The sequence below is a fragment of the Burkholderia sp. Ac-20365 genome, from assembly GCF_017104715.1.
GTDB lineage: Bacteria > Pseudomonadota > Gammaproteobacteria > Burkholderiales > Burkholderiaceae > Paraburkholderia.
On the sequence record NZ_JAAGPI010000002.1, the window covers coordinates 115,344 to 576,716 of the forward strand.

Annotated in this window: 412 protein-coding genes, 3 tRNA genes, 2 pseudogenes and 1 riboswitch (1 of these 418 cut by a window edge); of the genes and pseudogenes, 205 read left to right on the plus strand and 212 right to left on the minus strand. The window is 62.6% G+C overall.

Going from position 1 to position 461,373, the window contains the following annotated elements:
- Nucleotides 1–93: 93 nt before the first annotated feature.
- Both G3O01_RS03850 and G3O01_RS03855 read left to right on the plus strand, forming a co-directional pair.
- A complete protein-coding gene (locus G3O01_RS03850) occupies nt 94–930 on the plus strand; it encodes a PPK2 family polyphosphate kinase (RefSeq protein WP_205803203.1) in 837 nt (278 codons plus the stop codon).
- A gap of 43 nt (nt 931–973) precedes the next feature.
- A complete protein-coding gene (locus tag G3O01_RS03855) occupies nt 974–1,756 on the plus strand; it encodes an exodeoxyribonuclease III (protein ID WP_205803204.1) in 783 nt (260 codons plus the stop codon).
- Nucleotides 1,757–1,768: 12 nt separating this feature from the next.
- Here G3O01_RS03855 and G3O01_RS03860 read toward each other — a convergent pair whose 3' ends face one another.
- The 7 genes from G3O01_RS03860 to argB form a co-directional block, all read right to left on the minus strand.
- Nucleotides 1,769–2,914: a M48 family metallopeptidase gene (locus tag G3O01_RS03860; protein ID WP_205803690.1), complete on the minus strand. Its 1,146-nt coding sequence runs from the start codon at nt 2,912–2,914 to the stop codon at nt 1,769–1,771.
- Nucleotides 2,914–4,308, minus strand: a complete 1,395-nt coding sequence (locus tag G3O01_RS03865; protein ID WP_205803205.1) for an AmpG family muropeptide MFS transporter — start codon at nt 4,306–4,308, stop codon at nt 2,914–2,916. Before G3O01_RS03865 ends, G3O01_RS03860 begins: the two co-directional genes overlap by 1 nt.
- Before the next feature lie 13 nt (nt 4,309–4,321).
- Nucleotides 4,322–4,930: a methionine biosynthesis protein MetW gene (gene metW / locus G3O01_RS03870; RefSeq protein ID WP_205803206.1), complete on the minus strand. Its 609-nt coding sequence runs from the start codon at nt 4,928–4,930 to the stop codon at nt 4,322–4,324.
- A complete protein-coding gene (locus G3O01_RS03875; RefSeq protein WP_205803207.1) occupies nt 4,927–6,072 on the minus strand; it encodes a homoserine O-acetyltransferase in 1,146 nt (381 codons plus the stop codon). The genes metW and G3O01_RS03875 overlap by 4 nt, the downstream gene beginning before the upstream one ends.
- Before the next feature lie 242 nt (nt 6,073–6,314).
- Nucleotides 6,315–6,980 (minus strand): nucleoid occlusion factor SlmA, encoded by a 666-nt coding sequence (gene slmA / locus G3O01_RS03880; protein WP_205803208.1) that lies wholly within the window; start codon nt 6,978–6,980, stop codon nt 6,315–6,317.
- Nucleotides 6,981–7,016: 36 nt separating this feature from the next.
- Complete coding sequence (locus tag G3O01_RS03885; protein WP_205803209.1) at nt 7,017–7,772, minus strand: pyrimidine 5'-nucleotidase; 756 nt, start codon at nt 7,770–7,772, stop codon at nt 7,017–7,019.
- Between the two features lie 207 nt (nt 7,773–7,979).
- Nucleotides 7,980–8,879, minus strand: coding sequence for an acetylglutamate kinase (argB, locus tag G3O01_RS03890; RefSeq protein WP_205803210.1), 900 nt, complete (start codon nt 8,877–8,879; stop codon nt 7,980–7,982).
- Between the two features lie 326 nt (nt 8,880–9,205).
- On the opposite strand from argB, the gene G3O01_RS03895 reads away from it, so the two are divergent.
- Entirely contained in the window at nt 9,206–9,451 is a 246-nt protein-coding gene (locus G3O01_RS03895; protein WP_205803211.1) for a cysteine-rich CWC family protein, read from the plus strand.
- A 21-nt stretch (nt 9,452–9,472) separates the two neighbouring features.
- Here G3O01_RS03895 and G3O01_RS03900 read toward each other — a convergent pair whose 3' ends face one another.
- A complete protein-coding gene (locus G3O01_RS03900) occupies nt 9,473–11,119 on the minus strand; it encodes a tetratricopeptide repeat protein (protein ID WP_205803212.1) in 1,647 nt (548 codons plus the stop codon).
- Between the two features lie 102 nt (nt 11,120–11,221).
- Here G3O01_RS03900 and G3O01_RS03905 point away from each other — a divergent pair, with 102 nt between their 5' ends.
- Complete coding sequence (locus G3O01_RS03905) at nt 11,222–12,526, plus strand: ATP-binding protein (RefSeq protein ID WP_205803213.1); 1,305 nt, start codon at nt 11,222–11,224, stop codon at nt 12,524–12,526.
- Nucleotides 12,523–13,065 carry a response regulator transcription factor gene (locus tag G3O01_RS03910; RefSeq protein WP_205803214.1) on the plus strand — a complete coding sequence of 181 codons (543 nt, stop codon included), beginning with the start codon at nt 12,523–12,525 and terminating at the stop codon, nt 13,063–13,065. Before G3O01_RS03905 ends, G3O01_RS03910 begins: the two co-directional genes overlap by 4 nt.
- Nucleotides 13,066–13,137: 72 nt before the next feature.
- On the opposite strand, the gene hslU is transcribed toward G3O01_RS03910, so the two are convergent.
- From hslU to G3O01_RS03955, 9 genes are all read right to left on the minus strand, one after another.
- On the minus strand, nt 13,138–14,484 hold the full coding sequence (gene hslU / locus G3O01_RS03915; RefSeq protein WP_205803215.1) for an ATP-dependent protease ATPase subunit HslU: 1,347 nt from the start codon (nt 14,482–14,484) through the stop codon (nt 13,138–13,140).
- Nucleotides 14,485–14,493: 9 nt separating this feature from the next.
- Entirely contained in the window at nt 14,494–15,030 is a 537-nt protein-coding gene (gene hslV / locus G3O01_RS03920) for an ATP-dependent protease subunit HslV (protein ID WP_109479023.1), read from the minus strand.
- Between the two features lie 408 nt (nt 15,031–15,438).
- Nucleotides 15,439–15,858 carry an RNA polymerase-binding protein DksA gene (dksA, locus tag G3O01_RS03925; RefSeq protein ID WP_007582076.1) on the minus strand — a complete coding sequence of 140 codons (420 nt, stop codon included), beginning with the start codon at nt 15,856–15,858 and terminating at the stop codon, nt 15,439–15,441.
- A gap of 622 nt (nt 15,859–16,480) precedes the next feature.
- Nucleotides 16,481–17,560, minus strand: coding sequence for a GTP-binding protein (locus tag G3O01_RS03930; protein WP_205803691.1), 1,080 nt, complete (start codon nt 17,558–17,560; stop codon nt 16,481–16,483).
- A 179-nt stretch (nt 17,561–17,739) separates the two neighbouring features.
- On the minus strand, nt 17,740–18,942 hold the full coding sequence (locus G3O01_RS03935; RefSeq protein WP_205803216.1) for a class I SAM-dependent rRNA methyltransferase: 1,203 nt from the start codon (nt 18,940–18,942) through the stop codon (nt 17,740–17,742).
- 76 nt (nt 18,943–19,018) lie between these two features.
- A complete protein-coding gene (gene xerC, locus G3O01_RS03940; RefSeq protein WP_205803217.1) occupies nt 19,019–19,942 on the minus strand; it encodes a tyrosine recombinase XerC in 924 nt (307 codons plus the stop codon).
- An 11-nt stretch (nt 19,943–19,953) separates the two neighbouring features.
- Nucleotides 19,954–20,673, minus strand: a complete 720-nt coding sequence (locus G3O01_RS03945; RefSeq protein ID WP_205803218.1) for a DUF484 family protein — start codon at nt 20,671–20,673, stop codon at nt 19,954–19,956.
- A gap of 83 nt (nt 20,674–20,756) precedes the next feature.
- On the minus strand, nt 20,757–21,617 hold the full coding sequence (gene dapF, locus G3O01_RS03950; RefSeq protein ID WP_205803219.1) for a diaminopimelate epimerase: 861 nt from the start codon (nt 21,615–21,617) through the stop codon (nt 20,757–20,759).
- Nucleotides 21,618–21,671: 54 nt separating this feature from the next.
- Complete coding sequence (locus tag G3O01_RS03955; RefSeq protein ID WP_205803220.1) at nt 21,672–22,556, minus strand: lipid A biosynthesis lauroyl acyltransferase; 885 nt, start codon at nt 22,554–22,556, stop codon at nt 21,672–21,674.
- A 274-nt stretch (nt 22,557–22,830) separates the two neighbouring features.
- On the opposite strand from G3O01_RS03955, the gene metK reads away from it, so the two are divergent.
- Nucleotides 22,831–24,018 (plus strand): methionine adenosyltransferase, encoded by a 1,188-nt coding sequence (gene metK, locus G3O01_RS03960; RefSeq protein WP_205803221.1) that lies wholly within the window; start codon nt 22,831–22,833, stop codon nt 24,016–24,018.
- 177 nt (nt 24,019–24,195) lie between these two features.
- On the opposite strand, the gene G3O01_RS03965 is transcribed toward metK, so the two are convergent.
- A complete protein-coding gene (locus G3O01_RS03965; protein ID WP_205803222.1) occupies nt 24,196–24,558 on the minus strand; it encodes a hypothetical protein in 363 nt (120 codons plus the stop codon).
- A 438-nt stretch (nt 24,559–24,996) separates the two neighbouring features.
- Between G3O01_RS03965 and G3O01_RS03970 the strand changes: the two genes are divergently transcribed.
- Entirely contained in the window at nt 24,997–25,758 is a 762-nt protein-coding gene (locus tag G3O01_RS03970; RefSeq protein WP_205803223.1) for a phytanoyl-CoA dioxygenase family protein, read from the plus strand.
- A gap of 12 nt (nt 25,759–25,770) precedes the next feature.
- On the opposite strand, the gene G3O01_RS03975 is transcribed toward G3O01_RS03970, so the two are convergent.
- Nucleotides 25,771–25,971 carry a DUF3185 family protein gene (locus G3O01_RS03975; RefSeq protein WP_205803224.1) on the minus strand — a complete coding sequence of 67 codons (201 nt, stop codon included), beginning with the start codon at nt 25,969–25,971 and terminating at the stop codon, nt 25,771–25,773.
- Nucleotides 25,972–26,272: 301 nt separating this feature from the next.
- Here G3O01_RS03975 and mgrA point away from each other — a divergent pair, with 301 nt between their 5' ends.
- Nucleotides 26,273–27,316, plus strand: coding sequence for an L-glyceraldehyde 3-phosphate reductase (mgrA, locus tag G3O01_RS03980; RefSeq protein ID WP_205803225.1), 1,044 nt, complete (start codon nt 26,273–26,275; stop codon nt 27,314–27,316).
- Between the two features lie 811 nt (nt 27,317–28,127).
- On the opposite strand, the gene G3O01_RS03985 is transcribed toward mgrA, so the two are convergent.
- The 5 genes from G3O01_RS03985 to G3O01_RS04005 all read right to left on the minus strand — a co-directional run bounded on the left by G3O01_RS03985 (nt 28,128) and on the right by G3O01_RS04005 (nt 36,000).
- On the minus strand, nt 28,128–28,310 hold the full coding sequence (locus G3O01_RS03985) for a hypothetical protein (RefSeq protein ID WP_205803226.1): 183 nt from the start codon (nt 28,308–28,310) through the stop codon (nt 28,128–28,130).
- A 278-nt stretch (nt 28,311–28,588) separates the two neighbouring features.
- Nucleotides 28,589–29,860, minus strand: coding sequence for an MFS transporter (locus tag G3O01_RS03990; RefSeq protein ID WP_205803227.1), 1,272 nt, complete (start codon nt 29,858–29,860; stop codon nt 28,589–28,591).
- A 138-nt stretch (nt 29,861–29,998) separates the two neighbouring features.
- The gene (locus G3O01_RS03995) at nt 29,999–31,504 is read right to left on the minus strand and encodes an efflux transporter outer membrane subunit (RefSeq protein ID WP_205803228.1); all 1,506 of its coding nucleotides are present in this window, start codon (nt 31,502–31,504) and stop codon (nt 29,999–30,001) included.
- Nucleotides 31,501–32,766 (minus strand): efflux RND transporter periplasmic adaptor subunit, encoded by a 1,266-nt coding sequence (locus G3O01_RS04000; protein ID WP_205803229.1) that lies wholly within the window; start codon nt 32,764–32,766, stop codon nt 31,501–31,503. Before G3O01_RS04000 ends, G3O01_RS03995 begins: the two co-directional genes overlap by 4 nt.
- A 51-nt stretch (nt 32,767–32,817) precedes the next feature.
- A complete protein-coding gene (locus G3O01_RS04005) occupies nt 32,818–36,000 on the minus strand; it encodes an efflux RND transporter permease subunit (protein WP_205803230.1) in 3,183 nt (1,060 codons plus the stop codon).
- A 433-nt stretch (nt 36,001–36,433) separates the two neighbouring features.
- Here G3O01_RS04005 and G3O01_RS04010 point away from each other — a divergent pair, with 433 nt between their 5' ends.
- Nucleotides 36,434–36,646, plus strand: coding sequence for a hypothetical protein (locus tag G3O01_RS04010; protein ID WP_205803231.1), 213 nt, complete (start codon nt 36,434–36,436; stop codon nt 36,644–36,646).
- 115 nt (nt 36,647–36,761) lie between these two features.
- Nucleotides 36,762–37,784, plus strand: coding sequence for a serine/threonine protein kinase (locus G3O01_RS04015; RefSeq protein WP_205803232.1), 1,023 nt, complete (start codon nt 36,762–36,764; stop codon nt 37,782–37,784).
- 21 nt (nt 37,785–37,805) lie between these two features.
- On the opposite strand, the gene G3O01_RS04020 is transcribed toward G3O01_RS04015, so the two are convergent.
- Nucleotides 37,806–39,797, minus strand: coding sequence for a DUF3857 and transglutaminase domain-containing protein (locus tag G3O01_RS04020; protein WP_205803233.1), 1,992 nt, complete (start codon nt 39,795–39,797; stop codon nt 37,806–37,808).
- A gap of 405 nt (nt 39,798–40,202) precedes the next feature.
- Here G3O01_RS04020 and G3O01_RS04025 point away from each other — a divergent pair, with 405 nt between their 5' ends.
- Nucleotides 40,203–40,925: a PepSY-associated TM helix domain-containing protein gene (locus G3O01_RS04025; RefSeq protein ID WP_205803234.1), complete on the plus strand. Its 723-nt coding sequence runs from the start codon at nt 40,203–40,205 to the stop codon at nt 40,923–40,925.
- Between the two features lie 43 nt (nt 40,926–40,968).
- Here G3O01_RS04025 and G3O01_RS04030 read toward each other — a convergent pair whose 3' ends face one another.
- From G3O01_RS04030 to G3O01_RS04070, 9 genes are all read right to left on the minus strand, one after another.
- Complete coding sequence (locus tag G3O01_RS04030; RefSeq protein ID WP_205803235.1) at nt 40,969–41,310, minus strand: XRE family transcriptional regulator; 342 nt, start codon at nt 41,308–41,310, stop codon at nt 40,969–40,971.
- A gap of 27 nt (nt 41,311–41,337) precedes the next feature.
- Nucleotides 41,338–41,625: a type II toxin-antitoxin system RelE/ParE family toxin gene (locus G3O01_RS04035; RefSeq protein ID WP_346779150.1), complete on the minus strand. Its 288-nt coding sequence runs from the start codon at nt 41,623–41,625 to the stop codon at nt 41,338–41,340.
- Nucleotides 41,626–41,857: 232 nt separating this feature from the next.
- Nucleotides 41,858–42,886: an XdhC family protein gene (locus G3O01_RS04040; RefSeq protein ID WP_205803236.1), complete on the minus strand. Its 1,029-nt coding sequence runs from the start codon at nt 42,884–42,886 to the stop codon at nt 41,858–41,860.
- On the minus strand, nt 42,859–43,440 hold the full coding sequence (locus G3O01_RS04045) for a carbon monoxide dehydrogenase subunit G (protein ID WP_205803237.1): 582 nt from the start codon (nt 43,438–43,440) through the stop codon (nt 42,859–42,861). The genes G3O01_RS04040 and G3O01_RS04045 overlap by 28 nt, the downstream gene beginning before the upstream one ends.
- Nucleotides 43,431–44,672 (minus strand): VWA domain-containing protein, encoded by a 1,242-nt coding sequence (locus tag G3O01_RS04050; protein ID WP_205803238.1) that lies wholly within the window; start codon nt 44,670–44,672, stop codon nt 43,431–43,433. The genes G3O01_RS04045 and G3O01_RS04050 overlap by 10 nt, the downstream gene beginning before the upstream one ends.
- A gap of 5 nt (nt 44,673–44,677) precedes the next feature.
- Complete coding sequence (locus G3O01_RS04055) at nt 44,678–45,565, minus strand: MoxR family ATPase (protein WP_205803239.1); 888 nt, start codon at nt 45,563–45,565, stop codon at nt 44,678–44,680.
- A 101-nt stretch (nt 45,566–45,666) separates the two neighbouring features.
- Nucleotides 45,667–46,464: a xanthine dehydrogenase family protein subunit M gene (locus tag G3O01_RS04060; RefSeq protein ID WP_205803240.1), complete on the minus strand. Its 798-nt coding sequence runs from the start codon at nt 46,462–46,464 to the stop codon at nt 45,667–45,669.
- 12 nt (nt 46,465–46,476) lie between these two features.
- Nucleotides 46,477–48,864 (minus strand): xanthine dehydrogenase family protein molybdopterin-binding subunit, encoded by a 2,388-nt coding sequence (locus G3O01_RS04065; protein ID WP_205803241.1) that lies wholly within the window; start codon nt 48,862–48,864, stop codon nt 46,477–46,479.
- A gap of 10 nt (nt 48,865–48,874) precedes the next feature.
- Nucleotides 48,875–49,375 carry a (2Fe-2S)-binding protein gene (locus G3O01_RS04070; protein WP_205803242.1) on the minus strand — a complete coding sequence of 167 codons (501 nt, stop codon included), beginning with the start codon at nt 49,373–49,375 and terminating at the stop codon, nt 48,875–48,877.
- 110 nt (nt 49,376–49,485) lie between these two features.
- Here G3O01_RS04070 and G3O01_RS04075 point away from each other — a divergent pair, with 110 nt between their 5' ends.
- Complete coding sequence (locus tag G3O01_RS04075; protein WP_205803243.1) at nt 49,486–49,797, plus strand: hypothetical protein; 312 nt, start codon at nt 49,486–49,488, stop codon at nt 49,795–49,797.
- A 586-nt stretch (nt 49,798–50,383) separates the two neighbouring features.
- On the opposite strand, the gene G3O01_RS04080 is transcribed toward G3O01_RS04075, so the two are convergent.
- The 10 genes from G3O01_RS04080 to G3O01_RS04125 form a co-directional block, all read right to left on the minus strand.
- Nucleotides 50,384–51,772: an amino acid permease gene (locus G3O01_RS04080; RefSeq protein ID WP_205803244.1), complete on the minus strand. Its 1,389-nt coding sequence runs from the start codon at nt 51,770–51,772 to the stop codon at nt 50,384–50,386.
- A gap of 142 nt (nt 51,773–51,914) precedes the next feature.
- Entirely contained in the window at nt 51,915–52,571 is a 657-nt protein-coding gene (gene rqpR / locus G3O01_RS04085; RefSeq protein ID WP_205803245.1) for a response regulator transcription factor RqpR, read from the minus strand.
- Nucleotides 52,572–52,612: 41 nt separating this feature from the next.
- Nucleotides 52,613–53,497, minus strand: coding sequence for an ATP-binding protein (locus G3O01_RS04090; protein WP_346779151.1), 885 nt, complete (start codon nt 53,495–53,497; stop codon nt 52,613–52,615).
- 494 nt (nt 53,498–53,991) lie between these two features.
- Nucleotides 53,992–54,762, minus strand: coding sequence for a ferredoxin--NADP reductase (locus G3O01_RS04095; RefSeq protein WP_205803246.1), 771 nt, complete (start codon nt 54,760–54,762; stop codon nt 53,992–53,994).
- Nucleotides 54,763–55,277: 515 nt separating this feature from the next.
- Nucleotides 55,278–55,919, minus strand: a complete 642-nt coding sequence (locus G3O01_RS04100) for a LysE family transporter (protein WP_205803247.1) — start codon at nt 55,917–55,919, stop codon at nt 55,278–55,280.
- A gap of 887 nt (nt 55,920–56,806) precedes the next feature.
- Nucleotides 56,807–57,772 (minus strand): ABC transporter permease, encoded by a 966-nt coding sequence (locus tag G3O01_RS04105; RefSeq protein WP_205803248.1) that lies wholly within the window; start codon nt 57,770–57,772, stop codon nt 56,807–56,809.
- A gap of 22 nt (nt 57,773–57,794) precedes the next feature.
- Nucleotides 57,795–58,802 carry an ABC transporter permease gene (locus G3O01_RS04110; protein ID WP_241023648.1) on the minus strand — a complete coding sequence of 336 codons (1,008 nt, stop codon included), beginning with the start codon at nt 58,800–58,802 and terminating at the stop codon, nt 57,795–57,797.
- The gene (locus G3O01_RS04115; protein ID WP_205803694.1) at nt 58,792–60,357 is read right to left on the minus strand and encodes a sugar ABC transporter ATP-binding protein; all 1,566 of its coding nucleotides are present in this window, start codon (nt 60,355–60,357) and stop codon (nt 58,792–58,794) included. Before G3O01_RS04115 ends, G3O01_RS04110 begins: the two co-directional genes overlap by 11 nt.
- 400 nt (nt 60,358–60,757) lie before the next feature.
- Nucleotides 60,758–61,762, minus strand: a complete 1,005-nt coding sequence (locus G3O01_RS04120) for an ABC transporter substrate-binding protein (protein WP_205803249.1) — start codon at nt 61,760–61,762, stop codon at nt 60,758–60,760.
- 107 nt (nt 61,763–61,869) lie between these two features.
- The gene (locus G3O01_RS04125; protein WP_205803695.1) at nt 61,870–62,922 is read right to left on the minus strand and encodes a LacI family DNA-binding transcriptional regulator; all 1,053 of its coding nucleotides are present in this window, start codon (nt 62,920–62,922) and stop codon (nt 61,870–61,872) included.
- A 307-nt stretch (nt 62,923–63,229) separates the two neighbouring features.
- On the opposite strand from G3O01_RS04125, the gene G3O01_RS04130 reads away from it, so the two are divergent.
- A complete protein-coding gene (locus G3O01_RS04130) occupies nt 63,230–64,213 on the plus strand; it encodes an aldose 1-epimerase (protein ID WP_205803696.1) in 984 nt (327 codons plus the stop codon).
- Between the two features lie 15 nt (nt 64,214–64,228).
- Here the strand turns inward: G3O01_RS04130 and G3O01_RS04135 are convergent, their stop codons facing one another.
- Together G3O01_RS04135 and G3O01_RS04140 are read right to left on the minus strand one after the other, a co-directional pair.
- Nucleotides 64,229–65,026, minus strand: a complete 798-nt coding sequence (locus tag G3O01_RS04135; RefSeq protein WP_205803250.1) for an endonuclease/exonuclease/phosphatase family protein — start codon at nt 65,024–65,026, stop codon at nt 64,229–64,231.
- 28 nt (nt 65,027–65,054) lie between these two features.
- The gene (locus G3O01_RS04140; protein WP_205803251.1) at nt 65,055–65,564 is read right to left on the minus strand and encodes a hypothetical protein; all 510 of its coding nucleotides are present in this window, start codon (nt 65,562–65,564) and stop codon (nt 65,055–65,057) included.
- Between the two features lie 328 nt (nt 65,565–65,892).
- Between G3O01_RS04140 and G3O01_RS04145 the strand changes: the two genes are divergently transcribed.
- From G3O01_RS04145 to G3O01_RS04165, 5 genes are all read left to right on the plus strand, one after another.
- Entirely contained in the window at nt 65,893–66,870 is a 978-nt protein-coding gene (locus G3O01_RS04145; protein ID WP_205803252.1) for an AAA family ATPase, read from the plus strand.
- Nucleotides 66,871–67,099: 229 nt separating this feature from the next.
- A complete protein-coding gene (locus G3O01_RS04150) occupies nt 67,100–67,387 on the plus strand; it encodes a DUF4148 domain-containing protein (RefSeq protein WP_205803253.1) in 288 nt (95 codons plus the stop codon).
- Nucleotides 67,388–67,661: 274 nt separating this feature from the next.
- The gene (locus G3O01_RS04155; protein WP_205803254.1) at nt 67,662–68,774 is read left to right on the plus strand and encodes an NAD(P)/FAD-dependent oxidoreductase; all 1,113 of its coding nucleotides are present in this window, start codon (nt 67,662–67,664) and stop codon (nt 68,772–68,774) included.
- A 244-nt stretch (nt 68,775–69,018) separates the two neighbouring features.
- The gene (locus G3O01_RS04160; RefSeq protein WP_091778120.1) at nt 69,019–69,330 is read left to right on the plus strand and encodes a high-potential iron-sulfur protein; all 312 of its coding nucleotides are present in this window, start codon (nt 69,019–69,021) and stop codon (nt 69,328–69,330) included.
- Nucleotides 69,331–69,586: 256 nt separating this feature from the next.
- Nucleotides 69,587–70,897, plus strand: a complete 1,311-nt coding sequence (locus G3O01_RS04165; protein ID WP_205803255.1) for an MFS transporter — start codon at nt 69,587–69,589, stop codon at nt 70,895–70,897.
- Here the strand turns inward: G3O01_RS04165 and G3O01_RS04170 are convergent.
- Together G3O01_RS04170 and G3O01_RS04175 are read right to left on the minus strand one after the other, a co-directional pair.
- Nucleotides 70,894–72,381 (minus strand): amidase, encoded by a 1,488-nt coding sequence (locus G3O01_RS04170; protein ID WP_205803256.1) that lies wholly within the window; start codon nt 72,379–72,381, stop codon nt 70,894–70,896. The two genes, G3O01_RS04165 and G3O01_RS04170, sit on opposite strands and share 4 nt — an antisense overlap.
- Nucleotides 72,382–72,486: 105 nt before the next feature.
- On the minus strand, nt 72,487–73,185 hold the full coding sequence (locus G3O01_RS04175; protein WP_205803257.1) for a dienelactone hydrolase family protein: 699 nt from the start codon (nt 73,183–73,185) through the stop codon (nt 72,487–72,489).
- 697 nt (nt 73,186–73,882) lie between these two features.
- Here G3O01_RS04175 and G3O01_RS04180 point away from each other — a divergent pair.
- Both G3O01_RS04180 and G3O01_RS04185 read left to right on the plus strand, forming a co-directional pair.
- Complete coding sequence (locus G3O01_RS04180; RefSeq protein ID WP_205803258.1) at nt 73,883–75,028, plus strand: branched-chain amino acid ABC transporter substrate-binding protein; 1,146 nt, start codon at nt 73,883–73,885, stop codon at nt 75,026–75,028.
- A 220-nt stretch (nt 75,029–75,248) separates the two neighbouring features.
- Nucleotides 75,249–76,247: a cupin-like domain-containing protein gene (locus G3O01_RS04185; protein WP_205803697.1), complete on the plus strand. Its 999-nt coding sequence runs from the start codon at nt 75,249–75,251 to the stop codon at nt 76,245–76,247.
- A 351-nt stretch (nt 76,248–76,598) separates the two neighbouring features.
- Here G3O01_RS04185 and G3O01_RS04190 read toward each other — a convergent pair whose 3' ends face one another.
- Nucleotides 76,599–77,810 carry an MFS transporter gene (locus G3O01_RS04190; RefSeq protein ID WP_205803259.1) on the minus strand — a complete coding sequence of 404 codons (1,212 nt, stop codon included), beginning with the start codon at nt 77,808–77,810 and terminating at the stop codon, nt 76,599–76,601.
- 183 nt (nt 77,811–77,993) lie between these two features.
- On the opposite strand from G3O01_RS04190, the gene G3O01_RS04195 reads away from it, so the two are divergent.
- The 3 genes from G3O01_RS04195 to G3O01_RS04205 all read left to right on the plus strand — a co-directional run bounded on the left by G3O01_RS04195 (nt 77,994) and on the right by G3O01_RS04205 (nt 80,774).
- Nucleotides 77,994–78,659 carry a pyridoxamine 5'-phosphate oxidase family protein gene (locus G3O01_RS04195; RefSeq protein WP_205803260.1) on the plus strand — a complete coding sequence of 222 codons (666 nt, stop codon included), beginning with the start codon at nt 77,994–77,996 and terminating at the stop codon, nt 78,657–78,659.
- Nucleotides 78,660–79,018: 359 nt separating this feature from the next.
- The gene (locus tag G3O01_RS04200) at nt 79,019–79,324 is read left to right on the plus strand and encodes an H-NS histone family protein (RefSeq protein ID WP_205803698.1); all 306 of its coding nucleotides are present in this window, start codon (nt 79,019–79,021) and stop codon (nt 79,322–79,324) included.
- Between the two features lie 247 nt (nt 79,325–79,571).
- Nucleotides 79,572–80,774 (plus strand): cation diffusion facilitator family transporter, encoded by a 1,203-nt coding sequence (locus G3O01_RS04205; protein WP_205803261.1) that lies wholly within the window; start codon nt 79,572–79,574, stop codon nt 80,772–80,774.
- A 27-nt stretch (nt 80,775–80,801) separates the two neighbouring features.
- Here G3O01_RS04205 and G3O01_RS04210 read toward each other — a convergent pair whose 3' ends face one another.
- From G3O01_RS04210 to G3O01_RS04220, 3 genes are all read right to left on the minus strand, one after another.
- The gene (locus G3O01_RS04210) at nt 80,802–81,260 is read right to left on the minus strand and encodes an Lrp/AsnC family transcriptional regulator (RefSeq protein WP_012399541.1); all 459 of its coding nucleotides are present in this window, start codon (nt 81,258–81,260) and stop codon (nt 80,802–80,804) included.
- Nucleotides 81,261–81,365: 105 nt separating this feature from the next.
- On the minus strand, nt 81,366–81,983 hold the full coding sequence (locus G3O01_RS04215; protein ID WP_205803262.1) for an exonuclease: 618 nt from the start codon (nt 81,981–81,983) through the stop codon (nt 81,366–81,368).
- The gene (locus tag G3O01_RS04220; protein WP_205803263.1) at nt 81,980–82,624 is read right to left on the minus strand and encodes an MBL fold metallo-hydrolase; all 645 of its coding nucleotides are present in this window, start codon (nt 82,622–82,624) and stop codon (nt 81,980–81,982) included. The genes G3O01_RS04215 and G3O01_RS04220 overlap by 4 nt, the downstream gene beginning before the upstream one ends.
- 639 nt (nt 82,625–83,263) lie before the next feature.
- Here G3O01_RS04220 and G3O01_RS04225 point away from each other — a divergent pair.
- Nucleotides 83,264–83,863 carry a septal ring lytic transglycosylase RlpA family protein gene (locus G3O01_RS04225; protein WP_205803264.1) on the plus strand — a complete coding sequence of 200 codons (600 nt, stop codon included), beginning with the start codon at nt 83,264–83,266 and terminating at the stop codon, nt 83,861–83,863.
- Nucleotides 83,864–83,939: 76 nt separating this feature from the next.
- On the opposite strand, the gene rsmI is transcribed toward G3O01_RS04225, so the two are convergent.
- On the minus strand, nt 83,940–84,815 hold the full coding sequence (gene rsmI / locus G3O01_RS04230; RefSeq protein ID WP_205803265.1) for a 16S rRNA (cytidine(1402)-2'-O)-methyltransferase: 876 nt from the start codon (nt 84,813–84,815) through the stop codon (nt 83,940–83,942).
- Here rsmI and G3O01_RS04235 point away from each other — a divergent pair.
- The 14 genes from G3O01_RS04235 (at nt 84,814) to G3O01_RS04300 (ending at nt 101,557) form a co-directional block, all read left to right on the plus strand.
- Complete coding sequence (locus tag G3O01_RS04235; protein WP_205803266.1) at nt 84,814–85,284, plus strand: YraN family protein; 471 nt, start codon at nt 84,814–84,816, stop codon at nt 85,282–85,284. The genes rsmI and G3O01_RS04235 overlap by 2 nt on opposite strands.
- A gap of 229 nt (nt 85,285–85,513) precedes the next feature.
- Entirely contained in the window at nt 85,514–86,101 is a 588-nt protein-coding gene (locus tag G3O01_RS04240) for a phosphoheptose isomerase (protein ID WP_205803267.1), read from the plus strand.
- Nucleotides 86,102–86,121: 20 nt separating this feature from the next.
- Complete coding sequence (locus G3O01_RS04245; RefSeq protein WP_205803268.1) at nt 86,122–86,919, plus strand: BON domain-containing protein; 798 nt, start codon at nt 86,122–86,124, stop codon at nt 86,917–86,919.
- Nucleotides 86,919–87,263, plus strand: coding sequence for a c-type cytochrome (locus G3O01_RS04250; RefSeq protein ID WP_205803269.1), 345 nt, complete (start codon nt 86,919–86,921; stop codon nt 87,261–87,263). The genes G3O01_RS04245 and G3O01_RS04250 overlap by 1 nt, the downstream gene beginning before the upstream one ends.
- Before the next feature lie 59 nt (nt 87,264–87,322).
- Nucleotides 87,323–87,389 (plus strand) — tRNA-Ala (locus tag G3O01_RS04255).
- 223 nt (nt 87,390–87,612) lie between these two features.
- Entirely contained in the window at nt 87,613–88,722 is a 1,110-nt protein-coding gene (locus tag G3O01_RS04260; protein ID WP_205803270.1) for an OpgC domain-containing protein, read from the plus strand.
- On the plus strand, nt 88,719–90,410 hold the full coding sequence (locus G3O01_RS04265; RefSeq protein ID WP_205803271.1) for a tannase/feruloyl esterase family alpha/beta hydrolase: 1,692 nt from the start codon (nt 88,719–88,721) through the stop codon (nt 90,408–90,410). The genes G3O01_RS04260 and G3O01_RS04265 overlap by 4 nt, the downstream gene beginning before the upstream one ends.
- Nucleotides 90,411–90,648: 238 nt before the next feature.
- Nucleotides 90,649–91,512 (plus strand): STAS domain-containing protein, encoded by an 864-nt coding sequence (locus G3O01_RS04270; RefSeq protein WP_205803272.1) that lies wholly within the window; start codon nt 90,649–90,651, stop codon nt 91,510–91,512.
- Between the two features lie 9 nt (nt 91,513–91,521).
- On the plus strand, nt 91,522–91,878 hold the full coding sequence (locus G3O01_RS04275; RefSeq protein WP_205803273.1) for an STAS domain-containing protein: 357 nt from the start codon (nt 91,522–91,524) through the stop codon (nt 91,876–91,878).
- A gap of 19 nt (nt 91,879–91,897) precedes the next feature.
- Nucleotides 91,898–92,323: an anti-sigma regulatory factor gene (locus G3O01_RS04280; RefSeq protein WP_205803274.1), complete on the plus strand. Its 426-nt coding sequence runs from the start codon at nt 91,898–91,900 to the stop codon at nt 92,321–92,323.
- The gene (locus G3O01_RS04285) at nt 92,308–93,495 is read left to right on the plus strand and encodes an ATP-binding protein (RefSeq protein ID WP_205803275.1); all 1,188 of its coding nucleotides are present in this window, start codon (nt 92,308–92,310) and stop codon (nt 93,493–93,495) included. Before G3O01_RS04280 ends, G3O01_RS04285 begins: the two co-directional genes overlap by 16 nt.
- A complete protein-coding gene (locus G3O01_RS04290; RefSeq protein WP_205803276.1) occupies nt 93,464–94,918 on the plus strand; it encodes an ATP-binding protein in 1,455 nt (484 codons plus the stop codon). Before G3O01_RS04285 ends, G3O01_RS04290 begins: the two co-directional genes overlap by 32 nt.
- On the plus strand, nt 94,915–96,543 hold the full coding sequence (locus tag G3O01_RS04295; protein ID WP_205803277.1) for a response regulator: 1,629 nt from the start codon (nt 94,915–94,917) through the stop codon (nt 96,541–96,543). The genes G3O01_RS04290 and G3O01_RS04295 overlap by 4 nt, the downstream gene beginning before the upstream one ends.
- 103 nt (nt 96,544–96,646) lie before the next feature.
- Nucleotides 96,647–101,557, plus strand: coding sequence for a response regulator (locus G3O01_RS04300; protein ID WP_205803278.1), 4,911 nt, complete (start codon nt 96,647–96,649; stop codon nt 101,555–101,557).
- A gap of 15 nt (nt 101,558–101,572) precedes the next feature.
- Here the strand turns inward: G3O01_RS04300 and G3O01_RS04305 are convergent, their stop codons facing one another.
- From G3O01_RS04305 to G3O01_RS04325, 5 genes are all read right to left on the minus strand, one after another.
- Complete coding sequence (locus G3O01_RS04305; RefSeq protein ID WP_205803279.1) at nt 101,573–102,544, minus strand: spore coat protein U domain-containing protein; 972 nt, start codon at nt 102,542–102,544, stop codon at nt 101,573–101,575.
- A complete protein-coding gene (locus G3O01_RS04310) occupies nt 102,544–105,108 on the minus strand; it encodes a fimbria/pilus outer membrane usher protein (protein ID WP_241023650.1) in 2,565 nt (854 codons plus the stop codon). The genes G3O01_RS04305 and G3O01_RS04310 overlap by 1 nt, the downstream gene beginning before the upstream one ends.
- 10 nt (nt 105,109–105,118) lie before the next feature.
- Nucleotides 105,119–105,970, minus strand: coding sequence for a molecular chaperone (locus G3O01_RS04315; protein WP_205803280.1), 852 nt, complete (start codon nt 105,968–105,970; stop codon nt 105,119–105,121).
- A 4-nt stretch (nt 105,971–105,974) separates the two neighbouring features.
- Nucleotides 105,975–106,484, minus strand: coding sequence for a spore coat U domain-containing protein (locus tag G3O01_RS04320; RefSeq protein WP_205803281.1), 510 nt, complete (start codon nt 106,482–106,484; stop codon nt 105,975–105,977).
- A 173-nt stretch (nt 106,485–106,657) separates the two neighbouring features.
- Nucleotides 106,658–106,981: a hypothetical protein gene (locus G3O01_RS04325; RefSeq protein WP_205803282.1), complete on the minus strand. Its 324-nt coding sequence runs from the start codon at nt 106,979–106,981 to the stop codon at nt 106,658–106,660.
- 211 nt (nt 106,982–107,192) lie between these two features.
- Here G3O01_RS04325 and G3O01_RS04330 point away from each other — a divergent pair, with 211 nt between their 5' ends.
- A complete protein-coding gene (locus G3O01_RS04330) occupies nt 107,193–107,798 on the plus strand; it encodes a DUF2239 family protein (protein ID WP_205803283.1) in 606 nt (201 codons plus the stop codon).
- 509 nt (nt 107,799–108,307) lie between these two features.
- Here G3O01_RS04330 and G3O01_RS04335 read toward each other — a convergent pair.
- Entirely contained in the window at nt 108,308–108,634 is a 327-nt protein-coding gene (locus G3O01_RS04335) for a hypothetical protein (RefSeq protein ID WP_205803284.1), read from the minus strand.
- Between the two features lie 264 nt (nt 108,635–108,898).
- Here G3O01_RS04335 and G3O01_RS04340 point away from each other — a divergent pair, with 264 nt between their 5' ends.
- The gene (locus tag G3O01_RS04340) at nt 108,899–110,449 is read left to right on the plus strand and encodes a methyl-accepting chemotaxis protein (protein ID WP_205803285.1); all 1,551 of its coding nucleotides are present in this window, start codon (nt 108,899–108,901) and stop codon (nt 110,447–110,449) included.
- A gap of 173 nt (nt 110,450–110,622) precedes the next feature.
- The gene (locus tag G3O01_RS04345) at nt 110,623–111,930 is read left to right on the plus strand and encodes a solute carrier family 23 protein (RefSeq protein ID WP_205803286.1); all 1,308 of its coding nucleotides are present in this window, start codon (nt 110,623–110,625) and stop codon (nt 111,928–111,930) included.
- Nucleotides 111,931–111,984: 54 nt separating this feature from the next.
- Here the strand turns inward: G3O01_RS04345 and G3O01_RS04350 are convergent, their stop codons facing one another.
- Entirely contained in the window at nt 111,985–113,649 is a 1,665-nt protein-coding gene (locus G3O01_RS04350) for a Na+/H+ antiporter (RefSeq protein WP_205803287.1), read from the minus strand.
- A gap of 372 nt (nt 113,650–114,021) precedes the next feature.
- Between G3O01_RS04350 and G3O01_RS04355 the strand changes: the two genes are divergently transcribed.
- Entirely contained in the window at nt 114,022–115,296 is a 1,275-nt protein-coding gene (locus G3O01_RS04355) for an EAL domain-containing protein (protein WP_205803288.1), read from the plus strand.
- Between the two features lie 40 nt (nt 115,297–115,336).
- A complete protein-coding gene (locus G3O01_RS04360; RefSeq protein ID WP_205803700.1) occupies nt 115,337–116,038 on the plus strand; it encodes a copper homeostasis protein CutC in 702 nt (233 codons plus the stop codon).
- 755 nt (nt 116,039–116,793) lie between these two features.
- On the opposite strand, the gene G3O01_RS04365 is transcribed toward G3O01_RS04360, so the two are convergent.
- Complete coding sequence (locus tag G3O01_RS04365; RefSeq protein WP_205803289.1) at nt 116,794–120,384, minus strand: indolepyruvate ferredoxin oxidoreductase family protein; 3,591 nt, start codon at nt 120,382–120,384, stop codon at nt 116,794–116,796.
- 343 nt (nt 120,385–120,727) lie between these two features.
- Between G3O01_RS04365 and G3O01_RS04370 the strand changes: the two genes are divergently transcribed.
- Entirely contained in the window at nt 120,728–121,345 is a 618-nt protein-coding gene (locus tag G3O01_RS04370; protein WP_205803290.1) for a glutathione S-transferase, read from the plus strand.
- Nucleotides 121,346–121,373: 28 nt separating this feature from the next.
- Here G3O01_RS04370 and G3O01_RS04375 read toward each other — a convergent pair whose 3' ends face one another.
- The 8 genes from G3O01_RS04375 to G3O01_RS04410 form a co-directional block, all read right to left on the minus strand.
- Nucleotides 121,374–122,312 (minus strand): ion channel, encoded by a 939-nt coding sequence (locus G3O01_RS04375; RefSeq protein WP_205803291.1) that lies wholly within the window; start codon nt 122,310–122,312, stop codon nt 121,374–121,376.
- 152 nt (nt 122,313–122,464) lie between these two features.
- On the minus strand, nt 122,465–122,710 hold the full coding sequence (locus G3O01_RS04380; protein ID WP_205803292.1) for a hypothetical protein: 246 nt from the start codon (nt 122,708–122,710) through the stop codon (nt 122,465–122,467).
- Nucleotides 122,711–122,806: 96 nt separating this feature from the next.
- Entirely contained in the window at nt 122,807–123,028 is a 222-nt protein-coding gene (locus G3O01_RS04385; RefSeq protein ID WP_205803293.1) for a hypothetical protein, read from the minus strand.
- Nucleotides 123,029–123,202: 174 nt separating this feature from the next.
- On the minus strand, nt 123,203–124,117 hold the full coding sequence (locus G3O01_RS04390; RefSeq protein WP_205803294.1) for a carbohydrate kinase: 915 nt from the start codon (nt 124,115–124,117) through the stop codon (nt 123,203–123,205).
- Nucleotides 124,118–124,135: 18 nt separating this feature from the next.
- Nucleotides 124,136–125,422 (minus strand): AGE family epimerase/isomerase, encoded by a 1,287-nt coding sequence (locus G3O01_RS04395; RefSeq protein ID WP_205803295.1) that lies wholly within the window; start codon nt 125,420–125,422, stop codon nt 124,136–124,138.
- Nucleotides 125,419–126,405: a LacI family DNA-binding transcriptional regulator gene (locus G3O01_RS04400; RefSeq protein ID WP_205803296.1), complete on the minus strand. Its 987-nt coding sequence runs from the start codon at nt 126,403–126,405 to the stop codon at nt 125,419–125,421. The genes G3O01_RS04395 and G3O01_RS04400 overlap by 4 nt, the downstream gene beginning before the upstream one ends.
- Nucleotides 126,406–126,769: 364 nt before the next feature.
- Nucleotides 126,770–128,608: a phosphodiesterase gene (locus tag G3O01_RS04405; RefSeq protein WP_205803297.1), complete on the minus strand. Its 1,839-nt coding sequence runs from the start codon at nt 128,606–128,608 to the stop codon at nt 126,770–126,772.
- 259 nt (nt 128,609–128,867) lie between these two features.
- The gene (locus G3O01_RS04410; protein WP_205803298.1) at nt 128,868–129,890 is read right to left on the minus strand and encodes a bile acid:sodium symporter family protein; all 1,023 of its coding nucleotides are present in this window, start codon (nt 129,888–129,890) and stop codon (nt 128,868–128,870) included.
- Nucleotides 129,891–130,425: 535 nt separating this feature from the next.
- Between G3O01_RS04410 and G3O01_RS04415 the strand changes: the two genes are divergently transcribed.
- The 4 genes from G3O01_RS04415 (at nt 130,426) to icmF (ending at nt 138,022) form a co-directional block, all read left to right on the plus strand.
- A complete protein-coding gene (locus G3O01_RS04415) occupies nt 130,426–131,025 on the plus strand; it encodes a hypothetical protein (RefSeq protein ID WP_205803299.1) in 600 nt (199 codons plus the stop codon).
- Nucleotides 131,026–131,556: 531 nt separating this feature from the next.
- The gene (locus tag G3O01_RS04420; protein ID WP_205803300.1) at nt 131,557–132,636 is read left to right on the plus strand and encodes a porin; all 1,080 of its coding nucleotides are present in this window, start codon (nt 131,557–131,559) and stop codon (nt 132,634–132,636) included.
- 942 nt (nt 132,637–133,578) lie between these two features.
- Entirely contained in the window at nt 133,579–134,517 is a 939-nt protein-coding gene (locus G3O01_RS04425; protein ID WP_205803301.1) for a LysR family transcriptional regulator, read from the plus strand.
- Between the two features lie 130 nt (nt 134,518–134,647).
- Nucleotides 134,648–138,022 carry a fused isobutyryl-CoA mutase/GTPase IcmF gene (gene icmF / locus G3O01_RS04430; protein ID WP_205803302.1) on the plus strand — a complete coding sequence of 1,125 codons (3,375 nt, stop codon included), beginning with the start codon at nt 134,648–134,650 and terminating at the stop codon, nt 138,020–138,022.
- A gap of 60 nt (nt 138,023–138,082) precedes the next feature.
- Here the strand turns inward: icmF and G3O01_RS04435 are convergent, their stop codons facing one another.
- Complete coding sequence (locus G3O01_RS04435; protein WP_205803303.1) at nt 138,083–139,042, minus strand: nitronate monooxygenase family protein; 960 nt, start codon at nt 139,040–139,042, stop codon at nt 138,083–138,085.
- 262 nt (nt 139,043–139,304) lie between these two features.
- Here G3O01_RS04435 and G3O01_RS04440 point away from each other — a divergent pair, with 262 nt between their 5' ends.
- Nucleotides 139,305–140,195 (plus strand): alpha/beta hydrolase, encoded by an 891-nt coding sequence (locus tag G3O01_RS04440; RefSeq protein WP_205803304.1) that lies wholly within the window; start codon nt 139,305–139,307, stop codon nt 140,193–140,195.
- A gap of 31 nt (nt 140,196–140,226) precedes the next feature.
- Here G3O01_RS04440 and G3O01_RS04445 read toward each other — a convergent pair whose 3' ends face one another.
- Nucleotides 140,227–140,712, minus strand: coding sequence for an Lrp/AsnC family transcriptional regulator (locus G3O01_RS04445; RefSeq protein ID WP_205803305.1), 486 nt, complete (start codon nt 140,710–140,712; stop codon nt 140,227–140,229).
- A gap of 113 nt (nt 140,713–140,825) precedes the next feature.
- On the opposite strand from G3O01_RS04445, the gene G3O01_RS04450 reads away from it, so the two are divergent.
- On the plus strand, nt 140,826–141,731 hold the full coding sequence (locus G3O01_RS04450; protein ID WP_205803306.1) for a DMT family transporter: 906 nt from the start codon (nt 140,826–140,828) through the stop codon (nt 141,729–141,731).
- A 212-nt stretch (nt 141,732–141,943) separates the two neighbouring features.
- On the opposite strand, the gene G3O01_RS04455 is transcribed toward G3O01_RS04450, so the two are convergent.
- The 6 genes from G3O01_RS04455 to G3O01_RS04480 all read right to left on the minus strand — a co-directional run bounded on the left by G3O01_RS04455 (nt 141,944) and on the right by G3O01_RS04480 (nt 146,087).
- Nucleotides 141,944–142,864 (minus strand): MBL fold metallo-hydrolase, encoded by a 921-nt coding sequence (locus G3O01_RS04455; protein ID WP_205803307.1) that lies wholly within the window; start codon nt 142,862–142,864, stop codon nt 141,944–141,946.
- Nucleotides 142,861–143,316, minus strand: coding sequence for a MaoC family dehydratase (locus G3O01_RS04460; RefSeq protein ID WP_205803308.1), 456 nt, complete (start codon nt 143,314–143,316; stop codon nt 142,861–142,863). The genes G3O01_RS04455 and G3O01_RS04460 overlap by 4 nt, the downstream gene beginning before the upstream one ends.
- Nucleotides 143,313–143,564: a DUF1289 domain-containing protein gene (locus G3O01_RS04465; RefSeq protein ID WP_205803309.1), complete on the minus strand. Its 252-nt coding sequence runs from the start codon at nt 143,562–143,564 to the stop codon at nt 143,313–143,315. Before G3O01_RS04465 ends, G3O01_RS04460 begins: the two co-directional genes overlap by 4 nt.
- Entirely contained in the window at nt 143,561–144,082 is a 522-nt protein-coding gene (locus G3O01_RS04470) for a YbaK/EbsC family protein (protein WP_205803310.1), read from the minus strand. The genes G3O01_RS04465 and G3O01_RS04470 overlap by 4 nt, the downstream gene beginning before the upstream one ends.
- A gap of 21 nt (nt 144,083–144,103) precedes the next feature.
- Entirely contained in the window at nt 144,104–145,030 is a 927-nt protein-coding gene (locus G3O01_RS04475; RefSeq protein ID WP_205803311.1) for a hydroxymethylglutaryl-CoA lyase, read from the minus strand.
- A 115-nt stretch (nt 145,031–145,145) separates the two neighbouring features.
- Entirely contained in the window at nt 145,146–146,087 is a 942-nt protein-coding gene (locus G3O01_RS04480; protein ID WP_205803701.1) for a glyoxylate/hydroxypyruvate reductase A, read from the minus strand.
- A 230-nt stretch (nt 146,088–146,317) separates the two neighbouring features.
- On the opposite strand from G3O01_RS04480, the gene G3O01_RS04485 reads away from it, so the two are divergent.
- Nucleotides 146,318–146,920, plus strand: coding sequence for an alpha/beta hydrolase (locus G3O01_RS04485; RefSeq protein WP_205803312.1), 603 nt, complete (start codon nt 146,318–146,320; stop codon nt 146,918–146,920).
- Nucleotides 146,921–146,932: 12 nt separating this feature from the next.
- On the opposite strand, the gene G3O01_RS04490 is transcribed toward G3O01_RS04485, so the two are convergent.
- The gene (locus G3O01_RS04490) at nt 146,933–147,247 is read right to left on the minus strand and encodes a hypothetical protein (protein WP_205803313.1); all 315 of its coding nucleotides are present in this window, start codon (nt 147,245–147,247) and stop codon (nt 146,933–146,935) included.
- Between the two features lie 324 nt (nt 147,248–147,571).
- Here G3O01_RS04490 and G3O01_RS04495 point away from each other — a divergent pair, with 324 nt between their 5' ends.
- Complete coding sequence (locus G3O01_RS04495; protein ID WP_241023692.1) at nt 147,572–148,552, plus strand: sulfate ABC transporter substrate-binding protein; 981 nt, start codon at nt 147,572–147,574, stop codon at nt 148,550–148,552.
- Nucleotides 148,553–149,256: 704 nt separating this feature from the next.
- Here the strand turns inward: G3O01_RS04495 and bioB are convergent.
- From bioB to G3O01_RS04555, 12 genes are all read right to left on the minus strand, one after another.
- A complete protein-coding gene (gene bioB / locus G3O01_RS04500; RefSeq protein ID WP_205803315.1) occupies nt 149,257–150,312 on the minus strand; it encodes a biotin synthase BioB in 1,056 nt (351 codons plus the stop codon).
- A gap of 36 nt (nt 150,313–150,348) precedes the next feature.
- Nucleotides 150,349–151,068, minus strand: coding sequence for a dethiobiotin synthase (gene bioD / locus G3O01_RS04505; RefSeq protein ID WP_205803316.1), 720 nt, complete (start codon nt 151,066–151,068; stop codon nt 150,349–150,351).
- Nucleotides 151,065–152,249, minus strand: a complete 1,185-nt coding sequence (bioF, locus tag G3O01_RS04510; protein WP_205803317.1) for an 8-amino-7-oxononanoate synthase — start codon at nt 152,247–152,249, stop codon at nt 151,065–151,067. Before bioF ends, bioD begins: the two co-directional genes overlap by 4 nt.
- Nucleotides 152,249–153,595: an adenosylmethionine--8-amino-7-oxononanoate transaminase gene (gene bioA, locus G3O01_RS04515; RefSeq protein WP_241023652.1), complete on the minus strand. Its 1,347-nt coding sequence runs from the start codon at nt 153,593–153,595 to the stop codon at nt 152,249–152,251. The genes bioF and bioA overlap by 1 nt, the downstream gene beginning before the upstream one ends.
- A 714-nt stretch (nt 153,596–154,309) precedes the next feature.
- A complete protein-coding gene (locus G3O01_RS04520; RefSeq protein WP_205803318.1) occupies nt 154,310–155,590 on the minus strand; it encodes a CocE/NonD family hydrolase in 1,281 nt (426 codons plus the stop codon).
- Nucleotides 155,591–156,140: 550 nt separating this feature from the next.
- Entirely contained in the window at nt 156,141–156,590 is a 450-nt protein-coding gene (locus G3O01_RS04525; RefSeq protein WP_205803319.1) for a YchJ family protein, read from the minus strand.
- A gap of 18 nt (nt 156,591–156,608) precedes the next feature.
- Complete coding sequence (locus G3O01_RS04530) at nt 156,609–157,739, minus strand: acyl-CoA dehydrogenase family protein (protein ID WP_205803320.1); 1,131 nt, start codon at nt 157,737–157,739, stop codon at nt 156,609–156,611.
- A 36-nt stretch (nt 157,740–157,775) separates the two neighbouring features.
- Nucleotides 157,776–158,453, minus strand: a complete 678-nt coding sequence (locus G3O01_RS04535; RefSeq protein ID WP_205803321.1) for an SDR family oxidoreductase — start codon at nt 158,451–158,453, stop codon at nt 157,776–157,778.
- A gap of 51 nt (nt 158,454–158,504) precedes the next feature.
- Complete coding sequence (locus tag G3O01_RS04540) at nt 158,505–159,695, minus strand: acetyl-CoA C-acetyltransferase (protein WP_205803322.1); 1,191 nt, start codon at nt 159,693–159,695, stop codon at nt 158,505–158,507.
- Nucleotides 159,688–160,455 carry a carbonate dehydratase gene (gene can, locus G3O01_RS04545; RefSeq protein ID WP_205803323.1) on the minus strand — a complete coding sequence of 256 codons (768 nt, stop codon included), beginning with the start codon at nt 160,453–160,455 and terminating at the stop codon, nt 159,688–159,690. Before can ends, G3O01_RS04540 begins: the two co-directional genes overlap by 8 nt.
- Before the next feature lie 59 nt (nt 160,456–160,514).
- A complete protein-coding gene (gene aceK / locus G3O01_RS04550; RefSeq protein ID WP_205803324.1) occupies nt 160,515–162,314 on the minus strand; it encodes a bifunctional isocitrate dehydrogenase kinase/phosphatase in 1,800 nt (599 codons plus the stop codon).
- 198 nt (nt 162,315–162,512) lie between these two features.
- Complete coding sequence (locus G3O01_RS04555; RefSeq protein WP_205803325.1) at nt 162,513–162,965, minus strand: MerR family DNA-binding transcriptional regulator; 453 nt, start codon at nt 162,963–162,965, stop codon at nt 162,513–162,515.
- A gap of 179 nt (nt 162,966–163,144) precedes the next feature.
- On the opposite strand from G3O01_RS04555, the gene G3O01_RS04560 reads away from it, so the two are divergent.
- A complete protein-coding gene (locus G3O01_RS04560) occupies nt 163,145–164,215 on the plus strand; it encodes an MBL fold metallo-hydrolase (protein WP_205803328.1) in 1,071 nt (356 codons plus the stop codon).
- An 85-nt stretch (nt 164,216–164,300) separates the two neighbouring features.
- Here G3O01_RS04560 and G3O01_RS04565 read toward each other — a convergent pair whose 3' ends face one another.
- The 6 genes from G3O01_RS04565 to argS all read right to left on the minus strand — a co-directional run bounded on the left by G3O01_RS04565 (nt 164,301) and on the right by argS (nt 171,222).
- Nucleotides 164,301–165,899, minus strand: a complete 1,599-nt coding sequence (locus G3O01_RS04565) for an ABC transporter substrate-binding protein (RefSeq protein ID WP_205803330.1) — start codon at nt 165,897–165,899, stop codon at nt 164,301–164,303.
- A gap of 232 nt (nt 165,900–166,131) precedes the next feature.
- The gene (locus tag G3O01_RS04570; protein ID WP_205803332.1) at nt 166,132–166,944 is read right to left on the minus strand and encodes a helical backbone metal receptor; all 813 of its coding nucleotides are present in this window, start codon (nt 166,942–166,944) and stop codon (nt 166,132–166,134) included.
- A 3-nt stretch (nt 166,945–166,947) separates the two neighbouring features.
- Nucleotides 166,948–167,718 (minus strand): SDR family oxidoreductase, encoded by a 771-nt coding sequence (locus G3O01_RS04575; RefSeq protein ID WP_205803334.1) that lies wholly within the window; start codon nt 167,716–167,718, stop codon nt 166,948–166,950.
- A 19-nt stretch (nt 167,719–167,737) separates the two neighbouring features.
- Nucleotides 167,738–168,376 carry a thiol:disulfide interchange protein DsbA/DsbL gene (locus G3O01_RS04580; protein ID WP_205803336.1) on the minus strand — a complete coding sequence of 213 codons (639 nt, stop codon included), beginning with the start codon at nt 168,374–168,376 and terminating at the stop codon, nt 167,738–167,740.
- A 151-nt stretch (nt 168,377–168,527) separates the two neighbouring features.
- Nucleotides 168,528–169,337, minus strand: a complete 810-nt coding sequence (locus tag G3O01_RS04585; protein WP_205803338.1) for an SPOR domain-containing protein — start codon at nt 169,335–169,337, stop codon at nt 168,528–168,530.
- Nucleotides 169,338–169,437: 100 nt separating this feature from the next.
- The gene (gene argS, locus G3O01_RS04590; protein WP_205803339.1) at nt 169,438–171,222 is read right to left on the minus strand and encodes an arginine--tRNA ligase; all 1,785 of its coding nucleotides are present in this window, start codon (nt 171,220–171,222) and stop codon (nt 169,438–169,440) included.
- A gap of 372 nt (nt 171,223–171,594) precedes the next feature.
- On the opposite strand from argS, the gene G3O01_RS04595 reads away from it, so the two are divergent.
- Nucleotides 171,595–171,921 (plus strand): DUF1840 domain-containing protein, encoded by a 327-nt coding sequence (locus G3O01_RS04595; protein ID WP_205803703.1) that lies wholly within the window; start codon nt 171,595–171,597, stop codon nt 171,919–171,921.
- Between the two features lie 158 nt (nt 171,922–172,079).
- On the opposite strand, the gene G3O01_RS04600 is transcribed toward G3O01_RS04595, so the two are convergent.
- The 7 genes and pseudogenes from G3O01_RS04600 to G3O01_RS04630 all read right to left on the minus strand — a co-directional run bounded on the left by G3O01_RS04600 (nt 172,080) and on the right by G3O01_RS04630 (nt 180,228).
- Nucleotides 172,080–172,286: an acid-shock protein gene (locus G3O01_RS04600; RefSeq protein ID WP_205803340.1), complete on the minus strand. Its 207-nt coding sequence runs from the start codon at nt 172,284–172,286 to the stop codon at nt 172,080–172,082.
- 178 nt (nt 172,287–172,464) lie between these two features.
- A pseudogene (gene metH, locus G3O01_RS04605) lies at nt 172,465–175,200 on the minus strand (methionine synthase); the annotation flags it as partial.
- Nucleotides 175,201–175,253: 53 nt separating this feature from the next.
- Complete coding sequence (locus tag G3O01_RS04610) at nt 175,254–176,333, minus strand: homocysteine S-methyltransferase family protein (protein WP_205803349.1); 1,080 nt, start codon at nt 176,331–176,333, stop codon at nt 175,254–175,256.
- A 316-nt stretch (nt 176,334–176,649) separates the two neighbouring features.
- Nucleotides 176,650–176,907, minus strand: a complete 258-nt coding sequence (locus G3O01_RS04615) for a DUF3567 domain-containing protein (RefSeq protein ID WP_054929575.1) — start codon at nt 176,905–176,907, stop codon at nt 176,650–176,652.
- A 117-nt stretch (nt 176,908–177,024) separates the two neighbouring features.
- The gene (pcaD, locus tag G3O01_RS04620) at nt 177,025–177,813 is read right to left on the minus strand and encodes a 3-oxoadipate enol-lactonase (RefSeq protein ID WP_205803351.1); all 789 of its coding nucleotides are present in this window, start codon (nt 177,811–177,813) and stop codon (nt 177,025–177,027) included.
- Nucleotides 177,814–178,014: 201 nt separating this feature from the next.
- Nucleotides 178,015–179,235 (minus strand): DUF3108 domain-containing protein, encoded by a 1,221-nt coding sequence (locus G3O01_RS04625; protein WP_205803353.1) that lies wholly within the window; start codon nt 179,233–179,235, stop codon nt 178,015–178,017.
- Between the two features lie 90 nt (nt 179,236–179,325).
- Entirely contained in the window at nt 179,326–180,228 is a 903-nt protein-coding gene (locus G3O01_RS04630) for an IclR family transcriptional regulator (protein WP_205803354.1), read from the minus strand.
- A gap of 139 nt (nt 180,229–180,367) precedes the next feature.
- Here G3O01_RS04630 and G3O01_RS04635 point away from each other — a divergent pair, with 139 nt between their 5' ends.
- The 6 genes from G3O01_RS04635 to rfaE2 all read left to right on the plus strand — a co-directional run bounded on the left by G3O01_RS04635 (nt 180,368) and on the right by rfaE2 (nt 186,716).
- Nucleotides 180,368–181,360 (plus strand): fumarylacetoacetate hydrolase family protein, encoded by a 993-nt coding sequence (locus G3O01_RS04635; protein ID WP_205803359.1) that lies wholly within the window; start codon nt 180,368–180,370, stop codon nt 181,358–181,360.
- 196 nt (nt 181,361–181,556) lie between these two features.
- On the plus strand, nt 181,557–182,756 hold the full coding sequence (locus G3O01_RS04640) for an ABC transporter substrate-binding protein (RefSeq protein WP_205803360.1): 1,200 nt from the start codon (nt 181,557–181,559) through the stop codon (nt 182,754–182,756).
- A gap of 89 nt (nt 182,757–182,845) precedes the next feature.
- Nucleotides 182,846–183,697 carry an enoyl-CoA hydratase/isomerase family protein gene (locus tag G3O01_RS04645; protein ID WP_205803361.1) on the plus strand — a complete coding sequence of 284 codons (852 nt, stop codon included), beginning with the start codon at nt 182,846–182,848 and terminating at the stop codon, nt 183,695–183,697.
- A 201-nt stretch (nt 183,698–183,898) separates the two neighbouring features.
- Nucleotides 183,899–184,633 carry a PhaM family polyhydroxyalkanoate granule multifunctional regulatory protein gene (locus G3O01_RS04650; protein ID WP_205803362.1) on the plus strand — a complete coding sequence of 245 codons (735 nt, stop codon included), beginning with the start codon at nt 183,899–183,901 and terminating at the stop codon, nt 184,631–184,633.
- A 557-nt stretch (nt 184,634–185,190) separates the two neighbouring features.
- Nucleotides 185,191–186,066 carry a ferritin-like domain-containing protein gene (locus G3O01_RS04655; protein WP_205803363.1) on the plus strand — a complete coding sequence of 292 codons (876 nt, stop codon included), beginning with the start codon at nt 185,191–185,193 and terminating at the stop codon, nt 186,064–186,066.
- Nucleotides 186,067–186,233: 167 nt separating this feature from the next.
- Nucleotides 186,234–186,716: a D-glycero-beta-D-manno-heptose 1-phosphate adenylyltransferase gene (rfaE2, locus tag G3O01_RS04660; protein WP_205803364.1), complete on the plus strand. Its 483-nt coding sequence runs from the start codon at nt 186,234–186,236 to the stop codon at nt 186,714–186,716.
- 854 nt (nt 186,717–187,570) lie between these two features.
- On the opposite strand, the gene G3O01_RS45115 is transcribed toward rfaE2, so the two are convergent.
- From G3O01_RS45115 to G3O01_RS04675, 3 genes are read right to left on the minus strand one after another with little or no spacing between them, the layout of a single operon-like run.
- Nucleotides 187,571–187,810 carry a hypothetical protein gene (locus G3O01_RS45115; RefSeq protein ID WP_241023654.1) on the minus strand — a complete coding sequence of 80 codons (240 nt, stop codon included), beginning with the start codon at nt 187,808–187,810 and terminating at the stop codon, nt 187,571–187,573.
- A 40-nt stretch (nt 187,811–187,850) separates the two neighbouring features.
- Entirely contained in the window at nt 187,851–188,723 is an 873-nt protein-coding gene (locus G3O01_RS04670; RefSeq protein ID WP_205803366.1) for a type III pantothenate kinase, read from the minus strand.
- Nucleotides 188,720–189,625 carry a biotin--[acetyl-CoA-carboxylase] ligase gene (locus G3O01_RS04675; protein WP_205803367.1) on the minus strand — a complete coding sequence of 302 codons (906 nt, stop codon included), beginning with the start codon at nt 189,623–189,625 and terminating at the stop codon, nt 188,720–188,722. Before G3O01_RS04675 ends, G3O01_RS04670 begins: the two co-directional genes overlap by 4 nt.
- A gap of 178 nt (nt 189,626–189,803) precedes the next feature.
- Here G3O01_RS04675 and G3O01_RS04680 point away from each other — a divergent pair, with 178 nt between their 5' ends.
- From G3O01_RS04680 to G3O01_RS04720, 9 genes are all read left to right on the plus strand, one after another.
- A complete protein-coding gene (locus tag G3O01_RS04680) occupies nt 189,804–190,943 on the plus strand; it encodes an ABC transporter permease (RefSeq protein ID WP_205803368.1) in 1,140 nt (379 codons plus the stop codon).
- Nucleotides 190,940–191,830: an ATP-binding cassette domain-containing protein gene (locus G3O01_RS04685; RefSeq protein WP_205803369.1), complete on the plus strand. Its 891-nt coding sequence runs from the start codon at nt 190,940–190,942 to the stop codon at nt 191,828–191,830. Before G3O01_RS04680 ends, G3O01_RS04685 begins: the two co-directional genes overlap by 4 nt.
- A gap of 130 nt (nt 191,831–191,960) precedes the next feature.
- A complete protein-coding gene (locus G3O01_RS04690; RefSeq protein ID WP_205803370.1) occupies nt 191,961–192,923 on the plus strand; it encodes an MlaD family protein in 963 nt (320 codons plus the stop codon).
- A 19-nt stretch (nt 192,924–192,942) separates the two neighbouring features.
- Nucleotides 192,943–193,569: an ABC-type transport auxiliary lipoprotein family protein gene (locus tag G3O01_RS04695; RefSeq protein WP_205803371.1), complete on the plus strand. Its 627-nt coding sequence runs from the start codon at nt 192,943–192,945 to the stop codon at nt 193,567–193,569.
- Nucleotides 193,570–193,599: 30 nt separating this feature from the next.
- Nucleotides 193,600–194,760, plus strand: coding sequence for a VanZ family protein (locus G3O01_RS04700; protein ID WP_205803372.1), 1,161 nt, complete (start codon nt 193,600–193,602; stop codon nt 194,758–194,760).
- A 167-nt stretch (nt 194,761–194,927) separates the two neighbouring features.
- A complete protein-coding gene (locus G3O01_RS04705; RefSeq protein ID WP_205803373.1) occupies nt 194,928–195,251 on the plus strand; it encodes a ferredoxin in 324 nt (107 codons plus the stop codon).
- Between the two features lie 37 nt (nt 195,252–195,288).
- Nucleotides 195,289–195,933, plus strand: a complete 645-nt coding sequence (locus G3O01_RS04710; RefSeq protein WP_205803374.1) for an alpha/beta hydrolase — start codon at nt 195,289–195,291, stop codon at nt 195,931–195,933.
- Nucleotides 195,934–196,310: 377 nt separating this feature from the next.
- Nucleotides 196,311–197,540 carry a D-alanyl-D-alanine carboxypeptidase family protein gene (locus tag G3O01_RS04715; RefSeq protein WP_205803375.1) on the plus strand — a complete coding sequence of 410 codons (1,230 nt, stop codon included), beginning with the start codon at nt 196,311–196,313 and terminating at the stop codon, nt 197,538–197,540.
- Nucleotides 197,541–197,630: 90 nt separating this feature from the next.
- Nucleotides 197,631–197,900, plus strand: coding sequence for a DUF493 family protein (locus tag G3O01_RS04720; RefSeq protein WP_012399635.1), 270 nt, complete (start codon nt 197,631–197,633; stop codon nt 197,898–197,900).
- Nucleotides 197,901–197,931: 31 nt separating this feature from the next.
- Here G3O01_RS04720 and G3O01_RS04725 read toward each other — a convergent pair whose 3' ends face one another.
- Complete coding sequence (locus tag G3O01_RS04725; RefSeq protein ID WP_205803376.1) at nt 197,932–198,951, minus strand: transcriptional regulator GcvA; 1,020 nt, start codon at nt 198,949–198,951, stop codon at nt 197,932–197,934.
- A gap of 98 nt (nt 198,952–199,049) precedes the next feature.
- On the opposite strand from G3O01_RS04725, the gene G3O01_RS04730 reads away from it, so the two are divergent.
- The 4 genes from G3O01_RS04730 to G3O01_RS04745 all read left to right on the plus strand — a co-directional run bounded on the left by G3O01_RS04730 (nt 199,050) and on the right by G3O01_RS04745 (nt 203,945).
- Entirely contained in the window at nt 199,050–199,376 is a 327-nt protein-coding gene (locus G3O01_RS04730; RefSeq protein ID WP_205803377.1) for a DUF2917 domain-containing protein, read from the plus strand.
- A 73-nt stretch (nt 199,377–199,449) separates the two neighbouring features.
- On the plus strand, nt 199,450–200,250 hold the full coding sequence (gene lipB / locus G3O01_RS04735) for a lipoyl(octanoyl) transferase LipB (RefSeq protein ID WP_205803378.1): 801 nt from the start codon (nt 199,450–199,452) through the stop codon (nt 200,248–200,250).
- Nucleotides 200,251–200,263: 13 nt separating this feature from the next.
- Nucleotides 200,264–201,262 (plus strand): lipoyl synthase, encoded by a 999-nt coding sequence (gene lipA, locus G3O01_RS04740; protein ID WP_205803379.1) that lies wholly within the window; start codon nt 200,264–200,266, stop codon nt 201,260–201,262.
- Nucleotides 201,263–202,262: 1,000 nt separating this feature from the next.
- Entirely contained in the window at nt 202,263–203,945 is a 1,683-nt protein-coding gene (locus G3O01_RS04745) for a Na/Pi cotransporter family protein (RefSeq protein ID WP_205803704.1), read from the plus strand.
- An 18-nt stretch (nt 203,946–203,963) separates the two neighbouring features.
- Here the strand turns inward: G3O01_RS04745 and G3O01_RS04750 are convergent, their stop codons facing one another.
- Entirely contained in the window at nt 203,964–204,737 is a 774-nt protein-coding gene (locus tag G3O01_RS04750; RefSeq protein ID WP_205803380.1) for a DeoR/GlpR family DNA-binding transcription regulator, read from the minus strand.
- 452 nt (nt 204,738–205,189) lie between these two features.
- On the opposite strand from G3O01_RS04750, the gene ugpQ reads away from it, so the two are divergent.
- The 8 genes from ugpQ (at nt 205,190) to G3O01_RS04790 (ending at nt 215,135) form a co-directional block, all read left to right on the plus strand.
- Complete coding sequence (ugpQ, locus tag G3O01_RS04755) at nt 205,190–205,954, plus strand: glycerophosphodiester phosphodiesterase (RefSeq protein ID WP_205803381.1); 765 nt, start codon at nt 205,190–205,192, stop codon at nt 205,952–205,954.
- A 75-nt stretch (nt 205,955–206,029) separates the two neighbouring features.
- Nucleotides 206,030–207,136 (plus strand): ABC transporter substrate-binding protein, encoded by a 1,107-nt coding sequence (locus G3O01_RS04760; RefSeq protein WP_205803382.1) that lies wholly within the window; start codon nt 206,030–206,032, stop codon nt 207,134–207,136.
- Between the two features lie 99 nt (nt 207,137–207,235).
- The gene (locus G3O01_RS04765; RefSeq protein ID WP_205803383.1) at nt 207,236–208,177 is read left to right on the plus strand and encodes an ABC transporter permease subunit; all 942 of its coding nucleotides are present in this window, start codon (nt 207,236–207,238) and stop codon (nt 208,175–208,177) included.
- Nucleotides 208,174–208,965, plus strand: a complete 792-nt coding sequence (locus G3O01_RS04770; protein ID WP_205803384.1) for an ABC transporter permease — start codon at nt 208,174–208,176, stop codon at nt 208,963–208,965. The genes G3O01_RS04765 and G3O01_RS04770 overlap by 4 nt, the downstream gene beginning before the upstream one ends.
- A gap of 20 nt (nt 208,966–208,985) precedes the next feature.
- Nucleotides 208,986–210,059, plus strand: a complete 1,074-nt coding sequence (locus G3O01_RS04775) for an ABC transporter ATP-binding protein (RefSeq protein WP_205803385.1) — start codon at nt 208,986–208,988, stop codon at nt 210,057–210,059.
- Between the two features lie 350 nt (nt 210,060–210,409).
- A complete protein-coding gene (locus tag G3O01_RS04780) occupies nt 210,410–211,690 on the plus strand; it encodes a dicarboxylate/amino acid:cation symporter (RefSeq protein ID WP_205803386.1) in 1,281 nt (426 codons plus the stop codon).
- A gap of 3 nt (nt 211,691–211,693) precedes the next feature.
- On the plus strand, nt 211,694–213,751 hold the full coding sequence (locus G3O01_RS04785) for a sensor histidine kinase (protein WP_205803387.1): 2,058 nt from the start codon (nt 211,694–211,696) through the stop codon (nt 213,749–213,751).
- A 28-nt stretch (nt 213,752–213,779) separates the two neighbouring features.
- A complete protein-coding gene (locus G3O01_RS04790; protein WP_205803388.1) occupies nt 213,780–215,135 on the plus strand; it encodes a sigma-54 dependent transcriptional regulator in 1,356 nt (451 codons plus the stop codon).
- Between the two features lie 77 nt (nt 215,136–215,212).
- Here G3O01_RS04790 and G3O01_RS04795 read toward each other — a convergent pair whose 3' ends face one another.
- The gene (locus G3O01_RS04795) at nt 215,213–215,740 is read right to left on the minus strand and encodes a TlpA disulfide reductase family protein (protein WP_205803389.1); all 528 of its coding nucleotides are present in this window, start codon (nt 215,738–215,740) and stop codon (nt 215,213–215,215) included.
- Between the two features lie 118 nt (nt 215,741–215,858).
- Here G3O01_RS04795 and G3O01_RS04800 point away from each other — a divergent pair, with 118 nt between their 5' ends.
- The gene (locus G3O01_RS04800; protein ID WP_346779152.1) at nt 215,859–216,515 is read left to right on the plus strand and encodes a hypothetical protein; all 657 of its coding nucleotides are present in this window, start codon (nt 215,859–215,861) and stop codon (nt 216,513–216,515) included.
- A gap of 332 nt (nt 216,516–216,847) precedes the next feature.
- Here the strand turns inward: G3O01_RS04800 and G3O01_RS04805 are convergent, their stop codons facing one another.
- Both G3O01_RS04805 and G3O01_RS04810 read right to left on the minus strand, forming a co-directional pair.
- Nucleotides 216,848–218,422: a YifB family Mg chelatase-like AAA ATPase gene (locus G3O01_RS04805; protein ID WP_205803390.1), complete on the minus strand. Its 1,575-nt coding sequence runs from the start codon at nt 218,420–218,422 to the stop codon at nt 216,848–216,850.
- Nucleotides 218,423–218,521: 99 nt separating this feature from the next.
- A complete protein-coding gene (locus G3O01_RS04810) occupies nt 218,522–218,776 on the minus strand; it encodes an accessory factor UbiK family protein (protein ID WP_007577719.1) in 255 nt (84 codons plus the stop codon).
- A gap of 414 nt (nt 218,777–219,190) precedes the next feature.
- Between G3O01_RS04810 and G3O01_RS04815 the strand changes: the two genes are divergently transcribed.
- The 7 genes from G3O01_RS04815 to ptsP (G3O01_RS04845) all read left to right on the plus strand — a co-directional run bounded on the left by G3O01_RS04815 (nt 219,191) and on the right by ptsP (G3O01_RS04845) (nt 227,511).
- Complete coding sequence (locus tag G3O01_RS04815) at nt 219,191–219,529, plus strand: P-II family nitrogen regulator (protein WP_006048089.1); 339 nt, start codon at nt 219,191–219,193, stop codon at nt 219,527–219,529.
- A gap of 26 nt (nt 219,530–219,555) precedes the next feature.
- Complete coding sequence (locus G3O01_RS04820) at nt 219,556–221,061, plus strand: ammonium transporter (RefSeq protein ID WP_205803391.1); 1,506 nt, start codon at nt 219,556–219,558, stop codon at nt 221,059–221,061.
- A gap of 955 nt (nt 221,062–222,016) precedes the next feature.
- The gene (gshA, locus tag G3O01_RS04825; protein ID WP_205803392.1) at nt 222,017–223,306 is read left to right on the plus strand and encodes a glutamate--cysteine ligase; all 1,290 of its coding nucleotides are present in this window, start codon (nt 222,017–222,019) and stop codon (nt 223,304–223,306) included.
- Nucleotides 223,307–223,488: 182 nt separating this feature from the next.
- On the plus strand, nt 223,489–224,445 hold the full coding sequence (gene gshB / locus G3O01_RS04830) for a glutathione synthase (RefSeq protein WP_205803393.1): 957 nt from the start codon (nt 223,489–223,491) through the stop codon (nt 224,443–224,445).
- Nucleotides 224,446–224,694: 249 nt separating this feature from the next.
- On the plus strand, nt 224,695–225,204 hold the full coding sequence (locus tag G3O01_RS04835) for a PTS sugar transporter subunit IIB (RefSeq protein ID WP_205803394.1): 510 nt from the start codon (nt 224,695–224,697) through the stop codon (nt 225,202–225,204).
- 63 nt (nt 225,205–225,267) lie between these two features.
- Nucleotides 225,268–225,537 carry an HPr family phosphocarrier protein gene (locus G3O01_RS04840; RefSeq protein ID WP_109479355.1) on the plus strand — a complete coding sequence of 90 codons (270 nt, stop codon included), beginning with the start codon at nt 225,268–225,270 and terminating at the stop codon, nt 225,535–225,537.
- Between the two features lie 228 nt (nt 225,538–225,765).
- Entirely contained in the window at nt 225,766–227,511 is a 1,746-nt protein-coding gene (gene ptsP, locus G3O01_RS04845; RefSeq protein WP_205803395.1) for a phosphoenolpyruvate--protein phosphotransferase, read from the plus strand.
- Nucleotides 227,512–227,554: 43 nt separating this feature from the next.
- Here the strand turns inward: ptsP (G3O01_RS04845) and moeB are convergent, their stop codons facing one another.
- The 3 genes from moeB to gpmA all read right to left on the minus strand — a co-directional run bounded on the left by moeB (nt 227,555) and on the right by gpmA (nt 231,202).
- On the minus strand, nt 227,555–228,313 hold the full coding sequence (gene moeB, locus G3O01_RS04850) for a molybdopterin-synthase adenylyltransferase MoeB (protein ID WP_205803396.1): 759 nt from the start codon (nt 228,311–228,313) through the stop codon (nt 227,555–227,557).
- 137 nt (nt 228,314–228,450) lie between these two features.
- Complete coding sequence (locus tag G3O01_RS04855) at nt 228,451–230,043, minus strand: S41 family peptidase (protein WP_205803397.1); 1,593 nt, start codon at nt 230,041–230,043, stop codon at nt 228,451–228,453.
- A gap of 412 nt (nt 230,044–230,455) precedes the next feature.
- Nucleotides 230,456–231,202, minus strand: a complete 747-nt coding sequence (gene gpmA / locus G3O01_RS04860) for a 2,3-diphosphoglycerate-dependent phosphoglycerate mutase (RefSeq protein WP_205803398.1) — start codon at nt 231,200–231,202, stop codon at nt 230,456–230,458.
- 149 nt (nt 231,203–231,351) lie between these two features.
- Between gpmA and G3O01_RS04865 the strand changes: the two genes are divergently transcribed.
- The 5 genes from G3O01_RS04865 to G3O01_RS04885 all read left to right on the plus strand — a co-directional run bounded on the left by G3O01_RS04865 (nt 231,352) and on the right by G3O01_RS04885 (nt 234,418).
- Complete coding sequence (locus G3O01_RS04865; protein WP_205803399.1) at nt 231,352–231,777, plus strand: rhodanese-like domain-containing protein; 426 nt, start codon at nt 231,352–231,354, stop codon at nt 231,775–231,777.
- Nucleotides 231,777–232,040 carry a glutaredoxin 3 gene (grxC, locus tag G3O01_RS04870; RefSeq protein ID WP_205803400.1) on the plus strand — a complete coding sequence of 88 codons (264 nt, stop codon included), beginning with the start codon at nt 231,777–231,779 and terminating at the stop codon, nt 232,038–232,040. Before G3O01_RS04865 ends, grxC begins: the two co-directional genes overlap by 1 nt.
- Before the next feature lie 179 nt (nt 232,041–232,219).
- Nucleotides 232,220–232,690, plus strand: coding sequence for a protein-export chaperone SecB (secB, locus tag G3O01_RS04875; protein ID WP_205803401.1), 471 nt, complete (start codon nt 232,220–232,222; stop codon nt 232,688–232,690).
- A 21-nt stretch (nt 232,691–232,711) separates the two neighbouring features.
- Nucleotides 232,712–233,710 (plus strand): NAD(P)H-dependent glycerol-3-phosphate dehydrogenase, encoded by a 999-nt coding sequence (locus tag G3O01_RS04880; protein ID WP_205803402.1) that lies wholly within the window; start codon nt 232,712–232,714, stop codon nt 233,708–233,710.
- Nucleotides 233,711–233,866: 156 nt separating this feature from the next.
- Complete coding sequence (locus tag G3O01_RS04885) at nt 233,867–234,418, plus strand: O-acetyl-ADP-ribose deacetylase (RefSeq protein WP_205803403.1); 552 nt, start codon at nt 233,867–233,869, stop codon at nt 234,416–234,418.
- Here the strand turns inward: G3O01_RS04885 and trmL are convergent.
- Both trmL and G3O01_RS04895 read right to left on the minus strand, forming a co-directional pair.
- On the minus strand, nt 234,391–234,861 hold the full coding sequence (gene trmL / locus G3O01_RS04890; protein ID WP_205803404.1) for a tRNA (uridine(34)/cytosine(34)/5-carboxymethylaminomethyluridine(34)-2'-O)-methyltransferase TrmL: 471 nt from the start codon (nt 234,859–234,861) through the stop codon (nt 234,391–234,393). The two genes, G3O01_RS04885 and trmL, sit on opposite strands and share 28 nt — an antisense overlap.
- Before the next feature lie 18 nt (nt 234,862–234,879).
- Nucleotides 234,880–235,536, minus strand: a complete 657-nt coding sequence (locus G3O01_RS04895; RefSeq protein ID WP_241023658.1) for a ComF family protein — start codon at nt 235,534–235,536, stop codon at nt 234,880–234,882.
- Between the two features lie 233 nt (nt 235,537–235,769).
- Here G3O01_RS04895 and G3O01_RS04900 point away from each other — a divergent pair, with 233 nt between their 5' ends.
- From G3O01_RS04900 to G3O01_RS04935, 8 genes are all read left to right on the plus strand, one after another.
- Entirely contained in the window at nt 235,770–236,738 is a 969-nt protein-coding gene (locus G3O01_RS04900) for a methyltransferase domain-containing protein (RefSeq protein ID WP_205803706.1), read from the plus strand.
- 273 nt (nt 236,739–237,011) lie between these two features.
- Nucleotides 237,012–237,506, plus strand: coding sequence for a DUF2244 domain-containing protein (locus tag G3O01_RS04905; RefSeq protein ID WP_205803406.1), 495 nt, complete (start codon nt 237,012–237,014; stop codon nt 237,504–237,506).
- Nucleotides 237,507–237,562: 56 nt separating this feature from the next.
- Nucleotides 237,563–239,236: a cytochrome c oxidase subunit II gene (coxB, locus tag G3O01_RS04910; protein WP_205803407.1), complete on the plus strand. Its 1,674-nt coding sequence runs from the start codon at nt 237,563–237,565 to the stop codon at nt 239,234–239,236.
- A 45-nt stretch (nt 239,237–239,281) separates the two neighbouring features.
- Nucleotides 239,282–240,895, plus strand: coding sequence for a cytochrome c oxidase subunit I (gene ctaD / locus G3O01_RS04915; RefSeq protein ID WP_205803408.1), 1,614 nt, complete (start codon nt 239,282–239,284; stop codon nt 240,893–240,895).
- 102 nt (nt 240,896–240,997) lie between these two features.
- A complete protein-coding gene (locus G3O01_RS04920) occupies nt 240,998–241,135 on the plus strand; it encodes a cytochrome oxidase small assembly protein (RefSeq protein ID WP_205803409.1) in 138 nt (45 codons plus the stop codon).
- Between the two features lie 53 nt (nt 241,136–241,188).
- The gene (locus G3O01_RS04925) at nt 241,189–241,803 is read left to right on the plus strand and encodes a cytochrome c oxidase assembly protein (RefSeq protein WP_205803410.1); all 615 of its coding nucleotides are present in this window, start codon (nt 241,189–241,191) and stop codon (nt 241,801–241,803) included.
- Between the two features lie 37 nt (nt 241,804–241,840).
- The gene (locus tag G3O01_RS04930; RefSeq protein WP_205803411.1) at nt 241,841–242,053 is read left to right on the plus strand and encodes a DUF2970 domain-containing protein; all 213 of its coding nucleotides are present in this window, start codon (nt 241,841–241,843) and stop codon (nt 242,051–242,053) included.
- Between the two features lie 148 nt (nt 242,054–242,201).
- Nucleotides 242,202–243,059, plus strand: a complete 858-nt coding sequence (locus G3O01_RS04935) for a cytochrome c oxidase subunit 3 (RefSeq protein WP_205803412.1) — start codon at nt 242,202–242,204, stop codon at nt 243,057–243,059.
- Between the two features lie 338 nt (nt 243,060–243,397).
- On the opposite strand, the gene G3O01_RS04940 is transcribed toward G3O01_RS04935, so the two are convergent.
- Nucleotides 243,398–243,607 (minus strand): twin transmembrane helix small protein, encoded by a 210-nt coding sequence (locus G3O01_RS04940; protein WP_180729518.1) that lies wholly within the window; start codon nt 243,605–243,607, stop codon nt 243,398–243,400.
- 98 nt (nt 243,608–243,705) lie between these two features.
- On the opposite strand from G3O01_RS04940, the gene G3O01_RS04945 reads away from it, so the two are divergent.
- The 5 genes from G3O01_RS04945 to G3O01_RS04965 all read left to right on the plus strand — a co-directional run bounded on the left by G3O01_RS04945 (nt 243,706) and on the right by G3O01_RS04965 (nt 247,907).
- Nucleotides 243,706–244,473, plus strand: coding sequence for an SURF1 family protein (locus G3O01_RS04945; protein WP_205803413.1), 768 nt, complete (start codon nt 243,706–243,708; stop codon nt 244,471–244,473).
- A gap of 70 nt (nt 244,474–244,543) precedes the next feature.
- Nucleotides 244,544–245,215, plus strand: coding sequence for a cytochrome C oxidase subunit I (locus G3O01_RS04950; protein ID WP_205803707.1), 672 nt, complete (start codon nt 244,544–244,546; stop codon nt 245,213–245,215).
- Nucleotides 245,216–245,263: 48 nt separating this feature from the next.
- Nucleotides 245,264–246,373, plus strand: coding sequence for a COX15/CtaA family protein (locus G3O01_RS04955; protein WP_205803414.1), 1,110 nt, complete (start codon nt 245,264–245,266; stop codon nt 246,371–246,373).
- Between the two features lie 6 nt (nt 246,374–246,379).
- Nucleotides 246,380–247,285: a heme o synthase gene (gene cyoE / locus G3O01_RS04960; protein WP_205803415.1), complete on the plus strand. Its 906-nt coding sequence runs from the start codon at nt 246,380–246,382 to the stop codon at nt 247,283–247,285.
- Nucleotides 247,286–247,289: 4 nt separating this feature from the next.
- The gene (locus G3O01_RS04965) at nt 247,290–247,907 is read left to right on the plus strand and encodes an SCO family protein (RefSeq protein ID WP_205803416.1); all 618 of its coding nucleotides are present in this window, start codon (nt 247,290–247,292) and stop codon (nt 247,905–247,907) included.
- Nucleotides 247,908–247,976: 69 nt separating this feature from the next.
- On the opposite strand, the gene G3O01_RS04970 is transcribed toward G3O01_RS04965, so the two are convergent.
- Nucleotides 247,977–248,267 carry a YciI family protein gene (locus G3O01_RS04970; RefSeq protein ID WP_205803417.1) on the minus strand — a complete coding sequence of 97 codons (291 nt, stop codon included), beginning with the start codon at nt 248,265–248,267 and terminating at the stop codon, nt 247,977–247,979.
- A 191-nt stretch (nt 248,268–248,458) separates the two neighbouring features.
- Between G3O01_RS04970 and G3O01_RS04975 the strand changes: the two genes are divergently transcribed.
- Complete coding sequence (locus tag G3O01_RS04975; RefSeq protein WP_205803418.1) at nt 248,459–250,228, plus strand: methyl-accepting chemotaxis protein; 1,770 nt, start codon at nt 248,459–248,461, stop codon at nt 250,226–250,228.
- Between the two features lie 7 nt (nt 250,229–250,235).
- Here the strand turns inward: G3O01_RS04975 and G3O01_RS04980 are convergent, their stop codons facing one another.
- On the minus strand, nt 250,236–251,054 hold the full coding sequence (locus G3O01_RS04980) for an FkbM family methyltransferase (protein WP_205803419.1): 819 nt from the start codon (nt 251,052–251,054) through the stop codon (nt 250,236–250,238).
- A 304-nt stretch (nt 251,055–251,358) separates the two neighbouring features.
- On the opposite strand from G3O01_RS04980, the gene G3O01_RS04985 reads away from it, so the two are divergent.
- The gene (locus G3O01_RS04985; RefSeq protein WP_205803420.1) at nt 251,359–252,171 is read left to right on the plus strand and encodes a MetQ/NlpA family lipoprotein; all 813 of its coding nucleotides are present in this window, start codon (nt 251,359–251,361) and stop codon (nt 252,169–252,171) included.
- A 748-nt stretch (nt 252,172–252,919) separates the two neighbouring features.
- Here the strand turns inward: G3O01_RS04985 and G3O01_RS04990 are convergent.
- Nucleotides 252,920–253,843: a bifunctional helix-turn-helix transcriptional regulator/GNAT family N-acetyltransferase gene (locus G3O01_RS04990; protein WP_205803708.1), complete on the minus strand. Its 924-nt coding sequence runs from the start codon at nt 253,841–253,843 to the stop codon at nt 252,920–252,922.
- Between the two features lie 376 nt (nt 253,844–254,219).
- Here G3O01_RS04990 and G3O01_RS04995 point away from each other — a divergent pair, with 376 nt between their 5' ends.
- The 5 genes from G3O01_RS04995 to nagE all read left to right on the plus strand — a co-directional run bounded on the left by G3O01_RS04995 (nt 254,220) and on the right by nagE (nt 261,627).
- A complete protein-coding gene (locus G3O01_RS04995) occupies nt 254,220–254,954 on the plus strand; it encodes a GntR family transcriptional regulator (RefSeq protein ID WP_205803421.1) in 735 nt (244 codons plus the stop codon).
- A 91-nt stretch (nt 254,955–255,045) separates the two neighbouring features.
- Nucleotides 255,046–256,149 carry an N-acetylglucosamine-6-phosphate deacetylase gene (nagA, locus tag G3O01_RS05000; protein ID WP_205803422.1) on the plus strand — a complete coding sequence of 368 codons (1,104 nt, stop codon included), beginning with the start codon at nt 255,046–255,048 and terminating at the stop codon, nt 256,147–256,149.
- On the plus strand, nt 256,142–257,152 hold the full coding sequence (locus tag G3O01_RS05005) for an SIS domain-containing protein (protein ID WP_205803709.1): 1,011 nt from the start codon (nt 256,142–256,144) through the stop codon (nt 257,150–257,152). Before nagA ends, G3O01_RS05005 begins: the two co-directional genes overlap by 8 nt.
- Nucleotides 257,153–257,165: 13 nt before the next feature.
- Nucleotides 257,166–259,754, plus strand: a complete 2,589-nt coding sequence (gene ptsP, locus G3O01_RS05010) for a phosphoenolpyruvate--protein phosphotransferase (protein WP_205803423.1) — start codon at nt 257,166–257,168, stop codon at nt 259,752–259,754.
- Between the two features lie 109 nt (nt 259,755–259,863).
- A complete protein-coding gene (nagE, locus tag G3O01_RS05015; protein ID WP_205803424.1) occupies nt 259,864–261,627 on the plus strand; it encodes an N-acetylglucosamine-specific PTS transporter subunit IIBC in 1,764 nt (587 codons plus the stop codon).
- Nucleotides 261,628–261,727: 100 nt separating this feature from the next.
- Here nagE and cydX read toward each other — a convergent pair.
- The 5 genes and pseudogenes from cydX to rpoH all read right to left on the minus strand — a co-directional run.
- Nucleotides 261,728–261,827 (minus strand): annotated as a pseudogene (gene cydX, locus G3O01_RS05020) (cytochrome bd-I oxidase subunit CydX); the annotation flags it as partial.
- A 35-nt stretch (nt 261,828–261,862) separates the two neighbouring features.
- Entirely contained in the window at nt 261,863–262,999 is a 1,137-nt protein-coding gene (gene cydB, locus G3O01_RS05025; RefSeq protein ID WP_205803426.1) for a cytochrome d ubiquinol oxidase subunit II, read from the minus strand.
- A 39-nt stretch (nt 263,000–263,038) separates the two neighbouring features.
- Nucleotides 263,039–264,628, minus strand: coding sequence for a cytochrome ubiquinol oxidase subunit I (locus tag G3O01_RS05030; RefSeq protein WP_205803427.1), 1,590 nt, complete (start codon nt 264,626–264,628; stop codon nt 263,039–263,041).
- Nucleotides 264,618–264,890: a cytochrome oxidase putative small subunit CydP gene (cydP, locus tag G3O01_RS05035; RefSeq protein WP_205803428.1), complete on the minus strand. Its 273-nt coding sequence runs from the start codon at nt 264,888–264,890 to the stop codon at nt 264,618–264,620. Before cydP ends, G3O01_RS05030 begins: the two co-directional genes overlap by 11 nt.
- Before the next feature lie 312 nt (nt 264,891–265,202).
- The gene (rpoH, locus tag G3O01_RS05040) at nt 265,203–266,138 is read right to left on the minus strand and encodes an RNA polymerase sigma factor RpoH (RefSeq protein WP_205803429.1); all 936 of its coding nucleotides are present in this window, start codon (nt 266,136–266,138) and stop codon (nt 265,203–265,205) included.
- Between the two features lie 352 nt (nt 266,139–266,490).
- On the opposite strand from rpoH, the gene G3O01_RS05045 reads away from it, so the two are divergent.
- Nucleotides 266,491–267,054: an acyloxyacyl hydrolase gene (locus tag G3O01_RS05045; RefSeq protein WP_205803430.1), complete on the plus strand. Its 564-nt coding sequence runs from the start codon at nt 266,491–266,493 to the stop codon at nt 267,052–267,054.
- Nucleotides 267,055–267,099: 45 nt separating this feature from the next.
- Nucleotides 267,100–267,483: a nuclear transport factor 2 family protein gene (locus G3O01_RS05050; protein WP_205803431.1), complete on the plus strand. Its 384-nt coding sequence runs from the start codon at nt 267,100–267,102 to the stop codon at nt 267,481–267,483.
- A gap of 127 nt (nt 267,484–267,610) precedes the next feature.
- On the opposite strand, the gene leuA is transcribed toward G3O01_RS05050, so the two are convergent.
- Together leuA and ybiB are read right to left on the minus strand one after the other, a co-directional pair.
- Entirely contained in the window at nt 267,611–269,269 is a 1,659-nt protein-coding gene (gene leuA / locus G3O01_RS05055) for a 2-isopropylmalate synthase (protein WP_205803432.1), read from the minus strand.
- A gap of 513 nt (nt 269,270–269,782) precedes the next feature.
- The gene (ybiB, locus tag G3O01_RS05060) at nt 269,783–270,751 is read right to left on the minus strand and encodes a DNA-binding protein YbiB (protein ID WP_205803433.1); all 969 of its coding nucleotides are present in this window, start codon (nt 270,749–270,751) and stop codon (nt 269,783–269,785) included.
- Between the two features lie 238 nt (nt 270,752–270,989).
- Between ybiB and G3O01_RS05065 the strand changes: the two genes are divergently transcribed.
- Nucleotides 270,990–271,688, plus strand: coding sequence for a fumarylacetoacetate hydrolase family protein (locus tag G3O01_RS05065; RefSeq protein ID WP_205803434.1), 699 nt, complete (start codon nt 270,990–270,992; stop codon nt 271,686–271,688).
- Between the two features lie 34 nt (nt 271,689–271,722).
- Nucleotides 271,723–272,367 (plus strand): maleylacetoacetate isomerase, encoded by a 645-nt coding sequence (maiA, locus tag G3O01_RS05070; protein WP_205803435.1) that lies wholly within the window; start codon nt 271,723–271,725, stop codon nt 272,365–272,367.
- 92 nt (nt 272,368–272,459) lie between these two features.
- On the opposite strand, the gene ftsY is transcribed toward maiA, so the two are convergent.
- Complete coding sequence (gene ftsY, locus G3O01_RS05075) at nt 272,460–273,626, minus strand: signal recognition particle-docking protein FtsY (protein ID WP_205803436.1); 1,167 nt, start codon at nt 273,624–273,626, stop codon at nt 272,460–272,462.
- Between the two features lie 275 nt (nt 273,627–273,901).
- Here ftsY and rsmD point away from each other — a divergent pair, with 275 nt between their 5' ends.
- The 3 genes from rsmD to G3O01_RS05090 all read left to right on the plus strand — a co-directional run bounded on the left by rsmD (nt 273,902) and on the right by G3O01_RS05090 (nt 275,543).
- Nucleotides 273,902–274,516, plus strand: coding sequence for a 16S rRNA (guanine(966)-N(2))-methyltransferase RsmD (gene rsmD, locus G3O01_RS05080; RefSeq protein ID WP_205803437.1), 615 nt, complete (start codon nt 273,902–273,904; stop codon nt 274,514–274,516).
- 118 nt (nt 274,517–274,634) lie between these two features.
- Nucleotides 274,635–275,141, plus strand: coding sequence for a pantetheine-phosphate adenylyltransferase (gene coaD / locus G3O01_RS05085; RefSeq protein ID WP_205803438.1), 507 nt, complete (start codon nt 274,635–274,637; stop codon nt 275,139–275,141).
- Nucleotides 275,142–275,285: 144 nt separating this feature from the next.
- Nucleotides 275,286–275,543: a YfhL family 4Fe-4S dicluster ferredoxin gene (locus G3O01_RS05090; RefSeq protein WP_205803439.1), complete on the plus strand. Its 258-nt coding sequence runs from the start codon at nt 275,286–275,288 to the stop codon at nt 275,541–275,543.
- A 94-nt stretch (nt 275,544–275,637) separates the two neighbouring features.
- Here G3O01_RS05090 and hisC read toward each other — a convergent pair whose 3' ends face one another.
- From hisC to G3O01_RS05130, 8 genes are all read right to left on the minus strand, one after another.
- Entirely contained in the window at nt 275,638–276,717 is a 1,080-nt protein-coding gene (gene hisC, locus G3O01_RS05095; protein ID WP_205803440.1) for a histidinol-phosphate transaminase, read from the minus strand.
- 33 nt (nt 276,718–276,750) lie between these two features.
- Entirely contained in the window at nt 276,751–277,353 is a 603-nt protein-coding gene (pth, locus tag G3O01_RS05100; RefSeq protein ID WP_205803710.1) for an aminoacyl-tRNA hydrolase, read from the minus strand.
- 123 nt (nt 277,354–277,476) lie between these two features.
- Nucleotides 277,477–278,085, minus strand: coding sequence for a 50S ribosomal protein L25/general stress protein Ctc (locus G3O01_RS05105; RefSeq protein WP_205803441.1), 609 nt, complete (start codon nt 278,083–278,085; stop codon nt 277,477–277,479).
- Between the two features lie 140 nt (nt 278,086–278,225).
- Nucleotides 278,226–279,182 (minus strand): ribose-phosphate pyrophosphokinase, encoded by a 957-nt coding sequence (locus G3O01_RS05110; RefSeq protein ID WP_205803711.1) that lies wholly within the window; start codon nt 279,180–279,182, stop codon nt 278,226–278,228.
- Between the two features lie 47 nt (nt 279,183–279,229).
- Nucleotides 279,230–279,306 (minus strand) — tRNA-Gln (locus G3O01_RS05115).
- Nucleotides 279,307–279,357: 51 nt separating this feature from the next.
- Nucleotides 279,358–280,239, minus strand: coding sequence for a 4-(cytidine 5'-diphospho)-2-C-methyl-D-erythritol kinase (ispE, locus tag G3O01_RS05120; protein WP_205803442.1), 882 nt, complete (start codon nt 280,237–280,239; stop codon nt 279,358–279,360).
- 26 nt (nt 280,240–280,265) lie between these two features.
- Nucleotides 280,266–280,898 carry a lipoprotein insertase outer membrane protein LolB gene (gene lolB, locus G3O01_RS05125; protein WP_205803443.1) on the minus strand — a complete coding sequence of 211 codons (633 nt, stop codon included), beginning with the start codon at nt 280,896–280,898 and terminating at the stop codon, nt 280,266–280,268.
- Nucleotides 280,898–282,739, minus strand: coding sequence for a tetratricopeptide repeat protein (locus G3O01_RS05130; protein ID WP_205803444.1), 1,842 nt, complete (start codon nt 282,737–282,739; stop codon nt 280,898–280,900). Before G3O01_RS05130 ends, lolB begins: the two co-directional genes overlap by 1 nt.
- Before the next feature lie 87 nt (nt 282,740–282,826).
- Between G3O01_RS05130 and mutM the strand changes: the two genes are divergently transcribed.
- Together mutM and mutY are read left to right on the plus strand one after the other, a co-directional pair.
- Entirely contained in the window at nt 282,827–283,657 is an 831-nt protein-coding gene (mutM, locus tag G3O01_RS05135; RefSeq protein ID WP_205803445.1) for a bifunctional DNA-formamidopyrimidine glycosylase/DNA-(apurinic or apyrimidinic site) lyase, read from the plus strand.
- 7 nt (nt 283,658–283,664) lie between these two features.
- Complete coding sequence (gene mutY / locus G3O01_RS05140) at nt 283,665–284,804, plus strand: A/G-specific adenine glycosylase (RefSeq protein ID WP_241023663.1); 1,140 nt, start codon at nt 283,665–283,667, stop codon at nt 284,802–284,804.
- A gap of 14 nt (nt 284,805–284,818) precedes the next feature.
- Here the strand turns inward: mutY and G3O01_RS05145 are convergent, their stop codons facing one another.
- The 11 genes from G3O01_RS05145 to kdsD form a co-directional block, all read right to left on the minus strand.
- Complete coding sequence (locus G3O01_RS05145) at nt 284,819–285,454, minus strand: LON peptidase substrate-binding domain-containing protein (RefSeq protein ID WP_205803446.1); 636 nt, start codon at nt 285,452–285,454, stop codon at nt 284,819–284,821.
- A gap of 58 nt (nt 285,455–285,512) precedes the next feature.
- Nucleotides 285,513–286,406 (minus strand): RNase adapter RapZ, encoded by an 894-nt coding sequence (gene rapZ / locus G3O01_RS05150; RefSeq protein WP_205803447.1) that lies wholly within the window; start codon nt 286,404–286,406, stop codon nt 285,513–285,515.
- Between the two features lie 78 nt (nt 286,407–286,484).
- The gene (gene hprK, locus G3O01_RS05155; RefSeq protein WP_028365019.1) at nt 286,485–287,453 is read right to left on the minus strand and encodes an HPr(Ser) kinase/phosphatase; all 969 of its coding nucleotides are present in this window, start codon (nt 287,451–287,453) and stop codon (nt 286,485–286,487) included.
- Nucleotides 287,454–287,602: 149 nt separating this feature from the next.
- Complete coding sequence (locus G3O01_RS05160) at nt 287,603–288,118, minus strand: PTS sugar transporter subunit IIA (protein WP_035538101.1); 516 nt, start codon at nt 288,116–288,118, stop codon at nt 287,603–287,605.
- Between the two features lie 279 nt (nt 288,119–288,397).
- On the minus strand, nt 288,398–288,757 hold the full coding sequence (gene raiA, locus G3O01_RS05165) for a ribosome-associated translation inhibitor RaiA (protein ID WP_012399744.1): 360 nt from the start codon (nt 288,755–288,757) through the stop codon (nt 288,398–288,400).
- Nucleotides 288,758–288,932: 175 nt separating this feature from the next.
- Nucleotides 288,933–290,450, minus strand: a complete 1,518-nt coding sequence (locus G3O01_RS05170; protein ID WP_205803448.1) for an RNA polymerase factor sigma-54 — start codon at nt 290,448–290,450, stop codon at nt 288,933–288,935.
- A 219-nt stretch (nt 290,451–290,669) separates the two neighbouring features.
- On the minus strand, nt 290,670–291,452 hold the full coding sequence (lptB, locus tag G3O01_RS05175; protein WP_060599301.1) for an LPS export ABC transporter ATP-binding protein: 783 nt from the start codon (nt 291,450–291,452) through the stop codon (nt 290,670–290,672).
- The gene (gene lptA, locus G3O01_RS05180; protein WP_205803449.1) at nt 291,449–292,126 is read right to left on the minus strand and encodes a lipopolysaccharide transport periplasmic protein LptA; all 678 of its coding nucleotides are present in this window, start codon (nt 292,124–292,126) and stop codon (nt 291,449–291,451) included. Before lptA ends, lptB begins: the two co-directional genes overlap by 4 nt.
- Before the next feature lie 29 nt (nt 292,127–292,155).
- Nucleotides 292,156–292,752, minus strand: a complete 597-nt coding sequence (lptC, locus tag G3O01_RS05185; RefSeq protein WP_205803450.1) for an LPS export ABC transporter periplasmic protein LptC — start codon at nt 292,750–292,752, stop codon at nt 292,156–292,158.
- Nucleotides 292,749–293,312 (minus strand): HAD family hydrolase, encoded by a 564-nt coding sequence (locus G3O01_RS05190; RefSeq protein WP_205803451.1) that lies wholly within the window; start codon nt 293,310–293,312, stop codon nt 292,749–292,751. The genes lptC and G3O01_RS05190 overlap by 4 nt, the downstream gene beginning before the upstream one ends.
- Nucleotides 293,312–294,295: an arabinose 5-phosphate isomerase KdsD gene (gene kdsD, locus G3O01_RS05195; RefSeq protein WP_205803452.1), complete on the minus strand. Its 984-nt coding sequence runs from the start codon at nt 294,293–294,295 to the stop codon at nt 293,312–293,314. Before kdsD ends, G3O01_RS05190 begins: the two co-directional genes overlap by 1 nt.
- 148 nt (nt 294,296–294,443) lie before the next feature.
- On the opposite strand from kdsD, the gene G3O01_RS05200 reads away from it, so the two are divergent.
- The 5 genes from G3O01_RS05200 (at nt 294,444) to purU (ending at nt 299,613) form a co-directional block, all read left to right on the plus strand.
- Nucleotides 294,444–296,444 carry a monovalent cation:proton antiporter family protein gene (locus G3O01_RS05200; RefSeq protein ID WP_205803713.1) on the plus strand — a complete coding sequence of 667 codons (2,001 nt, stop codon included), beginning with the start codon at nt 294,444–294,446 and terminating at the stop codon, nt 296,442–296,444.
- Nucleotides 296,445–296,570: 126 nt separating this feature from the next.
- Entirely contained in the window at nt 296,571–297,137 is a 567-nt protein-coding gene (locus tag G3O01_RS05205) for an adenine phosphoribosyltransferase (protein WP_205803453.1), read from the plus strand.
- A 25-nt stretch (nt 297,138–297,162) separates the two neighbouring features.
- A complete protein-coding gene (locus G3O01_RS05210) occupies nt 297,163–297,777 on the plus strand; it encodes a LysE family translocator (RefSeq protein ID WP_205803454.1) in 615 nt (204 codons plus the stop codon).
- Between the two features lie 51 nt (nt 297,778–297,828).
- On the plus strand, nt 297,829–298,689 hold the full coding sequence (locus G3O01_RS05215) for a DUF4743 domain-containing protein (protein WP_205803455.1): 861 nt from the start codon (nt 297,829–297,831) through the stop codon (nt 298,687–298,689).
- Nucleotides 298,690–298,749: 60 nt separating this feature from the next.
- Nucleotides 298,750–299,613, plus strand: a complete 864-nt coding sequence (gene purU, locus G3O01_RS05220; RefSeq protein ID WP_205803456.1) for a formyltetrahydrofolate deformylase — start codon at nt 298,750–298,752, stop codon at nt 299,611–299,613.
- Between the two features lie 70 nt (nt 299,614–299,683).
- On the opposite strand, the gene G3O01_RS05225 is transcribed toward purU, so the two are convergent.
- From G3O01_RS05225 to uvrA, 3 genes are all read right to left on the minus strand, one after another.
- Nucleotides 299,684–300,922, minus strand: coding sequence for a PepSY-associated TM helix domain-containing protein (locus tag G3O01_RS05225; RefSeq protein WP_205803457.1), 1,239 nt, complete (start codon nt 300,920–300,922; stop codon nt 299,684–299,686).
- 267 nt (nt 300,923–301,189) lie between these two features.
- A complete protein-coding gene (locus G3O01_RS05230; protein ID WP_205803458.1) occupies nt 301,190–302,275 on the minus strand; it encodes an AI-2E family transporter in 1,086 nt (361 codons plus the stop codon).
- A 21-nt stretch (nt 302,276–302,296) separates the two neighbouring features.
- Nucleotides 302,297–305,437, minus strand: coding sequence for an excinuclease ABC subunit UvrA (gene uvrA / locus G3O01_RS05235; protein WP_205803459.1), 3,141 nt, complete (start codon nt 305,435–305,437; stop codon nt 302,297–302,299).
- Between the two features lie 282 nt (nt 305,438–305,719).
- On the opposite strand from uvrA, the gene G3O01_RS05240 reads away from it, so the two are divergent.
- Nucleotides 305,720–306,907 (plus strand): MFS transporter, encoded by a 1,188-nt coding sequence (locus G3O01_RS05240; RefSeq protein WP_205803714.1) that lies wholly within the window; start codon nt 305,720–305,722, stop codon nt 306,905–306,907.
- 127 nt (nt 306,908–307,034) lie between these two features.
- Nucleotides 307,035–307,571, plus strand: a complete 537-nt coding sequence (locus G3O01_RS05245; RefSeq protein ID WP_205803460.1) for a single-stranded DNA-binding protein — start codon at nt 307,035–307,037, stop codon at nt 307,569–307,571.
- Between the two features lie 273 nt (nt 307,572–307,844).
- Here the strand turns inward: G3O01_RS05245 and G3O01_RS05250 are convergent, their stop codons facing one another.
- Both G3O01_RS05250 and G3O01_RS05255 read right to left on the minus strand, forming a co-directional pair.
- The gene (locus tag G3O01_RS05250; protein ID WP_205803461.1) at nt 307,845–308,246 is read right to left on the minus strand and encodes a hypothetical protein; all 402 of its coding nucleotides are present in this window, start codon (nt 308,244–308,246) and stop codon (nt 307,845–307,847) included.
- A 15-nt stretch (nt 308,247–308,261) separates the two neighbouring features.
- Nucleotides 308,262–308,450 (minus strand): hypothetical protein, encoded by a 189-nt coding sequence (locus G3O01_RS05255; protein WP_205803462.1) that lies wholly within the window; start codon nt 308,448–308,450, stop codon nt 308,262–308,264.
- Nucleotides 308,451–308,458: 8 nt separating this feature from the next.
- On the opposite strand from G3O01_RS05255, the gene G3O01_RS05260 reads away from it, so the two are divergent.
- Complete coding sequence (locus tag G3O01_RS05260) at nt 308,459–308,596, plus strand: hypothetical protein (RefSeq protein WP_205803463.1); 138 nt, start codon at nt 308,459–308,461, stop codon at nt 308,594–308,596.
- 32 nt (nt 308,597–308,628) lie between these two features.
- The gene (locus G3O01_RS05265; protein ID WP_205803464.1) at nt 308,629–309,597 is read left to right on the plus strand and encodes a hypothetical protein; all 969 of its coding nucleotides are present in this window, start codon (nt 308,629–308,631) and stop codon (nt 309,595–309,597) included.
- Between the two features lie 83 nt (nt 309,598–309,680).
- Here G3O01_RS05265 and G3O01_RS05270 read toward each other — a convergent pair whose 3' ends face one another.
- The 3 genes from G3O01_RS05270 to G3O01_RS05280 form a co-directional block, all read right to left on the minus strand.
- Entirely contained in the window at nt 309,681–310,610 is a 930-nt protein-coding gene (locus G3O01_RS05270; RefSeq protein WP_205803465.1) for an ABC transporter substrate-binding protein, read from the minus strand.
- A 51-nt stretch (nt 310,611–310,661) separates the two neighbouring features.
- On the minus strand, nt 310,662–311,132 hold the full coding sequence (locus G3O01_RS05275) for a L,D-transpeptidase (protein WP_205803466.1): 471 nt from the start codon (nt 311,130–311,132) through the stop codon (nt 310,662–310,664).
- A gap of 444 nt (nt 311,133–311,576) precedes the next feature.
- Nucleotides 311,577–312,320 carry an SDR family oxidoreductase gene (locus tag G3O01_RS05280; RefSeq protein ID WP_205803467.1) on the minus strand — a complete coding sequence of 248 codons (744 nt, stop codon included), beginning with the start codon at nt 312,318–312,320 and terminating at the stop codon, nt 311,577–311,579.
- A 112-nt stretch (nt 312,321–312,432) separates the two neighbouring features.
- Here G3O01_RS05280 and G3O01_RS05285 point away from each other — a divergent pair, with 112 nt between their 5' ends.
- Nucleotides 312,433–313,338 (plus strand): LysR family transcriptional regulator, encoded by a 906-nt coding sequence (locus tag G3O01_RS05285; protein WP_205803468.1) that lies wholly within the window; start codon nt 312,433–312,435, stop codon nt 313,336–313,338.
- Nucleotides 313,339–313,347: 9 nt separating this feature from the next.
- On the opposite strand, the gene G3O01_RS05290 is transcribed toward G3O01_RS05285, so the two are convergent.
- Nucleotides 313,348–314,151, minus strand: a complete 804-nt coding sequence (locus G3O01_RS05290; RefSeq protein WP_205803469.1) for a hypothetical protein — start codon at nt 314,149–314,151, stop codon at nt 313,348–313,350.
- 339 nt (nt 314,152–314,490) lie between these two features.
- Here G3O01_RS05290 and G3O01_RS05295 point away from each other — a divergent pair, with 339 nt between their 5' ends.
- A complete protein-coding gene (locus tag G3O01_RS05295; protein ID WP_205803470.1) occupies nt 314,491–316,137 on the plus strand; it encodes a methyl-accepting chemotaxis protein in 1,647 nt (548 codons plus the stop codon).
- Between the two features lie 75 nt (nt 316,138–316,212).
- Here the strand turns inward: G3O01_RS05295 and G3O01_RS05300 are convergent, their stop codons facing one another.
- The 7 genes from G3O01_RS05300 to G3O01_RS05330 all read right to left on the minus strand — a co-directional run bounded on the left by G3O01_RS05300 (nt 316,213) and on the right by G3O01_RS05330 (nt 322,781).
- Complete coding sequence (locus G3O01_RS05300; RefSeq protein WP_205803471.1) at nt 316,213–317,025, minus strand: c-type cytochrome; 813 nt, start codon at nt 317,023–317,025, stop codon at nt 316,213–316,215.
- Nucleotides 317,022–318,647: a b(o/a)3-type cytochrome-c oxidase subunit 1 gene (locus G3O01_RS05305; protein ID WP_205803472.1), complete on the minus strand. Its 1,626-nt coding sequence runs from the start codon at nt 318,645–318,647 to the stop codon at nt 317,022–317,024. Before G3O01_RS05305 ends, G3O01_RS05300 begins: the two co-directional genes overlap by 4 nt.
- Nucleotides 318,634–319,206 carry a cytochrome C oxidase subunit II gene (locus G3O01_RS05310; RefSeq protein WP_205803473.1) on the minus strand — a complete coding sequence of 191 codons (573 nt, stop codon included), beginning with the start codon at nt 319,204–319,206 and terminating at the stop codon, nt 318,634–318,636. The genes G3O01_RS05305 and G3O01_RS05310 overlap by 14 nt, the downstream gene beginning before the upstream one ends.
- A 2-nt stretch (nt 319,207–319,208) precedes the next feature.
- The gene (locus G3O01_RS05315; protein WP_205803474.1) at nt 319,209–319,391 is read right to left on the minus strand and encodes a hypothetical protein; all 183 of its coding nucleotides are present in this window, start codon (nt 319,389–319,391) and stop codon (nt 319,209–319,211) included.
- 41 nt (nt 319,392–319,432) lie between these two features.
- Entirely contained in the window at nt 319,433–320,773 is a 1,341-nt protein-coding gene (locus G3O01_RS05320) for a cytochrome c (protein ID WP_205803475.1), read from the minus strand.
- A complete protein-coding gene (locus G3O01_RS05325) occupies nt 320,770–321,492 on the minus strand; it encodes a c-type cytochrome (RefSeq protein WP_205803476.1) in 723 nt (240 codons plus the stop codon). Before G3O01_RS05325 ends, G3O01_RS05320 begins: the two co-directional genes overlap by 4 nt.
- A 395-nt stretch (nt 321,493–321,887) precedes the next feature.
- On the minus strand, nt 321,888–322,781 hold the full coding sequence (locus tag G3O01_RS05330) for a LysR family transcriptional regulator (protein ID WP_205803477.1): 894 nt from the start codon (nt 322,779–322,781) through the stop codon (nt 321,888–321,890).
- A gap of 99 nt (nt 322,782–322,880) precedes the next feature.
- Here G3O01_RS05330 and G3O01_RS05335 point away from each other — a divergent pair, with 99 nt between their 5' ends.
- The 8 genes from G3O01_RS05335 to G3O01_RS05370 all read left to right on the plus strand — a co-directional run bounded on the left by G3O01_RS05335 (nt 322,881) and on the right by G3O01_RS05370 (nt 334,181).
- On the plus strand, nt 322,881–324,185 hold the full coding sequence (locus tag G3O01_RS05335; protein ID WP_346779153.1) for an MFS transporter: 1,305 nt from the start codon (nt 322,881–322,883) through the stop codon (nt 324,183–324,185).
- A gap of 655 nt (nt 324,186–324,840) precedes the next feature.
- Nucleotides 324,841–325,494 (plus strand): response regulator transcription factor, encoded by a 654-nt coding sequence (locus tag G3O01_RS05340; protein ID WP_205803478.1) that lies wholly within the window; start codon nt 324,841–324,843, stop codon nt 325,492–325,494.
- Between the two features lie 128 nt (nt 325,495–325,622).
- On the plus strand, nt 325,623–326,333 hold the full coding sequence (locus tag G3O01_RS05345; protein ID WP_205803479.1) for a response regulator transcription factor: 711 nt from the start codon (nt 325,623–325,625) through the stop codon (nt 326,331–326,333).
- 86 nt (nt 326,334–326,419) lie between these two features.
- Nucleotides 326,420–327,061: a response regulator transcription factor gene (locus tag G3O01_RS05350; protein ID WP_205803480.1), complete on the plus strand. Its 642-nt coding sequence runs from the start codon at nt 326,420–326,422 to the stop codon at nt 327,059–327,061.
- 181 nt (nt 327,062–327,242) lie between these two features.
- Entirely contained in the window at nt 327,243–327,989 is a 747-nt protein-coding gene (locus tag G3O01_RS05355) for an aquaporin (protein ID WP_205803481.1), read from the plus strand.
- A gap of 10 nt (nt 327,990–327,999) precedes the next feature.
- Complete coding sequence (locus G3O01_RS05360) at nt 328,000–332,463, plus strand: transporter substrate-binding domain-containing protein (RefSeq protein ID WP_205803482.1); 4,464 nt, start codon at nt 328,000–328,002, stop codon at nt 332,461–332,463.
- A gap of 163 nt (nt 332,464–332,626) precedes the next feature.
- Nucleotides 332,627–333,061 carry a CHRD domain-containing protein gene (locus G3O01_RS05365; protein ID WP_205803483.1) on the plus strand — a complete coding sequence of 145 codons (435 nt, stop codon included), beginning with the start codon at nt 332,627–332,629 and terminating at the stop codon, nt 333,059–333,061.
- A 169-nt stretch (nt 333,062–333,230) separates the two neighbouring features.
- Nucleotides 333,231–334,181 carry an alpha/beta hydrolase gene (locus tag G3O01_RS05370; RefSeq protein WP_205803484.1) on the plus strand — a complete coding sequence of 317 codons (951 nt, stop codon included), beginning with the start codon at nt 333,231–333,233 and terminating at the stop codon, nt 334,179–334,181.
- On the opposite strand, the gene G3O01_RS05375 is transcribed toward G3O01_RS05370, so the two are convergent.
- Nucleotides 334,151–334,993, minus strand: coding sequence for an EcsC family protein (locus G3O01_RS05375; RefSeq protein ID WP_205803485.1), 843 nt, complete (start codon nt 334,991–334,993; stop codon nt 334,151–334,153). The two genes, G3O01_RS05370 and G3O01_RS05375, sit on opposite strands and share 31 nt — an antisense overlap.
- 128 nt (nt 334,994–335,121) lie before the next feature.
- On the opposite strand from G3O01_RS05375, the gene G3O01_RS05380 reads away from it, so the two are divergent.
- Together G3O01_RS05380 and G3O01_RS05385 are read left to right on the plus strand one after the other, a co-directional pair.
- Nucleotides 335,122–336,717 carry an MDR family MFS transporter gene (locus G3O01_RS05380; RefSeq protein ID WP_205803486.1) on the plus strand — a complete coding sequence of 532 codons (1,596 nt, stop codon included), beginning with the start codon at nt 335,122–335,124 and terminating at the stop codon, nt 336,715–336,717.
- 35 nt (nt 336,718–336,752) lie between these two features.
- Nucleotides 336,753–337,220 carry a MarR family winged helix-turn-helix transcriptional regulator gene (locus G3O01_RS05385; protein ID WP_205803487.1) on the plus strand — a complete coding sequence of 156 codons (468 nt, stop codon included), beginning with the start codon at nt 336,753–336,755 and terminating at the stop codon, nt 337,218–337,220.
- Nucleotides 337,221–337,277: 57 nt separating this feature from the next.
- Here G3O01_RS05385 and G3O01_RS05390 read toward each other — a convergent pair whose 3' ends face one another.
- On the minus strand, nt 337,278–338,555 hold the full coding sequence (locus G3O01_RS05390; RefSeq protein WP_205803488.1) for an amino acid deaminase: 1,278 nt from the start codon (nt 338,553–338,555) through the stop codon (nt 337,278–337,280).
- A gap of 141 nt (nt 338,556–338,696) precedes the next feature.
- Here G3O01_RS05390 and G3O01_RS05395 point away from each other — a divergent pair, with 141 nt between their 5' ends.
- Genes G3O01_RS05395 through G3O01_RS05405 form a run of 3 tightly spaced genes read left to right on the plus strand, consistent with a single transcriptional unit; the run spans nt 338,697 to nt 341,517 of the window.
- Complete coding sequence (locus G3O01_RS05395) at nt 338,697–339,587, plus strand: MurR/RpiR family transcriptional regulator (protein ID WP_205803489.1); 891 nt, start codon at nt 338,697–338,699, stop codon at nt 339,585–339,587.
- Between the two features lie 3 nt (nt 339,588–339,590).
- Nucleotides 339,591–341,078 carry a D-aminoacylase gene (locus G3O01_RS05400; protein ID WP_205803490.1) on the plus strand — a complete coding sequence of 496 codons (1,488 nt, stop codon included), beginning with the start codon at nt 339,591–339,593 and terminating at the stop codon, nt 341,076–341,078.
- A gap of 52 nt (nt 341,079–341,130) precedes the next feature.
- Nucleotides 341,131–341,517, plus strand: coding sequence for a RidA family protein (locus tag G3O01_RS05405; protein WP_131239131.1), 387 nt, complete (start codon nt 341,131–341,133; stop codon nt 341,515–341,517).
- Here G3O01_RS05405 and G3O01_RS05410 read toward each other — a convergent pair.
- From G3O01_RS05410 to ilvA, 4 genes are all read right to left on the minus strand, one after another.
- The gene (locus G3O01_RS05410) at nt 341,514–341,774 is read right to left on the minus strand and encodes a hypothetical protein (protein ID WP_205803491.1); all 261 of its coding nucleotides are present in this window, start codon (nt 341,772–341,774) and stop codon (nt 341,514–341,516) included. The two genes, G3O01_RS05405 and G3O01_RS05410, sit on opposite strands and share 4 nt — an antisense overlap.
- A 488-nt stretch (nt 341,775–342,262) precedes the next feature.
- Nucleotides 342,263–343,087: an NADPH-dependent 7-cyano-7-deazaguanine reductase QueF gene (gene queF, locus G3O01_RS05415; protein ID WP_205803492.1), complete on the minus strand. Its 825-nt coding sequence runs from the start codon at nt 343,085–343,087 to the stop codon at nt 342,263–342,265.
- Entirely contained in the window at nt 343,084–343,986 is a 903-nt protein-coding gene (locus G3O01_RS05420; protein WP_205803493.1) for a 5'-nucleotidase, read from the minus strand. The genes queF and G3O01_RS05420 overlap by 4 nt, the downstream gene beginning before the upstream one ends.
- A 12-nt stretch (nt 343,987–343,998) precedes the next feature.
- Nucleotides 343,999–345,522 carry a threonine ammonia-lyase, biosynthetic gene (gene ilvA / locus G3O01_RS05425; protein ID WP_205803494.1) on the minus strand — a complete coding sequence of 508 codons (1,524 nt, stop codon included), beginning with the start codon at nt 345,520–345,522 and terminating at the stop codon, nt 343,999–344,001.
- A 592-nt stretch (nt 345,523–346,114) separates the two neighbouring features.
- On the opposite strand from ilvA, the gene G3O01_RS05430 reads away from it, so the two are divergent.
- The 19 genes from G3O01_RS05430 to G3O01_RS05520 all read left to right on the plus strand — a co-directional run bounded on the left by G3O01_RS05430 (nt 346,115) and on the right by G3O01_RS05520 (nt 368,937).
- A complete protein-coding gene (locus tag G3O01_RS05430; protein WP_205803495.1) occupies nt 346,115–350,182 on the plus strand; it encodes an FAD/FMN-binding oxidoreductase in 4,068 nt (1,355 codons plus the stop codon).
- 32 nt (nt 350,183–350,214) lie between these two features.
- On the plus strand, nt 350,215–350,643 hold the full coding sequence (locus G3O01_RS05435; protein ID WP_205803496.1) for an HIT family protein: 429 nt from the start codon (nt 350,215–350,217) through the stop codon (nt 350,641–350,643).
- Between the two features lie 7 nt (nt 350,644–350,650).
- Nucleotides 350,651–351,064, plus strand: a complete 414-nt coding sequence (locus tag G3O01_RS05440; RefSeq protein WP_205803497.1) for a DUF971 domain-containing protein — start codon at nt 350,651–350,653, stop codon at nt 351,062–351,064.
- Between the two features lie 75 nt (nt 351,065–351,139).
- On the plus strand, nt 351,140–351,871 hold the full coding sequence (gene ubiE / locus G3O01_RS05445; protein WP_205803498.1) for a bifunctional demethylmenaquinone methyltransferase/2-methoxy-6-polyprenyl-1,4-benzoquinol methylase UbiE: 732 nt from the start codon (nt 351,140–351,142) through the stop codon (nt 351,869–351,871).
- Nucleotides 351,872–351,909: 38 nt separating this feature from the next.
- Complete coding sequence (locus tag G3O01_RS05450) at nt 351,910–352,905, plus strand: TIM44-like domain-containing protein (protein ID WP_205803499.1); 996 nt, start codon at nt 351,910–351,912, stop codon at nt 352,903–352,905.
- A gap of 108 nt (nt 352,906–353,013) precedes the next feature.
- Complete coding sequence (locus G3O01_RS05455; RefSeq protein ID WP_205803500.1) at nt 353,014–353,658, plus strand: SCP2 sterol-binding domain-containing protein; 645 nt, start codon at nt 353,014–353,016, stop codon at nt 353,656–353,658.
- Between the two features lie 15 nt (nt 353,659–353,673).
- A complete protein-coding gene (gene ubiB / locus G3O01_RS05460) occupies nt 353,674–355,254 on the plus strand; it encodes a ubiquinone biosynthesis regulatory protein kinase UbiB (protein WP_205803501.1) in 1,581 nt (526 codons plus the stop codon).
- Nucleotides 355,255–355,279: 25 nt separating this feature from the next.
- Nucleotides 355,280–355,924: a thiopurine S-methyltransferase gene (locus tag G3O01_RS05465; RefSeq protein ID WP_205803502.1), complete on the plus strand. Its 645-nt coding sequence runs from the start codon at nt 355,280–355,282 to the stop codon at nt 355,922–355,924.
- Between the two features lie 138 nt (nt 355,925–356,062).
- A complete protein-coding gene (locus G3O01_RS05470; protein ID WP_205803503.1) occupies nt 356,063–356,407 on the plus strand; it encodes an FmdB family zinc ribbon protein in 345 nt (114 codons plus the stop codon).
- Nucleotides 356,408–356,474: 67 nt separating this feature from the next.
- A complete protein-coding gene (locus tag G3O01_RS05475) occupies nt 356,475–357,131 on the plus strand; it encodes a DUF502 domain-containing protein (RefSeq protein ID WP_205803504.1) in 657 nt (218 codons plus the stop codon).
- A gap of 72 nt (nt 357,132–357,203) precedes the next feature.
- On the plus strand, nt 357,204–359,003 hold the full coding sequence (gene aspS / locus G3O01_RS05480; protein WP_205803505.1) for an aspartate--tRNA ligase: 1,800 nt from the start codon (nt 357,204–357,206) through the stop codon (nt 359,001–359,003).
- 160 nt (nt 359,004–359,163) lie between these two features.
- The gene (gene nudB / locus G3O01_RS05485) at nt 359,164–359,640 is read left to right on the plus strand and encodes a dihydroneopterin triphosphate diphosphatase (RefSeq protein ID WP_205803506.1); all 477 of its coding nucleotides are present in this window, start codon (nt 359,164–359,166) and stop codon (nt 359,638–359,640) included.
- Nucleotides 359,637–360,899: a cardiolipin synthase ClsB gene (gene clsB / locus G3O01_RS05490; protein ID WP_205803507.1), complete on the plus strand. Its 1,263-nt coding sequence runs from the start codon at nt 359,637–359,639 to the stop codon at nt 360,897–360,899. The genes nudB and clsB overlap by 4 nt, the downstream gene beginning before the upstream one ends.
- Before the next feature lie 239 nt (nt 360,900–361,138).
- Nucleotides 361,139–361,744, plus strand: coding sequence for a TetR/AcrR family transcriptional regulator (locus G3O01_RS05495; protein ID WP_205803508.1), 606 nt, complete (start codon nt 361,139–361,141; stop codon nt 361,742–361,744).
- Nucleotides 361,745–361,841: 97 nt separating this feature from the next.
- Nucleotides 361,842–363,629, plus strand: a complete 1,788-nt coding sequence (locus G3O01_RS05500; protein WP_205803509.1) for an acyl-CoA dehydrogenase C-terminal domain-containing protein — start codon at nt 361,842–361,844, stop codon at nt 363,627–363,629.
- Nucleotides 363,630–363,755: 126 nt separating this feature from the next.
- The gene (locus tag G3O01_RS05505) at nt 363,756–366,191 is read left to right on the plus strand and encodes a 3-hydroxyacyl-CoA dehydrogenase/enoyl-CoA hydratase family protein (protein ID WP_205803510.1); all 2,436 of its coding nucleotides are present in this window, start codon (nt 363,756–363,758) and stop codon (nt 366,189–366,191) included.
- A gap of 13 nt (nt 366,192–366,204) precedes the next feature.
- Entirely contained in the window at nt 366,205–367,404 is a 1,200-nt protein-coding gene (locus G3O01_RS05510) for an acetyl-CoA C-acyltransferase (RefSeq protein ID WP_205803511.1), read from the plus strand.
- Nucleotides 367,404–367,595 (plus strand): hypothetical protein, encoded by a 192-nt coding sequence (locus tag G3O01_RS05515; protein WP_205803512.1) that lies wholly within the window; start codon nt 367,404–367,406, stop codon nt 367,593–367,595. The genes G3O01_RS05510 and G3O01_RS05515 overlap by 1 nt, the downstream gene beginning before the upstream one ends.
- Before the next feature lie 577 nt (nt 367,596–368,172).
- Complete coding sequence (locus tag G3O01_RS05520) at nt 368,173–368,937, plus strand: enoyl-CoA hydratase (protein ID WP_205803513.1); 765 nt, start codon at nt 368,173–368,175, stop codon at nt 368,935–368,937.
- A gap of 21 nt (nt 368,938–368,958) precedes the next feature.
- On the opposite strand, the gene fdhD is transcribed toward G3O01_RS05520, so the two are convergent.
- Nucleotides 368,959–369,780: a formate dehydrogenase accessory sulfurtransferase FdhD gene (fdhD, locus tag G3O01_RS05525; protein ID WP_205803514.1), complete on the minus strand. Its 822-nt coding sequence runs from the start codon at nt 369,778–369,780 to the stop codon at nt 368,959–368,961.
- Nucleotides 369,781–369,898: 118 nt separating this feature from the next.
- Here fdhD and G3O01_RS05530 point away from each other — a divergent pair, with 118 nt between their 5' ends.
- Together G3O01_RS05530 and G3O01_RS05535 are read left to right on the plus strand one after the other, a co-directional pair.
- Entirely contained in the window at nt 369,899–370,375 is a 477-nt protein-coding gene (locus G3O01_RS05530; RefSeq protein WP_205803515.1) for a nitrate reductase associated protein, read from the plus strand.
- 181 nt (nt 370,376–370,556) lie between these two features.
- The gene (locus G3O01_RS05535; protein ID WP_205803516.1) at nt 370,557–373,679 is read left to right on the plus strand and encodes an EAL domain-containing protein; all 3,123 of its coding nucleotides are present in this window, start codon (nt 370,557–370,559) and stop codon (nt 373,677–373,679) included.
- Nucleotides 373,680–373,738: 59 nt separating this feature from the next.
- On the opposite strand, the gene G3O01_RS05540 is transcribed toward G3O01_RS05535, so the two are convergent.
- The gene (locus tag G3O01_RS05540) at nt 373,739–374,134 is read right to left on the minus strand and encodes an acyl-CoA thioesterase (protein WP_205803517.1); all 396 of its coding nucleotides are present in this window, start codon (nt 374,132–374,134) and stop codon (nt 373,739–373,741) included.
- Nucleotides 374,135–374,426: 292 nt separating this feature from the next.
- On the opposite strand from G3O01_RS05540, the gene G3O01_RS05545 reads away from it, so the two are divergent.
- Nucleotides 374,427–376,298, plus strand: coding sequence for an ABC transporter ATP-binding protein/permease (locus tag G3O01_RS05545; protein ID WP_205803518.1), 1,872 nt, complete (start codon nt 374,427–374,429; stop codon nt 376,296–376,298).
- Between the two features lie 745 nt (nt 376,299–377,043).
- Here G3O01_RS05545 and murU read toward each other — a convergent pair.
- Entirely contained in the window at nt 377,044–377,763 is a 720-nt protein-coding gene (murU, locus tag G3O01_RS05550) for an N-acetylmuramate alpha-1-phosphate uridylyltransferase MurU (protein WP_205803519.1), read from the minus strand.
- A 3-nt stretch (nt 377,764–377,766) separates the two neighbouring features.
- Nucleotides 377,767–378,843, minus strand: coding sequence for a phosphotransferase (locus G3O01_RS05555; protein WP_205803520.1), 1,077 nt, complete (start codon nt 378,841–378,843; stop codon nt 377,767–377,769).
- A gap of 227 nt (nt 378,844–379,070) precedes the next feature.
- Here G3O01_RS05555 and G3O01_RS05560 point away from each other — a divergent pair, with 227 nt between their 5' ends.
- The 6 genes from G3O01_RS05560 to gloA all read left to right on the plus strand — a co-directional run bounded on the left by G3O01_RS05560 (nt 379,071) and on the right by gloA (nt 386,641).
- Nucleotides 379,071–381,440 (plus strand): LPS-assembly protein LptD, encoded by a 2,370-nt coding sequence (locus tag G3O01_RS05560; RefSeq protein ID WP_205803521.1) that lies wholly within the window; start codon nt 379,071–379,073, stop codon nt 381,438–381,440.
- A gap of 100 nt (nt 381,441–381,540) precedes the next feature.
- Complete coding sequence (locus G3O01_RS05565) at nt 381,541–382,920, plus strand: peptidylprolyl isomerase (protein WP_205803522.1); 1,380 nt, start codon at nt 381,541–381,543, stop codon at nt 382,918–382,920.
- A gap of 13 nt (nt 382,921–382,933) precedes the next feature.
- Nucleotides 382,934–383,935, plus strand: a complete 1,002-nt coding sequence (pdxA, locus tag G3O01_RS05570) for a 4-hydroxythreonine-4-phosphate dehydrogenase PdxA (RefSeq protein WP_205803523.1) — start codon at nt 382,934–382,936, stop codon at nt 383,933–383,935.
- Between the two features lie 21 nt (nt 383,936–383,956).
- Complete coding sequence (gene rsmA, locus G3O01_RS05575) at nt 383,957–384,787, plus strand: 16S rRNA (adenine(1518)-N(6)/adenine(1519)-N(6))-dimethyltransferase RsmA (RefSeq protein ID WP_205803524.1); 831 nt, start codon at nt 383,957–383,959, stop codon at nt 384,785–384,787.
- Nucleotides 384,788–385,004: 217 nt separating this feature from the next.
- Nucleotides 385,005–386,132: a porin gene (locus G3O01_RS05580; protein WP_205803525.1), complete on the plus strand. Its 1,128-nt coding sequence runs from the start codon at nt 385,005–385,007 to the stop codon at nt 386,130–386,132.
- A 122-nt stretch (nt 386,133–386,254) separates the two neighbouring features.
- Complete coding sequence (gene gloA / locus G3O01_RS05585) at nt 386,255–386,641, plus strand: lactoylglutathione lyase (RefSeq protein ID WP_205803526.1); 387 nt, start codon at nt 386,255–386,257, stop codon at nt 386,639–386,641.
- Nucleotides 386,642–387,480: 839 nt separating this feature from the next.
- Here the strand turns inward: gloA and G3O01_RS05595 are convergent.
- The 7 genes from G3O01_RS05595 to G3O01_RS05625 all read right to left on the minus strand — a co-directional run bounded on the left by G3O01_RS05595 (nt 387,481) and on the right by G3O01_RS05625 (nt 395,766).
- Complete coding sequence (locus G3O01_RS05595) at nt 387,481–388,338, minus strand: SprT family zinc-dependent metalloprotease (RefSeq protein WP_205803528.1); 858 nt, start codon at nt 388,336–388,338, stop codon at nt 387,481–387,483.
- 60 nt (nt 388,339–388,398) lie between these two features.
- Nucleotides 388,399–389,157 carry a lysophospholipid acyltransferase family protein gene (locus tag G3O01_RS05600; protein ID WP_205803529.1) on the minus strand — a complete coding sequence of 253 codons (759 nt, stop codon included), beginning with the start codon at nt 389,155–389,157 and terminating at the stop codon, nt 388,399–388,401.
- Between the two features lie 36 nt (nt 389,158–389,193).
- Entirely contained in the window at nt 389,194–389,751 is a 558-nt protein-coding gene (gene gmhB, locus G3O01_RS05605; RefSeq protein ID WP_205803530.1) for a D-glycero-beta-D-manno-heptose 1,7-bisphosphate 7-phosphatase, read from the minus strand.
- A gap of 10 nt (nt 389,752–389,761) precedes the next feature.
- Nucleotides 389,762–391,861: a glycine--tRNA ligase subunit beta gene (gene glyS, locus G3O01_RS05610; RefSeq protein WP_205803531.1), complete on the minus strand. Its 2,100-nt coding sequence runs from the start codon at nt 391,859–391,861 to the stop codon at nt 389,762–389,764.
- Between the two features lie 15 nt (nt 391,862–391,876).
- Nucleotides 391,877–392,884 (minus strand): glycine--tRNA ligase subunit alpha, encoded by a 1,008-nt coding sequence (gene glyQ, locus G3O01_RS05615; RefSeq protein WP_205803532.1) that lies wholly within the window; start codon nt 392,882–392,884, stop codon nt 391,877–391,879.
- A 239-nt stretch (nt 392,885–393,123) separates the two neighbouring features.
- Nucleotides 393,124–394,836 (minus strand): apolipoprotein N-acyltransferase, encoded by a 1,713-nt coding sequence (gene lnt, locus G3O01_RS05620; protein ID WP_205803533.1) that lies wholly within the window; start codon nt 394,834–394,836, stop codon nt 393,124–393,126.
- A 33-nt stretch (nt 394,837–394,869) separates the two neighbouring features.
- Nucleotides 394,870–395,766, minus strand: coding sequence for a transporter associated domain-containing protein (locus tag G3O01_RS05625; RefSeq protein WP_205803534.1), 897 nt, complete (start codon nt 395,764–395,766; stop codon nt 394,870–394,872).
- Nucleotides 395,767–396,471: 705 nt separating this feature from the next.
- Here G3O01_RS05625 and G3O01_RS05630 point away from each other — a divergent pair.
- Nucleotides 396,472–396,624 carry a hypothetical protein gene (locus G3O01_RS05630; RefSeq protein WP_205803535.1) on the plus strand — a complete coding sequence of 51 codons (153 nt, stop codon included), beginning with the start codon at nt 396,472–396,474 and terminating at the stop codon, nt 396,622–396,624.
- Between the two features lie 118 nt (nt 396,625–396,742).
- On the opposite strand, the gene G3O01_RS05635 is transcribed toward G3O01_RS05630, so the two are convergent.
- The 5 genes from G3O01_RS05635 to G3O01_RS05655 form a co-directional block, all read right to left on the minus strand.
- Nucleotides 396,743–397,399 (minus strand): gamma-glutamylcyclotransferase, encoded by a 657-nt coding sequence (locus G3O01_RS05635; RefSeq protein ID WP_205803536.1) that lies wholly within the window; start codon nt 397,397–397,399, stop codon nt 396,743–396,745.
- Between the two features lie 84 nt (nt 397,400–397,483).
- Nucleotides 397,484–397,945: an rRNA maturation RNase YbeY gene (ybeY, locus tag G3O01_RS05640; protein ID WP_205803537.1), complete on the minus strand. Its 462-nt coding sequence runs from the start codon at nt 397,943–397,945 to the stop codon at nt 397,484–397,486.
- A gap of 44 nt (nt 397,946–397,989) precedes the next feature.
- Nucleotides 397,990–399,066, minus strand: coding sequence for a PhoH family protein (locus tag G3O01_RS05645; protein ID WP_205803538.1), 1,077 nt, complete (start codon nt 399,064–399,066; stop codon nt 397,990–397,992).
- A gap of 33 nt (nt 399,067–399,099) precedes the next feature.
- Nucleotides 399,100–400,470 carry a tRNA (N6-isopentenyl adenosine(37)-C2)-methylthiotransferase MiaB gene (miaB, locus tag G3O01_RS05650; protein ID WP_205803539.1) on the minus strand — a complete coding sequence of 457 codons (1,371 nt, stop codon included), beginning with the start codon at nt 400,468–400,470 and terminating at the stop codon, nt 399,100–399,102.
- 180 nt (nt 400,471–400,650) lie between these two features.
- Nucleotides 400,651–401,655, minus strand: a complete 1,005-nt coding sequence (locus G3O01_RS05655; RefSeq protein ID WP_205803540.1) for a LysR family transcriptional regulator — start codon at nt 401,653–401,655, stop codon at nt 400,651–400,653.
- A gap of 114 nt (nt 401,656–401,769) precedes the next feature.
- On the opposite strand from G3O01_RS05655, the gene G3O01_RS05660 reads away from it, so the two are divergent.
- The 4 genes from G3O01_RS05660 to ribB all read left to right on the plus strand — a co-directional run bounded on the left by G3O01_RS05660 (nt 401,770) and on the right by ribB (nt 405,546).
- Nucleotides 401,770–402,180 carry a VOC family protein gene (locus G3O01_RS05660; protein WP_205803541.1) on the plus strand — a complete coding sequence of 137 codons (411 nt, stop codon included), beginning with the start codon at nt 401,770–401,772 and terminating at the stop codon, nt 402,178–402,180.
- A gap of 17 nt (nt 402,181–402,197) precedes the next feature.
- Entirely contained in the window at nt 402,198–403,376 is a 1,179-nt protein-coding gene (locus G3O01_RS05665; RefSeq protein WP_205803542.1) for an MFS transporter, read from the plus strand.
- A 255-nt stretch (nt 403,377–403,631) separates the two neighbouring features.
- Nucleotides 403,632–404,342, plus strand: a complete 711-nt coding sequence (locus G3O01_RS05670; protein ID WP_205803543.1) for an XRE family transcriptional regulator — start codon at nt 403,632–403,634, stop codon at nt 404,340–404,342.
- Nucleotides 404,343–404,427: 85 nt separating this feature from the next.
- Nucleotides 404,428–404,600, plus strand: a riboswitch (FMN riboswitch).
- Nucleotides 404,601–404,814: 214 nt separating this feature from the next.
- Nucleotides 404,815–405,546 (plus strand): 3,4-dihydroxy-2-butanone-4-phosphate synthase, encoded by a 732-nt coding sequence (gene ribB / locus G3O01_RS05675; RefSeq protein ID WP_205803544.1) that lies wholly within the window; start codon nt 404,815–404,817, stop codon nt 405,544–405,546.
- A 723-nt stretch (nt 405,547–406,269) separates the two neighbouring features.
- On the opposite strand, the gene G3O01_RS05680 is transcribed toward ribB, so the two are convergent.
- From G3O01_RS05680 to glpD, 3 genes are all read right to left on the minus strand, one after another.
- Nucleotides 406,270–406,956, minus strand: coding sequence for an HAD family hydrolase (locus G3O01_RS05680; RefSeq protein WP_205803716.1), 687 nt, complete (start codon nt 406,954–406,956; stop codon nt 406,270–406,272).
- A gap of 152 nt (nt 406,957–407,108) precedes the next feature.
- Nucleotides 407,109–408,608, minus strand: a complete 1,500-nt coding sequence (gene glpK, locus G3O01_RS05685) for a glycerol kinase GlpK (RefSeq protein WP_205803545.1) — start codon at nt 408,606–408,608, stop codon at nt 407,109–407,111.
- A 141-nt stretch (nt 408,609–408,749) separates the two neighbouring features.
- Nucleotides 408,750–410,279: a glycerol-3-phosphate dehydrogenase gene (gene glpD, locus G3O01_RS05690; RefSeq protein WP_205803546.1), complete on the minus strand. Its 1,530-nt coding sequence runs from the start codon at nt 410,277–410,279 to the stop codon at nt 408,750–408,752.
- 203 nt (nt 410,280–410,482) lie between these two features.
- On the opposite strand from glpD, the gene G3O01_RS05695 reads away from it, so the two are divergent.
- Nucleotides 410,483–410,872 (plus strand): hypothetical protein, encoded by a 390-nt coding sequence (locus tag G3O01_RS05695; protein WP_205803547.1) that lies wholly within the window; start codon nt 410,483–410,485, stop codon nt 410,870–410,872.
- A gap of 184 nt (nt 410,873–411,056) precedes the next feature.
- Here G3O01_RS05695 and G3O01_RS05700 read toward each other — a convergent pair whose 3' ends face one another.
- The gene (locus G3O01_RS05700) at nt 411,057–411,254 is read right to left on the minus strand and encodes a hypothetical protein (RefSeq protein WP_012399841.1); all 198 of its coding nucleotides are present in this window, start codon (nt 411,252–411,254) and stop codon (nt 411,057–411,059) included.
- A 368-nt stretch (nt 411,255–411,622) separates the two neighbouring features.
- The gene (locus tag G3O01_RS05705) at nt 411,623–412,402 is read right to left on the minus strand and encodes a DeoR/GlpR family DNA-binding transcription regulator (RefSeq protein ID WP_205803548.1); all 780 of its coding nucleotides are present in this window, start codon (nt 412,400–412,402) and stop codon (nt 411,623–411,625) included.
- Nucleotides 412,403–412,828: 426 nt separating this feature from the next.
- On the opposite strand from G3O01_RS05705, the gene G3O01_RS05710 reads away from it, so the two are divergent.
- Together G3O01_RS05710 and G3O01_RS05715 are read left to right on the plus strand one after the other, a co-directional pair.
- Entirely contained in the window at nt 412,829–413,656 is an 828-nt protein-coding gene (locus G3O01_RS05710; protein ID WP_205803549.1) for a ferritin-like domain-containing protein, read from the plus strand.
- Nucleotides 413,657–413,785: 129 nt separating this feature from the next.
- Nucleotides 413,786–414,310, plus strand: a complete 525-nt coding sequence (locus G3O01_RS05715; RefSeq protein ID WP_205803550.1) for a hypothetical protein — start codon at nt 413,786–413,788, stop codon at nt 414,308–414,310.
- A gap of 46 nt (nt 414,311–414,356) precedes the next feature.
- On the opposite strand, the gene G3O01_RS05720 is transcribed toward G3O01_RS05715, so the two are convergent.
- The 4 genes from G3O01_RS05720 to G3O01_RS05735 all read right to left on the minus strand — a co-directional run bounded on the left by G3O01_RS05720 (nt 414,357) and on the right by G3O01_RS05735 (nt 418,964).
- The gene (locus G3O01_RS05720) at nt 414,357–415,898 is read right to left on the minus strand and encodes a DEAD/DEAH box helicase (RefSeq protein ID WP_205803551.1); all 1,542 of its coding nucleotides are present in this window, start codon (nt 415,896–415,898) and stop codon (nt 414,357–414,359) included.
- Nucleotides 415,899–416,123: 225 nt separating this feature from the next.
- The gene (locus G3O01_RS05725; protein ID WP_205803552.1) at nt 416,124–416,744 is read right to left on the minus strand and encodes a hemolysin III family protein; all 621 of its coding nucleotides are present in this window, start codon (nt 416,742–416,744) and stop codon (nt 416,124–416,126) included.
- Nucleotides 416,745–416,913: 169 nt separating this feature from the next.
- Nucleotides 416,914–418,212 carry a cytochrome c gene (locus tag G3O01_RS05730; RefSeq protein ID WP_205803553.1) on the minus strand — a complete coding sequence of 433 codons (1,299 nt, stop codon included), beginning with the start codon at nt 418,210–418,212 and terminating at the stop codon, nt 416,914–416,916.
- A 20-nt stretch (nt 418,213–418,232) separates the two neighbouring features.
- Nucleotides 418,233–418,964: a c-type cytochrome gene (locus G3O01_RS05735; RefSeq protein WP_205803717.1), complete on the minus strand. Its 732-nt coding sequence runs from the start codon at nt 418,962–418,964 to the stop codon at nt 418,233–418,235.
- Nucleotides 418,965–419,398: 434 nt separating this feature from the next.
- Here G3O01_RS05735 and copC point away from each other — a divergent pair, with 434 nt between their 5' ends.
- Together copC and G3O01_RS05745 are read left to right on the plus strand one after the other, a co-directional pair.
- Nucleotides 419,399–419,776 (plus strand): copper homeostasis periplasmic binding protein CopC, encoded by a 378-nt coding sequence (gene copC / locus G3O01_RS05740; RefSeq protein WP_205803718.1) that lies wholly within the window; start codon nt 419,399–419,401, stop codon nt 419,774–419,776.
- The gene (locus G3O01_RS05745; protein ID WP_205803554.1) at nt 419,773–420,702 is read left to right on the plus strand and encodes a CopD family protein; all 930 of its coding nucleotides are present in this window, start codon (nt 419,773–419,775) and stop codon (nt 420,700–420,702) included. Before copC ends, G3O01_RS05745 begins: the two co-directional genes overlap by 4 nt.
- Before the next feature lie 32 nt (nt 420,703–420,734).
- Here G3O01_RS05745 and G3O01_RS05750 read toward each other — a convergent pair whose 3' ends face one another.
- Both G3O01_RS05750 and dgoD read right to left on the minus strand, forming a co-directional pair.
- Complete coding sequence (locus G3O01_RS05750) at nt 420,735–421,037, minus strand: hypothetical protein (protein ID WP_205803555.1); 303 nt, start codon at nt 421,035–421,037, stop codon at nt 420,735–420,737.
- A 300-nt stretch (nt 421,038–421,337) separates the two neighbouring features.
- On the minus strand, nt 421,338–422,486 hold the full coding sequence (dgoD, locus tag G3O01_RS05755) for a galactonate dehydratase (protein ID WP_205803556.1): 1,149 nt from the start codon (nt 422,484–422,486) through the stop codon (nt 421,338–421,340).
- 268 nt (nt 422,487–422,754) lie between these two features.
- Between dgoD and G3O01_RS05760 the strand changes: the two genes are divergently transcribed.
- A complete protein-coding gene (locus G3O01_RS05760) occupies nt 422,755–423,432 on the plus strand; it encodes a FadR/GntR family transcriptional regulator (protein ID WP_205803719.1) in 678 nt (225 codons plus the stop codon).
- Nucleotides 423,433–423,444: 12 nt separating this feature from the next.
- Here G3O01_RS05760 and G3O01_RS05765 read toward each other — a convergent pair whose 3' ends face one another.
- The gene (locus tag G3O01_RS05765) at nt 423,445–424,983 is read right to left on the minus strand and encodes a DHA2 family efflux MFS transporter permease subunit (RefSeq protein ID WP_205803557.1); all 1,539 of its coding nucleotides are present in this window, start codon (nt 424,981–424,983) and stop codon (nt 423,445–423,447) included.
- A gap of 140 nt (nt 424,984–425,123) precedes the next feature.
- Here G3O01_RS05765 and G3O01_RS05770 point away from each other — a divergent pair, with 140 nt between their 5' ends.
- A complete protein-coding gene (locus G3O01_RS05770) occupies nt 425,124–425,567 on the plus strand; it encodes a MarR family transcriptional regulator (protein ID WP_205803558.1) in 444 nt (147 codons plus the stop codon).
- Between the two features lie 96 nt (nt 425,568–425,663).
- Here the strand turns inward: G3O01_RS05770 and G3O01_RS05775 are convergent, their stop codons facing one another.
- The 5 genes from G3O01_RS05775 to G3O01_RS05795 form a co-directional block, all read right to left on the minus strand.
- Complete coding sequence (locus tag G3O01_RS05775; protein WP_205803559.1) at nt 425,664–427,286, minus strand: NAD(P)/FAD-dependent oxidoreductase; 1,623 nt, start codon at nt 427,284–427,286, stop codon at nt 425,664–425,666.
- A gap of 437 nt (nt 427,287–427,723) precedes the next feature.
- Nucleotides 427,724–427,800, minus strand: a tRNA-Met gene (locus tag G3O01_RS05780).
- A 90-nt stretch (nt 427,801–427,890) separates the two neighbouring features.
- On the minus strand, nt 427,891–429,549 hold the full coding sequence (locus tag G3O01_RS05785; RefSeq protein ID WP_205803560.1) for an MFS transporter: 1,659 nt from the start codon (nt 429,547–429,549) through the stop codon (nt 427,891–427,893).
- 228 nt (nt 429,550–429,777) lie between these two features.
- On the minus strand, nt 429,778–431,325 hold the full coding sequence (locus G3O01_RS05790; protein ID WP_205803561.1) for a sensor histidine kinase: 1,548 nt from the start codon (nt 431,323–431,325) through the stop codon (nt 429,778–429,780).
- A 9-nt stretch (nt 431,326–431,334) separates the two neighbouring features.
- Nucleotides 431,335–432,081, minus strand: coding sequence for a response regulator transcription factor (locus G3O01_RS05795; RefSeq protein ID WP_205803562.1), 747 nt, complete (start codon nt 432,079–432,081; stop codon nt 431,335–431,337).
- A gap of 248 nt (nt 432,082–432,329) precedes the next feature.
- Here G3O01_RS05795 and recA point away from each other — a divergent pair, with 248 nt between their 5' ends.
- From recA to G3O01_RS05835, 8 genes are all read left to right on the plus strand, one after another.
- Complete coding sequence (recA, locus tag G3O01_RS05800; protein WP_205803563.1) at nt 432,330–433,406, plus strand: recombinase RecA; 1,077 nt, start codon at nt 432,330–432,332, stop codon at nt 433,404–433,406.
- 7 nt (nt 433,407–433,413) lie between these two features.
- A complete protein-coding gene (gene recX, locus G3O01_RS05805) occupies nt 433,414–434,190 on the plus strand; it encodes a recombination regulator RecX (protein WP_346779154.1) in 777 nt (258 codons plus the stop codon).
- Between the two features lie 172 nt (nt 434,191–434,362).
- Nucleotides 434,363–435,112 carry a DUF2889 domain-containing protein gene (locus G3O01_RS05810; RefSeq protein WP_205803564.1) on the plus strand — a complete coding sequence of 250 codons (750 nt, stop codon included), beginning with the start codon at nt 434,363–434,365 and terminating at the stop codon, nt 435,110–435,112.
- Nucleotides 435,113–435,167: 55 nt separating this feature from the next.
- Nucleotides 435,168–436,337, plus strand: a complete 1,170-nt coding sequence (gene sucC / locus G3O01_RS05815) for an ADP-forming succinate--CoA ligase subunit beta (protein WP_205803565.1) — start codon at nt 435,168–435,170, stop codon at nt 436,335–436,337.
- Between the two features lie 114 nt (nt 436,338–436,451).
- The gene (gene sucD / locus G3O01_RS05820; RefSeq protein WP_205803566.1) at nt 436,452–437,333 is read left to right on the plus strand and encodes a succinate--CoA ligase subunit alpha; all 882 of its coding nucleotides are present in this window, start codon (nt 436,452–436,454) and stop codon (nt 437,331–437,333) included.
- 160 nt (nt 437,334–437,493) lie between these two features.
- Nucleotides 437,494–438,216 (plus strand): TerC family protein, encoded by a 723-nt coding sequence (locus tag G3O01_RS05825; RefSeq protein WP_205803567.1) that lies wholly within the window; start codon nt 437,494–437,496, stop codon nt 438,214–438,216.
- Nucleotides 438,217–438,354: 138 nt separating this feature from the next.
- Entirely contained in the window at nt 438,355–438,972 is a 618-nt protein-coding gene (locus G3O01_RS05830) for a pilin (RefSeq protein ID WP_205803568.1), read from the plus strand.
- A 175-nt stretch (nt 438,973–439,147) separates the two neighbouring features.
- A complete protein-coding gene (locus G3O01_RS05835; protein ID WP_205803569.1) occupies nt 439,148–440,938 on the plus strand; it encodes a Wzy polymerase domain-containing protein in 1,791 nt (596 codons plus the stop codon).
- 50 nt (nt 440,939–440,988) lie between these two features.
- Here the strand turns inward: G3O01_RS05835 and moaC are convergent, their stop codons facing one another.
- Nucleotides 440,989–441,465, minus strand: a complete 477-nt coding sequence (gene moaC, locus G3O01_RS05840; RefSeq protein WP_205803570.1) for a cyclic pyranopterin monophosphate synthase MoaC — start codon at nt 441,463–441,465, stop codon at nt 440,989–440,991.
- A gap of 246 nt (nt 441,466–441,711) precedes the next feature.
- Between moaC and G3O01_RS05845 the strand changes: the two genes are divergently transcribed.
- Entirely contained in the window at nt 441,712–443,400 is a 1,689-nt protein-coding gene (locus tag G3O01_RS05845) for a M48 family metalloprotease (protein WP_205803571.1), read from the plus strand.
- A gap of 8 nt (nt 443,401–443,408) precedes the next feature.
- Here the strand turns inward: G3O01_RS05845 and G3O01_RS05850 are convergent, their stop codons facing one another.
- The 6 genes from G3O01_RS05850 to G3O01_RS05875 all read right to left on the minus strand — a co-directional run bounded on the left by G3O01_RS05850 (nt 443,409) and on the right by G3O01_RS05875 (nt 448,181).
- A complete protein-coding gene (locus G3O01_RS05850) occupies nt 443,409–443,993 on the minus strand; it encodes a DUF2946 family protein (RefSeq protein ID WP_205803572.1) in 585 nt (194 codons plus the stop codon).
- The gene (locus G3O01_RS05855; RefSeq protein WP_205803573.1) at nt 443,986–445,083 is read right to left on the minus strand and encodes a hydrolase; all 1,098 of its coding nucleotides are present in this window, start codon (nt 445,081–445,083) and stop codon (nt 443,986–443,988) included. The genes G3O01_RS05850 and G3O01_RS05855 overlap by 8 nt, the downstream gene beginning before the upstream one ends.
- A gap of 78 nt (nt 445,084–445,161) precedes the next feature.
- On the minus strand, nt 445,162–445,608 hold the full coding sequence (locus tag G3O01_RS05860; RefSeq protein ID WP_205803574.1) for a nuclear transport factor 2 family protein: 447 nt from the start codon (nt 445,606–445,608) through the stop codon (nt 445,162–445,164).
- Nucleotides 445,609–445,782: 174 nt separating this feature from the next.
- Nucleotides 445,783–446,808 (minus strand): lipopolysaccharide heptosyltransferase II, encoded by a 1,026-nt coding sequence (waaF, locus tag G3O01_RS05865; RefSeq protein WP_205803575.1) that lies wholly within the window; start codon nt 446,806–446,808, stop codon nt 445,783–445,785.
- A 187-nt stretch (nt 446,809–446,995) separates the two neighbouring features.
- Nucleotides 446,996–447,190: a zinc-finger domain-containing protein gene (locus G3O01_RS05870; RefSeq protein ID WP_205803576.1), complete on the minus strand. Its 195-nt coding sequence runs from the start codon at nt 447,188–447,190 to the stop codon at nt 446,996–446,998.
- 67 nt (nt 447,191–447,257) lie between these two features.
- Nucleotides 447,258–448,181: a branched-chain amino acid transaminase gene (locus G3O01_RS05875; RefSeq protein ID WP_205803577.1), complete on the minus strand. Its 924-nt coding sequence runs from the start codon at nt 448,179–448,181 to the stop codon at nt 447,258–447,260.
- Between the two features lie 305 nt (nt 448,182–448,486).
- Between G3O01_RS05875 and G3O01_RS05880 the strand changes: the two genes are divergently transcribed.
- The 9 genes from G3O01_RS05880 (at nt 448,487) to G3O01_RS05920 (ending at nt 458,108) form a co-directional block, all read left to right on the plus strand.
- Complete coding sequence (locus G3O01_RS05880) at nt 448,487–449,233, plus strand: AzlC family ABC transporter permease (RefSeq protein ID WP_205803578.1); 747 nt, start codon at nt 448,487–448,489, stop codon at nt 449,231–449,233.
- Nucleotides 449,230–449,553, plus strand: coding sequence for an AzlD domain-containing protein (locus G3O01_RS05885; RefSeq protein ID WP_205803579.1), 324 nt, complete (start codon nt 449,230–449,232; stop codon nt 449,551–449,553). The genes G3O01_RS05880 and G3O01_RS05885 overlap by 4 nt, the downstream gene beginning before the upstream one ends.
- Nucleotides 449,554–449,780: 227 nt before the next feature.
- Nucleotides 449,781–450,974 carry a phosphoglycerate kinase gene (locus tag G3O01_RS05890; protein WP_205803580.1) on the plus strand — a complete coding sequence of 398 codons (1,194 nt, stop codon included), beginning with the start codon at nt 449,781–449,783 and terminating at the stop codon, nt 450,972–450,974.
- Between the two features lie 476 nt (nt 450,975–451,450).
- Nucleotides 451,451–452,887: a pyruvate kinase gene (gene pyk / locus G3O01_RS05895; protein ID WP_205803581.1), complete on the plus strand. Its 1,437-nt coding sequence runs from the start codon at nt 451,451–451,453 to the stop codon at nt 452,885–452,887.
- 218 nt (nt 452,888–453,105) lie between these two features.
- Entirely contained in the window at nt 453,106–454,170 is a 1,065-nt protein-coding gene (gene fba / locus G3O01_RS05900; protein WP_205803582.1) for a class II fructose-bisphosphate aldolase, read from the plus strand.
- A gap of 167 nt (nt 454,171–454,337) precedes the next feature.
- The gene (locus G3O01_RS05905; RefSeq protein WP_205803583.1) at nt 454,338–455,228 is read left to right on the plus strand and encodes a phosphoribosylaminoimidazolesuccinocarboxamide synthase; all 891 of its coding nucleotides are present in this window, start codon (nt 454,338–454,340) and stop codon (nt 455,226–455,228) included.
- Between the two features lie 25 nt (nt 455,229–455,253).
- Nucleotides 455,254–455,769, plus strand: coding sequence for a 5-(carboxyamino)imidazole ribonucleotide mutase (gene purE, locus G3O01_RS05910; RefSeq protein WP_109478785.1), 516 nt, complete (start codon nt 455,254–455,256; stop codon nt 455,767–455,769).
- Nucleotides 455,770–455,843: 74 nt separating this feature from the next.
- Nucleotides 455,844–457,052, plus strand: a complete 1,209-nt coding sequence (locus tag G3O01_RS05915) for a 5-(carboxyamino)imidazole ribonucleotide synthase (RefSeq protein ID WP_205803584.1) — start codon at nt 455,844–455,846, stop codon at nt 457,050–457,052.
- Between the two features lie 12 nt (nt 457,053–457,064).
- A complete protein-coding gene (locus G3O01_RS05920) occupies nt 457,065–458,108 on the plus strand; it encodes an L-threonylcarbamoyladenylate synthase (protein WP_205803585.1) in 1,044 nt (347 codons plus the stop codon).
- 90 nt (nt 458,109–458,198) lie between these two features.
- On the opposite strand, the gene G3O01_RS05925 is transcribed toward G3O01_RS05920, so the two are convergent.
- The 3 genes from G3O01_RS05925 to dacB all read right to left on the minus strand — a co-directional run.
- The gene (locus G3O01_RS05925; RefSeq protein ID WP_205803586.1) at nt 458,199–459,392 is read right to left on the minus strand and encodes an SGNH/GDSL hydrolase family protein; all 1,194 of its coding nucleotides are present in this window, start codon (nt 459,390–459,392) and stop codon (nt 458,199–458,201) included.
- 123 nt (nt 459,393–459,515) lie between these two features.
- A complete protein-coding gene (locus G3O01_RS05930) occupies nt 459,516–460,436 on the minus strand; it encodes a sterol desaturase family protein (RefSeq protein WP_205803587.1) in 921 nt (306 codons plus the stop codon).
- A gap of 196 nt (nt 460,437–460,632) precedes the next feature.
- Nucleotides 460,633–461,373 carry the 3' portion of a D-alanyl-D-alanine carboxypeptidase/D-alanyl-D-alanine-endopeptidase gene (gene dacB / locus G3O01_RS05935; protein ID WP_205803588.1) on the minus strand. 921 nt of this gene lie beyond the right edge of the window, so the window shows 741 of its 1,662 coding nt (coding positions 922–1,662); its start codon lies off the right edge, out of view; the stop codon is at nt 460,633–460,635.

Here is a 461,373-nt window from a genome sequence, read left to right on the forward strand (position 1 = left end):
AGCCATGACGGGCTGTTGTCGCATCGAAAGTCGCGCAACGGCCCGTTTGCTTTTCCATTCGACATGACGGCCCGCTGCACAGGAGGAACATCGATGGCAAAGAAGAACGAACTCGACGACTATCGCGTGCCCTTTTTCGAAGAAGACGGCAAGTCGAAGTTTTCTCTCACCGGCGTCGATCCGTCCACGAAGCCGTTTTCGACGGGATCGAAAGACACCGACCGCGAACGTCTCGCCGAAATCGGCGCGGCGCTCGATGCGCAGCAGGAGCGTCTGCACGCGCAACGCGTGCAACGCGTTCTGCTCGTTCTGCAGGGCATGGACACGAGCGGCAAGGACGGCACGATCCGCGCGGTGTTTCATGAAGTCGATCCGCTGGGCTTGCGCATCGTGCCGTTCAAGGCGCCGACGCCGATCGAGCTGGCGCACGACTTTCTATGGCGCGTTCACGCGCAGGCGCCCGCCGCGGGAGAGCTGACCATCTTCAACCGCAGCCATTATGAAGACGTGCTCGTGCCCGTCGTGCTCGGTTCGATGGACAAGGAAGCGCGGTTGAAGCGCTACCGGCACATTCGCGACTTCGAACTGATGCTCGCGGAAAACGGCACGACGATCATCAAATGCATGCTGCACATTTCGAAGGACGAGCAGCGCGAGCGCCTGCAGGCGCGTATCGACGATCCGACCAAGCACTGGAAGTTCGACGTCTCCGATCTCGACGCGCGCAAGCTGTGGGACAAGTATCAGGACGCATACGAGGAAGCGCTCGCGGCGACATCGACGGACTACGCGCCGTGGTACGTGATTCCCGCGGATTCGAAGACGCATCGCAACGTGATGGTCGGCGAGTTGCTGCTGCGCGCGTTCGAATCGCTGAAGCTTGAATTCCCGCCCGCGAAAGAATCGCTGAAGGGCGTGATTGTCGAATGATCTTCACCTTGTCGAACAGACAAAAACATAACGAAGGAAAAACATGTTGCGTGTGATCACCGCCAACCTGAACGGCATTCGTTCGGCGGCCAAGAAGGGCTTTTTCGAGTGGTTCGGCGAGCAGAAGGCCGATGTCGTGTGCGTGCAGGAAATCAAATGCTCGCAGGACGACATGACGCCGGAATTCCTCGCGCCGCACGGTTTCACCGGCTATTTCCAGCATGCGGTGAAGAAGGGTTATAGCGGCGCGGGTCTCTATACGCGTCACGAGCCGGATGAAGTCGTGATCGGTTTCGGCAGCGAAGAGTTTGATCCCGAAGGGCGCTATGTGGAAGCGCGCTTTGGCAATCTGTCGGTGATTTCGGTGTATGTGCCGTCGGGTTCGAGCGGCGACGAGCGTCAGCAGGCCAAGTACCGTTTCATGGACGAGTTCATGCCGCATCTCACGGAACTCGCGAAAGAGCGCGAAGTGATCGTGTGCGGCGACGTGAACATCGTGCACAAGGAAATCGACATCAAGAACTGGAAGGGCAACCAGAAGAACTCAGGCTGCCTGCCGGAAGAGCGCGAATGGCTCACGAAGCTGTTCGACGAAGTCGGTTATGTCGACGTGTTCCGTACGCTAGATCAACGCCCCGAGCAGTACACGTGGTGGAGCAATCGCGGTCAGGCGTATGCGAAGAACGTCGGGTGGCGTATCGATTACCAGATCGCGACGCAGGGCATTGCGGCGACGGCGAAACGCGTCGATGTGTTCCGCGATATCAAGTTCAGCGATCACGCGCCCGTGACCGTCGACTACGCGCACAAGATCGCGAAGAAATAAACGAAAGTGCGATCAGTCGCTCGCGGTCGTACGGCGCGGGCGGCCGATGCCAGCGTAGTCGGGCAATGCATCGACAGTCTTGCCGATTGCCTTTGCATACAGCGGCAACATGTCGGGCAGGCGCTTCATGATGTCCGCGCGGCGCGTCGGATTGTACGGATGCACGTAGATGAAGCCCTGATCGCGGTTGCTGCGCGTGGCGACGGCGAGCTTGTCCCACAGCGTAATCGCAGCGCGCGGATCGAAACCCGCACGCGAAGCAATCTCGCTGCCGATCACATCGGCTTCCGTTTCGTCGGCGCGTTCGTACTTCATTTCCAGCAACTGCGTGCCGATACCGAGCGGCGCTTCGCCGAGATCGGCAAGACCGAAGAGTTGTGGAATCGTCCCTGAACCGAGTTGCGCGGCCTGCTGTTCGCCGAGACGTTCGCGGGCATGCTCGCGCAACGCGTGCGCGATTTCATGGCCGAGCAGCATGCCGAGTTCGTTGTCGTTGGGCTTGACCTTGTCCAGCATGCCGCCGTACACGATGATCTTGCCGCCCGGCAGACAGTACGCACGAATATCCGTGGAGCGCAGCACGGCGACATCCCACTTCCAGTTCTTCGTGCGATCGTTCCATTTGAGCGAATACGGAATCAGCTTGTCGACGATCTGTTGCACGCGCTTCGCGTGCGGATCAGACGGCGGATAGAGCCGGCTCATGTGCTCCGCGCCGCGCGCGATCTGATCGAATTCTTCAGCCGATTGCGCTTCGAGCATCGGTGAAGGAATCAGATTGCGGAACACCGCGTAGCCGCCGTAGCGCAATTGCTGGTTCGGCTGGAACGGAGTGGGCAGTGCTGGCAGCGGAGGTGTCGGCGCAGGCGTGCGCGCAGTGACGGGTGTCTGGGGCAGCGTGGCGTTTGCGTTCGACGGTGCAGATGCGCCAGACGTTGCAGACGGCGCCGATGGTGCCGCAGGCGCGTTCGCCGCGGGCGGCGCGCTGCCATTCGACGGCGAATCAGCCGCTTGCGCCTGCCATGGCGACATGACGCAGACCGCTGCGCATGCGGAAACGACAGCGTAATACAGCGCGCGCATGCGATATGCAGGCGATCGACGGGAATCGGCGCGCGAAGCCGGATCAACGACAGCGCGCCGCGATGCAAACTCCATCACGACTGCTTTCTCCAGGGAGCGATCCTGAACAACAGTAGCATGCCTGGGATAGCAAGCGCCGTGCAGAGAATGAAGTAATGAAACCAGCCGAACTGCGCGACGACGAAGCCGCTCGCCGCTGACGCAAGCGTGCGCGGCACGGAAGCCAGCGACGTGAACAGCGCGAACTGCGTCGCCGTGTAACGCGGATCTGTCGTGCTCGCGATATAGGCGGTGAACGCCGCGAGCGTCAGCCCGGTCGTGAACGTCTCGAAGCCATACACGATCGCGAGCGCGACCGACATCGGATCGAGTTGCACCGTCCAGCCGATGCCGAGCAACGACAGCAGCTTTGTCGTGCCCGTGCTCAACGCGACTGCAATGTCATACACGACGGTCAGTCCTGGCGACGCAGGCCCGACATGCGCGAGCCACGCAAAGCCGAGCGTCGACACCATCTGCAGGAAGCCGAAAATCCACAGCCCGCGACCGATGCCGATACGCATCAGCGCAATCCCGCCGATGATGCCACCCGCGAGACTTGCACCGAACGCCGTGGTCTTCGCGATCACGCCGATCTGCGTGCGCGAAAAGCCGATGTCGAGAAAGAACGACGTGGACAGCGTGGTCGCCATCGTATCCCCGAGCTTGTACAGGAAGATGAAGCCGAGCACGAACAGCGCGCCGCGCCAGCCGTCGCGCAGCAGGAATTCGCGGAATGGCTCGACGATCGCTTCGCGCAGGTTCTTCGGCGGCTTGCCGTGCACTTCGGGCTCTTTCACGACGAGCGTCATGATCATGCCCGGAATCATGAACGCGGCCGTGACGATGAACACCGTCGCCCACGGCAGATGGTCCGAGAGAATCAGCGCGAGCGAACCCGGCACGAGCGCCGCGATCTTGTATGCGTTCACATGTACTGCATTGCCGAGGCCTTGCTCGGTGTCGTGCAGCAGTTCGCGCCGATACGCATCGATCACGATGTCCGAACTCGCGCCGAAGAACGCGACGAGAGACGTCAATGCCGCGACCGTCCAGATCGAATCGCGCGGCGACACGATACCAAGCGATGCAATCGCAACCGCGACGAGTACCTGCGTGAAGAGCATCCAGCCGCGCCGGCGTCCTGGCTTCCAGCCGGGCAGACGCGGCACATAGCGATCCATCAGCGGCGCCCAGATGAATTTCCACGTATAGGGAAACTGGATCAGCGCGAACAGGCCGATTTCCTTCAGGTTCACGCCTTCAGAGCGCAACCAGGCCTGTACGAGATAGACGAGCGTGAATAGCGGCAGCCCCGACGTGAAGCCGAGGAAGACGCAGATCAGCATGCGCGCGTTGAGAAACGCGCGCATGCCGGGATGTTCTTCGTGAGCGGTTAGTGCAGGCGCCTCGTGTGGCGGGTTCGACATGAGATGAGTGACGTTAGCTTTTCTTGACGCGATAGACCGCAAGACTACCACGCCAGTTCACGCCCCATCTCACTTGCTGGCCTCCATGCAGCACGACGCGATCGAGAATTTCGATGCCGACTTCCGGCGCAAGCGCCTCGAAGTCCTTGATGGTCAGCACGCGCACGTTCGGCGTGTTGTGCCACTGATAAGGCAGCGATTTCGACACAGGCATGCGTCCCTGTAAAACCGACAGCCGATGCGACCAGTACCCGAAATTTGGAAACGAAACGATGCATTCCTTACCCACGCGCACCGTCTCGCGCAGAATCGCGGCGGTCTGGTGAATGGTCTGCAGCGTTTGAGAAAGGATCGCAAAATCGAAGCTGCCGTCTTCGAACAGACGCAGGCCATCTTCCAGATTCTGCTGGATCACGTTGATGCCGTTCTTCGTTGAGGCGAGCACGCCGGCGTCGTTGATTTCGATGCCGTAGCCCGTCACGTCGAGTTCTTCCATCAGCAGCGAGAGCAGCGAGCCGTCGCCGCAGCCGAGATCGAGCACCGTGCCGCGAGGTTCGACCCAGCGGGCGATCGCGCGGAAATCCGGGCGCGACGCAAGATAATCGAGAGCGCGCTGGTTCATGCGTTCACCTCTGCTGCGATACGTTCGTAGTAGGCGCGCATCAGGTTGTGATAGCGCGCGTCGTCGAGTAGGAAGGCGTCGTGGCCGTGCGGCGCGTCGATTTCGCCGTACGTCACCTGGCGCTTGTGATCGAGCAGCGCTTTCACCAGTTCACGCGAACGCGCGGGCGCGAAACGCCAGTCGGTGGTGAAGCTCGCGATCAGGTACTTTGCCTTCGTGTGCGCGAGCGCCGCAGTGAGATCGCCGTCGTAGGCTTTCGCGGGGTCGAAGTAATCGAGCGCGCGCGTGATCAGCAGATACGTGTTCGCGTCGAAGTAATCGGCGAACTTGTCGCCCTGATAGCGCAGATACGATTCCACTTCGAACTCGACGTCGAAGTTGAAGTTGTAGACGTCTTCCGCGCCTTCCGCGCGGCGCAGCGCGCGGCCGAACTTCGCGGCCATGTCGTCATCCGACAGATATGTGATGTGGCCGATCATCCGCGCGACGCGCAAGCCGCGTTTCGGCTTCACGTTGTGCGCGTAGTAGTCGCCGCCGTGAAAATCCGGGTCGGAAAGGATCGACGAACGCGCCACTTCGTTGAACGCGATGTTCTGCGCGGAAAGCTTCGGCGTCGACGCGATCACGATGCAGTGCCCGAGGCGGTCCGGATACATCAGGCTCCACGCGAGCGCCTGCATGCCGCCGAGGCTGCCGCCCATCACCGCCGCGAATTTCTCGATGCCGAATTCGTCGGCGACGAGCGCCTGCGCGTTCACCCAGTCTTCGACGGTGACGACGGGAAAGCTCTTGCCGTACGGACGGCCTGTCGACGGATCGATGCTCATCGGTCCCGTCGAGCCGAAGCACGAGCCGAGATTGTTCACACCGATCACGAAGAAGCGGTTGGTGTCGAGCGGCTTGCCTGGCCCGACCATGTTGTCCCACCAGCCGACGTTCTTCGGATCGTCCGCATACACGCCCGCCACGTGATGCGACGCGTTGAGCGCGTGGCACACGAGTACGGCGTTGCTGCGCGCTTCGTTGAGCGTGCCGTAGGTTTCAACGACGAGGTCGTAGTTCGCAAGCGAGCTGCCGTTCTGCAGACGCAGCGGCTCGGAAAAATGCATTGTTTGTGGAGTGACGATCCCGATCGATTCCATTCATTCCGCCTTCTGACATGGGGCGGCTAAATGGTGTCGGCGGTTGCGCGGAGGGAGTTTGCGCGCGGCTGACGACCTCTTTAGCCGCATTTATAGTGAACCGCGTAGATGGACGAACTCCACCCGCTGGTTCGCGCGCCCGCAATCGAGTCAGCAAATCGGCGCGTCTTACTGCTTTTAACCGCCAAAAACGGTTAAGCGCAGAGTATATCGGAAAAAACGCTGCGCTGGCCCGGCGCCGCCTATTGCAGGATCAGCCGCAGTTGCGCGTCGGCCTGGTCGACGGGCGCGCGTGAGAAGCCGCTGCGCACGAAGCGATGCCAGCGTCCGACGATGTAGCTGAGCAGCAAGTTCGCGCGCACGACGGGATCGTAGTCGGCGGGCAGCGGGATCGGACTTGAGCTTGCGTGGCTCGACGCTTCCATCAGCCCAAGCCGCAGACATTGCTTGAGCGATGCTTCGACGCGTTCGAGCAGCTGGTTGACGCGCTCGGTGAGCCGCTCGTGTTCGCCGACAAGCGCTTCACATGTCAGCACGCGCGTCATGCCGGGATTCTTCGCCGAAAAATTGAGCAGCATCAGCGCGATCGCGCGTGCCTGCAGTACGCCGTTCGGCTCTTTTGCGACGATCTGGTTGATGAGGCCGAAGAGCGTCTGCTCGATGAACTCGATCAGCCCTTCGAACATCTGCGCCTTGCTGGCGAAATGCCGATACAGCGCCGCCTCCGACACACCGATGCGCGCGGCCAGCGCCGCCGTGGTGATCTTTTCGTTCTTCGGCGCCTCCAGCATCGCGGCGAGCGTCTGGAGGATGTGCACGCGGCGCTCGCCCGGTTTCAGGCGTGTCGCGCGCGGCGGGGCCGGCTGGTCTTCGGTTACGTCCTCGTCATGCTTGCGGATAGGCTGCATGTCTGTCGTCCCTGATTTGGCGCGGCCGGTTCTGCGTCAGTTGTTCGATCGGCCTTCCAGGCGATTGCCCAGTCTCAACGATTTTAGCGAACGAATGCATCGATCGACATAGTGCGGGCGACCCGTGCCCGGCAACCGCGCCGGCGTGCCGTCCGCGCGCGCATGCTGCGGCAGATGGCCGGTGATCCACACCGTGCGGATGCCCAGCCGCCGGTAGTTCTTCAAATGGCTGCGCGTATCTTCGACCAGCACGGCATCGCCGAGACGCACGTGCGCGTCGCGCATCGCACGGCGCAGCATCGCGTGATCGGGTTTGGCGCGCCAGAAGCGGCGGTCGCGCATGTGTTCGATTGCGATCACGCGCTCGAACAGGCGCTCGATGCCAAGTTCCTTCAGGACGTCGAGCGCGTACGCTTCGGGCGCGTTGGTCAGCACGATCTTGCGGCCGGGCAACGCATCGACGAGCCGTTTGAGGCCGCGTTCGCTGCGCAGCATCGCGCGCAGGTCAGGGAACGTGTGGACGTAGTCGAGGAAGTCGTGCGCGTCGACGTCATGATGGCGCGTGAGACCCAGCAGCGCCGCGCCGTAGCGCTGCGTGTAGCCAGTGCGCAGACGGTTCGCCTCAGCGCGCTCGACTTGCAGCGTGTCGATGATGTACTGCGTCATCGCGGAGTTGATGGCCGGGAAGATCGCGTGCGACGCATGATGCAGCGTGTTGTCGAGATCGAACAGCCAGACGGGCGTGCCGGCGTGAATCTGCGGCCGACGGCGCTTCGGACGGTATGTGCGCATGATGTTGCAGCGTGATTGCTGGTTCGCGCGCGTGCGGATTCTGCCTCGTGTTGCGAAGCGGCAGCGCGTGCAGTTGGAAACATGAGACAGCGCAGCGTGCTGCGCGGGAGACGGAAGGCCAGTATGCCTTCTGCGAAGCACGGCGGCCAGCGTGCCGTGCTTCGCGTGATGCGTGAATATGCGTGACGCTTGAGGTGATGGACGCGCTCAGTGCGAGCGGATCATCGTGCCGAACGGCTGTTCCGTCAGGATTTCGAGCAGCACCGAATGCTCGATACGGCCGTCGATGATGTGCACCGAACGCACGCCGCTCTTCGCCGCGTCGAGTGCCGACGAGATCTTCGGCAGCATGCCGCCCGAGATCGTGCCATCGGCGAACAGCGCGTCGATTTCGCGCGCGGACAGATCGGTCAGCAGCGTGCCTTCCTTGTCCATCACGCCGGGGATATTCGTCATCATCACCAGCTTTTCGGCGTTCAGCACCACAGCCAGCTTGCCCGCCACGAGGTCCGCATTGATGTTGTACGACAGACCGTCTTCACCAAAGCCGATCGGCGAGATCACGGGAATGAACGCGTCGTCCTGCAGCGCCTTCACGACCGCCGGGTTGATCGCCTCGACTTCGCCGACCTGGCCGATATCGATGTACTGACCCGGGTTGTCGCGGTCCGGCATCATCAGCTTGCGCGCGTGGATCAGGCCGCCGTCCTTGCCCGTCAGACCAACTGCGTGGCCGCCGAAGTGATTGATCAGCGTGACGATGTCCTGCTGCACTTCACCGCCCAGCACCCATTCGACGACTTCCATCGTCTCTTCGTCGGTGACGCGCATGCCCTGGATGAACGTGCCCTGCTTGCCGATCTTCTTCAACGCCTGATCGATCTGCGGACCGCCGCCGTGCACGATCACCGGGTTGATGCCGACCAGTTTCAAGAGGATCACGTCGCGCGCGAAGCCCTGCTTCAGGCGCTCTTCCGTCATTGCGTTGCCGCCGTACTTGATGACAACGGTCTTGCCGTGGTACTGGCGAATATAGGGCAGCGCCTCGGCGAGAATTTCAGCCTTCAGCGTGGGAGCGATCTGGGACAGGTCGGGAGTTTCGGACATGGCGGCGGCTCGGACGGAAACGGTGAAAACAACGCCGGATTGTACACAACTGGCGCGGTGCAATAGTGAATTCGACGTGTGCCGCCGCGGTGACGGCCCGCAAATTGCCGCAGTGCGGAAAAGTGCGTTTGCGGTCGATGGATGCGTCGTTCCAGCGGTGGATTCCGGCGGCGCGCTGGAAGGTTTGGTCAGTTGCCGGGACAGGAAGTTCTGACGTGACGCAGAAGACTGTCCGCGCTGCGAATGCCAACGGGTAGGCAGGCGTTTTGCTGCCTCGCCGGAAGTGGCATCATGTCTGGATCATCTGACGGTTTCATCCCGTTGTCATGAATCTGTCCCCATCCGAGCCGGCTGAAACTTCCGGCACGTCGAGCGTGCGCTGTCCGCGCTGCCGCCGCGTGTTCGACTGCGGCGCGCGCGGCGAGCGCTCGGCGTGCTGGTGCGTGTCGATGCCCGCTTTGCCCGCCGAGGCGCTCGAAGCCGGCACGGGCTGTCTATGTCCCGAATGCCTCGCCGATGCGATTGCGCGCACGCACGCGCCGGTGGGCGGCGCGATGCCGGCGCCGGATTGAGGCGCCGGACGCGTGCGTTTTCTATTTCTGTCTGCGTCGATGTGAACCGGCTAGCGCGGCGAGATCGCGTGTCAGCGCATCGAATACGGGTTGCCACTGCGCGAACTGCTTTTGACGGTACAAGGTCGCGTCCGGATACCACGGGCTGTCGGCGCGATCGAGCAACCAGACCCAATGCGGATTGACGTCGAGCAGCACCCACGTGCGCTGCCCGATTGCGCCGCTCAGATGCGCAACCGACGTGCACACGGTGATCACCAGGTCGAGCGCGCTCATGTAGGCGGCCGTGTCATCGAAGCTTTGGAATCCGGCGGTGTGATCGGCGATATCGAATCCGGCCGCGCGCGCTGCCGCCACGTCGGCTGCGGCGCCGGGTTGCAGCGAATAGAACGCCACGTTATCGAGCTTCAGGAAGGCGTCGACATACCGCTCCAGCCCGACACGGCGAAACGGATTGCGCTGATGTCCATGGCTGCCCGTCCACGCGAGTCCGACCTTCAACCGCTTTTCACCGGCGAGGCGTTGGCGCCACGTATCGACGGCTTGCGGATCGGCTTGCAGGTAAGGAACGGCCGACGGGATCGTTTCCTCGCGCGTATCGAACAGCAAGGGCAGCGAGAGCAGCGAAATCTCATAGTCGAACGCCGGTAATTCATCGACGCCGCCGCCTGGCGTGAATTCGTCGGCGTGTTGCGCGAGCGAACGCTCGAGCAACGCGCCCATCTGCGGAAACGAATTCCACGCAAGCCGGCCGCCTTCGCGATGCACGCGGTCGGCCAGCAGCGGCACGTAGCGGCAGAACTGCAGCAGATCGCCCATGCCCTGTTCACCCCACAGCAGCAGCGTCTTGCCGGCGAGCGGTTCGCCGCGCCACGCCGGGCGAGGCAGCACTGGGCGCCTTCCGGCCAGTTCCTTCGATCCATCCCAGCGCGCTTCATGCTCACGCCAGCCGTCGGCGTAATTGCCGCGCAGCAGGTGAATCATGCTGAGGTTGGACAGGTGTGACGCTACATCAGGCGCAGCGCGATGCGCCGCCAACGTGAAGCGCTCAGCTTGCTCCCACTGCTGCGCTTCACGCAGCGTCTGCCCGTGATTGCCGAGCATGATCGGGTTGTCGGGCTGAAGCGCAAGCGCGCGCCGCTCGGCTTCGAGCGCGCTGTCGAGATCGAAGCGCGCCAGATGAAGCTTGGCAATATTGACCCACGCGTTCGCATCGTCGGGATTCTGGTCGAGCGCAGCTTGCAGCAACTCCGCTGCTTCCGCCGAGGCAGGATCGGCCGTCATCAACGCGCCTGCCAGATTGTTGCGCAGGCTGTGCAGGCTGGGATCGATGGCAAGCGCCTCGCGGTATGGCGCGATCGCGTCCTGATGACGGTTCGTCGCTTGCAGCGTGTAGCCCAGGCGGAAGAGCGCATTGGCGTCGTGCGGATCCAAAGCGGCCAAAGCTCGCGCAATGGTTTCGGCTTCGGAGCGAAGCTGCCGCTCGATGAGTTGTTGAACCAGCGTATCGAGCGAATGTGTATCGGTTGGGAATAGATGGGAAGCGGCCTGAACCCAGATGTCGTGTGCTTTCGTGTCGGCTTGCTGTCGTGCTGCGACAGCATGACGCAGAAATGTCTGAAAGGAATCCAAAGAAACTTGATGCAGATCAAGCGGTGTTTTAAGCATGTGTGGTTGGAGATTCTCGAGTGCACGGTAAACAGCAAAGAAACTATAGTTCCGAGCATTCGCTAGATGAATCAGACCCCTCCCAACAGGTAAACTCAGAGGATGCACCGTATAACCGTCACCGGCCGGGTCAATCTCGGGCATCTCTTCTGGCTACGCAGTCTTGCCATCATCGGGCAACTCGTGACGATTGCGTTCGTCCAGAGCTTCGTCGGCGTGAAGTTGCCGCTGCCGGCGATGCTGCTCGTCATCGGGCTCGAAGTGCTCTTCAACGGACTGACGTGGCTGCGCGTCGCGAGCCAGAAGCCGGAGTCGAATCTCGAACTGTTCGGTCAGCTATGGGTCGATCTCGGCGCGCTGTCGGCGCTGCTGTTTCTGTCGGGCGGCACGACCAATCCTTTTGTTTCGTTGTATCTGCCGTCGCTGGCCATTGCCGCTGCCGTGCTGCCGTGGCAGTTGATGGCGTGGCTCGCCGCGTTTGCCGTCGCCTGTTACGCGGTGCTCAGCTTCGAGTCGGTGCCACTCAATCTCGACAATCCCGCGAACCTGTTCGACTACTACCGCGCCGGCATGTGGGTGAACTTCATGGTGAGCGTCGGGCTGATCGCGTGGTTCGTGGCGCGCATGTCGCGCGGGCTGCGTCAGCGCGATGCAGCGCTCGGCGACGCACAACAGCGCCTGCTGCGCGACGAGCGTGCCGTGGCGCTGGGCGTGCAGGCCGCGACGGTCGCGCATGAAATGGGCACGCCGTTGTCGACCATCGCGATGCTCACCGAAGAGTTGCGCGATGCCGCACGCAGCGACGAAGGTCTGAAACCGTACTCGGCCGATCTCGACATCCTCGATCAGCAACTCACTTTGTGCACGTCGGCACTCGCGCGCCTGCGCAGCCGCGCATCGACGCAAGGCACGCGTCAGCGGGTCGACGAGTGGCTCGACTCGTTCGCCGACCAATGGCGCTTGCGGCATCCGCATGTCAAGTTCGAGCGTCTCGGCGAGCCGCCCGATAACGTGAGCGTCGACGACACGGTCGCCGTCAGTCAGATCCTCACCATCCTGCTCGATAACGCCGCGCGCGCGAGTCGCGATCACGTGACACTGGCAGCGAAGCTGGCAGATAGCGATTCGATCGCCTTCGAGGTCTGCGATGCGGGGCCGGGCGTGCCGGCGTCGCTGCGTGGTTTGCTGGGCGCGGCGCCAGTGGATAGCACGCAGGGCGGACATGGCGTCGGGCTGTATCTGGCGTTTACGGCGGCGGCGCGGCTCGGCGGATCGATCGAACTCACCGACGCCAACGAAATCAAGCCGCGCGGTACGCGCGCAGTGTTGCGGTTGCCTCTGGCCCGCGAGCAAACGGGCGCGGGCCGGCAGGGCGCCGCGTCGTCCAATACGGAGAAGCAAGCATGAGCGATAAGAACTTTCTGGTAATCGACGACGACGAAGTGTTCTCCGGCATCCTCGCGCGCGGGCTGACGCGTCGCGGCTTCACGGTGTCCGAGGCGCACAACGCCGACGAAGCGATTCGCCTCGCGAATCAGCAGAAGTTCGGGCAGATCACCGTCGATCTGCATCTGGGCAACGACTCGGGCCTGACGCTCGTCGCGCCGCTGCGCGACCTGCAGCCGAACGCGCGGATGCTGGTGCTGACGGGTTACGCGAGCATCGCGACTGCCGTGCAGGCTGTGAAAGATGGCGCGGACAACTATCTGGCCAAGCCCGCGAACGTCGAGACGATCCTGTCCGCGCTGCAAACGGAAGCGAGCGCGACGCAGGCCGAAGAGGCGCTTGAGAACCCGACGCCGCTGTCGGTGGCGCGGCTCGAGTGGGAGCACATCCAGCGCGTGCTCGCGGAAAACGGCGGCAATATCTCGGCGACGGCGCGCGCGTTGAACATGCACCGGCGCACGTTGCAGCGCAAGCTCGCGAAGCGGCCGGTCAAGCAGTAACGTTGGTTCGAGTATGAAAAAAGGCGTCGCTCCGTGAGGAGCGACGCCTTTTTGTTTATCGGTCAGCTAGCGTTACAGCACGTAGCGCGACAGATCTTCGTCTTGCGCGACCTCGTTCAACGCGCGATCGACATACGCCGCGTCGATCTGCACGCTCTTGCCGGCATGATTGCCCGCCGAGAACGACACTTCTTCGAGCAGCTTTTCGATCACCGTATAGAGACGGCGTGCGCCGATGTTTTCCGTCTTCTCATTCACCGAGAACGCGATTTCTGCGAGACGGCGGATGCCGTCGTCGGCGAATTCGAGGTGCACGTCTTCCGTTTCGAGCAGCGCCTGATATTGCTTGACGAGGCTCGCGTCGGTGGCGACGAGAATCGATTCGAAATCCTTCACCGACAGCGAATCCAGTTCGACGCGAATCGGGAAACGGCCTTGCAGTTCGGGAATCAGGTCGCTCGGCTTCGCGAGATGGAACGCGCCGCTTGCGATGAACAGGATGTGATCGGTCTTCACCATCCCGTATTTCGTGTTGATGGTCGTGCCTTCGACGAGCGGCAGCAGATCGCGCTGCACGCCCTGACGCGAGACTTCGCCGCCGCCTGCTTCGCTGCGCGACGCGATCTTGTCGATTTCATCGAGGAACACGATGCCGTTCTGCTCGACGTTCTGCACGGCCTTCGTCTTGACCTCTTCGTCGTTGAGCATCTTCGCGGCTTCTTCGTCGGTGAGCAGCTTCAGCGCTTCTTTCACCTTCATCTTGCGGCGCGTCTTCTTGCCGCCGCCGAGATTCGCGAACATCGAACGGATCTGCTCGGTCATGTCTTCCATGCCCGGCGGGCCCATGATGTCCATCGTGGGCTGCGTCATTTCGATGTCGAGTTCGATCTCCTTGTCGTCGAGCGCGCCTTCGCGCAGGCGCTTGCGGAAGGTCTGACGCGTCGTCGAGTTCGAATCGTCTGTGCTCGACTCGTTGCCCGAACCGAAGCCGACCGTGGTGCGCGCACCCGGCAGCAGGATTTCGAGGATACGGTCTTCGGCGAGATCTTCCGCCTTGGTGCGGACCTTGCGCATTTCCGTTTCGCGCGTCTGCTTGACCGAGATTTCGATCAGATCGCGCACGATGCTGTCGACGTCGCGGCCCACATAGCCGACTTCCGTGAACTTGGTCGCTTCGATCTTGATGAACGGCGCGTCGGCGAGCTTCGCGAGACGCCGCGCGATTTCCGTCTTGCCGACGCCCGTCGGCCCGATCATCAGAATGTTCTTCGGCGTGATTTCCTGACGCAGCGGCTCGGCGACCTGCTGACGGCGCCAGCGGTTGCGCAGCGCGACGGCAACGGCCTTCTTCGCGCGATTCTGGCCGATGATGTGCTTGTCGAGTTCCGAGACGATCTCGGCGGGAGTCATGGTGCTCATCGTGTGTCCTTACTCGATCGTCTCGATGACGCGGTTGTGGTTCGTGTAGATACACATGTCGCCGGCAATCTCCAGCGACTTTTCGACGATGTCGCGCGGCGAAAGATCCGTGTTGTCGGCGAGCGCCTTGGCGGCAGCCTGCGCGTAAGCGCCGCCCGAGCCGATCGCGCAGATCCCGCCTTCGGGATCGAGCACGTCGCCGTTGCCGGTGATGACGAGGGTCGTGGTGGCGTCAGCCGTGATCAGCATCGCTTCGAGACGGCGCAGCATGCGGTCGGTGCGCCAGTCTTTGGCGAGTTCGACGGCGGCGCGCGTGAGATTGCCCTGGTGCTTTTCCAGCTTGGCTTCGAAGCGGTCGAGCAGCGAGAACGCGTCGGCCGTGCCGCCGGCGAAGCCGACCAGCACCTTGCCGTTATAGATGCGCCGAACCTTCTTCGCACCGCCCTTCATGACGATATTGCCCAGCGTGACCTGGCCGTCGCCGCCGAGCGCGACCTTGTCGCCGCGGCGCACGGAGACGATCGTCGTGCCGTGAAATTGCTCCATTTGCGTTCCTTTTAAAGCTGGCGAGTACGCGGAGGCGCGTTGCGCCACCACGGAATCCGGGTGCGGACGGCGCGCGATGCTGGGCCGCGCGCGCGTGCAACGCATGTCGGAGTTATTTTAGGGCGGGCGCCGCCATATCAAGAGCCGAAGTCATATCGGCGCGAGAAAAGGCGGGGACGGCGGGATCTGCGGCGCGGAAGGCGGATGGGGAGGTAAAACGTTCTGGCGTTTCGGCGACGTGCGTTTTATGTAATCCGCATTTACCGATTACCGCGTGCAGCCCGGCAATTGGGCCCATCAAAGCGGTGGATAAAACGAAGCTCAAAAGAAAAAAGAGGCGCACGATCCCGTGCGCCTCTGACGAAGCGTGTCTGGGGCGCGGACCCCGATTACCGCGCCGCCGGTCGATCAGTCGCCGAACAGCTTCTGGCGCAGTTCGCGGCGTTCCTGTGCTTCGAGCGACAGGGTCGCGGTCGGGCGCGCGAGCAGACGGGGAATGCCGATCGGCTCGCCCGTTTCCTCGCACCAGCCGTAGTCGCCCGATTCGATCCGTGCGATCGACTGCTGCACCTTCTTCAGCAGCTTGCGTTCGCGGTCGCGCGTGCGCAGTTCCAGCGCATGCTCTTCCTCGATCGTCGCGCGGTCGGCCGGGTCCGGCACGATCACGGTTTCGCGGAGGTTCTCGGTCGTCTGGCCGGCATTGCGGAGGATGTCCGCCTGCAGCTGCTCGAGCCGGTTCTTGAAGAAAGCGAGCTGATCCTCATTCATGTAATCCTTGTCGCTCATCTTCAGGATTTCGGCTTCGGTCAAGAGTCGTTTCGTCGTCATCTGGCTTGCTTCTTCAATGTGAGGCAAATCATTGCCCGCACTTTCGTGTTGCCCGCAAAGGCGCCTCGATGACGCTCAAATGAGCGCCGGCGAACACGGACGGTGGGCTGTCGTGACGCCGAAGCGCCGATGCGGGGCCGAACTCCTCTGGAAACCGATTCTTCCAATGCTCCTGAGGCAATGCTTCCCGGCAGCGCGTTATGAGCCGGCGTGCGGCCGGCCGGCATATCGGCGATATCCCCGGATTAGATTTTCCGGCGCCATTTTCGGCCCGGCACGGCTGCGACGCGATTACGCGTTTTACACCGGGCAAATCGTTATCATTCTCCAGTGGGGCCGTATTGTAACTGAATCACAATACGAAACCGCAAGCAGGGGAAATCCCTGCCGCAAACTCCACTTATCGTGAAAATATAACGCGCTGTTCACTAAAAAGCGATGGTCGTACACGTATTCTCGCAACAGGGTTTTCACGTGCTTTGACCGCAGGCGGGCTTTTAAATTGCCGCGCCCGTGCTTTCGAGGTCTTTTTTGCTTTTGGAACCCGAGAATGCGGCGACAGGCGGAGCGCCGAAGCGCCCGCCCGCCACGCATCGCAATGCGGGATCAGAGTAAGAACGAATCAGACGAGGCAGGCTTCAAGACCGTCGGTGATCAGGTCTTGCGGCAGTTCGATGCCGATGAACACCATCTTGTTGGTCTTCTTCTCGATGGGCTGCCATTTGGCGGCGAGATCGCTGCCCATCATCTGATGCACGCCCTGGAAGACGACCTTGCGATCGACGCCCTTCATATACAGCACACCCTTATAGCGAAGCAGGCGTTCGCCATAAATCTGCAGAATGCCGCCGAGGAAGTCTTCGAGCTTGTTCGGATCAAACGGCCGGTCGCTGCGGAAAACGAACGACTTGATCTTGTCGTCATGATGCGCGTGATGGTGATGATGATGGCCGTGATCGTGACCTTCGTGATCGCACTTGCCATGATCGTGATCGCAGTTCGCGTGGTCATGATCGTGGTCGTGGTCATGATGCGCGTGATCGTGGTCGTCTTCGGCGAGGAAGTCCGGGTCGATTTCCAGCTTCGAGTTCAGGTTGAAGCCGCGCAGATCGAAGATTTCCTTGATGTCCGCTTCACCGAAGTTCACGACGCGAATCTGCGCCTTCGGGTTCATGTGCAGCAGACGGTGGCGCAGGTCGCCGATCACCTTCTCATCGACGAGATCCGACTTCGTGATGAACAGGCGGTCCGCGAAACCGACCTGACGCTGCACGACTTCGTGCTCGTCGAGTTGCGCATTCGCGTGCTTTGCGTCGACCAGCGTGATGATCGCGTCGAGCAGGAATTCGTCGGCGATCTGGTTATCCATGAAGAACGTCTGCGCGACGGGGCCGGGGTTCGCGAGGCCCGTGGTTTCGATCACGACGCGGTCGAAATCGAGCTTGCCTTCCTGCTTCTGCGCAGCGAGATCGCCGAGCACGCGCGCAAGGTCGCCGCGGATCGTGCAGCAGATACAGCCGTTGCTCATCTGGATGATCTGCTCGCCGGTGTCCTGCACGAGGATGTCGTTGTCGATGTTTTCTTCGCCGAACTCGTTTTCGATCACGGCGATCTTCATGCCGTGCTTCTCGTTCAGGATGCGCTTGAGCAGCGTGGTTTTGCCGCTGCCGAGAAAGCCGGTCAGGATAGTGACGGGAATCATGTTGTTCGCCATGTGGAGTCGCCTTGTGTTCGTCAATCTGGGGTGCGAACCGCGCTCTATGCGCGTGGCCCGGACCGCATGAATTCAGCAGAATATTGAAGCATATCCGCCCGCGCGCTGCTGCCGGACGGCGAATGCCCCGTCGTTGCCTGTGGAAATAACGCCTTAACTATGGGCGATCAGGCGATTTGCAACAATAGGCCTTTCAGATATTCGCCTTCGGGGAACGCCGTCAGCAACGGATGATCGACCCCCGCGCCCAGCCGCTTGAGAATGCGCGTATCGACGCGCGCGTCCGCAGCCGCGCCGGCGACGATCTTCTGGAACAGTTCAGCATCGATCGCGCCCGAGCACGAGTACGTGAACAGCAGGCCGCCCGGCCGCAGCAGCTTCAGGCCAGTGAGATTGATGTCCTTGTAAGCGCGCGCCGCGCGGTCCACGGTTTCACGCGACGGCGCGAACTTGGGCGGATCGAGCACGATCAGGTCGAAACGCTCGCCGTCGTCGTACAGGCGGCGCAGCGTCTTGAACGCGTCGGCGTCGAGCCACGTGGCGCGTTCGGGGTCGAAGCCGTTGGCCGTGACGTTCTGCTGCGCCAATGCCAGCGCATCGCCGGAAGAATCGATCGACACCACGCGCTTTGCGCCGCCCTTGAGCGCCGCGAGCGAGAAGCCGCCCGTGTAGCAGAAGCAGTTCAGCACGTCGCGGTCTTTCGACAGTTCCTGCACCAGCGCGCGGTTGTCGCGCTGATCGACGTAGAAGCCGGTTTTGTGGCCGTTGCGCACGTCGACGTGATAGCGCACGCCGTTTTCGCTCGCGATCAGCGTTTCGGATGGGGCGTCGCCGGCGAGTACGCCGACAGTCTGTTCGAGCCCTTCCTTTTCGCGGATCGACACGTCCGAGCGCTCGTAGACGTTCGGACAACCTGTCGCGCCGATCAGCGCCTGCACGATCGCTTCCTTCCACGCTTCGACGCCCGCCGCCATGAACTGGCAGACGATCTGCCCGCGCTTCGTTTCGTCATCCTGGATGTAGTAATCGACGATCAGTCCCGGCAGGCCGTCCGCCTCGCCGAAGATCAGCCGCGTGGCGCCCGTGTTGTGCACCATCGCCTGACGATGCGTGAGCGCGCGCTGCACGCGGCGCTTGAAGAACGCGTGATCGACGGGTTCGCTCTCGTCGAAGCTCCAGACGCGCGCGCGGATCTGCGAATGCGGGCTGTACGCGGCGCGCGCCAGAAAGCGGCCGTCGTGCGCGCGCACCAGCACAGTCGCGCCGGCGGCGGGCTTGCCGTCGACGCGGTCGATCGCGTTCGCGTAGACCCACGGATGGCGGCGCAGCAGCGATTTCTCTTTCGACGGTTTGAGCGTAACGGTATTCATGACTTCGTGAGGATTTCAGCAGAACAATATGCCGCGCGAAGCGGCAAGCCGGATATGACTGACGGCCGAAGCCGTGTCAGTCGCGTTTTTTTGCGCGCGGGTGCGCCTGATCGTAGATGCGCGCGAGATGCTGGAAGTCGAGGCCGGTATAGACCTGAGTCGCGGCAATACTCGCGTGGCCGAGCAGTTCCTGCACGGCACGCAGATCGCCGCTCGACTGCAGCACGTGCGTGGCGAACGAGTGGCGCAGCACGTGCGGATGCACGTTGGCGGGAATGCCCGCCGTCAGCGCCGCGCGCTTGACGCGCTCGCGCACCACGTTCGGCGACATCCGGTTGCCGCGCGCCGACAGAAACAGCGGATGCGGATCCTGCTTCAGCAGCTCGCCGCGCACGGCAAGCCACGCGCGCAGCGCTTCGAGCGCCTTGCTGCCGACGGGCACCATGCGCCGGCGGCTGCCTTTACCGAGCACTTCGACCTCGGCTTCGTCGAGCTTCAGCCAGCCGGTCGAGCGATAGCCGTCGACATCGGCATAGCGCACGTCGAGACCAACCAGTTCCGACAGACGCAGTCCCGAGGAGTAAAACAGTTCGAGCATCGCGTGATCGCGCAAGCCTTCGGCCGTGGCTTGCGCGGGCGATTCCATCAGCCGGTGCGCGTCGTCGACGGAGAGGGCTTTCGGCAGTGTCTTTGCGCGTTTGGGCGCGCGCACGGTCGCGACGGGATTCGCGGGCAGTTCGATACGCCCGGCAAGCCAGCGATAAAACGCGCGCCACGCCGACAACCGGTGCCCGATCGACCGTGCCGACAATCCGCCCGCATGCGCGCGTGCAACGGCGCCGCGGATATCGGTGGCGGTGAGGCTTTCGAGCGGCCGTCCGTTGGCGAGCGTTTTCAGCTCACCGAGCTCGTGCGTGTAAGCGCGCAAGGTATGCGCCGACAACCGCCGCTCGTGCTCGAGGCTCGAGAGATAGGTGGCGATCGGGTCGGCGGATGTCACGTGACGGACGCTTAGCGCGGCAGCAGGCGGCTCAGCGCGGCGCTTGCGAGCGCGCCGATCTGCGTCAAGAAATCGGTGGCCATGCCGTCGTGGAAGCGGCGCGCATCGGGCGAGCCCATTACCAGCAAGCCAAACGCGGATGCATCGTTCGATGCTTCGGGATCGCGCAGCGCGATCAGCGCGATCGATTCGGTGCCGCCCGCGGTGACGCCGTCGCCCGAGGGCATCGCGTCGCCGGCCACCGCCGAAACGGCGGGCGTGAGCCACTGCGCCGCCTCGAAGCCCGTGTTCGCGCCGCAGTACGGCGTAGCAAGGCTGTTCGCGAAGATGCGCACTTCCTCGCCGACGTGGCGCGTGAAGTCCGCTTGCGAATACGGCTCGGACACCTCCCACACGCGCAGCGCCGCTTGCGGCACATCGAACACGTCGCGCAGGCCCGACGAGATCGTGCGCGGCAGCGCGCCTGGATCGCGCTCGGCCATCACGCGCGTGGTCCAGCGGCCGAATTTCGACGCGATGCTGTCGTTCTCGTGGCCGTAGCGCAGCAGTTCGGCGAGACGCCGCTCGAGATGCTTGTTCTTCTCGCGCAACATGTCCATCTGACGTTCCTGCAGCGACACGGCGGCCTTGCCGTGCGGATTCGCGAGCCGCACGGACGCGAGCAACTCCGCGTGCTCGGCGAAGAATTCAGGGTTGGCTAGCAGGTAGTCGGCGACTTCGCGTTCGTTCATGGTTTCAGCTTAATGGTTGCGCGCTTCGTTGCTGTCTTGCTGCCGCGCCGCGTGGTCCAGCCTCCGCGCGGCGGTCATGTCATTCAGTCGGCGAGTTCGATTTCGCCTTCGAACACCGTGGCGGCCGGACCGGCCATCATCAGCGGCGAGTCGGCGTTGCCGTCCCATGTGATGGTCAGTGCGCCGCCGTGAGTGTGCACCTTGACGGGCGCGTCCAGCAGGCCGCGGCGAATGCCCGCCGCGACGGCCGCGCAGGCGCCCGTGCCGCAGGCGAGCGTTTCGCCCGCGCCGCGTTCGTAGACGCGCAGCCTGATCTCGTTACGGCTGACGATCTGCATGAAACCCGCGTTCACCCGCTGCGGAAAACGCGCGTGGTTCTCGATCACCGGACCGTCGACGAGCACCGGGAACGACTCGACGTCGTCCACCAGCTGCACCGCGTGCGGATTGCCCATCGAAACGACCGACACCCAGCGCGTCGCGCCGTTGACGTCGAGCGGATAGGTCAGATCATTGCCTTCGCGGCGCGCGTCGAGTCCACTGGCGTCGAACGGCACCTGCGCCGGCTCGAATACGGGCGCGCCCATATCGACTACGACTTCGCCGTTCGCCTGCATGGTCAGCGTGATCACGCCTTTCTGGACCTGCACGCGTACGCTTTCCTTGTCGGTCAGATGTGTGTCGCGCACGAACTTGACGAAGCAGCGCGCGCCGTTGCCGCAGTGCTCGACCTCGCCGCCGTCGCAGTTGAAGATGCGGTATCTGAAATCGACACCCTCGACGGTCGGTTTCTCGACCACCAGCAACTGGTCCGCGCCCACGCCGAAATGGCGGTTCGCGAGCGCGCGCACCTGCGCTTCCGTCAGGTTGAGCGGTTGCGTGTAGCCGTCGAGCACGACAAAGTCGTTGCCCGCGCCGTGCATCTTGGTGAATTTCAGTTTCATGCCGCTATTGTAAGTGACTGGCCGTCTGTCTCGCCCACTGTCCGAACGGCCTGGTCAGTAAAAGCTCGGATCGCCTGGCGGACGGGTCTTGAAGCGCTTGTGCACCCAGTAATACTGCTCGGGAATGCGCGGAATCTGCTCTTCGAGAAACTCGTTCATGCGGCGCGCGTCGGCGTCGTCGTCGCCCGTCGGGTAGTTGTCCCACGGCTTGAAGACCTTCAGCCGATAACCCTTGTAGTTCGGCAGCACCTCGCCGATGAACGGCACGACCTGCGCGTGCCCCACTTTTGCGAGACGTCCGACGGCCGTCAGCGTGCAGGTCGGCACGCCGAAGAAGGGTACGAAGGTCGAATTGCGCATGCCGTAGTCCATGTCGGCGCCGAGCATCACCGGCTTGCGGTCGCGCAGCCAGCGCAGCACGATACGCGCGCTGTCCGCGCGGCTCGCCATTTCGGCGTCGAAACGGCCGCGCTGCGCCTTGGCGACGGCTTCGAGCTGCTCATTCGACATCGGCTGATAGAGCGAGCCGCACGGGCGCTTCAGCGAATAGTTGAGAAAGATCGAACCGGCTTCAATCCCGACGAAGTGAAAACCCAGAAACAGCGTGGGCGGAAGGTTGGGATCGGTGAGATCGATTTCGCTGTCGAGTTCGATCAGCTTTTCGAGCTTTCTGGCCGAGCCGAACCACTGCACGCTGCGCTCGAGATAGCTGCGGATCGCGTGCCGGAAGTGCTTCTGCGCGACTTCCTCGCGACGCTCGTCGCTCCATTCGGGGAAGCACAGCTTCAGGTTGATGTGAACGATACGGCGGCGGCGGCTCGGGATCTGATAGAGCAGCCAGCCGAGGCCGTCACCCAGCCGCGCGACGAAACCATACGGCAGCAACGCGAACAGCTTGAGCAGGCCGATGGCGAAGTTGACGCCCAGTCGACTCAGCATGCGCAGGCCCCGATGTGTGCGCGAAACCACGCAGGGTAAAGAAAAACCGTGAAAGGGACGATATACCTCACGCGCAGGCACTCTGTGACAAATGAAAGAAGTCGCTATAATAAGGGCTTCGCCGAGTTAACTGACAACTTGCGGGGCGAAGCCGACGGACGTTCATCTTTCAGATAGACGGCTGACGGTAAGGAAATCCGCTAAAGCGTCGCCGCTTCAGGCTCGAAGCAGGCTACGTGAAACTCAACCGTAACCAACAAAAGGAGCCTGTAACGTGGCTAACGACTACCTCTTCACCTCTGAATCCGTCTCCGAAGGCCATCCGGACAAGGTCGCCGACCAGATCTCGGACGCGATCCTCGACGCAATCTTCAAGCAGGACAAATACTCGCGCGTTGCGGCTGAAACGCTGTGCAACACGGGTCTCGTCGTGCTGGCAGGTGAAATCACCACGACGGCGAACGTCGACTACATCCAGGTTGCGCGCGACACCATCAAGCGCATCGGCTACGACAACACCGACTACGGCATCGACTATCGCGGCTGCGCGGTGCTCGTCGCGTACGACAAGCAATCGCCGGACATCGCACAAGGCGTCGACCGCGCGCACGACAACAACCTCGACCAGGGCGCAGGCGACCAGGGTCTGATGTTCGGCTACGCATGCGACGAAACGCCCGAACTGATGCCGCTGCCGATCCACCTGTCGCACCGCCTCGTCGAGCGTCAGGCAAACCTGCGCCGTGATGGCCGTCTGCCCTGGCTGCGTCCGGACGCGAAGTCGCAGGTCACGATCCGTTACGTCGACGGCAAGCCGCACTCCATCGACACGATCGTGCTGTCCACCCAGCACGCTCCGGAAATCGAACTGGCGCAACTGCGCGAAGCCGTGATCGAAGAGATCATCAAGCCGACGCTGCCGGCTGATCTGATCAAGGGTGACATCAAGTTCCTCGTGAACCCGACCGGCCGGTTCGTGATCGGCGGCCCGCAAGGCGATTGCGGTCTGACGGGCCGCAAGATCATCGTCGATACGTACGGCGGCGCAGCTCCGCACGGCGGCGGCGCGTTCTCGGGCAAGGATCCGTCGAAGGTCGACCGTTCGGCTGCTTACGCTGGCCGCTATGTCGCGAAGAACATCGTGGCTGCTGGCCTCGCGTCGCGCGCGCTGATCCAGGTGTCGTACGCAATCGGTGTTGCGCAGCCGACGTCGGTGATGGTCAACACGTTCGGCACGGGCCGCGTGTCGGATGCAACCATCACGCGTCTGGTTCAGGAACACTTCGACCTGCGTCCGAAGGGTATCGTCCAGATGCTCGACCTGCTGCGCCCGATCTACGAAAAGACGGCTGCTTACGGTCACTTCGGCCGCGAAGAGCCGGAATTCACGTGGGAAGCGACCGACAAGGCGCTCGCGCTGGCAGAAGCAGCCGGCACGGAGCCGGTTGCTGCGCTGGCCTGAGTGAAGCTTTGAGCACGCTGCGCGGCCAATGGTCGCGCGGTTGTTGTCAGGCTGTTAGAAGGCAGGAAGCGAAAACGCCCTGCATGCGTCATCAAACGCATGCAGGGCGTTTTGTTTTGTACGTGCGAGCGGGTCACACGCGCCAACGGCAGGCGCTAACGACGATCTTGCAGACGTTCAGTGCGCAAACGCGAACCAGCCTTCGCTCGTCGTCGACAGACGGCGTGGACGGCGGCTCGATGCATGCGGCACGCTCGCGGGCTTCGCGGCGCGCGGCGACGCGCCGAGCATGCGCACGGGCGCCGGGCTGCGCAGCAGCGAGCGCAGCGATAGCTGCCGCGACGCGCCTTGTGCGCGCAGTGCGCTGAAGAAGGTGCGGAACCAGAAGCGCACGCTATCGACGGGCTTCGCGTCGCGCAGTTGTTCGGCGAGTGCGCGCGTACGCGCGGAATGGTGACGCAGGGCACGCACCACATGGCGGCGTGCGGGACGCGCGGCGTTGAACGCGCGGGTGAGTCGGGTGCTCAATGGGCTGTGCATGGTAGTAGAGATCAGGCAGCGTGACGCGCGACGAAGGGTGCCGTAAAAACAGCATCATCCATGCCAACGGGTGGAACGCAAAGGCCTGAGGAAAGGCGGAACGAACCGGCAGCGGCTGCGGATGGCCGTGCCGATGGCGGGATAGCGTGTGTTGCAATCGACATGGACGACAGGCTACACGTGATTCGTGACCATCGAAAGTCCGGATGGATCAGGGTTTTTACGAGGACGAAGCCCGCACGATCGCGCCCTTTGCGCTCGATCAACGTGCACGGCTGCCCATCTGGCGTGCAGATCCGCTCGTGCGCGTTGCACGTCGAACGGGCGTGAAAGATGCCTCCTCTGGCGAGCCGAAAGATGAGACTCGCGACGGCACGATCGTGCCCGTTTTACAATGGGAAGCAGTTGTCGAACGAACGCTAGCGGAACGGAACGTCCATGTCAGTCCACTCGAAGAAAGAGCAGATCCAGGTGCTGCGGGATCAGGGTTATGTCATCGTGCCGGGCCTCATCACGCCCGAGCGTTGCGCGGAGATGAAACAGATCGCGCGCCAGCAGTTGCAGGAAGCGGCCGAGCCGATCGAATTCGAAGCGGACCTGCGCTATCCGGGCGCGCCGGAATCGAAGCACGCGCCGGGCGGTCATACGGTGCGTCGGCTGCTGGACGCGTACGCGCGCCATCCGCGCTTTGCGCAATGGGCGACGGCGCCGGAAATTCGCGGCTGGATGGAACTGTATTTCGGCGAAGAGCCGCGCCTGTCGCGCGCGCATCACAACTGCATGATGACCAAGCATCCCGCGTACGGCAGCCTGACGGGCTGGCATCGCGATGTGCGCTACTGGTCGTTCGAACGGGACGATCTGGTGTCGGTGTGGCTCGCGCTCGGCGATGAAACCGTCGACAACGGCGCGCTCTGGTTCGTGCCCGGCTCGCACTCGGCGGCGTTCACGTCGGAGCGTTTCGATGAAGCGAAGTTTTTCCGCTCCGATCTGCCCGAGAACGACGCGCTGATCCGGCAAGCGGTATCGCCCGCGCTGAAGGCGGGCGACGTGGTTTTCTTCCACTGCAACACGCTGCATTCGGCGGGCAAGAATCTGTCCGATCAGGTGAAGTTCTCGCTCGTCTACACCTATCACGGCGCCAGCAACGTGCCGCTGCCGGGGTCGCGCTCCGCGTCCAGGCCCGAAGTCGCGTTCTGAGCTGTTGCCGGCTCAGCGTTTCGACAAAACGAGCCCGGTCAATCCGGCGAGCGTCGCGACGATGCCGCCGGCGATCAGGAAAATCGTCTTGTTGGTGGGCGCGCCCGTGAATACGCGCGACACGTCGTTGCTGAACGAATGAAACGACTGGCCGCCGAAGTACAGCAGCACGACGCCGCCGACGATCAATGCGAGCGAGATCGCTTTGGTCATGAACACTCCTCATCACTGGATTACGGTGGCCGAAAGTCTAGGTGATGGGCGGCGCCGAGTCCACGTCTGCGTCCCGCAATGTGGGCGTATGCAGCCCGCGCGCCGATTGGCTAACATACCGTGTTGGATCGCTGTATGATCGCGCTCCGACGTGATACCGGTATCAGATCGTGACGATCCCGGCGCGTCATTCAGGGCGGCGCAAAAGAACAAAGCTTCATCAATCACAACAAACACGCTTACTCCACGCGATGCGCTCGCTGCATCGCAGACTCCACTCCAGTTCTCGAGGACTCCAGCAATGGCTTACGAAGCAGCTTCAGCACGCTATTCGGACATGCAGTACCGCGTTTGTGGCAAGTCGGGTCTCAAACTGCCGGCGTTGTCGCTCGGCCTGTGGCACAACTTCGGCGACACCACGCCGATCTCGACGCAGCGTGACATTCTGCGCACGTCGTTCGATCTTGGCATCACGCACTTCGACCTCGCGAACAACTACGGGCCGCCGTACGGCAGCGCGGAAACCAACTTTGGCCGCATCTTCAAGGATGATTTCAAGCCGTATCGCGACGAGCTGCTGATTTCGTCGAAGGCTGGCTGGGATATGTGGCCGGGTCCGTACGGCCAGGGTGGCGGCTCGCGCAAGTACATCCTCGCGAGTCTGGATCAGAGCCTGCAGCGCATGGGGCTCGATTACGTCGACATCTTCTATTCGCATCGCTTCGATGTCGACACGCCGCTCGAAGAGACGGCGGGGGCGCTCGCGAGCGCTGTGCAGCAGGGCAAGGCGTTGTATATCGGCATTTCGTCGTATTCCGCGCAGAAGACGCGCGAGATGGCGAAGCTGCTTGCTGAATACAAGGTGCCCTTGTTGATCCATCAGCCGGCGTACAACATGCTGAACCGCTGGATTGAGGAGGAATTGCTTGGCGCGCTGGAAGAAACCGGTTCGGGCGCGATTGCGTTTACGCCTTTGGCGCAGGGTCTGTTGACGGGTAAGTATCTGAATGGTGTGCCGCAGGATGCTCGCGTGAATAAGGCTGGCGGCGGCTCGTTGAAGCAGGAGCATCTGAGCGAGCAGAACATCGAGCGCGTGCGCAAGCTCAATGACATCGCGCAGCGACGCGGGCAGAGTCTTGCGCAGATGGCGCTGGCCTGGACGCTGCGCGATTCGCGTGTGACGTCGGCGTTGATCGGCGCTAGCAAGGCTGATCAGGTTCGGGAGAATGTCGCAGCGCTGAAGAATCTGTCGTTCACGGCGGAGGAACTGGCGGAGATCGATCGGTATGCCACTGAGGGTAGTGTGAATCTTTGGGAGAAGCCTTCGACGGATCAGCATATCTGAAGGGTTGAGCAGGGGGCTCAGGGTTTGGGGGCGGTGTTTCTGCGTTTTGGGTTGTCTTGCGACGCTGGTTTGGTTTTTCTGGGCTTTTCGCTGGCATCCGCGTTTCGTCTTGCCTGGTTCAGGCGTTGCCCCTGTGCGGGGCGGCACTTACTTTCTTTGCCGCCGCAAAGAAAGTAAGCAAAGAAAGCGGGCTAACACCGCCCGTTCTTGACCTCCGCCTGAGGGCCCCCAGCGGGTCCTCTCCTTCACACGGCAACTTCGCAGTCCCCGCCCGTTGCCGGCGCCCTTAACGCGCGCCTCACCCACTTCAAACACCCGAAACGCAGCCAGCGGCAGCGAATGGTTAATGCCGCCCAGGCAGCAAACTGTGTGTCGGTCGTAGGGCTGCACGCGTCAGCGCTCCTACGACACCGATCCCGCTTTTCTGTCCGGAGTGAAGCGCATAAGCCGCAAAAGCCTACACACAGTTTGCCGCTTTGGAACGCGAGCGATTTGATCGCGCATGTGGCGACGCGGGCGTGTGAAGCGGGTGAGGCGCTCAATAAGAGCGTTGGCAGCGGGCATCGAGAAGAGCGATGCCGCGAACAGGACGGGGCCGTTGGGGGCCCGTGGGCAGGAAGAAGAGTTGGCGGTGTTCAGCGGCTTTCTTTTGCCTACTTTTCTTTGCCGCGGCAAAGAAAAGTAGGTGCCGCCCCGCACAGGGGCGACGCGTGAAGCACGAAGGCAAATCGCGGATGCCAGCGCAAAGCCCGAAAGCGTGAAGTCACATCGCAGACGCCAGCGCAAAGCAAAAAAAACGAAAAACCAAAACCTACACCAACGCAGGCAACCCCTCCACCAACGCGACCGCAAACACAACTCCTAGCAGCGCCCCTAACACGCGCAACGTGTTATGCCTGAATTCAGTCTTACAGGGCAGCGCCCCAAGAAACAGCGCTCCCGCCAACGCCATCGGAATGACGAGAATGAAATCACCGATCGTGAAGTAGTGCATGCCTGTCTCCTTTATGTACTCGTGGACGCGACTGCATGCGGCGCGCCTGATACCAGTATAGGAGACGCTATCGATACTTTTCGTGGGCTACAGCGCACGCGCGCTTCTGTCCCTCATCGCGCAGAGCAAGGCAGGACAAGGCTTTGCGCGCCGCGCACGACGACGAGCTAGATTCGGCGCTACGCCAACGCGCGCTTACATCGACCTTTCCGAATATGCGTTCTGTCGGTCGAACCATCGGCGCGTGCCGCATTCATTCCAGGGATAACGCGTAACCTCTACGCCGCAGCAACCCGCTCGCGAGCGCACAGCCGCGCCGACGCAAGTATGCCGATCAGCAGCAATCCACCGACGAGCGCCGCGACACCCGTCCACGAATACGCCGCCCACACCCGCCCGCCATACGAGCCGACGATGCTCGAGCCAAGGTAATACGCGAGCAGATACAGCGCGGCCGCCTGGCCTTTCGCTTCCTTCGCCATACGACCGACCCAGCCGCTCGCAACCGCGTGCCCGGCGAAAAAGCCAAACGTCACGCATGCGATGCCGCACGCGATCAGCGCAAGCGACTGCGTCGTCGTCAACAGCAAGCCGCACAGCATGATGACGATGCTGCCGATCAGCACGCGCCCGCGCCCAAACGTGTCAGCCATGCGCCCCGACCACGGCGACGCGACCACGCCCGTCAGATATACGACGAAAATCCCGCCGATCGCCGTCTGGCTCAACCCGAACGGCGGCGCGAGCAGCCGGTAGCCGATGTAGTTGTACAGCGTAACGAAGCTGCCCATCAGCACGAAACCCATCAGGAACAGCAGCGGCAGGCCGGGCCTTCGCAGATGCTTCAGCAACGCAGAACGGTGATGCGAGAAACCCAACCCGCGGCGCGGCACGAAGTGACGCGAAGGCGGCAGCAGCGAGCGGAATGCGAGCATCGACAGAATGCCGAGCACGCCGATCGTGCCGATCGCCACACGCCAGGAAAACAGGTCCGCAACCACGCCCGTGATTACGCGTCCCGCCATACCGCCGATCGCCGTGCCGCCCACGTAAAGGCCCATCGCGAGGCCGAGGCCGTCGGGATGCACTTCCTCGGCGAGATACGCCATCGCGACGGCGGGCACGCCACCGAGCGCCAATCCTTCGAGCGCGCGCAGCAACAGCAGCGCGTGCCATTGCGGCGTGAACGCGACCGCGAGCGTCAAGAGCGACGAAGCAGTCAGCGACGCCGTCATCAACCGATGCCGGCTCCACGCTTCCGACACGAAGCCCGCGATGAACACGGCGAGCGCGAGCGCTGCCGTCGTCAGCGAGAGCGACAGGCTGCTTTGCGCGGGGCTGACGTCGAACGAAGCGGAGAACGCAGGCAATAGCGGCTGCACGCAGTAGAGCAGCGAGAAGGTCGCGTAGCCCGCAAACAGCAGCGCGAGACTCGCGCGCCAGTAAGCACGCGTGCCCCGCTCGAGATACGGCGGGACGGAAGGTGAGGAAGAAGAGGATCCAGCAAAAGAAGAATCAGCGGGCCGACTCGGGTCCGACGATGCGGTCACAACAAAACTCCCGGAAACGATGACAGAGGTGATGACAGAAGCAAGCAGCGCGCGGTATAGGCGCGCGAAGGGTCAACGATACGCCGATTGCGCGTACCACGTCGTCGAATCCGGCAGCTAGCGACGCGCCAACGCGCGTTAGCCGCGCGAAGCGCCGGGCGCGCTCGCGGGCTGAACGGCTTCGTCGGGATGCGTGAGCTGTTCGTCGGTCGGCAATGACGTGGTGTCCCAGCCGCCGCCGAGCGCCTTGACCAGCGCGACGCTCGCGGCCATCCGGCGGCGCGCGATCGACACGGCTTCGCGCTCGTTGGTGAGCGCCGTCGTCTGCGCGACGACGACGTCCAGATACGTGATCGCGCCGTTCTTGTAGCGGTTCGACACGATAGCGAGCGAACGCTGCGCAGCCGACACCGCGTCGTCCTGCGCCTGCGCTTCCTGTTCGAGCACGCGCAACGCGGCGATGTTGTCTTCCACCTGGCCGAACGCCGTCAGCACCGTCTGCCGATACTGCGCGACGCCTTCGTCGTAGTTCGCCTGCGCTTCGGCCTTTTGCGCGGCGCGCCCGCCGAAGTCGAGCAGCGTGCCCGCGATCGACGGTCCCAGCGACCAGAATCGCGCGGGCGCGAGCAGCCAGTCGCTGAAGTTGGTGGCTTCCAGCCCGCCCGTCGCCGAGAGGATCAGATTCGGAAAATACGCGGCCGTCGCGACGCCGATCTGCGCGTTCAGATTGACCACATGCCGCTCGGCGGACGCGATGTCCGGCCGCCGTTCGAGCAAGCTCGACGGCACGCCCACGGGCGCGATCACCGGCACGGCGACGAGCGGCGCGACGGGCAGCGAGAACGTCGACGGCGTCTGGCCGATCAGGATCGCGATCGCGTGCTCGAGCTGTGCGCGCTGCACGCCGAGATCGATCGATTGCGCCTGCGTCGTGCGCAATTGCGTTTGCGCCTGGGCAACGTCGGCATCGGTGGCAATGCCGCCCTTGTAGCGGTTCTGCGTGAGTTCGACGGCTTCCTTGTAGGCGGTGATCGTGTCGTTGAGCAGTTGCTGCTCGCGATCGATACCGCGCAGTTCGAAATAGTCCGTCGCGAGTTCGGCCTGCATCGACAGCAATGCGCTTTGCGCATCGGCGGCGCTTGCCTGTGCGTTCGCACGCGCGCCTTCTACGCTGCGCGACACGCGACCCCACAGGTCAGGTTCCCACGTCGCGTCGGCGCCGACGATCCAGTCATCGAGCGTCTTGCCCGCCGTCGACTTGAACTTCACGTTTTCCGACGAGCGAGCGCGCGAGTAGCCGCCGTTCGCCGTGACCACCGGGAAAAACTGCGAGCGGAACTGCGCGACCTGCGAGCGCGCCGCGCGAAAGCGCGCCTGCGCCGCCGCCACGTTCTGGTTCGCGCTGGCAACCTGCTGTTCGAGCGCGTTCAGCGCGGGGTCGTTGTAGACCTCCCACCAGGCGCTGCGGATGTGCGCGTCGGCGGGTTCGGCTGTTTTCCAGCCGCTGCCATCGAGTTCCTTGTAGGTCGCAGCCGTCACCGCGTCGGGCCGCTTGTAGTCGGGACCGACGGTGCACGCAGCGAGCACGCTCGCGCCCGCAAGCGCGAGAACAATCGAACGAAAACGCGTGCGTTGCGTGTTCACTCTGGTGCCTTTGCCGTCTGTTCGCCTTGCGGCGCAGCCGCGCTGGTCGCACCCGACGCACCCGCAGCCTTGCCCGCCTTCGGATGCACGATGCGCACCGCCGCGCCATCGACGATCGAATCCTGCGGATTCAGTATTACCTGCTCGTCGCCCGTCAGACCGGAAGCGATGGCAACGCGCGTGCCGTAATCGGTGCCGAGCGCGACCTTGACGAGCTTCACGCGCTGCTGCGCGTCGACGGTGGCGACCTTCACGCCATCGGGACGGAACAGGAACGCGTTGCCGGGCAGCGTGAACGGCGCCGCGACCTGCGACTTCAACGCGAAATGCACCTGCGCATACGCGCCCGGCAGCAGATCGCCATTGCGATTGTCGACATCTACTTCGACGAGCATGGTGCGCTGCTGCGGATCGACGGCACCCGACGTGCGCGCGACCGTGCCCGGATAGTGCTTCGCCGGCGATTCGGTCAGCGTCAGAAACGCCGTCTGCTGCGCCTTCACTTCCTGCGCGTAAGCCTGCGGCACGTTCACGTACACACGCAACCGGTCGGCCTGCGCGACATGGAACAGTTCCTTCGCGGGACCGCCCGAACTGCCCGCGTCGATCAGCGCGCCGACATCGACATTGCGCGCGGTCACGATGCCGTCGAACGGTGCGTAGACCTTCTGGAACGACTGCATCTTTTCGAGTCGCGCGACGTTGAAGCGCGCGGCGTCGAGCGTGCCTTTCTTTGCGAGCATGTCGCCGACCTTTTCGTCGGTTTCCTGCTTCGACACCGAATTGCTGCGAAGCATTTCCGACCAGCGGTCGGCGGTGCTTTTCGCAAGCGTGTAGTTCGCCTGCGCGTTGTCGAGATCCGCGCGCGCGGCCTTCAGCTGATCGTCGACTTCGGGCGTATCGATTTCGGCGAGCAGTTGCCCCGCCTTCACGTGCGCGCCGATATCCGCGTACCACTTCTTCACGTAGCCGTTGGTGCGCGAGTAGATCGGCGTATCGAGAAACGCCTGCACGTTGCCGGGCAGCACGAGATCGAGCGTTGCGGTGGATTTCTGCGGCTTGACGACTTCGACCGCGAGTTGCGCGGCATGCTCGGCTTCGCGTTCCAGCGCGGCGTGCGCGTCGTGACGCGACCAGATGCCCTGCGCGGCGAGCGCGAGCACGACGACCGCCGCGGCGACCACGATCCAGCGCGAACGTTTCGATGAGCTGCGCGGGCCTTCCCCGTGCGGCGCGGACTCATCAGGACGGTTGCCTTCCATCTGCACTCCAGAGACTGTGCTTGCGCATCGTTGTTATGAATGTCGGCCGCATCAATGCGGTTTGTGGACGACATGCGCGGCGGCGCGTGCACGCCGCTCCGACAGCCGTCGATAGATCATCGAAAACACCACGGGCACGAACACCAGCGTCGCAATCGTGCCGACCGTCAGACCGCCGATCACCGCGCGCCCGAGTGGCGCATTCTGCTCGCCGCCTTCGCCGAGGCCAATCGCCATCGGCACCATGCCGATCACCATCGCGAGCGCCGTCATCAGCACGGGACGAAAGCGCGTGAAGCCCGCTTCGATTGCCGCGCGCGTCGCGTCTCCATGTTCGAGCAACTGCTCGCGCGCAAAGCTGACCACCAGAATCGAGTTCGCCGTCGCGATACCGATACACATGATGGCACCCGTCAGCGCCGGAATCGACAGCGTGGTGTGCGTGAGGAACAGCATCCACACGATGCCCGCCAGCGCGCCGGGCAGCGCCGTGATGATGATGAACGGATCGAGCCACGACTGGAAGTTCACGACGATCAGCAGATAAACCAGCACGATCGCAAAGACGAGGCCCGCGAACAGGCCGGAGAACGAATCGTTCATCGTCTGCACCTGGCCGCGCAGTTCGATCGACGAGCCCTTCGGCAATTGCGCTTTGGTATCCGCGATGATCTTCTGGATGTCGTCGGAGACGGCGCCGAGATCGCGGCCGTCTGCGGTGCCGTAGATATCGATCGTGGTTTGCGCGTTGTAGTGCGTGAGCACGGCGTTGCCCGCTTCGCGCCGCATCGTGGAGAGCGCGCCGAGAATGTTCGTGTGGCCGTTCGCGTTCAGCGGAATGTTCGCGAGCGATTGCAACGAATCGATCGTGTATTGCGGCGCTTCCGTGATCACGTTGTAACTGACGCCGTTGCGCGGGTTCAGCCAGAACGTCGGCGTCGTCTGCTGGCTGCCGGAGAGCGTGATCAGCAGATTGCTCGCGACGTCGCGCTGCGTGAAGCCCGCCTGCTGCGCGCGCGTGCGGTCGACGTCGACGAAGATGCGCGGCAAATCAGACGGTTGCTGGATGCGGGCGTCGGCGAAACCGGGAATCGCGCGCAGCTTGTCGAGCAGCATCGCGGCAAATGCGCGATTGCCCTGCACGTCGCGCCCGACGATCTGCACGTCGATCGGCGACGGCATGCCGAAATTCAGCGTCTGACTGACGATATCCGCGGGCAGGAAAGCGAACTGTACGCCGGGGAATTCGTCGGTGAGCGTGCGGCGCAGCTTGCGCACGTATTCTTCCGTCGGCCGATGATCCGGGTTCAGGCTGATCAGGATATCGGCGTCCGACGTGCCGATGGTGCCCGTCGCGCTATACGACAGGTTGATGCCCGACACCGGCAAGCCGATGTTGTCGATGATCGAATGCAGTTCGTCGCGCGGAATCAGTTCGCGGATGCGCGCATCGACGCGATCGGTGACGACGGCGGTTTCCTCGACGCGCATGCCCGTTTTCGCGCGCAGATGCAGCGCGATCGTGCCGGCATCGACGGAAGGGAAGAAGTCGCGGCCGAGGAACGGCATCAGCAGCAGCGACAGCAGGCAGCACACGAGAAAGCCCGTGACGAACATGCCTGGCCGCGCGACACGCGCCACCAGAAACGCGTGATAGCGCCCGCGCACGTTCTCGAAGCCTCGCTCGAACGCGAGGTGCATCCGCATGAACGGATTGCGCGTCGGTTCGGCGTGATGTTGGTCGGCAGCGCGGTGATGATGGCGCAGCAGATACTTCGCGAGCGTCGGCACCAGCGTCCGCGAGAAGAAGTACGACGCCAGCATCGCGAACACGACGGCTTCGGCAAGCGGGATGAACAGATAGTGCGCGACGCCCGTGAGCAGGAACATCGGCACGAAGACGATGCAGATCGACAGCGTCGACACCAGCGTTGGAATCGCGATCTGATGCGCGCCGTCCAGAATGGCCTGTTCGAGATTCTTGCCCTGCTCTAACTGATGACTGATGTTTTCGATTGCGACGGTCGCGTCGTCGACGAGAATACCGACGGCTAGCGCCAGCCCGCCTAGCGTCATGATGTTGATCGTTTCGCCGAGCGCGGACAGCGCGATGATCGACGTGATCATCGACAGCGGAATCGACACGGCGATGATCAGCGTCGCGCGCCAGTTGCCGAGGAACAGCAGAATCATCAGGCCTGTCAGGCACGCGGCAATCAGCGCCTCGCGCAGCACACCTTGCACGGAAGCACGCACGAACAGCGACTGGTCCGCGACAGGATCGATGTTTAGCGACTCCGGCACCAGATTGCGCAGCGTCGGCATCATCGTCTTGATGCGATCGACGATTTCGAGCGTCGACGTGTTGCCGCTTTTGTTGATGGTCAGGAGCGACGCGCGCTGGCCGTCCACGCGCACGATGTTGGTCTGCGGCTGAAAACCGTCGCGTACATGCGCGACGTCGCGAATATAGATCGTGCCGTTCGGTCCCGATTTGATGGGGATATTGTTCAGGCCTGCGAGCGAATCGGGGCTCGCATTCATCTGCACCGAGTATTCCGTCGAGCCGATTTTCGCTGTGCCCGTTGGCACGATCAGGTTTTGCGCGGTGATCGAATTGACCACGTCCATCGGCGACAGATTGCGCTCCTGCAGCTTGCGCGAATCGATATCGACCATGATCTGCCGCTGCTTGCCGCCATACGGCAATGGCGCGGATGCGCCCGGCACGGTCGCGAGCTGCGTCTTCAGGAAGTTGTTACCGTAGTCGAACAGTTCCTGTTCCGTGAGCGAAGGCGACGACAGCGACAGCCGCAGGATAGGCACGGTCGATGCGTTGTAGCGCAAGATGTTCGGCGGCGTGATGCCAGGCGGCAGCGAGCGCAACTGCGTTTGCGACAATGCCGTGACTTGTGCGAGCGCTTCGTTGATGTTCGCGTGCGGCTGAAAGAAGATCTTGACGACGGCGATGCCGTTCAGCGAAGTCGATTCGACGTGCTCGATATCGTTCACCGCCACCGACAGCCCGCGCTCGTAGTTGAGCACGATGCGCTTTTCCATCTCGTCGGCGGGCAGGCCGTTGTACGTCCAGATCACCGACAGCACCGGAATGTCGATGTTCGGAAAGATATCCGTAGGCGTGCGCAGAATCGTCAGCGGACCGATGATCAGCAGCAGCAGCGCAAGTACGACAAACGTATAAGGGCGCCGCAGCGCGAGGCGAACGATCCACATGTGAACAGGGCGGTCCGGTGAGGGCGGAGGCGGCTGCTTCTGGCGGCAGCGATTGTGTGCGACGACGGCCCGGCCGGGCGGGCATGCGCGACAGGAATATAACGCGTATCGTAGCTTACATCGACATTTTTGAGACTAGCTCGCGGTCCGGTTTATGATGACCCTGTTACGGGCGGTTACAGTCAGGGTTTCGTAAGTCGAAATGACGGGGCGCACGCCTCACAGCGACTTACTTTTTACTTTGCCAAATAGCCCAAACGGGCAACAATGGGGCTCAAGGGGCTTCGCATCAGAGTGCCCGATGCGAGCCGACGTTGGCCCAAGGTTTGGATTCAGGTGCGCCCGCAACCAATTGTTCGTTGCGGCGTTTTTATCAGCACATTGACCGGCGCAGTCCCAAACAAGCCGGCAATTGGGAGAACGGGGAAACATCATGCAAGTCGGTTCTATTGTTCGATCCGTGCATATCGCCGTGCCACAAGGCGCACGCGGAATCGTGATGCGCATTCTCGGCGACATGGCGATGGTGGCGTGGTACGCCGGCGAGCCAGGAACATCGAAGATCCTGAACACGGAACCCTTTTTCCTCGAGGATCTGATCGACACGGGCGACTTCGTGCGTCCCGCTGGCGCGCAGGTCCATTGATCGCGGTTTTGTTCCGGCTGTTGTGAATGGCGCGATGCGCTGCCGCTGAACGCGCGGCACATCGCGGGTGACACTTGCGCTCGTTTTTGTGCCCGGCACGGCGCACAATGCGGGCATGAACGAAGACACTCCCATCCCGCAGGACGGCCACGCCGTTCCCTTCGCCCGGCTCACGCCGGAAGTCGTGCTCGACGCGCTCGATAGCGTGCTCGACACCGTCGGCGTACGCACGGACGGGCGCATGCTGCCCCTCAACAGTTACGAAAACCGCGTGTATCAGGTCGGCGTCGAAGACGGGCCGCCTGTCGTCGCGAAGTTTTACCGGCCGCAACGCTGGACGGACGAAGCGATTCTCGAAGAGCACGCGTTCGTCGGGGAACTGTTCGCGCGCGAAATTCCCGCCGTGCCGGCGCGCACGTTCAACGGCCAGACGTTGCATACGTTCGACGGCTTTCGCTTCTCGATCTTCGAGCGGCGCGGCGGCCGCGCGCCCGATCTCGACCGCAAGGACACGCTCGAATGGCTGGGGCGGTTTATCGGGCGCATTCATGCTGTCGGGCAAACGGTGGACTACACGGCGCGTCCGACGCTGAACATCCAGACCTTCGGTTACGAGCCGCGCGACTATCTGCTCGCGCAAGGCTTCGTGCCCGCCGATGTGCGCACCGCATGGGAAGCCGCTGTGAACATGGCGCTGCAAGGCGTCGAGCAGGCATTCGAACAGGCTGGCGACGTGCGCCAGTTGCGCATGCACGGCGACTGTCATCCGAGCAATGTGCTGTGGACCGACGCAGGCCCGCATTTCGTCGATTTCGACGACAGCCGCATGGGGCCGGCCATTCAGGATCTCTGGTTGCTGCTGCCGGGCGAGCGCCAGGAAGCATCGCGCGCGTTGACTGATCTATTGGCGGGTTATGAGGACTTCTGCGAGTTCGATCAGCGCGAGCTGTATCTGATCGAAGCGTTGCGTACGCTGAGGCTGATTCACTACTCCGCGTGGCTCGCGCGCCGCTGGGACGATCCGGCATTTCCCGTCGCGTTTCCGTGGTTCAACACGCAGCGCTACTGGGAAGACCGCATTCTCGAATTGCGCGAGCAAATCGGCGCGATGCAGGAAGGGCCGCTCTGGCCCGTATGATCTTTGTGCGTGAGTGAGTCGTCAGTCCGCAGGTCGCGCCGTGCGGTCTGGCGATTCGGCGATCACACGCGGCGCAGCGGGCGCCGTCGTTACATTGCTGCCTGCGAGTGTCGAACGCACGATGACTTGCGCGCGCACGTCGCGGCCAATCGTTTCGATGCCCGCGCGCATCTGCGTGAATTCTTCCGGCGAGCAGACCTCGCTGCCAAAGCGCGTGAAACCATCGCGCGTCACGGTGATGACATTCGCGACCGAATCGTACGAATAGGTCGAGCGATAGTCGATGAAGCGGTCCTGCGCCGCCATCGCTTCCGGCATGTCGAGCACGCGGAAGTTCGCGGGCAGTGCAATGCGCGTGCGCTCGTGCAGCTCGACATTGCGGCACACGAAAGGCTGCGTGCGCTGCCGCTCGCCGAGCCAGTAGCGCGCATCCGACTGAAACCCGCCGACGAAGCTCGTCAGCGCCGGAATCGATGCCGCAGTGCCCGGCACGACGAAGTCTTCGAGCTTGCCCTTCATCGTGAGCGACAGCGGGCCATCCGTTGCGTTGAGGTTGCTGGTCGACAGCGTTGCCGTGCCTGAGAGGTTCGCGAAGCGCAGCTCCGCCTGCAGCGATTCTTCGCGCTGCGCGGGCGTTTGCATCCGCAGCAGCGCGCGGCCCTGTTCGGCCGCCCAGCCTGCCGATTCCAGCCGGTAGACGAAGCTTGCCGAGCCGTCGGATGCGACGTTGATCGAGAGGTCCGTGGTGCGCGACATCGTCGCCGCCGCGGGCGTGCGCGATATGACGCCCTGATTCACGAGTACGACGGGGCGGTTCATGTCGGTGGATGGCAGATAGCCGAACTCGACGTTCGGCGCGGTCGAATCGGCGTAAAGTTGCAAGTCGGGCAGCCAGGTAATCACGTGATTCAGCACGCCATAGCCGGGTACGTCCGGCAGCGTGTAGATCGTGCCGCTGCTGATCAGCGCAGGTTCGTTGCGGATGCCGACGGCGTCGAGCAGCGCACCGTACAGCGCGACGTGATCCTTGCAGTCGCCGTAGCGCAACGTGAGGATGTCCGTCGCGCGATGCGGCACGACCGCGCCGCGTCCGATGTTGACCGCGACGTAGCGCACGTTCTTGCGCACCCAGTCGTAGAGCGTTTTTGCTTTTGCGCGCGGCGTCTGGTCGGCGGCGGTGAGCGAGCGGGCCAGGCCGATGAGGGTTGGATCGCCGACACTCGTATCGACTGCCGATTCACGGTACGTCGCGGCGAAGGCGGCGTAGTCGGGAAACGTCGACACCATCAGCCGGTCGCCGTAGCTCACGTACGCGATCGATCCATATTCGAGCCGCGCGAAATGCGCCTTGTCGTAGCGGAATTCGTAGCGCGTGCGGCCATTTTGCGTCGACGGCGGCAGCGCGACGAAGCCGTGCGCGTCGGCGTAAAGCGGCTTGTCGGCGGGCAGATCGTAGACAAGGCGGAAGTTGTGCGTCGGCGCGAGGTCGGGCGGCGTGAAGTCGCTGAACTGGCCGGGCACGATCGGCTGCTTCTGCGTCTTCCGATACTTCAGGTGCACGCGCGCGCCCGGTTCGACGGCGGGAAACACGATCACCTTTTCGAGGATGTCCTGGAACATCGGCGCATCGAACGAACGCGCCTCCTGCACGTCGTGGATCTGCTCGGGACGCACGTCGTGGCGAGTGCCGTCGGCGGACATCGTGTACGCCTCGAGGATGTCCACGCTCGCCATGTTGCGGTTGAACCAGATGTAGTACTGCGCGACCCGCGCGACGCCTGCCTCGTTATTCACGCGCAGCGTCATTTCGTCGAGCTTCGTGTAAGAGCCGTCCGCGTTCACCGTGAAGGTCTGGGTTTCGCGCTCGTTGGTGTAGGGCTCGACGGGCGCGGCGGCGGCTGCGTTGAGCGTCGTCAGGCCTGTATTGCCGGGCGCTTCGCCGCCGGCGTGGGCTGCGCCCGCGCAAAGGGCGCAGCAGGCCATCGCGATTCGGAAGATCGTGAGCAGGCGCATGGGGAGTCAGGCGTCCGAAGGAATTGGTCTAGTTCTGTCTGGTTCTCTCGCATCCCACAGTTCAAAGTCATGCGACGTTTGTGTCAAGCGGGCCGACCGCACATAACGGCGCGATCTCTTCCAGATTCACAACAAAATTGTCGGGATTGAAAGAATTCGCATTCTATGTAATGATAGTCATTCTCATCTGAAGGGCGTCGCCAGCTTTACGTCATCTTCTCCTCGTGACGGGCCAGCCAGCTCTTCGATGGTTCTCCTGCATTTGCCCGGGATGCCAAAGCCGACCCTCAACCGTTGACAGGCGCGCTTCGGGCTTGCGTCCTTCCGTTCCGGAACGACATTTCCAGTTTTCAATCAACGTTGCTGCCTGCCGGCGACGCACGACCCGTTTTTGCCAGGACCACGATGAACGCGCCCGAAACGATCGACCTGAAGCCTGCCGCCCGCACGGGCACGCGGCCCGCCGCCGTCCAGCAGCTGGATGCCGGCGAACTGGCCGCACGGCGCCAGCGCTCGCGGCGCGCGAATTTCATCAAGTGGCTGCGCAAGGTGCACGGCTGGGTCGGGCTATGGGGCGCCGTGCTCGGGATGCTGTTCGGCGTGACAGGGTTCCTGCTGAATCACCGCGCGGGGCCGCTGAAGGTGTCGTCGGGCGAGCCGCAGGTCGAGCAGTTGCAGATCGCGCTGCCGCAGAAGGGCTTCAGGTCGCCCAATGAGATGGCGCACTGGCTGAAGGACGAACTGCATATCGACGGCAAGCCGGGCAGGGCGCGCCGCGAGCCCGCGCATCCGGTTGCATGGGGCGATCAAAGCGCGGTGCAGCCGGAGTTCTGGCAGATCGCGATTGCCGCGCCGGGACAGAACGTTCAGGCCGAGTATTGGGTGGGCAACGGCTTCGTATCGGTGAAACGCACGCAAAACTCGTTCATGGGCACGATGAACAACCTGCACAAGGGCGTCGGGTTGAGCGTTGGCTGGGTGCTGCTGATCGATACGATTGCGGGCAGTCTGATCTTGCTGTCGCTGACGGGTGTTCTGCTGTGGACGGAACTGAACAAGCGGCGCACGGTGGGGGCTGTGCTGGTGGTTGGGTCGATTGCGGCGGCGGTGGTGTGTGGGTTGATGTGAGTGCGAACGACGCAGCGTTCAACGCCTCGTCCACAGATGCCTGTTAATCGTCTTGAGCATCTTCGCGTATCAGATCCTGGATCTGAGCAAAGTTGGTGATTTTCACCTCACCTTCTGGAAAGCGCGCGATGACTTCCAGCTCGCCGCCTAGCGCCCGGATGTGATCGCGTAGGGTCGAAATGTACATGTCCGTGCGCTGTTCGAGTTTGGCGATGCTGGGTTGCTTGACGTTAAGCCGCTTCGCGAGCGCCTCCTGTGAGAGGCCGCGAGCGCGTCGCAAGTCATGCAAGGGCATTTCCGCGCGAAGTTTGTCCGCGAGAGCCTTCGAGCGTGCGCGGGATTCCGGGGACATGGTTGCGCGCAGCTCTTCATACTTTCTTGCCATCTTTGTCTTCCCTGTGTTCCAACTGCATCAGATGCAACCGATAAAGAATCTCGGCGGCACATTCTGATCGTACCAACGGTCATGTCCGGTTTTGTCGCCACCCAAAAGAAGAACAGCGACGCGACGCGGATCGAACGCGTGGAGCACCCGATATGGTCTGCCTCTATGCTGAATCCTTAGCTCTCTCAAATTGCCAGACCGTGAGCCGAAGATGTGGCTCGAAGTGGAAAGTGCAGATGCGGGCCAGCCTCTTCGAGCAAATCGATAGCCGCATCGACCGACTCCCTTTCCGCCTCTCTCAACCCTTCCCACCACGCCTGAAATGCATCGGTGTACTCAACTTCCCAAGTCATCGAAAATATAGCCTCCAAGGAATATTCCGTCAAGGGAATAACTGGGGCGCGGAGCAAGCCGCCGCGATGGCGTCATGGCATCCGCAAATAATTCGATGCTAGGGATCGGAGAGACCCGGCGACACTCAGCCGAATGGCTAGAGCCGGATCAGATGAGTTGGCCGCGAACAGGCAAAGCTCGCGGCCAGAAGAAGTTAATCGGGAATACTACAAGCCGCTCCACCACTCGCCGCAATCTCCCGCGCTGCCTTCGCGCCTTCGACCTGCAACAGCGTCGGCAGCGACACACCATTCTTCGCCGCCGTCACCTCAGCGAGAATCGACACTGCAATCTCAGGCGGCGTCCTGCTGCCGATATAAATCCCAACCGGCCCATGCAGCCGCACGAGTTCCGTCTCGGTGAGATCGAACTCCTTGAGCCGTTCGCGCCGCGCCGCATTGTTGCGCCGCGAGCCCAACGCTCCGACATAAAACGCGGGCGTCTTCAACGCTTCCATCAGCGCGAGATCATCGAGCTTCGGATCATGCGTCAGCGCGATCACCGCGCACCGCTCATCGAGCTTCATGTCGAGCACGGTATCGTCGGGCATCGTGCGCACGACTTTCGTGCCGGGCACGTCCCATTCGTCCGTGTACTCTTCGCGCGGATCGCACACCGTCACCTGATAATCGAGCCCGACCGCGATCGCGCACAGATAGCGCGACAGCTGCCCCGCGCCGATCACGAGCATCCGGTAGCGCGGCCCGTGTATCGTCAGCAGACGCTCACCGTTGAAATCGACGCCATCCGTCGCTTGTGCGGGCCCAATACGCGCGGCACCCGTTTCCATATCGAGCGTGCGCGCAACGAGCCGCCCGTCTTCGACGGCATCGCACAGTTCGGCCATGCCGCTCGCCTTCGTCAAAGGCTCCAGCACGAGCTGGATCGTCCCGCCGCAAGGCAAGCCGAAACGGTGCGCCTCTTCCGCCGTGATGCCGTATTTGACGGCCTCGGGTTTCGTCTGCTCGATGCCGCGCTGACGCACGCGATCGATCAGATCGTCCTCGATACAGCCGCCCGACACCGAACCCACGACAGTGCCATCGTCACGCACGACAAGCATCGCGCCTTCGGGACGCGGCGACGAGCCCCACGTCTTCACTACTGTCACGAGTAGCGCGCGATGTCCCTGATCGAGCCAGCGCGCGCTGGACTTCAGGACTTCGAGATCCACGCTGTCCATGATTTCTTCCTCTTCGTTTCCTCGCCACTGCCGTCAGTGGCGCCTTCGCTTTCATCGGCAGGACTCGCAGTGTCGCCCGAAATAATTGTTTCTGCCTGCGCGTTGTCATTGCCGCCCGTCAGCTGCTCGCCGAAACGCCTGAAAAACTCGCCCGCAAGCTTGCGCGCCGCGCCATCGACGAGCCGCGAGCCGATCTGCGCGAGCTTGCCGCCGACCTGCGCCGTCGCCGTGTAGGTGAGCTTCGTCGCGTCGTCGCCTTCGGGTTCGAGCTTCACATGCGTCTGCCCTTTGCCGAAACCCGCTGCGCCGCCCTGACCTTCGAACACGATCGTGTAGGTGTGAGGCGCGTCGATATCGGTGAGTTCCATGCGGCCCTTGAAGCGCGCTTTCACCGGGCCGACGGACGCGCTCAACGCGACGGCGTACGCGTTCTCGCCATCCGGCTCGATGCTGTCGCAGCCGGGAATCGACGCGCGCAGGATTTCCGTGTCGTTGAGCGCTTCCCACGCCTTCTGTTGCGGCACGGGCAGCGTGTAGGTTTCGGTCAGCTCCATGACGTTGCTCCTCCAGATATCGCGGCGCGCGCGGCATCGCGGGACACGCGCGTCAGTTGCGCGAGATCGCGGCCGAACGCGGCCAGGCTGTCGAGATTGTGAACGGGCTTGTGCGCATCGACGAACGGCAGCATCGCCTGCACGCCGCGCGCCTTCGGTGAAAACTCGCGGTAACGCAGCAGCGGATTGAGCCACACGATGCGATGCGCAAAGCGGCGCAGGCGCGCCATTTCTGTTTCGAGGACATCGATCGCTTCGTGATCGAGACCATCCGTGACGAGCAGCACGGTTGCCCTGCCTGTCAGCACTCTGCGTGCCCAGCGACGGTTGAATTCGGCGAGCGCCGCGCCGATGCGCGTGCCGCCCGACCAGTCGACCACCTGATCCGCGAGCGCCGCAATCGCGACATCGGGATCGCGTTCCTTTAGCGCGCGCGTTGCGTTGGTGAGGCGCGTGCCGAACAGGAACACTTGCAGCCGCTCGCGTGACTGCAGCAGCGCGTGGCAGAAATACAGCACGGCGCGCGAGTAATTGCTCATCGAGCCGGAAATGTCGAGCAGCAGCACGAGCGGCGGCTTGCGTGCGACGACGGCGCGATACTTCCACACGGTCCAGTCGCCGCCTGCGCGCACCGCATGCCGTGCGCTCGCGCGCAGATCGGCATGCGTGCCGCGCGAGGACGCTTTCAACCGGCGTGTCGGCTCCATCGCGAGCGGCAGTCGCTGCGCGCGTATCAGATGGCGAAGCGTGCGCCATTCGTCCGCGCTCAACGTATCGAAATCGCGATGACGCAGGCGCTCTTCGGCGCTGAACGTCACATGCGCATGCAGTTCCTGGCGGTCTTTTTCTGAGGATTGCGCGTTGTGCTTGCGTTGCTTCGCGTGATGCGCGGCCAGCGCATCGGCGAGCCGGTTATTGCGCTTCGGCGGCGGCAAGCCGTCTGTCACCTTCGGTAGCAGCAGCGCGCGCAGCTTGCCTTCCCAATCGGGATCGCGCCAGAAGAGATCGAACGCGGCATTGAAGAGTTCGCGCTCGTCGGGCGCGCAGACGAGCAACGCCGCAAGCGCTGCACGCACATCGTCGCGCCGGTCGAGATCGATCCAGCGCAATGCTTCGAGCGCATCGACGGCCTGCGCGGGCGACATCGGCAAACCCGCGCCGCGCAGCAGCCGCACAAAATGCACGACGTTGCGCGCGAGTGTCGCAGAGCCGGAGTCGCAGGCGGGCAGCATCGACGTCACTCCGTCGCGGCAAGACACTGCCGGATCTGGTCGGCGTCGAAGCGCGCGAGGTCGTCCTGATACTTGAGCAGCACGCCGAGCGTGTCCTGCACCGATTGCGGATCGAGTTCCGTGACGGTCAACGCGGCGAGCGCGCGACACCAGTCGATCGTCTCCGCGATGCCCGGCGCCTTGAACAGATCCATGCCGCGCAGCCGATGCACGAAATCGACGGCACGCCTTTGCAGCGCTTCGCCTGTTTCGGGCGCGCGCGCCGCGACGATCGCAAGCTCCCGCTCGCGTTCGGGATAACCGATCCATTGATACAGACAGCGGCGCTTCAGCGCGTCATGCACTTCGCGCGTGCGATTCGACGTCATCACCACCAACGGCGGATGCTCGGCCCGCACGGTGCCGTATTCGGGAATCGACACCTGAAAATCCGACAGCAGTTCGAGCAGGAATGCTTCGAACGGTTCGTCGGCGCGATCGATTTCGTCGATCAGCAGCACGCGCCGCGCGCCCGGATGATGTTCGTCGGGCATGAGCGCCTGCAGCAGCGGACGCTTCAACAGAAACTCGCTGCGATACAGCGTGCTGTTGTCGGGCTTCTCACCCGACACTTCCGCGAGCCGCAGCGCCATGATCTGCCGCGGATAGTCCCACTCATACAGCGCGCTCGCGGTATCGAGTCCTTCATAGCATTGCAGCCGCAGCATCGACGTGCCGAGCATGCCTGCCGCCGCCTTCGCGAGTTCCGTCTTGCCGACGCCCGGTTCGCCTTCGACAAACAGCGGCCGCTCCATTCGCAGCGCGAGATATAGCGCGGTCGCCAGTTCGCGGCTCGCGAAGTAGCCTTGCGCGGTGAGCTGGCTGAGAGTGTCGTCGATGGAAGCGGGCTGCATGGTTCTCCCTGCACGGACAAAACCGGGCAACGAAGGCAACGAAGGGGCCCGGACGCGTCGGGCCCCGTAATGCTCAAACGCTTCGCGGCCCGGCGCTTCCGCTATCCGTTCGCCGCCCGCACCGCGCGCGCCGTCAGCACGGGAATCAGATGAGCGCGATATTCGGCGCTCGCGTGCAGGTCGGTGTTGAGGTCGTCGGGTGCGATCGTCACGCCGCGCGCGGCGGCTTCCGTGAAGTTCGCGGAGAGCGCGTTCTCCATGTCCGTCGCGCGAAACACCGATGGCGCCGCGCCCGTGATCGCCACGCGCACGCCGTTCGCTGTCTTCGCGACGAACACCCCCGTCAACGCGAAGTGCGATGCCGGATTCCTGAACTTCTCGTAGGCGGCTTTCTCGGGCACGGGAAACTCGACGGCGACGATCAGCTCGTCGGGCTGCAACGCGGTTTCATACATACCGACGAAGAAGTCCGCAGCGGAGATGCGCCGCCGGTCGGTGACAACCGTTCCATCGAGACCGAGCACGGCAGCCGGATAATCCGCCGCCGGATCGTCGTTCGCGATCGAGCCGCCGATCGTCCCAAGGGAGCGCACCTGCCGGTCGCCGATATGCCCTGCGAGAAACGCAAGCGCGGGCAACACACGCTGAACGTCCGCGTTGTTCGCCACATCCGCGTGACAGACGGCCGCGCCGATCGTCACCCTGGTCGGCTCGACGCGAATCTCCTTCAATTGCGGAATGCGCGTGACGTCGATCAGTTGCGATGGTTGCGCGAGACGCAGGCGCATGGTCGGCAGCAGGCTTTGTCCGCCTGCCAGAAACTTCGCTTCACCGTCGGAAGCCAGCGCGGCGACGGCGGCTTTCGGATCGGCTGCACGTTGATAGTTGAATGTGTACATGTCGGCCTCCGCTTACGGACGTGCTGATTGAGCAGCGTGAATGGCGGACCACACGCGATGCGGCGTGGCGGGCATTTGCAGATCCTTGACGCCGAGCGGCGCGAGCGCATCGATGATCGCGTTGATCACGGCGGGCGGCGAGCCGATCGCGCCCGCTTCGCCGCAGCCTTTCACGCCGAGCGGATTGTGCGTGCACGGCGTGCCTTTCGCGGTTTCGACGGTGAACGACGGCAGATCGGACGCATGCGGCATCGCGTAATCCATGTACGAGCCCGACAGCAACTGACCGCTTTCGTTGTCGTACACGCAGCGCTCGAGCATCGCCTGACCGATGCCCTGACCGAGGCCGCCATGCACCTGTCCTTCGACGATCATCGGATTGATCACGTTGCCGAAGTCATCCACAGCCGTGAAGCGCTCGATGCGCGTCTCGCCCGTGTCCACATCGACTTCGACTTCGCAGATATACGCGCCCGCCGGATAGGTGAAGTTGGTCGGATCGTAGAACGCGCTCTCGTCGAGGCCCGGCTCGAGCTTGTCGAGCGGATAGTTGTGCGGCACGTACGCGGCGAGCGATACGTCGGCGAAGGTCTTCGTGCGGTCGGTGCCGGCGACGCGGAACGTGCCGTCCTTGAACTCGATGTCATCCGCCGATGCTTCGAGCAGATGCGCCGCGATCTTCTTCGCTTTCGATTCGATCTTGTCGAGCGCCTTCATGATCGCCGAGCCACCGACGGCAATCGAACGCGAGCCGTACGTGCCCATGCCGAACGGAATGCGCCCGGTATCGCCGTGCACGATGTCGATGTTCTCGATCGGCACGCCGAGGCGGTCGGACACGACTTGCGCGAAAGTCGTCTCGTGACCCTGGCCGTGACTGTGCGAGCCCGTGAAGACGGTCACGGAACCGGTCGGATGCACGCGCACTTCGCCCGCTTCGAACAGGCCCGCACGCGCACCGAGCGCGCCGGCTATGTTCGACGGCGCGAGTCCGCACGCTTCGATGTAGCACGAGTAGCCAAGCCCGCGCCGCTTGCCGTTCTTCTCCGATTCCTGTCTGCGAGCGGCGAAGCCTTTGACGTCTGCGAGTTCCATCGCGCGGTCGAGACACGGCTCGTAGTCGCCCGTGTCGTACGTGAGACCGACGGGCGTCGCGTACGGGAACGTGCGGATGAAGTTGCGTCGGCGGATTTCGGCGGGGTCCATGTTCATGTCGCGCGCAGCCGTTTCCACAAGACGCTCGACCACGTAAGTGGCTTCAGGCCGACCTGCGCCGCGATAGGCATCGACGGGAACCGTGTTTGTGAAGACAGCCTTCACTTCGGCGTAGATCGCGGGCGTCGCGTACTGGCCCGCGAGCAGCGTCGCGTACAGGATGGTCGGCACGCTGGAGGCGAACGTCGACAGATAGGCGCCCATGTTGGCGATCGTGTGAACGCGCATCGCGAGGAACTTGCCGTCGGCGTCCATCGCGAGTTCGGCTTTCGTCACGTGATCGCGGCCGTGCGCGTCTGAAATGAATGCTTCGGAACGCTCGGCCGTCCACTTCACCGGACGGCGGATTTTCTTCGACGCCCATGTCAGCGCGACGTCTTCCGCGTACAGGAAAATCTTCGAACCGAAGCCGCCGCCCACGTCAGGCGCAACCACGCGCACTTTCGATTCCGGCAGCGACAGCACGAACGCCGCCATCAGCAGCCTTTCGACGTGCGGATTCTGGTTCGCCACGTACACCGTGTAGCTGTCGTCCTGCGGCGCGTAGCTGGCGTTGACCGCGCGCGGCTCGATCGCGTTCGGAATGAGGCGGTTATTGACGATGTCGAGCGTCGTCACGTGATGGGCTTTGGCGAACGCGGCATCCGTCGCCGCCTTGTCGCCGTGGCCCCATGTGTAGCAGGTGTTGTCGGGCACATCGTCGTGCACGGCGGGCTGGCCGGCGTCGGCGGCGTGCGTGGTGTCGATCACGGCGGGCAATTCGCCGTAATCGACTTCGATCAGTTCGGCGGCATCTTTGGCGGCCTTCACCGAATCGGCGATCACGAGCGCGACCTGGTCGCCGACGTGGCGCACTTTCGTATGCGCAATCACGGGATGCGGCGGCTCATGCATCGGCGTGCCGTCGATGCTGTGAATCAGCCAGCCGCACGGCAATCCGCCGACGTTTTCAGCGGCGAGATCGGCGCCGGTGAAAATCGCGACGACGCCGGGTGACTGTTTTGCCGCCGTCGTGTCGATGCTTTTGATGCGCGCGTGTGCGTGCGGCGAGCGCAGGAACACAGCGTAGGTTTGAGCGGGCAGGACGATATCGTCGGTGTACTGGCCGTTGCCCGTGAGGAAGCGATAGTCTTCCTTGCGCTTGACGGGCATGCCCACCATGCGGTGTGAATCGGGTGCGTTCATGGCGGGCTCCTCAGACGGTCGTGGTGGCTTTCTGCGACGCGCCGGCATTCATGCCGTCAGCGCCCTGAAGCACTGCCTTGACGATGTTGTGGTAGCCCGTACAGCGGCACAGGTTGCCGTCGAGCTGACGGCGCACGTCGTCTTCCGAGAGGTTTGGCTGGATATTGACCAGTGCGGTGGCGCTCATCACCATGCCTGGCGTGCAGAACCCGCACTGCAGGCCGTGGCATTCGCGGAACGCGGCCTGCATAGGATGCAGTTCGCCGTTCTTCGACAGCCCTTCGATGGTGGTGATGTCCTGGCCCTCGGCCTGGACGGCGAGCATGTTGCAGGACTTGATCGCGCGGCCGTTCAGATGCACGGTGCACGCGCCGCATTGCGCGGTATCGCAGCCGACGTGAGTGCCCGTCAGGCGTAGCTGTTCTCGAAGAAACTGGACAAGCAGGGTGTGCGGCTCGACGTTCGCGGTAACGGGTGAACCGTTCACCGTCAGACTGATGCTGATCGCCATGAACTGTCTCCTAGGGGACGCCCTTGTATTGAGCCCCGGATGGGGCGAGACCGGCTCGGGCCCGTTTTTACCTTTCTTACCGCTTCGCCTGCTGGGAGGGTCCGGTACGGTTGGGTTCTGGTTTTTTGTTTTTTTGTTTTGTTGCTGTGCTTTGTTGCTGTGCTTTGTTGCTTGCGTTGAAAAGTAAAACACAAAAAACGGGAGGCGGCTATTGGGGGGATGTGCCTCCGGCGGTTTTGGGTTTTGGTTTTTGGTGTTTGCGACTCTGGGGTGGTTTGCTTCTGTTTTGCGCTGGCATCCGCGTTAGCGCCTACGCGGCGCAAGCGTTGCCCCTGTGCGGGGCGGCACTTACTTTCTTTGCCGCCGCAAAGAAAGTAAGCAAAGAAAGCGGGCTAACACCGCCAGCTCTTGTTTCTGCCTGAGGGCCCCCCACGGTTCTTATCCTTCATACGGCAACCTGCTCCCACACGTTCGTTGCAATCGCATCTTTCAAGCGCCTCACCCACGTCGCCCGCCCGCACATGAGCCAGCGGCAGCGATCGTTTGCGGCCGTCCAGGTGGCAAACTGTGTGTAGGTCGTAGTGCTTCACCCGTCGGCGCTCTTACGACACCGATCGTGCTTTCGAGCCGTAACCTTGGTGTTCAGTCCGGAGTGGAGCGCGTATGTCGCGAAAGCCGACACACAGTTTGCCGCTATAGAACGTGCGCGATGCGATCGCGCCTGTGGCGACGCGGGAGTGTGAAGCGGGTGAGGCGCCGATTCAAGGCGCTGGCAACGGGCGTCGAGAAGAGCGACGCCGCATGAAGGAGAGGACCCGTTGGGGGCCCTCAGGCAGAAACAAGAACTGGCGGTGTTCAGCGGCTTTCTTTTGCCTACTTTTCTTTGCCGCGGCAAAGAAAAGTAGGTGCCGCCCCGCACAGGGGCGACGCGTGAAGCAGGCAAGACAAAACGCGGATGCCAGCGAAACGACAAGCAAACCACCCCAGCGCCGCACGGCAAAAAGACCCTCAATGCGCCAGTTTCGACCGCTTCCGCGAATACCCAAAATAAACAGCCATCCCCACCACCAGCCAGATCACAAACGCAATCCAGGTAACCTTGCTGAGATTCAGCATCAAGAAAAGGCAAGAAGCGACAGCAAGAATGGGCACAACAGGCACCCCCGGGCACCTGAAAGCCCGAGGCAAATCAGGATGCGTGCGCCGCAGCACAAGCACCGCGATAGACACCATCGAGAAAGCCGCCAGCGTGCCGATATTGATCAGCTCAGCGAGCACATTCAACGGCACAAGCGCGCCAATCAGCCCAAACACAATCCCCACAATCCACGTCGTAGCAAACGGCGTAGCAAACCGCGGATGCACCTTGGAAAGCGCCGCAGGCAACAACCCATCCCGCGACATCGCGAAAATCACCCGCGTCTGACCGTAAGCCATCACCAGAATCACCGTCAGCATGCCAAGCACGGCGCCAAGATCGATAAACCCGGCAACCCAGTTCTGACCGGCAACCTGCAACGCGTACGACACAGGATGCGAAATATTCGCGAACTGCGCCGACGGCACGATCCCCGTCACCACCGCCGCCACGGCGACATACAGCACCGCACACACGCCCAGCGACGCAATAATCCCGATCGGCAGATCGCGCTTCGGGTTCTTCACCTCCTCAGCCGCCGACGACACCGAATCGAAGCCGATAAACGCAAAGAACATCACCGCCGCCGCGCCGAACACGCCGCTCATCCCGTTCGGCATGAACGGATGCCAGTTCTCCGGCTTCACATGGAACACGCCGACGGCAATCACCAGCAACACCACCGTCACCTTGATCGCGACCATCAGGTTGTTCACCCGCGTCGATTCGCGAATGCCGACGGACAGCAGCGCGGTAATCGCCATCATCACGAGGAAGGCGGGCAGGTTGAACAGCGTCTCGTGACCGGGCAGCGCGCCAGGCGCGGCCGTCAGCGCAACCGGCAGCGACACGCCGAAGCCCGACAGCAGCGACTGCAGATACCCCGACCAGCCCACCGACACCGCCGACGTCGCCAGCCCATACTCCAGCATCAGATCCCAGCCGATGATCCACGCGGCCAGTTCACCAAGCGTCGCGTACGAATACGTGTAGATCGAGCCGGCGACGGGAATCGTCGACGCGAATTCCGCGTACGCGAGCGCCGCGAAGCCGCACGCAATGGCCGCGAAGATGAACGACAGCATCAGCGCCGGGCCGGCCTGAACCGCGCCCGTACCCGTCAGCACGAAAATGCCGGTGCCGATGATGGCGCCGACGCCGAGAAAGGTGAGATCGAGCGCGCCGAGCGCTTTCTTCAGGCCGGCAGCCTGCGCGCCGGCGATCATGTGCTCGACGTTCTTCTTGCGAAAGAGGGACATTTGGCGGGGTCTCCTGTGAAGCACGCGTATGGGCGCGCCCAATGTCGGGGAAAACCCGCAATTTTAGCGGAAGTGGGCCGCAAGGCCTTTCGTGGTGCACAACAACTGGGCGCCGCGAGTGCGGCGCGCACCTGTCACGACATCAGACGGTCATCGCCGGATTCAGGTCGACGAGGCGGTTGCTCATCACGTAGAAGGTGAGTTCGGCGTTGTTGCGCAGCTTCATTTTCTCGAGCAGCCGCGTGCGATACACGCTCACCGTCTTCACCGACAGCGACAGCGCAATCGCGATGTCCGTCAGCCGCTTGCCCGACGCAAGCATGCACAGGGTCTGGTATTCGCGGTCGGAGAGCTTTTCGTGCGGCAACTGCTCGCCGTCGAAAGACACGTAATCGGCGAGCGCTTCCGCCATGGCCGGGCTTACGTATTTGCGGCCTGCCGCGACCTGCTGGATCGCGGCGATCATCTGCGTGGCGTCAACCGTCTTCGACAGATAGCCCGCCGCGCCGGCCTTCAATGCGCGTACCGCGTACTGGTCCTCGCGATACATCGAAAACATCAGCACGGGAACGCGCGGCAGCTTGCGTTTGAGGCGCTTGAGCACCTCGACGCCGTTCATGTCCGGCAACGAGATGTCGAGCAGGATCACGTCGTACACATGTCGCGATGCTTCCGTGAGCACCTCGCCACCCGTCTGCGCTTCAGCGACGTCGTCGGCGACGCCGCGGTCGATCAGCAGTTGCCGCACGCCCTGTCGAACGATGGCGTGGTCCTCGGCAATCAGAATACGCAGGCTCATAACGGTAAGTCAGTGTTCACTAACGGATCAGAAACGGGCCGTCACAGGCGGATCGCGGTGCGCCGCGCGCGTGGTCGCGACGCGTTGCCGAGCAGGGCTTTCCATGCAAAACGCGCGTGTACCGTCGTGCCGCGTGCCTCACCGGCGGGCGCGGCGACGCGCAACTCTCCGTCGAACGCATTGCAGCGCGCACGCATACCGGCCAGCCCGAACTTGCGCTCGTCGTCGCCGGCGTGCGGCGGAATGCCGACGCCGTCGTCGCTGACGACGATGCTCAGATGCTGCGCGGTCGCTTCGATGCGCATGTCGGCGCCCGACGCGCGCGCGTGCTTCGCGACGTTGTTGAGCGCTTCCTGGGCGACGCGGAACACGGCCAGCGAGGCATCGTCGGGAAGGCGCGTCAGGCGGGCATCGGCGGCACACACGAAGCTCATGCGCAGGCCGGTGCGAGCGGCGAAGCTGTTGGTCCAGTGCGACAGCGCGCTAACGATGCCCTTATCGAGCGTCGGCGCATGCAGATCGCCAACGGCCTGCTGCGCGGCTTCAGTGACCGCGTTCAGCGAGCGCTGCGCGGTTTCGAGGGCGGTGGTGCATTGAGGCGGGGCGTCGGCGGGCAGCCAGGTTTCGACGTTCGCGAGCGCGAAGCGCGCGGCCGTCAGTTCGGCGCCCAGGCCGTCGTGCAGTTCCTGCGCGACGTGGCGGCGCGTGGCTTCCTGCGACTGCATCAGTTCGGCCGACAGCTCGCGTACGCGAGCCTGCAGGCGTGCGAGTTCATCGGCGGATGTGGTGGGCGCGTTGCGGTCGGCAGCGATGACGGCCTTGCCCGGACGGCGGCGGCTCGCAGACGCAGCAGACGCGCGCTTGGCGTCGCCCGCGAGTGCCGCCGCGCCGTGCGCGTGCATCGACACCACGACCGACGTTTCCACAGCCGCGCTCACGACACGAATTGGCCGGCGTCATGGCGACGCACCGGCAGCATATAGACGATAGAACGCATGCGAACCCTGACCCCCAGATATGTCCGCCGCAGGAACTATCGCGACGGAAAAACGCTACGCCGTGACGTAACGCAATTTACATTCTGTAACAAATATAAGACAGTTTTGTTAATAGTCTGTCAAATGCAGCTGCGCTGGAATCATATCTTAAAAAAAGAAAAAATGCCCGTCCATATTGGCTTGCAGCGCAAAGTTAACGCAATAGTTGAGCCTTGTCGCTGAGTTTATGTCAGACAAATTCCTACATTCAAAGTTAACTTTGCAGCATCCAATTTGTAACCTGGTAAACGCCCGGATGTCGGAGCGGCCAGGCGTGATCCGCCAGACCTTGCCCGGGACGCGCGCCAAAAGAAAAACCGGAGCGCGAAGGCTCCGGTTTCGGGTGTTGCGGACAGCTTGTACGGCGTGCTTCCAGCCGAGATTTAGCCCACGAACGCCTTCTCGATGACGTAATGGCCAGGTTTGTTGTTGCTGCCTTCCTGGAAGCCAAGGCTGTCGAGCAGTTCACGCGTGTCGCGCAGCATGTGCGGGCTGCCGCAGAGCATCACGCGGTCGTTTTCGAGCGAGAAGTGCGGCAGATCCAGATCGTCGAACAGCTTCTTCGTTTCGATCAGGTCCGTGATACGGCCACGGTTCGCGAACTGTTCGCGCGTCACCGTCGGGTAGTACACCAGCTTTTCCTGGATCAGTTCGCCGAGGTGCTCGTGCGCCGGCAGGTGATCCGTGATGTATTCCTTGTACGCCAGTTCGTCGACGAAACGGCAGGTGTGCGTCAGCACCACGCGGTCGTAGCGGTCATAGACGTCCGGGTCTTTGATGATCGACATGAAGGGAGCCAGGCCCGTACCCGTCGACAGCAGCCACAGCGTCTTGCCGGGCAGCAGGTTGTCGGCCATCAGCGTGCCCGTCGGCTTCTTGCCGATCAGGACCTGATCGCCGACCTTCAGATGCTGGAGGCGCGACGTCAGCGGGCCGTCCTGCACCTTGATGCTCAGGAATTCGAGGTTCTCTTCATAGTTGGCGCTTGCCATGCTGTATGCACGGATCAGCGGCTTGCCGTCGACTTCGAGACCGACCATCGTGAACTGGCCATTTTCGAAGCGGAACGACGCGTCGCGCGTGCAGGTGAAGCTGAAAAGCGTATCGGTCCAGTGATGGACGCTCAGGACGGTTTGTGGATTCAGGTTGCTCATGGCTTCTTCGATGGTGCGAAAACAAGGTCGGCCACATAAAAGCGGGCCGGCACGGCAAAGGCGATGCACCGTCCCGCGCCGGTAAACGACCCGGGAATGATGCGCAATCCGCTATTTTACCGCGTTACCGTACCGGGCATTGCCGCGGCGGGTTGGGCGGTGAATGTGGTCTGTTCAAGCTGGTTGTCACAGCGCCGGCGCGGCGGTCGTCCGGTTTCGCCGGATAAGGCCAGCCGCGGCGCGGCAAGGGTGTACTGCTGGGGTAGTGCGGCGCCGGGTCTGTGCCCGGATGACTCACGCGGGTGTTGCCCTCGGAGTCTCGCCCATCCGCGACGGGCGCCGGGCTGTCACCGCTCGACGGGCGCTTGCCCGTCGGCCATCTGGTGATGGCGGCCGTTCAACGAAATCAGGCGCTGGTAGGCGCTATCTCGGAATAATACCGGAAACGTATCGCGCGCTGCAGCATTGACCCTTCTCGCGAAGCTGGAAACGCGGTATTGAACGTCGCGCAACGCTCAGCTTTCGGCGGCGAGTTTCGCGCCCAGGCCGACGAGCACCGCGCCGCAGACGCCGTCGATGGGGCGGCGCAGGCGGCGATAGCCGCGTTGGGTGCGCTCCGTCGCGAACATCAGCGCGACGCTGCCGTACCAGCCCACCGACATCATGCCGATCATCGCGAGTGCGACGCCGTAGAACCAGAGCGGCGGATGCGCGGGGAACAGCGTCGCGAAGATACTGGTCCAGAACGCGCAGGATTTCGGGTTCGTCAGGCAGGTGAGCATGCCCGTGCGCCAGGCGCGGATATGCGCGGCGCGGTCGTTGGCGGGCGGCGTTTCGATAGGCATGACAATGGTTTCGCCGCGTTTCGTGCTCGCACGCACGAGCTTGATGCCGAACCACACCAGATAGATTGCGCCCGCGATGCGGATGCCGTTGTACAGCCAGTCGATCCGTTGCAGCACGGTCGCGAAGCCGAGCATCGCGAGCGACGCCCAGATCGTCGAACCCGTGCCGACGCCGAGCGCCGACGCCGCGCCCAGTCCGCGTCGCCCTGCCAGCGACAGCTGCGTGATCATGAAGAAGTTGGGGCCGGGACTGACCAGCGCGATCAGATAGACGAGGGCGATTTGCAGCAGGATCGGCAGGTAATGATGCATGGCGACGATTTGCCGCGCTTTTGGGGCGGCGTGTTGGGCAGAAAACGGGCGGAACCGCGATCTTACTCTGGCTCACGCTGGTTTGAACGCCGGTCGGGCAACTGTGTGATATGCCTTGAGTTAGGTCTTCCGTTTTGCTGGCATACGCGATTTGGTTTTCGCTTTCGTTTTCGCTTCCGCTGGCATCCGCGTGATGTTTTCGTGTTTCACGCGTCGCCCCTGTGCGGGGCGGCACCTACTTTTCTTTGCCGCGGCAAAGAAAAGTAGGCAAAAGAAAGCCGCTAACACCGCCCGCTCTTCTTCTTGCCTGAGGGCCCCCAACGGCTCTTATCCTTCACACGGCAGCCTCTCAGTCACCGCCCGTTGCCAACGCTCTCAACGAGCGCCTCACCCACTTCAATCACCCATAGCGCACCAGGCGGCAGCGAATGGTTTCCGCCGCCCAAGTGGCAAACTGTGTGTAGGTCGGAGTACTTCACACGGCAGCGCTCCTACGACACCGATCGCGCTTCCAGCTATCTCTGTTTTCCAGTCCGGAGTGGTGCGCGTACGCCACGAAAACCTACACACAGTTTGCCGATATAGAACGTTGGAAATGCGATCGCGCGGGTGGCGACGCGGGGGTATGAAGTGGGTGAGGCGCGCATTCAGCGCGCTGGCAACCAGAAAGGAGAAATGTACTGTCGTGTGAAGTGTGGGGGCGGTTGGGGGCCCGTGGGGAGTGACTGTTGCTGCTTTCTTTTGCCTACTTTTCTTTGCAGCCGGCAAAGAAAAGTAGGTGCCGCCCCGCACAGGGGCAACGCGTGAAACACGAAAGCATCACGCGGATGCCAGCGAAAGCGAAAGCCAAAAACAAATCCCCGATGCCACCGCAAAAGCAAAAATCATCACACCACACCAGCATCCGGCAAGCGCTTACTCGCGCGCTGCTTGAGCACACGCGCCTGCAACACAATCACGAGCAACAGAAACACACCGCGTATCACCGATTGCCAGTAAGCCGACAGGCTAATAAACCCGAGCCCGTTTTCGAAGTTCAGCAGATTGAACACGAGGCCGAGCAGCAACACGCCCGCAATCGTCATGGCGATCGAACCTTCGCCGCCCGTCAGCAGCGTGCCACCCAGCACGACAGCCGAAATCGCGAACAGCTCCCAGCCCACACCTTCGTTCGGCTGTCCCGCACCGAACTGCGCGGCCAGGATCACGCCCGCGAGACCCGCCAGCAAGCCGCTGACGGCATACACAGCGACCAGCGTGCGATTCACGTTCAGCCCCATCAGGCGTGCAGCTTCCTCGCTGCCGCCAATCGCCAGCGAATGCCGCCCGAAGCGCGTGCTGCGCAGCGCGAGCCAGCCCGCGACAGCGGCGACGAGCGCAATGAGGCCGGGAATCGGCAGGCCGAACAGATCGCCCTGGCCGAAATTCGCGAAGTTGGTATCGGAGGAAATCGATACGGCGTCGTTTCTGCCGAGCAGCAGCCCGACACCGTGCGCGCCGAGGCTTGTCGCCAGCGTCGTGATGAACGGCAGGATCTTCAGCCGCGTGATGATGATGCCGTTCAGCACGCCGACCAGCAGCCCCGCGCCCGCGCCCGCGAACACGGCAACCCAGCCGCCGTATGGACTCGCCAACGCCGCGACGACGCTCGACATCGCCGCGACCGTGCCGACGGACAGATCGATGCCGCCCGTGATGATCACGAAGGCCATGCCGACGGAGATCAGCGCGAACATCGAGTTGTAGCGCCAGAACGAGGTGATGTTGTACTCGGACGCAAAGTGCTCGTAGCGCACGAGGCCGAGCACGATCAGCGCGCCGAGCGCGATCAGGATAGGCAGGTTCTTTTTCATCGGATCGTCTCTTGCAAATCGTTCAGCGCGAGCGCCGCTGCACGTAAACCGCCGCGATGATGATGCCCGCCTTGACGACGAGCGCGGCGGCATCGGGAATGCCATGCGCGAGCAGCGTATAGCGCAGCAACTGGATAATCAGCGCGCCGATCAGCGTGCCGCCGATGTATGCCTTGCCGCCCGTCAGCGCCGTGCCGCCAACGGCCACCGCCGCGATCGCATCGAGTTCGATGCCGAGTCCGACCACATTCGCATCCGACGACGAATTCACCGAAATCGAGATCAGCCCGGCGAGACCCGACAATGCCGCGCACAGCGTATAAGCGAGCATCTTCACGCGCGCAGTCGGCACGCCGCTCAGATACGCGGATTTCTCGTTACCGCCTGTGACGAGCAAATACTGCCCGAACAGCGTTTTCCTGACGACCCACGCGAAAAACGCGACCAGCGCGAACATCAGCAGCACCTGGAACGGAATGCCCGCCACCTTGCCGAGCGCGATCCACTGGAACGCGGGATTGTTGAACGCCTGCAGGCTGCCATCGGTGACGACCTGCGCGATGCCGCGACCCGCGATGAACAGCACCAGCGTCGCCACAATTGGCTGCACGGCTAGTCGTGTGACGAGGAAACCGTTGAACACGCCGCACACGGCAGCGGCCAGCACAGGCAGCACGAAGGCGAGCGCGATGCCGAGCGGCCCGGCGATATGCAGGAACAGCATCGGCGCAAGCGCGCCTGCAATCGCCATGGATGCGCCCACCGACAGATCGATACCACCCGTCGCCACCACCAGCGTCATGCCGATGCCGACGATCACGATCGTCACGACCTGCGTCAGATTGACGTTAAAGGTTTGCAGCGACCAGAAGTGCTGCGTGAACAGCAGGTTGAAGACGAGCATCGCGAGCAGCACGACGATCTCGCGCTGAATGGTGATGCGCCGCTTCTTCTTCACCGTCGATGGATCGGGCGACGCCGAAGCCGCAGCGAGCGGCGCGCCGTCGTTGCGCAGCGACTCATGAGCCATGACGGTCGCCCTCCAGTGCATCGTCGATATGCGCGGACTGTGCCGCTTCCACCAGTTGCGAGGTGCCCGCGCTGCCGTAGGCAATCGCGTCCATGATCGCGGATTCGCTCATTTGCGCGCCATCCAGTTCGGCGACCGTGCGGCCGTCGCGGATTACGACGGCGCGATCGGCCACGGCCGTCAGTTCTTCCAGTTCCGAGGCGGAGAGCAGCACCGCCATGCCTTCGTCGCGCAGTTCGCGCACGATCTTCGCGACATCCGCTTTTGCGCCGACGTCGATGCCGCGCGTCGGTTCGTCGAGCAGCAGCAGCGACGGCTGCGCGGCAAGCCAGCGCGCGAGCAATACCTTCTGCTGATTGCCGCCCGAGAGTTCGCGGATCGGCTGATCGGGCGAACGCAGCTTGATGCCGAGCGATGCAATGAAGCGATCGACGATCGCCTGCTGCTTTTTCACATCGACGATGCCGTGCTTCGACAGCGTGCGCAGACACACGAGCGTGAGGTTGTCGCGCACCGACAGCTCCGGCACGATGCCTTCGGCCTTGCGGTCTTCGGTGAGATAGGCGAGGCCGCGCGCGATCGCGTCTTGCGGCGATTTCAGCGCGACGTCTTTGCCGTTGATCGACAGCATGCCGCGTTCGGCGGGATCCGCGCCGAACAGCAGTCGCATCGTTTCCGTGCGGCCCGAGCCGAGCAGACCTGCGAGACCGACGGCTTCGCCTGCGTGCACATCGAGCGACACATCGCTCACCTTCGGATGCGCTGACAGATTGCGCGCCGAAATCGCCTTGTCGCCGCGCCGCGCGAGATTCGCCTCGCGCGCGGCGCTGTCATCCTGCACGACGGCGGCGAGCGTGCGGCCGAGCATCGTCGTGACGAGCTGGCGCTTGTCGATGTCCTTCATCGCGCTTTGTGCGACGGTCTGGCCGTCGCGCATGACCGTCACGCGGTCGCACAGCGCGTACAGTTCGTCGAGCCGGTGCGACACGAAGATCACCGCGCGGCCGTCGTCGCGCAATTTGCGTACGACGGTGAATAACAGTTCGACTTCACGCTCATCGAGCGATGAAGTCGACTCGTCCATGATGACCATCTTCGCGTCCGACGATACGGCGCGCGCGAGTGCAACCATCTGCTGAATCGCTGTCGAATAGCTGCCCGCCGGCTTCTTCACGTCGATCTGCAAGCCGAATGATTCCAGCAGCGCGGAGGCGCGGCGCTGCACTTCGCGCCAGTCGATCAGACCGAAGCGGCGCGGCTCGCGGCCCAGAAAAATGTTCTCCGCGACCGAGCGGAACGGCACCAGGTTGATCTCCTGATAGATCGTGCTGATGCCCGCTTCGCGCGCTTCCTTCGGCGTGCGGAAATCGATCTCGCGGCCTTCGAAGCGCACGCTGCCGCCCGAGCGTCGATAGGCGCCCGTGAGGATCTTGATCATCGTGGACTTGCCGGCGCCGTTCTGGCCGATCAGCGCGTGGACTTCGCCCGCGGCAACGCTGAGATTCGCGCCGCGCAGCGCGGGCACGCCGCCGAATGAAATGTCGATGCCCTGCATGTCGAGCAGCGGCGCGCGTGCGGACGACGACGGCGGATGTCCGCCTGAGTTCGCGTCGGATTGCGCGGTGGGTTGGGTCACGTGTGTCTCCTTTCGGACGAAGCGGGCGCGCTGGCGCTTAAGCTGGTCCGTGCATCGCTGATGCCTTCTTGCCGCGTGGGCGCGATGTCGGCGAACGTAGCGGCGTTGCCTGCCCGTCAGTTCGCCAGGTCGATACTACGCCCGACAAAGCGAAGCGACGTCCCGTGGAACGCGACCGCGCGCCACGAACACGTCGCCTCGAACCCTTCCCGCCGTCGAGGCGTGGTGCGCCCCGACGAGGCCCTGCCTGTTGGCCGTGCTGCGCGCGCCCCGCTGCGTGAAATCCGGGACGCGCCGGCCGGGTTGCAACAACGAATGCTCAGTAACCGTACTGCATGCTTTCTTTCACGTTGTTCTTGTCGTAGAAGCGGTCCGACACCTTCACCCACGTCGGCACCTTCTCGCCCTTCGCAAATTTCTCCGCGACATCGCATGCGAGCGGGCCGAAGAACGGGCTCGATTGCACGCTCGCGCCGAGTTCGCCCGCAGCGATCGCGTCCATGCCGCCCTTGGTGCCGTCGATCGTCACGATCTGGATATCCTTGCCCGGCTGCTTGCCCGCTGCCTTGATCGCGGCAATCGCGCCGAGCGCCATTTCGTCGTTGTGCGCGTACACGGCCGTGACATCGGGATGCGCCTGCAGCAGCGTCTCCATCACCTGACGGCCCTTGTCGCGCGCGAAATCGCCGCTTTGTGACGCGATGATCGACATGCCCGGATTCTTCGCGATCACTTCGTCGAAGCCCTTCTTGCGGTCGTTCGCAGCGGACGCGCCCGTCGTGCCTTCCAGTTCGATGATCTTCGCCTTGCCGCCCGTCGCCTTGACGAGCCAGTCGGCGGCGCGGTGACCCTGATCGATGAAGTCCGAGCCGATGAACGTGATGTAGTCGCGGCCCGCCTTGGCGACGGACTGATCGACGTTACGGTCGACGAGAATCACAGGAATGCCGGCCTTCTTCGCCTGCAACACGACAGGCGCAAGCGGCTTTTCTTCACGCGGCGGGAACACGAGCAGATCGACGTGCTGCGCGATCATGCTCTGGATGTCGGAGACCTGCTTCGAGTTGGAGCCGTTGGCATCCGTCATCACCATCTGCCAGCCGCACTTCGCGGCGACGTCCTTGAAGCTCTGGGTTTCCGCGAGACGCCACGGATTGTTGCTCTCCGTCTGCGCGAAGCCCACTTTCAGCGGTTTCTTGGCGGGAATCTTCGGCAGATCGTCAGCTTGCGCCGAGGCCATGCCGAATCCCAAAGCGATTGCCATCAAAGCTGCGGCGAGCGGCTGAACCCGTTGCCGGCGCGAATCCCGATTGTGCGACGCCATGTCTTCCTCCAGTACCAGTTGGTGTGTTTTGCTTTTGTGCTTCAACTGCCGCCGGCACTTCGGTGGTGACCGGTCGTGCCGATTATTCCATCGCGAATTATTATTGGTCAATCACTAATAATATTAATTGCCGTGTGTTTTGCCTCGGTAATTTCCCTGACTGACCCGCGTTCAATCAGCGGTCCGTCGAGTTTCACCATCCGGTGGCGCACCGGCGCGCCCGCTGCCTGGTTGTGCACTTCCTGCAGCAGCGTGTCGACAGCCCAGCGGCCCAGCTCATAGTTCGGCAGCACGACGGTCGACAGCGGCGGATGCGTGTGGCGCGCGATTTCCTGGTCGTCGTAGCCGAGCACGGAGACGTCGTCGGGGACGCGGTAGCCGAGCTGCTTCAAGGCCTCGATGGCGCCGAGCGCCATCAGATCGTTCGCGCAGAAGATGGCGGTGGGCGGGTTCGGCTCGCGCATCAGCGACAGCGTGTGCTCGAAGCCCGTGCCCGAACTCCAGTCGCCGTCGCGCACCAGTTCCGGCGCGAACGGCAGATCGGCCGTGGCGAGCGCGGTGCGATAGCCCTTGAGGCGATCTTTCGCCGCGTCCTGCCAGTGTTCGCCGTTGATGTAGCCGATCCGCCGGTGTCCGGCGCGCAGCAGGAATTCGGTCGCGACATGGCCGCCCGCGACTTCGGCGGGCACGATCGACGACTGGCCGCCTTCGCTCGTATAGCAGTTCAGCAGCACGGTCGGCACCTTGGCGAGCGCGGCGGGCAGCGTCACCTTGCGCGTATAGACGGTCGCGTAGATCACGCCGAAAACCGTCGGGCTAGCCAGCACGGCGTCGAGCACCTGTTGCTCGACGTCAGCGTTGCCGTGCGTCGAATAAACCGCGAGCAGCTTGCCGTTCGCGTAGGCGGCGTCGCGCGCGCCGTCGATGTTCACCACCGGGTGCGGGCTGGTCGAGATTTCGTCGGCGAGGTAGATGATCAGATTGCGCTCGCCGGAGGCGGGCGGCAGCGGTTCGCGTGCGGACAGCCGGTAGCCGAGATCCTGCGCGGTCTTCAGCACCTTGTTGCGGGTCGCTTCGGAAAACTTGGCGCTGGTCGCGTTGTTCAGGACAAGGGAAACGGTCGATTGCGATACGCCGGTCAGCTTGGCGATATCGGTCATCGTCGGGCGGCGTTGAGTCGATTTTTTCATTGATCTGGCCGCGCAACGGCGGCTCGTTGACGGTGAATGCCGCAGGCATCGTGGTGCTGACGGTAACACTAATAATATGCGCTGGACAACACACGCAAACCCGCTTTTTCCCTTGCCTCAGTTCGCCGGACAGGCAGGTTTCTGTCTGAATTATTACTAATAATATTGACCGAAAGAGGCGGGCGTGCGATTCTCGCTCGCGCGGGCCGCTTCAACGCGTGGCATCGAACGCGCGCGCCCGCTGATGCCGCAACCGCCCACGCCCATTCAAACGACTATGCGCGAAGCCTTCCCCAATCCGCTCGCGGACGATTCCGCCACCGATCTCCGCCTCGACGATCCGTCGCTCGTCGTGCTGTCGAGCGGCGATACGACGCTGGTGGTGGCGCCGGAAGTCGGCGGATCGATCGCTGCTTACTTCGACGTGGCGCGCGATGGCAGTTTGCCGCGCGTGTTGCACTGGCTGCGCCCCGCGACGCGAGATGCGCTCGAAGCGCGCGATCCGCTGCGCACTGCAAGCTTCCCGCTCTTGCCGTACTGCAACCGCATCCGCGATGCGCGCTTCGCGTTCGACGGCCGCACGATCGATCTCGCCGGCGACGGCAACGGGTACGCGCATGCGCTGCACGGACACGCGTGGCGCAGGTCGTGGCGCGTGGGTGCGCGCACGGAAACGTCGGTGGAGTTGCATTTTGAGCACGTGCCCGATCGGGACGCGCGCGGCGACTGGCCGTTTCGTTATCGCGCGAGCCAGCGCATTGAACTTCTGGGCGATGCATTGCGCGTGACGCTTGATGTGCAGAATCTGTCGGACAGTGCGATGCCGTTTGGTATGGGACATCACCCGTACTACCCGCGCCCGTCCAATACGGTGATTACCGCGCAGGTCGAAGCGATGTGGCACGCCGATCCAGCCGTGCTGCCGACGCACCTCGGCCCGCACGCCGCCGTCGATGCGTTGAAGAACGGCATGAGCGCCAACGCATTCGATCTCGACAATAACTTCAGCGGCTGGGCGCACAGCGCGACGATCGCGTGGCCGGATGAAAAGCGCAGCGTGACGATGACGGCCGATGCGCCGTTCGATCATATGGTGGTGTTCGCGCCCGCGAACGATGTGCAGCTATGTGTCGAGCCCGTCACCAACACGACGGACTGCTTCAACGCCAGCGAGGCCACACGCGAGCACGCAGGCTTTCGCGTGCTACAGGCCGGCGAAGCGATCAGCGCTGAAATCTCCTGGCAGCCGCAACGCGACTGACACGCGCAAGCTCGCTCACTCGACGCGCAGCCGCGCCATATACGGCAGATGATCCGACAGCCAGGCCGTCTCTTGCGCCGGTTGGATCCATTCGACGGGTTTCATGCCGCGCACGAACATCTTGTCGAGCGCCAGCGCAGGTGAGAAAGCCGGAAACGTGCGGCCTGGTTCGCCAAGCAGCGTCGCGACTTCTTCCATGCCGTGTTCGCGAAAGAGCGGCACGGAATCGTTGCGCCAGTCGTTGAAATCGCCGGCCAGCACGAGCGGGCCTTCGGGCGCTTCCTTCGAGATCCAGTGTGCGATCCAGTGCATCTGACGCAAGCGCGCCTGGCGTGTGAGCGCGAGGTGCGCACACAGCAGCGTCACTTCGCGGCCACCGAACGTCGCACGCGCGACAAGCAAACCGCGCCGCTCGAAACGGTGCGCGGAAATATCCCAACGGCCGCCGAGATCGAGCGGATGCGGCGACAAAATCGCGTTGCCGTGCCGCCATGACGGTTTGAACACGTTCGGCCCGAGAGCGATTTGCAGTTGCAGCGCTTCGGCGATTTCGGTCGCCTGGCAATGCCACACGTCGTTATCGATATCGCCCATGCGCGCGCCGAATGAGCTTGCCAGCACCGGGCCGGGCATCCGGCGCGCCATCGCTTCCTGCAGGAAGTACGCGTCGGCATGAACGGATTGCACCCAGCGCTGCATCGCCTGCCATGCCTGGAAACCGAGTGGCGAGCGGCCCTTATGCAGGTTCCAGCTCACAGCGATGAAGTCTTTCCTGTCGAGGTTTTCGCGTATCAGTTCTTCGGGGTTTCGCATGCCGCGTTATCCACGTCTTTCGTTGAGTTCACGGGTTGTTTGCGACGCTTGCACGCAACCGATATACGAGATTCGGATCCTTGTCGACGATCGTCCATGAGGTCCAGTCACCGCCCGGCGGCACCTTCAGCCCCGGGTGGTTCGCGCTCACCTGGCGCGGCTGCGGCGGCAGCTTGCAGCCGGTATCGGTTGTGCGCGTGGAGGTCTCTTCGAGCGTTTCCTGCGCGTCGATCGAGAACGTGACGCCGCTCGCATCCGCCTGTGTCGGCGAAATGGTCAGCGTGCGCGCGAGATCGATGCTGCCCGCCGGCACGTCCTTGCAGCCGACACTGTTCTGCGTCACGTGATGATGCGTGTCGGTACGCGCCTGGCCGACGGTCGTGGTGCCGTCGAACGAATCGATCTGCTGGCCGTCGCGCATCACCTGCAATTCCCATTTGACGACGGGCGGCGCGCTGCGCGGTTGCGTCTGCGCCATCGTGGCCTGAGCCACCAGTGCGGTGCCGAATACGACGGCGACGAGGCTGGTTTTCCACATGTACAAAAAGTCTCCGGAATCGCTGCGTTTCGCTAAAGCGTGCGGTATCCGCGCGTTCTTTCTTGCGACCGCCGACCATCTTACGCTTTATCGAGATAACGGTTTTCTGACACCCGATCTGGAACCAAGGTTCAGCGCGCGGCGGTTACATTGCATTGCAGATAGGGACGCGCACGTGACGATTCAAGCAATTGTCTCGCCCGCTATGTGTGATTAGCAGCAGACCCGCGTGGCTGCTGGCTTGCATGCCATTTCGGCGTCGTTACACTGAAATTGAAGCGGCGTCGGGGACGCTGCGAGTGCAAGACCGGCACGACGGGGGGAAGCTATGACAACGGCCATGGTGAAGCAGGAAATCGCGGTTGCATCGTTCAGCAAGGTCTATGACCTGGATCAGGTCGAGACGGCGCTCAACGAACTCGGCGAAGGCGCGAACGATGCGCTGCGTTCCACATACGAAAAGATGCTGAAGGTCGGCAATCTGCGCTTTTGCGTGAAGCCGAACCGGATGCCGTCCATCGACGATCTGATCGCCTCGCTGCCCAACTTTACCGAGCCGCTCGACGATATCCGCAAGCAGGTCGCGCTATGCCTCGAAACCGACGATCGCCTCGAACTGATGCCGATTTTGTTGCTCGGCGATCCCGGCATCGGCAAGACGCACTTCGCGAAGCAGCTTTCGCGCATGCTTGGCACCGCGTATCACTACGTGGCGATGAGTTCGCTCACCGCGGGCTGGATTCTGTCGGGCGCGTCGTCGCAATGGAAGAACGCTAAGCCGGGCAAGGTGTTCGATGCGCTCGTGCACGGCAGCTATGCAAACCCGGTGATCGCGGTCGACGAAATCGACAAGGCGACGGGCGATTCGCAATATGATCCGCTCGGCGCGCTTTACGCGCTGCTCGAGCACGACACCGCGCAGACTTTTATCGACGAGTTCGCGGAGATTCCGATCAACGCCGGCCACGTGATCTGGATCGCGACGGCCAACGATGAACGCGCGATTCCCGAGCCGATCATGAACCGGATGAACGTCTACGAGATTCCGCCGCCCGATCACGAAGGCTCGCGCCGTATCGCGCAGTCGATCTACGACGAAATCCGCTCGGCACATGGCTGGGGTCAGCGCTTTCCGACTCAGCTCGGCGGCGGCGCGCTCGACGCTTTAACCCAAGCGTCGCCGCGCGAAATGCGGCGCGCGATATTGAATGGTTTTGGCTCGGCGCGCATCGCGAACCGCGACCAGATCGGCGCCGACGATATTCGCCTTGACTACAACTCGCGCCGCAAACCGATCGGTTTCTGATGCGTTTCGCGTCATTTATGCGAACAGGCTGCGTTGCCGCAGTCTGTTCATTGTTCCAATTATGTAATCATTTCACAGCGAAATCAGGGTGATTCTGGTTGTATTTGAACAGTTTGCGACAACAGTCAATTTCGTTAATGAGGGTCGGCAACTTGATAGCTGAGGACTAGACTCCGTTCACTGAAATGCAAAGCGCGTTTCGCACCGGACTAGACCTCAGGAACCGATCATGAAAAAGCTTTCGCTTGCCGCTCTGCTGATTTCCGCTGTCGTTGCTGCACCTGCTTTCGCGAGCGGCTATAGCCCGGCGCCGACGCAAAACCCGTCGTCCGTGAACGGCCCGAAGACGCGTGCCGAAGTGCGGACCGAACTGGCGCAAGCGCGTGCCAACGGTGAACTGAGCCTGAATCCGAATGCGCCCGCCTATCCGCAGCAGTTCGCGACGGGCGGTTATACGGCACCGATCGCGCATGTCGACGTGCGGCATCTGTTCAAACGCACAACTGCGCAAGATTGATCAAGCCTGTTGTGGCGCAGGCGGAACGCGTCCGCCAAATTCACCAGGAATGAGCGTCGTGGGCGTACACTGAGTCAAACGCTCGACGCGTTCCCACATATTGATGCCCGCAGCCGAACCAGGCTGCGGGCATTTGTGTCTGTAGCGCGTCGCGCGATTTCGCAATGTGCATGTGAAGCGTTCGACAGCACGCGGTCACGGTCATGACGCCGCCGCACGCTATCGAAATCCTGGTGGATGACGAGGGAGAACGCGGCGCATCGAGCCGCGTCCAATGGACATGGATCAGATCGAATGTGTGGTGATCGGCGCTGGTGTCGTCGGTCTAGCCGTCGCGCGCGCACTGGCTGCGCGCGGACGTGAAGTGATCGTGCTCGAAGCGGCGGAAGCCATCGGCGTCGGCACGAGTTCCCGCAATAGCGAAGTCATACACGCGGGTATCTACTATCCGCGCGGTTCGCTCAAGGCGACGCTGTGCGTGCGCGGCCGAGAGATGCTGTACGACTACTGCGCCGAGCGCGGCGTGCCGCATCAGCGCTGCGGCAAGCTGCTCGTCGCGACGGCGCGCAACCAGATTCCCCAACTCGAAAGCATCATGGCGCGCGGCAAGGAAAACGGCGTGCTCGACCTGATGCGTATCAGCGGCGAGGAAGCGCAGGCGCTGGAGCCGGCTCTGCAGTGTGTCGAAGCGGTGTTCTCGCCGCAAACCGGCATTGTCGATAGTCATCAGTTGATGCTTGCGCTTCAGGGCGACGCGGAACGCGATGGCGCAGTGTGCGCGTTTCATGCGCCTGTCGAAGCGATCGAAGCCGTTAATGGGCGCTTCGTCGTGAAAGTCGGCGGCAGTTCGCCGACCACGATCGGCGCCGCGTGTGTGATCAACAGCGCGGGGCTGCAGGCGAATGCGATCGCCCGCAAGATTCGCGGGCTCGATGCGCGTCACGTGCCGCCGCTCTATCTCGCGCGCGGCAATTACTTCAGCATTTCCGGGCGCGCGCCGTTCAACCGGCTGATCTATCCGATGCCGAACGAAGCGGGACTCGGCGTGCATCTGACAATCGATCTCGGTGGCCAGGCGCGCTTCGGTCCGGATGTCGAATGGGTCGATTCGATCAACTACGACGTCGATCCGCATCGTGCGGAATCGTTCTACGCGGCGATTCGCGCGTATTGGCCCGCGCTGCCCGATCACGCATTGCAACCGGCGTACGCGGGCATTCGTCCGAAGCTCTCGGGCCCCGGCGAGCCAGCCGCCGATTTCCTGATTCAAGGTCCCGCCGCGCACGGCGTGCGAGGTCTCGTGAATCTGTTCGGGATCGAGTCGCCTGGTTTGACGGCGTCGCTGGCGATTGCGCAGCGCGTATGTGAAGTCAGCGGACGAGCCTGAGCAAGTGAGGCGACGCGGCGCTCAAGCGCTGCGTCGTTTCGTCGCCGTCATATAGCGCTGGTGACATCGCGATGACACGCGCGTGACCGTCATCATCACGCGCATTTGCGACCTCACGTCCACGCTACGGATTCCCTTATGACCGACATTTGACGCGTCACGCGCGTCGGCTTCATTGCTATGCTTGGGGACCGCTGTCGTTAGAACGGCGTAGATCCCCACAATACCAATGGAGTGAGTCCCCATGAACAATTCACGTCGTACGTTTCTGATTACGAGTATCGGTGTGGCATCGACGCTCGCGCTGTCGCGCCAGGCGTTCGCCGATGCACCGAAGGTCGCCGAGTCCGATCCGACGGCACAGGCGCTCGGCTACAAGGAAGACGCATCGAAAGTCGACAAGGCGAAGTACGCAAAGTACGCAGCCGGCCAGGATTGCGGCAACTGCAGTTTCTATCAAGGCAAGGCCACCGACGCCTACGCAGGCTGCCCGATGTTCGCGGGCAAGCAGGTCGCGAGCAAGGGTTGGTGCAGCGCATATAACAAGAAGGCCTGATACGACGAAGTGCAGGCTTCATGCGGTGCGTGTCGCGCGATGCAATGCAGCATCGCCGCGCGTGCCTCACGCAGCAACAGAAAGAGCGCACGCCGCACAACGCGGCGATGCGCTCTTTGTCGTATGAAAGTTGCTTGAAATCCGATGTCGTGCTCTCTTACACTCGCATGGCGTGCGCGCGGGGCCCCACGACGGCCCGTTCGAATCGACTTCAAATCCACTGCACCCGATGCCTCGACGAAGGCCGGAGACACCGATGTCACAAGCAGCGAGGAGCCTCAATACCCGCGCGGTCGCGGCGGCCGTCATCGGTAATGCGCTCGAGTGGTACGACTTCACTGTCTTTGGTTTTCTCACCGTCGTCATCGCCGAACTCTTCTTTCCCTCCAGCAGCGACTACTCCTCGATTCTTCTCACTACCGCGAGCTTCGGCGTCGCGTTTGTCATGCGACCTGTCGGCGGCATCGTGCTTGGGCTTTACGCGGATCGCGCGGGACGCAAGGCAGCGCTTTCGCTGGTAATCGCGCTGATGACGGTGGGCATTCTGCTTCTGGCGATTGCTCCGCAGTATTCGGCGATCGGCATCGGCGCGCCGATCATCATCGTCGTCGGACGATTGCTGCAGGGCTTTTCCGCGGGCGGCGAGTTCGGCAGTTCGACGGCCTTGCTGATCGAAGCGGCGCCATTTTCGAAGCGCGGTTTCTACGGAAGCTGGCAGATGGCGAGCCAGGCGGCTGCGCTGCTGCTCGGCGCAATCGTCGGCGCAGCGGTGACGCGCGGCTTGTCGCCGGAAGCGTTGAAGACCTGGGGCTGGCGCGTGCCGTTCATCATCGGTCTGATGATCGGGCCGATCGGTTTCTACATTCGCCGCAATCTCGCGGATTCCGAAGCATTCCTGCACGCGAAGCAGACCGCACATCCCGCAACGCTTCGCGAACTCTTCGCGCACCATTCACGCGATGTGCTGTGCGGACTTGGATCGGTGATCGCGCTGACGGTGACGGTCTATGTACTGATCAGTTATCTGCCGACCTTCGCGGTCAAGCAGCTGAAGCTGCCTTATTCGGATTCGTTCACGGCGGTGATCGTCGGCAATCTGCTGTTGATGGTGTTGTCGCCGCTGACGGGCGCGTGGTCCGATCGCATTGGGCGCAAAGGTTTGTCGCTGTGGTCGCTGGTTCTGACGCTGGTGCTGATCTATCCGCTGTTCGCGTGGCTGGAAGGCGCGCCGAGCGTGTCGAAGCTGGTGCTCGTGCAGGCGGTGCTGTCGATCACGCTGTCTGGCTATTACGGACCGTTCGGCGCGCTGATGGCCGAACTCTTTCCCGCGAACGTGCGCTCGATCGGTCTTTCGCTCGCGTACAACTTCGCGGTGATGCTGTTCGGCGGTTTCGGGCAGTTCATCGTCACGTGGCTCATCAAGGAGACAGGCTCGCCGCTCGCACCGACATACTATGTGATGTGCGGCATCGCGCTATCGATCGTCGCCGTTGCGTGCGTACCCGCGAAACGTCACGCGGACCTCGACGCGATGCGCAAGCCCGTCGATGTGCTCGAGCGGCGCTAGCTTCGCGCGGGCATCAACGGCGGCCGCCGGTCGAACCACGGGCGCGCCGCTTCCAGTTGTGCAGCGAGCCGCAGCAACGTCGCTTCGCCGCCTTCACGCGTAGCGAACTGCACGCCGATCGGCAAGCCGCGCGCATTCCAGTAGAGCGGCACCGACATCGCCGGTTGTCCCGTCAGATTGAACAGCTCCGTGCAGCCCGCCCACGCAAACGCCTTGTTCGACACTTCCGTCAGCAGCTTGCGCATCAGCGGCTCGACAGGAACGGTAGTGACGGCGCGCATCTGCATTTTCTCGATAGCAGTGGGCTGCATTTCACCAATCTTGATCGGCGCGGACGCGAGCGTCGCGCACAGGATCACGTCGAAGCGCGTCATCAGATCGGCGATTTTCGCGCTCACCTGACGTTGCGCTTCGAGCGCGGCGGGCAACTCGCGCTCGCCGAATTTGCGGCCGATATGTCCCATCGTCCACGTGGCGATCTCGAATTCCTCGCGATTCGGTTTGCGCCCCGTGATCTGATCGGCTCTTAGAACGAGGTTTTTGGCGCTGACGGACGAGATCATCAGAAACGATTCGCGCAGGCTTTCGAAATCGATGCCGAGCGTCACAGGTTCGATGTGGTGACCGAGCGACGCCGCGAGTTGCGCGGCGTCGTCGAGCGCGGCGCGGGCGTCGGCGGAGAGCGTGGGCGCAAGCATCGCGTCGGTCACGAATGCAATATGCAGCGGCTTGCACGCTTCGCTCGCGGCGGCGAGAAAAGTACCGGGCGCACCCATCGGCCGATCGGCATTGCCCGAAGTGAGATCGAGCAGCAGCGCGCTGTCGCGCACGCTGCGCGACACGGCGTGATCGATGCCGAGATCGCCGGGCGCAGGCACTGCGTTCGACGGCTGGCGTCCGCGCGACGGCTTCAAGCCGAACAGGCCACAGCACGACGCGGGAATGCGAATCGAGCCGCCGCCATCCGAAGCATGCGCGAGCGGCACGATGCCTGCCGCAACGGCTGCCGCCGAGCCGCCGCTCGAACCGCCCGGCGTGTGATCGAGACTCCACGGATTGCGGCACGGCCCAAACAGTTCGGGCTCCGTATAAGGCATCTGGCCCATTTCCGACGTGCTCGTCTTGCCGAAAATATTGAGCCCGGCCTCGCGCGTGCGCGTGACGAGCGGCGCGTCTTCGTCGGGGATGAAGTGGCGGTAGTGGCGGCTGCCCATCGACATGCGCAACCCTTTGACGGGCAAGCCGAGATCCTTCACCAGATACGGCACGCCAGCGAGCGGACCGTCGCGGTTGCCATTCTCCAGCTCACGCGATGCGCGCTCACGCGCAGCGTCGTAGTCCTTCAGCACGATCGCGTTGATCGCGGGATTGGCGGCTTCGGCGCGCGCGATTGCCGTTTCCAGCAATTCGCGCGCGCTCACCTTGCGCTTGCGCACGAGATCGGCGAGGCCGATCGCGTCATGATCGAGATAATCGGATTGCACGACGACGGCCCCCGCGAACTGGAATGATGATGACGTTGCGCGCGGGCTGTGCGCCCTGAATGAAGTGCAGGGCGCGACGCAGCCGCGTCGCGCCTCTAGCGTAACTTACGCGTGGGTGCCGAGGAAAGTCAGCGTGCGGCCATGCGCAAGTGCAGCCGAATGCTGGTGATAGCTATCGCGCTCGGTGCAGTTGAAGCCGTGATCGGCGTTCGGATAGACATACAGCTCGGCGTTGTCGCGGCCCGCGAAGCGCTCCTTCACTTCGCCGACTGCCGACAGCGGAATGCCGTGGTCGAGTTCGCCATAGTGGAATTGCAGCGGGATCTTGATCTGCGGCGCCTTGTCGAGCGCGTTCTGGATGCCGCCGCCGTAGTACGACACGGCGATGTCGAGCGTCCCCTCAGCCGCGGCCAGATACGCGAGACGGCCGCCGAAGCAGTAGCCGATGGCCGCGATCTTGCCGGTCACTTCGGGCATTGCGCGCAACGTCGCAGCGGTTGCGCCGACATCGGCGACAGCCAGATCGACGTTGGTCTTCTGCAGAATCTCGATGCCCTTGTCGCGATCCGCGCCGGCATACGTCAGTTCGACGCGCGGTTGCGTACGCCAGAAAATATCCGGTGCGATCGCGATGTAGCCATCCTGCGCATATTGATCGACGACGTCGCGAATGTGGCCGTTCACGCCGAAGATCTCCTGGATGATGATGACGGCCGGGCCCTTGCCGCTTTTCGGCGTCGACATATAGGCGCCAAACGAATCATTGCCGGTCGGAATGTCGATCCATCGGGAAGTCACGCTCACGTTTTTTCTCCTTGCATAAACGGTGAAGCCGCTATCGGGCGGGCAATCGTTTGCGGGCGTCTCGCCCGCAGCGGGCGCCCAGTGTGCCAAAAAAAGAATGCGTCTGCAGCGAGAGCCCCGTCTGGCGGGCTTTCCGTAAGGGGATTGAAACGCATATCGCGCAAAAACGCTGCTCGTGGCGAGGATGCAGCCCGCTGCTCGCGCGACGTCCGAACGTCGAAAACGGTACTCATACTTCATATAGAGCGCCGCGCATTAAGAATGCCTGAGAACGATCTCAAGACCGCTCTAACAGTATTGTGTTTACGCGTCATGACGCCTTCGATGCACATCCGGACCATTAACGGACGACGCCGGCAAAGCTTGATAGCTGCACTATAGAAGAAAGCCTCGTTCGCCCGAAACCCGCGCCAGCCGTTGCTTTCCGGGCATATGGGACGGGCCTTTCACGACGAAGTGGGATAAACGCTATTGGTGTTCTTCCCACTTTCTCAAAAAAACCCCACAAATTAATTTGATGGCCTACACTTGCGCGCAAGCGCGGGGCGCCACCTGCCACAAACAGGCTGGAACGCGTGCTTGCCAAGTGCATGAACGATGCATCCGGCGGAGTCGTCCACGGGATTTGAGCGACACGTGAAGGAAGCGGGGCACAAGGGCGATACCGTTGATTTTGGGACCGAAATCGGAGACTTACATGAACATCAAAATCCAAAAGTTGTTGCCGATCAGCGCTGCGGCGATGCTGTTTGCAACGTTGGCGACGACGGCTTCGGCCGACACTGTTGTCAAGATCGGCCATGTTGCGCCTTTGACGGGTGGCATCGCTCACCTGGGCAAGGACAACGAAAATGGCGCGCGTCTCGCCGTTGAAGAAATCAACGCCAAGGGTCTGACGATCGGCGGCCAGAAGATCACGCTGCAACTGGATGCACAGGACGACGCAGCTGACCCGCGTACGGCTACGCAGGTTGCACAGAAGCTGGTCGATGACAAGGTCGTCGCAGTGGTCGGCCACCTGAACTCGGGCACGTCGATCCCGGCTTCGAAGATCTACAGCGATGCAGGCATCGTTCAGATCTCGCCGTCGGCAACGAACCCGGCCTACACGCAACAAGGTTTCAAGACGACGTACCGCGTCGTGGCGACCGATGCGCAACAAGGTCCGGCACTGGCTAACTACGCAGCCAAGGGTCTGAAGGTCAAGAGCGTCGCGATCGTCGACGACTCGACGGCATACGGCCAGGGTCTCGCCAACGAATTCGAGAAGACCGCAAAGTCGCTGGGCCTGAACGTGATGTCGCATGACGCGACGAACGACAAGGCTGTCGACTTCCGCGCGATTCTGACGAAGATCAAGGGCGAAAACCCGGACGCGATCATGTACGGCGGTATGGATGCAACGGGCGGCCCGTTCGCCAAGCAAGCCAAGCAGCTCGGCCTGCGCGCGAAGGTGCTGGCTGGCGACGGCGTGTGTACCGACAAGCTGTCTGACCTGGCTGGCGACGCAACCGACAACATCGTCTGCTCGGAAGCCGGTATGGCGCTCGAGAAGATGGCTGGCGGCGCGGAATTCCAGGCCAAGTATCAGAAGCGTTTCGGTCAGCCGATCCAGATCTACGCTCCGTTCACGTATGACGCTGTGTACATCATCGTCGACGCAATGAAGCGTTCGGGCTCGACGGATCCGGCAAAGATCCTCGCAGCAATGCCGAACACGGACTACAAGGGTGTGATCGGCGAAACCACGTTCGACGCGAAGGGCGACCTGAAGCACGGCGTGATCTCGCTGTACAACTACAAGTCGGGCAAGAAGACGCTGCTCGACGTCGTGAAGATGTAAGAGCCGTTCGCGCAGCCGGCGGGATTGCGGTTCGCCGCGTTCCGCCGGACGCGAACCAGCCTGAAAAGGCTTAGGAGGCACGCGGATTTTTTCGCGTGCCTTTTGTTTTGCCTGTTCCTTTTGCGCGTCTGTCCGCGCATTTCTTTTTTGTGCATGGGATGCTGTAACAGCGATATGGTCGAATCAGGGAATACACGCGGGAGACGCGCTCGTGACACGAATGATCGATGACGAATGGCGGCGCTGGATCGCCGAAAACCTGTTGCTCGACGCATCGCCCGAGGCCGTGCATGCCGTGCTCGTCGAGCATGGATTCGGTCGCGAGGATGCGTTATGCGAGATCGATAGCGCGCAGCAAAGCCCTTATTTTCTGGCGGGTTCCCGCTTGCGCAATCGTTTGCGCAAGCGCGAATGGATGCTTTCCGTGTACGGCGAGCTCAATGGAATGCGTGCGGGCGCGGCGAGCGTCGAGCGCCGCGCGCGGTTGTCGCGCGATGCGTTCTACGAGCAGTTTTATTTTCAGAACCGGCCTGTGATCGTCACCGGCATGTTCGATATGTCGCCCGCGCGCAGGCTGTGGAATTTCGACTACTTTCGCGCGCGCTGCGGTCAGGCCGAAGTGGAAGTGCAGTTCGGGCGCGACGCGGATACGAACTACGAGATCAATCAGCCGGCGTTGAAGCGCGTGATGCGCTTTGGCGATTACGTCGATCTCGTCGAAGGCGCGGGCGTGACGAACGACTTCTACATGACGGCGAACAATGCGTCGCGCAACCGCGCGGCGCTCGCGGCACTGTGGACCGATGCGCCGCCCGTCGATGAATATCTGGATCGCGCGTCGAGCGACACGGGTTATTTCTGGTTCGGCCCGGCCGGCACGAAGACGCCGTTTCATCACGACCTGACCAACAATCTGATGGTGCAGGTAATCGGCCGCAAGCGTGTTCTGCTCGTGCCGTTCACCGACACCGCCCACATGTACAACCATCTGCATTGCTATTCGCAGGTGGACGGCGGCGCGATCGATGTCGCGCGTTTTCCTTCTTTCGAGCAGGCGCGTGTGGTCGAGTGCACGCTCGAGCCGGGGGAACTGCTGTTCGTGCCGATCGGCTGGTGGCATTACGTCGAAGCGCTCGACGCTTCCGTCACGATGACCTATACGAACTTTCTCGAACGCAACGATTTCGGCAGCACGTACAGCTCGTATCGCGAGCTCTGAGCGAGGCATCCGTGTACGGCGCGGCGATAAAAAAACGGCGGACCGATGTTCTGGCCCGCCGTTCCCCCCTGACGCTCTGATTGCCGTCGTTTTGTTTTCTTTGGAACGGGAAGCGCCTGTTGCGTTGGGCTTGCCCGTCGGAATGCCTGTTTGATACGTATGCGGTAATTCGCAAGGCTTATGCCATTGCGATCGCGTTGCCGCGCATCGCGCGAAACCCTTGTGAAATCAGGCGTTTCGCCGCGATGTGCGGAAGTTACGAAGAATCGACGAGAGCTGATGTGTCGCGGAACATGCGGACATATGCGGCTCGCGTAACGTAACGCGAGCGCAGGTGAAGGCGTGTGTTCTTCAGATACCGAGCCAGCGCAACACCTTGGGCCCGATGAACGCGACGAGCGCCGCGCACAGTGCGACGACGGACAAACCGATGGACAGGTTCGTCACCTGCGCCACACCGCCGATGATCACCGGCCCGAGCAGCAGGCCAAAGTACGCGAGCCCCGCGACATGCGCGAGACCTTCAGCGGCATGAATGCCTTTGACGCGCGCGGCGGCCGCGAACAGCACGGGCATCATGTTGGCAAGGCCGAGGCCCATCAGCGTGAAGCCCGTCAACGCGGCGATGGGGTGCGGCAGTAGCAGCGCGCCGATCATGCCCGCGCAAGCCAGCGACGCGCTCGCGGCGATCAGTTGCGGCGCGCCGAATCGGGCGCGCACTGCGTCGCCCGCGAAGCGCGCGGCGGCCATGCCGCCCGAGAACGCCGCGTACGCCGCGCTCGCGACGGCCGGCGTCGACATGACGACATCGCGCATATAGACGGTCGCCCAGTCGTACATCGCGCCTTCGGCGATCAAGGCGATCAGCGCGATCGCGCCGAGCGCCCACAACGCGGGCGAGCGCCAGCGGTTGCCGCGCGGCGAGTGAGCGTCGGGATGCTCGGAGTGCGGCACATGCGGCAGCACGGACGGACACGCGGCCACCAGCACGCCCGCGCTGATCAGCGCCGCGAGCAGCAGATGCACGGCGGGCGCCATGCCATGCGCGAGCGCCGCGCCGCCGACCGCCGCGCCCGCCATCCCGCCGACGCTGAACATGCCGTGCAGCGACGACATGATCGGTTTGCCGAGCGCTTCCTCGACGGCGCTCGCTTCGGCGTTCATCGCGACATCGAGCGTGGCCATGCCTGCGCCGAAGAGCGCGAGCAGGACGAGCAGCATCCAGTAATACGGCGCGACGAGGATCAGTGCGCCCGCCACCGACATGAGAAGGCCGCCTGCGAGACACGCGCGGCGCGTGCCGACGCGCGCGATCCACGGCGCATTCGTCACCATCGCACCGATCGATCCGCCCGCCACCGCGAACAGCGCGAGCGACAGCATCGCCGGATTCAACTGGAAGCGGTCGCGCACGGTCGGCACGTGCACGCCCCACGACGCATACATCATCCCCGCAATAAAGAAGAGCGCCATCGTTGCGTAGCGGGCGCGGTTGCGCGCGCTCACGGACAGGTTGCGATGCGCGGTGGGAAGAGAAGCGGAGTCGGACGGACGATCGGACACGGAGGGCTCGGTGGATGAACAGGGCGTGCACCAGGAAAGCGCACTGAAAGCGTTTCCACATTCTAGCGAAGCGAGGTGTGTCGTGCGGGCAAGCCACTGAACTAATATCTACTTTCCACGCGCGGCCGGATGAGTGCCGACAGGCATCGCGCGCCACAGACATGATTCGAAGAGGACGCGCACTTGAACATTCCCGCTCACGCACCGCTTCATCTGCTGCATCAGGCTGGCATCGGCACGCTCGCGACCCACGCGCGCCAGCCGCAAGGCTATCCGTATCCGACCGTGCTGCCGTTCGCACCGGATGCGCAGCATCGCCCGACGATCCTCGTGAGCCGACTCGCCGAACACACGCGCAACCTGCATTCCGATCCGCGCTCTGGCTTTCTGATCGTCCACGCGCCGGACGGCGACGTGCTCAATGGCCAGCGCGTGACGCTGGTCGGCACGTTCGAGCACGTCGAGCCGACGCCGGAGGTAACCCAGCGCTATCTGCGCTATCACCCGGACGCAGAACGCTATCTGGTTTTGGGCGACTTTTCTTTCTGGGTAATGTCGATCGAGCGGATGCGCTATATCGGCGGATTCGGTGCGATGGGCTGGCTGAGCGCGGCGGAACTCGATCCGCTCGACCCGGTTTCGTTCGACGAGGAAAACGCGCTCATCGAATTCTTCGAGCATCATTCGCAGCGGCCGGCACATGTGCAACTGCTTGGCGTCGACCGGTACGGCGCGGATCTGGACATTTCCGGCGCCCGTAGCCGCGCGATGTTTGACACGCCCGCACCGGATGCCGAAATGCTGCACGCGGCGCTGGAGGATTGCATCGCGCGCCACGTCAATGCGTAAAAGGTAAAGCGCGGTGATTTTTACCGCAATTCGGGCCGGCATTTTACATTTTGCCGGCTGAAACTCGCATGACATGAAATGTTTCGGAATAAATTAACCATTGCTTTTCATGGTTTGCCAGTTAAATATGAATTTATTCCTCAGATGAGCGTTATTCAGTGAAAGAATAATTTGGCGTGCTCAAGCCAGCGATTGCCAGTTTCATGAAAGTTTATGAAATTGAGATTAATTAATTTTCGCGGGCGTCTTTTCTGGGGTTTCTATTTTGTGTTAATCTCGCCAGCAAATTCCGAGGCATGATCACTTTCCGGACTAATCGGCATAGACCGGCCGTCCATTTATCGAACATCAAGGAAACTATGTCCTCCTACAGGGAACTACTCGCGCAGCGCGAAAAGCTCGAAAAGCAGATCGAAGAAGCAAAAGCGCGCGAGTATGCGGAAGTGTTAAACGAGATCAAGCAGAAAATGTCTGATTACGGCATTACGCTGGCCGAACTCGGCGGCGGCGTGCGCGCGAAAGCAGCAAAGGCAGCGGGCCGTCCCCGCGCTGGCGTTGCGCCCAAATATCGTGATCCCGCGAGTGGCAGCACGTGGTCCGGCCGTGGTAAGCCGCCGCGCTGGATTGCTGGTCAAGACCGCGAAAAATTTCTCATCGAGAAATAATATGACTTAATGCTTGCACCGCAAGCAATGCAATAAGAAAAACCGCGCTCCATTCGGAAGCGCGGTTTTTTATTTGGCCAAGTCTTTTCAATTCTTAGGACGTAGCAAGGGCTACATCGGCTGCGCTTCGATGCGAATGCTTCGCATTATGATAAGCACATGATTTAAAAGGTATTTTCTGTCCGCTTAACAGCGGTTTCACAAAGCAGCGGGTAGAATAAATGGTAACGAAACCGTTTGCCTTCAAATGCCTTCCAACCCTGCCGCCCAATCCGCGGAGAAACAGCGCGTAGCGCGCAAAAGCACTTACGTCAGCATCGGACTGAATACGGTGTTGATGTCGGTTCAGATTGTCGTGGGCGTCATTGCGCATTCCCAGGCGCTTGTTGCGGATGGCGTGCATTCGCTCGCCGATCTTATTTCCGATTTTGTCGTGCTGATTGCCAATCGGCATAGCGGCGCGGAACCGGACGCCGATCACAACTACGGACACAGCCGTTATGAAACGGTCGCGTCGCTATTTCTGGGCGGCCTGCTGATCGCTGTCGGCGGCGGCATGCTGTGGCGCGCGGGTGAGCGGCTCACGGATCTGGAGAGCATCCCTGCGGTTCACGTGAGCGCGCTCGCGGTCGCCGTCGTCGTGCTGGTGTCGAAGGAAGGTCTGTTTCGCTACATGCTGCGCGAGGCACAGCGTGTGCGGTCGGCGATGCTGATCGCGAACGCGTGGCATGCGCGCTCGGATGCGGCGTCGTCACTGGTGGTGGCGCTGGGTATTGTCGGGAGCATTGCCGGCGTGCGGCTGCTCGATCCGATCGCTGCGGCGGCGGTTGGCTTTATGGTCGCGCGCATGGGCTGGACGTTCGGTTGGGACGCGCTGCAAGATCTGTCCGATCGCGCGCTCGATGAATCCGATACCGCCGATCTGCGTGCCCGGATTCTATCGACGCCCGGCGTGCGCGACGTGCACGAACTGCGCACGCGCAAGATGGGCGACTTCGCGCTCGTTGATGCGCACGTTCTCGTCGACCCGATGATCTCGGTTTCGGAAGGGCATTACATCGCGGAGACGGCGCGTGCGCGCGTGCTGTCGGACAGCCGCGTGCTCGACGCGCTGATTCACGTCGATCCGGAAAACGATGCGATTGCGCGGCCGCCCGTCAACTTGCCGCCGCGTGCAAAGATCGCCGCCGAAGTCGAAGCGGCGCTTGCCGCGCAGGGACTCGCGGCAGCCAATGTGAACCTGCACTATCTGAGCACGGGGCTCGATATCGACGTGACCTTGCAGCCGTCCCGGCTCGATGCACTGGAAAGCGAAGTGCACCGGCTGGAGCGCGTCGATCTGGACGCGTTGAAGGACCGACTTGGCGCGCGTCGCCTGAACGTGACGCATGCCGTGGATGTGTCGACGGCCGGCGCGGAACTCGCGCGCGAGCCGCGCGGCGATGCGTGAGCGATTTCAGGCGCGCGAACGCGCCTGTTAGAGCGGCAACTGCGTATCGAACTTGATTTCGCGCAACACGACGCTGGTGCGCACTTGCGCGACAGCCGGAATCTTGAAGATGCGGTCGTGGAGAAAGGTGTCGTACGCCTTGATGTCAGGCGCGACGATCTTGAGGATGTAGTCCGATTCGCCCGTCGTGCTGTAGCACTCGGTGACTTCGGGACAAGTGGCGATTTCCCGCTCGAACTGCTCGACGCCACCTTCCGTGTGACGCGTCAGATGGATATGCGCGAGCGCGCACACGTGCAGGCCGAGCTTTTCGCGGTCGAGCAACGCCGTGTAGCGCTGGATGATGCCCGATTGCTCCATGTCCTTGATGCGTCGCCAGCATGGCGTGCTGGACAGCCCGACCTGATCGGAAATTTCCTGCACCGAACGGCGCGCGTCTAGCTGCAAAAGACGCAGGATCTTTTGAGAGAACGTATCGAGTGTCAACTGCGCCTCCGTTGTCGCGTCGCCTTTTCCGTCAATGTTAGAGGCCACGGAAACGAAACGCAATGCAAGACGGCGATGCTGAGGGAGATTCCCTAATTTTTGTCGCTAGTCGGCGGGTTTTTGTCCCGAGTCGTCGGTGTCGGCATCCGACGTCGCGGCCGCGCTCTGGCTGGCACGCAGCTCTGCAAGCATGTTGCAGAAGAGCGCGCCTTGCTCGATGGCGTCATCGAGTGCGACGTGCGTGTGCGGATGGTCGTCGAACCAGTGCTTCGGGAAACGCGGCTTGATGCACTTGCGATACGGCAGGCCCGTCATCGCGAACGCGAGCGTCTTGATGTCGAGTGCCGACCACGAGAAAGGACAGCGGCCGGTAAAGCGCATCATGTACCAGAACATGAAGGTGAAATCGAAGCCCGCCGGCATCGCGACGAACACGGGCTTGCCCGGCAACGCCTCGATCCATTCGACATACGCGACGAGCGCGGCCGCCGGCTGCTGCAAGTCCTTGCGGCACGCGGCCCACGCCTCGGGCTGCGTTTTCCACCACGCTTCCTGCACCGGGTGAGGCGCCGCGCCCTCGAGCAACTCGAGATTCGCGGAGAACGTGCCGATCAACTTTTTGTCCGCCGTATAAGCCGCGGACGCGAAACTCAGCATCGAATGCGGGCCGGGAATCGGACCATCCGCTTCGACGTCGGTGCTCACATAGATTTCCACGCTCATGCGCCGACTCCGTCCGCAACGTACGGATTGGTGCGCCGCTCGTCGCCGAAAGTCGACGTGGGCCCATGGCCGGGGACGAATGTGACGTCGTCGCCTAGCGGCCAGAGCTTGGCGCGGATCGAGCGGATCAGGTCGCCATGATTGCCGCGTGGAAAATCCGTGCGGCCGATCGAGCCGGCGAACAGCACGTCGCCCACCAGCGCGAGACGATGCGCGCGGCTGAAGAAGATCACGTGACCGGGCGTGTGGCCGGGGCAGTGATAGACCTCGAGGGTTTCGTCGCCGAAAGTCACCGTGTCGTTGTCGTCGAGCCAGCGTGTCGGCTCGAATGCTTCGGCGGCGGGAAAGCCGAAGCGCACGCTTTGCTCAGGCAGCTTGTCGATCCAGAAACGCTCATCGACATGCGGGCCTTCGATCGGCACGCCATAGTGTTCAGCGAGCGTCTTCGCGCCGGCGCAATGATCGATATGGCCGTGCGTCAGCAGCACCTTTTCGACCGTCACGTTCTGCCGCTCGATTTCACCCTTGATGATGTCGAGATCGCCACCCGGATCGACGACGGCGGCGCGGCCGGTCGTCTCGCAGACGAGCAGGGAGCTGTTCTGCTGGAACGGCGTGACGGGTATCAAAGTGACTTTCATGATGAGCGAGCGCGGCTGAAAAACTCGATTGTACCGACCACTGCGAAGCGCGCCATTGGCCGGAAAGCCGACTGGCGCATGCGCATTTTTGCAGTAATAGTGAGAATTCATCGGGCGGATGAACAGGTAGCCAACACAGAATTGTGTTTTTGCTATAATGCACGTTATGGGTGTAGGAAACCGCACCGTCTTTTGGGTGAAAAGGCGTTTCGTCCTATGAAACGGGAACGAACGCTGCTGCTTCACTATCAAGCAAGTGCCGTCGGTGTAACCGATAGCAAATCCAGCATCGATCGCTTTTATCGATGCGCACGTCCTGTCTAGCCAGGTGCCACGCGCCTGCCACGGCCTCGCTGCCGTAACGCTGGATGGGGCCTACGCCGCCTTCCTGAGCGCCGTGAGTTTCCGGCGCATGAGCGTGTAAACGTTCGATGGCGGCTTGTGGGGTCTGGCCAAAACTGCGGGGACAGTTGCGTCAGACGTGAAAACTAACCGTGCGGTAGCGGCTGAATGTGCCGCGTCCGGGCTTTCGTCGTCCTGCGCCAGCGTTGCGCAGTGCGCGCTTGTTCCTGCCGCCGGAGTCGCAAGCAAACACGCTGTCATTCGCGTGATGCGGCTCGCATTGCAACAAATTGTCTTATGAAAACTCGGCTACCCCGACGTGTTGGGAGCTTTTTTGCCTTTTTGGCACTGACCGCATGTGCGGTGCCTCCGGGCGCGAACACCCAGGTCAGCGGTGTGTCCGCAACGACCAAGGACGCGCGCACTGCGCTTGCGCCCCAGTCGTTTGGCTCAGGATCGAACAATCTGCCCGACACGGCAGAACAGAAGGGCAAGCTCGCCGACGCAGAACCGCTGACCGATGGTCCGAATGTCGGCGACTTCCAGCAGATTGGACGCGCGTCCTGGTACGGACGCGGCTTCCACGGTCGCAAGACGGCCAACGGCGAACGCTTCAATATGAATGCGCTGACCGCGGCGCACCGCACGCTGCCGCTCGGCTCGTACGTGCGCGTGACCAATCCGGCCACAAATGACACGGTCGTCGTGAAAATCAACGACCGCGGTCCGTATGTGCGCGGCCGGGTGCTTGATCTTTCTTACGCGGCCGCGAAAATTCTGCATCTTGCGCATGCCGGCACGGCGCGCGTGAAGATCGAGGGTCTGACGCAGCGTGAAGCGAAGGCAGAGATGAAGGAAATCCTGGCGTCGAACCAGGGTGACTCGAACGAGAAGTAAGATCGTTCTCGAAGTTTGACCGTGGACGTGTGATGTCCTCGGAAGAAAGGGCCGCCTTGCGCGGCCCTTTTGCTTTTCAGTCGTCTTTCTTCAGAGCAAGCGCGCGCGTGTACAACGCATTGCGCGAAGCGCCCGTGAGCGTTGCCGCGATTTTCGCTGCGCTGCTCACCGACAACTCCTCCATCAGCATTTCGAGCAACGCGTCGTGATCGTGTTCGCCTTCGGCATCGGCGGGCGCGCCTTCAACGACCAGCACGAACTCGCCGCGCTGCCGGTTCGCATCTTCTGCGAGCCACTTAGGCCCTTCGGCCAGGGTGCAGCGATGCAATCCCTCATGTAATTTCGTCAACTCGCGACCGATCAGCAGACGCCGTTCGCCGCCGAATGCATCGGCGAGTGCCTGCACGGTTTCGATGATGCGATGCGGCGCCTCGTAAAACACCATCGCCTGCGCGTGTTTGGCGAGCGGCGCGAGCGCGGCGGCGCGTTGCTTCGCTTTGGGCGGCAGGAAACCGAGGAAGGAAAACGTCGATACCCAATCGCCCGCGACGCTGAGCGCCGTGGCGAGCGCGCTCGCGCCGGGCAGCGGTACGACAGTGAAGCCGGCTTCGCGCACGGCGTCGACGAGTTTTGCGCCAGGGTCCGAGATGCCTGGCGTGCCTGCATCGGAGACGTAGGCGATGCGCTCGCCCGCCTGCAGATACTCGACGATGCGCTGCGCCGACTCGCGCTCGTTGTGCTGATGCACGGCGACGAGCGGCTTCGAGATGCCGTAGCGCGTGAGCAGTTGTCCGGTGTTGCGCGTGTCTTCGGCGGCGATGCGATCGACGAGACCGAGCACATGCAGCGCGCGCACGGTGATGTCGGCGATGTTGCCGATCGGCGTGGCCACGACGTAGAGCGCGGAGGCGGGGTACTGCTGCCCTTGCGCGAGTTCAGAAAGAGGAGTCATGACACGGAAGACGCAGACAGACGAAACAAGGCCGACATTGTGCCACGCGAGCACGGACGCACGAGAGGGCTCGCGTGATAGCGCGCGGCGCTCGCACAACTTTTCCGATGGCGCGCGGTCCAAAACCGTCGGTGATGTGTTCGAAGCGCATGCGCTGACGTTTCTGCAGCGGCAGCGATTGCGGTTCGTCGCGCGTAACGTCGTGTGCCGCGGCGGTGAGATCGATCTCGTGATGCGCGAGCGGGATGACACGCTCGTGTTCGTCGAAGTGCGCGCGCGTTCGCACGGAGGATATGGCGGCGCGGCGGCAAGCGTTGTCTGGCAAAAGCAGCAGCGTATCCTGCGCGCCGCGCAGCACTTTTTGTCGAGACATGATGGCGCGACGCCCGCGTGCCGCTTCGACGTGATCGCGTTCGAGCGTGGACGTCTGGTGTGGCTGCGCGATGCTTTTCGTGCGGACGGCTGTTGAGCAGGCGGATTCGCAGCGTGAGTACGGTAAACTTGCGCACGCGAAAATGGCGGCGCGCTCTTCATGCGCTCGCTGCCTTGCAGTTGATGCCGCACGATGGAACGCGATAGCGATCTTGCGAGACGCGCCGTTCGGAGCGGCTGCGGATCATCGCGCGGGGAAGGCAACATGTCCAAATTGAACCGGCGCTGCCAGGCGGGCAGCGCGAGCAGTACACGATAGAGAGTCGATGTCAGTCGAACGCATTCAACAACACTTCCGCGACAGCGCGGAAGTCACACTCGCAGCACTCGAAGCCTTGTCGATGCCGATCGCGGCGGCCGTCGACACGATGTTTGCCGCGCTCGCGAACGGCAACAAGATCCTGGCGTGCGGCAACGGCGGGTCCGCTGCCGACGCGCAATACTTCGCTGCCGAACTGATCGGCGGCTTCGAGCGCGAACGCCCGGCGTTGGCGGCCATCGCGCTGACGACGGATTCGTCGATCATCACGGGCATCGCCAACGATGCATCGCTCGACCAGATCTTCGCGACCCAGGTGCGCGCACTTGGCCAGCCCGGCGACGTGCTGCTCGCGATCTCGACGTCGGGCAATCCTGCCAATATCCTTGCTGCCATCGACGATGCGCATGATCGCGAGATGATCGTGATCGCGCTGTCGGGCAAGGGCGGCGGCAAGATCAACGAAGTGCTGCACGACACCGATATCCATATTTGCGCGCCGTCCGATCGCACGGCGCGCGTGCAGGAAGTGCATCTGTTGACGATCCATAGTCTGTGCGACGGCATCGATGCGATGTTGCTCGGCGAAGAATGATTCCGAAGGAGAGCGAGTTGATGAGCGCATATCGCGTGAAGAGTACGTTTGTGAGGACCACGCTGGTGGTCGGTCTCGTCGCCGGTCTGGCCGCGACGTTGCAGGGCTGCGTGCTGGCAGTTGGCGCGGCGGCGGGCGGCAGCGCGCTGGTCGCGACCGATCGGCGCACGCTCGGGGCGCAGACGGAAGACCGCGAGATTCAGGTGAAGGCGATGTCGCTGATCAGCCAGAATTTGCCGGATTCGGCGCATGTGAATGTCACCGTGTTTAACCGGCGTGTGCTGCTGACGGGTGAGGTTGCGGGTGAGGTGTCGAAGGCACGGGCTGAATCGGTTGTGCGTAGCCTCAATAACGTGAACGCGATCATTAACGAGTTGACGGTGGCACCGGCTAGCTCGTTCTCTTCGCGCAGTAACGACACGTATCTGGAAGGGCGCGTGAAGACGGCGCTGATCGCCGAGAAGGATATTTCTTCTAACAACTACAAGGTGGTTTGCGAGCGTGGCTCCATTTATCTGATGGGCCTCGTGACCGTCGATGAAGGGAATCGCGGTGCTGATGTCGCTAGCCGGGTGCCGGGCGTGACGCAGGTTGTGAAGGTGTTTCAGTATATTCAGCCGCAAGAGGCGGTTGCGGCGAGCGCGGCTGCGGCGTCGGCTGCTTCGGGGGCGCCGGCGGCTGCGCAGCCTGATTCGGAGGTGACGTCGGGCGCTGTGCCGGATTCGTCAGTTACTTCGAAGCCGTTGGAGCAGCAGGCGCCGGCTCCTGTTAGCAATTCGTCGCAGGTGCATCCGGGGAATCCGAAGGCGGGGCAGTGATGTTTTGTCGGGTTTTTGTTCGGTTGTGTTTGGGTGTTGTGCTTGCGGTTGGGTTTGCTGGTGCTCATGCTGCCGATGCGCCGCCGCGTGGGCTAGCTGTTGCTCGGGCTAATGCCTGTATGGGCTGTCATGCGGTTGATCGGAAGCTTGTTGGGCCTTCGTTTCAACAGGTCGCTGAGAAGTACAAGGGGAATACTGGGGCTTCTGCGCTGCTCGCTCGCAAGGTAAAGGACGGTGGCTCCGGTGTCTGGGGCGCTATTCCGATGCCTGCTCATCCCGCGATGAACGATGCTGATATTCGCACCGTTGTTGATTGGGTTTTGGCTGGGGCGCCTTCGAAGTAACGTCGTTTTGAGGTCTGGCACAGTGATTTTTCGCTGTGCTATTATCGGCAAACAGTGGGGCGGTAGCTCAGCTGGGAGAGCGTCGCGTTCGCAATGCGAAGGTCGGGAGTTCGATCCTCCTCCGCACAATTGATCAATGTTGCGAATGGTCGACCGGCGCCGAGTACCTTTTTCCGCAGTATTTGCACAAACCACTTCAATTCCCCAACACCCGCTTACAAAGAGCGTAAGCATGGAACGTTCTCACCCACAACTGTTCCTACACCACGTATACCCCCACCCCCCCCGCCCCGCTCCAAGCGCAAAAAACCGCCCTAAAGCCCGGCCACCACCGTAATCGAGCCCTCGAATGGACCCGCACCGCCCGCGTTCTATCGAAGTGGATTTCTTCCGAGGGATCGTTTTAATCGTGATCGTGCTTGATCACATCCCCGGCGGGGTATTACAGCACCTGATGTTGCACGCATACGCCTTATGCGATTCAGCAGAAGTATTCGTCTGCCTGGGCGGCTACGCATCCGCAGCAGCCTACGCCGCCGTCCTAAGCAAAAAAGGCGAAAAAGCCGCCCACACTCGTTTCTACCGACGCTGCTGGGAGATCTACCGCGCCTACCTGTTAACAGCGGTACTGACGCTACTATCAGGCGCAATCCTGCAGCTCCTGCAACTCAACCGCCCAATGGTCGACCTGACCGGCTGGCCAATCTTCGCCGCATCGCCGATAAAGGAAACGCTAGACATCGCAATCCTCAGACGCCAGCCGTACCTATCAAGCGTCTTACCGATGTACGTCATCTTCGCAATCACAGTCCCCTTAATCGTCCCGTTAGCGCGGAAAGCACCGCTAACCACACTAGGCCTCAGCCTGATAACCTGGGCCCTAGCCATCCCGCTAGCAAAACTTGCAGCCATAGACGACGTCAGCGACTGGGCCTTCAATCCTTTCGCGTGGCAACTGATGTTCGTAATCGGCATCCTGTGCCGCGAGCGCCCGGCGTCCCCCGACTTCATAAAAACGGCCCCCGCCCGCTGGATAACCCGAACAGCCCTAACAGCTGTGCTAGCCTTCGCGGTGGTCAAGCTCTTCATCCTGACCCAACCTTTACCTGGCCACCTGAAACAGAACCTGTCGATAGAACGCGTGATCAACTTCCTCGCCATCGCCTGGCTCGCCGTCGTCCTGGTCCGTTCGGGCTTCATCGCGAAGCTCGCGCACAAAACCCCAGCCGTCATCAAAGTCGGCCAGACAGGTCTCGTCTGTTTTGTCGGTGGCACATTGATTTCGCTGATCGTCGATACCGCAACGCCGCGCAGCATCCACGGCCTGAGCCACGGCCTCGCAGCACTCGCAGGCGATCTGGTCGCCATCATCGCCGTGCTGCTGCTCGCGCGTTTCTGGAGCGACTGGAAGGGCCCAACGCAGCCACGCGCGGCGGTAAGCGGAGCCGACTGTCGATGAAGCGCGGCAAGGCATGGCCGCGTGCGGCGTTCCGGCTTGCACGCACGACACTGCTATGCGGCGCGGCGTGCACCGCAACAGCTGCCGCCCCTGAAAACCCAAACCAACCGACGGCGCCAACCACAAAACCGCCATTCGCCACCCGCTGCGCAGACCTGAATGGCGCCTGGCTCGACGCCCAAACCATCGCGATTCCGACCCACGGCGCGCACGTCGAATCCGCAACGCTCATTACCGCTCAGACTCCGGGCAACGGCGCCGGCGAATTCTGCCGCATCACAGGCGTCATCCGCGCGATCAAAGGCACGACACCCGACATCCGCTTCGACCTGAACCTTCCCCGCCGCTGGAACGGCCGCGCGCTGCAAGTCGGTGGCGGCGGCTACAACGGCACGGTCGTCACAGGCATCGGCGTGATGCCGTTCTCACCCGTCCGCGCGCCGCTCGCGCAAGGCTACGTGACCTTCGGCGACGACTCCGGCCACGTCGGCAACTCGGCACTCGCGGTGTTCGGACTCGTCGATGAAGCCGTCGTCAACTTCGGCTACGCGCATCTGAAGAAAACACACGACGCCGCCCTCGCATTGATCGTGCGCATGTACGGCCATCCGCCCGACCGCACGTACTTCGCGGGCGGATCGACGGGCGGCCGCGAAGGCTACACGGTGATGCAGCGTTTCCCCGACGACTACGACGGTGTAATCGCCGACTCACCCGCGCTGAATTTCTCGGGCGTGCGTCTGATCGGCGTACGCGTTGGCCAGGCGGAATACGCGAGCCCCGGCGGCTTCATCCCGCCTGCGCTGCTCGAACGCGTCTACCAGCGGTCGCTCGAAGTCTGCGACAAGCTCGACGGCGCAACAGACGGCATCGTCAGCGACGTCGCCGAATGCCGCCAGCACGAAGCCGAAATCATCGATTCGCTGCGCTGTCATCGCGGCACGTCGTATGCACACGAAGGCGGCTGTCTGACCGACGCGCAACTGTCGACGCTCTCCGTCCTGCGCGACGGCCTCAAGCTTCCCTACAAACTTGCGTATGACGTGAGCGGCTATCACGGCTACAACGTCTTTCAGGGCACGCGCTTCAACGGCGCGCTCGGACTCGGCCGCGATCCCGACCATCAAAGCGCGCCGACATTCACCGGCAACGGCTATCTGTTCGCGCAAGGCGACGGCTACATCCGCTATTTCGTCGCGCAGGACGCCACGTTCGATACGATGAAATTCGACGTGCAGCATCCCGGCAAATATCAGAAGCAACTGGTCGCGCTGTCGCAGACCATCGGCGCGATGAATCCCGACCTGAGCCGATTCATCGAGAAGGGCGGCAAGCTGATCACCATGCAAGGTCTCGCCGATGAAGTCATCAGCCCCAATCAGACCATCGGCTACTACGACCGTCTCGTCGATCTATACGGCGACGAGCGCGTGAATGCCTTCATGCGTCTTTACATGGTGCCGGGCTTCCAGCATGGCGGCGGCGTGTTCATTCCATCCGTCGATCTTCTCGGCGCACTCGACAACTGGGTCACGCGCGGCGTCTCGCCCGAAACGCTGCTCGCCACTGACATCTCTGCGCCGACCAACGGCCGCTCGCGTCCGCTGTGCCGCTATCCGATGTATCCGCGCTACCTCGGCAGAGGCAATCTCAACGACGCGAACAACTTCGTCTGCAGCGAACCCTAAGCCGTCGCTGTTCAGACGAAAACACGGCTAACGAGCCGTGGAAGCCAGCGCACATTTCGTCCCTCTTTTTATCCGCAACGACTCAGCGCCCCTGTAGTATTTGTCGATCATGCGGCAAGGCGCTGCGATCTGCTGTCATCTGCACGCCTTCCGGTAATGTTTGCGCAATGGAATGCGCGCAAACAGTTTGCACGCAAACAATTCAGCAATATTTACCTTCGCGGTTTCCGGAGACCCTATGAACGCATCGAAAAGCGCGGCACTCGTCGAAGTGCTGACGCGTCATCGCGATACGCTGCTTGCTGACTGGCTGAATCAACATCTGTCGATCGCCTTGCGCCGCGGTCTCACGACGGAAGCGGAAATGAACGATCAGTTCCGCAACTTCCTGAACATCTTCTCCGAGACGCTCGCCAAGGCCGACACGCTCGACGCGACCCGCCCTGAATGGGAACCCGTGCGCGCGTTTCTCGCCGACATGTCCGCGCATCGTGCGCGCCAGGGTTTCACGCCTGTCGAAACGGCGACCTTCGTGTTCTCGCTGAAGCAACCCTTGTATGCGCGCCTGCGCGAAGAATTCGGCTCGCAGCCGGCTGAACTCGCCGAAGTAAGCTGGAGCCTGAACCTGCTGCTCGACGCGCTCGGCCTGTTCACCACTGAAGTGTTCCAGCGCAGCCGCGAAGCGATCATCGCGCGTCAGCAGGAAGAACTGCTCGAACTGTCGACGCCCGTCGTCCAGTTGTGGGAAGGCATCCTCGCGCTGCCGCTGATCGGCACGCTGGATTCCGCCCGCACGCAGGTCGTGATGGAAAGTCTGCTGCAGAAAATCGTCGAAACGGGCGCGGCCATTTCGATTATCGACATCACGGGTGTGCCTACCGTCGACACACTCGTCGCGCAACATCTTCTGAAGACGGTCGCGGCCGCGCGGCTGATGGGCGCGGACTGCATCATCAGCGGCATTCGTCCGCAGATCGCGCAGACCATCGTGCATCTCGGCGTCGATCTGACCAACGTCATCACGAAGTCGACGCTCGCGGATGCGTTCATCGTCGCGCTGCAAAAGAGCGGGTCGAGCATTCCCACGCGCGCCGCGAGCTAAGGTGATCACATGGACCGCATTCCAATCCTGCGGATGGGCGATTGCCTGATCGTCGCGATTCAGGTGGACATGCACGACCGTCTCGCCATCGCGCTTCAGGACGATCTGACCGAGCGCATCGTGAAGGACCGGGCGAAGGGCGTGCTGATCGACATCTCGGCGCTCGATATCGTCGACTCCTTCATCGGCCGCATGATCAGCAACACGGCCGCGATGGCGACGGTGCTCGACGCGCAGACGGTCGTGGTCGGCATGCAGCCGTCGGTCGCGATCACGCTGGTCGAGCTGGGGCTCACGCTCACGGGCGTGCGCACGGCGCTCAACGTCGAACGAGGCATGGCGCTGCTCAAGCAGCGACAGCGCTGATCACACGGGGCGCTCACACATGAACTCATTCGGCGTAGTGGTGACATCGACGGTCGAAGTCGGTCTGCGCTCGGATCAGGAGATCGTCAAGCTTCGCCAGCTCGTGCGCGACGAAGCCATCGCACAAGGTTTCTCGCTCGTCGATCAGACGAAGTTCGTCACAGCCGCGAGCGAACTGGCACGCAACACGCTTCTCTACGGCGGTGGCGGCGATGCGACGCTCGCCGTGCTGCTCAACGGCACGCGCAAAGGGCTGAAGCTGACCTTCGTCGATCAGGGCCAGGGCATTGCCGATATCGAGCGCGCATTGCAGGACGGTTTCACGAGCGGCTCGGGTCTCGGCCTTGGTCTGGGCGGCGCGCGGCGTCTGTGCGACGAATTCGAAATCCAGTCGGAACCAGGAAAAGGCACGACGGTGTCGATCACCAAATGGAAACTTCGCTGAGCGGTCTGCGCGCGATGCATGCGTCGTTCGAAATCGCCGACGCGAGCAGCGTCGCGTTCGCGCGGCGCGGCGCCAATGATGCGGCGCAGAAAGGCGCGTTGAACGAAACGGATCTCGGCCGCGTCGCGTTGATCGTCACGGAAGCGGCGACCAACATCCTCAAGCACGCGCAGCACGGCGAACTGCTGATACGCACGCTGCCTTCAGACGTGTCGGGCACGTTCAGCGATGGCGTCGAAATCATCGCTATCGACAAAGGCCCCGGCATGCAGGATGTGCAGGTGGCGTTTCGCGACGGCAGCACGACGGCAGGCTCGCCGGGCACGGGGCTCGGTGCGATTCGGCGTCTGTCGGAAGAGCTGTCGGTGTATTCGCAGCCGCGTCTGGGGACGGTGGTACGCGCGGTCGTGCGCAGCCGCGGCACGAACGAGCGCGTGCCGGCGCGCTCGGGACGCGCGGCGGCAGGCACCGATATCGGCGGCGTGTGCGTGCCGTATCCCGGCGAACCCGTATCCGGTGACGCATGGGGCGTCGAAGCGGATCAGGACGGCTTGACGATCACCGTTGCCGATGGCTTGGGACACGGTCCCGACGCGCACGTCGCATCCGCGGGTGCCGTCGATGTCGTGCGGCGGCGCGCGGGCCGCTCGCCTGCCGCGCTGATGGAACTCGCGCACGGTGCATTGCGTCCGACGCGCGGCGCGGCCGTCGCCATCGCGCGGCTCAATCTCGCGCGTTCGCAGCTCGCGTTCTCGGGCACAGGCAATATCGCGGCGTCGATTTTCAATGTCGGCAGGCCGGTGCTTGTCGGTGGTCCAGGCGGCCACGGCGGCCACGGCGCTAGCGCCTCGGCGCAGACCGCAGACGCCAGGCGCACCAGCTGGCAGCTCACGTCGCGGAACGGCATCGTCGGTCATACGATGCGCGATTCGCAGGAATTCGAAGTCGCGTGGACGCGCGACGCGCTGCTCATTCTTCATTCGGACGGCATCGGCACACGCTGGGATCTGGCTTCGTATCCGGGCCTGCATCTGCAACCGGCCGTGATGATCGCTGCCGTGCTTTACCGCGATTTCTCGCGAGGCCGCGACGACGCCACCGTGGTAGTCGTCAAGGCAGACCAGGGAGTACATTTCAGGCATGACGACCCCCATACTGCGCATCCGGCTTGAGGCCGAGGAAGACGTCGTCGCGGCGCGCCGCAAGGCCCGCGCGATTGCGGCGGGCCTGGGTTTTTCTCAACTGGACCAGACGCGCGTGGCAAGCGCAGTGTCGGAGATCGCGCGCAATGCGTTCGAATATGCGCATGGCGGCGAAGTAACCTTTGCTTTCGACGGCGCGTCGAAGCCGCAAGCGTTTCTCATCGACATACGCGACAAGGGGCCCGGTATCCGCGATATCGAGGCGGTGCTCGACGGCACCTACCGGTCGCCGACGGGCATGGGTTGCGGCATCTCTGGCAGCCGCCGGTTGATGGACCGCTGCGAGATCGAGTCGTCGGCACAAGAGGGCACGCGCGTATCGATGGCGCGTTTTCTGCCTGTCGACCGGCCTGAAATGGCGGTCTCGGGCATCGACGCGATCATGCGCTCGATCATCCAGCACAACGCGCAAGGCGGCCGCACGGGCGGCGCGGCGGGCGCCGGCGACTCGTCGCGACGCTCGTTCGACGAGGTGATCGAGCAGAACCGCGAACTGCTGTCCACGCTGACGGAACTGCGCGACCGCCAGGACGAACTCACACGCCTCACGCAGGAACTCGAAGCGACCAATCGCGGCGTGGTCGCGCTGTACGCGGAACTCGACGAGCGCGCCGACGAACTGCGCCGCGCCGACACCGCGAAATCGCGTTTCCTGTCGAACATGAGCCACGAGTTGCGCACGCCGCTCAGCTCGATCCGGGCGTTGACGAACCTGCTGCTGAACCGGCTCGACGGCGATCTTTCCAGCGAGCAGGAACGCCAGGTGCTACTCATTCGCAAATCGGCCGAGGATCTGTCCGAAATCGTCAACGACCTGCTCGATCTCGCCAAGATCGAAGCGGGCCGTACCGAGGTAACGCCTGTCTGGTTCAAGGCCACGGGCCTGTTCGCGGCGCTGCGCGCGATGCTCACACCGCTCCAGACCGACCCGGCGGTGAAGCTGATTTTCGAGGACACAACGGGTTTGCCAGCCATCTTCACCGACGAAGCCAAGCTCACGCAGATACTGCGTAATTTCGTCTCCAACGCGCTCAAATTTACCGAGCGCGGGGAGATCCGCGTCAATGCGCGGCTGGAGCCGGATGGCGAGCATGTGACGTTCTCGGTGGCCGATACGGGCATTGGCATCGCTGAGGAGCATCAGCAAGTGATTTTCGAAGAGTTCGGCCAGGTGCAGAACCATCTGCAGCAGCGGGTCAAGGGAACGGGCCTCGGCCTGCCGCTGTGCCGCAAGCTCGCCGCGCTGCTTGGCGGCTATACGGGCGTCGACAGCAAGCCGGGCGTCGGCTCGACTTTCTATGCGACGCTTCCGCTCAGGGTCGAAGCGGCCGCCGGGGCGGGCGCGCCCGACGACGCCGGCGGCCCGGCCATCGCACACGGAGGCGCCTCATGACGGTTGCCGCTCCGCTGATACTCAACGTCGACGACAACGACGGCGCGCGTTACGCCAAAACGCGCGTGCTCGTGCATGCCGGTTTCGAGGTGATCGAAGCGGCGACGGGCCAGGGCGCACTGGATCAGGTGCGCACGCACAATCCCGCGCTCGTGCTGCTCGACGTGAAGCTGCCCGACATCAGCGGCATCGAGGTCTGCTCGATGCTCAAGCGCGATCCCGACACCCGCTCGACGATGATCCTGCAAACGTCTGCGGCGGCCGTGCAATCGTTCGACAAGGTGCGCGCGCTCGACGGCGGCGCGGACAGCTATCTGACCGAACCGATCGAGCCAGCCGAACTGGTCGCCAACGTGCGCGCATTGCTGCGCCTGCATCGCGCGGAAGAGGCGTTGCGCGATGCCGATCGCCGCAAGGACCAGTTTCTCGCGACGCTCGCGCACGAACTGCGCAATCCGCTCGCGCCGATCCGCAACGCAGTCGAACTGATGGATCCGCGTCATCACGCGAACGAAGAATCCGTGCGTGACGCACGCATGATCGCGCGCCGTCAGGTCGAGCATCTGAGCCGGCTGGTCGACGATCTGCTCGACGTGTCGCGCATCACGCACGGCAAGATTGCGTTGCAGATCGAATGTGTCGATATTGCCGCCGCTGTCGCGACGGCCGTCGAAGCGAACCAGCCGTTCATCGGCAAGAAGCAGCATACGTTGCGCGTGAACGTGCCAACCGAGGCGTGCATGATTCACGGCGACCCGATCCGCGTCGCGCAGGTGATCAGCAATCTGCTGTCGAATGCGGCGAAGTACACGCCCGAAGGTGGCGTGATCGAGCTCGACGCGAGCGTGGCCGAAGGGCGCGCGACGATCCGCGTGCGCGACAACGGCATCGGCATTCCTGCGAACGAACTGGCCGATGTGTTCAATCTGTTCATGCAATCCGAAGATTCGCTTGCGCGCTCGGAAGGCGGTCTCGGCATCGGGCTGTCGCTCGCGAAGACGCTGACCGAACTGCACGGCGGCACGATCGAAGCATTGTCTGCGGGGCATGGAATGGGCTCGGAATTCGTCGTGACCTTGCCGATGGCGATGCCGGAAAAAGCGTCGCCGTGTCCGACGCTGGCTGGCGCGGCGTCATCGTCTGATGCAACATCCGCTGCCGATGCCGGCAACGCGCCCGGCCTGAAGCGTCGCGTGCTGGTGGTCGACGACAGCATCGACGGCGCGGAATCGATGTCGATCCTGCTCGAAATGCTCGGCCACGACGTGCGCGTGATGTACGACGGCACGGCGGCAATTGCTGCCGCAAGCGAATTCAGGCCGGAAGTCGTGCTGCTCGATATCGGCTTGCCGGGCGTCGACGGGTATCAGGTGGCGCGCGCGCTGCGTGCCGCGCCGACGACGGCGGGCGCGTTGCTGATCGCGCTGACGGGCTACGGACAGGACAGCGACCGGCAGCGCACGCGTGACGCCGGCTTCGATCATCATCTCGTGAAACCCGCTTCGCTCGACGACATCGAGCGCGTGATCGATGCGGACGGCGCGGGCGGCGTGCCGCGCAATCCAGGCACGCCGCTGCAGGCCGACAGCGAAACGGACGGCACGCGAACGGAAAGCGGCGCATAACGGCAGCACGCGAAAGCGGCAAACAAGGACGCCGGCGAATACGCAAGACCGGCGACAGCAGCATGTGCGAGGGCGATACGGCGGCACATTTGAGGTTGCGTCGATGAAACCGGATAACACGATGGCGGGCGCGCCCCCTGAGGCAGATGCGGCGCTCGCTGGCAGCGCGGCCGCCAGTTTTCTCTCGGGCGGCGGAGAGATGGGCGGGTTGCTACGCGCCTTCGACTGGCGCACGACCGCGCTCGGCGTGCCTGAACAATGGCCGCAAAGCCTGAAGACGGCAATCCGCATCATGCTGACGTCGCGCCAGCCGATCTGGATCGGCTGGGGGCCGGACCTGCTGTTCTTCTACAACGATCCGTACAAGTCGATCATCGGCGGGAAACATCCTGCCGCGCTGGGGCAGCCGACCTCGCTTGTCTGGCGCGAAATCTGGAGCGAGATCCGGCCGCTGCTGCAGACGGCGCTCGAAGGCATCGAAGGCACGTTCACCGAGCAGAAGCTGCTCATCATGGAGCGCAACGGCTATCCGGAAGAAACGTACTACACGTTCTCCTATAGCCCCGTTCCCGACGATCACGGCGGCACGGGCGGCATCATCTGCGCGAACAGCGACGACACCGTGCGCGTGGTCGGCGAACGCCAGTTGCGGCTGCTGCGCGAGATCAGTGGCGCGACGCGCGACGCGCTGTCGTGGCGCGAGGTGTGCGAAGGCAGTCTTCGCGCGCTCGAAAGCGATCCTTACGACATCACCTTCGCACTGTTCTATCAGATCGAGCCGGGCGACACGACGGCATCGCTCGCGAGCGCATGCGGGATCGCAGCGGGGCATCCCGCCGCGCCGCGATCGATGGATGCCGCGCGCGATCCGGTATGGCCGTTCATGGACGTGCTGCGCAGCCAGCGTCTTGCGATCGTCGCGGATCTCGGTGAGCGCTTCGACGCGCCGATGCCGAAGGGCGCGTGGCAGGGACCGGGCACGCAGGCAGCCGTGGTGCCCGTGCAGCCTTCCGGCGAAACCGGGCGCGGCGGCGTGCTGGTGGTCGGGCTGAATCCGCACCGGCTCGTCGACGACGACTACCGCGCATTTCTCACGCTGGTCGGGCGGCAGATTGGCGCAGCGCTCGGCTATGCCGACGCCTACGAAGAAGAGCGGCGGCGCGCGGAAGCGCTGGCCGAAATCGACCGCGCAAAGACGACGTTCTTCTCGAACATCAGCCACGAGTTCCGCACGCCGCTCACGTTGATGCTGGGGCCGCTCGAAGAACTGCTGGCGAAGAACGACGCCACGGACGCCGCCGACAGGCCGCTGCTCGAAGTCACGCATCGCAACGGCTTGCGGCTGCTGAAGCTCGTCAATGCGCTGCTCGACTTCTCGCGCATCGAGGCGGGACGCATCGAGATTCATCCGCAACCGACCGATCTCGCCGCCTTCACTGCAGATCTCGCGTCGCTGTTCCGCTCGGCAATCGAATCGGCGGGCATGACGCTCGACGTCGATTGCAAACCGCTGCCGCATCTCGTGTCGATCGACCGCGAGATGTGGGAAAAGGTCGTGCTGAATCTGCTGTCGAACGCGTTCAAGTTCACGCTGACGGGCAAGATCGCCGTGACGCTGAACATGGCCGAAGGCGGCAGCATCGAAATGAGCGTCGCCGATTCGGGCATCGGTATTCCCGAGCATGAAGTGCCGCGCCTCTTCGAGCGTTTCCATCGTGTCGAGGGCGCGGTGGGCAGATCGGTGGAGGGCAGCGGCATCGGTCTGGCGCTGGTGAACGAACTGGTGCGCTTGCAGGAAGGCGCGATACACGTGGAAAGCGAACCGGGCGTCGGTACGCGCTTCACGGTTGTGTTGCCGCCTTCCGTTGCAATCCATTCTGCGTCGGACGATGCCGAGCATCAGAAGAGCAACGCGATAGCGAGCGCGAACGCGCAGAGTTACGCCGATGCGGCGCTGCGCTGGCTGCCCGACGCGCAAACAGCCGCCGACGCCGACGACATCAGCGTGCTGCCCACGCCAGGCGCGCATGACGGCGACGCAACGGGAAAACTGCTCGTGGTCGACGACAACGCCGATCTGCGCAACTACATGCGGCGCATCCTGACGGCAGCGGGCCACGAAGTGCATGTCGCCGCCGATGGCGAGGAAGCGCTCGCCGCCGCGCGCAACCTGCAGCCCGACCTGATCGTGTCCGATGTGATGATGCCGAAGCTCGACGGCTTCGGCCTGCTGCGCGAATTGCGCGCCGACGGCGATCTGCGCGACACCCCCGTGCTGCTGCTGTCGGCGCGCGCGGGCGAAGAAGCGAAAGTGGGCGGCCTCGAATCGGGCGCGGACGATTATCTGATCAAGCCGTTCGCGGCGCGTGAACTGCTCGCGCGCGTGGCGGGCAATCTGCAACTGGCGCGCCTGCGGCGCGAAACGGGCAACCGTCTGCGCGAAGAGTCGCGCATGCTCGAAATCCTCAACCGCGTCGGCACGGTCGTCGCCGCCGAACTCGATCTGAACCGCGCCGTGCAGGTCGTCGTCGATGCCGCGACGGAACTGACGGGTGCCGCGTTCGGCTCGTTCTTCTACAACGTGATGGACGACAAGGGCGGCAGCTACATGCTGTACACGCTCTCCGGCGTGCCGAAAGACACGTTCGCGAAGTTTCCGATGCCGCGCAACACGGCCGTGTTCGCGCCGACCTTCATGGGCCAGGGCATCGTCCGTTCCGACGACATCACGAAAGATCGCCGCTACGGCCGCAATCCGCCGCATCGCGGCATGCCCGAAGGTCATCTGAAGGTGCGCAGCTATCTTGCCGCGCCCGTCGTGTCGCGCACGGGTGAAGTGCTCGGCGGACTGTTCTTCGGTCATCCGACGCCGGGCGTGTTTACGGCGCGCTCGGAACGCATCGTCGAAGGGATTGCCGCGCAGGCTGCGACGGCGATCGACAACGCGCGTCTCTATCAGGCCGCGCAGCGTGAAATCACCGAGCGCACCAAGGCTCAGGATGCGCTGCGCGAACTGAACGAAACGCTCGAGGCGCGCGTGATCGAAGCAGTCGCGGATCGCGACCGTCTGTGGGACTTCAGCGAAGACCTGCTGGTGGTCGCGGGCTTCAATGGTGAATTGCAGCGCATCAGCCCGTCATGGACGCGCGTGCTGGGTCACGACATGCACTGGCTCGCGTTGCAGTCGTACTTCACGTTGATCCATCCGGACGATCATGCGCTGGTTCGAATGCATCTCGACGAGTTGCGGCGCACGGGCGCGGCGATGCGATTCGAAAACCGGCTCAAGCATGTCGACGGCACATGGCGCTGGATCGCATGGACGCTATCCCTCGATCCCGATACGAAGCGCATTCATGGCGTGGGCCGCGACGTGACGAGCGACCGCGAAACGCAGGAAGCGCTGCGCCACGCGGAAGAAGCGCTGCGCGTCGCGCAGAAGATGGAAGCGATCGGCAAGCTGACGGGCGGCGTCGCGCACGACTTCAACAATCTGCTGCAGGTGATTGGCGGCAATCTTCAATTGCTCGCCGACGACGTCGCCGGCGCGGAGCGGCCCGCGCAGCGCGTGCGCAATGCACTCGCGGGCGTGGCGCGCGGCGCGAAGCTCGCGTCGCAACTGCTGGCGTTCGGCCGGCGACAGCCGCTCGCGCCGAAGGTGGTGAATCTCGGGCGCTTCGTGCGCGGCCTCGACGACATGTTGCGGCGCGCGCTCGGCGATGGCATCGAGATCGAGACGATCGTGTCGGGCGGTTTGTGGAATACGCTTGTCGATCCTTTCCAGGTGGAGAACGCGCTGCTCAATCTCGCGATCAACGCGCGCGACGCGATGGACGGCCACGGCAAGCTGACCATCGAAGCGGGCAATGCCTCGCTCGACGATGCCTACGCGAAGCGCCACGCGGACGTTACGCCCGGCCAGTACGTGATGGTCGCCGTCACCGATACGGGCTCGGGTATGTCGGCGGATGTGCAGGAGCATGTGTTCGAGCCGTTCTTCACGACCAAGCCCGAAGGCCAGGGCACGGGTCTTGGTTTGAGCATGGTGTATGGCTTCGTCAAGCAGTCGGGCGGTCACGTGAAGATCTACAGCGAGATGGGCCACGGCACGACCATTCGCCTGTATCTGCCGCGCGTGCGCGAGGAAGAAGATCTCGAAACGGATGTCGATGCCGGTCCCGCGAAAGGCGGCGCGGAAACGATCCTCGTCGTCGAGGACGATGAAGACGTGCGTACCACAGTGGTCGAAATGCTGGCGGCGCTCGGTTATCGCGCGCTGAAGGCGAAGGATGCGCAAAGCGCGCTCGCGATCGTCGAAAGCGGTGTGCCGATCCATCTGCTGTTCACCGACGTCGTGATGCCGGGGCCGTTGCGCAGCACCGAGCTGGCGCGCAAGGCGCGCGAGCGTCAGCCGGGAATCGCCGTGCTGTTCACCTCGGGCTATACGGACAACGCGATCGTGCATGCGGGGCGGCTCGACGAAGGCGTCGAACTGTTGAGCAAGCCATATTCGCAGGATGCCCTCGCGCGCAAGATCCAGCATTCGTTGCGCGTGCAATATGCGCGGCCTGATGGCGACGTCACGCTGCATGCCGAGGACTCGCAAACCGTGAAGTTCGCGAGCCGCCACAGCAACGAGACTTTCGACGCGATCCGTCATCTGCGCATCCTGTTCGTCGAAGACGACGAATTGGTGCGCGTCAGCACGGCGGAACTGCTGCGCACGTTTGGGCTCGATGTCGCCGAAGCGCAGAACGCAGACGAGGCCACGCGGATACTGGGCGAACGCGAGTTCGACGTGCTGCTGACGGACGTCGGGCTGGCGGGCGCATCGGGCGTCGAACTGGCCATCGACGCGAAAGCGCGTCAGCCCGGCATGCATGTGATCTTCGTGACGGGCGCCGATGCGGGGTTGTCGCCGCAGCAGCAGGTGCAATTGCAGGGCGCCGCGCAACTGCGCAAGCCCTACGATCCGCTCGATCTCGTCAACGCATTGCGCGCGTGCGTCGATTGACGGTTCGCGACGTGCTCAGTAGGTGATCGTCGCGATCACGGTGTCGATGTACGTGCCGGCTTGAGGCGTGGTTTGCGGCAGCACGCGCGCGTAGACGGTGACGCTTTGCGACGAGCCGGTGCCTGTGCCCGTGAGTGCTGTCGTGCCGTTCGTGCCATCGCCCCACGGCAGCGAGTAGCTCGCGTTCTGATACAGCTGATAGTGAATCTTGTCGGTGCCGCCGCTGCGCGTCATCACGCGGTCCGCGACGCTTGCGCCGCTTCCCGCTCCGGCCGAAATCGCAATCGAATACGCGTCGTTGCTGGTACACGCCACCGTCAGCGTGCCCGTCGCGGTGAGCGTCGAACTGAGTATGCCGGCCGTGCCGAAGTTGATGTTGGTCGATGCGATCGTGCAGTCGTTGATGACGTTAGCGCTGACTGTGAAGCTGAATGTGCTGCTCGGCGATGTCAGTGATGCACATGCGGGTGCGAGCAGCAGATACGCCGCGTAGTTCAGTTCCGCCTGCAACACGCCTGCGAAGCTCGACGTATACGTGCCGGCGACGAGCCCGGTTTGCGAGGCCGGCACGCGTCCATAGACGGTGAGCGTGGCGGAGCCGGTGCCCGTCGTGCCGCTCTGGGAAATGTCGAGGGCGATGGGCGAATACGTCGTCGAGCCTCGCGAGCCCCACACGGTGCTGCCGCCCGATGTCGTGTACAGGTTGTACTGCAACTGATTCGTGCCGTTCAGCGCGATACGCGGCAAATAACTGCTGCCGCCCGTGCCCGTGCCGATGTTCACGCACGCGCGCACGGGCAGGATGCTCATGCCGGTGCAGTTGATCGTGATCGTCGATGACGCGCTCACCGTCGTGCCCGCAACCGGACTCACCTGTCCGAAGTTCAGGCTCGATGCGACGGCGTTGCAGGTTTGCGCGAACGCGAGTTTCGGGGCGCTGACGAGCCACGCTGCAAGAAGAATGAGCCAGAGGGCGCGCTTCATCATCAACGCACCTTGCAAGTGAGCGGACCGAGCGTCGGCAATCCATTGCCTTTGCGCTCGAACGACACATCGACTTCGCAGGGACCTTCCGCCGATGTCGACGTGAATGCGTTGGCGGCGCGCATGTCGTCGATAAACGCGAGGCCGTCGTAGCCGATCACATAGCGCTTGCCGGTTTCCTGCTGCGTCAGCACGGCACCCGGCGGCAACGGCTTGCCCGCCGCATCGACCACGATCAGTTGCGCGCCCGAGAAGTCGTGCAGCGGAAAGCGCGCGAGCACGCCCGCGCGTGATTGCGGCGCGAGGTTCAGGCGCGTGGTGGCAACGGAGGTGTCGGCGGGCAGGTCGAGTGGATCGATCGCGAGATGGTTCGGCTCGTAGGCGACGAGGTCGGGCACGAGCAGATGCCCCGCGCCGTTCGTTTCGCCGATCACGCGGTTCTCGTGCAGCACGGGCACGTTTGGCACGCCGTCGGTGGAAACGAGTGCGAACGCGTCGTCGATGCGGCGTCCCGCCAGCACGTCGCCCGCCATCAGCACGACCGAACCGGACGCATCCAGTTCGCCATAGGTGCGCGAGCCGACATTCGCGACGCTGCCGATCAGGTCGCCGTAACGTCCGCGCCATGTCGCCTGCGCAAGCGATTGCTGCTGGCCGTTCTGACGCGACGTCTGCACCTGCCAGCCGAGGCCGCCGCCATAGTCCGGCGTGTGCGAGACGGCCGCGCCGAACAGCGGCTTGCCGTGATCGCTGCCGGCGTTGACGCTCGCATTCACCGAGCCGCCCAGCAGGAAACTCAGCGCGATGAACACGCCCGTGTTCCCCGTATCGCCGAAGTCGTGATAGACGCTCGCGGACAGCGACGTGCTCGCGGGCAAGGTGGTCGTCCATGCAAGCGAGCCGATGCGCGAGTTGCCGTAGTACGGATCGTCCAGTCCGACGAGGCTCGCGCTCGCCGTGCTCGATGAACCGAACAGGCGGAACGGCACGGCGAGCGTCGCGCGGTACGTGGTGCGCGGCACGGGCGTACCTTCGGCGGATGCGAGATCGCTATAGTGCGGCGTGGCGTGCTGCGCCTGAAGATCGATCGACAGCGAAGGCTGATGCCATTGCCAGCCCGCCGAGAATTGCGCGCCGCTGCCGCCGGGCGTCGGCAGTTCGCCACCTGATGACGTCGTGTTTGTCGTGCCTTCGACAAAGCCGATGCCGATGGGAACGCCCGTCGTGTTCGACAGCCCCGTGGCGGGCGCGTTGCGCGCGAGCGAGCCGTCGCCGCCATTGCCCGCGCTGCCTGCCACCGCGAAGTTCAGCACGCCCGCGTCGCCCGCTTCGAACAGCGCGCCGAGGCCCGCGTTATAGACGCCGCGTGTCGCTTCGCCGTGCGTTTCGACTGTGATGCGCGAGGTAACGCCGTGCCGCAACGATATGGATAGCGAAGGATCGCCCGCATAGTCGAACGAACTGAGCGCATAGGAGCGGCGCTGAAAACCGCCTTCGATCGAGAAATCGGTGAGTCCGGGCGCGAGCAGCCGCGAATCGATATAGAGCGGCACCGTCGTCATCACGCTGCGGCCGAGCACGTCGCGTGTGACGATCACCGCTTCGCCCGCGCCGTTGATCGCAGGGACGGCATTGATGACGAACGGCCCCGACGGCGTCTGGCCGCTGAACTGCCGCACGTTGTTCACGTACAGATCGACGGCGCTCGGCACGGCGGAGGTGCCCGCGAGCGTCGGCACGGGATAGGTGATGAGGTCGGGGCGCAGCGTGAAATCGCGCGACACCTGTGCGCCACCCATACGCACTGGACGCGTCCATGTCAGCGACGACGAGATCGTGTCGCCGACGCGCGTCGTCACGAGCGTGTCCGGGTTCGAATGGCTCCACGTCGTGTCGAGCCGCACGTAACGATGCAGATTGCGATACCAGTACGCGGTGCCCGTGTTATCGAGCAGACCGCCCGGATAGAAGAAGCGCTCTTCGCTGTAAAGGCCGTACTGGGTCGGCGAATTGGTCTGCGCGCTGAATTCGTAGTTGATCACAAGCCCCGTGCCGCTTGCCGATACAGGCGGCCGCGCAGGACTGTTTTCGAGCGTCGCGGGCTGACGGCGCGCGTCGATCACCTGAAGGTCGAGCTGCTGATGCTCGGGACGATACGTGTAGCGCAAACCCGGAATCGTGCCGAGCGCGATGAGCCCGTTCCTGCCAGGCGGCGGCAGGTCGTCGGTGCGAATGCCGACTTCGCGCAGTTCACCAGGCGTGGTGTAGATCATTGCGTCCGTCACGACAAAGTGCGCGATTTCTTTCGTCGATTCGCCGTTGATCGTCACTTCGAGATAGACGTCGCCGTTCGCGGGCGCAGCCGGAATGGGCGATGCCCCCGGATCGTGCGGCGTAGTGGGCGATGGCGGCATCGGCTGCGCGGCGACGCTGAACGGCGGCGTCGTTTCGCCCGTGCTCGCGGCAATGGCATCGGGCGGCGCGCTCCATGCCTGCGCGCACATCAGCGGAAACGCGATGCCCGTACAGGCGCTGTAGATCGCAGCGTGTCGCTGGCGCCATGGCATCGATCCTCCGTCAGCGTGCGGGCGTGCTGACGGCAGGCGCCGCGGCGTCCGATTCCACGCGCACACGCGCCGTCACCGGCTGTCCGTTGACGACGGCCGACAGCGTCGCCTCGCGCGCATCGGCGGGCGCGTTCGCGACGGGCCAGCGGCGCGTCGCGTGCGGCAGCGCGTAGCCGAGCAGGCCGGGCGTCAGCAGCGTCGATTGTCCGTCGTGCCAGGTCAGCTTCACCTTGCTCAACTGTGCGTGCGTCGCGTCGCGGTTCACCGCGCGCAGCATCAGGCCGCCAGCCTGCACCGACGATGCCGCCGATGTCTGCGCGAGCGCATCCGCCCCCATGCGTTCGAGCGCGAACTGCAACGCCGGCGGTTTGCCGTCGAGCGGCGCGCCGACGAACACCGGCACCGAATAGCGCAACTGCATGCGCACGCCCGTCGCATCCGCGCCCTGGTTATTGGGAATCTCGTCGATCAGCAGCCGGTAGGTCTCCTCGCCGCTCACATCGCCTTTGCCGGCGCGCAGAATCCGCACCGTTTGATCCGCGCCCGGCGCCACCTGAACGATGGGCGGACTGGCGACGATCTTGTCGGTGCGTTCGAGGTGGTCTTCGTCGGCGGTCTGGCTCCACGCGAATACGCGGACCTGGGCGTTGAGCGGCGTCGTGCCGACGTTGTGCAGCGTGAGGACGGCGGCGGGGCGGTCGGCGGCGAGGTCGAGCCGGATCGGCGTCACCTGCAGGGCAGCGGCGTGGGCCGCGCCGGTCTGCAACGACAGGACAGCGCAGCCAAGCGCAACAGCCTGCCGGACGCGGCGCAAAGCTCCGCCTGCGGGCCGGCGCGCGGCCCGTTCGAACGACGCGATCATGGCGTCAGAAAGTGACGGTCGCGGTAACGGTCGACGTATAGGTGCCCGCCGCCGGCGTGTTCTGCGGCGCGACGCGGCCATACACCGTCAGCGTTTGCGCGGCGCCCGTGCCGGTGCCCGCAGCCGTATCGGTGCCGACCGTTTGCCCCCATGTCAGCGAGCGGGCCGAATCGCGATAGAGCTGGAAGGCGACCGTCGGCACGGGCGTGCCCGTTCCGCCGAGCAGCCGGTTCGCGACCGTCGAGCCCGTCACCGAGCCCGCATCGAGCCCGACGGTGTACGGCGCGCCGTTCGAGCAGGTGACGCTCAGCGTGCTGGTCTGGTCGATGTTCGCGGCGATCACGCCGGACGTACCGAAGTTGAGATTCGTCGCGGAGATCTGGCAGTCGGTCTGCAGGGTCAGCGTGACGGTGAAGGTGGTCTGACGGGTTGCGGCATACGCGTTGAAGGGGACGACAGGCGCGAAAGCCAACGCGACAGACAGGGACGGGACAATCAGGTTGCGCCAGCGCATTCGGATATCTCCTCGGAGCCTCCAAGCGCTTGTGCGCTTTTTAAGGCGACGATCCGATTATGGGGCGGCTACAAACCGAATATGTAACTATTTGTTAGATTCGGCTAAATACTTGGACAAACGGATGCTGATTGAATGTTTTGTCGCATATTGTGCGCAGATTATGCGATTTATTAGAAGGCAATTTCTACCGAGCCTTCGTTCGCAGTTGCGACAAAAACACCCAACGCCTGTTCGTTTGCCTGGGCGAAGTAGCCATCCCGATAGACACGAAATGGCGCGCCGGCGGAGCACGCGACTCGCGGTTGCGCAGCGTTCGTGTCCATCGTGCAGACGTCGCGGATGGTGAGCGAAACCTGGATCTCGCTGGTGGTGGTGGCGGCGTGCGCGGTCTTTTCGACGGCGGCGGGCGGCAGACAGAGCAATACGGCTACGACGAGCGCGGCCCGGCGTCGCGTCAGCGATGACGGTCGACGCGGATAGCGATGGAAGAACATGGAACAACCCCGTACAGATGATGCGGTGATGGCCTTTGGCGCGATCGTTGGATGTCGCGGCCTTCTAATCAGGATAACGGCAATGCGGCGTGGGTTTTGAGGACAAGCGAGGTCTGTCGAACGCTTTGTTAATTTTATCCGGGTGATATTGCAATTCCAATTTATATCCGGGTAGAATTTGTGCATCGATACGAATGATGCGAGGCATGACATGACATTGAGTACAGCAACCTGCACGGCTTTCGAGGGCGTCCGGCGCATTGCGTCGGGCACGCTGAGCGAGGTCGCGCTGGCCGCGAAGGCCGTGGCGGAGCGTGACGGCGGCGCGGCCGTGCTGATCTTCGACGATCTGAGCAGCCGTCCCATTGAAATGGATCTGCGCGGTTCCGCGAGCGACGTGCTTGCGCGACTCGCTAATCAGCAAGGCGGCGAGATCCTTCCGGCCGAGCCTGCTGGTGACGAGGTTGCGACGGCGCGTGGGCGCGGCAGGCCCAAGCTTGGTGTCGTTGCGCGCGAGGTCACGTTGTTGCCGAGGCATTGGGAATGGCTGAACGGGCAGCCGGGCGGGGCATCGGTTGCGCTGCGCAAGCTGGTCGATGGCGCGCGGGTCGCGAGTGAGGAAAAGGATCGTTTGCGGCAGGCGCAGGAAGCGGTGTATCGGTTTATGACCGCGATGGCGGGGGATTTTGCAGGGTATGAGGAAGCGACTCGCGCTTTATATGCGAATGATGTAGCGAGGTTTGAAGCGATGACCGCCGACTGGCCTGTTGATGTTCGCGATCATGTGCGGAGGTTGGGGAAGCGTGTGTTTGGTTGATGGTGGGTTTGGGTTTGCTTTTGGGTTTGGGTTTGCTTTTGGGTTTGCTTTCGCTTTCGCTGGCATCCGCGATTTGCCTTCGTGCTTCAAGCGTCGCCCCTGTGCGGGGCAGCACCTACTTTTCTTTGCCGCGGCAAAGAAAAGTAGGCAAAAGAAAGCCGCTGAACACCGCTAGTTCTTGTTCCCGCCTGAGGGCCCCCAACGGTTCCTCCGCTTCACACGGCAACCTGCCTTTCGCTGCCCGTTGCCAACGCTTTGAATCGGCGCCTCACCCGCTTCGCAATCCCGCGTCACCATACGCGCCATCAAATTGCCCGCGTTCTATAGCGGCAAACTGTGTGTAGGCTTTCGCGGCGTACACGCACTCACTCTGGACTGAAAAACGCGGTCGGCGTCGTAAGAGCGCTGAGGTGTGAAGCACTACGACCTACACACAGTTTGCCACCTGGGCGGCGCAAACCACTCGCTGCCGTTCGCTGTCCTACGGGTGATTGAAGTGGGTGAGGCGCTCATTCAAGGCATTGGCAGCGGGCATTGAATGGCAGGACGCCGTGTGAAGTGGAGGACCCTTTGGGGGCCCTCAGGCGGTGGTCAAGAATTGGCGGTGTTAGCCCGCTTTCTTTGCTTACTTTCTTTGCGGCGGCAAAGAAAGTAAGTGCCGCCCCGCACAGGGGCAACGCGTGAAGCACCGGTAACAAAACGCGGATGCCAGCGAAAAAACCAAAACCAACGACAAACCCAAAACCAACAACAAACCCAAAACCAACAACAAACCCAAAACCAACAACAAACCCAAAACCAAAAAACCAAAAAAAACCGCCCATGCCGGGGAGCATGAGCGGAAAGTCGGAGAGTTACAACATCGCTTGCGCTACTCAATCGGGGTCACGCAGCCTGAGCAGTGTAAGAAGCGAACGCAGCATTCCGATATCAGATAACTCCCAAAGCGCCAGCTCGAAAAAACAAAGCCAGGCACAAACCCTCATGCAGGGTTCCTTATGCCGTGCATCCGCACATCAAGTCCGCATAACTGACGCCGTAAAACCTTGCAGCCCGCCGGCCTGCGTCGCCTGCGCCAATGAACTGTCAAGGATCGCAACATGAAGTGGTTTGACCGCATGACTGTCTGGAAGAAGCTGCTGATCGCGTTTGCGATCGTGATTGCATTTGGCGTCGCGGTAGGCGTAGCGGGATTGTCGGCACTCGCGTCGATGCATGGCATTACCGAGGAAATCTCAAGCCGCCACATGGACGGCCTCTACTGGATGGAGGAAGCAAACCGCTACAAGATCGACAGCGATCTCGATGCGGCGAATCTCGGCTATGCACCCGACGAAGCCGCGCGCCAGAAACTGAAGGACGATATCGTCGCGTCGCTGAAGCACATGCACGCTGCGTATGCGCGCTATCGCGAGACGATCCCGGGCGGTGACGGACAACCGCAGTTCGACGACGTGCTGCGCAAGACCGACGCATGGGAAGCAATCGTGCATCAACAGATCGGGTTGCAGCCGGTTCCGCCCGGCGTCGACAACGCCGAACTGGTGCGGCGCGCGATTGCCGCAAGCGAGGCGCTGCGCGATGCGATCGTCGTGCTGATCGATTACCGCCGCAAGCAGGCGAACACCGCGCAGCACGAAGCGGGCGCCGAATACGCGAGCATGCGCGTGGTGCTGTCGTTACTCGTGCTCGCGTCGATGGTGGTGGGCGCGGCGTTCGCGTGGCTGATCGCGCGGCGTCTCACGCGCCAGCTCGGCGGCGAGCCGGATTACGCGGCGCACATTGCGGGCCGCATCGCTGCGGGCGATCTGGTCGTGCGCGTCGATACGCGAGCCGGTGACACCACGAGCCTGCTTTTCGCACTCGCCAACATGCGCGAGCAACTGGCGTCGATTGTCGGCAGGATCAGCGAGTCGAGCGAATCGATCCTGCTCGCATCGGGCGAAATCGCGCAGGGCAATACCGACCTGTCGCAGCGCACCGAAGAACAGGCTGCGTCGCTCGAAGAAACCGCATCGAGCATGGAGCAACTGACGGCAACCGTTCGCCAGAACGCCGACAACGCGCAGCAGGCGGGCGGCGTGGCGCGCGGCGCATCGGAAGTCGCGGTGCGCGGCAGCAACCTGGTCGGCGACGTGGTCGAGACGATGCGCGAACTCGCGGCCGGCTCGAAGCGGATGACGGACATCATCGGTGTGATCGAAAGCATCGCGTTTCAGACGAATATCCTCGCGCTGAACGCCGCCGTCGAAGCGGCGCGCGCGGGCGAACAGGGCCGAGGCTTTGCCGTCGTCGCCGGCGAAGTGCGCGCGCTCGCACAGCGCAGCGCGGTGTCGGCGAAAGAGATCAAGGAACTGATCGAAAGCTCGACGTCGCGCGTGGACAGCGGCGCAGTGCTCGCCGAGCGCGCGGGCCGCACGATGGCGGAAGTCACGCAGGCCGTGCAGCGGATGACCGACATCATGGGCGAAATCTCGGCGGCGTCGAGCGAGCAGAGCACTGGCATCGAACAGGTGAACCGCGCCGTCGCGCAGATGGACGAAGTCACGCAGCAAAACGCGGCGCTCGTCGAACAGGCGGCGGCCGCCGCAGGCGCGATGGCCGATCAGGCACGCCACCTGAAAACGTCTGTCGCGGTGTTTTCGCTTTGATACAACACTCGAAAGATCACGCTGCACGGCACCATTTCGCGCGGCTTGTCAGCGCCAGGCGCTCTCCGTACACTCGCGCGTAGTTCAAGAATCCCATCCTGGACCGCGCCGCAGCCTCACGCAAAACGCGGCGCTCCACACAAGATCTACGCCAATAGAGGAGAACCCCCGCGATGGCCGATTCCTGGTTTCCGCGCTGGCGCGTCCAGCCACAAAGCGTCGAAGGGCGCGTCGTCAATATCGATGAGCGCCTTCCCGGCCCGCAAATGCTTGCAATGGGCATTCAGCACGTCGTCGCGATGTTCGGCTCGACGGTGCTCGCGCCGCTGCTGATGGGCTTCGATCCCAATCTGTGCATTTTCATGTCGGGCATCGGCACGTTGCTGTTCTTCGTGCTGGTCGGCGGCCGCGTGCCGAGCTATCTCGGTTCGAGCTTCGCGTTCATCGGTCTCGTAATCGCGATCACCGGCTACACAGGGCAAGGCCCGAACATGAATATTCCCGTCGCGCTCGGCGGGATCATTGCGTGCGGGATCGCGTACATCGTTATCGGACTGATTGTGTCGGCAGTCGGCACCGCGTGGATCGAGACGCTGATGCCGCCCGTCGTGACGGGCTCGATCGTCGCCGTGATCGGTCTGAATCTCGCGCCGATCGCTGTCAAGGGCGTGAGCGGCAGCGCGTTCGATTCGTACATGGCGCTCGTGACTGTGCTCTGCGTCGGCGCGGTGGCCGTGTTCGCGCGCGGCATGTTGCAACGTCTGCTGATTCTCGTTGGCCTGCTGATCGCCTACGTGATCTACGCGATCGTCACGAACGGCATGGGGATGGGCAAGCCCATCGATTTCTCGGTCGTCGCGAACGCCGCGTGGTTCGGTATGCCGCATTTCATGGCGCCCGTGTTCAACGGCCAGGCGATGGCGCTGCTCGCGCCTGTCGCGGTAATTCTGGTTGCTGAAAACCTCGGTCACATCAAGGCAGTCAGCGCAATGACGGGGAAGAACCTGGACGGTTACATCGGTCGCGCATTTATCGGCGATGGTCTGGCAACGGTCGTGTCGGGTTTCGCGGGCGGCACGGGTGTCACGACCTACGCTGAAAACATCGGCGTGATGGCTGTGACGAAAATCTACTCGACGCTAGTCTTCGTGATCGCGGCAGTGATCGCGCTGATTCTCGGCTTCTCGCCGAAGTTCGGCGCCGTGATCCAGACGATTCCGGGCCCGGTGCTGGGTGGTGTGTCGATCGTCGTGTTCGGTCTGATCGCAGTGACGGGCGCGCGTATCTGGGTCGTCAACAAGGTCGACTTTTCCGACAACCGCAATCTGATCGTCGCGGCTGTGACGCTGGTGCTCGGCGCCGGTGACTTCTCGCTGAAGTTCGGCGGCTTCGCGCTCGGCGGTATCGGCACCGCGACGTTCGGCGCGATCATTCTGTACGCGCTGCTGCGTCGTAAAGGTCCGCAAGAGCCGGCTGTGTGATGCAGTAATCCGCGTGCGAAAAACGGGCGCCTTCGAATTCAGGGCGCCCGTTTTTTATTTCATCTCTTTGCCGCGCGTCAGCAGCGCGGTCTCCGACAGATCCACTTCACGCATCAGCTTGTTCATCGTGTCGTCGTTGATTAGCAGGCTGTTGCGCAGGTTCAGCAGTGTCGCGCGTTCCGCACGCATCGCGGCGAGCTTCATCTGGAACTCGAATGCTTCGGCGCGCCGCGCGCTTTCGGCGGGTTCCATGTCGTCGTCGAGTGTCGCGAGACGGCGGCGGTAGATGTTCATCACGCGGGCGGTCACGTCGGCGGCATGCGCGGACGAGGCTTCGTCGAGATCGGCGGTGGCGCTTTCCTGCAAATCGTCGATGGCGCGAATCGCCGCTTGCGCTGCCTGAATGCGCGCGGAACGTTCTTCGGCAGCATGCGGATCGGCGCGGCGGCGCGCGCCGTTCATCAATAGCGGCAAGCCGACCACGGCAACCAGCAGCGACACGAGAATCACGCCCGAGGCGATGAAGATCGCGGTATCTCGCCCGGGCAACGGTTGTCCGTTCATCAACGCAACAGGCAGCGACAGCACGCCCGCAAGCGTCACCGCGCCGCGTACGCCCGCAATCGTCGTGATGGACACGGTGCGCAAACCCGGCACCGCATTCGCGACGCCTTGCTTCGCCGCGCCGCGGCTCGCGAACCAGCGCAGAAGCCAGACCCACACGAAGCGCAACGCGTACAGCGCGACCGAGACAGCAGCGACATAGAAGATCAGCCGCAACTCGGAGCCGCTCGCTTCTTCATGCGCATCGAGCAGCGCGCGGCCGATGATGTGCGGAAACTGCAGGCCGAGCAGAATAAAGACCATGCCGTTGAAGACGAACTCGATCATCGTCCATGTGACGCTTGCCCGCACGCGCGCCGATGCGGGACTGGTGCTCGCGAACGTCGAGTAGTTCATCGCCATACCTGCAGCGACGGCGGCGAGAATGCCGGAGAACCCGAAATGCTCGGCAAACAGATACGCGGCGAACGGAATCAGCATCGTCATCACGACGCCGGGCGCGGGATCGCCTTCTTCGGTGAGGTTGAGAAAACGTGTCGATGCAAAGCTGAAGAGCCATGCAACGGCCACGCCTGTCGCGAGCCCGCCGAGCGCGATGATGACGAAGCTCACCGATGCATCGCGCAGAGAGAACACGCCCGTCAGCGCCGCGGCGACTGCGAACTTCAACGCGACGAGACCCGACGCGTCGTTCATCAGCGCTTCGCCTTCGAGGATGTGCATCAGATGCTCGGGCAAGCGGTTACGTCCGGCGATGCCCGACAGCGCGACGGCATCCGTTGGCGACAGCACAGCCGCGAGCGCGAACGCGACGGGCAGCGAGATCGACGGCACCATCGCGTGAATGAAGTAGCCGACAGCGACCACCGTCATGAACACGAGGCCGAGCGCGAGCATCAGGATCGAGCGGCGCTGCATGAAGAACTCGCGCTTCGGAATGCGCCAGCCGTCCGCGAACAGCAGCGGCGGAATAAAGAGCATCATGAAGAGTTCAGGATCGAAGGTGACGTGCAGGCCGAGACGCGGCCACGCGAGCAACGCACCGAAGGCGATCTGCACGAGTGGCAGCGGCAGCTTGAATGGCATCAGCCGTACGACAACGCCCGAAGCGGCGACGGCGAGCAGCAGGATCAGAACGGTGAAGACGATATCCATCGGCGGCAGATGTGGGAACGAAGCAGTGGCGCGCAACGGCAAACACGGGCCATCGCGCGAAGGGTAGCACCGCGTCTGGAAAGACGATGCGGTGCGTCGGTCAGCCCGAAGTGTAGCCCGATCGTGTGAAAGTGCGCTCCGAAGGCTGCAAGTCATTCGAAAGCGTATTGCACCTTCGCAGTGCATCGCGCGCCCTCACGCGAAGCATGCCCCTCCCGCGCGGTGCAATGTTCGATGCAGATTTCCTCTATACGTGCGGCACCGTGCGCATGGACCTTGCTTAATAGGAACTGATAACGCACATTTCGAGGACGGCCGCGGCTCTTTCGCAATCGCGACGCGCGCGCCGGGACTCTTGCGTGAGAGGATTGCATGACCATTGCGCAACAGGAAAAGATAGCAGTGCCGCACGGCTTCGAACTCAGCATGACCTCGGGCCTGCAGCGCTATTCGGTGCAACACGGCGACCTGTCGCTCACCAGCGTCTTCCAGCCGATATTCAGCCTGTCGCACATGCGTGCCGTGGGCTATGAAGGCTTGCTGCGCGCACACGACCCATTCGATCGCGTGGTGCCGCCCATCGATGTCTTCGGCAATGCGGCGCGGGTCGGCGACGTGCTGCATGTCGACCGTCTCGCGCAGTCGCTGCACCTGGAGAACTTCAAGGTGCTCGGCGCGGAGCGCGAGTGGCTGTTCCTCAATGTCCATCCGGGCGTGCTGATCGATTCGTATCATTCGGCGGCGCTGCTCGCGAATCTGCGACGGCTGAATCTGTCGCCGCGACGCATCGTGCTCGAAGTGCTGGAGCAGAGCGCGGAAGACATCGAACGGCTTGCCGATGCGGTGCGCCAGTTCCGCGAGCGCGGCTTTCTGATCGCACTCGACGACTTCGGTGCCGGGCATTCGAACATCGAGCGTATCTGGCAACTGAATCCGGACATCGTGAAGCTCGATCGCATCATGCTGTCGCACGCGGCGCATCGCGCGGATGTGGCGTCGATTTTGCCGGGGCTCGTTGCGCTGCTGCACGAGGCGGGCAAGCTGGTGTTGATCGAAGGTGTCGAGACGGAGCATGAGGCGCACATGGCACTCGAATGCAATGTCGATTTCGTGCAGGGCTTTTTCTTTGGACGCCCGCATCCGGGTCTTGCGGACGCAGCGCATGCGACGGCGTGCATTGGCGAGTTGACCGAGCGATACCAGACGCAGACGGTGGAACGCGAGCGGCGCAACGCGTCGCGGCTGGCGCCGTACATCCGTGCGTTCGAGCGCGCGGCGGAGCGGCTTGCTGCAGGCGAACTGCTCGACGAAGTGTGCTGGAATTTTCTTGCGCTCGATCACGCGGCGCGTTGCTATCTGCTCGACGACAAGGGGCGGCAGGCGGGCCGCAATGTCGTGCTGCGCGCGGACCGTGCGTCGCACGAGACGCGTTTCCTGCCTTTATCCGATGCGCAGGGCGCGAACTGGCTGCGTCGCCCGTATTTCCGCACGGCGATGGATGCGCCCGAGCGCGTGCACGTGACGCGTCCCTATCTGTCGATCAACGAGGCGGTGCCTTGCGTGACGTTGTCGGTGGCGACGCAGATTGGCAGCCGGATGTGTGTGCTGTGCGGCGATATCGACTGGTACGAGGAGCCGCGCTTCTGAGATCATGTCGAGTGTGTTTTTCACGACGTGACTCTTGGATATGCGAAACGAACGGGTGTTGCTCGAGGTCATTGCGACGACAGTCGCCGATGCGGTTGCCGCTGAGCGCGGCGGGGCGGACCGGCTTGAACTCGTGACGGCGATGGGCGAGGGCGGGTTGACGCCGAGCATCGGGATGATCGAGGCCATCGTCGCGGCTGTGTCGATTCCCGTGAACGTGATTGTGCGGCCGCACAGCCGGTCGTTTGTTTACGATGCGGATGATTTCGCTGTGATGCTGCGGGATGTGCGGGCGGCGAAGCTTGCTGGAGCGAATGCGGTTGTGGTGGGAATGTTGACTGCGTCGCGTGAGGTTGATCGCGATGGGTTGCAGCGTGTTGTCGATGCTGCTGATGGGATGCCTGTCACGTTTCATCGAGCGTTTGATGAGGCGCGTGATCTGCTTGAGGCGCTCGATGTGCTGCTTGAGTTTGATCGTGTCACTAATGTGCTGACTTCGGGTGGGGCGGGTTCGGTGCTTGATGCTGTTGCTGAGATTCAAGCGCTCGTGGCACGTGCTGCTCGATCACATTGCACGGTGCTGGCGGGCGCTGGTTTGACTGTTGAGCGTGTTGCTGAGTTTGTTTGCGCTACGCGCGTTAGGGCTGTGCATTTTGGGTCTGGTGTTCGGTTTGGCGCGCAAGGGGTTGCTGCTGTTGATGTTGAGAAGGTGCGGGTTGTGCGGCGTGCTTTGGATTGTTGATGGCGTTTTGGGCTTGGTTGTCTGCGACGCTTGGTTTGGTTTTTTATGGCTTTGCGCTGGCATCCGCGTTTTGTTATTGGTTTGCCTGGGTTGCCCCTGTGCGGGGCGGCACCTACTTTTCTTTGCCGCGGCAAAGAAAAGTAGGCAAAAGAAAGCCGCTGAACACCGCCCGTTCTTGACCACCGCCTGAGGGCCCCCAACAGTTCCTCCGCTTCACACGGCAACCTGCCTTTCACTGCCCGCTGCCAACACTCTGATTGAGCGCCTCACCCGCTTCACACCCCCGCGTCGCCGCTAGCGCGATCAAATCGCACGCGTTCTATAGTGGCAAACTGTGTGTAGGCTTTCGCGGCGTACACGCATCACTCCAGACTCAAAAACACGATCGGTGTCGTAAGAGCGCTGAGGTGTGGAGTACTACGACCTACACACAGTTTGCCACCTGGGCGGCCGTAACCAATCGCTGCCGGTTGCTGTGCTACGGGTGATTGAAGTGGGTGAGGCGATTATTCGAAGCGCTGGCAACGGGCGTGCACTGAGAAGTTGCCGTGTGAAGGATAAGACCCGTTGGGGGCCCTCAGGCGGAGGTCAGGAAACGGGCGGTGTTAGCCCGCTTTCTTTGCTTACTTTCTTTGCGGCGGCAAAGAAAGTAAGTGCCGCCCCGCACAGGGGCAACGCCTGAAGCACGAAGGCAAGTCGCGGACGCCAGCGAAAGCAAAAGCAAACCAAACCAGCGTCGCAGACAACAATATCCCTCACTTAGCTACAACAACAGGAATCCCCCGCAACGTCCCCAACCCTTTAGCCTCATCGAGAGCCATGCTAACAGCCGCCCCAGTCGCGGCCTCGACATGCAATCCAGAGACCAAAACCCGCTCGCTGTGCTTAACAGCAGCCAGATTAGCGAGCTTCACATGCCCATACCCCCGCACCCGCGAGTGCAACTCAGCAAGCTTCACAACATCATCAGCGCTAGCAACATCGAAAACATCAAAAGCCCGCCGCATGGTCTCGTCATAGTCGAGTGACAATTGACGCTCCATACGCCGCTCGACAGTGCGGCCAAACGGATCGAGCATCGTGCCGCGCAGCCCGCGCCATTTCGCCATCACACCAAACACCGGCCACATCCATTGACCGAACGTCTTCTTCTGCGGCGTCGCGCCGTGCTTCACGCGTGAAATCGTCGGCGGCGCAAGGTTGAACTTCACACCGAAGTCCTTGCCTGCAACACCTTCGAATTGCGCCTCGAGCGCCGTACGGAACGCGGGATCGCTATGCAGGCGCGCGACTTCATACTCATCCTTCACGGCAAGCAACCGATAAAACGTCGTCGCAACAGCGCGGCTCAAGCGTTCGTCGATTGCACCTTCGAGCTTGCGTTCCGCCTCGCGCGCAGCATCAACCAGCGAACGATAACGCTTCACATAAGCGGCGCCGCCATAAGCCATCAAACGCGCTTCGCGATCCGCGATCAACGCAGCGATCGTTTCCAGCGATACAGCAGGCTTTGTCGCATGACGCTGCGTCCACAACGCTTCGAGCCCGACAGGATCAGCAGCAGCCATGCGGCCAATCGAGAACGCGAGCTGGTTCATCTGTACAGCAACGTTGTTCAGTTCGATGGCGCGCATCATCGCCGCAAACGACACAGGCACGAGGCCAAGTTGCCACGCATAGCCGAGCATCAGAATGTTCGCGCCGATCGTATCGCCGAGAAAGCGCGTCGCCAGCGCCTGCGCATCACACGATGACATGCGCTCTTCGCCCGCCGCATGACGCATCTTGTCGAGCAATGCATCAGCATGCAGATTTGCATCCGGGTTCTGTACGAACGAGGCATTCGGAATTGCGTGCGTATTGACGACGATCCGCGTGCGGCCATGACGCACCGTTTGCAACGCATCAGCGCTTGCGCCGACCACCATGTCGCAGGCGAGCAGCACGTCGGCCTGCTGCGTGTCGATGCGTACCTGGTTCAACCACTCATCGCGCGCAGCGAAACGCACGAACGACAACACCGAGCCGCCTTTCTGCGCAAAGCCCATGAAATCCAGCACCGATGCGCTCTTGCCTTCCAGATGCGCCGCCATGCTGATCAGCGCGCCAACCGTCACGACGCCCGTGCCGCCGACGCCCGTTACGAGGATGTCGTACGGCGCGGCGTCGAGTTGTGTCGCCGGCACAGGCAATGCGTCGACGCGTGCCGCCAGCGCGGTTGCATCGAATGCGACGCCCGCTGCCTTCTTCAGCTTGCCGCCTTCGATCGTTACGAAGCTCGGGCAGAAGCCGTTCACGCACGAATAGTCCTTGTTGCACGACGATTGATCGATGCGGCGCTTGCGTCCCAGCGGCGTTTCAACGGGTTCGACGGACAGACAGTTCGACTGCACGCCGCAATCGCCGCAGCCTTCGCACACTTCTTCGTTGATGAACAGACGCTTGTCCGGATCAGGGAATTCGCCCTTCTTGCGGCGACGACGCTTTTCAGCCGCACAGGTCTGGTCATAGATCAGCACCGTCACGCCGTCGATATCGCGCAACTCGCGCTGCACCTTGTCCAACTCGCTGCGGTGATGGAACGTCGTGCCCTTCGGAAACAGGCCATGGTGGCCGTCGTACTTTTCCGGCTCGTCGCTGACCACGACGAAATGCGATACGCCTTCCGCTTCGACCTGACGCGCGATCTGCGGCACCGAGATGCTGCCGTCGACCGGCTGGCCGCCCGTCATCGCGACGGCGTCGTTGTAGAGAATCTTGTACGTGATCGTCGCTTTCGCCGCGACGGCCTGGCGGATCGCGAGAATGCCCGAGTGGAAGTACGTACCGTCGCCGAGATTCTGGAATACGTGGCGCGTTTTCGTGAACATCGAATGCGCGGCCCAGTCGACGCCTTCGCCACCCATCTGGATCAGGCCCGTCGTGTCGCGCTCCATCCACGAAGCCATGAAGTGACAGCCGATGCCCGCCTGCGCGATCGAGCCTTCCGGCACTTTCGTCGATGTGTTGTGCGGGCAGCCCGAGCAGAAGTACGGCGTGCGCTTCACGGCATCGGCGGCATTCGAGAGAATCTGCGGTGCGACGAGATCGACCACGCGCTCGCGGCGATCGAGCGCCGGCTTGTGCTTCGCAAGCCAGTTCGCGAACACGGGCAGAATGCGCGACGGCCGCAGTTCACCGAGCGACGACAGCAGCATCGAGCCATCCTGAGCATGCTTGCCGACGATCACCGGCCGCGCGCCTTCGGTGCGGTTGTAGAGATAGTCCTTGATCTGCTGCTCGATCACGGGGCCTTTCTCTTCGATCACGAGCACTTCGGAAAGGCCTGAGACGAACGCATCGATGCGCGTCATTTCCAGCGGAAACGACAGGCCCACCTTGTAGATGCGCACGCCTGCCTGTTCGAGATCGGCGACGGTGAGATCGAGCCGGCGCAGCGCTTCCATCAGGTCGAGATGCGCCTTGCCGCACGTGATGATGCCGACGTTCGCGTGCGGGCTCGGCGCGATCCACTTGTCGATGCTGTTGAAGCGCGCGAAGTGGCGCACGGCGTCGAGTTTCGCGTGCAGGCGCTGTTCGATTGTGAGACTCGGCAGATCGGGCCAACGGTTATGCAGACCGCCTGCGGGCGGCTGGAAGCCTTCGGGCGCGGGCCAATCCATCTGCAGCGCGTCGAGATCAACGGTCGAGCCGGATTCGACCGTTTCGGAGATCGCCTTGTAGCCGACCCACGCGCCCGAGTAGCGCGACAGCGCCCAGCCGTACACGCCGAACTCCAGCATGTCCGCGATGCTCGACGGATTCACCACCGGCATATGCCACGCGATCATCGCGAAGTCGCTCTGATGCGGCATCGACGACGACACGCAGCCGTGGTCGTCGCCCGCTACGACCAGCACGCCGCCATGCTGCGACGAGCCGTACGCGTTGCCGTGCTTGAGCGCGTCGCCGGCGCGGTCGACGCCGGGGCCCTTGCCGTACCACATCGCATAGACGCCATCGACGGTGCGTTCGGGGTCCGCTTCGACACGCTGCGTGCCGAGCACGGCGGTGCCCCCGAGTTCCTCGTTGATCGCGGGCAGGAAGCGGACGTCGTTCGCTTCGAGCAGCTTTTTCGCCTTCCACAGTTGCTGGTCGACCATGCCGAGCGGCGAGCCGCGATAGCCGCTGATGAAACCGGCCGTGTTCAGGCCGCGCGCCTTGTCGAGCTGGCGTTGCATCAGCGCGAGGCGCACCAGCGCCTGCGTGCCCGTCAGGAAGATGCGGCCGCGCGTGGCGGTGAGGTTGTCCGAGAGGCGGTAATCGGCGAGTGCGGGGGTGCCGTCGATGGGTAGACGAGCGGTCATTGTGGAGTCTCCGTTTTTTGTTTCGTCGGCGGCCTGTGTCGCGGATCGGCGTTGCAACGAAAGAGACTCCATTCTTTCGCGTCAATTGGAGAAGATTCTTGCTACTTTTTGCAGCAGATTCGTTTGCTGCGAGATGATCCCAGTCATTCCGGCTCGTATTGAGATAGATCCACTGCTTTGGACGCCATGGCTGTTTGTAAGCCGATGGCGGGTGCTGTTCGTAAGGGCTTTCCCGCTCACGCCTATGCCATTCGGACGACGTTTGCGAATCCCGTCCTTGAGTTACGCTATGTCCACGGTGCAGTGATCCGAGTGCAGCCTTGCAAGGGATAGGAGATCGACAATGAAACTGTATTACTGGCCGAAAACACGAGCCTTCCGCGCTCTATGGATGCTCGAGGAAACCGGCGCGCCGTATGAACTGGCGCGCGTGAACCTACGCACAGGCGAGCAGGACACCACTGACTTCCACCACGTCAACCCGATGTGCAAACTTCCCGCGCTCGATGACAACGGCGTGCAGGTCGCCGAATCGGGTGCCGTGCTGCTGTATCTGGCCGACCGTTTCCCCGAAGCGAATCTCGGCGCACCCATCGGCGATCCGTTGCGCGGTCGCTTCCTGCAGTGGCTCTTTTTCACACCCGGCTGTCTCGAACCCGCGATGGCCGAGAAGATGACGGGCGCGTCGGGCAATTCGTTCAGCTTCGGCTGGGGCAATCTGGAGCGTGTGAAGGCAGCCATCGACATGGCACTCGACGAAGGCGAATGGCTGCTCGGTCAGCGCTTTTCTGCCGCAGATCTGCTGCTCGCGGGCACGCTGCAGATCGCGTTTGTCGCGAAGCTGCTGGAACCGTCGGGGCGCATCGGTGAATACGTCGAGCGGGCAATTTCACGCGAAGGCCACGCGCGAGCGATGGCGATCGAGCAGCGCGAGATCGATGCGTTGAAAGCGAAGCATTAGGCCCCGGCGCGGCAAAAGGCCCCGACGCTCAGCCCGTCGGCGCCTGCTGCAACTCGTGCGGCCGCAGCGGCTCGACATCGTCGAAATGCGAGTAGTCGATATGGCTTACGCCGTTCACTTCGCGGATCAGATCGACGAAGCGGTGCTGCCAGCGTATGTCTTCGCTGGGCCACGAGTAGCGCGCCTGCATCGTCTGCGCGGTGTTTTCGTCCGATCCCTCTATCGTGATCAGCAGCGACGCGTCCTGCTCTTCGAGGCTCTCGGGCGTCTGGCCGAACAGCGGACTGTTCTCGTCGATGACATGCATCAGATTCCAGCCGAGATAGAACATCGGCTGCTGATCGCGCACCAGCCGGAGGTCGTAGATCTTGCGGAGCACGTAACCTTCCGACGACTGCTCGACGCGCATCAGCCGCAGCCGCGCACGTGCCTCGATGATCACGTTCTGGCGGGCGTTGGCGGCGCGCACCATCAGCGTGGTGCGTCCGTCGATCGGGCGCACGATCGCGTAGCGCGAGAACATGATCTTTGCGCGCGGCCGCGAAAAGCGCGCGAAGATCAGCCCCGTGGCGAGCGCGATGCCCGACATGCCGACGAAGATTTCCAGCGTCGCAACAAGATGCCCATAGAGCGTCTGCGGATGCATGTCGCCATAGCCGACCGTCGCGAGTGTTTCGACGCTGAAGAAGAACGCGCCCGCAAACCCCTTCGGATTCTGATTGGCAATGTTCGCGCCGCCGAGTTCATACAGCGACGCGAATACCGAATTCAGCACGAGAAACAGAAACGCGAGCGAGAAGAAGAACACGGGCCAGCTGATCGTCAGCGCGCGGTGATAGAGGTCTTGCCAGACGCGCAACGGCAACCCATGCGCGATGACAGTATGCGAGCGCACGCGAACTTTCCGGTCAAGAAGCCGGCCTTTGCGCGCGGGATGATGGTTGGATTCGGGCGGAGTCGCGCTCATTGTTTTTCTGTTCTGCAGACAGGGGAGTCTCGCAGCGTCACAGGCGCGGCCGTGACGCACGGCGCCCGCTGCGGCGACTAGTGTAGCCCGGCCGCCCGCTCACAGGGCGGCGTTATGCGATTGCAAGTTTCGCGAGCGCTGCCACCGGCGAATCAGGGAAATGCGCGCGGCTTCGGCACGCCCGCGCCGTGCTCGATATCGGCAACGGCCTGCTGGTGCGCCGTCTCGACAGCTTCGGCTTCCGTTGCAAAGCCAGCGTCACCGCCTACCGTGGTCCAGCGCTGCACGGCGTGGTCACGATGCCGGATTTCGTATTCCGCGTCCCAACGCGCGCCCTGAAGTTCGAGCGGCCGCACATGTATCGCGTACACGCCGTAGAGAAAGAGCGGTTCTGCCATGATCGCCTCCGCCTGTTCAGTGAAGAAAAGGTCGTCGGCGTGGCGCGCGGCGGACGCGCCACGTCTGCCTCGATTCAAAACCTGCTGGCTATCGTTCTATAGTTCGATCTCGCCGAGAATTCTGTGGGCCAGCGCTTTTGCGTCTTCGAGCGCTTCTTCTGCGGTCGGCGAGGTGGCTTCGACTTCGTAGACGGTGTCTTCCGTTCCGTCGCCTTCGTCACGCGACAGCGCAACGATGCCCTGATACTGCCCGCCATCTACCGGGCGGACGGTCGCCGTCGCCGTATAGAGACCTTTGGTGTAGGTGACGTCCTCCATGATGCATCTCCAGCAAGGGGGAGATTCCATCCTAGCACGCGATTTCGACGCTCACATGAAGGCACCCCGACGCGGGTTAGCGTGCCTTTCGGGCGCGTCGAGGCGTCGGCTGGAAGAGGACGGAGTTGCGGGCCAGGGCGTCCGCCGGCAACTTCTTCCGCAAATTGCGCGTGCTTAGTCCTGCAGCAGCGACACCACTTCATCGAGCGTCGGCGAATGCGCGCCCGAATGGCGGCACGCCGCCGCGCCGGCTGCGAGCGAGAACGCCAGATGCTCTTCCCACTTGCGTTGCGGCGCCGTCATCAGACTGAACAGCAGGCCGCCGATCGACGCATCGCCCGCACCGACGGTATCCGCAACGGCAACACGCGGCGGCTTCGCCTCGACGATGCGCTCGCCGTCGATCAGCGTCGCCGTCTCCGAGCCGCGCGTTACGAGCACGATCGCTTTCGGATTCATCGCGCGCAACTGGGCGAGGGCGGCTGCTTCGTCGTCGGTCTTGAACAGCAGGCGCAGGTCTTCGTCGGATACCTTGATCAGATCGGCGAGCGCGGCCATCTTGCGCAGCGTCGGCTCGTAGCCGTGCGCCATCAGATTGCGGTAGTTCGGATCGAAGCTGATCTTCACGCCTCGCGCGCGCAAGTCGGCGGCGAGCTTCGCGAGCGTTTCTCCAAGCGGTTGACGCACGAGGCTGATGCAGCCGAAATGCGCCCACTTCACATGCGACATCCAGCCTTCCGGCAGCTTCGACGGATCGAAGGCGAGGTCGGCGCTGTTGTCGCCCATGAAGAAGTACGCGGGCGGATGCGTCTGGTGCACGACCGCCAGCAGCGGCGCGCGCTCGACGCGCTGCATGAAACGCATGTCGAGGCCGGCGGTCTCGCTCGCGTTCCACAGATCGTCGGAGAAATTGTCGACGCCAAGCGATCCGGCGCAGGCTGTCGGCAGGCCAAGCCGCGCGACCGCGCGCGCGACGTTCCAGCCCGCGCCGCCCGGCACGGACAGCCAGCTTGCAGGACCCGTGCGCACGAGATCGGTGAGGATGTCGCCGGCGGAAACAAAATCGGGAAATTCAGGGCTCGCGCTCATATTGCTCACCGTACGAGGTTAGGCGGACGCGCTGGAAGGCTGCAACCCGGTCTGCAACCCAGGCTGCAACGCGTGATGCAGCACTTCGTAGCATGCGCCCATCGTGTGATAGTCGGTCTTGCCGGCCGGGCTTTTTTCGTCGCTGTACTTGCGGTTGTCGCACGTCAGGATGCGATACCACGCGCCGTACTTGTGGTCGACGAAATGCGTCCAGCTATAACGCCAGATCTCGTCGTACCAATCCCAGAAGCGCTCGTTGCCCGTGCGCTGGCCGAGCAGCGCGGCTGTCGCGAAGGTTTCGGCCTGCACCCAGAAGTACTTGTCGTGATCGCAGACGGTGCGGTCCGGGCCGAAACCGTAGTACAGGCCGCCGTGATCGTTGTCCCACGCGTGCGTCATCGCGGCGTCGAACAGTTCGATCGCGCGCGGCAGCAGCCACGGCAGCGGACGATGGCGTTCCAGAATCAGCAGCAGCTTCGCCCATTCCGTCTGATGGCCGGGCTGGAAGCCCCACGGACGGAAGATGTTCGAGCTGTCTTCCTCGTTGTAGTGCCAGTCCACCGACCAGTCCGCGTGAAAGTGCTCCCACACCAGACCTTGCGACAGCTTCGCCTGACGCAGCGTGATGTTGGTCGCGACGCGTTCCGCGCGATCCAGATACACCAGATGGCCGGTCGCTTCATACGCGGTGAGCAGCGCTTCCGTCGTGTGCATGTTCGCGTTCTGGCCGCGGTACGAACTCACCCGCCAGTCGGCCGTGGCTTCGTCGGCGTAGAGACCGGCCGCCGGATCCCAGAAGCGATGTTCCATCAGCTCGAACGTCGCGGCGATCATCGGCTTGGCTTCTTCGATGCCCGCCATCGCCGCGTGCGAATACGCGAGCAGCACGAACGCGAGGCCGTAGCAGTGACGCGTGGCGTCGAGCGTGCGCTTGTGGCCGTCGCGCCAGTCGATCTCCCAGTCGTAGCCCTGGTGCTGTGCGTCCCAATGGCCGTCGTGCAGGAACTTCAGGCCGTGCTTCGCGTACTCCAGATGCTGCGGATCGCCGAACTGACGATATGCCATCGCGTAGTTGAAGACATAGCGGCAACTGCTGACGAGGTGGCGCGTCGCGCGGTTGTAGATCGAACCGTCGTCGCGGAAAAAGTGGAAGAAGCCGCCGCTCGGATCGAACACGTTCGGCGCGTAGAAGCGCAGCGTGTCCTCGATGTGCGACAGCAGGAAAGCGCCGTCGCGGAAGCTCGCGATGGGCGGCGCCTGGTGGTTGGCGCTGTTGTTCGAAAGAGTCGTGTCGGGTTGTTTCATGGCATGTTCACCGAGGTACTGGCACGGACAACGAGTTGGACCGGAATGCGGATGTCGAGTGCTGACGGCGCGTCTTCGAGCAGCAGTTCGACGCCGCGCCGGCCGAGCGCTTCCTTGTCGACGGAAATCGTCGTGAGCGGCGGGCGTGCATGCGCGGCGGCAGGAATGTCGTCGAAACCGACGATCGCAATGTCTTCCGGCACACGCAGCCCGCGCGCGAGACACACGCGCAGCGCGGCGAGCGCCGCGAGATCGTTATAGGCGAAGACGGCGTCGGGGCGCGGGCCGGGACGGTCGAGCAGTTGTTCCATCGCGAGCGCGGCGCCCGAGTCGGGGTCGAGGCCGGCGTCGATCGTCACTTCCAGCGACGGATCGAACAGCAGCCCCGCTTCGAAGAACGCGCGCCGGTAGCCGAGCGCGCGCTGCGCGATGCTGTAGTGCGCAAGCGAGCCGCCGATAAACGCAACCCGCGTGCGCTTCTGCGCAAACAGATGCTGCATCGCGAGCGCGGCGCCCGCCTGGTTGTCGAGATTCACCGAGCGCAGATTCGGCGCCCACAGGTCGATCAGCACGAGCGGGCGTTTCATGGCGGCGAGCGTCGTCAGCGTTTCAGGCTCGACGAAGCCGGCGACGGCGATCGCGTCGGGCGCGTGCAGACGCATCTGCTGGACGACGTCTTCCGTCGGGCCGGCCGTCAGCACGGAAGGCACGATGCCGCGCTCGCGGCACGCGTCTTCGACGCCATGCAGCACGTGCGAGAAGAACGGGCTGACGGCGAAGTTGTTGTGATGACGATGCAGCAGGAACGTGAGACGGCGAATGCGTGGACGCAACTGCGCGGAATCGTAGCCAAGCCGGCGGGCCGTTTCGACGACGCGCTCGCGCGTCGATTCCGAGAGACCTGGCTGATTCTTCAGCGCGCGTGAGACGGTGCCGATCGACACGCTGGCCGCGCGAGCGACGTCGCGGATCGTTGTAGCCATCGAAAAGTGCGGCGGCGCGAGAGACGTGCCGCGGCGGAGTTCAAGTTCGGGTGATTGTATAGTAAAACATCATCACAAAACCCTCGCAGGAAGGCTTTGGATACGCGTAGATACCCGTATACAGGCGGGATGAAGGCTTAACGTTTGTTTAGTAAAATGCACTAAACGATGCGTTGGATTCATTATTCGACACGGACTGAAGCCGCGTTTGCGCAACATCGGGCAAGCGCCCGCCAGCCGGGAAACGCAAACAAAGGGGAGCGCGCAGTCCGAACCGTGTCGCCAAGGTGACTGGATGTCGTGACAGATGCACGTCGTCGCGGCGCGGTGCCGCTGGAAACGGGTGATCCGGGCGCGTCGAAACTCAGTCGACGGCAACAGCCGTGCGCCCTTGCAGCAGGACCTGGCTTTCTTCGAAGCCGATCATCACGAGACCGGATGCCTCGCTCTTCGCGCGGCGTTTCGCAAGCGCCGCCACGGAAGCGATGTCTTCGCTGCCGTACACGGCTTCATCGGCTTGCGGCTGCACGTGCACGCAGCCGATCGCCATCGTCACGAAGCCGAAGAAGGTCGGATTGCCGCGCCGGTCCTCGCCGTGAATCCCGCCTGCCAGGCGATCGACGGGCGCGTAGAAGCGTTGCGCGCCTTCGTTGAACACATGGATGGCGCGCGCTGCCCGCTCGCGCCAGTCCTCGCTCTGGAACAGGATCAGGAAATCGTCCCCGCCTACGTGCCCGAGGAAATCGCGCGTCGGATCACAGACATCCGCGAGCACGTGCGCGGCGAACTTCAGCACTTCGTCGCCTTGCCAGTAGCCGTACTGGTCGTTGAACGGCTTGAAGTGGTTCAGATCCACGTAGCACGCGTAAAAGGCCGCTTCGTGGCCGAGCAGTCGCGTGATGTGCGAACTGATCGGGATATTGCCCGGCAGGAACGTGAGCGGATTCGCATAACGGGCCGCCTCGATACGCACTTCCGTCACCGCGCGCACGAGGCTTTCACCCGTGCCGAGGCCGACATATTTGCCTTGTTCAGTGATCACGAAACCGTCGGCGAGATAGCGCTGGTCGTCGCTGGCGAGCAGTTTGGCCATGTCCTCGACCGTCATCGATTTTTCGATCACGACGGGCGACGCGTTCGCAAACAGCAGGCACGGCCGCTTGCCGAACAGCTCACGGTGATAGGGCAGCGCGTAGCGATCCATGAACGCGCGGCGGTTGATTAGCGCGACGGGCTCGTTCTGCTCGACGACGGCGACGGCGTGCAGGTTCGGCAGCCGGTTGAAGAGTTCGAGCACGTCGTTGTTGGTCGCGTTGCGCGGCAGCGCGGGCGCGTGCACGACCATTTTCTCCGACGCCATGCCGCCCGACGGCGACGCGCTCACCGCGCGCGTCGCTTCGGGAAACACGGCGATATGGCCGGCGCGCAGCGCTTCGCGCGCGTGGTCGGCGAGCTTGCGCGGCGGGCGCGCGTGCGGCTTGCCGAAGAGATAGCCCTGGCCGCAGACGATCCCCATATCGCGCACGACAATCAGATCCGCTTCGTTCTCGATGCCTTCGGCCACGAGGCGCGCGCCGCTTGCGGCAGCGAAATGCTGCATTGCCTTGACGGCTTCGAACTTGAGCGGGTCGCTGGCGATGTCGTGGATAAAGAACCGGTCGATCTTCACGACGTCCGGCTGCAGGCGCACCCACAGGTTCATGCTGGCGTTCGCCGTGCCGTAGTCGTCGAGCGCGAACTGGGCGCCTGCCGCGCGCAGTAATGAGATGGCGGGCAGGAAGCTGGCGACATCGGGAATCGCGCTCTGCTCGGTCAGTTCGATCACGATGCGCTCGGCTTCGACGCCCATGTCGCGCAGCATCACGAAGGTGTCTTCGCGGTTGTCGGCGAGCTGGCGGATGGCGCCTGCGCTGAAGTTCAGGAACAGCTTGCCTTCGCACTTGAGTTTGGCGAACGCCTCGATGCAGGTGCGCGCGGCCGCGCGCTCGAGCGCGATCACGCTGCCTTCGGCGGCCGCCTGCGTGAACAGCGCGTACGGCGTTTCGAGGGCGGTGCCGGCCGGTCCGCGGATCAGCCCTTCGTAGCCAAGAATCGCGCCGTCGTCGAATTCGACGATCGGCTGGAACACGGCGGACAGGTCACGCTGCGCAATCAGGTCGACGATGCGTGGCGCTGCGATGAGGGAAGGCGAGCGTTGAGACATGAGACACGGCCGGAGCATTGGACCGTCGGCTTATCGGCAGCAAGCCGTTGAAATTAAATGAATTTTTAATGACTTAAGGCACTGTTTTGGTGCAAAACGGAAGCGCTTCCGCTTGGCGCGTGCATTTGTCCTATGCCATCGTGCCGAGGCGACAGTGGGCGGCGGCAAGGATGAAATAACGAAAAAGCCGCCCGCAGGCGGCTTTCACGACATGCACTCAGGGAGAGCGCTCATGAATCTTGTTTCATTCGATGCGGGCCTAGCGGCGCGCAACAGCGGCCGTCGCGCTCTTCTGCGCAGCGCGTTTTTCGGCGCTGATGTCGCGCGCGCCCCAGCGCTGCGCGAGCGCGGCGCACACCATCAGCTGGATCTGATGGAACAGCATCAGCGGGAGAACGACGGCGCCCACGGCATGCGTGGCGAAGATCACCTTTGCCATCGGCACGCCGGCGGCGAGGCTCTTCTTCGAGCCGCAGAAGATGATCGTGATCTGGTCGGCGCGGCTAAAGCCGAGGCGCTTGCTGACGAACATCGTCACGGCCAGCGCGAGCGCCAGCAGCACTGCACACACCACCAGCAGCCCGCCCAGCGCGGCGAGCGGAATTTGATGCCACAGGCCTTCGTTGACGGCCTCGCTGAACGCGGCGTAGACGACCAGCAGGATCGAGCCCTGGTCGACGAACTTCAGCACCCCACGGTTACGCTCGATCCAACCACCGATCAGCGGGCGCAGCAACTGCCCGGCTACGAACGGCACCAGCAGCTGCAGCACGATGTTCCACACCGTATGCCACGGCGACGCGCCGCTCGCGGCCTGGCTTGTGACGATGACGCTGACCAGCGCGGGCGTGATGAAGATGCCGAGCAGACTGGACGCCGATGCGCTGCAGACGGCAGCGGGCACGTTGCCCTTGGCGATCGACGTGAACGCAATCGACGACTGAACCGTAGACGGCAGCGTGCACAGGAAGAGGATGCCGGCGTAGAGCGCAGGCGTCACGAGGGGCGAAAGAAGCGGTTTGAGTACGAGCCCGAGTACCGGAAAGAGCGCGAACGTGCTTAACAGCACGACGAGATGCAGACGCCAGTGCGTGGCGCCCGCGATGATTGCTTCGCGCGAGAGCTTCGCGCCGTGCAGGAAGAACAGCAGTCCGACAGCAACATCCGTGACCCAGTTGAACGCCGTCGCCGCCTGGCCGTGCACGGGCAGCAGGCTTGCGAGGACCACGGTGCCGACCAGGCAGAGCGTGAAGTTATCGGGCAGGAGTTTCGGACGGGCCATCTTTCAAATCTCGATGCGGGTGAAGCGATCGCCTTGATGTCACCGGCGAGCGGACGCCAAAGGGCTATTGTCCGCGCAAAGTGATTGAAAAAGCAAATTCATTTACCGAATTGATTAATTACCCAAACGCATGAAAGACGGAGCCGTGCGCATCGTTGCGGCTGCATCGAATCGGCAGTGGCCAACGCTCGTTTCCGGCATCATCGGCATGGCCGAAAAACGCTACAAAAAGAGCGGGTTAGCGCGACTCTGTTCATACGAATTCAGGTGTTCGAAGCACCTCGTTTCAGCGCTTTTTTGCATCGGTCCGCAAGAGATTTGTGGCGAAAAAACGTCGCAGTAACAATGCGTTACAAGAGTGCCGCAGACCTAACATATTTTGGCTCGACTCACCCGGAGGACGACAATAAATTACTGTTCGAAGGCCGATGGGCATCGCGCGAGGCAGTTCAACACGGCGTCGCGCCAGTCCCAAAACAATCCCAGCCGTAGCTCGAGCGGCGGGTTTTCAGGCGGTTCGTCGGGCAGGTGAAACATGGTGCTTGTAGGGCTGTCGAGGATCAAATGGTGGATGACGGGCGCGCTGGTCGTTGCGCTGACTTCGCTCGCCTACGCGAAGCCGTCGTTCGTCAGCCATGAAGGGCACGGCCTGTTCGGCGGCGGCTCGGGTTTTCATGGCTCGTCCTTCGGCGGTCCCATCCGAGGGAACCCCGCACCGCGCGCAAACATTTCGCGCGAGATGCCGCGTGGCGTTGCGATGCCTAGCCACGCGGGCCGATATGCGCGCAACGACACGCCCCGGATGCGCGGCAATGCGAATGACGCTATCCCGGGACGTGCATACGGCAACAACGCGTCAGGCTACGCCGCGCAACGCATGACGCTTCCCGGCGACGTCTATCGTAGCCGCCCGTCCTCGCAATACGTCAGCAGCCAGTACGCCGGTGCGATCACGCCTGTCAGCACGGAATCGCGCAATGCGCCGCGTCCGCCTGCCAACGCCCAGGCAGCGCACGTCGGGTCGATTCGCGACGACGTCACGCGCTACAACGAAGAACGCGGCGCGTCGCGCCAGATTCCGCGTCCTCCGGGCGATTCCTCACGCATCCCGTCTCCTTCGCCTTACCGCAACTAGAGCGCTTCGCTGAACGTCCAGTCGTTCGGTCATTTCTGCTTTTGATCCATCTCGCTCTGAGAGCGGATCGGTCATATCTCAAGTTCAGCTACTCAATCTCCCAAGCCTCTGCACGCCTCGACAAAATTGGGCGTCTGATCTGACGTAAGCACGCCACACTTTTTTGAAAACGCTCGTCAGCTCTCGGTGTTTTGTCATCAAATCCCGTCTTTGTTGCGGCAGCGCGTCAATCGAATCCTGACGCGTTTCGCATCTCTCGCTGTGCTGTAGAATCCGCGGCCCTCAAGGCGTGTGCGGACCTTTGCGGCACTGCAAAAACAAGATGTGTGGGCAACCAGTATCAGGCCGAAAGTCGACCAAACTATTCAGTCCCATATACCGGCAATAACCGCAGATATTTTTGTCCAGAAAAATGGTCCGCAAAGATTTGTCCCAGCCCCGATTTGGCTCGACGATCAGACGGATAACAAACACGGATCCGGCGAGCGCCCCGCCGCACAGCCACACCTTTTGACAAAGACAGGAGAACCCATGAAGACCACCGTCAGCCGTGCGCTGAGAACAACCCTGAAGGCGAGCGCCATTGGCGCCTTGCTGGCCGTCGCATCGACGTCGTCGTTTGCGCAGTCGAGCGTGCAGTTGTATGGCCAGGTCGACGAATGGGTCGGCGTCACGAAGTTCCCGGGCAGCCAGAGCGCGTGGAACGTGTCGGGCGGCGGTATGTCGACGTCGTACTGGGGCCTCAAGGGCGCCGAAGATCTGGGCAACGGCTACAAGGCGATCTTCACCCTGGAAGACTTCTTCCGCGCGCAGAACGGCAAGTACGGCCGCTTCGACGGCGACACGTTCTTCGGCCGTAATGCGTACGTCGGTATCGAATCGCCGTACGGTACGGTGACGGCGGGCCGTCTGACCACGCAACTGTTCGTGTCGACGATCCTGTTCAATCCGTTCATCGACTCGTACGTGTTCTCGCCGATGGTCTATCACGTGTTCCTCGGTCTGGGCACGTTCCCGACCTACACGACGGACATGGGCGTGGTCGGCGATTCCGGCTGGAACAACGCGATCCAGTACTCGACGCCGGACTTCAGCGGTCTGTCGGGCAGCGCGATGTATGCGCTTGGCAATTCGGCCGATCACAACGGCTCGAAGAAATACAGCGCGCAGTTCCTGTACTTCCACGGTCCGTTCGCAGCGACGGGCGTGTTCCAGTACGTGAACTTCAACAACTCGCCGACCGACCTCGGTTCGCTGGTTGCGGGGCTGAAGAGCCAGTCGGTTGGGCAGTTGGGTGTGTCGTACGACCTGAAGTATGTGAAGTTCTATGGCCAGTACATGTACACGAAGAACGACCAGGACGTCGGCAGCTGGCATGTGAATACCGCGCAAGGCGGTGTGTCGGTGCCGCTTGGTACGGGTACGGTGATGGCTTCTTATGCGTATTCGCGTGACGCGGGTGGGCTTGATCAGATGCATCAGTCGGCGGCTATTGGTTATGACTATCCGCTGTCCAAGCGGACCGATGTGTATGCGGCTTATCTCTACGATAAGTACACGGGGCAGGCATCGGGTTATACGGCGGGCGCTGGTATTCGCGCGAAGTTCTGATTACGGGGATGTGTTGGCGGTGCCTTGGGGCGCTGCTGTTCCCGCTTGCGCTTTCGCTGGCATCCGCGTGATGTTTTCGTACTTCACGCGTCGCCCCTGTGCGGGGCGGCACCTACTTTTCTTTGCCGCGGCAAAGAAAAGTAGGCAAAAGAAAGCCGCTAACACCGTCAGCTCTTCTCCCTGCCTGAGGGCCCCCAGCGGGTCCTCCACTTCACACGGCAACCGCTCAGTCCCCGCCCGTTGCCCGCGCTTTGCATGAGCGCCTCACCCACTTCAATTACCCGTAGCGCAGCCAGCGGCAGCGAATAATTACGGCCGCCCAGGTGGCAAACTGTGTGTAGGTCGTAGTGCTTCACACCTCAGCGCTCTTACGACACCGATCGTGCTTTTCAGTCCGGAGTGATGTGTGTACGCCGCGACAGCCGACACACAGTTTGCCGCTATAGAACGCGGGCGATCTGGTCGCGCGTGGGACGACGCGGGCGTGTGAAGCGGGTGAGGCGCCTAGCCGAAGCGTTGGCAGCGGGCATCGAGAAGAGTGTTGCCGCGAACAGGACCGGGCCGTTGGGAGCCCGTGGGCAAAGGTCAAGAATTGGCGGTGTTCAGCGGCTTTCTTTTGCCTACTTTTCTTTGCCGCGGCAAAGAAAAGTAGGTGCCGCCCCGCACAGGGGCAACGCATGAAGCACGAAAACATCACGCGGATGCCAGCGAAAAAGAAGGCACACCAAGCCAGCGTCACAAGACACTCGAACGCAAGTGCCGCCCCGCACAGGGCAAACGCCTGAAGCACGAAAGGCAAACCGCGAATGCCATCGAAAAAAACCAACCCGCGACACCCAACAACACCAAAAACCAGAACCCTTCCCGCGGCTAGCCCGCGCCCCCATTACTGCTTGTGCCTTGATAAAGTCCCATGAATCCCCTCGATTCATTCCAATCCCTATGGATACCCTCGTCAGCATGAAAGTGTTTCGCCACGTCGTGGAAGTCGGCAGCTTCGTCGGCGCGGCGGAGAAGATGGACATGTCGGCGGCAATGGCGAGCAAACACGTGATGCATCTGGAACAGCAACTCGGCGCGCGCCTGCTGAACCGGACCACGCGCCGCGTCGCGCCGACGGAAGCAGGCCGCGAGTACTACGAACGCCTGAGCCAGGTGCTGAGCGAACTCGACGAGGCCGAGCAGGCGGTCGGCGCAGCGAGCGTCGTGCCGCAAGGGCGCTTGCGCGTGTCGACGCTGTCGGCGTTCGGCCTGCGCCACGTGATGAGCGCCGTCGCCGATTACGCAACGCAGCATCAGCAGGTCACCGTCGATATCACGCTGTCGGACCGCGTCGTCGAACTGATCGACGAAGGCTTCGACGTCGCGATCCGCGCGTCGCCGTCAGGGCTCAAATCGTCATCGCTGATTGCGCGGCAGGTTGCGACGGCGCATCTGGTGCTGTGCGCATCGCCGGAATATATCGAGCGGCATGGCGCGCCCAAAAGCACCGCCGATCTCGCGCGCCACAACTTCATCCAGTACGCGGGCGTGTCGGCGCTCGAACTGGTCGCGGGCGCGAACGCGGAAAACGCGCGCGTCAAGCTGTCGGGCAATCTGATCGTCAATCATCTGGAGGCGCAGCGCGTCGTCGTGCTGCAGGGCGCTGCGCTCGCGCTGCTCGGCACGGAAGTGATCGGCGACGATCTCGCCGCTGGCCGTCTCGTGCCGCTCCTCGTCGACGAACTGCCGCCGCGCGAGTTGCCCATTCACGTCGTCTATGCGAGCCGACGGCATCTGTCGGCAAAGGTGCGGTCATTCGTCGACTTCATCGCTGAGCGTTTTTCGAGCGAAACCCTCTGGCCGACGCTCGAACAGATCAAGGCGCTCGCGGCACGGTAAAACGTGCGGGGCGCGTGGTCGTCGGTACGCGTGGGCTGAACGCCGCACGGACGATCGGGTCGTATCGTTATACTGGTCGCAGCACCCGCAAGGCAGACGAACGAACCTGACGATTCGATCCGGGGGAGACATGACTGATCTTTCCACGCCGCAGCGCATCGGTGACGATGCACCCGCTTCTCAATCTTCCGCGCCGCGCGCGCCCGGTGAGCCATCGTCGCGGCGCCTGCGTTTCGTGACGGCTGCGGCGCTATTCGACGGCCACGACGCGTCGATCAACATCATGCGGCGCATTTTGCAGGCGAGCGGCGTCGAGGTGATCCATCTTGGCCACAACCGCTCGGTCGAAGAGGTCGCGACTGCTGCGCTGCAGGAAGACGCGGATGGCGTCGCCGTGTCGAGTTATCAGGGCGGACACGTCGAATACTTCCGCTATCTCGTCGATCTGCTGCGCGAGCGCGGCGGCGAGCGGATCAAGGTATTCGGCGGCGGCGGCGGCGTAATCGTGCCCGATGAGATCGCGGAACTGCAGCGTTATGGCGTCGAGCGCATTTACTCGCCGCACGACGGCCAGCGGCTCGGTCTGCAAGGGATGATCGACGACATGATCGCGCGTTGCCGCGATGCAGCGCGGCAGGAAACACAACCCGCGCAACTGGCTCGCGACCTGAAGGGCGCAATGCGCGGCAACGCGGATCGCGCTGCGCGTATCGCCGCGTTTCGCAAGCTTGCGCAATTGATCACGTCACTCGAAACCGGCGACGTCGATGCAGGCACGCGCGCGGAACTCGCCGCACAAGCAGTGCAAATACGCGTTCCCGTGCTCGGCATCACGGGAACGGGCGGCGCGGGCAAGTCCTCACTAACTGACGAACTGATCCGCCGTTTTCGTCTCGACTACGGCGACACGTTGACGATCGCCGTGATCGCCATCGATCCTTCACGCCGCAAATCGGGCGGCGCGTTGCTCGGCGACCGCATCCGCATGAATGCGATTGGCGATTGGGGAAGCGGCGCGCGCGTCTTCATGCGTTCGCTCGCGACGCGCGATGCATCGAGCGAAATTTCCGATGCACTGCCCGACGCAATCGATACCTGCAAGATGGCCGGCTTCGATCTGATCGTGGTCGAGACATCGGGCATCGGACAGGGCGACGCCGCGATCGTCCCGCACGCAGACAGATCGCTCTACGTGATGACGCCTGAATTCGGCGCCGCGAGCCAACTCGAGAAGATCGACATGCTCGACTTCGCCGATTTCGTCGCGATCAACAAGTTCGACCGCAAAGGCGCCGCTGATGCATTGCGCGACGTCGCCAAACAGGTTCAGCGAAACCAGCAGAAGTTCGCTGCAAAGATCGATGAGATGCCGGTATTCGGTACGATTGCGTCGCGCTTCAATGACGATGGCGTAACGGCTGTGTACCAACATATCGCAAGCGCTTTGCGTGAACACGGTTTGCGCGACAGCGACGCACGGCTGCCGAAGATGGAGAGCGTGCGCCATTCGACGGGCCGCAATGCAATCGTGCCGCCTGCGCGTGTGCGCTATCTGTCGGATGTCGCGCTGACGGTGCGCGGCTATCGCGAACGCGTCGGTGCGCAGTCGCAGCTTGCGCGCGAGCGCTGGCAACTCGTCGAAGCCCGCCGCATGCTGAACGAAGCGAATGGCAGCGTGCAAGACGCTGCCGCGTTCGAGAAGCTCATCGACCAACACACATCGCAAATGGGCGAGCGCGAGAAAGCGCTGCTCGACACGTGGCCGAAGACGGTCGCCGCCTATTCCGGCGACGAACATGTCGTGAAGATCCGCGACAAGGAAATCCGCACCGCGATAACCGTCGAAACGCTGTCAGGCTCGAAGATCCGCAAGGTCGCGCTGCCGGCTTTCAAGGATCCCGGCGAAATCCTGCGCTGGCTGATGCTTGAGAATCTCCCCGGCTATTTCCCGTTCACGGCGGGCGTGTTTCCGTTTCGCCGCGAGAACGAAGACCCGACGCGCATGTTCGCGGGCGAGGGCGATCCATTCCGCACCAACCGGCGTTTCAAGCTGCTGTCCGAAGGCATGCCCGCCAAGCGCCTGTCGACGGCGTTCGATTCCGTCACGCTCTATGGTGAAGAGCCGCATGAACGGCCCGACATCTACGGCAAGGTCGGCAATTCGGGCGTGTCGGTGGCAACGCTCGACGACATGAAAGCGCTCTACGACGGTTTCGATCTGTGCGCGCCGGAGACGTCGGTATCGATGACGATCAACGGTCCCGCGCCGACCATTCTCGCGATGTTCTTCAACGTCGCCATCGATCAGCAGATCGCGCTGGCCTGCGCGAAAGCCCAGCAACAAGGTCGCGAGCCGTTGCAAGACGAACTCAACAACGCGCGCCGCTTCGCACTCGAAAACGTGCGCGGCACTGTGCAGGCCGACATCCTGAAAGAAGACCAAGGCCAGAACACCTGCATCTTCTCGACGGAATTCAGCCTGAAGGTGATGGGCGACATACAGGCGTATTTCGTCGACCACGGCGTGCGCAATTTCTATTCGGTGTCGATCTCCGGCTATCACATCGCCGAGGCGGGCGCGAATCCGATCTCGCAGCTCGCCTATACGTTGGCGAACGGCTTCACCTATGTCGAGGCGTATCTCGCGCGCGGCATGGATATCGACGATTTCGCGCCGAACCTGTCGTTCTTCTTCTCGAACGGGATGGACCCGGAGTACACGGTGCTAGGCCGCGTCGCGCGGCGCATCTGGGCCGTTGCAATGCGCGATCGTTACGGCGCAAACGAACGCAGCCAGAAGCTGAAGTACCACGTGCAGACGTCGGGCCGCAGCCTGCACGCGCAGGAAATCGACTTCAACGATATCCGCACGACATTGCAGGCGTTGATCGCGATCTACGACAATTGCAATTCGCTGCACACGAACGCGTTCGACGAAGCAATCACGACGCCGACGGAAGATTCCGTGCGCCGCGCGGTGGCGATCCAGCTGATCATCAATCGCGAGTGGGGTCTCGCGAAGAACCAGAATCCGAATCAGGGCAGCTTCATCATCGACGAACTGACGGATCTCGTCGAAGCCGCCGTGCTCGCCGAATTCGATCGACTGACCGAGCGCGGCGGCGTGCTCGGCGCGATGGAAACGGGTTATCAGCGCGGACGGATTCAAGATGAATCGATGCTGTACGAACATCGCAAGCATGACGGCTCGTATCCGATCGTCGGCGTGAATACTTTCCTCGGCGCGCATGCGCACGATGCGCCGCCGCCGATAGCACTCGCGCGCTCGACGGAAGAAGAAAAGCAGGGACAACTGACGCGTCTGCGCGCGTTCCAGTCATCGCATGAAAGTGAAGCGCCTGCGATGCTGGAGCGTCTGAAGCAGGCAGTGATCGACGATGAAAACGTTTTTGCCGTGCTGATGGATGCGGTGCGCGTCTGTTCGTTGGGGCAAATCACGCACGCGCTGTTCGAAGTGGGCGGTCAGTATCGGCGCAACATGTGACATAAGCAAAAAGGCCGCGTTCAGCGAACACGGCCTTTCACGCCTTGCGATTCGAAAAACTCAGCGGCCAATCCCAAGCCGCGTCTTCGCCGCCTGATACTCGTCCTTCAGACGCGCAACCAGATCAGCAACGCTCGGCACGTCGTTCATCAAACCGACGCCCTGGCCAGCGCCCCAGATGTCTTTCCATGCCTTCGCCTTGTCGCTGGCAAAATTCATCGCCGTCTTGTCCGATTCCGGCAGCGCATCGGGATCGAGGCCCGCGTTCACGATGCTCTCGCGGATGTAGTTGCCGTGCACGCCCGTGAACAGGTTCGTGTAGACGATATCGGCGGAATTGGCGTTGATGATCGCCTGCTTGTAGCCTTCGACTGCATGCGCTTCCTTCGTCGCGATAAAGCGCGTGCCCATGTACGCGAGATCGGCGCCCATCGCCTGCGCGGCGAGAATCGAGCCGCCGTTCGCAATCGATCCCGACAGCACGATCGGACCGTCGAACATGCGCCGCACTTCGCCAACCAGCGCGAACGGCGAGGTCGTGCCCGCGTGGCCGCCCGCACCCGCGGCAACCAGAATCAGCCCGTCGACGCCCGCTTCCAGCGCCTTCTGCGCGTGACGCATGTTGATCACGTCGTGCAGCACGATGCCGCCGTAGCTGTGCACGGCATCGACGATTTCCCTCGCCGGCGCGCGCAGGCTCGTGATGAAAATCGGCACCTTGTGCTCGACGCACACGCGGATGTCGTGTTCAAGGCGCGCGTTCGACTGATGCACGATCTGGTTGACGGCGATCGGCCCGATGACGGCATCCGGGTTCGCCGCCTTGTGTTCGGCAAGCGACGCCTGAATCTGCGTCAGCCATTCGTCGAGCAGTTCGGCAGGGCGCGCATTGAGCGCCGGAAACGAACCGACGATCCCCGCCTTGCATTGCGCAAGCACGAGTTCCGGGTAGCTGACGATGAACATCGGCGAAGCGACGACGGGCAGAGCAAGGTTTTGCAGGACGGCGGGCAAGGCCATGGTGCGAGTCTCCATTCGACATGCCGGTGCATTCGACGCCCGGCGCTATGAGTGTAGCGGCTGTCATCCGCAGTGCGTTTCAAACAGCCGTTGGCGTTCATATTTAAGAACGATCGTTCGATTATAGGCCAGTCTGGCGCACGTTGCTCGTTTGCTGGCGTTTGAAGGAGAGTTCAGGTTCTATGAAAGCGTGGTCTAACCCACTCGCAGTGACACACCCGCCTTCTACAATGCCGAGACTCACAACGACAACGAGACCGACATGCCCTTCGCGGACTTCACACCTTTTCGGGTTACGGCCGGCGACGTCGACATTCACGGAGTCAAAGGCGGGAGCGGGCCGCCTTTGCTGCTGCTGCACGGTCATCCGCAGAGTCATCTGATCTGGCATCGTTGCGCGGCGCAGCTTGCCGAGCATTTCACCGTGATCGCCACCGATCTGCGCGGCTATGGCGCATCGGCGAAACCGCCGAGCGACGCGACCCACGCGCCGTATTCGAAACGCGCGATGGCCGCCGATCAGGTCGCCGTGATGCAGCACTTCGGCTTCGAGCGCTTTCTGGTCTGCGCACACGACCGCGGCGCGCGCGTGGCGCACCGCATGGCGCTGGATTTCCCGGACGCCGTCGAACGCCTGATGCTGCTCGACATCGCGCCAACTCTGGCGATGTACGAAGCCACCGACCGTACCTTCGCCACGCTTTATTTCCACTGGTTCTTCCTGATCCAGCCGGAGCCGCTGCCTGAGACGCTGATCGAAGGCAATCCCGATGTCTACGTCGATCGCGTGATGGGCAGCCGTCACGCGGGTCTCGCGCCGTTCGCGCCCGAGGTGCTCGCCGAATATCGCAAGGCGTTACGGCAGCCGGGCGCCGTGCATGCGATGTGCGAGGACTACCGCGCGTCGGCGACGATCGATCTCGAGCACGATCGCGCCGATATCGAACGCGGACACAAGATTGCCTGTCCGTTGCGCGTGCTGTGGGGCGCGGAAGGCGTGATCGAGAAATGCTTCGAGCCGATCGCCGAGTGGCGCAAGGTCGCGCGCGACGTCAGCGGCCGTTCGCTGCCGTGCGGCCATTACATTCCCGAGGAAGCGCCCGCCGAACTCGTCGCGGAAATGCTGTCGTTCTTCGAAGCCGTCGAGCTTTGATTTCCTCGTGCGCTTGCCGCTGTTCGTCGACTCAGGCGAGCGGCGGCAAGCGCCTTGGCACTGGCGTCGACTTGACGATCGCGGTGCTCGTTTCCGCACGCTCGGTCACTTTCGACAGAATCTCGTCGAGCTGATCGATCGAGCGCAGATACAGGCGGCAGATAAAGCAGTCGTCGCCTGTCACCTTGTCGCATTCGACGAACTCGGGAATGCGGCGTATCACGTCTTCCACCAGATGCAACTGGCCCGGCAACGGCTTCACGCGCACGATCGCCTGCAGCGTGTAGCCGAGCGCGCGCGGATCGATCTGCACCGTGAAGCGCTCGATCACGCCTTGCGCGTCGAGCCGCCGTAAGCGGTCCGCCGTCGCAGGCGCCGACAGGCCGACGTTGCGCGCGAGTTCGCTGACGGGCTGGCGCGCGTCGTCAGCGAGGTTCGCGAGCAGCAGGCGGTCCGTGTCATCGAGCGCAGCCGGCGCGGTTGCATGCTTCATTTCGGGATTAAGGCGCTTTGTCATGTTGGCCTTCGTATCTAAGGTCAATTCACCAGATTGCCTGATTTTAGATATGTAATGGCCGCTGCGGATTAATTACACTCTTCGCAAGATGTGACTCTTCTGGAGAGTATGCGATGGCAGCAGGCAACGAAGTGCGGCGCGGCGCGTTCGAGATGACGCTCGCGATGCTGATGTCGGGGACGATCGGCTGGCTGGTGGTGTCGTCGCAGCAATCGGCGCTGAATGTCGCGTTCTTCCGCTGCCTGTTCGGCGGCGCGACGCTGCTGCTGATCTGCGCGATGCTCGGACTGCTCAAGCGCAAGCTGTTCTCGTGGAAGATGATCGCGCTTGCCACGCTCAGCAGCGCGGCCATCGTGATCAACTGGGTGCTGCTGTTCGCCGCTTACTCGCGCGCGTCGATCTCGATGGCGACGACCGTTTACAGCACGCAGCCGTTCATGCTGGTTGCGCTTGGCGCGCTGGTGTTCCGCGAACGCGTGACGGTATCGACAGTGGCGTGGCTGCTGATCGCGTTTGTCGGCCTTGTCTTCGTCGTGAAAGTCGAGCCGGCCGTGCTCGCGGTGCCGGGCCAATATCTGCAAGGCGTCGCGTATGCCGTTGGCGCGGCGTTCCTTTACGCCGTGTCGTCGATCATCACAAAGCACTTGAAGAACACGCCGCCGCACCTTATCGCGCTGATTACGGTGGCGACGGGCGTGGTCATGCTCGCGCCGTTCGTCCAATATGACGCGCTGCCGTCGACGGGCATGCACTGGCTGCAGCTCGTCACCCTCGGCATCGTCAATACCGGAATCATGTATGTGCTGCTGTACGGCGCGATCCAGAAGCTGCCGACGGCGATGACAGGCGCGCTGTCTTTCATCTACCCGGTCGTTGCGATCGTCGTCGACCGGATTGCATTTGGGCAGAAACTTGCGTGGATCCAGGTGCTCGGCGCGGTGCTGATCCTGCTTGCAGCGGCGGGCGTGAATCTCGGTTGGCGTATCGTGCCGTCGCGCCGTTACCCGATATTACGGTAGTTCATACCGATAGTACGGAATCCGAATAAGGCGTCACGTCGGACGTTACGAATCTGTAGGGAAATCACCGATGCGTTCGAAAGCTGCCCACAGGTATTATTTCTTCGACGCTGATCACGTCAACAGTAATTGCGCCGCTCGAACCGAAAGCCGAGCGGCTTTCTTTTTGTACGGCCGTTCGCGAGCTTCCGTGCTGGAGCGCGATCCCGTGATCAGGCGGCGCGCGCACTGATGTGCTCGCCATCGAACTGCAACGGTCCGTTCTCCCCCGACAATCCTTCGACCAGTTCACGCAGCAGCGTTGGCCATGCGCTGCGCGGCGTCAGCATCGTCGCGGCGGCGCGCATCACGCTAGCTTCATCGAGCATGCGCAGCAAGGTTTCGAAAGACATCGTGCGCGCGTCGAGCAGCTTGAACACGATCAACACCTTCAGCGCATTCTTCGCGTTACGCGACGGGTCGGCGCGCAGCCACGCGACCCGCGACAACGCGCGATCGAGCGCAGCCTGTACGTTGGAGAACGGCGAGCCGTGGCCGGGAATTACGGTTTTCACATCGAGCGTGCCGATCAGTTCGAGCACGGCCTGTTGCTCGGCAAAACCGCTTTCGCCTTCGAGTTCAGGAAAGATCACACCGAAGCCGTTTTCCCACAGCGCGTCGGCGCTAATCAGCAGGCGCTGGTCGGCGCAGTAGAGCATCAGCGAATGCGGATCGTGGCCCGGCGCGCCGAGCACGTCCCAGTCGAGTGCGCCGAGCGTCAAGCGCGTGCCCGGCGCAATGGTCCCGGAAAATGCGAAACGTTCGCAGGATTGACCCGTTGCGCTGAAGGTTAGACGCGTCTCGTCCCAGTCGCGGACGGCGTCCGCTTCCGTCGATGGAATCAGCGTGCTGCACGGCCACATTGCCTGCAATTGCGCATTGCCGCCGCAGTGATCCGAATGCAGATGCGTGTTGACGATCAGATCGAGCGGCCGGGCGCCGAGCGCATGTCTGACGAGTGCGACCGTTTGCGCAGCGTGCGACGCATAGCCGGTATCGACGAGCGCTGCACATGCATCGTCGATCAGCAGCACATTGTTCGACGACAGCCAGCCGCGCTCGAACACGCGTATCGACGGCGGCAGTGCGATCATGCGTCGCCTTCCTTCGCAGCCGGTTTCGGCATCACGAGTATGGTCGACTTGCCGATCAGAATCGTTTCGCCGCGCTGGTTCACGACGCCGCCTTCCAGTTGCGTCAGATCACCGTTGAGACTCGCCTTCCAGAACGCGCCGACGACGCGCCATGTCATCGTCAGCGTATCGCCGCTGTGTACGGCCTTCTTCAGCTTGATGTCGAATTCGAGTCCGAGTGGCTGCGCGCAGGTCGAGTAGTGCGTCGCGAGCAGCGCCATGAAATGCGCGGTTGGCTGCGTGCCGGAAGCGATCAAACCGCCGAAGCGGCTTTGCGCGGCATACGCGTCGTCGTGATGCAGCGGATTGAGGTCATTGACGAGCGTGGCGAACGATTTGATCGACTCGGCTTCGAGGCTCAGCGTCGTGCTGAACGTTTCGCCGATTGTGACGACGCGCGGTGGCGCGTTCATGTCTTCGCCCCGGGTTCTTTTTCGCGTTGCGCTGCCATGTAATCGACATGACGCTTTTCGATTTCATCCCACACCGCGCGCTTTGCTGCGTCGTCGAACGAAGACCAGCCGGCGATTTCGTCGATCGTGCGCAGGCAGCCTTCGCATAGCGCCGTGGCCGGGTTCATCCGGCACACGTTGATGCAAGGCGACGGAACGGGCGCGATGCTATGCGCCGTGTCTGCTGTGCGCGCGGCGTCCGTCTTCATGCCGTCTCGCGCAACGCTACATCAATGACAGGCGCACCCGTGAGTGTGGCCAGTTCCTGCGGCGTCAGATTGAACACCGCGTGCGGATGGCCGGCGGCGGCCCACAGGCTGTCTAGCGTGAAAAGATCGGCGTCGATCAGCGTGACGGGCGGCGTTGCATGACCGATCGGACACACGCCGCCGATCGCATAACCCGTCTTCTCGCGCACGAACTTCGCATCCGCGCGCGCAATCTCGCCGACCTGCGCCGCGACTTTCTTTTCATCCACGCGATTCGCGCCGCTCGCGATGATCAGCACGGGCGCATCGTCTTCGCGGCGGCGAAACAGAATCGACTTGGCGATCTGCGCGATCGAGCAGCCAAGTCCTGCCGCCGCTTCCGCCGACGTCTTGCCCGTTTCAGGCAGCATCACGACCTGCCCGGCGTGACCGCGCTCGCGCAGCAGCAGCGCGACGCGGCGCGCCGAATCAGGCAGCGAATCGAGATCAGGCGTGTGTACCGTTGCGTTATCCGACATGTGTTGTGTTCCTGTGATGGGTCATACGCAGGTGGTCTTTTCGCTGCGGGCTTTTGCCAGCAGCGCTTTGCCCGCGCGCGACACGTTCGGTTTGCCGATCGACGTCGAAATGAAATCGCCGATCTCGACGACTTGCGCCAGATCGATGCCCGTCTCGATGCCGAGTCCGTTCATCAGATACAGCACGTCTTCCGTGGCGACGTTGCCGGTTGCGCCCTTCGCATACGGACAGCCGCCGAGCCCCGCAACCGACGCATGAAAAATCTCGATGCCTTCCAGCAGCGCGGCGTAGATATTCGCGAGCGCCTGGCCGTAGGTATCGTGAAAATGTCCCGACAGGTGTTCACGCGGGAACACCTGTGTGACGGCCGCGAATACTTCGCGTGTGCGCTTCGGCGTGCCGACGCCGATCGTATCGGCGATATCGATTTCGTCGCAGCCGAGCGCCGCAAAACGTTCGACCACATCGACCACCGACGCGACGGGCACCTCACCCTGGTACGGGCAGCCGAGCGAGCATGACACACTGCCGCGCACGCGGATGCCTTGCTCTTTCGCAGCCTGCGCGACCGGCACGAAGCGCTCGATGCTTTCCGCGATGCTGCAGTTGATGTTCTTCTGCGAGAACGCTTCGCTGGCTGCGCCGAAGATCACGATCTCGTCAGCGCGCGCGGCGATCGCGCCTTCCAGGCCGCGCATATTCGGCGTCAACACCGAGTAGATGGTGCCCGCGCGGCGTTCGATGCCCGCCATCACGTCAGCGCCATCGGCCATTTGCGGCACCCATTTGGGCGACACGAACGAAGCCGATTCGACATTCCTGAACCCGGCCGCCGACAGCCGGTTGATCAGTTCGATCTTCACCTCGGTGGGCACGAATTCCTTCTCGTTCTGCAGTCCGTCGCGCGGACCGACTTCGACGATCTTCACTGCTTGCGGCATGGCCATGCTTGTCTCCTGTGTCGACGTTCGCTGGCGCTTTCGCGCTTGCTGCCGTCCCATTCGAATGTGTTGCTGTTGCCGCGCGATGCGGTCTTCAGGTGTTGGGTTTTGCGTTGTTGCGTCAATAACCGCGCGCAATATCGACGATCCCGCCGATTGGTTCGCCGCGCATCACCGCAGCAATTTTCCGTGCAATCTGCTCGATGCTTTCTTCACGTAGCGTCAATGCGGAAATATGCGGCGTGATCGAGATGCGCGGATGTTTCCAGAAAGGATGCTGCAACGGTAACGGCTCTTCGACGAATACATCGAGCGTGGCAGCAGCGATCTGACCTTGCGCCAGCGCATCGAGCAGATCCTGTTCGACGAGGTGCGCGCCTCGCGCGATGTTGACGAGGTACGCACCGCGCGTGAGCTTCGACAGGCTGCGCTTGTTCAGCACGCCGTGCGTATCGGGCGTGTGCGGCAGCAGATTGACGAGCACCTTCACGCCATCGAGGAAGGCGTCGAACTGCGCTTCGCCCGCGAAGGTCGACACACCTCCGATTTCGCGCGCGCTTCGGCTAAAGCCCCGCACGGGAAAGCCGGCCGACGCGAGTGTCTGCGCCACATGCGAGCCGAGCACGCCCAGCCCTAACACGCCAACCGTGAACGTCTCGCGCGCGTGCGGCTCGAGCACGTGCCAGCGTTGCTCGGCCTGCAGCCGGTCGTATTCGTCGAAGCGGCGCATGTAGCGCAGCACGGCGTGCATCACATATTCGGCCATCTGCTGCGCCATTCCCGTGTCTTCTAGCCGCACGAGCTGCGCGTTGCGCGGCAGCGTGCCGGGATGTTCGCGTTCGAGCTTCAGGATTGCATCGACGCCAGCGCCCAGATTGAAGATCGCACGCAGATCGTCGCGACCGGCGAGCATCTCGCGCGGCGGCTTCCAGACCACGGCAACGTCGGCGGGGGCGTTGTCGCCCGCCTGCCATTCGCGCAAATCCGCGCCGGGCAGGGCGTTCGACAGGTCGTGCAGCCAGACGTCGGCATCGGATTGGGGTGTATAGAACAGGACTTTCATGCGTGGCCGGTTGAGCGTTGCAGTCACCCTGGCGGGCTGCTTTTATGGACAGGCTTCATTCTACTTTTTCGCCGGAGTTCGCGCCCGTTCCGGCGGTCGCGGTGGGATGCGCAGCGGCGTGAGCATGCATACGCAGCAGCACGGCGATATGCAAAGCACGAAAAATTGGTTCAAGCCGTGCGTCGCCCACGCGACAATGATTTCCAGATTCCCGCTACGAGGAAAGAATCATGTTTTCGTGCACCCGATCGATCTGGCCACCCCGGCTCGTGACCGTGCCGGGTTTGCACGGCAGCGAAGGCGCACACTGGCAAACCTGGCTGGAGCGCCAGTTTCCGCGTTCGTTGCGAGTCGAGCAGGCGGATTGGGATGCGCCCAATCTCGCGCAATGGGCGCAATCGGTGCGCGATCTGCTGGCAAGCGAGCGCGGACCGTTCGTGCTCGCTGCGCATAGCTTTGGATGCCTCGCCACCGCGCATGCGTTGCAACAGGGCATACCCGCCGCCGATATAGCGGGCGTGCTGTTTGTCGCGCCCGCCAGCCCGAAGAAGTTCGAGTTTGCAGGTGCTTTCGACGCGCGCCGTCTCGGCGTGCCTTCCATTTTGATCGGCAGCGAGACCGACCCGTGGATGGCGCTCACCGATGCGCGTGAGCTTGCGATGCGTCTGGGCAGCGCGTTCGTCAACATGGGCGACGCAGGACATATCAACACCGCTGCGGGGTTTGGGCCCTGGCCGCGCGCAAAGTACTTCGTGGACACGCTTGCGCATTGCGCCGCACCGCTGCGATTTCAGGACGAAGCCGAGGAAATCGCTACGCAGGTTTTCGGCTAGACGCCGCGCGTGTCAGATCCAGTGAAAGCCCTTCGCCAGCAGCCCGGCAAGCGCGAAATTCGCCGCCCATAGCAGGCGGAATTCAATGCGCATCGTACTTTCGAACGCGCTGAAGCGTGCCTCCATTTTCGCTTCAAGCTGACGGAAGCGATCGTCAACATAGACTCTCAACTCGCGCACCTCACGTTTAAGGTCTTCGAGATCCTGAAGAATGTGTTCGATTGTGGTTTCAGACCGGGTCATGCGTGCCTCCATATTGAGACCACCGTGAATGAGTCGAAGCGCGTGGAAGCGGCGCTTCACAAGCGGTTTATCTAGCGTTTCCATTGGCACAATCCTAAGCAAAATCGTTCCTAAGCAGGGGTCTGTTTGATCAGAAACCCAACGGACGGACAACGGCAAATTGCGCTGCCACGCGACCATCCGCGATTCATAAGCGACGCGATGAGTCGATCGTACGCGTAGCGGTCGTAACGAGAAACCTGGCTGGAAGACATAGGATTCGCTCCCAGTGATTCCAGGAATCGCGTGAATCGATCCGCTAGAATCGCTGCTCCTGCCGCAGCGTTGCGGCGACGTGCTTCATCATTCACAAGCGGGGAAAAGATGGCAGGCAGAGGGGATCAAACGCGCAGGCTCGCGGCCGGCTTCATGGCATTGGCGTTTTCACTCGGCGCAGCGCAGAGCGCGCACGCGGACGCATCGCTGCTCAACGTGTCGTATGACGTGACACGCGAGCTGTACAAGGACATCAACCCGGGCTTCATCGCTGCATACAAGCAGAAGACCGGCGAGACGGTGCAGCTCAAGCAGTCGCACGGCGCTTCGAGCGCGCAGGCGCTATCGGTGCTGCAGGGGCTGCAGGCCGACGTCGTGACGATGAACCAGCCGAACGACATCGACCTGCTCGCCGAGCGCGGCCAGCTGGTGCCGGCGAATTGGCGCGCGCGTTTGCCGAACAACAGCGCGCCGTACACGACGACGATGGTGTTCCTCGTTCGCAAGGGTAATCCGAAGCACATCAAGGACTGGGACGATCTGGCGAAGCCGGGTGTGCAGGTGGTGATTCCGAATCCGAAGACGGCGGGCAATGGCCGCTATACCTATCTCGCGGCTTGGGGCTACAAGAAGCAGAACGGCGCAACGGATGCGCAGGCGCTCGACTTCGAAAAGGCGATCTTCCGTAACGTTCCCGTGCTCGATACGGGCGGCCGCGGCGCGACGACGACCTTCACGCAGCGTGGTATCGGTGATGTGCTGGTGACGTTCGAAAACGAAGTCTCGCTGATCGATACAGGCGTGGGCGCAGGCAGCTTCGAGGCGGTCTATCCGTCGATGAGCATTCTGGCCGAGCCTCCCGTGACGATCGTCGACAAGGTGGTCGACAAGCGTGGGACGCGTAAGGAGGCGCAGGCGTATCTGGACTATCTTTACTCGCCTGCGGCGCAGGAGATCATCGCGCAGCATCATCTGCGGCCGCGTGATTCCACCGTGCTCGCCAAGCATGCGAGCGAGTTCAAGCCGCTCAAGACTTTTACCGTCGAACAGGTGTTTGGTAGCTGGCAGAAGGCGCAGCAGACGCATTTCGCCGATGGCGGGACGTTCGATCAGATTATTGTGGATCGGAAGTAGACGCTGCGCGGCGGAGGGTTGGTTTTGGGGCTTTGCTGGCATCCGCGATTTGTCTTGCCTGCTTCACGCGTTGCCCCTGTGCGGGGCGGCACCTACTTTTCTTTGCCGCGGCAAAGAAAAGTAGGTAAAAGAAAGCCGCTGAACACCGCCCGTTCTTGACCTTTGCCCACGGGCCCTCAACAGCCCCGTCCTGTCCGCGGCATCTCCCTTCTCGATGCCCGCTGCCAACACTCTTATTGAGCGCCTCACCCGCTTCATGCTCCCGCGACGCCACACGTGCGATCAAACTGCCCACGTTCTATAGCGGCAAACTGTGTGTAGGCTGTCGCGGCGTACGCACTTTACTCCAGACTGAAAAGCAAGGCCGGTGTCGTAGGAGCGCTGAGGTGTGAAGCACTACGCCCTACACACAGTTTGCCACCTGGGCGGCCGTGACCATTCGCTGCCATGCGCTGCGCTACGGGTGAGTGAAGTGGGTGAGGCGCTTAGCCGAAGCGTTGGCAACGGGCATTGAATGGCAGAACGCCGTTTGAAGCGGAGGACCCGTTGAGGGCCCTCAGGCAGTGGTCAAGAACGGGCGGTTTTAGCCCGCTTTCTTTGCTTACTTTCTTTGCGGCGGCAAAGAAAGTAAGTGCCGCCCCGCACAGGGGCGACGCGTGAAGCGGGCACATCACATCGCGGATGCCAGCGAACCCAGAACCAATTTAGTCTGCATGCCCGCAGCCACTTTGTTCAACCGGCATCTGCTGCGCAGCTTCGGCACGAATCCCGAGCCGCTGAAGCAACTTACGATCAGCTTCAGCCTGCGGATTACTGGTAGTCAGCAACTGATCACCATAAAAAATCGAATTCGCGCCAGCGAGGAAGCACATCGCCTGCAGAGCCTCATCCATCTGCTCGCGGCCAGCGGACAAGCGCACCATCGCGCGCGGCATCGTGATACGCGCAACAGCAATGGTACGCACGAACTCGAACGGATCGAGCGCTTCGGTACCCGTCAGCGGCGTGCCTTCAACCTGAACGAGATTGTTAATGGGCACCGATTCCGGATAAGGCTCCATATTCGCGAGTTGCGCGATCAGCCCAGCGCGCTCACGGCGCGACTCACCCATGCCGACGATCCCGCCGCAGCACACGTTGATGCCCGCATCGCGCACGCGCTCGAGCGTTTCGAGCCGGTCCTGATACGTGCGCGTCGAGATGATCTGGCCGTAGAACTCGGGCGACGTGTCGAGGTTATGGTTGTAATAGTCGAGCCCCGCATCGCGCAGACTTTGCGCCTGGTGCGTCTCCAGCATGCCCAGCGTCACGCAGGTTTCGAGGCCCATCGCCTTCACGCCGCGAATCATGTCCTTGATGGGCTCGAGATGGCGATCCTTCGGATTACGCCACGCGGCGCCCATGCAGAAACGCGTCGCGCCGTTTTGCCTGGCGACTTCCGCGGCGGCGAGCACTTCTTCGACATCCATCAGCTTTTCAGCCTTTAGCCCTGTGTCGTGATGCACCGACTGCGGACAATACGCGCAGTCTTCTTCACAGCCGCCTGTCTTGATCGACAGCAGTGTCGACAGCTGCACGGTGTTCGCATCGAAATGCTCGCGGTGCACCTGTTGCGCGCGGAACAGCAGGTCGTTGAAGGGCAGGTCGTACAGCGCGACGACGTCGGCGACACGCCAGCGCGCGTCGGTGGCATCGGCGGCTGCGGCTGCTGCTGCCTGCGACGGCGTGAGAGGCAGTGATGCGGTGGTGATGTGGCTCATGGGGTCCATCCTTGATGTTCTGAATGTCGAAGATTCTCAGCGCTGCGTGGTGCGCAGCGTCTGCAATAGTCGTGTGGTGTCGAGATGCGTCGCGGCAATGTCCACCGACGCGGGGCTCAGGTGCGGCACGATGCCGAGCAGCGGCGCACCGTATTGCCGGTCGAGCCGCGAGCGCAGCGCCGCGATGTTTTCGTCGGGGAACAGCATGTCGGGGTCGACGCGGTTCGCGACCCAACCCACGATAGGCAGGCCGCGCGCGGCGATCGCTTCCGCCGTCAGCAGCGCATGGCTGATGCAGCCCAGCCGCATGCCGACTACGAGCACGACAGGCAGATTCAGCGCGAGCGCGAGATCGGCGGTGTCGTGCGTATCGGTGAGCGGCACGCGAAAGCCGCCAACGCCTTCCACGACGACGACATCGGCCATCGTCAGCGCTGTCTTGTGCGCGTCGACGATACGCGTCATGTCGAGCGTCACGTTTTCGAGCGCAGCGGCGATATGCGGCGCGGCCGGTTCCTTGAGCATGAACGGCGTGCGGATGTCAGGCGGCAGCAGCACGCTGGCGGCGGCGTCGAGCTGATCGGCGTCTTCGTTGTGAAGCACGCCGTCTACGAGTGCCGCACCCGCCGCGATCGGCTTCATCGCCGTCGCGCGCAAACCTTCGCGTGCAAAGCCGCGCAGCAGAGCAGCCGATACCAGCGTCTTGCCGATTTCCGTGTCGGTGCCCGTCACGAAGAGAGACAGTGCGTTGCTCATGCCAGTTCCTTCGCGACGTTCATCAGCGCGGTTTCGAGCTGATCGAGATCACTGTGCGAATGCGCGGCCGACAGCGAAATGCGCAGACGCGACGTGCCTTCGGGCACCGTCGGCGGTCGGATCGCGGGCACCCACAGATTCGCGCGATCGAGGGCCGCGGCGATATCGAGCGTCGCGTCGTTTGCGCCGATGATCAGCGGTTGCACGGCCGTATGCGAATCGACGGGCAGCCACGGTGTGCGTTTCATCATCTCGCGCGTGCGCTCGATCAGCGAGCGCAGATGCGTGCGCCGATGCTCGCCTTCTTCCCCGCCGATGATCCGCAAGCTTGCCGACACCGCATGCGCAGCCGAAGGCACCGACGCCGTCGTGAAGATATACGGACGCGCGCGCTGCACGAGCCATTCGATCACCGTCTCATGTGCGACGACGAATGCGCCCGACACACCCGCAGCCTTGCCGAGCGTGCCAATCGAAATCAGATGCGGCGAGCGCAACGCGGCCCCGGCAATCGCGCCGCGTCCTTGCGGGCCGAGCACGCCGAAACCATGTGCATCGTCGACGACGAGCCACGCGCCATGTCGTTCCGCGAGTTCGACTAGACGCGCGAGCGGCGCGATATCGCCGTCCATGCTGAAGACGGTGTCGGTGACGATCAGCTTCACGGCTGCGTCCGATGCTTCGAGCATCGCGCTCAATGCCTCAGCGTCCGCGTGCGGATAGATCTGGATATCGGCACGCGAGAGCCGCGCGCCGTCGATCAGCGATGCGTGATTCAGCGAGTCCGAGAACAGCGTCGTGCCGCGGCCCGCGAGCGCGGTGAGCGTCGCGAGATTCGCCATATAGCCGGTGCTGAAATACAGCGCGCGCGGATTGTCGACGAAACCGCCCACGAATCCGGCGAGGTCGTCTTCGAGTTGCGCATGCGAGCGCGAGTGGCCGCCGAGCAGATGCGAGCCGCCGCTGCCCGCGCCATAGCGGCGCGCGCCTTCAGCAATCGCCGCGACGAGCAGCGGATGCGCAGCAAGACCGAGATAGTCGTTGCTCGCAAAGCCGATGATGTTGCGGCCGTCGACGGTCATATGCGCGGAGCACGGCGAATCGACGGTGCGGCGACGGCGGCGCAGGCCGCGCGCGTCGATGTCTTTCAGCCCTTGTTCAAGCGTTTCAAGCAACTGCATCAGCGCGTCTCCGTCAACGTCGCATCGAACGTGGCGCGCGTGCGCCCGGCGAGCAGCGCGATTTCTTCGTCATCGAGAATGTATGGCGGCATCAGGTACACCGTCGTGCCGATCGGACGCAGCAGGAGTTCATTCTTCAGAGCGTTTTCGAAGAAGCGGCGCGAGAAGGTCTTCGCCGCGTCGGCGCCGTCGATCACGGCATCGAACGCGACGATCGTGCCGCGCTGGCGCAGATTGCGCACCTGCTCGTGCTGCGCGAGCGGTTCGAGCGCCGCGCGCAACGCCGCCGATTTCTTTTCGTTCGCGGCGAGCACGTTGTCGCTGGCGAACAGATCGAGCGTCGCGAGTGCAGCGCGGCACGCGAGCGGATTGCCCGTGTACGAGTGCGAATGCAGGAAGCCGCGCGTCGTGTCGTCATCGTAGAAAGCGGCATAGATTTCGTCGCGCGACAGCACGATCGAGAGCGGCAGATAGCCGCCGCTGATGCCTTTCGACAGACACAGAAAGTCCGGCCACACGCCCGCCTGCTCGCAGGCGAAGAACGTGCCCGTGCGGCCGCAGCCGACCGCGATTTCGTCGGCGATCAGATGGACGCCGTAGCGGTCGCACAGCGCGCGCAAGCCCGCGATATACGACGGATCGTGCATCGCCATGCCTGCCGCGCATTGCACGAGCGGCTCGACGATCAACGCAGCGATGTTGTCGGCGCGCGCTTCGAACAGCGAGCGCACATCGGCGAGCGCACGTTGTGCGACGTCGGCAGCGGTTTCGCCTTCGCGCGCGAAACGCGCGTCGGGCGATGCGACTACATGCGCGTTGCGGATCAGCGGATCGTAAGCGTCCTTGAACAGCGCGACGTCGGTGACACCGAGCGCGCCGATCGTTTCACCGTGGTAGCTGTTCGCGACGCAGACGAACTCGCGCTTGAAGTCGTAGCCGCGATTGCGCCACGAGTGGAAGCTCATCTTCAGCGCGATCTCGACAGCCGACGCGCCGTCGGACGCGAAGAACGCGTGGCCCAGCGTGTTCTGCGTGAGCGCGCCCAGACGCTCGGCGAGTTCGATCGCGGGCTCGTGCGTGCAGCCGGCGAGCATCGCGTGTTCGAGCGTGTCGAGCTGATCTTTCAGCGCCGCGTTGATGCGCGGGTTCGCGTGGCCGAACAGATTGACCCACCACGAACTGATCGCGTCGAGATAGCGGTTTCCAGCGCGATCGTAGAGCCACGCGCCAGCGCCGCGCGAGACGGGCACGAGCGGGAAGCGCTCGTGATGCTTCATCTGCGTACAGGGATGCCACACAGCGCGCAGGCTGCGGGCGATCCAGTCATCGGTTGCCTGTGTATTCAAAACTGCTCCGGACATGAACCGGGCAAGGCGCGGCGTAGGGCGCGGCGCACCTTGCGTGTCGGTCATGCAAATGCTGCTGGCGAATCTGGACGGTTGACGTCCGCCTGAAATCCGGCGAAGGAAAGCGTCGTGGCGGGCGCCCTCCGTGGTGTCGGATGTGCTGTCGCGGCAAGGTTCGCGGGACTTCCCACCACACTTTTTTGCGACAGCGGAGGTGAGATTAGCGCGAACTCCGTTGCGATGCACTATCTGAAAACGCTGTGTTTTCAAGGGTCTGCGTGCGAAAACCTGCGGTTCGCGACAGCTCGCGACAGTTCGTTTTCAAAGGCCGCAGATCGCCGTAGATAACGACGGCAAAGTCAGGGACCCCCTGTGAAAAAAATTGGGCCGCCTGCGGGTGTTTTTCGCGCTGCGTCGCGGAATAGTGGGGCTGTGGTCGGTGTTTACGGGTTATGACACGCGGTTTGCCGAACGCAACCGGCAAACCGCGAATCATCGCGCGACAGCGCAAGCCGGCTTCGCGCTTCGACTCTCACCAACGACTCCGTTAAACATCTGATCATGTTCGTGATCCTCAGCGTTGCGCCAGGCAAGATCGCCAGTTCGACGTGCAAATGCGAGCGCGCCATGCGCGGTTGCGGCATGGCGTCGAAAAAAGGCTCGGATCAGGAAGTGTTACCCGTCGGGCGCGGCGCGCGACGGGCGGAGAAGGAATCAGCGGCTAGCCAGCGCGGGCTTGCTGTCTTTCGACGTCGAATCGGACTCAGCCGTTTGGGTCGCGCCGTCTTTCCAGACGACGCTGTCGTTGACCGCGTAGAGATGGCACGGGTCGGCGCTCTGTTTCTGGCAGTTGGCGACGGCCACCGACATCGGATCGTCGCCGCCTTCCGCCCACGACCACGCACCCGAATCGGACACCGCGAACGCGCGGCTGGGATACTGGTGCAGGAAGTTGCGGTAACCGGCGCGGCCGGCTTCATCGACGAAGGGCACGGAGTCGACGGCATCGATCGACGCGAAATGCGTTGCCTTCGGCTGCGTCGGTTCGGCGACGCGGTACTGAACGCCCGTCGGCATGCCGACGCGCGCGAGGAACGCCTCGACCGACGGCCACCAGACGCGCACGCCGTCGCGATCGCCGACCAGACGATGCGCGTCGTTCTTGTACGAGCCGAAATCGACCATCTTCGTGCTCGCGCCTTTGCCCTGCACGTTCGCGGTGTACGCGGTGTACATCTGCGAAACCAGCGTGGACGGCCAGATCGAATCGTTATCGCCGTACAGCCACAGCGACGGCACGTGCGTGGTTTCGCCATACGTGCCGAAAGCGTGCGTCAGATTGCCTTGCCAGTCGGTGCAGGCATCCTGGCGCAGACCGCCGGAGAAGTTGATCAGTGCGCGCACGCCGGGCGCGGGATTGGTGCCGTATGCGATCGTCGCGAGGCCGCCATGCGAGGTGCCCGCCACGACGATGTGCTGCGCGTCGACGTAGCTTTGCTTCGACATGTAGTCGACGGTCGTCGCGACGTCGGCAGCCTGGCTCAGGCCGTTGCGCGTGACGTCGCAGCCGTCCTGCACATACGTGCCGCCGGAGTCGGCGAAGCCCTGGCGGTTCGGTGCGACGACGACGTAGCCGCGGCGCACGAATTCGCGCGCCAGCGACACCGGGTCGCTGCGCGTCTGCACGCGCGGATCGCCATGAATCTTGCCGTGGTTGAAGACGACCATCGGGAACGGGCCCGGGCCTTCCGGCTTGTAGACGGTGGTTTCGAGGGTGACTTTGCCGTCGGCGTCGACGGGAATGCGGATGATCTGTTCGCTCAGCCTGACGACGGGCAGGTAGCCATCTTCATCGAGCGCGAGGCGCTGCACCTGAGCGCGGCCAAGCGGGCCGGCCTCGACATCCGGGAGGGGATCCGCGTGCGCAGCCGTGACAGCGCTGGCCACGAAGGCCGCCGACATCGCACATACCGTCAGAACTTTGCTGAACACCATCCGCCACACCTGCTCTCAAAAACACTTGAAGCGCCCTTACGGTTTCCCGTAAGGCTGATTTCGGTACGGTGACACGCCAAAACAAGGTCAAAAATATCGCATACGTTGCGCTGTTCGCGCACGCAGACAGATCAAGACCGCATTGGGATGAACCGAAGCCGGTCGACGCGACCCCACGCGTCGAAATGAGTGCTTCGCGATGCCCCTGATCGCGTGCCAGCTGAAGAGTCAGCAGGCGGTGCGTCTGGACATCCTGCGGGAGCGGTGGACCGCCACCTCGCTACGGAGCACTGCAACATCTGTGAGGCTCATACTGGCACGACAATTTATATTTGTGCAATTCAGTACAAACCCCTTGCGGCACCAATTGCCGTTTGTCAGATGTGCACGATGCCGTTTGGTGGGGCTTTGCGTGGCAATTCGGAAAGAATGGGTAATTGAGGGACGTGGCGTCGATCCAACACGTTGATTTTCTTACAGAAACGGCCCTTTTTTGGTGAATGTAAGTGGGCATTTAGTACGTTGTTGCGATGCAATGGAAACGCTAGCGTCAGCGATCGCTTACATCGCCGTCGACATAACGCCAGCGGCCATCTTCCCCTCTGATAAAGCGACTGGATTCATGCAGCCGATGTGCACGTCCGCCCACTTTGTAGCGCGCGACGAATTCCACTTCGGCGTGCGTATCATCGATCGGCGAGAAGCGTTTGATTTGCAGACCTAGCCAGCGGGGCGCGTCGGGCGCGCTCGTGTCGACGTCGAGATCGGCGGGGCAGGTTTGCGGCGCCCACGTGTCGCGCAAATACTGGGATTCACCGAGCACGTAGGCGGTATAGCGCGAGCGCATCAGTTCCAGCGCGGTCGGCGCGGCCGCGGCGCCGTCGATGAAGCGGCCGCAGCAATCGGCGAAACGCGGTGCTTTGTCGGAATCTCGCCGATTGGGCGCGGCGCCGCCGCAAGGACATTCGACAGGACGCTGATGGGCTGATGATGCAGTCATGAAAGATTGGAGAAAGGTTTAGCTCAGTCCGCGCGCGATCAGAATTTTCTGGATATCGCTGGTGCCTTCGTAGATCTGGCAGACGCGCACATCGCGATATATGCGTTCGACGGGAAAGTCGCTCAGGTAACCGTAGCCGCCGTGAATCTGCAGCGCGGCTGAGCAGATGCGTTCCGCCGCTTCGGAGGCGAACAGCTTCGCCATTGCCGCTTCCGTCAGACAAGGCTGGCCTGCGTCTTTCAGCGCCGCCGCGTGCCAGATCAACTGGCGCGCCGCTTCGAGTTGCGTCGCCATATCGGCGAGGCGGAATTGCACGGCCTGGTGTGCGAACAGCGGCTGTCCGAAACTTTCGCGCTCCTTCGCGTAAGCGAGGGCGGCCTCGAGCGCCGCGCGCGCCATGCCGACGCTCTGCGCGGCAATGCCGATACGCCCGCCTTCGAGCCCCGACAACGCGATCCGGTAGCCTTCGCCTTCCGCGCCGATCAGGTTCGCGGCCGGCACGCGGCAGTTGTCGAAGACGATCTGCGCGGTATCGGACGAATGCTGGCCGAGCTTTTCTTCTAATCGCGCGACGACGTAGCCGGGCGCATCCGTCGGCACTATGAACGCGCTGATGCCACGCTTGCCGGCGCTTTTGTCGGTGACGGCCATCACGATCGCGACTTTGCCGTTCTTGCCGCTCGTGATGAACTGCTTGACGCCGTTGAGCACGTAGGAATCGCCGTCGCGCGTGGCCGTGGTGCGCAACGCCGATGCATCCGATCCCGCCTGTGGTTCCGTCAGACAAAACGCGCCGAGCATCTCGCCGCGTGCGAGCGGCGTAAGCCAGTCGCGCTTTTGCTGTTCGTTGCCATAGGTCAGAAGAATGCTGCAGACAGGACAGTTGTTGACCGAGATCGCCGTCGACGTCCCGCCATCGCCCGCCGCAATTTCTTCGAGAATCACCGCGAGCGCTAGTGCATCGAGCCCGGCGCCGCCGTATTCCTCCGGCACGAGCACGCCATACGCGCCAAGTTCAGCCAACTGCCGATGCACGTCGGCGGGAAAAGTGCGTTCGCGGTCCCATTGCGCGGCATTCGGCGCCACGGCTTCGCGCACGAAAGTGCGCACCGCGTCGCGGATCATCAGGTGGTCCTGATCGAGCAACATGCGGGTGTCTCCTCTTTGTTTGTCTCGTCGCTGGCGTTACCAGTCGATCGCGGTGCCGTCGTACTGGAAAAAACGACCATGAAAAAGATGCGGCGTGCTCGCCGCCTGCGCCAGCACTTCGCGCATGCCGCGCACGCTATGCGCGGGATCGACGGCCGCCGACGCACCGCCCATGTCCGTGCGTACCCAGCCCGGATGCAGCGACACGCAGGTCGCGCGGCGCGTCTGCAGCGACGTCACCTTCAGCACATCGTTCAGCGCCGCCTTGCTCGCGCGATACAGCCAGCCCGTCGTGCCCGTTGCCTCGCTGATGCTGCCCATGCGGCTCGACAGCACGGCGAGCACGCCGTGCGCGTCTTCGACGAGCGGCAGCAGAACGGGGATCAATTGCATCGGTCCGCGCACGTTGGTCGTCATCACGAAGTCGAAGTCTTCGGCGGTGATCGGTTCGATGCCTTCCGTCTGCGGCCCATACACGCCCGACACGATCACGGCGGCATCGAGCCGCTCGCCGTCCAGCTTCCAGCCGAGCGCGGCGTTGTCCTCGGGCGCGCCGACATCGAGCGAAAACGCTTCGGCGCCGAGCGCGACGAGTTCGCCGAGCGAGGCTTCATCGCGCGCGGTGGCGAGTACGCGCCAGCCATCATGCCGATACTGCTTCACGAACTCGCGCCCGATGCCGCGCGACGCGCCTACGATCAACACAGTCTTCATCTGATGTCCTTTCGCGCGCGGCGTGCCGCGCGCCGTCGTACAAACGCTGCCTTAGATCAGTTCGACGCCCATTGCGGTCGCTTCGCCGCCGCCGATGCACAGGCTCGCAACGCCGCGCTTGAGGCCACGCTTCTTCAGCGCGCCGATCAGCGTGACCAGAATGCGCGCGCCTGACGCGCCGATGGGGTGGCCGAGCGCGCACGCGCCGCCGTTCACGTTGACCTTGTCGCGCGGCAGGTTGTGCTCTTTCATCGCCGCCATCGTGACGACGGCGAACGCCTCGTTGATTTCGTAGAGGTCGACGTCTTCAGCTTTCCAGCCGTTTTTCTCGAACAGCTTGCGGATCGCGCCGACGGGCGCCGTGGTGAACTTCGCCGGTTCCTGCGCAAACGTCGAATGGCCGACCACACGCGCTAGCGGCGTCACGCCAAGCTTTTTCGCCGTCGATTCGCGCATCATCACGAGCGCGGCCGCACCGTCGCTGATCGACGACGAGTTCGCGGCTGTCACTGTTCCCGTCTTGCTGAACGCGGGCTTGAGCGTCGGAATCTTGTCGAGATTCGCCTTGAACGGCTGCTCGTCGCGCTCGACGGTCACATCGCCTTTCTTGCCCTCGATCGTGACAGCCGCGATTTCCCACGCAAACGAACCGTCTTCGTTCGCACGCTTTGCGCGCGTGAGCGATTCGATGGCGAATCTGTCCTGCGATTCGCGCGTGAAGTCGAACGAGCCCGCGCATTCTTCCGCGAACGTGCCCATCAGACGGCCTTTTTCGTACGCGTCTTCGAGGCCGTCGAGGAACATGTGATCGAGCACCTGGCCGTGGCCCATGCGCATGCCGCCGCGCGCTTTCGGCAGCAGGTAAGGCGCGTTCGTCATGCTTTCCATGCCGCCCGCGACGATCACGTCGACGGAGCCGGCTGTCAGCATGTCGTGCGCGAACATCGCCGCGCGCATGCCGGAGCCGCACATCTTGTTGACGGTAGTCGACCCGACGGACAGCGGCAGGCCCGCGCCGAGCGCAGCCTGACGCGCAGGCGCCTGACCCTGGCCTGCGGGCAGCACGCAGCCCATCACCGCTTCATCGACCTGTTCAGGCTTCAACCCCGCACGTTCGACCGCTGCCTTGATCGCGATCGCGCCGAGTTGCGGCGCCGTCAGCGATGCAAACTCGCCCTGAAACGCGGCCATCGGCGTACGCGCGACAGAAACGATAACGATGGGATCCTTTGTCTCACTCATGTTTTAGCTCCTTGATAACACCGTGAACGACGGCGGCCACATCGCCGAGCTTCGCAGCGTCGGCGGCGACCATGTCGAGATCGGTTGAATGCGCACGGCTCGCGGACACCGCTGCGACGCAGTTCGTGTACGTCTCTTCGAGCTTCGCCGGATCTTTCACCGTCATGCCGAGATCGCGCACGCGGCCGTCATGCACGCCGTACACCCAGCCATGAACGGTGAGATCCTGACCGCGCGCCCACGCGTCGTTGACGATCGTCGTGCGGCATACGTTGACCACCTGCTCGATCGTGTTCAGTTCGACAAGGCGGCGATGGCGCGCGTCGCCCATCGGCCATTCTTCGAGCAGCGCGGCGTGCTTCGAGCGCACGTCCTGCACGTGATGCAGCCAGTTATCGGCAAGACCGACGCGGCGGCCGTGCAGCGCCGCACCGACGCCCGAGCAGCCGTAGTGGCCAACCACCATGATGTGCTTGATCTTCAGCAGATCGACCGCGAACTGCACGACGGACAGACAGTTCAGATCCGAGTGCACGACGACGTTCGCGATATTGCGGTGAACGAACACTTCGCCAGGCGGCAAGCCGATGATCTCGTTGGCGGGCACGCGCGAATCCGCGCAGCCGATCCACAGATATTCAGGCGCCTGCTGATGCGCGAGCCGCGAGAAAAACTCGGGATCGTCTTCGAGCTTGTGCGAAACCCACGCGTCGTTGTTGGCGAAGAGATGGGCGAGAGGATGTTCAGCGTTCGTAGTCATGATTCGTTCCGACGTAATCTGGTTGTTTGATGTTGTTCAATCGCGGATGGTGTGCGCATTCATGCCGCGCGCACCGCCGGTGTGTCCGATACAAACCGTTCAGGGTAGCGAACGGAAAAGCGCAGGTTGCCGTCGTAGGGATAGAAGTCGGGCAGTTCGCCGCGCAGGATGTGATCCTTGTGCTTTTGCCACAGCGCGGGATCGAAGAAATCTGCGTGATGCTTGAGGAAAGACTCGCGCACGCGCGGATCGCCAAGCAGAAAAGTGTTGTACGTCTCCGGGAAAATGTCGTGCGGGCCGACCGTGTACCACGGCTCGCCCGACATCTCGTCTTCTTCGTTGCGCGGCGGCGGCACCGCGCGCACGTTGCAATCAGTGAGATATTCGATCTCGTCGTAGTCGTAAAACACGACGCGTCCGTGCCGCGTGACGCCGAAGTTCTTGTACAGCATGTCGCCCGGAAAGATGTTTGCCTGCATCAGTTCTTTCACTGCGTTGCCGTATTCGCGGATGCCGTGTTCGACATCGGCATCCGTGCCGTTCTGCAGATAGATGTTGAGCGGCACCATGCGACGCTCGATATACAGATGCTTGATGACGAGATTGTCGCCTTCGAATTCGAGCATCGAGGGCGCATCCTTTTTGAGCTCACGAACGAGCGCGTCATCGAGGCGCGCGAGCGGCAGCGCGACGCTCGAATATTCGAGCGTATCGGCCATGCGTCCGAGACGATCATGGCGTTTCACGAGCTGATACTTGCCGACCACCTGTTCGCGCGTCGTCTCTTTCGGCGGCGGGAATGAATCCTTGATCAGCTTGAACACGTACGGAAACGACGGCAACGTGAACACGATCATCACCATGCCCTTGATGCCGGGCGCGATGATGAAGCGATCGCTCGAATGCTTCAGATGCCGCAGCAGATCGCGATAGAAAAGATTCTTGCCCTGCTTCTGCAAACCCACCGACGTATAGATTTCCGCTTTCGGCTTGCCCTGCAAAATCGAGCCGAGAAATTCGACATACGCGGACGGCACTTCCATATCGACGAGAAAGTACGTATGCGCGAAGCTGAAAATGATCAGCAACTGATCGCGCTTGCAGAGCAACGCATCGATTGCGAGCACACCAGGCTTCATGTGATGGATCGGCAACGCGAACGGCACCATCACGTCGCCGTTGATGATGCGCCCAATGATGTACGCCGCCTTGTTGCGAAAGAACAGCGACGACAGCACGTGAATCTGGAAATTGGGCGCTTCGTTGAAGGTGCCGTAATTGTCGCGCAGCGCCTCAATCACGCATTCGACATCGCGCGTCAGATTCTCGAACGGCGGATTCAACTGGAAGTTCGTGACGATGCGCTCGAGCGTGACGGCGAGTCCGTCCTTGCCCGGGTAATACGCGCGATACGTCGGCTTCGCGGCGGGTTCGTCGTTCTCGATGTACTCGGTCGCGATCGCGGGCCGCACGAAGATGAAATCGTTGTTGAAGTACGAGCGATGCAGGATCTGGCAGCACACCGAATTGAAGAACGTTTCCGCGCATTCGGGCTGGCGGTGCGTGGTCAAAAGACCGATGTAGTGCAGCTTGATCTGCTGCCACACGTCGTCGCCGATGCTCTCCGCATCGTATTCGTCTTCGAGCGTTTCGATGCACTCGCGCACGCGCTCGTCATACGACGTGATGCGTTCGCGCGCGAGTTTTTGCAGGCCGTGCCAGTCGGCGGCTTCGAACAGGTCTTTCGCGTGGATTGCCGCTTCGCGAAAGATCCGGTAGTGCCGGTCGAACCCCGCGAGCAGGGTCTCCGCGACGTCGAAACCGATCTGTGACGACAGCAGTTTGGGAAAGTGATTCATGTCGACCGTGCATTCGCTCAGTGTTCGCTCAATGTCGTGAAGACACCGTGATTGTATCGTCCGGGTGAGCTTGCGAGACGGCTTCGCGCCTTGTGAGCGCTATGCCGACGCATTGCGTTTTGCAGCGTGTTGCAGGGCGTTCGGCGCTTCTTCATGCAACGCCGTGCCAACTGTCGTGTAAGTCGCCTGATCTTCCTGTCAGGATTTTTCTTTCAACGTGTCTTCGTGCGCGGGCTTTTCGGCGTCGCTATAACCGTCGCCGCGTGTGCCGCTGCTTGCGAGCAGCGCGCGGGCCTGCGCTTCGTATTGCGCGAGATCTTCGAGCGTCGCGTTCAGGTCTTCGCGCTGACGCTCCAGCACTTCGCGGTGCCGGACGACCGTCGCGAGAAACGCCTGCAACTGCGGCAAGGTATCCGTCGGCGAATCGTACAGATCGAGCAGATCGCGGATTTCCGATAACGTGAACCCGAGACGCTTGCCGCGCAAGGTCAGCCGCAACCGCGTGCGGTCCTGGCCGGAGTACACGCGGCGCAATCCGTTCGAGCCTTCGCGGCTCGGCGAGAGTAAACCCTGGTCCTCGTAGAAGCGGATCGCGCGCGGTGTCACGTCGAATTCGCGGGCCAGGTCGGTAATCGTGTATTGGGTGTTCATCACTGGATCTTCGTCGGGCGCTCGTCGGTGCTTGCTGGCGACCGGGCACAAAAACGGATTGGACGCTAGAATCGACGTTTACGTTATCGTCAACCTGAACAAAGTGCAACCACGCTGCACGGACGCGCCATGCCGCCCGGCATCGCGTCGACCGTGCCGCCGACGAGGAAATCCCCACGATGAATGCTCTCGAACACCAACTCGACTACCCATTCGCCGACCAGTTGCCCGCGGCCGGCACGACGCAGGAAGTCGCGCCCGGCGTCTACTGGCTGCGCATGCCGCTGCCGTTCGCGCTCGATCACATCAACCTGTGGCTGCTGCGCGATGAGATCGACGGGCAGAAGGGCTGGACGATCGTCGATTGCGGGATCGCGTCGGACGAGATCAAGGCGAACTGGGAAAAGCTGTTCGACACGGTGCTGGAAGGTTTGCCCGTGCTGCGCGTGATCGTCACGCATTGCCATCCCGATCACCTTGGTCTGGCGAACTGGCTGTGCGAAGGCGGCGACAAGAAGCGCTGGAACGTGCGTTTGTGGATCACCCTGGGCGAATACATGCTCGGCCGCGTGATGGCGGCAGGCGACGGCTCGAATGCGGGCGGCGAGGGCGCGGCACGGCACTTTGCGCGGCATGGGCTGAGCGACGAGGCGTCGCTCGACAAGCTGCGCAATCGCAAGAGCTATTACGCGAATCTGGTGCCGGCGGTGCCGGGCCAATATCGGCGGATGCGCGAGGGTGACGGGCTGTCGATTGGCGGACGCACGTGGCGCGTGGTGACGGGCTTCGGCCACTCGCCGGAGCACTGCGCGCTGCATGCGGAAGCCGACGGCGTGCTGATTTCCGGCGATATGGTGCTGCCGCGTATTTCGACGAACGTATCGGTGTTCGACATCGAGCCGGAAGGCAATCCGCTGGCGCTGTATCTGGGTTCGCTTGGTCGATACGAAACGATGGCCGCGGATACGCTCGTGCTGCCTTCACATGGCAAGCCGTTTCGCGGGCTGCAGACACGCATCGGGCAATTGCGCGATCACCACGCAGCGCGGCTCGCCGAAGTGCGCGAGGTTTGCGCGCAGAAGCCGTGTAGCGCGGCGGATATCGTGCCGATCATGTTCAAGCGGGCGCTCGATATTCACCAGATGACCTTCGCGATGGGCGAGGCGCTCGCCCATTTGCATCTGCTGTGGCTGCAGGGGGAATTGAAGCGGGTGGTGGGTGAGGATGGCGTAATCCGGTTCCATCCGTAACGACGCGTTGAGTCGCGCAGAAGATCAAAAGCCCGGCTCGCATTGCGCGAGCCGGGCTTTTTTATAGGCGCTTCGGCAGCAAGGCCTACTGCACCGCCACCGCCCCAAAATTCTGCCGCCCAAACGGACTGACGTGATAACCGCTCACGTTCGTGCGCGTAATGGCTGCCGCAGTCGGATACCCCAACGGAATCCACAGCGCCGCATCGTGGATGATCTGCTGCGCGGCCTCATACGCCTTCGTGCGCTTGCCCTGATCCGCCGTCTCCTTGCCCTGCGCGATCAGCTTGTCGAGTTCCGGATCGCAATACCGCGCGAAGTTGATGCCCGACTTGACCGCATTGCAGCTAAAGAGCGGCGACAGATAGTTATCCGGGTCGCCGTTATCGCCGGCCCAGCCCATGAACAGCGTGTCATGCTGCCCTTGCTTGGCCTGCTTGATCAACTCGCCCCATTCGATCACCTTCACCTCGGCCTTCACGCCGATCTTCGCGAAGTCTGCCTGCAGCATTTCCGCGCCTGCCTTCGGATTCGGATTCAGCACGCTGCCGTTCGGCCGCACCCAGATCGTCGTTTCGAAGCCGTTCGGATAACCCGCTTCGGCGAGCAGCTTCTTCGCCTTCTCGGTATCGTACGGCCACGGCTTGACGGCCTTGTCGTAGCTCCACGTATTCGGCGGATACGGATTGTTGGCCGGCGTCGCGGTGTTGTCGAACACGGCTTTCAGGTACGACGTGCGGTCGAACGCCATGTTCAGCGCGGCGCGCACCTTCTGGTTGTCGAGCGGCTTCTTCTGCGTGTTCAGCGCGACGAACGCCGTCATGAACGCGGGCGTCTGCACCACGTCGAGCGACTTGTCCTTCTTCGCGTCGGCGACATCCTGCGGCTTCGGCGACAGCGCGATCTGGCATTCGCCCGCTTTCACCTTTTGCGCGCGCACGGCGGCATCGGGCGTGATCGCGTAGATCAGGCGGTCGATCTTCGGCTTCGGCCCCCAGTAGGTCGGATTCACGTCATAGCGGATGATCGAATCCTTCGTGTAGCCCTTCAGCACGAACGGGCCGGTGCCGATCGGCTTGGCGTTCAGGTCGACCTGCTTGCCGGCCTTGAGAAGCTGATCCGCGTACTCGGCCGAATAGATCGATGCGAAGCCCATCGTCAGGATCGATACGAACGTGGCGTTCGGCTCGTTCAGCTCGAACTTCACCGTGTTGTCGTCGACCTTCGATACCGATTTGATCAGCTTCACGAGCCCCATCGACTGCGCATGCGGAAAGCCGCTCGCGCCGGCAACCTTGTGCCACGGGTTGTTCTCGTCGAGCATGCGGCTGAACGTGAAGACGACGTCGTCGGCATTCAGCGCACGCGTGGGTTTGAAGTAATCGGTGGTCTGGAACTGCACGTTCGGGCGCAGATGGAACGTGTACGAGAGGCCGTCGGCGCTCACGTCCCACTTGTCGGCCAGCGACGGCACGACTTTCTTCGCCGCTTCGTCGTACGACACGAGCGAATTGAAGATCACATCCGCCGACGCATTGGTCGTGACAAGCGAGTTGTACTGGACGACGTCGAAGCCATCCGGGCTCGATTCCGTGCAGACGGTGAGCGGCTTCGCGACAGCCAGCGCCGGCGCGATAGCGAAGGCCGTGAACGTCGCGGCGGCGGCAAGCAACTTGAAACGCATAAGATCTCCCGGGATTTCGAATTGTTCGTGGCGGGGCGGCGGTGTGCATGTTGCGGCTCACGACGCGCGCTCCGTGCCGGTGCTTTCACGCAAACTGATTCTGATACGGCTTCGATGCTGGCGTCGTGCGTCACGACTCGCCGGCTCTGGCGCAAGCTTATCGAACGCTTACGGCAGCGACAACAATTGAATCCGCATATCCATATGTGTCGGATCCGGCGGCGGATTCTGGCTACCGGCTGGCGTAGTCCACAAGATACGCGATGCCGTCGATCGCGCGCGAGCCGTACCACGACACCATTTCGCCATCGATCAGCTCGATCCGTTTGCCTGCGAGACGTGGATCCAGCGCAAGCGCATCGCAATGCTGCTGCGTGAAGCGATACGGCTCGCTCGGCAGCAGCACGCGGTCAGCCTTGGCGAGCCACACGGCATCGAGATCGAACGAAGGATAACGCGCCGCGCCTGTCTCTCCGCCGCGCACGTCGGGCAGTGTTTGCCAGTTCACGAGGCGCAGCATCGAGGAAATGTAAGTGTCGCGCGCGACGGTCATCAACGGTTCGCGCCAGATTGCGTAAAGCACGTTTTGCAACGGCCATTCTCGCGATGCGCAGGCATCGAGTTGTATCTGGAGCTTCACGCTCAACGCATTCGCTTCATCGTCACGATCGAAAATCGCGCCGAGCAGCGCGTATAACGAGAAGTTGTCGCGAGGCTCCAGCGGATGCGTGACGACCACATGCGGCACGAACGCCCGCAACTGCTCGACCGTTTCGCGCTCGTTTTCGTCGATATTGACGATCACGTGCGTCGGTTGCAGCGCGCGTATGGCGTCGATTTTCACAGCCTTGGTGCCGCCGACTTTCGGCACGACGCGCACCTTGTCGCGCGGATGCACGCAAAAACCGGTGCGCCCGACGATCTGCGCGTCCAGCTTCAAGACAAAGAGAAGTTCGGTGATGCTCGGCACCAGCGACACGATGCGCGCGCCGCGTTCCGCTTTCGCGTGCTCGATACCAGCTGCATCGACGGCACGCGTGGGCATGATCTACTGCGCGGCGCGAGGCTTGCGCGGCGCTTTTTCGAACACGGCGTCGTAGAGCCAGCGAGGCGCGACGTGCAGCAGCATGGCGACGAGGCGCATCTGCCACGGGAAGACAGCGAAGCGCTTCTTGCGCGTGATCGCCTCGGCGACCTTCGCGGCGAAGCGGTCTGCGTCCATCAGGAAGGGCATCGTGTACGGGTTGTGCGCCGTCATCGGCGTGCGGATATAGCCCGGCGCGATCGTCACGACCGATACGCCAAGCGGCCGCATTTCGACCCGCAACGCTTCCAGATACTTCGTCGCCGCCGATTTCGACGCGCTGTACGCGCCCGATCCCGGAAGCCCGCGCACGCCTGCGACGCTCGCCACGCCGACCAGCGCGCCCTTGCGCGCGGCGATCATCGCCTGCGCGAACGGCTCGAAGGTGGCGACCATGCCGAAGTAGTTGACGTCCATTACGTCGCGGAACGTCTGCAGATCGCCGTGGCCCGTGACGGCGCCGCGACTGATGCCCGCGTTCGCGATCACGATGTCGGGGCAGCCGTATTCGGCGATGAACTGCTGCGCGGCCTGCGCGAGCGCGTCCGCGTCCCGTACGTCGACGGAATACACGGAGATGGTGTTCTGGGGATGGGACTGCTGGAAGGCGGCGAGCGCTTCACCGCGACGGGCGACGAGGCCGAGAATCGCGCCGCGCCGCGCATATTCGGCGGCGAGCGCTTCACCAATGCCACTCGACGCGCCGGTGATGAAAACCTTCAGGGGTGAACTCATGCGGCGCGTACGAGCTGATTTACATCTTCTTGGCGCGAATCTGCGCGACCAGGTAATCGAGAACCTGGATCGTGCCCGGCAGGCTGTCGGTCTGTGCCGGGCCCGTTTCGTACTTGCCTTGCACCGCGAGTGTCGGCACGCCGTCGATCTTGAAGTCTTCGATCAGCTTCTTGTCGCGCTGGATCGCGCTTTGCGTCGAGAACGAGTTGTACGCGTCCATGAACTTCTTCGGATCGACGCCCTTCGTCTTGAGGAATTTGGCCTGGTCTTCCGGCGTCAGCAGATAGTTCTTGTTGACGTGGATCTCGTGGAAGATGTCCGGCGTGAGCTGATTGGCGAGGCCGAGCGCGTCGACTGCGTGGTAGAGCTTCGAGTGCGGGATGAAGTCGTCGCGGAACGCAACGGGCACGCGCTTGAACACGACGTCCGGGCCCTGCTTCTTGATCCACGCTTCCAGGTACGGGTCGAACTCGTTGCAGTGCGGGCAGCCGTACCACATGAACTCGATGACTTCGATCTTGCCGGCAGGCGCTTCGACGGGCTGCGGCGTGGACAGGACGGTGTAGTCCTTGCCGGCGACGGGCGCAGCGGGCGACGCTTGCGCCGCGCTTGCGACGAGACCAATCGAGAGGAAAAGAATGCTGAGCAGTTTTTTCATGTCTTGTGAACCCAATCAGGGAGAGTAACGGTGGCCGGCTTGTTGCACGCCGCGTCCGCTACGGATTCGACGGCAGGCTGCCGCACCTGAGACTCGCGCCGCACACTGGAGGTTCAGCGGCGGCGCGTGACAACGCATTACGAAATGTGAATCACTGCTTGGTGAAGCGGATCACGGCGGTATCGACGCCCGCATCCGACAGACGCTGACGCGTCGTATTCATGTCCTCGAACTTCGAGAACGGGCCGATCCGCACGCGATAGTACGTCACACCGCTCGCATCGCGCTGCGTAACCTTCGATTCGAAACCCTGGAAGGCGAGGCGGGCGCGCTGCTGTTCGGCGTCGGCGGCCGTCTTGTAGGCGCCGACTTGAAGCAGATAGCCGGTGTTCGCGTCGTTGGCGGCGGGCGGGGTGCCGTTCGCGTTCGGCGTCGAGCCGGCCTTGGGCGGCTGTTGCGGCGTGTTGTTCGCGGTCGTGATGGGCGCGCTGGTCGGGGTCGGTGCCTTCTTCGGCGGGATCAGCGCGGTAGCCGTGCCGTTGTTCGCGCCGTTATTCGAACCAGCGCCGTTGTCCTGCGCGGGCTTCGGCGCAACCGCGACGCCGTTGTTCGACGGTGGCACTTCGACGATCTGCGGCTCGTCGAGCATGCCCGAGGTCTGCGACTGGTTCGTGGTCTGGCCCGGCGCGGTATTGGGCGGCGCGGGTTGCGCGGCTTGCGGCACCGGCTGGCCGGGGCTCTTGCCTTGCAATGGACGGTTCGGGTCGTATTGCGGCTGGCTTGCGCCGCTATCGGATGCGGCGGGCGGCGCGACCTTCGCGACGAACGGCGTAGGTGCGCGCGTGATGTAGAGCGCCACCACCACCGCGATGGCCAGGCCGACGATCAGGCCCAGCACGATACCGAGAAAAGTGCCCCCGGTTTGTTTCGACTGCTTTGTAGTGCGGCGTGGTTTTGCCATCGTCTAATTCACCTGCAAAAGGAAATCTGGAATGACCGTCGATTATAGCGACGGTCATTCACGTATCGTCCCAATTAAGTTCAATTAAACCGCGCGGAGATTACATTTTTGCGGGTGCCGATACGCCGATCACGGCAAGGCCGTTCGCCAGCACCTGGCGCGTCGCGGCGAGCAGCGCGATGCGCGCATTGCGCGGCGCTTCGTCGTCGACCAGAACGCGTTCGGCATTGTAGAACGAGTGAAATTCACCCGCGAGGTCGCGCAGATAGAACGCAACCGCGTGCGGCGCGAGCTCGTCGGCGGCGTGCGTCAGCATGTCCGGGAACTCGGCGAGCTTTTGCAGCAGCGCCATTGCGCGCTCGCTGTCGAGCGGCGCGAGGCTCACCGACGGCAGCACGGCTTCGTCGGCGCCGTAGCGCGACTTCCATTCGTTGATCACCGAGCAGATACGCGCGTGCGCGTACTGGACGTAGTACACCGGGTTCTCGTCGTTCTGCTTGAGCGCGAGATCGACGTCGAATACGAATTCCGTGTCGGCCTTGCGCGAGATCAGGAAGAAGCGCACCGCGTCGCGGCCGCGGCGGATCGTTTCTTCATCGAGCAGATCCGGCGACACTTCCTGGCCCGCCTGCGCGCCGCCTGACCATTCGATCAGATCGCGCACCGTCACGTAGCTGCCCGCGCGCTTCGAGATCTTCACTTCCTGGCCGTCGCGCATCACGGTGACCATCTTGTGCAGCACGTAGTCGGGATAGCCCTTCGGAATGCCGATGCCCAGGCCCTGCAGGCCGGCGCGCACGCGCGCGATCGTGCCGTGGTGGTCCGAGCCCTGGACATTGATGACCTTGGTGAAGCCGCGCTCCCATTTGGTCTCGTGATACGCGACGTCCGGCACGAAGTACGTGTAGGTGCCGTCGGACTTGCGCATCACGCGGTCCTTGTCGTCGCCGTCGTCGGTGGTGCGCAGCCACAGCGCGCCTTCCTGCTCGTAGGTTTTGCCGGCCGCGATCAGTTCGTTCACGGTCTTCTCGACGCGGCCTTCCGAGTACAGCGACGATTCGAGGTAGTACTGGTCGAATTTCACGCCGAACGCCTGCAGGTCCATATCCTGCTCATGACGCAGATAGGCGACGGCAAAACGGCGGATCGCTTCGAGGTCTTCGACGTCGCCGGTGCCCTTGACGGGCTCGCCGTCGCTGGCCGACACGGTTTCGCCGTTCAGGTAGTCGCGCGCGATATCGGCGATGTACTCACCGTTGTACGCGGCTTCCGGCCAGCCGGCGTCGCCCGGCTTCAGGCCGCGGGCGCGCGCCTGCGTCGAGATGGCGAGGTTGCCGATCTGCACGCCGGCGTCGTTGTAGTAGAACTCGCGATGCACACCGTAGCCTTGCGACGCGAGCACGTTAGACATCGCATCGCCGAGCGCGGCCTGGCGGCCGTGGCCGACGTGCAGCGGGCCCGTCGGGTTGGCCGACACGAACTCGACCAGCACGCGCTTGCCGGCTTCGCGCTGCGAGCGGCCGAAGGTTTCGCGCTGCTCGAACACGGCAGCGATAACGGCCTGTTTGGAAGCCGCCGACAGGCGCAGGTTGATGAAGCCCGGACCGGCCACTTCGGCGCTCTCGACGAGGCCTTGCGCGAGCGGATGCGCGCCCAGTGCGTCGACGATCTGCTGTGCGAGCTGGCGCGGATTGGCGCGCAGCGGCTTGGCGAGCTGCATCGCGACGTTGCAGGCGACGTCGCCGTGCGCGGCGACCTTGGGTCGCTCGAGCGTGATGGCGGGCGCGACGAACGCGGCTTCGGATTCGCCTTGAGTGGCCTTGGCGACCTGCTTGACGACGTCGGTCAGCAGGGTTTCGAGAGTGTGTTTGTGTGCAGGCAGCATGCTTGTTGCAAGTCCAGTGAGGCAGTCCGATGAAGCGGGGCAGCGCCGTGAACGGCGTGGTGCATAACCGTCGACGGCGTGGAAAGTGCTTGCGCGCCCGATGCGCGGCCGTGGTTGCGTGGCGACCGTCCAGATCACGCGCGGCTGCGATGCAGCGCAGCGTGACCGGGCGTACGGCAGCGAGCTTTTTCCGTCAATGTCGGATTTTAGCAGGTGCTAATATGTCCAATGAGATGCCCAGCAAGGGCCGTGGCCGCCGGCCTGCCGTTCGACGGCGGGCCGGTGCGTCAACGGAACCGTGCGGCGGGTTGTCGCGAGCGTCATGCGGCTGGCCGCGCGCGAAGTCAACATAACGAAAAGGGAACCGTCATCATGCTGATTACTTTCAAGTGCCGCTCCGCTCCGGATGTGGTGATGCTGGAGAATCTTGCCCAATATCTGCTGGGCATCATCGGCAAGCGGCTCGGCGAACGCGGCGTGATCAATCACGACGAACTGGGCGTGGCGATCTCCAAGCTGGAGGCGGCTATCGTCACCGACAAGCAGGAGCGCGCCGAGCATGAAGGCCACTTCCACGAAAACGAGGAAGGCCACGAACATCACGAAATCCCCATCGGCCTCGCGCAACGGGCGTTTCCGTTCCTCGACATGCTGCGCGCGGCGCAGAAGGAAAATACGGATATCGTCTGGGGTCTTTGAGGCGAGCCACCTGGGTTCGTCGAGCGGCGTCAGATTGGCATTGCCGCTGCCTTAAAGGCGGCGCGCGTCGCATCGGTTCGTTCCGGATCGACGCGTGACGTCCAGAAGCAGAAAAGCCCGTCGTTCGACGGGCTTTTTTGTTTGCGGAGTCACGAGCCTTACTGGCTTGCCCCTTGCGGCGCGGTCGCGGGAGCGGACGCACCGTTCTTCGTCTTCTTCTTTTTCGGCTTCTTCACGTGTTTGACGGTGGGCGGCGAGTACGAACTCACCGCGCTCGATCCACCCGGCGCCGCGGGTTGGGCCTCGGCGAGCGGCGCCATCGCGGCAATCGATAACGCGATCAACATCAGCGTCAGCTTCTTCATACGATTTTTCTCCGTTGACGGTTGCAAGTCGTTGAGCCGACGCGTTTTTTCTCGTCGCGTCTGGCAGGTCGGCAGGTAAAGCCCGTTCAGTCTACAAAGCCGAAAATATTCGCTGTGCTTTCAGCTGAAAATATTCAGCCTATGGCTGGCGATATAGTCCTGCCGCCCGCACAGCCGCTTACAGCAGCGGCGCGAGCGCCCGCTCGGCATCCGCCTTCGACAGCGACATGCGTTGTGCGTAGTCCTCGAGCTGATCCTGGCCAATCTTGCCGACCGAGAAGTACGTGCTGTCGGGATGCGCGAGATAGAAGCCGGACACGCTCGCAGCGGGCAGCATCGCGAGCGATTCGGTCACGCTCATGCCGATTTCGTTCGCCTGCAGCACGTCGAACATGTCGCGCTTGACGAGGTGATCCGGGCACGCCGGATAGCCGGGCGCCGGACGGATACCGCGATACTTCTCGCCGATCAGATCGTCGTTCGACAGGCTTTCGTCCGTTGCATAGCCCCACAGATCGCGGCGCACGCGCGCGTGCATCGCTTCGGCGAATGCTTCGGCGAAACGATCGGCGAGCGCCTTCAGCATGATCGCGCTGTAGTCGTCGTGATCCTGCTCGAACTGCTTTTCCTTCACGTCGACGCCCAAGCCCGCCGTCACCGCAAACATGCCGATGTAGTCGGCCACGCCCGAATCCTTCGGGGCGATGAAGTCGGCGAGCGACCGGTTCGGGCGCATCACGCCGTCCACCACGGGACGCACGCTTTGCTGGCGCACGTTGCGCCACGTCATCGCGACTTCGCTGCGCGAGTCGTCCTTGTAGATTTCGATGTCGTCGTCGTTGACGGTGTTGGCGGGCAGCAGCGCGATCACGCCGTTCGCCGTCAGCCAGCGGCCCTGAATCAGGCGCGCGAGCATCGACTTGCCGTCCGAGAACACGCGCCGCGCCGATTCGCCGACGATTTCATCATTGAGAATGGCCGGATACGGACCGGCGAGATCCCACGTCTGGAAGAACGGACCCCAGTCGATATAGTTCGCGAGTTCGTTCAGATCGTAGTTCTTGAACACGCGGCGGCCAATGAACTTCGGCTTCACCGGCTGGTACGCGCTCCAGTCGACCTTTGTCTTGTTCGCGCGCGCTTCGGCGATCGTCACGAGCGGCAGCGCCTTCTTGTTCGCGTGCTGATCGCGGATGCGGTCGTAGTCGGACTTGAGTTCGTCGAGATACTTCGCCGCGCCTTCGTCGGACAACAGGTTCGATGCGACCGATACCGAACGCGACGCATCCGGCACGTAGACGACAGGGCCTTCGTAATTCGGCGCGATCTTCACGGCCGTATGCACGCGCGAGGTCGTCGCGCCGCCGATCAGCAGCGGAATCTTCTTCACGCGGAAGTAGTCGTCGCGCTGCATTTCCGACGCGACGTAAGCCATTTCTTCGAGCGACGGCGTAATCAGACCCGACAGCCCGATGATGTCCGCGCCTTCGACTTTCGCCTTCGCGAGAATCTCGTTGCAAGGGACCATCACGCCCATGTTGACCACTTCGAAGTTATTGCACTGAAGCACGACGGAAACGATGTTCTTGCCGATATCGTGCACGTCGCCCTTCACGGTCGCGATGACGATCTTGCCTTTCGCGCGCACGTCGCCACCTGCTTCGGCGAGCAGACGTTTTTCTTCTTCGATGAACGGAATCAGGTGCGCGACAGCCTGCTTCATCACGCGCGCCGACTTCACGACTTGCGGCAGGAACATCTTGCCCTGACCGAACAGGTCGCCGACGATATTCATGCCGTCCATCAGCGGACCTTCGATCACGTTGATCGGCCGGCCGCCGTCACCCATGATCTTCGCGCGCGCTTCTTCCGTATCTTCGACGATGAAGTTCGTGATGCCGTGCACGAGCGCATGCGCAAGACGTTTCTCGACCGGCTGGTTGCGCCACTCGAGGTTCTCTTCTTTCTTCGCTGCGCCCGTCTTGAACTTGTCGGCGATTTCGAGCAGGCGGTCGGTGCCGTCTTCACGGCGATTCAGCACGACATCTTCGACGCGATCGCGTAGTTCCGCATCGAGATCCGCGTACACGCCGAGCTGACCGGCGTTGACGATGCCCATGTCCATGCCCGCCTGGATCGCGTGATACAGGAACACGGTGTGGATTGCCTCGCGCACCGGGTCGTTGCCGCGGAACGAGAACGACACGTTCGACACGCCGCCGCTCACCTTTGCATACGGCAGGTTCTGCTTGATCCAGCGCGTCGCTTCAATGAAGTCGACGGCGTAGTTGTTGTGCTCTTCGATACCCGTCGCGATCGCGAAGATGTTCGGATCGAAGATGATGTCTTCCGGCGGAAAGCCGACTTCGTTCACGAGAAAATCGTATGAACGCTTGCAGATTTCCGTCTTGCGTTTGAAGGTGTCGGCCTGACCTTGCTCGTCGAACGCCATGACGACGGCGGCGGCGCCATAGCGGCGAATCAGGTTCGCGTGATGACGGAACGCGGCTTCGCCTTCCTTCAGCGAGATCGAATTGACGATTGCCTTGCCTTGCACGCACTTCAGGCCCGCTTCGATCACGTCCCACTTTGACGAGTCGATCATGATCGGCACACGCGCGATATCCGGCTCCGACGCGATCAGATTCATGAAGCGCACCATCGCCGCTTTCGAATCGAGCATCGCTTCGTCCATGTTGACGTCGATGACCTGTGCGCCGTTTTCGACCTGCTGGCGCGCGACGGCCAGCGCTTCGTCGAACTGGCCGTTCAGGATCATCCGCGCGAAGGCCTTCGAACCCGTCACGTTGGTCCGTTCGCCAACGTTGATGAAGAGCGTCCCCGAAGTGACGTTGAACGGCTCGAGGCCGGAAAGGCGCATCGTGTGATCGGTCATGGTTGGTGTGCGTGTTTCGTCAGTGCGTCAATGCGTCGATGTTTGCGTGCGGGCAACGTGCTGTCAGTGCTTCAGGCTGCGTCGCGATACTGGCTCGGCCACTTGCGCGGCTTCACGTCGTTCAGCGCCTTCGCGATAGCGGCAATGTGCTCCGGCGTCGTGCCGCAGCAGCCGCCCGCGATGTTCACGAGACCGGCTTGCGCGAATTCCTTCAACAGGCCGGATGTATCGGCGGGCAGTTCGTCGAAGCCGGTATCGCTCATCGGATTCGGCAGACCGGCGTTCGGATAGCACGACACATACGTGTCGCACAGTTTCGCCAGCTCGGCGATGTACGGGCGCATCAGCGCCGCGCCCAATGCGCAGTTCAGGCCGAACGTGAGCGGTTTCGCGTGACGCAGCGAATTCCAGAACGCTTCGACCGTCTGGCCCGACAGAATGCGGCCCGATGCGTCCGTCACCGTGCCCGAGATCATGATGGGCAGGCGTTCGCCCGTGTCTTCGAATAGTTCGTCGAGTGCGAAGAGGGCTGCTTTGGCGTTCAGCGTGTCGAAGATCGTTTCGACGAGGAACAGGTCCGCGCCGCCTTCCATCAATGCCTTTGCCTGCTCGTAGTACGCGGTGCGCAGTTCGTCGAAGGTGACGTTGCGTGCGCCCGGATCGTTGACGTCGGGCGAAATGCTCGCGGTTTTCGGCGTCGGTCCGATTGCGCCCGCGACGAAGCGCGGCTTGTCGGGCGTCGAATACTTGTCGCACGCGGCGCGCGCAAGTTTCGCCGACTCGAGGTTCATCTCGACGGCGAGCTCTTCCATGCCGTAGTCGGCCTGCGCGACGGTCGTCGCGCCGAACGTGTTGGTTTCGATGATGTCCGCGCCCGCCGCGAGATATTGCTCGTGAATCTCGCTGATGATCTGCGGCTGCGTGATAGACAGCAGTTCGTTGTTGCCCTTGATGTCGCGTGCATAGTCCTTGAAGCGCTCGCCACGATAGGCGGCTTCGTCGAGCTTGTAGCGCTGGATCATCGTGCCCATCGCGCCGTCCAGGATCAGGATGCGCGATTCGAGCAACGCGGGCAGATTCGCGCCGCGCGTGTAGGCGGCGCGGGCGGCTGTCGGGGCGGGCTGGGTCTTGGTCTGATCGGGCTGGTTCATGGTCTGATCTGGCTCGTGCCGGACGGGCCGGCTTTTTTCAGGAAACTCAATATTGTAGCCGCATGGCCGCGGGCGCGCCGGGCGCAGGCGGCGTGCGCGGGTCGCGGCGCGACGGTTGCGGGGAAATGTAGCGCAGTGTGTATTTCTTTCGCGGCTTGCGCAGCGGGCGCAAGGATGCTGCTCAGCGTTTCGCGCCGGAATTTCCCGCAAATGCGCCACGCCGGCCGTGTACCAGCCGTTTAAAACGAAAAACCCCGCCCGGCGCGAGGCCGGACGGGGTCGATTGGACGTGTCGCCTGGGGATGGCGCGTGTCGGTCAGTGAAGAATGACCGGCTGGTTCATCAGGCTGTCGAACTGGCCGAGAAATTCATCCACTTCGTCTAGCGTCGGTTCGTCTTCGATCAGCTTCTGCACGTGTTCGCGAAAACTGGCTGCCATCGCACCGTCGATGTATATCTCGCGTTGCGTATTCTTGTCGACGATCTCATACCCGCCGGAAAGCATCGAGACATGGCCGTCTTGCGGCGGGAACTCGACAACACAATAGTTGGGGCTGTTGTAGATCATTTGCATGGCGACACTCCTTATTTCCGATGGCTCCGGGCCAGTGTTGCACCGTAGATGGAGCCCTTGGTTTGGAATTCAAGGGGTGGGTCCGGCCTGACGCTTTGAATTCTCCGGACCTATCGGTTAGACCCGTTTTTGCAGAAACGATTCCAGCAAAGCAGTGAAGCGTTGCGACTGTTCGATCGGTGCGAGGTGAGCTGCGTCCAGCAACTCGAACTGCGCGTTCCGGATGGCATTCGCAATTTCGTGTGTATCAGCAGGTGGCGTGCCTGCATCGTGGCGTCCAGCCACAACAAGAGTGGGAAGAGCAACTTCATTCAGTCTACTGCGCACATCGAAATCGCGCAGCGCAATGCACGCTTGCGCGTAACCTTCAGACGAAGTGCTTGCAAATACCTCCTGAATCTGTTCGACGACCTCAGGATGCGCGGTGCGAAAACCCGCCGTCAGCCAGCGTTCCATCGTCGCCTGCGCGAGCGCCGCGACGCCGTCATTGCGCGATTTCGCTGCGCGCTGCTCCCAGACTGCGTGACCGCCAGACGGCGTGGCGGCATGCGTGTCGGCGAGCGTCAAGGTTTCGATGCGCGCCGGGTTATCCAGTGTGAACTGTTGCGCGATCATGCCGCCCATCGACATTCCGACAATATGCGTCTTCTGCACGCCAAGCGCATCTAAAAGGGCGAGCAGATCCTGCGACAAATCTGCAACACTGAACTGCCTGTCTGATACGGCTGTTTGACCATGACCGCGCACGTCGTAACGCAAGACGGTGTAGTCGTCACGGAAATAGCCTGCGAGCTGATCCCAGATCGACAGATCGCCGCCAAGCTGATGAATGAAAGTCAGCCAGGGACCGCCTCCTTCGTTACTCAAAACATAGCGCGTATCGAGGCCGTTCACATTGATTTGCATGCGTGCTCCGTTAGTGATGCCGCATTGAAAGAACGAACGATTCAACCGTTCATGCAATTCAGTTCATCGGATTCGCATGAATCGCCAACGCAATCCGTGCGATTCGTAGTGCGATTCGCTAAGGCATCAGAAGTTTCTTGATGCACAGCGTGTGTCGTCTCGGTTTCACAGTGTCCTCTTTTGCGAAGGACAATCATCGCTTTAGGGCTTTTCGGGCCCTGCGCCGGGATCGGTGACGGAAGGTTGGGGCGGTGTCGACGTGTCGTCGGTGGAAGAGGTGTTGCCGTTCGCGTCGGGCGGCGCGATCTTGCCGCGCCAGACGAGTTCGATCTGCGTGCCGTTCGGCTCGGTTTGCACGAGACGCGCGGGCAGCCAGCCGAGCGACGGCGCGAGCCAAACATCGATGCGCCGGCGGTCGCCTTCGCGGCGCGGCAGTCGCATGAAATGGCGTGCTTCGATGATGCCCTGATCGGTGCGCACGCTTTCGTCGCCGATGGTTTCGATCGGCCAGATTTCGCCGCTGTCGTTGTCGGTGACGAAGAACTGGCGCGTGACGCCCGGTTGATACGCGTCGGGATCGCCGCGCACCAGACTGGCGAGTTGCATCACCATGCTGAAGCGGTCTTGCGCGCCGTCTTGCAGCGGCAGCGTATTCGGCGTGCGTGTGAAACCGATCTGTTTCGTGTCGCGATGAAACGAGGTGACGTCTTCGCCGCGCCGGCCGCGTTTTTCGATGTACTGATCAGGTGCAAGGCCGAATGCATCGACATGTCCGTGGCTCGAATAGCTGAACGTGCCGATGAACGGCAGGGGCACCGACACGACCATGTCGTACGAGTGACCGTCGCTCGACCAGTGGATCGTGCCGGGCTGGTTGCGCACGCCGTTGTAGAACGTGTCGTACTGCAACTCGCCCGATGGCGGCACTGAAAACTTTACGCCGGGCGTTGCATGCGCTGCGTTGCCCTGGCCGGCAGCATTGGAAGCGGAATTGGCAGTTCCCGTTGCGGACGACGCAACGTTCGCCGTCGATGCGGCCGAAGCTTCGTCAGGCGCGCTCGCCGTTTCAGTTGCGGGTGCTGTCTTAACAGGCTTTGTGGCGGGTCGCGTGGCCGTTAACACATGCTCGCTTCGCGGTCGCGCCGTCGGCTTCGGCGCGGCAGGCGCCGCCTTCGCAGGCGGCTGCGAAACGGCTGCCTGTGTTTCGATGCGCTCAGGTTTCAGCAGCGCGACTTGCACAGGAACATGTTCGGGCGACATCGGCTTGAAGGTATCGCGATGCCGTTCGAACCATTGTGCCGCGATGAAATGCACGCCAACGACCGCAATCAGCACACCCGTCCAGCGCAAGCGCGACGAGCGGCGCTGCGCAGCGGCCAGACTAGCCGGCGTGACGGAAGGGACAGCGGTTGGAGACGACATCGAAAGAGGCAATATCCTGAAGGCGAAACGCAAGGCTATGCGCGTTTGGACACCGTTCGACCGCGCTTTGCTGTCATGCGTTCCGCGCGCTCATCGTGGCGTCGGACTATACCCGAGTTCATACGACAGCTTCTGCGCGCATTCGCGCAGCGCGGTGTCGACTTCGCCGCCCCACGCGATATCGAACGCGCCTTCGTGGCCGAGTGCGATCAGGCCGAGCGCGAGATCCCCATTCGAATCGAACACGGGCATGCAGAACGCGTGAATGGTCGGCAGCAGCATGCCTTCGACGCGCGCCGCACCATGTGCGCGTACGTCTTCAAGCGCGCGTTCGACATCGTCGGGTGTGCGCGGACTGTTGGCTGCGGCCCAACGCTGTGTTTCCGCGAGTTCGCGCTCGATCTTCGCCGCCGTCTTGCTGCGCGGCAGATACGCGGCAAACAGCAGACCCGTTGCGGAACTGAGCATCGGCATCACATCGCCGAGCTTGAGCGACGCTTTTGCCGGGTAGCTCGATTCCATCCAGTGCACGACGGTAGGCCCCTGATTGCCCCACACGGCGATGCCCACCGTCATGTCGAGCCGTTCGCGCAATTCGGCTAGCGCAATGCGCGCGAGCTTCACGCCGTCGACGCGCGCAAGCCGCGCCAATCCCAGTTGCAGTGCAAAGCCACCAAGCTCGTATCGGCCTGTCAGCGGATCCTGCGCGACGACGCCCAGCCGCTGAAAACTGACCAGATAGCGGTGCGCCTTCGCCGGACTCATGCCCGCGCGCTGTGCGAGATCGCGCAACATCATCGCGCGCGGCTCGTGCGTGAGCACGTCGAGCAGACGGAACCCGACTTCGATCGACTGGATGCCCGAGCGCAGTTTTTCTTCGCCGCCGTCGTGGTCGCCGTCTTGCTGATCGACGGCATCGTCGTCAGCGGAATCGAGCGTTTCGGCGGATTCGGCGTCTTTGCGGATCGAGCTTGAGCGGGCGGTCGGCGGCATAAGTGAGACGGTTGAACGGTGAGCTTTGAGGCGAGGCGAATGGCGCGGACATCGTTTGCAACGAGCATCCGCTTTGGCCGCGCCGATTCACCATCGTAGAATAGATTCCTCTTATCGTCATCCACACGCTTTCTCCGCCATGAAACTTGCCTCGCTGAAGGACGGCACGCGCGACGGTCAATTGATCGTCGTTTCCCGCGACCTGCACACGGCCGCCGTCGCCGACGCCATCGCGCCGACGATGCAGCGCGTCCTCGACGACTGGACGTTCTACGCGCCGCAACTGCGCGACCTGTACGACGAACTGAATCAGGGCCGCGCCCGCAACACCTTTTCGTTCGACGCAAGGGAATGCATGGCGCCGCTGCCGCGCGCATTCCAGTGGGCCGACGGCTCCGCGTACGTGAACCACGTCGAACTGGTGCGCCGCGCGCGCGGCGCGGAAATGCCGCCCGAGTTCTGGACCGATCCGCTGATGTACCAGGGCGGCAGCGACGACTTTATCGGGCCGAAAGACGACGTCGTGTGCGCATCGGAACAGTTCGGCATCGACTTCGAGGCGGAAGTCGCCGTCATCACGGGCGACGTCGAAATGGGCGTGAAGCCCGAGCAGGCGTTGAAAAGCATTCGCCTCGTCACGCTCGTTAACGACGTGTCGCTGCGCAATCTGATTCCCGCCGAACTCGCCAAAGGCTTCGGCTTTTTCCAGAGCAAGCCGGCGACGTCGTTCGCGCCTGTTGCCGTCACGCTCGACGAACTCGGCGATGCATGGCGCGAAGGCCGCGTGCATCGTCCGATGATCGTGCATTGGAACGGCAAGAAAGTCGGCCAGCCGGATGCGGGCACCGACATGGTGTTCCACTTCGGCCAGCTGATCGCGCATGCAGCGAAGACGCGCAATCTGCGTGCGGGCGCGATTGTCGGTTCGGGCACGGTGTCGAACAAGGACGCCAGGCGCGGCTACTGCTGTATCGCCGAAAAGCGCTGCCTGGAGACGATCGAGCACGGCAGCGCACAGACTGAATTCATGAAGTTCGGCGATACCGTGAAGATCGAAATGTTCGACGAAGCGGGCAAGTCGATTTTCGGTTCGATCGATCAGGCTATCGCGCCGCTCGAAGGCGAGCGTTGATGTTGTAGCGGCGTGAGGCATGCGGTGTCGGCGAACCGAAAGGGTTTCGCCCGATGCCGATAGCGCCACACGCGCCGCTACACTGACGCTCGCGCGAGGCCATCGTGTCTCGCTCGCCGATCCGCGAACAAGAAGACAAGCGGACGGCAAAGTCGCAACGCATCGCAGAAGCACAATAAACCACATGGAGACAAGCATGCCGCGATACGGGTCGTTTGCGTTTTCAACCTTGCGTGCGCGCGTGTCTGGCGTGTCTAAACGGCACACGCTCGCCGCTGCACTTTCTCTTCTGCCAGGATTCGCGCTCGCGCAGGTGAAGATCGGCCTCGTGCTGTCGTTGACGGGACCGGCTGCATCGCTCGGCATTCCCGCGCGCGATACGGTATCGCTCTTTCCCAAAGAGATCGCCGGACAGAAGGTCGAATACATCGTGCTCGACGATGCATCCGACACGACGCAAGCCGTGCAGAACACGAAGAAGCTGATCTCCGAAAATCACGTCGATGCCATCATCGGTTCGTCGATCACGCCGAACTCGCTGGCGATGATCGATGTCGTCGCCGAAGGTGAAACGCCGGCTATTTCGCTGGCGTCGTCGGCGAAGATCATCGAGCCTGTCGATGCCAAACGTCACTGGATGTTCAAGACGCCGCAAACCGACGCGATGATGGCCTCCGCGATCACGGAGCACGCGAGCCAGCACGGCGTGAAGACGATCGCGTACATCGGCCAGGCGGATGCGCTCGGCGAAACGTTCTATGCGGAAGTCGCCAAGTTCGCGCAGATTCACCACATCAACGTGGTGGCCAACGAGCGCTTCAATCGCACCGATCCGAGCGTCACCGGACAGATCCTGAAGATCATGGCGGCGAATCCGGATGCCGTTGTCGTGGGCGCAGCGGGCACGCCTGCCGCGCTGCCGCCGAAGACGCTGATCGGCCGAGGCTACAAGGGCAAGATCTATCACAACCACGGCGTCGGCAATAACGATTTCCTGCGCGTGTGCGGCGCGGACTGCAATGGCACGTTCCTGCCTGCGAGCCCGGTGCTGGTCGCGTCGCAACTGCCTTCGGACTATGCTTCAAAGCGACTCGCGCTCGACTACATCGGGCGCTTCGAGAAGCTGCGCGGGCCCGGCAGCGTGTCGGCGTTCGGCTCTTATGCATGGGACGCGAGCATGCTGCTGGACAACGCGGTTCCGATTGCGCTGAAATCGGCTGCGCCCGGCACGGTCGAATTTCGCCGCGCGCTGCGCGATGCGCTCGAAGCAACCAAAGGACTCGCCGACACGAACGGCGTCGTCAACATGAGCGCGACCGATCACCTCGGCCTCGATCAGCGCGCGCGCGTGATGGTCGAAATCAGCAACGGCAAGTGGGTGTATCAGCCGCGCTAGACGACGTGTGTTGCGTGGCGCAGCGTCGGCTGCGTCGCGCGCATGATGTGTGATTCGACGCCGACGCGTCGCTCTTACGGATGCCTGCCATGTCTCACGAATCGGAATCGCAAACGGTCGAACCTGCGTTTTACGCGCATTACAGGTCGCTGCGCGTGCGGCGTCATGCGCACGGCATCCTCGAAATCGTGATGAGCGGCGAAGGCACGAACCGCAGCGCGCTCGCCACCGCGGACGCGAGCATGCATCGCGAACTCGCCGATATCTGGCGCGACGTCGATCGCGATCCGGAAACGCGCGTCGTGGTGATCCGCGGCGAAGGCAAGGGCTTTTCGGCGGGCGGCGATCTCGGTCTGGTCGAAGAGATGGCGAACGATTTCGACGTGCGCACACGCGTATGGCGCGAGGCGCGCGATCTCGTCTACAACGTGATCAACTGCAGCAAGCCGATTGTCTCGGCGATGCATGGGCCGGCCGTCGGCGCGGGGCTCGTCGCGGGGCTGCTCGCCGATATTTCGATCGCGACGAAGTCGGCGCGCATTATCGACGGACATACGCGGCTTGGCGTCGCGGCGGGCGATCACGCGGCGATCGTGTGGCCGCTGTTGTGCGGCATGGCGAAGGCGAAGTACTACCTGATGCTGTGCGAGCCGGTCAGCGGCGAAGAGGCGGAGCGCATCGGCCTCGTGTCGCTCGCCGTCGACGACAACGACTTGCTGCCGAAGACCTTCGAAGTCGCGCGCAAGCTCGCGCACGGTTCGCAAACGGCGATCCGCTGGACCAAGTACGCGCTCAACAACTGGCTGCGTTCGGCAGGACCGACTTTCGATACGTCGCTGGCGCTCGAATTCATGGGCTTTGCGGGCCCGGACGTGAAGGAAGGCGTGGCATCGCTGCGCGAGCGGCGCGCGCCGGATTTCCCCGGCAAGGAGCCGTTCTGAAGGCTTGCGCGTGACGAAGGCGGACGCAAAACCGTCACGTCATCAGGCGCACGATGGTTGCATCAGCGAAAGCGGCGCACTGCGAAAAATTCACGCGGTATGATCGAGCCGCGAACGTCGAACGCCGCTTCGTGCGGTGTATCGAACGATAACGAGCGAACAACAGACGCGTAAGCCAGAACCGAACACAGGAGCTCAGCAATGACCGACAACACAGGCTCGACGCCGCCTTTCCCCGGATTTCCCGGCTTTCCACCCGCCGAAATGCTCGACCGCATGTGGGGCATGATGCGCCTGACGCCGTTCGGCGCGGCGTTCCCGGGCGCTCCTGCGGGCGCGACGCAGGGCTTCGGACCGTCGCTGTCGATGATGTCCGACATGATGGCGCCGCTCACGAACGTCGAAGAACTCGACAAGCGCATCACCGATATGCGCGCCGTCGAGCAATGGCTCAAGCTCAATCTGAACATGCTGCAGTCGGCGATCCAGGCGCTCGAAGTGCAGCGCGCGACGCTCGCTACGCTGCGTGCGTTCGGCGCATTCGCGCAGCAGACGATGACGCAGCCTGCACCCGAAGTGCCGCCGAGACAGCCGGAACCGAAGGCTGCCGCAAGTGAACCGGAAGCCGAAGCCGGCGACTCGACGCCGCCCGCATTCGACGCGTCCGGCTGGTGGAATCTGCTGCAGGCGCAGTTCAACCAGATCGCGCAGTTTGCGATGGCGCAGCCGGCGGCCACGACGGCGACGGGTGCATCGGAAGCGGGTGCGGGCATCGAGCCGAGCGATCTCGAGACCGACGACGAGCCCGAGCCCGATGCGGAAAGCACGGCGCAAGCGAAGTCCGACGAACCACCGCGCCCGGCGGCAAAGCGTGCAGCGAGCGCCAAACGGGCAAGTGGGCCATCCGCGAAGAAGACTTCGTCGACGTCCGAATGAACGCCTGATGTGCGACAAATGCGCGCGCGGCCGCCGCAACGGCCGGCGCGCTGCCTGCCAGCGCAGAACCGGCGTTTTGCTAGCACATTCGTTTGACACCATGCGGGCAATGCGGGCCCGCGTTGTTTTACGTCAATGACAAAGCGGGTTTCATCGGCCTGGAAATGAGGCGCATCAGGGCCGCATGCTATTATTGTGTAAGCTTTTTCTGGCCCGCGGACGCTTGCGAACATTGCCAGATTCGCTCTTTTAGCCGGTGCCACGAGTGCCGGTGCGTCCGCCGCGGACCCAAATGCCGTCGTTCGGCAAGCTGGCACGACCTCAGGCACAGGTTCTCCCTCACCCACGGTTGGCCGCGCATGCGAGGCACGAAAATCGCGTGCGCTACACGAGCCGCAGTAGTTCTTTTGCCAAAGACTTGCGTCTTGGCAGCCGATTACCGCGTAAAATTGAATGCTGCGCTGACGACGGAGAAAGTATCCGAAAGTTCCCGTTCGTCGGCAGCAATCTAGCAACAGATAAACAGACGTCGCCTTGCGCAGAACAGGGGTGGGATCATGAACACCATGCTTTATCCGGAACTTTATAAATCGCTCGAGTCCGTTCGATGGGACATGGAAAAGGACATTCCGTGGGATAAATTCGACGCATCGCTGCTCACCGACGAGCAGGCGGCGACCATCAAGATGAACGCGATCACCGAATGGTCGGCTCTTCCCGCCACGGAAATGTTCCTGCGCGACAACCATCACGATAGCGACTTCTCCGCATTCATGAGCGTGTGGTTCTTCGAAGAGCAGAAGCATTCGCTGGTGCTGATGGAATATCTGCGCCGCTTCAGGCCGGAAATGTGCCCGACGGAAGAAGAGTTGCATGCGGTGCGCTTCGAGTTCGATCCGGCGCCGCCGCTCGAAACGCTGATGCTGCACTTTTGCGGCGAAATCCGCCTGAACCACTGGTATCGCCGTGCAGCGGAATGGCACACCGAGCCCGTCATCAAGGCGATCTACGAAACCATCTCGCGCGACGAAGCACGTCATGGCGGCGCATATCTGCGCTACATGAAGAAGGCGCTGGTTAACTTCGGCGACGGCGCACGCGCTGCATTCGCGAAGATCGGCGTGCTGATGGCCTCGGCGCGTCGCACGGAAAAGCCGCTGCACCCGACCAATCTGCACGTGAACCAGTCGCTGTTCCCGCGTGACACGATTCAATCGCGTCTACCCGATCCCGAGTGGCTCGAACGCTGGCTCGACGAGCAGATCCGCTTCGACGACGGCTGGGAAAAGAAGGTTGTCGAACGCATTCTGCATAACCTGTCGATCCTGTTCGAACGCTCGTTCACGACCGCTCAGGAACTGAACCGCTATCGCAAGGAAATCGTGACGCGCCTGCAAGCTGACCAGCAGCCTGCGCAACAGCAACCGGCCTGATAACGGCCGCGCGCCTGCCGGGCTGAACGCCCGGCGCGCCGCAGAAACATGAAACGGCCCGGCAGGTGAGAACCCGCCGGGCCGTTTTTTTGTCTCATTGCGCGCTCGTGTCTTTTATCATCGAGCCCGACGCTGCATTTCTCAATCTCGCTGAAACGATTTCTCTCATGGCCGCTATCTTCGAACGCAAGCTCATGACACGCGACGCACTCGCGCAACTTCGCCCGTCGCTGAAGGGCCCTGTGGTCTTCACGAACGGCGTGTTCGATATCCTGCATCGCGGGCATGTCACGTATCTCGCGGATGCGAAGGCGCTGGGCGCGACGCTGATCGTCGGCGTGAACAGCGACGCGTCGGTGCGCATGCTGGGCAAGGGCGACGACCGGCCGATCAACAACGAAGCGGATCGCATGGCGTTGCTAGCGGCGCTGGAGAGCGTGGACTATGTGGTGCGTTTCGAAGAGCAGACGCCTGTCGCGCTGATCGAGGCGCTGCGTCCGGATGTGCTGGTGAAGGGCGGGGACTACGACATGGACAAGCTGCCGGAATCCGCGCTCGTGCGAGGGTGGGGTGGCAAGGCGCTGGCGATTGCGTTCGAGCATGATCGTTCGACGACAGCGTTGTTGAAGAAGGTTCGCGCTCAGGGTTAGTGGTTTTGGTTTGGTTTTGGTTTTGGTTTTTGGTTTTTGGTTTGTCTTGCGACGCTTGGGTGGTTTGCTTTTGGTTTCGCTGGCATCCGCGTGATGTTTTCGTTGTTCACGCGTTGCCCCTGTGCGGGGCGGCACCTACTTTTCTTTGCCGCGGCAAAGAAAAGTAGGCAAAAGAAAGCCGCTGAACACCGCCAGTTCTTGTAATTGCCCACGGGCCCCCAACGGCCCCGTCCTGTCTGCGGCAGCGCTCTTCTCGATGCCCGCTGCCAACGCTTCGGCTAGGCGCCTCACCTGCCCGACACTCCCGCGTCGCCGCATGCGCGATCAAATCTCCCACGTTCTATAGCGGCAAACTGTGTGTAGGCTGTCGCAGCGTATGCGCTTCACTCCGGACTGAAAAACCCGATCGGTGTCGTAAGAGCGCTGAGGTGTGGAGCACTGCGACCTACACACAGTTTGCCACCTGGGCGGCCGTAACCAATCGCTGCCGTTCGCTGCGCTACGGGTGATTGAAGTGGGTGAGGCGCCTGTTCGAAGCGCTGGCAACGGGCATTGAAAGGCAGAACGCCGATTAAGGCGGAGGAACTGTTGGGGGCCCTCAGGCGGTGGTCAGGAGCGGGTGGTGTTAGCCCGCTTTCTTTGCTTACTTTCTTTGCGGCGGCAAAGAAAGTAAGTGCCGCCCCGCACAGGGGCAACGCTTGAACATCGAAAGCATCACGCGGATGCCAGCGAAAGCCCACAAAAAACCAAACAAAGCGTCGCGAAGACAGATCAAAGGCGAATGCCGCCCCGCGGATGCCATCAAAAACAAAAGCAAACCGCAAACAGCAGACGCCCCGTCGATAAAAAAAACCTTATTGCGACAAGGCGGAAGCCGCAATCGGCGCAACCGGCGCGGGCCCGCCGACCACGGCAAGATCGGCAGCATCAGCGGCCGACATCGGCTGCACGCGCAGCTGTTCCGGCCGAACCTGCCGGTTCAGGTGATTCGGCTCGCGCGGCCCGGCGGCCGGCGACGGGCCAAACAGTCCGCGCATCGTGACAAAAGCGAGGATGTTGGCGAGAAAAAGCAGGGCGAGTAGCCAGCGCAGCATCGTTGAGAGTCTCCAGCTTCCTTGTTCAGTGGCCCGGCGTTCAGGCCGAACGGGCGTTCGTCGGCGGATTCGCCGAGCCCTGCACAGCTATCAGCGCAAGTCCCGCCAGTACCAGCGAATCGTGACGCGTGTACGGCACGCTCAGCGCCTGCACCAGTTCACCCGCTGCGCCGCCGCTCACGACGAGCCGCACGGGCACTTTCCATTCGTCCTGCAAATCGCGCCACATCCGCTCGATCAACCCGACCTGCGCCAGCGCACATCCCGACGACAACGAACGCGGCGTATCGGTCGCGAACCACGTGGCGCGTCCGGCAGCGCCTGCAGGGTTCGCACCGGTGGCATCGCCGTCGAGCAGGCCGCGCGCGGCCGTTGCAGTCAGCGTCGGCAGTTGCGCGGTGTGCTCGCCGAGCGAGCGCATCATCAGCGACCAGCCCGGCGCGATCAATCCGCCGACGAACACGCCGTCGGCCGTCAACGCTTCGAGCGTCGTCGCCGTGCCGAAGGTCGCGATCAGCAGCGGCTCGCCCGGAAAGGCAGCCCGCGCGCCGATCATTCCCGCCCAGCGATCGCTGCCGAGCTGCGTCGGCGTCGTGTAGGAATTCGTGACGCCGCACTGCTGCGCAGCCGAGCGGATCGTCGTGCGCGCAAGTCCGGGCCAATGCCTGTCGATGAACGCATCGATCCGACGTGCCGCCGCGTCCCCAGCAACATTCGATAACCATGCCGAACCAGGCGCAGGCAATGCCGACCAGTCCGGTTCGTGCCTTGATTGCAATGGATCGCCGGTTCCCTTTACCAGTTGACCACCGTGAGAAAACGCGCCTGAGTGCGTTTGTGTACCATCAGCCTGAATTAGCGCCCACTTGACGCGGCTATTGCCCGCGTCGATCAGCAGATACGGCGCGCTCATGCAGCGCCGCTTCCTTCGTCCGCGAGACGCAGCGACACGTCGCCCGTCGCGATCGATTGCCGGCCGGACGGTGTGTCGAGCAGCAGCTGGCCGAGATCGTCGACGCCCGCCGCCACGCCGCGTGCGATCTCCACGCCCTGCTCGAACAGCACGACATCACGTCCCGCGTACGCATGACAGCCGTTCCAGCGTTGGCGGAACGACGCGAAGCCCTCCGCGCCGAAGCGCTGCAATGCCGGCTCTAGCGCGTTCAGTTCGGCGGCGAGGGTATCGGTGAGATTCGCATTCGGCAGCGCGCGCGACAGCGCGGTCGGCGCGGCGCCGCGCGCCTGCGCAGGCACGTTGGCGTTGAGCGCACCCACCTTCGCGGCGAGTTCGTCCGCGCCCTTCACATTGGTGCCGATGCCGATGACGACAGCGCTCGCATCCGCCGTGCTCCATGCCGTTTCGATCAGGATGCCGGCCAGCTTGTCGCCTTCGAGCAGCACGTCGTTCGGCCATTTCAGCGCGATCTGGCCGGGCCCCGCCACAGGCAGCGAGCGCAGCCCGTCGACCAGCGCGACGCCGACGGCAAGACTGAGCCCCGCGAGGCCTTCCAGCGGCCGCGGCAGCACGCAGGCCACCGAGAACAGCAGCGCATTGCCCGGTTCCGCGTACCAAGGGCGCCCGCGCCGGCCGCGTCCCGCCGTCTGAAGATAGGCGACGCGCACGATCGGCCGCGCCAGCGCGTCGCGCTCGCGTGGCAGCGCTTTCACGCGCGCCATCAGGTCGGCGTTGGTCGAGCCCGTCTCTTCGACGATTTCGATCGGCCAGTCATGCGCAGCCGGGCCAAACAGCGCTACCGCGCGTTCCCGGTCGATGCGCCAGTCGCCCGAAGGGCTGGGAGAGAGTGGGGTATTCATGAAGCGTATTTTAGCCACTGCGCCCGCAATCGTGATCGATAGATGGGATCGCCGCGCGTTCCGTGCGTCCGCGCGCATGGCCTGTGCGGCAAGGCGCTCAGCCAGGCATCCCACCAGGGCCCAATATCGGGCGCTTCGTTACAATGCCCGTTAATCCGATAACCACATTCTGCGATCCTTGAACTACGACACTCCTCCCGGCCTCGAAGTCGCGGCAGGCAGCAAGGGCAAGATCGTGCGCCTGTCCGGCCAGTGGACGGCGCTCGCGCTGGCGCGCGACCGCCTGCACGGACAGGCGCTGCCGCGTCTGCGTGAACTGATCGAAAGCCGTGCGCAGGTGGCGCAATGGGATCTGTCGCGAATCGAGCGGATGGACCACGTGGGCGGCCAGGCGCTGTGGCGCGTCTGGGGCTACAAGCTGCCCGCCGATCTGGTCGCGCTCAACGCCACACAACGCGACATCTTCGACCGCATCGCGCTGCTCGATACCGCACGCGAGAACCCGGAGCCCGTGCATCGCTTCGATCCGTTCACGAACCTCGGACTCGGCATCTTCGCGTTCTTCGAGCATCTGTATGGCGGCGTCGCGATGTTCGGCCGCGTGATCCTCGATCTGCTGTCGATCGCGCGCAATCCCAAGCTCGCGCCATGGAAGGAGATTTCCGCGAACGTCTACAGCGCGGGGACGCAGGCGCTGCCGATCACCGCGCTGGTCGCGTTCCTGATCGGCATCGTGCTGAGCTATCTGTCCGCGCAGCAGTTGCGGCTTTTCGGCGCGAACCAGTTCATTGTGAATATTCTGGGGATGTCGGTGCTGCGCGAGCTCGGGCCCGTGCTGTCGGCGATTCTCGTCGCGGGGCGCTCGGGCTCGGCGATCACCGCGCAGATCGGTGTGATGCGCGTCACGGAAGAACTCGACGCCATGCGCGTGATGGGCATTCCGCACGGCCTGCGGCTGATCCTGCCGCGCGTGCTGGCGCTGTCCCTTGCGATGCCGCTGCTGGTGATGTGGACCAACATCGTCTCGCTGATCGGCGGCGCGCTGGCCGCCAAGCTGGTGCTGCAGATCGACATGTCGTACTTCGCGCGCGCGTTGCCGACCGTCGTGCCCGTCGCCAATCTGTGGATCGGCCTCGGCAAAGGCATGGTGTTCGGCATGCTGATCGCGATCGTCGGCTGTCACTTCGGCTTTCGCATCAAGGCGAATTCGCAGAGTTTGGGCGAAGGCACGACGACGTCGGTCGTCACGTCGATCACCGTCGTGATTCTCGCGGACGCCGTGTTCGCGATTCTCTTTCAGAACGTGGGGCTGTCATGATCGCGCCGCTCACCACCGCCGTAATGGATCAACCGCTGCCGGCAATCGCGGAAACCGTGATCGAGGTGCGCAACCTGACCAAACGCTATGGCCGCAACATCGTCCATCAGCATCTGGATTTCGACGTGCGGCGCGGCGAGATCGTGTCGATCGTCGGCGGCTCGGGGTCGGGCAAGACCACGCTGATGCGGCAGATTCTCGGGCTCGAACGGCCAACGTCGGGCAGCATCAAGGTGTTCGGCGAGGACATGGCCACGCTCGACAAGGACGAAGCGCGGCTGATGCGAGTGCGCTCGGGCATGCTGTTCCAGCAGGGCGCGCTGTTTTCGTCGCTGTCGGTGTTCGACAACATCGCGCAGCCGCTGCGCGAACTCGGCAAGGTACCCGACGACCTGCTGCGCGACATCGTGATGCTGAAGCTCGAAATGGTCGGGCTGCCGTGCAAGCACGCGTCGAAGATGCCGGCGGCGCTGTCGGGCGGGATGATCAAGCGCGTGGGCATCGCGCGCGCGATCGCGCTGGAGCCGGAACTGCTGTTTCTCGACGAACCGACGGCCGGCCTCGATCCGCAGGCCTCCGACGAATTCGTCGAACTGATCAGCGCGTTGCATCGCGCGCTCGGTTTGACCGTGGTGATGGTGACGCATGACCTCGATACGATGGTCGCGCTGTCGACGCGCGTTGCCGTGATCGCGGATCGCAAGGTGATCGTCGCGGCGCCTGTCGAGGAAGTGGCGGGCTTCGATCACCCGTTCATCCACGAGTATTTTCTCGGGCTGCGTGGGCGCCTCGCGTTGCAGGGGCTGTCGCCGGAGCGGCGCGCGAAGCTGCCGCCCGAAGCGCTCGAGCCCGCGTCGGAAGCGATTCCACTACGGACCGCGTTATGAACGCCGAAGCCGCCAGCAGCCTGCACGATCGCCGTGATGCACGCCGGATAAGCGCTATCGCCGCAAATCGGGCCGCATATGAGGCTGTGAAACTGGCTGCGAACCAGGCCGCGAACCAGGGAACCTGACAATGGAAAACAAATCACACGCCTTCTGGGCCGGGCTCTTCACCGTCGTGATGGTGGTCGCGATTGCCGTGGCAGCGTTTCTGTTCAACGTCGACCGGTCGGTCCGCATACCTTTCGATCTGATTGCGCGCACCAATGTCACAGGCCTGTACCCGGATGCTGCGGTACGATATCGCGGCCTCGACGTCGGCAAAGTGCAGTCAATCAAGTTCGATCGTTCGCATCCGGGGCAGATTCTGATCCGCATTCTCGTCGACAAAAACGCGCCGATCACGCATTCGACCTTCGGCACGCTTGGGCTGCAGGGCGTCACGGGTCTCGCGTTCATCCAGCTCGACGATACGGGGAAGGATCTCTCGCCGCTGACGTCATCGGCGAAGGACGTCGCGCAGCTGCCGATGCGCCCCGGCCTGTTCGACCAGTTGCAGGCGCGCGGCGACGTGCTGCTGCGGCAGATCGAAAAAACGGTGCGCGATGTCGACCTGCTGCTGTCGCCGGAAATGCGCGATCAGCTGATGGCGACCGCGGCGAGCCTGCAGCACGCCGCTGACGGCGTCACGACGCTCACCGCGCAAATGGGGCCGGCTGTCGGCAAGCTGCCGAACACGCTCAATCAGCTGGATCAGACCCTGGCGTCGACGAACCGGATGATCACGAGCCTGAACCGTCCGGACGGTCCGCTCAACGGCACGCTCAACAAGGTCGGCACGGCCGCGCAACAGGCGGGCGACGCGCTGACGGCGATGAACTCGACGCTGCAGGACATTTCGGCGCGTGTAGGCTACGACACGCTGCCGCGCGTGAATTCGCTGGCGGAAGACGTGCGCTCGGCTGTGCGTGCCGTCGATCGCGCCGCGAACACCTTCGACGAGGCGCCCAACAGCGTGCTGTTCGGCGCGCCGCGCGCCGCGCCCGGCCCCGGCGAGCCGGGCTTCGTGTGGCCCGCGGGCCACGCGGCCAAATGAATTTCAAAGGAAACCAGGTATGCCACATTCGATCAACCGTCTCTTTTTCACACGCGCTCTGTTCGCGGCGGTGCTGCTAACGCTAGGCGCGCTGGCAGGCTGTGCGGGCAATCCGTCCGCGCTGTCCGACATCCGCTATGACCTCGGCCCGGCGCCGCTGCCGGCCAGCACGGGCACGATGCCCGCGATCAAGGTGCTCGAAGTCACCGCGCCGACCACGCTCGATTCCGACAAGCTGATCTATCGGCTTACCTATTCGGACTCGCAGCAAACCGCTTCGTACGCGAACAGCCACTGGACGATGCCGCCCGCGCAACTCGTCACGCAGCGACTGCGTAATGCGCTGTCGTCGCGCGGCACCGTGCTGACGGGCGGCGACGGCGTGCGCGCGCCCGTGCTGAAAGTCGATCTCGACGAGTTCGAGCAGGATTTCGACGGCCAGTCCGAAAGTCACGGTTCGGTGACGGCGCGCACCACGCTGTTCGTCGACGGCAAGGTGGTCGGGCAGCGCACCTTCATGGCGCGTGCACCCGCGAGTTCCGCCGACGCCTCCGGCGGCGCGCGTGCGATCGCCGCTGCCACCGACGACCTCGTCGCGCAGATCTCCGCGTGGCTCGGCGTGCAGGCGCTCGTCGCGCAACAATGACGGGACGCCGCGCAGCAGAGGGAGCGCTGGATGGCTGACAAGCCGTGGCAGCGGCGGCCGTCGGCGTTTGCGAGGCAGGCGCTGGTGCTGTATGCGGCGCTGATCGTCTATGGGTCGTGGTATCCGTTCTATGGCTGGCGTTCGCTCGGTATCGGTCCGCTCGACTATCTGTTCGATCCTTTCCCGCAGTATCTGACGGCGTTCGATGTCGTCACCAACGTGCTCGGCTACATGCCGTTCGGCGCGCTCGTCGTGCTGGCCGTCTATCCGCGCTGGCGCGGCGCGATTGCAGTGGCGTTCGCGTTCGGGCTCGGCACGCTGCTCTCGGGCGTGATGGAAGCTGTGCAAACGTATCTGCCGACGCGCGTCGCGTCGAATCTCGATCTCGCGGCGAACGCGCTGGGCGCGCTGCTCGGCGCGACGCTGATGTCACCGTTGACAGGCGCGCTGCTCGATCGCGGCATGCTGCGCCGGATGCGGTTTCTCTGGTTCGAGCGCGACAGCACGGCGGTGATCGGTCTCGCGGGCCTGTGGCCATTCGCGACGATGTATCCGGCGCCGCTGCTGCTCGGCCTCGGCTCGTGGCCGCGTGAATTGTGGCTGCGTTCCGATTCGACGATGCAGGACGCGCTGCTCGCCTGGGCGCCCGCGGCGTGGCACGTATCCGCGTGGCCCGCGTTGGTCGCTGCGTGGATGCCGGATGACGCGTGGGAAGCCATCATCACCGCGCTCAATCTGCTGGCGGCGGGCGCGCTAGCGTCTCTGCCGATGCGCGATCGCGCGCCGCGCGTGCGCCTTCTGATTGCGTTTGTGGTGGCGACACTCGTCGTGAAAGCGGGCGCGACATTCCTGCAGTCGCAATCGGGCCTCGCGTTCAACTGGGCGACGCCGGGCGCGCTGATCGGCCTCGCGAGCGGCTTTGTCGCGATGCTGCTGGCGCTGAAGCTGCCGCGTGGGTCGCGCGCCGCGCTTGCTGCGATGGCGCTGGTCGTGTCGCTGGTGTTCGTCAATCTGCTGCCGGTGAATCCGTATTTCGACGTCGTGCTCGCCGACTGGCGGCAAGGACGCTATCTGCATTTCAACGGCCTCGCGCGCTGGCTCGCGTGGATGTGGCCGTATGCGGCGCTCGTGTGGGTCGGGTTGTCGGCGGAACGCGCATTGCTGGCGAAGCGGCGCGGGCCGCGCGCGTGACCGCACGTGTGATATTTCCGGGTGAAGCCGGCGCTGCCCGTGGCGACCTGCGATGTTCGATCCCCGTCGTTATAATCGACGGAACCTCTTATCCCTGCTTCCGGCGGGCCGCGCGATGCATGCCATATGTGCCGCGGTCCGGTCACGGACCCCACACGTCAGCCATCATGGATTCCTTCTTCAAGCATCACGTCTTTTTCTGCCTGAACCAGCGCGAGCCGGGTGCGTCGCGTCCAAGCTGCGCGAACTGCAATGCGCAGGAAATGCAGGAATACGCGAAAAAACGCGTGAAAGAGCTTGGCCTCGCAGGTCCGGGCCAGGTGCGCATCAACAAGTCGGGGTGTCTGGACCGGTGCGAGGAAGGGCCGACCATCGTCGTGTATCCGGAAGGCGTCTGGTACACGTACGTCGACAAGAGCGATATCGACGAAATCGTCGATTCGCATCTTGCTAACGGCAAGATCGTCGAGCGTCTGCTGATCGACCGCTAACCTCCGGCAAATCACTCGCGTCACGCTCCCACACAAGATGAACGTACATACGAAGAAGTATCTGATCGACGGCCCGGTCGGCAAGATCGAAGTCGCCGTCGATGTGCCCGACGCCAGCCGCGACGGCAGCGCCGCGCCGCGCGGCATTGCGCTGGTTGCGCATCCGCATCCGCTTTTTGGCGGCACGATGGACAACAAGGTCGCGCAGACGCTCGCGCGCACGCTGGTCCAGTTGAACTACGTCACGTATCGCACGAATTTTCGCGGCGTCGGCGAGACGCAGGGCACGCATGATGCCGGCATCGGCGAGCGCGACGATCTGCGCGCGGTGATCGACCATATGCGCGAACAGCCCGGCCACGCCGATCTCCCGCTCGTGCTCGCGGGCTTTTCGTTCGGCACGTTCGTGCTGTCGCATGTCGCCGCGCGGCTGCGCGAAGAAGGGCGGGCTATCGAGCGGATGGTGTTCGTCGGCACGGCGGCGAGCCGCTGGGAAGTCGCGCCCGTGCCGGAAAATACACTCGTCGTTCACGGCGAAATCGACGATACCGTGCCGATCCAGTCGGTTTTCGACTGGGCGACGCCGCAGGAACTGCCCGTTGTCGTGATTCCCGGCGCCGAGCATTTTTTGCATCGCAAGCTGCATATTCTCAAGCGCATCATCGTCGACGCGTGGCGCTGATCGCGCGTCGATCGTGCATCGCGAAAACATGAGCGGCCGGGTGCCGCTCATGTTGTAAAAACCCACGAAAAATGCGGTAAAACTCAATGACGTACGGCAAATTGTCAGGCGGCCGTGCGTATAATGAGCGCTCTTTTTTTGGGCGCAGCATTGCCCGTCTGGTGGATCGAATCGCCTCGCTCGTGAGTTCACGGCAGCGTATTCGGCGCGAGATGCGAGGCGCGCTGCGCGAACCGACCGCGTGACAGACAGTCTGACAAGCAGTCAAAACGACGCCGCATCATTCGTGCGCGGCGGCGCCTGCCAGTCCGGCCACACGCGAACCATCTGAACTGCGCTTTCTGTGCGCACCAGCCCATTTCTCCCGAATCGACCCTATGCGCTTTTCGAATCCCGGCTCCGTCAGCCTTTCCAGCCTTGCTTCCTTTGTTCCGCAATCCGTCGCCAGCAAACTGGCGCTGGGTCTCGCGCTGCCCGCTGCGCTCGTCGCCAGCACGGCGTTCGCGCAGGTGCCGCCGCCGGGCGTGAACGCGCGCTCGTGGGTGCTCGTCGACGCAACCAGCAACCAGGTGCTCGCGTCGGGCAACCCGGATGAGCGCGTCGAGCCCGCATCGCTGACCAAGCTGATGACGGCATACCTCACGTTCGAGGCGCTGCAGACGAAGAAAATCACGATGGACCAGTCGATCAATCCGAGCGAGGCCGTGCGCCGCGTGAAGAACGACGAATCGCGCATGTTCATCGAGGCGAACAAGCCGGTCACGGTGCACGATCTCGTCTACGGGATGATCATCCAGTCGGGCAACGACGCAGCGATCGCGCTGGCGGAACTGGTCGGCGGCAGCGAGTCGCAGTTCGTCAACATGATGAACACGGAAGCGCAAAAGCTCGGCATGAAGAACACGCACTTCGCCGACGTGAACGGCATGCCCGACCCGCAGCACTACACGACGGCGGGCGACCTCGCCATCCTGTCGGCGCGCCTGATCCGCGACTTCCCTGACTACTACAACATCTTTTCGGTCAAGGAATTCACGTATAACAAGATCAAGCAGCCGAACCGCAACCGTCTGCTGTGGATCGACCCGACCGTCGACGGCCTGAAGACGGGCCACACGCAAGCGGCTGGCTACTGTCTGATCGCGAGCGCGAAGCGTCCGCTGCCAGGCGTGCCGGATGCGTCGCGCCGTCTGGTGACGGTGATGATGGGCGAGCAGAAGGAGCACGACCGCGTGCAGGACAGCCTGAAGATGCTGAACTACGGCTATTCCGCGTACGACGCGGTGCGCCTGTACAAGGCGAATCAGGTGGTCGAAACGCCGCGCGTCTACAAGGGCTCGCAGGACACGGTCAAGCTCGGCGTGAAGACGGATCAATACATCACGCTGCCGAAGGGCATGGCCGACAAGGTGAAGCCGCAGGTCGAACACGCCGATCCGCTGATCGCGCCGATCACGGAAGGCCAGCAGGTCGGCACGGTGAAGTTCGTCGCCGATGGCAAGACGCTCGCGCAGGTGCCGCTGGTCGCGCTGCAGGCTGTGCCGCAGGCGGGCATCGTCGGCCGCGTGTGGGATTCGATGATGCTGATGTTCAACAAGAAGAAGTAAGCCGGCAACAGCTAGAAAAACCTGCGGCTTGCTTTTTCGCCGCGCGCAATCATATAGGGTGATTGCGTGCGGTGAATGAAGGAGCCGAGGATGAGTCCCGTGAACGAATCATTGATAGATTTTCCGTGTGATTTCCCCATCAAGGTGATGGGCAAGTCGCATCCGGATTTCCAGACGACCATCGTCGAAGTGATCCGCCAGTTCGACGGCGGTTTCGACGCGGAACGTGTCGAAGTGCGGCCGTCGAGCGGCGGTAATTACACCGGTTTGACGGTGACGGTGCGTGCGCTGAACCGGGAGCATCTGGATGATATTTACCGGGCGTTGACCGGGCATCCGATGGTGAAGGTTGTGTTGTAAGTGATGTACTGGCGAGCGGGCGGCGGTGCTTTCAGCGCCCCGTCTGCGCCGCCGGATTCCGGACATGCAACGTGTCCGGTTTTGCTTCAGTCTGCTTTTTCCCCTGCTTCGTATCCGTCACTGAGCGCTTGGCGTTTTCGGTGCACGCATTCTCGAACAGTTGCCGGAAGCGCCCGACTTCATCGAACACCCAATCGCGGAACGCTTTTACGCGTGCCGTCTGCATCAGTTGTGGCGTGCAGATGAAGTAGTACTGCCACGGGCTCGGTCCGTCGATATCGAACAACCGCACGAGCCGGCCCGCTGCGACTTCGTGCATTGCAAGCGAGCGGCGCGTCAGCGCGATGCCCTGACCATCGATAGCCGCCTGCAGCAGATTCGACGAATCCTGATACAGCACGCCGCGCTTCGGCTCGGGCCAGTCGGTCAGGCCAGCTGCGTCGAACCAGGGACGCCATAGTTCGTCGTCGGAGCGCAGCAGCGGCAGATTGGCGAGGTCAGTTGGATTTTTCGGCAGATTGCCGCCGTTGAAGGTCGGCGAGCAGGCCGGGAAGAACACCTCTTCGAGCAGCAGCTCGGAATGCAACGCCGGATAGGGACCGTTACCAAAGCGGATCGCGCAATCCACATCGTCGCGGGCGAAGTCCGTTAGCGCGTTGGTCGACAGCAGTTCGAGATCCCACTGCGGATTCGCCTCGATAAACCTGCCGATACGCGGCGTCACCCAGCGCGCCGCAAATGACGACAGCATCGACACCACTAGCCGCCGGTCGCGGTCGCCGGCCCGAATCTCGCGCGTCGCTTCCACCAGCGAGATCAACGCTGTGCGCACCTGCGCGGCATAGCGGCGGCCGACATCGGTGAGCCGCACGCGCTTGCCATCGCGGGCGAACAGCTTCACGCCCAGTTCTTCTTCGAGCGCGCGGATCTGATGGCTCACCGCGCCGTGCGTGACGTATAGCTCGTCGGCGGCACGCGAAAAGCTCTCGTGGCGGGCGGCGGCCTCGAAGGCCTTGATTGCGTTCAATGCAGGCAGTTGACGGAGGTCCATCGCAATTTTTCTCACATAAGGGTGAAAATTGATCGTTTGGCGTAAACCCTTGTCGCATATACGATTGTAGCCATGAAACGATTTTTGGCGAGGCCATCATGCGAGAAATTTCCTCTAGCATCACGTTTGAAATCGTAGCCGGTGAAACCGTCCCGATGAAGATCACCCGCAGCACGCGGCTGGCCGTTTCGGGCGGCGCAGTGTGGGTGACGCGCAGCGACGACGTCGAGGATTACTGGCTCGAGCCGGGCAAGACGCTGCGTCTGCGGCGCGGCGAGCGGCTGTGGCTGTCGGTCGAGCGCGGTACGGAAGCGCGCGTTGCGTTCCACGTGCCGACACGGCCTGAGCAGAAGGCGCTCAACTGGTTTGCGCGTGTCGGCGAGCGCTTCGGCGCGTGGCTCCGCTCGGGCTGGCGCACCGTTTGATACCGAAGATTGGCCCAAGGCAATGCCCGGATGACCGGCGAGGTGCACAGGATTTCGGTAAACTGACGCAATCATGTGTGCCACGCCGGTTTCATCGTCCCCCGATTCTTCGAATTCCAGTCAGCCCGGCGCCGTCGCGTCGGGCGCCGCTGCGTCTGATGCAGCCGCGGCGCAAGGCCCTGTCGCGCAGCCCGTGAGCGTGCGCTGGCGCGGCTCGGAAGACTATCAGACCAGCTTCGACGCGATGCGCGCGTTCACCGATTCCCGCACGCCGGAAACATCGGACGAAATCTGGCTAGTCGAACATCCTCCCGTTTTCACGCTTGGCCAGGCGGGCGATCCCGCTCACCTGCTAGCCGCCGACAGCGGTATTCCGCTGGTCAAGGTGGATCGCGGGGGCCAGATCACCTATCACGGTCCCGGTCAGGTGGTCGCCTATCTGCTGCTCGATCTGCGCCGTCGCAAGCTGATGGTGCGCGAGCTGGTGACGCGGATCGAGCAGGGCGTGATTGACACACTCGCGGCGTATAATCTCGCCGGAGAACGCAAGGCGGGCGCACCGGGCATTTATGTTTCGCCCGAGCAGCCGGATGCAGGGCTGCACGTCGGCGCGAAGATCGCCGCGCTGGGCCTGAAAATCCGTAACGGTTGCAGCTATCACGGCGTGAGTCTGAACGTGAAAATGGACCTGCAGCCGTTTCTCGCCATCAACCCGTGTGGTTACGCGGGGCTCGAAACAGTCGATATGGCGACGCTTGGCGTCGCAGCCGGCTGGGACGACGTAGCCCGAACCCTTGCAGCAAGCCTCATCGCCAACATCGACGGCATCCCCGCAGCCGTCGGCCTACCGCAGGCCGGTGCTCTCACCGCCTGACTGGAACGAACGAATGACTGACGTTACCGCGAATCCCGCAGCTTCGAGCCCCGTCAACGGCGGCGCCCAGCCTTATGACGCTACCGCCAAGCAGAAGGCGCAAGCCAAGACTGCGCGCATTCCGATCAAGATCGTTCCGATCGAAAAACTGAAGAAGCCCGACTGGATTCGCGTGAAGGCGGCGACGGGCAATTCGCGTTTCTACGAGATCAAGCAGATTCTGCGCGAGCACAACCTGCACACGGTGTGTGAGGAAGCGAGCTGCCCGAACATCGGCGAATGCTTCGGCAAGGGCACGGCTACGTTCATGATCATGGGCGACAAGTGCACGCGCCGCTGTCCGTTCTGCGACGTCGGCCACGGCCGTCCTGACCCGCTCGATCCCGAAGAGCCGCTGAACCTCGCGCGCACGATCGCCGCATTGAAGTTGAAATACGTGGTGATCACGAGCGTGGACCGTGACGATCTGCGTGATGGCGGCGCGGCGCACTTCGTCGAATGTATTGCGAAGACGCGCGAGTTGTCGCCGGAAACGCGCATTGAGATTCTGACGCCGGACTTCCGTGGCCGTCTGGATCGCGCGCTCGGCATCCTGAGCGCCGCACCGCCCGATGTGATGAACCACAACCTCGAAACGGTACCGCGTCTGTACAAGGAAGCGCGCCCGGGTTCGGACTATGCGCACTCGCTGAAGCTGCTGAAGGACTTCAAGGCGCTGCATCCGGATGTCGCGACGAAGTCGGGCCTGATGGTTGGCCTCGGCGAGACGGAAGAAGAGATCCTGCAGGTGATGCGCGATCTGCGCGAGCACAATGTCGACATGCTGACGATTGGGCAGTATCTGCAGCCGTCCGAGCATCACTTGCCCGTGCGTTCGTATGTGCACCCCGATACGTTCAAGATGTACGAGGAAGAAGCGTACAAGATGGGGTTCACGCACGCGGCTGTTGGCGCGATGGTGCGGTCGAGCTATCACGCCGATGTGCAGGCGCACGATGCAGGAGTGGTTTGAACCTCCTTCGTCGGTGGATATCTTTCTTGCTGATGCATACAGGCCCGCGCAAGCGGGCTTTTTTGTTTTTGTTTTTGCTTTTTCGCTAGCGTTCGCGTTCTGCTTTTTCGCTGGCATCCGCGATTTGCCTTCGTGCTTCACGCGTTGCCCCTGTGCGGGGCGGCACCTACTTTTCTTTGCCGCGGCAAAGAAAAGTAGGCAAAAGAAAGCCGCTGAACACCGCCAGTTCTTTGTTGTTGCCCACGGGCCCTCGACGGCCCCGTCCTGTTCCCGGCATCTCCCTTCTCGATGCCCGCTGCCAACGCTTCGAATTGGCTCATCACCCGCTTCACACTCCCGCGTCGTCGCCGGCGCGATCAAATCGCTCACGTTCTATCGCGGCAAACTGTGTGTCGGCTTTCGCGGCGTACACGCATCACTCCGGACTGAAAAGCACGATCGGTGTCGTAGAAGCGCTGACGTGTGAAGCACTACGACCTACACACAGTTTGCCACCTGGGCGGCCTTAACCATTCGCCGCCGCTGGCTGCGCTACGGGTGATTGAAGTGGGTGAGGCGATTATTCGGAGCGTTGGCAACGGGCGGGGACTGAGAAGCTGCCGTGTGAAGGAGAGGACCCGTTGGGGGCCCTCAGGCGGTGGTCAAGAACGGGCGGTGTTAGCCCGCTTTCTTTGCTTACTTTCTTTGCGGCGGCAAAGAAAGTAAGTGCCGCCCCGCACAGGGGCAACGCTTGCGCCGCGTAGGCGCTAACGCGGATGCCAGCAACAACCCAAGCAAACCAAACATATCGTCGCACAGCGAACCAAACCAGACCGCATGCCACCCCACACACGCGAAGCAAAAACCCGCACCCCAGCCCGCGCAGCCACAATCTGTTGCAAATGCCACAAAAAAACAAAACGCACAAAATTACAACAACGCAAAACTGTGCAACACTAGCCCTCAAGGGTCCGGGACCGACCGTTCCGAACGAAGGCGGATATCCTGAGTCGTCGTGCGTATGCTGATTCTGCTGAACCTGTTGTCGGGAGTCGCGTTGCTGGTATGGGGCACGCATATCGTGCGCACCGGCATTCTGCGCGTGTGGGGCGCCGATCTGCGCCGCGCGCTGGCGCGCAGCACGAATAGTCGTGCAAAGGCCTTCGCAGCAGGTGTCGGCGTCACGAGTCTCGTGCAAAGCAGCAATGCCACGGCGATGATCGTCACGTCGTTCGCGGCCCAAGGCATGCTGCCGCTGGCCAGCGGTCTCGCCATCATGCTCGGCGCGGATGTCGGCACTTCGCTGATGGCGCGCATTCTCACGCTCGATCTGTCGTGGCTCTCGCCATGTCTGATCGTCTTCGGTGTGCCGCTCTTCCTCTCCCGCAAGCAGAACCGTCTTGGTCAGGTCGGCCGCACGGCCATCGGCCTGGGGTTAATACTGCTCGCGCTCCATCTGATCGTAGAAGCCGCGCAACCGATGACACAAGGCGCCGGCGTGCGCGTGATGTTCGGCGCGCTCACGGGCGACACGATGCTCGACGCGCTGGTCGGCGCGACCTTCGCGGTTATTTCGTATTCGAGTCTCGCAGCCGTGCTGCTGACGGCGACGCTCGCATCGTCGGGTGTGATCTCGCTGAAGGTGGCGCTGTGTCTCGTGATCGGCGCCAATCTCGGTAGCGGTCTGCTCGCGTTGGCGGGCACAGTCGCGCAGAACCCGGCGGCGCGCCGTCTCGCGCTCGGCAGCCTGGCCTTCAAGCTTGCGGGCGCGTTCCTGATTCTGCCGTTCGCGCCGCTGCTCGCGCGCGGTCTGCCTGTGCTGATCAACAATCCGCGCGAGGCCGTGGTCGGTTTCCATGTGATCTACAACACGCTGCGCTGCTGTGCGTGCATGCCGCTGATCGATGCCGTCGCGCGCGTGTGCCATCGTGTGTTGCCGGATCGGCCGGATCCGAACGGTCAGCTTCGGCCGATGCATCTCGATACCGCGTCGCTTGCAACGCCTACACTCGCGCTGTCGAACGCCGCGCGTGAAGTGCTGCGCATCGGCGATATCGTGCGGGCGATGCTCGACAACGTCTCGCATCTGATCCATCACAACGATCTGGCGAGAGCGCGCGACACGATCCGCATGGATGACGACGTCGATCATCTGTATGCCGAAGTCAAAGGCTATCTCGCGCGTATTTCGCGCGAGCAGCTCGACGACGCCGACAGCCGCCGCTGGACCGACATCATCGCGCTGACTATCAACCTCGAACACGCGGGCGACATCATCGAGCGCATCGTCACCGATATCGAAGAGAAGAAGATCGCGCACCGGCTCGCGTTTTCGGAAGAAGGCCTCAATGAACTCGACGATCTGCATACGCGGCTCGTCGGTAATCTTCAGTTAGGCATGTCGGTGTTTCTGAACAACGATCTGCGCTGCGCGGAATTGCTGCTCGCCGAGAAAGAGCGCTTCCGCGATCTGGAGCGCGCGTATTCGTACAAGCATCTGGACCGGCTCGCCGGTCAGACCTTGCGCAGCGTCGAAACGAGCGCGCTGCATCTCGATGTGATCAGCGACATGAAGCGGCTCAACTCGCTGTTCTGTTCCACAGCGTATCCCGTGCTCGACGCGGCGGGCGCGCTGCACGATACGCGCTTGCGCAAGCGCATGCATGAAGCCGCACCTGTCGTGAGCGAGCATCAGCAGTCGTGACCGCGCGAGCAGGCAACATCACGCGAGTATCACCTTGCCCACCTTGCGCTTGAGTTGCGCGAAGGCCGCGACGTCCGTCGCTTTGCGATTGGTGATCAGCAGGTCGATCTTTTCGGGCGCGCAGTACGCGATGCGGCTGCGCTGTCCGATCTTGCTGTAGTCCGCGAGTATCACGACGCTGTCCGCATTAGCGACCATCGCACGCGCGACTTCCGTCTCCGCGCGGTCGTAGTTGCTCGCGCCATGCTTCGGATCGACGCCCACGGGCGACAGCAGCGCCATATCCGCGCGATAGCGCTGGATGTCGAGAATGGTCGTGTCGCCCGTTGTCGATAGCGCGCGGTCGCTGATCGAGCCGCCCAGCAATATGACTTCGTTCGCCGGCGACTCGCGCTTGTCCGGCGCGCCGCGCATTGTCATCGCGACATCGATCGAGTTGGTGATGATGGTCAGGTTCGCGAGCTTCGCGAGTTCATCGGCGAGCGCGGCTGTCGTCGTGCCCGCGTCGATGAAAAGCGTTTGCCCGCTCGCAACCACACTGGTTGCCGCCTTCGCAATCGCTTTCTTCGACTTCACGTGCGACTGCGCGCGTTCGGCGATAGGCGCTTCGTCGGCGGGCTTGATCGCGCCGCCATGCACGCGGCGCAGTTCCCCGAGCGCTTCGAGATCGAGCAGATCGCGCCGCACCGTTTCGCGCGATACGCCGAGGTCCGCCATGATGCGCTCGGTGGACACGCGTTTGAGTGTCGAAAGCAGCGCCCGTATGCGCTGATGACGGTCTTCCTGCCACATGCGTATCGTTCCTCGCCTGTTCGTATTTAACGTTTTGTGCGCTGCCCGTTTGCGCAGTCCGCTATCCGTGTTCTTACGTATAAACCACTACCAATGGAATATGTCCAGGCGATGTCAAAACGCATGTCGGCGCCTTGCTTTGTGCAGTTTGCGGTTGTATTTTTTTGGGAGCTTGCAACTTTGGGTATTTGTATTTAGCCTTCGCATTTTGAGACATTCGCGCCCGATTTGAAACATCGCGAACAGCAGATTTTCGAAAACGAAATGAAATATCCGCTGTGCAATGTTCCCCGGGGTTCGGGGCGCCGCGGATGTCGTGCAATGACAAGCTTGCGTCGCATCGCGCATGGAAGACCATCCGTTCGCGATCCTCAGAATAAGATACAACGGTGCAGTGACGCGCCGTCGCGCGCAGGCCGCAGTTCCATCAGAACTTTGTGAAGGCAAGCACGATGGGCAACGGGATCGATCAGGCATTATCCGCAGACTGGCCGTATCCACGGCGCGTCGCGCATCGCATCGGCGGCAAGCTTGCGCCGGAGAACACGCTGGCGGGCTTCGACATGTGCGCCCGCTTCGGCTACCGGATGATCGAGTTCGACGCGAAGCTTTCTTCGGACGATCAGATCTTCCTGCTGCACGACGACGACCTCGACCGCACGACCAACGGTCACGGCCCGGCCGCGCAACACACATGGCACCAGCTTGCATCGCTCGATGCCGGCGCATGGTTCGACGCACGCTTCGCCGACGAACGGCTGCCGACGCTCGCCCAAGTCGCGGCGCGCTGCGCAAGCGAAGCGATTGCAGCAAACATTGAAATCAAGCCGTGTCCCGGCCGCGATGAAATCACCGGGCGCCTTGTCGCGCTCGCAGCAAAAGACCTGTGGCGCACGCAGAAACCGTTGCTGTCGTCGTTCTCATTCGAAGCGCTCAAAGCCGCCCGCGATGCCGCACCGTCGTTGCCGCGCGGCATGCTGTTCGAAGCGCTGCCCGACGACTGGCTCGCGATCGTGCGCGAACTCGCGTGCGTGTCGCTGCACGCCGACCATCATCATCTGACCCAACAGAATGTCCGCGCGATCCGCGAAGCCGGCTTGCGCGTGCTTGCGTACACGGTGAACGATCCCGCGCGCGCCAGCGAACTCGCGAAGTGGGGCGTTGACATGATTTGTACCGATCGCCTCGATATGATCGGCGCGGACGTCGTCAGCTAACCAGAAGCAGGCATTGCAAGACGTCGATAAGCAGCTTTCCTAACGTAGCAATTTTCGGCAGAGGATGAGAAAACTATGAAACCGACCACGTTGCGTTGTTTCATTTCGGCGTCGGCGCTGGCCGGCGTGGCCACCGCGGGGAACGCCGTCGCAGCGCCGCCCGATGCGCTCGTTGCAGCGGCGAAGCAGGAAGGGCAACTCACCGTGATCGCGCTGCCGCACGACTGGTGCGGCTATGGTCCGATGATCGCGGACTTCCAGAAGAAGTACGGCATCAAGATTAACGAACTGAACCCGGATGCAGGTTCGGGCGACGAAGTCGAAGCGATCAAGGCGAACAAGGGCAACAAGGGCCCGCAGGCGCCCGACGTGATCGACGTCGGTCTGTCGTTCGGTCCTGCCGCGAAGGCGCAAGGCCTGCTGCAGCCGTACAAGGTGTCGACGTGGAAGTCGATTTCGAACGAAAACAAGGATCCCGAAGGCTACTGGACGGGCGATTACTACGGCGTGCTGTCGTTCGAAGTGAACGCCGACATGATCGACAAGGTCCCGACCGACTGGGCCGATCTGCAGAAGGCCGACTACAAGAACGCCGTGTCGCTCGCGGGCGATCCGCGCTCGGCGAACCAGGCGATCCAGGGCGTGTACGCCGCCGGTCTGTCGGCTTCGAAGGGCGATGCGAGCAAGGCTGCGCAAGCCGGTCTCAAGTACTTCGCCGACCTGAACAAGAACGGCAACTTCGTGCCGGTGATCGGCAAAGCGGCATCGCTTGCGCAAGGCACGACGCCGATCATCGTGCGCTGGGACTACAACGCGCTCGCCGACCGCGACACGCTGAAGGGCAACCCGAAGGTGCAGGTGGTCGTGCCGAAGACGGGCGTGGTCGCAGGCGTCTACGTGCAGGCGATCAGCGCGTACGCGCCGCACCCGAACGCTGCGAAGCTGTGGCTGGAATACCTGTACTCGGACGAAGGCCAGATCGGCTGGCTGACGGGCTACTGCCACCCGATCCGCTACAACGAACTGGTGTCGCAGAAGAAGGTGCCGCAGGCACTGCTCGACAAGCTGCCGCCCGCATCCGCGTACAAGAACGCGGTGTTCCCGACGCTGCAGCAACAGGACGCGACGAAGGAAGTCGTGACGAAGCAGTGGGACTCCGTGGTCGGCGCGAACGTCAAGTAAGCGTGATGTGATCCGGCGATGCGGGTCGCGCTGCGCGCCCGCATCGCACGCCGGTCAAAACGGCGAGACGAAGCGGTTGAGTCTGTTCGAGGGTAAGTTATGAGCGCTTCATCGGAAGCCGGGCCGGGCGGTCAGCCGGACCTGATGGTTCCGTCCGTGCCGCAACCAGCGCCGAAGGTCGACGGCCCGGGCCGGGCGTCGCCCATCTGGACGTATATCGGCGTGATGCCGTTCTTCATCTTCGCGCTGCTGTTCCTGATTCTGCCGACGGGCTTCCTGATGGTCGGCGCGTTCCAGGACGCGCAAGGCCACTTCACGTTCGCCAATATGCGCGAGCTGTTCCAGGAAGGCACGATGGACGCCTACTGGATCAGCTTCAAGGTCAGTGCGGCATCGTCGATCGGCGGTGCGGTGCTTGGCTCGCTGCTCGCGTGGGCGGCCGTGCACGGCAAGCTGCCGGGCTGGATTCGTCCGACACTGCTGACGTTTTCGGGCGTCGCATCGAATTTCGCGGGCGTGCCGCTCGCGTTCGCATTCATCTGCACGCTCGGGCGCGTCGGCCTCGTGACGGTGCTGCTGAAGAAGTATGCGGACGTCAATCTTTACTCGACGGGCTTCAGCATCCTGAGCTTCTGGGGCCTGACGATTACCTATCTGTATTTCCAGATTCCGTTGATGGTGCTGATCATCACGCCCGCGCTCGACGGTCTGAAGCGCGAATGGCGTGAAGCCTGCGATTGCCTAGGCGGCACCGCGTATCAGTACTGGCGCTATGTGGCGCTGCCGGTGTTGTGGCCGAGCGTGCTCGGCGCGACGCTGCTGCTGTTCGCGAACTCGTTCGGTGCGGTGGCGACAGCGTATGCGCTGACGGGCAGCTCGCTGAACATCGTGACCATCCTGCTGTACGCACAGATTCGCGGCGACGTGCTGCACAACCAGAACCTCGGCTACGCACTCGCGCTCGGCATGATTCTCGTGACCGGGTTGTCGAACGGCGGTTATATCTGGCTGCGTTCGCGCGCCGAAAGGGGACGCCGATGAACAGGCAATCGCGCGTGGGCGCCTGGACGGCGATGATCGTCGGCTCCCTGTACTTTCTGATTCCGCTGATCGCGACCTTCGAATTCAGTCTGCGCATGCGCCGCGGCACGTACAGCTTCGACGCGTACAAGGTCGTGCTCACCGACGCGCATTTCCAGGCGTCGTTCGGTTATTCGATTCTGATGGCGTTGCTGACGATCATCGTCGGCGTGCTGCTCGTCGTGCCGACGGCGTACTGGGTGCAACTGCGTCTGCCGAAGCTGCGCGGCATCGTCGAGTTCATCACGTTGCTGCCGCTCGTGGTGCCCGCCATCGTGATCGTGTTCGGCTATCTGCGCATTTACAACAGCAGTTCGATCCTGCCGCTCACGGCGAACGAACGCGCGACCGATCTGCTGCTCGTATTCGGCTACGTGACGCTGTCGCTGCCGTACATGTACCGCGCGGTCGACGCAGGCCTGCGTGCCGTCGATATCCGCTCGCTGACGGAAGCGGCCGAATGTCTCGGCGCGAACTGGCCGACCATTCTCTTCAAGGTGATCTTTCCGAACATCCGCTCGGGCATCCTGTCGGGCGCGTTCCTCACCTTTGCCGTCGTGATCGGCGAATTCACGCTGGCGAGCCTGCTCGACCGGCCCGCGTTCGGCCCGTATCTGCAGCTGATCGGCGCGAACCGGGCGTACGAGCCGTCGGCACTCGCCATCATCGCGTTCGCGGTCACGTGGGCGTCGATGGGATTGATCCAGGTATTCGGCTCTGCGCGCACGCTTGCCGCGCAGAAACCCTGATGTTGAATTGAGGCATCGTCATGGCATTTCTTGAAATCGAAAACCTGCACAAGACGTTCGGCGCGAACACGGCCTTGCATCACTTCGACATGAAGATCGAGCGCGGCGAGTTCATCACCTTTCTCGGGCCGTCCGGCTGCGGCAAGACAACCGTGCTGCGGATGATCGCCGGCTTCGAGACGCCGACGCGCGGCACGATCCGTCTCGACGGCCGCGATGTCACGTATCTGCGCACGCGGCAGCGCAACGTCGGCATGGTGTTTCAGGCGTACGCGCTGTTTCCGAACATGACGGTGGCGGACAACATCGGCTTTGGGCTGAAGATCGCGCATCGTCCGCAAGTCGAGATCAAGAAGCGCGTCGATGAAATGCTGCAACTGATCAAGCTGCCGCATCTGGGCGAGCGGTATCCGTGGCAGCTGTCGGGCGGGCAGCAGCAGCGCGTTGCGCTGGCGCGCGCGCTCGCGAGCAAGCCGCAAGTGCTGCTGCTCGACGAACCGCTGTCGGCGCTCGATGCGAAGATCCGCATTTCGCTGCGTCAGGACATTCGCGCGCTGCAACGCGAACTCGGCATCACGTCGATTTTCGTCACGCACGATCAGGAAGAGGCGCTGTCGATTTCCGACCGCATCGTCGTGATGAACGAGGGCCGCGTCGAGCAGGTTGGCACGCCGCTCGAAATCTACAACTATCCGCGCACGCGCTTCGTGGCGTCGTTCGTCGGCACGCTGAACATTCTGTCGGGACATGTGGTCGATCCGGCCACAGGCCGCATGGCCATCGATGGCCAGGAACTGCGCACCACGCAACCGCTGCCCGCCGACGATGCCGGCAAGAAGCGCATGCTCGCGCTGCGTCCGGAAGCGATCGTGCTGGAACCGCCCGTCGCGGGCCGCAACACGCTGACGGCGACGGTCGAAGAGGTGAGCTTCCTCGGCGCGATCGTGCGCATCCGCACGCGCGTCAAAGACGAAGTCATTTCGCTCGATATCTTCAACGATCCGAACCGTCGTCTGCCGGAACGCGGTCAGCCGGTGGCGCTCGGTTTCTCGCATGAAAACCTGCTCGTGCTCGAAGAAGGCGCTCAGGGTTAGCCCTTAGCGGCGCGCCTACACTCGTCGGGGTTTCCGGACGTCCGGATTCCGGATTTCCGGAAACCCGGACGATTGCGTGCGTCAGCATCTGCAAAGTATCTTAAAAATCAACGCACTAAGCTCGAAATAAAAGCTGGCATCGACCTTGCAAAAAGAAAGCGCGGCTGCAAAGGCCCGTCTACTACAAAGCAAGGAGACAACGATGCTGAAGTTCCTGTTCTGGTCCCTCTGATTTCGTCGTCTGTTCGCGGCTCAGCCTGCGCGCACGACGCACGTCAATTCGTTCGTCCATGTGATGCGTGGTCGGCCTTCGGTCCACCCAAGCTTTACTCCATTGCAGGAACACCATCGTGAAGAAACCCTTTTATAAAGTCCTCTACGTGCAGGTGATCTTCGCGATCATCATCGGCATTGCGCTGGGGCACTTCTATCCCGCTCTCGCCACCGACATGAAGCCGCTCGGCGACGGGTTCATCAAGCTCATCAAGATGGTGATCGGACCGATCATCTTCTGTACCGTGGTCACGGGTATCGCGGGCATGGAAGACATGAAGAAGGTCGGGCGCGTCGGCGGCAAGGCGCTGCTGTACTTTGAAATCGTCTCGACTTTCGCGCTGGTGCTCGGTCTCGCGGCCACGCACCTGTTGAAGCCGGGCGTCGGTTTCAACATCGATCCGGCGACGCTCGACGGCAAGGCTGTCGCGTCGTACGCAGCGAAGGCGCACGGCCAGACGACCGTCGACTTCTTCATGCACATCATTCCGGACACGCTGTCGTCGGCGTTCGCTCAGGGTGAAATCCTGCAGATCCTGCTGATCGCGCTGCTGTTCGGCGCGGTGCTCGCGACGGCGGGCGACAAGGGCAAGCCGGTGGTGAACTTCATCGAAAGCCTGTCGCACATCCTGTTCGGCATCGTGAAGATCATCACGAAGCTGGCGCCGATCGGCGCGTTCGGCGCGATGGCGTTCACGATCGGCAAGTACGGTATCGGCTCGCTGGTCCCGATGCTCAAGCTGATCGGCACGTTCTATCTGACGTCGATCGTGTTCGTGGTGGTGGTGCTCGGCATCATCGCGCGCGTGGTGGGCTTCAACATCCTGCGCTTCGTGGCGTACATCAAGGAAGAGATGCTAATCGTGCTGGGCACGAGCTCGTCGGAAGCGGCGCTGCCGCAACTGATGCTGAAGCTCGAAAAGCTCGGCTGCTCGCGCTCGGTGGTCGGTCTCGTGGTGCCGACGGGTTACTCGTTCAACCTCGACGGCACGAACATCTACATGACGATGGCCGTGCTGTTCATCGCGCAGGCGACCAACACCGATCTCACTTGGGGCCAGCAACTGACGCTGCTCGCGGTGACGATGCTGACGTCGAAGGGCGCGAGCGGCGTGACGGGCGCAGGCTTCATCACGCTGGCTGCCACGCTCGCCGTCGTGCCGACCATTCCGCTGTCGGGCATGGTGCTGATTCTCGGTATCGACCGCTTCATGAGCGAATGCCGCGCGCTGACGAACATCGTCGGCAACGGCGTGGCGACGATCGTCGTGTCGGCATGGGAAAAAGAACTGGACCGTACGAAGCTGCGCAATGAAATGCGCCGCGATGTGTCGGTCAGCGAAGCGGCCGAGGTCTGAGCCATGAAAGCGGCGCCGCGGCAACAGGGCGCGGCGCCGCATGTCACGCAGGCGGCGTCCGGGCCGCCTGACTCACCTGACGCACCCGGCGGATTCGACGCGTCCGACGACGATGAGGAACGGTATGCCACAATAGGCGATCCTCATCGAACGAATCCCGCCATCGTGACGCGCCGCCTGCTGATCCTGTTCGCGCTGGTCGCCGGGCTCGTGGCGGCCTGCGGACTCACGTGGACCATCACGTGGCAGCATGGCATCGATACGCTGCGGCGCAACGCTGCAGTGCGCGCGGACCGCACGACGGCTGCGCTCAAGAGCACACTCGAGCGCTACGAATCGCTTCCCTATCTGCTTGGCGAACATCCGATCGTGCAGGATGCGCTGGCTTCCCCGGATGCGGACAATGTCGCGCGGGCCAATCAATATCTCGAAGATCTCAATCGCCGCGCGCGTGCGAACGTCGCGTATATCGTCACGGCTTCGGGCCGTTGCGTCGCGGCGAGCAACTGGAATCAGCCCGACAGCTTTATCGGCCAGGAGTATCTGTTCCGGCCGTATTTCGTCGAAGCGATCAAAGGGAGCGTTGGTCGTTTCTTTGGCATCGGCACGACGTCGCTCGATCCGGGTTACTACATTTCGCAGCCGGTGCGCCGTGACGGCAAGATAGTCGGCGTGGCGGTGGTCAAACTGAATCTCGAATGGTTTCAGGGCGCGGATGCGTCCGAGCCGTTGATCGTCACTGACGATCATGGCGTGATCTTTCTGTCGTCGGTGCCCGCGTGGAAATATCACACGGTGAAGCCGCTGACGAGCGACGTGATCGCGTCGATCTTCGACACGCGGCAGTACGCACGCCAGCCGATCGCGCCGCTGCCGATGACGGTTGTACGCTCGCTCGAAGGCGGCGCGCAGATCGTGCGCATCGGCGGCGGACGCAGTGGTAATTACGCGGCGCCGCGTTTTCTGGCGTCGCAGCGCACGCTCGGCGAACCGGACTGGCGTCTCATCACGATGGCGCCCATCGACCCCGTTAACGCCGACGCGCGTTACGCGACGATCGTGACGGGCTTCGGTTATGTGTCGTTGTGTCTCTTGCTGTTCTACTGGCGTATGCGCCGTGCGCGCGTGCGCGAGGTCATGCGCAGCCGCGCGCTGTTGCAGAAGGCGTATGCGGAACTCAACCAGCGCGTCGCTGAGCGTACAGCGGATCTGTCGCAGGCGAACGAGCAGTTGAAGAAAGAAGTCAGCGAGCGCACGCGTGCCGAACAGGAACTGCGCGCCGCGCATGACGAGCTGATCCAGGCGAGTAAGCTTGCCGCGCTCGGACAGATGGCGGCGGGTATTACGCACGAACTGAATCAGCCGCTCGCCGCGTTACGCGGCTTCTCCGACAACACGCGCGTGTTCCTCGAACGCGGCGATCACGAATCCGCGAAAGATAATCTCGAAGCCATTGCCGCGCTGACCGAGCGCATGGGCAAGATCACGAACCAGCTGAAGCTGTTCGTCGGACGCGCGCGGCCTCGCAATGCGCGGGCATTCGTGGCGCGTGCGTTGCGCAACACGCTGACGCTGTTGCAGAAGCGCTTGCAGGGCGTGACGGTCGATGTCTCGTTGATCGACGACGGCGCGGCGCCTATGCGTTTCAATCTCGACAGCGACGATCCGAAGCTCGTCGCGCTTTGCGATGATCTGCGGCTCGAACAGGTGCTGATCAATCTGCTGGGCAATGCGCTCGACGCAGTAGCGGGCATGCCCGCGCCGCGCATTGCGATCGATGTGCAGACCTCGCAGGACTCGCTTGCGATCATCGTGAGCGACAATGGCCCCGGCATTCCCGACGACGTGTTGCCGCGTCTGTTCGAACCGTTCTTCACCACGAAGGAAATGGGCCAGGGGCTCGGGCTGGGACTGGCGATCTGCTCGTCGATTGCGCGCGATTGCGGCGGCTCGCTGATTGCACGCAATAACGCGCAAGGCGGCGCCGAATTCGTGCTGACATTGCGCCGCGCAGGAGCGCAGGCTGCCGACGTCGCCAATCCGGTCGCGACGGGATTGTGATCTGCCACGTACTTAAGGTGTATCGAACATGAGCAAGGGCTTGCAAGTCCTCTATATCGAAGACGACGAACTCGTGCGGCGCGCGAGCGTGCAAAGCCTGCAACTCGCGGGATTCGAGGTGGTCGGGCATGCGTCGGTGGAGTCGGCGGCGAAGCTGATCAACGCGGAGTTCGCGGGCGTGATCGTCAGCGACATCCGTTTGCCGGGCGCAAGCGGCCTCGATCTGCTCGCGCAATGCCGCGAACGCGCGCCCGACGTGCCCGTCATTCTCGTCACGGGCCACGGCGATATCTCGATGGCCGTGCAGGCGATGCGCGACGGCGCTTATGACTTCATCGAAAAGCCTTTCGCCTCCGAGCGGCTGATTGAAACCGTGCGCCGTGCATTGGAACGCCGCACGCTGCTGCTCGAAAACCTGGCGCTGCGGCGTGAACTGGCGGAGCAAGGGACGCTTGCGCCGCGCATCATCGGGCGCAGTCTTGCTATCGAGCAGGTGCGCAAGCTGATCGTGAACGTCGCGCCGACGGATGCATCCGTGCTCATCAACGGCGATACGGGCGCGGGCAAGGAACTGATTGCGCGCAGTCTGCATGAGTTGTCGCCGCGCCGGGACAAGCCGTTTCTCGCGGTGAACTGCGGCGCGTTGCCGGAGCCGATGTTCGAATCGGAGATGTTCGGCCACGAGCCGGGCGCGTTTACGGGCGCGGCGAAGCGGCGTATCGGCAAGCTCGAACATGCGTCGGGCGGCACGCTGTTTCTCGATGAAATCGAAAGCATGCCGCTCGCGTTGCAGGTGAAGCTGCTGCGCGTGTTGCAGGATGGCGTGCTGGAGCGGCTCGGATCGAACCAGCCGATACGTGTCGATTGCCGTATCGTCGCGGCGGCGAAGGGCGATATGACCGAACACGTCGCGGCGGGCACGTTCCGGCGCGATCTGCTGTACCGGCTCAACGTGGTGACGATCGCGCTGCCGCCGCTGTCGGAGCGGCGCGAAGACATCGTGCCGCTGTTCGAGCATTTCCTGCTCGATGCGGCCGTGCGTTATCAACGTCCCGCGCCGATTCTCACCGACCGGCAGCGCTCGAACCTGATGCAGCGCGAATGGCCGGGCAACGTTCGCGAACTACGCAACGCGGCGGATCGCTTCGTGCTGGGTGTCGGCGACGATACGGTGACGGCTACCGCCGACGATGCTTTAACCTCGATCACGCAGCCGCTGAAGGAGCGCGTCGAGCAATTCGAACGTGCGGTGATCGCTGAAGCGCTGGAACAGACAGGCGGCGCGGTTGCCGTCGCGGCGGACCGTTTACAGGTCGGCAAGGCGACGCTCTACGAAAAGATCAAGCGTTATGGGCTGGCAGCGCGTGGGGAAGGTGAGCGGTGAAGCAGGCGTGAGGTGCTGCTGACGGCGGGTGCGCTGCGAAGATTTCAACGCGACGCCCGCCGTGTTGTGAGTCTGCGTTACGAAGTCGTGCCGAGCGCCTTGGCCAGCAACTGGTCGAGTTCCGCGAACTGCGGTTCGCCGACATAGCGCTTCAACACCTTGCCATTGCGGTCGATCACGAACGTGGTCGGCGTGAGCTGCACGTTGCCGAATTGTTTCGCAGCCGACCCATCGTCCATTGCGACCTTGAACGGCAGGCGGCGCGTTTCCGTGTAGTTGGTCACGTACATCGGCGCGTCGTAGCTCATTGCCACGGCGACGAACTCGAGACCTTTGTCCTTGAAGCGGTTGTACGTCTGGATCATCTGCGGCATTTCCTTCATGCAGGTGTCGCAGCTCGTCGCCCAGAAATTGACGAGATAGACCTTGCCCTTCAGATCGGCCGTCGACACTTTCTGGCCGGACAGCAGCGTGAACGTCGCGTCGGGCACATGCTGCTGGTTGCCGAATGCGAAATAGCCCGCGACAGCGATCGCGCCAGCGACGATGGCGGCAGCGATAAAGCGAATCGGGCTGGAACGCCGGGAAACGTTGGTTTGGCTCATGAACGGGACCTCGGGAAACGCGTGGAACACACGTCGTAAGGCGCTCGGAAGCTGCCAGAACAGCAGCGGAAAAGGGCGCCCCGGATACTGTCTCATATTGTACCGGCAATCTTGTGACGTGGCTGACGACGCGGTTAAGCCGCGGATAACGGCAGATAATGATGCTTTCTGCTCCGTGACTTTCATCAGACGCGTCATGCTCCGTCCCGTTTTTCGCTCATTTTTGCCTGTTTCGTCTCGTACGCTCCTCCCCAAGGTCACTGCCTTGCTGGCGGCCGGCTGGCTGCTAGCCGCCTGCTCGCCGACCTACGACTGGCGCACGATCATGAACAACGACAACGGTTACACAGTCGATCTGCCCGCCAAGCCGACCACCGACCAGCGCGAGATCAATATCGGCGGCACACCGATGAATATGTCGATGCAGATTGCCGAAGCGGACCACGCAGTATTCGCGGTCGGCACGGTGATGCTGCCAAGCGACGACCCGCAGGTGCAGCGCACGGCGCTCGATTACCTGCGCTCGGGTCTTGCGCACAACCTCGGATCCGAGCCCGATTCCCACGTCGCCGAGATCCCGCTCGCGGCGGGCGGCCAGGTGCAAGGCATGGAAATGACGTTCAGCGGCCAGGCAGGGCCGAAACACGAGACGCGGATCATGCACGCGCGCCTCGTCGCGAAGGGGCGACATGTGTATCAGGCGGCGGTGATTGCGAGCAAAGAACCGCCGGCCGAACAAATTGAGCAATTCTTCGGGTCGTTCAAACTTTACTGATTCAGGGTCGCACTGATCTTTTCAGCGGACGTTGCGAGTGAAAGTTTACTCGCAAGAAAGTTCGCTAGTCTGGTGTTTACACGGGACTTTTTTTGTTACCCACAGGATCTGTGGATAACTTTGTTAGTAACTCTGTGCGGTAGGCCGCAGATGCCCATCAGACGGGCAGTTTGCTACTTTGCCCTGAATCTTGGCATTTTGAAAAATCCAATAAAATCAAAGACCTTCGTCAAGCGGCTCACAACAGGCTTTCAGTTGTATCAAAATCTATCGCTGGGCCGGAAATGTGCATAAGTCAAGTCTTGACATGCATTTTTTGTCTTCCGCAGCTTTTACTGAGAACCGAACGCCCGCCGATACTGGACCGCTTCCGAGATCTGAGCGGCGTTCGGCATGCTGTCGCCGGCAAGATCGGCGATGGTTCTCGCTACCTTCAGCACGCGATAGTAAGCACGCGCTGACCAGCCAAACCGCTCGCCCGCTTCGCGCAGCAAACGCTCGCCTTCTTCATCGGGACGGCAAACCGCATCCGCTTCCCGGCCGCTGAGTTCGCGGTTCGTCTTTCCTTGTCGCTGGAGCTGGCGATTGCGTGCGGCTTCCACCCGACGGGCGATCGGCGCGCTGGGTTCGCCCGACGTCGTCGAGCGAGCCGACAGTTCCGCCGGCGACAGCGCGGGAATCTCGATCTGAATGTCGATGCGATCCAGTAGCGGTCCGGACAGCTTGCGCATGTAGCGTGCCGCCACTTCCGGCGTGCAGCGGCAGCGGCCGCCGGGGTCGCCGCGCCAGCCACACGGACACGGGTTCATCGCGGCAATCAGCTGGCATGCGGCGGGAAAGTCCGCCTGAAGCGCGGCGCGAGAAATCGTGATGCGGCCGTTTTCGAGCGGCTCGCGCAGGTTCTCGAGCACATGTCTGTCGAACTCTGGTATCTCATCCAGGAAAAGAACGCCCAGGTGCGCCAGGGTGATCTCGCCGGGTTGCGGCGGATTGCGTCCGCCGACCAGCGCGGCCGCACTCGACGAATGATGCGGCGCGCGAAACGGCCGTTGGCGCCAATGAGCAGGCGTGAAACCGGCGGCGCTTGCCGATAGCAGCGCGGCGGACGTCAGCGCTTCGTCGTCGGTCATCGACGGCAGGAGGCCGGGCAGGCGCGCGGCGAGCATCGATTTGCCCGCGCCCGGCGGCCCGATCATCAATACGTGATGGCCGCCCGCGGCCGCAACTTCGAGCGCGCGGCGCGCGCCACGCTGGCCGATCACGTCGGCCATATCGGGCGGCGCGACGAGGGCATCGTTCGATAAGGTCGTGGCCTCGACGGGATAAAGCCGCGCGTCCGCATCGCCGGTGAGATGGGCGCACAGCGACGGCAGGTCCGCCGCACCGTACACCGCGACGCCGGGCACGAGCGCCGCTTCCTTCGCGCTGGCAAGCGGCAAATAGAGTTCCGGCGTACGGGCGATCGCGTCGTCTTCGAGCGCATCAGCAGACGCATCGGGATAAGAAAGATGACCGCGCGCCGTGCCACACGCCATCGCGAACGCACCGCGCATCGGACGCAGTGCGCCCGTCAGTGAGAGTTCTCCCGCAAATTCCCGATGCGCCAGAGATTCGACGGGAATTTGCCCGCTCGCAGCGAGAATGCCGAGCGCGATCGGCAGATCGAAGCGCCCGGATTCTTTCGGCAGATCGGCGGGCGCCAGATTCACTGTGATTCGCCGCACCGGGAAATCGAGCCCGCAGTTGAGCAGCGCCGCGCGCACGCGCTCGCGGCTCTCGCGTACTTCGAGATCCGGCAGACCGACGATGGAAAAAGAAGGAAGACCGTTGGCGAGATGAACTTCGACGGTTACTTCGGGCGCGCGGCCAGAGGCCGGCGCGCGACTGCGCACCACGGCAAGCGACATGTTTTCTCCCGTCCGACGCGCCCGCGGGGCGCGTTCACCTTAAAGCGCTGTTGACGTCACGGGCCGCTTGCCTGTGATGTGCAGATCAGACGAGGATGCTCAGGACGACTGGCTGACGGGCAGCTTCTGTTCGAGTTCGGCGACGCGCCGCTCCAGCTCCTCGAGCCGCGCGCGGGTGCGCACGAGCACCTGCGTCTGCGTGTCGAATTCTTCGCGCGTCACCAGATCGAGCTTCGAAAAGCCCTGCGACAGCATTGCGCGCACGTTGCGTTCGACATCTTTGGCCGGCGAGTTTTTGAACAGCTCTGAAACCTTGGCCTGAAAGTCATTGAAGACGTCGTTTGGTTGTTTCATTTCAATCCCCTTATTGCACAAAAAATGTGCATGCGATGTTACGCGCGTGCCTCGTAACACTGAATGATCGTTTCTGGTGCATGGTCATAGAGCGCCCGTTGAAGCATGGGCGCCTTTGGTGCGCACGCCTGTGGTCCAAGCCTGCAAACACTCTAGCAACGATCCCGGTAGCGCGCCAGCGAACCCGGCCCGAACTGGCCATCCGGACAAGAAAACGCGCAAACCCTTGTGGCACAAGCGAGTGCGGCAGTCTGCCACAAACATGGCATGGACGTTGCTGTTACTGCCCCGCGCACCGGCGGGACGCCGTCTGGAGATGCGCCATTGCTAGCGGGTTCGGGGGAGTTGCCGAAAGCAGGGCGCAAGGCAAATGCAAGTCACGCAAACGGGTTGAGTCACTACAGCGAGGATTTCATGAAACTCATTACCGCAATCATCAAGCCTTTCAAGCTCGATGAGGCGCGCGAAGCCCTGTCGGCGATCGGCGTCTCGGGGATCACGGTGACAGAAGTAAAAGGGTTTGGTCGTCAGAAGGGCCACACGGAGTTGTATCGGGGAGCCGAGTACGTCGTCGACTTTCTGCCGAAAGTGAAGATCGAGGCCGCGGTGTCGGACGACATCGTCGACCAGGCGATCGAAGCTCTCGAGCGCGCGGCACGTACGGGCAAGATCGGCGACGGCAAGATCTTCGTCACGCCGATCGAACAGGTGATTCGGATTCGCACCGGCGAGACCGGCGCGGACGCACTGTAAAAAACAGCGACAAGAGGAAACTGAAGATGCGTAAATTATTGATGTCCCTGCTGATGGCAGGCTCGCTGCTGACGGTCGGCATCGGCGCTGCCGTCGCGGACGACGCTTCGGCCCCCGCCGCGGCTTCCGCCCCGGACACGACGGCGAGCGCGCCGGCTTCGTCGGACGCAGCGGCTGCACCTGCTGCAAGCGCACCGGCTGCAGATGCTTCGGCAGCTCCTGCCGCCAGCGCACCTGCTGACGCATCGGCGGCTGCTGCCGCTTCGGACGCAGCACCTGCTGCGCCGACCGCACCGTTCTCGGTCGATTCGTCGAAAATCAGCTCGGGCGACACCGCCTGGATGCTGACCTCGACGGCCCTCGTGCTGTTCATGACGATTCCTGGTCTCGCGCTCTTCTACGCCGGCATGGTCCGCAAGAAGAACGTGCTCGCCACGGTCATGCAAAGCTTCGCGATCACCTGTCTCGTGACGGTGATCTGGACGGTGGTCGGCTACAGCCTCGCGTTCACGCCGGGCGGCTCGTTCCTGGGTGGCTTCTCGCGTGTGATGCTGCACGGCATGGCCTTCATCAAGGGCGACAAGGCGACCACGCTGACGGTCAGCCACCTCGCGCCGACCATCCCGGAATCGGTCTACTTCGTGTATCAGATGACGTTCGCGATCATCACGCCGGCGCTGATCACGGGTGCATTCGCAGACCGTATGAAGTTCTCGGCGATGCTCGTGTTCATGACGCTGTGGTCGATCATCGTCTACTCGCCGATCGCTCACATGGTGTGGGAACCGACGGGCTGGCTGGCTAGCGCAGGCATTCTCGACTTCGCGGGCGGCACGGTGGTGCACATCAACGCCGGTATCGCAGGTCTGGTCTGCTGCCTGGTGCTCGGCAAGCGCGTCGGCTACGGCAAGGACGTGATGGCGCCGCACAATCTCGTGCTGACGATGATCGGCGGCTCGATGCTGTGGGTGGGCTGGTTCGGCTTCAACGCGGGTTCGGCTGTGGCGGCTGACGGCCGTGCCGGTTTCGCGATGCTGACGACGCAGGTTGCAACGGCTATCGCTGCACTCGGCTGGATGTTTGCTGAATGGATTGCGAAGGGCAAGCCGTCGGTGCTCGGTATCGTGTCGGGTGCTGTGGCAGGTCTGGTCGCCATTACGCCGGCTTCGGGCTTCGTCGGTGTCGGCGGCGCGCTGGCTATCGGCCTGATCGCAGGCGTGGTCTGCTTCTGGTCGGCAACGTGGCTCAAGCACAAGATGGGTTACGACGACTCGCTCGACGCGTTCGGCGTGCACTGCATCGGCGGTATCGTGGGCGCAATCCTGACGGGCGTGTTTGCCGTCAAGGACATAGGCGGCGCGGACGGCAGCGTTCTGCTCCAGTTGAAGGGCGTCGTGACGACCCTCGTGTACAGCGGCGTGATCAGCTTCATCCTGCTGAAGATCATCGACGCAACCATCGGCCTGCGCGTGACGGAAGAGGAAGAGCGCGAAGGTCTGGACGTGATCCTGCATGGCGAACACGTCGAGTAAGGAATTTCCCCGGAGACGGGGTCTCGAAAGGTACTAGCGCAGCGACTTTGGCCCGCCTTTATGGCGGGCTTTTTTCTGGGTTTTTGCTGTTGTTTTTGCTTTTGCTGCGCTGGCATCCGCGATTTGCCTTCGTGCTTCACGCGTCGCCCCTGTGCGGGGCGGCACCTACTTTTCTTTGCCGCGGCAAAGAAAAGTAGGCAAAAGAAAGCCGCTGAACACCGCCAACACTTGTTCCTGCCTGAGGGCCCCCAACGGGTCCTCTCCTTCACACGACAACTTCTCAGTCAGCTCCCGTTGCGTGCGCCTTGAATCGGCGCCTCACCCGCTTCACACTCCCGCGTCGCCACATGCGCGATCAAATCGCCCACGTTCTATAGCGGCAAACTGTGTGTAGGCTGTCGCGGCGTATGCGCTTTACTCCGGACTGAAAAACACGATCGGTGTCGTAGGAGCGGCGTGGTGTGAGGCACTACGCCCTACACACAGTTTGCCACCTGGGCGGCAGTGACCATTCGCTGCCGCTAGCTGTACTACGGGTGATTGAAGTGGGTGAGGCGTTGATTCGAAGCGCGGGCAACGGGAGCTGACTGAGAAGTTGTCGTGTGAAGGAGAGGACCCGTTGGGGGCCCTCAGGCGGTGGTCAGGAGCGGGTGGTGTTGGCCCGCTTTCTTTGCTTACTTTCTTTGCGGCGGCAAAGAAAGTAAGTGCCGCCCCGCACAGGGGCGACGCCTGAAGCACCAGTAACAAAACGCGGATGCCAGCGAAAGCCCATAAAAAACCACCCCCAGCGTCGCAGACAACCACCCCGGTCATCTTGTCTCACAAACAGCAGATTTTCCGGCTATCGTTCCTATAGGGAGAATGCATCCACCCATAACTTGCGAACGGAGAAAGCGTCCCCAAATGGGCAAAGCATTTGCTCTACAATCTTTTTTCTCCAGCTTGCGAGTGATCAATGGTTCCGCATTTAGTTACGGCGTTAAACGGCCCGCTGCTCGACCTCGAGCGGAAGATCCTCGACGCCACACCTGCAATCGAACGCTGGTTCCGCCTCGAATGGCAGGAGCACACGCCGCCGTTCTATTGCTCGGTGGACCTGCGTAACGCCGGTTTCAAGCTCGCGCCCGTCGATACGAATCTGTTCCCCGGCGCGTTCAACAACCTGCCGCAGGAAACGCTGCCGCTCGCCGTGCAGGCGGCGATGGCGTCGATCGAGAAGATCTGCCCGGACGCGAAGAACCTGCTCGTGATTCCCGAGCGTCACACCCGCAATGCGTTTTACCTGGAGAACGTCGCGCGCCTTGCGACGATCATGCGTCAGGCCGGCCTGAACGTGCGCTTCGGCACGCTCGATGAAAGCATCGTCGGCCCCGTGACAATTGCGCTGTCGGACGGCCAGAAGATCGTGCTGGAGCCGCTGGAGCGCTCGGCGCGCCGCATCGGGCTGAAGAATTTCGATCCGTGCTCGATCCTGCTGAATAACGATCTGTCGGGCGGCATTCCGCCTATTCTCGAAAATCTGCACGAGCAGTACGTGCTGCCGCCGCTGCATGCCGGTTGGGCCGTGCGCCGCAAGTCGACGCACTTCTCGTGCTATGACGACGTCGCGAAGAAGTTCGCGAAGATGGTCGAAATCGATCCGTGGATGATCAACCCGTATTTCGCGCATGTCGAAGGCGTGGATTTCGAAGCGCGCACGGGCGAGGAAGCGCTCTCCGATGCGATCGACGGCGTGTTGAAGAAGATCGCCAAGAAGTATCGCGAGTACGGCATTTCGGAGCGGCCGTATGTCGTCATCAAGTCGGATGCGGGCACGTACGGCATGGGCGTGATGACGGTGCACGACGCGTCGGAAGTGGCTGCGCTCACCAAGCGCGAACGCACGCGGATGTCGACCACGAAGGAAGGCCTCGACGTGCACGACATGATCGTGCAGGAAGGCGTCTACACGTTCGAGCGCATCGGTGAGGAAGTGGCCGAGCCTGTCGTGTACATGATCGACCGGTATGTGGTGGGCGGTTTCTATCGCGTGCACGGCAGCCGCGAGCGCGATCAGAACCTGAACGCGCCCGGCATGCACTTCGTGCCGCTCGGCTTCGAGCACACCGCGCTGCCGGATGCGCACGCGAAGCCCGGTGCTGCGCCGCCGAACCGCTTCTACATGTACGGCGTGGTCGGGCGGCTGGGGCTGCTGGCGGCGTCGGTGGAACTGGAGAAGACCGACCCCGAGGCGATTCAGGTCTGATCCGGCTCGAAGGCAGCGGGCACGCCGCAAGCACGTGGCGCCCGGTCGCGGTAGGCTGACGCTCCCGCCGCCCCGAACGCGGCAGCATCCCGCAACATCTGCAGGCCGATGCGTCCTTCCGGCGCGTCCGCCTTACGCTATAACGAACAATGTGTGGCCCGCGAGGGCGCCCCAGGAAATCCATGGACATTCTCTTCATCGCCGACCCGCTTTCCCGCTTCAAGATCTACAAGGACTCGACCTACGCGATGATGGCCGAGGCCGCGAAGCGCGGTCACACGCTGTACGCATGCGAGCCGCAGCATCTGGCGTGGACGGGCAGCGGCGTCGAGGCGAACGTGTACCGCTTCGAGATCGTCGGCGATCAGTCGGACGGGCATCGCGACGTATGGTACGAGGCGCAGCCTGTCGAGCCGCGAGCGCTGCCGGGCTTCGGCGCCGTGCTGATGCGCAAGGATCCGCCGTTCGACATGGAATACGTGACGTCGACGTGGCTGCTGGAGTTGGCCGAGCGCGCGGGCGCGCGCATCTTCAACAAGCCGCAGGCGATCCGCGATCACTCGGAAAAGATGGCGATCGGCGAGTTTCCGCAGTTCGTCGCGCCGACGCTCGTCACGCGCGATCCGGCGCGGCTGCGCGCGTTCCACGCCGAGCATGGCGACGTGATCCTCAAGCCGCTCGACGGCATGGGCGGCATGGGCGTGTTCCGCGTGAAGGCGGACGGCATGAATCTGGGTTCGATCGTCGAGATGCTGAGCCACGACGGCGCGCGCTCGGTGATGGCGCAGAAGTTCATCCCCGAGATCAAGACGGGCGACAAGCGCATTCTGCTGATCGGCGGCGAGCCGGTGCCGTATTCGCTCGCACGTATTCCGCAGGGCAATGAGGTGCGCGGCAATCTGGCGGCAGGCGGCCTCGGTGTCGCGCAGCCGCTGACGGCGCGCGATCGCGAAATCGCCGAAACGCTCGGGCCCGTGCTGAAGGCGCGTGGGTTGCTGCTGGTCGGGCTGGACGCAATCGGCGACTGGCTGACGGAAGTGAACGTCACGAGCCCGACGTGCTTCCGCGAGATCATGGATCAGACGGGCTTCGATGTGGCGGCGATGTTCATCGACGCGCTAGAGAAGGCTGTCGGTTGAAGCGGCGCTCGTGCGCCGCCATGTTTGCTATGGATTCGCGCTGTCCGCCCGCCAAGGCGAGAAAAGGCGGATAGCGCGAAAATGAGGCTGATACAATGCCCGCTCCCCTGAAAAAAGCCCGTGAGGGCGATTGTGATCCGGCCCCTTGGCGGCCCGATCCCAGGCGAGTTCGATGGTCTGCTGCCTTGCGCGCCCGCGCACCAGAAGCATGGCCGCGATTTTCGGGCGTTTTTCTGCAGCAAGGCTGACATGGCAGGCATTCTGATCATTGCGCACGCTCCCTTCGCCTCCGCGCTTCGCGAGTGCGTTTCTCATATTTACGGCGGCTTGCCCGCCCGCATCGGCGTCATCGACGTGTCGGCGGATTGCGATCCCGCCCAGGTCGTCGCGTTCGCGCATGCGGAGATCGACAGGCTGAAGGAAGAAAACGGTGCGCTGGTGCTGACGGACATGTACGGCGCGACACCGGCGAACATCGCGGGGCGCCTCGCGTCGATTCCCGATGTGCGCGTGCTCGCAGGCGTCAATCTGCCGATGCTCGTGCGCGCCGTCTGTTACCGCGCCACGCCACTCGACGTGCTCGTCGACAAGGCGCTGGCGGGTGCGAGCAAGGGCATCCAGGCGGTCGGGCCGGCGACGCCCGCGGCGGCCAGCGCGGACGCGGACGGCTGTTTTCCAGCATCGCCGTCGACGGACAAGGCGCCTCTCGAGACCTGTAAAGCGGGCGCGGAGACTGTCTGCAACCGCAGCGGCGCATAAGCGTCGCGCCACGAATTTTCGTTTTACCTCGATAACATCAACACCAGCGTATCGGACCAACACATGCTGCAACAGGAAACGACTATCGTGAACAAGCTGGGGCTGCACGCACGCGCGTCAGCCAAACTCACGCAACTCGCCGCCAACTTTCAGTCGGAGATATGGATGAGCCGCAATGGCCGGCGCATCAACGCGAAGAGCATCATGGGCGTGATGATGCTGGCAGCGGGCATCGGCAGTACGGTGGTGATCGAAACGGAAGGCGCCGACGAAAAAGATGCGATGGATGCACTGCTCAAACTGATCGCCGACAAATTCGGCGAAGGACAATAAAAAAGCCGCTGGTGCATTCGTTCTGGATAGAAGACGCCGCGCGATGTCGCGGCGTTTTCTTTTGAGCTGCCGGATTCGCGCGTCCGTCCAGCTTTCCACGGCCTTGCAATGCTGCGCTGCACAGCACCCGCATCGCACCGTTAGGCGGTACGGAATTTATAATCACCGTCGGGGTCTGAGAGCACTGCAGCGGTTTGCCGCGGCATCACACAACTAGAGGAGGTGCGCGTGTCGTTCACGCTGCATGGAATTCCCGTGTCACGCGGTATCGCCATCGGGCGGGCATATCTGATCGCCCCGGCTGCACTGGACGTCGACCACTATCTGATCGAGCCCACCCAGATCGAGGGCGAGGTGGAGCGTTTTCGCGCGGCGCAGGCGGTCGTGCATCAGGAGCTCGACGAATTGCGCGCCGATCTCTCGGCAGACGCGCCCAGCGAGATGGGCGCCTTCATCGACGTCCACACCATGATCCTGAACGACGCAATGCTCGTTCAGGAAACCATCGACCTCATCCGCACGCGCCGCTACAACGTCGAATGGGCGCTGACGGAACAGCTCGAACGCCTCACACGTCACTTCGATGAAGTCGAAGACGAGTATCTGCGCGAGCGTAAAGCCGATATCGAACAGGTGGTCGAGCGCGTGCTGAAGGCGCTCGCGGGCGCATCAGGTGCGCTCGTCAATGGCGTGCATGGTCGTTGCGACGAGATGATCGTGGTCGCGCACGACATCGCGCCCGCCGACATGATGCAGTTCAAGGGCCAAACCTTCCAGGGCTTCGTCACGGATCTCGGCGGCCGCACGTCGCATACGGCGATCGTCGCGCGCAGTCTCGGCATTCCCGCGACAGTCGGCGTGCAACACGCGAGCGCGCTGATTCGCCAGGATGATCTGATCATCGTCGACGGCGATCATGGCATTGTGATCGTCGATCCGGCGCCTATCGTCCTCGAAGAGTATTCATACCGGCAAAGCGAGAAGGCGCTGGAAGCACGCAAGCTGCAGCGCCTGAAGTTCTCGCCCACGCAAACGGTGTGCGGCACACGCATCGACCTGTGCGCGAACATCGAGCTGCCTGAGGATGCACAAGCTGCGCTCGATGCGGGCGCGACGGGCATCGGCCTGTTCCGTACTGAGTTCCTGTTCATGAATCAGAAGGACGGGATGCCGGAAGAGGAAGAGCAGTTCGCCGCGTACAGGCGCGCTGTCGAGCTGATGAACGGCATGCCCGTGACGATCCGCACGATCGACGTCGGCGCGGACAAGCCGCTCGATTCACTCGGTGGCGACGAGTTCGAGACGGCGCCCAACCCGGCGCTGGGTCTGCGCGCGATCCGCTGGAGCCTGTCCGAGCCGCATATGTTCCTCACGCAGTTGCGCGCGATTCTGCGCGCGTCGGCGTTCGGTTCGGTGAAGATCCTGATTCCGATGCTCGCGCATGCGCGCGAAATCGACCAGACGCTCGATCTGATCCAGGAAGCCAAGCGTCAACTCGACGATGCGGGCCTTTCGTACGATCCGAACGTGCGCGTCGGCGCGATGATCGAGATTCCGGCTGCGGCGATTGCTTTGCCGCTGTTCCTGAAGCGCCTCGATTTCCTGTCGATCGGCACGAACGATCTGATCCAGTACACGCTGGCTATCGACCGCGCGGATAACGCGGTCGCGCATCTGTACGATCCGCTGCATCCCGCGGTGCTGCATCTGATCGCGTTCACGCTGCGCGAAGCGAAGCGCGCGGGCGTGCCGGTGTCGATCTGCGGGGAAATGGCGGGCGATCCGACGCTCACGCGTTTGCTGCTCGGCATGGGGCTGACGGAGTTCTCGATGCATCCGAGCCAGTTGCTGCTCGTGAAGCAGGAGATCCTGCGCTCGCATCTGAAGACGCTGGAAAAGCCGGTCGCCGATGTGCTCGCGGCGTTCGAGCCGGAAGAAGTGCAGTCGGCGCTGGATCGCGTTTCTCAGGCTTGAGATCGAGGCGCCCGATCGGGCGCCTGTGCAGTTACCTCAGCAATTACGAACGATGCCGCTCGCCGCACACCGGGCAATCCGGCTGTCGCGCGATGCGCATCGTATTCCACTCCATCCGCAGCGAATCGAGCATCATCAGGCGGCCCACCAGCGGCTCGCCGATGCCTGCGATCACCCGCAGTGCTTCCGCCGCCTGCATCGCGCCGATGATGCCAACCGTCGGCGCGAACACGCCCATGGTCGAGCACGCGACTTCCTCGAACGGCTGGTCTTCCGGAAACACGCACGCATAGCACGGCGAGTCTTCGCTGCGGAAATCGAATGTGCTGATCTGGCCATCGAAACGCAGCGCCGCGCCTGACACGAGCGGCACGCCGTGCTTCACGCACGCGCGGTTGATCGCGTGACGTGTCGCGAAGTTGTCGGTGCAGTCGAGCACGACGGTCGCTTGCGGCACGTTGCCGTCGAGCCATGCATCGTCGACACGATCGGCCACGGCGTTCACGATCACCTCAGGGTTCAGTTGCGCGATTGCGTCGCGACCCGACTCGACCTTCAAACGCCCAACCGACTTCGTCACATGCAGAATCTGACGCTGCAGATTGGTGAGATCGACGGTATCGGCATCGACGAGCGTCAGCTTGCCGACGCCCGCCGCCGCAAGATACATCGCAGCCGGCGAGCCAAGACCACCCGCGCCGACAACGATCGCATGCGCGTCGAGAAAGCGTTGCTGAGCCTCGATGCCGAGTTCATCGACGAGGATGTGGCGGGAATAGCGCAGGAGTTGATCGTCGTTCATGGCGGGGCGCGGCGTGTGTCGTTGGTGTCGCGCTGGCAGGAGAGGGAAGCGGCGCGAGCTTCTCGTTATTCTAATCGCGCGGAGCAAAGTGTCTTCGCGGCGCGATGGCCGCGAAGACACTGGGGTAGATCAAACGCTTACTTGGCAGGCGCTGCCGGCTGGGAAGCAGGCTGCGTTGCAGAAGCCGGCACCGCAGGGTTCGACGCCGTCGGCGTGGCCGGCAGCGCGGGCTTCACGGCGACAGGCGCCGAAGCCGATTGCGCCGGCTTGTTCTGCGCGAGACGGCGCTCCATCAGCGACTTCGATTCCTGAACCGGCTTGCCTTCGAGCTTGTTCAGACCTTGTTGCAGCATGAAGTCGTCGGCAGAACCGAATTCGACCGGCTTGCGATCGCGATCCTTCTGCTTCTGTTCCGGCGTCTTCTTGTCGTTCTGCTCTTCGAGCAGACGCAACTGGTCCATACGCTCCTGTTCGCGCTGTTCCTGTTCCTTCTTCTCGTTCGGGTCTTGCGTGTTCGCAAGGTGATTCGAGTAGTCGACTTCGCGCGTGACGAGTGCGTCGTCCGGATCACCGTCCGCGTATTGATCCACCGCGACGTCAGGACGGATGCCCTTGTTCTGGATAGAACGGCCGCTCGGCGTGTAGTAGTACGCCGTGGTCAGACGCAGCGCCGAATCCGCTGTCATGGGACGCACGGTCTGCACCGAGCCCTTGCCGAACGTCGTCTTGCCGACGATCAGGGCGCGGTGCTGATCCTGCAGCGCGCCCGCGACGATCTCCGATGCCGACGCGGAGTACGCGTTGGTCAGCACGATCATCGGCACGGTCTTGAAGATCGGCGGCAGGTTCTTCAGCGGATCGCTGTCGAAGGACGGCAGGCGATAGTTGTCATAGGTGTCGCGATAGACCTGCTTCGAGTCCGGAATCTGGCCGTTGGTCGACACGACCACGGAATCCGGCGGCAGGAACGCGCCCGCGACGCCGACCGCGCTCTGCAGCAGACCGCCGCCGTTGTTGCGCAGATCGAGGATCAGGCCCTTCAGGTTCGGCTGCTGGCGTGCGATGTCCTGCAGCTTGGCTGCGAGGTCCGGCACCGTGCGTTCCTGGAAGCTCGTGATTCGCACATAGGCATATCCCGGTGCGAGCACCTTCGCCTTCACACTCTGGACCTTGATGATCGCGCGCGTAACGGTGAGCGGGAACGTGCGGTCGTCGGTCTTGCGGAAGATGGTCAGCGTGACCTTCGTGCCCGGCTCGCCGCGCATCTGCTTGACGGCTTTATCGAGCGTCATGCCGCGCACGGGCTTGTCGTTGATGCGGGTGATCAGGTCGCCCGGACGGATGCCGGCGCGAAACGCGGGCGTGTCTTCGATCGGCGAGATGACCTTGATGAGGCCGTCTTCCTGCGAAATTTCGATACCGAGGCCCGCGAAGCGGCCCTTGGTCTGCTCCTGCAGTTCTTCGTAATCGGTCTTGTCGAGATACGACGAGTGCGGATCGAGGCTCGACACCATGCCCTTGATCGCGGCCGTCAGCAGCTTCTTGTCGTCGACGGGCTCTACATACTCATGCTTGATTTGCCCGAAGACTTCGGCGAAGAGCCGCAACTGGTCGAGCGGCAGGGGCGCGGAAGCAGGTTGCTGGGCCGAGGCGCTCAGTTGCAGGGTAGCAAAAACGCCGGTAGCCAGGCCCGCGGCGATAAGGCCGATATTTTTCAGGTTCTTTCGCATAGAGTGTGTTGCGGTCGGAAGCGCGTGGCAGCGTCAAAGGAAAAAGGACGGACAAGTATAACGTGACGCTTGCACGGCCTGTACGTGTGGGTAATCGGTTTCGACAGCGCTCGCGCCGCGAGGTTCTTAGGATCGCTGCCGTTCTGTGCGGCGACTGTGCGCTGGCGGACGCCCGCCAGGCCAAAAAACGCCGTTCTATATGGGATCAATCGCCGATACCGTTGCGTGCGCATCGGTCTGGCCGGGCGGCGCGTTGGCGTCGCCGGGATGCGTCCGGTCATCCCGCAACGATACGGGATGACACGAACATGGCGCATACATGGCGACGCCGTCAGGCACGCGCGCCGGCCATGTGAAGCGCGATGACCCGCAGCGGCAGCGCGGCGGGTCACGATCATGGGCGTGGCCGTGATCAGCCTGCCTTGCCCTGCTTCGCGACAGCGGCCTGCGCCTTCGCGATCGCTTCCTGATCGCCGAGGTAGTAATGCTTGATCGGCTTCAGGTCTTCGTCGAGTTCATAGACGAGGGGCACGCCATTCGGGATGTTCAGTCCGACGATGTCGCTGTCGGAGATGTTGTCCAGATACTTGACCAGCGCGCGGATCGAATTGCCGTGTGCGGCGATCAGCACCTTGCGGCCCGACTTGATCGCGGGTGCGATCGACTCGTTCCAGATGGGCATCACGCGCGCGACGGTGTCCTTCAGGCATTCCGTCAGCGGCAGCTGTTCGCGCGGCACCTTCGCGTAACGCGGGTCGTTATACGCGGTGCGGTCGTCGGTCGGCTCCAGTGCGGGCGGCGGCGTGTCGTAGCTGCGGCGCCAGACCAGCACCTGCTCGTCGCCGAACCTGGCGGCCGTCTCGGCCTTGTTCAGGCCCGACAGCGCGCCGTAGTGGCGTTCGTTGAGGCGCCACGAGTGGACCACGGGCAGGTACATCAGGTCCATCTTGTCCTGCACGTGCCACAGCGTGCGGATCGCGCGCTTGAGCACCGATGTGTACGCGATGTCGAACGTGTAGCCCGACTCCTTGAGCAGCGTGCCTGCCTGCTGCGCTTCGAGGTTGCCCTGTTCGGTCAGGTCGACGTCGACCCAGCCGGTGAAGCGGTTTTCCTTGTTCCACGTCGATTCGCCGTGGCGGATGAGAACGAGTTTGTACATATCGTGCCGGTCGGTAGTGAGGAAGCGGTAATCGGGGCGGCACCGCAGCCAGGCTGGCGGTCGCCATCGCGTCAGACGGTTATTTTATAATGGTCGGATTGCCCTTTCCGATTTATCCGATTTCTTCCCTTTTTTCCGGCGGATCTTCCGTGAAGTTTTTCACCGATTACACCAACCTTGTTCTGATCGCAGTCGCCCTCATCTCCGGGGCGTTGCTCCTGTGGCCGTCGATTTCCCGGCGCGGACGCGGCGGCCTCTCGGCGGCTGCCGCCACCCAGCTGATCAATCGGCGCAACGCTGTCGTCATCGACCTGCGTTCCGCGGCGGAATACGCCGGCGGACACCTGCCGTCAGCCCGTCAGGTCGAATTTGGCGAGTTGCAAGCGAAAGTCGCCCAACTCGTGAAAAATAAGAGCAACCCGGTGCTGCTCGTCTGCCAGAACGGGCAGCAGTCGAACAAGGCGGCACGTATTGTGCGCGACGCAGGCTATGCGGAAGTGCACGTGCTGGAAGGCGGCGTCAACGCCTGGCAGCAGGCGGGCATGCCCGTCGTCAAACAAGGAGTTGCGAAGTAATGAACAAGGTAATCATGTACAGCACGCAGGTGTGCCCGTATTGCCAGATGGCCGAACGTCTACTAAAGTCGCGCGGCGTCGACCACATCGAAAAGGTGCTGATCGACAAAGACCCGGCACGCCGTCAGGAAATGATGACGCGTACGGGCCGCCGCACGGTGCCGCAGGTGTATATCGGCGACACGCATGTCGGCGGTTATGACGATCTGTCGGCGCTCGATCGCGCGGGCGGTCTGACGCCGTTGCTGGAAGCCGCTGCCTGAGTTCGGGCTGAGGCTTTGCCCGGGCGTTGTGCCGTCTGTCATGGCGCCGCGGAGCAGCGAAACAACAAGGCCGGGTTCGCACCGGCCAGCGGGACGCTCCCCAAAAGGGGCGTCCCGCGGCACATCAAGAGATCTGGCGGCATCCGTCCGCCGCAACGAAATTTAGGGAGTAGAGACTCATGTCCGACGAGAACAACCAGCCGTTCTTCAATATCCAGCGCATCTACCTGAAGGACATGTCGCTCGAGCAGCCGAACTCGCCGGCTATTTTCCTCGAGCAGGAAATGCCGTCGGTCGAAGTCGAAGTCGACGTGAAGGCCGAGCGCCTCGCGGACACGGTGTTCGAAATTCTCGTCACGGGCACCGTGACGGCCAAGGTCACCGACAAGGTCGCCTTCCTGATCGAAGCGAAGCAAGCGGGCATTTTCGACATCCGCAACATCCCGGCTGAGCAGATCGATCCACTCGTCGGCATTGCTTGCCCGACCATCCTGTTCCCGTATCTGCGCTCGAACATCGCCGACGCGATCACCCGCGCAGGCTTCCCGCCCATCCACCTCGCAGAAATCAACTTCCAGGCGCTGTACGAGCAACGCCTCGCGCAGATCGCCAGCCAGGAAACGGGCGCGGGCAGCGCCGCTCATCACTGACGCACGCAGGCGGTGCCGGGTATGAAGGTCGCCGTTCTCGGCGCCGGTGCATGGGGCACCGCACTCGCCGGCCATCTGGCCGCGCGTCACGATACGGTGCTGTGGGCGCGCGATGCCGCGCTCATCGCCGAACTCTCCACGTCGCATGAAAACGCCCGCTATCTGGCGGGCGTTGCCTTGCCGTCTGCGCTTCGCTTCGAAGCGGATCTCGACGTCGCGCTGAACCACGCGCTAGCCGACGACGCGCTGTGCGTCGTCGCGACGCCCGTCGCCGGCTTGCGCGCGATGCTGCGCACGATGCGCGACATGGGCCGCGTGCCGGCGCATATCGTGTGGCTCTGCAAGGGCTTCGAGGCGGACACGCAACTGCTGCCGAATCAGGTCGTCGCGCAAGAGTTGAGCGGGCATGCGAGCAATGGCACGCTGTCGGGCCCAAGCTTCGCGCGCGAAGTGGGGCAAGGTCTGCCGGTCGCGTTGACGGTGGCGAGTGCGTCGGCGGCGTGCCGTGAGCGCACGGTCGCGGCGTTCCATCACGGCGCGATGCGCATCTATAGCGGCGATGACGTGGTCGGCGTCGAAGTGGGAGGCGCGGTGAAGAACGTGCTCGCGATCGCCACGGGCATCGCCGATGGTCTCGGGCTCGGGCTGAATGCCCGCGCGGCGCTGATCACGCGCGGGCTCGCCGAAATGTCGCGCTTAGGCGCGGCGCTGGGCGGCCGGGCGGAAACGTTCACGGGGCTCACGGGTCTCGGCGATCTGATCCTGACCGCGACGGGCGATCTGTCGCGCAATCGCACGGTGGGCATGCAGCTGGCAACGGGCCGCTCGCTGGAAGATATTCTCAACGCGCTAGGCCATGTGGCCGAGGGCGTGCGCTGTGCGCGCGGCGTGCTGGCGATCGCGCAATCGCATGGCATCGAAATGCCGATCACCGAGGCCGTCTGCGACGTGCTGTTCAATGGCGTCGCGCCGCGCGATGCCGTCAGTGCGCTGCTGCGCCGTGACGCCAAGGCTGAATAAGAGCCGTCTGTAGCAAGCGGGCCATCGTGGCCCGCTTCTTATCTCAGCAAATTCCTTGAAGGTCTTTTACGCAGCCGGTAATGGCTAACGCCGAACGGCACGCGTCTGTTGCTGTCCATCTCCTATCGTTGCCGTGTCGGATCTGGAGGTTTTCTCATGCTCACCATTGGCCATTGCACGCTCGAGGCACGCGTCGTCGACATCACGACGCTCGACGTCGACGCGATCGTCAACGCGGCGAACACGTCATTGCTAGGCGGCGGTGGCGTGGACGGCGCGATTCATCGCGCGGCCGGACCGGATTTGCTGCGCGAATGCGAGACGCTGGGCGGCTGCGTGACAGGCGACGCGAAGATCACCGGCGGTCACCGGCTGAAGGCGCGCCACGTGATTCATGCCGTCGGCCCTGTGTGGCACGGCGGCGAGCGTGGCGAGACGGAATTGCTGGCGTCGTGCTATCGGCGCTCATTGGAACTCGCACGTGACGCGAAGGCGAAGAACATCGCGTTCCCCGCGATCAGCTGCGGTGTCTACCGTTTCCCCGCCGATGACGCCGTGCGCGTCGCCATCCAGACCGTCATCGACACGCTGCACTCAACGCCATCCATCGAACAGGTGATCTTCGCGTGCTTCGACGAAGCGATGCACGCGCGCTACCAGGCCGAACTCGAACGACGCCTTCAGGCGCCGCCTTCGAAGCCCGCCTGACGCCACGCTTCGAACACGACCACGGCGACGGTATTCGACAGATTCAGGCTGCGATTGCCGGGGCGCATCGGTAGACGCACGCGCTGTTCGGGCGGGAAGCGGTTCAACACGTCATCCGGCAGGCCGCGCGTTTCGGCGCCGAACACGAACCAGTCGCCGGGCTGAAACGCGTGCGAGTGGAACGGGCTGGAACCGCGCGTCGTGAACGCGAACATGCGCGAGAAATCGGGCGTTTCGGTTTCGATCAGCGCGTCCCAGTTGCGATGCACGCGCATCTGCGCGTACTCGTGATAGTCGAGGCCGGCGCGGCGCATTCTGGCGTCGTCGAGCGGGAAGCCGAGCGGCTCGACCAGATGCAGGCGCGCGCCCGTGTTCGCGCACAGGCGGATCACGTTGCCGGTATTCGGCGGAATTTCGGGTTCGACGAGAACGACGTTGAACATATGCGGATGAGTCAAAAACTAGTTTTTCGGCGTGCGTAGCGCGACGAGATTCGTCACGCGCCGCGCGCCGGCTGCCTTCAGCGTGCGGGCGAGGGCGTCGAGCGTGGCGCCCGTCGTCATCACGTCGTCGACGACGGCCACGTGCAAACCCTGCACCCGCCTTGCCACTTCAAAAGCGCGGCCGACATTCTGCCTGCGCGCATCGAGATCGAGCTTCGATTGCGGCGCCGTGTCGATCACGCGCCGCACGAGCGTTGCGTCGCTGCGAACCCCGAGCGCTTTCGCGCAGGGCCGCGCGATCTCCCATGCCTGGTTGTAGCCGCGTCCGGCCAGCCGCTGCGCCGAAAGTGGTACGGGCGCGACGACATCCGGACGATCATGCTCGTCGAGCACATCCAGCGCAGCCCAGGCAAGCCGCCGCGCGAACTCGTGCGCGAGCGCGAGCCGGGCGCGGAACTTGAGGCCGACGGCTAGCGCGTCCAGCGGCGCGCGGTAGTCGGCAAGCGCCACGGTCGCGTCGAACGCGGGCGGCGCGGTGAGACAGTCGCCGCACCGGTATTGCATCGCGCCAGCCCGCCGGAAGCCGCTCAACGGCACCGCACAGACGGCGCAGCGCAGCCGGGCTTCGTTCCACCACGCCTCGTCGCAAAAGCCGCACAGCGTTCGATGCGACATATTGCCGCACAAGGCGCATGGATTCGGCAACGCGAAGCGCGCGAGGGCCGGAAGCGCCGGGACGGCGCGTTGCGCGACCCTGACAAACCGTTCGCGAAGCACTCTCCGGGAAAAGGTGACGCGCGGCCAACAAATAGCCCAATTCGGCATATCGACACGCCTCCAAAGGCCGCTGACGCTGAAGGGACGGAATCGAGCGAGTATACTTCGCACTCCCCGTCCGTACGACTCGAATAACCGTGTCTCCCACCGAAACTGGCCGTCCGGCCTATGATTCGCGCCGTCTCCAGAAGATTTTCGACCGCCGGGCAGCGTCGTTCGACGACGTCGCGTTTCTGCCGCGCGAAATCGCGCAACGCATGCGCGAACGGCTCGACTACATCAAGATCAACCCGTCTCAGGTACTGGACGCCGGCTGTGGCGCGGGCGACGACCTGCCTTCGCTGCGCGAGCGCTTCCCCGAGGCGCCCGTGTTCGGCACCGATGTGTCGCGCGGGATGCTCGCGCGCGCCGTCCAGCATGATGCCGCCGATACCAGCTGGCGGCGTTTTCTGCCTGCCTCGCTCGGCAAGGCGCTGGGCTCGCGCGGTCCGCGCTTCGCTCAGGCCGATTTCTCGGCTTTGCCTTTTGCATCGGGTGCATTCGAGTTCATCTGGTCGAATCTGGCGCTGCACTGGCACTCGCGGCCCGACCTCGTTTTCCCGGAATGGCAGCGCGTACTGAAGGTCAACGGCCTGCTGATGTTCAGCACGCTCGGGCCTGACACGCTGAAAGAACTGCGCGGTGCGTACGCAGAGATCGAAGTCGCGCACGGCGTCAATACGCACAAACATGTAATCGACTTCGTAGACATGCACGATCTGGGCGATATGCTTGTCGAAAGTGGCTTCGAGATCCCCGTGATGGACCAGGAAACGTTGACCATCACGTACAAGTCGCCCGAATCGCTGCTCGCCGATGTGCGCCGCTGGGGCGCCTATCCGTTCGGGCGCGAGGCATCACCGGGCGTGGTGGGTTCGCGGCGCATGCACAAGGCGCTGCTGGCCGCGCTGGAAGCGCGCCGGAGCGCCGACGGCACGATCCCGCTGACCTTCGAGGTGATCTACGGACATGCGTGGAAAGCGGTGCCGAGAATGACCCCGGAAGGGCACGGAATCGTACGGATCGAGGACATTGGAAGGGGACGGCAGGGTAATCGTTGAGGCGGAAAAGAGGGCATCCGTTATGCCCGAAATTAGCGCCTCAAAAACTGCGTCAAAACGGCGCAGAGGCTTATGTGGCTTGGGTTTTCGGCCGATCGGGCGTTGCTTGTGGATGCCCTGGATCGGCCCTATAATGCGTCAGTTTGTCGCTCAAAGCTCACATAATAGTAGGAGCGACAGGCCCGAGGCGTTCGCGGTTCGGGCGGCAGTAGTTGCGCCGGGCGGGAATGGCAGTGGCGGCATGCGGTGACTGGCGGTTCGCGGGAGGCAGCGATGAATGCAACCGATCTGCTGGCTGATTCGGAACCCGTCCTCAAGGACTGGCTGATGAAGCGCAACTGTTCGGTTTCGCCGCGGCAATTCGTGTTCTTCTATGTCTCGCTCGCGGGATTCTCGCTCTTAATTGCATTCCTGCTGGTCCTGTACGGTGCATGGCTGGTGTTGCCGTTCACAGGTATCGAGCTGCTCGCTGTCGGCGTCGCATTTGCAATTTATGCACGCCATGCTGTCGATTACGAGCGCATCCGGCTGTTTCCCAACCGGCTCGTGATCGAACAGGTCAGCGCCGAGCATCTCACGCAGTTCGAATTCAACCCGTGCTGGGTGCGGGTCGAGCCAGGTGCAACGCCGCGCGACCGGATCAGACTGGTTTCGCGTGGCGAGACGGTCACGGTCGGGCAGCACCTTGCGCAATATCGGCGCGCGCAATTCGCCGATGAACTGCGGCTGTGGATCAGGCAGTGTCAGGCGCAAAAAGTTGCATATTGAATGACGCGCCGTTCCAGAAGACGAGAGGCAGCCTTCCAGCGGGGTCGAGGGTTTGAATGGAAATTTTGGGTAAGGAAGCTATGAAAACAATCAAGCGAGCCCTCGTGGGCGTGCTGGCGTGTAGCGGGCTGCTCTTCGCCGGTGCTGCCCATGCAATCGGCGATAGTCCTGGCGGCCCCCGCGTCAACGAGATCAATCTCCAGCCGCCCGTGACGAGGATTGCCGAAGAGCTCTACAGCCTCCACACGTTCATGCTGATTCTCTGCACGGTGATCTTCATCGGCGTGTTCGGTGTGATGTTCTATTCGATCTTTGCGCACCGCAAATCGAAAGGCTACAAGGCCGCGCATTTCCACGAAAGCACCACCGTCGAAATCATCTGGACGATCGTCCCGTTCATCATCGTCGTGCTGATGGCGCTGCCCGCCACCAAGACGGTCGTCGCGATGAAGGACACCACCAACGCCGACCTGACCGTCAAGGTCACCGGCTACCAGTGGAAGTGGGCGTACGACTACGTGAAGGGCCCGGGTGAAGGCATCAACTTCTACTCGACGCTGACCACGCCGCGCAGCCAGGTCGACGGCCTGACGCCGAAGACGGATACGTATCTGCAGGAAGTCGACAATCCGCTCGTCGTCCCCGTCAACAAGAAGATCCGCATCATCACCACCGCCAACGACGTCGTGCACTCGTGGTACGTGCCCGCGTTCGGCGTGAAGCAGGATGCGATTCCCGGCTTCGTGCGCGACACGTGGTTCAAGGCGGAAAAGGTCGGCACGTATCGCGGCTTCTGTACGGAGCTGTGCGGCAAGGAACACGCGTTCATGCCAGTGGTCGTGACGGTTCTTTCGGATGACGACTACGCGAAGTGGGTTGACGACCAGAAGAAGAAAATGGCCGCAGGCCTGGACGATCCGAACAAGAACTACACGCTCGCCGAACTGATGGAGCGCGGCGGCAAGGTCTACACGGCGAACTGCGCGGTCTGCCACCAGCCGACCGGCAAGGGCGCGGGCGCATTCCCGGCGCTCGACGGCAGCAAGGTCGCGAACGGCCCGCTCGCCGAGCATGTGAACATCGTGCTGAAGGGCAAGAACGCGATGCCGGCGTGGGCGCCGACGCTGAACGACGTCGAGGTCGCTTCCGTCATCACGTACGAACGCAATTCGTGGGGCAACCACACGGGCGACATCCTGCAGCCGAAGCAGATCGCCGATGCACGTAACGGCCGTCTGCCGGCAGGTGGCGATCACCTCGCGGGCGCAGCGGCGGCAGCGGCATCGGATGCAGCGGCAGCGAGCGGTGCCGAAGGCGCGAGCGGCGCGGCGGCGGCAAGCGGCGAAGCGGGCGCTTCGGCTCCTGCAGCGGCGTCGGGTGCATCGGACAACGCGGCAGCATCGGCGCCGCAAGCGTCGCTGCCCGCCAGCATCTACTTCGAGACGAACAAGAGCACGCTGCCCGCCGACGCGAAAGCTGCAATCGACGCAGCCGCCGCATACGCGAAGGCGCACCCGGACGCGAAGTTCACGCTGTCGGGCTACACAGACGCAACGGGTTCCGCCGACAAAAACGCGAAACTCGCGAAGGCGCGCGCCGAAGCCGTGCGCGATGCGCTGAAGGCAGCGGGCATCGCCGAAGACCATATTATTTTGAAGAAGCCGGAGACGATCACGGGCGGTGCGGACGCGAAGGAAGCACGCCGTGTTGAGATCAGCGCAGCGGCCTGACGTGTAACAGTCAGAGAAAAGCAGCATTCGATTTAGGAGATTGTCATGTCTAGCATCGGACACGATGTAGCCGCAGGGCACGAGCACGTGCACGGCGACCATGCGCACGAGACGCCGCATGGCTGGCGTCGCTGGCTGTTCGCCACCAACCACAAAGATATCGGTACGCTGTACCTGCTGTTCTCGTTCATCATGTTTTTGTCCGGCGGCGTGATGGCGCTGGGCATCCGCGCCGAGCTGTTCGAACCGGGCCTGCAGATCATGCGACCCGAGTTCTTCAACCAGCTCACCACCATGCACGGCCTGATCATGGTGTTCGGCGCGATCATGCCGGCCTTCGTCGGCTTCGCGAACTGGATGATTCCGCTGCAGATCGGCGCATCGGACATGGCCTTCGCACGGATGAACAACTTCAGCTTCTGGCTGCTGCCCGTCGCTGCCGTGCTGCTGGTCGGTTCGTTCTTCACGCCGGGCGGCGCAACCGCCGCAGGCTGGACTCTGTACGCGCCGCTGTCCACCCAGATGGGCCCAGGCATGGACTTCGCGATTTTCGCGGTCCACATCATGGGCGCGTCGTCGATCATGGGCGGCATCAACATCGTCGTGACGATCCTGAACATGCGCGCACCCGGCCTCACGCTGATGAAGATGCCGATGTTCGTGTGGACGTGGCTGATCACCGCGTACCTGCTGATCGCCGTGATGCCGGTGCTCGCAGGCGCGATCACGATGGTGCTGTTCGACCGCCACTTCGGCACGTCGTTCTTCAACGCGGCAGGCGGCGGCGACCCGGTGATGTATCAGCACATCTTCTGGTTCTTCGGACACCCCGAGGTCTACATCATGATCTTGCCGGCGTTCGGGATCGTGTCGCAGGTGATCCCGGCGTTCGCGCGCAAGCCGCTGTTCGGCTATAGCTCGATGGTGTACGCAACGGCGTCGATCGCGATCCTGTCGTTCATGGTCTGGGCGCACCACATGTTCGCGACGGGCATGCCGGTCACGGGCCAGCTGTTCTTCATGTACGCGACGATGCTGATCGCCGTGCCGACGGGCGTGAAGGTGTTCAACTGGGTCGCGACGATGTGGCGCGGTTCGCTCACTTTCGAAACGCCGATGCTGTTCGCGGTGGGCTTCCTGTTCGTGTTCACGTTTGGCGGTCTGACGGGCCTGATGCTCGCGATGGCGCCGCTCGATATCCAGTATCACGGCACTTACTTCGTGGTCGCGCACTTCCACTACGTGCTGGTGGCGGGGTCTCTGTTCGGTCTCTTCTCCGGCTGGTACTACTGGGCGCCGAAGTGGACCGGCTGGATGTACAACGAGACGCGCGGCAAGATCCACTTCTGGGCTTCGCTGATCACGTTCAACCTCGCGTTCCTGCCGATGCACTTCGTCGGTCTTGCCGGCATGCCGCGTCGTTATGCCGACTACCCGGCGCAGTTCACCGACTGGAACCAGGTCATCACGATCGGTGCGTTCGGCTTTGGTCTCGCGCAGGTGTACTTCCTGTTCGCAGTCGCGCTGCCGGCGTATCGCGGCGGCGGCGAACTCGAAAAGGCCGGCGACAAGCCGTGGGATGGCGCAACGGGCCTCGAATGGACCGTGCCGAGCCCGGCTCCGTTCCACACGTTCGAAAATCCGCCGACGGTCGAATAAAGCCGCAAGCAGTATTCGAAGCTCCCGCTCCGGCGTCGCAACGCCGGAGCGGGAAGCGGGACAAAAACACAGTGCAGCAACGTAGTACCAAGAAAGTTGAGCATGAGCCGGAATCCACAAAAAAGACGTACGCCTGAAGAAATTCGTGCAGGGAATCTGCGACTCGGTCTGATTCTGCTTGCCGTCGTCGCCGTCTTTTTTCTGGGTGCCGTCGTCAAGCAGGTCTGGTTCTCTTCCTGACCTGTCGTGACGAGTCTGGATCGCCCGTGTACGTGATCTGTTGAGGAAGTTCGATGTCGACGCAACCGCCCGCCGGGGCCGATCGTTCTTTTAACCGTCCGATGCTGTTCAAGCTCGTGGTGGTCGCGTTGCTGATGTTCGGCTTCGGCTTTGCGCTGATCCCGATGTATCGCGCGATCTGCGAGGTCACGGGCATCAACAACCTCGTGCAGCGCGACGCCAGCGCGCGCGAGGCGAAGAACACGCAGGTCGATATGAGCCGCACGATTTCGATCGAATTCGACGCGAACGCGCGCGGGCCGCTCGGGTTCAAGCCGGAGCAGAACAGTATCGACGTGCATCCGGGCGAAGTGACGACGGTGATGTACGACGTGAGCAACCAGCAGGCGCGCACGATCCAGGCTCAGGCGATTCCGAGCTATGCGCCGAAGCAGGCCACGGAGTTCTTCAAGAAGATCGAGTGTTTTTGCTTTACGCAGCAGACGTTGAAGGCGAACGAATCGAAGCGCATGCCCGTGGTGTTCGTCGTCGATCCGAAGCTGCCGAAAGACGTGAAGACGATCACCTTGTCGTACACGTTCTTCGAACTGAATACGCCCGCGCCCACGACGCGCGGCACGGAAGGTCAGACGGCGCAAGGCGCGGCGAAGGCAGCGAACCCGGCCTGACGCGAATCAACGACGCTTGCCGACAGAAGGCGAGGATATGAGCGATAGCGGTCGCGGCGGCAGGAAAAGCAGTTTCGGCCAGTCGATGAAAGCGGTGATGTGGTCGTTTTTCGGTGTGCGCAAGCGGCGCGATCTGGAAGCGGATGCCACGCAGCTGAACCCGCTGCATGTGATCGCAGCGGCGCTGATCGGCGCGGCGATTTTCATCGGGGTGCTGATCCTGATCGTGCGCGTGGTGGTCGGCTCGTAGGCGGATGAGGCAGGATCGGATGGAGCAGGGCGGCGAGGCAGCGCAGCGCGCCGCAGGAGACAGAGCCCGGGCGCAGCGCAACCGGCTGCGGATTTACCCGGACCAAGCGGACCAAGCGGAACAACTGGACTGAAGTGGAGAATCAATAATGAGCGGTCAAAACGAGAGCCCGTACTATTTCATACCGCATCCGTCGCGGCATCCGATCAGCGCCGCCCTCGGCCTGCTGGTCATGCTCGGATCGTTTGCGGCGTGGGTGAACGGCGAGCCGTGGGCGCCTATTACCGCGCTGATCGGTCTGCTGTGGCTGCTCTACACGCTGTACCACTGGTTCGGCGACGCCATCTCGGAGTCGGAAGGCGGGATGTACGGCAAGAAAGTCGACGCGTCGTTCCGCTGGAGCATGAGCTGGTTCATCTTCTCCGAAGTGATGTTCTTCGGCGCATTCTTCGGCGCGCTGTTCTATGCGCGTCAGATCGCGATGCATCAGCTCGGCAGTCTCGACTACAAGCTGATCTGGCCGGACTTCACGGCGGTGTGGCCGAATATCGGACCGGCGGATCTCGTCTCGCACTTCAAGTCGATGACGCCGTGGCCCGTGCCGACCATCAACACGGCGCTGCTGCTGTCGTCGGGCGCGACGCTGACGGTGTCGCACCACGCGCTGCGCGATAACCATCGCACGAAGGCAATCGCATGGCTTGCCGCCACGCTGCTGCTGGGCGTCACGTTCCTGTTCCTGCAAGGCTTCGAGTATTTCCACGCGTACAACGAACTGAACCTGACGCTTGCATCGGGCGTGTACGGCTCGACCTTCTTCCTGCTGACGGGCTTCCACGGTTTCCACGTGTTCCTCGGCGGCACGATGCTGGCGGTGGTGCTGGTGCGGATGATCCGCGGCCACTTCACGGCGGACCATCACTTCGCGTTCGAAGGCGCAGCGTGGTACTGGCACTTTGTCGACGTCGTGTGGCTGGGGCTGTACGTCGTCGTCTACTGGCTGTAAAGCGGCTGCAAGCGTGGTTGCAGAGCCACGCTAGCCTGCGCATGCCGTGCGTCATATCGACGCATCGAGGCGCTGCAGGCAAGCTGCAAGACAGGTGATGACCGATGCAGTCCGAGCGTTGAGCGGGTGACTGCGGGAGCTATCCCGGAAAAGACTCAGGCAGCGCCGCCCTCGACCCCGTCAGGGCGGCGTTTTGCTTCGATGAGGGTGATATTTCGCCGATCTCGTAACGGTGTATTGCGCTGATCGACGTGTCGTTGCGTGGCATACTTCGCCGGCAATTCGGGATAGCGGGTGATATGGCACCGTATCGACGAGCGCGTGACCGGACGAGCGCATCACCGTCCGTACGGAATGCCCGTCGAGTGAATCCAGCCCATCCAGTTCGCGAACAGGATGAACAGGAAGAGCGAAATCGACAGGCCGACACGCGTGGCCAGCGACCACACCATACGCTTCGTCTTGCCGCGGTCGTGCATCATGAAATACAGCGCGGACACCATGCTGGCAATGATCAGAACGAACGCGATGGGAACGAGAATGTGCATGGAATCAACTGAAATTCAGGAACGCGAAAGCAACGATTTCATTATCGCACCGCGCGCAATGGTTCGCGTCTCGACCGAAAGCTCACGATAAGCGCACGATGAAGATCCGTCTGATCCCGACGCTGCTGATTCTGATTGTCGTCGCCGTTACGGTGAAACTCGGCTTCTGGCAACGCGACCGCGCGCATCAGAAGGAAGCGCTGCAGGCGCAGATCACGCAGTTCGAGAACGCGCCCGCGCGGAACGTCGGCGCGGCGCCGATCGCGCTGAAGGACATCGAGTTTCATCGCGTGCGTGCAGTCGGACAGTTTATGCCGCAGCAAGTGGTGTACCTCGATAATCGCCCGTATAACGACCAGCCGGGCTTTTACGTCGTGATGCCCTTTAAACTGCGCGACGGCGGCTACGTGCTCGTCAACCGCGGCTGGCTGCCGCGCAATGTCAACGACCGCACGACGATCGCGCCGTACGACACGCCGAAGGGCGAGATCGAGATCACAGGCATCGCGCGTGCCGATGCGACGCGTGCCTATGAACTCGGCGAGGGTGGCTCGGCCGCGCATCAGACGATTCGCCAGAATCTCGATGTCGCGTCGTATGCGGCGGAAACGGGCCTGGCACTGCAGCCGTTCGTGATCCAGCAGCTCAGCGACGACGGCGACAAGCTTGTGCGCGACTGGCCCGCGCCGGCTTCTGGTGTGGAACGCAACTACGGCTATATGGCGCAGTGGTGGGGCATGGCGGCCGCCGCGATTGTTTTCGGGCTGTACGCAGCCCGGCGCAGCGCGAAGCACGCGAAACTCGCGGACGACAAGGCGCCCGAAAGCAGCACCGCCGCCGGCAACGGACAGACGCCCCGCGCGTGAGATTTCGTGCGCGGCCTGGACGCAGACAAAAGGCGTAATCGAAAGCGCCGTCATGGAGAGAGGATCAGGAGTGGTGACGCAGAATTCCCGTTCGCAGCAATCCGGACAGCAACCGGCGCAAGACAACCGACGCGTGATTCCCGGCCAACCCAACGGGCAAGGCTCGTGGCAGCGCGGCCGCTGGATGTTGCTGCTGATCGCGCTGGTCTGCGCGGCGCCTGTGATCGCCTCGTATTTCACGTACTACGTGATCAAGCCGACGGGCGGCACGACCAGCTACGGCACGCTGATCTCGCCGCAACGGCCGATTCCCGACTCGCTCGTCGTGACGGGCGAGGACGGCAAGCCGATGAAGCTCGCGTCGTTGCGCGGCCGCTGGCTGATGATTTCGGTCGACAGCAGCGCCTGCGACAAGCCTTGCGTGACCAAGCTGTACTTCATGCGCCAGGTGCGCGCGACGCAGGCTGGCGAGCGCGAGCGCATCGTCAACGTGTTTCTGCGCACGGATGCGAACAAGGTGCCCGACGTCGTCGATAACGCGTACAAGGACACGGAGATGCTGATCGCCGATCCGAAGGAAGTGGCCGCGTGGCTGCCCGCCGACGAAGGCACGCAACCCACTGACCACATCTATATGGTCGACCCGAACGGCAACCTGATGATGCGGTTTCCGAAAGACGCAAACCCGACGAAGATCAAAGGTGATGTGTCGAAACTGCTTAGAAATTCCGGTATCGGCTAAAGTGCCGCGAGTGCGTTCAAACGCGCTCTGTCGAGAGAAGGAAGATAGATGTTCGTATTGCAACTGGGACTGATCGGGCTGTGCATTGCGCTGCTGCCGTTGTCGTACGTGTGGGTGAAAGCCGACGACAACAAGTTCCGCAAGCTGGTCTGGGTCACGACCTTCCTGACGCTGGATCTGGTGATGTTCGGCGGCTTCACGCGCCTGACGGATTCCGGCCTGGGTTGCCCCGACTGGCCGGGCTGCTACGGCACGTCGTCGCCGTTCATCGCGCACGCGGCGATCAACGCGGCGTATCACGCGATGCCGTCGGGTCCTGTCAGCATGACCAAGGCGTGGATCGAGATGATTCACCGTTACTTTGCGATGGCGATTGGCGTGCTGATCGTCGCGCAGACGATCATCGCGTGGGTCGCGCGCATCAAGCGCCGTCCGCTGCATGTATCGCCGTGGTGGCCGACCTCGCTGCTGCTGCTGATTCTCGTGCAGGGCGCGTTCGGCGCGTGGACCGTGACGATGAAGCTGCAACCCGTGATCGTGACGATTCACCTGCTGCTCGGGCTTGCGCTGCTGGGCACGCTCGGCTGGCTGGCCGCGCGACAAACGCCGCTGCCCGCATACGAGCCGGAAGCGTCGCGCTGGCGTACGGCCGCGCAGTTCGGCCTCGCGCTGCTGATCGTGCAGATCGCGCTAGGCGGCTGGGTCAGCACGAATTACGCGGTGCTCGCGTGTACCGACTTCCCGACCTGCAACGGCCAGTGGCTTCCGCCGATGGACTTCGAACACGGCTTCCATCTGTGGCGTGCGCTGGGCATGACGGGCGACGGCGACGTGATCACGCAGGACGCGCTGGTCGCGATCCACTGGACACACCGCACGTTCGCGTTTGTCGTGGTTGCGTATCTGCTGTGGTTCGCGCTGAAAATGCGCCGTTTCGAGTCGCTGCGGCGGCCCGCGAACGGCGTGCTGCTCGTGATCGTGATCCAGTTCATCACGGGCCTGTCGAACATTGTTTTGCAATGGCCTTTGCCCATTGCCGTCGCCCATAACGGCGGGGCCGCGATCCTGCTGCTCTTGCTCGTTATGTTAAACTTTCGAATCGCTTATAGCCGTCCCGGCCGCGCCATGGTTCCCGCGCGCGACGCCGCGCCAGCGTGACTCTTCATGGACAGCACAACTCTCCCCCATTCGCCCGGTAGCCGGATTTCCCAGTACATTGCGCTGACGAAGCCGCGCGTCACGCAACTCGCCGTTTTCTGCGCAGTGATCGGTATGTTCCTCGCCACGCCCGGTATGGTGCCGTGGACGGTGCTGATCGGCGGCGCGGTCGGTATCTGGTTGCTGGCAGGCGCTGCGTTCGCCATCAACTGTCTCGTCGAGCAGAAAATCGACGCGAAGATGCGCCGCACTTCGTGGCGTCCGTCGGCGCGCGGCGAGATTACTTCGGCGCAGATTCTGCTGTTCTCGGCCGTGCTCGGCGCGCTTGGCATGTGGACGCTCTACACGTTCACCAACGCGCTGACGATGTGGCTCACCATCGCCACCTTCGTCGGCTACGCAATCATCTATACGCTGCTGCTCAAGCCTTATACGCCGCAGAACATCGTGATCGGCGGCGCGTCGGGCGCGATGCCGCCGGCGCTCGGCTGGGCCGCGGTGACGGGCGCCGTTCCCGGCGACGCGTGGATTCTCGTGCTGATCATCTTCGTGTGGACGCCGCCGCATTTCTGGGCGCTCGCGCTGTATCGCCGCAAGGATTACGAAAACGCCGGTCTGCCGATGCTGCCCATCACGCACGGTGAGGCGTATACGCGTCTGCATATCCTGCTGTACACGGTCATTCTGTTCGCAGTCACGCTGATGCCGTTTATCTCGGGCATGAGCGGAATCGTGTATCTGGTGTCGGCGGTCCTGTTGGGTGCTGTGTTCCTCGCGTATGCGTGGAAGATCTATCGGGAATATTCCGACGCTCTCGCGCGTAAAACCTTCCGTTACTCGATCGTTTATCTGTCGCTGTTGTTTGCGGCGCTGCTGATCGACCACTACACGCGTGCCTTGATCGGCGCGTAACACCATGCTCAATGTACGGATCGCGCGCGCGGCGCGCGTTGCTCTCGTCGCGTGCGCGCTCGGCGCCGCGGCGCTGATGTCGGGATGCGGCAAGGAACAGCCCGCGTTCACGAACGTCGATATCACGGGCAACAAGCAGTTCGGCGCCGACTTCTCGCTGCCCGATTCGAGCGGCAAGGTACGCTCGCTCGCGGACTACAAGGGCAAGGTCGTCGTGCTGTTCTTTGGCTACACGCATTGCCCGGACGTGTGTCCGACGACGATGGCCGAACTCTCGCAAGCGCTCCAGCAACTCGGTCCCGAGGACGCGAAACGCGTGCAGGTGCTGTTCGTCACTGTCGATCCCGAGCGCGATACGCCCGAACTGATGGCGCAATACGTGCCTGCGTTCAATCCGACGTTCGTCGGGCTGCGTCCGGCAAATCAGGAACAGCTGGACAAGGTCGCGAAGGATTTCCGCGTGTACTACGCGAAGGTGCCGGGCAAGACGCCCGACAGCTACACGATGGATCACACGGCCGCGAGCTATGTATTCGATACCGACGGCAAGCTGCGTCTGTTCGCGCGCGACGGGCAAGGCGCGTCGCCGTGGGTGCACGATCTGAAGCTGCTGCTCGGCTAAAAGCTCAGCAAGCGTCAAGAAAAAAGGCTGCACGACAACGTGCAGCCTTTTTCATTTTCAAGCCTCAATTCACTCAGGCACTTTCAGATTCATCCCCGGCGCCATCCGCGTTGCTTTGAACTCCGTCACGTCATAGCGCGCTACTTTCTGCTGCGCGAACGGATCGCTCGCAAGAATCTCATCCAGTCTCGATCGCTCGATACCCGCAGCGATTATCACGCCGCCATCGCGCGGCACTTTCGGTCCCGCCATGATGAACACGCCCGCGTCGAACTGACGCGTGAGGAACGCGCGGTGCGCTTCCAGCACATCGTCGACGCGATCGAGCGATGCCGTGTAGATGAGGGAGACGACGTACATTCGGAACCTCGCAAACAGGAGACGTAGTGCGCCATTATCGGCTGACACGACGCCGGGCGTAGCTTACAGCCTGCCTCAAGTCGGCGCATCGATATGCCGTTATCCAGAAGAGCAATCGTTTGCGCCGGTTTTTTCTTAAGCGAGCGCTGCAGATATGCCGAAGAAGTGACTACACAGAAGAGACCAACACAATGAGTAGGATGAGTCTGAACCGCAAGCTGTGGTTATCGCTTGTGCTCGTATGGCTGGGTTTGCTGGGCGTCGGATTATGGAGCGCGGTCGAAACCCGCTCGACGATGCTCAGTGAGCGCAAGGCCGGCATGGTGAATCTCGTCGATGCCGCGCAAGGTGTCGTGAACGGCTACTACGCGCTAGCGCAGGCGGGCAAGATGAGCGAAGCCGATGCGCAGCGCGAAGCGCTCGCACGACTCGCGACGATGCGCTACGGCGAGTCCGGTTATCTGTTCGTGATGGATTCGAAGCCCGTCGTGCTGATGCATCCGACCTTGCCGCAGATGAACGGCAAAGCAGTGGGCGATTTCAAGGATCCGGACGGCAAGCTGCTGTATGTGTCGATCGTCGATGCAGCGAAGGCGACGGGCAAAGGCTTCGCCGAATATCGCGGACGTCTGCCGCATAGCGAAGAAGCCGTGCCGAAAATCAGCTATGCCGTGCGATTTGCGCCGTGGGACTGGAACATTGTCAGCGGCGTGTTCGTGCGCGATATCGATACGGCTTACTACGCGAATCTGATCGAGCATTTTCTTGTCGTGCTGGTGATCGGCGCGGGCATTTCGTTCGCGATGCTGTTGATCATTCGCAACGTGCGCGGCAGTCTCGGCGGCGAGCCGCAGGATGCCGCGAAGCTCGCGGCGCGCATTGCGACGGGCGACCTTACGCAACTCGTGCCGGTTCGCGCGAACGATTCGTCGAGCATGATGGCCGCGATGAACGAGATGCAGAGCCGCTTGCAGCGCACGATCGGCGAGATTCGACAGTCGGCGGAGTCGATTGCATCGGCGACGCAGCAGATCGCGGCGGGCAATGGCGATCTGTCGCAGCGCACGGAACAGCAGGCAGCGTCGCTTCAGGAAACGGCGGCGAGCATGGAAGAGCTGACGGCGACCGTCAAGCAGAACGCGGATAACGCGCGCCAGGCGAGCGGTCTCGCGAACAACGCATCGGAGATCGCGACGAAGGGTAACGACGTCGTCAATCGCGTGATCGGCACGATGACCGAGATCAACGACAGCTCGCGGCAGATCTCGGACATCATCGGCGTGATCGAGGGCATTGCGTTCCAGACGAATATTCTTGCGCTCAACGCTGCCGTCGAAGCGGCGCGTGCGGGCGAGCAGGGCCGCGGCTTCGCGGTCGTCGCGGGCGAAGTGCGCAGCCTCGCGCAACGTTCGGCGACGGCGGCGAAGGAAATCAAGCAGCTGATCGGCGACTCGGTGGAACGCGTGAACAACGGCTACGCGCTCGTCGAGCAGGCGGGCACGACGATGAGCGAGATCATGCAGGCGGTGCGTCGCGTGACGGACATCATGGGCGAAATTGCTGCGGCGTCGGAAGAACAGAGCAGTGGCATCTCGCAGGTCGGTCGCGCCGTCACGCAGATGGACGAGGTCACGCAGCAGAATGCCGCGCTGGTCGAGCAGGCTGCGGCCGCTGCCGCTTCGCTGCAGGATCAGGCGGCGCGGTTGCGTCAGACGATCGGTGCGTTTCGTGTGAATGGCGGCGAGCCGACGACGGTTGCTGCGAAGACGGTTCCGGCGCCGGTGAAGAAGGTGACGAATACGGCGCCGTCGAAACCTGCCGTTGCAAAGGCGCCGGTTGCCGCACCGAAGGCATCATCGGAGACGGCTGCGCGCGAAGCCGCAACCCCGGTCGTAAAGCCGAGCGCGTCTGCGCGCCCTGCAAAGGCAGTGTCGTCCGATGACGACTGGACGACGTTCTAACAGCGACCTAGTTGATAGACAGACCGTCGTCGGTCTTCTGAACGTGCTGCAGCGTCGGATCGGATTCGTGAATCGCCAGCGTGTCGATTCCGAAGGGGAACTGATGATAACCAAGCGACGTGAGCAGCGCGTCAATCGCGCCGCGATCTGATTTGATCATTTCGATCAGCATGACGGGGCGGTGCCGTTCAATCACGGCGCGCGCCCCGCGCAACACGTCGACTTCCATCCCTTCGACATCGAGCTTCAGGAAATCCAGACGCTCCAGTTCCAGCGACGGCAGGTCGATCACGGGCACCTTGACGCCATGCTGCGCGTCGTAGGAAATCGGCTGTCCGATTGCCTCGGTGTGCTCGCGCTGACGCAGTTCCAGACTGCCGAAGCTCGCGGGTTTCGTATAGTCGGGGCGCGGCACGATCATCTCACCGCAACGTTCTCCGAGCGCCGCAAGGCGCGCTCGCGCATTCAGGCAGTTGTTGAGCGCGATGTTGCCGGCGAGCGCGTAGTAGACGGTCTCCTGCGCTTCGAACGACATCACCTGCCCCCAGCCGTACATGTGCCGCGACCATTCGATCGTATGGACACCGATGTTTGCGCCGCCATCGATGGCGACTACGCCGTCGCCGAAATGGCGGCGCCGCAGATCGAGAATCAGGAGTGCGAGTCTGATTTCATTGGCATCGAATTGAGATGTCGAGAGCAATTGATAGCCGACTCCGAAAGCGTTTCCATTGGGATTGATGGCGTAATCGTTGCGATTGACGATCATGTTGCCGTGGTTGGTCGAAGCTAGAACGAATGCGATGGGACGAGCGGGAAATGACATGTGTCTCTGTGTTGTTGAGTTGCAAGTCGGGAGTGTCCGCAACGACGCCGGGCTGAGCAGCGCCTGATCGATCGAAGGGGCCGTACGGCGCGTCCATCCTAAAAACGCGGTAGGCAGGCCCCTATAGGACGGTTCCGAAAATGCGGCGCAGCCGCGTCCCACCACGCGCATACCCATATGCGAACCCTGTATTTCACATTCTGGGGCGCGTATGAGAGGATTTACGGCTCGACGATCCGGGAGCGGCGCAGCCGTTCACGCCGTCGACAACGAATCTGAAACAAGGCAGTCAAGAGAGAATCACATGCAGCGCAGAACACTCATCAAGGTTTTTTCCGCCGCGCTTGCTTCGGCAGCGCTCGTCACGAGCTTCGGCGCGCACGCCGACGACAAGGTCATCAAGGTCGGCACGATCAGCGGCCCCGACGCACAAATCTGGTCGGTTGTGCAGAAGGTCGCCAAGCGCGAAGGCCTGAACGTGAAGGTCATCGAGTTCAACGATTACGTGCAGCCGAACGCCGCGCTCGACGCTGGCGATCTCGATGCAAACAGCTTCCAGCATCAGCCGTATCTCGACAGCCAGATCAAGCAGCGCGGCTACAAGATCGTCAATGCCGGCCTGACGTATATCTCGCCGCTGGGCATCTATTCGAAGAAGCTGAAGTCGGTTAAGGATTTGCCGCAGGGTGCGAAGGTTGCTGTGCCGAACGATCCGTCGAACGAAAATCGCGCGCTGCTGCTGTTGCAGTCGCAAGGCGTGATCAAGCTGAAGGCGGGTGCGGGCACGAACGGCAACAATGCGACGCCGCTCGATGTCGCCGAGAATCCGAAGAAGGTGAAGCTTATCGAACTCGATGCGGCGCAATTGCCGCGTTCGCTGGGTGATGTCGATGCTGCTGCGATCAATACGAACTTCGCGTTGGCCGCGGGCTTGCAGCCGACCAAGGACGCGATCGCTCTCGAAGATGTGCATAGCCCGTATGCGAATCTGATCGCCGTGCGTATCAAGGATAAGGATCAGCCGTGGGTGAAGAAGCTGGTCGCGGCGTATCAGTCGGAAGATGTGCGGCAGTTCATCAAGACGGAGTTTAAAGGTTCGGTTGTGCCGTCGTTCTGAGTGGTTCTCTGTTGGGTGTCGCTGGCGCTGGTTTGGTTTGCCTGGGTTTTCGCTGGCATCCGCGTTAGCGCCTACGCGGCGCAAGCGTTGCCCCTGTGCGGGGCGGCACTTACTTTCTTTGCCGCCGCAAAGAAAGTAAGCAAAGAAATCGGGCTAACACCGCCCGTTTTTGACCACCGCCTGAGGGCCCCCAACTTTTCCTCTCCTTCGCACGGCAACCTCTCAGTCACCGCCCGTTGCTAGCGCTCCGAACGGACGCCTCACCCACGTCAATCACCCGTAGCGCAGCCAGCGGCAGCGACTGGTTACGGCCGCCCAGGTGGCAAACTGTGTGTCGGTCGTAGTGCTTCACACCTCAGCGCTCTTACGACACCGATCGTGTTTTTCAGTCCGGAGTGGAGCGCATACGCCGCGACAGCCGACACACAGTTTGCCGCTATAGAACGTGGGAGATTTGATCGCGCATGCGTTGACGCGGGAGCGTGAAGCGGGTGATGCGCCTGGCAAGAGCGTTGGCAGCGGGCATCGAGACGAGTGATGCCGCGCACAGGACGGGGCTGTTGGGGGCCCGTGGGCAGGAAGAAAAGTTGGCGGTGTTCAGCGGCTTTCTTTTGCCTACTTTTCTTTGCCGCGGCAAAGAAAAGTAGGTGCCGCCCCGCACAGGGGCGACGCGTGAATCACGAAGGCAAATCGCGGATGCCAGCGTAAAAGCAAAAACAAAAACAAAAACAAAAACAAAAACAAAAAACTACAGCGCCCGCTCCCAAATCTCGATCAAAAGCTCACACCCAAACCGCCGCTCAGGCGTCCCCGACACGAGAGCAAATCCCGCCTGCGTCACAAGCCGCCGAGCTTCATCAAGCGAACGCTCGCTTTCAACGGACATCGTCCGATACCCCACCCGTTTCGCAAACCGCACGCATTCGTTGATCAGCTGCGTGCCGATGCCGAGCCGCCGCACGTCTGGCTCGACATACAGCATGCGCACGCTTGCCTGCGTATCGGATGCCGCTGCGACCAGCGCCGATCCAACGATCAGCCCATCCTGCTCCGCGACCCAGCAGATTTCTCGCGGCGTGTCGTTCCCACGCGCGAAGTGCGCCACCTGCTGCGCGAGCAGCGCCTCGAAGGTCTGGTCCCAGCCGTGGCGGCCCGCGAAGAGCTGCGCCTGGCGCGACACCAGCGCGCCATACTCGCCCGCACGCGGCGCGCGCAGCGTCACGATGCTATGACGCGGCCGCTCGTCGAGCAGCCGCTCGATCAGCTTCATCGCGGCAATCAATTGATCCTGCGAGTGCGGCGCAAGCCGCGTGAGCACAGCAGCGACCTCGTCGAGCGCCGCGGCGTCGAGCGGCTGGTATGCAGCGAGGCCCGTTTCCGTCAGCGAGACGAGCGACTGGCGCGCGTCGATCTCCGACGGCCGCCGTGAAATCAGGTCGCGCCGTTCGAAGCTCGACAGCAGCCGGCTCAGATAGCCGCTGTCGATGCCCAGATTGCGCGCCAGCGCTGCCGCCGTCTGATGCTCGCTGCGCGACAGTTCGTGCATCACACGCACCTCCGTCAGCGAAAACGGGCTTTTCTGCAGATGTTCGTGCAGCGCTCCGATGTGCTGCGTATAGAAGCGGTTGAAATGGCGGACGGCTTCCGCCCGGACTATGTCGGGATCGTTCACCGTTTCCATTCCCCGTTTTGGCCTGTCATTCCGTCACCAAGCTGTGTTGTTTCTGTCGAGTGATCGCGCGCGAATTTCGCAGTTTGCACCAGATTGTTAATAAAGAGGTATGACATTTGCGGGTTAACGCACGTAACTTGACAGACATTTCGTGCAGACCAGTGGCTCAATTGGGCTCGAATACGGGTATGCCCTAATGCCAGCGGGATGTCAGTGGAAATCCGCTTAATTCGCGGAAAGCCTTACCGGTCAAGGGTTTGCTCGGTGTAGACCAGCTAGATACCAGCTCGTTGACTGGTATTATGGTGGTTATATAATGGGCTCCACTTTAGTAGTCCACCGCTGTCAGATTCCCCACGATCCCGACTCGAGCCAAATGGAAACCCGTTGGTCCGCACTGACACCTGACGTCCATAACGTCACCCCGCTGTACCTGCAGCTCGCCCGCAATCTGGCGACGGCGATCCATTGCGGCGTGTGGTCGGCGGGCGAGGCGCTGCCGTCGGAGCGCACGTTGTCGGATGCGATCGGCGTGTCGCGCATCACCGCGCGCAAGGCGATTGCGTTGCTGGTCGAGCAGGGTTTGATCCGGCGCGCGCGCGGCGCGGGCAGCTTCATCACGCCGCGCGTCGAAGATCCGCTGTCGCGTCTGACCGGCTTCACGAAGAAGATGGAGCAACGCGGCTTTCGCCCGGATTCGGTGTGGCTCGAACGCGAGGTCCGCACCGCGACACGCGAAGAAATCGTGCATCTGGGGCTGTCGCCGGGTGCTTCCGTGGCGAGCCTGCGCCGTCTGCGCCGCGCCGACGGCATCGTGATGGCCGTCGAGCATTCGTCGCTGCCCGTGTCGATCGTGTCCGATCCGCAGTCGATCGGCGGCTCGCTATACAGCTATCTCGAACAGCGCGGCTTGCCTGTCGTGCGCGCGCTGCAACACTTTCGCGCCGTCAATGCGTCGAGCGAGATCGCTTCGCTGATGGACCTCGAACAGGGCAGCGCGCTGCTGCTCATCACGCGCGTGGGCTATAGCGCCGATCAGCGCGCCATCGAACTCACAGACACTTATTGCCGGGACGACTACTACGACTTCGTCGCTGAACTGCGGCTGTGAGCCGTTGCGCCCGCAAGGCGCGACGGAAACAGGCGGAACGCTCGCGGCGCAAATCAGTCACGCACTGCATTACGCAACATCAGAGAGACTCATGCTGACCGGAAACATACTCACCCCCGAAGGCTGGATCCACGGCACGATCGAATCCGCAAACGGCCGCATCACGGCCATTACGGGCAATGCCGTCGATCCGTCGACCAACGACGCGCCGTCCATCCTGCCGGGCTTCATCGACCTGCACGTGCACGGCGGCGGCGGCGCCGATGTGATGGAAGCGGGCAACGCGATCGAGGCGATCACACGCACGCATGCACGCTTCGGCACCACGAGCCTGCTCGCCACCACGATGACGGCGCCGCGCGACGAGCTGATGGCCGTCGTCGCCGGCCTCGGCGATGTCGCGAAGAACCGCGTGCCGGGCGGCGCGCGCGTGCTTGGCGTGCATCTGGAAGGTCCGTACATCAATCCCGGCAAGCTCGGTGCGCAGCCGGACGCGGCGGTGGAGGCCGTGCTCGACGAAGTGCTGAAGTATCTGTCGATCGCACCGATCCGCGTCGTGACCATCGCGCCGGAAATCTCCGGCCACATGGACATCATCTCCGAGATCAACGCGCGCGGCGTGCGTGTGCAACTGGGCCACTCGCTCGGCACCTACGACGACGCGGTCGCCGCGATGAAGCACGGCGCGCGCAGCTTCACGCACCTGTTCAACGCGATGTCGCCGCTGCATCACCGCAATCCGGGGATGGTCGGCGCCGCGCTCGCGCATGCCGAGTACGCGGAAATCATTCCCGACCTGCTGCACGTGCATCCGGGCGCGATCCGCGCCGCGATGCGCGCGATCCCGCGTCTCTACGTGGTGACGGACAGCACGTCGGCGACGGGCATGCCCGATGGCGAATATCGCCTCGGCAGCCAGCACGTGACGAAGTGCCTCGGCGGCGTGCGCCTTGCCGACGGCACGCTCGCAGGCAGCACGCTGACGATGGATCAGGCGCTGCGCAACCTCGTATCGCTCGGCCTGCCGATGGCCGACGTGTCAAACCGTATGTCCCGTTATGCCGCCGACTATCTCGGCCTTGAAGACCGCGGCCGTCTCGTGCGCGGCGCGTGGGCCGACATCGTCGTGTTCGATCGCGAACTGGCATTGACGGCGACTTACGTCGAAGGAGAATCGATTGTCGAATATGCTTAAAGAGGCGCTGGCATCCGCTGACGTGGTCGCCGCGCAACTCAACGATACCTCGCGCGTCGAAGCGCTCGCGGCCCGGCTCGCGCAAGAGCCGCGTCACGTCGCGCTGACGGTGGCGCGCGGCAGCTCGGATCACGCGGCGAGTTACTTCGCGTCGCTGACGATGAGCCGCGTCGGCTTGCCCGTCGCTTCGCTGCCGATGTCGGTCGCCACGCTGCAACAGGCGCCGCTGCAAGTGCGCAATCAGCTTGCACTGGGTTTTTCGCAATCGGGCAAGAGCCCCGATCTGGTCGGCACGATGCAGGCGCTGCGCGAAGCGGGCGCGCTGACGGTCGCTGCCGTCAACGTACCAGGCTCGCCGCTCGAACACGCATGCGAGTTCTATCTGCCGCTGCTCGCCGGTCCTGAACTGAGCGTTGCAGCAACCAAGAGCTATATCGCGATGCTGTCCGTGTCCGCGCAACTCGTCGCGCACTGGCAGAAGGATGAAGCGTTGCTCGAAGGCCTGAAGTCGCTGCCGGAAGCGCTAAAACGCGCAGGCGCGCTCGACTGGTCGAAGGCCGTCGATGAACTGCGCGACGTCGAACGCATGATCGTGATCGGCCGTGGTCTCGGTCTCGCGATCGCGCAGGAAGCGGCGCTGAAGCTGAAGGAAACCTCGGGCATCCAGGCCGAAGCGTTTTCGAGCGCCGAAGTGCGTCACGGTCCGATGGAACTGATCGATCGTGACTATCCGCTACTGGTGTTCGCACCGCGCGGACCGGAACAGGCGGGCCTGCTGCAGCTCGCGCGCGACATGCAGGCGCGCGGTGCACGCGTGCTGCTCGCCGCCGATCCGGCCGATGTCCCCGAAGCCACCTTGCCACTCGTATCGACGGCGCACGCGGCGCTCGATCCGATTGCCGCAATCCTTTCTTTCTACGTGATGGCTGCCGGCCTTGCCGCCGCCCGCGGACGCAACCCTGATGCGCCGCGCCATCTGATGAAAGTCACCGAAACTCACTGATCGAGATATTCAGATGCGACGTGTCGAGGAGTCCCGTTTGAAGAGCCATTCCGAAGGCCATTTTGTCCTGCTCGCGCCGATGACGGGTCCCGTCGTCCCGCTCGCGAAGGTGCCCGACCCGGTGTTTTCGGGCGGCATGTTCGGCGACGGCATCGGTATTGATCCGCTGGAAGGCAAGCTCGTCGCACCGTGCGACGGCGTCGTGATGCATCTGGCGCGTACCGGCCACGCTGTCACGATCACGACGGAAGAAGGCGCTGAAATCCTGCTGCATATCGGTATCGACACGGTCGAGCTGAACGGCAAGGGCTTCGCACCGATGATCGAACAAGGCGCGAAAGTGCGCGCCGGCGATGTGCTGATCGAGTTCGATCAGGACGCGGTTGCGCGTCAGGCGCCGAGTCTCGTGTCGGTGATCGCGATTGCCAATTCCGATGCGTTCGAAATCGTCGAGCGCGCGGAGAGCGGCAAGCTCACGGCGGGCCAGTCGCCGCTGCTGACGCTGCGTGTGCGCGATGGCGCGGCTGTGGCTGCATCGCGCGAAGCGTCGAGTGTCACGGAAGAAGCGCGTCAGACCATCGTGCTTGAGCATGCCGGCGGTTTGCATGCGCGTCCCGCAGCGCGTGCGCGTGAAGCGGCACGCGGTCTCGATGCGCGCGTCGAAGTGCGTTTCGAAGGCAAGAAGGCGGCGATCGAAAGCGTCGTCGGCTTGCTTGGCCTGGGCGCGGGGCAGGGCGCGACGGTGGAAATCGTCGGTATCGGCGCGCAGGCGTCGGCGGCCGTTGACGCCGTCGTGCACGAACTGACGCGCGAGGCGCATGGCGAAGCGGAAGAAAAACCGGCACGCCAGATGTCACCGGCGCCTGTCACGGTGACGCCGTCGACGAGCGGTGAAGCGCTCCCGCCGAACACGCTTGCAGGCGTGTGCGCGGCGCCCGGCATCGCGGTCGGCAAACTGGTTCGCTGGGACGATGCCGACATCGATCCGCCGGAAACGACGAGCAACACGTCCGCCGCCGAAAGCCGCGCGCTCGACAAGGCCATCGCCGCCGTCGACGCCGAACTGAACACGACCGTGCGCGATGCGTCGCAACGCGGCGCGCATGGCGAAGCGGGCATTTTCGCGGTGCACCGCGTGCTGCTCGAAGACCCGACGCTGCTCGACGCCGCGCGCGATCTGATCAGCCTCGGCAAGAGCGCGGGCTTCGCGTGGCGCGAGGCGATTCGCGCGCAGATCGGCGTGCTGTCGAAAGTCGACGATGCGCTGCTCGCCGAACGTGCCGCCGATCTGCGCGATCTGGAAAAGCGCGTGCTGCGCGCGCTCGGTTACTCGAACGCGGCATCGCGCTCGCTGCCGGATGAAGCCGTGCTGAGCGCCGACGAATTCACACCGTCGGATCTGTCGACGCTGGATCGCAAGCGCGTCACGGCGCTCGTGATGGCGCGCGGCGGCGCGACGTCGCACGCGGCGATCATCGCGCGTCAGGCGGGCATTCCCGCGCTGGTCGCAATGGGCGATGCGTTGCTCAGGATCGCGGACGGCACTCAGGTGGTCGTCGATGCATCGGCGGGACGTCTGGAATATGCGCCGAGCGCGCTCGATGTCGAGCGTGCGCGCAACGAGCGTCAGCGTCTGGCAGGCGTGCGCGAAGCGAATCGCCGCACGTCGCAGCAAGCTGCCGCTACGAGCGATGGCCGCGCAATCGAAGTCGCCGCGAACATCGCGACGCTCGAAGACGCGACCACCGCCGTCGACAACGGCGCAGACGCCGTCGGCCTGTTGCGTACCGAACTGCTGTTCATCCATCGCCAGGCTGCGCCGACTGTCGATGAACATCGCCAGAGCTATCAGGCGATCGTCGAAGCGCTGCAAGGCCGCACGGCGATCATCCGTACGCTCGATGTCGGCGCGGACAAGGAAGTCGATTATCTGACGCTGCCGCCGGAACCGAACCCGGCGCTTGGCCTGCGCGGCATCCGTCTCGCGCAGGTGCGCCCGGATCTGCTCGATGACCAGCTGCGCGGCCTGCTTGCGGTTCAGCCGCTCGGCAAGGTCCGCATCCTGTTGCCGATGGTGACCGACGTGGGTGAACTCGTGCGTCTGCGCAAGCGTATCGACGAACTCGCTGCCGAAGCGGGCCGCACGGAAAAGATCGAAGTCGGCGTGATGATCGAAGTGCCGTCGGCGGCGCTGCTGGCCGATCAACTGTCGAAGCACGCGGATTTCCTGTCGATCGGCACCAACGATCTCACGCAATACACGCTCGCGATGGACCGCTGCCAGCCCGATCTCGCCGCTCAGGCGGATGGCCTGCACCCGGCCGTGCTGCGGCTCGTTGCGGCGGCCGTGCAGGGCGCCGAAAAGCACGGCAAGTGGGTCGGTGTATGCGGCGCGCTCGCTGGCGATCCGCTCGCAGCGCCGCTGCTCGTCGGCCTCGGCGTGACGGAACTGTCCGTCGACCCGGTATCCGTGCCTGGCATCAAGGCGCGTGTACGCAAACTCGATTATCAGCTGTGTCGTCAGCGAGCCCAGGATGCGCTGGCGCTCGAATCGGCACAAGCGGTAAGAGCCCTGAGCCGCGAAGTCTGGCCGCAAGACTGATTGCGCTTGCGTCGCAAACAGTCCGAATAGCCAGCTTCGTCAGCTCGACATTTCAACCAGCATGTAAAGCAATTACGCAACTACACGAGACAAAGGAGTGGAGGTATCAATGGATGGAAATCCGTTTCTGAAGATTCAGCGCCTTGGCCGCGCACTGATGCTGCCAATCGCGGTGTTGCCCGTCGCCGGCCTTCTGCTGCGCCTCGGTCAGCCCGATGTGTTCAACATCAAGATGATCGCCGACGCGGGCGGCGCGATCTTCGACAACCTGCCGCTCCTGTTCGCGATCGGCGTCGCTGTCGGCTTCGCGAAGGACAATAACGGCGTTGCGGCGCTGGCGGGCGCGATCGGCTATCTGATCGAAGTCGCTGTGATGAAGGACATCAACGACAAGCTCAACATGGGCGTGCTGTCGGGGATCATCGCCGGTATCGTCGCGGGGATGCTGTACAACAGGTACAAGGACATCAAGCTGCCCGATTACCTCGCGTTCTTCGGGGGCAAACGCTTCGTGCCGATTGTCACGGGGGTGGCGTGTCTGGTGTTAGGCATCGTGTTCGGCTACGCGTGGGGTCCTGTTCAGGGCGCCATCGACGCAGCCGGCCACTGGCTGACGACGGCAGGCGCAGTCGGCGCATTCGTGTTCGGTCTGCTGAACCGTCTGCTGCTGGTGACGGGTCTGCATCACATCCTGAACTCGCTCGCGTGGTTCGTGTTCGGCTCGTTCACGCCGCCGGGCGGCGCCGCTGTGACGGGCGACCTGCACCGCTTCTTCGCTGGCGATCCGACAGCGGGCACGTTCATGACGGGCTTCTTCCCGGTCATGATGTTCGGTCTGCCCGCAGCGTGTCTGGCGATGTATCACGAAGCACCGAAAGATCGTCGCGCGATGATCTTCGGCCTGCTGTTCTCGATGGCGCTGACCTCGTTCCTGACGGGCGTGACCGAGCCGATCGAATTCAGCTTCATGTTCCTCGCGCCGGTGCTGTACGCGATCCACGCGGTGCTGACGGGCCTGTCGCTCGCCATCTGTACGGCGCTCGGCATCAAGCTCGGCTTCACGTTCTCGGCGGGCGCGATCGACTACGTGCTGAACTACGGCCTGTCGACGAAGGGCTGGGAAGCGATCCTGATCGGCCTCGCGTATGCGGTCGTGTACTACGGTCTGTTCCGCTTCTTCATCCGCAAGTTCAACATGGCGACGCCGGGCCGCGAGCAGGAAACGCCTGAAGTCGCGAACGAGTCGTTCTCGTCGGATGGTTTCGTTGCGCCGGTCGCGGGTGCGGCGGCAGCGACGGGCACGCGGGCGCAGCGCTATATCGCGGCGCTGGGCGGTGCGGCGAATCTGTCGGTGGTCGATGCGTGCACGACGCGTCTGCGTCTGTCGGTAGTCGATTCGGAGAAGGTGTCGGAGAACGAACTGAAGTCGGCCGGCGCGCGCGGCGTGTTGAAGCGCGGTGGCGGCAACGTGCAGGTGATCATCGGACCGGAAGCGGACATCATCGCCGATGAAATCCGTACGACGATCGCGAGTGGTGGCTCGGTTGCGGCTGCTCCGGCTGCTGCTGCGTCAGCTGCTAAACCGGCTGCTCCGGCTTCGGCACCTGTTGCTGCAACCGGCAACGGTCCACTCGATCCGGATCCGCTGCGCTGGCTCGCCGTGTTCGGCGGCGCGACCAATGTCGTCGCGCTGGAAGCGGTGGCGGCGACGCGTCTGCGCATCGTCGTGCGCGATCCGTCGGCTGTGGATCGTCAACGTCTCGATACGCTGAGCGTCGCTTGGGTATCGACGGATACGTTCCACATCGTCGTCGGCGAAGATGCGCTGCGTTACGCGCAGCAACTGTCGACGCGTCTGACGGCTACGGCCTGAGGTTCGTCGCGGCCGGAGTGAATCGACGGCCATGAAAAACCGGCGCCCCGCGGGGCGCCGGTTTTCGTTTACCGCTTGTCTGTGCGGCTATCGGTGTTGGCGTCGGGATCGACGGCGTTATTCGCTTCCAGCCACATCACGTTGATGATGCCGAACGCGAGCGCAAGACCAATACCGAGAATCCAGCTGAAATACCACATGGTTTGCTCCTCGTTGCGCGCTTGATTCGGTTGTGTCAGTACATCGAATGATGGTTCTGTTCGATTACGTCGGCCGTGACCTTGCCGCGCATCACGCGATACACCCAGCTGGTGTAGATCAGTATCAGCGGCAGGAAGACGATCACGGCGATCAGCATGATCTGCAATGTCATCTGGCTTGAAGTCGAATCCCATACGGTGAGGCTGCTGCGTCCATCGAGCGACGACGGCATGATGAACGGAAACATCGAGAACCCCGCCGTCAGGATCACGCCGATCACCATCAGCGACGTCGACAGAAACGCCGTGCGCTCGAAGCGCGAGCTCGCCAGCAAAAGCGCGAGCACGCCGCCGACAATGCCCGCGACGGGCGCCGCGACCATCCATGGATACGTTGCATAGTTGGTCAGCCACAAACCCGGCGCGCCGATCACGTTTTTCAGCAGCGGATTCGCAACCGTATCGAGCGGCGCGGGCTCGGAAATCTGATAGCCGCCGATCAGCGTCGCGATCAGCACGCCAGCAATCAGAAACAGCGCGACCGCGACGAGCGATGCAATACGCAACGCCATCGAAGCGCGCCGCGCGACGATACCGTCCGTTTTCATCTTCACGAACGCCGCGCCGTGCGCGGCCAGCATCGACACGCTGACCAGGCCGCACACCAACGCGAACGGATTGAGCAGCGCCCAGAAGCTGCCCTGATAGGTGACGCGCAGATCCTGATCGAACTGGAACGGCACGCCTTGCAGCAGATTGCCGAATGCCACGCCGAACACCAGCGAAGGCACGAAGCCGCCGACGAACAGCGCCCAGTCCCAGGCGGTGCGCCAGCGCAGGTCATCGCGCTTGCCGCGATAGTCGAAGCCGACCGGGCGGAAGAATAGCGAGAACAGCACGAGCAGCATCGCGAAGTAGAAGCCCGAGAACGAGGCGGCATACACGAGCGGCCACGCGGCGAACATCGCGCCGCCAGCCGTGATCAGCCACACCTGGTTGCCTTCCCACGTCGCGCCGACCGTGTTGATGACGATGCGCCGCTCGGCATCCGTCTTGCCGATAAACGGCAGCAGAATTGCCGCGCCCATGTCGAAGCCGTCGGTGAGGGCGAAGCCGATCAGCAGCACGCCGACGAGCACCCACCAGATCAGTTTGAGGGTTGCGTAGTCCATAGCGTTAGATCCTCATCGTTTTCATGCGATCGATGCCGCTCATGCAGCCGTGTTCGCGCCGACCGTCGGCTTCACGGTCTGTTCGTGGTGATACCGCCCCGTATGCAGCGACGAAGGCCCGAGCCGCGCGTACTTGAACATCAGCGTGATCTCGATGATGAAGAGCGCCGTGTAGAACACCACGAAGCCCGCCAGACTCAGATATAGGTCGCCGGCCGTCAGGCTCGACGCTGAAAGCGATGTCGGCAGAATGCCCGCGATGGTCCACGGCTGGCGGCCGAGTTCGGCGACAATCCAGCCGAATTCCGCCGCCAGCCACGGCAGCGGAATCGCCCACACGGCCCAGCGCAGGAACCATCGGCGGCTGCCGCGCAGCAGCGAGCGTTGCGCGCAGAAGAAGAACGCGAGCAGGAAGGTCGCGAGGAACAGGATGCCGAGGCCGACCATCAGCCGAAACGACCAGAACACGGGCAGCACGGGCGGCACGGTTTTCTTCGCGGCCTGCTTGATCTGCTCGGCGGAGGCGTCGGTGACGTTCGGCGTGAACTGTTTGAGCAACAGGCCGTAGCCGAGATCGTGCTTGTGGGCATCGAATTCGGCGTGCGTGGCGTCGCTCGCATCGCCCTGCTTGATCTTCTGCAACGCGGCGTACGCGAGCATGCCGTTGCGAATCCGGTCCTCATTGCGCGCCATCAGGTCCTTGAGGCCAATGACGGGCTCATCGAGCGAACGCGTCGCGATGATGCCGAGCGCGTATGGCACGCGCAGTGCGTAGTCGGTGCGTTCTTCCTGCTGGTTCGGAATGCCGATAATCGTGAACGGCGCGGGCGGCGGCGCGGTTTCCCATTCGGATTCGATCGCGGCGAGCTTCATCTGCTGCACTTCGCCTGTGGTGTAGCCCGATTCGTCGCCGAGCACGATCACGCACAAGGTGGACGCGAGCCCGAAGCCGGCCGCGATGGCGAACGAGCGCAGCGCGAAGTCGATATCGCGCCGCTTGAGCAGATACCACGACGACAGCCCGAGTACGAACATCGACGCCGTCACATATCCCGCCGACACCGTATGCACGAACTTCACCTGCGCGACAGGGTTGAAGATCACGGCAAACAGGCTCGACAACTCCATGCGCATCGTTTCGTAATTGAACTCTGCGCCGACCGGGTTGTTCATCCAGCCGTTGGCAATGAGAATCCACAGCGCCGACAGGTTCGAGCCGAGCGCAACGAGGAACGTGACCCCCAGATGCTGGACGCGCGACAGCCGGTTCCAGCCGAAGAAGAACAGACCGACGAAAGTCGATTCGAGAAAGAACGCCATCAGCCCTTCGACGGCAAGCGGCACGCCGAAAATATCGCCGACGTAATGCGAGTAGTACGACCAGTTGGTGCCGAACTGGAACTCGAGCGTGAGGCCGGTGGTGACGCCCATCGCGAAGTTGATGCCGAACAGCTTGCCCCAGAACTGCGTCATGTCCTTGTAGATCTGCTTTCCGGTCATCACGTAGACGCTTTCCATGATGACGAGCAGCCACGACAGCCCGAGCGTCAGCGGCACGAACAGGAAGTGATAGAGCGCCGTGACGGCGAATTGCAGGCGAGAAAGTTCGACGACGTCGCTAGCGGGCATGGTTGTCACCTCGGGTCGAAGGCGGCGTTGGGGCGGACGCGGGCACCGACAGCAGTGCCTCGGCGACCTGCGCAGGCGGCAGCGACATGTTCTGCGCCTGCGGATGATTGAAGAAAGCGAACTTGAGCGCGAACAGCAGCGCGAATTTGATCGCGAGCACGATCAGGATGTCGCGTGCGAAGGTCGGTCCGCGGGCCCACGCGACGATCCGGCTTGCGAGCGTGCGGCGTGAAGGATTCCTATGATTGATCGTGATGGCCATGTTCGATCGGCAACGACATCGCGCCGGTCGACCCGGCAGGATCCAGTACGCATAAGCTGCAGCACTGGCGCGTGCATAACCATTGTAGGAATGGCCTGACGGACAACCCCGCGTCATCGTGTCGCGAGTCGGCCCGGTTCCTTCACTAATAAGTCTTGTCTTGCGTGAGGTCAAGCCAATGTCTCGACGTTGACTCGATTCGACGCAATATTTGACGACGCGCAATAAAAAACCCTGCCTTCTTGCGAAGGGCAGGGTTTCTGTCAGATACGGGCGCCGACGGTGGCCGGCACTCCCGCTGCTTCTCTAACGTTACGCGTACTCGGCGAGTGCGGTGCGCATCTTCTTCATCGCGCTTGCTTCGATCTGGCGGATACGCTCGGCCGATACACCAAACTCGTCGGCCAGTTCGTGCAGCGTCGAGCCGCCCGAACCGTCGTCTTCCACCTGCAGCCAGCGTGCTTCGATGATGCGGCGGCTGCGCGGATCGAGCGACTCCAGTGCGCTCGCGATACCGTCGCTTTGCAGCTTGTCGCGCTGACGCGCGGCCAGCACGGCCGTCGGCTCGCTGTGCGCGTCGGCCAGATAGGCGATCGGCGCGAATGCTTCTTCGCCGTCCTCGACCTGGCCTTCGAGCGCGATATCGCCGCCCGACATGCGGGTTTCCATTTCGGCTACTTCTTCGCGCTTCACGTTCAGCTCTTTCGCCAGGCCTTCGATTTCATCCGGCGTGAACGACTGCAACCCTTGCTTGTGGCTGCGCAGGTTGAAGAACAGCTTGCGTTGCGCCTTGGTCGTCGCCACTTTCACCATGCGCCAGTTGCGCAGGATGTACTCGTGGATTTCGGCCTTGATCCAGTGCATGGCGTACGACACGAGACGCACGTTCTGCTCAGGGTCGAAGCGCTTCACGGCCTTCATCAGACCGATATTGCCTTCCTGAATCAGGTCGGCGTGCGGCAGACCATACCCGAGGTAGTTACGCGCGATCGATACGACCAGCCGCAGGTGCGACAGGACGAGCTTGCGCGCCGAGTCGAGGTTGTTCTGCTCGCGGTATTCAGTGGCGAACTGGCGCTCTTCTGCCGGCGTCAGCATCGGAATCCGGTTTACGGCCTGGATGTAGGCGTCGATATTGCCCAGCTGGCCGGGCAGCAGAGAAGCGTGCGAGAGCGCCAGTGCACCTGCCGGAGCGGCCTTAGCCGACGACGGGCTCAGAGTACTCGGAAGGGTCAATGTGTTGCTCACGTAGCAAACTCCTTTATTCAGACAAAAGTCCGGCAAAGCCAGACCACGATGGATGTTAGCACTCTCATCTACCGAGTGCTAATACTTAGAAGGCGTAGGGCCATCCAAGTTCCCGTGTGCTATCGAAAATGCACGCTTAATAGCATCGTACCTCATCTGCGGGTTTGCCACCGAACGCTTAGGATTCTTCCGCTCCGGCATGATTTTGCAATCGTCGGTAAGATTTTTTCGGAAATAGAAGCAGTCATTTGCGCCTTTTCAGTTGTTCTTAAAGGGGTCCGATACTTGCTTCTATCTCTAAAATGTCAGTGCGCGACATTCCTCGCCCAACCCCGCATCTGGTGGACGCACGATGGAAAAGAAGAACAAGGTTTCGTCTAATCTGGCACTTAAATGTGCCGTGGCTGCGGCGCTGTTAGTCGTGTCCGGTTTGGCCTCGGCGGACCAGTTCGGTATTCAGATCGGCGGCGGGCTCGCCGATCACCACGTGAAAAAACTCGATCTCGGCTTTGTCTGGGACCCCAATCTGACCTGGTGGGAAATCGGCGACTGGCATTTCGCGCTGATCGGCGAAGCGCACGCCGCGTGGTGGCACACGGACGAAGGTAACGTTCACGACAACATCGGCGAATTCGGCGTCACGCCGATCGTGCGCTTCATCAAGGGTTCGGGCGCGATCCGCCCGTTCGTCGAAGCGGGCGTCGGCGTGCGGCTCCTTACCCACCCGCGTATTTCGTCGGATTACACGCTCAGTTCCTCGTTCCAGTTCGCCGACATGGTGGGCGTCGGCGCGCAATTTGGCGGCCATCAGCAGTATCAGTTCGGCTACCGCTTTCAGCACGTTTCCAACGCGAGTATCAAAGAGCCGAATCCTGGTATAAATTTCCACCAGATTTACGTGCAGTACAACTTCTGACGACCGCTGCCGTTGCCGGCGCGAGCGTCATTGGGGGCGAACGCGATGGCGGCAAAAGTGATCGAAGCGATTCGCGGGCTCGAGCGCGATCGCTTTCGCGCGATGGTGGAAGGAAACGGCCAGCAGCTCGACGCGCTGCTGTCGGACAACGTCATTTACGTCCACACGAACGGCAAGCGCGAGTCGAAGCAGCAGTTCATCGACGCCATTACGGCGGGCCGCCGCCGCTATCGCCAGATCGAGGTGCAGTCGCAGGATGTGCTGCCCGTCGGCAGCGAGACTTGCGTGGTGAGCGGGCGCGCGCTGATCGAGATGGAAGCGAACAACGGCGCGCTGCTTTTTCCGATTGCCTACATGGCGATTCAGGCGCAGGAAGGCGGCAAGTGGCGGCTGATCGCATGGCAGGCGACGCGTTGCGCAATCGAGTGACGCGGATCGCGCTATCACTCCTTGTCGGACGGATCGCCTTCTGAGCGGTCCGTGCGCGCCGGCGATGGTTGAATCGCCGGCGTTTGCGTTTCTGCGTTACCTCGGTGCTACGTAGCGCTATGTCACGTTACGCCGCGACACGCCGCTCGGCGGCCGCCCAGCCCGCGCGGTTGACGCCGCTGACTACCGCATCGACGACGGCTGTCATTTCGTCATCCGCGACGCCTACGCCATGCCGCATCGGCTGCTCGCCCACGCGGCAGGCGACGAATACGGCCGTGCGGCCGTCCGTGGTGCGCGCCGTTTCGAACGACGTGATTTCGATGGCAGCGCTCGACGCCGCCGACATTTCCCGCGCGACCGCCTTCGCATAGGCCTCGTGACCGTCGATGCTCGCGGCCGCCGTCGCGGGCACGCTGACTTCGCGCTTGTTCCAGCGCACCGTCGAGCCGTTCACGCGCTGCGCCGGGCCTTCCGTTTCGAAGTATTCGCGGGCAAACAGCGAGCAGATCGCGTCGCCCGTGACTTCCTCGCCCGACTGGTCGGCCACCGACTGCACCGCGTGGCTGAACTCGATCTGCACGCGGCGCGGCGGTGCGAAGCCCATGCCGCGTTCGAGCAGATACGTCGCGCCGCCCTTGCCAGACTGGCTGTTCACGCGGATCACCGCGTCATAGCTGCGGCCGACGTCGGCGGGATCGATGGGGAGATACGGCACTTCCCAGACGGCGTCGGGCTTCTGCTGTGCGAAACCCTTGCGGATCGCGTCCTGGTGCGAGCCGGAGAACGCCGTGAAGACAAGATCGCCGGCATACGGATGGCGCGGATGCACGGGAATCTGGTTGCAGCGCTCGACCAGGCGGCGCACCGCGTCGATATCCGAAAAGTCGAGGCCGGGGTCGATGCCCTGCGTGTAGAGGTTCATTGCGAGCGTCACGATATCGACGTTACCCGTGCGCTCGCCGTTGCCGAACAAACAGCCTTCGATACGGTCCGCGCCCGCCATCAACGCGAGTTCAGCGGCGGCGACGGCCGTGCCGCGGTCGTTATGCGGATGCACCGACAACACGATGCTGTCGCGATAGCCGAGATTGCGGTCCATCCACTCGATCTGGTCGGCGTACACGTTCGGCGTCGCGGCTTCGACGGTGGCGGGCAGGTTCACGATCATCTTGTGATCGCGCGTCGGGCGCCAGGTCTGCGCGACGGCGTCGCAGACTTCGCGCGCGAACGGCAACTCGGTCATGCTGAAGGTTTCGGGCGAATACTGGTAGGTCCAGTGCGTATGCGGACGTGCGTCGGCGTGTTCGCGAATCATGCGCGTACCTTCGACGGCGAGCGCCTTCACTTCTTCCTGCGACAACCCGAACACGATCTTGCGGAACGACGGCGCGATCGCGTTGTAAAGGTGAACGATCGCGCGCGGCACGCCGTCGAGCGCCTCGAACGTGCGCGCAATCAGGTCTTCACGCGACTGCACGAGCACTTCGATGGTCACGTCGTCGGGAATGCGCTTTTCGTCGATCAGCTTGCGCACGAAATCGAAGTCGGTTTGCGACGCCGACGGAAAACCGACTTCGATCTCCTTGAAACCGATCGCCACGAGCATCTCGAAGAACTCAGTCTTCTGCGCGATGCTCATCGGCTCGATCAGCGACTGGTTCCCGTCGCGCAAGTCGGTGCTCATCCAGATCGGTGCGTGCTCGATCGTGCGCGTGGGCCACTTGCGGCCGGTCAAACGGACGGCGGGGAAGGGACGGTACTTCTCGGCAGGGTTGCGCATCATGGTAAGGCCTCGTTCGATTCGTCTAGTCGTGTGCTGGGTGGTGTGGCGTCGAGCGGCTGGCGGGCTGCCACAGATGCACGTCCCGCGAGCCGGGCGCTAGCGGGAGCAACGAACGGGCGCGAACGAACAATGTCATCGGAACGATGACGAAGGCGACGACTGAGACGGAAGCCCATGCAACGTGCATTTGACCCTCGCGATCCGTCCGCGCGATAAACGGACGAATACGGACGACTACAGGTTTTGAAGGAACTACGGACTGGGGTGAAACAGGAACTGCTCTGGAGGACCGCCGCAAGTCGCTGTGGCGACTGCGCGCGGCGCTACGTCTTGCTTACGCTAGACGTAGCGATAGGGGCCGCGCTAGGCGGCCGAGGGTAATTCGGAGGGTGTTCGGAATGGAACGCATCTTTACAAGATAAGCGAGGCGACGTGAGCCTGTCAACCCGCGATTTGCTTCGATACGTTCCTTTTGGCGTCGGCGGCGCTCCGCGCGGTGGCCGCCAGGCCTTGTCAGGCGGCCTTCTGCGCGATCTCGACGATCAGTTCGACCTGACGCGTGATCGCGGCCGGCACGGGTGCTTCGCCGCGCAAAACGGCGTCGATCCATGCGGCCGTGGTCGGCGCATCGCGCCCTTCGGGCAGGTCGACTTCCGGCGCATCCGGCGACGAACGCTCGGCGGCGACGCGCGTCTCGCAGATGCCGTCATGCAGCCAGTCGATCTGCACCTGGCGGCGCGTGTCCGCTACCGCCTCGCCTTCCGTGCCGCGCGCGAGCAACGCGCCGCCGACGGCGGCATCGGGATGCGAGACGAACAGTTTCGTGAGGCTCTCGCGATACGGCGGATGCGTGTAGTTGACGAGCCGCAGACCGGCCGGCGCGAACGGCTGGAGGATTTTCACGAGCGTGTGCGTGGAGTTGCGCACGCCCATCCGACGGCGCAACGACAGCAGCCGCGCGACCTTCGGCGCGAGCGTTCCGATCGGCGCGAACGCGACCCGCTGGTCAGCCAGACCCGTTTCGATATCCGCGTGCGTTTGCGCGGGCGCGACATTCAGAAGCGCAAAAATCTCCGCGCTCGTCACCCGGCCCGGATCTTCCGTCACGCCGTGCACCAGCACGGGCACGCCTTCGCGCGCGAGCAGCAGCGCCAGCAGCGGCACGAGGTTCGGCTGCTTGCGCGCGCCGTTGTAGCTCGGAATCGACACGGCCTGATACGCGCCGTGCTTCACATTCACCGGCTCGAACGACGCGTGGGCGGCTGCAAGCATCGCCGCCAGCTCGTCGGCGGATTCGCCTTTCACGCGATACGCGAGCAGGATCGCGCCCAGCTCCAGGTCGGAAACGCGGCCGTCGAGCATCGCGGCATAGAGCGCGTGCGTGTCCTCCGGCGTGAGCGCGCGCGCGCCATTCGGCCCGCGGCCGATTTCCTTGATGAATCGGGCGCAAGGGAAGGGAGTGGTGTCGGTGAGATCGGTCATCGGGCAAATCGGTAATCGGGGGACGGCGAGCGTCGGTGCGACGCGCCTGTTTCCTTTCGAGTATCGCATGCTGAATGCGAGTGCATCGTGCGAGCAAATTTACGTGCTGCGATGGACCTTACGGGACGGCTTCAGCTTGCGCCACCTGGCCGTTTGGCCAGACTACGCGCGAAACGGCGTCGCGTTACACTCAATGCTTCGCCGCATCATGGCGGCTCAATAGAAGACGGAGAACGGAATGGGTTACGTGTTTGCGCCAGCGCCGGTGACGGCAGTGCCAGTCGTCGGATCGGATGATCAATTCGCGGTGCGCCGTATTTACTGCGTCGGCCGCAATTACGAGGCGCATGCGCGCGAGATGGGCCATGATCCCGACCGCGAACCGCCGTTCTTCTTCGCGAAACCTGCCGACGCGGTTCTGTATGTCGCGCCCGGCGCCACGGGCGAATTTCCTTATCCGGTGCAGTCGAAGAACGTGCACTACGAGATGGAACTTGTCGCGGCCATCGGCAAGGCAGGCAAGAACATTCCCGCCGACAAGGCGCTCGATCACGTCTACGGTTACGCGCTCGGTCTCGACATGACGCGCCGCGATCTGCAGGCGGAAGCGAAGAAGCTGGGCCGTCCGTGGGACACGGCGAAGGGCTTCGATCATTCGGCGCCGCTCGGTCCGATTCATCCCGCGTCGAAAGTCGGTCACATCGGCAAGGGCGCGATCTGGCTGACCGTCAACGGCGAAGAAAAGCAGCGCTCGGATGTGTCGCAGCTGATCTGGTCGGTGGCTGAAACCATCGAGTACCTGTCGAGCTTCTTTGAACTGCAGCCGGGCGACCTGATTTTCACGGGCACGCCGGAAGGTGTTGGCGCGATCGTCAAGGGCGATCTGATGAAGGGCGGCGTGGACGGCATCGGCGAATTCAGCGTGCGCGTCGTCTGAAGCAGGCGGCGCCAGTCAGGGGGAGAACAACACAATGAAGCTGTACAGTTACTTTCGCAGTTCGGCGTCGTATCGCGTGCGTGTCGCGCTGAACCTGAAGAACCTGCCGTACGAGTACCTGCCCGTTCATCTGCTGCGTGATGGCGGCGAGCAGTTCAAGCCCGAATATCGTCAGCTGAATCACGATGCCGTCGTTCCTACGCTGGTGGACGGCGAGCACGTGATCACGCAGTCGCTTGCGATCATCGAGTATCTGGACGAAACGCATCCCGAACCGCCGCTGCTGCCGTCGACTCCGGCCGATCGCGCGTATGTCCGCTCGCTCGTGCAGCAGCTTGCGTGCGAGATTCATCCGTTGAACAACCTGCGTGTGCTGAAGTATCTGAAGCGCACGGTAGGCGTGAACGACGAGGTAAAAGACGCGTGGTACCAGCACTGGATCAGCTCGGGATTTGCCGCGCTTGAAGCGTATCTGGTCGCGGACGGGCGCGCGGGCAAGCTGTGCTTCGGCGACACGCCCACGGTCGCTGACATCTGCCTCGTGCCGCAGGTGTTCAACGCGAACAGATTCAATGTGGATATGACGCCGTATCCGACCATCCGGCGCATCTGCGATTACGCAAATTCGCTCGATGCGTTTGCGCGCGCGGAACCGGGCGTGCAACCCGACGCTGAATAACCGGACGGCGGGCGCAATGAAAAAGGGCGTCATGCGATTGCATGACGCCCTTTTTATTTCGACCTTGCCAGCTTCAGACGAAGGCGACGGTATCAGCCGAGCAACGCATCCGAAAACTCTTCAGCGCTGAACGGTTGAAGATCTTCGACCTTTTCGCCCACGCCGATGAAGTACACAGGCACAGGCCGTTGCCGCGCAATCGCCGCCAGAATGCCGCCCTTCGCCGTGCCATCGAGTTTCGTCACGATCAGGCCGGTCAAACCGAGCGCGTCATCAAATGCCTTTACTTGCGCGAGTGCGTTCTGACCCGTGTTGGCGTCGATGACGAGCAGCACTTCATGCGGCGCGCCGTCCATCGCCTTGCCGACTACGCGCTTCACCTTGCGCAGCTCTTCCATCAGGTGAAGCTGTGTCGGCAGGCGGCCGGCCGTGTCGGCCATCACCACGTTGATCTTGCGGGCACGCGCTGCGCCGACGGCGTCGAAAATCACCGCAGCCGGGTCGCCGCTTTCCTGCTGCACGACCGTCACGTTGTTGCGCTCGCCCCAGATCGCGAGCTGTTCGCGCGCGGCCGCGCGGAACGTGTCGCCCGCCGCGAGCAGCACCGACTGGTTGAAGCGCTGCATATGCTTCGCGAGCTTGCCGATGCTGGTCGTCTTGCCCGCACCGTTGACGCCCGCGATCATCATCACGGTCGGATGGTAATGGCCGAGCGTGAGCGATTTCTCAAGCGGCTTCAGCAGATCGATCAACAGCGTACGCAGCGCGTCCTTGACCTGTTGCGGATCGGTGAGGCGATCGGCGCGCACCTTTTCACGCAACGCTTCGAGCAGGAACTCGGTTGCATCGACGCCCGCGTCCGACATCAGCAGCGCCGTTTCGAGTTCTTCATACAGGTCTTCGTCGATCTTCGTGCCGACGAAAATGCCCGTAATGCTGGAACTCGTTTTCGACAGCCCGCTGCGTAGGCGGGTGAGCCACGAGCGCCTGGCGGCGGCTTCGGGCACGGGCGGTGGGACAATTTCAGCGGCTTCGTCGTCCGTGTCGTCCGCGTCTTCGAAATCGGCGGCGCTGGGGACGTAGTTGGGATCGAATTCGGGCGCGTCGGCCGAGTCCGGGGCCGCTTGCGAGCGGGCGACGGCGGGCGCTTCCGGCTCAGGCATGTCCCGCGTGTCGACATCGGCGCTGGAATCGGCTTGCGGCGCTTCAGGCGTGTCGTCGGCCTTGGAACCCTTGAATCGTTTGAAAAAGCTGAACATGGTCTGAGCTGGAGTGAGATTGCGCCGAATTTCTGCTTTCGGTCCGGCGATCAGCGACTCGGCGGCGGGCGCGTTGCGCAGCGAGGCATTCGAGGCGCTGGAAGCCGCACATTTTATCAGGCGCGTCAGGCGGCGTCGTGAACGCCGGCAGGCGTGCACCTCGCCAGTGAACTTCGACGGGAGCGGCTGCGCGCGTGTGGTAACGTTGGCGCTCCGGCCCGCAAATCGACAGGCTGATCGACGATCGGCGGGCGCTTGCTTATCAGACGAACCGCATGTCCCGTACTTCTCCCTCGCGCCCAAAGAGCGCGCCTTCTGGCCGTGGCCCGGCGCATACCATCCGCATCATCGGCGGCGACTGGAAACGCACGCCGTTGCCAGTGATCGATATCGACGGCCTGAGGCCGACACCCGACCGCGTTCGCGAGACGCTATTCAACTGGCTCGGCCAGCGGCTCGACGGCCAGCGCTGCCTCGATCTCTTTGCCGGCAGCGGCGCGCTCGGCTTCGAAGCGGCATCGCGCGGCGCGGCGCGCGTGCTGATGGTCGAGCGCAATGCGCGCGCGGCCTCGCAGCTGCGCGCGAACCAGGCCAAGCTGGCGGCGGGCGCGATCGAAATCGCCGAAGCCGACGCGTTGCGCCTCGCGGCGAGCCTCGCGCCCGGATCGTTCGACGTCGTGTTCCTCGATCCGCCGTTTGGCGAAGATCTGCTCGGCCGCTCGCTCGAACTCGCCGCGCCGTTGGTCAGCGCGGACGGCTTCCTGTACGTCGAATCCGGCGAATCGCTCGAAGCCGCGGAACACGCGGCGCTCGAAGGCTGGCAAGTGGTCCGGCAGGATAAGGCGGGCGCGGTCCACTATCATTTGCTGCAGCGCGAAAATGAGGAATAATGCGCGTTCCATAACAAGCGCCGGGCGGCTTGCCGTTACGTGCGCGGTGTCGTCGCGAGACGAAGTCCTGCAGGGCGTGTTCCGGCACGCCTGCTAGTCTGTAGAGAGGAGAAATCCCATGGTTGTCGCCGTGTATCCGGGTACGTTCGATCCGCTGACGCGTGGTCACGAAGACCTCGTGCGTCGCGCATCGAGCATTTTCGACACGCTGGTAGTCGGCGTGGCGGATAGCCGCAACAAGCGGCCCTTCTTTACGCTCGAAGAGCGGCTCGAGATTGCAAACGAAGTCCTCGGCCACTATCCGAACGTGCAGGTGATGAGCTTCAAGGGGCTATTGAAGGATTTCGTCCGCATCAACAACGCGCGGGTGATCGTGCGCGGGCTGCGCGCCGTGTCGGATTTCGAGTACGAGTTTCAGATGGCGGGCATGAACCGGTATCTGTTGCCCGACGTCGAGACGATGTTCATGACGCCGTCTGATCAATATCAGTTCATTTCGGGCACGATCGTCCGAGAAATCGCGCAACTGGGCGGCGACGTGAGCAAGTTCGTGTTTCCGTCGGTCGAAAAGCGGCTGCAGGACAAGGTCGCCGCGAACGAGGCGGCGCGCGCTGCCAAGCCGTGATCCGGATGCGCCTGACGGCGTGACTGCGTGGTCGCGCCCGATAACCGGACGCTTAGCGTGGTCTATCCGTCAGGCGTAAAATTGCGGATTACGGAACGTTAGCCGGCAAGCACAGCACGCGCGCCGGCATGAAGTGAGAACAGCATGGCCCTGATGATTACCGACGAGTGCATCAATTGCGACGTGTGCGAGCCCGAGTGCCCGAACGACGCGATTTCGATGGGCCCGGAAATCTATGTGATCGACCCGAAGAAGTGCACTGAATGCGTTGGCCATTTCGATGAGCCGCAATGCGTGCAGGTGTGTCCCGTCGAATGCATTCCGCGCAATCCGGAACATCTGGAGTCGCAGGAACAGTTGATGGAGAAGTACAACGGATTGCAGGCGGGAAAGAGCGCCTGATTCATCTGGAAGCGGCGGGCCCCGTTTGTCGTTTGTATCGTTCAGGCGGGCCCGCCGTTTGTCTCGCAGTTCGTCCTTTTTTGCCGTCGATGCTTCAGCCGACGTAGCCGCCCAGGATTTCCTTCAACGCTTCCAGCAGCGTGTCGCATTCGGCATCGGTGCCGATCGAGATACGCAGATGCTGCTCGACACGCGGCAGCTTGAAGTGCCGCACGAAGATTTCCTTTTCCTTCAGTTGCGCGGCAAGCGCGGCGGCGTCGTAGCCTTCATGACGCGCGAACACGAAGTTCGCCGACGACGGCACGACTTCGAATCCCAACGCCGTCAGTTGCGCCGTCAGACGTTCGCGGCTCGCGATGACCTTCTCCGTGCATTCGCGGAACCACGCGTCGTCCTTATAAGCTGCTGTCGCGGCCACTTGCGCGAGACGGTCGAGCGGATACGAGTTGAAGCTGTCCTTCACGCGATTCAGCGCGTCGATCAACGAAGCGTCGCCGAATGCGAAACCCACGCGCATGCCGGCAAGCGAGCGCGACTTCGACGTCGTATGCACAACGAGAAGATTCGGATACTTGCCGATCAGTGAAATCGCAGAGTGCGCGCCGAAGTCCACGTACGCTTCATCGACGATGATCACTGAATCCGGATTCGATGCGACGACTCGCTCGATATCCGAAAGCGGCAGTGCATGTCCGGTCGGCGCATTCGGATTGGGAAAAAGAATGCCGCCGTTCGGTTGCGCGTAGTCGTCGATACGAATCTGGAATGTGTCGTCGAGCGGAATCGTCCGATACGCGACGTCGTAAAGCTTCGCGTACGTCGGATAGAAACTGTATGTGATGTCCGGAAACAGAATCGGCTTGTCGTGCTTCAGAAGCGCCTGAAACACGGTGGCTAGCACTTCATCCGAACCGTTGCCCGCAAACACCTGATCCGCCTTGAGCCCGTGATGCGCGGCAACCGTTTCGCGCAACACACGTGCCGTCGGATCAGGATATCGGCGCAGCGACTCGGCGTGCTCGCCCAGTTCGTCGCGGATCGCGCTCACGACAGCAGGCGAGGGCGGATACGGGTTCTCGTTGGTGTTGAGCTTCACGGGATGCGCGAGCGCGGGCTGCTCGCCCGGCACATACGGCGTCAACCGATGAACGATATCGCTCCAGTAGCGGCTCAAGTTCGGCTCCTCAGTTAGCTGTCGCGAAGCGAATCAGGGATTGCGATGCAGCTGCATCATCGCGCGTTCGAGTTCGCCTTTGACGACGGTCGGCATCACCGCGAGCGCGCGCTCGATCGATGCATCGATCACGTCCTGTTCTTCCTTGCGCGGTGGCTTCAGCACGAAGTTCGCGACGTCGGGCTTCGCGCCTGCGCGCGCGCTTTCTGGAATCAGGTCACGCGGATGACCGATGCCGATACGCAAGCGCCAGTATTGCTGCGTCGACAGATGCGCGGAAATGTCCTTCAACCCATTATGACCGCCGCTGCCGCCGCCGAGCTTCAGCTTGACGGTGCCAGGTGGCAGATCCAGTTCGTCATGCGCGACGAGAATCTGATCCGGCAGGATCTTGAAGAAATGCGCGAGCGCGACGACCGATTGACCCGAGCGGTTCATATACGTCATCGGCTCGAGCAGATGCACTTCCTCGCCATAGAGACGCGCTTTCGCATAGAAGCCATGGAAGCGCCGCTCGTCGCGCAACGTCGTGCCCGCTTCGCGCGCGAGTTGGTCGACCAGCCAGAAGCCGGCGTTATGACGGGTCGCAGTGTATTCGGCGCCCGGATTGCCGAGCCCGACGATCAGCTTGATCATGTTCGAGTGAGCCACGCGGTGTGCCGCGCAGCCAGAAAAAAACGAAAAAAAACCCGCCGGGGCGAACCGCGGCGGGTTACGTCGACCGTTCCATAGAAACGGATCGAGAGGATAGCGGTCTTATTAAGCAGCCGGCTTTTCGCCTTCAGCCGACGCTTCTTCCGATTGGGCACCAGCAGGAACCGGAGCCGAAACGATCACCGGGTTTTCTGCGACGAGGTGCGCAACCAGTGCGACGCCAGCCGGCAGAACGATGTCCGTTGCGTGCAGCGATTGACCCGCTTCGATCTTCACGAGGTCGACTTCGATGAACTCCGGCAGAGCGGCCGGCAGGCATTCGATTTCGATTTCGTTGATGACGTGCGAGATGATCGCGCCGCCCGTCTTCACGGCCGGGTTGGTTTCCTGATTCATGAAGTGCAGCGGCACCTTCGTGTGCAGCTTCTTCGTCGCATCGACGCGCTGGAAGTCCACGTGCAGGATGAGCTGACGGAACGGGTGGTATTGCACGTCGCGCAGCAGAACCTGTTGCGACTTGCCTGCCACTTCCAGGTCGAGAATCGACGAGTGGAATGCCTCTTTCTTCAGTGCGTGCCACAGCGCGTTGTGATCGAGTTCGATCAGTTGCGGTTCGCCAGCGCCGTACACGATGCCCGGGGCCTTGCCCGAGTTACGCAGGCGGCGGCTCGCACCCGTACCTTGCAGATTACGCTCGAAAGCGACTACTTTCATTTGATTCTCCATTATCTGCCCGCGACCAGGCAGTAAAACGGGCCTTTCATGGAGGCCCCAGACAAAACGGTATGAACCTTCGTCCGTTCACACCGAATGCAAAAGCGCCGCATTCATCATGCGGCGCTTTTGCGAATACTTTAGCTTTCCGCGAACAGCGACATCACCGAGTCGCCGCGACGGATACGCGAGAACGTTTCGGCCAGCAGACCGGCGCTCGTCAGCGAACGGATCTTCGTGCACTGGCGGGCTTCTTCGCTGAGCGGGATTGTGTCGGTCACGACGAGTTCGTCGAGTGCCGATGCAGCGATACGCGGACCCGCGCCGCCCGACAGAACCGGGTGCGTCGCATACGCGAACACCTTGGTTGCGCCGCGTTCCTTCAGAACTTGCGCTGCCTTGCAGAGCGTGCCGGCGGTGTCGACCATGTCGTCCATGATCACGCAGGTACGGCCGTCGACTTCACCGATGATGTTCATCACTTCGGCGACGTTCGCCTTCGGACGACGCTTATCGATGATGGCCAGATCGCAGTTCAGCTGCTTGGCCAGCGCACGAGCGCGAACCACGCCGCCGACGTCCGGCGACACCACGAGCAGGTTCTCGTGATTCTGCTTGCGCAGATCGCCGAGCAGCACGGGCGTTGCATAGATGTTGTCGACGGGGATGTCGAAGAAACCTTGAATCTGGTCAGCGTGCAGATCCATCGTGATGATCCGCTCGACGCCAGCGATTTCCAGCATGTTCGCCACGACCTTCGCCGAGATCGCAACACGCGCCGAGCGCGGGCGACGATCCTGACGGGCATAGCCGAAGTAGGGGATGGCAGCGGTGATCCGGCCAGCAGATGCGCGCTTGAGCGCATCGACCATGATCATCAGTTCCATCAGATTGTCGTTGGTCGGCGCGCAGGTGGACTGGAGGACGAAGACGTCCTTGCCACGTACGTTTTCCTGAATCTCGACCTGGATCTCACCATCGGAGAACCGGGAGACCATTGCTTTGCCGAGGGGAATACCGAGGATCTTGACGACTTCCTGTGCAAGCGCAGGATTTGCGTTGCCAGTAAAAACCATCAGGCCGTCATGGCTGCTCATCATGCACCTGCTTCAGGCTGTGGGAGGCGAGGAACTGCGAGAATTTATGGCAGGGGAGGAAGGACTCGAACCCTCGCATGCCGGAATCAAAATCCGGTGCCTTGACCAACTTGGCGACTCCCCTACACTAACTTTGAGCTTCACTGAATGTGTAGGGCATTCAGTGAAGCGAAACTTATGCCGCGAAAGCAAAGAGTGGATGCGTATCCAGACTTGTCGTTACTGCACTGTTCCATTCGACTGGCAGTTTGGCTTGCGCCGCCACTGCTTCATCGTGACTATGGAACGCTGCAAAAACGCTTGCGCCTGATCCTGTCATCCGCGCCGGCGCGATGTTATCAAACCATCTCAGCACCTGCGCAACTTCCGCGTATTTTCCCACGACAACTTGCTGCATGTCATTCTGGCCAAAACTGTCTGGCCATCTTGCGTCGCAGCTTTGTTGTGCAAGAAAGTCCGTTATTATGAGAGGCTTTGTATCTCTTGTCAACTCTTTTTCGGAGAAAATTGCTGACGTTGGAACATGAACTCTCGGTGTCACCACCAGAAAGTGGCGCGGCGGCAATTGTACATGCTCGAGTGCTTCTCCGACACCCTCTGCGAACGCATTTTTTCCAAAAACAAAAAAAGGCACATCGGCGCCGAGTTTCAGTGCGAGCGCCTGCAGTTCCGCGCGCGGTAGATCGAGCTTCCAGAGACGGTTCAGCGCGAGCAGTGTTGTCGCCGCATCGGAGCTGCCGCCGCCAAGGCCCGCGCCCATCGGCAATACTTTGTCGATTTCGATGTCCACGCCTTGGCTCGTACCCGTGTGCTCCTTGAGCAGCTTCGCGGCGCGCACGGTGAGGTCGGTATCGGCGGGAACATCGGCGATTTCGGTGCCGCGCGTGATCGCGCCGTCGTCGCGACGCGTGAAGTGCAGCGTGTCGCCCCAGTCGAGCAACTGGAACACCGTCTGCAGTGCGTGATATCCGTTCGGCAGACGGCCAGTGATGTGCAGGAAGAGGTTCAGCTTTGCTGGAGCGAGGCAGTCGCGCAGCGAGTCGTTCGTTTCGATCATGATTCTTTGCTAATCGCGCGTGCGGGTTACTGGTCGAGCACAAGCTTGATGTCGAGCGGTGGTTCGGTGCGCGCGAGGTTCACGCGCTTGACGCCGGTTGCAGGCGCATCGGCATAGGCGATGTAGTCGATCGTCCAGCCGTCCTGTTGAATTTCCTTCAGACGCGTGTCCTGCTGCGGATCTTTCTCGGTCGTCGCCTTCGATGTCGGCGCAACCGACGGCTGCAGCCAGTAGCGCAGCCCTTCGACCGGCAATGCGAAACCGAGCGCGTTCTGCATCAGCGTCGAGACGTTATCGGCGGTCAGCGGCTGGCGGTTCGGCAATTCGAGCGTAGCGGACGAAGGCGACGACGTGACGATCGCCATGGTCTGTCCAAGCGGATTGCGCAATTGCAGCGTGACGGTGTCGCCGCGCTCCTGCCAGTCGAAGTTGCCATACGCGTTGCGCTGCTGGCCGTTCTGGTCGACGTACTGAACGGCGAAGCGGCCGTGATACGCACGGCTCGTCTGCGCGGTGACGGCGGTTGCAGCATTCGACGTGGAAGGACCTTGCGGCTTGACAGACGCACAACCCGACAATGCGACGATGGCTGCGGCTGCGAGACCCAGCGCCGCACGACGCGGCGCCGGAAGGGAAAACACGGGAAAAGAAAAATGCATCAGAGATCGTTCACCTGAAAACGTTTGAGCGTTTTGACGAGCGTATCGTTGTCGGGTTCGAGCTTGCGGGCGTCGCGCCAAGCAGCGCGGGCCTGATCCTGGTCGCCGCTCTTCCACAGCACTTCGCCGAGATGCGCGCCGATTTCGGCGTTCGGCTGAATGTCATAGGCCCTGCGCAGCACGCGGATGGCGTCTGACGTATCGCCGAGCCGGTATTTGACCCAGCCGACGCTGTCCATGATGAATGCATCGTTCGGCGACAGCGCCAGCGCCTTCTCGACCAGCTTGTCCGCTTCCTGCAGACGCTGGTTGCGGTCCGCGAGCGAGTAGCCGAGCGCGTTGTACGCCTGCGCGTTATCCGGTTGCGTGCGCATCAGCTTGCGCAACTGCGTTTCCATCACGTCGAAATGGCCGTTCTTTTCCGCAGCCATCGCGTAGTCGTACGTGAGGTCGGGATCGTCGGGGAAGTCGGTCGTGGCCTGCGCGAGACGCGCCTCGGCTTCCGGATAACGCTTCGCGTCGAACAGGATCGCCGCGTCCGTGCGCGCGATCAGCGCCTGCTCATGCGGATCCTGCGTGCGAATGCCTGCCAGCAGCTTGCGTGCGTCGTCGGATTTGCCGTCTCGCTGCAGCAGTTGCGCGCGCGTGATCTGCGCGGGAATGTACTGCGTGCTCGTCGCGGGAATCTTGTCGAGCCAGCGGTTCGCGCCCGCCGTGTCCTTCTGTTCCAGCGACAATTGCGCGAGATAGATGTACGCCTGGCCCGGATCGGCGCCCGGTGTCTTCTCGGCCTTCTGCGCATATTGCTGCAGATAGTTCTGCGCTTCGGGCAGGTTCTTCTGCTGGATCTTGATGAGCGCAAGCGCCATCAGCGGCGTCAGATCGTTCGGGTTGTCCTTCTGCATGTACTCGAACTGCTTCTGCGCGTCGTCGAGGCGATCGGCCGCGAGGTACATCTGCGCGAGCGCGAGCCGTGCTTCGTGCGACTTCGGATTCGCCTGCACGTATTTCTCGACCGATGCGATGCCTTCCTTGCGCTCCTCCGGTCCCATCTGCGACAGCAGCAGCGCGGCGGGCAGATAGTCCGGCTTCAGCTTGAGCGCCTGTTCGAGCGACTTGCGCGCGCCGGGCGCGTCGTCGGAGATGAGCTGCTGACGTGCGATCGCGAACTGCGCTTCGGGACGGTTCAAGTCGTTTGCGACCAGATCCTGCAGCACATGCAGGCCGCCGATGCGATTCGGGCCGCGCGAAATCAGCAGTTGCAGCGCGAGAATGCCGTTGCCGCGGTTTTCGGGCGGGATCTTCGCGAGTTCTTTGGCGAGCATCGGCTTCGCGTCGTCGGGCTTGCCTGACAGCACGAGCAGCGATGCATCGAGTTGCGCGGCGCGTTCCGATTGCGGCGCATACTGTTGCCACAATTGCGCCGCCGTCAGCGCATCCGACGGACTTTGCGCCGCCAGCGCGATTTCCGTTGCGCGCTGCGCCATACGCGGGTCGTGCGTGTCGCGGGCAAGCGAGAGATAGGTTTGATACGCTGGCGCCGGCTGATTGCGCTGCAGCGCGACTTCAGCCGCGAGCACCTGGAAGACAATCTGGCTCGTGAGCGGAACGTCGGGCAGATTCGCTTTTTCTTCGGCGGAATCGGGGCCGAAAGCGTCTTGTACGGAGACGGAATTGTCATCCGCGTCGGGCGACGGATCCTGCGCATGCGCGGGCAATGCGGCGAGCGTCCAGACAGCCAGAGCGGCCACACCCAGCAGCCGACGTGCGGAAATAGCGTGCGGCACGCTATTCGCACCGGTCCGGCGCTTGAAAAACTGCTTAACGATGGACAGGTTCATACAGATCCGTTCGATGTTTCAGTCGATTGTAACGCGCTCGCTACAATAAGCGCATAACCGTGGACGCAAGTTACAGACCAGTCAGAGATGCCAGAGTTGCCAGAAGTTGAGGTTACCCGTCGCGGAATCGAGCCGTATGTTGCGGGTCGCCGTGTCGAACGTGTCGAAGTGCGCAATCCCGCGCTGCGCTGGCCAGTTCCGGCTGGCTTCGCGCGCCTGCTGCACGGCCGGCTGGTCCACAAGGTGGAACGGCGCGGCAAGTACCTGCTGTTCGAGATCGACGAAGGCTGGTTCATCGTGCATCTCGGCATGACGGGGACGCTGCGCGTGCTGCGCAATGTGCCGCATCCGCCGGCTGCTGCGAAGCACGATCACGTCGACTGGATCTTCGACGACTTCATTTTGCGCTTCCGCGATCCGCGGCGCTTTGGGGCTGTCTTATGGCACCCGCGCTCCGATGGCGACATTCTCGATCATCCATTGCTGGCGGATCTCGGCGTCGAGCCATTCGCGCCTTCGTTCTCGGGCGCGCTGATGTACCGGAAGACGCGCGGGCGCAAGGTATCGGTGAAACAGGCGCTGCTCGCGGGCGATATCGTCGTCGGCGTGGGGAACATTTACGCATCTGAAAGCCTTTTTCGTGCGGGCATCCGTCCGACCACGGCCGCCGGTCGTATTTCACTCGTTCGTTACGATCTGCTTGCGGACGCCGTACGTGTCACGCTCGCCGCTGCGATCGAGAAGGGCGGCAGCACGTTGCGCGATTTCGTCGGCAGCAATGGCGAAAGCGGCTATTTCCAGCTCGACTATTTCGTCTATGATCGCGCGGGTCTGCCATGCCGCGTGTGCGGCACGCCGATCAAACAGATCGTGCAGGGGCAACGCTCCACCTATTACTGTCCGACCTGTCAGCGCTGAACCGTTCATGTCCGTTCCTGCATCCAAGACTGTTTCTTCCGCCGTTCCTTCCAGCGCTTCTTCCAGCGTTTCTACCAGGATACCCGCGCTGTCCGATTTCTCTGTGCGGCTGATCGCATGGCAGCGCGAACACGGCCGGCACGACCTGCCGTGGCAGAACACACGTGACCCGTACCGTATCTGGCTGTCCGAAATCATGTTGCAGCAGACGCAGGTATTGACGGTGATTCCGTACTACGCACGCTTTCTCGCGCGTTTTCCGGATGTTGCCGCGCTCGCCGCCGCGCCCGCCGATGACGTGATGACGCTATGGGCCGGGCTCGGCTACTACACGCGTGCGCGCAATCTGCATCGCTGCGCGCAGGTCGTGGTCGAACAGCATGGCGGCCGGTTTCCTGAATCCGTGGAGGCGCTGGCAGAGTTGCCGGGTATCGGACGATCGACGGCGGCCGCGATTGCATCGTTCGCGTTCGGCGCGCGCGCGACGATTCTCGACGGCAACGTGAAACGAGTGCTGGCGCGCGTGTTCGGCGTAGAAGGTTTTCCGGGCGAGAAGAAGGTCGAGAACGGCATGTGGCTGCTGGCGGAATCGCTGCTGCCCGTGAACGCAACGGACGACGACATCAGCGCCTACACGCAGGGTTTGATGGACTTCGGCGCGACGCTGTGCGCGCGCGGCAAGCCCGACTGCGTGCGTTGCCCGTTCGCTGTCGATTGCGTGGCGAACGTGACGGGACGTCAACGCGAACTGCCCGCGGCTCGCCCGAAAAAGACCGTGCCGACGCGCCGCACATGGATGCTGCTGCTGCGCGACGGCGATTCGGTGATGCTCGAAAAGCGTCCGCCGTCAGGTATCTGGGGCGGCTTGTGGAGCTTGCCGGAAGCAGCGGATGAAGCCGCGCTCGCGCAACTCGCACGAGACTTCGGCGCATCGGCCGATGTATCGCCGCTTGCCCCGCTCACGCACGTATTCACGCATTTCAAGCTCGATATCGAGCCGCGCATCGCCGAATTCGATCGTTCTTCGAAGCATGTGAGCGCGCGTGACGCAGACACCGTGTGGATGTCGCTGAACGAACTGGACGCGTATGGCGTGCCGGCACCTGTGCGCAAACTGCTCGAAGGACTGCAGGGTTCGTTGATCTGAACCGAACGGCTGCGCTAGAGCAGCTGATGCTGCTGCATGTAGTGATGCACGACGTCGATGCGCGCGCCGGCGTCCCGTAATTCCATCAGCTTTTGCCGCGCCTTTAGCGCGATCGGCAGCACTTCTGATAGACGGTTCGATACCCACGTCGGATCGTCGAGCTTGAACGGCTCGACGAACGGCAGGCTTTCGGGATCACGTTCACGGATTGTCGCGATGATGCGCTCGAGCACTTCCGCGCACGCACCGAACTTTTCCATGTAGTGGGTGCCTTCGAGCGGCACGTCGCCGCCAATCAGCTCAGCCATGCCGACCAGCAGGCCGCCCGATTCAACGCGATGCGACAGCAGCCGGAACCGCTCGGTGCCGCGCGCGCGAATCAGCAGCATGCCGAACTCGTCGACATCGCATACATCGATTTCCGCGAGGCATCCAACGGCTTCCGGCACGGATGGTTCATTCGGCTGAGCAACTTCACCACCGCTTTTTAGCAGGCACACGCCAAACGACGTGTTGTCGCGCAGACAGTCGCGCGCCATGTCGAGATAGCGGGCTTCGAAGATCTTCAGCGGCAGCAGTCCGTCGGGAAACAGGACTGTGTGCAATGGAAACAGCGGCACATCGGCAAGCACGGACGGTGTAGAGGACATGGCGCAACGCTTCGGTTAGGGCCGCCCCGAGCGGCCGGTCAAGCCACCAGCGGGACCCTCAGGCGACCAGTTTCGATGAGTCGTCGACGTCGATCGGCGCATCGCGATGCCGCACTATCACGTTTGCTTCAGTCGCGAAACGCGCGGCGAGCGTTTCGGCGATGAATACCGAGCGGTGCTGTCCGCCCGTACAGCCGATTGCAACGGTGAGATAACTGCGATTGTCGTCGCGGAAATGCGGCAGCCATTTCTGCAGGAACGACTCGATGTCGCCGATCATCTGCTGGACGACGGGCAGGGCATCGAGAAAGTCGATGACGGGCTTGTCGCGCCCGGTCAGCGGACGCAGTTCACGGTCGTAATAGGGATTGGGCAGCGTGCGCACGTCGAACACGAAGTCGGCGTCGAGTGGCACGCCGCGTTTGAAACCAAACGATTCGAACATCAGCGCGAGGCCAGTATGCTCCTGTTCGATGAAACGCTTGACCCACGCGCGTAAAACGTTTGCCCGCAGGTTGCTGGTATCGATCTGATGGCCGAACTCGGCAAGCCCCGCAACCAGTTCGCGTTCGCGCTCGATCGCTTCGGCAAGCGAGGTGAGCAGGCCGACGTCGGCATCGTGCGCGGGCGAGCCCGACAGCGGATGGCGGCGGCGTGTTTCAGAAAAGCGCTGGATCAGCGCCTGGGTGCTGGCGTTCAGGAACAGCACGCGTACGTCGTGATGGCCGGAGAGATCGCGGATCATTTCCGGCATGTCTTCGAGCGAGGCGCCCGAGCGTGCGTCGATCGCCACCGCGAGCCGGTCCTGGCCGTCGCCTGCGATGTACGCGGCGAGTTCGGGCAGAAAGCGCGGCGGCAGATTGTCGACGCAGTAGTAGCCCGCGTCTTCTAACGCGTTCAACGCGACAGACTTGCCGGAGCCGGATATACCGGTGATCAGGATAATGCGCATGGAGTCGTGGAATCCGTTCGGTTCATCATAGCATCCGGTGCCACCCGCTGTACCGCCGCGGCTTTGCGCGCATCTGCGTCAAATCAGCTTGCCGGGAAACTGGCTATCGGGGTCTTGCATTGCGAGGCGCTGGCGGTCCATGAAGTCGCGCAGCGTGTCGATGCCGCGCAGTTGCAGGATCGTGTTGCGCACTGCCGCTTCGACCAGCACTGCGAGGTTTCGGCCGGCTGCCACCTGAATCGTGACCTTGCTGATGGGCAGGCCGAGCACGTCGACGGTCTGGCTTTCGAGCGGCAGACGCTGGAATTCACCGTCAGGGCGGCGCACCAGCTGCACGATCAGCTTGAGCTTCATCTTCCGGCGCACGGCTGTTTCACCGAAGATCGTCTTGATGTCGAGCAGACCGAGGCCGCGCACTTCGAGCAGATTCTGCAGCAGAGGCGGGCAGCGTCCTTCGACGAAATCCGGGCCGAGGCGTACGAAGTCGACTGCATCATCCGCGACGAGGCCATGGCCGCGCGAGATCAGTTCGAGACCGAGTTCGCTCTTGCCGAGGCCGGAATCGCCCGTCAGCAGCACGCCCATGCCGAGGATGTCCAGAAACACGCCGTGCAGCGTTGCACGCGGCGCAAGGATGCGCGACATGTAAAGCCGCAAACTGTCGATCACCGCAGCGGGCGACATCGGCGTCGTGAAGAGCGGCGTGGACGAACGCGTGCAGCGCAGGACCAGTTCCGGCGGTGCGGCGACGCCGCCTGCGACCACGAGAAACGGCGGCTCCAGCGCAATCAGCTCGGCCATGTGGCGCGAGCGGTCTTCGTCGGATTGACGCTGGTAGTAGTTGGTTTCGGCATCGCCGAGCACCTGGATCCGGTTCGGGTGGATCAGGTTAAGGTGGCCGACGAGGTCGGCGCTTGAGGTTGCAGTCGCAACCGTTTCCGCCGAGAAGCCGCGTTCCCAGCCCTCATGCCCCGTCAGCCAGCTGAGTTTCAGCGCGGCGGCGTTGTCGTCGAAAATGCTTTGGGCGTTGATGCTGGACGTATCCATGAATCCCTGACTCCCTGACCTCGTATGTGCCGCGTGTGCCGCCTGGGTGCTGCTGTGTGTACCCGCCTGTCCGCCGCGCACCCGCGGCCGGACGTGTCGCGGCGTGTTCTATATAGAACGCTCGAAGGCCGCGATGCGCCGACAATACGTCAAGGTTGCCACTGAGTCAGCAGGCGATGCAACGCCTCGCGGTCCTCTTCTGTGTGCAACCGTTCGCGCGCTTCGCGATCCGACAACAGTTGGGCGATCTCCGACAGGATTTCAAGGTGCTGCTGCGTTGCCTGTTCGGGAACGAGCAGGAAGATGAGCAGCGAGACGGGCTGGCCGTCTGGCGATTCGAACGGGATCGGATCGGCCAGCCGCACGAAGGCGGCGAGCGGCTGCTTGAGGCCCTTGATGCGGCCGTGCGGAATGGCAACGCCCTCGCCGAGCCCCGTCGAACCGAGGCGCTCGCGCGCGAACAGATTGTCAGTCACTGTGCTGCGGGCGATGCCGTTCTGGTTTTCGAAGATCAGGCCCGCTTGCTCGAATACGCGCTTCTTGCTGGTGACCGCTAGACCGACGACGACGTTTTCGAGGGGAAGATATTTGGCTAAACGATTCATGTTGACAGGCGCAAAGGTCGCCTGGATTCTCCTCGCTGTGGCGATTGAAAAGCGTTCCATGCCTCGCAGCTGCTCATGGCGAATCCAGCGATGCGCGATGAACCCTGCTCTTGAGACCCGCAATGATCCCTTTGTGCAGGGCTCGGGCTGGACAAAGACCCCGAAGGTAACCGATTTATTATAGAACAGGGTTGCTACCGATGGTGCGCCGCGCCATCCGTCAAAAAATGGGGTGCCGCACATAACGTATCAAGCTGTGCGCGCATGCATCGGTCAGATAACAAAAAACCGCCCGATATCGGGCGGTTCTGCGGGGTTAAGGAAAAGCCTCTAACTGGCTTATTGCGGTGGCACTTCGGGTTGCGCCGCCAGCGGCTGATACTTGATCGCTTCGTGCTGATGGCCCTGCAGGCGATCCTTGTGACGAATGACTTGCCGGTCCAGCTTGTCGATCATCAGGTCGATCGCGGCGTAGAGGTCGCCATCACAGCTTTCGACGAAAATGTCCTTGCCCTTCAGATGCAGGTTGATTTCAACCTTTTGTCTCTTTTCCTTTTCCTTGTGGTTGTCGACCGAGAGGACCACACTGCCATCGATCACCTGATCGAAATGTCTTAGCACCCTGTCAAGTTTGGTGATCACGTATTCTCGCAACGCTGGCGTTACATCGAGATGGTGTCCACTGATCTTCAGATTCATAGTGCTTCTCCAAGCTAGTGGCCGCCTGGTCCGCATGAATCGCGCGAGCGCTGGTCGATCGCTCGATCTGCCACGCCGTCCCCCGTTTGACAAGGCTACTGGCAGGTCGCATCGGCCAGCCTGCTCCGCCAAACAGCGGCGCGGCCGGAAAATGCCCGCCACGGGAAGTAGCGGGCTAAAGAGACTTGCGCAGATTGACTGCCGGGATTTTCAGTGCTTCGCGGTACTTCGCAACTGTGCGGCGCGCGACGACGAAACCCTGTTCGGCCAGCAGTTCGGCAATGCGGCTGTCTGAAAGAGGAGATTTGGTGTCTTCCGCTCCTATCAGTTGCTTGATGAGTGCGCGAATGGCCGTTGAAGAGGCCGCGCCCCCGGTGTCGGTGGATACGTGCGATCCGAAGAAGTACTTAAATTCAAGCGTCCCGAACGGGGTGAGCATGTACTTGCCGGTTGTCACACGCGAGACCGTCGACTCGTGTAAACCCAGCGTATCAGCTATTTCCCGCAAAACCAAGGGGCGCATGGCAATTTCGCCATGTGCGAAAAAGTTCTTTTGACGTTCGACAATTGCCTGCGCGACACGCAGGATCGTCTCGAAACGCTGCTGGATATTCTTGATCAGCCAGCGCGCTTCCTGAAGCTGTTGACGCAGCGAACCACTGCCCGGATCGCCGCGGTTGTTACGCAGGATATTCGCGTACAGATGGTTGATGCGCAGCTTCGGCACCACTTCCGGATTCAGTTCTGCCTGCCATCCCTGTGCTGTTTTGCGCACCATGATGTCGGGCACCACGTAGTCCGCTTCCGCCTTGCCGTACGCCGCGCCGGGGAACGGCTCGAGCGAGCGGATCAGCGCATGCGCTTCGCGCAGGTCGTCGTCGCTGGCCTTCAGGTACTTGCGCAGACGCGTGAAATCGCGCGCTGCAAGCAGTTCCAGATGATGCGCGACAATATCGAGTGCGAGCGTGCGGGTGGGCGACGGATCGAGCCGGCAGAGCTGCAAACGCAGACATTCCGAAGCCGAACGCGCGCCGACACCAGCCGGGTCGAAGCTATGCAGCAAAGCCAGAGCCGCGTTCAGTTCATCGGTATCGACTTCGAGTTCTTCCGGCAGATCGGCAAGGATTTCATCGAACGTGGCGGTCAGATAGCCGTCGTCGTCGAGCGATTCGATCAGGAACGTGATGAGCGCACGGTCGCGCGAACTCGCGCCCGTTACACGAAGTTGAGCAGTCAGGTGATCGCGCAGCGTCGTGGTCGATTCGTGGATCTGCAGCGGCGGCAGATCGTCGTCGTCCGATGCGTTGCCCGAACGGCCGTAATCGTCGAGATTCCACTGGCTCGAATCACCGTTCGCATCCGAGCCCAGCCCGTTGTATTCGTCGACGCCCTGCGGCTCGCTGCTTTCCGAACTCTCGCTGGACGACGTGGACGAAGACGACGGCGGCGCGCTCGACATTTCTTCCGGCGCATTGTTCTGCGACGTCTGCGCGATCACCGTACCGTCGGCGGCAACGCGCAACGGACTCGCGATCCAGTCGTCCTCCGCTTCGAGCAGCGGATTCTGGGAGATCGCCATCGAGACTTCCTGTTGCAGTTCAAGCGTAGACAGCTGCAGCAGCCGGATGGACTGTTGCAGTTGTGGTGTCAGCGCAAGATGCTGCGACAGGCGGAGTTGGAGGCTGGCTTTCATGGCAATGTGTGATTCATTGTAGAGAGTTTGCCACGACCGCGATACCTGGCGACACCCGCAAAAACGCGTGTGCCCCAGATTTTGACGCGACGAGGCGATAACGCGAGCGCGAGCGCGCCAGCGTAGCCCGTCAAAATTACTCAACCTGACTTTTGAGGCGGCCCGGAGCGGGCCGTGAGGGCGGAGCTGCACGCGGCGTCCACGCGCCGCGTGCGCGCCTTACATGCGGAAGTGTTCGCCCAGATAGACGCGGCGCACGCTCTCGTTTTCAATGATGTCGCCGGGTGCGCCGGCCGCGAGCACGCTGCCGTCGCTGATGATATATGCGTGATCGCAGATACCGAGTGTCTCGCGAACGTTGTGATCCGTGATGAGCACGCCGATGTTGCGCTGCTTCAGGAACTTCACGATCTTCTGGATTTCCAGAACGGCGATCGGGTCGACGCCCGCGAACGGTTCGTCGAGCAGGATGAAGCTCGGATTGGTCGCGAGCGCACGCGCGATTTCCACGCGGCGGCGTTCACCGCCCGACAGCGACAGCGCAGGGTTCTCACGCAGATGCGCAATCTGCAGTTCGTCGAGCAGCGCTTCCGTGCGCGACGCGATCGCATCTTTCGACAGACGCTTGCCGTCTTCGCCGATCTGCAGCTCGAGCACGGCACGAATGTTCTCTTCGACCGACAGCTTGCGGAACACGGACGCTTCCTGCGGCAGATACGACAGGCCGAGCGACGCGCGCTTGTGGATGGGTAGAAGACTGATCGACTTGCCGTCGAGATCGATCTCGCCGGCGTCGAGCGGCACGAGACCGACGATCATGTAGAACGACGTGGTCTTGCCGGCGCCGTTCGGGCCGAGCAGGCCGACCACTTCGCCGCTCTTCACGTCGAGCGATACGTCCTTGACGACCGTGCGCGAACCATAGCGCTTTTTCAGATTGCGGACGACGAGCGAACTGCTGGTGCCCGCCGGCTTTCGGTTGGGAAGGGCGGGGGCGCTCACGGCTTCGTCGTTCCTTGTCCCTGGAATTGGTTGGTAGGCTGCAGCGTCGCGGACGGGCCGCTGATCGGCTGGGCACCGCCGTTGCGCGGCGACAGCATCGCGCGCACGCGGCCGTTCGGGTTGCCGGGACCGGCGACGTCCTTACCGGCCTTCGCCGTATAGAAGTCGTTCTGGCCGTCGTACGTGATGACGCTGCCGTGCACTTCGTCCACGATCGTGTTCAGACCTTGCAGGCGGCGCACGGTTGCGCGCGTCGTCAGCGTGGTCAGGTCCTGCTTGCCGTCGTAGTCGATGCGTTCAGCATCGCCGTCGATGTATTCGTCGACACCATCGCGCTTCTGGCGGAAGTACGACAGGTTCTTGCCCGTCGACGTGCCCGTTGCATATTGATAGCCCTGCGGATCCTGCGTCACTTCGACGCGGTCTGCCTTGATGACGATCGTGCCTTTGGTCGCGACCACGTGGCCGGTGAAGATATTGACCTGTTTGAGGTCGTCGTACGTCATGTTGTCCGCTTCGATGTTGAGCGGCTTGTCCTTGTCGGCACGTTCGGCGTGCGCGAGCGGCGCAAAACCGGCCAGCGGCAGTGCGATCAGGAGTGCCGCCAGCCCGGCGCGGCTCGCGCGAAGCACGCGCATGCGGCCGGATTCAAAACGGGGGAACGATTCGTTCATGCAGTCACGCTGGAATGGATTTACCCGGGTTACTTCGGAGAGCCGCCGGAGTCGACGGGGGCGATGGCGCCACGCACGTTGCCGAATAGCTGGATGACCCGGGTGACATTGTTGTATTTCATACCGCTGGCCGTCATGATCGACTGGCCGCGCTGAAGTTTAACCGGCTTTTCCGTCTCGATCACATCGTCGTTCACGAGCACGCGGAAATGCGACGAATCGGCCTGCATGTGCGGGTCGCCGAAACCCGCGTCGCGCACGATGCGCGCGTTGTCGTACAGATCGACGATCGACGCATCGCCGTTCACCGTGCCGCGGTCGCCCGTCGCCGTAACGACGGGCTTGCCCGGCTGGAATGCGCGGATAGCAGGCATGGTGAGGTCGCTGTTTTCGTCGTCCTCGTAATGTACGAGCTTGGTCGCGGTAAGGCGGTATTGCGTCGCACCCGACTGATCGAGTTCGGACACCGAGAAATTATCGGCGAAATAGTCGGGCGTATGCTGTTTCGGCTTGATCAAGCCTTCGTCCTTGCGCGGCAGCGTGGCCTGCAGCAGCCAGTACGTGATGCCGGCGAGCGCCGCCATCGCGACGAGCGGGATCAGCGAAGTCCAGCGAAACCGGTTCATCCGACGAGGCCTCGCTGCACCTCGCCGCTGCATGCGGCAGCGAGCAGCGCATCATAGCGGCCCTGCGCGCGCAGCAGCGCGTCGCACACTTCGCGCACGGCGCCATGGCCGCCGCGCGCTTCGCTGACCCAGTGCGCACGGGCGATCACTTCAGGATGCGAGTTGGCGGGCGCCGCCGCGAAGCCGACCTTCAGCATCACAGCGAGATCGACCCAGTCGTCGCCCATGAAGCCGCATTCTTCGGGCGTGCGGCCCGTTTCTTTCAGCAACTGCTCAAATGCCGCGAGCTTGTGCTCGACGCCCTGATAGACGTGCGTGATGCGCAGGTTTTCCGCGCGCTTTGCGACGATCTCCGACTTGCGCCCGGTGATGATCGCCGTGTCGATGCCGGCTTCGCGCAGCAGCTTGGCGCCGTGACCGTCCATCGAGTTGAACGCCTTCATCGTGTCGCCTTCGGCGGTAAACAGCAGGCTGCCGTCGGTGAGCACGCCATCGACGTCGAAAATCATCAGCTTCACGCGGCTTGCGCGTTCGGCTGCGGTCAGCGCGGCAGGGGCCATCAGATCACCTTCTTCGAAAACAGATCGTGCATGTTGAGTGCGCCGATCAGCTTGCCTGCTTCATCGACGACGAGCATCTGATTGATCCGGTGACGCTCCATCAGTTCCACGGCTTCGACGGCGAGGCGGTCGGGACCGATCGAACGCGGGCCGTGTGTCATCACGGAATCGATGGAAAGTGCGCGGAAATCGCCATCGCGCTCGAGCACGCGGCGCAGGTCGCCATCGGTGAAAATGCCCTTGACCCGCTCGTTTTCGTCGACGATAGCCGTCATGCCCATGCGCTTGGCCGTCAGCTGGAACAGCGCGTCGCGCACGGTCGAGCCGGCGAGCACCTTCGGCACCTGATCGCCCGTGCGCATCACGTCGTGCACATAGGTCAACAAACGGCGGCCGAGCGCGCCGCCCGGATGCGAGCGGGCGAAGTCGTCGGCGCCGAAGCCGCGCGCTTCGAGCACGGCCACGGCGAGTGCGTCGCCGAGTGCGAGCGCGGCTGTGGTGCTGGCCGTCGGCGCGAGATTCATTGGACACGCTTCTTTTTCGACGCCGCAATATAGATGGACGTCAGCAATTCGGGCGAGACTCGAACCGGGACGGCCCGTCATCGCGATCATCTTCGCGCCAATGCGCTTGACGAGCGGCAGGATCGCAACGAGTTCTTCCGATTCGCCGGAATTCGACATGCCGATGAAGACGTCGTCCGCCGTCACCATGCCGAGGTCGCCGTGGCTGGCTTCCGCGGGATGCACGAAGAACGCAGGCGTACCGGTGCTCGCGAGCGTTGCTGCAAGCTTGCGCGCGATATGGCCGGATTTGCCGATGCCGGAGACGACCACGCGACCACGGCAGCCGAGAATGAAGTCGATTGCTTCGAGGAATGAGTCGTCGAGATGGTCGCGAAGCGAACGCACGGCGTCCGCTTCGATGTCGAGCACGTCGCGAGCGAGCGCAAGCGCCCGGTCGCCATTGATTTTCGCTATCATCCGGGGAGTATAGCAAAGGCGCATGTTCGCCGCGCCGGGAACGACCTTTCCGGACATTGCCTTCACGGGCCTCTCAACCTTGCTGCGCGGGCGTTTGCGCGCAGCTTCGCCGACGAACCAGGATGCTCTTTCCCATGCGCTTTTGCCGATGATTTCGCCGCTCGAAATGACGCTGTTCCTGCTGCTGGCATCAGTGGTGGGCGTCGTCGTGTTCCGCTATCTGAACCTGCCGCCGATGCTCGGCTATCTGACCGTCGGCATCGTCGTCGGGCCGCACGCATTCGGCATCGTGCCGGATTCGGTGGGCGCGCAGAATCTCGCCGAATTCGGCGTCGTGTTCCTGATGTTCTCGATCGGGCTGGAGTTTTCGCTCGCCAAATTGCGCTCGATGCGCCGGCTCGTGTTCGGCCTCGGGCTGCTGCAGGTGCTAGGCACGATTGCCGTCGCTGTGTCGCTCGGCTTCGTGCTCGAGCGCTGGGTGCATATCTCGTGGCAGGGAAGCGTCGCGCTGGGCGGTGCGCTGGCGATGTCGTCGACGGCGATCGTCAGCAAGATGCTCGCGGAGCGGCTCGAAATCGAAACCGAGCATGGCCGCAATATCTTCGGCGTGCTGCTGTTCCAGGATCTGGCCGTGGTGCCGCTGCTGATCATCATCGCGGCGCTGGGCGGAAGCCCCGACGATCTGATGAAGTCGCTCGGCATCGCGTCGATCAAGATTGTCATTGCGCTGGCGCTGCTCTTGATCGTCGGGCAGAAGTTCATGACGCGCTGGTTCAACGTGGTCGCGCGGCGCCGCTCGCAGGAACTGTTCATCCTGAACCTGCTGCTCGTCACGCTGGGCGCAGCCTTCATCACCGATAAATTCGGTTTGTCGCTCGCGCTCGGTGCGTTCATCGCGGGTATGTTGATCGCCGAAACGCCGTACCGGCATCAGGTGGAAGAAGACATCAAGCCGTTTCGCGACGTGCTGCTCGGGCTCTTCTTCGTGACCACCGGCATGCTGCTGAATCCGGTGGTGATCTGGGAGCATCCGCTGATCGTTCTGGCGTTCCTGCTCGGCCCGGTGCTGCTGAAAGCGGTGATGATCACGGGGCTTGCGCGTCTGTTCGGCGCGTCGCCGGGCGTCGCGATGCGCACGGGTATCGGCCTCGCGCAGGCGGGCGAATTCGGCTTCGTGCTGCTCAACCTGATTCTGGATAAACATCTCGTCGACGCCACGTTGCTGCAGGCCATCCTCGCCGCGATGCTGCTGTCGATGCTCGCCGCGCCGTTCATGATCCAGAACGCGGATCGCATCGTGCTGCGGCTGTCGTCGACTGAATGGATGATGCAGTCGCTGCAAATGACGCGCATCGCCACGCAAAGCCTCAAGCAGAGCGGCCACGTGATCATCTGCGGTTATGGCCGCGCGGGGCAGAATCTTGCGCGCATGCTGGAGCACGAAGGGCTGTCGTACGTCGCGCTCGACCTGGATCCCGATCGTGTCGCAGCGGCCGCGGCGGCGGGCGAATCGGTCGTGTTCGGCGATGCAGGGCGGCGCGAGTCGCTGCTTGCTGCCGGTATCCATCGCGCGGCGACGGTGGCGATTACGTACGCGAACACACCGTCCGCGCTGCGCGTGCTGCACAACATCCACGAACTCGAACCGACGCTGCCCGTGATCGTGCGCACCGTCGACGACAGCGACCTCGAAAAGCTCCTCGCAGCGGGCGCGACGGAAGTGATTCCGGAGATCGTCGAAGGCAGCCTGATGCTCGCATCGCACACGCTCGTCGTGATGGGCGTGCCGATGCGGCGCGTCGTGCGGCGCGTCGAGGAACTGCGCGACGAGCGTTATAGTCTGCTGCGCGGCTACTTCCACGGCGCCGACGACGTGGAAGACGACGACGGTCACGAGCAGGTGCGGCTACAATCGGTGCCCGTCGACGAAAAAGCCGATGCCGTCGGGCGCACGCTCGAAGAGCTGGGTTTGTTCGATCTGGGTGTCGAAGTGACGGCGATCCGCCGGCACGGCATTCGCGGCGTCGAGCCCGATCCGTCGACCAAGCTGCGCGCGAGCGACATCGTCGTGCTGCGCGGCCTGCCCGAAGCGCTGGCCGAAGCGGAAGAGCGTCTGTCGAAGCATCGGCGCGGCGCGGCGGCGGCCTGACGCTTGCTGCATTTCTTCACCGTAGATCACGCGGCGCGCGCCGTTCACCCCATTTGACGGGCGCGCGCGGCACTCACGCAATTCACTGGAAATATCAGGGTCGTCATCGACCCGTCTGGAGTCATCATGTCCATTGCGCCTGCGAATCAGCCATTCGATGCGGCCGAATACATCAACAGCCAGATCCGCACGGTGCCCGACTGGCCTCAGCCCGGCGTGCAGTTTCGCGATATCACGCCGCTGCTGCAAAAGCCGAAGTCCCTGCGCGTGCTGATCGATATGTTCGTGCAGCGTTATATCGACCTGAAGCTCGACTACATTGCCGGGCTCGACGCACGCGGCTTCATCATTGCGCCGATTCTCGCGTATGAGCTGAATCTCGGCTTCATTCCGATCCGCAAGATCGGCAAGCTGCCGTACAAAACCGTGTCCGAGTCGTACGAACTCGAATACGGTACGGCGACCGTCGAAATTCACGAAGACGCCTGCAAGCCGGGCGACCGCGTCGTGATCGTCGACGACCTGATTGCGACGGGCGGTACGATGATGGCGGGCAAGAACCTGCTCGAGCGGCTTGGCGCGACGGTGATCGAAGGCGCGGCGATCGTCGATCTGCCCGATCTCGGCGGCTCGGCGCTGCTGCGCGAAGCGGGCTTGCCGCTTTACACCGTCACGTCGTTCGGCGGCCACTGATCTCTTTGCTCGGAGCGTTTGCGCGATGCCCAACTTCCTGCTTTTTCTCGCGACGTCGATAGCGATCACGTTTGCACCCGGTCCCGACAATCTGCAGGTTCTCGCGCGCGGCATTTCGCAAGGGCGCGCAGCAGGTTTCGTCGCGGCGCTCGGCTTCGCAGCGGGCATTTCGTTTCATACGACGCTCGCCGCGCTCGGCGTTGCGGCCGTGCTGCGTTCGTCGCCCGTTGCGTTCGAGATCATCAAGCTTGCGGGTGCTGCGTATCTGGTCTGGATCGGCATCAAGGCCATCCGCAGCAAAGGTCTCGCAACCGCGCACGAGCGCCCTCCGCAGCCGCTCATGTCGATCTTCCGGCAGAGCGTGATCGGCAACATGCTGAACCCGAAGGTGACGCTGTTCTTCGTCGTGTTCCTGCCGCAATTCGTCGATCCGCATGGTGTGCAGAGCGTCACGCTGCAGATGCTCGAACTGGGCGCGCTGTTCATGTTGCAGACGGTCTTCGTGTTCTCGCTGTTCGGCGTGTGCGCGGGCATGATCGGCGGATGGCTGAAGCGCCGGCCGCGCGCAGGCGTGTGGCTCGATCGTTTGGCGGGCGCGACATTCATCGCGATCGGCATTCGCGTTGCACTGCGCGACTGATTCTTCGTCTGGCGCCAGAGCTGTCTACACGTATCGCTGTCTGGAGTTTTCATGTCTTTGCCTTGCATCGTTGCCGCGCGCCGTTTCGATCCTGCGTCGCATGTTCCGTTTGTGATCGACGGTGAGCGTGTCGGCTGGATTCGTGCGAGCGATGTGCCGCTCCTCACGCGCTGGCCCGACGTGTTCGACATCGACACGCAGCGGGTCGCGCTTGCGCCGCTCTACAACACGGTCGATCTGCGCAGCGCGGCGCTTGGTTCGGTGATCGGCGCGCTGGCCGCTGAAGGCTGCATTCCGGGCTGGCGCAACGAGACCTATGCGATCCGCAATGCCTTCGATGCACCGCCGCTCGCCTACATAGAGCGCGCGGCGTCGCGCTTCTTCGGCACGATGACGTACGCGGTGCATCTGAACGGCGTCGTAGAATATGCAGATTCTGCGTCGCCCCGTGCGCCGCAATTGTGGATCGCGCGCCGCAGCGACACCAAGGCAACCGATCCCGGCATGCTCGATAACGTCGTGGCGGGTGGCATCGGCTGGGGTTTCAGTCTGGCGGAAACGCTCGTCAAGGAATGCTGGGAAGAAGCGGGCATTCCTGAAGAGATCGCGGCGCGTGCTGTCGCAGGACGCACTGCGCATGTGCTGCAGTCGTTGCCCGAAGGCACGCAGGCCGAGCAGATTTTTATCTACGATCTCGCGTTGCCCGCAGATTTCGCGCCGCGCAATCAGGACGGCGAAGTGGGCGAGCATCGGCTGGCGCGCATCGAAGATGTCGCGCAGGCGATCGAAGAAGGCGCGATGACCGTCGATGCAAGTCTCGCGACGCTCGATTGCCTGCTGCGCCGCCGCTGGATCGATGAAGATGCATGCGCGGGCATCGACGCGCTGTTCGTGCCGCCCGTTATCGCCTGACGCAGCGACGCGTTGCAAACCATCACGAAACACGCATTGAAGAAGGGAGTCACCGAGGTCATGTCGACCGAACACAGCTTTATTCTCAAACTGTCGTGCGCCGATCGGCCCGGCATCGTTCACGCCGTATCGGGCTTTCTGTTCGAGCGCGGCAGCAACATCCTCGACTCCGCGCAATTCGGCGACAGCCACACGGGTGAATTTTTCATGCGCGTCCACTTCCAGCAAGTGGGCGGCGATCCCGGCCTCGACGCGCTGCGCACCGCGTTCGCGACGCTCGCCGAGCAGTTCGGCATGCGCTGGGAATTGCACGACGCGAACGTGAAGCCGCGCGTGGTGCTGATGGTGTCGAAGATCGGCCACTGCCTGAACGATCTGTTGTTCCGCTATCGCACGGGTCAACTGAATATCGAGATTCCGGCGATCATCTCGAACCACAAAGAGTTCTATCAGCTCGCCGCGAGCTACGACATTCCGTTTCATCACTTCCCGTTGACGTCGAAAGACGCGAAGGCGCAGCAGGAAGCGCGCGTGCTCGAAGTGATCGACGAATGCAAGGCGGACCTCGTGGTGCTCGCGCGATACATGCAGATTCTGTCGCCGGAACTGTGTGCAAAGCTCGAAGGGCGCGCGATCAACATTCACCATTCGTTCCTGCCGAGTTTCAAGGGCGCGAAGCCGTATTACCAGGCATTCGACCGCGGCGTGAAGCTGATCGGCGCAACCGCGCATTACGTGACGACGGATCTCGACGAAGGTCCGATCATCGAGCAGGAAGTGGAGCGAGTCGATCACAGCATGACGCCGGATCAACTGACGGCGATTGGTCGCGACGTGGAATGTGTGACGCTGGCGCGTGCGGTGAAGTGGCACGTCGAGCACCGTATCGTGCTGAACGGCAGCAAGACGGTTGTGTTCCGCTGATTGGTTTTTGGCTTCGTAGAAACCGGCGCGTGCCTTGATCGGCAGCGCCGGTTTTTTTATGGACGATGCGTTAGCGCGAAGCCGCGCTTTCCGTCTGCGTCTGGACGACGCGCGCCTTGGTCTTGCGCGCATTTGTTGCTGCGCGGCGCCCGTTCATCTTCTTCAGCCAGATCAACAGGCCCGTCACGCTCAGCATGGCGACGATCACGCCGACGCAACTGATCAGAATGCGTCCGCCGATGCCGAGAATGCGGCCCGAATGCAGCGGGAATTGCGCCTGCATGAAGAGGTCGCCCGCTGTTCCTTTGCCCGGAATCGTCGTGCCGAGTGGCTGGCCGTTTTGTGCGTTCCAGTATGTCCACGCGTTGCCGAGGCCGCCGTCGCCGTGATCGTCGCCGGCACCGAAATAGCCGATGCCGTACACATGGAACATCGGCGCATAGTAGATCGCGCCCGGCGGCGCTTCGATATGCTTGTCGGCGCGCGCCTGGATCGCCTTGTTCAGGATCTCTTCGCGCGCGATGGGCGCTTCGTTCGGCTTCGCGGTGGGTATCAGCGAAGGATCGGTGAACGGCGTCGGCGTGAGCTTCGAGAAGAGTTTGACGACAGGCTGCACGACGGGCATCGACAGATTCATCGACACCGACGTCACCGCCATCATCAGCAGCAAGCCCCAGATCCACACGCCGCCTGAACGGTGAAGATCGAACGTGACTGCGTAGCCGCCGCGCTTCACGCGAAACGCGAACGACTTCTTCCACGCCTTCATGCTCGGAAACGCCAGCACGAGCGCGATCGCGCTATCGAAAATCCACACGATCCCGACGATGCCCATCAGCCACGTGCCGATGTCGATGCCGCCCGTGAACGGCAAAAACAGCGTGTAGTGCAGCTTGTAGATGAACGGCATCAGATTCAGACGCGCGACGGACAACGCGCCCCATTCGCGGCGGCTCTGGATCGCGCCCGTGGCGGGATCGACGGCGATCTGGTTGAAATCGAGCGGATAAGGCTGGTTCGTCTTCGGATCGACGCGCGGCAGCACCATCATCTGCAACGCGTGGCCTGGCTCGACGGAGAGCGGCAGATACGTCACCTGCAGGCGCGGATCGTTCGCTTCGACACGGCGCGCGAGTTCCAGCGACGGCAGCGGCTGCGCCTCGCTTTGTGCGTGGAAGAAGGTCGGATTGAGCATCGCGTCGAGTTCGTGATCCCACGCGATCAGCGCGCCCGTCAGCCCGGCGATGGCCAGAAATAGCGCGATCCCGATGCCGAACCAGCGGTGCAGGCGCACGAGCACGGGTCTCATGCGCGGCTCCCGTCGAATGGGATGGCCGTGATCGGCGGAGAAACTGGGGACATGACGGCGCATTGCCTTGCGAATAAGAACGATTCGCATCTTATGGCGCCAATGCAGATGTCGCAAGAGTTTCGTAAGGAGATGGGCTCTTTTTGTTGCAACGTTTTGATGGTGCGACAAAACGCCGCATGCAAATGAATGGGGAAAATCGACGGCGTGGGGAAATAAAAAAGGCGGCCCTGCGGTCGCCCTTTTTTGCGTATGTTCGGGTTCCGGTCACACGAGCCGCAGATAAATCAGCTCGCGCTTGATATACGCATAGAAGATCGGCGCGGCAATCACGCCCGGAATACCGAACGCGGCTTCCATCACGAGCATCGCGATCAGCAGTTCCCACGCGCGCGCCTCGATCTGTCCGCCGATGATCCGCGCGTTCAGGAAATACTCGAGCTTGTGAATCAGGATCAGGAAGATCAGCGCCGTCACGGCCGCCGGAAAGCTCACCGATAGCGCGACCGCCACGATCAGCGTATTCGAGATCAGATTGCCGATCACAGGCAGCAGCCCAACGATGAACGTGATGATGACGAGCGTCTTCGCCATCGGCAGCGGCGCGTGAAAGAGCGGCAACAGCAGCAACAGGAAGATGCCCGTGAACACCGTGTTGATGGCCGAAATCTTCACTTGCGCGAACACGATACGGCGGAACGCATCGGCGAAACGGCTGACGCGCGTGATGAACGCCGTCGACAACGGCAGCCTTTGCATGTGCCGGGTCGCGCCGACCGCGATGATCGCGCCGATGATCATGCCGATCAGCACATGCGTGAAGATGCGCGCCGCGTTCTTGCCGCCTTGTGACAGCGTGCTCGCGTGCGTCTGCATCAGCACAGCGGCTTTTTCCTTCATCTGCTCGGTGGAAACGGGCAGGTTCTGCGCGACGAATTGCGGCAGCCGCCCGCGCGCCTGATCGATCAATGACATCGCCTGATCGAGCAGCTTTTGCACGCTAGGCACGTCTTTCTCGAAGTGCTCGATGATCGCGACGGTGAAGCCTGTCAGCGCGCCGACGATCACCACGGACAGAATCACCACCGAGAGCCAGCGCGCCCGCCCGCTCGACATGTGCTTCTCGATGCGCGGCGCAAGCGTATGGACGAGCTGGAACACGAGCATGCCGGCGAGCAGCGCGCCCAGCAGCTTCAGTTCGAGCACCGCCCACATCGCGAGCAGCGCGACGATGTAGCTGCCGATTTCGACTGCCGACAATTTCGGCAGGCTCATGTCGCTGGTCAGCCTGACCGGGCGAGGGCGCAGATCCTGCACCTGCCCGTCTTCACGGGCCTGATTACGCTTGGCCATGGCTCTCTATAGTCTCCAACCTCAGGTTTTTACGCTCGACTTGCCGGACTTCGCTGGCGCCTTGCCCGTTGCTTTTGCCTTCCCGGCCGCCGGCTTCGCTGTCGATTTCGACGCCGGCTTGGGTGCATCCGCGGCGACGGCCTTTTTCGGCCTTGCCGCTTTTACGGCCGGTTTCGCGGAATCTGCAGCGGATTCTGCGGCGCTTTCATCGACGGTTGCCTCGGCTTCCTCGTCCGCTGCTTCAGCTTCACCGTCTGGCTGCGTCGCATAGTCCGCGCCCGCTGGCAGTGCACCACCGGCCTTGTCGCGCTGCAACAGCGGCGCGAGATAGCGACCGGTAAAACTTGCCTTCGAGTTCGCGACCTGCTCCGGCGTGCCTTGCGCGATGATCTGCCCGCCACCTGCACCGCCTTCCGGACCGAGATCGATGACCCAGTCGGCAGTTTTTATCACATCGAGATTATGCTCGATGATGACCACGGTATTTCCTTGATCTCGCAACCGATGAATCACTTCGAGCAGCAGCGCGATATCGTGGAAGTGCAAACCGGTGGTCGGCTCGTCGAGGATATAAAGTGTGCGACCCGTATCACGCTTGCTCAGTTCCAGCGACAGCTTCACGCGCTGCGCTTCGCCGCCCGACAGCGTGGTCGCCGACTGGCCGAGCCGGATATAGCCCAGGCCGACGTCGAGCAGCGTCTTCAGCTTGCGCGCGACGACCGGCACCGCCTTGAAGAAGTCGTACGCGTGCTCGACCGTCATGTCCAGCACTTCGCTGATGTTCTGGCCTTTGTAGAGCACGTCGAGCGTTTCGCGGTTGTAGCGCTTGCCGTGGCAGACATCGCACGGGACGTACACATCCGGCAGGAAGTGCATCTCGACCTTCAGCACGCCGTCGCCCTGGCACGATTCGCAGCGTCCGCCCTTCACGTTGAACGAGAAGCGGCCCGGATCGTAGCCGCGTTCCTTTGCGGCGGGCACGCCCGCAAACAACTCGCGGATCGGCGTGAACACGCCCGTGTAGGTCGCCGGGTTCGAACGCGGCGTGCGGCCGATCGGCGACTGATCGACGTTGATCACCTTGTCGAAATGCTCGAGGCCTTCGATGGCCTCGAACGGCGACGGCTCGGTGGACGAACCATACAGATGCTGCGCGACCGCGTGATAAAGCGTGTCGTTGATCAGCGTCGACTTGCCCGAGCCGGATACGCCCGTCACGCAGGTCAGCAGACCCACGGGCAGATCGAGCGATACATGCTTCAGGTTGTTGCCATAAGCCTCGACGATGCGCAGATGACGCTCGTCGGGCTGCTTTCGGTCGTCGGGGAATTCGATGCGGCGCGCGCCCGACAGATACTGGCCCGTCATCGACGCAGGATCTTCCTGCACTTCGACAGGCGTGCCTTCCGCGATCACCATGCCGCCGTGCTCGCCCGCGCCCGGTCCCATGTCGACGACGTAATCGGCCATGCGGATCATGTCTTCGTCATGCTCGACGACGATCACCGAATTGCCGAGATCGCGCAGATGCTTGAGCGTCGAAATGAGCCGGTCGTTGTCGCGCTGATGCAGGCCGATGGACGGCTCGTCGAGCACGTACATCACGCCTGTGAGCCCCGAGCCGATCTGCGACGCGAGCCGGATACGCTGCGCCTCGCCGCCCGACAGCGTCTCAGCGCTGCGTTCCAGCGACAGATAATCGAGCCCGACGTTATTCAGGAACATCAGACGCGCGACGATTTCCTTGATGACCTTGTCGGCGATTTCGCGCTTCGAGCCTTCGAGCCGCAGCGTCTGGAAATAGCCGAGCGAATCGCGCAGCGGCCAGCCGCTGATTTCATAGATGCCGCGCGCATCCTTCCCCGTGCCGATACGCACGAAGCGCGCTTCGCGGCGCAGGCGCGTGCCTTCACATGACGGGCACGCCTGATTGTTCTGATACTTCGCGAGTTCTTCGCGCACCGCGACGGAATCCGTCTCGCGATAACGCCGCTCCAGATTCGGGATGATCCCTTCGAACACATGCTCGCGCACGGACGTGCGGCCGCGCTCGTTGATGTACGAGAACGGCACCGTCTGCGTTCCCGAGCCGTACAGCAGCGTGTTGCGCACTTTTTCCGGCAAGTCTTCGAACGCGGTGTCGATATCGAAGTCGTAGAACGCCGCGAGGCTTTGCAGCATCTGGAAGTAGAACTGGTTGCGCCGGTCCCAGCCCTTGACGGCGCCCGCCGCCAGCGACAGCGACGGATGCGCGACCACCCGCTTCGGATCGAAGAAGGTGATCTGGCCCAGGCCGTCGCATTCCGGGCAAGCGCCCATCGGGTTGTTGAACGAGAAGAGGCGCGGCTCAAGCTCTTGCAGTGAGTACGAGCAGATCGGGCAGGCGAACTTTGAGCTGAACAGATGCTCCTTGTCCGTGTCCATTTCGAGCGCGATCGCGCGGCCGTCGGCCAGACGCAGCGCGGTTTCGAACGATTCGGCCAGACGCTGCTTCGCGTCGGCGCGCACCTTCAGGCGGTCGACGACCACGTCGATCGTGTGCTTGTCGTTCTTCTTCAGCTGCGGCAGCGAGTCGACTTCATAGATCTTCGCGACGCCTTCATTGGACGTACCGCCGCCCGAGCGCACGCGAAAACGGATGAAGCCTTGAGCCTGCATGTCCTCGAACAGCTCCGTGTGCTCGCCTTTACGGTTGGCGACGACGGGCGCGAGGATCATCAGCTTCGTGTCTTCGGGCAGCGCGAGCGCGGCGTCCACCATCTGCGAGACGCTTTGCGCCTCGAGCGGAATTTCGTGGTCCGGGCAGTAAGGCGTGCCGACACGTGCGTAAAGAAGTCGCAGGTAGTCGTGGATTTCGGTGACGGTACCGACCGTCGAGCGCGGGTTGTGCGAGGTCGCTTTCTGCTCGATCGAAATGGCGGGCGACAGACCCTCGATCAGATCGACGTCCGGCTTTTCCATCAGCTGCAGGAATTGCCGGGCGTACGCGGACAGGCTCTCCACATAGCGGCGCTGGCCTTCGGCGTAGAGCGTGTCGAAGGCGAGCGACGATTTGCCCGAGCCGGACAGGCCGGTAATCACGACCAGCTTGTGACGCGGCAAGTCGAGATTGACGTTCTTCAGGTTGTGGGTCCGAGCCCCACGGATACGGATTTGTTCCATGAACCGGCGGGAAGAGGAGAAGGCTAAACCTGCTACTATAACGACTTTTCCAGACCGCCGTTACGGCTTCCTGACAGCGCGCAAACGGCGTGCTGACAAGGTCGAAAGCGTCGTTTTTTTGCGGTTCAGCGTGGTGGGAGTGGCTCGTATATAAGGGCGATTTCTGCCTTCTGCAAGACAGCCGTCACCCGTTGTAAGCTCGGTCAGCGTCAGGTGCCGCGCGTGCGTCGTGCATGCGGCTTCTGCGCGATTCGCTGTCCGTTCATTCAATATTCGTTCCCGATGTCCAATCCGTCCGCTTCGTCTACACGCATGAGCGCGCCCGAGTTGCGCGCGACCGTGTCGCTTGCCGCGATCTTCGCGCTGCGCATGCTGGGTCTCTTCATGATCATGCCCGTCTTCTCGATCTACGCGAAGACGATTCCGGGCGGCGACAACGTGCTGCTGGTCGGCATTGCGCTGGGCGCGTATGGCGTCACGCAATCGCTGCTGTACATCTTCTACGGCTGGGTGTCCGACATGGTCGGCCGCAAGCCGGTGATCGTGACGGGCCTGCTGATCTTCGCGCTCGGCAGCTTCGTTGCCGCGTTCGCGCACGACATGACGTGGATCATCGTCGGCCGCGTGATTCAGGGGATGGGCGCGGTGTCGTCGGCGGTGATCGCGTTCATCGCGGACCTGACGGCGGAAGAGCATCGCACCAAGGCAATGGCGATGGTGGGCGGCTCGATTGGCGTGTCGTTCGCGGTGGCGATCGTCGGCGCGCCGATCGTGTTCCATTATCTCGGCATGAGCGGTCTCTTCACGCTGGTCGGCATCTTCTCGATTCTCGCGATCGGCGTCGTGCTGTGGATCGTGCCCGATGCGCCCAAGCCGGTGCACGTGCCTGCACCGTTCCACGAAGTCCTGCACAACAAGGAACTGCTGCGCCTGAATTTCGGCGTGCTGGTGCTGCACGCGACCCAGACCGCGCTGTTCCTCGTGGTGCCGCGCATTCTCGAAGCGGGCGGACTGTCGGTTGCGTCGCACTGGAAGATCTACCTGCCCGTGATGGGCCTCGCGTTCGTGATGATGGTTCCCGCCATCATTGCCGCCGAGAAACGCGGCAAGATGAAAGCGGTGCTGCTGGGTGCGATTGGTCTTATCCTGATCGGACAATTACTTCTTGGCGTCGCACCGCATACCATCATGTCTGTGGCGGCGATTCTGTTCGTCTACTTTCTCGGCTTCAATATTCTGGAGGCGTCGCAGCCTTCGCTGGTATCGAAGCTGGCGCCGGGCACGCGAAAGGGCGCGGCGGCGGGGGTGTACAACACCACGCAGTCGATCGGTCTTGCGATGGGCGGCGTGATCGGCGGCTGGTTGCTGAAGGTCGACGGGCAAAGCGCGGTTTTCTTTGCCTGTTCGGGGCTCGTTGCTGCCTGGCTTATAATCGCGGCCAGCATGAAACAGCCGCCGCGCAAGGCATAAGTTTTAGGGCATGAATTTACAGGCGGCGGGTTACGGGGCGCGCTTTCCGGTCACTTGACACAAGCGGCCGTGGCGTTAAGAGCCACCAGTGCCGCGTCGCCGGAAACGGAATCAACAGGAGAAACTCATGGCATCCGTGAACAAGGTCATTCTGCTCGGCAATCTGGGTGCCGATCCGGAAGTCCGTTATCTGCCGAGCGGCGACGCAGTGGCGAACATTCGCCTTGCCACGACCGATCGCTACAAGGACAAGCAGTCGGGCGAATTCAAGGAAATGACGGAATGGCACCGCATTTCGTTCTTCGGGCGCCTTGCCGAGATCGTGTCGGAATACCTGAAGAAAGGCTCGTCGGTGTATATCGAAGGCCGTATTCGCACGCGCAAGTATCAGGCGCAGGACGGCACCGACCGTTACTCGACGGAAATCGTCGCTGAACAGATGCAGATGCTCGGCAGCCGCGGCGGTGCGGGCGGCGGCGGTGGCGATGACGGCGGCTACAGCCGTGGCGACTCGATGGAGCGCGGTGGCGGCGGCGGTGGCCGTATGTCGGGCGGCGGCGGTGGTGGGCGTGTGTCGGGCGGTGGCGGCGGTGGCGGTCAAAGCCGTCCGAGCGCGCCGGCTGGCGGCGGGTTCGATGAGATGGATGACGATATCCCGTTCTGACCACCCGTAATCAGAAAATGTAAAGATCAACCCCGCCTTTTGGTGGGGTTTTTCTTTATCTATATGCTAATTACAGCCTGGGAATAATGTCAAGATTGAGCGGAGGGTATACCGCGGCGACCGCGAATTTTGCGCGTAAGCAAATTTCGTAAAGATTATTAGGGCGAGTGGGCCACCAGCCATGAGAGGGCGCATTTCCCCCTGGTGAAGAACGTAAACTTCACCTATTGTGCTGTTGACGCCCTTGGGGAGGATGGCAATGGCCAATCCGTTCTATGTGGTACCAGATCCTGCATTCATCATTAAGGCCATTGCTGATTTGAGCGATTCCGCCCGTTCCAGATACGACTCGTTCGGCTTGCGTGGTGGCAGAAAGCCGTGATCGGCCAACACTTGCTCGTAAAGCTTTTGCTGAGTAATGATGCGATTCTCGGGAAACGCATAAAGGCCAGCACCTGTGCGAATAAAATTCTGCAACAGCGTTGTGAAGCAAATAATGTAGAACTCTTTATCAGGCGCAGTCAGTACGAGATGATTTGCGCGCAACAAAAGGAGGTTTGTCTTCCCGCTGCCTGGAGGCCCGGAAAGCATGAGGTCTTTGTAAAGATCAACCTCCAGCACATCGGACTGCTCGTCGAGCAAATCATCTTCATCAACCCACCAAGTACCGGACATTGCGAGCCCCCAAAATTATTGTTTAAGTAGTTCTTCGATGAGTCCCATCAACCACTCTTCGAACTTTTCAGAGAAGCCATCAAAGCTTTCTAATGATGGTCCGAGTTGGCTCCAACCCACTTCCGTATCGGCCGCTACCTTCGATGCTCTTGCGTACACCTCCACCAGATTGCCATCCTCATGAAGCGCAATGGCAATCTGCACGCGAATCGGTGAATCACGACGTCAGCCTGATCACGCCCGCCCATCTCGATCTTGCTGCCAGCGCGCTATTCAAACGGGAAGCAGAAACCACGGCATATAAGGTCATCGGGCATATGGAAGAAGACTACTTGCCGGGGAAGAGTTAAAGCCAATTTTAGGTCGAAATGAAATTCGACTATTGGTCGGTCTGAATAGCAACGGTGTTGCACAGTTTCTCAAGTTCCGCGATATCCCGTACGAAGTGGTTGCGAAGCGGATTCAGGTTGAGCAGTCTGAATTTTTGACTGGCCTCATCCGGGATCATTGGACCCGTCCGATGTTGCCAGGATCAAAAGAGAATCAGCTCCAACTGCATCAGGCACTTTGCGTTGTGTACACCAACCAGATGCATCGTGGAACCAGAAGCACATTGGCATACGCGGCACAGCCGGTGTCCGATCTGCAGATGCGGGATTTCCTCACGGGGCGGACGGGTACACAGAACGTCTTTGAACGTCATGGCATCGTCGACGCAGACGGCGAGGCCATCGATATCCGTTCAAAGGGATTTCGTCATTTTCTGAACAATCTGCTCGATGAAGGTGGAGCGCCGGATCTCGTCCAGACCAAATGGTTTGGGCGAAAAAATCCTGCCGATACCAAAGCGTATCAGCATTTAACAACTGCACAGCGAGCAAGAAAAGTAGTAGACGATATCATGGCCGGCAAGGCGAAGGGCGCGATCGCCGATCTCGTCAAGGTGCTACCAACTGAAGTCGCCAAAGCTTTCCTGATCTCACGTATCCAGGCTGTTCACGATGTGGGCCCAGGCATGTGCGTGCACGACTTTCAGATGATGCCTTGCCCACGGCATCTGCAATGCGATGCGAATTGCGACGAGTATGTCTGGGAGAAAGGCGACAAGGAACGCAAGGATGCCCTGTTACGTCAGGCTGCGATGGTGCAAGCAAGCATCCGTGCCGCACTCAGCCGAAAGGCTGCAGGAGGCATAGTCAGAAGTGACTGGATGAGACATCTGAAAACCAGATACCGTCAGCTTTTAGCGCAGATGAAAACGTCGGGCCTGAACAAGGCGGACATTCAGCGTTACATTGCTGAAAATGATCCCGATACCGCAGAAATGTTGGCGGATTCATCGCAAAAGTAGCGCGGGTCAGGCGCCGAGCTAGTGAGTTGAATCCGATATGGACACCTGGTTCAGACACTTGGTCTGAACCCGACATGGCTGGATCAGGGCTCTAGACATTCTGACAGGGGATGTTGCATGGTGAAGACAATCAGGGCGAGCCTGAAGATTGACGAGAAGAGGGCGCTTACCCGCGGATCAGCGAACGGATTGATCTCTAACGTGCCTAGGCGCTGTGGACGCAGGTTGAAGCCAACGAAAATGGTCCGATTCTCGGCGCCCCCGAGCATTTTCAGGTCGCCGTCGCACACACACTGGGTCGCTTCGTTGTTCGTCAGATCCATCGCGAGCTGGACCTCGCCACGTATTACCGCATGGGCACGCGCTGAGGGATCGGCGATCGGAACGTAGCGGACATGTCGGGGGTAACCGTGACGCCGCTGGCCCCACCAATTGTCGTTGGCCTCAAATTCGAGCAATTGCCCCGGCTGCCAGGCCAGCACTCGCAGGGCGCCCGTGCCGTTGGCACGTATTGAAACGGGAGTGCTGGAAACACGTGTGTAGTCCTGCGCCAGCTCGCAGCCCGCGCTCACCGTCCATAAACGACACATCACCCGAGCGTCGACCAGTTGCCTCAGCAGAACAGGGTTGGGTCGATCCGTGACGATATCCACAGTTAGCTCGTCCTGCCGCTCGACTGCGACGATGCCCCGAACGTAGGAATGGAGATCTGAACCGTGGCCGGCTAGGCGCCGGAATGAGAAGACGACGTCGTCGGCAGTGAAGGTCTGCCCCTGGTGAAACTTCACTCCTTCGCGAAGATGGAAGCGCCAGCGCAGCGGTGACAATGATTCCCAGCGTACGGCGAGCGCCGGCTCGATATCGAAATTTTCGTCCCATTTCACCAGTGCCTCGTACACTTCCGTCAACAAGGCGAGAGTGGTTTGGTGGTTTTGAGCATGGGGGTCAAGCGTAAGGATGTCATCCTTGCTGGACCAGGTGAAGGTGGAATCGAGTTCGTTTGAGTGAGTCATAGCAGCACGGTTGAATGATGAGGGTTGCGTGTTGAGGTGAAGGCCGTGAAATCAAGAAATCTGAACCACGGTGCCAACTGTCACCAGTTCGAAGAGTTCCAGGATATCTTCATTGCGCATCCGTATGCATCCGCGCGAAACCGGGTTGCCGATCAAGTCCTCGTTGGCTGTGCCGTGGATATAAATGTATCGGCGCAACGTATCAACCTTGCCACGTCGATTGATGCCGTCTTCCAAGCCGTCTAGCCATAGGATGCGTGTCAGGATCCAATCACGATCCAGAGATCTCGAGTGCAATTCCGGCCCGAGTACTTCTCCTGTCGGCCGTCGTCGCGAAAAGATCGTTCCGGAGGGGCAGTCGTGACCGATCTTGAGTTTTATCCGGTGCTTGCCGGTGGGCGTGCGATAACTTCCCGAGATGCAGCCAATTCCGTTTGCTGCTGTCGAGATCCTGTAGGAGCGGCTCGGAATATTCAGGTGTAGCACCTGACGAGCTACGTCGATTTGTATGTGCGAGGTCATTTTTGTGCGGGAATGCTTCAGCCGAAAGCCTTGATCGTGATAACCATGCCGTAGGTGAATATCAGCCCAGTTATAAGGTGAACAAAATGCGTCATGCTCAACCGACGGAACAGTCGATTGCCTGCGATGTAGGCCAAGAAGGAAATAGCCGGTAGATACGAATACCCGAAGTCTTTGGGCGTGCGAGGTGGCCTCTAGCGATTTTTCGAAAGTTTCGGTTTTTGAGGAATCGAGGGCGTCAATCTGGCCGCAGAGGCTTGTCTGTGGCGGGATTCGGATAGAAGTTTCGCTTACTTACAGAACAGAACCATTCTAACCTTGCAGCACCGACGGCGCGTCGAACCTCAACGCACCGAGAGAACATGAAAACACCCCGCCATCGAGCGGGGTGTTTTTTTATGCGCGGTCGTGCCGCAGCCGAAGCGTGCTGTGAGAGCTATCCGGTCAAGCCACGCCTCCATTAGCACGAAGAATCTGACCGTTCACCCACGCCCCATCGCGCCCCGCGAGAAACGCAACCACGGAAGCAATATCCTCCGGCTGCCCAAGGCGTTGCAGCGGCGGCAGCTTTGCAAACGTCTGGATCTGCTCTTCCGTCTTGCCGTCGAGGAACAACGAAGTCGCCACCGGTCCGGGCGCCACCGCGTTGACCGTGATATTGCGCCCACGCAGTTCCTTGGCGAACACATGCGTGAACGATTCGACGGCGGCCTTCGTCGCGTTGTAGACCGAGTAACCAGGCATATTCAGCGCGAGCGTCGTGCTCGAGAAATTGACGATGCGCCCGCCATCGTTCATCCGCGTCGCCGCTTCGCGCAGCGTGTTGAAGGTGCCGCGCACGTTGATATCGAAAGCCTGCGCGAAGTACGCGTCGCTGGTTTCCGCGAGCGGCACAGTCTTCAGAATGCCCGCGTTATTGACGAGCACGTCGACCTTGCCGAACTGCTGCTCCGTCGTGTCGAACATGCGGCGCACGTCGTCGGCATTCGACACGTCCGCTTTCACCGCAATCGCTGCCGCGCCTTGCTCCTTCAGCTCGGACACGAGCGCGTCCGCTTCCTTCGAACTCGCCGCGTAGTTCACGACGACCGCAAAGCCGTCGCTGGCGAGCCGCCGTGCGATCGCTGCGCCGATGCCGCGCGACGCACCCGTGACGATAGCGACCTGGGCGTTCTTGACGTTGTTCATGATCCGGTTCCTTGAAGTGGTGAGTTGGTGAGAAGGATGATCGGATATTCCGTCGCAGAGATAATCGGGCGAGAGTTGGTATCATCATTCCATTCACTTCAACAATGTCGCCATGGACCGTTTTCAGGAAATGCAGGTATTCGTCCGGATCGCCGAGCGGCAGAGCTTCACACGCGCCGCCGACGATCTGCAGATTCCACGCGCCACCGTCACGAACCTGATGAAGCGGATGGAGCAGCGGCTCGGCGCGCGCCTGCTCGAACGCACGACGCGCACCGTGCGCCTCACGCACGACGGCGAAGCGTATTACCGGCGCTGCGTGCGTCTGCTCGCGGACATGGAAGAAGCCGAAGGCTCGTTCCACGATGCCGCGCCGAAAGGCCTGCTGCGGGTGAACCTGCAAGGCACGCTTGCGCGGCACTTCATCGTGCCCGCGCTGCCGGAATTCCTCGCGCGTTATCCGGGCATCGAGCTGCATATCGGCGAGGACGACCGGCTGGTCGATCTGGTGCGCGAGGGGATCGATTGCGTGCTGCGCGCGGGCAATCTGCAGGATTCGTCGATGGTCGGGCGGCGCGTCGCGCGGCTCGAGCAGGTGACGGTTGCGAGCCCGGCGTATCTGGAGCGCTTCGGCTTGCCGCGCGATCTTGCCGCGCTCGACACGCATCGCGCCGTCAACTACATGTCGAGCGCGACGGGCAACGCGCTACCGCTCGAATTCACCGTCGATGAACGCATCGTCGAGGTGAACCTGCAGGCGGTCGTGTCCGTCACCGGCACCGACCTTTATACGGGCTCGGCCGTCGCCGGACTCGGTCTCGTGCAAGTGCCGCGCTATCGCGTGCAGAACGAACTCGCCGCGGGCAGTCTCGTCGTTGTATTGCCGCAGTTTCCGCCGCCGCCGATGCCCGTCACCGTGCTCCATCCGCAAAGCCGCCAGTTGTCGTCGCGTGTGCGGGTGTTCGCTCAATGGCTGCGCGATATCTTCGATGCCGCAGGCGGGCTGAAGATCGGCTAATGCACCACGCTATTTCACGCGATCGAGATGCGCGAGCGCATCCCGCATCGGCTGGCTGGACGAAATGATGGGGCCCGTCAGCGGCGTATCGAGATCGACGATCACGTACACCGCCGATGCAATCGACACCGCGCCCAGCATGATCATCACGAGGGCCAGCGCATTGCGCGGCGCGACGATGCCAAAGCATAGAAAGATGATCATCAGCCAGAAGGTGAGCGTGGTGAGAAACGGCTTCGAGATCGAGCTGTGCGCTTCTTCGATCAGCGTCCAGCGGGCCTGGATCACGCGCTCGAAACGCGCGATGCATTCGGCCTGCGTGTGCTGCTGATAGCTGTTGGCGGGCTGCAGCTTGCGCACTGCGACAAGCGCATCATTCAGCATATCGCCGAGACCGATGTCTTCGAGCTTGTCGTGATCCAGATCGGTCTTGAACCTTGGGTAGTTGCCCGCTGGCGGATTCTCTCCCGGCCACGTCGCGGCGATTGCCGCAGCCGTGTACTCGCGCAGCAAGGTCCGCGGGTATTGCGCTTCAGGCCCATATTGACGCAGCGCCACGTCGAGCTGGACCAGCGCGGCGGCATAAGAGCGAAAGTCGTTGCCGACCGTATCGAAGCTGCTTTTCGCCGATGCCGTGAGCAGCCCCAGCACCAGCGCCGCGAACGTGACGAGCATCGTCATCACGAGCTGGATGAGTTGCAGCGTCTCGTGCCTGCGATGCTCCTCCGGCAGATACGGCTTGCCGAAAAAGCCGATGCCCGTCCCCGCCAGAAGCAGGACGAACACCACGAGCGCTGACAGGGTCTCTTGCATGAGCGTGGTCCGCGTAGCCGTCGCATCGTTAATGTCCAATAACTTGGCGGCGCGGGCAAGTCTGCGCCCAAACTGTTAAATCAGTGGCATCAAACCCAAATAGCGAGAAGAAAGATTCGGCAAGCTGCACATGTCTATGCGCGAGATCAAATTCACGCACGTTTCGACCGAAAGCAGGCCGACAGGCCATAAAGTTTTCGGCGAATCAGCCGTAACTGAAAACGTGGTGCGTTTGCTTAATATTTAATCGAGTTGCGGACCTTGCCTATGGGCCTGGGCGCAGCAAGCCTGCTGTGGAATGGAGAGATTCCCGCCAGGTGGCCATAGGAGACACGCTTCATGCTGAAAGGTCTTTCGATTCGCGCATACCTCACGTTAATGGTCGTGCTGTTCGGCATCGTATTGCTGATCGGCGCGGCGGCGGGGCTGTTATCGCTGCGTGAAAGCAATGCGTCGTTGCAACAGATGTACACCGTCGATACGCCCGCCGTGGCGGATCTCGAAGGCAGCGCCGGCCAGTTGTTGCGCCTGCGTCTCGCACTGGCGACGTATTCGTCGCTGATCGAACTGAACGATCAGGAAGGCGCGGACGCCGTGCTCAAGCGTTTCGATACGTATCTGAAGGTGTCGAACGAACGCATCGCGCATTTCATCGGCAAGGCCAGTAACGACGCCGACGAGCAGCGCCTCATCAAGGACATGCAGGACAAGCGCGACACGTTCCTGCACGAAGGCGTCGAGCCCGCGCTCGCGGCGCTCAAGTCCGGCGACAAGGCCGCGTTCCAGCAGCTTCAGGCGCACAAACTCTCGCCGCTCTATAGCGCCTATGAGAAGGCGATGCTGACACTCGAAAAACTGCAACTGGATCACGCCGAGCAGCGCTATCAGGACGCGCAGCAACTGTTCTATACGATCAGCGTTGGTGTCGCGATCGGCATGGCCGCCACGCTGATTTTCGCGTGGCTCGGCCGCATGCTGATGATTCGCGCCATCGTGCATCCCGTCGATGCCACCATCGAACAGTTCCAGCGCATCGCGAACGGCGATCTGACGAGCCGCATCGACAACGTCAGCGACAACGAAATGGGCCGTCTCGCGGCAGCGCTGCGCAAGATGCAGGACTCGCTGATCGCGACGGTGAATACGGTGCGCCACGGCACCGATTCGATCGATACGGGTGTGAGCGAAATCGCCGCGGGCAACACGAACCTGTCGCAGCGTACGGAAGAGCAGGCGGCGTCGCTCGAAGAGACGGCGGCGAGCATCGAAGAGCTGACGTCGACCGTCAAGCAGACAGCCGACAACGCGAAGCAGGCGAGTTCGCTCGCGCAGGGTGCATCGACGCTTGCGGCGCAAGGCGGCGATCTCACGCAACAGGTGGTCGGCACGATGCAGGCGATCGTCGACGATTCGCGACGTATCGCGGATATCGTTGGTGTGATCGAAGGTATCGCGTTCCAGACCAACATTCTCGCGTTGAACGCTGCCGTCGAGGCGGCACGCGCAGGCGAACAGGGTCGCGGTTTTGCGGTGGTCGCGAGCGAAGTGCGCTCGCTGGCACAGCGTAGCGCGGCAGCGGCGAAGGAGATCAAAGGTCTGATCGGCGAATCGAACGAACGCGTGACTGCAGGCGCGGATCTCGTGCAGCGTTCGGGTTCGACGATGACGGAAATCGTCGATGCCATCGCACGTGTCAGCGCGATCATGAGCGAGATCGCCGAGGCGGCGACCGAGCAGAGCACGGGCATCGATCAGGTGAATCTGGCCGTCGCGCAGATGGATGAGGTGACGCAGCAGAACGCGGCGCTCGTCGAGCAGGCAGCGGCAGCGGCCAGCTCGCTAGAAGAGCAGGCGCGCCGGTTGACGGAAGCCGTGTCCGTGTTCAAGACGGATAGCGGGCAGGGTTCGTCGCGTGGCGTGGCTCGCCGTACCGTTGCGTCGAAGCAGGACATTGCGATGCGGATGGAGGCGGCGGAAGCGGTCTGACCGGTCGCGGTAGGAAACAGAACGGCGGTGCAAGCATGCGTGCTTGCACCGCCGTTTGTCTTGTTGCGTAGCGTTTTAAGGCTGCCGCTGCGCGTAATACTTCGCGACGCCGTCGATTTCCTCCGGCGTCATGTTGCGCGCTACGTTACGCATCTGCTCGTTGATATCGTTGCGCCGCTCGCCATTCGCAAACGCGCGCAACTGCGCCGCCATATACACCGATGACTGTCCGCCCAGCCATGGCGCGGCGCCCTTGCGATCACGGTCGCCATGACAGGCCGCGCATGGCGCGATGTTGCGCATCGGCGAGCCTTCGTTGACGAACTTGCGGATCGTCGCATCTTCGGTCGTCGCCTGTTCGACGGCGGCCGGACGCGGCAGCGTCGAGTAGTAGTTTGCGAGATCGTGCAGATCGCGGTCGTTCAGCCGCGCGATGATGGGCGGCATGATCGAGTTCACGCGCTGTCCGCTCTGATAGTCGCGCAACTGCTTGTAGACCACATCCGCGTATTGCCCTGCGAGCACGGGCGCCGTGACCTGAATCACGCTCTCGACGCCGTGACACATCGAGCAGTTCTGTGCGAGCGTCGCGCCGCGTCCAATCGATTCGGCGCTCGGACGCGTGCGTCCCCATGGCGGCAGAGGCGGCAGCACGAGCACGTTGCTCGGCGCCGGGCCGGCGATGTTGTCGCTTTGCGTGAACCATGTCGACGGTGCGCCCGCGGCGCTGCATATCGTCGCCCAGAGTCCGCGCTGCGCGAAGTCGGGATGTTTCGACGGCAGCCAGACAAAGCCGATCAGCGCCGCCACGATGAAGGTCACAATCACGCCGCCGACGCTCGACGTGAACCACCGGTTGCTGAGGCTGAAGACGCGTTCGTCGCTCATGACCGCGCTCCTACCGATACGGCTGGCACGGACGTCTGCTGCAAGCCGAGCAGTTGCGCGATCGGCACGCTGTAGTTGACGACCGTCAGCCCGATCATCAGCGCGACCCACAGCCCGAAGCTGTTCAACGCAGCCGGCACGCGCTCGACGGGATGCACGGGCGCGCTGAAGCGGAACTGCTTCGGCTGCTCGATCGTGCCGAACTGCGCCTTCGCGAGAATGTAGAGAAACAGCAGGCCGGAGATCACGAGAATCAGCCCGCCGAAGGCCGATATGGCGACCCAAATCGCTTGCGGCGCGATCGCGGGGTTGCTGTAGTCGTAGTACGCCATGCGTCGCGGCGCGCCCAGCAGGCCGACGTAATGCCACGGCAGCGTCACGACCATCATGCCGATGAACCACAGCCACAGCTGCCAGCGGATCAGACTCAGCGAGCCGATCGCGCGCCCCGTGAGTTGCGGCCACAGTTCATACGCGATCGCGAAGTACATGATGACGATCGCGCCGCCGAAGATCAGATGGAAGTGCCCCGTGACCCACTGCGTGTTGTGCACCGTTTCGTTGAGCTGATAGCTCATGTTGATGAGCCCGCCCGCGCCACCGAAGCCGAGCATGATGAACGAGAACGCGATCACGAGCATCATCGGGTTGTCCCACGGCAGCGCCTTCAGCCAGCCGAACGCGCCTTTGCCGCCGCGCAGCCGCCCGGCAATTTCCACCGATGCGCAGATCGTGAACACGGTAAGCAGCGTTGGTACCGACACCATGCCCGTGAACACCGCGTGCACGAACTTGAAGCCCGCGCCGACCTGCGGATCGGCGAACAGATGGTGAATGCCGATTGGCATCGCGAACACGAGGAACAGGATGAACGACACGCGCGCCATCGAATCGCTATACAGCCTGCCGCCGATCGCGCGCGGCACCAGCGTGTAGTACGCGATATACGACGGCACCAGCCAGAAATAGACGATCGCGTGCAGTGTCCATGAGAACAGCACGCGCGCGAGGCCGGCGTCGATCGTGTCTTTCAGACCGAGCGCGACGGGCAGAATCTGGAACAGGATCTCGAGCGCCGCGCCCACGGCCGTCCATGCCCACAGATACGCGCCTGCCACGTTCGCATACATCGCGAGCGGCACGGGCTTGCCGGGATTCGCGCGTTTCCAGACGTGCAGATTGATGCCCATCAGCGCGACCCAGATCCACGAGCCGACCACCACCAGCACCACGCCGAGGTAATAGAACGGGCTGCCGATCATCGGCGGATAGAAGGTGAAGAGCACGGACGCCTGGCCCGCCGCGACGGGCACCATCGCCATGATTGCGCCGATCACGAGCAGGATGAACGCGCCCCACGCCCACTTCAGACCGACCAGCGCCTGTTGCAGCGCCAGTTCGACGATCGCGTAGCCGAAGCCCATCGCCACCAGCGTCGGCAGCACGTAGGCCATCACGGTGCCGTGCGCCGTCACCGAGCGGTAGTACAGCTCCGGTTCGCCGATCCACGGATGCAGCGGACTGCGCACGAGCATCTGCCATGCGCCCAGCAGCAGCGCGATTCCGAACGCGATGAACGCGAGCCAGAAATGCGCGAGAACGAGTCGCTTAGCGTGAAACACAGCTGAGCCTCCGTTGTTGTTTTGCCTGTTCGAAGAAGGCATCTCTGTCGATGACCTTCACGTGCGCCCACATCGTCTGATGGCCGAAGCCGCAGAACTCGTGGCAGGGCATCAGGTGATCGGCGGGTTTGTCGAAGGAGGACGAAAACGTTGCGACATAGCCGGGCACGACCATCGTGTTGATGTTCGTGTCCGTGACGAGCAGGCCATGCACGACGTCGGCGCTCGTCGTGCGGAACGTGATGTCGGTGCCCGCGGGCACCAGCAGGCATTGCGGCGTGAACGAATACTGCTGCGCGATGAAACGCACTACCACTTTGCCGTCGGGATCGACGCCCGTGCCCAGATTGCTTTCGACGAATTCACCCGACATCTGCAACCGCGACGGGTCGATGGTTTCGACGCGCGACGGCGGCATCATCGCGTAATGAAGCCCCGAGTACACGACGACCACCAGCATGAACAGGACGATCGCGATGACGAAGTAAGCCCAGCGCTTTTCCGAGCGCTCGGCGATGTCGTGTCCGTTATCGGGCGAGTGAGAAGGTTGGGTCGACATGATCAGTGAATGGCGCCACGCGGCAGAAACACGAGAAAGTAGAAGCCGATCCAGATCGCCAGCACCACCACGGCCGCCACGCCCGCGACCGCGATCGCGCCGTGCGGACCTTGCGCGACGATGCGTTGGACTTCGTCGTCCGAAGCGTTGCCGGAATGGTCGCCGGAGTGAACGTTAGGGTCCATCTGCCATATCTCCGAGGACAGGGTTATGCGAGTGTTCAGTGCTAATGCAGCGGCGCCTTGCGCAGTTCATTGACCTGCTTCGCCGTCACGGGCTTTCCGTGATTGCCCCACGCAGTGCGGATATACGTGACGACGGCGGCGAGATCGGTGTCGTTCAGTTCCTGCGCGAACGGCGGCATGCCATATGGTTCGGGATTGCGTCGCGTGCCGGGCGGAAAGCCGCCGTTGAGCACGATGCGGATCGGGTTGACGGCCGAATCCATTTCGATCGACTGGTTGTGCGCGAGCGGCGGATAGTGCTGCAGTTTGCCTTCGCCATGTTCGCCGTGACACATCGCGCATTTCGCCATGTAGATGCGCTGGCCGTTCTCGAACACGGCCGGCTTCACGGTCGCCGACGGACCCGTCTTGCGGCCGGGATCGTTGTCGGGCAGCGTCTTCAGATAGACGGCCATCGCCTTGACGTCGTCGTCGGTCATGTATTGCAGGCTGTGATACGTGACTTCGGCCATCGGGCCATACACGGCGCCGCGATCCGAGATACCCGCCTGCAGCAGGTCGACGATGTCCTTGATGCTCCAGTCGCCCAGACCGCCGTCCTTGTCGGATGTGAGCGACGGCGCGTACCAGTTCTGCACGGGAATCAGACCGCCCGCGAACTGCTCGCTCTTCGACGAGCCGCCGAGCAGATTGATCTTCGTGTGACACATCGTGCAGTGACCGAGCCCGTCGACGAGATACGCGCCGCGATTCCATTCGACCGAGCGGCTCGGGTTCGGCTGGAACTCGCCTTCGCGGAAATACAGCGAACGCCAGCCGAGCAGCAGCTCGCGCTGATTGAACGGGAAGCGCAACTCGTGCTTGCGGTTCGGCAGATGCACGGGCTCGACAGACTTCAGATACGCGAAGATCGCGTCGGAGTCCTCACGCGTGACTTTCGTGTAATTCGCAATCGGCATGGCTGGGTAAATCAGCTTGCCGTCGGGGCTCTTGCCCGTGCGCATCATCTTGAAGAAGTCTTCGGCTGACCATTTGCCGATGCCGTAGTCGTTATCGGGGCTGATGTTCGGCGTGAAGAGCGTGCCGAACGGCGTCTCCATCGCAAGGCCGCCGCCGAATGTCTTGCCGCGCGGTGCGGTGTGGCACGCGACGCAGTCGCCCGCGCGCGCAAGGTACTCGCCGCGCCTGACGATCTCGGGACGCGTGTCGGGGCCGGCAGGTGCGGCTGTTTCGGCTGCGTGCGTATCGGCGATGAATGGCGAGTGCGGCGCAAGCGCAACGAACGCGAACGTAGCGCCCATTGCAAACGACAACGTCATACGCCGTGCGTAACGCCCTGCACGTTGCATGTGAAGCACGGAGCTAAACGAGAGAGTCTTCATTCCGGTTGGCTCCCACATGCGAGCGGCAGCTTGCCGGGCAAGCGCGGCACAGGGCGCGGATCGGCGGGACGCGGCTGGCGCGCGAGCCAGCTCGATACAGCGGTGATGTCCTTGTCGCTGAGCTTCACGGCGATGCTATGCATGCAGTCGGGCGCGAGCGCGTGACGCGTACCCGAGCGCCATGTGCCCATCTGTCCGGCGATATAGCTCGCGTGCAGGCCCAGCAGACCCGGAATGCCCGGCTGCTGTCCCGTCAGCCGTTCACCATGACAAGCGGCGCATGCGGGTATGCCGCGCTTCGTGTCGCCCTGCATGACGATCTGCTTGCCGTAATCGAGCGTCGCTTGCGGCAGCGGATTGGTGTCGGGGTTCGGATACGGCGGCTGCAGGTCGGCGAAGTACTGGCTGATCTTGCGCAGATACTCGTCGGGCAGGAACGCGAGCAGATAGCCCATCGGCGGATAGGTGCGGCCGCCGTCGCGGAATGCCGTCAGCTGGTTGAACAGATACTCGGCGGGCTTGCCGGCGATACGCGGAAAGTAATCGTTGTTGCGCCCCTGACCCTGCACGCCGTGACAGGTCGTGCACGCGTGCATTTTTTCATCCATCGCCGACGGCGCGGGTGCGTCATTCGAAGCGGCGAATGACGGCCGCGCGTGGAGCGCGCAGAGGACGCAAAACAGCAACAGGATCGAATCGCCGACGGTTCTGCGATGCACGACGGGCCTCGTAGTAGGGAGAGAGTTTCTAGTATCGTTCTGTCAAACCCTGAGCGAGATGCGCACGGCGCTCGTCGCTCCTGTTTTTCTACCGCGGCCGCACAGGCGACCTGTGACATGCGAATGACGGTTGCTGTTAGATCGCAAAGATCGCAATGCGCGGCGTCGACAGTCTAGTCAAGACCACAAAGGCATGCAGATGAGGGTACGAATGACGCGCGCACTTGTTCAGCGCCTGCCGGCGATTCGGCAGACGCTTCGACACAGTAAGGCTTCAGGATGACGATGGCGTTGCAAACATCATAGGAGGCAATTGGTCGCGTTTCAACGCGGGCAACCCCTCTTGCAGTGATTGTCGTGTCAACTAAGTACTTTTGCAGATACTGCAATGACGCTTACGCGAGCAGACGCATGAATGCATCGCGCGCATGCGTGACGTGCGCGCTCTCGCCAGCACGTCCGGGCAGCAGGTGAAACTCGACCGCGGGTAGCTGCGGCAGGCCGGTTGTCGGCGGACACGGCACCATGCCCGAGCCGATCGACGATTCGTTCAGACATGAAATGCCGAGTCCCGCCTTCAGCGCCAGTTGCAGACCCGCCATGCCCGACGCCGAGTGCGACACGAGATACTGCACATTGCTTTCATCGAGCAGGCGGACCACGAAGCGCTGCAACTGACAGGTCGACGGCAACAGTACGAGATGAAACGGCGCGGCGACGTGCCGCAGATCGACATCGGCGGACATCGCCCATACCAGCTTCTCGCGACGCACCACCGTGCTCGCCGCATCCGGTCTGTTCGATGTCGCACGCTTCGCGCCGGGCGCGACGATGCGCAGCGACAGGCCGATGTCGAAGGTCGAGTCGTCCTCGACGCTGCTGTCGATCACCGCGCTCGGCAGCACGGTCACATGCAGGCGCAACCGCGGGTGCTGCTCCGAAAATATCTTCAGCACACGCGCGACGTCGTGCGGCCGGTAGTAGTCGGTGATCGCGATACGTAATTCGCCGTCGAGCGAACGCCCTTGCAGGTCTTCGAACGCTGCTTCGCTCATGGCCAGAATGCGGCGCGCATGATCGAGCAGCTTCGCGCCCGCCGGCGTCGCGGTGACGCCCAGCTTGCCGCGCAGGAACAGCGGCTGCCCCGCGCGTTCCTCGAGCTTCTTCAACTGCTCGCTCGCCGACGACTGCGACAGGAACACGCGTTCCGCACCCGCCGACACGCTGCCGGCTTCCGCGACGGCAACGAAGGTCCGTAACTGGGAAAGGTCGAACGCACGCTGGTTCATGTTTCGGATTCTCCGATGGTTTGCATCATATTTTCCCGCTTTTCCGATTGATCGTCCAATCCTACGATAGCCGTCAACCGAGTTATCCGGAGGTCGATCGTGGGAAAGGGTTTTCAGGCAGCGGGCGTAGCGAGTGGCGTGAGCGGCAATCATCGGTGGAAGGTGCTGGGCGTCGGCTTCGCGGCGAACGCGAGTTTCTCGGCGGCGTTCTCCGGCATTCCGACCACGGCGATCTTTCTGCGCCATGGTTATCACATCGGAAACGGCGGGCTTGGCCTCGTGCTCGGCATGCTGGGGCTCGGTATCGCCGTCAGCGAACTGCCGTGGGGCGTGCTCACCGACCGTTGGGGCGACCGGCGCGTGCTGCTGCTCGGCCTGCTGTCGACGGCGGCCGCGCTCGCCGTGATGGCGGCTTTCGTCGTTCCGCATGGTGACAACGCGCCGGGCATCGTGCCGCTCGCGCTGGGACTGCTTGGCGTCGGCTTGCTTGGCGGCAGCGTCAACGGATCGAGCGGACGCGCGGTGATGGCCTGGTTTCGCGAGGGCGAGCGCGGCCTCGCGATGAGCATCCGGCAGACGGCCGTGCCTGCGGGCGGCGGCCTGGGCGCGCTGGCGCTGCCGTCGCTCGCCGCGCATTTCGGCTTCGTGGCCGTGTACGGCGTGCTCGCGGCGTTGTGCGTGGCGACGGCGTGGTTCGCCTGGCGCTGGCTGCATGAGCCGCCTGTCGTCGTGTCGGCCGGCAGGAACGCGACGGACGGCCATGAGCACGCGGCACTGGCGCCCGAGTCCGCATCGCCTCTGCGCGACGTGGGTGTGTGGCGCGTTGCGCTGGGCATCGGTGTGCTGTGCGTGCCGCAACTCGCGGTCGTGACGTTTGCGACGGTCTTTCTGCATGACTTCGGCCATGCCGGTGTGTTCGAAATCAGCGCAACGATGGCGGCCGTGCAGACGGGTGCCGCTGTCGCGCGCGTCTGGAGCGGGCGATGGACGGACCGGCGCGGCAACCGGCGTCAGTACATGCGCGCCTGCAGCGTGCTGACGGCGCTGCTGTTCGCGGCGCTCGCGCTGATCGCGGCGGGTACGGGTGGCGCGCATGGCGTGATCACGCTCGTGATCGCGACGATGGTTGTGCTCGGCGGCGTGAGCGCGTCCGCATGGCACGGCGTCGCCTACACGGAACTCGCAACGCTAGCGGGGACGCGCCGCGCCGGCACCGCGCTCGCGATGGGCAACACATGTGCGTTCATGACGCTGTTCGTGACGCCGCTCGCGATTCCGCCGCTGCTGGCGGCCACTTCGTGGCCGGCCGTGTGGGCGATCGCGAGCCTGTGCGCGCTGCTCGCGCTACCCGTATTTCCGAAGCCTCTGCGCACGACGCGCTATGCGTCGCGAGCCAGAGCGTAATCGCGTAGTCACATTGTTGCGTGTCCCAATGGGCGTTCGGTCTTGAACCGGACGCCTTTTTTATTTCGACGGAGTTTTTTGAGGTGAGCGTTAATTCAGAAAAACAGGAGTTCGACGGGGTGTGTCCGATTTTTCGTGCTTGGATGTAGGAGGTATTTTAGAAATTCATTTTATGAGTTTCGCTTGTTAAGGATGTTTCTTTATTGAGAGTATATTGTTCGGGCGTTAGCCTTTGAGGTGTGCCGAATTTATCTTTGCTTTAACGAGTGGCGCCCATTTTTGCGAGGATGGTCGTAGTAGGGCCGCTGTGTTTAGGCGTTCTCCCCGCCCGCTTCTTCTTGTCCCAACGAGTCATTCGAAATTTCTGAATTGATGTGGCGAAAAGTGATTAATTGATAAATCACTGAAAACGTCGAAATTTGGTAATGGAGCAATGAAACTCATGAAACATCTTTGAATCGGACACCTGATTCGGAACTCTCTGATATTCGGTCTTTGCTGCGAATGTTTTGATTGAGCTTGTCGGAACGCGATTCGTTATATGTCGCGGGCGGTGTTGTAAATCGAGCTTGTTTCGACCTTTCTTTCAAATGGGTGTTTCGACATCGACGAACACAAACCAAACCACGGGGCGGCGACATTGAACCTTCGAATCATGCTGGCAGACGATCATCCGTTTGTTCTGCTCGGTATCCGGGCCACGCTCGTGGCGCACGGAGGATTCACGATCGTCGGCGAGGCGACTGGCCCGTCGTCTCTGGTACGGCTAATGGGCCAGACCTCATGCGATGTGCTCGTCACAGACCTGACCATGCCGGGCGCGGCGGGTGACGTCGACGACGGCTTGCGGCTGATCCGACGCATCCGGGGTGGCTGGCCCGACGTGCGCATCGTCGTGCTGACCAGCCTGACCAACGCGGCCATTCTGCGCTCCATCATGTCCGACGGCGTGATCGGCATGCTCAACAAAAGCGAATCCATGGACGAACTGGCCGCAGCCATTCGCGCAGCAGGCGCGGGGCGTTCCTACGTCAGCCAGTCGATCCTGCGCACGCTTGCCGAAGCGAGTGGCGAGCCGCTTGGCATGTCGCCCATGCGCAACTTGTCGCCGCGTCAGCGGGAGGTCATCGACATGTTCGTACGTGGCAAGTCAATTTCCGAAATCGCCCGTGACCTCGGGCGGGACGTCCGCACGGTCAGTCGCCAGAAACGCGATGCGATGGCAAAGATGGGGGTGAGTAACGATCCCGGGCTTTTCGCCTATGTGCGGGCGTACGGACTTTCTCAAGGGGTTGAGCAGGAAGCCTAAGCAACTTGATAGATATCGAATCAAATTCGGAGAAGTCTTATGTCTGCAGGCGTTTGAATGGCTGATTCTCGCCGGCTAAGGGCTCGCCGAATCAATACCAAGCTACACAGCACAGGGAGAGACCACGCGTGAATATCAGGAAGGACGTGACATTACCAACCCGCACCATCATCGCCGACGACCATCCGCTCGTTCTGCTCGCGATGGAGAATCTGATGACGGGATTTCCAAATGTCGAGATCGTGGGTAAGGCAACGGATTCATCGGAGCTGTTCGCCGAGGCGCAGCGTGTCAACTGCGAGCTCGTTGTCCTGGATCTCTACATGCCTGGCGGCGCATATGGCGACGGCGTCGAGATGGTCCGGCAGTTCAAGGAGCGTCATCCTGATGTCGTGGTTGTAGTGCTGACCATGGAAGTCGCAGCGGACACATTACAGAAGGTGATCTCGTTGGGCGTCGGCGCTGTCGTCAGCAAACGCGACCGCATCGACCTGATTCACGTCGCGATCATCACCGCGTTGGCCCGCGAGACCTATATTGGTCCAGCCATTCGCACGTTGCTCGCCGACGCGACCTTGTCGCGCCGCATCGACTACGTCAGGCAGGTTCTATCGCGCCGCGAGCTCGAGGTATTGACCCATTACGCGACGGGACGCGGCGTGACCGAAATCGCATTGAGGCTCGGGCGCAGCGTCAAGACAATCAGCGCCCAGAAGTGCACCGCGATGCGCAAGCTGTCGCTGCAGAGCGACGCTGACCTTTTCAGGTTTGCCGTCGAGCATGGTCTGGCGCCTGACGATCAACCAGGCGGAATGCGCGGATCGAACGGAAGAAGTTGACGCGGCGAAGCCTCGAACGTAGCGAATGACCGTCCTCGAGGGGAAAGCGCAGTGCGTTGACGGTCCATTAACAAGAACACGACAACATGGAAGACAAGATTCGCGTCATCGTCGCCGACGATCACGCGTGCGTGCGCGTGGGCGTCAGACATTTGCTGGAACAGATCACGCATCTGACGGTGGTTGGCGAGGCGTCGAACACGCAGGAACTCGCCGAACTACTCGATACAGGGCCGTGTGAGGTCGTGGTGACGGATATCAACATGCCGGGCATCGACGGCGAAAGCAATGCGATCCAGTTTCTGAGACGGCTGCTGCATCACACGCCGCAGTTGCCGGTGGTCGCGCTCACGATGATCCATCGGCCGTCGATTCTGATGGGGCTGCTCCAGCACGGAATTGCGGCTGTCGTCGACAAGCGTGATATCACCGCATCCCTGATTCACGCCATCGACGCCGCGCTGACAGGCCAGGGCTATCTGTCGGATCACTCGCGTGCCGCCATTGCGAGAGCGGGCACACCGCAATCGCGGGCAGGCGTCATGAGCGCCGGCGAATGGAAAGTCTTCACGATGTATGTGAGCGGACTGACGATCGGCCAGATCGCCGTGAAGCTAAACCGCAGCACGAAGACGATCAGCACGCAAAAGCGCAACGCGATGCGCAAGCTCGGGCTCGAAACGGAAGCCGACGTGATCGACTACGCCTGCCAGATTGGTCTTGCGTGAGTGATTTCGGAGTTATCTGATTTTCCGTTTGGGTCGTCACGCCAACAATCTCTTGTTGGACTCCCGGTTCGTGGGGGCGCGGCGGCACGCCATTGATTCGCCATGCAAATCAATCGACACCGGACGCAAAGTGAGCTCCGTCACGAAAACTCGTTTGGACGGAGCCGTTACGGGAGGATGCATGTCAGGGCTTGGAAAGCGGTTGGTCGTCGAAAGTGCTGGCACGGCGTGGCTCGTGTTCGTTGGATGCGGCACTGCTGTGCTCAACGCTGGGGCGCAGGGCAATAGCGTTCTTGCGGTGCCGCTCGCATTCGGCCTGGCGCTGGCAACGGCGACTTACGTGCTGGGGCGCTTTTCTGGCGCGCACTTCAATCCTGCCGTCACCGTCGGTTTCGTGACCGCGCAGCGCTTTCCGGTTCGCGATCTCGCGCCCTATATTGCCGCGCAGGTACTCGGCGCGGTCGCGGGGGCGGCATTGCTCGTGTACATCGCCAGCGGACGCCCCGGTTTCGCACTCGCAGCCAGCGAACTGGGCACAAATGGGTACGGCGATCATTCTCCCTCCGACTATCCGCTTCATTCCGCACTGGCCGTCGAGATCACGATGTCGTTCGCGTTCGTGCTGGCGCGCATGCTGGTGTCCAAGGGCAGATCGGCAAACCTGATCGGGCCGCTCGTCGCCGGCTTGTGGCTGATGCTGAGCTACGTCGTCGCCACGCCTATCACCAACGGATCGTTGAATCCCGCGCGGTCGACCGGGCCGGCTCTGTTCGTCGGCGATTGGGCGCTCGACCAGTTGTGGCTATTCTGGGCGGCTCCACTTGCGGGCGGCGTGCTCGCCGGCTTGCTGCATTCGCGTCTGTTCCGTCATCCGCGTAGTGTCTTCGCGAGCCCGGCCGGCGAGAACCGGCCGGGCGAGTCTGCGTGAGTGGGCGCCCATGTACTCTTTGCGCTCTCCGCTCCGTTTCTATCCCAATTCCATGCATTGCGGCTGGTTGCCCAAAATTCGACGGGCGCTGGTCGCAGGTCTCTCGCTCCTGCTGCTGCAACTTGGCGCTATGCAGCTGGCCCAAGCCGCAGATGAAGGTCGGACGTCCACTTTTCCTTCGAAACTCACAGTCGGGGTGCTTGCCAACGGGTGGTCGCCGTTCGAGATGTTCGAGCAGGGCAGGCTGACGGGGCTGAGCGTCGACTATCTGCGCGCAATTGTCGGCCCAGACGTCGACATCACGACGAAAACTTTTCCAGACATGGAACAGTTGCTTGCGGCAGCGTGCGCAAATCAGGTCGACGTGCTGACGAGCCTCGCGCGCACGCCGGAACGCGAGCATTGCCTGTCGTTCACAGTGCCTTACTTCCGCGGCTCGACTTCCGTCGTGACGCTCGCGAGCAACGCGATGGCGTTATCAGGGCAGACGCAGGTGCAGAAGGCGCGCGTTGCCGTCGAACGTGGCTTTGCGCTCGGCAATGTGCTGCGCGACCGCTTTCCTCGCGCCAGTATCGATAGCTTTGCCGATACGCTCTCCGCGCTACGCGCGATCAAGGACGGTGAGGACGACGTGTACTTCGGCTTCACGCCCGCCGTGCGCCAGTATCTGGCCGACCCGGAGTTCCGAAGCCTGAGCATCGCGTTCGAGGAAACGGGCCAGGTGAGCGAGATGCGCATCGCCGTGCCCATCGCGAAAAGCGAGTTGCGCGACAAACTGGATCGCGGACTGGCGGCGTTACATCCGGAGGACGAAGCGGCGATACGGGCGCGTTGGCTCGGTGGCAGCTTTGACACACGGCCCGCGTCGGGCGCAACGAATCTTGTTCTGAGCCGCGAAGAGCAGGCGTGGCTGCGAGCGCTGCCGCCGCTGTCCGTCGGCTTCGACAGCGATTGGGCGCCTTTCAGCAAGCTCGACGAGATGGGCCGGCCCTCGGGCATTGCTGCTGACTACCTCGACTATTTGAGCCGCTCGCTCGGCGTCAAATTTCATCGGGCGGTGGCGAAGGACTGGTCCGCCACGCTCGCCGAATTCGACAGCGGTAACGTCGCGCTGCTCGCTACGGCAGCGCGCGACGATCCGCAAGTTCGCAACGCTACTTTCACTCACGCCTACGAAACCTATCCGCTCGTCATCGTCGCTCGCGAGGCCGAGCCCGTCGCGCGCAGCCTCAGCGATTTCGCCGCGCGCCGCGTAGTGGTGTCCTTGCACAGCAAGGGATCGGTGCCTTTCCAGCTGTACGGCGTCGCGTCGACGCATGTGACCGTCGCGCCGAGCCTCGACGCGGCGTTGAAGCTGCTGGCCGCGGGCGGCGCCGATGCGCTGGTCGGCAACGTCGCGGAAATCGATGCTGCGTTGACGCGTCAATATGCTGGCGTATTGAAGGTTGTCGGTACGGTGCGTGAGGCGGACGGCGTCGGCTTTGCGGTCCGTGGCGATCTTGCGCCGCTGGCGGGGCTGATCGACCGCGCGTTGCTGGCGATGCCTCCGTTGGAGCGGCAGCGTATCCGCCAGAAGTGGGTGACGGGCGACACACAGCCCAGAGGTGGTTGGAGCGTGACTGCGTTGCGGCTGTTGCCCGTGCTGATCGGCATAGGCGTCGTGCTGCTGGTAACTTTGCGCGCCTATATCTTGTTGCAGCGCGAAGTCCGGCGTCGTGAGCGCACCGAGCGCGAACTCGAATCGCAACTGAACTTTCAGCAGACGATGATGGAGATGGTCCCGTATCCGCTCGTCGCAAAAGATCTGCAAGGGCGATATCTCGGCGTGAACCGGGCATACGAACAGGCGACGGGCCTCAGGCGAGAAGCCGTCATCGGCCGCACGAGCGCGGATGTCCAGGCGTGGGGCAAGGGCAGCGGTGAGTTACTCGAGCGTTTGACACGTGATGTGCTGGATAGCGGCACGGCTACGCAGATCGAACTCGAGTTCGAAGACTGGGCCGGCGATATCCGGCACGGCCTCTTTTGCGTGTGTGCGTGCAACGGCGCTGACGGCGCGCCGCTTTGCGTGCTCGGCACACTCGTCGACATCACCGACATCCGTCGCGCTGAAAAACTGGCTGGTGAGACGCAGCGGCGTCTCGTCGATGTGACCAGCTCGTTGCCCGCGGTGGTGTTTCAACTGCGCCGGGGGCTCGATGGCACGTACACCTTCCCGTACGTCGGTGGAGACACCGAGCACCTGCTGGGTTACGACAGCACGGTCCTGATGCAGCACAACGGTCTCGATTTCAGCACGATTTCTTCGGAAGACCGTTCGGAGGTGGTGGGTGCGCTGGAGGATTCTGCCGAGTTGCAAAAGCCGCTGCATCTGGAGTTTCGGATCGAGGGCACCACGGAGCAGCGCTGGGTTCGCGCGGAATTGGTGCCGCGCCGGGAGCCGGGCGGCACGACTGTCTGGAGCGGCTACTGGGTCGACGCGAACATCGAGCGTTTGCGCGCGGACGAACTGGCCCATGCGCGGGATCTGGCCGAAGCAGCTTCGCGCGCGAAGGACGACTTCCTCGCGATGATGAGTCACGAGATCCGCACGCCGATGAATGGCGTGCTCGGGCTGGTCGAAGTGCTCGAGCGCACGCGGCTCGATGCCGATCAGGGCGAGATGCTCGGCATGATTCACGAATCGGCAGGCGCGCTGCTGCAGATTCTCGACGATCTGCTCGACTACTCGAAGATCGAGGCGGGGCGGCTCACCATCGAATCCGAGCCCATCGATCTGCGCGATCTGGTCGATACAGCGGTTGGCCTGCTCGCCGGGCGGGCGCACGAGAAAGGTCTGAAGGTGCGCGTGGACGTCGACCCGCAAGTCGCAGCAACGCTGCGTGGCGATAGTGTTCGATTGCGACAGATCCTGTTCAATCTGATGGGCAATGCGATCAAGTTCACGCCAAACGGCGAGGTCGATGTTCACGTCAAGGTGGTCGAGCAGTGCGACACCGGGCAAACGGTCGAAATCACCGTCGACGATACTGGTATCGGCATCTCGCCTGAGGTTCAGGCGAGTCTGTTCGAGCCGTTCGTGCAGGCGGAATCATCGACTACCCGGCGTTTCGGTGGCACGGGTCTTGGGCTGACCATTTGCCGCAAGCTGGTCGCGTTGATGGGCGGCACGCTGTCGTTGTCGAGCACACCGCACAAAGGCACGTGCATGACGCTGCGTTTGCTGATGCCGCTGGAGACGCGGCATTACACCGCGGGCGGATTGCGCGGTAAACGCGGCATCGTCGCCACGCCGGATACTTGTGTCGCGAGGGCGCTCATGCACTTTGGCGCAGCGCTCGGCATCGAGCTGAGTTGTGCGGACGCCGGGTTTGCCGAACTGCACGATGCGCGAGCGCTGCGCGGCGTCGATCTCATTTTCGTTGGTGACGGCGTCGAACTTCCCGCGGCCGTTGCACAGTCCGGCGCGAAGATCATCAGCTTGACCGAAAAGCCAAAACCGACCGGCTACCGGATCGTCGATAACGCGGTGCGCGTCAGTATCAATCCGATCTCATGGCGTGGTTTGAGCGCTGCCTGTGCCGCCGCGTTGACGGGCCTTTCTCCGACGCCTGCACGGCAGCCCGGCGCGGGCGAAGCGGCCATCGCACCGCCGGATCGTGAGCGGGCAATCGCGTGCGGACGTCTCGTGCTCGTCGCTGAAGATCACCCGGTCAATCAGGAGTTGATCCGCCATCAGCTCGCGTTGCTCGGCTTTGCGTGCGACGTCGTCAACGACGGTGCCGAAGCGCTCGACGCATTGGATGCGACGCCGTACGGCTTTCTGATTACCGACTGCCACATGCCGCGCATGTCTGGCTACGAACTGGCACGCGCCGTACGAGAAAGGGAAGAACTAACAGATACCCGTTTGCCGATTCTGGGGATCACCGCGAACACCGCGCCCGAGGATCTGAAGGCTTGCCGCGAGGCGGGCATGGACGATTGCCTCATCAAACCGACGCGTCTTGCTACGCTGCGCGACTATCTGAGCCGCTGGTTCGGTGCGGACAACGCGCGTTACATCGCGCAAGCCGAAGCAACAGCGGTTTCCGCCCCTGAGACGCATCATGAAAGCGTCGACAGTATCGCTTTCGCGCCGGTCGATCTTAGTCAGTTGACGCAGATCTGGGGCAGCGAATCGACGGTCAAATCGTTGCTTGACGCATTCGTGTCGTCCGTCCGTGACGACATGCGTGCGTTGCCGCCGCTTCTGAACCAACCCGACGTCGCCGAGTTGCGGCAATGGCATCATCGCGTGGCTGGCGCGGTTGGCGTGTTGCAGTATCCGCCGTTGCTCGGCGCACTCGAAAACTACCGGCGCCGCTTGACCGCCGCGTCCGCTGACCAGTTGCGCAGCGAAGGCATCACGCTCGTTCGCGTGTGCAATACGATGCTCGACGGTATCGAAGAACAAGCCGCCTTGCTCGCCTGACCGGCCGGTTCATTCTCTCGCTTCGCATGGCTTTGCGCCGCTGCGCGCCCGTCACGCACAGTGCTTCGAATTGCACTAGTATGTGCTGGCGCATGGGACGGCGTCAGCTTACGCAACGTTCGTGATCCAATGTCGCCCAGCGCGCAAAGACTCGGAGAGAACAATGATTGCGATTCGAAAGCTGAGCATGATTGCTGTCCTGTGGGGGCTGGCGTCGGGTGTCGCGCTGGCAGATACGGTGGAATTGAAGGCGGACCTCGAGCCGTCGAGTGAAGTGCCGCCGCGCGTGAGTCGCGGGCATGGCGCGCTGGACGCGACGTTCGACACATCGAGTAAAACGCTGAAGTGGACGGTGACTTACGAGAGCCTGTCGGGGCCTGCGACGATGGCGCACTTCCATGGTCCCGCGCCCGTTGGACAGAACGCCAAGGTGCAGGTGCCGATCGACAAGAACGCGTTGGCCAGTCCGATCAAAGGTTCTGTGACGCTGACTGAGCAGCAGGTCACAGACCTGATGGCAGGCCAGTGGTATTTCAATGTGCACACTGCGCAGAATCCGATGGGTGAAATTCGCGGCCAGGTGTTGCCGGCGAATTAAACAGATCACGTCTTTGGAAACAGTGGCCGGAACCGTCAGCGGCGGTTCCGGCCATTTTTCTTTTCAAACGGCGCGGGCGCGGCCACGCTGCCAATAGAAGATGCCTTCGATCGACGCGCATCGAAAGCCACGTACCATGGCGATTCAACCCGCGACGGAGAGTGTCCCGATGAGTTGGCAAAGCGCCTTGGCATGCTGGTTCCTGCGCCGTCAGTTTCATCCGCAGACGCGGCATCCGACGATCAGCGCCGAACGCGCGCGCCAGATGACGGCGAAGCGCGCCTATACGCCGCGGATTCCGTCGGGTTGGGACCTGCACGAGCGATACGGCGAGCACGACTGGCCGATGCACGGCGAATGGCTGACGCGTATCGACGGCAAGCACACGGCGACGATCCTCTATCTGCATGGCGGCGGTTACTACTTTTGCTCACCGCAGACGCATCGCGCGGCGTCGTTCGGTCTCGCAACGCGCAGCGGCGCGCGTGTCTTTTCGCTCGATTACCGGCTTGCGCCTGAGCACCCCTTTCCCGCCGCGCTCGACGATGCATTGGCCGCGTATCGCCAATTGATGCAGGATGGGGCAAAGCCGGAATCGATCGTGATCGCGGGCGATTCGGCCGGCGGCGGCCTCGCGCTCGCGACGCTCGTCGCATTGCGCGACGCGGGCGAGCCATTGCCGGCGGGCGCGATCCTGTTCTCGCCGTGGACGGATCTCGCGGCGACGGGCGTTTCGCTGCAATCCAACGACGGCATCGATCCGATGTTTCATGGTCCGTCCATCGCGCGAGCCGCGAAGCTCTATCTCGCCGATACGCCTGCCACGCATCCGTACGCGTCGCCGCTCTACGCGGACCTGAAAGGCTTGCCGCCGCTCTTCATGCAGGTGAGCAGCACGGAAGTCCTGCTCGACGATTCGCGCCGCGTCGCGGACAAGGCGCGCGCGGCGGGTGTCGAAGTCGACTTTGATATCTGGCGCAAGATGCCGCATGTGTGGCAACTGTGGGCGCCGTTCATTCCCGAAGCGCGCCGCGCGCTCGATCTCGCCGCGCGCTTCGTCGTGCGCGTGACGGATCGATCGCGCGACGTTCAACCTTCGAGCGAAACGTCGATCGTCTGATACGCGGCCTGCACAACGTCTGTGCCGTACTGGCGTTCGAGCCGCCGCACAGTGAAGTGGCCGTGCGCGACCTGCTGGAAGTGATCGATGAACACGGTGTTGACCATCGCGCCGAGCACGGCGCCGATGGCCGGAATCGACTTCGCGGCGATCTGCTCGCTGACCTGCACGGAGAACCGCGAGGCGATCGTGTTGAGCAAACGCAGCAGTGCCGCCGAACCGTGCGTCGAGAATCCCTTCGTAGCGATCTCCGATGACGCCTTCGACACCGCCTGCGCGAGTGCGCCGCGCATGATGAAGTAGCCGTAGTCGGCGTCATCGTCGGCTTTCGACGTGCCGCCCATGCCGAGTACCGTCAGACATTGCAACTGCGTATCGACGGAACTCAGATCCTCGCCCTCGCTGCGCGCGATGTCGCAGATCGAGCGGAACATCAGCGTCGTCGTAACGGGCAGCTCTACAGGCAGCGCGAACAGCCCGAACGCGCCGCCCGCGGCGCCCGTCGTGGCGACTGCAAACTTGTGCAGCAGATTGCTCGGCCGGTCGCTGACGCCCACCGGCGCGCCGCCCATCGGACGCCCGAGCGTGCGCAGCGCGATCTGCAGACATTTGCGCAGCGCGAGTTGCGTCGCGTCGTTGACCTTGTCGCTGGCAATCGACGGCATTTTCGAGATCAGCTTTTCCATCGGCGAGCCGACGATGCTTGCCAGCTTCATCGCCAGCGCCGGGCTTTCCAGCTCGTGTTTGGCGCGGCGCAAAGCGGCGAGATCGTCGGCGGAAAGCGGCGCGGCGGCGAGTGTAGTCGGTTCCATGTATCTCCCTGACCTTCAGAATTATTAGCGTTCGGCGCAAAAAGCATGCTCGGACGCACGCAGCTTAGAACCATTCAGCATGCTATGATTCCGTATCGTTGACTCGTCAACAGTTGTTCCATCAAAAAATGGCCGTGCACACCGCCGCCCATCACTCGAGTGGGCAAGTTTTACCGTTCCGGGAGTCGCTGCTCGCGATGCTCGGCGTCTCTTTCGTCTCGATGCTGGTCGCCCTCGACCAGACGGTAGTTGGCACCGCGCTGCCAACCATCGTCGCGGATCTCAAAGGTTTCGAACTGTATGCGTGGGTCGCGACGTCGTATCTGCTGACGTCGGTGATCACCGTGCCGATTTTCGGGCGACTCGGCGATTACTACGGACGCAAGCCTTTCGTGATTGCGTCGATCATCGTGTTCACGGCGGCGTCCGTGCTCTGCGGCGCGGCCAACAACATGCTGTTCCTGGTGATCGCGCGCGGCTTGCAGGGCATCGGCGGCGGCATGCTGGTCGGCACTGCGTTCGCGTGCATTCCCGATCTCTTTCCCGATTCCGTCGTGCGGCTGCGCTGGCAGGTGCTGATGAGTTCGGCGTTCGGCATCGCGAATGCCGTCGGACCGTCGCTCGGCGGTTTTCTGACGCAGTACTACGGCTGGCGCTCGGTGTTCTACGTGAATCTGCCCGTCGGGCTGTTGTCGCTGTTCTTCGTGTGGCGTTATCTGCCGCATCTGCGGCATGTCGTGCACGAGGGCAAGATGCGGCTCGACTGGCCCGGCGCGCTGCTGATCGCGGCGTCGCTCGGCAGCCTGCAGATGTTCGTCGAATTGCTGCCGAAGCATGGCGTGACGGGTTCGGCCGTAGCCTTGCTGATCGTGAGTATCGCGTGCGCGATCGCGCTCTGGCATTGGGAAAAGCGCTTCCCGCAAGCCATTCTTCCCATCGACATGTTCCGCAACCAGAGTCTGTCCGCGCTGTTCGTGCTGGCCGTGCTCGGCGGCTTCGCGATGTTCTCGCTGCTGTTCTACGCGCCGCTGCTGTTCCAGGGCGGCTTCGGCATGATGCCGAACGAAGCAGGGCTGGTGATCACACCGCTGGTCGTGTTCATCACAATTGGTAGTATCGCGAACGGGCGCGTCGTCTCACGCATTCCGAATCCGAACGTGATGCTGTACATCGGCTTCGCGCTGTTTGCGCTGGCGTCGCTCGGCGTGGTTGTCGCCACGCGCTCGATGCCGACCTGGCTGCTGATGCTGTTCATGACCTTCGGCGGCCTCGGCCTTGGCTTCGTGCTGCCGAATCTGACGGTATTCGCGCAGCAGACGGCGGGCCGCGAGCATCTCGGCATCGCGACGGCCCTGCTGCAGTCGCTGCGGATGATCGGCGGCATGATCGGCACGGCGCTGACGGGCACGCTCGTTACGCATATGTACGCGAGCGGCGTGCGCAGCGCACTCGACGGCGATCACGCGAGCCAATGGTTCGCCGATCTCGGCGATCCGCAGATTCTCGTGAATCGCGACGCACAGCACACGCTTTTGAGCGAACTCGCGAAGGCAGGGCACAATGGCGCCGTGCTGCTGGAATCGGCGCGCGAGTCGCTGGTGGGCGCGATCCATATCGGGCTGATGCTCGGCGCGCTGGTGTCGCTGTTCGCGATCTGGCAGTGCCGGCGCGTGCCGCCCGTCAAGCTGCGCAAGCAGATCGAGCCTGTCGTTCATGTCGACTGACAGGCGTATGAGCGCTATTGAATAGTAGAAAGATCATGGAAGAACAGGACCGCGTCGCTATCCTTCAACAGTTTGGCCGCACGTATCGGGCGTTCATGTCGGCGTTCGAAGGGCGCGTCGGACATCCGTTGCCGCGCTGGCGCATTCTGCTCGCGCTGTACGATCAGGCGGGCGAATCGTCGCAGAAGAAGCTGGTCGAGCGTCTGCGCATCGATCCGGGCGCGTTGACGCGTCAGTTGAAATCGCTCGAAGCGATCGGCTGGATTTCGCGCAGCATGGACGAGCGCGATAACCGCATCACCAATGTGAAATTGACGGTAGAAGGGCGCGCTGCAATCGAAACGAGTCTGCCCAATCGCAATGCGTTTCTGCACGACACGATGGCGGCATTGCCTGATGACGTGCTGGCGGGCCTGTCGAGCGCATTGTCGATGCTCGAAGCACGTCTCGGTGACGTGGCGTCGCCGGCGGCGGACGAAGAAGCTGCGCAAGCCGGACGTTGAATAAATAAAAAACGGCGCTGTGTCGTGAGACGCAGCGCCGTTTCGATCGAAGAACAATCAGAAGAACGTTTCGATCACTTCCGTCACGCGATACGACGGATCGACCACCAGCACCTGGCGCCACTTGTCGAACGTGAGGCACGGATGCGAGATGTCGAAAGCGATCATGTCGCCGACTTTCAGATCAGCGCCTGCAGGAATCCGCAGATACGCGTGCTGATCCATCAAGCCGAAAATTTCCCAGCCTTCATCCTTGCCGATATCGCGCGGCGTTTGCGTGCCCGGACGATAGTGCTTCGCGGGTTCCGGGTAGCCTGCATCGAAAGCTGAGTCACGTTTGCCGAGGCCGATGATCGCGCGATCCGGCTCGGGAATGGATTGCACATACGCCCACAAATGCAGCGCGGGCAGCAGCCCTTCGCCCATGCGCTTCGCGACGGGATTGCGCTTGAAGATATCCGTCTGCGCCTTGCGATAGATGCCGACGTCATGCGTCAGATAGCAGCCCGGACGCAGCACGATCTCGATGCGGTCCTTACGCGAAGCCTTCGCGAACTCTTCAGCGACCACGTCGTACCAGGCCGACCCCGCACCCGACAGCACAGCCGGCGTGCGCGCAAAGCGGCCCTTGTCCGACAGTTCGAGCGTGAGCTTCACGGCGCTGCGCAGGAAGTCGCGTACTTCCTGTTCTTCCTTCAACACGCCTTCATACAGTTCGATGCCCGCGAGCTTCAGCGAATCCGGATAACGCGCGATTGCGTCGAGCACGGCCTGCGTTTGCGCGTCATCGCGCACGCCCGTGCGGCCACCGGGAACGCCCAGCTCGACCAGCACCTGCAACCGCTTCTTCACCGAGCCGAAGAACGTGCCGAGTTGTTCGACGCCTTCGACGGAATCCACCAGACAGAAGAACTCGAAGTCGGGATCGCTCAGCAGTTCGGCGATCATCAGCATGTTGCGCTTGCCGACCAGCTGGTTCGCCATCAACACGCGCGATACGCCGCCGTGATACGCGGCGCGCACCTGATGCGCGGTGGCGAGCGTGATGCCCCATGCGCCCGTTTCGATCTGCCGGCGGAACAGTTGCGGCGCCATCGTGGTCTTGCCGTGCGGCGCGAGCTTCACGCCGTACTCGGTGACGAACTTCTGCATCCAGTTCAGGTTGTGCTCGATCCGGTCCGCGTACAGGACGGCGGCGGGCAGGCTCACGTCCTCGTCGAGCAGATTCCATTCGAGACGCGTTGCGTCCGCGAGCTGGATGCTCGTGCCGGGAACATTGCCCAAGCCCTTGCTAAAAGGATCGATCGTCGCCCCCTGATAGTTTGTAACTTTCATGTCATCCTGCTCCATCGGCCAGTTAAATCGCATCGAAGTTGACTTTCACATGTTACCGAAAGTACGATGCCTGATGAAATGTTATTTAGTACCACGCGTTCGGCGCACGATGTTACCGGCGGCGCGTGGCCTCTGCGAGCCATGAATTCCAACGCCGAACCCATCGCCTTCGACATTGTCGCGCGCATTGCAGAATGCGCGCCGGAACTGCGCTCGGCTGAACGTAAAGTCGCGGCGCTGATTCTCGACGATCTGACGGGCGCATCGCGCGCGAGCATCGGCGCATTGGCCGAGCGGGCGGAGGTGAGTGTCGCGACCGTCACGCGTTTTGCGAAAGCGGTGGGCTGCCGCGACGTGCGCGAACTGAAGCTGCGGCTCGCGCAGGCGGCGGCTGTCGGTCAGCGGTTTCTGCAACCAGGCGCGCAGCCTGACACGCCCGAGCCATTGGCCACACGCGTGTTCGACGAGTTGCAGACGGCGCTCACGCACAACCATCAGTTGCTGTGTCAGGCGCCGCTTGCGCAGGCGGCTGCCGCGCTGCGCGACGCGCGCATGATCTACGTGTTCGGCATGGGCGGCGGCTCGACCGCGCTCGCTGACGAAATGCGCTTCCGGCTCGTGCGTCTGGGCCGGCCGGTGGCGACGTATCAGGACGGCTTGCTGCAGCGCATGGTGGCATCGACGGTGTCGCGCGATACCGTGGTGATCGCGTTGTCGACCACGGGGCGCGTGCCGGAGATGGTCGACAGCTGCAAGATCGCGCGCAGCTACGGCGCGACGCTGATCACGCTGACGGCGCCTGCGTCGCCGCTCGCGAAGCTGGCCGATTGGCTGATCCCGATCGTCGCGTTCGAAACCGACTTCATCTACAAGCCGTCGTCGTCGCGCTACGCGATGATGATGGCGCTCGACGTGCTCGTCACCGAACTGGCCTTGAGCCTCGGCGACGAGAGCCGCGAACTGCTGCGCCGCATGAAGCATGCGCTCGATGCGCATCGCGGCGGCGGCGACCGACAACCGCTAGGAGACTGATCCATGCATTCGCACCCCGAAGCCGCCGATACGCTGATCGTCGGCGCGCAACTGTACGACGGCACGGGCGCGCCGCCTGTCGAACGCGACGTCGCCGTGCGCAACGGCAAGATCGCCGCGATCGGCAATCTGTCGAACTGGCTGGCCGAAGAAGTGATCGACGCGAACGGCCGCGCGCTCGCACCGGGTTTCATCGACGTGCACACGCACGACGACACGCACGTGATCCGCTCGCCGCAGATGCTGCCGAAGATCACGCAGGGCGTGACGACGGTGATCGTCGGCAACTGCGGGATCAGTGCTTCGCCGGTGTCGCTGAACGGCGACCCGCCTGATCCGATGAACCTGCTCGGTCCGCGCGACGCGTTTCAGTATCCGACTTTCGCTGCGTATGTCGAAGCCGTGAACAAGGCGAAGCCGACGGTGAACGTCGGTGCGCTGATCGGGCACACGGCACTGCGCAACAACCATATGGACCGGCTTGACCGCGCGGCGACGGCGCAGGAAATCGACGGCATGCGCGTGCAGCTTGAGGAAGCTTTGGCGAATGGCGCGTTGGGTCTGAGTTCGGGACTCGCGTACGGCTCCGCATTTGCCGCGCCGACGGAAGAAGTGATGGCGCTGGCCGAGCCGCTGGCGGCATCGGGAGCGTTGTACACGACGCACATGCGCACCGAGTTCGACGCGATTCTCGATGCGATGGACGAGGCGTACCGGATCGGCAAGCACGCTCGCGTGCCGGTGATCATTTCGCATCTGAAATGCGCTGGGCCGTCGAACTGGGGGCGCAGTGTCGAGGTGCTGGCGTCGCTTGAAGGCGCGCGGCAGTTTCATCCTGTTGGATGCGATTGCTATCCGTACAACCGCAGTTCGTCGACGCTCGACCTGAAGCAGGTGACGGGCGATATCGACATCACGGTGACGTGGTCGACGCCGCACCCGGAGATGGCGGGAAAGCTGATCAAGGACATCGCTGCCGAGTGGGGCGTGACGCAGCAGGAAGCGGGCAAGCGCCTGCAACCGGCGGGCGTGGTGTATCACAACATGTCCGAGGACGACGTGCGGCGCATCCTGTCGCATCCCGCGACGATGGTCGGCTCCGATGGCTTGCCAAATGATCCGCTGCCGCATCCTCGTCTGTGGGGCGCGTTTCCGCGCGTGCTGGGTCACTATGCGCGCGACCAGAAGCTGATTCCACTGGAAGAAGCGATTCGCAAGATGACGAGTCTGTCGGCGCGGCGTTTCGGTTTGAAGGAGCGTGGGGAAGTGCATATCGGCTATCACGCCGATCTCGTGCTGTTCGATCCGGCGCGCGTGCGCGATGCGGCGACGTTTGACAAGCCGCAGCAGGCGGCGGATGGCATCGATGCCGTGTGGGTGAATGGCGTGCTGTCGTATCGCGATGGCCAGACGACGGGCGAGCGTGCGGGTCGGTTTGTCGCGCGTGGCGCGACGGCGGCAACGCGGGCGGAGCTCACACAGGCTTTTTGAATATTTGCGTTCGCATTGGTTGCGGGCGCGCTTACGTTACAGGAGTTGAACGATGAAGCGTTATGGCGTTGAAGGTGGCAAGGGTACGGGCGGACAGGTGATGCCGTTTGCGCGTGCAGTCGAAGCGGATGGCTGGCTGTTCGTGTCGGGGCAGACCCCGATGGAGAATGGTGAAGTGATCAATGGCGGGATTGTCGAGCAGTCGCACAAGACGATTCAGAATGTGCTCGCTATTCTGGCTGAGGCCGGGTATGGGCCGGAGCATGTGGTTCGCTGTGGTGTTTGGCTTGATGATCCGCGTGATTTTGCTTCGTTTAACAAGGTGTTCAAGGAGTACTTTGGGGCTAATCCGCCTGCGCGGGCATGTGTTGTTTCGTCGATGGTCATCGACTGTAAGGTTGAGGTTGATTGCGTCGCTTATAAGAAGCCTGCGGCTTAAGGGTTTTTGGGTTGTGTTGCGACGCTGGTTTGGTTTGCCTGGCTTTGCGCTGGCGTCCGCGATATGTCTTCGTACTTCACGCGTCGCCCCTGTGCGGGGCGGCACCTACTTTTCTTTGCCGCGGCAAAGAAAAGTAGGCAAAAGAAAGCCGCTAACACCGCCAGCTCTTCTTCCTGCCCACGGGCCTCCAACGGCCCTGTCCCTTTCGCGGCAACGTTCTTCTCGATGCCCGCTGCCAACGCTTCGAATTGGCTCATCACCCACTTCACTCTCCCGCGTCGCCACGTGCGCGATCAAATCTCACACGTTCTATAGCAGCAAACTGTGTGTCGGCTATCGCGGCGTATGCGCTTCACTCTGGACTGAAAAGCACGATCGGTGTCGTAGGAACGCTGAGGTGTGAAGCACTTCGACCTACACACAGTTTGCCACCTGGGCGGCCGTAGTCATTCGCTGCCGCCGGCTGCGCTACGGGTGCTTGAAGTGGGTGAGGCGCTAATTCAGAGTGTTGGCAACGGGCGGTGATTGAGAGGTTACCGTGCGAAGGAGAGGACCCGTTGGGGGCCCTCAGGCGGTGGTCAAGAACGGGCGGTGTTAGCCCGCTTTCTTTGCTTACTTTCTTTGCGGCGGCAAAGAAAGTAAGTGCCGCCCCGCACAGGGGCGACACATGAAGAACCAATAACAAAACGCGGATGCCAGCGACAACGAAAGCAGACCACCCCAAGCGTCGCAAGACAGAAAAAGCTTACTGCCGTGCTGTCCGCAAATTATCCGGCATAGGCAGATTAAAGTTAGTCCGAAACGGATTGATATCGAGCCCACCGCGCCGCGTATACCGCGCATAAACCGCCAGCTTGACTGGCTGACAAACCTTCATGACATCGAGAAAGATCTTCTCGACGCATTGCTCATGAAACCCGGTGTGGTTTCGATAAGAAATAATGTACCGCAGCAAAGAGCCGTGATCGATCTGCGGCCCAACGTAATGAATCTGCACCGAACCCCAATCAGGCTGTCCCGTCACAGGACAATTCGACTTCAACAGATTGGAAACAAGCGTCTCTTCAGTAGGCGCCTCATCAAGCGCAGCCTTGAGCAAAGACGCATCCGGCAGATAAACATCCGTATCGAGATCGAGCCTATCCAGCGAAGTCCCTTCAAACTCATCGAGCCCGAGCTTGGAAAACTCCGCAGGCGGATAAAGATGCAACGACACCGATGATCCACAAGCAGCAGAAACATCCCGCTTGATCGTGTCACGAACGGTTTCGATCGAATCAAACGCAGTCTGCGCAAACGACCCGAGATAAAGCTTAAAAGACTTCGACTCAACAATATTCGGCGAATCCGCAGGAATAAAGAAAGTCGCAATCGCGATCTGCGGCTTGCCGCGCGCATTGAGCCACGACAGCTCGTAAGCGTTCCAGATATCCGTGCCGAAGAACGGCAACGCCGCGCCAATGCCAATCTGCTCGCGCGCATTCTTGCGCGCAATCGGAAAGAGCAAAGAAGCGTCGTATTGTTCGGTGTAGCTGGACGGCTTGCCCAGCGGAGATTGTTCGGGTGTCATGATGCGTTCACGATGCCACTCAGGACATGCCCGATCGCTGTCACGTCACGGGCCGATTCGCAGTGGCGAATTTGGTCGTCGAAGAAAAAGTCCGGCTCGAACTCACGCAAAAATGCGCTCTTGTCGAGCCCGCCAAGAAACATCGCTTCGTCGATTTCGATGTTCCAGGCCATCAAGGTTCGTATTGCCCGCTCATGCGCGGGCGCCGAACGCGCCGTCACAAGCGCCGTGCGAATGTGCATCGGCGCGGCTTCGTCGGCCAGCGTCTGCAAGCGATGCAATGCCTGCAGCAAAGGCTTCAGCGGTCCGTCGGCGAGCGGCAAATCCTTGTTGTCGATCTCGTGACCGACGAACGCCCGCAAGCCGTCCTTCTGAAACACGCGCTCTGCTTCGTCGGAAAACAGCACCGCGTCGCCGTCGAATGCAATGCGGATTTCGTCCGGATACTTGCTCGCCATTTTCGCCGATTCGGGCAACACGCGTGCAGCGGGAAAACCGGCCGCCAACGCGTCGCGCACGTCGTCCTGATTCGCCGACAGAAACAGCGACGCATTCAACGGCTTCAGATACGCAAACGGTGCACGGCCCCGCGTGAACACGCCACGTTCGATCGCAAGCCCATGTTCGCGGCACGATCTGAACGCGCGCAAGCCGCTGATCGGATCGCTGCGCGACAGAATCACCACTTCCACACGATGCTCGCCCGTGTTCAAGGCAAGCAGCTTGCGGATCAGCGGAAACGCGACGCCGGGCTTGGCCGGCACGTTCAGCCGCGCGCGCTGCAGCGTTTCGTACGCGCGCAGGTCGCCATCCTCGTACACGCGGTTCTCTTCCTCGAAATCGAACAGCGCGCGCGAGGAGATCGCCACTACCAGCTTGTCATCTAGCGAAAAGGCCATGCGTGTGCGTCGTTAACCGAGGAACAGTCGATACACAGGATTCGTCGTCTCTTCCCAATACGGATAGCCGAGCGTCGCGAGGAAGCGCGCAAATTCCGCGTCTTCCGCCGCCGGCACCTGGATGCCGACGAGAATCGAACTGTAGTCCGCGCCCTGGTTCCGGTAATGGAAGAGGCTGATGTTCCAGTTCGGCGCCATCGACGACAGGAACTTCATCAGCGCGCCCGGCCGTTCCGGAAACTCGAAGCGGAACAGGCGTTCGTCGTGCGCGAGCGGCGAGCGGCCGCCAACCATGTAACGGATATGCTGCTTCGACAGTTCGTCGCCTGTGAGGTCGACGGTGGCGAAGTTGTGCGCCTCGAACGCGCCCTTGATCTGCGCGGACTCGCTGCGATTGCGGATCTGCACGCCGACAAAGATATGGGCGCACGACGAATCCGCAATCCGGTAATTGAACTCGGTGACGCTGCGCGTGCCGACCAGTTCGCAGAAGCGCTTGAAGCTGCCGCGCTCTTCCGGAATCGTCACCGCGAACACGGCCTCGCGCGCCTCGCCGACTTCCGCGCGCTCCGCAACGAAGCGCATGCGGTCGAAGTTCATGTTCGCGCCGGACGTCACCGCGATCAGCGTCTGGTTCTCGATGCCTTCGCGCTCCGCATATTGCTTCGCGCCCGCGACGGCCAGCGAGCCGGCCGGTTCCAGCACGCTGCGCGTGTCCTGGAAGACGTCCTTGATCGCGGCGCACAGGGCGTCGGTGTTCACCGTCAGCACTTCGTCGAGATATTCCTGACAGAGGCGGAAGGTCTCTTCGCCGACCAGCTTCACCGCCGTGCCGTCCGAGAACAGGCCGACTTCGTTCAGCGTCACGCGCATGCCCGCCTTCAACGATTCAGCCATCGCGCAGGAATCGTCGGTCTGCACGCCGATCACCTTGATCTCCGGACGCACCGATTTCACGTAGGCCGCGATACCCGCCGCCAGACCGCCGCCGCCGATCGGGACGAAGATCGCATGAATGGGCCCCTGATGCTGGCTCAGCACTTCCATCGCGACCGTGCCCTGGCCGGCGATCACGTATTCGTCGTCGAACGGATGGACGAAGGTCAGGCCATGTTGCTCCTGCAGCTTGACGGCGTGCGCGTAGGCGTCGCTATACGATTCGCCCGACTGCACCACTTCGACGGTCGGTCCGCCATGCGCGCGCACGGCGTCGACCTTGACCTGCGGCGTCGTGACGGGCACCACGATGGTCGCCTTGATGCCCATGCGCGCCGCCGACAGCGCGACGCCCTGCGCGTGGTTGCCTGCCGAAGCCGTAATCACGCCGCGCGCGAGTGCGTCGGCGGGAATGTGCGCCATCTTGTTGTACGCGCCGCGCAGCTTGAACGAGAAGACGGGCTGGTTGTCTTCGCGCTTCAGGTAAATGGGGTTGCGCAGCCGTGCGGACAGATTCCGCGCATGTTCGAGTTCGGTCTCACGCGCGACGTCGTAGACGCGGGCGGTGAGGATTTTCTTCAGGTAGTCGTGGGAAGCCATGCGGATCACGCGCGATGCGCTATTTCGGACAGGAAAAGATCAATGATAGCGCCAACCGCCCGTCCGGACGCACCTGATCCGGGATTAGTCCGATTGCTTTCGCTTTATCGGTGGCCTTGGCCAGCCGACCGGACGGTCGAAATATTCAGCCCAACGCGGGTGCGGCTGCGATGCATTCCGGGTGGGTCGTCGCCAGGCATTTTCGTGGCGATTTCTGGCAAGCCAAGCCGCAAAGGCTTGTCGCGCGGACATGGAGGCGTCAACGTCCGCGCGGATCATGCGGTAGAATCTTATTTTGGAACAAGGATCGGACGATGCATTGGCAGCCTCGGATCGCCCATTTGATGCCCGTACCGCGTGAGGCTCGCCCCGCGGCGCAGCGGCACGTGCGGCATGCACGATCGTGTAGCTGTCTCTGAGCGCCCGCGAGGCGACCGGTCACCCACGTTCCAGCCATATCCCCGGCGATCCCGGGCGCTGGCCCCCGGTTGCGGCTTCGCACACTAGAAAGATTTCCAGCATTGCGCCCCACGCGCACTGTCAGCGGGCCTCATTGATGAGCGCGCGCCGCTGACCTACCGAGTCGTCCAAAATGAACGCACCTCAAGTTTTCGATCCGCACGGCGCCGCCGCCACCGTCGCCGCCGATACCGAACCGCGCCTGCGCGAAATCCCGTACAACTACACGTCGTTCTCCGACCGTGAAATCGTCATCCGCCTGCTCGGCGACGAAGCGTGGGCCGCGCTTGACGAACTGCGTGCCGAACGCCGCACGGGCCGCTCGGCACGCATGCTGTACGAAGTGCTCGGCGATATCTGGGTCGTGCGCCGCAATCCTTACCTTCAGGACGATCTGCTCGACAACCCGAAGCGCCGCGCGCTGCTGATCGAAGCACTGAATCACCGTCTGACGGAAATCGAAAAGCGCCGCCGCGCCGACCTCGTCGAACATGGCGATGAAGCGGGCGTCGATCGTGCCGCACGTGTCGAAACGCTGGTTGCGGCTGCGCGCCGCGCCGTCGATGCGTTCGCCAGCGAGTTCGACAAGATGGCCGACCTGCGCCGTCGTGCGAACAAGGTGCTGGGTCGCCAGACGCAAAAGGACAACATCCGCTTCGACGGTATCGCGCGTGTTTCGCACGTGACGGACGCGACCGACTGGCGCGTCGAATATCCGTTCGTCGTGTTGACGCCGGATACGGAAGCCGAGATCGCTGGCCTGATCAAGGCGTGTTTCGAGCTTGGCCTGACCGTGATTCCGCGCGGAGGCGGCACGGGTTATACGGGCGGCGCGGTGCCGCTTACGCCGTTTTCGGCTGTCATCAACACGGAAAAGCTGGAGCAGCTTGGCGCGGTCGAGTTGACCGAACTGCCTGGCGTCGCGCACAAGGTGCCGACCATTTTCTCGGGCGCGGGCGTGGTGACGCGTCGCGTGACGGAAGCAGCCGAGCACGCGGGCTATGTGTTCGCCGTCGATCCGACGTCGCTGGATGCATCGTGCATCGGCGGCAACGTCGCGATGAACGCGGGCGGCAAAAAGGCCGTGCTGTGGGGCACGGCGCTCGACAACCTCGCGTGGTGGCGCATGGTCGACCCGGAAGGGAACTGGCTCGAAGTCACGCGTCTGGACCACAACCTCGGCAAGATTCACGACATTCCTGTCGCGCGCTTCGAACTGAAATGGTTCGACGGCGAACACGCGCCGGGCGAAAAGCTGCTGCGCACGGAAACGCTCGACATCGAAGGCCGGCGTTTTCGCAAGGAAGGCCTCGGCAAGGACGTCACGGATAAATTCCTCGCCGGTCTGCCGGGCATCCAGAAGGAAGGCTGCGACGGGCTGATCACGTCGGCGCGCTGGGTCCTGCACAAGATGCCCGCGCATACGCGTACCGTCTGCCTGGAGTTCTTCGGCCAGGCGCGCGAGGCGATTCCGAGCATCGTCGAAATCAAGGACTATCTGTTCGAAACGTCGAAGCAGGGCGGCGCGATTCTCGCCGGCCTCGAGCACCTCGACGAACGCTATCTGCGCGCGGTCGGCTACGCGACCAAGAGCAAGCGCAACGCGTTTCCGAAGATGGTGCTGATCGGCGATATCGTCGGTGACGACGCGGATGCTGTCGCGACGGCGACGTCGGAAGTGATCCGCATGGCTAACGGCAAGAGCGGCGAAGGCTTTGTCGCCGTCAGCGCCGAGGCGCGCAAGCGCTTCTGGCTCGACCGCAGCCGCACGGCCGCGATCGCGAAGCACACCAACGCGTTCAAGATCAACGAAGACGTCGTGATTCCGCTCAATCGCATGGGCGAATACACGGATGGCATCGAGCGCATCAACATCGAGCTGTCGATCAAGAACAAGCTGCAACTGGTCGATGCGCTCGAAGCGTTCTTCAGGAGCGGCAAGCTGCCACTCGGCAAGAGCGACGACGCGAATGAAATCCCCAGCGCCGAACTGCTCGAAGACCGCGTGCATCAGGCGCTCGACATGCTCGGCCATGTGAAGAAGCGCTGGGAATTCCTGCGCGACAAGCTCGATCTGTCGCTGCGTGAAGCGCAGCACTATCTGGTTGGGCTCGGCTACGCGGGGCTCGCGGAGAAATTCGCGGATCGCGTCGATGATCAGCCGGACGCGAACGTGTTCCACATCGTCCAGGACCGCACGGTGCGTGTGTCGTGGAAGCAGGAAATCCGCGCGGAACTGCGCCAGATCTTCAACGGCGGCGAGTTCAAGCCGATCCTCGACGAAGCACAGGCGATCCACAAGAAGGTGCTGCGTGGCCGCGTGTTCGTCGCGCTCCACATGCACGCGGGCGACGGTAACGTTCATACGAACATCCCCGTCAATTCCGACAACTACGAGATGCTGCAGGACGCGCACGTTGCCGTCGCGCGCATCATGAAGCTCGCGCGTTCGCTGGATGGCGTGATTTCCGGCGAGCATGGCATCGGCATTACGAAGCTCGAGTTCCTGACGGAAGAAGAGATTGGCGAATTCCGTGCGTACAAGCAGCGCGTCGATCCGGAAGGGCGCTTCAACAAGGGCAAGCTGCTCGAAGGCGCGGACCTGCGCAACGCGTATACGCCGTCGTTCGGGCTGATGGGCTACGAATCGCTGATCATGCAGCAGTCCGATATCGGCGCAATCGCCGATTCGGTGAAGGACTGTCTGCGCTGCGGCAAGTGCAAGCCCGTGTGCGCGACGCACGTGCCGCGCGCGAATCTGCTGTACAGCCCGCGCAACAAGATTCTCGCCACGTCGCTGCTGGTCGAAGCGTTCCTGTATGAAGAGCAGACGCGCCGCGGCGTGTCGATCAAGCATTGGGACGAATTCAACGACGTCGCCGATCACTGCACCGTCTGCCACAAGTGCGTGACGCCGTGCCCCGTGAAGATCGACTTCGGCGATGTCACGATGAACATGCGCAACCTGCTGCGCAAGATGGGCAAGAAGAAGTTCAACGCGGGCAACGCGGCGGGCATGTTCTTCCTGAACGCGACGAATCCGCAGACCATCAACCTCGCGCGCACGGCGATGATGGGCGTCGGCTACAAGGCGCAGCGCCTCGGCAACGATGTGCTGAAGAAGTTCGTCAAAAAGCAGACGGCGCATCCGCCCGCGACGACGGGTAAGCCGCCCGTGATCGAGCAGGTGATCCACTTCGTCAACAAGAAGATGCCGGGCAATCTGCCGAAGAAGACGGCGCGTGCACTGCTCGATATCGAAGACAACAAGATCGTGCCGATCATCCGCAACCCGAAGACGACGACCGTCGATTCGGAAGCGGTGTTCTACTTCCCGGGCTGCGGCTCGGAGCGTCTGTTCTCGCAGGTCGGTCTCGCCACGCAGGCGATGCTGTGGGAAGCGGGCGTGCAGACGGTGCTGCCGCCGGGCTATCTGTGCTGCGGTTATCCGCAGCGCGGTTCCGGCCAGTTCGACAAGGCCGAGCAGATCGTCACGGATAACCGCGTGCTGTTCCACCGCGTCGCGAACACGTTGAACTATCTCGACATCAAGACGGTGGTGGTGTCGTGCGGTACGTGTTACGACCAGCTGGCTGGCTACGAATTCGAGAAGATTTTCCCGGGCTGCCGGATCATCGACATCCACGAATTCCTGCTGGAGAAGGGCATCAAGCTCGAAGGCGTGACGGGTACGCGCTACATGTACCACGACCCGTGCCATACGCCGATCAAGACGATCGACCCCGTCAAGCTGGTCAACGAGCTGATGGGCACCGAGAAGAACGACGGCTACAAGATCGAGAAGAACGATCGTTGCTGCGGCGAGTCGGGCACGCTGGCCGTCACGCGTCCGGACGTGTCGACGCAGGTGCGCTTCCGTAAGGAAGAGGAAATCCGCAAGGGCGCGGCGAAGCTGCGTGGGATTCCTGTCGTCGCTGATGGGGGCGCGTCGAACGGCTCGGCGCCGAATGGTGCGGTGAATGGAGCAGCGAACGGTGCGGCAAACGGCGCAGCCACCGACGTCAAGATCCTGACGAGCTGCCCGTCCTGTCTGCAAGGCCTGTCGCGCTACAACGAAGACGCGAACGTCGAAGCGGACTACATCGTTGTCGAAATCGCACGACACGTGCTCGGCGAGAACTGGATGGCCGACTATGTCCAACGGGCGAACAATGGCGGAATCGAGCGCGTGCTGGTCTAATGGCGCGATAAAGGTTCCGTTCGAGGACGACGATGGACTGTATCTTCTGCCGTGAAGACGGTGGCGATGTACTGTGGCAGGACGACACGCTGCGTGTCGTCCTCGCCGATGAACACGACTACCCCGGTTTTTGCCGCGTGATCTGGAACCGGCATGTCGCCGAATTTTCCGATCTCGGCGACGCCGAACGCGACCGCGTGATGCGCGTCGTGTACGCCGTGGAGCGCGCAATCCGGCGCATCCTGCAACCCGTCAAGGTGAACCTGGCGAGCCTCGGCAATCAGGTGCCGCACGTGCACTGGCACGTGATCCCCCGGTTCTCCAACGACGCGCATTTCCCCTTGCCCATCTGGGCGCCGCGCCAGCGCACGGTTTCCGAAGCGATGCTGTCGCAGCGCCGCGCGCAGGCCACCTTGCTGCGCGAAGCGGTACGCGGCGAAATCGAACACGCTCTCGCCTGAGGTCATCATGAGTGGATTGAAACCCGACACGCCGGTGCCCACCGGCGTCGTCGTTCATGCCGTGTCGCGCGTACTCGAATTGCAATACGCAGACGGCAAGAGTTACCGCGTGCCGTTCGAGCTGATGCGCGTGTTGTCGCCGTCGGCGGAAGTGCGCGGCCACGGCCCGGGGCAGGAGACGCTGCAAACGGGCAAGCGCGAAGTGTCGATCACGGCGCTCGAAGGCGTTGGTAACTATGCGCTACAACCGACTTTTTCGGACGGCCACAATACGGGTATCTATTCGTGGGATCTGCTGTGGGAGCTCGCGACCCGTCAGGACGAACTCTGGGCGGAGTATTTCGACAAACTGAAGGCAGCGGGCGTCGACCGGGATGCGCCGATGCCCGTATCTGCGGCAGCGCACGGCCACAGACACTGATACGATGCGCGGCCAGCCGCCCGTCGCTCGATGCGGCGTAACAATTTCTCAGAATACGCGAAAGGACGAAGCGCGATGACCAAAACCCACTTCGGCTATCAGACAGTCGACGAACAGGAAAAAGCGAAGAAAGTGGCCGGCGTGTTCCACTCGGTCGCCTCCAACTATGACCTGATGAACGACCTGATGTCGGGCGGGCTGCACCGCGCGTGGAAGGCTTTCACGATTGCGCAGGCCAACGTGCGGCCGGGCTACAAGGTGCTCGACATTGCGGGCGGCACGGGTGATCTGTCGAAGGCTTTTGCGAAGCGGGCGGGCGAGACGGGCGAAGTGTGGCACACGGACATCAACGAATCGATGTTGCGCGTGGGCCGCGATCGCCTGATCGACAAGGGCGTCATCACGCCGGCGCTGCTGTGCGACGCCGAGAAAATCCCCTTTCCCGACAATTACTTCGATGTCGTCACGGTGGCATTCGGCTTGCGCAACATGACGCACAAGGATGCGGCGCTCGCCGAAATGCGCCGCGTGCTGAAACCGGCCGGGCGCCTGCTCGTGCTCGAATTTTCGAAGGTGTGGGATCCGCTCAAGAAAGCGTACGACGTCTATTCTTTTAAGGTGCTGCCATGGCTCGGCGAGCGCTTTGCGAAGGACGCCGAGAGCTATCGCTATCTCGCCGAATCGATCCGGATGCATCCGGATCAGGAAACTTTGAAGACGATGATGGAACAAGCTGGCCTCGACGCCGTCAAATATTACAATTTGTCAGCTGGCGTGGTAGCCTTACATGTGGGGACGAAATACTGATGTCCCTAACCTCTCGTTTTTAAAAGGAAATTGCAGAAATGTCCGATTTGAATCTGTCATCTCGTTGTAAGGTTAAGGGGTCATGGGTGAGAAGAATCGGACTGATCGCGATGGTCGGCCTGATTTCCATCAGCACACTGGCCTCGCTCGACGCCGAAGCGAAACGCATGGGCGGCGGCCGCAGTATCGGGCGTCAGTCGAACATCACCCAGCCGTCGCAGCAAACGGCGCCGACGCCTTCGCAGTCGCCCGGCGCGCCGTCGCAGGCCATGCAGTCGCAGCGTCCCGCTACGCCGCCGCCCACGCCTGCTGCGCAGCCTAACCGCTCGCGCTGGCTGGGGCCGATCGCCGGTCTCGCGGCCGGTCTCGGTATCGCGGCGCTGCTCTCGCACTTCGGTCTGGGCGAAGCGTTCGCCGGCATGATGTCGAACCTGATCGTGATCGCGCTGATCGCGTTCATCGCCATCTGGCTGATCCGCAAGTTCGTTGGCCGCAAGCGCGATGCACAAACGCCCGCCTACGCCGGCGGCGCGCCGACGCTGAACGCGGGCGGCACGGGTTACTCGCAGGAGCCGCGCTACACGGCGCCGCCGACGGGTTCGTACCTCGGGCCGCAAGGCAATCCGCTGAGCACGCCCGAAGTCGCCGCAGCGCCGGTCGTGCCGGCGGGTTTCGACTCGGAAGCGTTCCTGCGCAACGCGAAGGTCTACTTCGTGCGCCTGCAGGCAGCGTGGGACGCCGGCAACATGGACGACATCCGTGAGTTCACGACGCCTGAAATGTTCGCCGAAGTGCGGGTAGACCTGAGTTCGCGCGGCGCGGACAAGAACCAGACGGACGTCGTGCAGCTCAACGCCGATTTGCTGGGTGTCGAGGATCGCGGCAGCGAGTATCTGGCGAGCGTGCGCTTCCATGGCCTGATCCGCGAGACGTCGGGCGGCGGGGCTGAGCCGTTCGAGGAAATCTGGAACCTGTCGAAGCGCAACGGCGAAGGCTGGCTGCTCGCGGGCATCCAGCAGGTGAATCATCACTGAATCCGTAAAGGATTAGCTGTTCGGCAGAGCCAGGCTCGAAGCGAACGGACGTTACAATAGGAACCCGCGTCGGCAGTCGCCGGCGCGGGTTTTCTCTTTCCACTGCCGATGACCCTTGCCGCCAAGCCCTTCGCTGCTGCCGTCAACCATCTGCTCGCTCGCGAAACGTGGGCGCGCGAACGTCTCACTCCATACGCCGGCAAGACTGCGCGGCTGTCCTGTCCTCCCGTCACGCTAATTCTGCTGGTCCAGCCGGACGGCTATCTGAGCGCCGTCGACGAAAGCGAAGCGCAGGCGTTCGACGTTACCGTCTCCGTTCCGTCGGATGCGGTGCCCGCGTTCCTGCAAGGCGGCCAGGCGGCCGTGATGAAGCACGTGAAGATCGAAGGCGACGCGGAGTTCGCCACGGTGATCGCGAAACTCGCCGAGCATCTGCGCTGGGAGCCGGAAGAAGATCTGGCGAAGCTCGTCGGCGATGGGCCGGCGTGGCGGATTGCATCGGTGGCGCGCTCGGTCGGCGATCATGCGCTGCGCACGGGCCGTAATCTGCTCGAATCGGTCGCCGAGTATCTGCTGGACGAAAACCCGCAGCTCGTGCGCCGCACCGCGCTCGACGATTTCAACGCCGAGCTGGCGCGCGCCCGCGATGCGCTCGCGCGCGTCGAGAAGCGCGTCGAACGTCTTGAACAGAAGGTCGAAGCCCGTGGCGCTGATGCGTCGGGCGGCGCCGCCACGTCGCGCGGCACGCGCTAGTCACCGGGCTCAAACATGCGTTTCCTGCGTTTTCTCAAGATTTTCTTTACCGTCATCCGTTTCGGCCTCGACGAGATGATGCTGAGCCGCGTCAACGACCGCCGCGTGCGGCTGTTGCTGCGTATCACCACGATCGGCCGCAAGTTCGATCAGCCGCCGGGCGTGCGTCTGCGCCTCGCGCTGGAAAGCCTCGGGCCGATTTTCGTGAAGTTCGGTCAGGTGCTGTCCACACGCCGCGACCTGCTGCGCCCCGACATCGCCAGCGAACTCGCCAAGCTGCAGGATCAGGTGCCGCCGTTCGATTCGGCGGTGGCGATTGCGATTATCGAAAAGTCGCTCGGCGCGCCCGTCGACTCGATCTTCGACGACTTCGAGCGCGTGCCCGTGGCAAGCGCGTCGATCGCGCAGGTTCACTTCGCGACGCTGAAGACGGGCCAGCACGCGGGCAAGCAGGTGGCAGTCAAGGTGCTGCGGCCGAACATGTTGCCCGTGATCGATTCCGATCTCGCACTGCTGCGCGACATCGCCGTGTGGGCCGAGCGCCTGTGGGCGGACGGCAAGCGCCTGAAGCCGCGCGAAGTGGTCGCGGAGTTCGACAAATATCTGCACGACGAACTCGATCTGATGCGCGAGGCTGCAAACGGCAGCCAGTTGCGCCGCAACTTCCTGGGCCTCGATCTGCTGCTCGTGCCGGAGATGTACTGGGAGTTCTGCACGGCGAACGTGCTCGTGATGGAGCGGATGGTCGGCGTGCCGATCAGCCAGGTCGACACGCTGCGGGCGGCGGGCGTCGATATTCCGAAGCTGGCGCGCGAAGGCGTCGAGATCTTTTTCACGCAGGTGTTCCGCGACGGCTTTTTCCACGCGGACATGCACCCAGGCAATATTCAGGTGAGTCTCGATCCGGCGCATTTCGGGCGTTATATCGCGCTGGATTTCGGCATCATCGGTGCGCTGTCGGACTTCGATAAGAACTATCTCGCGCAGAACTTTCTCGCGTTCTTCAAGCGCGACTATCACCGGGTCGCGACGCTGCATCTGGAGTCGGGATGGGTGCCGCCTACCACGCGTGTCGAGGAACTCGAAAGCGCGATCCGCGCTGTCTGCGAGCCGTATTTCGACCGTGCGCTGAAAGATATTTCGCTCGGGCAGGTGCTGATGCGCCTCTTCTCGACGTCGCGCCGCTTCAACGTGGAAATCCAGCCGCAACTCGTGCTGCTGCAGAAGACGATGCTGAACGTCGAAGGTCTCGGCCGTTCCCTCGATCCCGAACTCGACCTGTGGAAGACCGCGAAACCGTATCTCGAGCGCTGGATGAACGAGCAGATCGGCGCGAAGGGCTGGTACGAGCGGCTGAAGATCGAGGCGCCGCAGTGGAGCAAGACGCTGCCGCAACTGCCTCGCCTGATTCATCACGCGCTCGCGCAGCGTCATGACGCGCAACAGCGCGGCATCAACGACGAAACCATCCGCCAGATCCTGCTCGAACAGAAGCGCACGAACCGGCTGCTGCAAGGGCTGCTGATGTTCGGCGTGGCGGTGGGCGTCGGCGCCGTGCTGGCGCGCGCTTGGCTTGCCATCGCGTACGGCGGTTAGTGAAGGCCTTTCACGAGGTGCATTGATGAGCGACTCCAGGCGAACCGCGCCGCCCGCCGCGCCGGACTTCGAATCCCGCGATCCAAACGCGCCCGGCTTCTGGGACGAGCGCTTCGAGCGCGGTTTCATGCCGTGGGATCAGGCGGGCGTGCCGTCGGCATTCAAGACGTTCGTCGAACGCCATGCGCCGATGTCCACGCTGATTCCCGGCTGCGGCAGTGCGTACGAAGCGTGGTGGCTCGCGGAAAAAGGCTGGACGCTGCGAGCGATCGACTTCGCATCGAGTGCCGTCGAAGCTGCGCGCGCGCAACTCGGCGCGCACGCGAGCCTCGTCGAACAGGCGGATTTCTTCACGTACCAGCCACCATTCGTGCCCGGCTGGATCTACGAGCGGGCATTTCTATGCGCGTTGCCGCACGCGCGGCGCGCCGATTGGGTCGGGCGTATGGCGGAACTGTTGCCCGCGGGCGGCTTGCTTGCCGGCTTCTTTTTCATCGGCGAGGGTCCGGCGAAGGGTCCGCCGTTCATTATCGGGCGCGCGGAACTCGATGCGTTGTTATTGCCCCATTTCGAATTGCTCGAAGACGAGCCGGTGAGCGATTCGATCGCCGTCTTCGCCGGGCGCGAGCGCTGGCTGAGCTGGCGTCGACGCGGTGCAGCAAAGTCTTGATTATCGTTTCCTCCGCCTCCATCTAAGAGAATTGCGGTTGCGCCCGCCGTCCTCCCCGAAATCCGGGGTGCGCCATTGTTTGCGGCTATAATTCAAGGCTTTGCAAGCGTTCTAAGAGTTTTCAGTAGGGATAAGGTCATGCCGATCTACGCTTATCGTTGCGAGTCATGCGGCTTCGCGAAGGACGTGCTCCAGAAAATGAGCGACGCCCCGTTGACGCAATGTCCGGAGTGCGGAACCGATGCATTCCGCAAACAGGTTACTGCCGCCGGTTTTCAGCTGAAGGGCTCCGGCTGGTACGTCACGGACTTCCGTGGCGGCAATTCGGGCGGCGCCGCGAGCACCAGCTCGGGCGCGTCGGACACGAAAACGGAGAGCAAGCCCGATACGGCTTCTTCCGACTCCGCCGCATCCACGAGCACACCGGCTGCTGCGCCGGCAGCGACGCCCGCGCCCGCTCCTACGGGCAGCTCGGGCAGCTAGCAGTTTCGCCACCGCAAGGTGACGTAGACGCCGCGCAAGGGGTTCGCGCGGATTTCTGGCGGTACACATGACGACGAAAAAGACGACGCTCAAATCGGTGTTCCTGACTGGCCTGCTGGTGCTGGTGCCTCTCGCCATCACGCTGTGGGTGCTCGGCCTGATCATCGGCACGATGGATCAGACGCTGCTTCTGCTGCCACGCGCCTGGCAACCGGAGCGAATGCTCGGCTTCCGCCTGCCCGGACTCGGCGCGGTATTGACGCTGGCCTTCATATTCGTCGTAGGACTATTGACGCAGAACTTCGTTGGGCAGAAGCTGGTCGGCTGGTGGGAACTGATCGTTGCGCGCATTCCCGTCGTCGGCCCGATCTACACTAGCGTCAAACAGGTGTCCGACACGCTTCTGTCGTCGAGCGGTAACGCGTTCCGCAAGGCGCTGCTGATCGAATATCCGCGCAAAGGGTCCTACACCATCGGGTTTCTGACGGGCATTCCCGGCGGCGACGTCGTCAACCATCTCAAGGAAGACCACGTCAGCGTTTATGTGCCGACCACGCCGAACCCGACGTCCGGCTTCTTCCTGATGGTGCCGAAAAGCGAAGTGATCGAGCTCGACATGACTGTCGATGCCGCGCTCAAGTACATCGTCTCGATGGGTGTCGTTGCTCCGCCCGTTAATCAGCCGGCGCCGGAGCGCCGCACGCCCGTCGAGCCACCGCTGTAATGCCGGCTCGCGCCGTCCGCCACAAGCTGCGGCGCGCGTCGTTCAACTAATGCAAAACGAAAGACAAACATCATGTCGATGAGATCTGAATACTGCGGTCTGGTGACCGAACACCTGCTGGGTCAAACCGTGTCGCTGTGCGGCTGGGTGAGCCGGCGCCGCGACCATGGCGGCGTTATCTTCATCGACCTGCGCGACCGCGAAGGCCTCGTTCAGGTCGTCTGCGACCCGGACCGCGCTGAGATGTTCAAGACGGCCGAAGGCGTGCGCAACGAATTCTGCGTCCAGGTGAAGGGCGTCGTGCGCAACCGTCCGGAAGGCACGACGAACGCCAGCCTCAAGAGCGGCAAGATCGAAGTGCTGTGCCACGAACTGGTCGTGCTGAACGCGTCGGTCACGCCGCCGTTCCAGCTCGACGACGACAACCTGTCGGAAACCACGCGCCTTACGCACCGCGTGCTGGACCTGCGCCGTCCGCAGATGCAGCACAACCTGCGCCTGCGCTATCGCGTAGCGATGGAAGTGCGCAAGTACCTCGACTCGCGCGGCTTCATCGACATCGAAACGCCGATGCTGACCAAGAGCACGCCGGAAGGTGCGCGTGATTACCTCGTCCCGTCGCGCACGAACGCGGGCCAGTTCTTCGCGCTGCCGCAATCGCCGCAGCTCTTCAAGCAGCTGCTGATGGTCGCCAACTTCGACCGTTACTACCAGATCACGAAGTGCTTCCGCGACGAAGACCTGCGCGCCGACCGTCAGCCGGAATTTACGCAGATCGACTGCGAAACGTCGTTCCTGAGCGAGCAGGAAATCCGTGACCTGTTCGAAGACATGACGCGTCATGTGTTCAAGGAAACGATCGGCGTCGATCTGGACGCGAAGTTCGCCGTGATGCCGTATTCGGAAGCGATGAGCCGTTTTGGTTCGGACAAGCCGGACCTGCGCGTGAAGCTCGAATTCACGGAACTGACGGACGCCATGCGCGACGTCGACTTCAAGGTGTTCAGCACACCGGCGAACACGAAAGATGGCCGCGTCGCGGCGCTGCGCGTGCCGAAGGGCGCTGAACTGTCGCGCGGCGACATCGACAGCTACACGGAATTCGTGCGCATTTACGGCGCGAAGGGTCTGGCGTGGATCAAGGTCAACGAAGTCGCGAAGGGCCGTGACGGCCTGCAAAGCCCGATCGTCAAGAACCTGCATGACGCGTCGATCGCCGCGATCATCGAGCGCACGGGTGCGCAAGACGGCGACATCATCTTCTTCGCGGCAGATCGTGCGAAGGTCGTCAACGACAGCCTCGGCGCGCTGCGCCTGAAGATCGGCCATTCGGAGTTCGGCAAGGCGAACGGCCTGGTCGAGAAGGGCTGGAAGCCGCTGTGGGTCGTCGACTTCCCGATGTTCGAGTACGACGAAGAAGAAAACCGCTACGTCGCTGCGCACCATCCGTTCACGAGCCCGAAGGACGAACACCTCGAGTATCTGGAAACGGATCCGGGCCGCTGCCTGGCAAAGGCGTATGACATCGTGCTGAACGGCTGGGAAATCGGCGGCGGTTCGGTTCGTATCTTCCAGGAAGACGTGCAGAGCAAGGTGTTCCGCGCGCTGAAGATCGGCGCGGAAGAAGCGCGCCTGAAGTTCGGCTTCCTGCTGGACGCGCTGCAGTACGGCGCGCCGCCGCACGGCGGTATCGCGTTCGGTCTGGACCGTATCGTCACGATGATGGCGGGCGCTGACTCGATCCGCGACGTGATCGCGTTCCCGAAGACGCAACGCGCGCAGGATCTGCTCACGCAGGCGCCGAGCGAAGTCGACGAACGTCAGTTGAAGGAACTGCATATCCGTCTGCGTCAGCCCGAGCAAAAGGCGTAAATGTGACCGTTTCCGCAATGCGTCGTTAAAACAACGACGCGTTGGCGAAACAACAGCGAAAAAGGCGCGTCATGCGCCTTTTTCGCTTTTTGCGTTACAGTCGCTGTAAGCTCTGCCGTCCGACATGCAATCGCGCCACACCGCGCCCCGCTTTATCACCATGCCGAAACCGCCGAAGATTCCGGAATCCGTGCTCGTCGTCATTCATACGCCTGAACTCGACGTGCTGCTCATCGAACGGGCCGACAAGGAAGCGTTCTGGCAATCCGTGACGGGCTCGAAGGATCGCATCGACGAACCGGTCGTCGAAACGGCTATCCGCGAAGTGGCGGAAGAGACGGGCATCGTGATCGGCGGCGAGACGGTTCCGCGCGAAGCGCTCGTCGACTGGCATCACCATATCGAGTTCGAAATCTTCCCGACGTGGCGTCATCGTTACGCGGACGGCGTCACGCACAACACCGAGCACTGGTTCAGCCTGCAGGTGCCGCAGCGCCTCGAAGTGACGCTCGCGCCGCTCGAACATACCGCGCATCTGTGGCTGCCCTGGCAGGCGGCGGCTGAGCGCTGCTTCTCGTGGTCCAATCGCGACGCGATCCTGCAATTGCCGCAGCGCGTGAAGGAGCGTTGCCGATGAGCGGCGGCGGCATCCGCCGCTTCGACCGGCTCACGCAGCATCTGCCGGGCCGGCGCTACTGGTCCAGGGCGCGCTTTTGTTCCGGCAACTCGGTGCGACTCTTCAAGTCGGGTGAGACCTATTTCGCCGCGCTGATCGAACGCATCGACGCGGCAAAAAGCGAGGTCGCGCTCGAAACCTACATCTTCTGCGATGACGCGTCCGGCCGTCCCGTGTCCGACGCGCTGATCCGCGCCGCCTCGCGCGGCGTGCACGTGCGCGTGATCACCGACGGCGTCGGCACCGAGCGCCTGCCGATGTTCAACGACTGGCAGGCCGCGGGCGTCGAGCATCGCATCTACAACCCGCATATCTTTGGCCGTTTCGGCTTTTCGCGCACACACCGCAAGCTCGCCGTCGTCGACGATGAATTCGGGTATTGCGGCGGCATCAATGTCGTCGACGATTTCGATCAGAACGGCACGCGGCTGCCTTACGCGCGCTGGGACTTTGCTGTCGAACTGGAAGGGCCAGTCGTGGCCGACGTTCAGGAAGCGTTCGATGTGCAGTGGGAGCGCATCCGCATCGGCCATCGTCCGGCGCTGGTGCCGCCGCCCGTCGGCGGCGCGACGCCGCAAGCCGCGACCGACCGCTTCGTGCGCGTGCGCCGCAGCACCCGGCAGGGCGACATGCGCGCGATGGCCGAGCCGTGCGTCGCGTTCGTCGCGCGCGACAACTTCGTCAACCGCCGCGCGATCGAGAAGGCATATCTGACGGCCATCGGCCAGGCGCGCTCCGAAGTGCTGCTCGCCAATCCTTACTTCATGCCCGGCCGCAAGCTGCGGCGCGCGCTGATCTACGCGGCGCAGCGCGGCATCGACGTGCGTCTGGTGATTGGCAGGAAGGAATTCGCGATGCTCGACTACGCGGTGCCGTTCCTGTACCGCACGCTACTGAAGGCGGGCGTGAAGATCGCCGAATACGAAAGGACGATGCTGCACGGCAAGGTCGCTGTGGTCGATTCGAACTGGGGGACAGTCGGCTCGTCGAATCTCGATGCACTCAGCCTGATGCTGAACAACGAAGCGAACGTCGTGCTGGTGCTGCATCCGGAGATCGACCAGCTGCGCAATTCGATCCTCGCGGCGTTCGACGAATCGCGCCGCATCGACGAAAAGCATTACGAAGCACGCCCGGCGGGCGAGCGCGCGCTGAACTGGATTGCGTACAACACCTATCGGATCGCGATGAAGCTGCTGACCGTGGGCGGCTACGACTAACAGGCGATACAGAAAAGGCAGACAAAAGCCTATTCATAATAATCAATAATCGGAGACAACTCGCATCAGTTCTGGCAAATGATTCTAAAAATTCCGCTTCGTCTGATAGACGAATGACGGAAAATCAGAATGTGGTTAGAAACCCGTTTCTAATAAATTCCTTGTTTCGCGGACGGTCGCCCACAATAATGGTACGACCGTTCGATTTTTCTTTCGATCAAATCAGACGGTACATAGCTATGCGAAAAGGCGAACAGACGCGAGCCGCGATTCTCGATGCAGCACTTGACCTGGCAAGCCGCGACGGACTGGAAGGTCTGACGATCGGTCTGCTGGCCGAGCGCATGCAGATGAGCAAGAGCGGAGTGTTCGCGCATTTCGGGTCGCGCGAAGACCTGCAGGTCGAAGTGGTGCGCGAGTATCACCGTCGTTTTGAAGACGAGGTGTTCTTCCCGAGTCTGCGCGAGCCCCGAGGCTTGCCGCGCTTGCGCGCGATGATCTCGCGCTGGATCGAGAAGCGCATCCAGGAAGTCACGACTGGGTGCATCTACATCAGCGGCGCGGTCGAGTATGACGATCGCGCGGACAGTGCGGTGCGCGAGCAGCTGGTCGCGAGCGTCACGATGTGGCGCGCCGCGCTCACGCGAGCCATTTCGCAGGCAATGGAAGAAGGGCATCTGCGCGCGGATACGGACCCGCAACTGATGCTTTTCGAACTGTATAGCTTCACGCTCGGCCTGCATCATGACGCACGCTTCCTGCATCTGCCCGATGCCGTGCGCCTCACGTGGGCCGCGCTGGAAAAACTGATTGTTTCGTATCAGAGCGAGAGCGCAAGCAGCTAGCGAGGCTGGGTGGGTCCTCATCATCGGATGGATCCAGACGGCGGGGAAACTGGCAGCGGAGTTCGAGCCGACACCTTTGGATTGACTGGAGAGACTCATGGGACAGTACGCCGCGCCGCTGCGCGACATGCAATTCGTATTGCACGAGTTGCTGAACGTCGAAGCCGAGATCAAGCAGATGCCTAAGCACGCTGATCTCGACGCCGACACGATCAACCAGGTGCTCGAGGAAGCCGGCAAGTTCTGCTCGGAAGTGCTGTTCCCGCTGAATCAGAGCGGCGACCAGGAAGGCTGCAAGTACGAAGGCGATGGCGTCGTCACCACGCCGAAGGGTTTCAAGGAAGCGTACCGTCAGTACGTCGAGGCGGGCTGGCCTGCGCTCGGCTGCGATCCGGACTTCGGCGGCCAGGGCCTGCCCGCGTTCGTCAACAATGCGCTGTACGAAATGATGAACTCGGCGAATCAGGCCTGGACGATGTATCCGGGCCTGTCACACGGCGCCTACGAGTGTCTGCACGCGCATGGCACGCCGGAACTCCAGCAGGCGTACGTGCCGAAGCTGGTATCGGGCGAATGGACGGGCACGATGTGCCTGACCGAGCCGCATTGCGGCACCGACCTCGGCATGCTGCGCACGAAGGCCGAGCCGAACAGCGACGGCTCGTACTCCATCAGCGGCACCAAGATCTTCATCTCCAGCGGCGAACACGATCTCGCCGAGAACATCGTTCACCTCGTGCTCGCGCGTCTGCCGGATGCGCCGCAAGGCACGAAGGGCATTTCGCTGTTCGTGGTGCCGAAGTTCATTCCCGATGCGAGCGGCAATCCCGGTGAGCGCAATGGCGCGAAGTGCGGCTCGATCGAACACAAGATGGGCATCCACGGCAACGCGACGTGCGTGATCAATCTCGACAACGCGAAGGGCTGGCTGGTCGGTGAGCCGAACAAGGGTCTCAACGCGATGTTCGTGATGATGAATGCCGCGCGCCTTGGCGTCGGCATGCAAGGTCTCGGCCTGACGGAAATCGCGTACCAGAACTCGCTGATCTACGCGAAGGAACGTCTGCAGATGCGCTCGCTGACGGGCCCGAAGGCGCCCGAAAAGGCCGCCGACCCGATCATCGTTCACCCCGATGTGCGCCGCATGCTGCTCACGCAGAAAGCCTACGCGGAAGGCGCGCGCGCCTTCACGTACTGGGCCGCGCTGAACATCGACAAGGAGCTGTCGCACGCGGATGAATCCGTACGCAAGGATGCCGCCGACCTCGTCGCGCTGCTTACGCCCGTCATCAAGGCGTTCCTGACGGACAACGCGTTCGAAGGCACGAACATGGGCATGCAGATCTACGGCGGCCATGGCTTCATCGCCGAGTGGGGCATGGAGCAGTACGTGCGCGACGCGCGCATCAACATGATTTACGAAGGCACGAACTCGATCCAGTCGCTCGATCTGCTGGGCCGCAAGGTGCTCGGCGACATGGGTGCGAAGCTCAAGAAGTTCGGCAAGCTGGTGACGGATTTCGTCGAGGAAGAAGGCATCAAGCCGGAAATGCAGGAGTTCATCAATCCGCTCGCGGATATCGGCGACAAGGTGCAGAAGCTGACGATGGAAATCGGCATGAAGGCGATGCAGAACCCGGACGAAGTCGGCGCCGCCGCCGTGCCGTATCTGCGCACCGTCGGCCATCTGGTGTTCTCGTACTTCTGGGCCCGCATGGCGCGCATCGCGCTCGACAAGCAGGCAGCGGGCGATCCGTTCTACAAGTCGAAGCTCGCCACTGCGCGCTTCTACTTCGCGAAGCTGCTGCCCGAAACGGCATCGACGATCCGCGCCGCGCGCGCCGGTTCGAAGACGTTGATGGAAATCGACGAAGCGCTGTTCTAAAGCCATCACGCGTCGGCGCGCCAAAGTCATGCGCCGACGCGACACTCTCACACATATGCCGCGCGCCGCTTATCGAAGCCCGCGCGCGGCGACTCGCGACACCGCATAACGCCCCGGAGGAACGACGTGAGCAATCTGATCATTCGCAAGGTCGCCGTGCTTGGCGCCGGCGTGATGGGCGCGCAGATCGCTGCGCACCTGATCAACGCAAAGGTGCCCGTACTGCTGTTCGATCTGCCCGCGAAAGAAGGCCCGAAAAACGCCATCGCGCTCAAGGCTATCGAGAACCTGAAAAAGCTGTCGCCCGCGCCCTTTGGCGTGAAGGACGACGCGCAATACATCCAGCCCGCGAACTACGACGACGACATCGAAAAGCTCGCCGAATGCGACGTGGTGATCGAAGCGATCGCCGAGCGCATGGACTGGAAGCATGATCTGTACAAGAAGGTGTCGCCGCACATCGGCGCGAACGCGATTTTCGCGTCGAACACGTCGGGCCTGTCGATCACCGAACTGTCGAACGGTTTCTCCGACGAACTGAAGGCGCGCTTCTGCGGCGTGCACTTCTTCAATCCGCCGCGCTACATGCACCTGGTCGAGCTGATCCCGACTGCGGCGACGCGTCCGGAAATCCTCGATCAACTCGAAACGTTTCTGACGAGCGTGGTCGGCAAGGGCGTCGTGCGCGCGAAGGATACGCCGAACTTCATCGCGAACCGCGTCGGTATTTTCTCGATCCTCGCGGTCATCAAGGAAGCCGAGAAATTCGGCCTGCGCTTCGATGAAGTCGACGATCTGACGGGCAGTCGCCTCGGCCGCGCGAAGTCGGCGACGTTCCGCACGGCGGATGTGGTCGGTCTCGACACGATGGCGCACGTCATCAAGACGATGCAGGACAACCTGACGGGCGATCCGTTCTTCCACGTGTACGAAACGCCTGCCGTGCTCGCCGCGCTGGTGAAACAGGGCGCGCTCGGACAGAAGACGGGCGCGGGCTTCTACAAGAAGGAAGGCAAGGCGATCAAGGTGCTCGACCCGAAAGCCGGCGCGTATGTCGATGGCGGCGCGAAGGCGGACGAACTGGTCGGCCGCATCCTGAAGCGCCCGCCCGCTGAGCGTCTGAAGCTGCTGCGTGAGTCGGAGCACCCGCAGGCGCAGTTCCTGTGGGCGATTTTCCGCGACGTGTTCCACTACATCGGCGTGCATCTGGAATCGATCGCCGATAACGCGCGCGACGTCGATCTCGCCATCCGCTGGGGTTTCGGCTGGAACGAAGGTCCGTTCGAAGGCTGGCAGACGGCGGGCTGGAAGCAGATCGCCGAGTGGGTGCAGGAAGACATCGCGGCAGGCAAGGCGCTGTCGAATGCGCCGCTGCCCGCGTGGGTGCTCGAAGGCGCTGTCGCCGAGAAGGGCGGCGTGCATACCAGCGAAGGCTCGTGGTCGCCGGCCGAGAAGCGCTTCGTGCCGCGCTCGTCGCTGTCCGTGTACGACCGTCAGGTGTTCCGCGCACCGCTCGCGGGCGAAACGGGCGCCGATCCGAAGACGTACGGCAAGACCGTGTTCGAAACGGATGCCGTGCGCGCATGGGTCGATGATCGCGCAGGCGAGAACGACGTGTTGATCGTGTCGTTCAAGAGCAAGATGAACACGATCGGACCGTCGGTGATCGACGGTCTCACGCAGGCCATCGAAGTCGCCGAGAAGGATTACAAGGCCGTCGTGATCTGGCAACCGACGTCGCTGAAACTCGGCGCGCCGGGCGGCCCGTTCTCGGCAGGCGCAAATCTCGAAGAAGCGATGCCCGCGTTCATGATGGGCGGCGCGAAGGGCATCGAGCCGTTCGTGAAGAAGTTCCAGCAAGGCATGCTGCGCGTGAAGTATTCGAACGTGCCCGTGGTCGCGGCCGTGTCGGGCATTGCGCTTGGCGGCGGGTGCGAACTGGTGCTGCATAGCGCGAAGCGCGTTGCGCACGTCGAGAGCTACATCGGTCTGGTGGAAGTGGGCGTGGGTCTGGTTCCGGCGGGCGGCGGTCTGAAGGAAGCCGCGCTGCGTGCTGCGGAAGCCGCAACGCAAGTCGGCGCGACCAATGATCTGCTCAAGTTCCTGCAAAAGTCGTTCGAAAACGCGGCGATGGCGAAGGTCTCCGGCTCCGCGCTCGAAGCGCGCGCGATGGGTTATCTGAAGCCGTCGGACACGATCGTTTTCAACGTTTTCGAACTGCTCGACACGGCGAAGAAGGAAGCGCGTGCGCTGGCAGCGGCGGGTTATCGTCCGCCGCTGCGTGTGACGCAGGTGCCGGTTGCCGGACGTTCGGCGATTTCGACGATCAAGGCGTCGCTGGTCAACATGCGCGATGGCCGTTTCATCAGCGAGCACGATTACCTGATCGCTGGCCGGATTGCGGAAGCGGTGTGCGGCGGTGATGTCGAAGCGGGCAGTCTCGTCGATGAAGAATGGCTGCTGGCGCTGGAGCGTCGTGCGTTCGTCGAGTTGCTCGGCACGCAGAAGACGCAGGAACGGATCATGGGCATGCTGCAAACGGGCAAACCGGTGCGCAACTGAGGGGGACTTTAAAATGACCAAGCAATTGCAGGACGCATACATCGTCGCCGCGAGCCGCACACCGATCGGCAAGGCGCCGCGCGGCATGTTCAGGAACACGCGCCCGGACGAACTGCTGGTGCACGCGATCAAGTCGGCGGTGGCACAGGTGCCCGGCCTCGATACCTCGTTGATCGAAGACGCGATCGTCGGCTGCGCGATTCCTGAAGCGGAGCAGGGTTTGAACGTAGCGCGTATGGGCGCGCTGCTTGCTGGCCTGCCGAATACGGTTGGCGGCGTGACGGTGAACCGCTTTTGCGCATCGGGCGTGACCGCGCTGGCGATGGCGGCGGACCGGATTCGCGTCGGCGAATCGGACGTGCTGATCGCGGGCGGTTGTGAATCGATGAGCATGGTGCCGATGATGGGCAACAAGCCGTCGCTGTCGCCGCATATCTTTGATCGCAATGAAGATGTCGGTATTGCCTACGGCATGGGTCTGACGGCGGAAAAGGTAGCGGAGCGCTGGAAGGTGAGCCGTGAGCAGCAGGACCAGTTCTCGGTCGAATCGCATCGCAAGGCGGTTGCTGCGCAACAGGCGGGCGAATTCAACGACGAAATCGCCGCGTACACGATTACCGAGCGCTTCCCCGATCTCGCGACGGGCGAAGTGAAGGTGAAGACGCGTGAGGTGTCGCTGGACGAAGGTCCGCGTGGCGATACGTCGATGGAAGGGCTGGCTAAGCTGCGTACGGTGTTCGCGAACAAGGGTTCGGTGACGGCGGGCAACAGCTCGCAGACGTCGGACGGCGCGGGCGCATTGATCGTGGTGTCGGAGAAGATTCTGAAGCAGTTCAATCTGACGCCGCTGGCACGTTTCGTCAGCTTTGCAGTGCGTGGTGTGCCGCCTGAAATTATGGGCATTGGGCCCAAAGAGGCGATTCCTGCGGCGCTGAAGGCCGCGGGCTTGAAGCAGGATGATATCGACTGGATCGAGTTGAATGAGGCTTTTGCTGCGCAGGCTTTGGCGGTGATTGGCGATCTTGGGCTGGATGTTTCCAAGGTCAATCCGATGGGCGGGGCTATTGCGTTGGGGCATCCGCTTGGAGCTACCGGGGCGATTCGTGCTGCGACTGTTGTGCATGGGCTGCGCCGCCGGAATCTCAAGTACGGGATGGTCACGATGTGTGTTGGCACGGGCATGGGGGCTGCTGGGATTATTGAGCGGCTTTGATGTTGGTGCTGGTGCTGGCGGGCCGCTCGGGGTTTATGGAGCGGTTCGCTTTCGCTTTCGCTGGCATCCGCGTTTTGTTATTGGTGCTTCAAGCGTTGCCCCTGTGCGGGGCGGCACTTACTTTCTTTGCCGCCGCAAAGAAAGTAAGCAAAGAAAGCGGGCTAACACCGCCAGCCTTTGTTGTTGCCTGAGGGCACTCACCGGTTCTTATCCTTCGCACGGTAACTTCTCAATCACCGCCCGTTGCCATCGCTTCGGCTAGACGCCTCACCCGCTTCAAGCCCTCATAGCGCAGCCAGCGGCAGCGAATGGTTGCAGCCGCCCAGGTGGCAAACTGTGTGTAGGTCGTAGTGCTTCGCACGTCGGCGCTCTTACGACACCGACCTTGCTTTTCAGTCCGGAGTGAAGCGCGTACGCCGCGACAGCCTACACACAGTTTGCCGCTATAGAACGTGGGCGATTTGATCGCGCTAGCGGCGACGTGGGAGTGTGAAGCGGGTGAGGCGCGGATTCAGGGAGTTGGCAACGGGCAGTGAATGGCAGGTTGCCGTTTGAAGTGGAGGACCCGTTGGGGGCCCTCAGGCGGAAACAAGGATTGGCGGTGTTCAGCGGCTTTCTTTGCTTACTTTCTTTGCCGCGGCAAAGAAAGTAAGTGCCGCCCCGCACAGGGGCAACGCTTGAAGTGGGCAAAACACATCGCGGATGCGACCACAAACCCAAGCAAAAGACGCGAACAGCAGAAGCAAAGAAAACCTGGAGGAACGACAAATGGACATCGAAACAACCCGCACTCACGACGTGCTGACCATCGCCTTCAACCGCCCGGAACGGAAAAACGCAATCACTGCGGCGATGTACCAGACGATGGCCGACGCGCTGACAGAAGCGCAACAAGACCCCGCCACGCGGGCGATCCACATCCGTGGAAGTGCAGCAATCTTCAGCGCCGGCAACGACCTGGAAGACTTCATGAAGCAGCCGCCCGTCAGCGAAGACGCGCCTGTGTTCCAGTTCCTGCGCGCAATCAGCTCGGCGGAAAAACCGATCGTGGCATCGGTAGCGGGCGCAGCCGTCGGCATAGGCACCACGCTGCTGCTGCATTGCGACCTCGTCTACGCAGCAGACACCGCAACCTTCTCGCTGCCATTCTCGCAACTCGGACTCTGCCCTGAAGCCGCATCGTCGCTGCTGCTGCAACGCGTCGCCGGCTATCAGTCGGCTGCCGAAAAGCTGATGCTCGGCGAAGCCTTCGATGCAAAAGAAGCGCAGCGGATGGGCTTCGTGAACCGTCTGCTGCCCGCGGCCGAAGTCGACGCGTTCGCGCTTCAGCAGGCGCAGAAGCTCGCCGCTCTGCCCGCATCGTCGCTGCGCATCACCAAGCAACTGATGAAGCGCGCCGCACAGCACGAAATCCAGACGCAAATGACCGACGAAGCCGTGCACTTCGCGAAGATGCTGCTCGCGCCCGAAGCAAAAGAAGCGTTCAAGGCCTTCTTCGAAAAACGCAAGCCCGACTTCCGTCAATTCAGCTAGGCGCGAAAAGCGAAGCGGGCGTCAAACGGTGTCGTAATCGACGTAGCCTGCTTCGCGACAAAAACTCACCAGCCGCACGCCCGCTTCACGCGCAATCGTGATCGCCAGCGACGACGGCGCCGAGATCGTCGCCACCATCGGAATGTCGACGCGCGCGGCCTTGCGCACCAGCTCGTAGCTCGCGCGGCTCGACAGAAAGACAAACCCTTCGCGCGTATCGACGCGATCCAGCGAGAGCCGGCCAATCAGCTTGTCGAGCGCGTTGTGACGGCCGACATCCTCGAACGCGTAGCGGATCGCACCCGTCGCGTCGCACCACGCGGCGGCGTGCAGGCCGCCCGTCATCTTCGTCAACGCCTGGTGCGCGGGCAGTTCCTTCGCGGCGCGGGCGATCGCGTCGGGCGCGAGGCGCTGCAAAAAGCCCGTGTCCGGCACGCGCTCCGGCGTCAGATCGAGCAGGTCGATGCTCTCGATCCCGCACACGCCGCAACCCGTGCGCCCCGACAGCGCGCGGCGCTTTTCCTTCAGCGCGGCGAACGCCTGCTGCACGACGGTCAGTTGCACTTCCGCATGCGGCAATTTGCCGTCGCGAAACTCGACCTCGATGTCCTGAATGTGCGCGCCACGCTCGACAATCCCTTCCGAAATCGCAAAGCCCACCGCGAATTCTTCGAGATCGCGCGGCGTGCACATCATCACCGCGTGCGAAATGCCGTTGAAGACGAGCGCGACGGGCCACTCCTGACCAACATGATCGGCAACGCTTTCGACCGCGCCGCCACGATGCCGGCGCACCGCCTGCTCGACGATGCCAGGCTGTTCGCCCGTATCCAGTTCGTTCACCTGCTTCACTCCTGCGCAAAAAGCCGCGACCCGGCCTGATGCCGCCGCGTCGCCAATATGGTTCTAAAATACCTCAGACCGGCACAGCGCGTTGGCCACCGAATAAGAGGAATCTGCCATGGGACTCAATGATGCGCCCCTGCTGTTCAATTTCGAGGTCGAATCTTCGGAGAATCTGAAGTTCATTCCGATGGTCGTCCGATTCAATCTCGACCGTTTTGGGCTGCGGATTTCGCTCGAACAATGGCAGATGCTGCCGCACGAAGACCGCGTGCTGCTGGCGCGTTTCCCCGCCGACGACGACACCGCGATCGAGCCGAACTTCGATCACGCCCTGTTCGAGATGATGCGCACGCACGCGAACATCGAGCCCGAATGGTTCACGCCCGAGGATAACCCGGCATGGCGTGACACTGCAGTCGTGCCGGATGGCGTGCTGCATCAGGCGCAACTCGCCAGTCTCGCGGCGCCGGGCGCGGCGCAGTGGGCGCAACTCCAGCCGTTCCAGCGTTATGTGCTTGCCAAACTGTCGCGCAAGAGCACGAGTAACCACGATTTCGTGCCAGCCATGAAGGAATTCGGCCTCGCCGGTTGAATCTGGCGCAAGATTTTTCGCGTTTACCCTCAATCTTTTCCGAACGCTGCCGTAATCCAAAGGTTGGCGCGTAAAGCGCTGCGCCCGGCTGCGCGTCGTTTGCTGCGTGGTCCGTGCGCGCCGCCTGTGACTGGCTTCTCCGCGCGCCCCCGCCTGCAGGATCGAACGACGTTCGGAACCTATGATCTCTTTTCTATCGAAGCGGCTGCTGATCAATCTGGCGGTCGTCGTTGCGGCTGTCGGCGCGAACGCCTTCGTCGCGTACACGCAGATTTGCGGACAGCGCGACGCCGACGCGCGTACGGTCCGTTCGACGGCCATCCGCCAGAATCTGGAAGCCTATCGCGCGACGCTCGAAGACGGCCTGGGCGTGCTCGGGCGCTACGAATCGTCCGCCGAGCCGGCGCCTGCGGGCGCTGCGGCTGCCATGTCCGCGTCGCTCGCGCAGATCGACAGGTCATTGCACGAGCAGCTGGCGCACCAGCCGAAGGTCGCGGAGGCGCTCGCGCAACTCACATCCGACGGTTCTCGCCTCGAACAGGACATTGCGCTGGCGCTCGCCAAAACCACCGCGCCCGAGCAGGACGGCTCGCGCGCTTGGGCGGCGCAGACCTACACGCGTCTGGGCATGGAAGTCGACGGGCTCGAAGCGCGCATGGACCTGTTGCGCACCCAGGAGGACCTCGCGCTGAAGGCTGCGCTCGACGCGTCGATGCGCGATTCGCGTTACGCGATGCTGTTCCTCATCGTGACGATGCTCGCGGGCAGCGCGCTGCTGATTTACACCTTCGGCGCGCGTGAAAACGTCGCGCGCGAAAAGCTGCGCATCGCAAAGGCGCTGCACCGGCATGACGAGCGCTTTCGCGGGCTGTTCGAGCAGCATCCCGTGCCGATGTACATCTTCGACCGCGACACGCTGCGTTTTCTGGCCGTGAACGCGGCGGCCGTCCAGCAGTATGGCTACTCGGAATCCGAATTCCTCGCGATGACGGTGCGCGCGATCCGCCCGCATGCCGAAGTCGCGCGGCTCGAATCGCACTTGCAGCGCAGCGACGTGACGCCGGGTGGGCCGCGCACGATGGCGGGCATCTGGCATCACCGCCGCAAGGATGGTTCGCAGATCAGCGCCGACATCTCGTATCACGCGATGAGCTTCATGGGCCGCCCCGCGCTGTTCGTGCTTGCCGACGACGTCACCGAGCAGATCAACGCCGAAGCCGAAGCGCAGCGTTCCAACCAGATGCTGGAAACGGTGATCGACAACATCCCGCAGCGCATCTTCTGGAAGGACAAGGAACTGCGCTATCTGGGCTGCAACATGGCGTTCGCGCGCGACGCGGGCCTCGCGTATCCGGAACAGGTGATCGGCAAGCGCGACGAGGACATGCCGTGGCGCGCCTTCGCCGAGGAACTCAGCGGCCAGGATACCGAGGTGATGGCGTCGGGCGTACCGAAGATGAACTACGAAACCGACATGGTGATCGACGGCGTGCATCGGACGACGGTGACGAGCAAGCTGCCGTTCACCGACAGCGATGGCCGCGTGATCGGCGTGCTCGGCTCGTACACCGACATCACCGAGCGCAAGCGCGCGGACCTCGCGCTGCGCCTGCAAAGCCGCGCGCTCGACGCGAGCGTCAACGCGATTCTGATTACGGCGCCTTCGAAGGAGGGCAATCTGATCGAGTACGTGAACCCCGCGTTCAAGCGCATCACGGGCTACGATCCGCAGGAAGTGATCGGTCAGGATTGCCGGCTGTTGCAGCGCAACGACCGCGATCAGGAAGGCATCGCCGCGATCAGGCAGGCGCTATCGGCGAATCGCGAGGTGAGCGCCGTGCTGCGCAACTATCGCAAGGACGGCGCGCTGTTCTGGAATCAGCTGTATATCGCGCCCGTGCCGGATGCCGAAGGACAGACCACGCACCACATCGCCGTCATCAACGACGTGACGGCGCTGATCCGCTATCAGGAGCAGCTCGAATATCAGGCGAATTACGACAGCCTCACGCGTCTGCCCAACCGCAATCTGCTGCGCGACCGCCTGCAACATGCGCTGATCGTCGCGCAGCGGCACCACAACGGCGTCGCAGTCGTGTTCATCGATCTCGACGGCTTCAAGAACGTCAACGACAGTCTGGGACATAGCGTCGGCGACCGGCTGCTGTCGGTGGTCGCGGACCGGCTCGCGCGTTGCGCGCGGGCGAGCGACACCGTCGCGCGTCATGGCGGCGACGAGTTCGTGATCGTGATGACGGATACCGTCGACGAGCAGTCGCTGATCGCGTGGATGGAGCGCGTGCGCGCGTCGATCTCGGAGCCGGTGTGGCTCGACGGCACGGAGCTGTACGTGGGCTGCAGCATGGGCGCGAGCCTGTTCCCGCAAGACGGGGACGACGCCGAGACGCTGATGCAGAAGGCCGATCTCGCGATGTATCGCGCGAAGGACATGGGCCGCAACACGTTCCAGTTCTATCAGCCGGAGATGAACGTATCGGCGGGCGCGCGCCTGAATCTGGAGCGGCGTTTGCGCCGCGCGCTGCGCGACAACGAATTCCTGCTGCACTATCAGCCGCAGGTCGATATCGAAACGGGGCAAGTGGTCGGCATGGAAGCGCTGGTGCGTTGGCGCGATCCCGAAGTCGGCTTGATTCCGCCTTCGCAGTTCATTCCCGTTGCAGAGGAAAGCGGGCTGATCGGGCCGCTGTCGGAATGGGTGCTGCGCGAAGCGTGCCGGCAGAACAAGGCGTGGCAGGACGAAGGCTTGCCGCCTGCGCGCGTGTCGGTGAATCTGTCGGCGCGGCAGTTCCAGCAGCGCGATATCGCCAAGCTCGTGATGCAGGTGCTCGAAGAGACCGGGCTCGACCCGCAATATCTCGAACTCGAACTGACCGAGAGCACCATCATGCGCAACGCGGAAGAGGCCGTGTCGATGCTCAACGAACTGCACGCGCTTGGCATCGGCCTTGCGATCGACGACTTCGGCACTGGCTATTCGAGCCTGAGCTATCTGAAGCGTTTCCCGGTCGATCGCCTGAAGATCGACAGGTCGTTCGTGTCGGATATTGGCGAATCATCGGACGACGAGACGATCACGTCGGCGATCATCGCGCTTGCGCACTCGTTGAATCTGCAGGTGATTGCGGAAGGCGTGGAGACGTCGACGCAGCTCGACTTTCTCAAGGAGCGTGCGTGCGACGAAATGCAGGGCTATTTCTTCGCGAAGCCGATGCCGCACGACGCGATTCCCGGCATGTTGCAGCGGAGCGCGGAGAGCGCGGCGCTGGTTGCGGCGGACGCCTGAACTTCAGGCGTTCGGGCAGACGTTGAAGGCCGCGCCTGCCATGGGCGCGACGTAATTGCTTACTCGAGTTCCGGCAATGCGCGAGGACGGCGGTCGCTGTCCGTCGCGACATAGGTGAGCGTGGCTTCCGTGACCTTCACGGTTTCTTCCGACAGGCTCATGCGCTGCGCGTAGACCTCGACGGAGACGGTCACCGATGTGTTGCCCGTCTTCACGATATCCGCGTAAAAGCTCAGCAGATCGCCGACGAACACCGGTTGCTTGAACACGAACGAATTGACTGCGATGGTCGCGACGCGGCCATTTGCGCGGCGGCTCGCGGGTATCGAGCCGGCGATGTCGACTTGCGCCATGATCCAGCCGCCGAACACGTCGCCGTGGACGTTCGCGTCCGACGGTTGCGGGACGACGCGCAATGCGCATGATTTCTGCGGAAGTTGGGGGTTCTCGGTCATCGGGGCATCCATGAATTCAATTGCGCCGACCGGGGCGGCTTGCACGACGACATGACCGGGAGAACCAGAGTCAGCGCGGCGAAAGCGGCGCCAGCCGGCTTCTGCGACAATATTGGCAGATCAGGAATTGTACGGGAAAGCGCAGGCTGGAACTTAATGCCGGCCTGCTGCGTTCGCGACGTTGGCTCCATCGGTTGGCACCATCGGTTGGCCCCGTCAACTGGACGCGCCCGCCCGTCACATTCCCCCCGAGTCACGCGTCAAGCGTGCAGGCTTTCCCCACAACAGAACCATGCGTCGATCTTCCTCTTCGACGGAGCTGTCGCCGATTTCGAACCAGCCGCGCAACGACTGGCAGACCATCGTCTCGCTGCTCCCTTACCTCGCGACTTACAAATGGCGCGTCGCGTTCGCGCTCAGTTGCCTGATCGGCGCGAAGGTCGCCAATCTCGGCGTGCCGATCGTGATGAAGCGCATCGTCGACAGTCTGGCGTCGGTGCAGCATCTGACGGCGCTGGGCCGCTCGACGGATGCGCCAGGTATCGTGCTGCTTGGCGGCGTCGGGCTGCTGGTGGTCGCGTATGCGGTGGTGCGGCTGTCCACGTCGCTTTTCACCGAGCTGCGCGAAATTCTGTTTTCGAAGGTCACGGAAAGCGCGGTGCGTCAGCTTGCGCTGAAAGTGTTCCGTCATCTGCATGCATTGTCCCTGCGATTTCATCTGGAGCGGCAGACGGGCGGCATGTCGCGCGATATCGAACGCGGCACGCGCGGCATCACGCAACTGATCTCGTACTCGCTGTACAGCATTCTGCCGACACTGGTTGAAGTCGGACTCGTGCTGGGTTTCTTTGTCGTCAAATACGAGGCGTACTACGCGATCGTCACGTTTATCGCGCTGGCCGCGTACATCACGTACACAGTGAAAGTGACCGAGTGGCGCACGCATTTCCGTCGCACGATGAACGAGCTCGATTCGAACGCGAACTCGCGCGCGATCGATTCGCTGCTGAACTACGAGACGGTCAAGTACTTCAACAACGAAGAGTGGGAAGCGCGGCGCTACGACGAAAACCTGAAGCGTTATCGCGCGGCGGCAATCAAGTCGCAAAACTCGCTGTCGGCGTTGAACTTCGGACAGCAGGCGATCATCGGCACGGGGCTCGTGTTTATTTTGTGGCGCGCGACGCAGGGCGTGATGGCGGGGCGGCTCACGCTCGGCGATCTGGTGTTGATCAATACGTTCATGCTGCAGCTTTATATTCCGCTGAATTTTCTTGGCGTCGTGTATCGCGAGCTGAAGCAGAGTCTCACCGACATGGACCGCATGTTCACGCTGCTGGGCGCGGCCCGCGAAGTGCCTGATGCGCCCGATGCACCGGCTCTCGTCGTGCAGGGCGCGCAGGTCAGCTTCGACCATGTGAACTTTGCGTACGAGCCATCGCGGCCGATCCTGCATGACGTGAGCTTCACGATTGCCGCGGGCACGACGACGGCGGTGGTGGGTCACAGCGGTTCAGGCAAATCGACGCTCGCGCGGCTGCTGTTTCGTTTTTACGATCTGGACCGGGCGACGGGCGGCGCGATACGCATCGACGGGCAGGATATTCGCGATGTGACGCAGGATTCGCTGCGGGCGTCGATTGGCATCGTGCCGCAGGATACCGTGCTGTTCAACGATACGATCTATTACAACATTGCTTATGGCCGGCCGTCGGCGACACGCGATGAGGTGATCGCGGCGGCGCGAGCGGCGCATATTCATGAGTTCATCGAAAGTTTGCCGAAGGGGTACGAGACGCCTGTCGGCGAGCGTGGATTGAAGTTATCGGGTGGAGAGAAGCAGCGCGTGGCGATTGCGCGGACCTTGCTGAAGAATCCGCCCGTGCTGTTGTTCGACGAGGCGACTTCAGCGCTTGATTCTCGCTCTGAGAGAGCTATTCAGCATGAGCTGGATCAGATCGCGCGTGAGCGGACGACTTTGATTATTGCCCATCGGCTTTCGACTGTTGTTCATGCGGAGCAGATTATCGTGATGGATAAGGGGCGCATCTGCGAGCGTGGGACTTTTGGGGAGCTTCTAGCCGCCGGCGGATTGTTCGCGCAGATGTGGGCTCTTCAGCAGGAGAGGGCTGCGCATGCCGAAGAGGTTGCAGGGGACGATTGAGATTTTTGTCGCTGACAGTCGTTATGTTTTGACTCTGCGCTGGCATCCGTGAGTTTCGTTTTCGCTGGCATCCGCGATGTGTTATTGGTTTGCCTGGGTTGCCCCTGTGCGGGGCGGCACCTACTTTTCTTTGCCGCGGCAAAGAAAAGTAGGCAAAAGAAAGCCGCTGAACACCGCTAGTTCTTGTTCCTGCCTGAGGGCCCCCAACGGGTCCTCTCCTTCATGCGGCGTCGCTCTTCTCGATACCCGCTGCCAACGCTTCGAATTGGCTCATCACCCGCTTCACACACGCGCGTCGCCGCTGGCGCGATCAAATCGCTCACGTTCTATAGCGGCAAACTGTGTGTCGGCTTTCGCACCGCATGCGCTTTACTTTGGACTGAAAAGCACGATCGGTGTCGTAGGAGCGCTGAGGTGTGAGGCACTACGACCTACACACAGTTTGCCACCTGGGCGGCGGTGACCGTTCGCTGCCGCTGGCGGTGCTACGGGTGATTGGAGCGGGTGAGGCGCTTAGCCGAAGCGTTGGCAACGGGCGTCGACTGAGAAGTTAGCGTTTGAAGCGAGGGAACCGTTGGGGGCCCTCAGGCGGTGGTCAAGAATTGGCGGTGTTAGCCCGCTTTCTTTGCTTACTTTCTTTGCGGCGGCAAAGAAAGTAAGTGCCGCCCCGCACAGGGGCAACGCTTGAAGCACGAAGGCACATCGCGGATGCCAGCGAAAACCCAAACCGACCCACTACAAACCCCTACCCCCGCTGCGCCTTCAAAACCCTATCAAGCGCCTCGAGTTGAGCAGGCGTCCCAACGTTCTCCCAAAGCCCATCATAAAGCTCACCCGTAACACGCCCGAGCGAAATAGCCTCGCGATAGTAGGGCGTGAGAGCACGCCGAGTCCCAGCCGCGAGATCGCGAAACATACGAGTGTCATACACGCCGATACTGCCAAACGTATAACGAGGTGCACCATCGAGCGACAGCACACCGTCATCCGCGAGAACAAAATCCCCGCGAGGATGAAATGAAGGATTAGGCACCATCACAAGATGCATCCCAGGTTCATCGGCCAAAGCCAGCCGCGCAGCGTGCCCCCGCAGCAAAGCGTAATCGAAGTCGGCATACACATCACCAGCAACACCGACGAACACTTCCGGCTCGCCCGCGTCCTCGAGCAACGGCAACGCCTGAGCAATCCCGCCAGCGGTTTCAAGCGCTTCACCTTCCGCGGAGTAGCGCAACGAAACCCCAAACCGCGAACCATCGCCAAGCGTCTCTTCGATCTGCGCGCCCAGCCACGCATGATTGATCACGATCGTGGAAAAACCCGCACTCGCGAGCCGCTCGATCTGCCACTCGATCAGCGGCTTGCCGCCCACCTTCAATAAAGGCTTCGGACACGTGTCCGTCAAAGGCCGCATCCGGTCGCCGCGCCCGGCAGCGAAGATCATTGCTTTGTTCAAGTGCGTCACCCGTCAGAACGTGTAGCCAACATCGACCGCGCGGCCTTCGAGCTCATCGAGCAGCTTCGCGAACGGCGCGAGCGGCCGGTAGCGCTCCGACACCTTGCGCGCATAACCGATGAAACGCGGCAGATCCGCCATGTAATGCGGCTTGCTGTCGCGATAGTTGATCCGGCAGAACAGACCCAGCACCTTGATGTGCCGCTGCAAACCCATCCATTCGATCTGCCGGTAGAACTCGCCGAAGTCGGCATCGACGGGCAGGCCCGCTTTTTTCGCCTGTTCCCAGTAGTAGACGAAGCAGTCGATCTCGAACTCCTCGTCCCAGCCGATGAACGCATCCCGCAGCAGCGACGCGACGTCGTACGTGATCGGCCCGTACACCGCGTCCTGGAAGTCGAGCACGCCAGGGTTCGGGCTCGCGATCATCAGATTGCGCGGCATGAAATCGCGCAGCATGAAAACCTGCGGCTGCGCCCGCGCGCTCGCCACCAGCAGGGCGAACGTGCGGTCGAGCACGCCGCGCGTCTTCTCATCCACCTCGCGCCCGAGATGCCGGCCGATGAACCATTCCGGCATCAGTTCCATTTCCCGCCGCAGGAACGCTTCGTCGAAAGCCGGCAACACGTCTTCGCGCGACGCGAGCTGCCAGCGGATCAGCGCATCGAGCGCGTCGCGCATCAGCTTGCGGGCGTCGGCAGGGCTGCTTTCCTTCAGCGTCGCCAGATACGACTGCGTGCCGAGATCGGTGACGAGCATCAGGCCCGCGTCCAGATCCACTTCGAGCACGCGCGGCACATGCACGCCCGCGTCGGCCAGCAAATCCGCCACCTGCACGAATTCACGGCATTTCTCGGGCGGCGGCGCATCGACGGCGATCACCGTCGCGCCGGCGGCCGCCAGCTCCGCGCCGCTGCCCGCGAGGCGGAAATAGCGGCGAAAGCTGGCATCGGCGGAAGCGGGTTTCAGGGTGGCGACGTCCAGACCGTAACGGTCGGCGTGGGTTTGCAGCCAGGCGGAGAGGAGCGCGAGCCGGGCGTCCGGCGTCGAAGAAGCTGGTGTAAGGGAAGAAGCGGGGGAATGCGTCATGAAATACCGGCGACAAAATCGGGGTGGGCAACGTCTTGCCATATAATACCCCACGACTTTTTTGACGCGACTCGCGTCAGTTCTCGCGCATCTCGTTGGATCGCCCGCCTTACCGCTGCATGAATCGTCAATAGTTGTGCATTCAATACCCGATTGCACAGGCGGCAACTCGTGACTGATGAACCGGGTGGATGAACTGACCGCAGGGCCGATACGCCAAACGATACATGCCGCCTAGACAGCTTTTCCCAACCACTCCCTCCTCTGGCGCACTGCCGCGCAGAAGGCGGCTCGCAGCGGCGCTGGTCGCCGTGCCGGGTCTGCTGCCCGCGCTGTCGCACGCGCAGCTGGCGGGGGAGGCGGCGCAGGCGCAGCCGATAGACGCGCCGTGGGGCCTGCGGCTGGCCCCACAACTCGAAGAACATCCGATACCCAACGGCCAGAGCCCCGCCACTTTCGTGCTGGGCGACTCGACGACAGGCACGGCCGACCAGGACATCGCCGCCAAAGGTTCGGCGGAAGTCCGCCGCGGCACCTCGTCGCTCAAGGCCGACGCGCTTCATTACGATCAGGATACGGACATGGCCGATGCGTACGGCAATGTCCATCTGTCGGGCAACGGCGCCACGTTCGTGGGCCCCGAAGCGCACATGAAGATCGAGTCGAGCGAAGGCTTCATGACCACGCCCAAGTACCACTTCACGGTGACGGGCGGCTCGGGCAGCGCGGAGCGCGTCGATCTGCTCGACAACGAGCGCTCGGTGTTCACGCGCGGCACGTATACCGCGTGTCAGTGCTCGGAAGACCCGGCGTGGTACATCAAGGGCAGCGAGTTCGATTTCGACACGGGCGCCGACGACGGCGTCGCGCACAACGGCGTGCTGTTCTTCCAGGGCGTGCCTGTGTTCGCGAGCCCGTGGCTGTCGTTCCCGCTGTCGGGCGCGCGGCGCAGCGGCTTGCTGCCGCCCACGGCGTCGCTCAGCTCGACCAATGGTTTCGAGCTGTCGCTGCCGTATTACTTCAACATCGCGCCGAACCGCGATCTGATGTTGACGCCGCGCATTCTGTCCAAGCGCGGCGTGCAGTTGCAGGCGAACTTCCGTTATCTGTCGCCAACGTACAGCGGCTCGATCACGGGTGAATATCTGCCCGACGACAAGATCACGCACACGAACCGCTACGCGTTGTACATCCAGCACAGCCAGAACTTCGGTTCGGGTTTCGGCGGATACATCTACTACAACAAGGTCTCGGACAACACGTATCCGGAAGACCTGTCGTCGTCGACGAACCAGTTCCTGAACGGCACGCAGCTGCTGTACCAGCAGGAAGCGGGTCTCACGTACAACAACGGTCCGTGGTCCGTGCTCGCGCGCGAGCAGCACTGGCAGACGCTGACGCCGTCCACCGCCCCGTACGGCCGCGAGCCGCAGTTGAACGTGAAGTACGCGAAGTACAACGTCGGCGGCTTCGACTTCGGCGCGGAAGCGGACTACTCGCGCTTTCGCATCACGACGGCGGACGCGACGGAAGGCGATCGCGTCGTCTTCAATCCGTACCTGTCGTACTCCGTCGTCGGTCCGGGTTACTTCGTCACGCCGAAGGTGCAATGGCACTTCGCGTCGTACGACCTGAGCAACATCGGCACGGGTGCGCCCGCGAACCAGCCGAAGAATTTTACGGAGTCGGTGCCGACCTTTACGTTCGACACGGGCCTGGTCTTCGACCGCTCGGTGCGCCTGTTCGGGCAGGACTTCATCCAGACGCTCGAACCGCGTCTGTACTACGTCTACACGCCGTATCGGAACCAGAGCTTCGCGCCGCTGTTCGACACGGCCGAATCGGACTTCGGCCTCGCGGAAATCTTCACGCCGAATACGTTCGTCGGTAACGACCGCATCGCCGATGCGAACCGTCTGACGGCCGCCATCACGACGCGTTTCCTGAACCCGGCGACGGGCGACGAGCGCGCGCGCTTCGTGATCGCGCAGCAATACTATTTCCGCGATCAGCGCGTCACGCTGGACCAGACGGCGCAGGCTTCGGAACAGGCGACACACTCGGACCTGATTCTCGGCGCGTCGCTGAAGCTCGGGGCCGGTTTCGCGTCGGAAACGGCGTTCCAATATAATGCGGACAACAATCAGCTGGTGAAAACCAGTGTCGGCTTCGGGTACAGCCCGGAATCCGGCAAGGTCATCAACCTCGGATACCGTTACACGCGCGCCAACACGACGCTCGACAACCAGCCGATCAACCAGTTGCTGATCTCGGGCCAATGGCCGCTGATGCACCGGGTGTTCGGCGTCGGCCGCATCAACTATGACCTGAAGGGACATCGCGCCGTCGATGCCCTCCTCGGCGTGCAATACGACGCGGATTGCTGGACGCTTGGCGTCGGTTTCCAGCGCTATGCAAACGGGATCAACTCGACGGGCAGCCAGACGGCCGGCACGCGGGTGCTGGCGCAGCTGACGTTCAAGGGCCTGTCGAGCGTCGACAACGGCCTGATGAACGCGTTCCGCGCGAGCGTGGCGGGCTATCAGCCGCCGCCGCCGCCGCCGCCGCCCGAGTCGCAGTTCAACAACTACGAATGACGGGGTCGACCATGACGGGGTTATGCATGACAGACCTGTGCTGCGTCGTTCGCGCAACGGAAAAGACGGGCCGAGCGTGCCCGACATCACTGGAGTATCTGTGGCAATCATGAAAAAGCTTCGCCTGGCAACGTTCGCGACCGGCTTCGCTGCGGCCGCTTCCATTCTTCTGGCCGCCTCCGCGCACGCACAGGCACTGGGCGGCGACAGCAATGCCCAGACGGTCGACACGATCGCGGCGGTCGTCAACAACGGCGTCATCACGCAGCGCGAACTGGACATGCGCGTCGGCCTCATCACGAAGCGGCTGAACCAGCAGCACGCGCCGATTCCGCCCGCTGACCAGCTGCGCCAGCAGGTGCTCAACCAGATGGTGCTGGAGCGCATCCAGCTGCAGAAGGCGCGCGAAGACGGCATCAACGTCGACGACGCGCAGGTTCAGCGCACGCTCGAGCGTCTCGCGCAAGCCAACAACATGACGCTCGAGATGTACCGCGCGCGCATCGAGGCGCAAGGCGTGCCCTGGACCACCTTCACGGGCGACGCGAAGACGGAGCTGATCCTGTCGCGTCTGCGCGAGAAGGAAGTGGACAGCAAGGTGACCGTGTCGGACGCGGAAGTGGCGAACTACATTGCGAGCCAGCGCGGGCCGACGGCCGGTCTGACGAGCGATCTGCACATGGAACACATTTTCCTGAAGGCGCCGCTCAACGCATCGCAGACGGACATCGAGGCGGCTCAGGCGAAGGCGAATTCGCTGCTGCAGGAAGCGCTGAAGGGCGGCAACTTCGAGAAGCTCGCGAAGGCCAACTCGCAGGCGCCGGATGCGTCGAAGGGTGGCGACATGGGCTTCCAGTCGCCGTCGAAGCTGCCTGCTGAGTTCGCGACGGCGGCGTCGACGCTGCGTCCGGGCCAGGTCAATCCGAGCGTGATCCGCACCAGTGACGGCTTCGAGATCGTGCGTCTGGTCGAGCGCCGTTCGGGCCAGGGCGCGACCTCTGCTGACTCCACCAAGCTCACGCAGACACACGTGCGCCACATTCTGCTGCGTGTCGGCGATGGTCTGTCGGAACCGCAGGCGCGCCAGAAGCTGCTGGAAATTCGCCACGACATCGAAACGGGCCAGGGCGACTTCGACAAGTTCGCGCGCACCTATTCGCAGGACGGCTCGGCGTCGCAAGGCGGCGATCTCGGCTGGATCAGCCCGGGCGAAACGGTGCCGGAATTCGAGCGTGCGATGAACGCGCTGCAGGACAACCAGATCAGCCAGCCGGTGCGAAGCGAGTACGGCTACCACCTGATCCAGGTGCTCGGCCGCCGCGAAGCGGAAGGCTCGGTTTCGCAGCAGATGGATCTGGCACGCCAGGCGATCGGCCAGCGCAAGGCAGAACAGGCGTATGCCGACTGGCTGCGTGAACTGCGCGATACTGCGTATGTCGATTACAAGGCGGCCCCCATCACAGGCACGTCCACGCAATAACTCTGGAACCGTCATGACCGCTGCCCAGCCCTCGAACGCACCGCTGAACATCGCGATCACCACGGGCGAGCCGGCTGGCGTCGGTCCTGAACTGACGGCACAGGCGCTCGCCGCGGCGGGCGCGCACTGGCCCGATGCGCACTTCACGGTGCTCGCCGACAGCGGTCTGATGGCCGAGCGGGCAAAAGCGGTCGGGATCGACTGGGCGGCGCAACAGGGCCGCCGCATCGTCACGCAGCATCAAGCGCTCGGCGCGCCGGCGCAGGCCGGCAAGCTCGACGCGAAAAATGGCCCGTATGTGCTTGGCCTGCTCGACACGGCCATCGACGGCGCGGTTGCCGGCACGTTCGACGCCATCGTCACGGCGCCGCTGCAAAAGAGCACGATCAACGACGCGGGCGTCCCGTTCACCGGCCACACCGAATACCTGGCTGAGCGCACCAATACGCCGCGGGTCGTGATGATGCTGGCGGGCACGGGCGCACGGCCGTTGCGCGTCGCGCTCGCTACTACGCATCTGCCGTTGAAGGACGTATCGGCGGCATTGAGCATCGACGGACTGGTTGACACGCTGCGCATCATCGATCACGACCTTCGGCATCACTTTGGTCTGCCTGCGCCGCGCATTCTCGTCACCGGCCTGAATCCGCATGCGGGCGAAAATGGCTATCTCGGCCGCGAAGAAATCGATGTCATCTCGCCGGCGCTGCAACGCGCGAACGAGCAGGGCATCGACGCGCGCGGTCCGTATCCCGCTGATACGCTTTTCCAGCCGCGCTATCTGAACGAAGCCGATTGCGTGCTCGCGATGTTCCACGATCAGGGCTTGCCCGTTCTGAAATATGCGACCTTCGGCGAAGGCATCAACGTGACGCTGGGCTTGCCGATCATCCGTACGTCGGTCGATCACGGCACGGCGCTCGATCTCGCCGGCACAGGCCGCGCGGATGCGGGCAGCCTGATCGCCGCGATCGACACCGCAGTTTCCATGGCGCGCAACCGTCGCGCCGCCTGACTTATTTTGTAGCTTCTTTCGATGTCCAATAGTTCAAGCAGACAGCACCAGGGCCATTTCGCGCGCAAGCGCTTCGGACAGAATTTTCTGGTCGACCTGGGCATTATCGATTCGATTGTCGACGTGATCCGTCCGCAACGCGGCGAGCGCATGGTCGAAATCGGGCCGGGGCTGGGCGCGCTGACCGAACCGCTGATCGAGCGTCTCGCGACGCCCGAATCGCCGCTGCACGCCGTCGAGCTTGACCGTGACCTGATCGGACGTCTGAAAAAGAAGTTCGGCGATCTGCTCGAACTGCATGAAGGCGATGCGCTCGCATTCGACTTCGGTTCGCTCGCAGTGGAGGGCGACAAGCCGACGCTGCGTATCGTCGGCAATCTGCCGTACAACATCTCGAGCCCGCTGCTGTTTCATCTCGCCATGTTCGCCGAGCGCGTGATCGATCAGCATTTCATGCTGCAGAACGAAGTGGTCGAGCGCATGGTCGCGGAGCCGGGCAGCAAGGCGTTCAGCCGGCTGTCGGTGATGCTGCAGTATCGCTATGTGATCGACAAGCTGCTCGACGTGCCACCCGAATCGTTCCAGCCGCCGCCGAAGGTCGATTCCGCGATCGTTCGCATGATTCCGTACGCGAAGCACGAGTTGCCGTCGGTCGATGAAACGACGCTCGGTGAAGTCGTCACGGCCGCGTTCTCGCAGCGTCGCAAGATGCTGCGCAATACCTTGTCTGCGTACCGCGATACCATCGATTTCGACGCGCTCGGCTTCGATCTGCAACGCCGTGCGGAAGATGTGCCGGTCGCAGAATATGTGGCCGTCGCTCAGGCCGTGTCCGCAGCCTCGGGCAAATAGCCGACACAGCAACGAGAAAATTCCAGACAGCAACTCGTTGCCATCGCATAGATCAGTGTAGACAGCCCGCAACATGCGGGCTTTCTTTTATCTTCCTGACTCTTCATACAGATTAATCTTACGCTTGCTTGCGCCAGCCTATCCGCGCGCCGGTGACGCCGCACCGCTTTAAGACATTCCCACGCACTTACGCATGCAGGATGAATCAGGAGACGGTATGACGAAGGTGAGCAAGAGGCTGCAGTTCTGCGCGTGGGCCGCGCTTTCGCCCGTATTGATGGGCACGACGGCGCATGCGCAATCGAGCGTCACCTTGTACGGCATCGCCGACGAAAGCATTCGCTACATGACGCATGCGAACCGGAACGGCGATTCGGTCGTGGGCCTCGGCAACGGTGGCATGTCGGAGAGCCGTTGGGGCTTGCGCGGCGTCGAGGATCTGGGCGGCGGCTGGTCGACCTTCTTCAAGATCGAAAACCGGATCTATATCAACAGCGGACAGAGCGACCCGACGCTGCCGTTTTTCAACGAGGCGCAAGTTGGCGTGCAGTCGACGTCGTACGGCAAGCTGATTTTTGGGCGCATGCCGAATGTGCTGATCGAAGGCATCACGATTGGCGGTTATGGCAGCAACCCCTGGATTCCGTACGATTTCAGCTTCCAGCCGGAAGTGACGATGTCGGGCGGCATCTGGACGAGTAATCAGGTGCAGTATCAGGCGCGCGCGCATGATGTGCTGCTGTCGGTCGCTTATGCATTTGGTGGCGTCGCGGGGCACACATCGTATGGTTCGCAGTTCGGCGCGGCGATGGCGTATGCGCCGAGTGGCGGGCCCGTGAGCGCGGGCGGGGCATATGAAGAGTCGCGCGATTCTGTCAACGGCAGCACGGCGAAAGCGTGGACGTTCGGCGCGTCGTACACATGGAATCAGACGCGCTTTGCGGTCGGCTACATCGTCAATCAGAACGACGCGGGCTTTTCGAACTTCGCGAACGGGCCATTCACGGCGCCCGTGCTGGCAGCGCTGAAGTACACGGATTTTTCACGACGCCGGATGATACTGGGCGGCATCACGCAGCAGGTGGGCGCGGCCTGGCATTTTGCGGCGAACGTATGGCGGACTTTGCAGGATGGCAAGACGTCGGCGCAGGACGGTTCTGCGTGGCAGTACCAACTGGTTGCCGACTATAGTTTGTCGAAGCGCACGGACGTTTATGTGGAAGGCGATTACGCGATATATCGCGGCGATCTGATTGGCGCACAATTGCAGGGCGTCAACGGTGTTGGCCTCGCTCAGAAGGGCACGCAGATCGGTTTGATGGCCGGCGTGCGGCATCTTTTCTAGGGGCTTGCCGACACGGAAGGCGCAGGGACGATGGACGATGCGACGAGGTCGCGCTCAGCGGGCACGCGGCTTTTTCGTTACAGTTACGTCCTCGACATTGACAGGCCACATGGGAGTACATAATGCGCCTTCTCCACACTATGCTTCGAGTCGGCAATCTCGACCGCTCGATCAAGTTCTACACCGAATTGCTCGGCATGAAAGTGCTGCGTCGCAATGACTATCCTGAAGGCAAGTTCACGCTCGCGTTCGTTGGCTACGACGACGAGAAGGACGGCACCGTGCTTGAGCTGACGCACAATTGGGATACAGAGTCGTATGACATGGGGAATGCGTTTGGTCACCTCGCCGTTGAGGTGGATGATGCGTATGCCGCATGCGCGAAGATCAAGGAGCAAGGTGGCACTGTTGTGCGTGAGGCTGGGCCTATGAAGCACGGTACGACTGTTATCGCGTTTGTTACTGACCCTGACGGGTATAAGATCGAATTCATTCAGAAGAAGTCTTGAGGTAGCTGCGCTTTTTGTCTGCGACGATGGGGTGGTTTGCTATTGATGTCGCTGGCATCCGCGATTTGTTATTGGTTTGCCTGGGTTGCCCCTGTGCGGGGCGGCACCTACTTTTCTTTGCCGCGGCAAAGAAAAGTAGGCAAAAGAAAGCCGCTGAACACCGCTAGTTCTTGTTCCTGCCTGAGGGCCCCCACAGGTTCTTATCCTTCACGCGGCATCGTTCTTCTTGATGCCCGCTGCCAACGCTTCGAATTGGCTCATCACCCGCTCCTCGCTCCCGCGTCGCGACATGCGCGATCGCATCGCCCATGTTCCATAGCGGCAAACTGTGTGTAGGCTGTCGCGGCGTACACGCATCACTCCGGACTGGAAAACACGATCGGTGTCGTAGGAGCGCTGAGATGTGAAGCACTACGACCTACACACAGTTTGCCACCTGGGCGGCCGTAATCATTCGCTGCCGCCGGCGGGTGTACGGGTGTTTGAAGTGGGTGAGGCGCCTAGCCGAAGCGTTGGCAACGGGCAGCGACTGGCAGAACGCCGTATGAAGCGGAGGACCCGTTGGGGGCCCTCAGGCGGTGGTCAAGAACGGGCGGTGTTAGCCCGCTTTCTTTGCTTACTTTCTTTGCGGCGGCAAAGAAAGTAAGTGCCGCCCCGCACAGGGGCAACGCATGAAGTACCGGTAACAAAACGCGGATGCCAGCGCAAACCCTAGCAAACCCCGCAAACCCCGCAAACCCCGCAAACCCCGCAAACCCCGCAAACCCCGCAAACCCCGCAAACCCCGCAAACCCCGCAAACCCCGCAAACCCCGCAAACCCCGCAAACCCCAACACCTCTCAAAGCGTCGGCAACAACTCCGGCGGATGATGCTTCAACGTCTGCCGCGCCTCGCGAAACTCAGGAAATATCGACTCAACAGTCTGCCAGAAGCGAGGACTATGATTCATCTCACGCAAATGCGCGAGCTCATGCGCCACGACATAGTCGATGATAGAAAGCGGAAAATGAATCAACCGCCAGTTGAGTCGAATCTTGCCATCACTGGAACAGCTACCCCACCGCGTAGCGGCAGAAGACAACCCATACGCGCGATACGTCACCCCGAGTTTCTCGGCATACACATCGAGGCGTTCACCGAAAATCCGCTTCGCCTCGCTTTGCAACCAGCCCTGCACACGATCCTTGATCTGCTGAGGATCAGCCTGCGCCGGCAACGGCAAAGCAAGCACATGCGACGCGACATCGTAAGCAAGCAACCCATTTGCAGCCGCTAACGACACCCGCACAGTCTGCCCAAGATAAGGCACTTCAGCCCCATCTTTCCAGTCCACACGCGGCATCACGCGCTGCTCAGTCCGCGTTTGCCATTCAGTGAGCTTCGTGAAAATCCAGCGCTGTTTCTCGGCAATTGCCGTTTCGATATCGGCGAGCGTGACCCAACGCGGTGCAGTGATCGTCAGCCCTGTGCTATCGATCGCGAAACCGATCGAGCGCCGCGATGAACGCTTAAGCGCGTAACGCAGCGTGCGCGCGCCGAGCGTGACGCTGCGCAGCTTCGAGCCATCGGGAGCAAGGGGAGCGGCGGGCTTGGGTTGCGGCGGCGCGGCCGTTTTGCCCGGCTCGTCGAAGAGCGGCAGATCGAGTTGCCGGCTATCGAGCGCCGCAGCAGGCTGCGGCTTGGAAGACTTCTGCATCGGACTCACTTCGCGCTGATACGCTGTAACGCGCACAGGTGAGCGTTACAGCGTGGCGCGTCAGATACGGGCGGCGGCGGGCGTGTTCTGCTCGTCGCCATAAGCGGCTGGATCGATGCGTCGCATCTCGGCTTCGATCCACGTTTCGACGCGCGTGTTCACTTCGTCGGGCGTGAGCCCGGTGGTGTCGATCGGTTTGCCGATCGACACTGTGACTATACCCGGATATTTCATGAACGAGTTGCGCGGCCACACGCGTCCTGCATTGTGCGCGATGGGCACGACCACTGCCCCCGTCGCGACCGCGAAGCGCGCGCCACCCGTTTTGTACTTGCCCTGCTTGCCCGTCGGCGTGCGCGTGCCTTCCGGGAACATGATCACCCACGCGCCTTCGGACATGCGTCGCGCGCCCTGGCGCGTGACCGACGCAAACGCGTTCTTGCCTTCCTTGCGGTCGATGTGAATCATCTTCAGCATGCCGAGCGCCCAGCCGAAGAACGGCACGTACAGCAGCTCGCGCTTGAACACGTAGCACAGCGGCCGCGGCATCAGCGCGGGAAACGCGAGCGTCTCCCACGCGGACTGATGCTTCGACAGCAGCACCGCGGGTCCGTTCGGCAGATTATCCATGCCGCGAATTTCGTAGCGGATGCCGTTCAGCCAGCGCACGACGGTGAGCGTCGTGCGGCACCAGCCAACTGCCATCCAGTAGCGATTGTCGGCGCGCATGAACGGAAACGCGAGGAAGCATGCGGTCGCGTAGGGAATCGTGAAGACCGCAAAAAAGATCAGCAGCAACAGCGAACGGATGAAGCGCATCGGTGTGGTCAGTGGGTGAGGGCGCTCAGGCGCGCGTCATTCTTGTTCTTCGGCGAGAAAGTCGAGGGCGAACGCGCGCAGATCAGCATGCACGCGCGTGCCTTCGGGCAGTCCGCCTGCTTCGAGCGTCTTCTTGCCTTTGCCCGTCAGCACCAGATGCGGGATGAAGCCAAGCGCGGCGCCCGCTTGCAGATCGCGCAGCGAATCGCCCACGACCGGCGTGTCTTCCGGATCGATCTCGAAGCGCTCAGCGATCATCTTCAGCATGCCGGGCTTCGGCTTGCGGCATTCGCAGTGGTCATCGGCTGTGTGCGGGCAGAAGAACACGGCATCGATACGCGCGCCGACGGCAGCCGCCGCGCGATGCATTTTCAGATGCATCGCGTTGAGCGCGTCCATATCGAACAGCCCGCGGCCGATGCCCGACTGATTCGTCGCAATCGCCACGCGATAGCCGGCCTGATTGAGCCGCGCGATCGCTTCGAGACTGCCGGGCAGCGCGATCCACTCGTCGGGCGATTTGATGTATGCATCCGAGTCGACGTTGATCACGCCGTCACGGTCGAGCACCACCAGTTTCTTTTGTGTCGGCATGATGCGGCGCTCAGGCTGCGAGACGCGAAATATCCGCGACGCAGTTCATCTGTTGATGGAGCGCGCCCAGCAGCGCGAGGCGGTTCGCACGCAGCGCCGGATCTTCGGCGTTGACCATCACGTCGTTGAAGAACGTGTCGACGGGTTCGCGCAGCGCGGCGAGCGCCGACAGCGCGCCCGTGTACTGACGCTCGGCCAGTTGCGACTGCACGCGCGGCGCAACCTGTTCGAGCTGCGCATGCAGCGCCTTTTCGGCCGCTTCGACGAGCAGCGTGACCTGCACGCCGCCCGCGTTCGCGCCTTCCGACTTCTTCAGGATGTTCGAAATGCGCTTGTTCGCTGCCGCGAGCGACGCCGCTTCCGCCAACGCCGCGAATTCACGCACTGCATCCAGACGCGCGACGATGTCGTCGAAACGCGTCGGGTTCAGTGCGAGTACGGCATCCACTTCACCTGCCGAGTAACCGCGTTCGCGCAGCTGCCCACGCAGACGGTCGATGCAGAATTCGTAGATGGCCTGCGTCGAATCCGTGACGTTCGGCACGTTCGCGAATTGTGCGTAGGTGGCGCGCAGCAGTTCGACGAGATCGATCGGCAACTGCTTTTCGACCAGGATACGCAGCACGCCGAGCGCATGACGACGCAGCGCGAACGGATCTTTTTCGCCCGTGGGTTGCAGGCCGATGCCCCAGATGCCGACCAGTGTCTCGAGTTTGTCCGCGAGCGCGACGATCGTGCCCGTCGTCGTGGACGGCAAGGCGTCGCCGGAGAAGCGCGGCTGATAGTGCTCCGAGCACGCGAGCGCGACTTCTTCCGGCTCGCCGTCGTGACGGGCGTAGTACGTGCCCATCGTGCCTTGCAGCTCGGGGAATTCGCCAACCATGTCGGTCAGCAAGTCGGCCTTCGCGAGATGCGCACCGCGCTTCGCGAGCGCGACATCCGCGCCGATCATCTGCGCGATCGCGCCGGCCAGCGCTTCGAGGCGCTCGACGCGTTGCAGCGCCGAACCGAGCTTGTTGTGATACACGACGTTCGCCAGCTGCGGCACGCGGTCGGCGAGCGGACGCTTCTTGTCCTGCTCGAAGAAGAACTTCGCGTCGGCAAGACGCGGGCGCACCACGCGCTCATTGCCTTCGACGATTTCGCCAGGCGTCTTCGTCTCGATGTTCGACACGATCAGAAAGCGCGAGCGCAGCTTGCCGTTCGAATCGGTGAGCGCGAAGTATTTCTGGTTGGTCTGCATCGTGAGGATCAGACATTCCTGCGGCACTTGCAGGAACTCGTCCTCGAACGTGCACGCGTAGACGACGGGCCATTCGACCAGCGACGTCACTTCGTCGAGCAGCGACTCGGGCATCACGACTTCGTCGCCGTTCGCCTGCGCGAGCAGATGCGTGCGGATCGTTTCCTTGCGGGCCGTGAAATTCGGCACGACGTGACCGCGATGCATCAGCGTCTCGGCGTAATGATCCGGGTGCTGGATCTGCACGAAGCCTTCGGACAGGAAACGATGGCCGAGCGTGGTGTCGTCCGCGTCGATGCCGAATGCCGTGACGGGCACGACTTCCTTGTCATGCAGCACCGTCAGACGATGCACGGGGCGCACGAACTGCACGTTCGATCCGTCCGGGCGCTGATACGTCATGACCTTCGGAATGGGCAGCTTGGCGAGCGTTTCGTCGAGCGCGGTTTGCAGGCCTTCGGCGAGCGTCGCGCCAGGCGCCGCGTAGCGCAGGAAGAACGCGTCGGCCTTGCCGTCGTTCGCGCGTTCGAGGTCGTTGATCGAGAAATCGGGGAAGCCGAGCGCCGCGAGTTTCTTCGCGAGCGGCGGCGTGGGCTGGCCGTTCGCGTCGAGCGCAACGGACACGGGCAGCACTTTTTCTCGCACGTGTTTTTCCGGCGCGACGTTGCGCACGTTCTTGATGGTCACGGCGAGGCGGCGCGGCGTCGCGTAGCGTTCGAACTGCAATTCGCCTTCGATCAGGTCGCGCGCCGCGAGGCGTTGCGCGATGCCTTCCGCGAACGCATCGCCGAGACGCGCGAGCGCTTTCGGCGGCAGTTCTTCGGTCAGCAGTTCGACGAGCAGGGTGGCTTGATGGGATTGCGTCATGTCTTCTTGGTCTCGTCAGTCCTGGTCGATCTTGCGTTCGACTTTGAGCGGCGGCGCCCACGCGGGCATCGCGGCGTCCTGTTCGTCGGTGGTGAGGCCGGGCACGCCGTGCACGGGATTGCCGAGCATCGGGAAACCGAGTTTTTCGCGCGAGTCGTAATACGCCTGCGCGACGAGGCGCGACAGCGCGCGAATGCGGCCGATATACGCCGCGCGCTCCGTCACGGAGATCGCGCCGCGCGCGTCGAGCAGGTTGAACGTATGAGCGGCCTTCAGCACGAGTTCATAAGCGGGCAGCGCGAGCGGCACTTCGATCATGCGCTTCGCTTCACTTTCGTAACTGTTGAAGAACGTGAACAGCAGATCCGTGTTCGCGTGTTCGAAGTTGTATGTCGACTGCTCGACTTCGTTCTGGTGATACACGTCGCCATACGTGAGGCGGCGCATTTCGGGACCATTCGGGCCTTGCTCTTCCCACTCGGTCCAGATCAGGTCATAGACGTTCTCGACCTTCTGCAGATACATCGCGAGACGCTCGAGACCGTAGGTGATTTCGCCGAGCACCGGCTTGCAGTCGAGGCCGCCAACTTGCTGGAAGTACGTGAATTGCGTCACTTCCATGCCGTTGAGCCACACTTCCCAGCCGAGACCCCACGCGCCGAGCGTCGGATTTTCCCAGTCGTCCTCGACGAAACGCACGTCGTTCTGCTTCAGGTCGAAGCCGAGCGCTTCGAGCGAGCCGAGGTACAGGTCGAGGATGTTTTCCGGCGCGGGTTTCAGCACGACCTGATACTGGTAGTAGTGCTGCAGGCGGTTCGGGTTTTCGCCATAACGGCCATCCTTCGGACGGCGCGACGGCTGGACATACGCTGCCCGCCACGGCTCGGGGCCGATTGCGCGCAGGAACGTGTGGACGTGGGACGTGCCCGCGCCGACTTCCATGTCGATCGGCTGGAGCAGCGCGCAACCCTGCTTGTCCCAATAGGATTGCAGCGTCAGGATGATTTGCTGAAACGTGAGCATGAAGTGCCTTGAAGGGTGCCTTTCAGGCAGGACGCGGATGCCGTGCGGCTTGCGTAGCGCGCGTGCCTTGCTGGCCGTACGCCCCGCAGCCGGCCGGTTGCGCGGCCCAGTGCTGTGAAACCCTGAATTTTACCGGATTGCCGGTGGCTTGAGACTTTCTGGGGCCTGGTGGTTCAACGGGGGGCGCGTCGTTGTGCCTGTGTGCGCGTTTTGCGCTGCGCTGCCCGTTGATTCTGATGTTAGGCGTTGTTGTTTGTGTTGCCGTTCTTTTTCAGGCGGCCCGACCGATCGCGGCCCGGCCCGAATGCAAAACCGAACGCGAGGAACAGCAGCGAAACGGCGAGCACGGTGTTGTTGCCGCTCGTCACGTACGGCGTGAAGCCGGTCGTGCCTTGCACCGTCGTTTCGATCGAACCTTTTGTGAACGCCGGCAAACGCGCGACGACGTTGCCGTGCGCGTCGATCGCGGCCGTCGCGCCCGTGTTCGTCGCGCGCAGCATCGGACGGCCGGTTTCGAGCGAACGCATGCGCGCAATCTGCAGGTGTTGATCGAGCGCGATGGTGTCGCCGAACCACGCGAGATTCGTCGAATTCACCAGCACGCCTGCCGGCACGTCGCTTTCGCGCACGGTACGCGCGATTTCCTCGCCGAAGATGTCCTCGTAGCAGATATCGACGGCAACCGGCTGGTTGTGCACAATAAACGGCTTCTGCACCGCCGGGCCGCGGGCGAAATCGCCGAGCGGGATGCTCATCAGATTCACGAACCAGCGGAAGCCCCACGGCACGAACTCGCCGAATGGCACGAGGTGATGCTTGTCGTAGCGGTACACGCCGGCTTGTCCCGGCGTAATGCCGAACAGGCTGTTGGTGTAATCGACGACGCGTCCTTCCGGCGTGATCGTTCCGCCGACTGCGCCGAACAGGATCGACGAGCGCGTCGAATCGGAGAAATTGCGCACGGCACGCGCGAACGGTTCGGGGATCGCCTGCGCGAGCACGGGAATCGCCGTTTCCGGCGTGACGATCAGATCGGCGGGCTTTTCGGTGATCAACTGCTGATATTCGTCGATAGCCGCTTTCACGCCCGATTCTTCGAACTTCATGTCCTGCTTTACGTTGCCTTGCAGCAGGCGCACGGTGAGCGTCGCGTTGGCGGGCGTGGTCCACGAAACGAGCGGCAGCACAAGGCCCGCTGCGATCAGCACGATGGCGATCACCGCTGGCGTCACGACGCGCGCGGTGCGCGGCAAAGCTTGCGTGCTGCCGCTTTTCGGTTCGCGCGAACGCAGCAGCGCTTGCGCGATCAGCGCGGCGACGAGCGCCAGGACCCAGCCGACGCCATACACACCGACGATCGGCGCGAAACCGGCAAACGGCCCGTCGACCTGCGGATAACCGCTCGCGAGCCACGGAAAGCCGGTGAACACGGTGCCGCGCAGCCACTCACCGATGGCCCACGCGCTCGCGAACGCGAACGCACCGTGCCAGGTGGGCGAAAACGGCTGGGTATCGACGAGTTTTCCGTTGCGCGCGTGTCCCGCGCAGAACGACCAGACGCCCGCGGCAAGCGCCGGGTAGACGGCGAGATACAGCGAGAACAGCACGAGCGCGGCGCCCGCGAGCGGCGCCGGCATGCCGCCATAGAAGTGCATGCTCACATACAGCCACCACACGCCCGTCACGTAATTGCCGAAGCCGAATGCGAAGCCGGTGAGGGCGGCGCTTTTCCAGCCCGTCGTGCGCGTGAGCCACGCGAAGAAGAACACGAAGATCGCGAGTTCGAGCCAGCCGCCGTGCGGCGTCGGGGCAAACGAGAGGGTATTGAGCGCGCCGGCGGCTGCCGCGGCGAGGTAGTGCCACCACGGCAACGTCCGGGCGCGCCCGATGTTTGCATCGGCTGCGTCGGGCGTCACGCCGCGGCGCAGACGGGAAGTGATCGGGTCGGCCATTGTTGCGTGGTCGGCTTCAGGGAAACTGAAAAATCAGGTTTGCACGTGCTGGGCGTCGCGTTCGCGCTGCCCCGCGAGCGGGTCGCGGCGCACGAGCAGCATGTGGATCTGGCGTGCGTCGGCGCGCAGCACTTCGAAAATCAGGTCGTCGATTTTCACCTTTTCGCCGCGATGTGGCACGCGTCCGAAATGGTGCGTAACCAGCCCGCCGATGGTATCGACTTCCTCGTCCGAATAGTGCGTGCCGAACTCTTCGTTGAACTGCTCGATCTCGGTCAGTGCGCGCACACGGAAGCGGCCATCCGGTGAAGCGATGATATTGCCGCTTTCCTCGTCGAAATCGTATTCGTCCTCGATATCGCCGACGATCTGCTCCAGCACGTCTTCGATCGTGATGACGCCCGCGACGCCGCCGTATTCGTCGACGACGATGGCGATGTGATTACGGTTCACGCGAAAGTCGTGCAGCAGCACGTTCAGGCGCTTCGATTCGGGGATGAAGACGGCGGGGCGCAGCATGCCGCGCACATCGGCTTCTTCTTCCGCGTAGTAGTGCAGCAGGTCTTTCGCGAGCAGGACGCCGATGACGTTGTCGCGGTTGCCTTCGTACACGGGGTAGCGTGAGTGCGCCTTTTCCAGCATGTACGGGATGAATTCGTCGGGCGCGTCCGCGATGTTGATCGCGTCCATTTGCGCGCGCGGGATCATGATGTCGCGTGCGCAGAGCTCGGAAACCTGGAACACGCCTTCGATCATCGACAGCGAATCGGCGTCGATCAGATTGCGTTCGTGCGCGTCCTGCAGGATTTCGAGAAGTTCGCCGCGAGAATCGGGCTCGGGCGAGATGAAGTCGGTCAATCGCTCGAGGAGAGAGCGTTTTTCCTGGGGTTTGTCGCTGGTATGGCGTCGACTGGGATACGAATCGTTCATGGTGGTGCGCCCGGAAAGCTGGGCGCGCTGTTGCAGAGTGTTAAGGATACACCACGGGAGTGGCAGGACTGTGTCCTCGCGTTGAGTCGCGTTTTTCTGGTCTGATCGACCGGGATTGCTGCAGGTTTCGCGGTGTTTGTGATCTTTCCAGCTGGGCGGCTCGTTTTTATCCTAACTGATATCTGGTTTTTGAGGGGTGTGGAGTCAAAAATCTGGGGTTTTTTGTCTGCGACGCTGGGCTTGCTTTTGCTTTTGCTTTCGCTGGCATCCGCGAATTGTTTTTGGTCTGCCTGGGTTGCCCCTGTGCGGGGCGGCACTTACTTTCTTTGCCGCCGCAAAGAAAGTAAGCAAAGAAAGCGGGCTAACACCGCCAATTCTTGACCACCGCCTGAGGGCCCCCAACGGGTCTTCCGCTTCACACGGCAACCGCTCCGTTTGAATGCGCGTTGCCAACGCCTTGAATAATCGCCTCACCCGCTCCAATCACCCGTAGCACCGCCAGCGGCAGCGAATGGTTACGGTCGCCCAGGTGGCAAACTGTGTGTAGGTCGTAGTGCTCCACGCATTGGCGCTGCTACGACACCGATCCTGCTTTTCGGCCCGGAGTGAGTGCGTGTACGCCGCGAAAGCCTACACACAGTGTGCTGCTATAGAACGTGAGCGATTTGATCGCGCGTGTGGCGACGCGAGAGTGTGAAGCGGGTGATGAGCGAATTCGAAGCGTTGGCAGCGGGCATCGAGAAGAGTGTTGCCGCGAACAGGACGGGGCCGTTGGGGGCCCGTGGGCAAGAAGAAGAGTTGGCGGTGTTCAGCGGCTTTCTTTTGCCTACTTTTCTTTGCCGCGGCAAAGAAAAGTAGGTGCCGCCCCGCACAGGGGCAACGCTAGCAAACCAACAACATTAAGCGGATGCCACCACAAAACCAAACCAAACCAAACCAAAACCAAACCAAAACCAAACCAAAACCAAAACCAAACCTAACCCTTACACCGCGCCAGCAACCCTTCCAACGCCCGATCCGGCATCCCACTCTCCCGCAAGGCTTCAACAGTCCGGCTCACATAATCCAGCGTTGTCCCATACCGCCCAGAAGCACACCCAAGCACGGTCTTAACAACGTCGTCAGACAATTTACCGGTGTAAGAAGCCACATCCCGTCGCATCACGAACGCGAGCGCATCGACTCGCCGCCCATCGGCGAGAACGCATGGCAGCCACGCCGGCCGATACGAGCCCATTGCCATTTCACGGCGCCACAGCGCATCGAGATGCGGCATCGCGCCCTCAGCCGCAAGCCTGAACGCAATGCCACTGCACGATCCGCCGCGATCCAAAGCAAGCACGAGCCCCGGTTGCTCCGGCGTGCCGCGATTCACGCGTGACCACAGATACAACCCCCGGTGATATCCATGCACCCGCGAGCGCAATGCCTCGACAGTCGGCAGACCGGGATTCCAGATCAACGAACCATAGCCAAACAGCCAGAGATCGGTCTTGCGATCCCAATCGCGCAACGCGCAATCAAGCGATGCACGCAGCTCGTCGTCCGTCAAAAGGCGCGATTCGCCCAGCGACGGCGGATAGTCGGGACAGGGCAGGCGCGTTGACGGTGGCGTGGTAAGAGGTTGGCTCACGGTGATTCGATCGGTTGGCTCGCTGAAGATTCAGAGCCCGCAATCGACACATCAACGCCGGCTCTACGTTCCTGCTGTCGAGCCTTATTCGTACGGGTCAGGGAAACCGAGCTTGCCGAGCACTTCGGTTTCGATCGCTTCCATTTCTTCGGCTTCTGCCTCGTCCTCGTGGTCGTAACCCTGCGCGTGCAGCGCGCCGTGGACCAGCAGATGCGCGTAATGCGCTTCGAGCGGCTTGCCCTGTTCGTTTGCTTCCTTCTCGACGACCGGGCAGCACAAAATCAGATCGCCCGTCACGGGATCGTCTTCCGATTCCGCGTAAGCAAAGGTCAACACGTTGGTGGCGTAGTCCTTGCCGCGATACGTGCGATTCAACGTCTGGCCTTCTTCTGCATCGACGAAACGCACGGTCAGTTCGGCATCCGCGAACAGCGCGGCCTTGATCCACGCGGCAACCGTTGCCTTCGGCAACAGCGCCTTGTGTTCGGGCCACGCTTTTCCAGCGGGAAATTGCAGGTTCAGCGACAGTTTCGGGGCGCGGTTCATGCGTCGTGATTCATGCGTCGTTCTTCGTAGCGTTCATGTCCGGATTACTTCGCGGCTTCGGCTTCCGCGGCCGCTTCTTTCTTCGAAGCCGCGTCGTAAGCCTCGACGATACGCGCCACCAGCGGATGCCGCACCACGTCCGCGCTCGTGAAGCGCGTGAGCGCGATGCCGCGCACGTCCGCGAGCACACGCTGCGCTTCGATCAGGCCGCTCTTGTGGCCGCGCGGCAAGTCGATCTGCGTCGTGTCGCCCGTCACCACGGCCTTCGAGCCGAAACCGATACGCGTGAGGAACATCTTCATCTGCTCAGGCGTGGTGTTCTGTGCCTCGTCGAGAATGATGAACGCGTGATTCAGCGTGCGGCCGCGCATGTAAGCGAGCGGCGCGATTTCGATCATCTGGCGCTCGAACATCTTCGCCGTCTTGTCGAAACCGAGCAGATCGTAGAGCGCGTCGTACAGCGGACGCAGATACGGATCGACCTTCTGCGCGAGATCGCCAGGCAGGAAGCCGAGGCGCTCGCCCGCTTCGACAGCAGGACGCGTCAGCACGATGCGCTTGACCTGATCGCGCTCCAGCGCATCGACGGCGCAGGCGACGGCCAGATACGTCTTGCCCGTACCCGCCGGACCGATGCCGAACGTGACGTCGTGCGAGACGATCTGCTTCAGATATTCGCGCTGCGCCGGCGTGCGGCCGCGCAGGTCGGCACGGCGCGTGTACAGCTTCGGACCGAGTTCTTCCTCGTTTTCGCCACCATCATGCACGGGTTCGTCGAACGGATGGTCGGGGTCGCCGCGAAAACGGGGATCGACTTCCGTCTCGCCGTTTCCGCCCGAACGCCCATTGGCAGCCGGATGGCGCGCTTCGACGAGCGCAAGCTGGATATCGTCGACGGACAAAGGATCGCGCGCGTTGTTGTAGAAATTTTCCAGCGCGTTGAGCGCGATCTTCGCGCCGCGCCCGCGAATGCTGATGCGATGACCGCGGCGCTGCAGCGTGACGTCGAGCGCCTGCTCGATCTGCCGCAGGTTTTCGTCGAGCGGCCCGCAGAGGTTGGCAAGCCGCGCGTTGTCTTCGCGCGGCGCAGTGAATTCCAGATGTTGCTGAGAGGTCTTCAAGGCTTGAGTTCGGTCCTGTCGGTGCGCTACAGCTTAATGAGTGGCGGGCGCGGTGTCGTGAACCATCACGAGTTCGCCGCGCAGCGAATGCGGATACGCGTGCACGATCTTCACGTCGATCATCTGTCCGATGAGGCGCGCGTGCGATTCCACCGGCGCCGGGAAATTCACCACGCGGTTATTCTCGGTGCGGCCCGCGAGTTCGTTCGGGTCCTTGCGCGCCGGGCGCTCGACCAGAATGCACTCGACCTTGCCGACCATCGCTTCGCTGATGCGCTGCACGTTTTCTTCGATGGTGGCCTGCAGATGCTGCAGACGGCGCAGCTTCACTTCGCGCGGCGTGTCGTCGTGCAGGTTTGCGGCGGGCGTGCCGGGACGCGGGCTATAGATGAACGAGAAGCTCGTGTCGTAGCTCATGTCGTGCACGAGCTGCATCATTTTCTCGAAGTCTTCTTCCGTCTCGCCGGGGAAGCCGACGATCATGTCCGTCGACAGCGACAGGTCCGGGCGGATCGCGCGCAGCTTGCGGATCACCGACTTGTATTCGAGCACGGTGTAGCCGCGCTTCATCGCCATCAGGATGCGGTCGGAGCCGTGCTGCACGGGCAGATGCAGATGGCTCACGAGCTTCGGCACCTTCGCGTAGGTGTCGATCAGGCGCTGCGTGAATTCCTTCGGATGCGACGTCGTATAGCGGATCCGCTCGATGCCCGGAATGTCCGCAACGTATTCGATCAGCGTGGCGAAATCGGCGATTTCGGTCGCGCCGAGTGTCATCGCGCCACGATACGCGTTCACGTTCTGGCCGAGCAGCGTGACTTCGCGCACGCCCTGATCGGCGAGACCGGCGATTTCGGTCAGCGCGTCGTCGAGCGGACGCGACACTTCTTCACCGCGCGTGTACGGCACGACGCAGTAGCTGCAGTACTTGCTGCAACCTTCCATGATCGACACGAACGCGCTCGGGCCATCCACTTTCGCGGGCGGCAGGTGATCGAACTTCTCGATTTCAGGGAACGTGATGTCGATCTGCGGACGGCCGCTCGCGCGGCGCTGGTCGATCATCTGCGGCAGACGGTGCAGCGTCTGCGGACCGAATACGAGGTCCACGTACGGCGCCCGCGACACGATCGACGCGCCTTCCTGGCTCGCCACGCAACCGCCGACGCCGATCAGCAGATTCGGGTTCGCTTCCTTCAGTTCGCGCACACGGCCGAGGTCGGAGAACACTTTCTCCTGCGCCTTTTCGCGCACCGAGCAGGTGTTGAACAGAATGACGTCAGCGTCTTCGGGGGTGTCGGTCTTGACGAGGCCTTCCGCCGCGCCGAGTACGTCGACCATCTTGTCGGAGTCGTACTCGTTCATCTGGCAGCCAAAGGTCTTTACATAAACTTTCTTGGTCATCGAGTGTTCGCCGGTCGCAGCAATTAATCTGGGGGCGTCAATAAAAGGTGAAGAGATGAAAAACGCGTGGCGCCACAGCGCGGAAGATCGGGCCGGAGCGCCCGAAACGCGTTTTTATAGCGTAGTCCAACATTATAGCCCTTTGCGACGTGGGGCTTTGGCGGCGTGCCGGCGCGTCGTTTAAACGCCAGGATCCGTGTCTGCAACCGATTTTCGGGCTCGCGCGGGACGTTTGTGCGCGGTGTCCAGCGGCTGCGGCAGGCCGAGCTGCGCCTCCAGTTCGCCCGTCGTTCTGGCGAAGCGCTCGGCCAGAAAATCCAGCAGTACGCGCACGCGCGGCGCCATGAAGCGGTTGCGGTGGTAAAGCGCGTGCAGCGGCGCGTCGGGATAGCGCCATTCGGGCAGCAGCACGCGCAGGCCGTCGCTTTTCAGATCGGCTTCGACGTCCCACATCGACTTGATCACGATGCCGTAGCCGCGCAGCGCCCACTCGCGAGCGACGGCGCCGTCGTTGGTTTCGCGCGCGGATTCGAGCGGGATCGTGTACGTAACCGTCTCGTCGTCGCGCGTGAAGCGCCATTCGTTGACGGGGCCGGATGCCGTGCCCAGCACGATGCAGTCGAATCGGGCCAGATCGAGCGGATCTTTCGGCTCGCCGCGCCGCGCGATGTATTCCGGCGACGCGCACAGCACACGCGGATTCGGCGCGAGCCGCCGCGCGACCAGCGAACTGTCCTGCGGCACGCCGAAGCGGATCGCGAGGTCGATGTCCTCCTGCACCAGGTTTTGCAGCGAATCGGACAGCGTGAGCGCGAACGTCACATCTGGATAAAGCGTGTTGAACTCGTCGAGCCAGTGCATCAGCAGATTGCGCCCGAAATCCGATGTCGCGGAAATGCGCACCTTGCCGCGCACGGCATTCTGGCCGGCCTGTAGCGCAGCTTCGGCATCGTCGAGTGCGCGCAGCGCCTGCTGGCAGCAGCTGAGATAAAGACGGCCTTCGTCGGTGAGGCGCAACTGCCGCGTGGTGCGCTCGAACAGGCGCGCCTTCAACCCGCCTTCGAGCTTCGCCAGACGCGCGCTCGCCGCCGCGGGCGTCAGGCCGAGCTTGCGGCCCGCCGCCGACAGGCTGCCCAACTGCGCCGCTTCGACGAAGAGCCGGATGTCACCCAGGTTGTCGGTCATTATTCGACGCCATTTGAAAATCCTTCAAATGGTACGCCAATTATCAAAAGTGCGAGCTTCGGGGACAATCCGATCCTGATAACGCGATATCCGCGTTTACCCGGAGCACGCATCATGCATCTCGACCACGCGACGATCGTTACCCCTGATCTCGACGCCACCCGACAGTTTTTCGTCGATGTCGTCGGGTTGGAAGAGGGCGCTCGCCCGCCGTTCGGTGTCGGCGGCTACTGGCTTTACGCCGATGGCGGCCCCGCCGATGGCCGCCCGGTGATTCATCTCGTCGATTCGACCTTGCCGGGCCATGCCGGCCGCGTGACGCCGCGCATCGACCACCTCGCGTTCCGTCTCGACGACGGCGCGCAGTGGCAGGCGCTGCGCGCGCGGCTGGACAAGGCCGGCGTCGCGTATCAGACCGCCGATGTGCCGCTTTCGGGTGAAGTGCAACTGTTCGTCGCGCTGGCCGCGTCCGTCGTCATCGAATTCGTGACGGCGGCGCGCAATGTCCAGCGCGCGTCCTTCTGAATCGTCTGGAGCTTTCCATGCCCATTCCATTGCTTGCGCTCGCGATCAGCGCATTTGCCATCGGCACCACCGAGTTCGTCATCATGGGCTTGCTGCCCGATGTGGCGAAGGATCTCGCCGTGTCGCTTCCTTCTGCCGGTCTGCTGGTCAGCGGCTATGCGCTCGGCGTGGCCGTCGGCGCGCCGCTCTTGGCCGTCGTCACCAGCAAGATGCCGCGCAAGCTGGCGCTGCAATTGCTGATGGGCGTGTTCATTGTCGGTAACGTGCTGTGCGCGATCGCGTCCGACTATTCGGTGCTGATGATCGCGCGTGTCGTGACGTCGTTTGCGCACGGCTCGTTCTTCGGCATCGGCGCGGTGGTGGCTGCATCGCTCGTGCCGCAGGAAAAGCGGGCGAGTGCGATTGCGCTGATGTTCACGGGCCTTACGCTCGCGAACGTGCTCGGCGTGCCGTTCGGCACGTTCATCGGCCAGATGTTCGGCTGGCGCACGGCGTTCTGGATCGTGGCCGCGTTCGGCGTGCTGTCGCTCGCGGGTGTTACGGCGCTCGTGCCGAACCGGCATGACACGGGTCCGGCGGGTCTCGGCCATGAAGTGCGCGTGCTGAAGGAGCCGCAAGTCTGGCTCGCCCTGACGATGACGGTGCTCGGGTTCGGCGGCGTGTTCGTCGTGTTCACCTACATCGCGCCGATTCTCGAACAGGTGAGCGGTTTCACGCCGCACGGTGTCACGCTGATTCTCGTGCTGTTCGGCGTCGGTCTGACGGTCGGCAATACGATTGGCGGCAAGCTCGCGGACCGTTCGCTGATGCCGTCGCTGATGGGCATTCTGATCGCGCTCGCTGTGGTGATGGCCGTGTTCGCGCACACCAGCCATTCGCAGATTGCGGCTGCCATTACCGTCTTCATCTGGGGTATCGCGGCCTTCGCGACGGTGCCGCCGCTGCAGATGCGCGTGGTCGAAAAGGCGAAGGCGGCGCCGAATCTGGCGTCGACGCTCAATATCGGTGCGTTCAACGTTGGCAATGCGGGCGGCGCGTGGCTTGGCGGGCTGGCAATCAGCCACGGCTATGGACTCGACGCATTGCCTTACGTGGCGGCTCTGGTTGCGCTGGCCGCACTGGCACTGACGTGGATTGCCGCGCGGATGGATGCGCCCGCAGCTGTTGTTGCGCGTGACGTGCGCGAGCGGGTTTGAGTTTGGCGCGCGGCCATTGAACGGCCGCGTGATCGAGCGAGTATGTCGATGCCCACGCAACGATGCGTGGGCATTTTTTTCGTCTGATGCTTTCAAAGTCCGCGTGCTGAACGCATCGCACGTCAGCGCATAAGGGTCCTCTGCGATCGTGATAACAGTGTGAAGATAACTTCGTTGGGCGCGGGAAAACCGGGTGCTAGTCTTGCCTCCACTAGTGCTTGCTCCGCACCGATGCGGAGCTTCTGGAGGCAAATCATGCAGTCACCGCTTGCGCTCGTACGCGACCGCGCGTCGGAAGGTCACGACGCAGCCCACGCCCACGACGAAACGCGTTCCACCGAATTCGATGCGCTCGAACACCGCGTCGGCGTGAATCTCGCGCGGCTGCGCGCCGAGCGTCAGTTGTCGCTCGACGCGCTGGCCCGCGCGTCGGGTGTTTCGCGCGCGATGCTCGCGCAGATCGAATCGGCGCGCAGCGTGCCGTCGATCAAAGTGCTGTGCAAGGTCGCGGCGGCGTTGAAAGTATCGGTCGCGGCGTTCCTGCGGCAGCATGCCGTGAATGGTTTCGAGCATTTGCCGGCGGATCGCTCGGCGCGCGTCGTGACATCGAATGGCCGTTACTGGACGCGCGCGTTGCATCCCGACGCCGAGCCGTCGACGGCCGAATTTCACGAGCTGCGCATCGCGCCGCTGCACACTGAGCCGGGCACGCGCCGCGCGCCGGGGACGACGGTCAACCTCGTCGTGAGCGTCGGCACGCTCGAAGTCAGCGTGCACGACCGGCGTCAGCTGCTCGCGACGGGCGACTCGATCGTCTTCGATGCCGACCAGCCGCACAGCCTGCGCAATCCCGGCGACACGGAAGCGCGCGCGTTTCGCGTGACCGTGAATGCGGAGACGCCGCCGCGCTGGGACGTGCCGCAGGAAACGCATCACGATGCGCCGCTTGCGCATTCCGAAGGATGAGGCACGAAGAAGCACGAAGTACGCGCGGGCTGCACGCCGCGCGAGGTTGTTGTATGCTCTGCGAGCCGGATCGATCCGGTAATCAGTACGTCTTCAGGGCGGGGTGAAATTCCCCACCGGCGGTATGCAGATGGCGCGTTTCATGATGCGCAAGTCTGCGAGCCCGCGAGCGCCTGCGTTGTCGTTTGAGTTGCAGGGTCAGCAGATCTGGTGAGAGGCCAGAGCCGACGGTTAGAGTCCGGATGGAAGAAGATGTGCAGATAGTCATCTGAGTCTCCTGTCGATGGGAGTGTGCGCTTTCGCGTTGCTTCTGTTCCATGCGGGATGGCGGCTTTTGTGCTGCTCGTTGAGCGGCGCGCTGTCCGTTGCTGTGTGGCAGCCGTTTGCGGCTGACGGGGTGCGTTTGTCTCGTTTGTCTGTTTGCAATGCCCTGAAACGTTTTTCGCCCACACTCTTGCGAGGAGCGTTTCACATGTCCGTAGTATCTGCATCTGCTGCATTCGTCTGGCCTGCGCCTTCCGTCGTCGCTGAAGACGCTTCTGCCGATCTTCCCCTGCTTGCCACTGAACCTGTTCCGCCGCGTATCGCCGCTGCGCTTGACGCGTTGCGCGAGGGCCGTGCCGTTGTGCTTCAGGACGATCACGATCGTGAGAACGAGGCTGATCTGATCATGTCGGCGGAGCGCATGAGCGTCGAGATGATGGCGCTGTTCATCCGCGAATGCAGCGGGATTGTGTGTTTGTGTCTGAACGACGACAAGGTCCGCGCGCTCGAATTGCCGCCGATGACGGCTCACAACGAGAGTCGCAATACGACGGCCTTTACGGTGTCGATCGAAGCACGCGAGGGTGTGTCGACGGGGGTGTCGGCGGCTGATCGTTTGACGACGATTCGTGCGGCGATTGCCGATAACGCGAAGCCGGCCGATATCGTGCGGCCGGGCCACGTGTATCCGTTGCGCGCGATGCCGGGCGGCGTGCTGGCGCGACGCGGTCATACAGAAGGCACCGTCGATCTCGTGACTTTGGCGGGGCTTAAGCCCGCTGGTGTCCTGTGCGAGTTGATGAACGCCGATGGCACGATGATGCGGGGCGATGATGTTGAGGTTTTTGCCGCTCGGCATCGGATGCCTATGCTGACTATTGCTGAGCTTGTTGAGTTTCGGAAGGTGTTGGCTGCTGCGCGGGAGTTGGTGGAGGCGTAGGGATGTTGTTGTTGTTTGGGTTTCGCTGGCATCCGCGTTTTGTTATCGGTCTGCTAGCGTTGCCCCTGTGCGGGGCGGCACCTACTTTTCTTTGCCGCGGCAAAGAAAAGTAGGCAAAAGAAAGCCGCTGAACACCGCCCGTTCTTGACCACCGCCTGAGGGCCCCCAACAGTTCCTCCGCTTCACGCGGCAACCGGCTTTTCACTGCCCGTTGCCAGCGCTCTGAATGGACGCCTCACCCGCTTCTCACTCCCGCGTCGCCACACGCGCGATCAAATTGCCCACGTTCTATAGCGGCAAACTGTGTGTCGGCTTTTGCGACGTATGCGGTCCACTCCGGACTGAAAAATACGGTCGGTGTCGTAAGAGCGCTGACGTGTGAAGCACTACGCCCTACACACAGTTTGCCACCTGGGCGGCAGTGACCATTCGCTGCCGTTTGCTGCGCTACGGGTGCTTGATGTGGGTGAGGCGCTCATTCGAAGGGCTGGCAACGGGCATTGAATGGCAGAACGCCGTTTGAAGCGGAAGACCCGTCGGGGTCCCTCAGGCAGTGGTCAAGTAAGGGCGGTGTTAGCCCGCTTTCTTTGCTTACTTTCTTTGCGGCGGCAAAGAAAGTAAGTGCCGCCCCGCACAGGGGCAACGCTAGAAGCACGAAGGCACATCGCGGATGCCAGCGCACACCCAGGCAAACCGATCAGCGTCGCAAAGACAACCAAAAACCTACGACTGCACGTCCCCAAACTCCCCCCGCAATCCACCCTCCAGCAACGCTGGCAACTCCCCCATATGCTGCATGATCCGAGTAATCCCCATATTCCGCAGCACATCGGCGTAGCCATCAGGAATATGACTAGCCCCAACAAACGCGATAGTGAACATGCCAGCCGCGCGAGCGGCATTCAACCCAGCGACGCTATCTTCAACAACAACGCAGCGCGCCGGCTCGACCCCTAACTGCTGCGCAGCAAACAGATAAACATCCGGATAAGGCTTCGGCCGCGCAACCTGCTCAGCGCTAAACACCCGGGACCCAAAAATCTCAGCGAGACCAGCGCGGCGAACGGAAGCACTCACCCGCGTCATCCTGCTATTCGACACGACAGCCGCCGGCAACGTCACACGCTGCAACGCATCCCGCACGCCACTGATCGCCGACAGCGACGATGCCAACTCAGCCTCGACATTCGCCTCGACAGTCTGCAGAAAATCGGCGGGCAGCTTGATATCGAACGCCGCTTCGACGCTCTCCAGAAAACGTGATGTCTGCTGACCGAAAGCGGTCCCGCAAATCTCATGGAAATCCAGCGTCGGAAAAGTGGCGGCGAGCGTGTCGTGCATCACGCGGTCGGCGATGACTTCACTGTCGACGAGCACACCGTCGCAGTCGCAAATAAGATGATCGATCATGCGGAAAACAGAAGAAAAGCGCCGCCCGCAAACGTCGATGCACACGCATCGCCGCGAGCCCTACAGCGAACTGAAAGCGACATCATACGGCCTTTGCTGTCCCGCGCGCCGCATTGGGCACGCGGAACAAAGCGGCGCAAGCGCGCGTTCGATCAGGGTGCGTCAGCCCAGGCCTTCGCGGCGCGAATCGCGCGCTGCCAACCGTCCAGACACGCTTTCGCCTGATCGGCCGGCATCGACGGCGAGAAGCGATGTTCGAGCTTCCACTGGCTCTGCAATTCGTCGATATCCTTCCAGTAGCCCGTTGCGAGGCCAGCGAGATACGCGGCGCCGAGTGCCGTCGTTTCGCTGACCTGAGGACGCACGGCGTCGACGCCGAGAATGTCGGCCTGGAACTGCATCAGCAGATTGTTCGCACACGCGCCACCGTCAACGCGCAATTCGTCGATATGAATGCCCGAGTCCGCTTCCATCGCCTTCAGCACATCGACGGATTGATACGCGATCGAATCGAGCGCCGCGCGCGCGATATGCGCCGACGTCGTGCCGCGCGTGACGCCGAACAGCGTGCCGCGTGCGCGCGCATTCCAGTGCGGCGCGCCAAGGCCCGCGAACGCCGGCACCAGATACACGCCGTCGCAATGTTCGACGCCGCGCGCGAGCGCTTCGATCTCCGACGCGCTGCGGATGATGCCCAAGCCATCGCGCAGCCATTGCACCACCGCGCCCGCGATGAAGATGCTGCCTTCGAGCGCATAGTTCACCTGATCGCCGATCTGCCAGGCGATCGTCGTCACGAGATTGTTCTTCGACTCGATCGGCTTCGTGCCCGTGTTCATCACGAGGAAACAGCCGGTGCCGTAGGTGTTCTTCACCATGCCCGAGCGCGTGCACATCTGGCCGAACAGCGCGGCGTGCTGGTCGCCCGCGATGCCCGCGAGCGGAATCTTCGACGCGAATACGGTGGTCTTGGTCGGCCCATACACTTCAGACGACGGGCGCACTTGGGGCAGCATGCTGCGCGGAATGTCGAGCGCGTCGAGCAGCTCGTCGTCCCATTGCAGCGTGTGAATGTTGAAGAGCATCGTGCGCGAAGCGTTGGTGACGTCGGTGATATGCAGTTCGTGCTTGGTGAAATTCCACACGAGCCAGCTGTCGACCGTGCCGAACGCGAGCTTGCCCTGCCGCGCCTTTTCGCGTGCGCCATCGACGTTATCCAGAATCCAGCGGATCTTCGTCGCGGAGAAATACGAATCGATCGGCAAGCCGGTCTTCGCGCGGAATTTCGCTTCCAGCCCTTGTGCTTTCAACTGGTCGCAGAAGTCGGCCGTGCGCCGGTCCTGCCATACGATCGCGTTGTAGATGGGATGGCCCGTTTCGCGATCCCACACGATCGTCGTCTCGCGCTGGTTCGTGATGCCGATCGCGGCAATCGCCGTGCCGTTCAGCCCGGCATGCGTGACGGCTTCAGCGGCGACGCCCGCCTGCGTTGCCCAGATTTCCTGCGGATCGTGCTCGACCCAGCCCGGATGCGGATAGATCTGCTGAAATTCCTTCTGTGCGACCGAGACGACATTGCCCTTGCGATCGAACAGCATCGCGCGCGAACTCGTGGTGCCCTGGTCTAGCGCCAGGATGTACTGATCCTGCATCGTCTCTTCTCCATGCGTTTTTGTCGGACCGGCGCGGCGGCGCGCTCAGGTCACGCGATAAATTGCTGCCTGCGCGGATTGTTGCATGCGCGGCGGCGCGGCGGAATCGCCGCGCGTTGTCTGCGCGCGCGTGCCTGAAGGTCAGGCGTGCTGCTTCGCGGTCGCTCGGGCGAACCACGCGTCGATGTCGCGGGTGACGCTTTCGAGCGTGCCCGGCTCGACGTGCAGGCCGAGCTTTGAACGACGCCACAACACGTCCTGCGCCGTCGTCGCCCATTCGGATTCGCGCAGATAGCGCAGTTCGGCTTCATAGAGGCCAGGCGAAAATTGCTGGCCGAGATCGGCCAATGAGCGCGCTGAGCCGATCACACGTCCGGCGCGCGTGCCGTAAGCCCGCGCATATCGACGTGCGAGCCCAGCGGGCAGCCATGCATGCTGCTGCGCGAACTGCGCCGCGAAGCGCTCGAAATCCGCGTGCGCGATATCGCCGCCGGGCAGCGGTGCGCCCGCTGTCCACGTCGGCTTGTCGTGCTGCAACGCGCGCGTGAGATCGTCGACGGCTTCTTCGGCGAGCTTGCGGAACGTCGTGATCTTGCCGCCGAACACCGACAGCAATGGTGCTTCGCCAGCAGGCGCATCGAGTTCGAGGCGGTAGTCGCGCGTCACGGCTGACGGGTTGTCCGCGTTCTCGTCTTCCAGCAGCGGACGCACGCCGGAATACGTCCAGTACACGTCGCGCGGCGCGATGTGCTGCTTGAAATAGCGGTTGATCGAATCGCACAGATACTGCGTTTCGGATCCTTCGATCGCCACCTTCGACGGATCGCCCTTGTATTCGAGGTCCGTCGTGCCGATCAGTGTGAAGTCGCGCTCATACGGAATCGCAAAGATGATGCGCTTGTCCGGGTTCTGGAAGATGTACGCGTGATCGTGATCGAACAGCTTGCGCACGACGATGTGGCTGCCTTTCACGAGCCGCACGCTGTAATTCGCTTCGCGTGCGAGCGGGCCGCGCAGCAGTTCGCCGACCCACGGACCCGCCGCATTCGCGATCGAACGCGCGCGCGCTGTCAGCATGGAGCCGTCCGCGCGCTGCAATTGCGCATGCCATTCACCATTCACGCGTTTGGCGGCGATCAGCTTCGTACGCGTCAGGATGGTCGCGCCGCGTTCCTGCGCATCGAGCGCGTTCAGCACGACGAGACGCGCGTCGTCGACCCAGCCATCCGAATACACGAAGCCGCGTTTGATCGAATCGATCAGCGGCTTGCCCGCGGCGTGCTTGCGCATGTCGATGCCGCGCGAGCCGGGCAGCAATTCCCGACGCGCAAGGTGGTCATAGAGAAAGAGGCCGGCGCGAATCAGCCACGCGGGCCGCAGATCGGGCATATGCGGCATCACGAAGCGCAGCGGCCACATGATGTGCGGCGCGGCGCGCAGCAGCGTCTCGCGTTCCTGCAGCGCCTTGCGCACGAGCCCGAACTCACGGTACTCCAGATAGCGCAGGCCGCCGTGAATGAGCTTGGTGCTGGCCGACGACGTATGCGCGGCCAGATCGTCCTGTTCGCACAGCAGCACGGACAGACCGCGGCCCGCTGCGTCGCGCGCGATGCCCGCGCCGTTGATCCCGCCGCCGACGACGAGCAGGTCGTAAATGGAGTCTTGCGTCACCCGGAATGCCCCTGAGGGAGGAAAAAGTAGGGTTGATGTGAGTTCGTAATGTTCGTTTTCGAAACTTTAATGAACATATTCGAAAAAGTAAAGTTCGACTTGCCGCATATCGGTGCGCGATTTTGCGCGCCGGTGGCAGGATTCGCGCGCCCGGACGATACTTCCGGCAACGAGCCGTACGACGGCGATACGAGGTGAAATTCATGCGTGGAATCTGGAAGACGGGCGCGGGGGCGCTGGCAATCGCGGCAGCGCTGGCGGGTTGCGTGAGTACGCCGAGCCTGAACGGGACGCTGGGCGCGCCGTCGTTCGCCGATTTGCAGGCAATGTGCGGAAGCCAGCCCGCCGATTACGGCAGCGACGCGCAATCCGTCTATGTGACGCTATTCGACGCCTATGTGGCCAACAAGCGCGGCGGGGTATCGAAGGCGGATTACTGCGCGTTCCAGACGGCGCTTGCCCAGCGCTACGCGGCGCAGGGCGCGAGCACGGATCCGCAGATGCGCAACCAGTGGGTCGAGTTCTTCAACGCACAGCGCGTGAAAGCGCTGAGCTGGCGCGCCGCCGTCGATCCGACGCTGCGCAGCGGCTGAGCGCTCACGCCGACGCGCCGCTCAACCATGGCGGGGCGGGCCCGAAAACATAAAGACGGCCAGGCGGGCAATGCCGCGTGACCGTCCAGGCGTCCGTATGATCGCGTGTCCGTTGCGAACACGCCCCCGGCCGCAGGGATCTGACAGGCAAACGCGTATAGGTATATAGCGCGCTCGATTGCCGTCAGGAAAAGCGCTTGATCGCTCGAAGAGCCGTATCGCCCGATTCCGTGATGCGCCATTGTTGCAAGCCCGACGCGAGTTTTTCGAGCTCCACCAACTGCCGTTCGAGCAGTGCATCAAGCTCTTCGCGTTCCATATCGACCTGGTTAGGGGCGTCCTTGACGAGCAACAACGTGGCGAATTCATGCGGACTCAGCATCGTTTCTCTCCATGTCAAGCGTACTCGGGTTGCCATTGCGCCAGCCGACGGCCCTGCCGGCAGACGGAGGATCCATTGGGCAGCGAACCCACGGATCAGGCCTGAAGTTTTGCTTTCTTCACCCCATGTCCAACGCATGCCGCTCAGTCCGGGGACGTTTAAGGACGTTGGGGAACTGGAGTGTAGTCAATTGCAGCCGGAAGTCCAACACGGCCCCAGTAAATTTTCCCGTTGACAGCGGCGCGTGCGAGAGGCGGTCTGGTCCGCGCAGCAAATCCTTGATTTCACTGTAACTTTTGCGTGCGCTGCAGCATGGCGGAAATGAGCGGTGCGGCTGTGGAGGCCAATCCGGCCGTACCGCGCGCATGTCATTCGGCAATGTAGACCTGGGTGCCCGCGTTGGTCAGCGTTTCGGTCATGTCGGGCGGCGGCGGGGCGTCGGTGAAGAGCGAGTCGATCTGGTTCAGATGCCCCTGGCGTACAAGCGCCGGGCGACCGAATTTGGAGTGATCGGCGGCGAGGAAGACGGTGCGCGAATGTTCGATGATCGCCTCCGCGACGCGCACCTCGCGCGTATCGAAGTCGCGCAGCGTGCCATCCGTTTCGATGCTCGACGTGCCGATGATCGCGAAGTCGACCTTGAACTGGCGGATGAAGTCGATTGCGAGTTCGCCGACGATACCCTTGTCCCACGGACGCACGATCCCGCCCGTCACCAGCACCTCGCAGTCCGGGTAGCCGCTCATCATGCTCGCGACGTTCAGGTTGTTCGTGATCACGCGCAAGCCGCGATGACGGTTCAGCGCGCGCGCGACTTCTTCCGTCGTCGTGCCGAGGTTGATGAAGAGGGATGCCTGATCGGGAATGTGTGTGGCGACGAGCGCGGCGATGCGCCGCTTCTCGTCATGGAACATCCGCTGCCGCGCGCTGTACGACACGTTCTCGGAACTCGTCGGCAGACTGGCGCCACCGTGATAGCGGCGCAGCAGGTTCATGTCGGCGAGCCAGTTGACGTCGCGGCGGATCGTCTGCGGTGTGACATCGAAGTGCGCGGCCAGATCGTCGACCGTGACAAAGCCGTCGCGTTGCACCCACTCCAGCAGTTCCTGTTGACGTGCGTTAAGCGTGAGGCGGGGGTCTCGTGTCATGATGATTTTTGTGAGCGCCGCACCAGCGGGCGAAGGTTGGCTTGGCCGTATTGTAAGACGTTCGTTGTGTTCGTCGTCGCCGGCCCCGGGCTGATGACTTTTTCGATTTCACGGACAGCGGGCGAAAGACTTCGTAAGACGCCTCTCGCGAAGCGGCTGTATTGTGCGATGTGAATCTCGCCAGGTCGTCCGAATAATCCGAAACATGATCTTTCCGCATTCGCACGATCAATCAACGAATGGGCGGAACTGCGTCGAACCGGCATGGTCTGTGCTGTGTTATCTGCGGATTTGCAGAGCAACGACTAAGATGAAGATAAAAATTCAATGTTGCAAGGCACTGTAGCTGTCACGGGCGGCGGTCGAACCGGGATCAATGCGGTTCAGCCCGCGCACGAGGCGCTACGGTTTTCGGAGCGAACTTTTATGCACAACGAGGCTGGCCACGTGATGCCCTGGCGCATCGAAGATATCGATCTCAACCGCATCGACCGTCAACGCGCGGTCGCCAATGAAGATCTGTTGCTGTTGCTGTGTGCGGCTTCGTTTATCGAAAGCGGTTCTGATCTTTACACGAGCAATCTGAGCAGGTTCTTCAATGGCGATCCCGAGGTGTCCGCGTGGCTCAACACTGAATGGGAACCCGAAGAGTTGCAGCACGGACGCGCGCTGAGGGCCTACGTCGCGCACGTGTGGCCAGAGTTCGATTGGGACACGGCGTTTCGCAACTTCTTTGAAGAGTATTCGAAGACCTGCAACATGGAAGACTTCGAGAAGACGCGTGCGCTGGAGATGGTCGCGCGCTGCGTCGTCGAGACGGGCACGGCCACGCTGTATCGCGCGATCGGCGCGTGCTCGGACGAACCGGTGCTGAAGGAAATCACCGACAACATCCGCACTGACGAAGTCCGTCACTACAAGCACTTTTTCAAGTACTTCAAGAAGTACAACAAGATCGAAGGCAATGGCCGGCTCGCCGTGCTCGGTGCGCTGATGCGCCGCGTGATCGAGATCAAGAACGAAGACTCGGAGATCGCGCTGCGTCACGTGCTGATGGTCCGTTATCCCGAGCGCGTCAACGACCCCGCCTATCACCGCGACAAGGCGGCGCGCGTGAACAGGCTCGTGCGGCACAACCTGTCGGCTGATATGTGTGTGAAGATGCTGCTCAAGCCGCTCGATCTGCCCGCGAAGATACAGCCCGGTGTGCATTACCCGCTCGCGAAGATCACGCAGCACGTGTTTTTCCGCTGAGCGTCGCAGGGCGCCAGGCGGGTTCGGAATTGAGAGCCGCCAATGCATGAATGGCCCGCTTTTCACGCGGGCCATTTGCATTTGCGCCGAACATGGGATGCGAGCGCGCCTATTACGGAGGACACAGTCATGGCAGCACCCGCGGATCAAAAACCTGCGCTCGATCAGCAGATATTCGACGAATGGCCGGCCGAATTGCGTGCGCTGTTCGACGGTTCGGCGCTTGCATCGAAGATCGGTTTCACCGCTTCGCTTCTGACCGTCGACGAAAGCGGCGCACATCTGCGCACCTCTCTGCTCGGCATTGGTGAACTGTATGCGCCGGATTCGCGCACGTTGTGCATCGCGCTGTGGCCGCAATCGCGCGCCGCGCGAGCGATTGCACGCAGCGGCCGCGCCGCGCTGACCTTCGTGTTCGATGAAGCGTTCTATCAGGTTCAACTTGCGCTTGCGCCGTTGCATGCGGACGCTGCGGGGCTTGCGTGCTTCACGGGATCGATCGAATCTGGCGAGGCGCAGCGCGTGCCATATGCACGTTTGACCGCAGGCATCACGTTCGATCTGGAAGAGGGGAAAGACGCGGTGCTCGAACGCTGGACACAGCAGATCGAGCACCTGAAGCGAGCTGCCGCGAGCGCGGCGGCTGGTAGTTAGCAGGCGACACGCCTGCATCGAAAATGCGAGGCGTCTTCGCGGCGCGTCAGTTGCCGCGCTGACCGCGCGGCGAGTCGTTACGCGACTTGCCGCCGCCGCCGAGCAGTGCGCCCGGATTCGCATTGCGCGGCTTGCGCGGTGCGTGCGCAGCATGCGGCGTGTGCGCGCTGCCTTCATGCGCGACAGCACGCGGCTTGTCCTGGTGACGCTGCCCTTCGGTGCGAGCATGCGCAGGCTTCTGGCCTTGCGGCTTGGCGTGCTGCTTCGGCTTGTCGCCGGATGCGCGCTGACCGTTGCGCGATCCGCCATTGCCGTTTCCGCCCGCTGCACCTTCGCGTTTCTGCTGGCCTTGCGCCTGACGCTGGCCTTGACCTTGGCCTTGTCCCTGACGCGGCTGACGTCCGCCGCCGCCCTGGCTGCGGCGCTGGATCGGCTCGGGCCGCGCGTTCGGATCCGGTTCGAAGCCGGGGATGACTTCCTGCGGCACTGCGCGCTTGATCAGCTTCTCGATGTCCTTCAGCAATTGAAGTTCATCGACGCACACCAGCGACACCGCCTCGCCCGTCGCGCCCGCACGACCCGTACGGCCGATGCGGTGCACGTAGTCTTCCGGCACGTTCGGCAGATCGAAGTTGACGACGTGCGGCAACTGGTCGATATCGATACCGCGCGCGGCGATGTCCGTCGCGACCAGCACCTGCAGCGTGTTGTTCTTGAACTCGGCCAGCGCACGCGTGCGGGCCGACTGGCTCTTGTTGCCGTGAATGGCCAGCGCGCTGATGCCGTCCTTCGTCAGTTGCTCGGCGAGACGGTTCGCGCCGTGCTTCGTGCGCGTGAACACGAGCACCTGAAACCAGTTGTGCTGCTTGATCAGATGCGTGAGCATCTCGCGCTTGCGGTCGCGATCGACCGGGTGAATCTTCTGCGCGACCGTCTCGGCCGTCGTGTTGCGGCGCGCGACTTCGATCAGCGCGGGCGAGTCGAGCAGGCCGTCGGCCAGTGCCTTGATTTCGTCCGAGAAGGTGGCCGAGAACAGCAGGTTCTGGCGCTTCGGCGGCAGCTTGGCAAGCACGCGCTTGATGTCGTGGATGAAGCCCATGTCGAGCATGCGGTCGGCTTCGTCGAGCACGAGGATCTCGAGATGCGACAGGTCGATGGTCTTCTGCTGCATGTGATCGAGCAGACGGCCGGGCGTCGCAACCACGATATCGACACCGCGCCGCAACGCGTCGATCTGCGGATTGATGCCGACGCCGCCGAACATCACGGTCGACTTCAGCTTCAGATACTTGCCGTACTGGCGCACGCTTTCTTCGACCTGCGCGGCGAGTTCGCGCGTCGGCGTGAGGATCAGTGCGCGAATGACGCGCTTGCCGCCCGGCGCGGGCGGCATCGTGAGAAGACGTTGCAGGATGGGCAGCGTGAAGCCGGCCGTCTTGCCGGTGCCGGTCTGTGCGCCGGCCAGCAGGTCGCCGCCGTTCAGCACGGCGGGGATGGCTTGCTGCTGGATCGGAGTCGGCGACGTGTAACCGAGTTCGTTGACTGCGCGGACCAGCTGTTCGGACAAGCCGAGGGAATCAAAAGACATAAAAACTCTTTGCAATGCAATTGTGCAAACGGTGTGGACGCGGCCTTTTCAGGCGCGCTCCGGGGCGACCAATACGACCAACACGGTCAATACGACCAATGCGACCGCTCGCCCGACACTCACCGTTCACGGAGAAATCGGCGGCACGCGTGATGCGTGCCGAATTGCTCGACGAGCTATGCAGACACGTCGACTGGCATTAAGTTGCATCCGTCGTCACGTGCGTCATGCGACATAACGCGCGACGCTGACGAACTGACACAGACTGCCGGCGAGTACGAACAGGTGCCAGATGCCATGTCCGTGCCGGATGCGCTCGTCGTTGATGAAGAAATAGATGCCAGCGCTATAGATGAGTCCGCCTGCAAGCAGCCAGACTGTGCCCGCGGCCGGCAACGCAGTGACCAGCGGGCGGATGGCAACGAGCGCGAGCCATCCCATCAGCACATACAGCACCATCGATACGCTGCGGGTGCGTCGCCCGAGCGTGAGTTCCTGCACGATCCCCAGCGCGGCCAGACCCCAGCTCACGCCGAACAGCGACCATCCCCATGGGCCACGCAAGGTGACCAGTGTAAACGGCGTATAGCTGCCTGCGATCAGCAGATAAATTGCAGAGTGATCGCACTTCTGCAAAATTGCTTTAAGACGCGGCTGACGCACAGCGTGATACAGCGTCGAAATGCCGTATAGCGCGCACAGCATCGCGCCATAGACGCTGAAGCTCACGACCTTGTACGCATCGCCGTCCAGCGCGCCCATCGTCACGAGCGTCGCCAGCCCCGCCACCGACAGCACAGCGCCGACGAGGTGAGTGATGCTGTTCAGACGCTCCCCGACCTGCATGATACTTCCTCCTGCATGATGCCCATCTCATCAGACTACCAACACGGGACGCACGTTATATGCCCGATATGTCAGATGTCTTCGACAAATCTCGAAAACCAGCACCTGAAAAAAGCGAAGGGCGCGGCCGCGATTATCGCAGGCCGCGCCCCAAACCTTCAGACGACGCTCAGTCGAGCGGCGCCGAACGCAGATCGGACACTTGTTGCGGCGACACAGCCGTGCCGTGGTTGCCCCACGACTGGCGGATGTAGGTCACAACGGCTGCGACTTCCGTATTCGACAGCGATTGCGCGAACGGCGGCATGCCGTACGGCTTCGGATTGCCACCCGTGCTCGGCGGATAACCTCCGTTGAGCACCATGCGGATCGGGTTCACGGCCGACGGCATCTGGATCGACGGATTGTTCGCGAGCGGCGGGAACGACGGCGGCATGCCGAGACCGTTTTCCGCGTGGCACTTCGCGCAGTTGTCAGCGTAGATCTTCTGGCCTTGCTTCAACAGTTCGCCGCCGAACTGTTGCGACGTTTCCAGCTGCAGATGCTCAGGCGCTTCGTCCTTCTGCGGAATCGTCTTCAGGTACGTCGACATCGCGTGAATGTCTTCGTCCGACATGTACTGCAGGCTGTTGTGAACCACTTCAGCCATCGGACCGAACACGGCGCCGCGTTGCGACACACCCGTCTTCAGCAGATCGGAGATGTCCTTGATGTCCCAGTCGCCGAGCCCGGCTTCCTTGTTCGACGTCAGCGAAGGCGCGTACCAGTTCTGCAGCGGGATCAGACCGCCCGCGAAGGCCGCCGAGTTCACCGGACCGCCCATCGCGTTGATCGACGTGTGGCACATGCCGCAGTGGCCGAGGCCTTCGATCAGATACGCACCGCGGTTCCATTCCACCGACTTGGTCGGATCCGGCTTGTACTCGCCTTCACGGAAGAACAGCGTGCGCCAGCCGATCAGCAGGTTACGGTTGTTGAACGGGAACTTCAGTTCATGCGGACGGCTCGGCACGGCAACGGGCGGAACCGAGCGCAGATAGGCGTAGATCGCGTCGGCATCGGCGCGCGAGACCTTCGTGTAGCTCGTGAACGGGAAGGCCGGGTAAAGCAGGCTGCCGTCCTTCGAGCGGCCCGTATGCATCGCGCGATAGAAGTCGTCCTGCGACCATTTGCCGATACCGTATTGATCGTCAGGCGTGATGTTCGGCGTGAACAGTGTGCCGAACGGTGTCAGCATGGGCAGGCCGCCGGCGAATTCCTTGCCGCCGCGCACCGTGTGGCACGCGATACAGTCGCCGGCGCGGGCGAGGTACTCACCCTTCTTGATCAATGCTGCCTGGTCTGCCGGTGTGGCCGCCATGGCCGTGCCGTTGTGCAGATAATCGCTGCCCGTCCACAGGACGGGAACCAGCGCGGCCGCCGCTACCAGGACGACAGCCGAAAGCGCGAACAAAGACTTGCGTTTCATTGTTTGTCTCTCCCGGTGCCTTATTGCGGTTCGCTGCCGCAGGCAAGCGGAGTCTTCAACGATTTGGCGGGCGCCGGCACAGGGTTCTGCGGCGCTTGCTGCGTGGACAGCCACGCGGCGACTGCATTCACGTCGGCGTCCGTCAGACGCGTGGCGATCGTGTGCATGCAGTCAGGCTCGATAGCGTGGCGTGAACCCGAACGCCATGCACCCAGCTGCGCGCTGATGTAATCCATATGCAGGCCGACCAAACCGGGAATGGCCGGTTCCATGCCCGTCAGCGTCTTGCCGTGGCACGCCGCGCAAGCGGGAATCTGCCGCGACGGGTCGCCGTTCAGCACGAGGTTCTTGCCGGCCGCGAGCGTCGCGTCGCCAACCGAAGGCTTAGCGGGCGTCGGATACGGCGGACGCTGCTGCGAGAAGTAAGTCGCGATGTCGTGAAGGTAGTCGTCCGAGAGATACGTGACGAGGTAGTTCATCGGCGGATACTTGCGCCGGCCTTCACGGAAGTTCTTCAACTGGTTGTACAGGTACTCGGCGGGCTTGCCGGCGAGACGCGGGAAATAGTCGTTGTCTGTGCCCTGACCTTTCGAGCCGTGACACGCCGTGCAGCCTTGCACGCGCGCTTCCATCGTGTCCGGAGCTTTAGCCTGGGTTTGCGCTTTCGCAGCGCCAGATACGCCTGCGCACCCGATCAACAGCAGGGCGAGCAACGGGCGGAAAATGCGTCTTGAAGACACGCGTAACTCCATCATTATCGTGGGCCTGGCCGAACTTCGAATGGATCGGTGTGTGCAGCGCGATGAATGCGGCGGACGGTGCGCAGCGACCCCGCATTCTATCATCGACTGGTAATGGTGACTATTTGCCACACGCGACGAAAATCCCGCCTGAGGCGCCCGGACGACACCGTCATTGCGACAAGTTGACGCAATTTGCCGGCATCTTTCGTGTTCCTGGCCGCCCTCGATTCAGTGCTGGCCTGGCGGTAGCGCTTCCATGTATTTTAAGATTGCGCATTTTGCGTGGACAGTCGATGTCGCTTTGTTGTCGTTCGATGTTCCAGTTTTGAGCGAATTCGTGTAGGGCGCCGCCGATACCGATGTTTCTATTGAACTGGGCGCCGCGCGCGGCATCGAAGCGTACTATCTCGTCCGTCTATGCATTTCTGATCTACAGCCAGCCTATGACTTTTCCCTTGTCCCTCCGCGTGCCACTTCGCTGGCTCGTGGCGTGCGGCGTGTCGCTCGCGCTCGCATCGAACGCCTTTGCTCACGCCAAACCCGTTTCACGCGATCCCTCGCCGGACGCCGAAGTTGCCGCGCCGCCGGCCGTGACGATCCACTTCAGCGAGCCGCTCGAGCCGGCATTCAGCAAGCTCGCACTCGTCGATGACAGCGGCAAGCCTGCTGCGTCGGCGACCTCGCAGGTCGATCCACAGGACAAGAAGACCATGACGCTCGCACTGCAGCCGCTTGCGCCGGGCCGCTACACGGTGCAATGGACGGCAGTCGCCGAAGACGGACACCGGACCAAGGGCAGCTACGCCTTCAACGTCAAATGAGAGTCGACGGATTGTGGATCGGGCAGGTCGCAATGGCCGCGCTCATGAATGTCGCGTTCGCGTTCGCCATCGGTTCGGCGTTGCTCGGCGCGTGGCTCGCCAACGATGCGCAGGCCAAGATCGCGCCCGCGCGCCCGGCGTGGTTGCGCGCGCAGCTGTCGATGCAGGCATCGGCGATCGTGCTGGTGCTGGCCGACCTCGGCTGGCTGCTCTATCAGGCGGCGGAGATGGCGGGTGTTCGTCTGCCTGAAGCGTTCAGCGTGGTGCCGACGATGTTGTCGCAAACGCATGTCGGCTTCGGCTGGAGTGTCGCGTTTGCGGGCGCGCTGGTGCTGACGCTCGTGTCGTTTGCGCGGCAGACCAGTGTCTTGCGCAACGCGTTGCTGTGGCTGGCGGTGATTGCGATTGCGGCTGGCAAGGCTTCGCTGGGTCACGCGGCCGATGCGGGCGTGGCGTCGGCGGCGATCGGCATGCACACGCTGCATGTGCTGACGACCTCCGTGTGGGGCGGTCTCGTGCTCGCGGCTGGGCTCTCGGTGCTGCCCGCGCTGGGCACGTCGATCGCGCGAGGTGTGCTGATCCGCACGGCGACGCAACTGTCGAATGTGTCGCTGGTTGCGGTCGTGTTCGTACTGCTCTCGGGTGTGTTCAACGCGGCGCGCGGCTCGGGCAATTCATTCCTGACGATCGAGACGAGCACCTGGGGCCACGTGCTGATGCTCAAGCTCGCGCTCGTTGCGATGGCGCTGGTGCTCGGCGGATTGAACCGCTTCTCGGCGCTACCGAGATTGCGCCGCACGGCGTCGACGATGGACGCGCACACGTTTTCCAACCTGCTGTATCTCGAAGCGCTCGCGATGCTCGGCATCTTCGCCGCGGCCGCCGTGCTGTCGCACAGCGTGCCGGGTTACGCCGCGCTCGGCTGAACGCGAGCACGCCTGTTGCCGGCGGCAAGCGATCATTCGTAACCCAGCTTGTGGCCGACGACAGGCGCGAAGAAGAGGCCAATCGCGCAGCCCGCGACCTTGCCTTCGAGTTCCGCCGCGGCCACATGCGAACTCGTCATGTGTGTGAGCAGATCGAGGAGTTGCGGCAGGCAGTAGATAAATGCTGCAGCGATGAAACACTGCTCGACTGTCGAGATGCGCCAGCCGCGTTGAAACGCGAGCATCGCGCCGATCACGCGCAACACGCCGAAGACGACCAGCGCGCCGATGGCAGCCTGTTCGCGGATCAGATAGTCGGGAAGGTACTCGCCCATGACAGCCTCGCTTCGAATGGTTGTTTGCATACCATTCAGCAAGGACCAGGCCAATCGTTGCCAGGCGTTTGTGCGTCGGGCTGAAACGCTTGTGCGACAAGGGTTTGCGGATTGTGCTTCGATACGCCGAGAGCGTTGGAAAGCTGTCGGACGACGTATCGCGCCAACTGTGTAACGTTACTGATACGCGATGCGTGTGGCATGCGGCCGTAACGTTGTCGTCGAGGTTTCCGTTAGTGAATGACAAACGCCGCCCGAAGGCGGCGTTTGCGTTTCATACGTCGTGTCGCGTTGTGCTGCTTACCACTCGGCGACGCTGCCATCCGCATGACGCCACACCGGATTGCGCCAGCGATGGCCGACCTTCGCCATCTCGCGCACCTTCGCCTCGTTCACTTCGATGCCGAGACCCGGGCCTTGCGGGATCGACACGAAGCCGTCTTCGTACTTGAAGACTTCCGGGTTCTTGATGTAATCGAGCAGGTCGTTGCCCTGGTTGTAGTGAATGCCCAGGCTCTGTTCCTGGATGAACGCGTTGTAGCTGACGGCATCGATCTGCAAACACGTAGCCAGCGCGATCGGGCCGAGCGGGCAGTGCAGCGCGAGCGCGACGTCATAGGCTTCCGCCATCGACGCGATCTTGCGGCACTCGGTGATACCGCCCGCGTGCGACGCGTCCGGCTGGATGATGTCGACGTAACCGCCCGCCAGAATGTGCTTGAAGTCCCAGCGCGAGTACAGGCGCTCGCCGAGCGCGATCGGCGTGCTCGTCTGGTTGACGATGTCGCGCAGCGCCTCGACGTTCTCCGACAGCACGGGTTCTTCGATGAACATCAGCTTGTACGGATCGAGTTCCTTCGCGAGCACCTTGGCCATCGGCTTGTGCACGCGGCCATGGAAGTCCACGCCGATGCCGACGTTCGGGCCGACCGCTTCACGCACGGCCGCGACGTTGTTGATGACGCCTTGCACCTTGTCGAAGGTGTCGATGATCTGCAACTCTTCCGAGCCGTTCATCTTCACGGCCTTGAAGCCGCGCTCGACCACGGCGCGCGCGTTGTTCGCGACATCGCTCGGACGGTCGCCGCCGATCCACGAATACACCTTGATGCGATCGCGCACCTGGCCGCCGAGCAGCGTATGCACGGGCACGCCGTGGAACTTGCCCTTGATGTCCCACAGCGCCTGATCGACGCCGGCGATCGCGCTCATCGAGATCGGGCCGCCACGATAGAAACCGCTGCGGTACATCACCTGCCAGTGGTCTTCGATGTTGCGCGGGTCTTTGCCGATCAGATAGTCGGAGAGTTCGTCGACGGCGGCAGCAACCGTATGCGCGCGGCCTTCGACAACCGGTTCGCCCCAGCCGACGATGCCTTCGTCGGTCTCGATCTTCACGAAACACCAGCGCGGCGGAACGATGAATGTTTCGATTTTGGTGATCTTCATTGGGACGTCTCCTTTGCTTGCAAAGCCGATTGCCGTTGATGGCCGCGTCGCGCGCGCGTCCCGTTAATTGGACGCCCTCGGCGCGGCAGTTGAGGAGCCACATCGTACAACAAAATCGCTTTAAAGTACTATTAATAGTATTATTTGGCGAAAGGTTTTGTCCGGCGATGGGTTTTGCAGGCGCGATCGCCGATAATCGCGGGCGGTTCGCGCTCGCTCACGGCGCCCTGGAACCCATCAACGCCCGAATCACATCAGGAGAAACGACATTCAGCGAGATCTGCACGGCCGCGTCGCTTATCTGCTCGGTACCGCTATTCTCCGCGGCGACTACGCGCCCGAATCGATCCTGCCGCGCGAAGCGGAACTGATGGAGACGTTCGGCGTCAGCCGCACGGTGCTGCGCGAAGCATTGCGCACGTTGACATCGAAAGGGCTGATCGAATCCCGGCCGCGCGTGGGTACGCGCGTGCGTCCGAAGCCTGCGTGGAATCTGCTGGATGTCGATGTGCTCGACTGGTACTCGCGCGTCGCGCCCGCGATGGACTTCGCGCTCAAGCTGCAGGAAATGCGCGAGATGATCGAGCCCTACGCGGCCGCGCTCGCTGCTGCTTCACACAGCGACGCAACGTTCGGCGCACTCGATACCGCACATTCGGCCATGGTGTCGGCTCGCAACGTGGACGAATGGGTGCGCGCCGATCTGCAGTTCCATCTGAGCGTGCTGGCTGCGTGCAGCAACGAGTTGCTGGTTCCGCTTGGCACGCTGATCGAACGCACGCTGGAAGCACAGTTGCGTCTGAATGCGAAGCGCGCGGATGTGTTCAATGCGTCGCTGGCCGAGCACACGGCCGTGTTCGAAGCGATCCGCGACCGCGACGCGCCGCGTGCGCGTCATGCGATGGCTTCGCTGCTCGGCGTGACGCGCGGCCGGATCGAAGGCTGAAAGCCGGGCGGGTCAGTCCATCGCCGCATGGGCGACGGATTCGTCCGGCACCTTGCGCGACGGGCGAATCAGCAGCACGAGCGGAATCACCAGCAACGTTGCTACGAACATCAGCTTGAAGTCGTTCAGATACGCGATCATCGCGGCCTGCTGCGTGATCGACACATCCAGCACGGCCATGTCCATGCGCGAACCTGTCGATAGCATCGGCTGAACGAAGGGATTGAACATCGTCACATTCGCGGCGAGATCCGAATGCGCGACCTGCGTGTTGCGCGTGAGCAGCGTCTGCACGATCGAAATGCCGATACTGCTGCCGATATTGCGCATCAGGCTATAAGTCGCCGTGCCATCGGCGCGCAACGCGGGCGTGAGCGTCGAGAAGGTCAGCGCGCTCAGCGGCACGAACACGAGGCCGAGTCCAAAACCCTGAATCACGCCCGGCCAGACGATATCCGATGCCGACAGCACCATCGTGTATTGCATCATCTGCCAGAGCGCGAATGCCGACACGATGAAGCCCGCAAGCAGCATCAGGCGTGCGTCGAGATGCTTGAGCAGGCGGCCCGCGAACAGCATCGCGATCATCGTTCCTGCGCCGCTTGGTGCCGTTACAAGTCCTGTTGTCGCGACGGGGTAGTTCATCAGGTTTTGCAGCATCGGCGGCAGCAGTGCGCGCGTCGCGTACATCACCGCGCCGATGATGAAGATGAAGAACGTGCCCGTCGCGAAGTTGCGGTCCTTCAGCAGTTCGTACTTGAAGAACGACGTCTTGCCGACCGTCGCCGTATGCACGATGAAGAACGCAAAGCTGATCACGGCGATCAGCGCTTCGATCACGATTTCATGCGAGCCGAACCAGTCGAGTTGTTCGCCGCGATCGAGCATCGCCTGCAACGCGCCGATCGCGAGGCCGAGCGTCGCGAAGCCGAACGCGTCGAACTTCGCGTCATGCTTTGGTTCGCGTGATGGCAGGAAAGTGAGCACGCCAAATAGTGCAATCGCGCCGATCGGCACGTTGATGAAGAACACCCAGCGCCAGTTGTAGCTATCAGTGAGCCAGCCGCCGAGCGTCGGGCCGAGAATCGGGCCGACCATCACGCCCATGCCCCACACGGCCATCGCCTGACCTTGCTTGTCGCGCGGATTGATGTCGAGCAGGATCGATTGCGACAGCGGCACCAGCGACGCGCCAAAGATGCCCTGCAACAGCCGCGACGCCACGATCTGCGTGAGCGTTTCAGACAGCCCGCACAACGCCGACGCGATCGTGAAGCCGCCGATCGCAAACATCAGCAGCCGCTTCACGCTCAGCCGGTCGGACAGCCAGCCGGTGAGTGGCGTCGCAATCGCGGCGGCCACGATGTATGACGTGAGCACCCACGTGATCTCGTCCTGCGACGCCGACAGGCTGCCCTGCATATGCGGCAGCGCGACATTGGCGATGGTGCTGTCGAGTGTCTGCATCAGCGTCGCGAGCATGATCGCGACCGTGATCATCGGACGGTTCAGCTCGACGGCGGGTTTTGCTGCCGGCGAATCGGAGGCCATGAGGTGGAGTCTGAGAAATAGTAAGCATGCTTATTGTATCGACGGACGATTCTTATGCATACGCTGAGTTTCCCGGAGTTGTTTGTTCGCCGCGCGTTTTGGGTAATTGGCGCGACGCGGGCTCTTCGTATAATCGCGCGATGAAAACCCATTTTGACGAACGCTTCGGCTTTCTCATTTCGGACGTTGGCCGGCTGGTCGGCAAGCGGTTCGACGACCTCGCGCGGCTGTCGATCGATCTGACGCGCGCGCAATGCCGCGCGCTCGCGTATCTGTCGTTTTACGGCGATATCAACCAGGCGCGGCTCGCGGATCTGCTGGAAGTCGCGCCGATCTCGGCGGGCCGCTTGCTGGACCGGATGGAGGAGGGCGGCTGGATCGAACGGATCGGCAATCCGCGCGACCGCCGCGAGAAGCAGATTCGGATCACCGAGAAGGCCGAGCGCACGCTTGACGAAGCGAAGCAGGTCGGCGATCAGGTCGCCGCCGAAGGGTTGAGCGGGCTGACCGAAGAGGAGTCGAAGCAGCTGATCGCGTTGCTTCAGAAGGTGCGGGGGAATCTGACGAAGATCGTCGATCGTTGAGGCGAGCGTTTGCTTCGATCGTGCGCGTTGGCGCCCGGGATAAAAAAAGCCGCTGTTTCGTGAGAAACAGCGGCTTTTTTGACGTTTCCGCTACGATCAGGACACGCGTGCTGACGTCATATTGAGTGCCAACGCCTGCGCGACTTCGATGCCGTCGATGGCCGCCGAGTAGATGCCACCCGCATATCCCGCGCCTTCGCCGGCCGGATAAAGGCCTTCGACGTTCATGCTCTGGTAATCGTCCTTGCGTCGAACGCGGATGGGCGACGAAGTACGCGTTTCGACGCCGGTGAGCACGGCGTCGTGCATCGCGAAGCCGGCGATCTTCCTGTCGAGCTGGGGCAATGCTTCACGGATGGCTTCGATCACGTAGTCCGGCAGCGCGGTGCTCAGATCGGTCGGGCGCACGCCCGGCTTGTACGACGGCACCACGGAGCCAAGCGAAGTCGACGGGCGGCCGGCGATGAAATCACCGACCAGTTGACCCGGCGCGTGGTAATCGCCGCCGCCGAGTTCGAATGCACGCTCTTCCCATTTGCGCTGGAACGCGATGCCCGCCATGGGACCGCCGGGATAGTCTTCCGGCGTGATGCCGACGACGATGCCCGCATTCGCGTTGCGCTCCGCGCGCGAATACTGGCTCATGCCGTTGGTGACCACGCGGCCCGGCTCTGAGGTTGCCGCGACTACCGTGCCGCCGGGGCACATGCAAAAGCTGTAGACCGCGCGTCCATTGCTGCAGTGATGGACCACCTTGTAGTCGGCCGCGCCGAGTTGTTTGTGGCCCGCGAACTTGCCGAAGCGCGCGCGATCGATCACCCCTTGTGGGTGTTCGATGCGAAACCCCAGCGAAAACGGCTTGGCTTCGATATAGACACCGCGATCGTGCAGCATCTGGAACGTGTCGCGCGCGCTGTGGCCCACGGCCAGCACCACGTGATCGCAGCGCAGTGTCTCGCCGTTCGACAGCTTGAGCGCACGCACCTTGCCCTGATCGATTTCAATGTCGTCGACGCGGGTTTCGAAGCGGATCTCGCCGCCCAGTTCCTCGATGTTGGCGCGCATTTTTTCCACCATGCTGACAAGGCGGAACGTGCCGATGTGCGGCCGGCTCAGATAGAGAATGTCTTCCGGAGCGCCGGCCTTGACGAATTCGTCAAGCACCTTGCGGCCGTAGTGGTTCGGATCCTTGATCTGACTGTACAGCTTGCCGTCCGAAAACGTCCCCGCCCCGCCTTCGCCGAACTGAACATTGGATTCAGGGTTGAGTACGCTCTTGCGCCACAGGCCGAAAGTATCCTTGGTGCGCTCACGCACGGCTTTGCCGCGTTCGAGGATGATTGGGCGAAATCCCATCTGCGCCAGGATAAGTCCTGCGAACAGCCCGCACGGTCCCATGCCGATAACGACCGGGCGCAGGGAAGTCATGTGCTCGGTGGCTTTCGCGACGAAGCGGTATTCCATGTCCGGCGTTATCGCGCAATGCGGGACGTCCGCGAGCCGCTTGCGCGCGGCCGCTTCGTCCTTGACCTCGACATCGACGATATACGTCAGCTTGATGTCTGAGCGCTTGCGTGCGTCGTGCGCGCGGCGGAACACCGAGTAACGGAGGAGCCCGTCTTTCGGCACGCCGAGCTGCGCGAGGCGCGCACGTATCGCGGCTTCGAGTTCGCTCTCGGGATGGTCGAGGGGGAGTTTGACTTCGCTTAGACGTAGCATGAGTACTGGAATGCGGTCGCCACGGAATCGTGGCGGTATTGGAACAGGCGGAAGCCGGATTGGCGTTGGCGACGTTGTTCGCCACGCGGGCATCTCAAGCTGTTCAGGATGAGTTCATGTCGAGCGCTTGCGTGGGGAAGACTTTCCGCCCCAAAGTCGTCATCGAGCAAGCCGCGTTCGGTGGCGTGCTGTCGCCTGCTAGCGGAAGACGAAGAAGCTGTTGCGGGGTTGGGAGGACCGAGTCCTGATCTACGTAGCTGCCCTTTTTGCGCAAGTTTACCATCATCGGCGCAGCGCAATCGGCGCCTCGGTATTAGTGTGGCGTCCAGATTCGGCTGCCAGCGGGAAACGGTTCTGGCAAAGTTCAACGCGCATCGTCTTGCTGGCTGGAATTGAAAAAGCCCGGTAGATCAGAGATCTACCGGGCTTTCGCAATTTGGTGGCGAATCAGGGATTCGAACCCCGGACCTGCGGATTATGATTCCGTCGCTCTAACCGACTGAGCTAATTCGCCGAAAGAAGCGAGATTATGAAGATGCCGGCGGGGGCTGTCAACCCCCGCGCGACAACTTTTTGCGAGACTCCCGTTTTACCTACGTCGCGCTCAGTCCTGCGCGTAGATATTGGAGTCCTTGGTCTCCCGCACGAAAAGCAGACCGATCACGAATGTCGCCAGCGCGATGATGATCGGATACCACAGCCCGGAGTAGATGTTGCCCTTCGCAGCGACGATCGCGAACGCCGTCGCTGGCAGGAAGCCCCCGAACCAGCCATTGCCGATGTGATACGGCAGCGACATCGACGTGTAGCGGATGCGTGTCGGGAACATCTCGACCAGCATTGCTGCGATTGGCCCGTACACCATCGTCACGTAGATCACAAGGATCGTCAGGATCACGACCGTCATCGGCCAGTTGATCTGAGATGGATCGGCCTTGGGCGGATAGCCGGCCGCCTTCAGCGCGGTGCCGAGGTTCTTGTCGAACGTTTTGCCAGCTTCCTTGGCGTCGGCGGCCTTGCCGTCGAACGTGTCGATCGTGGTATCGCCGACCTTGATCTGCGCCAGCGTGCCAGCCGGCGCCGCGACGTTGTCGTAGTTCAGGCCAGCCTTTGACAGCGCGCTTTTCGCGATATCGCATGACGACGTGAACTTCGACGTGCCGACCGGGTTGAACTGGAACGAGCACTCGTCCGGATTCGCGATCACGACGATCGGTGCCTTGGCCGTCGCGGCCTCGAGCGCCGGGTTCGCGTAGTGCGTCAGCGCCTTGAAGAGCGGGAAGTAGGTCAGCGCCGCAATCAGGCAGCCAGCCATGATGATCGGCTTGCGGCCGATGCGATCAGACAGCGAACCGAAGAACAGGAAGAACGGCGTGCCGATCAGCAGCGCAATCGCGATCAGGATGTTCGCGCTTGCACCGTCGACCTTCAGCGTCTGCGTCAGGAAGAACAGCGCATAGAACTGGCCCGTGTACCAGACAACTGCCTGGCCAGCCGTCACGCCGATCAGAGCCAGAATGACAATCTTCAGATTCTTCCACTGACCGAACGCTTCCGACAGCGGAGCCTTCGACGTCTTGCCTTCAGCCTTGATGCGCTCGAAAGCAGGCGACTCGTGCAGTTGCATCCGGATCCACACCGAAATCCCCAGCAGCACCAGCGACGCGACGAACGGAATGCGCCAGCCCCATGCGCCGAACGCGTCTTCGCCCATCGCCGTGCGCACGCCGAGAATCACGAGCAGCGACAGGAACAGGCCGAGCGTTGCCGTCGTCTGGATCCACGCAGTGTAGAAGCCGCGGCGGTTGGCGGGCGCGTGTTCCGCGACGTACGTCGCAGCGCCGCCGTACTCACCGCCGAGCGCGAGACCTTGCAGCAGACGCATCGCGATGAAGATCACGGGCGATGCCATGCCGATCGCCGCATAGCCGGGCAGGAAGCCGACCACACAGGTCGACAGACCCATGATGACGATCGTGATGAGGAAGGTGTACTTGCGGCCGACCATGTCGCCTAGTCGCCCAAACACCAGCGCGCCGAACGGACGCACCGCGAAGCCGGCCGCGAAGCCGAGCAGGGTGAAGATGAAGGCGGCCGTCGGATTGACGCCTGAGAAGAAGCTCTTGCTGATGAAAGCCGCGAGCGAGCCGGCCAGATAAAAGTCGTACCACTCGAAAACCGTGCCCAACGATGACGCGAAGATTACCCGTTTCTCTTCTTTCGTCATCGGCGCGTGCGAGATTTGCCCGCTTACGGTAGCCATATGTCGTCTCCAGTATTGATATAAGTCGCGGCGCGCCTGGACGGGCGCGTCCGTGTAGCGATTATTGGAGCGGAAACTTACGGCGTTCTGACGCGGAAGGGATGAGCTTCGGAATGTAGAGAATTGTCGATAATCTGGCTTGGTGTGGCTAACGTCTCGTATTTTGTTAGCTATTGCGCGGAAGACGGTCAAACCGGATTGCTGACTTAAATGGATAAAACTGACGGATTAGGGTAAGTCCCGTGCACGATCCATCATCCGCAAGCTGACACGTACGAGCGTTCCTGCCAGACGTGGCGACGTTTGATAGACGTTATCTTCGATCGCGAGCGTACCGCCGTGCATCGTCGCGATTTCACGGACGATCGCAAGACCCAGTCCGCTGCCGTCGCCTTCACGCCCGAGAATCCGGTAGAACCGCTCGACCACGCGCTCGCGCTCGGCGGCGGGAATCCCCATGCCTGTGTCTTCCACTTCCAGATGAGCCATTCGAGCGGCATCGTCGCGCCGCACGCGTACCGTGATGCGCCCGCCCGCTGGCGTGTAGCGGATCGCGTTATCGATCAGGTTCGACAGCATCTCACGCAGCATCACGGGATTACCTTCAACCTCGATCGCTTCTTCGGGCGTTTCCGGTCCTTCGTAGCCGAGGTCCATCTGCTTGGCGAGCGCGGGCTGGACCCAGTCGCGCACGGCGCTGCGCGCGACGTCGCCGATCTCGACGGGCGTGAAAATTTGCCCTGACATGCGGTTTTCGGCGCGCGCAAGCGCGAGCAGTTGCGTAACGAGCCGCGCGGCGTGCTCCGAACTGGTCGCGATCTGCTCGAGCGAGCGATGCACTTCCGCCGACGCTTCCTGACGCAGCGCCAGTTCAGCCTGGGTGCGCAAACCCGCGAGCGGCGTTTTCATCTGATGCGCGGCATCGGCGATGAAGCGCTTTTGCAGCTCCATGTTCTGCTCGAGGCGCGTCAGCAGATCGTTGAACGAGGTGACGAGCGGCTCGATTTCGGGCGGCGCGCGGCGAGCTTCGAGCGGCGAGAGGTCGTCGGGGCGGCGCGCGCGGATATGTGCCTGCAGTGCGTGCAGCGGCGCAAGGCCGCGCGACAGCCCGAACCACACGAGCAGAATGGCCAGCGGCAGGATCACGAACTGCGGCAGGATCACGCCTTTGATGATGTCGTTGGCGAGCGCGCTGCGTTTGTCGAGCGTCTCGGCCACCTGTACGAGCACGGGCTGGGCGCCCGGCGTCTGCGGAAATTCGACAGTCGTATAAGCGACGCGGATATCGTTGCCGCGCAGCATGTCGTCTCGAAACTCGACGATGCCCGGCTGCGGCCGGTCTTCCTCACGCGGCAACGGCATGTCCCGATCACCCGCGACGAGTTCGCCGCGCGTGCCGAGCACCTGATAGAACACGCTATCTATATTGTCGGCGCGCAGGAAGTCGCGCGTCGAATCGGGCAGCGTCAATTCGGCGACACCGTTCACCGGATGGATTTGCCGCGCGAGCACATACGCATCGGTCTCCAGCGCGCGGTCGAACGGCCCGTTCGCGATCGACTTCGCGACCAGATACGTGACGGCAAGACTCATCGGCCACAGCAGCAGCAAGGGCGCGAGCATCCAGTCCAGAATTTCGCCGAACAGCGAGCGCGGACGCGTCTCCGCCGCCGCCTCGGATTCATCGGGCGGCGCGAATGGATTCGCGTAGCGCGCGTCGCGGACTTCGTCGATATCCGCCGCGTGCGCCGTGGCGCGCGGTGCGCGGACGGACATGGAGCGCCTTTACTTGAAGTAGTGGCTTGCGGGCATGGCAGCGGACGCGTCGGACGGCTCGCCTTGCTGGGCTGCCGCTTGCGCTGGTGGCGCGGCCTTCTCGAGACAGTAACCGAGCCCGCGCACAGTAATGATGCGCACGCCGCTAGGTTCGATCTTCTTGCGCAGCCGGTGCACATAGACCTCGATCGCGTTGTTGCTGACCTCTTCGCCCCATTCGCACAGGTGATCGACCAGCTGCTCCTTCGATACCAGCCGCCCGATCCGCTGCAACAGGACTTCGAGCAATCCTAGCTCACGCGCGGACAGATCGATAACCTGCTCATTGGCATAGGCAATTCGACCAACCTGATCGAACGACAGCGAGCCATGCCTGACGACGGTCGGCCCGCCGCCCGCGCCGCGGCGCGTGAGCGCACGTACGCGTGCTTCGAGTTCGTTGAGCGCGAAGGGCTTCGCCATGTAGTCGTCGGCGCCGAGATCGAGGCCTTTCACGCGTTCATCGACGCTGTCGGCTGCCGTCAGGATCAGCACGGGCACGTTCGAATTGCGCGCGCGCAGACGGCGCAGCACTTCGAGGCCGGACATTTTCGGCAGGCCGAGATCGAGAATGAGAAGGTCGAACGTCTGCATCGACAGGGCGGTATCGGCTTCCGCGCCCGTCTTCACATGGTCAACGGCGTATGCCGATTGGCGGAGTGATCGGACCAGACCGTCCGCGAGTATGCTGTCGTCTTCGGCAATGAGAATTCGCATGATGCGCCCTGCCCGGCCGGCACCGGGGCGCCCCGGCGCACAGCGTCTCCGAAAAATTTTGTCGGTAGTAGGTGTTGTCCGATTGCAAATCTGGACGTCCACATTTGCAAACAGGCTTGCCAAAACTACTGTTTTTTTATACAGTGTCTGCGTTTAGCGTGCTGATTGGAAGAACCGAGTTCAAAACCGGGTTCGCAACTACCGGCACACCTGCCTCAGACGCCGTTCATCATAGCAAAGGACGATTCATGGAAGAAAGCAAGAAAGGCTCGGCTGGACTGACTGCGGAAAAGAGCAAGGCACTTGCTGCCGCGCTTGCGCAGATCGAAAAGCAGTTCGGCAAAGGGTCGGTCATGCGGCTCGGCCAGGGTGAGGCAGTCGAAGATATCCAGGTGGTCTCGACGGGATCGCTGGGCCTCGACATCGCGCTGGGCGTTGGCGGGCTGCCGCGTGGCCGTGTGGTGGAAATCTACGGGCCGGAATCGTCGGGTAAGACCACGCTGACGCTGCAGGTCGTTGCCGAAATGCAGAAGCTCGGCGGCACGGCGGCGTTTATCGACGCGGAACACGCGCTCGATATTCAATACGCGCAAAAGCTCGGTGTGAACGTCAGCGAACTGCTGGTCTCGCAGCCCGACACGGGCGAACAGGCGCTCGAAATCGCGGACGCACTGGTGCGCTCGGGTTCGATCGACATGATCGTTATCGACTCGGTTGCGGCGCTCGTGCCGAAGGCCGAAATCGAAGGTGAAATGGGCGATTCGCTGCCGGGTCTGCAAGCACGTCTGATGTCACAGGCGCTGCGCAAGCTGACGGGTACGATCAAGCGCACGAACTGCCTCGTGATCTTCATCAACCAGATCCGCATGAAGATCGGCGTGATGTTCGGCAACCCGGAAACGACCACGGGCGGTAACGCGCTGAAGTTCTACGCATCCGTGCGTCTGGACATTCGCCGTATCGGTTCGATCAAGAAGAACGACGAAGTGATCGGCAACGAAACCCGCGTGAAGGTCGTGAAGAACAAGGTGTCGCCGCCGTTCCGCGAAGCGATTTTCGATATTTTGTACGGCGAAGGCATCTCGCGTCAGGGCGAAATCATCGACCTCGGCGTGCAGGCCAAGATCGTCGACAAGGCGGGCGCCTGGTATAGCTACAACGGCGAACGTATTGGTCAGGGCAAGGACAACGCGCGTGAATTTCTGCGCGAAAATCCGGATATCGCGCGTGAAATTGAAAACCGTATCCGCGAATCGCTCGGCGTGAATGCGATGCCGGCGGGCGCTGCCGTCAGCGCCGACGAGGAAGTGGGCGAAGAGGAGTAATCGTCGCGTGATGCGCAAGGGCCGCTCTGCTTCCTCGACCACGGGCGCAGGACGCAACACGGGCGGCCCGCGCGACGACGATCCATTTGAATCGTCGTCGCGCGTGTCTTCACGTTCGTCCTCGTCTGCCGCAACACCGCTCTCAAACGAGTCATCCCCCGAGGACTTCGATCCATTCGAATCGTTCGATGCGCATGATCGTGCCGCCGGCGTCGGTCCGGCTTCACGCGACCGCTCAAACACCGATAGCGAAGAAGTCACCTACACGCGCTCGCGTCGCCAACCAGGCGAAGGCAAACCCGCCGATACCGCGAGCCGCGCTTCACAACGTCCCGCACGCTCTCTAAAAGGCCGCGCACTCGGCTATCTGTCGCGCCGCGAATATAGCCGCGCAGAGTTGTCGCGCAAGCTCGAGCCGTACGCGGAAGAGGGCGATTCAATCGACACATTGCTGGATTCGCTCGAAAGCGAAGGCTGGCTGTCGAATTCCCGTTTCGCTGAAAGCCTGATTCATCGGCGTGCATCACGCATGGGTGCGGGCCGCATCGTCAACGAACTCAAGCGTCACGCGGTCGGGCAGACGCTGGTCGAAGAGGTCAGCGCGCAATTGAAGGAAACCGAAATGGCGCGTGCTCAGGCTGTCTGGCGTAAAAAGTTCGGCACCTTGCCGGAAACGCCTAACGAACGCGCCAAGCAGGCGCGCTTTCTTGCAACGCGCGGGTTTTCTCAGGGAATCATCGGGAAAATTCTGAAGGGTATTGACGAGGACTGGGCATCGGAATAGCGCCCTTCGCTCAGGCCACGGGCACTGCTGCGCTGCACGAAAAGTCTGCGTCAAATTGCCATCCCTGGTATCGCGCAAACCCTGCTCCATCAAGCCCCTGCAGCGTTTGGCCAGTCTCAAATACCCAGTATGCTAAAATTCAACGGTTCTTCAATCCGGCCTTTGTTCTCGCATGCCGCTCTCCCCGCCAGTGTCCCGACAGTTGCGCCATCGCCGCGCAATCCGAGCGGAGGCATTTGAGCGCGAAGATGGTTTGTGGGATATCGAGGCATGCCTCACCGACGAAAAGCCACGTGATGTGACGCTTGCGTCGGGTGTCCGGCCGAACGGCTCGCCGATCCATGAACTCTGGCTCCGCATCACGATCGATCGCAAGCTCAATGTCGTCGACGCTGAAGCGTCGTCCGACTGGGTTCCGTATCCCGGTCTGTGTGAAGCCTCCAATCCCGCCTATCGTGCCCTCATCGGGCTCAATCTCTTCCATAACTTCCGTCGCGATGCTGCCCGTTTGCTGGCCGGCACGGCTGGCTGCACGCATCTCACCGAGTTGTGCGCAATTTTGCCCACTGCCGCCATCCAGGCGTTCGCGGGCGACGTGTGGAATACGGATAAGGGCAGGCCAGGAAGCGAGGGGCCCGCGAGTTCGCCCAATGGATCAGCAGACGCTTCGTCCCACGGCACGCAGGGCAGCACCGGACAAGACGCCAAAGATAACGCTTCGAGCGAGCAAGCAACCCAACACGCAAGCGAGCAACCAAACGACAAACCGCCATTCCAGCTGGGCCGCTGCCATGCGCTGCGGTTCGATGGCGAGGCGGTGCGACAGTTTTATCCGCGCTGGTACGGCCACGCGCCGCGTTCAGCGGATCGCGCGGATGCCGTACCCGACGGACAGGCCGTGAAAGCGGCGCGTCCCGAGTAAACGGCCCAGCCGGAAGCGAAGTTCAATCCAACTCTCAGACTGAAGGGAATCACGCATGAAGATTCACGAGTACCAGGGTAAGGAAATCCTGCGGAAATTCGGAGTCGCGGTACCGCGCGGCAAGCCGGTCTTCTCGGTGGATGATGCGGTCAAGGCCGCTGAAGAGCTCGGCGGCCCGGTTTGGGTCGTCAAGGCTCAGATCCACGCGGGTGGCCGTGGTAAGGGTGGCGGCGTGAAGGTCGCGAAGTCGCTGGAACAGGTTCGTGAATACTCGAACCAGATCCTCGGCATGCAGCTCGTCACGCACCAGACTGGCCCGGAAGGCCAGAAGGTGAATCGCCTGCTGATCGAAGAAGGCGCTGACATCAAGAAGGAACTGTATGTCGGTCTCGTGATCGATCGCGTTTCGCAGAAGATCGTCGTGATGGCGTCGAGCGAAGGCGGCATGGACGTCGAAGAAGTCGCGGAAAAGACGCCCGAGCTGATCCACAAGATCGCTGTCGACCCGTCGACCGGTCTGAAAGACGCCGAAGCCGACGAGCTCGCAACGAAGATCGGCGTTCCCGCTGCTTCGCTGCCGCAAGCGCGCGCGATCCTGCAAGGCCTGTACAAGGCATTCTGGGAAACGGACGCATCGCTGGCCGAAATCAACCCGCTGATCCTGACGGGCGACGGCAAGGTCATCGCACTGGACGCCAAGTTCAACTTCGATTCGAACGCACTGTTCCGTCATCCGGAAATCGTCGCGTACCGCGATCTGGACGAAGAAGATCCGGCTGAAGTCGAAGCGTCGAAGTTCGACCTCGCGTACATCTCGCTCGACGGCAACATTGGCTGTCTGGTGAACGGCGCCGGTCTGGCGATGGCGACGATGGACACGATCAAGCTGTTCGGCGGCGAGCCGGCGAACTTCCTGGACGTCGGCGGTGGTGCGACGACCGAGAAGGTCACGGAAGCGTTCAAGCTGATGCTGAAGAACCCGAACCTGACGGCGATTCTCGTCAACATCTTCGGCGGCATCATGCGTTGTGACGTGATCGCGGAAGGCGTGATCGCAGCTTCGAAGGCGGTCGATCTGCAAGTGCCGCTCGTCGTGCGCATGAAGGGCACGAACGAAGACCTCGGCAAGAAGATGCTGGCCGATTCCGGCCTGCCGATCATCTCGGCAGACAGCATGGAAGAAGCTGCGCAGAAGGTCGTCGCGGCTGCCGCAGGCAAGGCCTGATCGCCCCGGCGCATATCACCGGATTACGAATGGCGGCGCGCGAGCGTCGCGGGCAAACGCTATTTGCCGCGCGGGACGCGTTGAGCGCGCCACCAAACGAACAGAGGTCAATACATGTCGATTCTGATCAACAAAGACACCAAGGTCATCACGCAGGGCATCACCGGCAAGACCGGTCAGTTCCACACGCGCGCATGCCGTGAATACGCAAACGGCCGCGAAGCATTCGTCGCGGGCGTGAACCCGAAGAAGGCTGGCGAAGACTTCGAAGGCATTCCTATCTACGCTAGCGTGAAGGAAGCCAAGGAAGAAACGGGCGCGACCGTCTCGGTCATCTACGTGCCGCCCGCAGGCGCCGCTGCTGCAATCTGGGAAGCCGTCGAAGCCGATCTCGATCTCGCGATCTGTATCACGGAAGGCATCCCCGTTCGCGACATGATCGAAGTCAAGGACCGTATGCGCCGCGAAGGCCGCAAGACGCTGCTCCTCGGACCGAACTGCCCGGGCACGATCACGCCGGACGAACTGAAGATCGGCATCATGCCGGGTCACATCCACCGCAAGGGCCGCATCGGCGTGGTGTCGCGTTCGGGCACGCTGACGTATGAAGCAGTCGGCCAGCTGACGGCGATCGGCCTCGGCCAGTCGTCGGCAGTCGGTATCGGCGGCGACCCGATCAACGGTCTGAAGCACATCGACGTCATGAAGATGTTCAACGACGATCCGGATACGGACGCCGTGATCATGATCGGCGAAATCGGCGGTCCGGACGAAGCGAACGCTGCGCACTGGATCAAGGACAACATGAAGAAGCCGGTGGTTGGCTTCATCGCTGGCGTTACGGCGCCTCCGGGCAAGCGCATGGGCCACGCCGGCGCGCTGATCTCGGGCGGTGCGGATACGGCTGATGCCAAGCTGGAAATCATGGATGCCTGCGGTATCAAGGTCACGAAGAACCCGTCGGAAATGGCGCGTCTTCTGAAGGCGATGCTGTAAGAAGTATTGCGATAGGCTCGAGAAACGTCGGCTGCCGTTGACGTTTTTTGATACGCTTACGAAGTCCTTTCGTAAGACGCAAGATGAAGCGAGGGAGCGAGCCATTGCTCCCTCGCTTTTTTGTTGCCGTTTGCTTTCGCTACCTTCTATCCTGCTTTCCATGCTCGAATTCCTCACCACGCTCCATTGGGGCGCCGTCTTCCAGATCATCGTCATCGACATCCTGCTGGGTGGCGACAACGCTGTCGTGATCGCGCTCGCCTGCCGCAACCTGCCGCCCGAGCAACGCACGAAGGGCGTGCTATGGGGCACGCTCGGCGCGATCGTGCTCCGTGTCGCGCTGATCGCGTTCGCTGTCGTGCTGCTCGACGTGCCGCTGCTCAAGTTCGCGGGCGGCCTGCTGCTGCTGTGGATCGGCGTGCGCCTGCTGGCGCCGGCGCCCGACGCGCATGCGAATGTCAAACCCGCCGACAAGCTGCTTGCAGCCGTCAAGACGATCATCGTCGCCGACGCCGTGATGAGCCTCGACAACGTGATCGCGATTGCAGGCGCCGCCGAAGCCGCCGAGCCGCACCACCGCATCGCCCTCGTCGTGTTCGGGCTGATCGTCAGCATTCCGCTGATCGTGTGGGGCAGCCAGCTCGTGCTGAAGCTGCTCGACCGTTTCCCGATCGTCATCACGCTGGGCGGCGCGTTGCTCGGCTGGATTGCGGGCGGTCTCATCGTCAACGACCCGGCGGGCGACCGTTGGCCGATCCTGGATACGCCTGTTGCCGAATACGGCATGAGCATCGCCTGCGCGCTGTTCGTCGTGCTGCTCGGTTACGCGTTGAAGCGGCGCAACGCGAACCGGATTGCCGGACACACGCCGGGAACGCATTGACGAGATTCACTTTACCGATGCATTCCGGCGTGCACCATTAGCCATTCGGCCGGCTGCCGGCGCGGTTAGCGGCTCGCTACGATCGAAGCGCCTGTCCTGATTCCCGGGGCAGGCGCTTTCGTTTTGAGGAGTTCGCCGATGATCGCTAATGTTGCCGTTGCTTCGTTGTACACGTTCTTTGCGCCCTGGCTGCGCGCCCGCGCGCCGCGCACATGGACTGTCCCGCTCACCCGCGTGCGGCGATGGTGGGGCTTCACACTGATCGAGCTGATGATCGTGCTGGCCATCGTCGGCGTGATCGCTGCATATGCGATCCCTGCGTATCAGGACTATCTCGCGCGCAGCCGCGTTGGCGAGGGGCTGTCGCTGGCGTCGGCCGCGCAGCTGACTGTCGGCGAGAACGCCGGCAGCGGCAATGCGTTCGGCAGCGGCTACGCGTCACCGCCCGCCACCCGCAACGTCCAGTCCATCCATATCGACGACGACACTGGCCAGATCACGGTCGCGTTCACAACGCGCGTAGCCGACGACGGTTCGAACACAATCGTCTTCGTGCCGTCCTCGCCCGACAGCGCCGACACGCCGACGGCGCGCGTCGCGCTGGCGAAGGGCGCAGTGCAGAAGGGCACCATTACATGGGAATGTTTCGCGGGCGGCAAGGCTGCATCGTCGCTGCCGGCGCCGGGCGCGGGTCCGTTGCCCGCCGATGCGCCGACATTGCCGTCGAATCTCGCACCGCCCGAGTGCCGCAGCTAACCGGCGGATCGACTACATGAGGCAGGCGTGAGTCCGGTAGAAGCGGAACCCGCATCGAACGCCGCGGCAAAAGTTTCCATGCCGCGGCGAGATTCCGGGTTATTTCCGTTCGGGCGGCGCACAGCGCAAGGATTTTTTTGTATAGTGCGCCGGTTGCTGACGTCCCCGGTTACTCATGCCCAACCCTTTCGCCCGTTATCTTTCACTGTTCTTATTGGCTTGTGCGTTGATTCTGCCGTATGCAGTCGTCAACCACACGTATCCGATTCCGACCTTCTATGCCGAGTTCACGGCGCTGTCGCTCTATCTGCTGCTGGGCGCAGGTGTGGCATTGCTGGTCTGGTCGGCACGGCCACGCGTCGTATTCGCGTCGCCGGTCGTCGCATTAGTGCCACTGTGCTTCGGGCTCGTGCTGATCGCGCAGTCGATCGTGCTGCCCGTCGCGCAACCGTCGATGAACTGGCTCGGCGCGGGCTTTCTGCTCGCTGCGTTCATGGCCGTGCACGCCGGCTACGGTTTCAGCCGCGCGAACCTGACGGAAAACGCGTTCACGGTGGTCGCGTTCGCGCTGATCGTCGGCGGCCTGTTTGCGGTGTTTTGCCAGACGATCCAGCTCTTTCACCTCGAAGTGAAAGTGACGCCGCTAGTGGTTTCCTACAGTGTGCTGACCGAGCGCCGGCCATTCGGCAACATGGCGCAGGCCAATCACCTCGCCACGTATATCGCGTTCGCGACGGCGGGTGCGTTGTATCTCGTGCAGACGCGGCGCATCAATGTGTTCATCTGGCTGCTCGTGTCGGCGATTTTTTCGGGCGGCCTTGCGTTGACGGTGTCGCGCGGCCCGTGGCTGCAGATGGGCGTGATCGTCGTTGCAGGCTTCTGGATGGCGTTCGCCGAGCAACGTCGTAATGTGTCGCGCCGCCGCAGCAATCGCGAGTGGCTGATTCCCGTCGTGCTCGCGGTGCTGTTCTTCGCGGTGAATGCGGCGATCCGCTGGGCCAACGTGCACTTTCACCTCGATCTCGCGCAGTCCGCCGCGGAGCGCATGAAGGACGCAGGCCAGATCGCGCCGCGTCTCGCCCTGTGGAAGTACGGCTGGACAATGTTCCGCACGCACCCGTTGCTGGGCGTGGGCTGGGGCGAGTTTCCGCGCTATCAGTTCGATCTTGCGAAGTCGCTCGGCGGCGTCGAGATTGCCAACAATTCGCACGACATCTTCATCGATCTGCTCGCGAAGACGGGCCTGATCGGCCTGGGCATCGTGCTGCTCGGCCTTGCTGCCTGGTTCGTGCGTGTCGTGCGCGCGCCGCATACGGCTGCGCGCGTGTTTGGTCTCGCGCTGATCGGTGTGCTCGTGATGCATGCGCTCGTCGAGTATCCGCAGCAGTACATGTTCTTCCTGCTGCCCGCGATGTTCGTGATCGGCCTGCTCGATACGAAGCCGTTGCGCCTGATTCCCGGCCGTCTGTCGTTTGGTGCGTTCCTGGTGATAGTGTTCGGTGGACTGGCGGCGTTGTATCCCGTTTATCGTGACTACGCGCGCGCGGAGGTGCTGTATTACGGCTCGCGTCCGTTCGATCAGTACCGCGAAGATCCGTCGTTCCTGTTCGGCGCGTGGGGCGAGTATGGAATGGCAACGCTTCTGCCGATGAACGCGCAGGACTTGCCGCACAAGCTCGCGATGCATCGTCAGGCAATGGCGCTGCTGCCGGGCGAAACGGTGCTGCGACGTTATGCAGTGTTGCAGGCGCTGAGCGGCGACATGAACGGCGCGTACGATACTGTCGAGCGGCTGAAGATCTTTGCGGAAGAATTGCACGACTGGCCGTCGCAGCTCTCGTATCTGTACGATTTGTGCGACCAGCAGAAGACGCTCGGTGCGTTCAAGGCGGAGCTGATGAAGAAATACGGCACGCCGCCGAAGGACATCAACAACGATGACGAAGAGGGTGACGACGACGATTGATGCGTTGGCGTCGAGGTAATGCAAGCGGCGCGTCGAATGCGCCGCCTATCTCACTCCGCCACCCAATCCCCCGACTTCCCGCCATGCTTTTCGACCACCCGCACATCGGTGATGGTCATTCCGCGATCGACGGCCTTGCACATGTCGTACACCGTCAGCAGTCCGACCTGCACGGCCGTCAGCGCTTCCATCTCGACCCCCGTTCTGCCCAGCGTCTCGACCTGGACCCGGCAATGCACGGCAGGTCCCGATTCGTCGAGTTCGAACTCCACCGCGACGCGCGTGAGCGCGAGCGGATGACACAACGGAATCAGATCGGCGGTGCGCTTCGCGCCCTGGATCGCCGCAATGCGCGCGATGCCGATCACGTCGCCTTTCTTCGCTTCCCCTTTGCGGATCAACTCGAAGGTCGCGGGCAGCATGCGGATCGTGCCGCGCGCGACTGCGATGCGCTTCGTTTCCGCCTTGCCGCCGACGTCGACCATATGCGCCTGGCCGGCTGCATCGAAATGTGTGAGTTCGGTCATGGTTGGCTCCTGGAGAGGGCGCCTATCATAGCAGCGTGAGCGCTGCGGGGCAGTCGGGCGCCATGGCGTGCGCCAGAGCGAAGAATCACGATAACGCACAACGCTCCTGCGCGCCCGGCTACAGGCCACCTGCCGTCCAGGCGTATATCGCAGGTCGACGCGCCCACAGCAGCCGGTACAATCGAAAAACAAGTCCGGTTCCTTCCGGCGCCTTACGCCGCCTTCGATCTTCGCCCATCGTCCGCAATGCGTCTGAAACGGTTTCTTGCTGCAGTGTTGTCCGTCACGCTCGCCGTCCCGCCCGCGATCATCGCGCAGCCGTCGAACATGTCGGAACTGCCGCTCGTCACAGGCCCGCTCGACACCTATGGTGCAACGACCGTGCCGCCCGACATCGCGCAGGGCGTGTTCGGCATGTACGGCGGCGCGGCGACGCGCTTCTCGGGCAATCCCGGCGGCAACGCCAGCCTGCACGCGCCGATGTCCACGCAACAGTTGCCCGATCTCGGCGACGGCTCGGGCGGCTCGCTCACGCCGCAAGCCGAGCGCAAGCTGGGCGAGCGCGTGATGCGCGAAGTCCGCAGCGATCCTGACTATATCGACGACTGGCTCGTGCGCGACTATCTGAATTCGATCTCCGAAAAGCTCTCGGCCGCCGCGAGCGCGCAGTTCATCGGCGGCTATCGTCCGGACTTCGATCTGTTCACGATGCGCGACCAGCAGATCAACGCGTTCTCGCTTCCGGGCGGCTTCATCGGCGTGAATACGGGGCTGATCGTCGCGACGCAGACGGAATCGGAACTGGCGTCCGTCGTCGGCCACGAAATGGGCCACGTGCTGCAGCGGCACATCGCGCGGATGATCACGGCGGGCGAGCACAGTGGCTACGCGGCTCTCGCGGGCATGCTGCTTGGCGTGCTGGCCGGCGTGCTCGCGCATAGCGGCGATCTGGGCAGCGCGATCGCCATTGGCGGGCAGGCATACGCCGTCGACAACCAGTTGCGCTTCTCGCGCGCGGCCGAGCACGAAGCCGACCGCGTCGGCTTTCAGATGCTGGCGGGCGCGGGCTACGATCCGTACGGGATGGTGTCGTTCTTCGAGCGGCTCGACCGCGCGTCGATGAGCGACGCGGGCGCGCCCGCTTACGCGCGCACTCACCCGCTGACGGGCGAGCGTATCGCCGATATGGCCGACCGCGCGCGACGCTCGCCTTACCGGCAGCCGCGCCAGTCGTCCGAATACGCGTTTGTGCGCGCGCGGGCGCGCGTGCTTCAGGACCGGTCGCGCAGCGAATACGCCGACGACATTTCGCGGATGCGCTCCGAAATCGAAGACCGGACCGCGCTGAACGTGGCGGGCAACTGGTACGGCATCGCCTACGCGCAGATGCTGCTCGAACGGTACGACGACGCGGCGGCGTCACTGACGAAAGCGCGTGACGCCTTCGACGCCAACGAGCGCGCCGAAGGCGCCGCGCCGCGTAGTTCGCCGAGCCTCGACGTGCTCGCAGTCGATATCGCGCGGCGTGCCGGCCGCAACGACGAAGCCGTGCGTCTCGCGGAAATTGCACAGAAGCGCTGGCCGCAATCGCACGCGGCCATCGACATGCGTCTGCAGACGCTGCTCACCGCACGCCGCTTCGGCGAAGCGCAGGCGCAGGCGCTGCACGAAACGCGCGTCGATCCGCAGCAGCCTGTCTGGTGGCGCTATCTGGCGCAGGCGAGCGTCGGCACGGGCGACGCGCTGACGCAACATCGCGCGCTCGCGGAGAAGTTCGCGCTGGAAGGGGCGTGGCCGTCGGCGATCCGGCAACTGAAGGAAGCACGCGACATCAAGTCGGTTGGCTACTACGATCTCGCGACGATCGACGCGCGCCTGCACGAATTCGAAGCGCGCTACAAGGAAGAGCGCGAGGACGAGAAGAACAGCAGCTAGCGATCAGCTCAAGACGTTGCGACGCGCGCAGCAGGGCTTGCCACGAACCCGAAGCGCTTTTCAACCTCGGACTTGCGCACAGGTTCGAGCTTCAGACTCACGTCGTCCCGCCAGCGAAACTGGCCGCTTTGGCCGTCATTCGCCAGATCCGCATGTTCGGAGAACAGATCGAGATCGTGATCGTGCAGCACGGCGATGCGCGCAGGAGTCGAGCGATCGGTGAAGAGAATGCCGCCTTCGTCGTCGAGCCAGACGGCGGCGGGATCGAACGCTACGCCGCCCTGATCGGTCAGCGTGAGCTTGCCGCTCGCGCCATCCACGCCCAGCCGCACGATGAATGGCGTGTAGCCAAGCTCGACATATACGCGCTGCGGGCCGTTCTGAAAGAACCATTGCCCTTCAGCATCGGCTTCGTAGTTGCGGTTGATGAAGCCGAGCAGGGCGGTATGGCGAATCGGCTCGCCAGGCGCGCCGGCGGCTTGCGCCGCTTCGTCGCGCATGCGCCAGTTGCCGCGCCGGTCCAGCATCAGCCAGCCGGTGCAATGCGGCACGTTCGGCCATTTGGCCAGTGCCTGCTTGACGATGTCATCCATGTTGCGTGAACGGGTCGAGGTAGCCGAAGATCCGGCGAGACAGCCAGTCGATCCGGCCGGGGAAAGGGCCCGTCATGAAGCCGACGTGTCCGCCATGCTCCGGTTGATCGAGTTCCACCATCGATGATACCTCGCCGCGCGACGGCAGCACCGCGCCTGGCAGGAACGGGTCGTTGCGCGCGTTAAGCACGAGTGTCGGCACGGTGATCTCGGGCAGCAGTGGGCGGGTGGTCGAGCGCGTCCAGTAGTCGTCGGCGTTGCGAAAGCCGTGCAGCGGCGCGGTCACGACGTCGTCGAACTCGTGCATCGTGCGGCAGGCGAGTACGTCGTCGATATCGAACAGGCCGGGATACTGCGCGAGCTTTTGCTGCGCTTTGAGTTTCAGCGTCTTCAGGAAGCTGCGCGTATAGATCATCCCGAAGCCCTGCGACAGCGCGCGGCCGCCCGCGTGCACGTCGAGCGGCGCGGAGATGGCCGCCGCTGCAGAGATGATCGATGCGTCCTCACGGCGCTCGCCGAGCCAGCGCAGCAACACGTTGCCGCCCAGCGACACGCCCGCCGCCACGATCGGCCCCGCGTGCTGCTCGCGCAGGCGCCGCAGCACCCAGTCGACTTCGTTGCTGTCGGCGAGATGGTAGAAACGCGGCAGCAGGTTCATCGGCCCGCTGCAACTGCGAAAGTGCGGTACGACGCCGTGCCAGCCACGCAGATGCGCCGCCGCCATCAGCGTACGCGCGTAGTGCGAGTCCGAACTGCCTTCGAGTCCGTGAAACAGCACAAAGAGCGGAGCATTGGCGGCGATGCGCGGCGCGGCTGCGAGCGGACCGGGCACGAGCCAGTCGAGATCGATGAAATCGCCGTCGGGCGTGTTCCAGCGTTCGCGCCGGTAAGCCACCACCGGGCGGCGGCCGAACAATGCGGGAACGATGGTCTGGACGTGGCTATTTGGAAGCCAGAGGGGAGCGCGGTACAGCATGTCGACGGTCGCCTGGAGCGACGCACCCGCCGACGCGCCCACAGCAGCCTCGACAGCCGCCGCTGCATCGAGGGCCGGTCTGGAAGAAGCTTTATTGTCGTGGGTCGTGCTCATGCCAACACCGGTATTCAGTCGAAGCCTCTGGCCGTTGCCCGCGCCGGGACTTCCGTCAAGCTGGTCTCGCGAGGCGCTTCAGTGCAGCGCACCCTGACCATGTCTCATTTTGGCAGCAAACTGCGAGGCGGTTTCGTTCGGCATCGCACTCGCGTGGATATGCGCGATCTTCCATTCGCCACGTTCGTGGACCATCACATAGGTCGTGAAGACCATCGACGGGATCGCAGCCGGGTCAGCCGGCCGATGCGCTTCGGCAATCGCATAGACGACGGTGCCGAGACTGTCGTAAACACGGATGTCGAGCGGCTCGATCGAGACGGGCTGCGCTTCGAGCTGGAGAGTCAGCCCCGCGCGGATCGCGTCGAGGCCGTGCAGATGCGAACCATCGGCGCAGATACAGCTGACGAATTCCTCGTCGATCCACAAGCCCATCAAACTGTCGATATTGACCTCCGCGACCGCCTGGTAATAAGCGTTCAACGTGTCCGCAGCGGCTTCGAAGATGTGGGCAAAACGTGGCATGGCTCGTCAGTCTCTTGCGCGCCAGGCGCGCGGTTGCGGGTCAGTGGTGTGCAGCAGGCCATCCGCCAGCATGCCCGCGTCGCAAGACGCGAACATGACGCGCGAATGTGCGCGGGACAATGCCCCGCGCGAAGCTCGACCGATTGCGCAGCGTGGTCCGACGGGCTGAAACGCTCAGCGTTGCGCGAGCAACATACCGCGCAGATCGTCGAACACCTGTTCGGCGCTCAGTTGCCGCAGGCAGTTCAGATGGCCCAACGGACATTCGCGCTGAAAGCACGGACTGCACTCGAGATGCAGCCATTGTACCTTTGCGAGGTCCGACAAGGGCGGTGTGTGGCGCGGATCGGTCGATCCGTACACGGCGACGAGCGGCCGGCGCAGCGCAGCCGCGACGTGCATCAGGCCGGAATCGTTCGTGACGACGGCGCTTGCCCGCGAGATCAGCGCGCAGGCTTCGCCCAGCGCCGTCTGACCGCACAGGTTGCGCACGTTCGGCGCGCGGTCGGCGATGGCCTGGGCGATGGGTGCGTCTTTCGGCGAACCGAGCGCGACGATCTTCGTGTACGGGAACGACTGGCCGACCATCTGCGCAAGCGCTGCGAAGTGCTCGGGCGGCCAGCGCTTGGCCGGGCCGTACTCGGCGCCGGGGCAGAACACCAGCAGCGGCACGCGCGTGTCCAGATTGAAGCGCGCCGACACGCGCGACGCCTCGTTCAGATCGGCGTCGAGCCGCGGCACGGGCAGATCGTCGGGCACCTTCGCGCCGGGCGCGTAGGCGAGCGCGGCGTAGTGGCCGACCATCGGCGGACGCTCGTCCTTGCGCGGATTCGCGTGCCGCACGTTGAGCAGACCGTAACGGCTTTCGCCCGTATAGCCGATGCGCAGCGGAATGCTTGCCATCCACGGAATCAGCGCGGACTTCAGCGAATTGGGCAGCACATAGGCGGCGTCATAACCGACGTCGCGCAGATCGCTCGCCAGTTGCCAGCGGCGCAGCATCTGCAGCTTGCCGTGCGCGAGGTCCGTGGCGTAGACATCGCGGATCTCGGGCATCCGTTCGAGCACGGGCGCGACCCAGCTGGGCGCGACGGCATCGATCGCGATACGCGGATGCAATTTCACGAGGCGCGCAAACAGGGGCTGCGCCATCAATGCGTCACCGATCCAGTTCGGTGCGATAACCAACGCGCGACGCATCAGGGTGAGTTTCCGATGTCGAAAATAAGGCGCCGCGCGCTCGAGGCGCGCGGTGCCGGAGTTGTCAGGAACAGGGACTGCAGCTCAGGCTATATCGGCACGCGCGGCGGGAAATTCAGCTCCCCATTCGCCCCATGGGACGACACGCGGCGCCGCAGCCCGTGCGGCAGACAAAGCGACTCAGGTTTCAGTGACCCTTGATCACTTCGCCGTCGCGCAGCTTGTAGCGCGTGCTGCAATACGGGCAGCGCGCTTCGCCATGCGTCACGTCGATAAAGACGCGCGGATGGTTGCTCCAGCGCGGCATCGACGGGTTCGGGCAATACGCAGGAAGGTCTTTCGCCGTCAATTCGACCAGCGGCATTTCCTTGATTTCGCTCATAGGGACTTTCTCGTTGTGTACAGAAAGCGGGCGCGTCCGGCTTCTTGCCGCGACGCGCCCGCTGGAATCAGATCTTCGTCAGCCAGTGCGCGTACTTCGCGCTCTTGCCATTCACGATGTCGAAGAAGCCCGACTGCAGCTTCTCCGTGATCGGGCCGCGCGTGCCCGAGCCGATCGTGCGGTTGTCGAGTTCGCGGATAGGCGTGACTTCGGCGGCCGTGCCCGTGAAGAAGGCTTCGTCGGCCGTATAGACTTCGTCGCGCGTGATGCGCTTTTCGATCACTTCGATGCCCGCGTCCTTCGCCAGCGTGATGACCGTGTCACGCGTGATGCCGTCGAGGCACGACGACAGGTCAGGCGTGTACAGCTTGCCGTTGTTCACGAGGAAGAAGTTTTCGCCCGAGCCTTCCGACACGTAGCCGTCCACGTCGAGCAGCAGCGCTTCGTCGTAGCCGTCGGCGGTGGCTTCCTGGTTCGCGAGGATCGAGTTGACGTACCAGCCCGACGCCTTCGCGCGGACCATGGAGACATTCACGTGATGGCGCGTGAACGACGACGTCTTCACGCGGATGCCCTTCTTGATGCCGTCTTCACCGAGATACGCGCCCCACGGCCATGCCGCGATGGCAACGTGGATGGTATTGCCCTTGGCCGACACGCCCAGCTTTTCCGAGCCGACCCAGATGATCGGGCGCAGGTAGCACGACTCCAGCTTGTTCTCGCGCACGACTTCGCGCTGCGCGGCGGCCAGCGTTTCGTGGTCGAACGGAACGTCCATCTGGAAGATCTTGGCCGAGTTCAAGAGGCGCTTGGTGTGCTCCTGGAGACGGAAGATCGCCGTGCCGCCGTCAGCCGTCTTGTAGGCGCGTACGCCTTCGAAGACGCCCATGCCGTAGTGCAGCGTATGGGTGAGGACGTGGATCTTGGCGTCGCGCCAATCGATGAGCTTGCCATCCATCCAGATCTTGCCGTCGCGGTCGGCCATTGACATACGGTTCTCCAGGCAGTGCGGGTTCGAGTGTGACGTCTGATCGTGACGTCGGCTTGTGACGTACGACCAGGGTGCCGGTTTTGGGTATTCGAAGCGTGGCGCGACCACGACAGATGCGCGCGGGCCACGCGGCGAAAAGCGCTATTTTAGCTTCTTTTGCACAAGCAACGGGCATTCGCGGGCACCCCGGACGCTATAATCCGGCGGTCGCTGAAAACTAACCGGATGCGCCAGCGGCTCTTTCACGTTTCTGGCGCTGATCTCCTGTCATCGTGGCGTTTGTCGCGCCGCGCTGCATTCGCCTCATGCCCGCTCGCTTGTCCGATCTCGACCGCCGTGCCTTCCGTGATGGCGCGCGCGCCTACTCGCCAACCCTGATGGCGATCTTCTCCTGGGGGCTCGTAACGGGCATTGCGATGAGCAAGTCGGTGATGACCGTGCCGCAATCGCTCGCGATGTCGCTGCTGGTCTACGCGGGCTCGTCGCAACTGGCCGTGCTGCCGCTGATGCTCGCCAAGCTGCCCGTCTGGACCATCCTGCTCACGGCTGCGATGGTCAACACGCGCTTTGTGATCTTCAGCGTGGGCCTCGCGCCGCACTTTTCCTATCTGCCGTTGCACCGGCGCCTGCTGGTTGGCTATTTCAACGGCGACGTCATCTATCTGCTGTTCCAGAAGAAGGGTTTCCAGCCCGGTTACGTGCCGGGCAAGGAAGCGTATTTCTGGGGCATGGCCGTTTCGAGCTGGCTGTCGTGGCAGGTCTCGTCGATCATCGGCATCCTGCTCGCCAGCCTTTTCCCCGATAACTGGGGCCTCTCGCTTGCCGGCACGCTCGCGCTGATCCCGGTGATGGTGTCGGCGATCTCGTCGCGCTCCACCCTGGCGGCCGTGAGCGTCGCGGGCATCGTCGCGCTGATCGCGTTCGATCTGCCGTACCGGTTGGCGCTGCCGCTCGCGGTCATCTCGGCGATCATCGCGGGCACGGCCGCCGACGCGATGGTCGAGCGGGCAGACCTGCGCCGCATCCGCAACCGCACGGAGAACCCGCGATGAGCACCTTGCAGATCTGGCTCGCGATCCTCGGCATGACGTTTGTCACAGCGCTGACACGCGCACTGTTTCTGATCGGGGGTGAGCGCACGGTGCTGCCGGAGCGCGCGCAACGGATGCTGCGCTATGCGCCCGCCGCAGCGCTCGCGGCTGTGGTCGTGCCGGACGTGCTGGTGACGGACACTGGTGTGTCGATTGCACTGTCGAATCACGAGTTGTACGGCACGCTCGCGGGCCTCGCGTGGTTCCTTTGGCGGCGCACGATGCTCGGCACGATCGTCGTCGGAATGCTGGTGTTCACCGCGCTGCGGCTGATTTTCTGAGGCGCACTACGGGTTTCAGGCGAACGCGCGTGCGGATGTTGCGCTGCAATATCGCGCAACGCCCGCTGTGACCGGCAAATACTGGGATTCGCTCGGACAGGCTTAGATCGGTGTGACGATCGGTTAAAATAGCCGTCTCCCGGAATTTGCGCGAAGCCGCCGGCACCGTTCGTGAGAGGCCGTTCGCGCAGCGTCCGCACCGCCTTCCAATCAACCGCATATCAATCATGAAACAGGTATTGCGTCTCTCCGATCTGATCGCCGAAGGCAAGCTATCCGGCAAACGCGTGTTCATCCGCGCCGACCTGAACGTGCCGCAGGACGACGCCGGCAACATCACCGAAGACACCCGCATCCGCGCCTCCGTGCCCGCCATCAAGTCCGCGCTGGACGCGGGCGCGGCCGTCATGGTCACGTCGCATCTGGGTCGCCCGACGGAAGGCGATTTCAAGCCCGAAGATTCGCTCGCGCCCGTCGCGAAGCGTCTGGCCGAACTGCTCGGCCGCGACGTCCCGCTGGTGCAGAACTGGGTTGAGAACGGCGTGAATGTCGCGCCGGGCCAGGTCGTGCTGCTCGAAAACTGCCGCGTGAACAAGGGCGAAAAGAAGGATTCCGACGAGCTCGCGCAGAAAATGGCGAAGCTCTGCGACGTCTACGTGAACGACGCGTTCGGCACCGCGCACCGCGCCGAAGCCACCACGCACGGCATCGCGAAGTACGCGCCTGTTGCTTGCGCCGGCCCGCTGCTCGCGGCTGAACTCGAAGCGCTCGGCAAGGCGCTCGGCGCGCCGAAGCGCCCGCTGATGGCGATCGTCGCGGGTTCGAAGGTGTCGACCAAGCTGACCATCCTGAAGTCGCTGGCCGACAAGGTCGATCAGCTGATCGTCGGCGGCGGCATTGCGAACACGTTCATGCTGGCGGCTGGCCTGAAGATCGGCAAGTCGCTGGTCGAAGCGGATCTGGTCGAAGAAGCGAAGGCGATCATCGAATCGGCGAAGGCGCGCGGCGCATCGGTGCCGATTCCGTCGGATGTCGTGACGGCCAAGGAGTTTTCGCCGACGGCGCAAGCCACTGTCAAGAAGGTCGCGGACGTCGAAGACGACGACATGATCCTCGATATCGGACCGGACACGGCCAAGGCGTTGGCTGGCCAGCTGGAAAAGGCCGGCACGGTGGTCTGGAACGGCCCGGTCGGCGTGTTCGAATTCGACCAGTTCGGCAACGGCACGAAGACGCTCGCTGAAGCGATCGCCAAGTCGTCGGCGTACTCGATTGCGGGCGGCGGCGACACGCTCGCGGCCATCGCCAAGTACGGTATCCACGACAAGGTGAGCTATATCTCGACGGGCGGCGGCGCATTCCTCGAGTTCCTCGAAGGGAAGAAGCTTCCGGCAGTCGCAGTGCTGGAATCGCGGGCCTGATAATGGCGACGCGCTCCCCGAACAAGCCTCAGAAGACGCGCAACGCGTCGCGCACGGCAGCGACAGGGGAGCGCGCAGCGCGCTCCGCGCAAGCGCTGCAATCCGAGGTCGCAGCACAGGCGGCCTCGCAACATTCCGCTAACGCGCCAGTGGCACAGACCGCAGCCGTTACCGAAGACCTGTATACCGAACTGGCTGTCATCGATGTCGCGCAACAAGACGCGGCAGATACGGCACAAGGTTCAACCGCAACGGTGTCTCTCGCCTCAAACACCGAAGCCGATGCATCTGGACTCACGGCGCAAGAAGCGCCGCGGGCGGCAGATATCGCAGCAGTCCCCCACGATTCGACGCCGGACCTTCAAGGTTCGAAGGGAACGAACGGCGCACCACCCCATGTAGCACCTGTCGTTGCGCAGCCTCCGCATCCGACTCCCAACGTTCATCCCAGCGATCTCATCCAGACGAGGAGACTCATGCATCGCGCCACCAAGATTGTCGCAACCATCGGCCCCGCATCCAGCACGCAGGACATCCTGCTGCAGATGATTCAGGCGGGCGCCGACGTGGTGCGTCTCAACTTCTCGCACGGCACCGCCGACGATCATCGTCAGCGCGCGGAGTTCGTGCGTGAAGCGGCCCGGCAGGCAGGCCGCGAGGTTGGCATCATGGCCGACCTGCAAGGCCCGAAGATTCGTGTCGGTAAATTCGAAAACGGCAAGACCACGCTGGTCGCCGGCAACACCTTTATCCTCGACGCCGAGTGCGAACTCGGTAACGACGACCGCGTCGGCCTTGACTACAAGGACCTGCCGCGCGACCTGAAAGCCGGCGACACGCTGCTGCTCAACGACGGCCTGATCGTGCTGACCGTCGCGCGCGTGATCGGCAGCGAGATTCACACGGTTGTGAAGATCGGCGGCGACCTGTCGAACAACAAGGGTATCAACCGCCAGGGCGGCGGCCTGACGGCGCCGGCGCTGACCGCGAAGGACATGGAAGATATCCGCACGGCGATGTCGCTGGGCGCGGATTACGTGGCCGTGTCGTTCCCGAAGAACGCGACGGATATGGAAATGGCGCGCCAGCTCGCGAATATCGCGGGCGCGCCGTACGGCATCAAGCCGAAGATGATCGCGAAGATCGAGCGCGCCGAGGCGATTCCGGCGCTGCAAGGCATTCTCGACGCATCGGACGGCATCATGGTCGCGCGTGGCGACCTCGCGGTCGAAGTCGGCAACGCGGCCGTGCCCGCGCTGCAAAAGCGCATGATCAAGATGGCGCGCGACGCGAACAAGTTCGTCATCACGGCCACGCAGATGATGGAATCGATGATCCACGCTCCCGTGCCGACGCGCGCGGAAGTGTCGGACGTCGCGAACGCGGTGCTGGACGGCACGGACGCGGTGATGCTGTCGGCGGAATCGGCTGCGGGCAAGTACCCGGTGCAGACCATCGAAACGATGGCTGCCATCTGCGTCGAAGCCGAGAAGTCCGAGCACGTCGAGCTGGACAAGGATTTCCTCGACCGCACGTTCACGCGCATCGACCAGTCGATCGCCATGGGCGCGCTGTTCACCGCTTACCACCTGGGCGCCAAGGCGATCGTCGCGCTGACGGAGTCGGGCTCGACGGCGCTGTGGATGTCGCGTCACTGGACGCACGTGCCCATTTTCGCGCTGACGCCCCGTACGGGCAGCGAGCGCGCGATGGCGATCTACCGCAACGTGACGTCGCTGCATCTGGACACCAGCAGCGACCGCGACATCGCGCTCGCGCAGGCGCTCGAAGTGGTGGTCGGCAAGGGCTACGCGGCACGCGGCGACATGGTCGTGCTGACGGTGGGCGAGCCGATGGGCCAGGCAGGCGGCACGAACACGCTGAAGATCGTGCGTGTGGGCGAGCCGGTCTGAGCGCAGCAAGATGAGCCAGCCATGACCCGTTGAAGCAGCGGGTCATGGCAAGCCGCAACGGCACGCGTGAAGCAGAGTGCCGTGTCCCGCCAAGAGAGGCGGCGCACCGGGTTTGGGAGAGTGCGCTCGGGACACGGTCTGCTTCACGGTAAAATTGCACAAAAGTGCACAAATAGATGCCGTCGGCACAGATTTCGTTTCAATCTATGGAGTAATCAATGCCTCTCGTATCAATGCGTCAACTGCTGGACCATGCCGCCGAACACGGTTATGGACTTCCGGCATTCAACGTAAACAATCTGGAGCAGGTGCAGGCCATCATGGCGGCGGCCGATCAGGTCAACGCGCCGGTGATCATGCAGGCGTCGGCAGGCGCGCGTAAGTACGCGGGCGAGCCGTTCCTGCGTCATCTGATCGAAGCTGCTGTCGAGTCGTATCCGCACATTCCGGTCGTGATGCACCAGGATCACGGCCAGTCGCCGGCAGTGTGTATGGCCGCGATCCGCAGCGGGTTCACGAGCGTGATGATGGACGGCTCGCTCGAAGCCGACGGCAAGACGGTGGCGTCGTATGAGTACAACGTCGATGTGTCGCGCAAGGTCGTTGAAGCCGCGCACTCGATCGGCGTGACGGTTGAAGCGGAACTGGGCGTGCTCGGTTCGCTCGAAACGATGATGGGCGACAAGGAAGACGACCACGGTGCGGAAGGCGCGATGACGCGCGAGCAACTGTTGACCGACGTCGAGCAGGCGGCGGACTTCGTGAAGCTGACGCAATGTGACGCACTGGCCATCGCAATTGGCACGTCGCACGGCGCGTACAAGTTTTCGAAAAAGCCGACGGGCGATATCCTGTCGATTCAACGCATCAAGGAAATTCACCAGCGCATTCCGAACACGCACCTGGTGATGCACGGTTCGTCGTCGGTGCCGCAGGAACTGCTGGCCGAGATTCGCGAATTCGGCGGCGACATGAAGGAAACCTACGGCGTGCCCGTCGAGGAAATCCAGACGGGCATCAAGTTTGGCGTGCGCAAGATCAATATCGACACCGATCTGCGTCTTGCCATCACGGGCGCGATCCGCCGCTACATGGCGCAAAACCCGTCGAAGTTCGATCCGCGCGACTACCTGAAGCCGGCTCGCGAAGCCGCGAAGAAGGTCTGTGTGGACCGGTATCTGGCGTTCGGCTGCGAAGGCCAGGCGTCGAAGATCAAGCCGGTCTCGCTGGACAAGATCGCTGAGAAGTACAAGTCGGGCGAGCTCGCACAAGTCGTTCGCTAGGCGGCATTCGGGCGTGGGGTTTGCGCCCGTTGGTTCGCTGTTCGCGTAGTACGCGCCTGGCCATCTGGCCAGGTTGTCGTCAGATCGCCGTTCCCGCAATATCGGGGGAACGGCGTTTCCCTTTTGTTCCGGGCAGTTTTTTTGCCCCATTTTTGTGAATCACGACGATGTCTACCCTCTACGAATCCACGCTCCGCTCGCTGCCGCTGCTCGGCCGCGGCAAGGTCCGCGACAACTACGCGGTGGGCAACGACCAGCTGCTGATCGTCACGACGGACCGTCTGTCCGCGTTCGACGTCATCATGGGCGAGCCGATTCCGGACAAGGGTCGCGTGCTGAACCAGATGGCGAACTTCTGGTTCGACAAGCTCAAGCACGTCGTGCCGAATCACCTGACGGGTGTTGCCCCCGAAACTGTCGTCGCACCTGATGAAGTCGAGCAGGTGAAGGGCCGCGCAGTCGTGGTCAAGCGCCTCGAACCGATTCTCGTCGAAGCCGTGGTGCGCGGTTACCTGGCCGGCAGCGGCTGGAAGGACTATCAGGCAACGGGCGCCGTGTGCGGCGTGCAGTTGCCCGAAGGTCTGCAGAACGCGCAGAAGCTGCCCGAGCCGATCTTCACGCCGGCAGCGAAGGCCGAAATGGGCCACCACGACGAGAACATCACGTTTGATGAGATGGAACGCCGCATCGGCACCGAACTGTCGGCGACGATCCGCGACATCTCGATCCGCCTGTACAAGGAAGCGGCTGATTACGCAGCCACGCGCGGCATCATCATCGCGGACACGAAGTTCGAATTCGGTCTGGACGACAAGGGCCAGCTGTATCTGATGGACGAAGCGCTGACGGCTGATTCGTCGCGTTTCTGGCCGGCGGATCAGTACCAGGTCGGCACCAACCCGCCGTCGTTCGACAAGCAGTTCGTGCGCGACTGGCTCGAAACCCAGCCGTGGAAGAAAGAGCCGCCCGCACCGAAGCTGCCGGACGAGGTCGTCACGAAGACGGCAGAGAAGTATCAGGAAGCGCTCGAGCGCCTGACGGGTCAGAAGCTCGCCTAAGCGCAGCGCATACGGAAAAAGCAAGATGAGTGAAGTTCAAGCACATACGCATAACGCGCCCGTCGTCGGCGTGCTGATGGGTTCCAGCTCCGACTGGGACGTGATGAAGAACGCGGTCGCGATCCTGCAAGAGTTCGGCGTGCCTTACGAAGCGAAGGTCGTGTCCGCTCACCGCATGCCGGACGAAATGTTCGCCTATGCTGAAAGCGCACGCGAACGCGGCATCCGCGCGATCATTGCGGGCGCGGGCGGCGCGGCGCATCTGCCGGGCATGCTCGCTGCGAAGACGACGGTGCCCGTGCTGGGCGTGCCGGTTGCCAGCAAGTATCTGAAGGGCGTCGATTCGCTGCACTCGATCGTGCAGATGCCCAAGGGAGTGCCCGTCGCGACGTTCGCGATCGGCGAAGCGGGTGCGGCGAATGCGGCGCTGTTTGCAGTTTCGCTGTTGAGCGGCACGTCGCCGGAATACGCGGAGAAGCTCGCCGCATTCCGCGTGCGCCAGAATCAGGCGGCGCATGCAATGACGCTGCCGCCGCTGTAATACCCAGTCGTCCAACTTCGCAGTTCAATGTTTCACCCGGCCGATCCCCACATCGGCCGCGACCGACCACCAAGATGAATCCAGACAACACTCCGGTATCACCGATTCTGCCCGGCGCATGGCTCGGCATGGTCGGTGGCGGCCAGCTTGGCCGCATGTTCTGCTTCGCCGCGCAGGCGATGGGCTATCGCGTTGCCGTGCTCGATCCGGACGAAACCAGTCCGGCGGGCGCCGTCGCCGATCGCCATCTGCGCGCTGCCTACGACGACGAAGCGGCCCTCACCGAACTCGCGCGGCTTTGCGCGGCGGTGTCGACCGAATTCGAGAACGTGCCCGCAGCGAGTCTCGACTTTCTCGCGCGCACGACGTTCGTCAGCCCGGCTGGGCGCTGCGTCGCCGTTGCGCAGGACCGTATTGCGGAGAAACGGTTTATCGCGTCGTCGGGCGTGCCGGTTGCGCCGCATGTCGTGATCGAATCGTCGGATGCGCTCGCCGCGCTGGATGACGCAGCGATCGAAGCCGTGCTGCCGGGCATCCTGAAGACGGCGCGCATGGGCTACGACGGCAAGGGTCAGGTGCGGGTCGGCAACGCGGCCGAAGTGCGCGCCGCGCATGCGTCGCTGGGTGGCGTCGCTTGCGTGCTCGAAAAGCGTTTGCCGCTGAAGTTCGAAGTGTCGGCGCTGATCGCGCGTGGCGCGACGGGCTGCTCGGCCGTCTATCCGCTTGCTCAGAACACGCATCGCAACGGCGTGCTGTCGCATACCATCGTGCCCGCGCCTGATGCGAACGCAACGCTCGTCGAGCAGGCACAGCAGGCCGCGCTGCAGATTGCGGACAAGCTCGGCTATGTCGGCGTGCTGTGCGTCGAGTTCTTCATTCTCGAAGACGGCTCGCTGGTCGCCAATGAAATGGCGCCGCGTCCGCACAACTCCGGCCACTACACGGTCGATGCCTGTGCGACGAGTCAGTTCGAACAGCAGGTGCGCGCGATGACGGGCATGCCGCTTGGCGACACGCGCCAGCATTCGCCGGCCGTGATGCTGAACATCCTCGGCGACGTGTGGTTCCCGGTCAACGCGAAGGGCGAGAAGCCGACGGCCGCCGTCACGCCGCCGTGGCACGAAGTCGCGGCGATGCCGGAAGCGCGTCTGCATCTGTACGGCAAGGAAGAGGCACGTCCGGGCCGCAAGATGGGTCACGTGAACTTCACGGCTGCGACGCTCGAGCACGCGCGTTCGGCCGCGCGAGATTGCGCGCGTCTGTTGCATATCCCGACGAGCTGAGCACGAGCCTGTATGCCGGATCAAACGAAACCTGCCGATGTGACATCGAGCGTCGGCGCTGACGAGATCGCGCGCGCCGCGGCGCTGCTCGATGCGGGACAACTCGTCGCGTTCCCTACCGAGACGGTCTATGGACTCGGCGGCGATGCCGAAAGTCCTGATGCCGTCGCGCGCATTTATGCGGCGAAGGGCAGGCCGGCGAATCATCCAGTGATCGTGCATCTCGCGCCTGGCGGCGATCCGAATTATTGGGTCGAGCAGTTGCCGTCCGACGCGCAGCGTTTGATCGACGCGTTCTGGCCGGGTCCGCTTACGCTGATTCTCAAACGCGCTGCGCATATTCCTGCCGCGGTGAGCGGAGGGCAGGATTCGGTTGGATTGCGATGTCCGTCGCATCCGGTTGCGCAGGCGTTGCTGACTGCGTTTAGCGCGTTGCGCAACGGGCATGGCGGCGTGGCTGCGCCGTCGGCGAATCGTTTCGGGCATGTCAGTCCGACCACCGCACAGCATGTGCGCGACGAGTTCGGCGACGCGATTCATGTGCTCGACGGCGGCTCGTCGGATGTGGGCATCGAATCCACAATTGTCGATCTGTCGCGCGGTTTTCCTGCGTTGCTGCGGCCGGGCCATGTCACGCCGCAGGACATCGCCGACGTGCTCGGCGAAATGCCGCGTCTGCCGGATGGTTCGGACGCGAGCGCGCCGCGTGCTTCGGGTACGTTGAAGGCGCACTACGCGCCACGTACGCCGCTCGCGCTCTTGCCGTTCGATGTGCTCGAGCCGTTGCTGGCTGCGCGCGCGCCCGGCGAACGCGTTGCGCTGGTTGCGCGCGTTTCGCGTGCGGGACGCTGGGCGGAAGCGGAAGGGGTGCACTTTGTCGCCGCGCCGGAAGATCCGCATCTGTATGCGCGCGATCTCTATGGCTTGCTGCGCGCGCTGGATCGTGCAAACGTCTCGCGGATTCTGATCGAGAAATTGCCGGATACGATCGAATGGATTGCCGTTAATGACCGGTTGGGTCGCGCAGCGGCGGCATTCGAGGCACAGGACGCCTGACGTGCATCTGCACGTTCGCAAAGCAGACGCATCAAAACAAAAAGCCCGGTTCGCAAGAGCCGGGCTTTTTTCCTTCAGGACGAACGGGAATTACTTGCCCAGACCCGTCGCTGCGATCTTGCCTTCGACGAACGTCGCAAACGCGGCGTGTGCGTGAGTCGTCGGGTGGATCGTGTCGGCGAATACGTACGACTGGTCTGCGCCCGCGACCGTCAGCGTATTCGGCGAGCAGAACAGCGACGACGCGAACTGCGAGCCATACTGCGCCGCCGTCATGCCGCCCGTCAGCACGGACGGATTCGCCGTCGCGTAAGCCGTTGCGTTCGCGGCCATCTGCGTGATGTTGCAGGCCGTGCCCGTAGTGTTGCTAAAGCCTTGCGCCGACGGATTGGCCAGCAGCGGCGTGAGCCAGTCGCTGGTCGACACGTAGATGACCTTGGACGACAGTCCAGCCGTTGCCAGCGCCAGCTGTACCGCGCCGTTGTAGGTCGCGACGATGCCCGAAACGATCGTAGGCACCTGCGCCGACCCCAGCTGCGTGGCAAGCTGCGCCGCCAGCGGCGTCTTGCCGATGTCCGGCACGTCCATCACCACCACGTGCGTTGCGCCCTTCGCGAGGATCGTGCCGATCTGCGTCACGAGCGCCTGCGCCATCGGGCCGAGCGTCGTCCCCGCAACGCTTTGCACGATGGCGGAAGCCTGAGTCGGATTGGACGCGATCTGCGTCGAGATGCTGGTCAGCATTGCGGACAGGTTCTGCAGAATGTCGTTCGCGCCGCCGTTGATCAGCACGAGCTGATTCGCATTGAAGCTGCCGTGATCGGTCAGGTATTGCTGAACCTGTTGCGTGACGGGCCACGTGGTCGCTGCCTGGCTGTTGGGCGCATAGCCGTTGCCGTCGACGCGCGACACGTCGGAGCCGCCCTGCGCATAGCCCAGGCCGCCATTAGCCACCAGCGGCTTGCCGAAGCCGCCCACGAACGCCGGCGTCAACGTCCCGCCGTAGTATTCAGCAACCTTCTGCGTCCATACCTCGCCCGGATTCGTCGTAAAACGGCCACCGCCAAAGCTCGACGTGATCACGGGCGAATACGTGCCGACATCCGACAGGCTGTCCCCGAACGACACCACCTGCAGATTGACCCCGCCTGCCGGCGTGCTGCTCGCGTTGTTGTTATTGTTGTTGTCACTGCCGCCGCATGCGACGAGCGTGGCGAAGGCCGCGCATGCGATTGCGATGCGCGCGATACGCACGACGCCAGTGTTGTTCGATGCTTGCTTCATAAGGTCCTTATCTCCTCGTATGTACTCGGCCTTGTGCGATGTATCGCGTGAGCCATCTGTTGCAGGCTGTCGTCATGGCGACATGACGACAGCCTGCAAAACCTTCCCTGCTGATCGCGGCCTTTATGCGGCCGCGTTGTTGTTGTGTTGTGCGCGCTCGACGGACTCGTGAGCATTCTGTGTGCCGCGCAGGCTCGCGTGATATTGCGCGGCCCATGCGGGCGGCGCGAACAGCGCGCTCAGCCGGTTGCGCCAGCCGCGCACGCGCGCAAAGTCCTGCGCCATCGACGCCCATTCATGAAACGTCGCCTTCAGCGGGTTATACGTATAAAGCGGCTCGACGATGCCGTACACGGGCGGCTCGCTCGCATCTTCATCGACATAGCTGCCGAAGAGCCGATCCCAGATGACCAGCACGCCCGCGTAGTTGCGGTCGATATAACGGTCGTTGCGTGCGTGGTGTACGCGATGGATCGACGGCGTGTTGAAAACGTATTCGAGCCAGCCGAGCTTGCCGACGGACTGCGTATGCACGAAGAATTGAAACCCGAGATTGATCAGCACGATGCCGACGATCTGCTTCGGCGGAAAGCCGAGAAACGCGAGCGGGATCCAGAAGAGCCACATGCCCGCGACGGGATACATCAGGCTCTGACGAAACGCCGTCGAGAAATTCATCCGCTCCGACGAGTGATGCACGACATGCGCGGCCCACAGCCAGCGCACGCGATGGCTGCAGCGATGAAACACGTAGTAGAGCAGATCCTGCGCGACGAACAGCACGACGAACGATACCCATCCCGCATGCCAGTCGAACAGCCGGTAGTGCTCGTAGCAATACGCATAAACGGGAATGACGAACAGCCACGCGAGCTTGTCGGCGCCCTGGTGCATCAGCGCGAGCGCGGTGTTGCACAACGTGTCGCGCCAGCTGTACATACGCGCTTCGGGTTGCGTGCGCCGCGCGTGCCACGCCTCCCAGCCGATGCACGCGAGAAAGATCGGCGCCATGGCGAGCAGAAGCAATTCGGCATCGAATTGCATGACGTCTCCCTCCGAGGGTCCCTGCGGCTTCCTCGAAGGAAGCCGGCATTGTCTTTATTGTTTGAATGCGGCGCTGTCCTGCATGCGGCGTTTGCTATGTACGCCGTCACGCGTGTTTGTGTGCGCGTTTTTCATACTGCCCGACAGCGTACAACGGCTCGCGGCGCGCCGCGCACCGCTTCGCTAGAAGAAATCTTCAGTGCGCGCCGCGGCGCTGAGGGTTTTTCCTGATTTTGCGGCGCGGTTCGTCGGCGGTTTCTGTAGTGGCTGGAGCCGCCGTGCTGGCGAGCATCGCCGACGGTCCCTGATACACCCATTCGAGCAGTTCGTCATGCGCGGCGCGTGCGGCTTCTGCGTGCGGATCGTTGATCAGACTCACGACCACGTAACTTTGACCGTCGGCGGATGCGACATAGCCCGCGATCGCGCGCACGTCGCGCAGCGTGCCCGTCTTGATATGCGCGTTGCCGTTGACGGGCTTCGACGTCAGCCGGTTGCGCATCGTACCGTCGACGCCGACCACGGGCAGCGAATCGACGAACACCTGCGCAACAGGGCTCGCGTTCGCGGCCTGCAGCAGATCGGCGAGCGAGAGTGCCGTGATGTGTTCGTCGCGCGACAGGCCCGAGCCGTTGTCGAGGCTCAGGTATTCCATCGGCAGCGCGCTGCGATGCAGGAACGATTCGATCACGTCCGCCGATTTCGCGGGCGTGGCGGGCGGCTTGGTCATCGCGGCGCCGATCGTCAGGAACAGATTGCGCGCCATCGTGTTGTTGCTGAACTTGTTGATGTCGTGAACGATGTCCGCGAGCATCGGGCCCTGGTGCGTCGCGACGAGTTTTGCGTCGATGGGCACGGCGCCTTCGCGCGTCGTGCCGTTGAACGTGCCGCCCGTCTGCTGCCACAGCGCGAGGAAGCCGCCCGCGAAGAACTGCGT

Bases quoted from the DNA above. Each gene is read 5' to 3' on its own strand.
- G3O01_RS05750 (WP_205803555.1), bottom strand. From the start codon at position 421,037: ATGGGCGAGTACCTTCCCGACTATCTGATCCGCGAACAGGCTGCCATC.
- G3O01_RS04045 (WP_205803237.1), bottom strand. From the start codon at position 43,440: ATGGAGCTGACCGAAACCTACACGCTGCCCGTGCCGCAACAGAAGGCG.
- G3O01_RS04355 (WP_205803288.1), top strand. From the start codon at position 114,022: ATGACCATTGCGCAACAGGAAAAGATAGCAGTGCCGCACGGCTTCGAA.
- G3O01_RS04320 (WP_205803281.1), bottom strand. From the start codon at position 106,484: ATGCGCTGGCGCAACCTGATTGTCCCGTCCCTGTCTGTCGCGTTGGCT.
- G3O01_RS05520 (WP_205803513.1), top strand. From the start codon at position 368,173: ATGGACATCGAAACAACCCGCACTCACGACGTGCTGACCATCGCCTTC.
- G3O01_RS05920 (WP_205803585.1), top strand. From the start codon at position 457,065: ATGCCGGATCAAACGAAACCTGCCGATGTGACATCGAGCGTCGGCGCT.
- G3O01_RS04200 (WP_205803698.1), top strand. From the start codon at position 79,019: ATGTCCTCCTACAGGGAACTACTCGCGCAGCGCGAAAAGCTCGAAAAG.
- G3O01_RS04630 (WP_205803354.1), bottom strand. From the start codon at position 180,228: ATGCCGCCGACCGCCCGCTCAAGCTCGATCCGCAAAGACGCCGAATCC.
- G3O01_RS04335 (WP_205803284.1), bottom strand. From the start codon at position 108,634: ATGCTCCCCGGCATGGGCGGTTTTTTTTGGTTTTTTGGTTTTGGGTTT.
- G3O01_RS04855 (WP_205803397.1), bottom strand. From the start codon at position 230,043: ATGCGAAAGAACCTGAAAAATATCGGCCTTATCGCCGCGGGCCTGGCT.
- G3O01_RS04595 (WP_205803703.1), top strand. From the start codon at position 171,595: ATGCTGATTACTTTCAAGTGCCGCTCCGCTCCGGATGTGGTGATGCTG.
- G3O01_RS04310 (WP_241023650.1), bottom strand. From the start codon at position 105,108: ATGCCATGGCGCCAGCGACACGCTGCGATCTACAGCGCCTGTACGGGC.
- ptsP (WP_205803423.1), top strand. From the start codon at position 257,166: ATGCGACGTGTCGAGGAGTCCCGTTTGAAGAGCCATTCCGAAGGCCAT.
- G3O01_RS04435 (WP_205803303.1), bottom strand. From the start codon at position 139,042: ATGGCCTTGCCCGCCGTCCTGCAAAACCTTGCTCTGCCCGTCGTCGCT.
- G3O01_RS04265 (WP_205803271.1), top strand. From the start codon at position 88,719: ATGAAGCGCGGCAAGGCATGGCCGCGTGCGGCGTTCCGGCTTGCACGC.
- G3O01_RS04460 (WP_205803308.1), bottom strand. From the start codon at position 143,316: ATGAACGCGCCACCGCGCGTCGTCACAATCGGCGAAACGTTCAGCACG.
- fba (WP_205803582.1), top strand. From the start codon at position 453,106: ATGCCTCTCGTATCAATGCGTCAACTGCTGGACCATGCCGCCGAACAC.
- G3O01_RS05225 (WP_205803457.1), bottom strand. From the start codon at position 300,922: ATGAGACCCGTGCTCGTGCGCCTGCACCGCTGGTTCGGCATCGGGATC.
- pth (WP_205803710.1), bottom strand. From the start codon at position 277,353: ATGATCAAGCTGATCGTCGGGCTCGGCAATCCGGGCGCCGAATACACT.
- G3O01_RS04810 (WP_007577719.1), bottom strand. From the start codon at position 218,776: ATGAAACAACCAAACGACGTCTTCAATGACTTTCAGGCCAAGGTTTCA.
- G3O01_RS03935 (WP_205803216.1), bottom strand. From the start codon at position 18,942: ATGAATACCGTTACGCTCAAACCGTCGAAAGAGAAATCGCTGCTGCGC.
- G3O01_RS05765 (WP_205803557.1), bottom strand. From the start codon at position 424,983: ATGGCCTCCGATTCGCCGGCAGCAAAACCCGCCGTCGAGCTGAACCGT.
- G3O01_RS05215 (WP_205803455.1), top strand. From the start codon at position 297,829: ATGTCTTTGCCTTGCATCGTTGCCGCGCGCCGTTTCGATCCTGCGTCG.
- G3O01_RS05670 (WP_205803543.1), top strand. From the start codon at position 403,632: ATGCAGTCACCGCTTGCGCTCGTACGCGACCGCGCGTCGGAAGGTCAC.
- G3O01_RS45115 (WP_241023654.1), bottom strand. From the start codon at position 187,810: ATGCTGCGCTGGCTACTCGCCCTGCTTTTTCTCGCCAACATCCTCGCT.
- hslU (WP_205803215.1), bottom strand. From the start codon at position 14,484: ATGAGCACCATGACTCCCGCCGAGATCGTCTCGGAACTCGACAAGCAC.
- G3O01_RS04700 (WP_205803372.1), top strand. From the start codon at position 193,600: ATGGCTGACAAGCCGTGGCAGCGGCGGCCGTCGGCGTTTGCGAGGCAG.
- hprK (WP_028365019.1), bottom strand. From the start codon at position 287,453: ATGGATACGTCCAGCATCAACGCCCAAAGCATTTTCGACGACAACGCC.
- G3O01_RS04895 (WP_241023658.1), bottom strand. From the start codon at position 235,536: ATGTCGCATCGAACGCTGTGCGGCTTTTGCGACGAGGCGTGGTGGAAC.
- G3O01_RS05495 (WP_205803508.1), top strand. From the start codon at position 361,139: ATGCGAAAAGGCGAACAGACGCGAGCCGCGATTCTCGATGCAGCACTT.
- G3O01_RS04060 (WP_205803240.1), bottom strand. From the start codon at position 46,464: ATGTACACATTCAACTATCAACGTGCAGCCGATCCGAAAGCCGCCGTC.
- argB (WP_205803210.1), bottom strand. From the start codon at position 8,879: ATGTCCGAAACTCCCGACCTGTCCCAGATCGCTCCCACGCTGAAGGCT.
- G3O01_RS04400 (WP_205803296.1), bottom strand. From the start codon at position 126,405: ATGGCTACAACGATCCGCGACGTCGCTCGCGCGGCCAGCGTGTCGATC.
- G3O01_RS05390 (WP_205803488.1), bottom strand. From the start codon at position 338,555: ATGAAAGTTACAAACTATCAGGGGGCGACGATCGATCCTTTTAGCAAG.
- leuA (WP_205803432.1), bottom strand. From the start codon at position 269,269: ATGATGCGCAACCCTGCCGAGAAGTACCGTCCCTTCCCCGCCGTCCGT.
- G3O01_RS04485 (WP_205803312.1), top strand. From the start codon at position 146,318: ATGTTTTCGTGCACCCGATCGATCTGGCCACCCCGGCTCGTGACCGTG.
- cydP (WP_205803428.1), bottom strand. From the start codon at position 264,890: ATGGCCATCACGATCAATCATAGGAATCCTTCACGCCGCACGCTCGCA.
- G3O01_RS04365 (WP_205803289.1), bottom strand. From the start codon at position 120,384: ATGACCGCTCGTCTACCCATCGACGGCACCCCCGCACTCGCCGATTAC.
- G3O01_RS05885 (WP_205803579.1), top strand. From the start codon at position 449,230: ATGAGCACCTTGCAGATCTGGCTCGCGATCCTCGGCATGACGTTTGTC.
- G3O01_RS04705 (WP_205803373.1), top strand. From the start codon at position 194,928: ATGGATTCCTTCTTCAAGCATCACGTCTTTTTCTGCCTGAACCAGCGC.
- G3O01_RS03910 (WP_205803214.1), top strand. From the start codon at position 12,523: ATGAGCGATAAGAACTTTCTGGTAATCGACGACGACGAAGTGTTCTCC.
- G3O01_RS04020 (WP_205803233.1), bottom strand. From the start codon at position 39,797: ATGCGCCTGCTCACGATCTTCCGAATCGCGATGGCCTGCTGCGCCCTT.
- G3O01_RS04835 (WP_205803394.1), top strand. From the start codon at position 224,695: ATGGCAGGCATTCTGATCATTGCGCACGCTCCCTTCGCCTCCGCGCTT.
- G3O01_RS05655 (WP_205803540.1), bottom strand. From the start codon at position 401,655: ATGACCGACAACCTGGGTGACATCCGGCTCTTCGTCGAAGCGGCGCAG.
- G3O01_RS04295 (WP_205803277.1), top strand. From the start codon at position 94,915: ATGACGGTTGCCGCTCCGCTGATACTCAACGTCGACGACAACGACGGC.
- G3O01_RS05595 (WP_205803528.1), bottom strand. From the start codon at position 388,338: ATGCAGAAGTCTTCCAAGCCGCAGCCTGCTGCGGCGCTCGATAGCCGG.
- G3O01_RS03895 (WP_205803211.1), top strand. From the start codon at position 9,206: ATGAATCTGTCCCCATCCGAGCCGGCTGAAACTTCCGGCACGTCGAGC.
- G3O01_RS05560 (WP_205803521.1), top strand. From the start codon at position 379,071: ATGCCGCCTAGACAGCTTTTCCCAACCACTCCCTCCTCTGGCGCACTG.
- copC (WP_205803718.1), top strand. From the start codon at position 419,399: ATGACTTTTCCCTTGTCCCTCCGCGTGCCACTTCGCTGGCTCGTGGCG.
- rsmD (WP_205803437.1), top strand. From the start codon at position 273,902: ATGTCCCGTACTTCTCCCTCGCGCCCAAAGAGCGCGCCTTCTGGCCGT.
- G3O01_RS05370 (WP_205803484.1), top strand. From the start codon at position 333,231: ATGAGTTGGCAAAGCGCCTTGGCATGCTGGTTCCTGCGCCGTCAGTTT.
- G3O01_RS04330 (WP_205803283.1), top strand. From the start codon at position 107,193: ATGACATTGAGTACAGCAACCTGCACGGCTTTCGAGGGCGTCCGGCGC.
- G3O01_RS04480 (WP_205803701.1), bottom strand. From the start codon at position 146,087: ATGAAAGTCCTGTTCTATACACCCCAATCCGATGCCGACGTCTGGCTG.
- G3O01_RS03905 (WP_205803213.1), top strand. From the start codon at position 11,222: ATGCACCGTATAACCGTCACCGGCCGGGTCAATCTCGGGCATCTCTTC.
- ftsY (WP_205803436.1), bottom strand. From the start codon at position 273,626: ATGTTCAGCTTTTTCAAACGATTCAAGGGTTCCAAGGCCGACGACACG.
- G3O01_RS04220 (WP_205803263.1), bottom strand. From the start codon at position 82,624: ATGAAAGTCACTTTGATACCCGTCACGCCGTTCCAGCAGAACAGCTCC.
- G3O01_RS05160 (WP_035538101.1), bottom strand. From the start codon at position 288,118: ATGGAACGCTTTTCAATCGCCACAGCGAGGAGAATCCAGGCGACCTTT.
- G3O01_RS05870 (WP_205803576.1), bottom strand. From the start codon at position 447,190: ATGAGCGAAATCAAGGAAATGCCGCTGGTCGAATTGACGGCGAAAGAC.
- G3O01_RS05905 (WP_205803583.1), top strand. From the start codon at position 454,338: ATGTCTACCCTCTACGAATCCACGCTCCGCTCGCTGCCGCTGCTCGGC.
- rsmI (WP_205803265.1), bottom strand. From the start codon at position 84,815: ATGACTCCTCTTTCTGAACTCGCGCAAGGGCAGCAGTACCCCGCCTCC.
- G3O01_RS04065 (WP_205803241.1), bottom strand. From the start codon at position 48,864: ATGAACGCACCCGATTCACACCGCATGGTGGGCATGCCCGTCAAGCGC.
- G3O01_RS05280 (WP_205803467.1), bottom strand. From the start codon at position 312,320: ATGAACAACGTCAAGAACGCCCAGGTCGCTATCGTCACGGGTGCGTCG.
- G3O01_RS04805 (WP_205803390.1), bottom strand. From the start codon at position 218,422: ATGTCGCTTGCCGTGGTGCGCAGTCGCGCGCCGGCCTCTGGCCGCGCG.
- G3O01_RS05540 (WP_205803517.1), bottom strand. From the start codon at position 374,134: ATGACCGAGAACCCCCAACTTCCGCAGAAATCATGCGCATTGCGCGTC.
- G3O01_RS04425 (WP_205803301.1), top strand. From the start codon at position 133,579: ATGGATACCCTCGTCAGCATGAAAGTGTTTCGCCACGTCGTGGAAGTC.
- G3O01_RS05930 (WP_205803587.1), bottom strand. From the start codon at position 460,436: ATGCAATTCGATGCCGAATTGCTTCTGCTCGCCATGGCGCCGATCTTT.
- G3O01_RS04580 (WP_205803336.1), bottom strand. From the start codon at position 168,376: ATGAAAAAACTGCTCAGCATTCTTTTCCTCTCGATTGGTCTCGTCGCA.
- G3O01_RS05730 (WP_205803553.1), bottom strand. From the start codon at position 418,212: ATGAAACGCAAGTCTTTGTTCGCGCTTTCGGCTGTCGTCCTGGTAGCG.
- hslV (WP_109479023.1), bottom strand. From the start codon at position 15,030: ATGGAGCAATTTCACGGCACGACGATCGTCTCCGTGCGCCGCGGCGAC.
- ugpQ (WP_205803381.1), top strand. From the start codon at position 205,190: ATGGGCAACGGGATCGATCAGGCATTATCCGCAGACTGGCCGTATCCA.
- G3O01_RS04005 (WP_205803230.1), bottom strand. From the start codon at position 36,000: ATGTGGATCGTTCGCCTCGCGCTGCGGCGCCCTTATACGTTTGTCGTA.
- G3O01_RS05880 (WP_205803578.1), top strand. From the start codon at position 448,487: ATGCCCGCTCGCTTGTCCGATCTCGACCGCCGTGCCTTCCGTGATGGC.
- G3O01_RS04615 (WP_054929575.1), bottom strand. From the start codon at position 176,907: ATGCAAATGATCTACAACAGCCCCAACTATTGTGTTGTCGAGTTCCCG.
- rapZ (WP_205803447.1), bottom strand. From the start codon at position 286,406: ATGCGCATTATCCTGATCACCGGTATATCCGGCTCCGGCAAGTCTGTC.
- metW (WP_205803206.1), bottom strand. From the start codon at position 4,930: ATGAACCAGCGCGCTCTCGATTATCTTGCGTCGCGCCCGGATTTCCGC.
- G3O01_RS05720 (WP_205803551.1), bottom strand. From the start codon at position 415,898: ATGTCTTTTGATTCCCTCGGCTTGTCCGAACAGCTGGTCCGCGCAGTC.
- G3O01_RS05210 (WP_205803454.1), top strand. From the start codon at position 297,163: ATGCCCAACTTCCTGCTTTTTCTCGCGACGTCGATAGCGATCACGTTT.
- G3O01_RS05380 (WP_205803486.1), top strand. From the start codon at position 335,122: ATGGCCGTGCACACCGCCGCCCATCACTCGAGTGGGCAAGTTTTACCG.
- G3O01_RS04905 (WP_205803406.1), top strand. From the start codon at position 237,012: ATGAATGCAACCGATCTGCTGGCTGATTCGGAACCCGTCCTCAAGGAC.
- G3O01_RS04360 (WP_205803700.1), top strand. From the start codon at position 115,337: ATGCGAAACGAACGGGTGTTGCTCGAGGTCATTGCGACGACAGTCGCC.
- cydB (WP_205803426.1), bottom strand. From the start codon at position 262,999: ATGGACTACGCAACCCTCAAACTGATCTGGTGGGTGCTCGTCGGCGTG.
- G3O01_RS04725 (WP_205803376.1), bottom strand. From the start codon at position 198,951: ATGGACCTCCGTCAACTGCCTGCATTGAACGCAATCAAGGCCTTCGAG.
- G3O01_RS05330 (WP_205803477.1), bottom strand. From the start codon at position 322,781: ATGAACCAGCGTGCGTTCGACCTTTCCCAGTTACGGACCTTCGTTGCC.
- G3O01_RS04775 (WP_205803385.1), top strand. From the start codon at position 208,986: ATGGCATTTCTTGAAATCGAAAACCTGCACAAGACGTTCGGCGCGAAC.
- G3O01_RS04030 (WP_205803235.1), bottom strand. From the start codon at position 41,310: ATGGCAAGAAAGTATGAAGAGCTGCGCGCAACCATGTCCCCGGAATCC.
- G3O01_RS04445 (WP_205803305.1), bottom strand. From the start codon at position 140,712: ATGACAAAGCGCCTTAATCCCGAAATGAAGCATGCAACCGCGCCGGCT.
- G3O01_RS04450 (WP_205803306.1), top strand. From the start codon at position 140,826: ATGGCAGCAGGCAACGAAGTGCGGCGCGGCGCGTTCGAGATGACGCTC.
- mgrA (WP_205803225.1), top strand. From the start codon at position 26,273: ATGGCTTACGAAGCAGCTTCAGCACGCTATTCGGACATGCAGTACCGC.
- G3O01_RS05420 (WP_205803493.1), bottom strand. From the start codon at position 343,986: ATGGCCTTTTCGCTAGATGACAAGCTGGTAGTGGCGATCTCCTCGCGC.
- G3O01_RS04110 (WP_241023648.1), bottom strand. From the start codon at position 58,802: ATGGCTCATGAGTCGCTGCGCAACGACGGCGCGCCGCTCGCTGCGGCT.
- G3O01_RS04410 (WP_205803298.1), bottom strand. From the start codon at position 129,890: ATGGCCCGTCCGAAACTCCTGCCCGATAACTTCACGCTCTGCCTGGTC.
- G3O01_RS05745 (WP_205803554.1), top strand. From the start codon at position 419,773: ATGAGAGTCGACGGATTGTGGATCGGGCAGGTCGCAATGGCCGCGCTC.
- G3O01_RS05545 (WP_205803518.1), top strand. From the start codon at position 374,427: ATGCGTCGATCTTCCTCTTCGACGGAGCTGTCGCCGATTTCGAACCAG.
- G3O01_RS04465 (WP_205803309.1), bottom strand. From the start codon at position 143,564: ATGAAGACGGACGCCGCGCGCACAGCAGACACGGCGCATAGCATCGCG.
- G3O01_RS04570 (WP_205803332.1), bottom strand. From the start codon at position 166,944: ATGCCCACGCGTGCCGTCGATGCAGCTGGTATCGAGCACGCGAAAGCG.
- G3O01_RS05625 (WP_205803534.1), bottom strand. From the start codon at position 395,766: ATGAACGATTCGTATCCCAGTCGACGCCATACCAGCGACAAACCCCAG.
- G3O01_RS05790 (WP_205803561.1), bottom strand. From the start codon at position 431,325: ATGTCCGTCCGCGCACCGCGCGCCACGGCGCACGCGGCGGATATCGAC.
- G3O01_RS05170 (WP_205803448.1), bottom strand. From the start codon at position 290,450: ATGAAAGCCAGCCTCCAACTCCGCCTGTCGCAGCATCTTGCGCTGACA.
- G3O01_RS04685 (WP_205803369.1), top strand. From the start codon at position 190,940: ATGATCGCGCCGCTCACCACCGCCGTAATGGATCAACCGCTGCCGGCA.
- G3O01_RS04885 (WP_205803403.1), top strand. From the start codon at position 233,867: ATGCTCACCATTGGCCATTGCACGCTCGAGGCACGCGTCGTCGACATC.
- G3O01_RS04015 (WP_205803232.1), top strand. From the start codon at position 36,762: ATGAACGAAGACACTCCCATCCCGCAGGACGGCCACGCCGTTCCCTTC.
- G3O01_RS05050 (WP_205803431.1), top strand. From the start codon at position 267,100: ATGGCGGCAAAAGTGATCGAAGCGATTCGCGGGCTCGAGCGCGATCGC.
- moeB (WP_205803396.1), bottom strand. From the start codon at position 228,313: ATGAACGACGATCAACTCCTGCGCTATTCCCGCCACATCCTCGTCGAT.
- G3O01_RS04945 (WP_205803413.1), top strand. From the start codon at position 243,706: ATGAAGATCCGTCTGATCCCGACGCTGCTGATTCTGATTGTCGTCGCC.
- G3O01_RS05430 (WP_205803495.1), top strand. From the start codon at position 346,115: ATGAACGCACCTCAAGTTTTCGATCCGCACGGCGCCGCCGCCACCGTC.
- G3O01_RS03930 (WP_205803691.1), bottom strand. From the start codon at position 17,560: ATGATTCCCGTCACTATCCTGACCGGCTTTCTCGGCAGCGGCAAAACC.
- G3O01_RS04540 (WP_205803322.1), bottom strand. From the start codon at position 159,695: ATGAGTGAGACAAAGGATCCCATCGTTATCGTTTCTGTCGCGCGTACG.
- pyk (WP_205803581.1), top strand. From the start codon at position 451,451: ATGCATCGCGCCACCAAGATTGTCGCAACCATCGGCCCCGCATCCAGC.
- G3O01_RS04745 (WP_205803704.1), top strand. From the start codon at position 202,263: ATGCTGATTCTGCTGAACCTGTTGTCGGGAGTCGCGTTGCTGGTATGG.
- G3O01_RS05145 (WP_205803446.1), bottom strand. From the start codon at position 285,454: ATGTCCTCTACACCGTCCGTGCTTGCCGATGTGCCGCTGTTTCCATTG.
- dgoD (WP_205803556.1), bottom strand. From the start codon at position 422,486: ATGAAGATCACCAAAATCGAAACATTCATCGTTCCGCCGCGCTGGTGT.
- G3O01_RS04375 (WP_205803291.1), bottom strand. From the start codon at position 122,312: ATGAGCGCGACTCCGCCCGAATCCAACCATCATCCCGCGCGCAAAGGC.
- G3O01_RS05530 (WP_205803515.1), top strand. From the start codon at position 369,899: ATGGGACTCAATGATGCGCCCCTGCTGTTCAATTTCGAGGTCGAATCT.
- G3O01_RS04490 (WP_205803313.1), bottom strand. From the start codon at position 147,247: ATGGAAACGCTAGATAAACCGCTTGTGAAGCGCCGCTTCCACGCGCTT.
- G3O01_RS04495 (WP_241023692.1), top strand. From the start codon at position 147,572: ATGGCATTGGCGTTTTCACTCGGCGCAGCGCAGAGCGCGCACGCGGAC.
- nagE (WP_205803424.1), top strand. From the start codon at position 259,864: ATGGATGGAAATCCGTTTCTGAAGATTCAGCGCCTTGGCCGCGCACTG.
- G3O01_RS05365 (WP_205803483.1), top strand. From the start codon at position 332,627: ATGATTGCGATTCGAAAGCTGAGCATGATTGCTGTCCTGTGGGGGCTG.
- G3O01_RS04345 (WP_205803286.1), top strand. From the start codon at position 110,623: ATGGCCGATTCCTGGTTTCCGCGCTGGCGCGTCCAGCCACAAAGCGTC.
- G3O01_RS05825 (WP_205803567.1), top strand. From the start codon at position 437,494: ATGCTCGAATTCCTCACCACGCTCCATTGGGGCGCCGTCTTCCAGATC.
- lptA (WP_205803449.1), bottom strand. From the start codon at position 292,126: ATGAACGAATCGTTCCCCCGTTTTGAATCCGGCCGCATGCGCGTGCTT.
- G3O01_RS05205 (WP_205803453.1), top strand. From the start codon at position 296,571: ATGTCCATTGCGCCTGCGAATCAGCCATTCGATGCGGCCGAATACATC.
- G3O01_RS04585 (WP_205803338.1), bottom strand. From the start codon at position 169,337: ATGGCAAAACCACGCCGCACTACAAAGCAGTCGAAACAAACCGGGGGC.
- G3O01_RS03985 (WP_205803226.1), bottom strand. From the start codon at position 28,310: ATGCACTACTTCACGATCGGTGATTTCATTCTCGTCATTCCGATGGCG.
- ubiB (WP_205803501.1), top strand. From the start codon at position 353,674: ATGCGTTTCCTGCGTTTTCTCAAGATTTTCTTTACCGTCATCCGTTTC.
- G3O01_RS04350 (WP_205803287.1), bottom strand. From the start codon at position 113,649: ATGGATATCGTCTTCACCGTTCTGATCCTGCTGCTCGCCGTCGCCGCT.
- ispE (WP_205803442.1), bottom strand. From the start codon at position 280,239: ATGATCGAAACGAACGACTCGCTGCGCGACTGCCTCGCTCCAGCAAAG.
- G3O01_RS04750 (WP_205803380.1), bottom strand. From the start codon at position 204,737: ATGTGGCAGGAAGACCGTCATCAGCGCATACGGGCGCTGCTTTCGACA.
- G3O01_RS03970 (WP_205803223.1), top strand. From the start codon at position 24,997: ATGTCAGTCCACTCGAAGAAAGAGCAGATCCAGGTGCTGCGGGATCAG.
- G3O01_RS05855 (WP_205803573.1), bottom strand. From the start codon at position 445,083: ATGAGCACGACCCACGACAATAAAGCTTCTTCCAGACCGGCCCTCGAT.
- G3O01_RS05065 (WP_205803434.1), top strand. From the start codon at position 270,990: ATGGGTTACGTGTTTGCGCCAGCGCCGGTGACGGCAGTGCCAGTCGTC.
- ctaD (WP_205803408.1), top strand. From the start codon at position 239,282: ATGTCTAGCATCGGACACGATGTAGCCGCAGGGCACGAGCACGTGCAC.
- G3O01_RS05875 (WP_205803577.1), bottom strand. From the start codon at position 448,181: ATGTCAATGGCCGACCGCGACGGCAAGATCTGGATGGATGGCAAGCTC.
- G3O01_RS05245 (WP_205803460.1), top strand. From the start codon at position 307,035: ATGGCATCCGTGAACAAGGTCATTCTGCTCGGCAATCTGGGTGCCGAT.
- G3O01_RS04695 (WP_205803371.1), top strand. From the start codon at position 192,943: ATGCCACATTCGATCAACCGTCTCTTTTTCACACGCGCTCTGTTCGCG.
- glyQ (WP_205803532.1), bottom strand. From the start codon at position 392,884: ATGCTCACGTTTCAGCAAATCATCCTGACGCTGCAATCCTATTGGGAC.
- rqpR (WP_205803245.1), bottom strand. From the start codon at position 52,571: ATGAGCCTGCGTATTCTGATTGCCGAGGACCACGCCATCGTTCGACAG.
- G3O01_RS04640 (WP_205803360.1), top strand. From the start codon at position 181,557: ATGCCGCGATACGGGTCGTTTGCGTTTTCAACCTTGCGTGCGCGCGTG.
- G3O01_RS03855 (WP_205803204.1), top strand. From the start codon at position 974: ATGTTGCGTGTGATCACCGCCAACCTGAACGGCATTCGTTCGGCGGCC.
- G3O01_RS04555 (WP_205803325.1), bottom strand. From the start codon at position 162,965: ATGAACACCCAATACACGATTACCGACCTGGCCCGCGAATTCGACGTG.
- G3O01_RS05375 (WP_205803485.1), bottom strand. From the start codon at position 334,993: ATGGAACCGACTACACTCGCCGCCGCGCCGCTTTCCGCCGACGATCTC.
- G3O01_RS04205 (WP_205803261.1), top strand. From the start codon at position 79,572: ATGCCTTCCAACCCTGCCGCCCAATCCGCGGAGAAACAGCGCGTAGCG.
- G3O01_RS03945 (WP_205803218.1), bottom strand. From the start codon at position 20,673: ATGAACGAACGCGAAGTCGCCGACTACCTGCTAGCCAACCCTGAATTC.
- G3O01_RS04100 (WP_205803247.1), bottom strand. From the start codon at position 55,919: ATGCATCATTACCTGCCGATCCTGCTGCAAATCGCCCTCGTCTATCTG.
- grxC (WP_205803400.1), top strand. From the start codon at position 231,777: ATGAACAAGGTAATCATGTACAGCACGCAGGTGTGCCCGTATTGCCAG.
- G3O01_RS04055 (WP_205803239.1), bottom strand. From the start codon at position 45,565: ATGCAGCCCGCTTCCATCGACGACACTCTCAGCCAGCTCACCGCGCAA.
- G3O01_RS04925 (WP_205803410.1), top strand. From the start codon at position 241,189: ATGTCGACGCAACCGCCCGCCGGGGCCGATCGTTCTTTTAACCGTCCG.
- coxB (WP_205803407.1), top strand. From the start codon at position 237,563: ATGGAAATTTTGGGTAAGGAAGCTATGAAAACAATCAAGCGAGCCCTC.
- G3O01_RS05385 (WP_205803487.1), top strand. From the start codon at position 336,753: ATGGAAGAACAGGACCGCGTCGCTATCCTTCAACAGTTTGGCCGCACG.
- G3O01_RS04560 (WP_205803328.1), top strand. From the start codon at position 163,145: ATGAATGCTCTCGAACACCAACTCGACTACCCATTCGCCGACCAGTTG.
- G3O01_RS04240 (WP_205803267.1), top strand. From the start codon at position 85,514: ATGTCAGTCGAACGCATTCAACAACACTTCCGCGACAGCGCGGAAGTC.
- G3O01_RS05630 (WP_205803535.1), top strand. From the start codon at position 396,472: ATGAGCGAATTCGAAGCGTTGGCAGCGGGCATCGAGAAGAGTGTTGCC.
- G3O01_RS05680 (WP_205803716.1), bottom strand. From the start codon at position 406,956: ATGATCGATCATCTTATTTGCGACTGCGACGGTGTGCTCGTCGACAGT.
- G3O01_RS05500 (WP_205803509.1), top strand. From the start codon at position 361,842: ATGGGACAGTACGCCGCGCCGCTGCGCGACATGCAATTCGTATTGCAC.
- G3O01_RS05350 (WP_205803480.1), top strand. From the start codon at position 326,420: ATGGAAGACAAGATTCGCGTCATCGTCGCCGACGATCACGCGTGCGTG.
- G3O01_RS04470 (WP_205803310.1), bottom strand. From the start codon at position 144,082: ATGTCGGATAACGCAACGGTACACACGCCTGATCTCGATTCGCTGCCT.
- purU (WP_205803456.1), top strand. From the start codon at position 298,750: ATGTCGACCGAACACAGCTTTATTCTCAAACTGTCGTGCGCCGATCGG.
- G3O01_RS04235 (WP_205803266.1), top strand. From the start codon at position 84,814: ATGACACGGAAGACGCAGACAGACGAAACAAGGCCGACATTGTGCCAC.
- lipB (WP_205803378.1), top strand. From the start codon at position 199,450: ATGTGTGCCACGCCGGTTTCATCGTCCCCCGATTCTTCGAATTCCAGT.
- G3O01_RS05395 (WP_205803489.1), top strand. From the start codon at position 338,697: ATGAATTCCAACGCCGAACCCATCGCCTTCGACATTGTCGCGCGCATT.
- G3O01_RS05665 (WP_205803542.1), top strand. From the start codon at position 402,198: ATGCCCATTCCATTGCTTGCGCTCGCGATCAGCGCATTTGCCATCGGC.
- G3O01_RS03875 (WP_205803207.1), bottom strand. From the start codon at position 6,072: ATGGAATCGATCGGGATCGTCACTCCACAAACAATGCATTTTTCCGAG.
- G3O01_RS04645 (WP_205803361.1), top strand. From the start codon at position 182,846: ATGTCTCACGAATCGGAATCGCAAACGGTCGAACCTGCGTTTTACGCG.
- gshB (WP_205803393.1), top strand. From the start codon at position 223,489: ATGGACATTCTCTTCATCGCCGACCCGCTTTCCCGCTTCAAGATCTAC.
- G3O01_RS04955 (WP_205803414.1), top strand. From the start codon at position 245,264: ATGTTCGTATTGCAACTGGGACTGATCGGGCTGTGCATTGCGCTGCTG.
- G3O01_RS05830 (WP_205803568.1), top strand. From the start codon at position 438,355: ATGATCGCTAATGTTGCCGTTGCTTCGTTGTACACGTTCTTTGCGCCC.
- G3O01_RS05360 (WP_205803482.1), top strand. From the start codon at position 328,000: ATGTACTCTTTGCGCTCTCCGCTCCGTTTCTATCCCAATTCCATGCAT.
- lptC (WP_205803450.1), bottom strand. From the start codon at position 292,752: ATGAACCGGTTTCGCTGGACTTCGCTGATCCCGCTCGTCGCGATGGCG.
- G3O01_RS05660 (WP_205803541.1), top strand. From the start codon at position 401,770: ATGCATCTCGACCACGCGACGATCGTTACCCCTGATCTCGACGCCACC.
- G3O01_RS04370 (WP_205803290.1), top strand. From the start codon at position 120,728: ATGAAACTGTATTACTGGCCGAAAACACGAGCCTTCCGCGCTCTATGG.
- gmhB (WP_205803530.1), bottom strand. From the start codon at position 389,751: ATGCCGACACAAAAGAAACTGGTGGTGCTCGACCGTGACGGCGTGATC.
- G3O01_RS04720 (WP_012399635.1), top strand. From the start codon at position 197,631: ATGAGTCCCGTGAACGAATCATTGATAGATTTTCCGTGTGATTTCCCC.
- pdxA (WP_205803523.1), top strand. From the start codon at position 382,934: ATGACCGCTGCCCAGCCCTCGAACGCACCGCTGAACATCGCGATCACC.
- mutM (WP_205803445.1), top strand. From the start codon at position 282,827: ATGCCAGAGTTGCCAGAAGTTGAGGTTACCCGTCGCGGAATCGAGCCG.
- G3O01_RS04115 (WP_205803694.1), bottom strand. From the start codon at position 60,357: ATGCAGGGCATCGACATTTCATTCGGCGGCGTGCCCGCGCTGCGCGGC.
- G3O01_RS04975 (WP_205803418.1), top strand. From the start codon at position 248,459: ATGAGTAGGATGAGTCTGAACCGCAAGCTGTGGTTATCGCTTGTGCTC.
- can (WP_205803323.1), bottom strand. From the start codon at position 160,455: ATGACTACGAACGCTGAACATCCTCTCGCCCATCTCTTCGCCAACAAC.
- ybeY (WP_205803537.1), bottom strand. From the start codon at position 397,945: ATGAACCGCGCCCCGAAACTGTCGCTGAACCTGCAATTTCCCGCTGGA.
- G3O01_RS05290 (WP_205803469.1), bottom strand. From the start codon at position 314,151: ATGCAAGAGACCCTGTCAGCGCTCGTGGTGTTCGTCCTGCTTCTGGCG.
- G3O01_RS05890 (WP_205803580.1), top strand. From the start codon at position 449,781: ATGAAACAGGTATTGCGTCTCTCCGATCTGATCGCCGAAGGCAAGCTA.
- G3O01_RS04625 (WP_205803353.1), bottom strand. From the start codon at position 179,235: ATGTCGTCTCCAACCGCTGTCCCTTCCGTCACGCCGGCTAGTCTGGCC.
- G3O01_RS05315 (WP_205803474.1), bottom strand. From the start codon at position 319,391: ATGGACCCTAACGTTCACTCCGGCGACCATTCCGGCAACGCTTCGGAC.
- pcaD (WP_205803351.1), bottom strand. From the start codon at position 177,813: ATGCAAATCAATGTGAACGGCCTCGATACGCGCTATGTTTTGAGTAAC.
- dksA (WP_007582076.1), bottom strand. From the start codon at position 15,858: ATGACGACGAAACGACTCTTGACCGAAGCCGAAATCCTGAAGATGAGC.
- G3O01_RS04390 (WP_205803294.1), bottom strand. From the start codon at position 124,117: ATGAGCGCGAGCCCTGAATTTCCCGATTTTGTTTCCGCCGGCGACATC.
- G3O01_RS04130 (WP_205803696.1), top strand. From the start codon at position 63,230: ATGCGCGAAGCCTTCCCCAATCCGCTCGCGGACGATTCCGCCACCGAT.
- G3O01_RS05230 (WP_205803458.1), bottom strand. From the start codon at position 302,275: ATGGCCAAGCGTAATCAGGCCCGTGAAGACGGGCAGGTGCAGGATCTG.
- secB (WP_205803401.1), top strand. From the start codon at position 232,220: ATGTCCGACGAGAACAACCAGCCGTTCTTCAATATCCAGCGCATCTAC.
- G3O01_RS04690 (WP_205803370.1), top strand. From the start codon at position 191,961: ATGGAAAACAAATCACACGCCTTCTGGGCCGGGCTCTTCACCGTCGTG.
- G3O01_RS04165 (WP_205803255.1), top strand. From the start codon at position 69,587: ATGTCACAAGCAGCGAGGAGCCTCAATACCCGCGCGGTCGCGGCGGCC.
- purE (WP_109478785.1), top strand. From the start codon at position 455,254: ATGAGTGAAGTTCAAGCACATACGCATAACGCGCCCGTCGTCGGCGTG.
- G3O01_RS04385 (WP_205803293.1), bottom strand. From the start codon at position 123,028: ATGGAGGACGTCACCTACACCAAAGGTCTCTATACGGCGACGGCGACC.
- G3O01_RS05440 (WP_205803497.1), top strand. From the start codon at position 350,651: ATGAGTGGATTGAAACCCGACACGCCGGTGCCCACCGGCGTCGTCGTT.
- G3O01_RS05410 (WP_205803491.1), bottom strand. From the start codon at position 341,774: ATGAGCCAATTCGAAGCGTTGGCAGCGGGCATCGAGAAGAACGTTGCC.
- G3O01_RS05725 (WP_205803552.1), bottom strand. From the start codon at position 416,744: ATGCAGGTCGGGGAGCGTCTGAACAGCATCACTCACCTCGTCGGCGCT.
- G3O01_RS05275 (WP_205803466.1), bottom strand. From the start codon at position 311,132: ATGACCTCGCACATACAAATCGACGTAGCTCGTCAGGTGCTACACCTG.
- G3O01_RS05925 (WP_205803586.1), bottom strand. From the start codon at position 459,392: ATGAAGCAAGCATCGAACAACACTGGCGTCGTGCGTATCGCGCGCATC.
- G3O01_RS04155 (WP_205803254.1), top strand. From the start codon at position 67,662: ATGGACATGGATCAGATCGAATGTGTGGTGATCGGCGCTGGTGTCGTC.
- G3O01_RS03900 (WP_205803212.1), bottom strand. From the start codon at position 11,119: ATGCTTAAAACACCGCTTGATCTGCATCAAGTTTCTTTGGATTCCTTT.
- coaD (WP_205803438.1), top strand. From the start codon at position 274,635: ATGGTTGTCGCCGTGTATCCGGGTACGTTCGATCCGCTGACGCGTGGT.
- G3O01_RS04795 (WP_205803389.1), bottom strand. From the start codon at position 215,740: ATGAGCCAAACCAACGTTTCCCGGCGTTCCAGCCCGATTCGCTTTATC.
- G3O01_RS03865 (WP_205803205.1), bottom strand. From the start codon at position 4,308: ATGTCGAACCCGCCACACGAGGCGCCTGCACTAACCGCTCACGAAGAA.
- glyS (WP_205803531.1), bottom strand. From the start codon at position 391,861: ATGACGCAATCCCATCAAGCCACCCTGCTCGTCGAACTGCTGACCGAA.
- G3O01_RS04650 (WP_205803362.1), top strand. From the start codon at position 183,899: ATGACCGACAACACAGGCTCGACGCCGCCTTTCCCCGGATTTCCCGGC.
- G3O01_RS04565 (WP_205803330.1), bottom strand. From the start codon at position 165,899: ATGCGTTTCAAGTTGCTTGCCGCCGCCGCGACGTTCACGGCCTTCGCT.
- G3O01_RS04145 (WP_205803252.1), top strand. From the start codon at position 65,893: ATGACAACGGCCATGGTGAAGCAGGAAATCGCGGTTGCATCGTTCAGC.
- G3O01_RS04280 (WP_205803274.1), top strand. From the start codon at position 91,898: ATGAACTCATTCGGCGTAGTGGTGACATCGACGGTCGAAGTCGGTCTG.
- G3O01_RS05735 (WP_205803717.1), bottom strand. From the start codon at position 418,964: ATGGAGTTACGCGTGTCTTCAAGACGCATTTTCCGCCCGTTGCTCGCC.
- G3O01_RS04730 (WP_205803377.1), top strand. From the start codon at position 199,050: ATGCGAGAAATTTCCTCTAGCATCACGTTTGAAATCGTAGCCGGTGAA.
- G3O01_RS04000 (WP_205803229.1), bottom strand. From the start codon at position 32,766: ATGGAAGGCAACCGTCCTGATGAGTCCGCGCCGCACGGGGAAGGCCCG.
- G3O01_RS05400 (WP_205803490.1), top strand. From the start codon at position 339,591: ATGCATTCGCACCCCGAAGCCGCCGATACGCTGATCGTCGGCGCGCAA.
- G3O01_RS04785 (WP_205803387.1), top strand. From the start codon at position 211,694: ATGAAAGCGGCGCCGCGGCAACAGGGCGCGGCGCCGCATGTCACGCAG.
- G3O01_RS04475 (WP_205803311.1), bottom strand. From the start codon at position 145,030: ATGGCCATGCCGCAAGCAGTGAAGATCGTCGAAGTCGGTCCGCGCGAC.
- G3O01_RS05770 (WP_205803558.1), top strand. From the start codon at position 425,124: ATGAAAACCCATTTTGACGAACGCTTCGGCTTTCTCATTTCGGACGTT.
- G3O01_RS05270 (WP_205803465.1), bottom strand. From the start codon at position 310,610: ATGACTCACTCAAACGAACTCGATTCCACCTTCACCTGGTCCAGCAAG.
- G3O01_RS04125 (WP_205803695.1), bottom strand. From the start codon at position 62,922: ATGACCGATATCGCCAAGCTGACCGGCGTATCGCAATCGACCGTTTCC.
- G3O01_RS04140 (WP_205803251.1), bottom strand. From the start codon at position 65,564: ATGTGGAAAACCAGCCTCGTCGCCGTCGTATTCGGCACCGCACTGGTG.
- G3O01_RS05785 (WP_205803560.1), bottom strand. From the start codon at position 429,549: ATGGCTACCGTAAGCGGGCAAATCTCGCACGCGCCGATGACGAAAGAA.
- G3O01_RS05775 (WP_205803559.1), bottom strand. From the start codon at position 427,286: ATGCTACGTCTAAGCGAAGTCAAACTCCCCCTCGACCATCCCGAGAGC.
- icmF (WP_205803302.1), top strand. From the start codon at position 134,648: ATGACTGATCTTTCCACGCCGCAGCGCATCGGTGACGATGCACCCGCT.
- G3O01_RS05250 (WP_205803461.1), bottom strand. From the start codon at position 308,246: ATGTCCGGTACTTGGTGGGTTGATGAAGATGATTTGCTCGACGAGCAG.
- uvrA (WP_205803459.1), bottom strand. From the start codon at position 305,437: ATGGAACAAATCCGTATCCGTGGGGCTCGGACCCACAACCTGAAGAAC.
- G3O01_RS05045 (WP_205803430.1), top strand. From the start codon at position 266,491: ATGGAAAAGAAGAACAAGGTTTCGTCTAATCTGGCACTTAAATGTGCC.
- G3O01_RS04285 (WP_205803275.1), top strand. From the start codon at position 92,308: ATGGAAACTTCGCTGAGCGGTCTGCGCGCGATGCATGCGTCGTTCGAA.
- G3O01_RS05310 (WP_205803473.1), bottom strand. From the start codon at position 319,206: ATGTCGACCCAACCTTCTCACTCGCCCGATAACGGACACGACATCGCC.
- G3O01_RS05715 (WP_205803550.1), top strand. From the start codon at position 413,786: ATGGCAGCACCCGCGGATCAAAAACCTGCGCTCGATCAGCAGATATTC.
- G3O01_RS04920 (WP_205803409.1), top strand. From the start codon at position 240,998: ATGAGCCGGAATCCACAAAAAAGACGTACGCCTGAAGAAATTCGTGCA.
- G3O01_RS05555 (WP_205803520.1), bottom strand. From the start codon at position 378,843: ATGACGCATTCCCCCGCTTCTTCCCTTACACCAGCTTCTTCGACGCCG.
- glpK (WP_205803545.1), bottom strand. From the start codon at position 408,608: ATGCAGGATCAGTACATCCTGGCGCTAGACCAGGGCACCACGAGTTCG.
- ybiB (WP_205803433.1), bottom strand. From the start codon at position 270,751: ATGACCGATCTCACCGACACCACTCCCTTCCCTTGCGCCCGATTCATC.
- G3O01_RS05005 (WP_205803709.1), top strand. From the start codon at position 256,142: ATGCTTAAAGAGGCGCTGGCATCCGCTGACGTGGTCGCCGCGCAACTC.
- G3O01_RS04935 (WP_205803412.1), top strand. From the start codon at position 242,202: ATGAGCGGTCAAAACGAGAGCCCGTACTATTTCATACCGCATCCGTCG.
- G3O01_RS05090 (WP_205803439.1), top strand. From the start codon at position 275,286: ATGGCCCTGATGATTACCGACGAGTGCATCAATTGCGACGTGTGCGAG.
- G3O01_RS05810 (WP_205803564.1), top strand. From the start codon at position 434,363: ATGCCGCTCTCCCCGCCAGTGTCCCGACAGTTGCGCCATCGCCGCGCA.
- G3O01_RS04250 (WP_205803269.1), top strand. From the start codon at position 86,919: ATGTTTTGTCGGGTTTTTGTTCGGTTGTGTTTGGGTGTTGTGCTTGCG.
- G3O01_RS04025 (WP_205803234.1), top strand. From the start codon at position 40,203: ATGAACGCGCCCGAAACGATCGACCTGAAGCCTGCCGCCCGCACGGGC.
- G3O01_RS03955 (WP_205803220.1), bottom strand. From the start codon at position 22,556: ATGCTGAGTCGACTGGGCGTCAACTTCGCCATCGGCCTGCTCAAGCTG.
- lolB (WP_205803443.1), bottom strand. From the start codon at position 280,898: ATGCATTTTTCTTTTCCCGTGTTTTCCCTTCCGGCGCCGCGTCGTGCG.
- G3O01_RS04635 (WP_205803359.1), top strand. From the start codon at position 180,368: ATGAAACTTGCCTCGCTGAAGGACGGCACGCGCGACGGTCAATTGATC.
- G3O01_RS04790 (WP_205803388.1), top strand. From the start codon at position 213,780: ATGAGCAAGGGCTTGCAAGTCCTCTATATCGAAGACGACGAACTCGTG.
- G3O01_RS04970 (WP_205803417.1), bottom strand. From the start codon at position 248,267: ATGTACGTCGTCTCCCTCATCTACACGGCATCGCTCGATCGCGTCGAC.
- G3O01_RS04575 (WP_205803334.1), bottom strand. From the start codon at position 167,718: ATGAGTTCACCCCTGAAGGTTTTCATCACCGGCGCGTCGAGTGGCATT.
- G3O01_RS04180 (WP_205803258.1), top strand. From the start codon at position 73,883: ATGAACATCAAAATCCAAAAGTTGTTGCCGATCAGCGCTGCGGCGATG.
- G3O01_RS04245 (WP_205803268.1), top strand. From the start codon at position 86,122: ATGAGCGCATATCGCGTGAAGAGTACGTTTGTGAGGACCACGCTGGTG.
- G3O01_RS04305 (WP_205803279.1), bottom strand. From the start codon at position 102,544: ATGATGAAGCGCGCCCTCTGGCTCATTCTTCTTGCAGCGTGGCTCGTC.
- kdsD (WP_205803452.1), bottom strand. From the start codon at position 294,295: ATGATAGCGAAAATCAATGGCGACCGGGCGCTTGCGCTCGCTCGCGAC.
- G3O01_RS05795 (WP_205803562.1), bottom strand. From the start codon at position 432,081: ATGCGAATTCTCATTGCCGAAGACGACAGCATACTCGCGGACGGTCTG.
- G3O01_RS05130 (WP_205803444.1), bottom strand. From the start codon at position 282,739: ATGAACCTGTCCATCGTTAAGCAGTTTTTCAAGCGCCGGACCGGTGCG.
- raiA (WP_012399744.1), bottom strand. From the start codon at position 288,757: ATGAATCTGAAGATCAGTGGACACCATCTCGATGTAACGCCAGCGTTG.
- G3O01_RS04395 (WP_205803295.1), bottom strand. From the start codon at position 125,422: ATGAAACAACCCGACACGACTCTTTCGAACAACAGCGCCAACCACCAG.
- G3O01_RS04440 (WP_205803304.1), top strand. From the start codon at position 139,305: ATGCCCTTCGCGGACTTCACACCTTTTCGGGTTACGGCCGGCGACGTC.
- G3O01_RS04610 (WP_205803349.1), bottom strand. From the start codon at position 176,333: ATGAACCAGCCCGATCAGACCAAGACCCAGCCCGCCCCGACAGCCGCC.
- G3O01_RS04050 (WP_205803238.1), bottom strand. From the start codon at position 44,672: ATGCTGCCCGCCTGCGACTCCGGCTCTGCGACACTCGCGCGCAACGTC.
- G3O01_RS04405 (WP_205803297.1), bottom strand. From the start codon at position 128,608: ATGTCTCAACGCTCGCCTTCCCTCATCGCAGCGCCACGCATCGTCGAC.
- G3O01_RS04815 (WP_006048089.1), top strand. From the start codon at position 219,191: ATGAAACTCATTACCGCAATCATCAAGCCTTTCAAGCTCGATGAGGCG.
- G3O01_RS05700 (WP_012399841.1), bottom strand. From the start codon at position 411,254: ATGCTGAGTCCGCATGAATTCGCCACGTTGTTGCTCGTCAAGGACGCC.
- sucC (WP_205803565.1), top strand. From the start codon at position 435,168: ATGAAGATTCACGAGTACCAGGGTAAGGAAATCCTGCGGAAATTCGGA.
- bioF (WP_205803317.1), bottom strand. From the start codon at position 152,249: ATGCAGTTGCTTGAAACGCTTGAACAAGGGCTGAAAGACATCGACGCG.
- G3O01_RS05600 (WP_205803529.1), bottom strand. From the start codon at position 389,157: ATGCGCTTCATCCGTTCGCTGTTGCTGCTGATCTTTTTTGCGGTCTTC.
- G3O01_RS04760 (WP_205803382.1), top strand. From the start codon at position 206,030: ATGAAACCGACCACGTTGCGTTGTTTCATTTCGGCGTCGGCGCTGGCC.
- G3O01_RS05580 (WP_205803525.1), top strand. From the start codon at position 385,005: ATGACGAAGGTGAGCAAGAGGCTGCAGTTCTGCGCGTGGGCCGCGCTT.
- G3O01_RS04135 (WP_205803250.1), bottom strand. From the start codon at position 65,026: ATGCGAAACCCCGAAGAACTGATACGCGAAAACCTCGACAGGAAAGAC.
- G3O01_RS04940 (WP_180729518.1), bottom strand. From the start codon at position 243,607: ATGCACATTCTCGTTCCCATCGCGTTCGTTCTGATCATTGCCAGCATG.
- G3O01_RS05915 (WP_205803584.1), top strand. From the start codon at position 455,844: ATGAATCCAGACAACACTCCGGTATCACCGATTCTGCCCGGCGCATGG.
- G3O01_RS05190 (WP_205803451.1), bottom strand. From the start codon at position 293,312: ATGGCCCCTGCCGCGCTGACCGCAGCCGAACGCGCAAGCCGCGTGAAG.
- bioB (WP_205803315.1), bottom strand. From the start codon at position 150,312: ATGAGCCACATCACCACCGCATCACTGCCTCTCACGCCGTCGCAGGCA.
- G3O01_RS03885 (WP_205803209.1), bottom strand. From the start codon at position 7,772: ATGCGCACATACCGTCCGAAGCGCCGTCGGCCGCAGATTCACGCCGGC.
- lipA (WP_205803379.1), top strand. From the start codon at position 200,264: ATGACTGACGTTACCGCGAATCCCGCAGCTTCGAGCCCCGTCAACGGC.
- rfaE2 (WP_205803364.1), top strand. From the start codon at position 186,234: ATGGCCGCTATCTTCGAACGCAAGCTCATGACACGCGACGCACTCGCG.
- G3O01_RS04600 (WP_205803340.1), bottom strand. From the start codon at position 172,286: ATGAAGAAGCTGACGCTGATGTTGATCGCGTTATCGATTGCCGCGATG.
- G3O01_RS04160 (WP_091778120.1), top strand. From the start codon at position 69,019: ATGAACAATTCACGTCGTACGTTTCTGATTACGAGTATCGGTGTGGCA.
- G3O01_RS05470 (WP_205803503.1), top strand. From the start codon at position 356,063: ATGCCGATCTACGCTTATCGTTGCGAGTCATGCGGCTTCGCGAAGGAC.
- G3O01_RS04150 (WP_205803253.1), top strand. From the start codon at position 67,100: ATGAAAAAGCTTTCGCTTGCCGCTCTGCTGATTTCCGCTGTCGTTGCT.
- G3O01_RS04340 (WP_205803285.1), top strand. From the start codon at position 108,899: ATGAAGTGGTTTGACCGCATGACTGTCTGGAAGAAGCTGCTGATCGCG.
- G3O01_RS05320 (WP_205803475.1), bottom strand. From the start codon at position 320,773: ATGAAGACTCTCTCGTTTAGCTCCGTGCTTCACATGCAACGTGCAGGG.
- G3O01_RS04120 (WP_205803249.1), bottom strand. From the start codon at position 61,762: ATGGCGTCGCACAATCGGGATTCGCGCCGGCAACGGGTTCAGCCGCTC.
- nudB (WP_205803506.1), top strand. From the start codon at position 359,164: ATGCCGAAACCGCCGAAGATTCCGGAATCCGTGCTCGTCGTCATTCAT.
- G3O01_RS04770 (WP_205803384.1), top strand. From the start codon at position 208,174: ATGAACAGGCAATCGCGCGTGGGCGCCTGGACGGCGATGATCGTCGGC.
- G3O01_RS05450 (WP_205803499.1), top strand. From the start codon at position 351,910: ATGTCCGATTTGAATCTGTCATCTCGTTGTAAGGTTAAGGGGTCATGG.
- G3O01_RS04315 (WP_205803280.1), bottom strand. From the start codon at position 105,970: ATGATCGCGTCGTTCGAACGGGCCGCGCGCCGGCCCGCAGGCGGAGCT.
- G3O01_RS04325 (WP_205803282.1), bottom strand. From the start codon at position 106,981: ATGTTCTTCCATCGCTATCCGCGTCGACCGTCATCGCTGACGCGACGC.
- aceK (WP_205803324.1), bottom strand. From the start codon at position 162,314: ATGAATCACTTTCCCAAACTGCTGTCGTCACAGATCGGTTTCGACGTC.
- G3O01_RS03860 (WP_205803690.1), bottom strand. From the start codon at position 2,914: ATGGAGTTTGCATCGCGGCGCGCTGTCGTTGATCCGGCTTCGCGCGCC.
- G3O01_RS05510 (WP_205803511.1), top strand. From the start codon at position 366,205: ATGACCAAGCAATTGCAGGACGCATACATCGTCGCCGCGAGCCGCACA.
- G3O01_RS04260 (WP_205803270.1), top strand. From the start codon at position 87,613: ATGGACCCGCACCGCCCGCGTTCTATCGAAGTGGATTTCTTCCGAGGG.
- G3O01_RS05455 (WP_205803500.1), top strand. From the start codon at position 353,014: ATGACCCTTGCCGCCAAGCCCTTCGCTGCTGCCGTCAACCATCTGCTC.
- G3O01_RS04275 (WP_205803273.1), top strand. From the start codon at position 91,522: ATGGACCGCATTCCAATCCTGCGGATGGGCGATTGCCTGATCGTCGCG.
- queF (WP_205803492.1), bottom strand. From the start codon at position 343,087: ATGACACCCGAACAATCTCCGCTGGGCAAGCCGTCCAGCTACACCGAA.
- G3O01_RS04765 (WP_205803383.1), top strand. From the start codon at position 207,236: ATGAGCGCTTCATCGGAAGCCGGGCCGGGCGGTCAGCCGGACCTGATG.
- aspS (WP_205803505.1), top strand. From the start codon at position 357,204: ATGTCGATGAGATCTGAATACTGCGGTCTGGTGACCGAACACCTGCTG.
- G3O01_RS05710 (WP_205803549.1), top strand. From the start codon at position 412,829: ATGCACAACGAGGCTGGCCACGTGATGCCCTGGCGCATCGAAGATATC.
- G3O01_RS04655 (WP_205803363.1), top strand. From the start codon at position 185,191: ATGAACACCATGCTTTATCCGGAACTTTATAAATCGCTCGAGTCCGTT.
- G3O01_RS03850 (WP_205803203.1), top strand. From the start codon at position 94: ATGGCAAAGAAGAACGAACTCGACGACTATCGCGTGCCCTTTTTCGAA.
- G3O01_RS05285 (WP_205803468.1), top strand. From the start codon at position 312,433: ATGGACCGTTTTCAGGAAATGCAGGTATTCGTCCGGATCGCCGAGCGG.
- G3O01_RS05300 (WP_205803471.1), bottom strand. From the start codon at position 317,025: ATGAGCGACGAACGCGTCTTCAGCCTCAGCAACCGGTGGTTCACGTCG.
- mutY (WP_241023663.1), top strand. From the start codon at position 283,665: ATGTCCGTTCCTGCATCCAAGACTGTTTCTTCCGCCGTTCCTTCCAGC.
- rsmA (WP_205803524.1), top strand. From the start codon at position 383,957: ATGTCCAATAGTTCAAGCAGACAGCACCAGGGCCATTTCGCGCGCAAG.
- G3O01_RS04670 (WP_205803366.1), bottom strand. From the start codon at position 188,723: ATGAGCGCGCCGTATCTGCTGATCGACGCGGGCAATAGCCGCGTCAAG.
- recA (WP_205803563.1), top strand. From the start codon at position 432,330: ATGGAAGAAAGCAAGAAAGGCTCGGCTGGACTGACTGCGGAAAAGAGC.
- G3O01_RS05535 (WP_205803516.1), top strand. From the start codon at position 370,557: ATGATCTCTTTTCTATCGAAGCGGCTGCTGATCAATCTGGCGGTCGTC.
- G3O01_RS05340 (WP_205803478.1), top strand. From the start codon at position 324,841: ATGCTGGCAGACGATCATCCGTTTGTTCTGCTCGGTATCCGGGCCACG.
- G3O01_RS04820 (WP_205803391.1), top strand. From the start codon at position 219,556: ATGCGTAAATTATTGATGTCCCTGCTGATGGCAGGCTCGCTGCTGACG.
- G3O01_RS04040 (WP_205803236.1), bottom strand. From the start codon at position 42,886: ATGGACAGCGTGGATCTCGAAGTCCTGAAGTCCAGCGCGCGCTGGCTC.
- G3O01_RS04535 (WP_205803321.1), bottom strand. From the start codon at position 158,453: ATGAAGACTGTGTTGATCGTAGGCGCGTCGCGCGGCATCGGGCGCGAG.
- moaC (WP_205803570.1), bottom strand. From the start codon at position 441,465: ATGACCGAACTCACACATTTCGATGCAGCCGGCCAGGCGCATATGGTC.
- G3O01_RS05475 (WP_205803504.1), top strand. From the start codon at position 356,475: ATGACGACGAAAAAGACGACGCTCAAATCGGTGTTCCTGACTGGCCTG.
- ubiE (WP_205803498.1), top strand. From the start codon at position 351,140: ATGACCAAAACCCACTTCGGCTATCAGACAGTCGACGAACAGGAAAAA.
- G3O01_RS05105 (WP_205803441.1), bottom strand. From the start codon at position 278,085: ATGAAAGTAGTCGCTTTCGAGCGTAATCTGCAAGGTACGGGTGCGAGC.
- G3O01_RS04675 (WP_205803367.1), bottom strand. From the start codon at position 189,625: ATGAATACCCCACTCTCTCCCAGCCCTTCGGGCGACTGGCGCATCGAC.
- dapF (WP_205803219.1), bottom strand. From the start codon at position 21,617: ATGAAACTGAAATTCACCAAGATGCACGGCGCGGGCAACGACTTTGTC.
- G3O01_RS05515 (WP_205803512.1), top strand. From the start codon at position 367,404: ATGTTGGTGCTGGTGCTGGCGGGCCGCTCGGGGTTTATGGAGCGGTTC.
- G3O01_RS04520 (WP_205803318.1), bottom strand. From the start codon at position 155,590: ATGGTGTTCAGCAAAGTTCTGACGGTATGTGCGATGTCGGCGGCCTTC.
- miaB (WP_205803539.1), bottom strand. From the start codon at position 400,470: ATGACCAAGAAAGTTTATGTAAAGACCTTTGGCTGCCAGATGAACGAG.
- lnt (WP_205803533.1), bottom strand. From the start codon at position 394,836: ATGGCCGACCCGATCACTTCCCGTCTGCGCCGCGGCGTGACGCCCGAC.
- G3O01_RS05405 (WP_131239131.1), top strand. From the start codon at position 341,131: ATGAAGCGTTATGGCGTTGAAGGTGGCAAGGGTACGGGCGGACAGGTG.
- gshA (WP_205803392.1), top strand. From the start codon at position 222,017: ATGGTTCCGCATTTAGTTACGGCGTTAAACGGCCCGCTGCTCGACCTC.
- G3O01_RS03965 (WP_205803222.1), bottom strand. From the start codon at position 24,558: ATGCACAGCCCATTGAGCACCCGACTCACCCGCGCGTTCAACGCCGCG.
- G3O01_RS03975 (WP_205803224.1), bottom strand. From the start codon at position 25,971: ATGACCAAAGCGATCTCGCTCGCATTGATCGTCGGCGGCGTCGTGCTG.
- G3O01_RS05355 (WP_205803481.1), top strand. From the start codon at position 327,243: ATGTCAGGGCTTGGAAAGCGGTTGGTCGTCGAAAGTGCTGGCACGGCG.
- G3O01_RS04985 (WP_205803420.1), top strand. From the start codon at position 251,359: ATGCAGCGCAGAACACTCATCAAGGTTTTTTCCGCCGCGCTTGCTTCG.
- G3O01_RS04415 (WP_205803299.1), top strand. From the start codon at position 130,426: ATGGTGCTTGTAGGGCTGTCGAGGATCAAATGGTGGATGACGGGCGCG.
- G3O01_RS05835 (WP_205803569.1), top strand. From the start codon at position 439,148: ATGCCCAACCCTTTCGCCCGTTATCTTTCACTGTTCTTATTGGCTTGT.
- G3O01_RS04715 (WP_205803375.1), top strand. From the start codon at position 196,311: ATGCGCTTTTCGAATCCCGGCTCCGTCAGCCTTTCCAGCCTTGCTTCC.
- G3O01_RS05845 (WP_205803571.1), top strand. From the start codon at position 441,712: ATGCGTCTGAAACGGTTTCTTGCTGCAGTGTTGTCCGTCACGCTCGCC.
- G3O01_RS04420 (WP_205803300.1), top strand. From the start codon at position 131,557: ATGAAGACCACCGTCAGCCGTGCGCTGAGAACAACCCTGAAGGCGAGC.
- G3O01_RS04225 (WP_205803264.1), top strand. From the start codon at position 83,264: ATGAAAACTCGGCTACCCCGACGTGTTGGGAGCTTTTTTGCCTTTTTG.
- G3O01_RS04880 (WP_205803402.1), top strand. From the start codon at position 232,712: ATGAAGGTCGCCGTTCTCGGCGCCGGTGCATGGGGCACCGCACTCGCC.
- G3O01_RS04980 (WP_205803419.1), bottom strand. From the start codon at position 251,054: ATGTCATTTCCCGCTCGTCCCATCGCATTCGTTCTAGCTTCGACCAAC.
- G3O01_RS04455 (WP_205803307.1), bottom strand. From the start codon at position 142,864: ATGATCGCACTGCCGCCGTCGATACGCGTGTTCGAGCGCGGCTGGCTG.
- G3O01_RS05295 (WP_205803470.1), top strand. From the start codon at position 314,491: ATGCTGAAAGGTCTTTCGATTCGCGCATACCTCACGTTAATGGTCGTG.
- G3O01_RS05860 (WP_205803574.1), bottom strand. From the start codon at position 445,608: ATGCCACGTTTTGCCCACATCTTCGAAGCCGCTGCGGACACGTTGAAC.
- G3O01_RS05695 (WP_205803547.1), top strand. From the start codon at position 410,483: ATGCGTGGAATCTGGAAGACGGGCGCGGGGGCGCTGGCAATCGCGGCA.
- G3O01_RS05465 (WP_205803502.1), top strand. From the start codon at position 355,280: ATGAGCGACTCCAGGCGAACCGCGCCGCCCGCCGCGCCGGACTTCGAA.
- G3O01_RS05200 (WP_205803713.1), top strand. From the start codon at position 294,444: ATGATTTCGCCGCTCGAAATGACGCTGTTCCTGCTGCTGGCATCAGTG.
- cyoE (WP_205803415.1), top strand. From the start codon at position 246,380: ATGGACAGCACAACTCTCCCCCATTCGCCCGGTAGCCGGATTTCCCAG.
- ilvA (WP_205803494.1), bottom strand. From the start codon at position 345,522: ATGGCTTCCCACGACTACCTGAAGAAAATCCTCACCGCCCGCGTCTAC.
- bioD (WP_205803316.1), bottom strand. From the start codon at position 151,068: ATGAGCAACGCACTGTCTCTCTTCGTGACGGGCACCGACACGGAAATC.
- G3O01_RS04105 (WP_205803248.1), bottom strand. From the start codon at position 57,772: ATGAAAAAGAACCTGCCTATCCTGATCGCGCTCGGCGCGCTGATCGTG.
- G3O01_RS04290 (WP_205803276.1), top strand. From the start codon at position 93,464: ATGACGACCCCCATACTGCGCATCCGGCTTGAGGCCGAGGAAGACGTC.
- G3O01_RS04300 (WP_205803278.1), top strand. From the start codon at position 96,647: ATGAAACCGGATAACACGATGGCGGGCGCGCCCCCTGAGGCAGATGCG.
- G3O01_RS04710 (WP_205803374.1), top strand. From the start codon at position 195,289: ATGAACGTACATACGAAGAAGTATCTGATCGACGGCCCGGTCGGCAAG.
- G3O01_RS05030 (WP_205803427.1), bottom strand. From the start codon at position 264,628: ATGCCCGCTAGCGACGTCGTCGAACTTTCTCGCCTGCAATTCGCCGTC.
- nagA (WP_205803422.1), top strand. From the start codon at position 255,046: ATGCTGACCGGAAACATACTCACCCCCGAAGGCTGGATCCACGGCACG.
- G3O01_RS05240 (WP_205803714.1), top strand. From the start codon at position 305,720: ATGTCCAATCCGTCCGCTTCGTCTACACGCATGAGCGCGCCCGAGTTG.
- maiA (WP_205803435.1), top strand. From the start codon at position 271,723: ATGAAGCTGTACAGTTACTTTCGCAGTTCGGCGTCGTATCGCGTGCGT.
- G3O01_RS04215 (WP_205803262.1), bottom strand. From the start codon at position 81,983: ATGAGCGTGGAAATCTATGTGAGCACCGACGTCGAAGCGGATGGTCCG.
- gpmA (WP_205803398.1), bottom strand. From the start codon at position 231,202: ATGTACAAACTCGTTCTCATCCGCCACGGCGAATCGACGTGGAACAAG.
- argS (WP_205803339.1), bottom strand. From the start codon at position 171,222: ATGCTGCCTGCACACAAACACACTCTCGAAACCCTGCTGACCGACGTC.
- trmL (WP_205803404.1), bottom strand. From the start codon at position 234,861: ATGTTCAACGTCGTTCTCGTCGAACCCGAAATTCCGCCGAATACCGGC.
- ribB (WP_205803544.1), top strand. From the start codon at position 404,815: ATGTCCGTAGTATCTGCATCTGCTGCATTCGTCTGGCCTGCGCCTTCC.
- waaF (WP_205803575.1), bottom strand. From the start codon at position 446,808: ATGCGTCGCGCGTTGGTTATCGCACCGAACTGGATCGGTGACGCATTG.
- G3O01_RS04930 (WP_205803411.1), top strand. From the start codon at position 241,841: ATGAGCGATAGCGGTCGCGGCGGCAGGAAAAGCAGTTTCGGCCAGTCG.
- G3O01_RS04080 (WP_205803244.1), bottom strand. From the start codon at position 51,772: ATGTCCCTCTTTCGCAAGAAGAACGTCGAGCACATGATCGCCGGCGCG.
- G3O01_RS04095 (WP_205803246.1), bottom strand. From the start codon at position 54,762: ATGAGCAACCTGAATCCACAAACCGTCCTGAGCGTCCATCACTGGACC.
- sucD (WP_205803566.1), top strand. From the start codon at position 436,452: ATGTCGATTCTGATCAACAAAGACACCAAGGTCATCACGCAGGGCATC.
- G3O01_RS04995 (WP_205803421.1), top strand. From the start codon at position 254,220: ATGGAAACCCGTTGGTCCGCACTGACACCTGACGTCCATAACGTCACC.
- G3O01_RS04530 (WP_205803320.1), bottom strand. From the start codon at position 157,739: ATGTTGCTCGATCAGGACCACCTGATGATCCGCGACGCGGTGCGCACT.
- G3O01_RS04380 (WP_205803292.1), bottom strand. From the start codon at position 122,710: ATGGCAGAACCGCTCTTTCTCTACGGCGTGTACGCGATACATGTGCGG.
- G3O01_RS05850 (WP_205803572.1), bottom strand. From the start codon at position 443,993: ATGGATGACATCGTCAAGCAGGCACTGGCCAAATGGCCGAACGTGCCG.
- G3O01_RS05705 (WP_205803548.1), bottom strand. From the start codon at position 412,402: ATGACACGAGACCCCCGCCTCACGCTTAACGCACGTCAACAGGAACTG.
- gloA (WP_205803526.1), top strand. From the start codon at position 386,255: ATGCGCCTTCTCCACACTATGCTTCGAGTCGGCAATCTCGACCGCTCG.
- G3O01_RS04070 (WP_205803242.1), bottom strand. From the start codon at position 49,375: ATGGCGATCAGCATCAGTCTGACGGTGAACGGTTCACCCGTTACCGCG.
- clsB (WP_205803507.1), top strand. From the start codon at position 359,637: ATGAGCGGCGGCGGCATCCGCCGCTTCGACCGGCTCACGCAGCATCTG.
- G3O01_RS04185 (WP_205803697.1), top strand. From the start codon at position 75,249: ATGATCGATGACGAATGGCGGCGCTGGATCGCCGAAAACCTGTTGCTC.
- G3O01_RS05435 (WP_205803496.1), top strand. From the start codon at position 350,215: ATGGACTGTATCTTCTGCCGTGAAGACGGTGGCGATGTACTGTGGCAG.
- G3O01_RS04525 (WP_205803319.1), bottom strand. From the start codon at position 156,590: ATGACTGCATCATCAGCCCATCAGCGTCCTGTCGAATGTCCTTGCGGC.
- slmA (WP_205803208.1), bottom strand. From the start codon at position 6,980: ATGCAGCCTATCCGCAAGCATGACGAGGACGTAACCGAAGACCAGCCG.
- G3O01_RS04010 (WP_205803231.1), top strand. From the start codon at position 36,434: ATGCAAGTCGGTTCTATTGTTCGATCCGTGCATATCGCCGTGCCACAA.
- G3O01_RS04840 (WP_109479355.1), top strand. From the start codon at position 225,268: ATGCTGCAACAGGAAACGACTATCGTGAACAAGCTGGGGCTGCACGCA.
- G3O01_RS04270 (WP_205803272.1), top strand. From the start codon at position 90,649: ATGAACGCATCGAAAAGCGCGGCACTCGTCGAAGTGCTGACGCGTCAT.
- G3O01_RS05110 (WP_205803711.1), bottom strand. From the start codon at position 279,182: ATGAGCAGCCATGACGGCCTGATGGTTTTTACTGGCAACGCAAATCCT.
- G3O01_RS04965 (WP_205803416.1), top strand. From the start codon at position 247,290: ATGCTCAATGTACGGATCGCGCGCGCGGCGCGCGTTGCTCTCGTCGCG.